Raw genomic sequence first — 461,373 nt, 5'->3', positions numbered from 1 at the left:
GATATACATTCCATTTCATCCAAAAAGGCACCGTTCATATTGAGATAGATTTTCAAAAGTATATAATCACATCACCTGCAATTGTATACATGCACCCCAATCAAGTACACCGTATCCTATCCTTTACGGATATAACAGTCTGTGCCTTATCAATGAATAAGGAGAAACTAAATCCTGATTACCTGGATTTTTTGGAAGAAATCTCACCATCAAAACCATTGCTATTAACTAAACCTCAGCATATAAGCATTTTTACCAGTTTTTCCCTTTGTCTAAATTTTTCTAAGCAAAAAAGCAATAAATTATATCAATTACTATTAAAAGACAGTTCAAATACGCTGGTTGCCTTACTCATTTCAGAATTTTTAAATCATAATAATGCAGAAAACATCCTCCCACGATTTGAAATAATCGCGAAGAATTTTAAGCAACATCTGGAAAAAAATTACGTCATTTTAAAACGGCCATCCACGTATGCCCAACTGCTGAATATTTCTACTCATTATCTAAATGAAAGTATAAAAAGTGCCACAGGCTTATCCGTCTCCCAACAGATTCAAGAAAGAATTATTTTGGAAGCCAAGCGCCTACTATACCATTCTGATAAATCAGTAAAGGAAATTGCATACGAATTGGGCTATGAAGACTATCCCTATTTTTCCAGGCTATTTACAAAAATTACCGGCATGACCGCATTAACTTTCCGTCAGCAAAAGTACGAATAGTCCAATAGATGCCACCATTAGTCCTTTCCTAATCTTACTCTAAAAGATAGTTTTGCATTATCAAATTTAAAAGAGTTAAGAATGGAACTAAATAAAAGTGTGCTCATATCAGGTTCAAGTTTTGCAGGACTCACAACTGCCTACTGGATGAATAAAATGGGCTATAATGTGACTATTGTGGAAGTTGGTCAATCTCTAAAAAAAGGAGGAACACCAGTAGATATAAAAGGCCAAACTGTTGAGATTGTAAAAAGAATGGGTCTCTTCGAGAAGATAAAAGCGAATAGATTAGCATTAGAAAAATGGGAATTTAAAAATGATAAAGATTTAACGGGATACTCAATGTTATTGAGAAATCCCGGTGAAAAAATGCCAGATGATGAGTTTGAAATAGAACGTGATGTATTACTGAAAATGATGTATGAAGCAGTTAAAGATGATGTGACATTTATTTTCGACAACAGTATTACGGCTTTAAATGAAATGAAAGATTCTGTGGAGGCAATCTTTAAAGACGGCTCCCGACATCAATTTGACTACATATTCGGTTGCGATGGTATACACTCGGCAGTAAGGAGAATTTGGTTTGGGAGCGAAGAAAAGTATACCACTTTTTTAGGACAATATTTCTCTATTGCTATTGTCAACAAATTGCTCATTAAAGAAAGGACCTTGCAAATATATGCTGAACCAAATAAATCTTTTATGCTAAATGCATACAACGGTAAAACAGACATTGTATTTACTTTCCGGCCAGAAAAAGAAATATCTTATGATTTCCGAAGCCAGGAGCAAATAAAAAAGATCGTATTTGACCAGATGCAAGGTATGAGTTGGAGAGCATCTGAATTAAAAAAAGAATTATTGAATTCAGATTCATTTTACTTTGATAAGTTTTGCCAGATAAAAATGCCCTCATGGACAAAAGGCAGAGTAGCATTAGTTGGGGACGCAGGATATTGTGCTTCGCCAGCAGCAGGTATGGGAGGTTCGCTGGCCATCATCGGGGCGACAGCTTTAGCAGATGCGTTTGCAGAAAACAATAATAATCTTGAGTTGGCTTTTGCAACTTATCATAAAAATTTACGCCCATTTATAGAAGAAGTACAGGAAGGTGTAATTGGAAATCTAGAGGCCTTACTTCCGCGAAATGAAGAAGCTGTTTATAAACAATATGCTGAAGGTATTAGCTTTTAAAGTCACTACAGAGCAATAGTACACCTATATGGTCATCAATACGGGGGATAAATACAAAATGTTTTGATAAATAGCGTTCAGGTTCATTCTTAAAATATAATTAATACTGTAGGTTGGCTTGAATTTCTGCAATCTGCAAGGCCTTAACCACTACATCTACAAAATATTGTCTCCAAAAACGAAAGTATTCATCCCCTACTATTTATCTTTCTTTCAAATGTAAGTTACCTGCACAGATTATGGCAAAGAGAAAAATGTATCATAAAACGCATATTATAAAAAATCGAGCACAAATGTAACACATTTATTACATTTCGAATATTTCGAATATTTCATATATTTCTTTTATTTGCATAAAAAATAATTATGAACACTATTGAACAACGTCGTAAACCCTCGAAATCGGAACAAAGAGTTGCACGTGAATCATATCCTGCAGTACTATCTATTCTATCACATATCAATGGAGAAGAAACTGAAATAGAGATCGAAGAAAGCAAAGAACGAATTAAAATCCCTTCTAGAGCACTTGAATTTTTAAGTGATATTTTAAAAGCGATGAGTGAAGGTAAGCCAATTTCAATAGTTCCTATTGCAACTGAAGTTACCACTCAAAAAGCAGCCGAAATCTTAGGATGTTCTAGGCCCTACTTAATCAAGCTGTTGGAAGAAGGTCAAATCCAATTCGTAAAGGTAGGAAAACATCGTAGGATTAAATTTGAGGATGTAGTAAGCTATAAACAGAAGATGAAAAAGGACCAAAAGCAAAACCTTATTGACATAATGACCTTTGACGAAGAAAGCGGATTGTATGATTCATAGTGTTAGATTTAAAGCAGTTCTAGATACCAATGTCATCTTTCCCATTGAAATCAGAGATTTGTTATTTTGGTTTGCTCATTATGAACTTTATACGCCGAAATGGAGTCAAAATATTTTTGACGAATGGAAAAGAGTAATGGTTAGAAAAGGAATTAGTGAAAATGAAGCATTGAAACGTGTAAGCAGAGCAACTCAGGCATTTCCAGACGCTCTGGTACATAACTACGATGCCCTAATCGCAGATTTAAAGTTACCAGATGAAGACGACCGTCATGTGCTTGCAGCAGCTATTAGAACAAATGCTAATGTTATCGTAACTAATAATCTAAAAGACTTCCCGGAAGAATACCTAGATTCTTTTGGTCTAAAAGTGAAAAGTGCAGACGATTTTTTAACTGATATCATTGACCTAAATCAAGATAAAGCGATTGAAGCATTTAAAGAAATGGTACTAAATAGAAAAAATCCTGCAATGGACGAATACCAGGTATTAGAGAGCTTAAGGAGGAATGGTTTGAAGGATACGGCCGACTACTTACATGCGCTTTTGTAAGTTTAAGAGGTACATATCAAAAAGGAAATTTGATTTTTGTGCCTATCCCTGTACCTAAATAAATGTCAAGATTCTCGAACTATTGTTTCAAAACGAGAATATGATAGCCAACATTCTTTTTCGTATGAATAGAAAAGGTGTGTTTATAAAGAAAATAACTTAATATTACCGATCAGATCCTGGGAATGGACTTATTGAATGAACTAATATTGTTGTTCTTCAAGATAAGGTAGTCTCAAAAAACGAACTTTTAATTTAGCATTTTAATTTATCATTTACTCATCATCAAAAACTAAAAATTGAATTTGATTGATGAATGAGTTTATGATAATATTGTTAAAAAGCGGAGTTCAGTAGGACATAGTAGGCGACTCTGCAAACTATAAAACTCTTAGGTCCTACCTCGTGAAACTTATTAAATAATCAGGGAAATATGATATATCTCATATTGTTCTGCTATACTTCTATTCTTATATTTGCCTAGAACCTATATTATGAAGATATACAACCTAAGTTTACTTGTAAGCTCCCCTGTTTTTCAGACCATTCAAAAGTATAGCGGCAGCTCCCTCCCGATTTTACATCATGATTCATCGGCTATAGCGAATAACGGGACTACTGTTCCCGAAATCCCACTCAGCGTTCATTTCCTGATTATTAAGAATAACCAATAGCGTTTTACTATATAAGGCATATGAGATCTTTTAAGCTTCGTGTTCTTAAATGAGATCTTTTTGCTTTAGTCTTTGTGCTTTAACCCAGTTCAATCTGTCTTTTAATACTTTCTTCTAATGAAATCAAAGTTTCTGTACGCTGAATACCGTTTACAGCCTGAATTTCTTCATTTAAAACATGCCTTAAATGGTTTGTATCCCTGCAAATAATTTTGGCGAACATACTATAAGCTCCGGTAGTATAATGCAATTCTACCACCTCCTTAATTTTGCTCAGTTGTGCTACGGCATCCTTATATTGGATTCCTTTTTCGAGGTAAATGCCCAAAAAAGCACATATATCGTAGCCAGCCTTCTGTGGATCGATAATTAAATGTGAGCCTTTAATGATACCCATTTCCTGCAATTTCTTCATGCGTACATGTATGGTACCGCCAGAAACAATCAGATCTTTTGCTATTTCTGTATAGGGTTTAGTGGCATCCTGCATCAATTGCTTCAATATATCGATATCAAGGTTGTCAATTTCTAAATTGGTATTGTCTTTTTTAAGCATATTTTTGAATTATGATAAGCGAATTTACGAATATTTATCAATATTATAAAAATAAAATTAATTGTTTAAAATATTTGCAAGGTATCGGTTGATCCTTTACATTTGTATCAAGCAATTAACAAAAAGGGAACGTTCTTTCACAATTGCAGAACATAATGTAGGGTGGTGAAACAGGCAGACACACCTCCTTGTCTCGGTGGCGGAGAATAATGGGAATATACCGGTTTCGGTACTAACCACTCCTTGAAGGTTCGATTCCTTCCCCTACAGCCAGTGCAGTTGGCAATTTACAGTAATTAGTATAATACTAAAAACTAAAATTGGAAACTGTTAACTATTAAAATGTTGGGTGGTGAAATTGGCAGACACGCCTCCTTGTCTCGGTGGTGGGGAATAATGGGACAAACGCAGTTTATTGGGTTGACCACAAATTAATTTTTTGAACTGTAGCTAACTACCCCTTGAAGGTTCGACTCCTTCCCCAACAGCATTTTTTATGAATAATAAGTTAGTTAATCGAGCAATCCTGGATAGGTTGCTCTTTTTCTTTTTGAGGCTATTTATAAAATCATTACATCTTTATGGATATATTGTTATATTACCAGAATAATTAATATTATACCCGTGTAATGCCTGTGATGAAGAAACGCGTTTCAATTAAAGATATAGCCAAACAATTAAATATTTCCATTACTACAGTCTCATTCGTAATTAATGGAAAGGCAAGAGAAAAAAATATTAGCGAATCGCTTACCAAAAAAGTTTTGGATCTTGTTGCCGAATTAAATTACCAGCCTAATGCCCTTGCCACAAGTTTAAGAACGGGTAAAACAAAAATTATCGGTTTTTTGGTTGATGATATTTCGGAACCTTTTTTTGCAGGCATAGCACGCAGAATCGACGAGATTGCCTCTAGCTTAGGCTATAAAATTCTTTTTAGCAGCACACGTAACGACACTGAAAAAGCAATCGAATTGCTGCAGATTTTTAAAGACAGGCACGTGGATGGTTATATTATGGCTTTGCCGGAAGGCCTTGAGGATGAAGTTAAAAAACTCATTCAAACAGATGCGCCGGTTGTTTTATTTGATCGCTATGTACAGGATGTAAAAACCGATTACGTAATAATCGACAATAAAAACAGTACCTACCAGGCAACCGAACACCTGATTGAAAATGGCTACAAAAAAATCGGTTTTGTAACGATCGATACCGTTCAGCAGCAAATGGTAGATCGTTTAACAGGTTATGAGGCCGCAATTGAAGCTTACAGCCTGTCTCCAATTGTTAAGAAAATCAGCTATGTCAATTCTTCAGCATCGATTGAGGAAATGGTGAAATTCTTTAAAGCAGAAAATCAGCTTGATGCAGTGATTTTTGCTGCCAATTACATTTGCCTGGATGGTTTAAGAACTTTTAGGAAGTTGGGTATTAAAATTCATAAAGACCTGGCGGTTGTTTCTTTTGATGACTTCGAGATTCTTGAGTTTTGCGAACCGCCTGTTACCGCCATTGCCCAGCCCTTGGAAGCCATTGCAGAAAACGTTATGAAAATTCTGTTGAACAAACTTAAAAAAACTGCAAAACCTGTTGAGAATGCTCAGGTATCATTGCCAACCATATTAAACATCAGGGGCTCAAGCTTAAAGAAATAAAAAAGGGAATAGATTTTATATCCATTCCCTTTGAAGATCATATTTTGAACAGATTAAACTGTCATGATATCTTTTTCTTTAGCTTCAGCGTGTTTATCAACTTTAACTATATAAGCATCGGTTAATTTTTGTACTTCAGCCTCACCTGTTTTAATTTCATCATCAGAAACACTTTCGCCTTTTAACTTTTGAATTTTAGTATTGGCATCTTTACGGATGTTACGAACCGTAACGCGGCCTCTTTCTGCCTCTTCTTTAACTTTTTTCACCAAATCCCTTCTACGCTCCTCAGTTAGTGGTGGAACCACCAAACGGATTACAATACCATCATTCTGTGGATTGATACCGATATTGGCTACCTGTATTGCTTTTTCGATTGGAGTTAAAAGTGATTTTTCCCAAGGTTGGATTACAATTGTTCTGGCATCAGGTGTGTTGATACTGGATACTTGTGATAATGCGGTTGATGCACCATAATAATCAACATAAATACCATCCAACATCCCAGCTGATGCTTTGCCAGCCCTGATTTTAGTTAATTCAGATTCACAATGATCGATAGCCCTATCCATTGCAGATTGAGCATCCATTAATTGTAATTGTATGAGGTCGTTCATAATTGTGTGTATTTCTACAAAAATAATATTTTTTATTCCTTATTTAACAAGCGTTCCGATAGGTTCGCCATTGGCGATTTTCATGAAATTACCATGTTTATTCATATCAAACACAATAATTGGTACTTGGTTTTCCTCACAAAGGGTAAAAGCCGTCATGTCCATTACATTAAGTCCTTTGTCGTAAACTTCTCTGAAAGAAATTTCTCCGTACTTTGTAGCCAAAGGATCTTTTTCAGGATCTGCAGTGTAAATGCCATCTACACGGGTTCCTTTTAATACAACATCTGCTTTAATTTCAATCGCACGCAAAGCTGCTGCAGAATCGGTAGTGAAATATGGATTTCCTGTTCCGGCACCAAAAATAACCACACGGCCCTTTTCGAGGTGACGGACTGCTCTTCTGCGGATAAACGGTTCACAGATCTGTTCCATTTTTATTGCAGTAAGCAAACGGGTTTTAATACCAACTTTTTCAAGGGCATCCTGTAAAGCCATAGAGTTGATTACGGTGGCCAACATGCCCATGTAATCAGCCTGTGCTCTATCCATCCCACTTTTTTCAGCGCTTAGGCCTCTAAAAATATTTCCTCCACCAATCACGATTGCGATTTCTAAACCTTTGTCGTGTACAGCTTTGATATCTTCCGCATATTGTTTAACGCGTTCATTATCAATTCCATATTGTTTGTCGCCCATTAGCGATTCCCCGCTAAGTTTAAGTAGGATGCGTTTGTATTTCATGACCTCAAAAATATTAACAATTTTTTAATACCTAGCTATGCTTTTTAACAATTGATGTAAATATTTAAATAGAAATACTGATTTTAATAAAAAAGAGCAATAAGTAAAAATATAGCTCGCAGTATTGCGCCGCTTTTATAGCTGATAATATGCTATAGAAGGCTTAATATCTCTTTTAGTTGATAATTAAGGCTTTCCCCTGCTGCGGAAAGATTAGTTTTATTCTTGTTGTATTTCCTGAAATTAATTGCTGCCTTACCTTTTCGGCTGTGTGCTGTGGTGGTTTAGTATGGGTAACAATAAAAGATACCTTTTTAAAGGCTTCCTTATTGGTAAAACTTTCGAGTTTTGACAGCTCACTATAAAAAAGCTTTGGCGTAAGGTGCCCGAACAGTTGCTTTTCAGGTTGCTCATTTGGAAAAGAAACCTCCAAAAAAATTGCTTTTAAAGTACCTGCGTTAATTAGTGGGGCTATTGCTTGCCACAGATTGGAAAGTTTATCTGATTTTTCAATCTCATCTGCTCCGGTATCTCCCAGGTACAAAACATAACTATCGTTATTACTGACCAGAAAAGCCGTACTTTTATAAGGATTGCCATGGCTTAACTCAAATGCCCTTACTTTCATTGCTGTTCCATCAAGCGGATAGGTTTCGCCCTCAAGTATAGGGGTGTAAGTATACTTTTTTAATTGTGGTTTTTCACCTTCATTTGCAAAATTAGCCCAGGCATCCCAGGTAAAGTATTTATCTCTTAATATATTCAATACTGAAGGTAAGCCATAAATCTTTTTAGCGGTATCTGCTGGTGAATTGATGATCAGGCCTGAAACATGATCTAAATGTGCATGTGAAATTAAATATCCCTTAAGCTGTTTGCGCTGAATTTCTTCACTCACTCCCTTTAATGTTTTGAGCGCTATTGCTTTTTGAATACCGGCATTGATAGTGCCGGCATCTAAACAGATGTAATTCTGATCACCTGTTGGAGCGACCATGTAAGCCGATAAATTGCTTTCATCATCACCGCCCTTAACTCCAAGGGGTATAACGGTAAAAGAATTGTTTTTCTTTTGTGCCCAGGAAGTAATGCAGCAAACTGATAAAAAAAGGAACAGGGAAAAGATTTTTCTAAACATATGGCTATTGATTATATCGTTTCTCCTTTAAAGATTACTTCTTTGAGGTTTAGCATATCATCAAGTATTAAAAAGGTGGCCTGGTCACCAATTTCGATGCTTGCTGTAAGGTTTTCTATTCCGATCAGTTTTGCAGGATAAGTTGTTGCCATTTGTACCGCATCGTTTAAACTGATTCCACAATATGTTACACAGTTTTTAATGGCTGTTAACATGGTTAGTGATGATCCTGAAAGTGTTCCGTTGGGCATAACATATTTATTGTCTTTTTCGATATGCTGGTATGGCCCTGTAGAGCAGGCGGTTACTGCATCAGTGATGAGGAATAAACGCTCTTTTAATAGTTTCTGAGCAAATTTTACTACTTCAAAATCTACATGTTTTCCATCGGCAATAATGCTTGCCATTGCTTTATCATGGTTAAAAACGGCGGTAGGGATGCCTGGTTCGCGGTGGTGGATGGGACTCATGGCATTAAAAAGATGGGTAGTGGTTTGGATACCTTTATTGTAAGCCGCGGTTGCCTCATCAAATGTTGCATTGCTATGGCCCAATGAAACAACAACTCCGCTATCCAATAAATATTCAATAACGGCATCATCCTGAAGCTCGGGAGCGATTGTCATCATTTTGATCACGCCATCTCCAAAATCCATCAGTTTTTTAATTTCATCCAGAGAAGCTTTACGTACATACCCGGGCACATGTGCCCCTAAACGTTTTGGGTTTAAAAACGGACCTTCTAAGTGTAATCCAAGGCAATTTTTGGCAGTGGAACGATGTTCTTTTGCTGCGCTGATACATTTGTTAAAAACTTCTGCAGAATTGGTGGCCATGCAGGCCAGAAATCCCGTTGTTCCTTTTCTCAGCAGATCGTCTTCCATTATTGTCAATGATTCTACAGTTGGATCAGCAGAAAACAGCCTGCCGCCCGAGCCGTAAATCTGTAAGTCGATACACCCGGGAATTACTAAAAAATCACTTGTTGCTGTATGATCGGAATCTTTTATATCTGAAATCAAAGATCCTTCAATAGTGATGGTCTGATTCTTTTTCAGATCGTTATCCTTAAAGTAGGATACATTGGTTATTACTTTAGACATATTAAACGTTTGAGTAAATTTAAGCTGACATGGCCAAAGTTAAATAATGTAGCTAAATATTTGGTTGATAAGGCAAAGCTTCTCAATTCATCGTGGGAAAGTTATTTTCCGAATGAATTGACCGTATGCATGATATGAGCGAAGTTTCAAGATTGCTTCGTTTTTTAGCAATGACTACGGTCTAGGAAATTAAGAAAGGAATGATGTTTATGCCGCCTTAAAAAGCGGAACTGACGGAATCTTTTGCTATAGATCTCTTTATTTCGCTCCGTTTCAGTCGTGATGACCTGAATTATTGGAATATAATGCAAAAAAAAGCTCCAATTTCTTGGAGCTTTTTTAATATGTTTTTTAGTGCTTATGCACCTAATTGTACGCGTTTGAATGCAGTTACAGTTAATCCTTTAGATGTATTATCTAAGAATTTACGAACATCTAATGAACTGTCTTTAACAAACTCCTGGTTTAATAAAGTACTGTCTTTGTAGAATTTATTCAATTTACCTGCAGCAATTTTCTCCACCATTTCTTCTGGTTTACCTTCCTGACGGATTACATCTTTAGCAATTTCAATTTCACGTTGGATAGTAGCAGGATCAACACCATCTTTATCAACAGCAACCGGGTTCATTGCAGCAATTTGCATTGCAACATCTTTACCAGCTTCAGTAATATCTACACCATTAGTGCCTTCAAATACTACCAAAACGCCCATTTTACCATTAGAGTGGATATATGAAACGATTTTCTCACCAGAAATATTTGCATAATCCTGGATAACAATTTTCTCTCCGATTTTACCGGTTAGTTCTGTAATAGTTTCAGCAACTGTACGTCCGTCTTCCAAAGTAATCGCTGATAATTCTTCTGCAGTAGCAGGATTGTTTGCAACTGCTGCAGCTAAAACTGCCTGAGCTAAATTACGGAAATCTTCAACTTTAGAAACTGGTTCAGTTTCGCAAGCTAAAGCAACTAATTTACCATTTGTGCCATCTGCTGAAACATTGATTGATACCAAACCTTCAGATGTAGCATTACCAGAACGAGCGGCAGATACTTTTTGACCTTTTTTGCGCAATAAATCAACTGCTGCTTCGAAATCGCCATTAGCTTCAACTAAAGCTTTTTTGCAATCCATCATACCAGCGCCAGTTTGTTGGCGTAGTTTATTTACATCTGCGGCAGTAATTTGTACTGTAGACATTTTATTTCCTTTTTTAAAGTTTACAATCTTGTTATAACAATTACAGGTTACAAGTTACAAGCGCTAAGTTAAACTCATGTTAAGCCAACTTAAAACCTGAAACCAGTAACCTGCAATTAAAAAATATTACTATTCTTCTGTTTTAGTTTCTTCTGATGAAGGAGCTTCAACTTCTGCCTCAGCAGTAGCTTTTTTAGTAGTTGGTCTTTTTTCACCAGCTGCTCTTGGCTCTTTTGCTTCCGGAGCATCAGCTGCAACTTTCGCTGCTACTGCTTCTTTTTCAGCTTCATCATCTTTCTCGCGTTTACGCTCATCTAAACCTTCTTCAATAGCTTTGATAATTACATCAGTAATTAAAGAGATTGATTTTGTAGCATCATCATTCGCCGGAATAGGGAAATCGATGTTAGAAGGATCAGAGTTGGTATCAACCATCGCAAAAGTTGGGATGTTTAATTTTAACGCTTCAGTTACTGCAATGTGCTCTTTCTTAACATCAATTAAGAATAAAGCTGCAGGTAAACGGTTTAAATCAGCAATACCACCTAAAAGTGATTCTAATTTAATACGCTCACGTTGAATCATTAAACGCTCTTTTTTAGATAAAATCGCATAAGTACCGTCTTTAGTCATTTTATCGATGTTAGACATCTTTTTGATTGACTTACGAACAGTAGCAAAGTTGGTTAACATACCACCTAACCAACGCTCGGTTACGAAAGGCATGTTTACTTTTTTAGCTTGTTCAGCTACGATTCCTTTAGCTTGTTTCTTAGTAGAAACGAATAATACTTTACGTCCTGATTTTACGATTTGTTTAATCGCAGCCGCAGCTTCTTCAGTTTTAGTTAAAGTTTTATTTAAATCTATAATGTGAATTCCATTACGCTCCATGAAAATGTAAGGAGCCATTTTTGGATTCCATTTACGGGTAAGGTGACCAAAGTGTACACCTGCATCCAATAAGTCTTGATAAGTTGTTCTTGCCATTGTCTTTGCCTCCTGTGATTAACGTTTACTGAATTGGAATTTCTTACGCGCTTTTGCACGTCCTGGTTTCTTACGCTCAACCATACGCATATCACGCGTCATTAGGCCTTTAGCACGTAATGCAGGTTTTTTCTCCGCATCTAGTTCAACAATCGCTTTAGCAATAGCCAAACGAACAGCTTCTGCTTGTCCTTTTACTCCACCGCCTTGAACATTTACAGTGATATCATAACGACCTGTAAGTTCAGAAACCTCTAAACTTTGGTTTACGATATATTGTAAAGGTAAAGTAGGGAAATATACTTTGTGATCTTTACCGTTAACGGTAATTGCGCCAGCACCATCTTTTAAGTAGATACGTGCAACAGCTGTTTTTCTTCTTCCTGAAGTGTTAGTAACTGACATTTCTTAAAGTTTAATGGTTTTTGGAGATTGAGCTGCATGAGGGTGAGTTTCACCAGCATACACAAAAAGATTGGTGTAAAGTTTTTTACCCAATTTAGTTTTCGGTAACATACCACGTACCGCTTTCTCGATTACACGTTGAGGGTGTTTCGCCATTAACTCCTTAGGAGAAATAAAACGCTGACCACCTGGATAACCAGTATAAGAAACATATTGCTTTTCGCTGAATTTGTTTCCTGTCAATTTAACCTTGTCTGCATTGATAACAATTACGTTATCGCCGCAATCTACGTGTGGGGTGTACTCAGGCTTGTTTTTACCACGGATGATCATAGCGATCTTCGATGACAAGCGCCCCAAAATCTCGCCTTGCGCATCAACAACAATCCACTGTTTGTTAACAGTTTTCGCATTGGCCGAGACAGTTTTGTAACTTAACGTATTCACTTGCTTGTATTTAATTTATTAAACAATTTATTATTCCCATTAAATTTGGGACTGCAAAGATAGATAGAATACTTTTATTATCAAATAGTTGGTTGAAAAAAGTTTTACGTTTTTACCTTGCGATCGTCACGCCGAATTTATTTCAGTAGCTAAGAGGCTGTATCTTTTTAAGGTTGTGAAAAGTAAAGCCAGAGATTTTTTGGTTATTATCGGCTTGATGCTAATTTTTGTATTTGTTAGAAGTTTATGCCGTTTTAGTATAACTCCGGTATTCCCTTATCCAATGCCATAGAGCAAAAGCAGCAATAATGGTAAAAACCAAATACTCAACCCCCATAAATTTTATGCCTTTTAAGAAATATAAATAGGTGGCCACAACATCAATAATCAGCCAGATGATCCAACACTCTATCCTCTTCTGGATCATTAAAAAAGTGGTAATTACGCTCATCACAAAAATAAAGGAATCAATAAACGGGTAAGCGCTTGGTAAATTGAATAGTAATGGAAGCCAATTGTGTAGCCGGCTTGCAAGCATACCCATCATTATTGTGCCGGCGATACCGATAACCAACAACATTAAAAACTGCCTTAGGGGCATAAAACTAATGCTGAGTTCCTTATTCTTATCTTCTTCTCCTGGTTTGGGATTAGTCCACCGCCACCAACCTAAAATGTTGGTTACAAAAAAGAAAACCATCAAAAACATATCGGGATAAAGCTGACTTTGGTAATATAAAAAAGCAGATAAGAATACGTTAACAATACCTGCAGGCCAGCTCCAAACACTTGCTTTTGCAGAAAGCACAACTGAAATAATTCCTGTTATTACCGCGAAAAATTCCAGGTAGCTCATGTTATAGCCAAGAACCCTAAAAAAAATACTATGCGCATCGAAAAATTCCATCCTGGCGGTTTAAGCTTCTAGAAAAAGCTAAAGTAAATAATTTATTTACGTGTAGGTTTTCTACCAGCAAACAATCCAAAAAAATGGCTGTTATAAGTATATCCAATGGCTAATCGCCGTGTATTTAACCACAAATTTCGTTTATGCAATCTATCGACCAGATTTTCGGTTATCCCATCCCTTTGTTTTTGAAGAACCTGATTATAGGTTTAGTAGCGGTATTATTAGGAATTTTAATCAAATTTATCATCCATAAAACCTTTCTTTTACTTTCACGCTGGTGGGATTTTATTGTAATTAAGTCTATAATTAAACATTTAAGAAGGCCGATTGCCGTATTCATACCCTTATTGTTGCTTAATTTTTCATTAACCTTAATGGAAATGACACCCGCATACCGTCTTCCTTTGACTAAAATGCTGGAAATTTCGCTTACCATTACTTTTGCACTGATTTTGGTAAGGTCAATTAATGTTTTGGAAGATTATTTTTATCTGAAATATGATTTAAATAAAGAAAACAACCTTAAGGAACGGAAAATCCGTACACAGTTACAATTTGTTAGAAAATTTATCGTATCACTGATCATTTTAATTACAGCGGCTATTATTCTGCTTAGTTTTGAGAGTATGCGAAAAATAGGGGCTGGATTGCTTACCGGTGTGGGCATTGGTGGAATTATCATCGGTTTTGCCGCTCAAAAATCTTTAGGAAACTTATTGGCGGGGTTTCAGATTGCTTTTACGCAACCGATCAGAATTGATGATGTTGTTATTGTAGAGGGGGAGTGGGGGAAAGTTGAAGAAATAACGTTGACTTATGTAGTGGTTAATATCTGGGATCAGAGACGCTTAATTTTGCCCATTACTTATTTTATTGAGAAACCTTTTCAAAACTGGACACGTGTATCTGCTGATTTACTTGGAACAGTGTTTTTATACCTTGATTATACCATTCCTATCGAACCATTGCGGCAAGAATTAACCCGGCTTTTAAATGCAGATCCGCTTTGGGACAAACGCGTAAATGTAGTGCAGGTAACAGATAGTACAAAAGACGGTGCTATTGAAGTGCGATTTTTAATGAGTGCTGCTAATTCTTCCAGAGCTTTTGATTTGCGTTGCCATGTGAGAGAGGCAATGATTGCTTTTATTCAAAATAATTATCCGGAAAGCTTACCCAAGAAAAGATTGGAGTTTAAGGATGAAGATAAATCGTCATTTCGGCCTTAGTGGAGAAATCTACAAAGGGATTTTGGATAGATTTCTTTACCTAAAGTTAGCACTGCGTTTCAGCCGAAATGACGATCTTTTTGAAAATGGTTATTTAAACATTCCTTTCAGCTTTGCTAATTTCTCTTGCAGATCGCCATCAGCATCTTTAGGCTCATTGCGCGGCTTGAAATTAGGCTTGCTTTGATTGGGTTTATGTTCTTGCTTTGGTTTATTTTCTTTAGCGTCACGACTCCGGACTTCCGACTTTGGGGCGGTCTCCGTTTTCATTGATAAGGAAATCCTTTTACGGGCCGGATCAACTTCCATTACGGTAACTTCTACCTTTTGATGCACTTTTACTACATCGTTAGGATTGGCCACAAAACGGTTCGCCAATTGGCTGGTATGTACTAAGCCATCCTGGTGTACGCCAATATCAACGAAGGCACCGAAATTGGTAATGTTGGTTACAATTCCCGGTAGTTTCATGCCTACTCTTAAATCTGAAATTTCATTAACGCCATCGGTAAAACTAAAGGCTTCAAATTGCTCACGTGGATCGCGGCCCGGTTTTGCCAGTTCTTTTAATATATCCGTTAATGTAGGTAAGCCAATTTCATCGGTTACGTACTGCTGTGGTTTAATCTGCTTTTGCAGTTGCGTATCTTTCATTAAAGCGGAAACGGTAGTGCCCAGATCCTTTGCCATTTCATCAACCACTGTGTAACGCTCGGGGTGAACACCGCTTGTATCCAAAACATTTTCTGCATTGCGGATGCGTAAAAACCCTGCTGCCTGTTCGTAAGCCTTGTCGCCTAAACGAGGTACTTTTTTAAGGCTTTCGCGGTTTTTAAAAGCACCGTGGGTATTTCTATAATCAACAATATTCTGTGCCAAAGTTGGCCCTAGGCCCGAAACGTAAGCCAAAATTTGTTTAGAGGCTGTGTTTAATTCTACACCAACCGCATTTACAGCACTTATTACAGTATCATCTAAACTCGCCTGTAGTTTATTCTGATCAACATCATGTTGATATTGACCAACACCTATGGATTTTGGATCAATTTTTACAAGTTCTGCCAATGGATCCATTAAACGGCGACCGATTGAAACGGCACCGCGCACGGTAATATCCTGCGTCGGAAATTCCTCTCTGGCCACTTCTGAAGCGGAATAAATTGACGCACCACTTTCATTAACCATAACAATGGTAATATGTGGCAAATTCAATGCACGTACAAAGGCTTCGGTTTCTCTTCCTGCTGTTCCGTTACCAATGGCAATCGCTTCTACATTGTGTTTTTCGCAAAGTTGTTGAATGGTGAATTCGGCATTTTTCACATTTCCCTGCCCGGTGTGCGGGTAAATTGCTGTGTTTTCTAAAAGTTGACCTTGTTTATCTAAACAAACTACTTTACAACCCGTACGGAAACCAGGATCGATAGCAAGCACATTTTTTTGCCCCATTGGTGCCGCCAATAACAATTGACGAGCATTTTCTGCAAAAACACGGATCGCTTCTTCATCTGCCTTCTGTTTGGTTAACACACGAAGTTCAGTTTCCATTGCGGGTTCCAACAAACGTTTATAACCATCTTCCAAAGCTTGTTGCACCTGCTTCGAAGCTGCATTGTTGCTTAAAACAAATTGGTTTTCCAAAATAGTCAGGGCATCTTCCGCGGGCGGGAGCGCATCTAACCGTAAAATAAGTTCTTTTTCGCCACGGCGCATTGCTAATACGCGGTGAGATGCAGCTGTTTTAACAGGCTCGTTCCATTCGAAGTAATCTTTGTATTTAATACCTTCTTCTTCTTTTCCTTTAATTACTTCTGATTTAAAAACAGCTTTCTCCTGAAAGTAAGTACGCATTTTGGTGCGGGCTTCAACATTTTCAGATATCATTTCAGCAATAATATCCCTTGCGCCGGCCAATGCCTCATCTAAAGAGTTTACGCCTTTTTCAGCATCTGTAAATTTATCTGCCGCTAGATTTAAATCAAAATTGTTTTGTTCAAATATTTGTAAGGCCAAAGGCTCCAGTCCTTTTTCTTTTGCCACCGATGCACGTGTTTTACGTTTTGGTTTATATGGCAGGTAAATATCTTCTAAAAGAGAGATGGTTTCGGCTTCATTGATCTTTTTTTCCAGTTCGGGGGTTAACTTTCCCAGGTCAGTCATGGATTTCAGAATAGCTTCACGGCGTTTATCTAAATCGCGCAACTGCAAAACCCGATCGCGGATTGCTGCTACCTCAACCTCATCCAAACTTCCTGTTGCCTCTTTACGATAACGTGAAATAAAGGGTACTGTTGCACCTTCATCTAACAGATTTATGGTGGCGGTTACTTGTTTTTCTGCAACTTTTAATTCGGCTGCAATAATTTTATGGTGGGTTAACATATGCTGATGGTAAAATTAAAGGAAGCAAAGCTAATGAGGATTTACGGGATTTCTGGATTTTTAAAATGAAGTTTTCCACCGAATTTTGTGAGTAAGTTTTTGAGGGAAAAGCTAACTGCATTACGTCATTTCTGTTTAAATTTCTTTAAATCTCTTTCTGCTTTAAACTTGGTAATCCTGGCAATGAGATCCATAGGCAAGGGCTTGTTTAAAGGAAATTGAATAGCTCCTTTACTCCATTTATAACTGTTAAACTCATGTTGAAAGGCTTCAATTCCTGATCCGGTGGGGTAAAAGCCAATATGCTTGGCATATCCTGCAAAGTAAACCAATACCTTGTTCTGTTTGAATGCAGGCATGCCATACCTGATTACTTCTTTAGCATCTGGTGCTGCCTGGCGGATGGTTTCACGAACCTTTTGCAATAACTTTTGCGTTTCAGCAGGGAAACCCGCGATATATTGATCAATATTTTCTGGTTTAGGCTGATCCATATCTAATGGTTTTGCAAGGTGAATTTACAAATATTATTCGCTAATCTGTATATCGTATTTGTGCAATAACCCTGCAAGTCCTGATTTTGAAAATTTTGCTTTTTTGATCCTGTTGTTATCCGGATCTATGGAATAATTGTAAGCTGTTTTGAAATCTGCTTTTTCGAGGATAGTCCTATCAAAAGTAGCATTTAATAAATCGCAATTCTCAAAAGTTGCGTTTGCTAAATCACTTTCAGAAAAATCGACTTCATGCAACTGTGAATTTTTAAAAGCCGTTTTCTTTAGTTTTAATTTATAAAAAGAGGAATGGTCCAGTTTGCAGTTGTTAAAGCTGAATGCCAAACCAAAATCGTTGCAGTTTTCGAACCTTAAGCCCAGCATTTTGCAATCCTGAAAACAGACATCAATTAAAGCAGTTTTGGTTAGGCTTGCTAAACTTAAATTGCAGGAAATATATTCGCAGTCTAAAAACTTCACACCACTTAAATCAGACCCGGAGAAATTGCAGTTGATGAATTTACAGTTTTCGTATTCTGCTTTTGGGAGTGCCCGTATGGTAAAATCGGCTTTTTCGAATGTTTGGTCGGCTATGTAGTTTTCGGGCATATAGGGAATATATTTTACAACGAATATAAAAATTAAGTGCGGTTTTATGGCGCTGAGCAGGAAACTGAATTGTATTTCTTATAAAGATAGGGTTAACTAAACCCGACAGAAATGGAAATACTTTTTGGTGTGTTCTAAAGGAAAGATTTCCTCATCATTCCCCCTCCTCGCAATAGCGACGAAGGATTACTGAACATAAATTTTCGAATACTTACCAAGGAAACACAGAGGACACGGAAAAGGGGAAATAAAAAAATCCCCCAAATTGCTTTGGAGGATTTATATGTTTTTGGTCTTCGACTATGCGCAGACAGTCAATTTTATTTTTTAACGTACATTACTTCTTTTACTGCTTTAACCACGCGTTCAGCATTTGGTAAGCTTGCAGCGATTAGAGTTGGCGAGTATGGAAGTGGAACATCGGCACAGGTAATACGTAAAACTGGTGCATCTAAATAATCGAATGCATGTTTTTGAACCATGAAAGCAATCTCTCCTGAAAGAGATGCCAAAGGCCATGCCTCTTCTACAACAACCAAACGGTTTGTTTTCTTAACAGAAGCGATGATGGTATCGTAATCGATAGGACGTACAGTACGTAAATCGATAACTTCAACATTAATTCCTTCTTTAGTTAATTCTTCTACAGCAGGGTTTACAACGCGAGTTAACATTTTACCAAAAGTTACGATGGTTACATCAGTACCTTCTTTTGTTACATTTGCCTTTCCTAATTCGATATAGTATTCTTCTGCAGGAACATCGCCTTTATCGCCATACATTACTTCAGATTCCATAAAAATAACCGGATCCTGATCTATAATTGATTGTTTTAATAATCCTTTTGCATCGTAAGGTGTAGCCGGAACCACCACTTTTAATCCTGGAGTGTTTGCAAACCAGTTTTCAAAGTTTTGAGAGTGTTGTGCACCTAACTGACCTGCGTTACCTGTTGGGCCGCGGAAAACCATAGGGCATGAGAACTGACCACCGCTCATTGATAAAATTTTAGCAGCACCATTAATAATCTGATCGATAGCTACTAATGAGAAGTTAAAGGTCATAAATTCCACAATTGGAATAAGGCCTGCTGTTGCGGCACCAGTTGCAATACCTGCGAAACCTAATTCGGCAATCGGGGTATCGATAATGCGTTTCGCACCAAATTCATCAAGCATACCCTGACTTACTTTGTACGCACCGTTATATTCTGCTACTTCTTCACCTAATAAAAAAACGCGGTCATCTTTACGCATTTCTTCGCTCATGGCTTCGCGTAGTGCTTCTCTAAATTGGATTTCTCTCATTGTAAATTTTAATAACGGTGGCAAATATAATTATTAATCGCTTTGAAACCAAAGGCTAAAATGCCTATGTTTTGTAATAATTATAGGCAATTTGATTAATTATTTAGCTGTTTTAATAAGTCGTTTTCTGTTTATTCCGTAAATGAAGAAATAATATTGGGTTATTGTGTTTTTGATTAACCGATTGTATTAAAGCCTAAGGATTTTTCGAAATATCTTCTCCAAAATGGATAATATTGCCATTATTATCTAAAGTTGAAAATTGCCGCATGCCCCAAGGCATATTTTTTAATTTTCCGTTCGGATGAATTATGCCTTGGTTGGTATACTCGGCATAAAGTTCGTCAACTGCTGTAACATAGATATAACAACCAGTATTTTTAGGGATACTTTCATCATCGGTTGGCCAAAGATGTATGCTGATATCATCTTTACTGAAAATAAGGTAACCATCCCAGTTGTTGTGGAAAGTAAAGCCAAATTTTTCTGTATAGAATTTTATGGTTTCTTCTGCATTTAATGAGGCGAGTATTGGTGTGGCAGTTTTAAGCATTTTATTATAACTATTGATATAAATTTAGTGATTGGGATTTAACAAGCCATAGATTTCGCTGTCAAGGAACTGGCCTCTAAAATAATAATCCTGTTTAAAATGTGCTTCTTTTACAAAGCCATGTTTGATTAACATCTGCCTTGAAGCATCATTTTCGACGTTGATATTTGCACTGATGGTATGTAGATTCATATCATCGAAACCAAAAGCAATTGATCTTTTTAGTGCCTCGGAAATTATGCCCTTCCGCCAATAATCCGGATGAAGCATATAGCCCATTTCGGCCCTATGGTTGGCAAAGTCTGTTCGCCAGTAACCAACAGAGCCAATCATTTCCTGTGGTTTCTCTTTCAAAGCAATTACCCAGGCAAGGTTATCTCCATTTTCGTAGCCGTTTCTGAAGCGGGAGATAAAATCTTTGATCTCAAAAATATCTTTTGGTCTCTCCCTGTCTATATATTTCATTACCGTTTCATTGGTGCGCATGGCAAAAAGAGCTTCGGCATCGGTAAGATCATGTTCGCGCAGGATTAAACGCTCGGTTTCAAGAATGGGGAAATTTGCAAAATTTAAGGTTAGCATTTTTAAATTTAAGAGATTAACCGCAAAGCACGCAAAGTTTTTCGCAAAGAACACAAAGTTTTGTTTCATCACAGCGCATTCGGCGATTTTCAAGGAGGACACGAAGTTGATATTTTTCACTCCAGCTCTTAGTACTGTGGTAAATCATCCCCTCCAACCATTCTTTTTGGGTTTGTTGGAAAATAAATATTAAGTGTATGAAGCAGCATAGCCGCTACGGTTTTAACCACAAAGAAAACAGAGGAAAATGCACTGAGCACACCGAGTTAATTGTTTAGCAATTTTTCTTCTCCATTACCTCTGTGAAAAACTCTGTACCCTCTGAGGTTATTTTACTAAGCACTTAGCGCACTTTGCGATTTATTTTATTTCTTTGCGGTTGAAACTATTTTCCAAACAGAGTTTTATATAGAGAATACTTATAATTATCTTCAACTGCGCTGGCCACAAAATAGGGAGCTTCGAAAAGTTCTGTTAGCTTTTTCCTCAGTTCAGCTAAAAATTCCGGTTTAATTTCCTCCAGATATGCTCCTGAAAGATTTTGCCTTCCTGATTTAAACCAAACGCCATCTACACTCATCGTTTTAACTACGTACAAATTTGGTTCTACAAACGTCCTGCCCGAAAATTGTTCGTAAGCATATGTATATAACAAAGTTTGAATTAAGGCTTTATTTATATGTTTCCCATCCGAATTGAATAGTTCAGGGATATCCTTAAAAGTGAGTTTATCGCTTCCTGTTTTGTAATCAATTATTTTGGTAACACCATCTTTCACATCAACACGATCAATAAAACCAAAAATTTTAACGCTGGCTTCTTTTCCTCTTAGGGGGAAACTGATTTCGGCTTCTACTTTTTGTTCGAGACTTATAATGGTAAAAGGGGTTTGTGCTTCATCCTGATTCAAAATAATGTTTACATAAGCATCTACAATTGATAAAATTACCTTTTGCATCCCCTTATATTCCATTACCTTATCAGGATTTTTGAACATCACAGCATTAAATGCCCTTTGTATTAAAGCCGGAACTTTTTTTCGTTTATCCTTAATCCGGTCTGCTGTAATTTCTGCTGACCTTAAATCTTCATAAAAGTACTCCATCACCTTGTGTAAAATAGAGCCTATTTCATTTGCTTCAACAACTGCACTAACTTCTTTTGGCTCTTTTATGCCTGCGATATAGTTAAAGAAAAAATCTATCGGATTGGAAATATATTGCGTAAGTGCCGATGGTGAGAGCACTTTCTTTTTGTCGAGGTATTTTTGTAAGGTTTCCTGTATAAAAGCTTTATTGGTTTTTTCGATCTTTACGTCTTTAAATGCTTCAGTTTTAACCTCCAAATTAAGCTCATTGTAGGTAAACTCGAAACCACTTTCGTACTCTAACTGCTTTAATATTCTGCTCGCCTCTCCTGATGTGGATTCATCTGTTAAGCTGTTATAGATAAAATTGATATTCTTGGCCCGCTGTAATAGACGGTACACCATATAGGATGAAATGGCATCTAAATTTTCGAGTACAGGAAGGCCGTAAACGCGACGGATTGAATCTGGAATAAAGCTGTTGCCGATAGATGATTTCGGGATAATACCTTCATTAAAACCTAAAATCACCACTTTATCGAAGTTTAAATTTCTGGTTTCGAGTAATCCCATTACCTGAATGCCGTTTAACGGATCGCCCGAAAGCGGAACGGCAATGGCCTGCAACGATTTTTGAACCAGATAAATTACAAAAGGAATTTCCTCTTTACCGATATGGTTGCTAAAAGTATCATGCAATCTGTTTAACTCCTGAATGGTTTTTACAAATAGTTCGGCATCTATTTTTTTGAGCGTTTTTGCATTTGATAAACGGGTTAAAACATAATCAAGCACGTCGCGTAAATTGCTTACCACATGCTGCGGATCATCAATCTTTCTGTAAAAAGTTTCAAATAACCCACTTTGGCGCAATAATCTTTTGTGGTCAATTTCCACTTCATTTTCTTCCAGTAATGCAGTCAGGATTTTATCGCGCATTTTTTGTGTAAGTCCGGTTAAAGGATGCGTTAAAAAAGCCTCAACATTTCTATAGGTTACTTTATCGCGTTGCAATATTTCAAGCTGACTGGTAAGCCATAAATCTACCAGACCGAAAATACTGGAAGTAGAGAGGGCGAAACCCATGGTAACGTTAAGATCGATTTCTTTTCCGTTGAATATAGTTGGGATGGTCTGTAAAGTTGGAATCAACAAACTTTCATCCGCTAAAACCACCACTGTTTTACCTACAGTTTCAGCATTGGTATAATCATCCTCTAAAATATTGTTCAAAATTTTAGCCTGTGCCGATTGCCCCTGAACTTTAAAAACATTCACCTGGTGTGCTGCGGTTTTCATTAAACTTTCCTGCTCGGCAAATTCATTCTTCAGACCGAGTAAGTTGATGTTTTTGCGCAAAAATAATCCTGCCTCTTGCGATACATCATCCAAATAATAAGTATCGGCATCAAAATAAAATAATGCTTTTCCTGCCTCCTGTAATTGGGTAAATATTTTTGCTTCCGCGCTACTCAAAGCATTAAAACCAACAAAAATGATTTTGCCTTTATCAAAATTTGAAATGAATTCCTGGTGGTTGGTAATATCATCAGCCAGGTACCGGTAAACGGAACCGTTGGTTAAATAGCCCTGATTTTTAAGTGTTGCGTGAAATTTATGGTAAAGCTTGGGCATTCTACGCCACATTTTGATGAAAAGCTCCTGCTGTTTTTTATGTTTTCCTTCTGAATAGGACGTCCAGAACTGGGAAAGAAACTCATATTGTTCAGGGCTTAAATAATCGAAGTCTTTGTTGATAACTGAAATATCTTCTAAATCGCGGTATAATTTTTCTGCATCAACCAGATCGGCATCAATCTGGTTAAAATCGCTTAAGATGATTTTGGCCAGTGGGAAAAACTTATGACTCGAAATGTTTTCCAGTTTTTCTTCTGCGAGCAGTTGGTTGTAGATACGGTGCAGGGTGAAAAACTGAAGGTAAAAATCAGCTATTTTATAACTGGTAGAGCTGGCAAAAAATTCTTGTATGGTAAAAAAAGATGGACTGAAAAAAGGTTTGCCAATAATATCTGCAAAGTGTTTCTGCAAATACGCTGCCGGACGTTTATTGTTAAAAACAATGGCACAGCTTTCCAGCTGGTTTCCAAATCTGGTTACTAAATCTTCGGCAACTTCTTGTAAAAATGGTTTCATCTGCATATTATACTAATTTCAACTTGCCTTTAACCGCGTAGAAAAGATAGGTTTTGATATTCTGATAGCCCATCTCTGAAAGCAATGTTTTGTAGCTATTTACCTGTTCGATGTGTTTGTCGCTTTCCTCTAAAGTAAATTTATAATCAAGAATGATTACTTCATCTGCATTGATCAAAACGCGATCGGGGCGGTGTAGTTTACCATTGGCATCGATGATATTTTTCTCAACAATGCTTTCGCTTGCTTTGCCTAAAATCGCTTGAAGTTCGGGATTATTCAATACCTCAAGTGCTGAACCAATTAGTTTTTGCTTTTCATCTTCTTTAATGATTCCCTGTAAAACCAGGTTGGTTGTATACACATCAACTTCTTTTTCAGTGCTTGCACTGGCCAGGATATCATGTAATAAAGAACCTTTTCTTCCTGATTTTTCGATGTTGAGCAAATGTTTCAGGTGTTTATCTTCTGAAGGAATATAAAGTTCTGATAAACGGGTAGTGGTTGGATAAGATTTTAAGTTAATGAAATTTGATTCTTCAACTTTATTTTCAGTGTTTACGTAATCAACAATTTCGTAAACTCCGTTTTCATCAAACTGCTCATCAAAAGTAAAATTTATCACATCGCCCATATTGGAGAGCTTTAATTCTTTTTTTGCCATCGTGGCGATGTACAAATAATCTTTAGCGCGGGTAGTTGCCACATACAGCATGTTTAAGGCATCCATATTATTGTACAACAGCTCTTCGTAATAGGCTTTTGCAATTGCCGAATCGGCTAAGGCCTCATTGTATTTAAGGGGAATGCCTTTTAGTTCTTTATAAACGGTTTCTTCAGAAGATACCCAAAAAGTGCCATTCGGTTTACCTTTAATTTCCCAGTTGCAAAAAGGGACGAATACTGCCCTGAAAGCGAGTCCTTTAGATTTATGTATGGTAATGATTTGTATGGCATCTGCACCTTCTGGAGAGGGTAGCGATTTTTTGATACCGTCTTCTTCCCACCAGGTCAAAAAAGATATGATACCTTTTTCGCCAAGTTTTCCTGCCGATGCGGTCAGGTCTCTAAAAGCCAACAGGTATGGGAGATTAGCGGTTAAGCTTTTTAAACCATAATTTTCGATTAAAATTTCTACCAGCTCAGGCAGAGGGAGCTGTAACCAACTTTGCCAGTTTTCGCATAATGCTACTGGTAAAACTGAAGTGAGTGTATGTAAAGGCTTGCTATTAAGATTCAAGTAATAATTGGCATCAATCTCTTTATCATGTAATGAATGATACAGCGCAATGCAATTGGCTTTATAAAGTGCAGTTTGGGTTTCTAAACCGATCAGTACTTTTAAAGTATTAATGATAAGCTGTATTGCTGAATTGTTGGAGATCAATAGCGCATCGCCCGATAAAACAGGTAAGTTATGGCCCATTAATTTTTTAACTGTTAATAAGGCCTCACTATTGGAGCGTACCAATATAGCGATATCTTTTAGCGCATACTGCTGCTCATCTTTGAGGTATTTTATTTCTTCAACAAGATCATCCAAAGCGATATCCCTGAAAACGGTTTCAGTAAAACGGGCTTCATTAGGCGCGTGGTCTTTTCCAAATTTTTTAATTTTGATGGTTCCGCCCTTCAAAGTGTTGGTGGCAAAATTTTGAGTCGAGCCACTGTAAATGTCTGTAATAATTTGTTGGTAATGTTGGTCTTGCCACCATTTGGAAATACTTTCAGGTTTGGTGGAAAGGTTTTCATTCAACTCATTCTGCAAAGTAAGGGGGATCGCTTTGTAAAGAAAATTGTTAAAAGTAATGACGTTCTCGGCACTTCTGTAGTTTTCTTCCAAACTTTCTTCTAATACATTTTCTGCACCAACATCAAGTTTAGCATGTTTGTGGAGGATATTCCAGTCGCCATTGCGCCATCGGTAAATCGATTGTTTGGTATCGCCAACTATAAGGTGATCAATCAAATCCTGACTGGGGGTAGCCATCGCATTTGTTAAAAGCGATTTAAAACTTCCCCACTGGCTGGTAGAGGTATCCTGAAATTCATCAAATAAGAAATTGCGGTAACGGTTGCCTACTTTTTCCCAGATGAATGAAGGATTATCGCCTGCATCTTCGGTAATTCCGGAAATCAGTTTTTGGGCATCGCTGATGAGTAGATTATCATTTTCGGCCCGGTATTCTTTCAGTAAGACTGCGATTTCCTGCATTAACCTTAAATAATAAAGGTTTTTGTTAAAAGCAACCGCCAAACTGTAATTTGGTAAATGTGTTAAATAATGCGTTTTTAATTTTTGAAGTATTGGATTAACTGTATCATATGCCTCTGGAAAACTTACGTTTTTTTGAAACCATTCCTCAGGTTGATCGATTAAATTGAAAAGAGGTTCTATCTTAGAAAAATCGCCCCTTGCAACCAAAATAATTTTGGCAAGTGCACTTCGCGATTTTCCTTTCAGGTGTTCTGTTTCTACACCGATTACATTTAATGCTTCATTGGCTTCGGTTGCCAGAGCAATCAATTCATCTTCGAAGTTTTTAATTTCTGATTTGGTAACACTGATGTATTTTTTAAAAAGTTCATCAACGTTTTCCAATCCAAGTGTACTTACCGCATCTTCGAAAATCTGAAACCGCTCAGAAAATATCTCTCCGATCAGATTATAAAGTTCGAATTTATAATTCCAGCTCTTGTTATCACTGATGCGTTCGATAGCCAGATCAATAATCCATTGTAAAAGCTGTTTATTATGGTCTAAAGCTTCATCTAGTTTATTTACAAGGTCATCCTTAACTTTATCATAATTCATTTCCAAATTATAATCGGCATTGAGGCCAAGCTCGAAAGCAAAACCACGGATTACCTTTTGCACAAAACCATCAATGGTACTCACCGAGAAGCGGCTGTAATCGTGCAGGATTTTACGGTAAATTTTATCTGCTTTAAATTGTAGTTCCTGTGCACTTAGTACCGGATAAGCTGTTAAAATCAATTTTCTGTAGTCCTCTATCTTTTGCGAAGGATTACCTTTTGCCAGTCCAAGCAGAACCTCCAGGATTCTGGTTTTCATTTCTTCAGTAGCTTTATTGGTAAAAGTTACTGCTAAAATTTCACGGTATTTATTTTCTCCACTAAAAAGCAGGGTAAGGTAATGTGCGGTAAGACTGAATGTTTTACCGGAACCTGCAGAGGCCTGAAGAATTTTAAGGGGTTGGGGCATATTTATTTCCTAATTTCCTCCTTTGGAGGTATGCTCGCAGAGCGGGTGTTTTAATTATTATTATGACGTTTATATATAATTAAGGATGATTAATTCTATATGCTTTAGTGATATACTCTTCCAATCCAACAATTACAAATTCCATATTGTTCATCACATCCTCAACAGTAATCCGATATACCTTTAGCCCCAACGAGATTAGATAATCTTCTCTTTTTTTATCATAATCCTGTTTTTCATCATGGCTAGAACCATCAATTTCTATTACTAAACCAAGTTTTTTAACGTAAAAATCGACTATATAATTGCCTATAATACGTTGCCTATCAAAATCTATTTTGTGAAAACGTTTTTTTGTTACCTGCATCCAAAAAAGAACTTCTGATAAATTACCAGCCTGCCGTAGTAATTTTGCTCTTTCTTTTAATCGGGGTTGGTAAGGTAAATCGGCTATTGGTGTTAGCTTTAATATTGTTCCATTGATTGCTATATCTTTTTGCAAAGTGCTTTTTAACACCCCGTCCTTCGGACACCCCTCTGGTAGAGGGGAATGCTGGATGCCTAAATTGGCAGGAGTGTTAGTTTTTCTTCGCATTTTTTTGGCTTTGGTTCATTCCCCTCCTTTGGAGGGGTGCTCGCAGAGCGGGGTGGTCAATACAATTCGCTAGCGTTTATTGCTGTAGTTCGTGAATTATTATTTTACCCTAACTTACAACAATTTAAATTTTTCCCGAAGTCATAATATCAACAATTTATCGGGATCAGGCTTTCTTACTTTTCCGTTTATTTAGTGTTTTATGACTGATTCTTGCCGGGCGTTCGGCCATTTCAATCGGAAGGCCAAGCAAATCGCGTATTACCACAGATGCACAAGCGCCGCCGAATGCTGCTGGTAAATAAGAAACTGTACCATAGGCCGAACGTTTAAAATTGCTTCCATCGGTCATAATCATTGAATTTTTGTCCATCTCTTCTGTTGAGAACACAGTTTTGATTTTGCTGGCATTGGCAAGTTTATTTAATCTTTTGCGTACATAACTGGCAAACACGCATTGATAAGTATCAGGCAACAGTGTAATTCTTAATCTAGTCGGATCCATTTTACCACCTGCGCCCATTGAGCTCACAATTGGTATATTTTTTTCTAAAGCGGTGCTGAGTAAGGTGATTTTTGGCATTACACTATCAATGCAATCCATAATGTAATCGAATTTAGATTCTAAAATTTCCCTGCATTTCTCGGGCGTTAGAAAAGTATTTACTACGTGGAGTTTTAATTCAGGATTTATAGCCAATAAACGTTCTTCCATAATTGCTGCTTTGCTCACGCCATGATTGGTTGCCAAAGCTGGCAGTTGCCTGTTGCGGTTGGTTGGATCAACAACATCGCCATCAACTATCGTCATTTCTCCGATTCCTGAGCGGCAGATAAATTCGGCCGCAAAAGAACCTACGCCACCTAAACCGATCACTAGAACGTGTTTAGATTGAAGTTTATCAATTCCGTCGTTTCCCACAAGTAGGGCAGAGCGTGAAAGCCAGGTAGTATCAGACATGTTAAATTTTATAAATTCCCTAATTTTTCAATTTCTTTCTTCATCTCATCCATTAATTGCTGTTCAGTAGGTAGATAAAGTTGATATTTACTTGCAATAATTGTTTTATTATTTTCAGGCAGAGATATTTTTACTACTGCATCATCTCTCCTTCAATGTGTATTCGTTTTTGTCTTGCCACAAAAGAGAAACCATTTCCTATTTCTAACAAAAAATCTTGCAGGTGGGTAATAATGGCGGATTCTAAATCCTTTTCATAATATGCTGTTTCTCTTTTTAGACCCAAAAATTCTAATACCATTGGGTCTTTGATAATCTGAGTTGGTTCAGATGGCTGTTTTTCTGCTCTAGCTATAGCCAAAACAGATTCAATATCGTTACTTAAGAGCAACCTTTCAAACAGTTGACTATTTACCTGTCTTTCCAATTGTCTTGCCGACCAATTATTTTTTTCAGTTTCTGCGATGTAAAAATCTTTTTTGTCTTGATTATCAATGCTGATCAAGATTTTATAATGCGTCCAGCTGAATTGCGTCCGCAGTGCAGACGCAATTGGAAAAGTGCGGTAAAATTGCCTGTTCCGTTCTAATTGGCGAATAGAAAATCCTGTTCCAAATTGTGGTTGAAATTCATCAGAGATCGATTTTATAAGATATTCGCCATAATTAGCCCTATTTCTGCCATTCTGTTCTTCCTCAAAAATAACCTTACCAATTTGCCAATACATCAGCATTCTCTCCGTATCAACAGAACGTATTGCCCGTTCTTTTGAAGATGTAATGATGGATTGTATTTGTTGTATTAGCTCTTTTTTTAATTGCATTAATATTTAGTTCGAGGAGTGGTATTGATCTCTGTAATTGTGTTATAAGGAAATATATTTACTATTTTAAGGCCATAAGATTTAATGCTAAATTACTAAAAATGTTAGTTTAGTAAGGGGCTTATTAAATTTTATACACTTAACCTTTTCCAGTCGGTAAAAATACGAGCTTTAAGTTCATCAACTGTACATTTTTTTAAAATCGCAGCGGCACTGTAAATGTCTTTAATTGAAACATCAGCATCATCTGTTTCCAAAAAAAAGCTATCGGTACTTTGAATGAGTTTAGAAGCACCAGAATTCTCTTTTAATGCGGCTGTACCGAAAGAAAGTAAAAATCCTTTCGACAATAATTGTCTCCCGAGTGCTTCGTTTTTATTAAAACCGTGAATAATCATGGGTACTTTTACACTTAACCGATCTTTAAGTGCAATCAACTCTGAAAAACATTTAACGCAATGCAAAATTAAGGGCTTATTAAGTTTTTCTGCCAATTCGATCTGTTTTTCCAATATTATGATCTGATTCTCCAACTTTTCACCCCTCAACCGGTCTAAACCGCACTCTCCAATCTGTTTAACATTTAATTGATTGGCTACCACAGTTAAATATTTCATTTGAAGTGACAAGTGATCAACCTTGGCAAACCATGGATGTAAACCTACTGAAATTGGCTTTGTTTTAGGCATGGCTAAAAAGATATCGCTCGTTAACGATAAACTTTGAATGCTGGTTACCCCCGGCTCAGTAGCGGCTTTATGGGTATGTATATCTAAAAAGTCCATTGCAAAACAAAGATATGAAAAATGGCAGATGGAGAACCAACGTAAATATGGCAACTGAAAACTGTTAACCTTCTGTAAAGAATTCGCGAATAATCTATTAAAGCACTAGACTTTATTACTTTTGTTTATTATTTCAAAAAAACATGAAAAGATTAATCATATTATTAACAGCCGTGTTGATTTCGACTGCAGCTTTTAGTCAGGCGAAAAAAGAAGGCGTTCATATTTATAACCCACAGGCAGATGCTAAAGCAGAAATTGCGGCGGCGGTTTCAAAAGCAGCCAAAGAAAATAAGCATGTTTTGTTGCAGGTTGGTGGCAACTGGTGCAGCTGGTGTATTGCATTTCATAACCTGGTTGACAGCACAGCAACCCTGAAAAATTATATTAATGATAATTTCGAAACCGTTTTGGTAAATTATAGCTCTGAGAATAAAAACGAGGCTGTTTTAGCCAGTTTAGGTTATCCTCAACGTTTTGGTTTCCCTGTATTTTTAATTTTAGATGGTAAAGGCAAAGTATTGCATATCGAAAATTCTTCATACTTAGAAACTGAAGAAGTAGCTGCAAATGGTAAAAAGGAAGTAGGGCATGACGTAAAGAAAATTACTTCATTTTTAAAAGGATGGACAACAACTGCAGTTAACCCAGAAACTTACAAAGCAAAAGCCAAATAAGCTTTATTGTAAATATCAAATGATAAAAGCCGTTCGGATGCAAATCAGAACGGCTTTCTTTTTAATCGTTTAGCTCATCATCTTCCAATTTATCATCAAGATTTAATTCATAAGAAGCTCTTGATGCCTCATCGGCTTGTTCCAGCAAATCTTTATCATGTTCTATGTTGATATCATCGCCACTAATTTCGTTAATATTGTCTACCTCATCCTCTCTGCGTAGTGCATCATTCGGATCGTTCGAATAATTGTCGTCTTCTGGATCTATCATAACATTAAGTTTTAGTATAGATAATCGTTTTGAGGATGAAATTGTTTTAAAGAAAGGTAAAAATTGAAATACTAAAGGGATAGATTGATTAATCCCCCTTAGGCTCTATTTCAGTGGATAAAATATATAATAAAAATGCCGGATCATTCAATCATCCGGCATTAATTCTTTGCGTACCTGGTATCTTAGGGATTAATCTACATACCATCTCCAAATTTATAAAACGGAGCCACACCCACAGGTAATTTTCCTGTTGGTACCAATCTGTTATTGATTACAGCAGCAGCTGAAATCTGCATATAATCTTCTTTTTGATAAGCAACAACCAAACCTTTGCTATTTTCTAAACCAGCTAAGCCAGCAAGATTGTAAGGGTTGGCAAATAGCGCAAAAACTGCATTTTTAGCTGATAATTCTTTAATAAAGTTTTTTACCCCTGCATTTAGCGGCATGTTATTGGCTGGTCTTGACCTGCTGTCGTGGATTCCTACAATTACCTGATCAAAAGCACCGATTTCTCGGGCAATGTTCGATATCTGCGTAGCACTTGCCTCTTTATCCAAAACATAATATACCGAGTTATAATAACCTTTCGAAATTTCTTTCTGGAAAGTGGTTACAGAAGGTACACCGATACTGATAATGGCTGTTCTTCTGATCGGAATAAGCCGTTTAATATAATCTTTACCCTTCAGCAAGGTAACCGATGCATTGGCAAGTTCCTGCACCAAAGCATTGCTGGCATTGCGGTTTACGGCGGCCACAACACCCTGGGTAACAATAGTATCCCTTTTGGCTAAACCTGCCCAGTATTTTGCAGTCAGTATTTTGCGCACACTTTGGTCTATTTCAGCCATACTAACACGGTCTTGTCTAACCGCTTTACGCACCAGCTTAATCGCTCTGTCGCTGTTTTCTGATAATTCTATAATATCATTACCAGCAATTATACCCATTAAATCAGCCTCACCATCTTTAAAATATTTCACCACACCCTTCATGTCCATTGCATCTGAAATAATTAAGCCTTTAAAGCCTAATTTTTGCTTTAAAATGCCAGTAACAATAGGTTTTGAAAGGGTAGATGGCAAATTTGGGGTTTTATCCAGCGACGGGATATTCATATGTGCAATCATCACACCTGATGCACCTTGTTTAATAAGTTCTTTAAATGGATACATTTCTAATGTATCCAATCGGGTAGCAGAAAAAGTAAGCTGTGGCAAATCGTAATGAGAATCCACATCGGTATCACCATGACCGGGGAAGTGCTTCAGGGTGGTTAATAAACCGCCATCCTGCATACCTTTCATATAGGCAGCCACTTTTGTAGCCACATTGTATTTGTTCTCTCCAAAAGACCGGTAGTTGATTACCGGATTTTTTGGGTTATTATTAATATCTGCATCAGGCGCCAAATTCATCTGCATCCCCATGCGTTTATAATCTTTGGCTACTTCAAGCCCCATTTTGTACAGCAACTCTTTGTTTTGAATTGCGCCCAACGTCATTTGATAAGGATAAGAAATAGTGCTATCTAAACGCATGCCAAGGCCCCATTCACCGTCATTTGCTACAATTAAAGGAACACGACTTAATTTTTGATAGGCATTGGTTGCCAAAACCTGCCGCCCCGGACCTCCCTGAAAAAAGATAACGCCACCTAATTGTTCTTTTTTGATCACCTGACCAACCGAATCGGTGTATTTCTTACCCAGGTTAGTATGTGCCCGCACAAAAAACATTTGCGCAATACGTTCTCTACGGTTAAGTTTATTAAAAACAGAATCCACCCATTTTGGTTGGTTGGCCAATAGCTCTAAGTAGGTTTTTTGTTGTGCGCTTGCAGAAAATGCAGTACCGCAAAGGGCAATCAGTATAAAAAAATTTTTTCTCACGAGTTTTGTTGTATCAGCTGCTAAATTAATCATCTAAAGCCGAATTAAACAAAAACCAATCCAAGTAATTGATTTAATACAATATGTTGTAAACCCCGATGGCTTAAACATAAATTTTTAATGCAGTGCTATTTGTACATTCCCTTCCCGTCAATGAAATCGATAACCTTATCTGGCAGAAAAAACTGTACATTTTTCTTTTCTTTAATGGCTTTGCGAATAAAGGTTGAAGAGATTTCCATCAGCGGGGTTTGCGTAAAAGTAATGGAGGGATGCTGCTCCCATTCTCTGGTATTTGCGCCAGGCCGCGGATAAACAAAAATTTGATAGTTTTTTAGCAATACCTCGTAATTTTTCCATTTTTTGAATGATACCAGGTTATCGGCTCCCATAATCAGCACAAATTCCTTTTCAGGGTATTTTTCGTGGAGGTAGGTTAAAGTATCGATGGTATACGATGGCTGGGGCAATGCAAACTCAATATCACTCACCCTGATATGTTCGGCATTTTCAGTGGCAAGTTTGGCCATTTCCAAACGATCGTACATATTGGTTAAGCCGCTTTTATCCTTTAATGGGTTATGGGGCGAAACCACCAGCCACACTTCATCAAGCCCGGTATGGTTAGCCATATAATTTGCAATCACTAAATGCCCGGTATGGATGGGGTTATATGAACCGAAGAAAAGACCAGTCTTTGGTTTATAGTTTTCAGTTGACATTTTTCAGTTCGATATATTTAAAAAATGAAACAGTTAAGTAACACCGTATTTTTCTGGATTATTTATCATATGATTTAACAATTTTCCAACCTCGTCGCTTTGTGATGTTAAATCTTCATATCGCTCTTGATCAATATATTTACACGCTAAAGCAAACTTTAACCAACCTTTGGTCTCGCTATTCTCCATGTCGCTATCCGAAAGCTTACTGATGAAATGAGCTCTATATCTTCGTTTTCTATAAGCTTCAATAGAACAAATATTTGTAGACCGTGAAGATCTTCTGATTTGATCAGTTAGCGCGTACATCTCACCCTTTGGAAAGGATTTACTGAGTTCGAAAATATTCATTGCCAACTCAAATGACTTTTTATAAACCAATAAATCAGGAAAATCGCCCATAAACTAATCTCGTATTTTATTGGAAAAGTATTTTATACTACATAAACTGAAAATTGAAAGCTTTCAACTGCTAACTTTTTAAGAAATCTCCCACCAATTGCTCCGCTTCTGCACAGGCAGTAGCCAGATCGTAATTTTTTAAAATTACATCAAACTTATCTGCGTAGAGTAATTCTTTTTCAGCTTTAATAAAACGTTCCTGCAATTTCTCTGCACTATCTGTTCCTCTTCCGCTTAAACGTTCTTTTAATACATCCAACGATGGTGGCTGAACAAAAATTGCCAGAGCATCATCTTCATATTTTCTTTTTAAACGGATACCACCTTCCACATCAATATCGAAAATTACGTGTTTGCCATCGTTCCAGATGCGCTCGATTTCTGAGCGTAAGGTGCCATAAAAAGTTCCGTTATAAACTTCCTCAAACTCCACAAATTCCTGACGGGCAACTTTGTGTAAAAATTCTTCCTTACTGATAAAATAGTAATCGTTTTCATGTGTTTCGGCACCTCTTAGTTCGCGTGTTGTTGCAGAAATAGAAAAGCTCAGCTCAGGAAATTTCGTTAATAAATGATGTACTATAGTTGTTTTACCTGCTCCTGATGGTGCCGAAAATATGATTAATTTGCCTTGTTTCATTTTGTAAGCTGAAAGCAAAAAGCTAAAAGACCAAAGCAGCTTTTTGCTTTAGTTTTTAGTCTTTCCGCTTATAATACGTTCAATAATTGTTCCTTTATTTTTTCTAATTCTTCTTTCATTCCAACAACAAACTGTTGCATCTGGGCATCGTTAGCCTTGGCACCCATGGTATTAATTTCTCTTCCGATTTCCTGAGAAATAAAGCCCATTTTTTTTCCGTTTGCTTCTTTGCTTGCCAAAGTTTGTAAGAAATAATCACAATGGCTTTTTAACCGTGTTTTTTCTTCAGTAATGTCAATTTTATCAATATAATAGATCAGTTCCTGCTCAAAACGGTTTTGGTCTATATTCACCTTACCTACGGCATCATCTAAAAATTGGGTAAATTTATCGCGGATTGCAGAAATCCTTTTAGGTTCCAATTCTTCTACAGATTTGAAATAAGAAAGAATGTTTTTGATCCTTAATGTTAAATCGGCCTTTAAAACAGCACCTTCATCCTCCCTAAATTTATTAAAATTAGCCAAAGCCTCCGTAAAAATCTGGTAAAGGTGGTTCCATTCATCCTCACTTACACTTTCTTCCTTGTAGCTGATCACGTCGGGAAAAGTTAAGGCAGTTTGCAGTAAATTGCTACTCTCAGCACCCAATTCATTATTAACTGCAATAAGTTGCTTATAATAATGGCTTAATAGTGCGGTATTGATGGTAGCACCTGTGACTTCACCATTGGTACGTTCTACATTGATGCTTAAACTTACCTTTCCGCGTTCAATATCTTTACTACAGATGTTGCGCAGGATCAGTTCTTTATCAGAAAAAGCTTTAGGATATTTTAAATTCAGCTCAAGAAATTTGCTGTTGAGCGATTTGATTTCGACACTATACTTTGCATTTGCATAATCGGCTGTTGCTAAGCCGTATCCTGTCATGGATTTTATCATGCGCAAAGGTAAGAAAAATTAGTGAAGAGTTTTTGGATGATGGTTTACTGTTTTCTAAGGATATTGATACACAAAAGTAAATTTTAATCAAAAAAATAACCTGGAATGATTTTTTCATCCCAGGTTATTGAATAATATTGAATTTATTTTCACTTTCACAAATTCCTATTAAACTTATTTTTCAGTCTCTGAAACCTAACTGGCACTCGTAAACACTTGTTTTTTAATTTTAAATAATCTTTTTGTCATCGAGATTAAATATCTTCAATCTACTGTTGAGCCTAGTCTGTCTAACTGGCGTTGTTAAAGAATAGCTATTGCCCTAGCTACAATTTGCAACAAATTCCCAAGGGCCCCATTCTTCTGTTTCAGGTACTTGATTAGGGTTTACATACCACTTGTTTTTGTAAATTTTTCCTTTATAATAAACTTTTGTACCAGCGGTTGGGTAAGATTTAGTTGCATCATACGCAGCTATGCCACAGCCTCCTGTGCCGCCTGGTGGATTGGTAGGCGTTGTAGTTGGTGGAATTACAGGTGGTGTAACCGGCGGATTTATAGGTGTTGTTGGTTGGTTTTTATAATCAAAAGCATTGGCAAGAGTAGCCTCTTTGGTTTGCCCGTTTAAAATTTTGCCTGCCATGTTTAAATAAGTAACCCCGGTATAGTTCGTGTTTTTATTCGATAGTAAAGATAAGTTCCAGATCATTATCCCATCATTTTTGCCAGCCCTATTCTGTGAGCCTCCATCGTGAATATATTTAGCCAAATTGGCAACAAATTCTGGTGTATGTTCAAAATATGGTCCCCAAGGCTCACCTGGAACGTGCGTGCCATGTGCAAGTTTAAAGCCGTATTGGTTGGCATAATAGGCATAAGAATCATACATCAGGTTTCGGTTGGGTGCTGCCCCTGTATTGTAAGCCTGATAAGCAATAATATCCAGTTGATCACCAACAGCTTTCATTACAGGTATCATTGCGCCCGTAGATGAGAATCCAAATAAACTAATGCTTTTGGTTGGATCAGTAAAGCTGTACAGAAAATTATCTGTCTCGTTTGTTACCGCATTTCGTTTGCCATAGGCGAAGGGTGATTGAGGATCATCATTATTTAATCCACCCAAAGCACCAGCACCTGCAGGAGCGGTAGTAATAAGATAACCTTCCGATTTTGGCATCAGTTTTCTTGATTCCGAAATGTATTTAGTTAATCTGCCAACATTTAATGCATTGCCCGATTCGCTGAAGCTGGCATTTGGTTCAAAATCCCAATCAATTCCCGCAAAACCAATATCGTCAATAAGGTCTTTAATGTGCTGATAATTGATGTTATCGAAGTTTTCTGAAGTATTCCAATAACTTTCGCCACCTATTGAAAGGATTACGCTGATGCCCTTCTGTTTTAAAATGCCAACTGCACGTTTTAGCATTAAACCACCATCTTTAGGATCTGGAGTTGAATAACATTCCAATCCAGTGTTAACAGTAGTAATATTATATGAACCTTTAATATAAGTAAGATTTGGTTTTGCAAATGCAAAAAAAACATGGGTTACACTTGATGGCAATGAAGTAAACGGACTTATCCCATCCTCATTGAGCCACCCTTCGCTCCAACTCGGATAATAGCCAATTGTGATCGGTTTATTTAAACTTGGATTGGTATTCGTATTTACAACAGCCTGTTTTTGCGGAATTTTTAAAGTTCCTTCCGGCGTTAAAGTTTCCAAATTGTCTTTTTTACAGGAAGCAAAAATGGAGAGAAGTACAGTTATGGCCATTAACGCCTTTTTTTTGGATAAAGTAAATCCTGTAGCCAGTGCGTGGCTAGTAGTGAATGATTTGTTCTTCATATTTTAAGAATTAGGCATACTCAAATGTAGTAATAATACTTCATTTTTGCCAATTCCTTTTACTTAACCTCTTTATAAATGCTATATATACCATTATTTCAGGTTTTCTACACAATTCATAATAGAACTCAATGGGATCATTAAATTAGTTTTAAATTAACTTGTCTTAAATAAAATGATCATCCTTTATAAGATCTATGCTGTTTTAATAGAGCCGGAGTAAATTGAGGATTGGATTTCAATTGCCCAAAGGAGAGGCATCATCCTAGCATGTGCTAAATAAAATCTACCGGTTGTTTTCTTATTGTTATTAACGTTTCTTTAACAGTTTACAAGGTTAACAAATGCTAATTTTACAAAAATATCTCACAGGTATGAAAGCATTTTTAACTACAATATCACTTTCATTACTATTGTTCTTTTTTCCTAAAAAAACGCTCGCTCAAAATACCTCAACCAAAGGCGTCATTATAGAAAAAGGAACCCAGCTCCGCATTGCGTTGGCCGTTATTACCAATATTAGCAACAAGCAGGCAGTAGGTAGTAACGATATGGGCCTCTTCGCAATTAAAGCTAAAATTGGCGATACCTTAGTAATCACAAAAAGGCATTTTAACAACATCATTGTGGTGGTGTCCAATGATCAGGATCTGGTTATTAACCTCGTTCGTGCTGATATGTTATTGGAGGATGTAACAATTAGAGCAGAAAACAAACAACAAAATTTGTCAGCTGTTAGGTTAGCACACCAGAAGAAAACTTATTTTTATGGTAAAAAACGAAATCCGCTATATTATATGCGCTATCCTTTGGCTGCTGTAATGGAGCTTTTTAGCGCAGAGCGGAAAAATGCAAAACGTTTTGACCGTTATTATGAAAATGAAACGAAGGAATTGGAAATAGACCGGTTTTTTAACGTCAGGATTGTTAAAAATAATACAACATTTACGGGTAAGCAGATGGATAAGTTTATGTTGGATTACAGGCCGAAATATAAACAGATTAAAAACTGGACTAACTACGACGCTGTAGGCTATATTAAAAAATCAGCAAAGCAGTACCTAGATACTTTAACCAAGCCATTATAACGCACAATGAAGCATGTTAAGAATATTCTTTTATTCATCACCTTAGTTATAAGCTTAAATGCAAAAGCACAGAATTTTGTACTTAAAGGTGTGGTGATAGAAAAAGGATCTAATGTGCGGATAGCTTTTGCAGCTATTACCAATATCCGCAGTAAAATGGGTACAACCACTAACGATATTGGAATATTTCAGTTAAATGCCCGGAAAGGGGATACCTTGCTGATTCAAAAGCGAAATTTAAAAGACCAAAATGTTGTGGTTAATACCGATGATGACTTATTGATATATTTAATCAGGGGGAGTACTATGCTAGAGGAGGTAACAGTTAAAGGACAAACTAAAAAGCAAGAGATGGAAGGTATAAAAAGAGATTTTAAAAGGAATGGTTCGTTTTTTGAAGGAAAACCACCGTTACTTTTGCTGAGTCCTTTTGGTGGTAGCCCATTAACATTTTTTTATGAGCTTTTTGGTAAAACACCGGCGAGGGCACGTAACTTTAACCGTTATTATAAAAAGGAATTGAGTTTGATTGAGGTGGATAAGTTTTTTAATAAAACCTTAGTCGCAAAAAATACAACTTTAACAGGAAAAGAGCTTGATAAATTTTTGCTCGATTATTACCCAACACGCAGCACAACCCTTAACTGGAATAACTATGATGCTGTTAAATACATCAAAGAATCGGCTAAGAAATATACCGATACTTTGAAACACAATAATTAATTACATAATGAAAAACTTCAAATTTGCCATCATACTATTCGTTCTAACCTCAATCTGCTTCGTTACACAGGCCCAGGATTTTATTGTGAAAGGCGTTGTAATCGAAAAAGGCTCAAATATCAGAATTGCCCTATCAGAAATTACAAATCTGCGTACCGGAATCGGTGTGGGTAGTAATGATATTGGTATGTTTCAACTTAAAGCAAAAATTGGTGATACGCTTCTCGTTATTAAAAGGGATTTGATCGACCAGCGTGTTGTGGTAAACAGTGAGAAAGATTTAGTAATTTATTTGGTTCGTGGAAGCACAACATTGGATGATGTAACCATTAGGGGCAATACCAAACAACAGGATCTTAACGAAATCAAAAGGGAGTTTAAAAATAAGGGCGTGTACAACGGAGGCAAAACAACAGTTTTATCAGCAATATTTAGTCCGCTGAATGCATTGTATAATTTGTTTGGTACTGACCCAAAAAATGCCCGAAGGTTTGGCCGGTACGCTGATAACGAAATTAAACAGTCGCAGATTGATGTATATTTCAACCAGAGCATCATTAAAAGCAATACCGAATTAAGAGGTGATACCCTGGAAAAATACATGCTAAACTGTCGCCCGGAGTTTGATAAAGCCCAATACTGGAACAGCTACGATTACATTAAATACATTAAAGAATCGTCGAAAAAATTTACGGATACGCTTGGGAAGGGGAAGTAATTTAGTTGGGAGTAGGGAGTTGTGAGTTAGGAGTAGAGCGTATTTGGTACAGCATGAAATCTGAAGCTTTTATTTAAAGCTGTAAAATCTTATCACAGGGTGTAAAGAAGGGAGCTGCGGGCAGATTTTTAATATTTTTGATTAGCCATTTTATAATTTATGCTATGCACAAATGATTGCTAAACAATAAATTTAAATACTCAACGCTTCGCAGGCTTTTTCTGCCGCTAATTTTTCTGCATTTTTCTTGTTGTAATCTCTTCCGGTGCCCACTTTTTCACCTTCAACTACGGCACTTATGGTAAATAGTTTGGCACTTTCGCCTTCGCCATTTTCAGCCAGTTCGAACATCACATCTTTACCATGGCGTTGGCACCACTCAATAAGTTTACTCTTAAAATTGGTTTCTGTAAGCTCCAGGGTATGAATGTCGATATGTGGTTTTACAATTCTGCGGAGCAAAAACTCTTTGGTAAAGTTGTAGCCTTTATCCATATAAATGGCACCTACAATGGCTTCAAAAGCATCGCCCAACATCGAATTGTGTTTGGTTTGTATACTTACCGAACGCTGGTCGAACTGGATAAGCTTATCAAAACCAATTTTTTTAGCCAACTGGTTTAAATTAGCCCTATTTACAATTTTAGAGCGCATTTCGGTTAAGAAACCTTCTTCTTTGTAGGGATAATGTTTGAAAAGCAATTCTGCAATTACTGAACCTAAAACAGCGTCGCCTAAAAATTCTAAGCGTTCGTTGCTACTTCTGCTGCCATTTTTTAAAACCTTTGCTACAGAGCGATGCCTGAACGCCATTTGATAAAGCGTAACATTGCCTGGAACAAAACCTAAAATGTTTTTCAGCTTTTTAACAAACTCCTTTTGAGGAGAAAGATAAAGTTTATATAATTTTAATATCGGCATTAAATAAATAACACAATTAACGGCTAATTAGCATATTTAACTAAGTTATCTATTTTTAATTAGCATACAAAATTATATAGCAGGGCTGTTTTAATTAATCTTCGAATTTCTTAAAAATAACAGAAGCATTATGGCCACCAAAACCGAACGTATTACTCAAAGCAGCTCTAACAGTACGTTTTTGCGCTTTATTAAAAGTAAAGTTCAATTTAGGGTCAAATGCAGGATCATCTGTAAAGTGATTGATTGTTGGAGGAACAATATCATTTTTAACAGAAAGAATTGCTGCAATAGCTTCAATAGCCCCGGCTGCACCTAAAAGGTGGCCAGTCATCGATTTGGTAGAACTGATGTTTAAACGGTAAGCATCTTCACCAAATAATGTACCAATGGCTTTGGTTTCACTAATATCACCAAGTGGTGTAGAAGTGCCATGCACATTGATATAATCTATATCAGCAGTTGTTAAACCAGCATCTTTTAGAGCATTTGTCATTACCATTCTAGCGCCCAAACCTTCAGGATGTGGTGCAGTAATGTGATTAGCATCAGCACTCATTCCACCGCCAACAAGCTCTGCATAAATTTTTGCACCTCTTGCCTTTGCATGTTCAAGTTCTTCTAAAATAATGGTTCCTGCACCTTCACCAGCTACAAATCCATCACGGTCTTTATCAAAAGGACGTGATGCTGTTGCCGGATCTTCGTTTCGTGTTGATAATGCATGCATGGCGTTAAAACCACCCATACCTGCTTCATTGATAATGGCTTCTGAACCACCGCTGATGATTACATCGGCCATACCCAAACGGATATAGTTAAATGCATCAATCATTGCGTTAGTAGAGGAAGCACATGCCGAAACAGTTGCAAAATTTGGCCCACGTAAGCCATATTTGATTGAGATATGCCCAGGAGCGATATCAATAATCATTTTAGGAATAAAAAATGGATTGTATCTTGGCGTACCATCTCCTTTGGCGAAATTCGAAATTTCATCAAGGAAAGTTTTCAATCCACCTATGCCTGCGCCCCAGATAACTCCGATCCGGTTAGTATCTAATTTTTCAAAATCAAAACCACCATCCTTCACAGCCTCATCTGTTGCTACAAGAGCATATTGTACAAACGGATCAAGCTTGCGGGCTTCCTTTTTCTCCAAAAAATCTTCAGGATTAAAGTTTTTTACCTCACAAGCGAATTTGGTTTTAAACTTTTCAGTGTCAAAACCCTTAATAGGAGCAGCGCCACTCACCCCGTTAGTCAATCCTTCCCAAAAATCGGGAACATTATTGCCTATAGGAGTGAGCGCACCCAACCCTGTTACTACTACTCTTTTTAATTCCATTTATACTGAAAAAGCGTAATTCTATTTAACGTTTTTTTCCAAATAAGCAATCGCTTGACCAACTGTACCGATGGTTTCAGCCTGATCATCAGGAATAGCTACATTGAATTCTTTTTCAAATTCCATAATCAACTCTACGGTATCTAAAGAATCTGCACCTAAATCGTTGGTGAATGAAGCCTCTGGCGTAACTTCGCTTTCGTCAACACCTAGTTTTTCTACGATAATAGCCTTAACTCTTGAAGCAATATCAGACATAATTTTATAATTTAATGGTTAAATAATTCTGTGCAAAGAAAAATAAATTCTTACAATTTTCAAATGTTTTTATTTCGATACGTAATTTTGGTATCTCAATAACACAGCGAATATAGAATTAGTTTTTTAATTTCGTTCTGTAAATAATTTATTTCGCTTTGAATAGAACTTACCTAAAACTTACCTTAGACCTTGATTTTATACTGATTGCGATCACAGCACCCTTAAAAGACTATGTGCTTTGCCACAAAATTAATACCCGATTAAATACACAATTTGAGAAAATAGACGACCACGAAATATTTTTTAATATCGATGAACCTGCCTGGTCATTCTCTAAATATTACTTTTTTGTAGAGCAGGGAGAGGTAGAATACTACTTAATTTGCAATAAAAGCAGCGATGGTTTCTTAATTCCGGAGATGAACAAAGTAGATTTTTTTATCATAATTAAAGAATTTATTGATAAGGAAGATTTGGATTATCTGATCAACGGATTGAATAAACTGCCTGATATACAGGTGGCTGCGAAGATTGATCCGACTAAGTTAAAGAGTAAGGAGAATTTGGTAATATAAAAATTATATACTTGGTGTATTAAATACACTATATTTGACGGTTACAAACAAAGAACAAAAGAACAAAATATATAAAATTTAATGCAGTTTGATTATTTTAGATAATAATTATGCTTTCTTAAACTGCATTGCTAAAATCAATTAATTAAATGAAACCTTTTCATTCGAGAACTAAAATTGTTGCCACGCTTGGGCCTGCGTCAGCAAAACCAGATGTATTATATAGTATGTTTAATGCAGGTTTAGATGTTTGCCGCCTAAACTTTTCGCACGGATCACAAGCAGATCACCAGGCGGTTTTGGATACCATCCGCGATTTAAACAAAAAATACGATTATAATGTAGGTATCCTTGCCGATTTACAAGGACCAAAAATTCGTATTGGTTTAGTAAAAGAAGGTGGTATTAACCTGATTAATGGCAAAACCACTGTAATTACCACCAGCGAATGCATTGGTAATGAAGAACGCATTTACATTACTTATCAAAACTTCCCTCAGGATGTTCAGGCAGGCGAAATTATCCTTTTGGATGATGGAAAACTGCAAATGAAAGTAATTTCTACAAATTTAAAAGATGAGGTGGTTTGCGAGATTGTTCATGGTGGTATTTTAACTTCAAGAAAAGGTGTAAACCTTCCAAATACTAAAGTTTCAATCCCTTCATTAACGCCTGAAGACCGTGAAAATTTAGAATTTGTTCTGGAAAATGATGTAGAATGGATCGGCTTATCTTTCGTACGTAAGGCAGAAGATATCATCGAACTTAAAAAAATAATTGCCGAACGTGGTAAAACTGCCCGTGTAATTGCTAAAATTGAAAAACCGGAAGCCATTGCAAATATCGATGAGATTATTGCAGTTACAGATGGTATTATGGTTGCCCGTGGCGATTTAGGTGTTGAATGTCCGATGGAAGAAGTTCCATTGTTACAGAAAATGATTGTTGCGAAATGTAGAGCAGCTTCTAAGCCAGTGATTGTAGCAACACAAATGTTGGAAAGTATGATTACTACACCTCGCCCAACACGTGCTGAGGTGAATGATGTGGCTAACTCTGTTTTGGATGGTGCTGATGCTGTGATGTTAAGTGGAGAAACTTCGGTTGGAGAATTTCCATTGATCGTAATCGAAACCATGCAAAAAATTATTCAGAACATTGAGCAGAACAACTATCCGTTCAATCCTGATAAGTTTTTAAAACCAAAATCGCCATCTTTCTTAAGTGATGCAATTTGTGATTCAGCTTGTTTCTTAGCTAAACAAACCAATGCTGTAGGTATTGTTTCGATGACTTTAAGCGGTTACACTGCTTTCGAAATTTCAAGTCATCGCCCAGAAGCTTTAACCTTTATTTTTACCAGCAACAGGGCTTTATTAAATGCAGTAAGCTTACTTTGGGGCGTAAGGGGTTTCTTCTACGATAAGTGGGAAAGTACCGATAACACCATCATTGAGGTGAATGAATTTTTGAAGAGCAAAAAACTTGTTAAACAAGGCGATATTATCATCAATACAGCTGCTATCCCGATGGAAGCAAAAGGTAAAACCAATATGTTAAAAATTACAGTTGTTGACTAATTAAAAACAACCGTCGAAATATAAATGCTTTCTAAAATTGGGAAGCATTTTTTTTGCTTGCTATTTTGCACTTTTTATTGATCTTTTTAACGTTGATTAACAACAAAAAATATATTTTTGCAATCCATTCGGAGAGGTGTCAGAGTGGTCGATCGAGCACGCTTGGAAAGCGTGTGTACTGCAAGGTACCGCGGGTTCGAATCCCGCCCTCTCCGCCAAAATGGTTAAAAATCCTATCAAAAGCCTGGTAAGTTAAATGCTTATCGGGCTTTTTTGTGATCTGAAATGGTAAATAGTTTTCCATACCTGCAACATCACATCGTATTCTTTACGGTAAATAAAAATTGCATTGGTTTTAAGTTAATTGTGAGAAAAGCCCGAATTAATTTGTCTGGTTCCTAGTACGCCTCTCTGCACCTTATGCCTAATTTGTATCACGATTAATACCTGTCATTTCCTAAAACAGTATTATTTTTATCGCAAGATTAACTAACATGATAAATAAATATTGGCTTACCGTAACGGCCTGTGCTTTGGCCATTACCGCAAATGCGCAGCAGAAAGCCCTAACAGTAAAAGATTACGAAAGGGCCGAAAGTTTTATGGCTTATAATACGGCAAAATACATCGATCACGCAAGTGTACAGCCAAATTGGTTGGATGGTGATAAATTTTGGTATAGCACTAAAACCGATGGTACAGAACAAACTTTTTTAGTAGATCCGGTAAAGAAAAGCAAAACCTTAACTACCGAATATAAAGGCGGTGCAATGCCATCCCGTAGAGGTGGAGGCCGCAATGAGGTTGTATCTCCCGACGGGAAAAAATCCATATTAATTAAAGATTATAACCTGTTTGTTAAAGATATAGCTTCAGGAAAATTAACGCAATTAACAACCGATGGCATTAAAGATTATGGTTATGCTACTGATAATGCAGGTTGGAAACATAGCGATGCCCCAATTTTGCGCTGGTCTCCTGATTCAAAAAAAATAGCCACTTTTCAACAAGATCAACGCAATTCATCTGATATGTATCTGGTAACTACCAATGTTGGTGCACCTATGTTAAAAGCCTGGAAATATCCATTACCTGGCGATAAGCAGATTGCAACCATCCGTAGAGTGGTTATTGATGTAGAAAACCCTAAAGTGGTTTCACTTAACATCCCTGCAGATCAGCATCGTGCTACGCTCAGCGATGATATTTCGAGCAGTGGTACTTTTGATGATATCGACTGGAAGGCAGATGGATCAGAAGTTGCTTTCGTATCGACTTCAAGAGACCATAAAAATGAAAAATTCCGTATTGCAAACGCAACTACAGGTGCTGTTAGAGAGGTTTTTGAAGAAACTGTAAAAACACAGTTCGAATCGGGTCAGGGTGCAATCAACTGGCGTTATCTTCCTGCTTCAAAAGAAATTATCTGGTATTCGGAAAGGGATAATTGGGGTCACCTTTATCTGTATGATGCCACAAATGGTAAAGTAAAAAATCAAATCACCAAAGGTGATTTTGTAGTTACCCGATTGCTTAAAGTGGATGAAAAAACGCGTACACTTTATTTTATTGCAAACGGTCAGGATAAAATAAATCCATATTTTGGCCATTTTTACAAAATTGGCTTAGATGGCAAAAAGCTTACCGATTTAACACCAGAAACCGGAAATCATATCGTTTCATTCTCTCCATCAGAAAAATATTTTATCGACAGCTATTCACAGCCAAACGTACCAAATGTTACCGTATTTAAAAGTTTGGATGGAAAACTAATTACAGAATTAGAAAAAGCAGATGTTACCAGACTTGCCGCTACAGGCTGGAAAGCCCCAACTCCGGTTTCAGTTAAGGCAAAAGATGGTAAAACTGATATTTACGGGTTGGTTTTTACGCCAACTAAAATGGATGCCAATCAGAAATATCCGGTTATCGATTATATTTATCCAGGGCCACAGGGTGGTAGCGTAGGTAGCTGGGCTTTTTCAGCTTCAAGAAGCGATAATCAGGCTTTAGCCGAACTTGGCTTTATTGTGGTGGTAATTGAAGGTACCAGTAATCCAGACCGTTCTAAAAGTTTTCATGATATGAGCTATGGCAATATGGCCGAAAACACATTGCCTGATCAGATTTCGGCAATCAAACAGCTTGCGGCTAAATATCCAATTGATACCACTAAAGTTGGCATATGGGGCCATTCGGGTGGTGGCTTTGCTACTGCTACGGCAATGTTCCGTTATCCGGATTTCTTTAAAGTAGGAATTGCTGAATCTGGAAACCATGACAATAGAAACTACGAGGACGATTGGGGCGAACGTTACAATGGTTTAGTAGAAAATGCTGATTATGAAGCACAGGCCAATCAGAATTATGCTAAAAACCTGAAAGGAAAACTAATGCTTGTGCATGGTATGATGGACGATAACGTGCCACCTTACAATACTTTATTGGTTGTAGAGGCATTGGAAAAGGCAAATAAATCTTTCGATCTGGTTATATTTCCAAATAGTGCGCATGGTTATGGAGCTTATTCACCTTATATGATGCGCCGCCGTTGGGATTATTTTGTACAACATCTTTTAGGTGCCGAACCACCTAAAGATTATCAGATGAAAGGCCCAACAGCAAGATAATTTTTTAAGAGCAACTTTAACAGGTTGCTCTTTTTGTATCTTGTATTAAACAATGCGGGTATTTTAACAGTTTAATTTCAAAAAACAATTTCATGGGAAAAACCAGAGGTCAAAATAACGTAATTATAACCGGTACAACCGGAATGGTTGGCGAAGGCGTATTAATGAAATGCTTGGAAAATCCTGAAATTGATTCCATTTTGGTAGTAAACCGCAAACCATGTGGTTATGTACATCCAAAATTAAAGGAGATTATCCATTCTGATTTTTTCGACTTTTCAGCGATTGAGAATGAGCTTTCGGGTTACAATTCATGCTTTTTCTGCTTAGGAATTACATCAGTAGGCGTAGATAATGATACCTATTTTAAAATGACTTATGTTTTAACGATGCATGTTGCTAAAACACTGAGCAGGCTGAATGAAGATATGACTTTTTGTTATGTATCCGGAGGTGGAACCAACGCAAACGGAAGATTAAAATGGGCACAGGTAAAAGGAAAAACAGAGAATGATTTAATGGCATTGCCTTTTCAGCAGGTGTACAATTTCAGGCCCGGTTTTATTAAACCTTTGCCAAATCAAAAATATGCCCATAAGTTTTATAAATATATCAATTGGATGTTTCCTTTAGGGCGGGCTGTTTATCCAGATGGGTTTTGTACTATGGCTGAGCTTGGCCAGGCCATGATTAATACCTTAAGTCATAACAACCAAAGGAGAATTTTAGAGGGAAAGGATATTATTGCCCTTGCTAAAGAATAAGCCCAGGAGTAATAGTTCCTAGGCTTATCTTAATCAGCAGATTAGGCACTTGGTTTAGGTTAGTTGATTATTTTAGGTTTTTTAATATAAAGCGGCTATTGCATTTTTATCTTTTGTAGATAGTACGCTTGCGCCACTACCGCATTGCCCGCCATTCATTAGTGAAGAAGCACCAGTTCCTGATACGCCTGGTACAGGTACACCAGCAGGGTTTTCGCCTGCTGATGACCAGTTGGTATGACGAAGTGATATGTTATGGCCAAATTCGTGACAAATTGTTCTGGCACGTTGCGCAAATGAATTACTTGCAATTGCATTTTTGTTGATTCTAATTAACGGTCCAGCTTTTCCATCAACAGGTAATTCACCCATACCACATACTACAGAACCGGGAGTACTCTCCAAAACTTCGTTTTTAATGATTATATCATAAGGTGCGGTAGTTACAACGTTCAGTCGCAAGGTAGAATTTGGTACAGCATTCCATTGAGCAAGTGCATTGTTAATTTCGCTTAACATTGATGTCATCGAAGGATCAACAAAAACCCTTATATTCAGCTTATTGGTGCTGTTCACAATAGATCCTGAATAATACTGCTCCGTACCTACACCTGCGTTTGAAGGTACTTTCATGTCTTTAGAAAATGATATATCTTCTTCAACAAGATAAAAAGAGCCTTTATCTATAATACTGGTTTCCGGAAAGCCAAGATTTTTAATGTATTGTAGTACCCTGTCTGAGTTTTTTACCGTTTCTTGTGGTGCTGTAGTCGTTTCTGGATTTTTTTTACAAGCAGCAATGATCAATGCCACCATCGCAATAACTCCGGTCATTTTTAGTTTGTTTTTCATAAGTTTAAGTTAGTTAGTCCTAATAGCTGATGAAACAAAAGTAATGTAAGATGTTACAATCCAATATCCGGTTATCTGATTTTTACACGAAAACTAACTTAAATCAGTGTGTATTAGTTTAAATACATTATTATATCTTAAAATTTACACGAAACCTATTTTATTGTTTAAAAATGTTTATTTATGCTAAACAGTGTAGAGATTTATTTTAAGTGTATACGGGATGAAATATAAAGATGGCCTGTGGTATCGATAGGTAATCTTCAGGAAACAGATAAGTATTATAAATGAAAAAAGGCTTGTCGATAGGGTATTTATTAATACCGCCCGACAAGCCTAAAATAACTTGAAAAATAATTGATATTAAAATAGATTATTTCTTGTTATCGTATTTTCTTTGATTGTCTTTATTAGATGTTTGATCAGACCGTTGGCCGCCGCCATTTGTGATCCCCTGCATTTTTTTATCAGTTTTAAAGTCGTGGTTAGCCCTATCGGCTATTGAACTTCCCTGAACCGTTGGATTGTTTTTTGGTGTGCTCGTATTTTTCATAACTGTAAAATTTAGTGAATAATAATGCGGAGCGCTGTAATAACAACCAATGTAATGCTAAATATGTTTTAATTTTTTGAATTTGCTTGTCATTTAAAGCGAAGTGCAATGGAGTAGCGCAATCTAAATAAATAGATCTCTCCTTTCCACTACGCTACAGTTTATATAACGATTTTGCCTTAATACAATAAAAATATAGTTGGCTTTTTATGAAGATCAATTTCCTCTTTACGCCAGTTGTAAACACTCTGGGTTTTTATAAATTCATCTTCAGCAGTAAGGTTACTGGCCACACAAACCTGTGTATTGGGTTTGCAGCTTTTCAGTACTTCTTCAAAAAGCTGGTTGTTGCGGAAAGGTGTTTCGATAAAAATCTGTGTTTGCTTATATCGGCTGGCAGATAAATCTAGATCTTTGATTCTTTTGGTACGTTGCTCTTTATCAATAGGTAAATAACCCCAAAAGGCAAAACTTTGCCCATTAAAACCTGAAGCCATTAAAGCCAATAATATCGAACTAGGGCCTACCAATGGCACAACCTTAATGCCACGTTTATGTGCTTCAGCAACAATATCGGCACCAGGATCGGCAATGCCAGGGCAACCTGCTTCACTCATAAGCCCTACATCTTTTCCGGCGGCAAGCTCAACAAAAAACTGACCCAGATCTGTACGGTTATGTTTACCATAATCATGTACAATTAAATCTTTCTGTGGCGTTTTTAAACCCGCTTCTTTTAAAAAGCGACGGGCTGTTTTACTGTTTTCTACAATGTAGGTATCAATCTGATTAATAGTATCAACCAAATAAGGGGTAAATGTTTTGTGTGCTACCTCTTCTGCCAATGGTACGGGAATAAGGTATAAAGTGCCTTTTTGCATGGTGCAAAAATACTTACAATAAATAGAATTTAAGTTTTAAAGTTTACTTCAATGGCAATATAATCTCTTTTATAAATAAAGGTGTAGCAAATTTTATTTCTAACTGACTAATTTTCTGCACAATTAAACTTGGCTTAAAACGTTAAATATAAGTTAAATATGCCTTGCAGGGCAATATTTGGATGAAAATGCAAAAACTATGCATGCATATTAAACCTTCTATAATTTTGGTTCTCTAATTGATACACACACATTAGGTTATTAAAATAAACACACAAATGAAAACACTGAAATCTACGGCACTTGTGCTGGGGCTCTTTGCGCTCCTTGCCGGAACCACAACCCTTGTCAGGGCACAAGACTATCAAAACGATTACCAGGATGATGGTTATAGCACTGGCAATGTTTCTTTACAAACTTTTTATGATGAACTCTCTCCTTATGGCACGTGGATTCAGGATCCTCAATACGGATATGTTTGGCGCCCTGATGTAGATCAGAACGAATTCAGACCGTATTATACCAACGGACGGTGGGCGATGACCGAATACGGTAATACCTGGGTTTCCAACTACGATTGGGGATGGGCACCTTTCCACTACGGCCGTTGGGTAATTAACAGCTACAGGCAATGGATTTGGTTACCTGATACCAATTGGGGGCCAGCATGGGTTGATTGGAGAAGTGGCGATGGTTATTATGGATGGGCACCTATGGCCCCGAGTATCAGCATTAACCTGAGTTTTGGCCGTCGTTATTCAGTACCAGAATTTTGCTGGAATTTTATTCCGCAGCGCAACATTTACATCAATACATTCCCTAGGTATGATTATGGAAGAAATAATGTATATATCCGCAATACCACAATCATCAATAATACTTATGTATATAACAGAAGGAATTATTATGGCGGACCAAGGATTGAAGACATCAGACGTGCAACCAATAGAGATGTAACCGTTTACAGATACGCACAAGGATCAAGACCAGGTGCCAGCAGAATTAACAGCAGGGAAGTATCTATTTACAGACCAAGGCCTGAGCGTAATGCTGATAACCGCAGTGCAGCACCTCGAAAATTTGAACAAGGTAATGCAGGTTTTAGCAGAGGCGGCAGAAATGAAGGTTATACCAATCGCGATCAAAGGGGCGGGAATCCCAATAATAATGATAACCGTTTTGGATCAAGAGATAACCGAAGTACGCAACCCGATCGCGGCAATGGCAATGGAGGAAGAGATAACAATAATCAGCCAAATAACAGAGGTGAGGCTTACAATAGGGATGCAAATGGACGTATTAGCCGTAACAATCCAAATGGTGTTGACGGAAGAAACGGACAGGAAAATGTAAACCGTGGCCAGGATCAGCAAAGATTTGAGCAGATGAGACAACAGCGTGCACAGCAAGACCGTATGAGTCAGGATCAGCAACGTGCGCAACGCGATGTTCAAGGCCAGCAACGCGGTCAGGTAGATCAACAGCAACGTGCGGCTCAAATGGATCAACAAAGAGCACAACGCAATGAGCAAATGCAACAGCAACGTGCACAGCAGGCTCAGGGGCAACAACAAGAAAGAACGCAACGTGATGCCCAGGTGCAGCAGCAACGTAATGAGCAAATGCAACAGCAACGTGCTCAGCAGGCTCAGGGGCAACAACAAGAGCGTGCGCAGCGTGATGCCCAGGTACAGCAGCAACGTAATGAGCAAATGCAACAGCAACGTACGCAACAAGCCCAGGCACAACAACAAGAGCGTGCACAACGTGATGCCCAGGTTCAGCAGCAACGCAATGAACAAATGCAGCAGCAACGTGCTCAACAGGCGCAAGCGCAACAGCAGGAAAGGGCTCAGCGTGATGCCCAGGCTCAACAGCAACGTGCTCAACAGGCGCAACAACAACAACAAGAACGTGCTCAACGCGATGCTCAAGTACAACAACAAAGAGCACAGCAACAGCAGCAACAACAACAACAAAGACAGGAACAGAGAAGAGAAGCACCGCAACAACAAAGAGGCGGTGGTGAAAGTGGAAGGCCATCAAGAGGAGGTAGAGGATAAATAAAAAAGTCCCGATGAAAATCGGGACTTTTTTATTTAAAAGATATTTGTCTTTTTGAAACCTAAAATGGAGAGATCGTTTTTGGTTACGTTGCGCTCCGTTCGAAATGAAAATTGCTTGGGGATTGAAAATTGCATATGGCTTTGTCTTTCGAACTTTAATGTTTTTAACAAATCTTCAAAGCAAAAAAAATAAAATTACTGACCTGCCGCGGCATGAAGATTACTTAAATCTGTTCCTCGGAAAGTGCTCCCGGCTTCTGGATGGAGGTTTTCAGGATCCAATAGAAAGGTGCTTATACCCAGCTCCAATCCAAATTTAATTTCAGATTCCGCATCATCACCTATAATTAAAATATCGTCTGTATTCAGGTTATATTGTTCAATTAATAATTTAAAGGCTTCCTTTTTATTAGTAGTTGAAACATCTACAACATGCACCTTTTCAAAATCGTTGGCAATGCCGAGCATCTTCACTTTTGATTTTTGCTGTTTCTCAAAACCAGCGGTTACAATAAATTTTTTCCCTTTAAGGCTTTTAATATAATGGTAATCATCACTTGGTTTTAAAGGTTGTGTAACTTCTCTGCTTTGTAAGAAAGCAAGTATATCAGGCATTAATTCTTCTTTAAACTTATATTTTTTGGCAACTTTTTGAAATGGTGTTCTTAACATCTCTTTTTTTGCGAGTTGAAACTCTTCATCACTGATTCCTAAATCTAAATTCTCTAAAAAATGGTACAATTCGCCCATTAATTGCGCCTCATTCGGTTTGGTAAAGTAAATGGTATTGTCCAGATCGATAAAAAATATGTGCTTCATGTAAATGGAATGATTTATGTTGTAATAAAACCAAAACAACAAGTGCGAATTAATGTTTAATTATTTAAAGACTTAAAGTTATGACAAAGGAAACAAAAATTATAGTAGGCGTACTGGCTGGAGCAGCACTTGGTGCAACAATCGCATTGGCGTTATCTTCAGATTCGACAAGTGATTTAAAAGGTAAAGTATCTGATTTCTTTGCCGATTTATTAGATGCTTCTAAAGATAAATTAGCAGGCTTGGCGGATAAAGCTACAGGAGTTGCAGATAAGGTGAAAGATAAAATAGCAGATATAAACGCTTAAAGAATTGGAAATGCCGGAAATATCCGGCATTTTTATTCTAATAATATTCTAACCATTTTTAAATGAACATCGCTTTTCATGGTGCAGCCCGAACTGTTACGGGAAGTAAGCACCTCATTACCTTAAAAAACGGCACTCAAATTTTATTAGACTGTGGCTTATTTCAAGGAATGGGCCGAGTTACCGATAAATTAAATGATTTTTTCGGCTTCGATCCGAAAAAAGTTACCTACGTAGTTTTATCCCATGCACATATAGACCATTGTGGTTTATTGCCAAAATTGGTTGCTGATGGTTTTGAAGGAAAAATTTTCTGTACTGCCGCAACCATGGATCTTGCCCCTATCTTAATGATGGATTCTGCAAAAATACAGATGCAGGATGCTGAGTTCTCCAACCGCCATCTACACAAAGGTGAAGAAATGGAAGAGGCACTTTACACTGATGATGACGTTACAAAAACAGTTGGTTTGATGAAAATTGTGGAGTATGAACAAGATTTTGAGATCGAATCCGGAATCCGCTTAAAGTTTACCGATGCTGGCCATATTTTGGGTAGTGCTGCGGTTCATCTTACTATTTCAGAAGATGGAAAACCAATACGGATCACATTTTCTGGAGATGTTGGCCGTTATGGCGATTTACTTTTAAAAAGTCCGCAACAGTTTGATCAGGCTGATTATATTTTAATGGAGTCTACCTATGGCGATTCGTTGCATAAAGATCTCGATCCGATAGAAGATCTTCTTTTGGAAATTATCACCAATACCTGTAAAGTAAAAAAAGGCAAAGTAATCATCCCAGCTTTTGCTGTTGGCCGTACACAAGAGCTACTTTATGCTTTAAACGGTTTAGAATTAAAAGGCAAATTACCTGATATTCCTTATTATGTGGATAGTCCACTCTCTTCAAAGGCAACAGAAATTCTAAAAAAGCATCCTGAAGTATATAACAATGGGGTAAAGGATATTTTAAAAATCGATCATGATGTATTTGCTTTTAAAGGCTTACGTTTTATCGAAAGCGTGGAGGAATCTAAAGCATTAAATGATGATCCGCGGCCCTGTGTAATTATTTCTGCATCGGGAATGGCAGAAGCAGGTCGAGTAAAACACCACATCAGAAACAATATCGGGAATCAGAAAAATACCATTTTAATGGTGGGATACTGTGAACCCAATTCGCTTGGTGGTAAATTAATTGCCGGGCAAAAAGTGGTTGAAATTTTTAAAGAAAAACTTGATGTAAAAGCCGAAGTCCGTTCAATAAAATCGATGAGTGCGCATGGCGATTACGAAGATTTGCTGCACTTTTTATCATGTCAAGACCCAGCCAAAGTAAAACAGCTGTTTTTGGTACATGGCGAATATGAAGTACAACAGCATTTTGCAAGCAGGTTAAAAGATAAAGGCTTTAAACATGTTGCCATACCGGAATATCATCAGGTATTTGAAATTGAATAGTTCAAGGAGTTAATTGAATTTGTTGGACGGCCACTTTAAACGGAGTATAGCAAGTGAGAAATCTAAAATATAGATTTCCATTATGTTCATAATTACAAATTCCAATCAACGGTGATGCGCGAGACTAATTGGTATGTTAAAACTACGGAGCTAACGATTTTCCTCAATGTTTTAAGCTTTCCTCCTATCTTTGCCTTATGGATGTTTTTGGTAAGGCGTTAACAGATATTTACAGAACTGGCGAAGCAGATACACTTTGGTTGCACAATTCTTATGGCGAACCGGAGGAAATGCCATTGGAATTTTTCTTTCGTGATGATGAAGATATGCCTGTTTTAGAGCTTCAGGCTTTACACATGTGCCATGGAAAAGTGTTGGATATTGGTGCCGGGGTTGGTAGTCATGCCTTACTTTTGCAGGCTTTTAATATTGATGTTACCGCCATTGATATCTCAGAAGCCGCTGTAAACATCATGAAAGATCGTGGCGTAAAAAAAGCACTACTTCAGGATGTTTTTGCCTATCAAGAAAAATTCGATACCATTATTATGTTAATGAACGGTATCGGCCTTACCGGAACATTACCTGGTTTTAAAGATTTTTTGATCAAATTGAAGGGTCTTATCACACCTGGCGGACAAGTAATTTTTGATTCTTCAGATATTGCTTATTTGTACGAAGATGTGCCGAAGCCTCAAAATCAATATTATGGCGAGGTATCCTACCAATATGAATATAAAGGCGAAAAAGGCAACTGGTTTAACTGGATTTATGTTGATGAAGAAACCATTAAACGTATTGCCAAAGAAACTGGATGGGATACAGAAATGATTTTTGATGATGGAGAAGATCAGTATTTGGTAAAATTGACTTTGGCGCAATAATTTAAAAGTCATAAAGCTTTTCATGATTATATTTTAAGTCAACAGCCTTTTAGCTTTGTTTAATAAGCATATGAACAATATGAAAATTAAATTGAGCGTTTTAGATCAATCTCCTGTACGTAAAGGCGTAAATGCCCGGAGGGCGATTGAAGAAACCACTATCCTTGCACAAGAAACTGAACGGTTGGGTTATCATCGTTTTTGGGTTTCCGAACACCATAACAGCACTAGCTTAGCTGGTTCTACTCCCGAAATTTTAATTGCCCATTTGGCCAACCATACTAAAACTTTAAGAATTGGTTCAGGAGGCATTATGCTGCCGAACCACAGTGCATTAAAAGTTGCAGAAAGTTTCCGTTTGTTGGAAGTAATGCATCCCAACCGGATTGATTTGGGAATGGGCAGGGCACCTGGTACCGACCGCATTACGGCCTCAATGCTTAATCCATCAAATAATTGGAGCGAACAGGATTTTGTAGAGCAACTGCGAGAATTGCAACATTATTTACACGATACATCAGACGGTGGCATTCAGGCCAGGATAAAAGCCATACCAATTTCAGAAACTGTCCCTACACAATGGCTGCTGAGCAGTAGCGGCCAAAGCGCATTGTTTTCTGCACATTTTGGAATGGGTTTCTCTTTTGCGCATTTTATCAATCCAAATGGCGGGCCTCAGGCTGTTCAATATTATCGTGAGCACTTTAAGCCCTCAGTTGATCTTGCCCAGCCTGTAGAAAATATGGCACTTCATGTTTTTTGTTCAGATGATGAAGAAAAGGTAAAACAACAGGAAGCCTTAATGGGTTACCGGTTTTTGCAGCTTGAAAAAGGTAAAGGATTGCCTGCAGTTGGCTGGGATGATATTAAAGCGGTAAGTTATAATGCGGCAGAGCAGGAGCGCATTAATGCCAATAAGCAGCGGATGATTTACGGTACACCCGAAGTAATTAAAGAGCGGCTTACTCAACTGGCAGTTGAATATGATGTGAACGAACTGATGGCTGTTACCATTACCGAACATTTTGAGGATAGGGTAAAATCATATGAGCTATTGGCAGATTTATTTCAGTAAAAACGCATTAGTGCCTAGGCTTTTGTTTTAACCAACCAAAAAGAGAAGATTATGTGGTCTGTGGAGACACAGACCACGGAGATCTTTATTGCTATAATTTACTTCCCGGAATAACGCATTAGTGCCTAGGCTTTTTTTTTAATAAACCATATTTAATAATCAAAGAATGTGAAATTTTGTGGTCTGTGGAGACACAGACCACGGAGATCTTTATTGCTATAATCTACTTTCTGGAATAATACGTTAATACCCTGGCTTTTGTTTGAACAAACCATATTTAATAATCAAAGAAAGTGGAACTTTGTGGTCTGTGGAGACACAGACCAAGGTGATTCCCTAAATAACCCTTTAATGCCAAGTTCTGTGTTTCCACCGATGATTATTAAAGGAGTTAAAAATTAAAAAATGTTTGTCTGCCGCCAACTTTCTGACCAAAGTTTTGAATGTTATAGGTAAGGGTTAGCATGCCGTATCTACCAAGATTATTACTTTGTGTATCGATAACACTATTTCCGGTAATCTGAATATTTCTGCGTACATTACTCTGCAAGATGTCATTCACAGAGAATTTCAATTGTGCCCTGTCGTTTTTCATAAACAGATAAGTAAGTGCAGCATTCCAGTATTTAATGTTGTTGTTATATCCGGCAACTTTTTGGCCATTTATTGTTAATGAATAACTGGTTTCGAATACCAGTTTTTTGGGGTAACGGATAATCAGCTCTGAAGTACTTTGATGCGTATTGTAGCTTACGTTGGTGTAATAAGGATCATCGTATCTGCTCCGGTTAAGGCTTATTGAGTACGACTGGTTAATTTCCACCTTATCATTCAGGTTCAGCCTAACACTTCCGTTAGGGCCTACATAAAATACATTGGCATCGCTTTCTATATTGTTCACTATAACAGGGCTGTGGTCATAATTGGCCCAAAAACCTAAACCTACTTTGATACTGGTTTTATCCTTTTTAAAATCTTTTGAAATATTGGCTCCACCACTAAAATTATAAATACCATTTTTATTGATCGGATTAACTGTTTGCACACCATCTTTTATGTTAACTGAATTAACAATGCCGTTTTTTGTAAAATTGCCATAGCCGTATAAATTGTAGTTAATCATGCTTTTAGGGTCGTATTTATACATATTCATGCTTAAACCCTGATTACGGGCAGGTAACAAATTCGGATTTCCGTTTCTGATGTAAAATGCGTTTGTATTATCGGCAACTGGTTGAAGATAGCTTACATTTGGCTCGGTAAAACGTGCAGAATAGTTAAAACGGAATATTTTATATTTCAGCTGAAATGTTGGCCACATAAAATTATAACGCTGATTAATGTCTGCACTATTGCTAAAACGGTTATTTAATGAAATGTAATTGTGAACAAGCCCTGGCTGTAGATAAAGATCTTTAGTTACTTTGTATCCTAAACTGATGTTTGTATTGGTTTTAAAACCAGCTTGTTTAACTGTTTGCGTTAAATTTGGAATTACAATATCGTAAAGTTGGTTGGCAGGATTCCGGTAAAAAGTACTTAGTGCGTTTTCGCTATTGATGAGGTTTCCGCTTACATCTGCTTTAAAGTTCAGTTTTTTGGTAATCGGTTCAGTATAATTACCATAAAAATACCCTCTGAAATTATCGATAGTGTTGTTTCTTAACTGATCAATCTCTGAAGTAGAAGGGGTGAGGTAAAAAACGCTATTGCTTTTATTGTAATTGATAATCGGATTTGGTGTTGCAGAAATATCAGTTCCCAGGTTAAAAGATCTGCCTGCTTTTTTAAAATCCTTACTAAAATCGGCCCTCAATTGATATTTATTGTTCCCGGTATTAAGGTCGTTCAGGTTTGCAAGGGCATTGATTACCTGGTTATTCGCATTATTGTTGCGGGTATAAACCGTGCTTACCGAATTATTGGAACTAAGCACAATTGCCGGTTCAATTGTTAGTTGAGTTAGAGAGTCAATTTGCCAGTCAAGTTTTCCTCCAATATTATGCTTAAGGATAAGAGCAGTGGTATTTTCGTTAGCGTTTGTAATCAACCGATCTGTGCCTAGCGTTTGGTTGGTGTTGGTTAACTTTTCTAACAGGTTATCAGAACGGCCGAAGAAATATTGTGTATTGATTTTGATTCCCTTTTTGGTTAAAGTATTAAAATTAAAACCACCACCTGACGAAGTTTGAACGCCATTGTAGCTACCTCCGAAATTAATGCCATTAAATTCAAAATACCCACCAGAGGTCATCATCATTGAATTAACACCGCTTCTACCAAACCCACCGATGCGTTGTACATCATTTGGATTAAATCCTGGCTGATTGATGTTGTTTGCGTAAGCCAGAATACTTACCTGCGTCGTATCCCTAAAAAAATTCATTAATCCACCGGCCTGATAAAGATCTTTTAATCCGCCACCTGCATATAATTTGCCAAAAGCCCCTTTTTTAATGGCTTTTTTTAATTTTAAGTTAATTATTTGCGGTATTTCAGCTGCTGTTAAGTCCGGATCGCGCCTTTTAGCTTGTTTATCGTCTACCACCTGTACCTTATCAATAATATTTGCCGGAAGGTTTTTGGTTGCAATTTGCTGGTCTCCGCCAAAAAACTCCTTTCCATCTACCAAAATTTTGCTAACAGCCTTACCATTAACCTGGATAGAACCGTCGGCTGCAATGGCAACACCCGGAAGTTTTTTCAGTAAATCTTCTACCACTGCAGAGGGTAGGGTTTTAAACGATTCGGCATTAAACTCAATCGTATCTTTACGAACAATAACGGGTGGCCTTTCTCCCGAAATAACCACTTCATTTAAATCATTGGCCTTGGTAGAAAGATAAAGCGTACCCAGGTTTAATGCAGGGTTAGTGGCAGTAAGTTCTACTTCTTTTCGGTAGGTGCCGTATTGCCAGGCAGTTACCACCAAACGGTATTTAATGCCGATGGTTAAGCCATTTATTTTAAAAATGCCCTTATCATCCGATAGTTTGTAGGTACTCAGTAAACTATCACCAGCCTTATAAACAGAAACAGTAGCATAATTTAAGGTAGTTTTGTGATTGGCACTATCCGCTAAAATTCCGGTAATGCTTCCGTTTTTTTGTGCAAACAGGTTCGAAATAAGTAAGGTTAAGGCGAATGAAAGTATGAGTTTCTTCATGTATGTTTTTTTAGATGAATAGCCTAAAGTATTGGCTATTTTTTTCAGGGATAAATAAATGTGATGAACGCTATAAAAAATGTGATGGATGATGAATAAAGCAATTTATCAGTAGACGCACAAAGGACTTAAATGTTGCATCAACTGAAAATATAACTAAATCTTTAGGTAAAAGTAGTACAGTTGAATGCTTTTTGCAAATACGCACAAAAAAATTACAATAAAAAAGAGACGCTATCATAATTATAGATTTGTTGTCCCTGGGTTTTATGATGGGCTGAAGTACCTGTTACGGTGTTTCGGCAGCACAACTTGATATGACCTCTGGAGAAAATCCTTTTATGATAGCGTCTCTTAATACGATTTAGTAAGTTTAGTGGAGATCGTTATAATTCACAATTTTAACTTCAGGGTTTTTTGCTAAAATTTCTTCCATCCATTTTCGGTGCGATGCGCCCACTCCAACAACTACCCTTTTTGCATTTTTGGCTTTGGCCTGTTCGATGATGTTTTTGCACATGCCTTCATTTCTTAACGTCCATTGTGCTATCATGTCTTTTACTTCTTCAGTAGGGAAACCCGCATAACCATAAAAGTTACGGCCTCCATAAAAATTCCAGGCTTCATCCAAATCACCGTATTTTTCGGAGTTCATGCCAGCATAGGGATCGGCATTGAAAACCTTTGATTCATCATCGCTGTAAGCCCAATATTTTTCTATGGCTTTAACTGTAGCTGCTTCTGGCGATGTAGTGTCGGCTTTCGCTTTGCCAATTAAAATTTTGTATAACGAATCTGTTTTGCCCCAGGCCTCATTCCATGGTTTATCATACGTCTGGCAATCCATATTGTAAATCCGATCTTGTTTTAGCTGGTAAATAAGTGGAAAGTAGATTTTACTGTATTCACTTCCTGCTCTGTAAAATCCTTTTTTCTTTAATGAATCGGTATTGCCGAACATCTTTGCGTATTCTGCCTGCTCTTCTTTGCCGAAACTAGGTTTCATGTAATTTTCGAGTACAAAAATTTGGTAATCAGCATTTCCTCTGTCCCAGTTTTTGGTATAATTAACCGCTAAGTTCATCCTGGTTTTATGGTAGTAGGCGAATGAGGAGAGGGCTTTTTGACCTTTTTTAATCTGTGCATCAAGATTTTTTGGAGATTCGGGATTTAATTTTTCTAAATAATTATGTCCTTTTCTAAATGATTTTTTTGCCCAATGGCTTTCTTCCAATTTAGCGTAATCGCCACTTGGCAGGTATTCGCCAAAAACCATATCCGGTTTAAAATTTTTAAGTTTATCAATTATGGCCTGAAAATTTTGTGTTGATTTAGAATTGTCGTGGGAAGAGCCAACAATTACAATTTCGATCTGGTTTTGAGCATTGGATTTAACTGCAACAGCAATTAACAATAAAAATGCAAGGCTAAGTTTTTGTATAGTTCTCATGGTTGTTTCGTTTTTGTTGATTCAAAGATGAGCATACGCGCTTTGCTGCTAAATTTATTTATCCCAACGGTTTAAAATATTATCCCAATCAGAAAAAAATCGATTTCAATGGTTGGGTATTCGAAATTATGGGTTTGCATAACGGTTTCAAGCTTTCGTCCTGCAAAAGAAGCTATTCCATTAGTTTTTGGTTAAAACCAACGATTAATTTAAAAAGATTTTTATAAGCTGTAAGCGGCAAAGTTTCTGGTTTATCGAATACATCGTGGTAGGCCGGCGGACCGCCCTGTGTGTAAATGAAGAATGCCGGAACACCTTTTTCGGTGAAGAAATAATGATCGCTGTTAGCTGCCTTACCTCTTGAATTTATTTTAGAAATATAATGGTTTTGATTATTTATAGCATTGAGTTGGCTAAACGCTTTTGGATAAACCGATGCATTAACAACTGTCATGCCCGCATCGCCGGTGCCCACTAAATCTAAATTAATGAGAAATTTAATTTTGCTTAATGGGACTAATGGATTTTCGACAAAATACCTTGATCCCAATAAACCTGCTTCTTCGGCAGCAAAACAAATAAAACCAATAGAATAGGGTTGCGGATGCACCGCGTAATATTTGGCAAGGCTTAATAAAGTTGCCACACCAGCAGCATTATCATTGGCACCAGGGAAATAAGTATTGGCACCCAATCCACCTAAATGGTCGTAATGGGCCGTAATAATTAGTAAAGAATCGGGAAATTTAGTTCCTTTAACAAAACCACAAACATTAGCTGCATCAAATTTGGGAAGAAATTTATTTTCGATTTCGACACTGATTTTTTTTGGCAGGGTTGTAAAATGTTTTTTGTTGACTTGAATAATTGTCGAAGTTCCTAATTCTGTAGCTACAGACCAGGTGAGTTTATCTTTTAATACAACTTGTAAATGCGGTGATGCTTGATAATTAAAGCTATCGATTTGAGTTAAGTTTGCGGTTTGCTTAATGCCCGGACTTTCATTGTTTACAATAAAATCTTTACCAGGAATAAGTTTTTGGCCGTTAATGGCTAAGCTCATTTTTGCTGGAAAGGTATTAACCGGGAAATTAAAATGTTGGTTATATGTAGTTCCCATTGGCAATAAGCCAATTTTACTGTATGCTGCGGTAAGGTAATCTGCGGCTTTTTTCATTCCATCTTTTGTGTAACCTCTGCCCCAAAATTGTTTTGAAGTGAGTGTGTTAATTACATTTCTGGTGTAGGTAGAATCTTGTGCAGAACAGTTAATTGTCAGAAATAAAAAGAAGATGAAGCCACATTTTTTCATCCCGAAATTTAATAAAATAAATTAGTTGTCAAACCTCGTAGGTTTTTGAAAGCTACGAGGTTTTGCATAAAAAATGGTTGATGCTAACAGCCTCAACCGTTAATCATCAACCATCAATATAATGAATTATTTTTACTTTACCAGGTATGGCTGTAAAGCAGTTTTAATTTTCTCTTTGTTTTGGCTTACCGTCCATTTTTCTTTAATAGATTGATCTCCCAAACTAAAAAGTGTTTCGTAAAGTAATTTGCCATTGGCCATTGTTTGAACTTTAAATGTGTTTTTCGAACCGATAATATCAGCCCACACCCCACGAACATCAGCCCAATAGGCATGCTGGTTAGCCCACCATTTTTGTGCATAGGCGAAAGTTTTAGGGTCTATTTTTGTAAATTCTTCATATCCTTTTTCAATTGCCAGTAATCTATCTCCATTGGCAGCACGTATAATTTTTTTATTGTCTTGCTCAAACATCCATCCGTTTTTGGTAATGGTAATCCGGCTGCCCCTGTTGAGTACGTTATAATCTTTACGTACTGTAGATTCTCTTCTTGGCAGGGGCGAATCTGTTTCGCTCGACCATGAATCATGTCCGCCAACATGGCTCCAGGTTCCATAACCCTGGTAGCGTGGACTATCATCTACCTGGTAAACTTTTTGCGTCCATTTGCCTTTTACATCAGCCGGGGTTAAGTTCCCTTTTTTCCAAGCATTGCCCTCGGTATAAAGCATAATATCGGTATCCTCATAGGTCCAATCCTGGCGCCAGTGCTTAATTACCGTCGTATCATTAATGGCCAGCATGTGCTGGATAACAATGCGTTTAGGTTCGTCTACAATAATTTCTGCCCATTCGTTGCCATGACTTTCATAAGGTTTGCTGAATTTGTAATTTGGATCAGGAGAGGTAACTTCTCCATAATTAAAGTTTACTTCATAAAAACCAGCTAAAGATTTTATTGCTTTTCTATCTTTTTCAAATTTTTCTTCCAGGCTTTCTACTTTGGTTTGAGCGGTTGCATTAAAGGTGAATAAACCTATTAATACAACAATGAAATTTACAATTTTCATATTATTCAGTTGGTTTTTAAGTATTACGCTGTTGCGTATTTTTTTTTCTTTTTTCCTTTGCCCCACCAGATGATAAATCCGGTAACCGGCAAGCTTGCTGCAATTAAACTGGCAAAAAATGCCATTATTTTTCCGGGTAAGCCCAAAATGGCCCCTACATGGATGTCGTAATTCATTCCAATTACTGTTTCACCTCCATTTTTTTCAGATTGATTGGTTCTATGCAATAATTTACCAGAATACTGATCAAACTGAAGCACGTCATAATTCCAATAGGTTTCTTCACCACGGTAACCTGAAGCATAAATGGTTGCGGTGCCTCCGCTAGCAGGCGACATGCCAATACGGTCTTCATTTTTAAAAATTTCTTTTGCCTTATCGAAAGCAACATCAAAGGGAATGGATTTGATACTTTTTGTGGAGTCGGATTTAACCTCTACCACTTTTGGTGGTGTAACGCTCCCTGAAGCCACCACGTAAACAGTATTCTGGAACCATTGAAATGACCATACCATGCCTGTTAAGGCCAGCATAAGGCAGATTAGCATTACATAAAAGCCAAGTACATTGTGCATGTCGTAATTAATGCGTTTAAATTTTGCTTTCCATTTTACCTTAAAACTTTTATCGAAATTTGATTTTTTAAGGTTTTTAGGCCACCACATTACCATACCTGAAATAAGTAGGAATACAAATATGAAGGTAGACCATCCAATTACCTGCTGCCCAATGGGATGATTGATCAGCAAACTCCAATGGATCATTTTTACTACGGCAAAAAACTCATATTTATGGTCGGCAACAAGGGTTACTTTACCTGTGTACGGATTTACCAATACCAGATCATAATAATCAATAGAATCGAAATACCAGAAAGCTTTAGGATTGCCCGCTTTGTAGGTGCCGAATTCCCAAGCCCTTTCCGGCGATTTATAGGCAGAAATAAAACTGATTTTCTTATTGTTTCCCAAAGCTTTTTCGGCATTTGCCTGTAGTAAACTTAATGGTAAGGTTTTCGCATCGGCAGGTACCTCAACAAAATATGCTTTGCGATGAATCAGCTCTGTAATTTCTTTCTGAAAAACATAAATGCATCCGGTAATACCCAACATCAACACAATTAAACCAGATGCAATACCCAGCCACAGGTGCAGCCAGTCGCTTATCCGCCTTAAACGCGATTTCTTGTTTTTAGATTGATTTGGAGTTTTTGTTATTGCCATTAGCAAGCTGTGGAATGTAAAACCAACTGAATTTTATGATCAGTTGGTTTTGCCTATTGTAAAAATTATAACTACTTAACTTCAGTAGTATAGGTTACTAAATGCCAAACTTTATCATAGTCTTTCCCATTTAATTTCCCTGGTTTTTTCTCTTCAGTAAATGCCTCAAAGAAGTAATTTCCTTTTTGCTCGGGTTTAAAAGTAAACTTTCCATCAGCATCTGTTTCGGTAGGTTGTGCTTTACGGTCAGTATTAACAACAGTCAATTTTTGTTTTGCAAAAGGAGTTTTGTTATAAATAACCTGATGAACTGATGTTTCACCTACTTTTAAAGTATGTTTATCAGGCCTGATGGTTAATGCCGCTGTTGAGGGATAAAGCGTATTTATTTTTGCATTTCCTACTGCTACATCGGCAAAAGCATAATATTCTATTTTGGCTTTTTCATAAATATCAGCTACCTCATGTACAACAGATAGTTTATAAGAACCATCCTGATCAGGAGTAAAACTAGCTTTAAAAAAACGAACATCAGGTGAGCTTGTTAATACGGTAGTGGTTCCATTTGGAGCTGTTAAAACCAAGCTGAATGCTTTTAGGTTACTGAACCATTTGGCTGCAGAATCGGGTTCGTTGCTTTCGTATTCGCCAAAAAAAACTTTTACTTCCTGTGCTTGTCCTTTTTTGCCAGTTGATGCGGTTTCTATCCATAAAGCATGTGCAAATGCGCTCGAGATGCCAAACGCTAAAAAGAAGAATAATAATGAGATTTTCGTTTTCATGTTTTCCGTTTTAGGGGTTAAATCATGGGAAACTGATCTGATCCAGTTTCCCATGGTGGATTTTAATTAAAATTTGTAGGCTATACTTACTCTGTAATTTCTTGGTGCTTCAGCTTGCCAAGAGTAAACTGCCTGATCGTAGTTGGGTGCGTTCCAATAATTGGTATAATAAGCACCGCTATATAAATACTTATCTAAAACGTTAAATACATTAGCAGTTACCTTTATTTTTTTGTTGGCCCAAAATAAACCACCGTCTAATTTAAAGTAGTCAGGCAGATTTTCATTGGCGTTTTCTCCGCTATATGTGCCAACCGCTCTGCCTGCCAGGTAGGTAAATCCTCCAGAAATACCCGCACCTTTAAGCAGGCCGTTTTGCAATGAATAGGTTAGCCATGCATTGGTGGTATGTTTGGAGAAACCCGGTACAACCTGGCCTACAAAAACACCTGATACCCCATCTGCAACTTTGGTTACTTTACCATCTGTGTAAGCGTAATTTGCAATCAGGTTTAAGCCTTTGGCTAATTCTCCACGCAAATCAAACTCTACCCCCTGGGCTCTTTTTTCGCCGATAACGATGCTAAAGGTTTCTCCTGCTTTATTAAGCGGATCTCCCGTAATTTCGTTCTGTTTTGTAATTCTGTATACAGATAAGGTGGTGTTCCAGCGGCCATCAAACCAATCTTTCTTTATCCCAAATTCTTTGTTGTTTCCGGTAATTGGTTTTGCGGTAGAGCCATCGCGGAAAAAGCCGGTTTGAGGCGTGAAAGCTTCATCATAAACCGCATAAACCGAGGTGTTTTTATCTACAGATACACTTAGGCCAACCCTTGGGGTTACATGCTTGGCTTTATCTGCCGGGCTTCCATATGCCGATTGGTTAACGTAAGTATAACGGCCGGCCAGGGTTAAGCGGACGATATTATTAAAAAATCCTAATTCATCCTGCACATAACCACTCAGGTATTTTTGATCCATCAGGCCTCCTGCCGCAATTGCCCTTTGTAATAAAGGTGTGCTGCGGTCGAAGTTTGGATAACCGTTTGAAGGGAAGCCATAATTAGGGTTATAAACATCAAATGGAGCACTGGCAAGGTCTAAATCATGTGATTGACCCCAATCTGCAAGGTAACTTTTCTTGCCACCATCAAACCCGGCTAAAATACGGTGCACAATGCCACCGGTTTTAACAGTTCCGTTAACAAATAACTGGGCCAATTTCATTGTACTTTCGGCATCCCAAATTCCAACGTTTCGGATAAGTGTTCCATTTGCATTAACCACTGATGGCCATGAGCTTGATCCGTTTTGTAAATATTTGTAGTAAGCGGCCTGCGCAGTAAGTTTCCAGTTTTGGCCCAGCTGTTGTGTCAAGTTTAACGTAACACTATGGTCATTAATCCTTGTTGGTTGTACACCAGGTTGAGTTAAAGTAAAATTTCGTGGTAAACTTGCATAACCAGCCGCGTTAAAAATATAATAAGAACCAACTTCGGTCATTTTTGCATTCTGCAAAGTATATTCTGCTGTTAATTTGGTGCTCGGTGTAATTTGATAGCTTAATACGGGAGCAAAACTGTAACGGTCGTTTTTTTCGAACGGTCTGAATGATCCCTTATTTTGTGCTGCGGCGTTTAACCTGAATAAAAATTTACCATCTGCTGTTAGCTTATGGTCAAAATCAATTGCTGTGCGGTAAAGGTCGAAGCTACCAGCTGTAAAAGAAACCTCACCCTGGTTTAAACCTGTAGGTTTTTTGGTAACCACATTATACATTCCGCTCGGATCGCCGTTGCCCAACATAAAGCCCGCTGGTCCTTTTACAAATTCAATATGATCAACAAAACTCATGTCTTCAGTAAGCGGCCCCCAGTAAGAAGAAACAACATTAAATCCATTGCGCATGGCCTGAATTTGCGATCCACGCATTAAAACATTTGTGTATAAATCTCCCCAGTGTTCAAGGCGCACTGCACCGCTTACATTTCTGATCAAACCATCGCTCATGCTAATAATTTGTTGATCTTTAATGATCTGGTTACTTACAATCTGAATGTTTTGGGGAGCTTCCAATAGCGGTTCATTTAACCTAAGCGTAGCAGAAGGTAAGCTTACTTTATACTTTTTGTTTATTCCGGCAACGGTAACCTCTTCCAAAACCTGATCGTTTTCTTTGAGTATAAAATCAACCGTCTTAGTTTCGCCAGCAACGATTGTAATGCTTTTTTCAGATGCATCAATACCAACCGCAGTAGCTTTGATGGTATAAGTGCCTGGCTTTATTCGGTTTATGGTATAGTTACCGCTTTCATCAGATGTTGTGCCTAAACCTTTGCCTTTTAACCCGATGGAGATAAATGCAGCGGGTTTTCCATTAGAGGTGCTAACCTTACCCTTAATTGTTCCGGATTGCTGGGCAAATGAAAATAGACTGAAAAGAGTGAGTAAGAACGTTAAGCTAATGGGTTTAATTTTATTCATTTTTGATTGTATTGTTGGTTTTAACTAAAATTTGTAAGTAACACTACCAGTGAAGGTTCTTAACCTAATATTCACTGTGGAACAGCTAATGCGATTTTTGACATGTCCGTATTTATTTGGATTAATTCTAAACAGCTGCAAAATAACGGTAGAAAATCGTATTATCCAAATTATTTTGATTTATTCTAAATAACAGGATTTTGATTGTTATTTGCGTTTAAATGACAAAGCGTGTATTTTCTTATCGGGCGATCACTTTAACGTTTTAGTAGTGTGATTTCAACTATTTTCTGCTTTTGCTCAATTGATAAGTTTTAGCTGATTTTAACTAGTTTTTTCGTTAACAAAATATGATGGATTTTGGAAGAAAAATAGCGTTTAAATGGGGTTATGGCGCATTATAGATTGTAAATGTCATTTTTTATGAAATTAAATATTGTTCTGCGCAATTTTATTAGGTTAAAATATGGTGTCTGTTAGTTAAAAAAGAGGTAAGGGCTACGTAAAATTACTGATACTTTTACTTTGTAATCAAACGTAACTAACTAATCATCAATGGAAAAAAATTCTACAAGACACCCCTATGTGAAATTTTTAGCGGCCACATTTTTTTATTTATTAATTCCCTGGCTCGCTTTTGCACAGAAAACAATAAAAGGAACTGTTTTAGATCAAAATGATAAACCTATCCCGGGTGTAACGATCTTGGAAAAAGGGACAAAAAACGGTACATCAACCAATGCTGATGGAAAGTTTAGCTTAATGGTACAAAGCGACAAGGCAGTTTTAGTGGCCAGGATAGTCGGTTTTGTTACTGTTGAAAAAACAGTTACGGCGAGTGGTACCATAAACTTTTCTCTGCAGGATGACAATAAAACGCTGGATGAGGTAGTGCTTATTGGTTATCAGAAAATAACCAGGAAAAAATCTACGGCCTCTATTTCCAGTATTTCGGGAAAAGAACTGGCTAATTTACCGGCAGCTAGTTTCGATCAATTGCTACAGGGCAGGCTTTCTGGTGTTAATGTTCAAAACTTTACCGGTCAGCCAGGTGTAGCGCCTACAGTATCAGTACGTGGTAATTCTACAGCTAGTACCAGTTATGATCAGTTTAATACAATTAGATCTCCTTTATATGTGGTTGATGGTGTTCCTCAATCTTCAGATGATTTTGTGCCGCCAAATACCGGAACAGGAACAAATTATTTAGCTGGAATTAACCCGAACGATATCGAATCTATCGATGTTTTAAAGGATGCTTCAGCCGCCGCTATTTATGGTTCTAGAGCTGCAAATGGTGTAATTTTAATCACCACTAAAAAAGGAGTGAGTGGCGATACTAAAGTTAATTTAAGCAGCTATTTTGGTTTTGTTCAACGACCCAACTTACGAGAGGCAACTATCGGCAGTACGGAACGCAGGCAAAAAATGGAAGTTTTACAGCGTCAGCTTAATTATGACCAGAGAAGACAGCTCCCATACCTCCTTACGGATAGTTTAAACCCGGCTTTCAATGGCAATACTGATTGGCAGGATCTTTTTTATCAGGTAGGTAGAATTAATGATAACAATATAAGTTTAAGCGGGGGTTCGGAAAATGGGATGACGTATCGTTTTAGCGGTGGTTATTATAACGAAGAAGGGGTTGTAAAAGGAACAGGTTTTAAGCGCTACAGCAGTAGAATTAACTTAACTTCAAAAGCATTGAATAAAAAGTTGACCATTAATCCACAATTTGCTTATTCTAGAGCTGACCGAGCCCGTGGTAACGAAGATCCAAATGATCCTTCCAAGCCAACCAAAATCGGGTCTGGAAATTTACCCTCATCACTGATCAATCTTTCGCCTGAAAAACTCGACTTTTTTGTGAGCCCAAACAGCGAAAACCTGGATAAAAACATCAGTAACCAGTTTAGTTTTAACCTGAACTTATCTTACGAATTTAACAAAAACTTTACCCTAAATTCTCAATCATCTTACAAAGCTGATAATACCCGTAGGGATGCCAGTCTAAGTAGTTTGTTAAACAATGGTTTTGGCAATAGTGCAACCAGTTTTTCATCAACTAGAGTTGGCTTAAGAACATCCAACTATTTAAACTATAATGGCAAAATTGGTAAGCATTCGATAAGCGCGGTAGTGGGGCAGGATATTGAATACGATCAATATCAAAATACCCAGGCCAGCGGTTCTGGTGGCGCATCAGATAATATACAAGTTGTAACCGGCTTTCAGCAGGCCAATATTTTCGCCAACTCGCAATACCGCGCACATGGGCTAATTGCTTATTATGGCCGTTTTAATTACGATTATGCAGATAAGTATTTGTTATCCGGAACACTCAGAACTGATGGATCATCTGGCTTTGGTGAAAACAATAAATATGGTGTTTTTCCTTCTATATCAGTAGGATGGATATTATCGGAAGAGAATTTCATGAAAAACATCACCAATAATCCTTTTACTTTAGTAAAAATCAGGGGAAGTTATGGTGCTACAGGCAATGAAGATCTAAATAATGCATACGTTCAGTACAACAACTATCTTGTAAATAATGGCGGGTTTTCTGGTAACGGTGGCTCCACCTCATACAATGGCGTTACTGCTATTACGCCCAACTTTAGGAATGGCGTAGCCCAGAAAGATTTAAGCTGGGAAAAATCTACCCAATGGAATATTGGTACCGATTTAGAATTTCAAAATGGTAAATATGCTTTAACCTTTGATGTATACAATAAAGAGGTAAAGGATAAATTATTTAACGTAGACTTACCGGCTACATCTGGTTATGATGTTGCCTATACCAATGCTTTTTCGGTACGTAATTCTGGTATGGAGTTAACCTTCAATGCAACCCCAATCAGCAAGGTAATTAAATGGAATACTTCATTTAATATTTCTTACAACAAAAACCAGATCATGAGTTTGCCTAATGGCGGGCGGGATATTATTTTGAGCGGAGATAGATTTGATAAAACACATATTTTATCAGTGGGAAGCCCAATTAATGCATTTTATTTGTATCAAACAAAAGGTGTGTTCTCACGTACCGGAAATATTCCGCAAAACCCCTTTACCGGTGAGCGTTACCGCAATAGCAATGGAACTTTCAACGAAGGAGATTTTTATCTGGCTGATTTAGATGGCGATTACTTTGTTGATATTTTCAATGATGGTATTAATCCTGATAAAATGCCAATTGGCGATCCAAATCCACGCTTTACCGGCGGTTGGACCAACAACTTTAGCTATAAAAATTTCTCGCTTGGTATTTTTGCAACCTTTACATTAAAAAGAGATGTATTAAACTTATTTGATTCTGATCGTTTTGCTAATTCACAAGATGGCAATGCTGTAGCAAATTTTGCAAGTTTTTCTACCCCTGATTTAGATAAGATAAATATTTGGCGCAATCCTGGCGATAACGCCGAATACGCTAAATACGATTTAGGAACCTACAGATACTATTATACCGGAGCTCAAACGTTTTTCCTTGAAAAGGGTGGTTACTTGAGGATTAAGAGTATCAATATCGGTTATGATATAAATCCAAGAACATTGAAAAAATGGGGTTTAAGCCAGTTTAAAATATTTGCGATTATGGATAATGTACACATCTTCCAACAATCGAAAAAACTCCCAGATGCAGAAGGTGTAAACGGATATGGTGAATATAATGGAAATGGATATCCAATTCCTAAAAAATACACGCTAGGTCTTCAAGTTCAATTTTAATACCATTAACATGAAAAATATACTTACAAAATTCAGCATATTAATTACTATACTTATTATAGTAACTACCAGTGCATGTAAAAAACTGCTTTACGAAGAGCCCAAAGATGCACCATACGAGCAAACGTTTTGGAAAACCTCTAAAGATGTAAGAAGTGCTGTAGCAGGTAATTATGCATTGTTACGTAATGCTATAACCGATAAAAACAACCGATATTACATGTATGGCGATGCGATAGCTAAGAACTATTTTACCATACAGTATACAGGTGACGGGCTTGAAGGGATTCAAGGAGGTGATTTTACCTTTCAATATAACTTAAATTCTTTAGCCAATTACACGCTTTACTATAAAAGCATTGCCATGTCTAACACGATTTTATCAAAGGTAGGCGCAATGACCAATTCTGAGTTATCTGCAGAAGATGATCCAACCGAATTTAGAAATAATACGTTAGGTCAGGCTTATTTTTTAAGGGCTTTGAGTTATTTTATGATGGTGAGGGTTTGGGGCGATGTACCAGTGGTTACCGAAGCTTATGAAGATCCACTAAATGCACCTCAACTTCCTAGAAGACCAAAAGCTGAAGTTATGAAGCTGATTGAGGACGATTGCCATAAAGCGATTAATTTATTAAGCTGGACCTATGCGAACAGCGGGGATGCAAAGGTTACAGCCAATAGAGGATCTACCTATGCACTTTTAGCCCATTTGTATTTGTGGAGAGCAACGATGTCTAACATTACAACAGATGCACCAAACTTAGTTGATGTAAATAGTGCTGATACCACAATCAATACATTAATCAGCAAAGGAGGCTATGCTTTAACAGATACTGCAAATTATAAAAACACTTTTATTGGTCGTACTACAGAGGGTATTTTTGAAATTAATGTAAGCGAAAACACATTGGAAGGTTCAAACAGCTCTGTTGGAGGTTCCTTCCTAAACGAATCTTATGTTAAAGGCTATGGAAATAACCCAAGGTATTACGTGGTACCAAGTTACTTTAATAATTTTTATACTGATACCGATATCCGGTATAAGAAAGGGTTTGATGTTACCTTGCCTGAAAAGCCAGTGTGTATTAAATACAGCAACGTAATTTACAGAAATCCGGGCCAGAAATTAAATCCTTACTTAAGCAACAACATCATCATCTTCAGATTGGGCGATATGCGGTTGCTAAAAGCCGAAATTGCACTTTATAAAGGAGATGCTGCTACCGCTACAGCAATTATCAATACTTTTAGAAGACGAAACGATCCTAATCCTGTATTGGTAGAGAATGGCTTATCTGTAAGTGATGTTATGGATGAATACATTACAGAACGCTCAAGAGAAATGTTCCTCGAAGGCCACCTTTTTTATGATTTGTTGCGTACCAGGAGGTATTCAAATGTGGTAGACTGGCTGCCAGTTGAAAGATTTAGGAAAGAAGGCTTTTACTGGCCTGTTGATCCTGCTTTGTTTAGAAACAATCCATTATTGAAACAGACCACATATTGGTTGGGTAAAGTATAAATAAGTTGATCCTTAGATTAAAAAACATGAAAAATAATATTTTAATATATATAGCGATTGTTTTGCTGGCCTTATCGGCATGTAAAAAAGACGACTATAAGCGAGATGGAGGCCCAAGTAATGCCAACGTTGATATGACCACTTATGATTACTTAAAATCCAACAGGAATTTTGATTCGTTGGTTAAAGTGATTGATAGAGCCGGTTTAAAAGATGTTGTAAATGGAGATGTAACCTTTTTTGCAACCACAAATTATGGTATTGCTGATTATGTGAAAGCAAAAAAGTATCAGAAAAGTCTTGAGATCAAAAAAGAAAACTTTGATTTTGGAATTAAGGATATTCCAGCACAGGAGTTGAGCGATTCGTTAAAAACCTACCTATTTGCAGGCAAAATCAACAGAGATCAAATTACATTGGCAGGTAAGCTGTACAATAGTTTGCTGGGTTCTGTGCCAAATGTTCAATATTTGATAAAATTTAGGCGGTCTTTCGAATACACTCAGTACTTAAATTACGTAGATTATGTTACTTATACCAAAGTAATAGGTACAAGAGATGATAAAGAGCCGGATTTAAATGCCATACCAGATAATCAGAGAGATAAAGCTGAAGATGTGCAAACCTCCGGAATAATTACAAAAACTGGAATAGTTCATGTTTTAAACGGTAATCACAGGTTGTTTTTCAACGGACAACCATTAGGAAATTAACCATAAACTTTAATTAAGATGAAAGTTAAATATATTTTAGGTGTACTGTTTGTATTAAGCATGTACGCCTGCACAAAAATTGAGAAGGGTTTTCAGAGTAATGGTATCCGTTATAAAGATAACAATATCTTTGCAAAGAGGGGGTTAATCCTTTTCCAGTCAGACAGAATCAATGCAGATGGTTCTACGCCTCCTTATACATTTAAATTGCTAAATTTAAGAAAAGAGGATGGCTCGCCCGCACCTGCAGAATTTTCTAAGGAATATGAAATTTTGGTATTTAAAGAAGGTACCAGTTTCGATCCGGAAAAGGATGTAACAGTTGAACTTTTAAATAAAAAACGCGAATTGGTAAAAAGATTGCCAATGTATTTCAACGAAAATAGCGGACAATTAACGTTTAACAGGGCATCAACTAACATTCCGTTAGGTAAATATATTTTTGATGTGGAAATGACCAATGTTACCGGCACAAAGCTTTTTCCTAAACTGGCTACAATTAATGTGGTAGATCCTGAATTAGATGACTTATTTACCATTACAGATAACGTAGCAAATGCATTTAACGATATCAGTGGAGCTGCCACGCCAATGAAAAATCCTATTATTACCTGTACTAAAATTTCAAATCAAGGAGCAAGAGCGATTTTGAAAATGGTTGATAAAAATGGAAAAGTATTTAATCCAAAAGCTGGAGAGATTATTCAAAGGGGCGATAGGCCAATTTTTGAAAACTATGCAAAGTTTAATCCGGTAATCAAAACTGATACTGCGATGATTTGCGACTTTGAAGTAGCGCCGTTCCCGCTTACAAAATATGTTACACCAACTACCGATTGGGGCTTTTTGATGTACTATAGAATTCCTAGTCAGTTTGTAACTGTTGATAATTTTCCTGCATCTCTTGGTACTTTTTCTGTAAACCCTAGATGGTCTTGGCAATTGAAACTAGAAGGAACGTATGTAATTCAAGTAAAATTTCCTGATGTTACCAAAAAATAAAATAGGCCTCATCTTAACCGCCTGTTACTGAATTATAAATATAAAAAGGGCAATTTTCATATCGAAAATTGCCCTTTTTTAATATTTATACAATTCTGATTATTTAATCAATATCGCTTGGAGGCTTAATGCCCGCTCTGTGTCATTTGCTGGTGTTACCAAACCACCACAGATCACATCATAATGATATCCTGCTATAAAAGTTGTGCTTGCAGAGGTAGCTTTAACTGTTCCTGTTGAAGTTTCCTTTGCATCAAAAGTGTAGGTTCCTGCATCCACGGCAATAAATCCGCTTGCATTTTTAAAAGCTTTATTGGTAATTAATGTGGTAGTGGCACTAGTTTTTGCTAAATCAAGAGCAGGTGCATCTGGCGATAAATTGATAAAACGGATGTATGCTTTATCCGTTGCCGGCAGCGATAGGTCATCACCAATGGTGTAAACATCCAATGCGCCAGGTTTATTGATCAGATAAGATGAATTGTAAGTGCTTGCACTTAGTGCCAGTGTTTTGGTTAATATACTTTCAGAACTGCTGGCAGTGGTAAATTTTAAACTATAAGCACCTGCAGCATATGAGGTATAGGATGCAGAACCGCCAAATGGCAAAGCTGCCGTACTAACTAAGTTTCCATTAAAATAGGCATTATATGTTGCCAAAGATGGAGAAGTATTAATTACCCTGATATAAGCTATTGTAGGATCGGCGGTTTCTGTTTTTTTACAAGAAGTTAATGCAATTAGTGCGGCTATAAAAAGGAAAGTAAGTGGTTTGAAATGAAATGGAGTAAAATTCTTCATGTTTTTAAATTTGATTTATTTTTTATGGAACATCAATAAAACGATACCTAAGTAGCATTCGCTACAGGCATACAAATATTAGGTTTAAACGGCATAGCAGGATGTTAAATGATGTTAAGCAGATGTTAAAGTTTAATCAATTTATTTAACAATGATAATTTTAATAGCTAAAAAGGTCTGGCTATTTAATAGAAGTGAAACTTATTACATTCCTTAAAGCATCATTATAGGCCAATAAAGTCAGATTAGTTTAATAAAACCAAAAGCTTAACATAAAAAAATCACGATATTATTGTGTAACTCGATTTTTATTTAAACCTTTGCACCTCAATAGAGTTAAAGCCGTTTTAATACGCAAGAAATGATTAAACAAATTTTACATAAACTTTCAATTTCCTCAACACAAATGGTGTCTGGGAAAGGTTTGTTTATTAATCATTTTCAACCCGTATTTTATTTTCCCACAAGCCGGCAAAATTTCACTCCACGTATTTAGTACCCACACTAAACGTAACGAGGAATTGATCCTCTCTAAAAACCCAATTAACAAGAATACTTATAATTTTTCGTTAGAAAACGAATGGATATTAACGAATTTATAGTGCAGGTCGCACTTCCTGAACATCGTGTATTTGCAGAAGAAATAGTTACCGAGATGGCAGAATCTGCAAAAGCTCGTGGAACAGGAATTGCCAGGCGTTCGCCAGAATACATTTCCAATAAAATGCAAGAAGGCAAATCGGTTATTGCTTTCCACAAAGATGGTTCATGGGCAGGATTTTGCTATATAGAAACCTGGAGCCATGGTCAGTTTGTGGCCAATAGTGGTTTAGTGGTAAGTCCTAAATACCGTAAAGCAGGATTAGCGAAAGCCATTAAAAATGAGATTTTCGGCTTATCCAGAAGGTTATATCCAAAGGCAAAAATATTTGGTTTAACAACCGGTTTGGCGGTAATGAAAATCAATTCTGATTTGGGGTACGAACCTGTAACCTACAGCGAACTTACCCAGGATGAAGAATTTTGGAAAGGCTGCCAGAGCTGCGTCAACTTTGAAATTCTAAAGATGAAAGAACGTAAAAACTGTATGTGCACCGCCATGCTTTACGATCCTGCTGAAAAGAAACATGAAGTGGCCAAACAATTTGCCGAAGAACTGCAAAAGAAACCCAAATTATATGAGCGTTTTATGCGCATCAAGCAACGTTTAGTTGTTAAACCTAAGCCCAAAACAGGCTTAAAAGCCCTTTTATTTTTATTTACCTTTTTATTTAATAAATAGCATGAAAAAAGTTGTTTTAGCATTTAGCGGAGGCTTAGATACCTCATTTTGTTGTATTTACCTGGCACAGGATCGCGGATTGGAAGTTCACTCAGTAATTGTAAACACTGGTGGTTTCTCTGACGAAGAGTTGCAGGAAATTGAGAAAAGAGCATATGCTTTGGGCGTAAAATCGCATGCTGTTGTTGATGAAAAAGAAAGTTATTATGAGGGTTGCATTAAATACCTGGTTTTTGGTAACGTATTAAAAAATGCTACTTACCCATTATCTGTTAGTGCAGAGCGTGTAAGTCAGGCCACTGCTATTGCCAATTATGTAAAAAAAATCGGTGCTGATTATGTAGCACATGGAAGTACAGGAGCTGGTAACGATCAGGTTCGTTTTGATATGATTTTTAACATTTTAATTCCGGAAGTTGAAATCATAACCCCAATAAGAGATTTAAAATTATCCCGCGAAGCAGAAATTGAATATTTAGCCCAGCATGGTGTAGAATACAGTGCTGAAAAAGCAAGATATTCGATTAACAAAGGTTTATGGGGAACTTCGGTAGGAGGAAAAGAAACTTTAACCTCAAATGAAACTTTACCAGAAAGTGCATGGCCAACCCAGGTGTCGGAAACAGAATCGCGTAAAGTTGAATTAACATTCGAAAAAGGCGAATTGGTTGCCATTGATGGCGAAACACTAGCACCTGTTCGTGCAATCCAAAAGTTACAGGCCATTGCCCAGCCATTCGGTATTGGCAGAGATATCCACGTTGGTGATACCATTATCGGTATTAAAGGCCGTGTAGGTTTTGAGGCTGCGGGTCCGATTATCATTATCAAAGCACACCATACTTTAGAAAAACACACCTTAACCAAATGGCAGCTAAGCTGGAAAGAGCAACTGTCATCTTTTTATGGTAACTGGCTGCATGAAGGTCAGTTTCACGATCCGATTATGCGGAATATCGAGGCATTTTTGGCGGATACACAAAAATTTGTGAGCGGTAAAGTGTTTGTAGAATTGTTGCCGTACCGTTTCCAGATTATCGGAATTGAATCTAACCATGATTTAATGAGCAATAAATTTGGTAGCTACGGTGAAATGAACAATGCCTGGAGCGGAGAAGATGTGAAAGGTTTCTCTAAAATATTTGGTAACCAGGTGATGATCTGGCACAAGGTAAATAGTGAAGAAGCATAGGCTTTATATAAAAAGGATGATGGAAAAGGCAACATAGAAACTTGCCTTTTTCTGATACTTGATCAATAAAAATGAGTGAAATTCTTTCAAAATATAATTGTTTAAGCCACTATAAATGGGGAGATAACTGTGATGGATGGAATTTTATAAGCAAGCCAGAGGTAGCAATTAAACAAGAGTTAATGCCAGCCCAAACCGCTGAAAAATTACATTTTCATACTTATGCGGAGCAGTTTTTCTTCATATTGAAAGGAGAGGCCACATTTTTAATTGAAAGCGAGATTTTTACCGTTGAAGCCAATACAGGTTTACAGATTAAAGCTGGAGATAAGCATAAAATCATGAACAATGGCGTTGATGATTTGGAATTTGTACTTTTTTCATATCCATCAACTCAAAATGACAGAACCGATTGTGAATAATATAATGATTAACCAGATTGGACCGGAAGAAGCACATTTAGTGGCTGGCCTGTTTAACCAATATCGTATTTTCTATAGTCAGTTTTCGGATATCGGAATGGCTAAGGCTTTCTTAGATGAAAGATTGCAAAATAATGAATCCATCGTTTTTGCTGCCATTGATCGCAATACTCAAAAAACAGTAGGTTTTACGCAGTTGTATGCTAAATATTCGTCGGTCAAATTGAGTAAAAACTGGATTTTGAACGATTTGTATGTTGATACAGCTTACCGAAAGCAAGGAATAGGCGAAAAATTGATTAAAAAAGCCATGGATTTTGCTAAAACCAATGGATCTACATTTGTACAATTGGAAACCGCTATTGATAATCACATTGCCCAGCATTTATACGAAAGTATAGGTTTTGTAAAACAGGGAAATGACGAAGAATTTTTTCTTTATAAAATAGCATTAAACTCATAGAGATGAATAAAATTAAAGCAGGAATAATCGGTGGTGCAGGTTATACAGGAGGCGAAATGTTACGCATTCTGGTTAATCACCCAAATGTTGAAATTGCTTTTGTAAACAGTACAAGCAACGCCGGAAACCTGATTTCTGATGTACACACCGATTTGATAGGCGATACAGATTTAAAATTTGTAAGCGATATTCCACAAGATATTGATGTACTTTTTCTTTGTGTTGGTCATGGCGACGCGAAAAAGTTCTTAGCTGCTAACCCAATCAATGAGAATATTAAAATTATCGATTTATCTCAGGATTTCAGGTTACATGAAAAATCGACATTCGAAAACCGCGAATTTGTTTACGGATTGCCAGAATTGAACCGTGATAAAATTAAAACGGCCAAAAATATTGCCAATCCAGGCTGTTTTGCTACTTGTATCCAATTGGGTCTGTTGCCATTGGCCGCAAAGGGTTTGATCCAGAAAGAAGTTCACATTAACGCCACAACAGGTTCAACCGGTGCCGGACAAGGTTTGTCCACCACCTCACACTTCAGCTGGCGAAACAATAATCTTTCCATCTATAAAGCATTTGAACATCAGCACCTGAATGAAATTAGTGAAAGTTTATTGCAATTGCAGCCCTCACTTTCTGAAGCACTAAATTTTATCCCTCAACGTGGTGCATTTACCAGGGGAATTTTAGCTGTCATGTATTTAGAAAGCGATTTAAGTTTGGAAGAAGCGCAAAAGATCTTCGAAGAATATTATAGCAATCATCCTTTCACACATGCAAGCAGGAACAATATCGATTTAAAACAGGTTGTAAATACCAATAAAGCACTTGTTCATGTAGAAAAACATGGCGGTAAATTATTTATCATCAGCATTATCGATAACCTACTTAAAGGTGCCAGCGGACAAGCTGTTCAGAACATGAATTTAATGTTTGGCCTGGATGAAACAGCCGGACTTAGGTTAAAAGCAGCGAATTTTTAATTACGGTAGAGGGTGTAAGGTTTAAGGCGTAAGGTAAAAGCATGAGAGATTATAAAAAACTTGACGTTTGGAAAAAAGCACATGAGCTAAATATGTTCATCAAAAAGAATATTGCAACTCAATTTCCAAAAGAAGAGCGATTTGAATTAACCTCACAACTTACCAGAGCTTCTTTATCAATTCCCTTGAACATAGTTGAAGGATGTGGAAGATTTACTGATAAGGATTTTGCACATTTTCTTGATAATGCTTTAGGTTCTGCAAACGAGATAGATTATTGCTGTTTATGTGCTTCTGAATTAAAGTATATAAGCGAAGATGATTATTTAAAAGTAAACAATTCAATTAACGAAGTTAGGGCAATGCTAATTTCATTTTTAAAATTTTTGAGAAGTGGAGTGAAAAAACCTTAAACCCTACACCTCAAACCTTATACCTTATAAAATGCAACTATTCGACGTTTACCCACTTAACGATATAGAAATAACCAAAGCAGCAGGCAGTAATGTTTGGGATGCTAACGGACAACAATATTTAGATTTATATGGCGGACATGCCGTAATTTCAATCGGTCACACCAACCCTCACTATGTTAGCCGTTTGACTGATCAGTTAAATAAAGTTGGTTTTTATTCAAATTCAGTAAAAATTCCTTTGCAGGTCCAACTTGCAGAAAAGCTTGGTGAAGTGTCTGGCAAAAAGGATTTCCAATTATTTTTGTGTAATTCAGGTGCCGAAGCTAACGAGAATGCTTTAAAATTGGCTTCATTTTACAATGGCAGAAAAAAAGTAATTGCTTTTACCGGTGCTTTCCACGGACGTACATCGTTGGCTGTTGCCGTAACTGATAATCCTAAAATTGTAGCGCCAGTTAACCAGACAGAAAATGTTATCTTCTTGCCATTTAACAATGAGGTGGCTTTAGAAGATACTTTTAAAGCACAAGGCGATGAAATTTCGGCAGTAATTATCGAAGGTATCCAGGGCGTTGGGGGCATAAAGGAAGCATCAAAAAGTTTCTTACAAAAAATCCGTTCACTTTGTGATCAATATAATGCTGTATACATTGCCGATTCAGTTCAATGCGGTTATGGCAGAACAGGCCTTTTTTACTCGCATGATTACTCCGGTGTTGAAGCCGATGTATATACCATGGCAAAGGGGATGGGTAACGGCTTTCCGGTAGCGGGAATCTCTATCGCCCCAAAATTTAAACCTTGGCACGGCGAGTTGGGTACAACCTTTGGAGGTAACCATTTAGCATGTGCGGCCGCTTTGGCAGTGCTCGAAGTAATGGAACAAGATAACTTAATGAAAAACGCTGAAGAAATTGGCGATTATTTGGTTACCGAATTGAAAAAATTTGAGCAGGTTGTAGAGGTTCGTGGCCGTGGCTTAATGATCGGTATCGAATTACCTGCAGAACTCGCACATGTAAAAAAAGAATTATTGTTTACCCATCATATTTTTACAGGTGAGGCAAAACCTAACGTAATCCGTTTACTGCCAGCTTTAAATTTAACAAAAGCACATGCTGATGAATTTTTAGCTGCTTTTAGAAAATTAGTAAAATAGATATTGTGTATTTGGTCGATCGTCATGCTGATCCGATAGTTATCGGATTTATTTCAGCATCTACAGTAGAAAAAGACCCTGAAATAAATTCAGAGTGACGGATCAGGGATAAATTAATTTATATTAAAAATGAAACTTTTCACTTCCGTACATGATGTTCCAAGCATCAAACAATTTGTAAACGATGCCCTTGCATTAAAAGCAAATCCTTACGCGCACCAAGGTTTAGGTAAAAATAAAACCTTGGGCTTAGTATTCATGAATCCAAGTTTACGTACCCGTTTAAGTACACAAAAAGCTGCCCTAAACCTGGGTATGAATGTTATGGTGATGAACATGGATAAAGAAGGTTGGGCTTTGGAAACCCAGGATGGTGTGGTAATGAACGGCTCAACAGTTGAACATATCCGCGAAGCAGCTGCCGTTATGGGTCAGTATTGTGATATTTTAGGCCTTCGTTCTTTCCCGAAATTAAATAACCGTGAGGAAGATTACAGCGAAGATTTCTTTAATAAATTTGTGAAATATTGTGCTGTACCAGTAGTAAGTTTAGAGAGTGCTACACGTCACCCTTTACAAAGCTTTGCTGATATTATCACCATCCACGAAACCTGGACAAAGCAACCTGATGGCCGCAAACCTAAGGTAGTTTTAGCTTGGGCACCTCATGTTAAAGCATTACCTCAGGCGGTGCCAAACTCTTTTGCAGAGTGGATGTGTAAAGCCCAGGCCGAGGGGATGATAGATTTTACAATCGCCCAGCCCGAGGGTTATGAACTTTCAGAAGACTTTACACCAAATGCCGATATTCAATACAATTTAGAAGAAGCTTTGGCTGGCGCAGATTATGTTTATGTAAAAAACTGGAGCAGTTACAAAGAATACGGAAAGGTATTAACTTATCCGGATGGCTGGATGATGAATAACGAGAAGTTGAAGTTTACCAACAATGCTAAAGTGATGCATTGCCTGCCAGTGCGCCGTGATCTGGAATTGTCATCAGAGATATTGGACGGACCAAATTCTTTGGTGATCCACGAAGCCGGGAACCGTTTATGGGCTGCACAGGCGGTGATTAAAGCGATATTGGAGGAATTGAAATAATAACTATTGCCATGTGCCTAGGCTTGTGTTCTCAAGAGCCGAAATTGTTAATATGGTAAAACAAAAGTATTAATGTGTTTGGTGGAGACACGAACCACGATAAGAATAAATTATGAAACAACTCACAATCATAAAAATCGGTGGAAATGTTATCGATAATTCCGAAAACCTGCATCAGTTTTTATTGGATTTTACAGCATTGCCAGGAGATAAAATTCTGGTGCACGGCGGGGGTAAAATTGCAACTGAATTAGGAGAATCGTTAGGCATTGAAGCTAAAATGGTTGAGGGTAGAAGAATTACTGATATCGAAACCCTGCGGATTGTAACCATGGTATATGCCGGATTGATTAATAAAAATATGGTTGCGCAGTTGCAAGCCAAAGGAAGCAATGCCATTGGCTTAACAGGTGCTGATGGAAATATCATCAAAGCAAAAAAACGTCCGGTTAAAGAAATTGATTACGGCTTAGTGGGTGATCTGGATGAAAATTCTGTTTCTGCAACAACTTTAGATTCTTTACTAACTGCCGGTTTGGTGCCTGTATTATGCGCCATAACACACGATGGGGATACTCAGCTTTTAAACACCAATGCCGATACCATTGCATCTTCCGTTGCAGTGGCAATGTCATCATTATACGAAACACGTTTGGTATATTGCTTTGAGAAAAAGGGTGTACTCAAAGATGTAAATGATGACGGTTCTGTTGTAAAAGAAATCAAGGCTGATGAATTTGAAGGTTTAAAAGCCGATGGAACCGTACAAGGTGGTATGATCCCAAAATTACACAATGCCTTTGAAGCAATTAAAAAAGGGGTTTCGGCAGTATATATAGGAAAAGCCGATGAGCTTGCTGAACTTGCAGCAGAAACTTTTGGAACTAAGATGCTGAAATAAGGTTGAAGGCAAAAAGGTTGAAGGAAAAGGTATTAGCGATGTGCCTAGAAATATTTTTTAAGCATTTTGACCACTAAAGCACGAAGCATGCAAAGAATTTTTAGTCTGATGTTCTTAATCGTGTAAAAATAATGGGCTAGCTAGGAAAAGAAACCGATTACTGCTGCTTTTGCAAAATAAACCTGATAGTATTGAAAAGCCCCGATTTTTCATCGGGCTTGTAACGGATAGCAGGACTAAATATCAATAGCATTACTGCAATTACTTTTCCAAAGAAAATTAATCAGTAATCAACTGAAACAATATAAAAACGAACCACATGAAAAAAATAGCCATAATTGGTAGTGGAAACATCGGTTTATCTTTAGCAAAAGGCTTAGTAAAGGCCAACTTTGCTCAAGCTGCCGATATTACGCTTACCCGTAGAAATACCGATCATTTAAAATCTTTCGCAGAAGCTGGTTTTAACGTTAGCAATAACAATAAACAGGCTGTGGTTGATGCTGATGTTGTAATTTTGGCTGTTCTGCCCCAACAATTAAATACCGTTTTAGATGAAATTAACACTTCGATAGATGCCGCAAAACATTTGGTTATTTCGGTTATCTCAGGGGTGAGTTGTGCAGCGGTTAGAGAAAAATTAGGTGAGGAGGTAGAGGTAATCCGTGTAATGCCAAATACGGCAATTGCCATCGGGCAATCCATGACATGTATGGCAAGCGATAATGCTTCATCGGAAAATATTGAAGATGTGACCAGAATGTTCGAAACTGTAGGCTCGGTTGTGAAAATAAATGAGGATTTAATGACTTCTGCTACAGCGCTTTGTGCCTGTGGGATTGCGTTTTTTTTAAGGGCCATCAGGGCTGCATCGCAAGGTGGGGTAGAAATTGGTTTCCATGCCGATGAAGCTTTAAAAATGGCAGTTCAAACGGCAAAAGGAGCAGCAGATTTGCTTTTATTGCACGGAACACACCCAGAATCAGAGATAGATAAAGTAACTTCGCCGAAAGGTTGTACCATTGCCGGATTAAACGAAATGGAACACAATGGTTTTAGTTCTTCATTAATTAAAGGTATTAAGCTTTCGGCTTTAAAAGCAGGGAATTTATACACAAAAGAAGGTTAGGTAATGTAGGGTTTGGTTTTTATTACCAATCTTAAAATTGAAACTGAAAGATAATAAAGGTAAAAGGTTTAAAGACCCAGTCTTGATACCGGATGCCAACTACTTGATAATATGTCATTAGAAAATATACAAAAAGAAAGTCTGGATTTATTGCGACAGTTAATCCGCATCCAATCTTTCAGTAAAGAAGAAGACCGGACAGCGAATTTAATCGCTCAATTTTTGGAAGAGCGAGGGGTTAAAACTCAGCGTAAAATGAATAACATTTGGGCTTACAACAAGCATTTTGATGCAAAAAAGCCCACATTACTTTTAAATTCACATCACGATACGGTTAAGCCAAATTCAGGTTATACCCGCGATCCTTATGATGCTGCAATTGAAGGCGATAAGTTATTTGGTTTGGGCAGTAACGATGCTGGAGGTTGTTTAGTTTCTTTAATAGGTGCCTTTTTATATTATTACGAGCAAGAAAATTTAAAATACAACATCTGTCTGGCCGCAACTGCTGAGGAAGAAATTTCTGGTAATAATGGTTTAGAATTGGTTTTGCCAGATTTAGGCGAATTGGAATTTGGTATAGTTGGCGAACCAACAGAAATGAATTTAGCAATTGCCGAACGGGGTTTATTGGTGCTGGATTGTGTAGCGCACGGAAAAGCAGGTCATGCTGCCCGCGAAGAAGGAGAGAATGCCATTTACAAAGCCCTAAAAGATATCGAATGGTTTAGAAATTATCAGTTTCCCAAGGTATCAGAAGTTTTTGGTTCTTTAAAAATGACGGTTACCATTATTAATGCAGGTTCTCAACATAACGTTGTTCCTGCTAATTGTACTTTCACCGTAGATGTTCGGGTTACTGATGCTTATACCAATGAAGAGGTTTTAGAAATTATCCGTTCGAACGTGGATTGTGACGTAACTCCGCGTTCTATCCGTTTAAAGCCATCTTCAATTGATAAAAACCATCCCGTTGTGCAGGCTGGTGTTTCGCTTGGAAGAACTACTTATGGTTCACCAACCACGTCAGATCAGGCCTTGCTGGATATTCCATCCGTAAAATGCGGCCCAGGTTTTTCAGGTCGTTCACACATGGCCGATGAGTTTTTGTATGTTAACGAGGTGGCAGAGGGTGTTGAGGGATATGTAAATATGCTAAAACCGGTTGTACAATAAAACGGTCATTGGGAGGTATGTATAGCAAACACTTTATTCGATAAAAAAGAATTAATAGATGGTTTTACAGCACAGGATGAGTTTTCTTGCCTGGAACTGTAATAAATCCTGAACAATGTTCAAAATATTTGCAAAATCCGTAAAACTTTATAATTCCATAGTTAAATAAAATTATAATGAATCTGCTTAGCGGAGTTCATTATCTTTTAAAATGAGATAGAATGAAAATCTGGCAAAAAAATATAGATGTTAATCAATTTGTAGAAAGTTTTACCGTTGGGAAAGACCGTGAACTGGATTTGCAAATGGCAAAGTTTGATGTATTGGGCTCTTTGGCGCATACTCAAATGTTGGAAACCATTAATTTGCTAACCGCCGAAGAATTGCAAACAGTTCAGCAAGAGCTGAAAAATATTTATGCACAAATTGAAGCCGGAAACTTCACCATCGAAGACAGTGTAGAAGATGTACACTCTCAGGTAGAATGGCTGCTAACCCAACGCATTGGAGAAGCCGGTAAGAAAATTCATAGTGGCAGATCACGTAATGATCAGGTTTTGGTAGATTTAAAGTTGTTTTTCAGGGCTTGTATAGAAGATATGGTTGGGCAAACATCAACCTTATTTAATCAGTTAATTGAGTTAAGCAATACGCACAAAGATAAATTGATGCCGGGTTATACGCATTTGCAGATTGCCATGCCATCTTCATTTGGTTTGTGGTTTGGTGCATATGCAGAGAGCCTTGCTGATGATATGGAACTGATGTTGGCTGCGTGGAAAATATGCAATAAAAACCCTCTCGGTTCTGCCGCCGGTTACGGTTCTTCATTCCCTTTAAACAGAACTTTAACAACAAATTTGCTGGGCTTTGAAAGCTTAAACTATAATGTGGTTTATGCTCAGATGGGTCGTGGTAAAACAGAAAGAATTCTAGGTCAGGCCATGTCTGCTGTTGCGGCAACATTGGCTAAAATGGCTATGGATGTGTGTTTATTTATCAATCAAAATTTTGGGTTCATCAGTTTTCCGGCAGAGCTTACCACAGGTTCAAGCATTATGCCACACAAAAAAAATCCTGATGTTTTTGAGTTGATCCGCTCGCGCTGCAATAAAATCCAGGCTTTGCCGAATGAAATAGCCATGATGATTACCAACTTGCCTTCTGGTTATCACCGCGATTTACAATTGTTAAAAGAAAACCTATTTCCAGCCATTACCTCGTTAAACGAATGTTTGGAGATCGCCACTTTTATGTTTCAGAACATCACTATAAAAGATGATATTTTAAAAGATAAAAAATACGACTACCTATTTAGTGTTGAAGTGGTGAATGATCTTGCTTTGCAAGGCGTTCCATTTAGAGAAGCTTACAAAATTGTTGGCGAGCAGATAGAAAATGGTAGTTTTGCACCATCCGGCCAAATACATCACACACATGAAGGCAGCATCGGCAACCTGTGCAACGAGCAAATCGTTACAGCCATGCAGAATGTATTGGCTCAATTTGGTTTCGGGAAAGTGAATAAAGCAATAGAAGATTTGGTTAAATAATTTGCTAAATTTGTAGCTATGACGACTTTAACAATAGAAATTAAGGATAAAGATGCAGGTTTTGTGAAAGAATTCCTTAGCAAAATTGGTGCAAAAGTTAAATCAGAACCAACTAACCAGATAACTTCTGAAATTGCCCAGGCTTTAAAAGAAATTAAAGAGATACAGCAAGGTAAACGGAAGTCTTTAAGTTTAAAAGACATTTAATGGCTAATGAGGTTATTTATTCAGCTGTATTTATCAAGAAAGCTAAAATCTATAAAAAGAAATACCTTTCCCTGGTAGAAGATCTTTATCGGCTTGAAGAACAACTTCTTGAAAATCCACACCAAGGCAATGATCTGGGCGCAGGTTTATATAAAATTAGGCTTGCTATAAAAAGCAAAGGAAAAGGTAAAAGCGGCGGATTTAGAATAATAACTTATTTAGTTTCTAACAGTGCTGATGGTACAATTATTAATATGTTAACACTCTACGATAAATCGGAAGAAAGTAGTATTGATAAAAAGGAACTTCAAATAATAATAAAAGCATTATAAAGCTGCTAACATCAGCATTCAACATACAAAATCACTTCTTCATGATGTTCCATAATGGAATTACTATCAAATCATGATGGCGGATCAACATAACGAAAATATAAACAGATGAAAGTTTCAGTATTAGCCAGTTCATTAATTGGTTCAGAAATTATAAAAATTGGTAACGAGGTTAACGAAATGAAACGCAAGGGTGCTTCAATCGCTAACTTAACCATAGGTGATTTTGATTCAAATATTTACCCGATACCAACTGAGTTAAAGGCTGGAATTGTGGAGGCTTATAACGCCAATCAAACCAATTATCCACCTGCTGATGGTGTCTTACCCCTAAGAGAAACAGTTTCAGAATTGTTAAAGGATAGGTTTGGATTGGAATACAATACCAATAGTATTTTAGTATCTGGAGGTTCCCGTCCGTTAATTTATGCCACGTACCTGGCTTTGATCGATCCTGGAGATACCGTGGTTTTCCCTGCACCATCATGGAATAACAACCATTACTCGCACTTAACTTCGGCAAAAACCATTGCAGTAGAAACCGATGCAGCGCATAATTTTATGCCAACAGCTGCTCAGTTAAAACCTCATTTAAAAGGTGCAACTTTATTGGCGTTATGTTCGCCTTTAAATCCTACCGGAACGATGTTCGATGCCGATTCTTTGGCTGAAATATGTGATGCAGTTTTGGAAGAAAATGCTTCACGTGGAGCTGATGAGAAGCCATTATATATGATGTATGATCAGATTTATTCACTTTTAACTTTTGGAAAAGAGCATGTAAATCCAGTTTCTTTACGTCCGGAAATGAGGCCATTCACAGTATTTGTAGATGGTAGTTCTAAATGTTTGGCTGCAACAGGTGTGCGTGTGGGTTGGGGTTTTGGTCCGGAAGATATTATCAATAGGATGAAAGCCCTTGTTGGTCATATGGGTGCCTGGGCGCCAAAAGCGGAACAGGTGGCTATGTCTAACTATTTTAATGATAAAGTACAGGTTGATGCATTTTTAGACAGCTTTAAGGATAAAATTCAAGACAGTTTAAACGCACTTTATAACGGCTTTAACGATTTAAAAGCTGATGGTTTTAATGTTGACGCAGTTGAGCCAATGGGTGCTATTTATTTAACAATAAAAATCGATTACATCGGAAAGACCACAGAAGATGGACAGATTTTAAAAGATAGTGCTGATGTAAATTTCTATCTTATTAATGAAGCAGGAGCAGCATTGGTTCCATTTTCTGCTTTCGGAAATGAAGATAGTATGCCTTGGTTCAGAGCATCAGTTGGGGCCTGTACCTTGCAGGATATAAAAGAAATGTTACCGAGGATTAAAGCAGCTTTAAGCAAGCTAAAATAAGCTTATGATATTGATAAAACCTCTTCAATTAGTATTGAAGAGGTTTTATCAAATGTTAGAACAATGCTAATTTGCAAAGGTTATTATTTAATAATAGTAAATTTGTATATTAGATTTAAATCAAACCAATATGGAAACTTATCTTGTTCATCCTGATAAAATACAAGAAAAGGCCTTGAAGGCATTTCTTAAAGCATTGGAAGTGCCGTATGAAATAAGGAAAGAAAATTCTTTACCAGCCCATGTTTTATCTGGCATAAAAAAAGGACAAGAGGACATCAAAGCCGGTAAAAGTTTTTCTTTAGAGGAATTCAAAAAGAAAATTTCGAATCTCTAATGAGCCTGCCTGTAGTTATATCTGAAACAGCATATTTAACTTTTGAATCTATTTGTGCTCAGATAAACGACAGATTAGGAGCGAAAGCCGTAAGTGATTTCAAAAAGAACACAATTAAAACCCTATCATTAATCGGCGATTCACCATTCCTTTATAAGGAAACTGATTTTGACCCTAATATCCGACAGGGATTGATCAAAAAGATTTCTTCTTTCTTTTATGAAGTTAAGCCCGATCGGATAGAAATACTTTTCTTTTGGGATAACAGACAAGAACCTATGTTTTTTTAACTTTTTATTTCAAAAAGAATAAAACCCCCTAAGTCTACTATAAAACTTTTGGGGGCATTATTTTAGTGCTAATACAAAGATAATTTGATGATATTAACATCATCTCAATTTACTCGCTGGCTTTGCTTCTTTTGAATATTAAAAAGCTAAAGCTGCTTCGTCTAAACCTTTATACAGTTAGGTTGTAGCCTCGAATAAAGCTCTTTAATCCGAAGCTAGTCAATAAAATCTGCTGGTTTGTAATAATTATCTTTGGTAATAGGAAATTCATTGGCATTGGCTATTTTCTCGTAGTTTCTTGAGCAGGCAACCGTAAATCCATGGCCATTTCTAGGATAGGTCATCGATGAAGAATGTGCATAACCTACTACATGTCCAAGCTCGTGTACTGCAACGGCAGAAATATCTTCTTTAAGGTAAGTTCTCAAAACCCATTCGGCCATTCCAAACGTACTTCCACCCCCTAAACCATTAATGCCAACCACTACTCCTGCATTAATTCTGTTGATATTCAGTATATCCTGATAAGTGGATTGTTTTTCGTACAAGGTTAAAAACTCAGCATCATCATTAATGCTTATCGGCTCGGCCAGAAATTCCTTCTTTGTGCCTTCATCTTGCATAAGGTATGCGTAATTGATTAAAAGGCCTGTGAAAAGTCTAACATCTGCGGGGGTAAGATCTTCTTTCCAGCTATCATTTGGATTATTATCCGTGTCGAAGTCTGCAAATCTTACATCCCATTTTAGAACGGATAGCTTTTTCAGTTTTTTTATAAGCGTATTTTCCCCTGAAAAATCAAATTGAACATCTGCTACAGGTATTCCTGTTGTTTTATATTCTGAAAGATCAACTACGTTGCCGTTTATGTCGATAAAATTGCTTTCTCCATCCACAAAAGGGTAATTGATGATTTGGGTACCATGCGCCCTTATTTTTTTAATTTTTAGTAACTGAATAGGTTTTTCCCGTCCTTTTATGGTAATTAATACAATAGCATCTTCAAGATCTACAGGTGCAAAATTTGATATTTCGATTGATTTTTCTGTAGCGGCTTTAATGCTCAATACGCTTGAAATTTTTAAACGGCGCGCCTCTGATGTATATACAGCCAAGCTTTCGCCATCCTGGAACATTAAAGACGAATTTTGGCCGGTGTCAAAACTATAAACTTTTGGTTGAACCAGAACTGTAGGAGGAGTTGTTTTTTTACAACTGAAAAGCAGGGCTAACACTGCTATAAATAGAATTTTTTTCATGATGGTAGATAATTTACAGCAAACTAAATTTGATTAGGTAAGTAAACTGCTTTTAGGTTTTAATTTAAAGAATCTGTTATTTGGTAATACGATTAACTGCCCGAACAATAAGGTATAGAACATACTTTAAAACTGTATTGGCTTTTAAACGCTTTCTGCCAGGCTAAAGGCTTCATTATTTTATTGAAAGGCGTAATTGCAATTGATCCCATTGCAACGATGGAAATCTTTTTGATGTTTCTTTTCATAGGTTTTAGGTTAGGTAGACGATTGCCTGCTGAGCGGGCTGGGTTAACAAATGTAAACGAACACTTGCTATCAATATGCCCCAAAGGAATTATTTTACACGAAAAACTAGTCCTGATAGGATGTATCTTTACTAACTATGTATTGTAAGTTAAATTTTACACAAAAAAGGATCTTAATTAATTTGCTTCAGTTGTGTTGTTTCACTTTGGATCAGTTATAGTCTATGAAAAAAGTATTATCTGCAAGCAAATAAAACCAATATTTGGGTTAGTGCTAAATCGTTGTCTAAATAGTAGGTGCACTAATATCTTGCTCTGATATGCAATAGACTCATATTTGGTGGAAGCATGAATTGATAATTATTCTGTCTAGATCACTATTATAAATGTATTTTTTATTCTAATATTTTGAATGATTTAGTATATATACCTACAATGGCATTTTACTTAATATAGCCTAAACAATTATATATAAAATAGGCCATGCTTATTAATGTGATTTTGACCCCTTATTTGAATGATTTACACCCTATCCAAATTATGTTTGTCGGTAGCTTTAACTCAATGACGTTTAACGCCCTGGTTTCTTAAGCTTAAACCTATGAAAAGAATTATTTTATTAAATGTTTATACATAAAAAAACCTCACAGATTTTAAAGTCTATAAGGTTAATCTTATTTAAAAGTTTTATTCAGAATTCGGCTTAGCTTTTAAATTCGCTTGTTTTATGGAATTCAATATCAGGATAATCTTGTTTTGTTAAGTTAATCATGTACTCACTATCGGCAAGATAAACCGGGTTGGCTTCTTTATCAAAGCCAATATGTTGTTGTTTTCGCTTAACAAATTCATCCAGTTTTTTCCGATCAGTAGAAGTTACCCAGCTAGAGCGGGTATAACTCAAAGTACGGAAGCGACATTTAGCACCATACTCATGCTCCAACCTGAAGTTGATTACCTCAAACTGAAGTTCACCAACTGCGCCAATCACTTTCCTGTTTCCTGGCTGCATTACAAATAACTGCGCTACACCTTCATCGGTTAACTGCTCAATTCCTTTTTCCAATTGTTTGGTACGCATTGGATCCATATTTTCTACTTCTTTAAAAATCGAAGGAGAGAAACTCGGAATGCCTTTAAATTGCAGTTTTTCGCCTTCGGTAAGCGTATCGCCAATTTTAAAGTTGCCACTGTCATATAAACCTACTACATCACCTGGCCATGCCTCTTCAACAATACTTTTCTCATTCGCCATAAAATCCATTGGGTTAGAGAATTTTAATTTCTTATCCTGACGGGTATGATAATAAAATTTGTTACGCTCAAATTTGCCAGAGCAAATCCTTAAAAAGGCAATCCTATCACGGTGTTTTGGATCTAAATTGGCATGAATTTTAAAAACAAAACCACTAAAATTCTTTTCTTCTACCAATACATCACGTTCTTCCGCTTCACGATGCCGAGGACTCGGAGCGATATCAATAAACGTATCTAAAAGCTCTTTTATTCCAAAATTATTTATCGCACTCCCAAAAAACACAGGAGCAACCAAACCATCAGTATATAAATCCTTATCAATTTTGCCGTAAATTCCATCAACCAGCTCAACGTCATCTTTTAATGCATTGATCTCGTTTTCTTTAAGATAATTTAGTAGCGATGGATCGTTTAAATCGCTGGCCGCAACCACAGAATCGGTTACTTTGGTTTTATCTGAATTAAATAAATTTAAATGTTTGTTATAAATGCTGTAAACACCCTTAAATGTATGCCCCTGGCCAATTGGCCAAGAAAGTGGGCAAAGGCTGATGTTCAGTTTTTCTTCAATTTCATCGAGTAAATCGTAAGCTTCTTTACCTTCACGGTCCATTTTGTTAATAAAGATAATTACAGGCGTATTCCGCATGCGGCAAACCGACATTAGTTTTTCCGTTTGTTCCTCCACACCTTTTACACAATCTACAACCAAAATAACACTATCTACGGCCGATAAAGTTCTGTAAGTATCTTCGGCAAAATCTTTGTGACCAGGTGTATCTAAAATATTAATGCGTTTACCACTGTACTCGAAACCCATAACCGAAGTTGCCACCGAGATACCACGTTGTTTCTCAATCTCCATAAAATCGGAGGTGTTACTTTGGTTCGCTTTGTTCCTTTTTACCGCTCCTGCAGTATTAATGGCACCACCAAAAAGCAGAAATTTTTCTGTCAGTGTGGTTTTGCCCGCATCGGGGTGACTAATAATGGCAAAGGTTTTACGTTTTTCTATTTCGGGGTTAAGCATAATAAAATTTTGGGTATAAAAAGAGATGAAACCTTGTTAAAGGAATTTAACAGCTATAAGATTTGAATATTGTTGTTTCATCTGGCCGCAAAGATAAGAAAAAGCTTTATCATTAATTGTTAGGTTGTTGTATTGTTTTAGTTTGTGTGTAATAGATTCAATATTAGCAATAATCTGAAATTAATACCCTAGTACTTTCGAAATTATAGTTATGCCATATACTATAGCTCCGATTTAATTCCGGTGTGAAAATTGCGGAGGAAGCTGCCCTTTGCTTATGCTTCGAAAGATCTTTATTGCAAGAAGGGGATTTGTAGAAAGAAGAATGTGTGATTGCTAAAAATTATCTATTGAAAAATAAATTTTCTCATCAATCATTGTTTAGTTTTGTGCTAAAATGTTTAGCTTTATTCATCCCTCCGTTTATTGTAAACTATAATTTTACTGCCGATGCCCACTTTAGAAGAAACTTCTATGCCCGCAGAAATTGCGGCTAAATTTGTTAATTATACCTCAAAACATGTTTTCTTAACAGGGAAAGCAGGAACAGGTAAAACAACATTTTTAAGGAAACTGATTAAACTAACACATAAAAAAGCACTGATTGTAGCCCCGACAGGCATTGCTGCCATAAATGCATCCGGGGTTACTATCCATTCGCTGTTTCAGATGCCTTTTGGAGCTTTTTTTCCGGATGTTGCAGGAGGGTTGATCAATGAAAATATTAACTTCAATTTCAATACCCCTAAAACGTTAGTAAAACACCTGAATATGCAGGGCAATAAACGGCGTATGTTGCAGGAACTGGAGTTGCTCGTAATCGATGAAGTGAGTATGTTACGGGCTGATATGCTTGATGCGATTGATTTTGCGCTACGTTATGTGCGGAGAAATAGAAATCTTCCGTTCGGAGGGGTACAACTATTATTTATTGGCGATCTGCATCAGCTGCCTCCGGTAGTGAAAAATGATGAGTGGCGCATTATGGCCAAATTTTATAAAAGCATTTATTTTTTTGATGCCTTGGCACTACAGGATAATCCCCCAATATATATTGAACTTGATAAAATTTACCGCCAGGATGATGCTGTTTTTATTGATCTGCTGAACAATTTACGCAACAATAAAATCACGACCGAGGATACTGCCTTGCTTAAACAGCATTATAAACAGGATTTTAAGCCCTCTGCTGATGAAAATTATATTACCTTAACCACGCATAACAATAAAGCCGATAGTATTAACCGCGAAAGATTAACCCAGCTGAAAACCAAATCTTATTTTTTTGAAGCAAAGGTTCAGGGAGAGTTTAATGAGTACGCTTACCCTAATGATAAAAGTTTGGAACTAAAGGTTGGGGCACAGGTCATGTTTATCAAAAATGATATGACTGCTGAAAAGCGATATTACAACGGTAAAATTGGTGTGGTGCATCATATTGAAAAAGATCTGATTGAGATTGAACTGCCCGAAGATAAAGTAGTGATTCAGATTTCACCTTATACTTGGGAAAACGTTAAGTATAAACTGGATGAAGCAACAAACGAGATTAAAGAAAATGTTGCGGGTTCGTTTATTCAATATCCTATAAAACTTGCCTGGGCCATTACGGTACATAAAAGTCAGGGTTTAACCTTCGATAAAGCGATTATTGATGTTGGCGATGCTTTTGCTCCCGGCCAGGCCTATGTGGCATTGTCGCGTTTACGCTCGCTAAAAGGATTGGTGCTAACTTCTCATCTTCGTGATAGTGGTTTGCAACAGGACCAGAATGTGCATTATTTTTCTAAAACGAAACAACCATCTGAGATTTTGAACGAGCAGATCAGTCTGGAGAGTTATAGCTTTATTCGAAGTTACCTGATTGCTGCATTCGACCTAAACCTGATCCGTTACTATTTGAAAGAACACCGCCAGACTTTCGACAAAAGTGAAAAATCAACCAAACAGCGGTATGAAGACTGGACGGATACAATTTATACAGATTTCCAAAAAATCACTGCTACAGCCGATACTTTTGTTAATCAATTGAAAAATTTATTCGCACAGCAAACCGAGCATACTTTATTCAATGTATCGAAAAGGGTAGAGGCTGCATTAAAATATTTCAATCCTCTGGTTAAGGAAATATCCGACCGTTTTCTTGCCCAAATTGAAGCCATAAAAGAAGAAAAACAAATTAAAACGTATGTAACTGAGCTGCTCGAACTTGAAATTTTAGTGTATGAGCAATTAAAAAAGATGCATAAAAGTAAAGCTTTGCTTCAGGCACTTATTGCTGGGAAAGAATTTAGCAAAGCCGATACCGATGCGCTATTAAATACTGTTGAAAGAAATAATCAACTTCAAAAAGCAATTCAATTAAAGGGCGAAACGCTTAAGGTAAAATCGGCTGCCGACAAAAAGAAAAAAGAACCAAAAGTTGATACAAAGCTGGTAAGTTTTGAGCTTTACGAACAGGGTAAAACCATTGAGGAAATTGCAAAAGAGCGTGGTTTTTCTTCTGGAACCATCGAAGGGCATCTCGCTTATTATGTTTCTACCCAGCAACTTGATGTAACCAAATTGGTAAAAGCCAATAAAATCAAAAATATAAGTGATGCGATAGAAAGTCAGAAAACAAAATCGATGGCTACAATAAGAGAGTTTTTAGGTAAAGATTATTCATTTGGAGAGATTAAGTTGGTGCTGGCATCGTTGTTTCCATCGGAAGAATAGAACAAAGTTTAACCGCAGAGAAAACCGAGGTAAGGCACAGAGAACACAAAGCGCTATGAAAGAAGATTTATTAACAAGAACCATTATTGGGTTGGCTATAGATGTTCATACAGCTCTCGGGCTTGGTTTGTTAGAGAATGCCTATAAAGAATGTTTGTTTTACAAGATCAATAAGGCAGGTTTTCAAGTTGAAAAGAAAAAATGATGCCTCTGCGATTTGAAGATCTAAGGTTGGATTGTGGTTATCGAATTGATATCTTGGTTGAGAATAGTCTGGTTTTGGAATTAAAAAGTATAGATTCCCTAAATGATATTCATCTTGCACAAACGTTAACCTATATGAAATTGGGTGGATATAGATTTGGCCTATTAATGAATTTTAATGTTTTAAGATTGAAAGATGGAATTAGGCGCGTTGTAAATGGATATTGAAATACTCTGTTTTCTCTGTGCATACTCAGTTTACTCAGTGGTTAAAAAGGGTTATGGTAATACTCTGTTTTGTCGGTGTAAACTTTGTATTCTTTGTGGTTAAACCTTAAAATTATTTATCTTAGCGTCTGTGGAAAAGGTTAAAGTTTTAGCGCAGTACATGCCCGAACAAGCGGCACCGCTAATTGCAAAATGGATAGATTATTTTCAGTGCGAATTTAAGATTGCCAAAACCCGTTCTACAAAATTGGGCGATTACCGTCATCCTTATCAAGGTAAAGGTCATCGCATTTCCGTAAACTTCAATCTCAATCATTTCGCTTTTCTGGTTACCACCGTGCATGAATTTGCCCATTTACTTACCTGGAATGATTTTAAGAATAAAGTGAAGCCACACGGTTCGGAATGGAAGAAAAACTTTCAGCGGATGATGGTGCCTTTTTTTGAGTTGAATATTTTTCCTGATGATATTCATAAAGCGATTGATAATTACATGTCTAACCCGGCGGCATCCAGCTGTTCTGATTTACATTTATCGCGTGCTTTAAAAAAATACGATAGCAATAAAACCGAAACTTTACATTTAGAGCAATTGCCGATTAATACCACCTTTAAAATTAAGGATGGCAGGCGTTTTACCAAGGGCGAAAGAATCAGGAAACGCTATCGATGTGTTTGCTTAGATGATAAAAGGTTATATTTGTTTAATCCTTTGGCCGAGGTTTTTGTGATAGAATAATTTTTTATCAGGATCGTCATACTGAACTTGTTTCAGTATCTTTCTTTAATGAAGACCCTGAAATAAATTCAGGGTGACGAAAGCCTTATTATAAAAACTTAAACTCATTTCCATCAAACAAACCTTTATCGCTCAATTTTAAATGCGGTATTACCAATAAAGCCATGAAAGAAAGTGTCATAAATGGAGCTATAAGTGTAGCACCTAAATCTTTCGCAAATTGATCAATTGAGGTATAACTTTCTGCTACTTTATAACCATTTTGATTACTCATTAACCCTGCTACAGGTAAAGCTAAAACTTCTTCTTTTCCATTACCCATTGCAACCACGCCACCGGTTTCTTTAATTACGAGATTTACCGCTTCGCATATACTTTTATCATCCACGCCAACTGCGATAATATTATGACTGTCGTGCGCAACGCTTGATGCAATAGCACCTTCTTTCAGTCCAAAATTCTTTACAAAAGATATTGCAACAGGCGCATCATGGTAACGGTTTACCACAACCATTTTTAAAATATCGTTTTCAGTATCACTTACGATATTACTATTTAAAACTTTTGGTATAGCTAATAATCTGTTGGTGATCAATTGTCCATCCAAAGCTTCAATTACAGGAATTTCTTCTTGTCCGTTAAAGGGATAAATAAAATCCTCTTCCTTTTTTAGGCTGCAATTGAAATGATTTACCGATTCGCGATCTTCCAAATGTATTACCCAATTGCCCACTGTTTTACCGTTTTCGGCAAGTAGTAATCCATCAATATAGGTTTGTTTAACCTTGAAGTTTTTTAAATCTTCGAGTATAATAAAATCTGCATCATCATTGATCCGGAGTGAGCCTACATCTAATTTATAGTGAAGAATGGGATTGATGCAGGCAGCTTGAAGTATATTAAATAGATCAATTCCTTTTTCTATCGATCTTGCACAAAGCTCGTTAATATGGTTTTCTACTAAACTATCGGGGTGTTTATCATCGCTGCAAAACATCATCATTTCAGGCCAATCGTTCAGCAGATCAATTAATGCGTCGAAATTTTTAGCAGCACTTCCTTCGCGGATAAGGATTTTCATGCCACGCTGTAACTTATCCAATGCTTCATCAGCAGTAAAACATTCATGATCGGTAGAAATTCCGGCATTAATGTATTGTTGAACAGCCTCTCCCCGCAAACCCGGTGCATGGCCATCTACTGGTTTGCCTAAATGGTGCGCAGCTGCAATCTTTTTTAAAACTTCTTCATCTTTATTTAGCACCCCAGGGAAATTCATCATTTCACTCAGGTATTTTATTTCCGGGCGTTCTAAAAGCGACTTTACATCATCATGATTTAATTCAGCACCGGCAGTTTCAAAAATAGTAGCCGGAACACAGCTTGGCGCACCAAAATTGAATTTAAAAGGGACAGTATTGCCATTTTCTATCATAAATTCTACACCTTCCATTCCACATACGTTAGCAATTTCATGTGGATCGCTAATGGTAGCAACAGTACCATGAACTACTGCCAAACGTGCAAACTCACTTGGAATCAACATGCTGCTTTCAATGTGTACATGACTATCAATAAACCCGGGCGAAATATAATGCGCCCCCTCTTTCTGTTCAGAAATTTTATTGATTGATTTTATTTTTCCATCCTCAACTTCAACTTCGCCAAAGAAAATATTTCGCTCCCTGATGTTAATTATATTTCCTTCAACTTTAAAAGTGCTCATGCTGTTTATATAAATTCGCCAGGGAAACGAGGATTGCAACGGAATTAAATGAATGTGTTATCCGTGATTTTCTGCGTCTCTGCGGCAAAACCATTTAATATTTTAATAATTTATCAATTGTTTCTGCTAATCTTGCTTTAGCTAAAAAATCGTCTTCTAATATTTTACTCATTGGAATTGCAGTATCTAAACTCGCACAACGCATTACCGGCGCATCGAGGTCAGAGAAACAGTGTTCTCCAATCCATGCAGATAATTCGGCACCAAAACCATTTGTTAAGGTATCTTCGTGCAAAATTAACACCCTACCGGCTGCCTTAACGACTGTTTTAACAGCTTCTTTATCCCAAGGCTGTAGTGTACGCAAATCAATTAGTGTAGCCCCGCATTCGGGATATTCTTTCAGGTAATCCAAAGCCCAATGTACGCCCAATCCATAAGTAATGATCGAAAATTTACTTCCTTTTGCAAGTATAACTGCTTTGCCAATTTCAGTTGTGTAATACCCTTGGGGTACTGAACCGATTAAACTTCTGTAGAGATATTTGTGCTCAAAATATAACACTGGATTAGGGTCTTCAATTGCAGCCAATAATAGGCCTTTTGCATCTTCAGGAAAAGCTGGATAAACTATTTTTAAACCTGGTGTTTTAGTAAACCATGCTTCATTACTTTGTGAGTGGAACGGGCCTGCACCGGTTCCTGCACCTGTAGGCATGCGAACCACCACATCAGCCTTTTCGCCCCAGCGATAATGCGTTTTGGCCAGGTTATTCACAATCTGATTAAACCCTACCGTTACAAAATCGGCAAACTGCATTTCTACCACAGCTTTAAAGCCATTTATAGATAAGCCTAACCCTGCTCCCACAATGGCCGATTCGCAAATTGGAGTATTGCGAACTCTGCCCTTGCCATATTTGGTGGTAAAACCATCTGTGATTTTAAAAGCACCACCATAATCAGCAATATCCTGCCCCATTAAAACCAGGTTAGGGTATTTTTGCATGGCCAGATCCAATCCATCGGTTATGGCATCTAAATATCTTTTTTCTGTAGAGGCTTCAACAGGCAGCGTTACTTGTTGCTCATGAGGAAAATACATATCGTTTTCTTCCAAAGCAGCATCCGTAATAGGTTCTTCTTCATTAAAAGCTTCTTCAACTTCCAATTCTATAGCTCTTTTTACCTGGATTTTGATGTCAATAATGCTATCGGGTGATAAAATACCCTGTTCAACTAAGTAGGCTTCGTAATTGTTTAACGGATCTTTCTTTTCCCACGCATCAAACATTTCTTGCGGAACATATTTAGTGCCTGATGCTTCTTCATGGCCCCGCATTCTGAAAGTCATGCATTCTACCAAAACAGGTCTGGGATCTTTTCTGATTTCATTGGCCAGCTGATTGATGGTATCGTAAACTTCCAGTACATTATTTCCATCTATCTGAACACCTTCTATCCCATAACCAATGGCCTTATCAACCAGGTTTTTACACCTAAATTGTTCTGATTTTGGAGTGGAAAGACCATATCCATTATTTTCGATGAGAAAAATAACAGGAAGCCCCCAAACTGCGGCAACGTTTACTGCCTCATGAAAATCACCTTCGCTGGTGGCACCCTCTCCTGTATAAACCAAGGTTGCATGTTGCCTATTGGCTAGCAAATCTGCCAATGCAATACCATCTGCCAAGGCCATTTGTGGGCCAAGATGTGATATCATCCCAATGATTTTATAATCTTGTGTACCGAAATGAAAGGATCGATCACGACCTTTAGTAAACCCGGTAATTTTGCCCTGCCATTGGGCCATTAATTTCTTTAAAGGAATATTGCGCGAAGTGAAGACACCCAAATTACGGTGCATCGGTAAAATGTATTCGTTGCCATGCATCGCTAAAGTACTGCCTACTGCAATGGCTTCCTGACCAATTCCTGAAAACCATTTTCCAATTCTCCCCTGGCGTAGAAGTTTGAGCATTTTCTCTTCAACCATTCGGGGATAAAGCAATCTTTTATATAAATTCAGCAGGAATTTGTTGTCTTTATCGCCTCGATTGAAATGCATATGGGTTATTTAACTGATTACCTCTTATTAAGACTCCTTACTTTTTTTCAGCTCTTCCCATTGTTTGGCAAAAGATTTATCGGCAACTTTTGGCATTTCGCGATATTTGCCCCAACTCCTTTTGAAAAATCTTTTGAGCATGAAGTTTTTAAAATTTCCACCAAAAAAATCCATCCATTTGCGTTTTAGCATCATTTTGCTAAACATACTCCAGCCAATTTCCTCTTTCTTTCCATTTTCATGTCCTGCTGCGGCATCTCTTCGATTAAGTAAAAGCATTTTGTGGATGTCTATTTTAACGGGGCATACTTCTGAGCATTTTCCGCAAAGACTTGATGCATAGCTTAAATGTTTAAATTCCTCCATGCCCTTTAAATGAGGAGTAATTACAGAGCCAATCGGACCACTATAGGTTGTATTATAGGTATGTCCACCAATATTTTTATAAACAGGACATGCATTTAAACATGCACCACAACGGATGCAGTACAAACCCTGTCTCTGGTCTTTTTGTGCCAATAAATTGGTGCGGCCATTATCCAGAAGGATTACATACATTTCCTCAGGGCCATCTGTTTCATTTGGTTGGCGGGGGCCACTTAAAATAGTATTGTAAACCGTTAAATTTTGTCCGGTTCCATGCGAGGCAAGTAGCGGCCAAAACAGATCCAAATCTGCCATAGAAGGAATTACCTTTTCGATGCCTACAATAGCAATGTGGATTTTAGGAAATGTAGTGCTTAAACGGGCATTACCTTCATTTTCTGTTAGGGCAATACTTCCTGTATCGGCGATTAAAAAATTTCCACCACTGATGCCAATATCGGCTTTCAGGTATTTATCGCGAAGTAATTCTCTTGCTTTTTGTACCAGTTGAGGAGGAGTGGCATCGATAGGTGTGCCAAATTTATCGTGAAATAGCTGTGCAATATCTGTTGCACTGAGGTGCATCGCCGGTGTTACAATATGGTACGGAGCCTGACCAAGCAATTGAACAATGTATTCGCCCAAATCGCTTTCTAACGATTCTATATTATTTTTTTCCAGGAAATCGTTTATGTGGATTTCCTCTGTGGTCATCGATTTTGATTTGATAACCGTTTTCCCATTGTTTCTTTTAATGATATTGAGGATTTCCTGTTGGGCCTCTTCCGCATCGTTAGCCCAAATTACTTTGCCGCCTCGCCGTTGGAAATTTGATTCGAACTCAGGTAAAAATTTATCAAGGTTTTCCATTACACGCCACTTGATTACGTGTGCTTTCTTTTTGGACGCCTCTAAATTTTCAAATTTTGACAAGCCGCGCTCAACAGCTGCATTGTATTTTCCAATATTATAATTTATGGTTTTACGATGCGGTAAATCGAAAGCTTTCTCGTCAGACTTTTCTAAAAATTCTTCAGCAATATTCATCAATAGTTATTTTGTAATAGGTTAACGAATATTAACTGATTTTAGTTTTTCGTTACAACATCAAAGATAGGAAACCATGTTGAGTTTATTTTTAGAAATTAATACAAAGAAGTAGTTGTGATTTTGGGAGAATATTACCAGGTAACTTTAGTCATGTATTTTTTCACTATTTCATCATTTGAAATGAGATTTAAATCTAATTCCATACTTGTTGCTATAATGATTCTGTCAAAAGGATCTCGATGTAAAAACGGTAGCACTTTAAGTATTTTCAGCGTTCCGTAATCTATTGGAAGTATGATAATGTTGCTGCTGTTGCAGGAATCTATCAGTTCGTCTAATGAATATTCTAATTGTAACTTGCCTAGTGATTGCTTTATGGTAATCTCCCATAAACTCACAATGCTTAGATAGATTTGAGTAGTAGAATCTTCTAAAATTTTTCTTGCTGTTTCAGATAGTGCAATATTATCATCTTGCATCCAAAGTAGAACATGGGTATCAAGCAAATATTTTTTCACTACATGTAATCTCTAAAATCATCCAGTGGAGCGTTAAAATCTTCGCTCATTTTCATTTTTCCTTTAAGTAGGCCAAGTTTTCTTTGTTGCTTTTCTTCATTTTTTTTATTTACTTTTTTTTGCAAAATAAAATCGATAAAGTCTTCCACCTCTTGCTGATAGGCAATAGGCATCATGTTAATTTTTTCTAAAATATGCAACTGATTCATATACTTACTTTTATCAAAAATACCATTTTAATCTTGAAATAAAAAGATACGCCTTTAGGCATAAAAAAGCCCCGACATTTTATCGAGGCTTAATTTTTTATTTTTTTGGATTCCCTTTTCCGTCCATATCTACTGTCGGTCTTTTAGCTCTGTTAGCCAATTCCCATGCGGTAAAGTAGGTTAGCTTTGCTCTTTTTGCCAAAAGCGGGAAATTTATTTTGCTTACTTCATCACCCGGTTTATGGTAGTCTTGCTGTAACATCCCATCATAGTAGAAAATAATCGGAATACCCAATTTAGCAAAGTTATAATGATCAGAACGGTAGTAAATTTGTTCAGGATCTTTTGGATCATCGTATTTATAATCCAGTTTCATTTTGGTATAAGTTGCATTAACCTGCTCGCTTAATTTACCTAAATCGCTGCTTAACATGTTCGATCCTACAGAGTAAATGTAGTTTGCAGAATCTGGTTTACCTAAATATTCCTCACCTGTACGGCCAATCATATCTGTATTTAAATCAGCAATTGTGTTTTCGACAGGAAAAACCGGATGCTCCGAGTACCATTCAGAACCCCATAATCCTTTTTCCTCACCAACAACGGTCATAAATAAAATACTGCGTTTAGAACCTTTACCAGCCTTTTTAGCATCTGTAAATGCTTTTGCCATTAATAAAACGCCAGTAGTTCCAGATCCATCATCATCAGCTCCATTATTCACTTTATCTTTTGCATTTGGATCAGTTTCAAGTCCAATATGGTCATAATGACCTGTAAGAATTAATACTTCTTTTTTAAGTACCGGATCTGTTCCTTCTAAATAACCAAGTACGTTTTCACATCTTACCGGAGTTTCGGTTTTTGCTGCGCTCGCTGAAAATGGTACATTTAATACTTGCGAAGCTGGGGCCTGGCTATCTACAATTTTCTTTTGTAAATCTGCAACAGTAGTATTAGATGCCTTAAACAATTCATTGGCCAACGCAACTGAAATAGATACACGAGGGATATCATTCTGTTTTTGAGCCTCCATAGCAGCATTGGTTTTAACCATTACTCTGCCATTTTTAAGCGTTTGTTTTGTGTTTTCAGTTATTCTGTCAACAGCTGGATCGATCAGAATAATCGCTTTCACGTTGTTTTCTGCAAAATATTTTGCTCTGGCCTCAAGGGTAGCGCGATAAGCAGCTCTGTCAATTCTTGTACCCGGTTTCAAAGTTGGGTCGCCGCCATTGAACATGATTACTACTTTGCCTTTAATATCGGTACCATTGAAATCGTTATAAGTATCTTTTTTTATACCGTAACCGATAAATACAAGTTCATTGGCTGAAAATGTAAAACCTTTATCGCTGATTAAACTTGGCGAAACAAGGTAATCTTTTTGGTATTCTTTTGGCTGTCCGTTTACGGTAACATGACTTTCTTTAAGCGTTACGTTAACCAGGTCGATTTTCTGAAAATAACTGCCATTTACAGGGGCTTTTAAACCTAAAGATTTAAAATAATCGCGGATATAATCAGCAGCCATCCAAGCTCCTTTTGTGCCCGTTTCGCGACCTTCATATTCATCAGATGCTAAAACAGAAAGGTGTTTAAATGCATTTTCGGGATTGATTGCCTTACTAAATTTTATTGCATCCTGATTAGGCGCAAGTGGCTTAATTTGACTAAAGCAACTCGCGGAAACCAGCGAGGCCAAGCCAAGAGTTAAAAACTTTTTGTTCATTATGATAATAGTTAGTTGAGTTCTTGTTAACACGAAATTTTTTCAACCCTGTTTTGGTGGCGACCGCCTTCAAATTCAGTGGTTAAAAAAGTTGTCGCTATTTCTTTTGCCAGTTCTTCCGAAACAAATCTTGCCGGAATACATAAAACATTTGCGTTATTGTGTTTACGTACTAAAGAAGCAACTTCATTTTCCCAGCATAAACCAGCCCTAATGTGCTGATGTTTGTTTGCAGTTATAGCCACACCATTTGCCGATCCGCAAAGTAAAATTCCGTAGGTAAAATCTCCATTTTCAACAGCAGCAGCAACTGGATGAGCGAAATCTGGATAATCCACAGAATTTTCAGAATAAGTACCAAAATCTTTTATTTCGTAATGCTGTAAAAAATCTTTTAGTAACTCTTTGTACTCAAAGCCCGCGTGATCCGCTCCAATAGCAATTTTAATTTTTGTATCAGACATGGTCAAATTTATAGAGAATTATGAAATCCGTTCGTAATGTTTTTGTTAGTTAGCATAGAAGGCCGCTTCTGCTTTTTTCTTCTTCTTTTCAATGTATGCCGAAACAAAGATGCTTGCCTCATACAATAAAAATAAAGGTGCTGCTACAGTCAACATAGTTAATATATCGGGTGTTGGTGTAACAATTGCAGCAATAATCAAAATGATTACAGTTGCGTATCTTCTGCTCGATCTCATCAGTTTTGGAGTCATTAACCCCAGTTTTGATAGGATAAAAATAATGATCGGAAGTTCAAAAATAATACCTGTTCCTAAGGTTAACGTAGCTATGGAAGATACATATGAATCAATTGTAAAGGTGTTTTTGATTTCAGAACTTACTGTGTAACCTGTTAAAAAATTAATAGATAGTGCACAAATAATGAAGTACCCAAATATGATTCCGATAATAAAAAGTAACGATGCAAAGAAAACAAAACCGCTGGCCGATTTACGTTCTTTTTCATGTAATGCCGGCTTAACAAAGCGCCATATTTCCCACAATAAGTAAGGGAAGCCAAGGATAATACCACACATCACACAAACGTTCAGTTGTAAATTAAACTGACCAGCCATTTCGGTATTTATAATTTCTCCATTGATTTTGGTGATACACATATCCTTTCCTAAAGAAGGGAAGTGTTCAACCAGTTTACACATCATGCGATAGGTCCAGAAATCTGGTTTTTTTGGCCCGAAAATGATTTTATCCAGGATTTCTTCATTGAAGTAAAAAGCGATACCCGTAAAAACGGCAATGGCAATTACGGCTCTGATTAAATGTTTACGGAGAACATCCAGGTGATCGAAAAAAGACATTTCTGCCTCTAATGTGGTGCTCTTTTGCCCGATAGCTTTTGTAAGTAGATTTTTTTTAGTGTCGCTCATGTTGAAAACAAAAATACCATTCTATTTGAATAGAATGGTATTTACGTGTTAAATATAGAAATAGTTTATATTATTCTGAGAAATGCTTTAATATATTAATGAAATCATCACTTAATTAAGTGTAGTGGCCTCTTAATGAATGAACTTTGATCATTTGCTCTATTTCTAAAACTTCGTAAATAATTCGATGTTCTGAATTTATCCTCCTGGACCATTTACCTGTAAGGTTATACTTTAATGCCTCGGGTTTCCCTATTCCTACGAAAGGAGTGTCCCTAATAGAACTTAAAAGGCTATGAATCTTCTTTTGTATAGTTGTATTTCCCGATTTCTTCCAAAAATCTAAATCATTATTAGCGTTTGGAAGAAAAACTATTTCCATAGATTTTCCAAATCAATTTTGGTGAATTTTCCTTCTTTAAAATCTTTATCCCCATCTAAAATTTTTTCTACAAATTCTGGATTATAGGGTTTTTCTCTTTTTTCAAAAGAAATTTTCATTGCTTTCAACACCTGTTTTACTGCATTTAATTGAGCCTTATTTTCTGGGTGTACAATTAATGTTTCCATATTCAAATTTAATGAAATAATTCTAAAGTTTTAATAAAGAAAAATCCCATTCTGTTTTATCAAAATGGGATCTAAATTTATAATAGTTTATATTATTCTGAAAATTCAAACGTTTCCATAAACTTTGTGGTGAAATTTCCTGCCCTAAAGTTAGGATCTTTCATCAATTGCAGATGGAAAGGGATTGTTGTTTTCACTCCTTCAATTACAAATTCGCCTAGAGCACGCTCCATTGTACAGATTGCTTCTTCACGTGTTTGTGCAACACAGATTAATTTGGCAATCATTGAATCGTAGTTAGAAGGAATAGAATATCCAGCGTAAACGTGCGTATCTACACGAACACCATGACCGCCTGGAGAGTGAAAATTGGTGATTTTACCTGGTGAAGGACGAAAATTGTTCGCTGGATCTTCTGCATTGATACGGCACTCAATGGCATGCATATCAGGGAAGTAGTTTTTACCCGAAATCGGAATTCCGGCAGCAACTTTAATCTGTTCTTTAATCAAGTCGAAATTGATTACTTCTTCGGTAACCGGGTGCTCTACCTGGATACGGGTATTCATTTCCATGAAGTAAAAGTTACGGTGTTTATCAACCAAAAATTCGATTGTACCGGCACCTTCGTAACTAACAGCCATTGCTCCTTTAATTGCGGCCTCGCCCATTCTTACGCGGAGTTCGTCGGTCATAAATGGAGAAGGAGATTCTTCAACCAACTTTTGGTGACGGCGTTGGATAGAACAATCGCGTTCTGATAGGTGACAGGCTTTGCCAAACTGATCGCCGATTATCTGGATTTCAATGTGGCGTGGATCTTCAATGTATTTCTCTAAATATAAACCATCGTTACCAAATGCTGCACCTGATTCTTGGCGGGCACTATCCCATGCATTTTCGAAATCTTCATCTTTCCAAACAACACGCATACCACGGCCACCGCCACCGGCAGTTGCTTTTAGTATAACCGGGTAACCCATTTCGTTAGCAATTGCAATACCTTCTTTAACGCTGGTAAGTAAACCTTCCGATCCTGGAATGGTAGGTACACCAGCAATTTTCATGGTTTCTTTTGCAGAGGCTTTATCGCCCATACCGTTAATCTGTTCTGGAGTTGCACCAATAAATTTGATGTTGTACTCGCGGCAAATGTTAGAAAACTTAGCATTTTCTGATAAGAAACCATAACCTGGGTGTATGGCATCGGCATTGGTTAATTCTGCAGCCGAAATAATATTTGGAATATTTAAATAAGAATCTTTACTAGGTGGGGGGCCAATACAAACAGCCTCATCAGCAAAACGTACGTGTAAACTTTCCCGATCTGCGGTAGAGTAAACAGCAACCGTTTTGATGCCCATTTCCTTACAGGTACGGATAATACGCAAAGCGATTTCACCCCTGTTGGCAATTAGTATTTTTTTAAACATAATTTTTTAATTGATGATTACACAGATATTATGATTATACCGACTATTTTGGCACCATCATCAATCTGTGAAATCAGCTTCTAAATAGGTTCTACTAAAAATAACGGTTGATCGTATTCTACTGGTGATGCGTTATCAACCAAAATTTTAACGATACGGCCAGAAACTTCACTTTCAATTTCGTTGAAAAGTTTCATTGCCTCAATAATACAAACTACTTTACCTGTGCTAACTTCGTCACCAACATTTACAAACATTGGTTTTTCCGGGCTAGCTGAACGGTAGAAAGTACCGATCATTGGCGATTTAATTGTTAAGTATTTTGAAGTGTCTTCTGCAGCTGGTACAGCAGGTGTTGCTGCAACTGGAGCAGTAGGAGCTGTGGCAACAGGGGCAGCAGCCTGTACAAGCGGAGCCTGTGGTACGGTAGCATGCACAACTGTTGGTGCTTGGTTTGTTTTGATCGTGATTTTGAAGTTTTCCTGCTCAATAGCAACTTCATTTACTCCAGAACGAGAAACAAATTTAATCAGTTCCTGTATTTGTTTGATATCCATTTTTTAGGCTAGTTATGTAAAAAATAGTGTTTATTGAATTAACTAAGTTATACTTTTTTTGTTTTATTTTTATCTGCAACCACTTAAGGTTGACGGTTTAATAGTTGATAGTTAATGGCTATGATGCTTTATCAAGCAGCTAATTAACTCCAAACTCCAAGCTCTCTACTCAATTACTTGGTATCGTAAGCCCATTTAAGGTAAATCGAACCCCAGGTAAAACCACCGCCGAATGCAGCTAAAACGATGTTATCGCCTTTTTTTAATCTGCTTTCCCATTCCCATAAACATAAAGGTATGGTTCCGTTGGTTGTATTTCCGAAACGTTCAATGTTGATCATTACCTTATCGGTAGTAACGCCCATGCGGTTTGCAGTAGCATCAATAATGCGTTTATTGGCTTGGTGAGGCACTAACCACGCAACATCATCAGCAGTTAAGCTGTTACGTTCCATAATTTCAGCAGCTACATCAGCCATATTGGTTACCGCAAATTTAAACACTGTAGGGCCTTCCTGATGCGCGAAATGTAATCTTGCATCAATGGTTTCGTGGGTTGCCGGCATAACCGATCCACCTGCTTTCATGCCTAAGAAATCTCTTCCAGAACCATCTGTTCTTAAAATAGAATCCTGTATTCCTAAACCTTCTTCGTTTGGCTCTAACAAGGCACAGCCACAGCCATCACCAAAAATAATACAGGTGGTGCGGTCTTCATAATTAATGATCGATGACATTTTATCGCCACCAACTACTAAAACTTTTTTGTGCCTTCCTGATTCTACAAATGATGCACCAGTTGAAAGGCCGAATATAAAGCCAGAACAAGCTGCCTGTAAATCATAACCCCAAGCATTGGTAGCACCAATTTTATCTGCTAAAACGTTTGCAGTTGCGGGGAAAGTAAAATCTGGTGTAGTGGTGCAAAAGATAATCAATTCAATTTCTTTTGCATCAATACCTCTTTTTTTAAGCAAACCATTTACAGCATGTACAGCCATATCGGATGTGCCTAAACCTTCTCCTTTTAAAATTCTGCGTTCTTTAATTCCCGTTCTGCTGGTTATCCATTCATCCGAAGTGTCAACAATGGTTTCTAATTCTGCGTTTGTAAGCACATAATCGGGAACGTAACCATTTACTGCTGTAATAGCAGCGTGAATTTTACTCATTTTAAGAATTTTAATAAATTATTTAAATGCAATTCTAATTTTTTCTACCAATCCAGTGGTAATCATTTCTCTTGATTGTAGAACCATATTTTTAACCGCTAAAGGACTTGAAATTCCATGTCCGATAACAACAGGAGCGTTAACGCCTAAAACCGGACTTCCACCGTACTGTTCGTAATTAAAACGATCGAAGAACTCATCTTTAAGTCCTTTTTTGATGGTAAGCACATAAAATGATTCTGCTAGTTTTAGCATTACATTTCCGGTAAAACCATCGCAAACAATTACATCAGCCTTATCATTAAACAAATCTCTTCCTTCAACATTGCCTACAAAGTTAAATAGGTTGGTATCTTTCATCAACGGGAAAGTAGCCATGCTAAGCATATTACCTTTTTCATCTTCTTCGCCAATATTCATCAGCGCAACTTTTGGCTCATTTATCTGCAATAAATTTTCTGCATATAAGCTGCCCAAAACGCCAAATTGTAATAAAATATCGGGTTTGCAATCGGCATTTGCACCTACATCTAATAATAAGCCAGTGCCACCTTTAATTTTCGGAAGAATTGTACATAAACAAGGGCGAATAATGCCCGGAATGGTTTTAACGCTAAAAACAGCGCCAACCAACATTGCTCCAGAGTTACCTGCACTTGCAAATGAATCGAGTTTCCCTTCTTTTAAAAGGTTAAATCCAACTGCTATGCTCGAATTCGGTTTCTGAACGATTGCTTTGGTGGGATGTTCGCCCATACCAATTACTTCATCAGTATGAACGTATTCAAAGTGATCTGGATTAAAGCCCTCTTCTGCAAGAATGGGTTTAATCTGTTCGGTATCGCCAATAAGAACTAAATGCTCTCCAGCGTTAAGCGATTGATGAGCAGCTATTGCTCCCAAAACAATTGCTTTGGGAGCATAGTCTCCGCCCATTATGTCGAGGCCTATTTTCATAGAAAAAATCTGTTTGTGTTAAGTCAGGTGTAATCCTGAATTTTTCAGTTGACTAAGGTATGACTAAAGCCGCTGAAAACACAAACAATTTTTTAAGAAAATTACCCAATCTGAGTATTTTCGATAACCAGTTTGCCGTTGTAGTATAAGTTACCATCAACGTTGTAAGCACGGTGAGGTACGTGGATAGCACCTGTTGTCGAGCATGTTGCTAAAGAAGGAGTAACAGCTTTATAGTGTGTTCTTCTTTTATTTTTTCTCTGTTTCGAGATTTTCCGTTTTGGATGTGCCATTGGTGTATAATCTAATTATTTTTTTAACTTATTAAGGGCTTCCCAACGTGGGTCGCTTGTTTGTTCATTTTCTTCTGCCTGCTTCTCGATCGATAATTGGTTTAAACGATCAATCATTTCCTGATCGCAATCCTGATCTGCCTGCTCGCAGTTTTTGATATAAGGTACCGCTACGTTAATCATTTCGTATAAAGGGCCCGATATATCAATCTCGGTATCTTTGCGGCTCAGCGAGATAATTTCTTCATCATCACTTTCCAGTTCATCTTCAGCAAACTTTACAATCTGACGTTCGTAAAGATTTATAGGTAAAGAAAACTCAGATAAACATTTATCGCAATCCAAATTAACTGTACCAATAACTTTGAATTTTAGCAGTAACATGGTCTCTTGTTTCTCAAGTTCCAGGTCTACCTTCAAATTTCCGCTTTTGATTAACGAATACTCAAATGCATTAAAAAAGGTATCATCAAGCTCATAATCAAACTGATGAGTTCCCAATTTTAATCCGGTAAACGGTAATGAAAATTGTTTTAGTGGGTTCAAAGTACTGTAAAATTTTAGCCTGCAAATGTAGGGATAAAATAATTAGATTAAAAATGTTTTTTAAAAATTGTTGGCGTTAATCGGACAGGTTTTCAGAATGTTAATTGAATTGGTAATTTTTTGAAAATGAGTTTCAATACATTTATTGGTATTCTTCTTAGTCATGATTTGTAATCCCCGACTTAGAATAAAAAATTTTTATTCGTTTAGTGGAATGTAAAATCAACAGTTTATTGAAGCGAAATTGTAAACCCAACCAACAAAAATTACTGATCAGCCAATACCATTTCCTTGTTATTTCTGCTCCATTCGCTCCATGAGCCAACATAAAGCTTAGGAATTGATAAGCCTGCGTAATCCATAGCCAATAGCGTATGGCAGGCTGTAATGCCTGAGCCACAATGTACAATTACGTTTTCTGGTTTAACCAGAGCCAAAGCCTCAGCGTATTTCTCTTTCAAAATTTCAGGGTCAAGGAAAGCGCCATTAGCATCTAAATTTTCGGTGTAAGGAATGTTAGCTGCGCCTGGGATATGCCCTGCAATTAAATCGATAGGCTCTGTAAGCCCTGCAAAACGGTTAGCATCCCGCACATCAATTACAATGTAATCGTCGGTTTTAGCCACTCTTTCAACTTCATCTATATCCGATAATGGTAAGTGCCAGGCTGTGATGTCATATTTATCGACAGATTTTGGAATTTCCACTTTATCGGTTGTCGGAAAACCAGCTTTAACAGCCGCCTGGAAGCCTCCGTCAATTACCTGTACTTTTTCATGACCAATAGATTTTAGCATCCACCAAAGCCTCGCAGCCGCATTGCCACCATTTTTATCGTCGTACACAATTACACGACTGCCTTTTGTAATACCCAGCTGCTGTAAAACAGTAGAAAATTGCTCGAAAGTTGGTAAGGGGTGTCTGCCACCAGAAGCATAATCACCAATATTTGCTAAATCTTCATTTACATCGGCAAAAAGTGCACCCGCCAAATGTTGTTGGTCATATCTCGCTTTTGAGCCGGCGCTTGCATCTATAATCACGATTTCATCGTCTTGATTTAACCAGGTTAATTCTTCTGGTTTTATGATAGGTGATAATTTCATTCTTGAATCTTTAAATCAAAGATAAATAAATTTGAAGTTAAGGTTAAATAAAGTACAGCTAGCTAATAATTGAAGGTTATTAATTCCTTTTAAAATCTCTTAATAGTGCCCATAGCCCCAAAACTGGTCCAACAGCCAAAACCATATAAAGATAATGCGGATTCATTTCTTTTGCCAAAAGATTAATGACCTGGATGCTAATAATTGTGATGGCAAAACCGATACAGTTTACCAATGTTAATGAAGTTCCTCTTAAACTTGCCGGTGCATGTTTCGCAATCAACGAAGAAAACAAAGGAGAATCTGCTGTGCCCGCTAAACCCCAGCAAAATAAAAAAATAATGAAAGGGTATAAAGTGCTGCTGAAAAGTAAAACAGGCGTAAGCAGGCAGCATAATCCGGATATTGCCAAAGCAATGGTGGCGATGAGTTTAGCGCCGAATTTTTGGGATAATAGGCCGCCAATCATGCATGATAAACCGCCCGAAGCAATAACCAAAAATGAAAAAAGCGGAATATTTAGTGTAGTATTTGGGTGTTTGCTATTAAAAAGTAACAACATACCTGGTAAAAAAGCCCAAAAGGTATACAGTTCCCACATGTGCCCAAAATAACCAAAAGCTGCCGAGCGGAAACCTTGATTTTTGAAACCATCAAAGCAGGAGCGGAAATTAAATTTTTGTCCAACCGTTCTGAAAGGGCCATTAGGAACCAAAATGAATATCGCTAATGCACCGGTTACCGATAGGGCTGAAGTAGCAAAAATAACATAGTGCCAAGGGAAACTTGCGGTAAAAGTTTTCAGCAGATGTGGAAAAGCGGTTCCGAAAACTAAGGCGCCAACTAAAAAGCCTAGTGATTTTCCTAATCCGTCTTTATAATAATCTGAAGCAATTTTCATCCCAACGGGGTAAATGCCTGCAAGCATAAATCCTGTTAAAAATCGGAAAAGCAATAGTAAGCGTACATCTGCTAATTCTAAACAGATACCCAGGTTAAACAATGCTGCAGCAATTCCACATATGAAGAACACTTTTGAGGGTGAAAATTGATCGGATATAGCAAAAATTGCAAAAACTAAGGTTCCACTGATAAAGCCAAATTGTACCATGCTGGTAAGATTGGCCAACAGGTTAGTTTCTGCAGGAAAATTTTTAATGATATCGGGTAGTACTGCATTTCCAGCAAACCACAAAGATGTACACAGAAACTGCGCGATAACTATTGTTGGGAGAATGTGGTTGTTTTTTTTAGTGCTGCTCATTTTGATTTGATGCACAATTTTAACTAAAATAAAACTGATAGTAGTGGAAATACTTTTTGATATGGTGCTTCAACATGCCAGCATAAAAAGACTGAAACGATAGGAGGTCTTTCAGAACGATGGAACACAAAAACTTGCTTTACAAAAAAAGAGTTCACCCACCTAAACCCTTTAGTTTATTGGGGCTGTGGTGGGTTGTATGAAGTCGGACGTGGTTATTGCATCCTATCGTCCATCTCCTTTGGTCTTTCAGCTTTAATCTTTCTACTCTTTACAAACTTTCTACCTTAAGAAGCATCATCTTTAATATCGAACTGAGTTTCTACAACCTTACCGCCCGAACGCAACTGATTGGCCAACATTTCTTCCTGCTCTCTACGGTTTTTTACAATGTGGATGGCGGCAAATAATGCCTCTGTAAATGAAGTTGAATCAGCGAGGTCTTTACCTGCAATATCGTAACCTGTTCCATGATCGGGAGAGGTACGCACAAAGTTTAAGCCTGCAGTATAATTTACACCATTATGAAAAGCCAAAGTTTTAAAAGGAATTAATCCCTGATCGTGGTACATGGCCAAAACCGCATCAAATTGTTTATAGCTGCCATTGCCAAAAAATCCATCAGCAGGGTATGGCCCGAAACATACAATCCCTTTATCGTAAGCCTCCTGTATGGCGGGAGTTATAATTTCAGCTTCTTCTGTGCCTAATAATCCGTTATCGCTGGCATGAGGATTTAAACCCAGTACAGCAATTTTTGGCTTTTCAATCCAGAAATCTTTTTTCAAACTTTCGTTTATCAGCTTTAATTTACTAATGATTTTATCTTTTGTAATGGCTGTTGGAACATCTTTTACAGGGATATGTCCGGTAACTACACCAACTCTTAAATTTTCACTAATGAGGAACATCAGCACATCTTTACTGCCACTTTTTTCCTGTAAGTATTCGGTGTGGCCCGGAAAAGCAAAAGTATCTGATTGAATGTTATGTTTATTAATAGGAGCGGTAACCAAGGCATCAATATCTCCGTTTACCAGATCGGCAGTTGCACGCTCTAACGATAAAAGTGCGTATTTACCTCCTGTTGGCGTAATCTGACCCAACTCAATTTTAACATCTTCTTCCCAGCAATTTATCATATTGGCTTTTTTAGGCTGCGCCTGGTTGGCCTGATTGATTACATTAAAACTAAAATCGCCCAGATTGTTTGCTTTTCTATGGAAAGATGAAACCTTGGTATGGCCATAAACAATTGGTGTGCAATAATTTAAAATAGCAGGGTTGGATAATGTTTTAATGATTACTTCTAAACCAATGCCGTTCACATCGCCTATACTAATGCCAATTTTAAGTTTATCGCTCATAATTACTGGAAAATTTTAGCGCAAATTACTGATTTTCGATTAAACAGGTGCTTACCGGATAAAAATTAGTTATTTTGTATAAAATAGAGTAGCCACGGAAACACCGTTTATACGGAAAGGAAATGGGGTTATCCTACCTTTCATTGCATTTTTTCTGTGCCTCAGTGGCAAAATAAAGCATAAAGATGAGTTTAGTTAAAGCGAAAAAACACTTAGGTCAACATTTTTTAACCGATAAAGGCATTGCCAACCGTATTGTAGAGGCTCTGGTGAACACGGATAAATATAACCAGGTTCTAGAAGTTGGCCCTGGTATGGGAATCCTGTCTGATTTTTTGCTGCAACGTAAAGATTTAGAAACTTATTTAATCGATATTGATACCGAATCTTTCCATTTTCTGAATGAAAAATATCCTCAGTTGGGCGATCGCCTGATTAACGGTGATTTTTTAAAGCTCGATTTTGATGCTATATTCCCTGGTCAGTTTGCCATTATAGGTAATTTTCCATACAACATATCTTCTCAAATTCTATTTAAGATTTTAGATAACCGCAACAAGGTGGTAGAAATGGTTGGTATGTTTCAAAAAGAGGTTGCACAACGTTGCGCGGCACCTGCGGGCAATAAAGAGTATGGCATTTTGAGCGTATTTCTTCAGGCTTATTATAAAATCGAATATCTTTTTACGGTTAAACCGGGTACATTTAATCCACCACCAAAGGTACATTCGGCCGTAATCCGTTTAACCAGAAATGAGGTGGAGACTTTAGATTGTGACGAAAAATTATTCTGGCGTGTGGTTAAGGCAGGTTTTAACCAACGAAGAAAAACTTTGCGCAATGCGGTTTCGGCAGTGATGCCAAAAGATAAAATGGACGATCATATTTACTTCGAGAAACGTGCCGAGCAATTGACCGTGGCTGATTTTGTGGCCTTAACGCAGCATGTGAGTAAGTTGATGGAAACTTAAACCCTAATTTTTCGTCTACCTTGAATAAATTAAAAAATGATATGAAAAATCAAATTACCGTCTCTTTTAGTATCCTTTTGTTATCTATAATAATGCTTGGTTGCTCAGCGTTACATATGGACCCCAAGTCGTTATATATCATGAAACCTTTAGCTCCAAGTACAAAATTATCAATATATCTGGAGGATAGATCTGCATTTGATATGGATATCCAGAATACTTCAAAAGATACTTTAATACTCAAAAGGGCAAATCATAAAGATCAGATAATAGTCAAGGGCAAGATTTCGATATCGGTAGATCCTAAAATTGATATTGAAATATTAAATGTTTCTAGGAAAGGGATTAAGCCTATAGTTCGGATATATAATCATAAGTCAAAAGTTGTAGATGAGGTAAGTGACATTAAATAACTAGTAAAAAGCTGATTTTTCTACTACATGTTGTTACATCAAATTGCAAAGTAATGATCATTCTTATCTAATTTCTCCTTTCCTTTGCGCTGTATTATTAAGGATATCTTATGATAAATTATCGCGAAATTTTTGAGGAACAAGGCATTGACTATTTAACCTATCGTGCATTGGTCGATCAACTTTTGTTGGAAGGAAAGGCAACTGGAGAAGTAAGTTACGATTTGCACTACACTAAAATGAATGTGCAAAGGATGAGCCGTGTGGATAAAACGATTAGCTTAAATGATGAACTAACATCAACAATTAATCAGCTTAAAGAAAAGTATAAATTTTTAGTCATTACAGAGGGGTGGTGCGGCGATGCTGCGCAGATTATTCCAATTTTTAATAAAATTGCTACTGCATCATTAGGTAAGATTGATCTGAAATTTGTGCTTAGAGATAAAAACCTTCCATTAATTGATGCGCATTTAACAAATGGAGGAAGAGCTATTCCGGTTTTAATTGTATTAAATGAATCGGCAGATCAAGTTTTGGCAACTTGGGGTCCAAGACCACAAATTTTGCAGGAGCTTTTAAAAGAGTGGAGAAAAGAAAGTACTGATATGCCTATTTTGGCAGAAAAACTTCATGGCTGGTATGCAAAAGATAAAACGCAAACTACACAAACCGCATTAAACGTGCTTTTAAAAGGGCTTGAGGTTTAATTAATCTTCAATTGATTTTAAAACAGCTTCAAGTTCTTTCTCTGAGATAGAATCCTGGTCTGATTTATCATAAATAGATAAAAGATAAATTCTTTTATTAACGATACGTATTTTAGTGATTAACCTAGCGCCACCGGATTTGCCTTTTCCTTTACTGGAAATGGCTATTCTAATCTAATAACAATCGCTACCGATAGGACTGCCCTGTGTTGGGTTTAACTTTAGACTTTCTACAAAAGCAATGATATCACTTTTGGCCGACTTGTGTTTCTTACAGAGTTTCTTGAATTCTTTATTGAACAGGGATGATGTAAATACATCAAATTTCATTTATTAAATCCTCAAACCTTTTTAATTTAATCTTTCCTTGTTCAGCTAATTCTGTTTCTTTATAAGCATTTGCTAAATCATTGAGGTATTCATCATTTGATTGCTCAATGTTCTTAATTTTAATTCCCTTAATGTTCTTCAATGTTTCCAAAATTGAAAAAGCATTATCATCTTTTATTTCTAATGTAACTTGCATAGCTTTAATTACTTATCTAAAGATAGCGATTTATTTCAACAAAAATTCATGTTTAATCAACAGAAACAGTTAATCCTTCTTGCTGTAAAATTTTGCGGTAAACTTCCATTTCCGTAAATGATCCTTCTAAAACGGGGCATTTTCCATCATTATGCACTTTCCATGCAATTTTTTCGGCCTGCGATTCGTTATAATCCAAATATTTCATCATACAATAAATCACGTGATCGAAAGTATTGATATCATCATTCCACAAAATAAGGCGATGTACAGTTTTTAGGGAAGTTAAAATTTCTTCGAGCGTAAAGGTCTCTTCTTTGGTTTCTGTAGACATGGTGCAAAAATAAACAATAATTTATAAGATTTGACCTATTGGATATTAGATTTTAGGATATTATATTGGATCTCATCTCTCAAATCTCGCCGCTCATATCTTTTTTAATTAACTAACTTTGTTTAACCAAAATATAAATACTCAACATGCACCAGTCTAAAATTGCCGGAATAGGTTACTATGTTCCGAAAAATATATATACCAACGATGATTTAAGCCGTTTTATGGATACCAACGATGCGTGGATCCAGGAGCGTACCGGTATAAAAGAACGTCGTTTTGCCGACCGCAATGAAGAAACCACCACAACAATGGGCATTGAGGCTGCTAAAATTGCCATTGAAAGGGCTGGAATTACCGCAAAAGATGTCGATTTTATAGTTTTTGCTACCTTAAGTCCTGATTATTATTTCCCTGGATGTGGGGTATTGTTGCAACGCGAAATGGGGATGGGTGAGATTGGTGCTTTGGATATCAGAAACCAATGTTCGGGCTTTGTTTATGCACTTTCGGTAGCAGATCAGTTTGTTAAAACGGGTATGTACAAGAATGTTTTGGTAGTGGGGAGCGAGAAACATTCGTTTGCAATGGATTTTGAAACAAGAAGCCGGAATGTATCAGTAATTTTTGGTGATGGTGCAGGGGCTGTGGTGCTACAACCTACTAATGAAGCTGGAAAAGGAATTTTAAGTACACATCTCCATAGCGATGGTGCCGATGCCGAAATTTTGGCCATGTATTACCCAGGTTCTCATGCCAATAAATGGCTCAAAGATAAACCAGCTTATCCGGAGCAAGAATTGGGTGGATTATTTATGACACAAGAGATTTTAGAAAGTGGCGCCGCTTTACCTTATATGGATGGGCCATCAGTTTTTAAAAAAGCAGTTGTAAAGTTCCCTGAAGTAATTAAAGAGGCCTTAGCGGCTAACAATTTAACAGAAAAAGACATAGATCTGCTCGTGCCACACCAGGCAAATTTGCGTATTAGCCAGTATGTACAGCAGTTGTTGGGCTTAAATGATGATCAGGTATTTAATAATATTCAAAAATACGGCAATACCACAGCGGCTTCTGTTCCAATTGCTTTATGCGAGGCTTGGGAAGCAGGAAAAATTAAAGATGGCGATTTGGTTTGTCTAGCTGCTTTTGGTTCGGGCTTTACCTGGGCCAGTGCATTAATTAGGTGGTAACCATAGGTTCGTTATTTAGGGCAAAGTGCAACGAAGTTGAGAATTAATATCGATTCGTGATTTCGATAGATAATTTATTGTTTAAACTTTGCATGTTAAAGGTTCTTAATGAATTGATAGGCTGCGAGAAATCGTCATTTCCGCCTGCGCGGAAATGACGACATATTCTATTCTGATGTTTGTTTACTTGAGCGTAGTGGAAGGCCCTAGTTTTGCGTTTTTGGCTTAATAAAATCAGCCAGGTAACTGCACTCTCCTGCTGCAACAGCATAGTAAGGGGTTTTGGCATAATTAAACCTTAGCTCTTTTAAATAAGGATTATTATAATTCGCCTTAATAAAGTTTCTCCATTTCACATCTTTTTTATCGTAATAGTAAAATGATAGTGGATTAGCATTCATAATAATCTGTTTTTGCAAACATTTGGCCAACATAAACGTGCATTTCGCTTTAAAATCGGCATTTGTGCTTAAAGCCCTCGCTTTTAAATACCAGGCCTTTGCAGTTTGAGCTTTTTTATAATCTCCGTCATATACATACCTGGCCGGGTTACCATTGTCGTAAGATGACCAATCATAGCTGATTAAAAACCAACTGTTGCCGAAATATCCTGTTTGATATACAGCATTGGCCATTTTATAATAATAAAGCGCAGCATTTTTTTTGTCGCTAACGGCTAATTTCTGTAAACGGAGCATCTCAGCAGCAAAAGTCTTTTTACTAACAGAAGCCTTGGCGGTTACATATTTCTTAGGGTAATCGTTTATCGTTTCGATAAAAGGATTGGCATACAATTTTGAATTTGATTCAGATCCATACCAGTTTTCAGGGCTGAAATATTTGTAGGCAGGCGAAACTTTTGCAAACATTTGAACGGCCTTGTCATATTGGTGCGTACGCAGGTATGTAGTGCCAAATAATTCGTAAAAATCGTCATTTTTAAGCTGGTTTAAGGCCGTTGCCAATACAGCCGTTACATCATTTCCGGCTGATTTGGTTTTATAAACGGCCAATCCCTGCATGCTTTTCGGACTTAAGTTTTTCTGCCAGAAAGCAATACTTTGGTAACTCATATTCTGAAAAAGCGAATTCTCTTTTAATGTTTTATATACTAAATCACCTTTAACCATAGCCAGGGCCGCTTTAGCCGTATCGCCCATGTTTAAATATGCCGGTGCTAGTATTTGTTGGTAAAAATTTCTGGTTGTTCTGCTAAAACGCTTTTCTGCCTCATCGGTATCATAATCGTATTGCCCTTTAGGTTGGGTGTTGTTTTCTGCAAAACGCTTTTCATCAAGCCATTTCAATGTTGGCAATAAATCATTTTCGTTAAAGGGATTTCCTTTTTTGATGTTTTTAGCCTTAATCAGTAAATCTGTAATGCGGTATTGATCGCGTAATCTTTCTGGTAATTTATCTGGTTTTAAAATGGCAAGATAATTTGAAGCCATAAAATCTTTATTCTCTATCCATGATAAATATGCTGCAGTTAATGTACCCAATTCTGGTTGCGGATATTTTTTTTCGGTGGCCAGTTTTACTGCAAAATTTCTGATTTCATTTAGCCGTTTTAAGTTTACCGTTTTTAAACTGTCTTTATATTTAGGATTACCATTATCCGAAAAATAGTAATTGTAACCAACTTTGGCAATATCGTTCGCCTCAATTAAATCTTGCTCCAGTTTATTTACCTCGCGTACCAGCAAAGTGCCGTTTAATATACTTTTTGGTTCGTACTGATAAACCTTATTTAAACTTTCCAAACCCGAATCGGTATTGCCAAACCCGTTTATGGCCCAAATATTGGCTTTTTCATTATTCGTTTTGGCATATTTTAATGCACCGTTAACTGGCGAACTGGTATAATAATAATTTTTATAAGCCTGTACCCTGCGCTCCGGATTGCTTGCAAAAACCTTAGAGAATAAAAATGCAGATTCTTCAGGATTTCCCAATCTTCGGGTAGATCCTGCGTAAAGTGCTAGTGCCCAGCCTTTAACCGCACTATTAACCTTACTGGTTTTAATGTATTTATCGTATGTAGATTTACTTTCAGTATGATAACCAGCAAAATGAAACATTCGCTCAGCCTGGTAGGCATAACGTAATTTCAGGAAGTCATCTTTTTCATCTTCCGTCAATTTTAGTCCTTCTTTAGCCTTTGATTCCATTGTAATGGTATCACGTGGTTTTGCATCCCAAAGGCTAAATTCAACATCGGCCAAAGGCTCACAGCTTTTGGCAAACAGATAATACTTTAAAGATTCTTTACGTTTGCCTAGGGCCTGGATAAAACTGTTTTGTTGTAAACTATCTGGTAGTTGAGAAACATTGCCATTAAAGCTGATCAATTTTACATTGGTTGCGCTATCTGTTTTATACATAACTTTTAGCACATCATCTTTTTTTACACTCAGGTATCTGGCCCATTCGCGGCTGTTAATATCTGACTCACTTTCTACATCCGTTTCACTGTTCAGGTAAACCATCTGGTTATAAGCAAATGGAGCATATTCATCACCCTCAACATTATTGTGAAAGTAAGTAATGTAATAATCATAGGGATCTATCTCGCCACCACAGGCAAGATTTACGGCAATTTCGCCGAAAAATGTAAGCAAGAAGATACTAAAAATTAGCGATAATTTTTTGAAGGTTTTCATTGGTAAAATGTTTTAATAGGTCGGTGTCTAAATGGTAGAAAACAAGATTCCGGTCTTTAGGGGTTAAATATCGGGATAAAAATTTGGAGGTAACAAGTAAATCTTCCGCAGAAATTTGTTCCCATCTTACTACATCTCCCTGTTTTAATCCGGCGGTTGGATAGTCAACCAATAAATCATAAAAAATGGAATTTCCTCTTTGCTTAAAAAGTTTTTTATCTTCAATTTGTGTTTTGCCTATCCGTTTGGAGATACCAGCGTACTGCTCTTTCCTAAATACTACTGCCCACTCAAAAACCGGTAGGGCAACATCAAGTGGCAAAGGATAATGCTCAAGAAAATCTTTTAGGTAAAGATCCATTTCATGCTGATCCAATATCGAATTTTGTTCGCCATACTTACGCAGATTACCCATGTTGTAGCACATTAAAATGGCTTTTTCTACTGGAGGTACGCCACTTGATACCAAATTTTTAACCTGATGCAGGCGAAGGGTAACCGAAATGTTTTTATCTTTTAGCAGCGCATTGGCCTTTAACTGCTCAAGAAATTTGAAATACCGGTTTCTTGTGCCTTTTGTCCAGTCGCAATCAATCTGCAGTTCCTGGTAGTTTTGTTTACCTGCCTGATTTACTTTAGCAGCTACAAATTTTGCAATACGATCGGCCATTACAGCAGTTTGTATCGTATCAATCTTATTAAAAACGTTGTTAACAATAAAAACAACAGGTATAATATTAACCGTTTTGGGTAGCGGATCAGAAAATTTAATTGGCGAAACGGGTACCGGCAATTGTAAATCAGGATTAAAATCTACATCCATAATCCGCACATATAAAGATTGTGCTTTAAAATGATCGAGATAGGTAGTTTCTGCTTTTCTGTTATGATAATCTGTTTTCCAATAATAAAATGTAGGGTGCACTGTTGATTTTTGCTTACATCCAAAGATGAGAAATACAGAAATCACTAAAATACTTATCTTGCGCATATCAATTTTATTGAGGCAAAAGTAGTATAAAATGCGAGCAGTTTTACAAAGAGTTACACATGCAAGTTGCACGGTTAACGACCAGATAACAGGGGCAATTGGAACCGGGTTTTTGGTATTATTAGGTATTGAAGATGCCGATACCTTGGAAGATCTGGATTGGCTGGCACAGAAAATTATCGGTATGCGTGTTTTTGGCGATGAAAACGGATTAATGAATAAGGCCCTTGCCGATGTAGGTGGTGATATTTTACTCATCTCTCAGTTTACATTATTCGCCGCAACCAAAAAAGGAAACCGACCAGGTTTTATAAGGGCGGCCAAACCAGATGTGGCCATTCCACTTTATGAAAAAATGATCGCAAAACTTTCTGATTTGTTGGGCAAGCAAATTAAAACAGGTGTTTTTGGTGCAGATATGAAAATTGCGTTACTAAATGATGGCCCGGTTACAATTATCATTGATACGAAAAACAAAGAGTAGCGCATTATTTATTTTAACAACCCAATTGCTAGTAGATAATACAGTTATGAAAAATAATATGAATTTTGGAAAGTTAAAATCCAACGCTTTGGATTTAGGTGTATTTGTGTTATTTGTTATTTTAAAACTGGTTTTACCCTTTCTCCTTGTTAATGCGGCGTACAGTTTGCATCGCGATGAGTTTTTGCATTTAGATCAGGCAAATCATTTGGCTTGGGGTTTTCAGAGTGTACCTCCGGTAACCTCCATATTTGCGTTGATTATTAAATTTTTGGGTGGGAGCGAGGTGGCCGTCCGTTTGGTTTCTGCCTGTATCGGAGCGGCGACCCTGGTATTCAGCTGGAAAATTGTAGATGCGCTAAACGGTAATTTATATGCGAAAGTGTTGCTCGCAATTGCTTTAATATGCAGTGCAATTGGACGGTTAGATTTACTTTTTCAACCAAATGCGTTCGATATTTTAAGCTGGACGGCTGTTTATTACTTTTTAATCAGGTTTTTTAATACAAAAGAAAACAAATTCCTCTATTTTACAGGTATTGCACTTGGGCTTGGCTTTTTAAATAAATATAGTATTCTATTTTTAGTTGCAGGTTTAATTCCCGCTTTGTTAATTTCGAAACAAAGGCAGGTTTTCAGCAATAAAAACCTCTATTTGGCTACTGTGCTGGCTTTACTAATAATGCTACCCAATATTATTTGGCAATATTCACATCATTTTCCGGTTGTGGGACACATGAAAGAATTGGCGGCAACCCAATTGGATAAAATTAACCGGATTGATTTTTTGAAAGAGCAGTTACTCTACTATTTCAATGTTATTTTTATTGTTTTAGGCGGAATAATTGCGCTATTGTTTTATAAACCCTTTGCTGCTTACCGGTGGATAATTTTTAGCTTTATAATTTCAATTTTCTTGTTTACTTGGTTTAGGGCAAAAGGGTATTATGCTGCGGGATTGTATCCTGTAATTATTGCGGCTGGCTGTACTTGTTTCAGTTATATTTTTAACAATGGCTGGAAAAAATATCTTAAAGCATTAATTGTCGTTTTACCCATTATACTGTTTAGCCTCACCATGAAATTCGCTTATCCGGTATTAAGCCCACAACAGATTATAGCCCAACACGGTAAATTTGCCAAAATTGGCATGTTGCGTTGGGAAGATGGTTTACAGCACGATCTGCCTCAGGATTTTGCCGATATGCAAGGCTGGAAAGAACTGGCCGCACTTGTTGATATTGCTTACGGAAAAGTTAAAGATAAATCTACCGTATTGGTACGTGCCGATAATTATGGACAGGCCGGCGCAATCAATTATTATTCAAAATATAAAAACATCAATGCGGTATCATACAATGCAGATTACCTGTACTGGTTTAAAATGGATAAACCGATCAAAGATTTAATTATGATCACCTGGTGGAAAGATGAAGATCCGCAACGTAAGCGGGAGCAGCCTTATTTTGCCAGGATTACGAAAATTGGGGAAATAAAAACACCTTATGCACGTGAAAAAGGGGCAGGTGTGTTTTTGCTTGAAGGTGCTAAACCCGAAGTTAGCAGTATTATAAAATCAGAAATAGAGGAAGAAAAAAATGACCATTAACGAAGCACAGGAAACGGTAGACCGTTGGATTAAAACCACAGGAATCCGTTATTTTAACGAACTTACCAATACCGCAATCCTTATGGAAGAAGTTGGGGAAGTAGCCCGCATTATGGCCCGGAAATATGGCGAACAATCTTTTAAGAAAAGTGATGAAGAAGTGAACCTTGCCGATGAAATGGCCGATGTAATGTTTGTTCTAATCTGTTTGGCCAACCAAACCGGTATCAATTTAACGGATGCGCTGGAAAAAAATTTAGAGAAAAAAAGTATCCGCGATGCTGACCGGCATAAGAATAACAAGAAGATAAACCCCTAAATTACCTAAGGTGACTTTATATTTTTGTGGTTGAGGCCCTTTTAGGAGGTTGGAGGTACAAATTCCATCAAGGTACGATAAGCTACAAATTGGTTTTTGTATCTTTCGTTTAACTCTGCCTGCAAAGCAGGAGCAAATATTTCTTGGTATTGGTTGTAATTATCAAGTGTTTCTGCAACGTATTGTGCACAATACGTTACCCCTTCGTTTGGTGAATCTACCACCTTTAATAAACGGTGAGAAACAAATAATTCTGTAGCCATAACCTTCGGGATATGAATATCCTGCATCCATTGTAACCAATCTTCAGCAGCTGCTTCATCAAGTATCAGCGTAACATTATATAAAAACATATGCAAAGATAATTAATAAATAACCGTTAAAAAATCAATGTTAGCTGTTTTTATTCTTTTAAGTGCTAATAATCAACTAGATTTGCAGGCCCTATTGTTGAAGCATGATACGAAGTAACGACTCTCAAAAAATTGATAATTCGACGCGAAATTACATTTACACAGGTTACCTAACGGCAATTTTTGGTGGGATTCTTGGCCTTGTTATTGGCTGGGATCTGATGAAAAAGAAAAGGACGGTAAGTACCGGAGAAAAAGTTTTCTCTTATTCGCTATCTGATCGGCAACATGGTGCCAGGATATTAATTTTGGCCGGAATCTGCTTCATTTTGTTGTTAACACTAACTATTATCGCATTAGATGCATAGTTAACATTTGTATCTAAATGATAACCATTACCACATCATCCACAATAAATGACCTTGAAGGAATTCTTAAACTTCAAAAACAAAATCTAAAACAAGATTTAACCGCTGATCAAATAAAGGAACAAGGTTTTGTTACCGTTTCGCATTCAATTGATGATCTGGAGAAAATGCATAAATACGAGCCTAATATCATTGCAAAAGATGGAGATTTGGTTGCTGCTTATATACTTGGAATGACGGAACAATCAAAAAACGATATCCCGAGACTGGTTGAAATGTACGAAAGCTTTGATCATATTTTATATGAGGAAAAATCCGTAGCAACATATCAATATATCGTAGTTGGCCAGGTTTGTGTAGGGCAGGGCTACCGGGGTAAGGGATTATTTGATCAATGTTATAACGCTTACAAAGATTATTTTAAGCCAAAATACGATTTTGCGATAACTGAAATTGCCAGCATAAATTTACGATCGATGAATGCCCACAAACGCATCGGATTTAAAGTAATTCATACCTATACCGATAATAGCGAAGTAGAATGGAATGTTGTAGTTTGGGATTGGAGGAAGTAATTAGTTTTGCGGTGGGCGTATGGCGTAATTTAATTTGTTATAAACAATTAGCCGCATAAAAACCACCAATCAACTAGTGGCTAATGAACCAAGGCACTATACCCCATCACCGCGTAAATTTCTAAATCTTTTTCTGGCTTCTGCGCTAAACATGCTTCCCGGATAATCAGTGATCAGTTTCTGAAAATAGATTTTTGCCTGAGCAACATCGTTAAGTTTCTTTTCGTAAATATCGCCCAGCGTAAAAAGTGCATCATCCGTCCAAATGCCGTCTTTAAAATCTTCAGTAACTTTTTTTAGGATGTCGGCTGCTTTTTGAAAATCATTTGCCTTAATAAAAATCCTTGCTTTGCTCATTAAAATGGCATCAGCCAAACTGTTCTGAGGATAAGCAATTGCAATGCTATCCATTTTTTTTACCGCCCGCTCAGGCAGGTTCCTGAATAAAAGCATTTCTGCATCGGCGTACATTTTTAGTGCATTGCTATCCGCAGGTGTTTGAATGTTATCGTTAATCAATAAACTCAGGTTCAGGGCATCATTTGCAATCAGTTGCGAGGTAGCGGCTTTTAAAACCAGGCATTGGCCATTGCTATATTCAAAATTACCTTGATAAAATGAAAGCTTTGCACTTCTAAAACGTGCTTCATTGCCTACCGTTTGTCCTTCAAACTGTTTACTTACTTGTTCGTATACCAAAAAGGCTTCCCAGGGCTGGTTGGTTAAAATGTAAATGTCGCCAAGATCCAATTTCAACTGGCCAAGTTCCTGATCATTTATCCCGGGCATTTTTATTGCTTCTTCCAGTTCTTTCTCTGCCTTGACGGGTTGGTTTAAATAATATGCTTGCAGGTTGGCCAGTTTTTTAATCGCAAAAAGGGTGTTCCTGTTCTTCCCACTCTCATCTAATAAAGCCTGGTAATCTTTTGCAAGCAGGTCAAGATCGGCCACGGTATATTTCCCATTTGTGCGCAGGTTGTACCTGGTATTTAGCATTTCAATTTTCGATGGCAGATAATATTGGCTATCCTTTCCTTTCGTTAACAGGTAATCATAAGCTTTAATGGCTGTTTCATAAGCACCATTATCAACAAAAGTATAAATGGCATTAAATAATGTACCACCGTCAGCTTTTGTGCGTTTATCAAAAGCAATCAACTGGCGAAGTGCCATATCAAATTCCTGTTGCTGAATGTAATTCCATGTAAGGAGCTGAATATAAATTTCGGCATCCGGCTCTTTCTGGATTTTTTTTAAAATCGCCGACTGGAAAGTCTGATAATCATTTTTATCTTCAAAAATAGAAGAAAGAACAGCTTCTGCCTGTGGTAAAAGCTGCGGCATGGTGCTCAATGCATCAAGATATTCCTGCATGAGCATGGGCTTATCCTTTTTAAAACGATAAATATTCAGCAGCTCAAAAGTAAAAAGCTGATCATTTCCCATCAGTTTTCTGCCCTGTTTAAAGGTTTGGATGGCAAAATCATAATTTTCAAAACGGTAAAAGCTATTGGCTAAATTCCTGATCTTAAACTCATCTTTGGTAAGCTTGCCAATTACTTCGGTAAAAATTTTATTTGCCGCTTGTACATCTCCCTTTTCTTGGTAAAGCTTGCCCAATGCTATGGGATAAAGTTCACTCTGCTGATTTTTTTTAATCTCTTTTTTTACGAGTTTTTCGGCCACATCATAACGCTTCAATTTTACTAGCGTATTGAAATAAATATCAAAATAAGCTTCATTATTTGGAATGGCATATAATTTTTCGAGTAGAACAACCGCTTTTTCATAATCTCCATCCTGATAGTATTGAATGGCTAAAGTACTTTCATCGGGTGCAACCTGTTGTTTGGGACGGAAAATCTGTGCATTTGCCCCAAGTGTTAACAATAAGAATAGGATGAAAAGCAAACGGTTCATAAACCCTAAATTATAAGTTTTAAATGTAACATTTTAATACATCTTTAGCTAAAGCACCAATTGATATTAAACGTATTTTAAATGTTACCTGTATTTTATTTTGTAGGTATTTTATAAATACTAAATTGACCCACAACTTATTATTGTATGCATAAGTAACATTGTTGGTGTAAATCGCAGTTAAGTTGTTATGATACTTATTTTTGTCGTCCCGTAAAGGATTTATTTATGCTTAAAAGAGTTTTTCTATTGTTAATGGTTGCATTGATCTGGGCTTGTAAAGGTTCCAATAATGAGATTATTCCTGTAGATGATTTTTTTAAAACGCAGGATAAAGCCTATTACCGCATCTCGCCAGATGGCAAAAGCCTTTCTTACCTAAAACTTCAGGATAAAAAACTCGATCTTTTTGTTGAAGACCTGGCAACCGGAAACAGTGTGCAGCTTACTCATTTAAACGGAAAAAGTATCAGTTTTCATTTCTGGACAAGCAATAACGAACTCATTTATTATACCGAAGATGAATCTAAAGAACGTAAGTCGGATATTTTTGTGATCAATAAAGATGGCAGCAAACAGGTGCAGTTAAGTGCTAATGAAAAAAGCCGTTTAAGGGTTATTGAAGATCAGCTTATTGATGATAAATACATTATTGTGGCCTCTAATAAACGTGATTCGACCGTTTTTGATGTTTATCGCCTCAACGTGCGGAATGGTAAGATGGATATTGCAGCAAAAAATCCAGGAAATATTACCGAATGGATGACGGATAACAGGGGAGTGTTAAAAATTGCTGTTGCAAGCGATGGTGTAAATGAAACGCTGATGTACCGCGAAAACGAAAACCAGCCCTTTGCGCCTGTTATTACCAATAATTTTGAAACCACTTTACAGCCCATCGCGTTTTCAGAGGATCAACCGAATATACTTTATGCCATTTCCAATGTTAACCGCGATAAGAATGCACTGGTTGCACTCGATTTAAAAACCGGGAAGGAAAAACAGGTTCTTTTTGCCAATGATACCCTAAATGTAGTTGATGCTAAATATTCCCGTCCACAAAGGAAAATGCTTTTTGTAACCTGCGAAACCTGGAAAAAGGAAAAGTATTACCTGGATGACAGTACCAGGCTTACTTATTCGAAAATAAATCAACTTCTGCCAGGCACAGAATGGAAAATTATGGATAAGGATAAGATGGATAAGTTTTTTGTGGTAAGAACATTTACCGATAAAAATCCGGGATCTTATTATTTATATACCGCCAGCGAAAACAAATTAAAAAAGCTTACTGATATTAGTCCTTCCATTAATCAGGAAGACATGAGCAGCATGAAACCCATTTCTTTCAAAAGCCGCGATAGTTTAAATATTAATGGTTATTTAACCCTGCCAAAAAACAGAAAATCAGTCAATTTACCTGTTGTGGTATTGCCACATAACGGGCCCGGTGGAAGAAATAGCTGGGGTTACAATGCCGAGGTACAATTTTTAGCTAACCGTGGTTATGCCGTATTGCAAGTAAATTACCGGGGTTCTACAGGTTATGGAAAATCATTTTACGCTGCTGGCTTTAAACAATGGAGTGATAAAATACAAGATGACGTTAATGATGGCGTAAAATGGTTAATTGCGCAAAAAATTGCAAACCCAAAAAAAATTGCCATTTATGGTAATGGTTTTGGCGGTTATATTGCATTAAATTGTTTGTATAAAAATCCCGATCTTTATAAATGCGGTGGATCTAATTCAGGTGTAATTAACCTGTTTAGTTACCTAAAAACCATCCCTCCGTTTTTAAAGGCGAATTTGCAGATGTATTACGAAATTGTGGGCAATCCGGTAACTGATACCGATTATATGCGTTTTGCATCACCGGTTTTTCATGCCGATCGGTTTAAATCTCCTGTTTTTATTGCACAAAACCCAAAAGATCCCCGTGTAAATGTAGCAGAAGGCGTTCAGTTTATTAAAGAGTTAAAAAAACGTAATGTTCAGGTTACTTATATCGAAAAAGAAGAAGGACCCAACCCGGTAATGCGTCAACAAGGGCGAACAGCTTTGTACAAAGCTTTAGAAGAATTTTTACAAGAAAACCTAGGTAAGAAATAGGGTATGGCCTTAGATAAAAAAAGTGGTTACCGCAAAAATTTCTCTCTTGGTGTAACCTTTATTGTACTCATTTCCATCCTTTTTATCCTTTCGCTTTTCCTGGCCTTCAACTACAGTAAAAAATCGATTGAGAATGATTTTGTGTCCGAAAAGGTAAATGTACTGGAGCAAAGTATAAAGCCCTATAACGACTTTTTTCAGAATAAAATGCCTGAAATTTCTTACTATAGTGGCTACCTCGATTCTTCCACAGCATCGAAGTTTGTAGATACAGTAATGTTAAAATATCCTTTTATCTCAAAGGTTACTTTTTACGATACAGAAGTGAAAAATATGCCCGTTAAAGATGGGATAAATGCAAACCACCTGGGTATTGGCCCGAAATCAATTTTCCAGTTTGGAAAAGGGGTAAAGCCCGATTCTGTAAAACTTTACTCAGAAGATGATACCCGATCTTTTAATGTAGGGAGTGATTTTAACGCAATCGCCATCAAACTCGCAACATTTGTTGAGGATTTAGATACCGCATCAGTACCCACACAGGAAAAATTATTTACAAATTTTTCAATCGTTAATTCCAATGAGAATAAAATTACCTACCTCAATATTCCCAGTCGTGAAGATTTAAGGGTATATAAGGATATGATCAGGCATAAATTAAATCCAAGCCCTGTTTATCAGCAGGATGTGATGGTATTTAATCTTGATGCATATAAAATTAAAATTATAAATACCAGGCCCTTATTGTATCAAACCATCAGAATAGAGCCATTAACTTACGATCCGATTGATACCTCCGACGAAAATATAAACACCGAAATTGCGCTGCCAGGTGCATTTTCTGATTTTAAGCTGTACCTTATATCCTCGAAATCTTACATCAAAAAGGAAATTTTTATTTACTTCATGCCAATTGCCCTAGTGCTTCTTTTAGTGTATGGCGTGCTTTTATTGGTGGCTTTTTTAATTTACCGTAACCTGAACATCAATAGTAAAATGTTTAAGTTGCAGTACGATTTTGTGAATAACCTTACCCATGAGTTTAAAACACCTGTTAGCGTAATTAAAATTGCAGGGAACAACATTAAAAGTGCTACCGCATTAAGCCAGAAAGAGCAGCAGCTTTATGGTAAAATACTGGATGAAGAAGCCGACAAGCTGAATGGTTTGATGAATAAGTTGCTGGCTTTTACACAAATTGAAAATAAGGCAATTAAGCTTAATCAGGAAGAAGTTAATATTGTTGATTTTATAGAAAGCACCATTGAATCGCATACGCTTAAACATCCCGATTTTAAGATGACTTATGAGGTGGTGGGTTTTAAAACCTTTATTACCGATCCGGTGTTAATGGGAAGTTTGTTTGATAACCTGGCAGAGAATGCTTACAAATATTCCAAGCCTGAACAGAAGAAACTGCATATTAGTGCAAAACTGATTAAAGGTGTGCTCGTTTTCCGTTTTACGGATAAGGGAATAGGTATAGCAGCGTCAGAATTAAACAATATATTTAAGAAGTTTTTCAGAATTCAGAATGAATATAATCAAATGGGAAGCGTGGGCTTAGGTTTGGCATTCTGCAAAGAACTGGTTAACTTTATGGAGGGAGAAATCTCTGTAAAAAGCAAAGTAGGAAGCGGCACTGAATTTAAAATTGTATTGCCGTATAACAGTTAAAAAATTTAAAAAATTGAAAGGTTTTAATGCGGTAAGTTAAATTTCCAACATTACAACCTGCATATAACACACATACAAATGTCTAAAGAAGTAAAAATATTAATTGTAGAAGATGATGAAAATCTTCGCTTTCTTGTAGCTCACCGTTTAAAAGCAGAAGGATATATCGTGCTTGAAGCAAATGATGGCGAAGCTGGTGAAAGAATGATTGTTGCCGATCAGCCTGATATTGTTTTATTGGATTGGATGATGCCTGGTAAACAGGGTGCCGAAGTTTGTGAGAATGTGCGCAAGCAGGGTTTCGAAAACCTGATCATTATGATGACTGCCAAGGCACAGGATGTAGATAAAATTGATGCTTATAATTTTGGTGCATCTGATTATATCACCAAACCATTTAACATGGATGTTTTAGTGGCCATGTTAGAGAGTAAGGTGAAATTTATTGTAAATAAAGATACTGCCGAAATTCACCGTTTTGGCAACATGGAACACCATCCAAATATCCATACCTTATTTAGAGATGGAAAGAAAATCGAATTAACGATACTGGAAAACCGTATCCTGCTTTATTTCTTACGTAATCCGGGTAAAGTAATTAACCGTGATGAACTGATGCTGGTCGTTTGGGGCTATAACTCTGATGTAAACACCAGAACGCTCGATATGCATATTGTGCGCTTACGTAAGAAGATAGAGTTGAATCCGGATAATCCACAGTTGTTGCAAACTGTTAGGGGCGTAGGGTACCGTTTTAACGCGGGATAATTACAATGTGCCATCAAATAGTACAGGCGTTTTGAGCCGACGAAGCAATCTTATAACAATCGCTACTAGCATGTGCTTTAGGATTGCTTCGTACCCAACATTGACGATCGCTTTACTGAAGCCTGTAAATGGTAGCCGCTGAAGAACCATTAAAGCATTTCAACAGGCTTAATCTTACATTTTACTTAATATATTCACAATTATGCCCTTTTCAATGTGAAAATTGTGATTTCAGGTAAAACACCAACCCTGCCTGGGTAGCCTAAAAAGCCATAGCCAACATTTACATAAAGCTGTTGTTTCTGCTCCTGGTACAAACCCGCCCATTCTTTATAAATATATTGCACTGGGCTCCATTGAAATTCTTTTAAGCGAACTCCAAACTGCATTCCGTGGGTGTGCCCGCTGAACATGGCATCTATCTGAGGATATTTTTGCAAAACTTCTCCACGCCAATGCGAAGGATCATGACTTAGCAAAAGTTTAACTGGTAAATCATCGGTATCTTTAACCGCCAGTTCCATCTTGCCATATTTAGGGAAACGGCCCATGCCCCAGTTTTCAATTCCTAAAATACCAATCTCTTCGCCATCAACTTTTAACCTGCGGTTTTCGTTCATTAACAAATCATAACCCATTATTTTATGCACATCAACCATATCCTTCAGGTTTTTTACCTTAGCAGGCGATGATTCTTTACCAAAATAATAATCACCATAATCATGGTTTCCCAGTGATGAAAATACGCCTAATGGAGCCTTCACTTTAGCAAAAATATCCTGGTAATCTCTTACTTCATTGGTGAGGTTGTTCACCAAATCGCCTGTAAAAAAGATAAAATCTGGTTTTTCGCCCAATAGCATTTCCACGCCACCCTTTACGGCCGTTTTGTTGTAAAAACTTCCCGAGTGGATATCCGAAATTTGACCCATTGTTATGCCATCAAAAGCCTTAGGTAGGTTCGGGAGGATTAAATTTACCCGTCGCACCTGATAATCGTATGCGCCTGAAATAATTCCCCAACTTAATGAGGTTAAAGGAACAGCCGCCGCTACTAGGCCAGCTTTAACCAGAAACTGAGAACGGGATATAGGTTCTTCTACAGTATCTGTACTATTTGGAACTTCTGCTTTTTTACTTTTTCTAAAAATTTTAATAAATAACCGGCGTAAATCATCTAGTACCAGAAATGGCAGCATGGCAAGTTTACAAGCTACCGTTAAAAAGAAAGCCACTAAAATTATGGCCCTTAAAGTGAGGAAAAGGTTCAGGTAAATTCCACAGAAAACACCAAAAATTAAAAGCAGACTATAACTCCAGTATAAAATAGAAAATACCTTGCGGGTATTGGGTTTCCATTTTTTAAAAACGGCAACAATGGCTTTAAAGCAATAAATATCAAATGCAATTATGAAAATGCAGGCAGCAATAATAAAAGGTAATCTTCCCATATGGTCGGGTTATTCGATTTAAATATTAAATAAGGTAGGTTTATGCGTCTAAATTAAGAAACTGTTTAAATTATATTCAATAATAATTTTGCAGCTGTTAATAAATAGCTGTTTTGCCAGTAATTTTGTGACAACTTTTTATATGATTTAAAATTTGCTCACAAGTTTGTGACCAAATTTTATGTGACAGAATTTTTTGTCAAAATAAATTCTGTCACAAATAAATATTTGATTCATTTTTCAGTTTAATGATCAGAATTGAATAAATTATCTAAAATCCGTTTAGGGTGATCTAAAAATGATTTATAAACCCTGTAAACTTCCGATTCCTCATATTTTACTTTCTCAATCTGGTTTGCCGTCATTTCATATATGGTAGCATTCGGGTAGGACAATAAAATTGGAGAATGCGTAGCAATAACAAATTGAGCATTTTTATTTACCAGGCTATTCATTTTAGAAAGCATCGCAATTTGCTTCGTAGCAGAGAGTGCAGATTCGGGCTCATCAAGTATGTAAACGCCACTTCCCCCAAAACGGTTCATAAATAGCGACCAAAATGATTGCCCATGCGATTGCTCGTGCAAGGATATGCCACCATAAGAATCTATAATTTTTGGTCCGCCCGGTTCCTCATCCAGTTTATCTATTTCACTGGCCACATTATAAAAACTTTCTCCGCGCAGAAAATAACCATCTTTTGGCTTCCTGAAACTTTTGGTTATGGTTAGATAATGATGCAGAACAGAATGCGTTTCTGAGGTTTTGAAGTTGAAATTCTTACCTCCGCCCTCTGCATTAAACCCAAGATGAACGGCAATGGCTTCAATCAAGGTAGATTTTCCCATTCCATTTTCACCTGTAAAAAATGTAACATTGGGATGGAAAGAGAGTTCTTTAAAAGATTTTAAACATGGAATGTTAAACGGATATCCATCAGGAAGGCGTTCTTGAGTAAGCCTTATCGATAAAAGATATCCGTTAAACTCCATCAAATATGGTTATCTAAAATCGTCTTCATCCTCTTCCTCATCAAATTCGGCATTAAATAAACTGCCAAACATATCAGAAAAACCGAAGCCTCCATTTAAAAAGTTTTTGCTCAGTTGCGAATATTCGGCCAAACCGTGCAATACAAATTCCATTAAAAGTAAAGTTTGATTTTCACTCAGTTTAGGGTGGAATTTTTTAACAATATCGTACAAGCCTGGTACGAGCATTAACGCTTTTTTATACTGCGCATTAGTTAAACCATCGGTAACATCTACATTATTGCCATCTGTAAACCATTCGGTTACTTCAGTATACGGGTTGGCTGTTTTGGTTTTTTTTGCTTTTTCAGGATCGGGAAAATATTTTGCAAACAGCGTTTTTACCGCTTTACCAATTAAAGTTGTTGCCACATGTGCCGGGCCTTCAAGCTCTCCTTCGTAAACCAGCTCAATTTTACCTGTAATTGCAGGAATAATTCCAGCTAAATCAGATAAGCGGACGAAGGTGTTTTTTTCGCCAGCAATCAGCATTCTTCTTTCGGCAGTGCTGATTAGATTTTCATACGCAGATATAGTTAACCTGGCCGAAACACCAGATTTTTGATCGATATATTCACTTTTACGCGCTTCGAAAGCAATCTGCTCAATTAAATCTTTTACCAAACCATCAGCTTCAATGTTTGCTTTTTGATCGGCCGTAAGTTTTGCTTCCTGAAAAGTAATTTTACGCGAAATTTCGACAGTTTTAGGATAGTGGGTTAAAATCTGACTTTCAATCCTATCTTTTAATGGCGTAACAATGCTACCACGATTGGTATAATCTTCAGGATTTGCCGTAAATACAAATTGAATATCTAAAGGCAAACGCAATTTAAAACCACGGATCTGGATATCTTTTTCCTGTAACATGTTAAACAATGCCACCTGGATCCGCGCCTGCAAGTCTGGAAGTTCATTAATTACAAATATACTGCGGTGGGCACGTGGTATTAAGCCAAAATGAATTACACGCTCATCGTTGTAAGTTAATTTAAGCGTAGCTGCCTTTATCGGGTCAACATCGCCAATTAAATCTGCAACGGTAACATCAGGAGTGGCTAGTTTTTCAGTATACCTTTCGCTGCGGTGTAACCATGCAATTTCGGTATCATCACCTTTTATAGCAATTTCATTTTTGGCGTACCACGAAATCGGGTTCAACGGATCGTCGAAAATTTCACTTCCGGCCACATAAGGCACATACTCATCAAGCAGGTTTACCATTAAACGGGCAATCCGCGTTTTTGCCTGCCCGCGTAAACCCAAAAGCAGAATATTATGGCGCGATAAAATAGCAGTTTGCAATTCAGGAATTACTGTTTCATCATAGCCGATAATTCCTTCAAATTCAGTTTTTTTATCACGGAGCACTTTAATAAGGTTTTCTCTAAGTTCTTCCTTAACGCTTCTTGATGTATAATTTGTTGCCTTTAACTGGCCTAATGTTGTGTTTTGCATATATATAATCTGTACGATTCGTTATTTACTTTTCAGTTTTTTCATAAACTCACCAATTGCAGGTTGTAGTTCTTTGAAAAGTTCTTGCCCTCTATTTTTTAAAATTACTTCAGTAAACATTTTTAAACCAATGGCAAACTCAATACTCTGATTTTCATCCTCAAAAATATTTTTGTTTTTAATGGTATTGATAATGTTGAATATATTATCGTGGTTATCAAACTCAAGCATTAAAGGGGCATTTTTTGCATCCTCCTCTTTTGCTAAAGATATTTCTTCCAATGTTAACTTATATGTATTTGTACGTTTTGCCATGTTAATTAATACCTCATATAAACCTACGCCATACTCCGAATGCCGGCTCCCAACTATTTCACCGTTTTACGTCTGTTTTTAATATAATCTTCAAAAATATATTCGCCCAAACCATTTAATGAGCTGTAGAAAGCCCTTCCGCCATTTATTTCGGTAAATTGCCTTACAAACTGTTGCAGGTAAGGGTCTTTGGCAATCATAAATGTAGTAATCGGAATTTTTAACCGTTTACATTGTGCCGCCATATTCAAGGTTTTGTTAATTACCTTCCTATCAAGCCCCATACTATTTTTATAATATTTGCCATTTTCTTTCAAACAGGTTGGTTTACCGTCTGTTATCATGAAAATCTGTTTGTTATGCGTTTTACGGCGGCGCAATAAATCGGCAGCCAATTCCAGCCCAGCATAAGTATTGGTGTGGTAAGGGCCAACCTGTAAATAAGGCAAGTCTTTAACGCTGATCGGCCAGGCATCATTTCCAAATACCACAATATCCAGTGTATCCTTAGGATATTTCGTTTTAATCAGCTCAGCTAAAGCCATTGCTACTTTTTTTGCAGGTGTAATCCGATCTTCACCGTACAAAATCATCGAGTGCGAAATATCAATCATCAGCACAGTAGAGGTTAAGGTTTTAAAATCTTTTTCCTCCACTTCCAAATCTCGGTCGGTTAATGTAAAATCACCAATGCCATGGTTAATTTGTGCATTTTGAATCGAAGCAGTCATATCAATCTGGTCTAAACTATCACCAAAACTATACTCCCGCCTGTCGGCATTTTTTTCTTCACCAATGCCCGATTGGTTGCTGTTGTGGTTCCCGCGGCCAGATTTTTTCAGTTTCCCGAAAATTTCATCCAATGCCGATTTACGGATCGTCTGTTCCGTTTTAGCGGTAATTTTAAATTCTCCCGATTGATTGTCTTCCGTAAGGTAGCCCTTATCTTTCAGGTCGTCAATAAAATTACCGATTCCGTAATCATTATTGGTTAATTTATATTGTTTGTCGAGTTCGTTCAGCCAGCTTAAAGCCTCTGCTGCATCTCCAGCTGTATAATTTAGCAATTCGCTAAATAATTTAAGCAACTCATCAAACCCACCCTTTGGCGTATCGCCAGGCTTATAATCAGAAAAACGAAAACCTCTCATGTGCTTGTATTAACGATTTATCGAAGATAAAAGTTTCGATTTGCATTAATTTAAGCGCGGTGTCATATTTGGTGCCAAGCAGAAAGGTAAAAGCTGAAAGACCAAAGAATGGTTAAATTGAAACTATAAACTGTCAACTAAAAGCTGTCAAACTGATCCGGGCGTTTCCCAAGCTGCGCAAGGGTCGGGCTTTTCAGGGCTGCGCTTCGCTCCGGTACCGATTAAGGATCGGTACCGAACCCTTCCAATCCCTAACGCAAACCCCACCGTTTTAACTCCTACCTATTAGGTTAAACTTTCCGTGTTAATCCGTGCATCCGTGGCAAAAAGGCAAAAGCTTACCCAAGCGCCATATGGTAGATCTTTTTGTTATAATCAGGGTTGGCACCAGCTTGTGAGGCTACAAAAGCGCCAACTTTGCAGGCATTATCTAAAGTGGTTTCCATTGGGTAGCCTTGCAAATAACAGGCTATAAACGTGGCTAAAAAAGCATCACCGGCACCAACCGTATCGGCCACCTGTACTTTATAGCCCTTGTGTTTAAACAATTTGCCATCTTTTAATACACAAGCACCTTTATCACCAAGTGTAAGGCAAATGGTTTCGATATTAAATTGAGTAGAAAGTTGTTTTAAAAGCTGTTCGTCGGTATTGCCAGTTAAACCGAATGATTCTTTAACCCATAAAATTTCATCCTCGTTTATTTTTAATATATCAGCTTTTGCTAAAAGTTCTGCTATTAAATCTTTAGTATAAAAGGGCGCCCGAAGGTTAATATCGAATATTTTAATTTTTGCATCATCTAAAAGTGCAAGAATGGTTTTTCTTGATTTTTCTTCCCTACAGGTTAAGCTGCAATATACCAAAGCATCCGCCGCTTTAACTGCTGCAATATTTTCATCTGTTAATTTAATATCATCCCAGGCCACCGGCTGTTTAATGGTATAGGTAGCCTGATGGTTTTCATCCAGCTGTACCACAACCGTACTGGTTGGCAGTTCTGCATTTACCTGGATTAAATCGGTTGCAAAATGGTTGTTGGCTAAAAAATTAAATAGTTCTCTACCATTTTCGTCGTTTCCAATAGCACTGATAAAACTACTTTCTATACTTTGTTTGTGTAAGTTGAGTGCTACGTTCATGCTTGAGCCGCCAGCTTTTTTTCCCTCCGGGAAAACATCCCAAAGTATTTCGCCAATTGTAATTACTTTATTTTGCATAGAAGATTTATAGATACGTAAATAAAGAATTTTTACGCATGGAACAAAATAATTTGTTTCATATCTTTATTTTTTACCATATTTTAAACCATCATGAAAAAACTACTCGTAATTGCCCTGCTTTTAATGTCATTCAGCGTGTTTGCCCAAAATGCAAAAGAAAAACAAGCAATTCTCAACCTGCTCGAAAAACAACGTACAGATTGGAATAAAGGTGATGTGGAAGCTTTTATGCAAGGATACGAAAAATCGGATAGTTTACTTTTTGTGGGTAAAAGCGGACCAACATATGGTTGGCAAAAAACTTTGGATAATTATAAAAAAGGTTATCCGGATAAATCTGCCATGGGCTTTTTAGTGTTCGGGATAAAAAAAGTAGATTTTTTAAAACCCGACCTGGCCTTTGTGTTGGGGAGTTGGAATGTTAAAAGAGAAAAAGACGAGTTAAAAGGATATTTTACACTCTTGATCAAAAAAATTAAAGGAGAATGGAAAGTAATTGTTGATCATAGTAGTTAGTTATTCCGCTTCCTTTAATATATATAAAAGTACAGGATCGGTACCTTTAATTTTATCTATGTAGCTCGTGTAGATAGACTTGTCTGGATTGACAGGATGTTTTGTTTTCTCGTTGCAATCTGCCCCCATATCAAAACTTGTGGATACACTCATGCTAATTTTGCTCTTGGGAAGCAGAAAGCGATAGCCTTCACCAAAGTCGTTTGTATTTTCTCCAGTAGGTTCGCCAATTAGTGTTGCGAGATTAAATCTCTTTATACCGTCTGCCAGCATATTTGCGCTCGAAAATGTCATCGGTCCGGTAATAACGTAAACTTTACCTTTGAAAAATGCTTCTTCACTAATATATTTTGGATCATATGGCGCACATGTTTCGGTTTGCCAAATGCTATCGTCATCCTGTTTTAGGTAAATATTACTGCTATCTCCATGTTTAATTAATTCGTTTTTATACAACCGACTTATTTTCCAGTATTTTCCGCTTGTTAGCGTATATTTTTTTGAGTTGAAATAGCCTAAAAGTAAATCTGCATTAATAGAGTTGCCCCCGGTGTTTTTTCTGATGTCGATTGCAATGGTTTTGAGGTGCTTTTCCTTTATAATGGTAAAACATGAATCAAAAAACTTTAAGTATGGATGGTAATCTCCTTCAAGAGTATTTAATTCTAAATAACCAATCTTATTCTTTAATATTCTGAATGAATATGGATTATTCACCAAATTTGGAAATACATCAGCAATTATATTTCTTAAAATTGTTCCTTCTGAAAGGGTTTTAATCTGTTTTTTGTTTTTGTAGATATATACTATTTTAAATGGTGCTTTAATATCAGAAAGATATAAGTTATAGCCCATCATTTTGATCGCGATTTCGTTGCTGTAGGATTGGAGCCCGCCACTTCTTAATGCACATTCCTGATAAAATTTTTGTACTGATGTTCCATTAATTGAAAGAATTTCCGCTCCAGCCGGAATAATATCAGACTTTGATTTTCCATCTGCATAAACTTTGTTTTTTTTGTCGGCAATAAATGTTATTGGCAAAAAAATAGGCTTACGGAAATCTGATTTAAAAATAGATTGTATAATCGTTGGTGCAGTGTGGGCATCACCGATAACAGCTGTCATTTCTGTAAGTTTCAAAGTAAAAAGTTTGGTATCAATAGAATCTGGAATGGAACTTTTTAATTGATTTACTTTCTTCAGGTATTTAGAGGTTGAAGAAAATAAGAATGGATTATAGTGTACTGCTCTTATCGTTTTATCAAGAAAATTGATATCTTCAATAGCATCTGCTTTGGAAATACTTTGTGCGAATACAGGCAATGAAACAAAAATTGTACAGAAAAATGTTATAGCTGTTTTCATCATATAAGTTTTCTTTCAAGACGATATAAAGAAAGTTAAAGTTGCATAAAGATTATTCTTCCAACTTAAAATCTTTATAATAGTAATCTTTGTCTGCATCTGTCAACTGGCGGATCACTCTGCATGGGTTGCCGGCAGCGAAAACATTATCCGGAATATCCCTGGTAACAATACTGCCAGATCCGATAACCACATTTGATCCGATTGTAACACCAGGATTAATCACAACATTCCCACCAATCCAAACGCTGTTGCCAATGGTTACTTCCTGCGCCCACTCATATTCCTGATCTCTTAAATGTGCGTGGATAGGGTGCCCGGCCGTGTATATAGCAACATTTGGCGCAATAAAAACACTATTCCCAATACTAACCTTAGCGCAATCTAAAATAACAAGGTTAAAATTGGCGTAAAAATTGTCGCCGATTTCAATGTTATAACCATAGTCGCATCTAAAGGGTGGCTCAACATAAAACATGCGTTCTGTTTTTCCGAAAAGTCGTTTTAATAACTCCTTGCGTTGTTTAATAAACTTTGGAGCAAGATTGTTAAATTCATAAACAATTTCGCGTGCTTTTAACCGCTCTTTTGATAATTCTGCTCCACCAGCCTGGTAAGCTTTACCGGCCAACATTTTTTCTTTCTCGGTGAGTATTTCGGGATCCATTTATAGATGTCTGATTTTATTTTGTGTTAAAATAGAATATGTAAAAAAAAACGGGGCTACCGTAACCCGATGCCCCGCTATATTTTGCTTATAATAACATTAAGGTCTGCCTTTAGCCAAAGCCTTTTCTGCAATTTTTACTGCTTTTTTCTCTCTCCAGTTCGCATACTTTTCTTTAAAAGTCATTTTAATTAAACTGTCAATCGCGCCATGGGTAAATAAACTCCAAACGCTGGCTACTTTACGTGTGATCGATTGATCCCAAGCCCTTAAACTTAGCGAGAATGAACCATCAAGATATTTCATCCAATGCCACATGCCTGTAGGCATAAATAAGGTATCGCCATGTTCTAAGAAAACTTCATATCCCTCAACACCATTTAACGCAGGAAATTTTTCGAAATCAGGATTGGCCACATCATAATCTTCCAAAGCATAAGTAGCATTTGGCAAGCAATATAACCTGTCTTTCCATTTGTTATCAAAAAGTACAATGTGTTTTCTGCCACCAAAGTGGGTATGGAAAATATGCGGTAAATCAATATCGTAATGTAAAAAAGTTACCGAGTTAGAACCACCAAAAAACATTGCTGGCATACTTTCGATAAAACCACCCATTAAATCTTTAGGGATTTTTACGTCATTTATTAAACTTGGTACTTTTTTAAACAGGTTAAAAAAGAAGATTCTTAATTCCGTTGGTTCACGTTTAATCAGATCGAGGTAATCGCCAAATTTCATGTGTGCGGTAGCCGCATTAATTGGTTTTGATGGATCTGCTTTAGAGTTGTCATAAAGTGGAACTTCCAGATCACCGCCAATTTGTTTTAAATATTCGGTTGTCCATTTTTCTCTGGCAGGCCAATCTTTAGTTAGGCCCCTGATTACTAACGGACGTTTAGTTTTCAGATAATTTTTCTTAAAATCTTCGGGAGTGATGCTCTCAACGATATCAACAGGTTTTAAAATGAAACTCATGCGCTTAAAATCGGTTATTTGTGCCGAACAACAAATGTGTAAATTTTATTTTACAAAATCGATGTTCAGAGGTAAATGTGACTAAAATCACGTAATCTAAATTAGCAAATACTTAACAATTTAATAATTACGCTACAACTTTATTTTTAACAATTTCGGCATAGGCAGCATCCCAAAGATCGATCCTTTTTTGAAGGGCCTTTTTGGTGGTTTCTTCTGCTTCAACCCAAAAAGATTCATCATTTTCGCACAGTTTCTCCGTCATCGATAATGCGAGGTGGCTATGGTGGTCGCCATCTACTTCGATATGACGTTCTAAATAATATTTAAAAATTGATACTTTATCAGCCTGTGTACTGTTTAAATCGTTTACCATGCTAAAAAACATGTTTGGAATCAGGTCTTCACGGCCAAATGTAAAGCTAGCTGCTTGTAAATGTGTTTTTCCGCTATTAATGGTTTCAAAAGTGGCATTAACGAAATCCTGAGCACTTGCAGGCACCTCTGCTGTTTTGAAAGCTTCCTCGAAACTTTTTCCATTTTTTAAACCTTCCAAAAAGTTATTGATCGGTTTCGTATTGGCACCACATTGATTCATTGCATCTAAATAAAGCTCAAAGTGACTTTTGATCGCACCATTTGCGTCAACATCCGATTCTTCGCCTGCTACAATTTCATTAATTAATTGCCTCGTTACCGGATCACCTACCGGAAACCACGGAAGGGTGGTACAAGTGAGGTTGATCTGCAAGGCTTTAAGCAGCGACATAAAATCCCAAACAGCAAATATGTGATGTTCCATAAAAATCCTGAGATCTTCCAGTTCACTAATGGCCGAATAAACTTTATGGTTAATGATTTCTTGCCTTAGCGGCTCTATTCTCTCTTGAATTTTTATAATGTTAGGATGCATATATTGAATGATTGAGTTATTGAATTTAAATTGCGAATGCGAGAATGATTAAACTAGCATCATAAAATATGCCCATCCAATCGTTCCTTCATTTCATCATTCAATAATTATTATTTTGGTAAATTTTTTTCTAATGCTTTATTTGCTTTTTTAACCGCAAGTTGTTCTTTCCAGTGCATGTACTTTTCGCGGTAGTTGGCTTTCATAAAGTCGTCAAATTTACGCTGTAAAGTTAAGTTATACAAGCTTTTTGCTTTCACGGCCCAGCTTTTGTCCCAGGCTCTTAAACTAATTGAGAATGATCCGTCCAGATATTTCATCCAGTGCCAGTATCCGGTTGGCATAAATAAGGTATCTCTATGTTAAATTGAATTTCATGTTAAATAACTATTAATGAAGCAAAATTAAATAGTTAAAAAACAACAGGCTTTACGAAAGCTAAAACTTGAAAAATGGCTGACAATAAATTAAAAACAACCCAGACTACCATTTACACATAAAAAAACGTTTTTACGGTTAAGCAAAAACGTTAATTTAAAAAATCACACGGGTCGAGTAATATCAATTAATAAGGATATATTTTGCTGTTATGCCCATATTTACGATAAATAAATAACTATGGATTTAATGTAGTTTGTTTTTTTAAAACAAAAACGTTCCAGCTATTGCCAGAACGTTTTTTGTTGATCAAAAGGATATATTAAATATTATTTAGGCATTAATACGGTATCAACTACGTGAATTACACCATTTTTCTGATAAACATCTGCAATAGTTACAGTGCTCATTCCACCTTTTTCATCTTTTAACATTAATTTTTTGCCTTCCATCCAAGCCCAAAGTTTACCACCTTCTACGGTTGTTAATTCTGCTTTACCACCACCAGCTTTAATTGCTTTTGCAATGGCTTTGCTATCCATTTTACCTGCAACAACATGGTAAGTTAAAATTTTTGTAAGGGTAGCTTTGTTTTCTGGTTTAACCAAATTATCAACAGTTCCTGCAGGAAGTTTATCGAATGCAGCGTTTGTTGGTGCGAAAACGGTGAAAGGACCTTTACTTTTTAAAGTTTCTACTAAACCTGCTGCTTTAACTGCTGCAACTAATGTAGTGTGGTCTTTTGAGTTTACTGCATTGTCTACAATATCTTTAGCAGGATACATTGCTGCTCCACCCACCATTGGGTTTTTTTGAGCGTAAACTTGGGTTGTGAATGCCATTGTAATTACGGCAAATACTGATAAGATTAAATTTTTCATTATTTCTAATTTTAAGTTTCTGTTATTTGATTCCATTTACGACGGCTTACAGATGCTTGGTTTTTAGAAATGAAAATTATTCTTTAATCATTTGATTATTAGTGTTTTATTTTTTTTGTTTTATGATTTTTAAAATGTGCTGCTGTAGTTCTCAGCGAAACCAAGTTTATTTAACAGCCGGTTGTTTTTAACTTATCATGAAAATTTGACCGATTTGCAAGCGTTAAAGAATCGCTGAACAGTCTCATTGCCAACCGGCATCTATAAGCTAATTCACTTTAGCAGTTCTTACTTTTTTTGAAAAAATTTTTGGAAAAAAACGCTTCAATAAAACCGCTTTGGTTTCTTTCCCGCCGATATAAGCCTCTTCTTTTTTGCTTTTAACAGCGTCTACAATTTCTTTTGCACATTGAGCGGGCGTCATGGCGTTTTCGTGAGCATCACCCATTTTGTTTAGCGGGTTGCCATCTCCGGTAAGTGCATTATAAGTTACGTTGGTTTTAATAAAACCTGGGCATATGATGGTTATATCAATGTTTTTATCATAAACTTCCGAACGGAGCGAATCAAAATAACCATGTAAAGCATGTTTCGAAGCAGCGTAGGTAGAACGGAATTTGGTGCCGAATTTTCCTACCAAGCTACTAATAACCACAATTTGGCCACTGCCATTGGCAATCATTGATGGAAGAACTGATTTACTGAGTACAACCGTTCCCCAAAAATTGGTGTCCATAATCTGTTGTTCCGTTTGAAGATTGGTTTCGAGTGATAAACTTCTCTGACTAACGCCACCGCTATTGATCAATAGATCTATTTTGCCAAAAATGCGTATCGCGTCAGCAGCTTTACTTTCGAGGGTAGTCGTTTCGCTCAAATCGAAGGGTAGCACATGTACATTAAAAGAATTTTGGCAATTGCCCTTCACCCTAAAAAGTTCGTCGCGGTTTCTGCCTGAAATAATAAGTTTATCACCAGCCTTAAAATATTCATATACCAATGCTTCGCCAATTCCTGAAGATGCACCTGTAATCCATACAATTTTTGACATAATATTTTATATTGAATTAAAGAATGATGAACTATGGGTTTTCTGAAATATAACTAATCCATTTCCTTAATCATTCTCAATAATAAACAATTCTGAAGCAATATGATCGGCAAATAATTTTCCATTCTTGCTTAAACGGATATTATCCCCATCAATGATCAGCCAATCCTTATCCTCGAAATTTTTAAGGTTATATGTAGTTTCTTCCAAAAAATCTTTCCCGAAATCTGCATTTATCTTTTTAAGATCGGTTCCCCACATCGTTCTCAGGGAGGTCATTACATACTCGTTAAATCTGTCGTGAATACTAAGCGTTTCAACAATTTCCGGGAGTTTATTATGGGCCAAACTTTCTATAAATGAAGCATTATTTGCTGGATTCATGTATCTGTTCTGTCCATCAAAACCATGTGCCGAAGGCCCGATGCCAATATAGTTTATACCTTTCCAATAATTGGTATTGTGTACTGCATAATGGTTCGGCTTGGCGAAATTGGAAATTTCATAATGGTCAAAACCTGCCTCAACCAGTTTTTCCATTAAAATTACAAACTGTGCCGCACTTTGGTTATCGCTTACAGGTATTTGTTTCTTGTTTTTAATGGCATGAGCTAAGGCGGTTCGCGGCTCAACGGTTAAAGCATAAGCTGAAATGTGTGGAACTTCCAGCTCGATTGCTTTTGCAATGTTGTTCAGCCATTTCTGATCGGTGAGTAAGGGGTACCCGTAAATTAAATCGAGTGTTAAGTTTTCAAAGCCGGCATCCTGACTTCTTCTAATGCAATCTTCAGCCTCCCGGGCGTGGTGTGCCCTGTTCATCCAGATTAAATCTTCATCATAAAAAGATTGAATACCAACACTAAAGCGGTTAACGGGAAGCTGTTTAAGCGCTTTTAATTTCTGCGCAGTTAAATCATCGGGATTGGTTTCGATGGTAATTTCGGCAGCAGAATCAACTGAAAAAGTATGGTTAATGGCATCAAAAATCTTTTGTAAAGCATTTTGAGATAAAATAGAAGGCGTTCCCCCACCAAAATAAATGCTTCCAACCTGACCAGAAATCCGGTCTTTTTTCATTTTAATTTCTTTACAGATCGCACCCACCATTTCATCAGCATATTTTAAGGAAGTGCTAAAGTGAAAATCGCAGTAGTGACAAGCCTTTTTGCAGAAAGGAATATGGATATAGATACCAGCCATTGGCGCAAAGATAATGAAGTTAGTTTTTCTTTAATGTCATAATAACCTACTTCTGCCAGAGTTGTAAAATTATCCATTTATTTTCTTTAGGTAAACAATGATTATTCAACTACTTTTGCAACTTTAAGCTTGATTGACTACATGCCGAAATTTCTTTTCATTTTGTTCGCGTTTTTATGGTCTGCAGAATTTGTAGCAGCCCAGCAAATTCCTGTACAAACGGATAGTGCAATAGTAAATCAGTATCGGTACAGGCGGTACAGGCCGGATTCTGCAAAACTCGCCAGGCAAAAATTTTCTACGGATTCTCTCATTCATCACACTTGGGTATTGCCTGATAGTTTAATTAATAAAAACGCCCTGATAGATACCATTGAAAAGGAATATCTTTTTAAAAAACTCGATTTATGGGCATGGCATAAGAAATACCACCATTTAAAGAAAAAAGCAAACCCCTATCAACTGGGTACAAAAATTCCGAAAGGAAATGTTGGTTTATTGGGATTTATTTTTGGCATGTTAATCATTTTTGCCATTTTAAAAAATGCATTTTCGAAGCAACTTTCAGCAATTGTACAATCGTTTTTTAGCAACAGGATTTTAAACAATATTAACAAAGAAGACAATCTTTTTAGCTCGTGGCCATTTTTGTTGCTTTTTGTACAGTTTGGGTTTGTTTTCGGGATGTTTTTTTTCCTTGTGGCACAATGGAATGATATGTACCAGGCAAAGGATGGATTTAAGTTTTTTTTCAGCATCTCCATTACAATTATTGTTTTTTATGCGCTGAAACTTATCCTTTTGCGTTTTTTAGGTTACCTCTTCAATGTTCAGAAACCGGTGGGTGAATATATTTCCATATTGTACCTCAGTTACTTCAATGCTTCGCTATTATTTATCCCTTTGGTAGTCGCTTTTGCCCTGTCGCCGCTTAAATATGGGGCCGTGTATATCGTGTTGGCGTTCTTGTTGTTAGGCATAATTTTTGCTTTCCAACTACTGAGAGCGGGTATAACTATACTTTCTAATAATAAGTTTTCTAAAATGCATTTATTTTTGTATTTTTGCGCCCTCGAAATATGTCCTATCCTAATACTAATAAAAACGATAGGGCTGTAGCAGGAAAAAGGAAAATGCAAGAAAAGAACGACTCTAGAATCCGCAAAGTAAAAAGTATTTTGGTTACTTTACCAAAACCTGAAACAGAAAAATCTCCTTACTACGATTTGGCCAAAAAACACAACTTAAAAGTTGATTTCAGGTCTTTTATTCACGTTGAAGGTGTGCCAGCAAGAGACTTTAGGAAAGATAAAATCAATTTAGCCGATTTTACTGCGGTTATTTTCACCAGTCGCAATGCAGCAGATCATTTTTTTAGAATCTGCGAAGAAATGCGTTATGACGTACCTGCAGAGCTAAAATATTTCTGTCTTTCCGAAACCATCGCATTATACCTGCAAAAATACATTCAATACAGAAAGCGTAAAATCTTTTTCGGAAAACAAACTGCAGCAGATTTAGCTGAAGTGTTAAAAAAACATGCGAACGAGAAATTTTTATATCCTTGTTCGGATATGGCTACGGAAGATACCATGAAATTTCTTGAAAAGAGCGGATATAATTTTACTCCTGCTGTTTTATTTAAAACAGTTGTGAGCGATTTATCTGATCTTGCTGAAGTTTTTTATGATGTTATTGCTTTTTTCAGCCCGTCAAGTATCCAGTCTTTGTTTAAAAATTTCCCTGATTTTAAACAAAACAACACGCGTATTGCAGCTTTTGGAACGAATACAAGTAAGGCTTGTACGGATATGGATCTTATTGTAGATATCGCCGCACCAACCCCAGGTGTGCCATCAATGACGATGGCTATTGAGAATTACATCAAAATATCTAATAAATAATACATTCTATAAATTATTTTTAGTCATTATAATAAATGCGTAACTTCGCTGTAAATAAGAGAGTTACGCATATTATTAACAAAATTAGAGGTGGTTAAAATTTAGTTAACAAAATTTTAATTGCCTTTTAGTGATGATTTCATGTAAAATATTTGCTTTTGTTGATAATTGTAGTGATTTTTGATAAAATTGCTCCTAATCGTGCTTTGCACACCGTAAAAAATATGAAGAAAATCTACTTTCTAGCTATTGTAGGTATAACTGTGATGCTAGCAAGCTGTGGCCATGGCGGTCAGGGTGAGCTAGTGGGTGCTTATAACCGAAAATTTAAAAACGATAGAATCCCACTAGGAATGGTTTATATACCGCCTGGGCATACTCCACTGGGAGGTTCTGATGAAGATATTACCTTTTCTCAGAACGGGCCAAGTAGAATGACTACTATCAGTGCATTTTTCATGGATCAGACTGAGATCTCAAACGCTGAATATCGCCAGTTTACCAATTGGGTACGCGATTCGATTGCTATTGTAATGATGGGCAATCCTCAGCAGTTTATGATTACCCCACGAGGTAATGCTGCCGCTGCAGTTGGTGGAGAAAAATACATCGATTGGAAAAGAGTTGGACCAAATGGCTCAAATATTTGGCGCAACAGGGGTAGAGGTACTGCTGCTGCTCAGGCTAGTCAGCTTGATGGGATGTATTACTCAGGTTTAGATGCTCTTCCAGGCAAAAAAGAACTGGATGTTCGCAAGTTTGAATATTCTTACGCCGAACTCAATATGGAAAAGGCAGCAATTGGCCATAAGAATCCAAATGCTAAGCGTCAGGATTATATCGACCGTTATAATGTTGCTATTTATCCGGATACAATGGTTTGGAAAACGGATTATTCTTATTCACAAAACGATCCAATGGTTCGTGGTTATTACAATCACCCTTCTTATGATGATTATCCTGTAGTTGGCGTAAGCTGGGAGCAGGCAAAAGCATTCTCTCACTGGAGAACAAGATTGTATGATGGTGTTGCCACAGCCAGAAAACTTCCGGTTGGATCAAGATCAGATTACAGATTGCCTGCTGAAACAGAATTTGAATATGCTTCAAGAGGTGGCAATACCAAAACTAAATACCCATGGGGTGGCCCTTACATTAGAAATACCAAAGGCTGTTTGCAGGCCAATTTTAAACCAGGCCGTGGTGATTATTCGAGCGATGGTGGTATTTATACTGTAGGTGTAAGATCTTATTTCCCTAACGATTACGGTTTGTACAATATGGCTGGTAATGTTTCTGAATGGACATTAACCGCATATAATAAAGGTGCCAGCCCATTGTTACATGATCTGAATCCTAACTTTACTTATGACGCGGGCGCTAATGATAGCAAATATAAAAAGCGTAAGGTAGTTAAAGGTGGATCTTGGAAAGATACTGGCTATTTCTTACAAAATGCAGTAGCTACTTACGAATATCAAGATACACAAAGATCATATATTGGTTTCAGATGTGTTTCATCTTACCCTGGTACCGACTTAAGAAATTAAACCAAAATAAACTAAAACTAAAGAAAAACATCAAAATTTTATGGCAGCAAAGAAACAACCAGGCTGGTTACACGTAGCGATTTCATGGGGAGCAAGTATTGTAATTATCGGAGCGTTATTTAAAATTCTACACATTGGTGGAATTGTGGGTAACTACATGATTGGGCTTGGTCTAGGAGTGGAAGCATTTTTATTCTTTTTAACCGGATTTTTTCCACCAGAACCAGAACCAGCATGGGAAAGGGTTTACCCAGAATTAAATGCAGATTTTAAAGGTGAGTTACCAACAGCATCAGCAAGACCGGTTGCAGCAGTAGGATCTTCGAACACAGCAGCTTTAGACAAAATGTTATCTGACGCTAAAATCGGACCAGAGCTGATTGAAAGCCTGGGTACAGGTTTGCGTACTTTTGGTGATAAAGTGGCAACAATTTCTAACGTTGCTGATGCTTCTACGGCTACTAACGAATTTACTGGAAAAGTTAAAACGGCATCAGCTGGTTTCGACAATTTAAGTGCATCTTTTGAAAAGGCAACAGCTAATTTAAAAGCAATGGGCGAGAGCAACGTAGATTCTCAGGCATACCATGACCAGGTTAACAATTTGGCTAAAAATTTATCTGCTTTAAATGCTGTATATGAATTAGAATTACAGGATTCGAGTGCGCATTTAAAATCGATGAATAAATTTTATTCAAACCTATCTTTAACCATGCAGAACTTTAACGAATCGATGGAAGATTCGAAACAGTTTAAAGAAGAGGTGAACAAATTGGCTAAAAACCTATCATCGCTTAATGCAATTTATGGCAATATGCTATCGGCTATGAACAGCCCACGTGTATAATTTGTTTAGTTTTTAATTTAAAGGAAAAGCTACATCAAACATGGCAGGCGGAAAAGAAACAACGAGGCAGCGGATGATCAATATCATGTATTTGGTATTGTTGGCGATGTTGGCCTTAAACGTATCAGATACCATTTTAGATGCATTCAAAAATATCAACGATAGTTTGGATACCTCTAAAAACAATGTAAATACAAGTATTAATCAATTATTTTCTGCCTTCGAAAACTCAAAGTTAAAAGAAGAGCCAGCACGCGCCCAGCCTATTTACGATAGGGCTAAACAAGCGCAAAAGGCAGCTGATGATTTAAATAACTATATTGAAAGCATTAAAAAAGAGTTTACTCAGGCTGGTGACGGAATCGATCCGGAAACTGAAGACTTAGTAAACAGATCAAATCAGGATATTGCTCAAAATATCATGATCAATCAAAAGAAGGCAGATGAGTTAAAGAAAAGAATTAATGCAACCCGCGAAAAGCTAATCTCTTTATTGGATAAGGAAGATAGAGCAAGTGTTGCATTCTCTCTTGAAGCCAAAGATCCTGCAAGAAAAAGAAAAGGCAACTGGCAAGAAACTTACTTCGGTGAGGGTACGCCATTAACTGCTGCAATGACTATTTTAACTAAACTGCAAACAGATACTAAGAATGCTGAAGCAGAAGTTGTTAAAAAATTGTTCGGAAATATGGATAAGGCACAGGTTAATCTTGATCAGTTTGCAGCAGTTGCAGTAGCACCTACTTCTTATGTGATTCAAGGGCAGCCTTATACCGCGGAAGTATTTTTAACAGCCAGCGATTCCAGATCAACACCTGATATTACAGTTAATGGGAATAAATTGTCTATTAAAGACGGTAAAGGAACATACACTGGCGGTACAGGTAGCGTTGGACAGTTTACCTGGGTGGGTACTGTACGCGTTCGTCAAACTGATGGGCAGGTAAAGGAATACAAAACCCAGCCTCAAACTTATCAGGTAGCGAAACCTTCAGCATCTGTTTCTTCAACGAAACTGAATGTAATTTATGCAGGTATTCCGAATCCATTTACAGTATCGGCGGCAGGTTTCCCACTAGAAAGCGTTCGTGCTTCCATTTCAGGAGGTTCAATGTCTGGTGCTAACGGAAACTATAACGTTAACGTTCCGGGCAGCCTGGTTGGTCAGGAAGTATCCATTAATGTATCCGCAAATAACGCTGGTAAAACGGTTAGCTTGGGCTCACAAAAATTCAGGGTTAAAGGAATTCCAACTCCTGTAGCTAAGGTTGGTGGCCGCGCTGGAGGGGATGTAGCTTCGGTACAATTAAAAAGCGAAACTGAAATTGAGGCAGATCTGGATGATTTCCCTTTTGATGTTAAATTTAAAATACAACGTTATAAGTTAACAATTATCAAACCTCGTTCTGATGCTGTTACCATTCCTGGTAGTGGTGGCAGTTTTGCAGGTGCGGTTAAGGGAGCCATAAACTCGATTACGCCTGGTACAAGGGTGTTTTTTGAAGATATCGTTTCTATTGGGCCAGATGGCCGCCAGAAAATTTTGCCTTCATTAGCGTTTAGCGTAAAATAAAAAGAAGATGAAAAGGATTCTAAGTATTGCTATTTTAGTTTTGTTAACCACATTTGCTTTTGCACAGAGAAAGCCTACCAGGTTAGCACCAAAAAAAGCTGCGCCGGTAGCTGCTGCACCCGCAGTAGATACTGTGAAAGCTCCTGTTAAAACGGCTAAAAAGAAGCTTAAGGTACCACCGAAAGATGGCTTTTATGCCCGTAAGGATATTGACAGTACTGAAATGGTTCCTTTGGCAGATGTTAGGGAAGAGGATGTTTTTTATGCAAAACGGATCTGGAGGGAAATTGATTTACGTGATACTGTTAATTCGGCCTTAAAATCACCGAAATCTAGATTGATTGATGTGTTAATTTCAGCCATTAAAAAGGACGAACTCACCGCATATTCACCAATTGATAGTGCGTTAAACGAGGATGATGCTTTTCTTAATCCAATGTCTGCAGATTCTGCAGCAAAGTCGGCTTTAGGAACAGCAGAGGTTTCGAACAATAAAACCGGAACGGTAACTACAGTAGTAAATGACTTCAATCCAGAATTGTTCTTAAAATTCAGAATTAAAGAAGATTGGATTTTTGATACCAAACGTTCTATTTTCGAGCCTCGTATTGTAGGTATCGCACCATTAAAATACAATGAGGTTTCTAAACAATGGCAGCCTGTATTTTGGGTGTATTATCCGGAAGCAAGAGAAATTTTAACTAAAAAGCGTTTAATTAATACTAATAATGACGCTTCATCATTAAGTTTTGATGATTTCTTTATCCGCCGTTTATTTAGCAGCTATATTGTTAAAGAATCAAATCCTGGCGACAATAAAATCAGAGATATTATCACTAACCCGAGAGAAAGATTGTACGAATCAGAAAGGATCAAAAAATCTGTTCTTGATTACGAACAAGGTCTGTGGGAATACTAATCTAATTAAAAAGGCTTCGATTAAATCGGAGCCTTTTTTTATATCCCGTTTTAACCGTATTGGAAAATCTTTCTAAAATATGATGAGCGGATGAAGTTTATTAAAGAAATTATTCCTGATTGAAATAAGCTTTAAGGGTGAGCATCTGCTTTTTATTCAATACCTCAGCCAATTCTTTCTCTGTAGCTTCTTTAATCTTTTTAACAGATTTGAACTGCGTTAACAGCTTATCAGCTGTGGTTTTACCGATGCCTTCAATCTGTTCGAGTTCGGTTTTAAGTGTTCCCTGGTCGCGTTTCTTACGGTGAAATGTAATTCCGAAGCGGTGGGCTTCATCACGCAGCTGCTGGATTATCTTTAAGGTTTCTGATTTTTTATCCAAATAAAGTGGATAAGAATCGCCTGGATAAAATAATTCTTCCAAACGTTTTGCAATGCCTATTACTGTTACTTTGTTTTCTATGCCCAATAATTTTAAACTCTTCATTGCTGACGAAAGCTGTCCTTTACCGCCATCAATAATGATGAGTTGAGGTAATGTCTGGTTTTCGTCTAACATTCTCCTATAACGGCGGAAAACGGCTTCTTCCATGGTCGCAAAATCATTCGGACCTTCAACTGTTTTCACGTTAAAATGGCGATAATCTTTTTTTGATGGTTTGGCATCCTTAAAAACTACTATTGCAGAAACCGGGTATTTTCCCTGGAAATTGGAGTTATCAAAACATTCAATGTGTTTTGGAAGCTGTGTTAAACGCAAATCTTTTTGCATGGTTGCTAAAATCCGATCCGTGCGTAGGTCTGGATTCAGTTTTTCATACTGATTTAACTTCTCTTTTTTAAAGAACAAAACATTCTTTTGCGAAAGTTCTAAAAGCTTTTTCTTTTCCCCCAGTTTAGGAACCGTAAATTTTAAACTTTCATCTTCTAAAGAAGGTTCAAAAGGAACAATAATTTCTTTTGAGGTACTACTGAACTTCGTTCTGAATTCGAGCATCGCCAGGGTTAAAATCTCATCGTCGCTTTCATCGAGTTGTTTTTTAACTTCTATGGTTTGCGTTTGGATGATTGTACCATTCATCACCTTTAGGTAGTTTACAAAAGCGTAGCGTTCATCAGAAGCAATGCTCACCACATCAACATTGGTAATGGCACTGTTTACAACAGTCGATTTACTTTGATATTTTTCCAAAACCTGTAATCGGCGGGCATATTGATGCGCCATTTCAAAGTTCAAGTCTTCCGAAGCGGATTTAATAATGCCTTTTACATCGCGGATTACATTACCAATTTTGCCATTTAAGATTTCTTTAATCTCAGCAATATTTTTGTCGTAGTCGGTTTCCGTCTGATAATTTTGGCAAGGCCCTTTACAGTTGCCGATCTGGTATTCTAAACAAACTTTAAATTTTCCTTCGTCTATATTTTTCTCCGTTAGGGGCAAACTGCAGGTACGCAGTGGATAAGTTTCTTTAATAAGATCTAAAATGGTATGCATCATGCCTATTGAGCCGTAGGGGCCAAAATAGGTAGAACCATCTTTAATTACCTTCCTTGTCCAGTAAATTCGTGGAAAATTCTCATTTTTAACAATAATCCATGGATAGGTTTTATCGTCTTTTAAGTTGATGTTGAACTTGGGCTGATGCTTTTTAATCAAGCTGTTTTCCAGCAGCCAAGCATCTATTTCGGTATCAACTATAGTAAAGGTAATTTTTCTGATTCTGGATACCAGTACCCTTGTTTTGCCATTAAACTGATTCCGGTCGGTATTGAAATAAGACCCAACGCGGTTGCGCAAATCTTTCGCCTTGCCAATGTACATCAGCTTTCCATCCGCATCCCAATACTGGTATACGCCGGGTTTATGCGGAATTGCGGTTAATGCTGTTTTATGGTCGAAACTGCTCATGAAAAATTAAAGGAGCAAAAATATGGTATTTTTAATAAAGAATAATATTAGGCATGAAATCGAAATCTTTTTTATTGTAAGTAAACAACATAATACTATTTACAATTGCTGTCGCTCCGATAATGGCATCAGGAATTTGAAGATTATGACTCAGTTTAAAGCTTTCTATAAGTTCTATTGATTTTTGAGATACCTGATTGTCAAAATGAAAAATATCGTAATATTTAATTTTTTTCTTCATTTGTGCCAGTTCGCTTTTATTTCCCATTCCTTGCAGGAGTTCTATGGTTGTAATAGACGATAGAACAATGTTTTCGAAACCAATTTCTTCTAATGATTCTATGGTAGCAATGTTTCCATTAAAGGCATGTATAAGAATATTGGTATCGCATAAAATCATAAACTATGTTTTACGATTCCATGCTTTAGTACGTATATCCTCTATGTTTTTTGGCGTTTCTTTCCAGATTCCAAAAAGCTCTTTTGGATTAATAGACTTATTGCCCTTGCGTAGATTAGGCTTTGCTTCTTGAGAAGAAATAATTTTTATATTTTCTAATTTCATAGTTTGGAAAAAAGAAAGGAGTTTTTCCATCTCATCAAAATCTGATATTTCTAACGTAACTCTCATATATTTCAATTTTCTACTACAAATTTAATATTTATCTCCTATAATTTGGCCTAAAATTTTAGGCTATATTACAGTATTTAGAAACCTAACTTCTCATCCAGTTCGCTAGTACCTTCTTCTTGCTGTTGGTATTGATTACAATCGAAGGTAATGGAAACACCAGATTTGGGTGCTTCAAAATCTGCATGACTGATTTTTAAGGAAGGATTTGCATAAACTTTTTTTATAAAACCTGCAAAAATTGGTAGTGCCGTATTCGCTCCCTCTCCTTGGCTGGTGCTAATGAAGTGAAAGGCCCTGTCTTCGCAACCTGTCCAAATACCGGTAACCAATTGAGGAGTAATGGCCATAAACCATCCATCAGAGTTATTTTGTGTAGTACCTGTTTTAGCCCCGATTGGTGCATTAACCTTGTATTTATAATTTAATCTCGATCCGGTTCCATTGGTTACCACACCTTTAAGCATTCTCGTCATTACATAAGCTACTTCTTCGCTCATAATAGGTTTTGGTATTTCCTTCTGAGAAAACAGAACTACGCCGTTTTTATCCTCTATTCTTAACAGATAAATCGGTTTGGTATAAGTTCCTTTATTTGCAAATGCACCATACGCACCCACCATATTAAAAATAGAAGAATCGAAAGTACCTAAACAGATGGAAGGAAATGCGGGTACATTTGGTATCCCCATTTTGGTGGCCAAAGTAGATACAGCAACAGGTCCAACCTGTTTCATTAAATATGCTGTAACAAAGTTTTGTGAATAAGCGAGTGCTTTTTGTAATGTAATATTGCCTGGCAACGGTTTCCCAGAGTTTCTTGGTGTCCACGGATCTCCATAGCCTTCTATCGTTACCGGAACATTTGGAACAGTATAACAAGGTGAATAACCATTTTCGATCGCTACGGCATAAGTAAAAGGTTTTGCTGTCGAACCTACCTGCCTGGTTCCCATTTTCACCTGATCGTATTTAAAATGTTCGTAATTGATGCCGCCCACCCATGCCTTTACATGACCATTTGTAGGGTCCATCGTCATCATGGCATTACGCAATAGCATTTTATAGTACCTAACTGAGTCGATAGGTTTCATTACGGTATCAATATTCCCTTTCCAGGTAAAAATGGTCATTTCAGTTTTGGTATTGAAATCATCTTTAATTTCATCCTCAGATTTACCTTCCAATTTTAACGATTTATAACGATCTGAGCGTTTAATGCCCTGTTCTATCTGCAAGGCTTTATCTTTAAATGGATTTCTTCCTTTCCAACTGGCTATAAATTGTGCCTGTAATACCTTCATGTATTCTTTTTGGGCTTCTTCGGCATATACCTGCATGTCATAATTTAATGTGGTATAAATTTTCAAACCGTCGCGGTCTAAATCGTAAGGAGTGCCATCAGGTTTGGTAATCGATTGCTCCTGAAAAATAGTTTTGATATCATTCTTCAGTACGGAGCGGAAGTAAGGGGCAATGCCATCATTAACGGTTGCGGCATTAAAATGTAGATTTAAAGGTTTTTCCTTTTGTTCGTCAAATTCTTGTTGGGTGAGCAGTTCCGATTTAACCATTAAGGCCATTACCGTATTTCTACGGTCTCTTGAACGTTCGGGGTGGCGGGTTGGCGAATACATGGTGATTCCCTTTTGCATGCCCACAAGGGTTGCAGCCTGTGTTAAATTTAATTTATCGGGAGTGGTATTAAAGTAAACACGTGCTGCAGATTTAATGCCATAAGCCTGGTTTCCAAAATCAACCGTGTTTAAATACATGGTGATGATCTCTTCTTTAGTATAATTACGCTCTAATTTAACGGCAACAATCCACTCTTTGAATTTGGTTAATACCAATGAGAAGAAATTAAGGTTTGATTCGCGAGGGAAAAGATTTTTAGCCAACTGCTGGGTAATGGTACTTGCACCTTGTTTTTTGCCGATTAAATTGTATCCGATAATCGAAAAAGTCCGTTTAAAATCAATGCCCGAATGTTCTTTAAAACGGGTATCCTCTGTCGCAATTAATCCGTTAATAACATTTTCAGAAATATCCTTATAGGTAACATTGGACCTGTTTTGGACAAAATATGTACCTAATGGACGGCCATCTTCGGCAATAATTTCGGAAGCCTGATTGCTTTTTGGGTGTTCGATATCCCTGAAAGAAGGTAATGCGCCAAAAAGGCCCAAACCGATCATAGAAATAAAAATAGCAAATAGCGCAATTCCGCCAATTAGTATTTTCCAGATGATTAAACTATATCTTTTTGTTTCTTGTGCAGAAAGAGACTTATTCATTTTGTTGTGTTATTTTCCATTAATCTCCAGAATAGGAGATTTTGGATGCAAATTTATTAATTTTTTATAGAATAGCTTTTTAGGCAAATGTTCAGTATCCTATAATTACTTGTAAGCGTCCTTTAAAAACTCCAGATACTCGTTAATCCGGGAGCGGTCTGTTAGCTTTAAAAAGTTTTCTTTACTGATGATAAATCCTTTATATAAATTGGCCGGAACCTTCATAATGTTCTTTAATTGTCCTGTAATGCTCGATTCGTAAAGTTTAGCATCCTCCAAATCAATAAAACTGGTTATGTAAATCAGCTGATCGTTATCCAACTCTACCAATTTATGTTCCAAATCATTATCAGGGTAATTACCACGGTTAAATTGTCCTATTCCAAAACGCGATGAACTTAAGGTTAAAGTGGCATCGGCTACATCAATTACATAATAATATTCTTCTGATTTTGCCTCGCTGAAAATGCTTGCCGGCTTATTTGTATCAGTTGGTTTAACCTCAACAGGTTTAGCGACTGTAACTGGTTCGGCAGTTTTCACTATGGCATTATCCGTTACCAATGGTTTTACCGGAACGGCAATCGGTGTGGCCTGACTAACAAAACGTGGTGCGTTTGCATCAAAATCAACAAGCGCAAGTGGCCTTTGTTTAAATTCATCGAGGTTTGCCTCAATGTATTTTAAATGATCGCGAACTAAAGGTGTAATAATCTTATCGTTGGGATAAAGCGTGGTAATCAGGTTAAATTCTGTAAGTAAGGCATCTACTTTGGATGTACGCCCAACGGCAATAGCCTTTAAATAAGCGTATTGAGGAGCTAAATCATTGTTAGGGAATGCAGCAATATTATCATCGGCCTGTTTTACCACGTTTGGATAATCTTTTTTGGCATAGGCATCAAAAGCTACGTTGTAATTATTAATGGCAATATTCTCCATTTCGGTTTGTTTGGCCGAATAGGATGGATCAAGGATGTTTTTTGCAAAATTAGATTCGGGGAATTTTGTAAGCACCAATTGTTTATACTGATCTGATTTTACTTCATCAATACCTTTATAGTTTAAATGCAAACTATAGTAAATGGCAACAAGATGATTATTTTCAGGATACCTTTTTATCAGTTCCAGGTAGATTTTATTTGCTTCCGGTTTATCATTTAGTTCCTGTTGGTAAAAACTGGCGATTTCAAAATATGCATCTATAATTTTTTGATCAGATGTGGCCAGTAGGGCAGGGGTTGTTGGAAGACCATCCAAAAACTGTTTTTCTATGGAGGTTTGATCTGCAGCAGCCTGATTTAGCTCACCATTTGCCGGCGTTATTCCAGTGGCTACATTACCACCAGCTAAAACCTGGTTGGTTTCCTGTGCCGAAGATCTGTTGCTCTGCCGCCAGTTGTCTTCCAGTTGCCTGTTGCCCCAACGCTTTTTAAAATCACCAAAACCGTTACTTATTGCAGCATTATTATTAAAGTAAAAAGTATTTCCGGTAGTATTGTTTGACGCATTTAGCGTTTGATTGGGGAAATTGGGATCATTTAGATATTGGTTGCTGATTACTCCACCAGTATTGCTTACTTCAACTTTTGGGGTTAAATATGCCTTAACCTTAGCCTCTCTTTCGTTTGCCGGTAGTTTAGCAATGGCCTGGGCTGTATCTTCCTTTGCAATGATAGTGTACCTGTCGGTTAAATATTTAAGATTATCGGCTTTTTTAACAATATTTTCATAATCAGGGAAGTTTTTGGGCAAAATCATTACTGTACTGTCGTAATAAAGCTTCGCTTTGATATAATTGTTAAATTCCTTAAAGTTTAAATCAGCGATTCTTAAATAAGATAATGCTTTTTGGTTTTGATTCCTCGTACTTTTTAAAACTGATTTATGGTAATTTTCTTCGGCCTTTACAAAATTGCCTTCAGCAGAAAATAATTCTCCCACCTGGTAATAAATCTGATCCGTATAGTCGATGTTTTTATCATCTTTTAACAAAGCAAGCAATTGCTCTTCCTTATTTAATTTTACGCCGCTTAACAATGCCTTAAGTTTAATCCTGTTCAGATTGGCATGGAAATACATTTCGAAAGGGGTATTGCTTTTCTCAACCTTGGTAAAATTTGCATAAGCATCCTGAAGGTTTTTCTCTTTTTCCTGCAATTGTGCAAGAATAAAACGCCAGCGAATCCTTAATTGCTTATCTGCCGGAAGTGCTATTGCAGATTCAAGAAAAAGAATCGCCTCTTTATTTCTTTTTTGATAAATGCGCATCTGAGCAGCAGTTGCCAATGGCTCAGCCAGGTCTTTTTTCAATTCATCTGAGGCACGCAGCATGGTATCAAGAATTTTATCAGCCAGAACCATGTTGTTTAACTGCATTTGGCTGCGCGCTTTCCAGTTCATGGCCATGATGAAAGTTTTTAAATCGCTGCTGTATGTTTTTGCTGTATAGTCGAAATATTCTGATGCGATAAAATAATTCCCTTTTAGGTAGTTTGCCTTACCCAAAAGCATGTAGGCATCATCAATATAGTTGCTAAAACTTTTATCGTTTATTATGGTTTGCCCTTTGGTAATTACTTCATCCAGTTGTTTATTGGCTACTCCTGGTGTTAGTACAAGGTTAATCTGCGGCTCAGGATCAAGATAAACAGGTAATGTTTTTTCATAATTATCTGCATAACTTTGTAATAAACTTTCGTTATACTCAGTAAGCAATACATTGGAATTATAGATATAATTATACCTTGCCGTTAAGTTTTGAAACCTGCGGTCTACAGCAGTATCTTTATTTGCGACGCAACCATAAATCAGGAGGACACTTAAAAAGATGAAGAAGAAATTTAAGTTTTTGCTAGCGTAATTTTTCAAGTATGATCAATCTCTTAGGTGGATATACAATAAACAATTTATATAGAAAAATATTTTATTTGGCACCAAATTTTAATTATTCAAAGTTAATTTAATTATTGCATTAAAAAATGGAAAATCCTAAAGAAGAAGATACAAAGAAAAAGGTGAGTGCAGCGGCAAAATATTCTGCTATTGGCTTCCAAATGTTCGCCACAATTGGCCTGCTTACTTTTATTGGTTATAAAATTGATGAACACAGAAACAGTAAAACCAATTTAATTACAGCCGCATTTGCTTTAGCAGGCGTGGGGATTGCCTTGTATCAGGCCATTAGGCAGGTTACTAAAGATTAGTTTTTAGTTCTCAATCTTCAGTTTGTAGTTGGCAATCTTCAGTTTGCGATCAGCAACCTGCCTAAATTTTGAAGTTGGAACTTGTGTTTCGGTTAATGAATTCACATGGTTAACCACTAAGCTCATTCATACAATTAACCACTCAAAACAATATTTTCTTTCATACTAGTTACTTGATCCTAAAAACCTTATCTTTGCAAAAGTTTTTATCTGCTAAGAATTTATACATTGACTCTAGCCAAATTTACAAGTATCTATTTCATTTTTGTAGGCCTATTAATAGGCATTGTTGCTGTTTTACCTTTATTATTTCCCGATCAACCACTTTTAGTTAACAATTTTTGGGTGATGTTTGGCTTTTTAGCCGGGATTACTTACATCGCATACTTGTTGGTTGATGTTGGTGTAAAACGCGACCCTGAAGTAGGTGTAATGGCTATTATGGGATCAATTGCAGTGAAGATGATTTTTTGTATGGCTTTTGTATTGATTTACAGTATAAAAGCAAAGGGAATTGGGCTTGTATTTCTGCTTAATTTTTTTTCTTTATATTTATTGTTTACGGCCTTTGAAATTTACTGTTTGTTACGTAACTTGCGCCACCAAAATTTAAAGTAAAAAACTGCCAATAAATGGATTGTAACCGAGTTTTTGTGTCTAAAGTTAAAAGGCTAACTATTGTTTTTACGCTTTTAATCGCGTTTTTATCTATCAAAATTGATACTTTCGCTCAGGTTGATAGCGCTGTTGTTCCTGTTGATAGTGTTGTAGCTGAATCTGCGCAAGCAGCTGCAGGCGAACATGGTGCTGCTGGTCATGAAGAAAAGAAATTCGAGCCTACAGAGGTAATCATGGAACACATTGCCGATTCTCATATTTGGCACTTTTGGGGCGATACTTCGATGCCTCTTCCTGTAATTTTGTATACTCCGAGTGGTTTAGAAGTTTTTTCTTCAGCTAACTTTCATCATGGAGAGCATGATTATAACGGTAAATATAACAACTATCGTTTAGAAGAGGATCACATCAAAGTAGTTGGAGCTGATGGTAAAATTGATGAGGAAGCAAGTAAATCTGTTTTAGATTTCTCTATTACAAAAAACGTTGCTGCAATGTTTGTAGCTATTTTCCTGATTCTGATTGTATTTATATCTGTAGCTGGAGCTTATAAAAAACGTATTGGTAAAGCACCTAAAGGTTTGCAATCTTTCATTGAGCCAGTTATTGTTTTCGTAAGGGATGATATTGCTAAGCCAAATATTGGTCATAAATACGCTAAGTTTATGCCTTACTTGTTAACGATATTTTTCTTTATTTTATTTAACAACTTGTTGGGCTTAGTTCCAATTTTTCCTGGAGGTGCTAACGTTACCGGTAACATTGCACTTACATTTGTGATGGCTTTAGGTACTTTGCTTATTGTAAACTTAAATGGAAATAAATATTACTGGAAGCACATTTTTTTACCAGATGTTCCATTTTGGTTGTGGCCATTAATGGTTGTAGTAGAGGTTGTTGGTATTATCTCTAAGCCTTTCGCTCTAATGGTTCGTTTGTTTGCAAACATTACTGCGGGTCACATTATTGTATTAAGTTTAATATCCTTAATCTTTATTTTCGAAACATTAGCGATTGCTCCGGTTTCAGTAGCATTCGTAATTTTTATGGATATATTAGAACTGCTTGTAGCATTTTTACAGGCCTTTATTTTTACATTATTAACTGCCTTATTTATTGGAATGGCAGTTGAAGAACATCATTAATAGAAAACTATTTTTTACAATTAATATAAATTAAATTAGTTATGGTAGGTTCAATCGCGGCAATTGGTGCCGGTTTAGCAGTAATCGGTGCAGGTATCGGTATCGGTCAAGTAGGTGGTAAAGCAATGGAAGGTATTGCTCGTCAACCAGAAGCTGCATCAAAAATTCAGACTGCAATGATTATCGCAGCTGCCCTTATTGAGGGTGTTGCTTTATTCGGTGTGGTAGTTGCATTATTAGGTAACAGCCTTAAATAATTCAAACTGAAAAATTTAGGCAGGGTATTTAACGATTGGTTATTTACCCCGCCTTATTAATAAGATTAAGATTTAAAAAATTAGATAAGATGGATTTAGTAACCCCAAGCATAGGATTAGTTTTTTGGACTGGAATATCGTTTCTGTGTTTATTGATATTACTTAGAAAATTTGCCTGGAAACCTATTTTAGGTGCTATTCACGAACGTGAGCAAAGCATTGATGAGGCCCTTAACAAAGCTGAATTGGCTAAACAAGAAATGGCCCGTTTAACCAGCCAAAATCAAGATTTAATGCAACAGGCACGTGCTGAACGTGATGAGATTTTAAAGGAAGCTAAAACCTTAAAAGATGGTATCTTAAACGAAGCTAAAAAACAAGCTCAGGTAGAAGGTACTAAATTGATTGAGAAAGCTAAAATCGAAATTGAAAACCAAAAGAAAGCAGCTTTAGCAGAAGTTAAAGACCAGGTTTCTACTTTATCATTAGAAATTGCAGAACGAGTTTTACGTACTCAGTTAGATGATAAAACCAAGCAGGAAGCTTTAGTAGCAAACTTGTTAAAAGACGTTGAATTAAACTAGAATTTGAGATACTAGATTTGAGATATTAGATATGAGAGGGGTGGTAACGCCAAAGTCTCACATCTCACATCTCCGGTCTCACACCTAAGAATATGTCAGAAATTAAAGTTGCAAGCAGATACGCCAAATCATTAATAGACTTAGCCGTTGAAAACAACGCTTTAGAAGCTTCTTATAGTGATATGGTTTTGTTTGAGAAAGTGGTTGATGAAACCCCTGAACTAGAAGCGATATTAAAAAACCCGATTGTACCTTTAGATAAGAAAACTGGTATTTTAGACGGTATTTTTGCTGATAAAGTAAGTAAACTAACCATCTCGTTTTTTAAGATTGTAGTAAGCAAAGGCCGTTCGGCAATTTTATTTGCTACTGCTAAACAGTTCGTACAGCAATATAATTTAATTAAAGGTATTGTTACTGCTGATGTAACTACAGCAAGTGCGTTAAGCCCTGTAGCTAAAGAGCAGATTGTAGAAATTGTAAAAAGAGAATTAAATGCCAATAAGGTAATTATTAATGAAAAAATTAACGAAAAACTGATTGGTGGATTTATATTAAAAGTTGGTGATAAGCAATTTGATGCCAGTATTGCCAGCGGTTTAAGTAAATTAAAAAAGGAATTTGCGCAATAAGCGCCAGGCGGGAAGCGTATAGCGGAAAACGCCATGCGCTAAACGGCGAATAAAAACATTGCGATAAGCGGATGGCAAATAAAAGCCAAGCGCCATGCGCTAAGCACTAAACATTTACAAAAAGATATAAAGTAAAATTATGGTAGAGGTAAGACCAGACGAAGTATCGGCAATTATCAGACAGCAATTGGCGGGCTTCAAATCAGAAACCGAACTGGAAGAAGTTGGTACCGTGCTGCAAGTGGGCGACGGTATTGCCCGTGTTTACGGTTTAACTAAAGTTCAATCGGGAGAATTAGTTGAATTTGCAAACGGCCTACAAGGTATTGTATTAAACCTTGAAGAAGATAACGTTGGTGTGGTACTTTTGGGTGCTTCAGACGAGATCAAAGAAGGTGATACGATTAAACGTACCAAAAAAATTGCCTCTATTAAAGTTGGTGAAGGTATGCTTGGCCGCGTAGTGAACACTTTAGGTGAGCCTTTAGATGGTAAAGGTCCAATTTTAGGTGAAACTTACGAAATGCCTTTAGAGCGTAAAGCACCAGGTGTAATTTATCGTCAGCCGGTAAATGAGCCATTACAAACAGGTATTAAAGCAATTGATGCAATGATTCCAATCGGTCGTGGCCAACGTGAGTTGGTTATTGGTGATCGTCAGATTGGTAAAACTGCTGTTTGTATCGATACCATTATCAATCAAAAAGAATTTTATGAAGCAGGCCAGCCTGTGTTCTGTATTTATGTAGCTATCGGTCAGAAAAACTCTACTGTAGCCAACATTGTACGTACACTGGAAGAAAATGGTGCTTTACCATATACAGTTGTTGTTGCCGCTTCGGCTGCAGATCCTGCTCCAATGCAGTTTTATGCTCCGTTTGCAGGTGCTGCAATTGGTGAGTTTTTCCGCGATACAGGTAGACCAGCATTAATTGTTTATGATGATTTATCTAAACAAGCTGTAGCTTACCGTGAGGTATCTTTATTACTTCGTCGTCCACCGGGCCGTGAGGCTTATCCAGGTGACGTATTCTACTTGCACAGTCGTTTGTTAGAAAGAGCTGCAAAAATCAATGCTAACGATGATATCGCAAAAGCAATGAACGATTTACCAGAATCGATTAAACATATCGTTAAAGGTGGTGGTTCATTAACAGCTTTACCGATTATCGAAACTCAGGCAGGTGACGTTTCAGCATATATTCCAACCAACGTAATTTCGATTACTGATGGTCAGATTTTCTTAGAGTCGAACTTGTTCAACTCTGGTATCCGTCCGGCAATCAACGTAGGTATCTCGGTATCACGTGTAGGTGGTAATGCTCAGATCAAATCGATGAAAAAAGTAGCAGGTACTTTAAAGTTGGATCAGGCTCAATACCGCGAGTTAGAGGCTTTCTCTAAATTCGGATCAGACTTAGATGCTGCAACTAAATCGGTATTAGATAAAGGTGCACGTAACGTAGAAATGTTGAAACAAGCACAATTCTCTCCGTTTACTGTTGAGAAACAAGTTGCTATTGTTTATGCTGGTACCAAAAACTTAATGCGTAGTGTTCCGGTTAACAAAGTGAAAGAATTTGAAACTGAATTCTTAACTCAATTGGAATTACGTCACCCAGAAACTTTGGCAGCATTAAAAGCTGGTAAATTTGATGATAGCATTACTGGTGTTTTAGATACCGTAGCAAAAGAGATTTCAAGTAAATATTAATAAGATTTGAGACATGAGATTTGAGATTTGAGATTAGGCCGGAAACGTCTTACATCTTACATCTCACATCTCACATCTAAATAAAGAATGGCTAATTTAAAAGAAGTAAGAAACCGGATTGCATCTGTACAATCAACGCAGCAGATTACGAAAGCTATGAAAATGGTTTCGGCAGCTAAGTTGAAACGTGCTACCAATGCAATTATCGCTTTACGTCCTTATGCAACTAAACTGAAAGAGATTTTAGGTAATCTATCTGCAAGTTTAGAAGGGTCTTCATCACCTTTTATCCAAGAGCGTGAGCCCAATAAGGTTTTAATTGTTACTGTATCATCAAACCGTGGTTTGGCTGGTGCCTTTAACATGAACGTAATTAAAGCGGCCAACAATTTAATTGCTGAGAAATATAGCGAACAGTTGAAAAACGGTAATGTGAGCATTATTTCAATCGGTAAGAAAACTCAAGATTTTTACGAAAAACGCAAATACAACGTTATTGGAAACAATAATGAAGTGTACTCAGCTTTAACTTTCGAAAACGTAACCAAAATTACAGACGCGATTATGGCTGGTTTTATTAAAGGCGACTTTGATAAAGTTGAAGTAGTTTATAACCGTTTTAGAAACGCCGCTGTACAATTTATTACTACTGAACAGTTATTGCCTTTGCCAAAAGCGGAAGAAGCACCAGCTGATTTAAAAGCAGATAAAAAAGCAGCTAACGTTGATTATATTTTGGAGCCATCTCAAGAAGAAATTGTTGAGCAATTGATTCCTAAATCAATCAAAATCCAATTGTATAAAGCTGTTTTAGATTCTCACGCTTCTGAACATGGCGCACGTATGACATCAATGGATAAAGCAACTGAAAATGCAGGAGAATTGTTGAAAGCTTTAAAACTTTCATACAACCAGGCACGCCAGGCCGCAATTACAACTGAGTTAACTGAGATTGTAAGTGGTGCAGCAGCATTGAACGGATAACATTTAGTGTGGAGTTGGGCGTTTTTAGTCCTGAGTCCAAAAAAATATAAAGCCCATTTCTTTATTGAAATGGGCTTTTTTTTAGTACTTGTAAAGTCTGATCTAAAAACTATTATGCTTTGGATTGTAGGAAGGATGCGAAAATACTTGTTCCCTCGATTTAAGGTGACGAGGTGAAAATATCCTCCCTCTAAGTTGTACAAAAGCTTATACTTAAATATAAACTTTTCAAGAAGTTAAACGTTATATATGTAATGTTATAAATTTTCAAGTGTAGAACTAATCCCCAGTTCGCCATGTGCACCAAGTTGAATTTTAGTGTTGTTATCAACGGAGAGGATGTTATGCATAGAATCTTTTTGCCAAAACATATCATCAAAACGAAAAGCTTTTCCTTTCGCAATGCCACTAATATTTGTAAGCTGCAATAAATTACCTGTAACCTGTAATTTAACATAAATAGTATCAGAGAGCCCATTTGGCTTTAATACTGATCTTACTGTATTAACAGGTAGATTTACATAAGAGTTTAAATCCAGGTCGAAAGTACTGTTGTTTTTGATTTGGTAACTTATATCTCCGGGCATTACCCTTACTTTAATCTTACTAGACTTATTGTAAACGGTCAAAGTCACTTCAAAAATACCAGAAGTCTTATATTGATGTGCAGTTTTATTGCCTTTGGTTTCAATAGTTCCATCACCGTAGTCCCAAATATAATTGCTCCCTGCAGTTGCATCTTTTGCATTAAGTTCTATTGATTGTGTTAAATACAATGATTTTTTATTGATGTTAAAATCGGTTGTGCTAATTGTTCTGATAATTTCTGAGTTAGATTGTTTCTTGCAGGCAACAAAGAAAAGTAGGGCAATAGCTATCCCTATCAAGTGTTTAGATTTCATAGTAAAAGGATTATTTGTGTGTATTTAATATTAGTTATTTTTAAGCCACAAGCGTATATAGCAATTGTACTTCCCAGGCTTAACAATGGGAAAAGCAAGTCCTTTATATAGAAAAACGGATACAATGCTGCTTGATATTTAGTTTAAAAGGAATGCAAGTGTTAATAATAAATTGCAGCAGGCATTTAAGTTATTATAAGATTAAATCATAATTATGTATAACCAATCTCAAATACCCATTTTCCAGCTTTTTGCTCGCATTCATTTCGTTGTAAAGCATTGCGTTAAACTTTGCTTCCAAAACGTAAGTTCCGGATTTTAACTTTCTGAAACTGATTACTTCAAATTTTGACTCCTTCTGAGCATCTGGGCTTAAAGTAGGAGGATTTCTAAAAGAATCTGACCCAAAGGTTTTGTAAGTGTCTTTATCAGAAATGCTTATGGCTATTCCATCCTGTTTGTTGTCTCGCCCAAAATCCAAAGCATAATTACGGCTACCAACCTTAAACAGATCGTATACGTCGTTCGGAACCAATATAAGTATCTGCCTCATTACATTTTTGCTGTATGTTTTTATGAATGTGACATTAACGATCCTGTCATCGTTATAAATTGCGAACCTTTTTGAGTATAAAACAGAGTCTTTATTCCCAGAAATATAATAGGCATTTTTAACAATAGAATCAACCTTCGAGTTTGGCTGATAATTCCCTGCTCCCGAAATACTTGAATATTTGGCTGTGCTGTAGGTTTTTCCATCAATACTGTACGATACGCTGTCGTGCGCATATTCTAAAGGATCTTCTTTTTGGATAACCGGTGGTTCAATAACCGGATTGTTTTTTTTGCATGCTGCAAAGAAAAATAGGGCAATAGCTATCCCTATCAGGTGTTTAAATTTCATAATCAAAGGTTTTATTTGTGTGTGGTCAAAAGTAAAGAAAAAACAATAACTAAAAACTTAATTGAGAAATTTATTCCGGTTATTATTATTGAGATGTATTTTGTTTTTTACTCGAATGTATTTATTCTTACAGCAGAATTCAAAATGTAAACATGATCGTTTATAAAGTTTTTTATCAAGTCGGTTCTTATTGTCTTTTAATATCTTTGCATATAATATTTATGCATGAAAAAATACATCTTTATCATCTTATCTGCTTTCCCCTTTTTTACGAAAGCCCAAAATCCGGCAAGAGATTATACAAATGCCGTGTTATGGCAACAAACCTCGGGCGAGTATCGAGCCTTGTGCTTTCAGGCGTATAATTTTGCCAGGCTATCATTAAAAGAGGCATTATGGGCTGATACCAGCAAAAAAAACAACTGTATAATTGTTGATATTGATGAAACTGTGTTGGATAATTCTGCTTTTCAGGGCCACGAAATTAAAAAAGGACTCAGTTATGTGCCCGCAGACTGGACAGAATGGACCAGTTTGGCCAAAGCCGATACCGTTCCCGGAGCATTGTCTTTTTTGAAGTTTGCGGCATCCAAAAATATTGAGACTTTTTATGTGAGTAACCGTGATGAAAAAGATTACACAGCAACATTAAAAAACCTTCAACATTTTGGATTTCCCTATGCTGATGATGAACATTTGATTGTTGCGAAAGGAACATCAAACAAAGAACCACGCCGACAAAAAATAGCAGAAACACATGATATTCTTCTGTTATGTGGCGATAATTTAAGCGATTTTAGTAATATTTTTTACCGCGAACAGAAAAATACCTTCAAGCAGGTAAATGCAAACCAACAACTGTTTGGAACAAAATATATTGTATTGCCAAACCCAATGTACGGAGATTGGGAAAAGCCTTTGTATCAGGGTGAAAAGCTGAGTGATAAGGATAAAGCAAAACAAAGATTAGAACGATTAAAAAGTTACTAAGTTTTATAATTATTCAGCAATAAGTATTACTTTTGCAGCATCATAAAAATAAACATTATGGAGAACAACGAATTAAAGCACAATACAGAAAGTATGAAAACGGCTAACCAGCCAGGAATTTATAAAATGATGATTTTTGGTGTACTGGTTTGCATGGTGGGTACTTATGCACGTTTCGCTTACGATTCGTGGCAATTATCATTGGCATCTTGGATTATTTTGTTCATCGGTGCAATTATTGCCATTAAAGGTGTATTCAAAATATTAGACGCATAAGCAATCTGCTTTCAAAATATAAAGGCCGGTCATGTTTACTCATGATCGGCTTTTTTGTTTTATAAATCACCAGTTAGATAAAATGTTATTGCTTATTTCAAAAGGCGAATCCACAAGCAGTTAATTTACAGCAGCTTCGCCACTTGCTTTAGCCTGATGAAGAATCAGTGCCTATCGCAGTTGTTGGTTTAGGATAGAAAGATATGTCCAAGTAATCTAAGCCTGATAGCAGTGAACATCGAAATTAGTGAAGTAAATAAGATGGCAAGGCATCTAAGCGATACACACAGAAACATAAGATCCAAAGAGTTTAAGACACGAAGCAAACTTCGTATGTTAAATAAAAGGTTGGATAATAAGCAAAATTCTCTCAAAACTCCAATTTCAGGGCTCCAAACTTAAGATTGGGTTACCTAAATACAATTATGGTATTAAGGGGAAACACAGCGTTAAAAGCTAACCAAAATGCTGAACTTCTAATGGCCATTTGAAGCAAATATTTAAAATGATTACTTATTTAGAACCACTGAATCATGAAAAGGAATATTATTGCTATAGCCATAGTTTTAACAATTTTTGGCTGCCAAAATGAAAATAAAAAATACGCCAGTGCCGATGCTGTTAGCACTGAAGAATTAGAAAATGCTCCCCTTGATAGTACCGCCGCAGAAAAAATTATTAAAACTGCAGATATGCGTTTTAGGGTAAAAGACGTTCAAAACACTAAAGAACAGCTGAGTAAAACCATAAAAGCACAAGGAGGAACGGTTGCTGAATTCTCTATCGAAAGTTCAATTCAAGAAACCGATAAGGTTAAACAATCAACAGATTCGTTAAAAGAAATTACTTCCTATCGTACCCAAGGTTATCTGGTGGCAAAAGTTCCATCAGAGAAACTTGACGAATTTACCAACACCATTGCTAAAATGGCGGTTTTTGTAGATCATCAGTCGATGAAGATGGATGACCAGAGCATTGCTTATTTAGCAAATAAATTGAAGGCCCAGAATAGGGTAGATGCAATAGAGAAGATCAATAAAGTAGCCTTAAAGAAAAGTGCCAATGTAGAGTCATCGCTTTATATTAAAGATGATTATGTAGATAAGAAAATTGAAAATCTGCAGATCGATAGCCGGGTTAAGTTGAGTACCATAACACTAAATTTTTATCAGGATAATACGGTTAAAACGATGGTGGTTGCCAATGATAACTTATATGATTATCGTCCTGCATTTTTTAACCGGCTTTGGCTTGGCATTGTAAACGGCTGGACGATTTTTAAAGAAATTATTATTGCTATTTCGAATCTCTGGATGTTGGTATTGGTTGGTACTGCCGTTTTCTTTACAATAAAATATTTTATTAAAAGGAATAAACTGGCCGTGGATGAAGCTACGAAAAGTATGATCGATCAAGCAAGGATATAAAAGTTATTATTACAGTTCCATGGTCCGTGTCTGCACGGACCACTTTAAACTAATATCTATCCAATACCCTGAAATAAATTCAGGGAGACGAATGATTTATAATTGATAATACACATTCCATGGTCCGTGTCCGCACGGACCATACTAACATTGTCAGTCAGAGCGTAGTCGAAGACTTATTTTCTATTTGATTACTTCTTCGCTTTAACCGCTAACACTTTAACCTTAGTTTTATTATCGCTTACAAAGGATTCCCAACCCGAATAAGTTTTAGATTTACCTCCGGTGCTAATTTTTTGAAAAGAATGGCAAACGGCTACGGCCAAACCATCTGTAGCATCTAAAAACTCTGGGGTTTCTTTAAAATTCAGCAGTCTTTGCAACATCGCTGCCACTTGCTCTTTGGTGGCATTTCCACTGCCGGTAATCGATTGTTTAATTTTACGTGGAGAATATTCTGTTACCGAAATATTCCTTGAAAGTGCTGCTGCTATAGCTATACCTTGCGCGCGACCTAATTTTAACAATACCTGGATGTTTTTTCCATAAAACGGTGCCTCAATGGCTAAAACATCAGGTTTATACTGATCAATTAACACCACCGTTTTTTCAAATATCCGCTGAAGTTTAAGAAAAGGATCATCTAAATGGGTCATTTTTACAACCCCTAAACTGATCAGTTCCGTTTTATTTCCCTTCTCCAAAATTACGCCATAACCCATCACCGCAGTGCCCGGATCGATGCCCATAATTACCCGTTCCTTTTTTTCGTTCAACATTACAGCAATATTAAGCATATTTGCAAACTAAAAAGATAATCTTGACAGGCAAGCACAAAAAAATATTATCACTTTTCATTAAAGCTGCGATTGTAATATTTGCTTTTTGGTTCATTTACCATAAGCTTGTTGCAAACAAGAACCTGCACAATTTTAGCAGCCTGTTAAAAGATATACCTCATGTTGAGATCATTACTGTAATAGGTATTGTAGTTATATTAATGTTCGTAAACTGGTTTTTAGAAGCTGGGAAATGGAAATACCTCATGAGCCATATCGAACCTATTAGTTTCTACAGGGCGATAGAATCAGTTTTTTGTGGATTAACCCTGGCCATTTTTACGCCGAACAGGCTAGGTGAATACGGAGGAAGAGTATTCTTTCTATCGCCAAAAAGAAGAATAGTTGGTATAGTGGCCATGAGTGTTGGCAGTATTGGGCAATTGGTATTAACCAATGTTTTTGGTGCCATTGCAGCCTGTTTTTTTGTTTATAGGTTCATTCCGATAGATCGTGTTCTTTTTATTGCTGTTGTATTTTTAGCCGTTTTTTTCTGCCTGTTTTTTCTGATCTTCTATTTTAATATACGCTGGTTAAATGGAATTTTACTTTCTTTTAAGTTCACCAGAAAATATAAAAAATTTTACAGCATTTTAGCGCGTTACCGAAAAAGGGAACTGTTTAAAATCATTACATACTGTTTTGTACGTTATTTGGTGTTCAGCTCGCAATATTTCATTTTATTTGTGTGGTTGGTGCCCGGCCTGCATTATGCAGATATTATTATGATGACGTGTTTACTCTTTTTGGTACAGTCGGCATTGCCATCTTTAGATCTGTTTGACGTTGGAATACGCAGTGTTACCGCTGTGGAATTATTTAAACACGTAACCGATCAACATGTAGCCGTTATTGCATGCACTGCAAGTATTTGGCTCATAAATATTATAATTCCTGCTATCTTAGGCACTTATTTCGTTTTTAAACTCAATTTTTTTGGAAATCTTAAATCTAATTAGTCTTTTATCCGCTGCTTTGACCTTAATTTATGGTTTTTTAGTCCTCAATTTTATTAGAGGATGGCATAACCTGATATATTTTACGCCAAAAAAATCAGATCCACAAACCAGGGTATCAATCATTGTTGCAGCAAGAGACGAAGAAGCTAATATTAACAAAACCATTGATGATCTTATCGCGCAGCAATACCCTAAAGCCTTAACAGAGATTATTATTATTGATGACCATTCAACTGATCGTACGGCTGAAATTGTATTAAGTTATGCTGATCAGCACGTAAAACTGATTAAACTAAATGAGGATAGAGCGTTAAATTCTTATAAAAAGAAGGCGATACAAACCGCTATAGGAACCTGTACTGGCGACTTAATTATTACCACGGATGCAGATTGCAGAATGGGGGCAGAATGGCTTGCAACGATTGTAAACTTGTACGAAGAAAAAAAATATAAAATGATTTCTTCTCCGGTGGCTTATTTCCAGGAAAAAAGTTTTTTTGAACGTTTACAATCTTTGGAGTTTCTCTACCTTATTGGTTTAGGTGCTTCTACCATTGGTAACAAGCAACCCTCTACCTGTAACGGTGCAAATTTAGCTTACGAAAAAACTACCTTTTACGAAGTTGGCGGTTTCCAGGGGATTGATGATCTTGCTTCGGGAGATGATGAATTGCTGTTGCATAAAATCGCCGCTAAATATCCAGATCAGATCGGTTTCCTGAAAAACCGGGAGGCCATTGTATATACTCACGCAAAAGAAACATTAGGCTCGTTTATACAGCAACGTAAACGGTGGGCTTCGAAAAGTACCCGATATAAGAATAAAGCAATTATAGTGTTGGGGGTATTAATCTGGATCTTTAACCTATCTATCCTGGCAAATTTTATTACCGGGTTATTCATTCCGGGTTTTTTATCCATCACATTTTATCAATTATTGGTTAAAATGATTTTAGAAACATTATTTTTATGGGATGTAACAGGCTTTGCTAAAAGGCGCAGTTTACTCATATTAATTCCCGTTTTAAATATACTGCACGTATTGTATATGGTGTACATTGGCATTGCAGGAAACAGTGGAAAATACAATTGGAAAGGCAGAATGGTTAGGTAATGGATAATAGCCCATCAAAAAAAGTATGGTTAAAGTTTAAGCGGAATAAATTTGCCTTAGGTGGATTGATTTTCATCTTACTTTTATTGGTGATGGGTATTTTAGGCTACCTGATTATGCCTGATGATTCTCCAAATGCAAATGTTCAAACACTGCAGCTCAATAAGAAGAAACCAGGCAGTTCGTTTACCTTCTTGATTATTGGCAGAAACCCTAAAATAGAAAAGGTTGGTTTTTTTGAGAGAATGCTCAACGGACAAACACCAACTTTTAAAAGTATTCCGATTACGGCATATAAAATAGAAAATCAAGCTGTTTATGTGCAAGAATACATTGGAGAAGATGAAAAAGCAAAAGAAACCAGGTACGAATTAAAAGATTTATGCCCTTCTTGTGCCATACCTTCAAAAATTGCCACTCAAAAAACGCTTTTTGAAGCAAGTAACATATACAAACACACTTACATTTTAGGTACAGATATTTATGGTCGTGATTTACTGAGCCGGTTAATACTGGGTATCCGCGTATCATTATCAGTAGGTTTGATGGCTGTACTCATTTCGCTTTTTATCGGGGTGAGTTTAGGTGCAATAGCCGGTTATTTTGGCGGGCGAATAGATGCAGCAATCAGCTGGTTCATGAATGTGGTTTGGTCGTTACCCTCATTACTGCTGGTAATAGCCATTTCATTTGCTTTAGGTAAGGGGTTTTGGCAGATATTTATTGCGGTTGGTTTATCTACATGGGTTGATGTGGCCAGGTTGGTACGCGGACAGGTTATGGCATTAAAAGAAGTCGAATTTGTAGAAGCAGCAAGAGCATTAGGCTTTAGTACAAGCCGTACCATTATTAAACATATACTGCCGAACATTGCAGGCCCTATTTTGGTGGTAGCCTCTTCTAATTTCGCCTCTGCCATATTATTGGAAACCGGACTTAGCTTTTTAGGTTTCGGTGCTCAGCCACCAATGCCCAGTTGGGGGAGCATGATAAAAGAACATTATGGCTACATAATTATGGATGCTGCTTACCTCGCTATTTTACCCGGCTTAGCCATTATGCTTACCGTTTACGCTTTCAATGTGCTTGCTATTGGCCTGCGTGATGCCTTTGATGTAAAAGGACAAAATGTAACGGTTTAGGCATGCATAAAAAAAGCAGTACCAATTAGGATACTGCTCAAACCTTAAAAAACAAAATCTTAAGCTGTTGCTGTTAATATATTACCTGCAATTGTAATTGGGTAAATTTTAAGGGCACTTGTGGTACCACCATCGCTCGGTTGCGCCAAAATACTACCTGATGTGGTATACCTCGAACTATGCAAACCACATTGAATGTAGTTACTGGCCTGTATAAAACTCAATGCACCACCCTGATGTGGGCACGCAGCCTGTGTAGCCACAAAAGATGAGGCAGTGTTGCCGGCAGCGGTTCTGATAAAAAGAATGCTGTTTACAACCATTGATGCACCAATGGTTAATAATTGCGTGCTCAGATCTACCTTTGCTGAAGTACCTGAAGGAATGCCACCACCATTTGGTTTATCAGGTTCGGGTGAATCACTTTTTTTGCCACAAGCCGAAAAGCAGGCCCCGGTGCATACCATTGCTACGCCCAGGCCTAAAGATTTGATAAATTCATTGCGTTCCATAATTGTTTTGTTAGTTATAGTTTGTTTGGTTTAATCTACTTTGCTTTCTTTTTATCGAAAGAGAACCTTCTGGCAATGCTGAAACCCCAACGGTATTGCCCTTTTAACCATGAAGTATTGGTATCGGTAATAAATTGAGATTCTTGAATAGCGGTAGCGTTGGTGAAGTTTAGGTGAAAAATATGCCCGCCTGTTTCAAATTCCAATCCGGCACCAAGTGTGTTGTAATATTGATTGCCTGATGTGTTTTCTAGGTAAGCCTTTTTACCTTTATTTCTGAATGGAAACGTATAATCTGCCACAAAAGCCATGCGTTTTGTGATTTTAATACGACCACCAACTGAAAGGGCAAATAAGTCATTTTCATCACCAAAAACAGTAAAGTTCCGATGTACGTAGGATGGCATGATCAGCATCGAAAAGTTTGAATTGAACTTGCGTGCAATTACACCTTGTAAAACATATACCAGGCGATCTTGAAAGTTACGATAAGCGTTTGCTGCCGTAGGATCGGTTGATGCTTTTACCGCAGCAATTGTACTGCTCCCGAATAAAGTTACGGCCACAGGTATTTTATCGTCGGTAGTTTGTTCTAAGAGGCGGTATTTTAAATTTCCTTCATATAGTTGAGTAACTATTCCGGCTCCTTTTGCCCTTGCTAAACCTACAGAAAGTTTATCACTGATGCCATATTCAAAGCCGATTCGTATATCGGTTGATTGATCCAATCCAAAAAAGTTTTTTATTCCGCCACCATTCCCGGCAATGTCTCCAAACCTGTGGTCTACCCTAAAATCCATTTCATTTTTATAAATGGTTTCATTGGTTTGTATATTAATGAGCTTCGTTGCTTTAAAAGTGGCTTTTACATTGCTCTTTTCTTTTGGTATCTCCAAGGCGTTTTCAAGGGAATCCTGTGCGAAAACAAATGATGGAAAGCCGAAAATAAATAGATATAAAAGAGATTTTAGATGATGTTTCATGAAATTTTATTTTTTAGGTTGATAAGTAGCAGTCATTTTTACCTGGATGGTTTCTGCAATCTGTTTAAATACAATCGTTGGGATTTTAATATCATGATCTGCCAGTTTTACATTAAATGCAGAACTTGCCTTCGCTTCATTATTACCAATAACCAATGATCCTTTTGCTGTATATTCTTTAGTTACGCCATGTATTTGTAAGTTTCCTTTTACGGTAATAGGGTAGGTACCTGGTTTCGAAAAGTCGATCTGTTCTACAATTTTTCCCTTAAAATCTGAAGTGGGATATTTATCGCTTTCGATATAATTTTCGTTGAAATGTTCCTGCATCAGCTTTTTCTTAAACTGGTAAGAGGTATTATTAATCTTGAAAATAATTTCGTTGGTTTTGGTGTTAATTGCAGAAGCTCCTGTTTTGCTTTGCGCATCAATATCTTCTACAGGTGTTGTAGAGAAGAATGAAGAAGTAACGTTTTTACTTACCCATATTTGTGCCTTTAAGCCCGTGCATAAAAACAAGGCTAATAAAGTGATAATTAATTTTTGCATTTGTAGAGTATTTACTGTGAACGAATATTTTGTTTGCTGCTGATGATCTACTATTCGGGCATGTTTTTATCAAACCAGGCCTGCAGTAAGTCTCTTTCATTGGTCGTTAATGTGCTGCCTTTGGGCATGGTTTTAGTAACCAATATACTGTTGGCTACACGGGCATCGCTTTTTACTGAGGCTAAGCCGTTAAATAACCAGATGCTTTTAAGAGACCCATTAGGACCATGGCATCTGCCGCATTTGGTTTCCAGCAAGGCACCAACGAAATTGGTATAGGTAACGTTTGCAGTTGTAACCACTGTTGGGCCATTAGGAACTGTAGTTTCGGGTTTTATCTCCTCTGCTTGTTTTTTTGAGCAGGCAAAAAGTAAGGCGGTAAACGCGACTAATAAAACTAGGGAACTTTGTTTTTTCATAAGGTATTTGTTAAAAATTAGCGTGGTGCAATTGAAATTTTAAGCAAATCGTCAGAATGGCTTGCTGATTTTACCGATATATATAATATGATCAGAAATGATGCGAATAAAATCGCAATAACCTGTTTTTTTGCTGTCATATGCCAATAGCTTAAAATTTGTGTTTTGTTTAGTTAAAAATTCTTACTTTTTTAATTTGAGTAAGTGTTATAAATCGATTTTCTTTTGAAATCTTAATCGTTACGTAGCTTTTTACCTATTGGTTGCCTGAAATAAAAAAAAAGACAAAAAAAAGCCGTGTCGATTTTATATCGGCACGGCTTACTCACTAAATTGTTTTAATCTCTAGTTAAAATCTTCTGCTTTCAAAGGTGGATTAACCTTAATCTCTTTTATTGCAATTGCAAATTCCTGAGCACCTTGTGGAGTTGATATTGATTGCGTTAAAGTAAACGGAAACAATACATCGCCAACTTTTTTATAATTGCTGTATTCGGTAGTTTGACTGATTTCTACACCACCTTTAGTTGTAACGCTTTCATCCTTTAAAAGTAAACCTGATTTGGTATCGTAATATTCGGTTTTCTTTTTTCCTGATGGAGAAGTTACTGTTAATTTAAATGCATCGGCGGTTCCAACTTTTGCGCTCCCTGCTGATTCTATTTTAGTTCCATCTGTCGCATAGTACAATTGTGCGCCATAGCCTTTATCATCTTTCTTTTCGTTAAGGTCATCACCGGTTAATTCGGCTTTTTGACCCATCTGCATAGAATAACCCGTTTTTCCGTTATAAACCTGTTTCATTGCTGTTTGGCCAGCCATCGAAATTTCCATGCTGCTTAAGTTTGGTGCCATGTTTTTAATTGTAACGGCTAACTTCTGGCCTTGCATTTCCATTTCACCGGTTTGCTGTAAAGAAGTAAGTTTTTTAATGGCCTCTTCTCCGCCAATTGCTTTAATGTAATTCTTAATCACGTCAGCAGGTGCTGCTATTGGTCCGGTAGTTGCTTCGGTAGCTTTAACAGGACTTGCATAATTATCGTAGATTTGAGTTTTAAAGCCTGCTTTAGTTAAGCCTGCGGTAAATGCATCACTTTTACCCACAATAACAATCCTGGTATTGTCATGATTGTAATACTTTTTGGTAACCCTTAAAATATCATCAGTAGTTACCGCATTTACTTTTTGCAAATAAGTACGGTAAAAATCTTTTGGTAAACAGTTAATCAGGATATTACTTGCGAACCCTGCTGTACGTGCCGGATTTTCTAACCCTAATGCAAACGAACCGTTGAAAAGATTTTTTGCATTCTGCAATTCATCGGCAGAAACTTTTGTGGTGCGGATGGTATTAATTTCTCTTAAAAATTCTACCACGGCACTATCAACTTTCTCGTTTCTAACCGCAGCATTTGCCAAAAATTTAGATTGAAAACGTCCGGAACCAGTGCTTGAGTATGCGCCATAAGTAAAGCCATGTTTCTCGCGCAGGTTGTTGAATAATCTCGATTCAGAGCCTCCACCTAAAATCTGGTTTGCCAATAACACCGGGAAATAATCAGGGTTGCTCATCGGTAGGTCGATTAAGTTTACTACTGTGATTTCTGATTGTACTGCATTACTTACATTAATGATATCAACTTCAGTTTTCGCTGGGTTAGCCACCTTTGCAAGTACCGGTAAGGTTAAAGCGGTTCCTCTCCAATCGCCAAATGCTTTTTCGGCAAGGGCTTTTGCAGCTTCAGGTTTAATATCACCCACAAAAGTTAAGTAACCTCTTGATGGCGTAATGTATTTCTTGTAGGCAGTTTTTACATCATCCAAAGTAATGCCATTTAGCGAAGATTCGGTTTCGAATTCTCCATTGGGATGGTTTTTTCCATATGCCAATGCATTAACCACCCTTTCGGATATTGCTTTGGCACTTTTTTCGCTCGCTTTTAAACCAGTTATTGCCTGAGATTTTAATTTCTCGAAAGATTCTGCGGGAAATGCTGGTTTACGGATGCTCTCTGCCAAAAGTGCAAAAGCCTGGGGAAAATAACGCGTTAAAGCTGAAGCTGAACCGCCATAAGCCCCCGCACCAACATTAGCACCCAGCTGATCTACTGCCTCATCGAATTGGGCTTTTGTTTTTGTAGTGGTACCTTCGTTTAGCATACTGCCCATCAGACGAATCACACCTGCTTTTGATCCTTCGGTAATCGGACCTGCATCAATACTGTAACTTGCAGAAATTTTTGGCAGTTTATGATTTTCGACAACCAAAACTGTAATGCCGTTTGATAATTTATATATAACAGGATCGGCTACGGTTATAACTGGTGCTGGACCTGGTTTTGGTTTTTGGCTTCGATCTATAGTTTGTGCTGAAATACCTTGAGCCAATAAGGAAACTGCAGCTATAATGAATAATTTTTTCATGTTGTTAATAGTTAAAATGAAAAGCGCTCTGCTTATTTCTTAGGTAAGTAATACAATACAACTCTCTGGTTTTTGTTGAGGTATTTTTTAGCAACATCTCTAATCTCCTCACGGGTGATGGATCTGATTACCTCTAATTCCTTGTTAATATCATTTGTATCCTTATCGTGAAATGTGTAACCATCAGCCAGGTTTTCTGCGATACCGAGCATTTTGCTATTTGCACTTACATAATTGTTTTCGAACTTATTTTGCAACTTTTTGTAATCGCTTTCGCTGATTAAGTCAGTTTGAAGACGCAAAACTTCCTCATCAATATCTTTTAACAAATCGTTAAGGGGGGTGTTTTTATTTGGTAAGGCAAGGGTAATGTAAGCTCCATAATCTTCCAGCGAATAATTAAAAGCAGCAACCTGTAGAGCCGTTTTCTTTTGATCAACCATTTTAGTGCTTAATCTCGAACTTCCTCCTTCTGATAAAATTGAGCTTATCATTCCTAACACTTTACTTTCTCTGGTTTTCATTCCAGGTACGCGGTAAGCTGCAAAAATTGCAGGAATTTGAATATTGGCGTCGTAAGCAGTATCGATAATTTCTTTGGTAATTTCTGGTAATTTGAAGTCTTTACGCACAATAGGGGCACCCTTAGGTACTTCATCAAAATAAGATTTTACCAAACCTTTGGTCTTCTCTATATCTAAATCGCCTGCAATGGTTAAAACAGCATTGTTCGGTACATAATATTTTTTAAAGAATGCTATAAATTCATCAAGTTTAGCCGCATCCAAATGCTCCATTGAACCAATTGGCTGCCAGCGGTATGGATGCCCATCAAACAAATGGCCAAAAATTTTCTCAGTAAATTTTCCGTAAGGTGCATTATCAATACGTAAACGTTTTTCTTCTTTAACAACTTCGTTTTGGGTTTTTACTCCACCCTCATTAATTACCGGATGTAACATCCTTTCACTTTCTAACCATAAGCCGAGTGCCAATTGGTTTGAAGGGAAAAGCTCATAATAAAAAGTGCGGTCTTGCGAGGTATTGGCGTTGTTTTGTCCGCCATTACTGCTTACCAGTTTCATGAAATCTCCTTTTTTAATATTTTTAGAGCCTTCAAATAATAAATGTTCAAAAAAGTGGGCAAATCCTGTGCGTTGGGTTTCTTCATCTTTTGAGCCAACGTGGTACATTACCGAAATGGCAACAACGGGAGCAGTTTTGTCTTGGTGTAGAATGACGTGGAGGCCATTGTCCAGGTCAAATTCCGTGAACTGTACTTTTTGGGCAGAAGCACTTAAATACAGACCGGAAAAAGCCAATGCAAAAAGAATTCTTTTTTTCATAAGGTTTTAATAGGTTTTGTTTTAATGATACGAAATGATCAAAGGCTGAGGCGAGCGATTATTTCTTGAAATAGTTAATTTGATTTTTTCACATGAAGTGAAATAACAATAAGGAAGGCCTAAATTATGGAATAAAACAAAAAAAGCGAGTATTAACTCGCTTTTTTTTAAGATTTATGATCTCCAGGCCTTATATTGGTTAATTAAACCATTTGTGGAGCTATCGTGACTCGAAATTTGTTCGCTACCTGCTAATTCAGGAAGAATCTTTTTGGCCAATTGCTTGCCTAGCTCAACTCCCCACTGGTCGAAGCTGAAAATATTCCAGATTACGCCTTGTACAAAGATTTTATGCTCATACATGGCAACTAAGCTACCCAACGTATATGGAGTTACTTTTTTAAGTAAAATTGAATTTGTCGGGCGGTTTCCTTCAAATACTTTAAAAGGAGCAATTTTTGCAATTTCAGCATCCGATTTGCCTTCTTTTTTCAACTCTCCCGTTACTTCTTCTTCAGTTTTTCCATTCATTAAAGCTTCTGTTTGTGCAAAAAAATTGGAAAGTAAAATTGGATGATGATCGCCAAGAGGATTTAAACTTTGCGCCGGTGCAATAAAATCTGCAGGAATAATTCTTGTTCCCTGGTGAATTAACTGGTAAAAAGCATGCTGGCCATTTGTACCAGGTTCTCCCCAGATGATAGGGCCTGTTTCGTAATCAACTTCATTGCCGTTTCTATCCACATGTTTACCATTACTTTCCATATCGCCTTGCTGAAAATATGCTGCAAACCGGTGCATGTATTGATCGTAAGGTAAAATTACCTGCGTTTCTGCATTATAGAAATTAATGTACCAAACACCTAATAAACCTAAAATTACAGGGAGGTTGCTTTCAAATTCAGCTGTTTTAAAGTGGTTATCGGTTGCGTGTGCACCAGCCAATAATTGTTTAAAATTGTCAAAACCGATACTTAATGAGATAGATAAACCAATAGCACTCCATAACGAATAACGGCCACCAACCCAATCCCAAAACTCAAACATATTTTCGGTATCGATCCCAAAAGCAGAAACATCTTTGGCATTTGTAGATAGCGCAGCAAAGTGTTTGGCAATATCGCCTTCTTTCCCACCTTTATCTAAAAACCATGAACGTGCAGAGTGTGCGTTTGTCATGGTTTCTTGTGTGGTAAATGTTTTAGAAGCCACCAAAAAGAGGGTAGTTTCAGCATTTAAACCGGCCAATGTTTCGGCGATGTGTGTGCCATCAATATTGGAAACGAAATGAATATTTAAGTGATTTTTATAATGTTTAAGGGCTTCGGTAACCATAACCGGACCTAAATCTGAGCCACCGATACCAATATTTACCACATCAGTAATGGCTTTGCCTGTGTAGCCCTTCCAATCACCACTGATAATGCTGTTGCTAAATTTTTCCATTTTAGCCAATACTGCGTTAACTTCAGGCATTACATCCTTGCCATCAACCAAAATTGGCGTATTGCTTAGGTTACGTAAAGCGATGTGGAGTACCGAACGATCTTCTGTTTCGTTAATTTTATCGCCATTGTACATCGATTTTATGGCTTCATCCAATTTACACTCCCGTGCCAACTGAATCAGCAAAGCCAATGTTTCGTCGCTAATGTGGTTTTTACTGTAATCCAATAAAATATCCTCAAAAAAAACTGAAAACTTATTAAAGCGATCTGCATCTTCAGCAAATAGATCTTTAATGCTTTTTTGATTAATATCTATAAAATGATCGGCTAAATACTTGTAAGCCTCAGTTTCTGTAAAATTTACTTTAGGTAACATAATCTTTGTTTTTTTGTAAAAGTAATAAAGCAAAAATTTAAAACGGTCTTTTTAATGTTCAAAATCATTAAGAATTTTTAATGTCGAATAAACGCCTTAACTTTAATAGAAAGGTGCTGTTAATAACCATTATTGTTTTAACCATTAACTTAATTACCATGATAGAAAATTTAAATGAAATGGTGCGCGAAAACGTACAGGAAAGTGTTGTAAACAATGCTGCTATTCCGAATGAGCATAATGAAGCAGTAATTCAAGCAGCTTCGGGTTCTATTTTCGATACGCTTAAAAACCAGGTATCCTCAGGTAATATTGGTGCTCTAACCGATATTTTTAATGGAAATAAAGCAGAGGGTACTCAGGTTGCCGCACAGGCTTCGGGTAGTTTTATGGATAAACTTAGTGGATTGGGTATTAATGTCGATACGGCAAAATCTTTGGCTGCAAGTATTATCCCGGGGTTGATTGCCAAGTTTACACAAAAAACGAATGATCCGAACGATAGTTCTTTCAATATTAAAGATGTATTGGGTAGTTTAGGGGGTAATGATGGCAAATTTGATGTGAGTGATGTAATTGGTATGTTTAATGGGGGCAAGCAAGCACAGCAGCCAAATGAAACTGGTGAAGGTGGCATTATAAATAAGTTGAAAGGGATGTTTTAATGCTGCCTTTAAGGAGATTTTGAACTTTAATGGCATAATGGTTGTTAAACTTGACAAATCAGAAAATCACTATTGCATTGTATCAAACAATTCCATCTCTCCTTAAAATTGTTTAGATTAGAGCACCTAAACTAAACAACTATTTATGAAGAAAATATACCTGCTCAGCATTTCCTTATTAACATTAAATTCTTTTGCACAAAAATCAGATTTGAGGCCATTGGTCTCGAAAAAAGCTGATGCCATTGAACAAAAAGTAATTACCTGGCGCCGCGATTTTCATGAACACCCTGAATTGGGCAATACAGAGGTAAGAACTGCGGGCATAATTGCAAAACATCTCGAATCTTTAGGGATTAAAGTTTCAACTGGAGTGGCAAAAACTGGTGTGGTGGGTATTTTAAAGGGAGGAAAACCTGGCCCGGTGGTGGCTTTACGTGCCGATATGGATGGCTTGCCGGTAACTGAAAGGGTGGATGTGCCGTTTGCTTCGAAAGTAAAAACGCAATATAACGGACAGGAGGTTGGAGTTATGCACGCCTGTGGACATGATAGCCACGTGGCCATTTTAATGGGGGTGGCAGAAGTGCTGGCTTCCATGCAAAAAGATATACAAGGTACGGTGAAATTTATTTTCCAGCCTGCCGAAGAGGGTGTGCCAGCAGGAGATGAAGGTGGAGCAGCTTTAATGATTAAGGAGGGGGTGTTAGAAAACCCTAAAGTAGATGTGATATTTGGTTTGCATATCAATTCTCAAACCGAGGTTGGCGAAGTTACTTACCGCCCGGGTGGCACAATGGCCGCTGTTAACGACATGAAGATTACGGTTACCGGCCGACAGGCACATGGCGCTTACCCATGGAGCAGTATCGATCCGGTTGTGGTTTCGGCTCAGATTATTAATAACCTGCAAACCATTGTGAGCAGAAATTTAAACGTGACCGAGAATCCCGGTGTAGTTACTATTGGGGCTATCAATGGCGGTGTACGATCGAACATCATTCCCGAAAAAGTAGAAATGCTGGGTACGGTTCGTAACTTTAGCAAAGAAGATGAGGCTATGTTTATCGAGAGGATTAAAACCATAGTAACCAAAACTGCCGAAGCTGGTGGTGCTACCGCCGAAGTAAAAATTCCTTACAGCAACCATTATCCGGTTACTTTTAATCATATTGCCCTTACCGAAAAAATGCTGCCTAGTATGCAAGCAACAGCAGGCAAAGATCATGTAAAATTAAAACCACCAGTTACCGGCGCTGAAGATTTTTCTTTCTTTCAGGAAAAAGTCCCTGGCTTGTTTGTGTTTCTTGGTGGAATGCCAAAAGGTAAAGATCCATTAAAAGCGCCATCTCACCATACTCCTGATTTTTACCTTGATGAAAGCGGCTTTGTGTTGGGTGTTAAATTGCTTTCTAACCTCACTTTAGATTATATGACAATGAAGAAATAAGATGATGTTTAATCATCTTATTTCTTCACAGTTTTTTTGCCAAATTGTCTTGGGTAATAGGAAAACGTTGTCATAAAGTATTGCTGTAACACATTTTGTGTGCCTACTGTAAAACTGTTAACGCCACCATAGTTAATAATATTAGTGTTTTGATGGAGCAGATCCATGGCCGAGAATTTAAACTCTGCGTTGTTTCCCTTTAAAAAGCGGTATGTTGCGCTTGCATTCCATATGGCGAAATTAATATTTGCAGCACTGTTCGATTTGCTGGAATTAAAGCTGATGTTGCTGCTTAAGGTAAATTTTTTGGTAATGTTATAAATTGAGCTTAATGAACTGGTTAAATTTATTCCACTGTATTTTGTATTAAAAGCTTCCTGTTCCGATCTATAAGTATCAAATCCCTGGCCTACCTCTGTGGCAAATTTATCTTTATAAGTATAGTTTAAACTTAGTTTTGCATTGGTATTTAAAGTATTCGAAAAACTAAATACATCATTGAGGTAACTGGCACTCTTTGCAATATTCAATCCACCGTTTATGCTTAGTTGCAGTTCTGAGGTTTTTAATTTAAATGTTTTCCTTAAATAACCACTGGAGTTAAAGTATTTATTGCCATTGGCATTGGTTAAATAAATGGTTCGCTTGTTTTGGTTATCAATAAAAATACTATCTACTATTCCATCATTTATAATACCTGCAGATACATTAAAGTTATAATTTAAGGTGTTTTTGCTTTTTTGATCAGAATGATTCACATTTAAGTTAATAGATCTGTCTTTTGATTCCCTAAGCTTAATATTGCCTATTTGTAAGTTATACACATTAGTACTATCAATTAAAGGAGCCAGTTGCTGTAAAGAGGGTATAATAATATTGGTTTGATAAGTCAAGGTAATCGACCTGTAAAATTCGCCATATTGGTAATTGCTTGAAGTGATATTGATTTCAGGCACAAAGCTGTTGTACGCGCGGTTTATGTTTTGCTGTGCCTTATCAGATTGATTATCCTGAATAATAAAGCGGTGTTTTGCCGAAACCTGAATCTGTAGATTTTTATCATACCGGTTCGATAAACTTTTTCTGAAAGATTTGCTTAAAGTGATGCCTGGCGTTTCATCAACCAAATTTGTTTTGGTATGATTACTTAAATAACTATTGGTTGCATAAATCCCTCCTTTTAAATCTTCCACCTGGTTGTGGTCGGTATTGTGCTTAAGCGCTAAATTGTTGGATAGTGATAAATCGAAGTCAGCAAGATTTTTATAACCGAATAAAAGCGATTTTAAATTGGGAATTTCCAATGACAGGTTTTGATTGATGGATTTTCGCTGAGTGTCATACCTTCTATCGAAATCCGTATTGGACGCGGGGTCTACAAACGATCTAAAAGAGGTTAAATTAGACCTTTGGTTATCATTATCATTTACCGACAATTGATAATTCGCATTTAGGCCATTAAAACGATGCTCTTTTCTGGTAATATAATTGGGAGATAAACCATAACTTATGGCAAGATTAAACCCTTTGTTGTTAAAGTCATTTTGTGCCTTACTATTATTTGTACTGGTAAGCACATTCTGACCATTGTAAGCACTTCTTTGTGTATCATTGTTTGACGTACCATTATTTACAGACATTGACGGCCTAATGTTAAACCTGTGGTTTTCGTTCGCATATTCGAAATTCGAATCAAAGTTTTGATTTGTTGATGCAGAATTGCCTGTAGAGGTGTTTGTATCGAATATTTTTTCAGTAGCATTGATTGAGGTGGTGGTTTGCGCATCAGATAAACTTTCGTTGTTTCTGTTTTGTATAAAATAATTGGCGTTTATGGTGCTTTTTTTATTATACTCAGGTTTTTCTACAAAGTTGTAGGTAAAAGTTACGCCACCTATATTGGGTTGGTTAATACCCGATTGCCTAAAATCAGGCTGATATTCTACATTCGTATTTAAACCTTTAAATGTACTATTGGCGGTTAAAGTTCTAACGTTGTTGGCTGTTTTGTTAATGTTGTTGCTCGCGCCGATAATCCCAAGCTGCATCTTGGGCGAAAACATGTTTACACTCGCATCAACCTCGTATTTTTTGGTGGTACCATAACCAGCACCAATTTTGCCAAAAAAACCAATATCCTTGCCCTTCTTAAGTTTTAAATTTACCGTCAGCGTGCTATCGAGTGGGTTTTTCTCATTTCTTTCACGATATAACTGAACTTTGTCTAAAGCATTTTTAGCTATGTTCTGTGTAGCAATTTTAAAATCGCCACCAAAAAACTGTTTTCCGTTTACGAGCAAACTTTTTACCTCGCGGCCATTCACGGTAATCTGTCCATCGCCCCACAAGGTTACATTGGGTATTTTACGCAAAAGATCTTCCACAACAGCATTTGTATCCAATTTAAAAGCAGCAGCATTAAATTCGAGGGTATCGCCATTCATGGTAATAGGTGCTACCCTAATTTCCACATCCTGTAAATTGTTGTCTTTTATGGAGATAATCAATGTTTTTAAATCAAGGGCATTTTTCTCATCAACAATGGTGAAATTTTTCCGTAATAATTGGTAACCTACATGACTGATTTCTACATACATTTTAGCATTAAGCGGTAAATTTTTGAAGCTAAATTCACCATAATTATTGCTTAACTGATAGCTGATTAAGGTGCTATCGCCTTTAAACAACGATACTGTTGCCGATTTTAAATTGTAGTTGTGTGTGGTATCTCTAATTACTCCTTTTACAGCTCCAATCTGGGTTGGATTTGCCTGTTGGGCTTTTGTACTGTAAAAGCTGAATAAACATAAAGATACAATGAGGAGGCGTTTAAGATGGTACATTTAGGGATGGTTACTCTAATTTAGGTTTAAGTTTGATAAGCACAGGATTACTCTTTTTATTCTGGGTTTTAAAATATGCTTCTAAAGCGGGTGGATATTTGTTTGTTTTACCTTCACTTTGTTCTTTAAATGCAAACATGGCCAAAGAAGAATAATTTGTATAGAAATACCCATTTTCATATAACTGGAAGCCTTTATTCATAAAATCATAAAAACTGCCGCTCGCATCTGTTACTGGCAAAAAAGAAGAAAGGGCATCGGGTTCCAAATCTTGTATAGATGTTAGTTCGCTGGTTTTCAGGTTATAAATCAATGCCTTTTTCATTGTCCTATCCCAGCCGAAGTTGTGCATTTTGAAATACAGGTTGTTGCCAACCAGAAAAGTGTTACTTAAACCATAAAAAACCTTTGGATTATTTTTGAAAAATTCTCCGCGTTTTTTTACATAAACCGGATTGCTGTTAAAGTCTCTCGGTAAGGAATTAGCTGCGGGAAATATAATGTGGTAGGCAAGCGAAAGTTTTGAAGGCCTTGCTTTATAGATGTCGTACGAATAATAGTTTAAATAAAGTATCTCATCTGGTGCGGTTTGAGAATAGCGCGAACCAGAGCTCCAAAATTCATCATTATCATATCTTTTAGAACTGTAAGGGAAATAGCCTACAGAATCTTTGTTCTTATTAATGAAACCCAATTCATAAAAAGTACTGTCTTTGCCTTGTTTTTGTAAATAATCAGGCCGAACAATGGTTCCATTACTTGCAAACTTTAAATCGCGGCTGGAATGGCGGTTTACATAATCCTTTTCCATTATTTTTTTGACCAGTTTCCCCTTTAAATCAAAATAAAAAATGCGAACGCCTGCATATACGACGATGTAGCTGGTGTTGTTTTCTTGCTCAGGAATGAAACCATAAAACTCTGACTTGTTTTTTTCATTTTTATCCTGTTCTATATTGCTTGCATTGATTTTTGCTCTGTATTTCCCGTCTTTTCCAAAAATTAGTATGGCCTTAGTATCATAATCATATATCACGTAGTTATCTTCCATAATTTTCAACTGGCTGATACTACCAAAAAGACTTTCTTTGGTGGTTTCAAGCGGAATAAATTCTACTTCACTAAAAATCTGCGAAACAGCTGCGCCATGGGCAGTTTGTGGATCGATACGTAGGGTGAGCATTTCAGTGCTATCTATCTTTCCTTGCTGAGCCCATGCTGCAGTACAGAAAAATAAATACGCTAAAAAGAGCATGCGCGTTTTCATTTGTATTGGTTAGAGGTTAATAATAATTAAATATATCTGTTCAGTTTTAGCTACGCCACCTGATGAAGCGCAAGTTAATTTCCGGCCGATTTGATAAATATTGTTATTGTTGGAAATTAATCAATTAAACAGTTAGTTGATTATTCATTTTATGATTTTAACAAGTTTTAACAGCTAAGTTACAGAGTAGGTTAATTTATAGCTGAAAAGGATTAAAATACAGGTAATTTAGTTCAGGCAAATTATCGTTGATTCTTAATCTTAACCCCCTGGATCATTTTAACCATTAAGAAGTTAAGTTTGTTAAGGTTTTGATTATGGTTTCTTAAAGTCCTTAATCCCGAAAGGGTAAATGGCCTTTATTATTTCGTGCGCCGGGCATGGCAATCGACTATAGGGTTCAAGTCCCGAACACGCTTAGCAGTAGGAAGTGTTAGCTCGAGACAAGGGTGTCGTGGGTGACTGCGAATCTGAAGGAAGTCCGCGGCAAATATGGGGGCTTACGAACAGAAACTGTATACGAGGCGGATTTAGTCCGGGTGATGTTGCGAAACAAACAGAAGCCCAATACTGCACGGGGACTATTACGCAGATACAGAGGCCACATCCATAGGAAGTAGATTGTCTTACCCCGGGAGATCTGAATGAGTTCTGTCAATTGTAAGCGCGATTACAGGAGAAGAAACATTTGGCAGAGATGTTAAATGCCTCAATCAAAAGTCAGCAGCGGTCGTAGTACTGCATTTTTCGGATGCAGAAAGGACCAAATGTTAGGATGGCAAAGGAAACAGGAAGTTTATGGCAGAGCGTTTACAGCGGAACCACATTAGAGAACTGCTTATATGAGGGTAGGACGGAATCCGAGAGTAAATTATAAGAGGAGCTGAGCCGAGCCGTGCAACCAATGTACACAATGCCTGGGAAGGAGTTTTTTTTTTAGTATTATGCTTGAAGAAATATTAGACATCCGAAATGTACAAAGAGCCTTTAGGCAGGTTACTGCCAATAAGGGTGCTGGTGGTATTGATGGTATGCAGACCGATGAACTTCGCGACTACCTGAATGCTAACTGGCAGGCATTACGGAGTGATATTTTATCAGGCCATTACCGACCGAACGCTGTAAGAAAGGTAGAGATACCCAAAGGCAGTGGTGGTAAGAGGATGCTTGGCATCCCAACGGTCATTGACCGGTTGATCCAGCAGGCCATCTCTCAATGGCTGAGCCCCAAGTACGAGGGCGACTTTTCCTCTGATAGTTATGGTTTCCGGCCAGATCGCAATGCCCATCAGGCAGTGTTAAAGGCTCAGGAATATCTTAACACAGGTTACACCTGGATTGTGGAACTTGACCTGGACAAATTTTTTGACCGGGTAAACCATGATAAACTTATGCATCTGCTGTCAGTAAAGATAAAGGATAAGCGGACATTGAAGCTTATTCGTCTTTATTTGAGTGTGGGGATCATGGAGAATGGATTGGTCAGCCCAAGAAAAGAAGGAACGCCACAAGGCAGTCCATTAAGTCCGTTACTATCAAATGTTATCCTTCACGAACTCGATGTTAAGCTCGAAGAGCGTGGGCACAGGTTCGTGCGATATGCTGATGATTGCAGTATCTATCTAAGAAGCAGGAAATCAGGACACCGGGTAATGAGAAGTATTTCAGTATATCTGGAAGACTGCCTGAAACTGAAGGTTAACAGGGAGAAAAGTAAGGTTAGCAGGCCAAGCCAAAGTAGTCTGCTCGGGTTTTCATTCTATGGTAGCAAAGAGGGATGGAAGATGCGAATTTCATCCAAATCTCTAAGAGCGATCAAGGAGAAAATCCGGGAGCAAACTAAACGTAGCCAACCAGTTCCATTCCAAGAAAGAATATTAACGCTTAAGGAAATCATTCATGGTTGGGTTAATTATTTCTCTATTGCAGAAGCAAAGAGTCATATGACCAGACTGGACGAGTTGATGAGGACCAGACTGCGGATTGTTCTTTGGAAGCAATGGAAGAGTATAACGGGTAGAGCGCGGAATTTAATGAAGATGGGGTTGGTAAAATCAAGGGCCTATCAATTGGCCAATACCCGTAAGGGGTACTGTAGGACTGCAAACAGCCCGATATTACTTACAACCCTTGACAAGAAGTTCTTTTTGAGGCATGGACTTGATGGATTTACCAATTATTACTATTGGAAAACGACACACCAAACGAAGTTATTCTAACAAACCGCCGTATACCGAACGGTACGTACGGTGGTGTGAGGAGACAGCAGGGAAACTAATTCCCTGCTTCTTACTCGATTAAAACATTAAAAAGCGAAGCTGGTTAAGGCTCTGATAAATTTTAATGTCTTTAATCGTTAAAGGATTTATGTTATCTTCTTTAACATTAATAAGTGATGATATCAAGGTTTTACTCAGCCTCACCTTAATAGTAGCTCATATTTGTTATATTTGTTGCTATGACCAAAGAAAATATTCAGGATTTAAGGGACAGAGTAGCGTCGCTGAGGAGGTATCTTTGACGTTGATGAGCTACTTTATGCCATTCGCGAAGAAGAAAAACTAACAATGGCACCCGATTTCTGGGATGATCCAAAGAAAGCAGAAAAAATTCTAGCAGAAATCAGCTCAAAGAAAAAATGGACTGATGGCTTTAACCAAACCAATAATGCGGTTGAGGATGCGGTAGTGATGTTTGAGTTTTTTCAATCTGGAGATGCTTCTGAAAAAGAATTGCAAGACCAGTTCGAGATCAGCAAAACTGCTGTAGAAGAACTCGAACTTAAAAATATGCTTCGTAGTAAGGAAGATCAACTTTCTGCAGTATTACAGATTACTGCCGGAGCTGGTGGAACCGAAAGTTGCGATTGGGCCTACATGTTGATGCGCATGTATATGATGTGGGGTGAAAAGAACGGTTATAAAATAACCGAACAGGACAGTCAGGAGGGAGAGATTGCAGGAATAAAATCGGTAACGCTTCAATTTGACGGTGATTTTTCTTATGGTTATCTTAAGGGTGAAAATGGGGTACACCGTTTGGTTCGTATATCTCCATTTGATTCGAACGCACGTAGGCACACTTCATTTGCCTCTGTTTATGTTTATCCGCTGGTTGATGATACGATTCAGATTGATATTAACCCTGCCGATATAGAGTTTGAAACATTCAGAGCAGGCGGTGCTGGTGGGCAAAATGTAAATAAGGTAGAAACGGCTGTGCGGTTGTACCACAAGCCATCAGGCATTATTATTAAAAATCAGGAGTCGCGATCGCAGTTGCAGAATAAAGAAAATGCCATCCGGTTATTGAAATCTCAATTGTACGAAATTGAAGAACGTAAGCGCAATGAGGCTACAGCATTGGTAGAGGGGTCGAAAAAGAAAATAGAGTGGGGCTCACAAATCAGAAGCTACGTGCTGGATGATAGGAGGGTAAAAGATCACCGTACCAATTATCAAACTTCAAATCCTGACGCTGTTTTAAATGGCGATATCAATGATTTTTTGAAAGCTTATTTAATGGAATTTTAAAATTAAAAAAATGGCAAAGTCATCCATCATTATAATCTTATTGCTTATGGCAATCAACAGTATCAATGCACAAGAAGTTGTGCCTTTATATTCAGGCAGTATTCCTGGAGCAAAAGTTACACCTGCCGATTATGTAGAAAATACTGAGGTTCGTGCCAATGGTACGTTGAGTGTTACCAAAGTATCGGTACCTACTTTTACGGTTTTTTTAGCTCCGAAAAATATTGCTAATGGTACAGCTGTTATTATTTGTCCGGGTGGTGGTTATGGAGCGTTGGCTTTTAGTCATGAAGGAACTGATGTAGCTAAAAGATTTAATGCCATTGGTGTAACCGCTTTTGTTTTAAAATACCGTTTACCGAGCGATCTTATTATGGTTGATAAAACCTATGGCCCTTTGCAAGATGCCCAGCAAGCAATTTACCTGATTAGGAAAGATGCCAAAAAATATGGTATCAAAACCAATAAAATAGGAATAATGGGTTTTTCTGCAGGCGGTCATTTTGCTTCAACCCTGGTTACGCATTATAATGATCTTAAAATTGCTGATCCCGAAAAGATAGATTTAAAACCAAACTTTGCCGCATTAATTTATCCTGTTATCAGTTTTGAAGAATCGGTACATACCGGAACAATGAAAAATTTATTGGGTCCGAATCCTCCTGATAGCTTGAAACATTATTTCTCGGCAAACAAAAATGTAACAAAAAAAACGGCTCCAACGTTTTTTGTTCATGCTAAAGATGATAAAACTGTTCCTTTTGCAAATAGTGTATTAATGAATGAAGCATTAAAGCAAAACAAAGTAGATACCGATATTTACCTTTACGAAAATGGAGGCCATGGCTTTGGTTTAATCAATAAAACTTCAGATGTGGATTGGTTCAACTTGCTGGCTGCGTGGATGAAAAAGGAGAAGTTCTAGCCTTATAATTATATTTTAATACAAAATACTCAACGTATAAGGGTTGCCTTTGTAAAAAGGATTAATTAACGTAATTGTTTAGCACTCTTAGTATGATGTTGAGGGTGTTCTATGTTTTTGATTTTTAAATCTTTATTTTTTTGTGCAGTCAAAAAGGTAATTTGAACCTTGAAAGCCTGCCAGTCAATTGATTCATAATTTTTTGTACCTCAACCTATCTTCTAGATAGGCCCATATGTTTGTGTTAATTTTCACAAAATAAATATTCTAATCTCTATTCTAAGTAGAGAAATAGCATATTAAGCCCATTTTACCACTCAAAATTTACGATTTTGCCACTCATTTTTTGGTAAGCCTACGTCTATCTTTGCTTACTAGCACGTAGATAATTAATGTGCTATGTTGTAATCTAACCAAATCTATGAAAAAACACCAGCCTATCTTAATGCTGCAATACATCCATTGCTTCAATTTGATTCCATACGGTTTTTTATTTTTTGCGAATTAATTGCTTTATCATTTCATAAATGGTTGTGATCACAATATTATGCTTTACAATTAACCAAATATTTACCTAAATCAAAAAAAATGAAAAATGACAAAATGAAATGGGGCATGCTTGCTGCATGCCTGTTTGTGGTGCTTTTATCTTGTAAAAAGGAAAAAGAAGATCCCAAACTGGATAATGGAAAGGTTAAGGCCTGGGAAACACTTATAGACGGGAACTCTCTTGCCAATTACACTAGTTTTGAAGCACAATGGAATTATAATTATCCCTGGGGTACCGATCATAATGGTTCAGCTAGGATGGTGGGAAGTACCTCTAACCATAACCAGATTTCAGTAAACGGAGGCGTTCTAACAATTAAAGCAACCCGTTTAGCCTCATCTCCAGGAAACAGTACTTCTAATGGATTTACGAACGTTCCTATTTGGTATAGTTCTGGTACCTGTTATGCCAAGCAGCAGGTAATTATTAATGATCAGTTTCCCAGCTATACCATTTCTGGTGATTTTGCTGTGCCCACAGTTAAAGGAACATGGCCTGCATTTTGGATAACCGGTGTTAATTCGTGGCCACCTGAAAGCGATATTATGGAATTTAAGGGCAGCAATACAAATTGGCAGAACACTTATGATGGTAGTTGGGAAAACAAACTTACAGCCGTATCTAATGCCGGTGCTTACCACAATTACAAGTGCTGGTACAATAAAGTGAGTGCAACAGATGTAGATTGCCATTATTATATCGATAACGTATGGGTTGCCCAGCATAAAATGAGCAATTCGGTAAATAAACCCATGTGGTTAATTATTAATATGCAAATGGAGGGAGATAGTGGTACTCCGGGTCCATCAGGTGATACATTTTACACTGGTAAAAATATTTATATGGGTAGAGAAAGAGCTTTTTAATTTATCTTATTCAGGAGGTAGCCTTTAGGCTGCCTCATTGTTTGGTAATCATTAATATGAAAAATTATTTAGTAAAAATATGTTTAATTTTTTGTGGCCTAATGACCTGCTTATTGCTGGCAAACTGCAAAAAAGATGATGTGCCAATACCCGAAAACAAAGCTAATTCTGTTATTGATGGAATTAACCTGCTTAGGCAGAGCGGATGTAATTGTGGCACTGAGAGTATGCCCCCGGTTCCTCTATTGAAATTAAACACGTTTTTACAGGATGCAGCCCAAACCCATGCAAGGGATATGGCGCAGAAAAACTATTTTGATCATTTTTCGCCAGAAGGAACCAGTCCGAATGAAAGGGCCGCAGCTGCTGGTTACCCAGGTATATTTATATCAGAGAATTTGGCTAAGGGTTATAACAATGCCGACCAGGTATTAACCGCATGGAAAAATAGTGTAAGCCATTGTAAGGCAATGATGGATGCAAAAAATAGAGAGGCTGGTATGGGTACGGCACAAAATTATTGGGTGGTAACTTTTGGAGCACCATAGTAAGTCAAATTAAAATTGAATTGGCCCTTTCCGGTTATTTGCTGCTTTTTATCGTTTTATCAATCACATCCAGTAAGCCATCGGTATAAGCATCATCGGTAAGTTCCCAAAACATAATGCCGTTTAATTTTTGATCAATTACATATTTGGTTTTTAATGAAATTGATTTCGGATCATCAAAAGTAGCGATGTATTTTGTTTGTGGATTATAATAATAAGGTGCCTGCGCCTGTTCATCCCAGTAGTATTTATAGCCATTTTCGGTAGAAAACTGCTTTTTAAAATTTTTAAAAGAAGTTCCGCTTATAAATTTAGTTTGCTGGTACAAGCCTTGATTTGCATCGGTGGTATTTTCGAAAATTCTTGCATAAAATGCCGCGCCTAGTGCTATTTTATTGGCCGGTACACCCAAGCCAATTAATGCTTTTACTGCGAAATCGCCAGAAAGTTTTTGTTGTGGCGTGCCATATAATGGAGAGTGGTGCCCGCTGGTTGTGGCATAACCGCTTACCAGATCGTAACTCATTACATTTACCCTGTTTACTAAAGGCATTACTTTATCCCATTCAAAGCAAGAATCAATACAGTTTTGGGTTCCGCCTGCCGCAAAACTGATTTCTGCTTTTTTACCCAGTTTTTTGCGAAGTTCTTTAATCAGTAAAGTAAAATTTTGCTTATCATCTACGGTATACCGATGCCCCGGAAAGCCCATAACCGCAGGATATTCCCAGTCCATGTCAATACCATCAGCATGGAAAAAATCTAGAATTTGTTTTGTGGTTTTGGCAAAGGTTTTCCGTCCATCTGCCCTGCTAAATACTTCTGAGCAATCTTTACAGCCACTCCAACCACCCATAGCAATCATCACCTTTAAATCAGGATTACGTTTTTTTAACGCAACCATACTGGTAATTAATGCAGAATCTTTGGCCGATCTGATATTTAAGCTATCCCCTTTCAAATGTCCAAAGCTATAAATTAGGTGACTGAGTTTTTCTATCGGAAAACTATCTATAACCGAATTTTGGCCTGAATAATAAGCGATAACATTCGGTTTAACTCCTTGTTGTGCCGTTAAATTAATACTGAAAAATAACGACAAGATAATAACGGCAGCAAAACGAAAGGATAGGCGGTGGTTTGGGTTTAGTTTGTACACAGGTTCAATTTAAAAGTTTATTTTTCTGCAAGTATCTCCTGCAGTTCGTTTAATTCGGCAACTTTTTCTGTAGCTCCTGCGTTTTCGTACGCCGAAATCAAGTTTCTGATTACGCGGCGAATAATATCAGTATTGCTGCAAGGCCTGTAATATTCTGGTAAGGCTTCTAAATTAAGCTGACGGAGAAATTGGTCTACATCATGTTTGCCGAAGATATTGCCACGGTTAAAAGCATTGATGTAGAAAAGAACGCCATACTCAGAACCTTCCTGTTTGCTGTCATCAATATAACCCAAAATAAAATGCTGCGGTAAATTAATCCCATAAACCGGAAGATCTAATTTTTGAGCAAGGGTAGAGTAAATAATGGCCAGCGAAATCTGATTTCCCTTTTTACTTTCTAAAACCTGGTTTAAATATGAGTTTTGCGGGTCGTGATGGTTTTTAGTATTGCCGCCGAAACCATATTGCTGGTATAAAACATGGTTAATCAACTTCACTTTCTCTACCGAACTCATCTCATATTGGAGGCCCAGCCATATATCTCTTTTAATTTCTTCAATTTGGTTAATTACCTTCTGCTCGTCTAAATCAGGATATTGATAGCGGTTAATAATGAGTGCGCCTTGCAATAAATCAAATGCACCACTTAAATACCATAAATTTAAGTCTTCCTTAACAGTTTTAAACTGAATTTGGTGTACAATGCTCTCAATACGCTCCTGAAGTAAGCCATCAAAAGATTGTTCCCAGGCATTTTCTAAAAAATGAACCACCTCACCGCCATATTCGAGCAGTTTTTTTTCTACATGTTGGTACACTTCCTGATCCGGATCATCCAACAATTTTACTAAAGCACTTATCTCTGCGTTATTTTCCATAAAACATACATACGTTTGCGGCGTTTAATTACTTTTGCAATATTATGCTATTTCAATTTATTACAGATTACCTTAAACACCGTTTAACAGCAAAAAGCCGACATGGAACGCATTCGCCGTTCGTGTATAAGCTAGCTGATGAGGTAATTTACGATTTTACCGACAAATCTGAATACAAAAACATAGAAGAGCAGCGAAAAAAACTTTTTAATGACGATTCGATAATCACTGTTACAGACCTTGGCGCGGGTTCTCATCTCAATAAAAACCGTACAAAGAAGGTGAGTCAGATTGCAAAAAATGCATTAAAAAGTCCGAGGCTGGCCAAGCTGATTTATCGCCTTGCAAAACATACGCAGCCTAAAAGTGCAATAGAATTGGGTACCTGTTTGGGCATAACTACAGCATACCTTGCAAAAACGGATCCTGAAGCAGAGATTATTACCATTGAGGGCTGTCCGCAAACGGCAGAAGTGGCGAAGAAAAATTTCGAGGAGCTGGATTTAAATAATATCGAGCTCCATGTTGGAAATTTTGATCTTATTTTGCCCGATATTATTGCAAAGCAGCCAAGTTTAGACTTTGTTTATATTGATGGAAATCACCGTAAAGATGCTACCTTAAATTATTTTAAATGGTGTCTGCCTAAAGTTAATGAAGATTCCTTGTTAATTTTTGACGATATTTATTGGAGCGAAGGCATGAAAGAAGCCTGGACCGAGATTAAAAACCATCCTGATGTAACCATAACGGTAGATTTATTTTGGATTGGCCTGGTTTACTTTAAAAAAGGGCAGGCGAAAGAACATTTTAAGCTTAAATTCTAAAAAATAATGACAGTTGAACCGAAATTAGAAGGAATTCAGAAAAGATCAGCCTTATTTATCCTGTTGATCAGCCTTTTTTCGGGGATCGGTTTTTATTTGATTTCGCTTTTATTCAAAATGAGCATGCTTACGCATATCATGTTTGGTTGGGATTTTTTCTGTTTGATTCTGATTACGCTGCATTGGTACATGTTTTTTCATACTTCAGCCGCCGAAACACACCTCAAAGCTAAAATGCAGGATGAAACCAGGGGCGAAATTTTTGCAATCGTAGTCGTTTCTACTTTTGCCGGTTTGCTAGCTGTAATTTTGGTGTTAATTAACAAAGAAATAAAGCCATTGGATTTGGTTATTGCCATTTCGGGCATGTTTTTATCGTGGTTTTTGGTTCATACAACTTTTAGCATGCGTTACGCACACCTTTACTACGGCGGTAAGCATAAAAAAACTGCTGATAAGAAAGGAACAGGGCTTGAATTTCCGGGTGATGATGAACCCGATTTTATCGATTTTGCCTATTTTTCCTTTGTGCTCGGAATGACTTTTCAGGTTTCCGATGTCGAAATTTCAAGTAGAAAAATCAGGAGGCTTTCCCTGCTTCATAGTTTAATCGCCTTTATTTTCAACACCGTTATTGTAGCCTTAACCATTAATGCGTTAGCTGGTTTAAGCAAATAATTTTTGATGTGGGTTGGGGTGTTAAATTCCGAATAACTACAGAACTTTTTCTCTTGGTTCACTTGTATGGATTTTTTTGGAAATGAGCATTCCAAAGCTTTTGGCGGGTTTCTCTCCCGCACTCTATTCTTTCCGGTGAAAAACCTGAACCACTTCGATCGGGTTTAGGTACAAAGGATATATGCCTTTGGCTCCATGTTAGGAGCAGATGATCCTGAATAGTTTTATAAGGATAACAATTACTAAAGATGAGAGTCGAAATTTCAAATCCCAACTAGTGAAAAAGCGAAGAATCACAGTCTGTGGTTTCAAATAAAATGATTAATATTATTTTATCTATCTATAAATCAGCATTTTATTTATATTAACTGATGTTTCAGTCATGTAACTTGTTTTTTAGTTGTAAAACTGAAAAATAAGTTATAGATTTGGTTATGGAAGAATTAACCAAAGCTGAAGAGCGCATTATGCAGGTTTTATGGAAGCTGCAAAAAGCCTTTGTTAAAGATATTATCGATGAGCTTGAAGAAGAACCAAAGCCACCGTATAATACCATTTCGTCTATTGTAAGGCTTTTGGAGAAAAAAGGTTATGTAAATTATAAGGCTTACGGCAAAACATATGAGTATTTTCCGGCCATCACGAAAGATGAATATGCCAAAACCACTTTTTCAAAATTGTTTTCAGGCTATTTTGATAATTCTCCCACTAGTCTTTTATCATTCATGGTAAAAGAAGAAAAACTCAGTGAAAAGGATATAGAAGAAATTAAAAAAATCATTAATCAAGATGGAAAGCCATGATTTTAATCTACTTGTTAAAGGTTTCGGCATGTACGCTGGTATTTTTTACTGTTTATCAATTACTGCTGGCCAAACTCACTTTTTTTAACCTGAACCGTGCTTATTTATTAGTTATGCTGGTGCTGAGCTTCAGTATTCCGGCAGTTACCATTCAAAACCTGCACGAAGTAGCCGCTACAGAGCAGCAAAGTCCTGCTAAAATAGCGTACAGCAATGATGGATTTATAGAGCAGGATGGTGAAGCACAAGAAAGCACAATTGGCAAACCTGTAAATTGGGATCGGATTTTGGTTTACACCTACAGTTTGATTTTAGCCCTTCTTGTTTTTCGGATGCTGTTTATGATGCTTCGAATCCGGATGCAATTGCAAAAACAAACGGTGGGCCAACAAGGGGTTGTTGTATTGGTTAATAAAGATTCGACAATAAAAAACTGTTCCTTTTTTAATCAGATCATTGTTGATGAATCACTCGGTGCTATAGAAAAACACCTTGTTATTAAACACGAATCTGTACATGTAAATCAGTTTCATTCTGCTGATAAACTATTAATCAATCTCATTGCAGCAGTTCTTTGGTTTAACCCTGTTGTTTATTTCTGGAGGAATGCCATCGACCATAATCATGAATTTTTGGCCGATCGCGAAACATCAAAAGTTGCCGATAAAAAGGCCTATGCTTCTTTGCTTTTAAAGCTTGCTATGCCAGCGCAAAAATTAGTCATCAACAGTTTTAGTAAACTTCCACTAAAAAATAGAATCATGATGTTATACAAAGAACCCAATGAAAAACTTAAAAAGCTGGCCTATTTAGCTATCATTCCTATTGTATTCATCTGCTGCATGGCTTTTGTAAACCGCGAAGAAGTTTTTGTAGAAAAAAAAGTAACTATAGATGGAATTAAAAACACTGAAAACAAGGCTTCGGCTGATGCACCAACAATACCTAATGTTTATGCCTTGAAATACCTGAGTAGTGATATAAAGGTTAATCCAAATGCAAACTCTGCTTTTAAAGCAATAAAACCGATATTGATTGTTGATGCTGGTCATGGTGGAAAAGACGGTGCGGTTGCTGCTTTAGATGGACAAAAAGAAAAAGATCTGAACCTTAGGGCTGTAAAGATTTTGCAGGAAGAAGCCGCAAAAAGGGGAATAAAGGTAATTTTGACAAGAACTAAGGATGAATACATGAAACTTAGCGATCGGTTGCCCAAACAGGAGGCTACAGCATTTATTTCCATCCACCATAATGCAACACCCGCCAATGAAGCCGCACCTTTTCCTGGTATTGAAGTGTATGTTTCTCAGTTGAACGGTAATATTAAAATTGCGGAAGATTTAGGTGCTGGTGTATTAAGCAAACTAAAACAATTGAATGGATTGGAAGTAAGGGATTCGTTAAAAAATGCCAATCTGTTATTGCTGCGCGAATCGAAAGTGCCGGCTATTTTAATTGAGCTTGGAAACATTTCCGACCGTAAAATATTGGATTATATTAATCAGGAAAAAAACATCAGAATGATCAGTAACCTGATTTTGGATGGATTTGTTGCTTTTTCTAAACGTGGTTGCTAAATAAATTATAACAATGGAATGGTTAACCTATCTGCTTAAAGTTACGGCCTGTACAGTATTGTTCTTCGGGTTTTATCTGCTGGTTTTAAGAAAACTGACATTCTTTAAGATCAATCGATTTTATTTATTGATTACCCTGTTGCTTAGTTTTATTATTCCGGCTTTACAGTTTGAAGTTGAACGCAATATGCCTAGGCTAGAAACTGAACTTGAAGGCATGCCAGAATTAAAACCAATTCATCCTGCTCCTATACAACTTATTCAGCCCATAGTAGTTGAATATCAACCAGAGGTAACACCTAAAATTGATTGGTTAACTTTAATGCCTTATGCCTATGGAAGCATCGCGCTGATTTTACTACTCATTTGTGTATGGCGATTGTTCATTTTGCTTAGGCATACAGGCACTTATACCAAAAATAATAACGGTTTAAAGTTGATTGATAAGGCTAAAGGTTTTACCAATTGTTCCTTTTTTAATTACGTTTTTATTGATGGGAGTACCTTAGGTGAATTAGATTTAAAGGTTTTGCTCAAACATGAAGAAGTGCATGCGAAGCAATACCATTCTATTGATAAAATACTGCTGATGATCTGTAAATCGGTTTTATGGTTTAATCCGGTTATTTATTTCTATGATAAAGCTTTAGAGCAGGTGCATGAATATGAGGCTGATGAATTTACTTCTGCCAACTTTGGTAATCAGACTTATGCCAACCTGTTGTTAAAACTCGCGATTAGTAAAAGTAATATGCCGTTGATTCACAATTTTGTGAAAAGCCCGATCAAAGACCGCATTAAAATGTTGTTCCACTCGAAATCTAAAAACATGAAAAAATTCAGGTACTTATTGGCCGTTCCTGTTGTTATGGGATTAATCTGGCTATTTGCCGTGCAAGTGATATATGCGCAGCATATAAATGATGACAGCAAACCTTCGAAAAATTTCTACCAGGGAATGCTAAAAGGCAAAGTGCTTAACACTAAGAAAGAAGCCATCGGTTTATACACGTTTGATTTATTAGCTGAGGGAAAGATTTATCCGATTGAAGCCACCATTTTTAAAGATAAAATTAAAGTTGGCGACGAGCTTATTGTCTACATCGACGCTAAGGGCTTTAATATGAAAAAAATGGATAAAAACGGTAAAGTTATTGCCGAAGCTAAAGGACCAATCTATACTGCAACAAGGGTAACAACTTTAACAGGAGTTTTACTTTACGAACGAAAGATAGAAAACCATGCCTTTTTATACGAAGCAAATAAAGCACGTTCTGCCTCATCCACAATTAAATCGATAACAAAAGGTGTGAATGGTAATATCGAAAAAATTGTTTTAAACGATGGCTTTTTTACCATCAATTTAAACCTTGCTACTCAAAATATAAAAAATAGCGATTTTAAAATTGGCGATCGGGTGCTGGCTAAGTTTATTGGCGAGAAATTGGTATCGAAGAACACTTATACTACAGATAAATTGATTGTATTATATTCTGAACCTAAAAAGTATACGATTAAAAATGAAGCACTTTATAATCGCTTTTATTTTGGTGATGGGAAACAAAAAATAGTTGCAGTAAAAAATGAACCGGCCAAAATATCAGGGCCTGTAGAGCCTAAAATTATCTCTTTTTCTAAAATAACCGGAGATGTGAAGCATAAAATCTCTTATATGGAGAATGCGGTTATCGATATTATCAACTGCAGGCTGGAAGCTAAATATGTTGAATTAGACAGGGCAAACAATAAAATGACCGCTAAAAATGCAGTTTTGAAGGCTAATGAAGGCGGATCAGCTACAGCTAAAATAATAGTATTCGATCTCAGTAATGGAACTTATGTTGCAGAAAGCGGCAATCGTAATTTAAAGGTTTCGGATGGAGATGACCCTGATTTGCAAAGGATTAGGGACTCTTTAACGAAAGTAGAAGAATCAGGCATTGATAAAATCAAAAATCTGATTTCGCCAACCAATAAAAAACAAAATGAATCAATTAATAATCATTTTTTTAAGGACAAGAAATTATCTTTTTCATCTGATTCTGTTAAGCTTAGCAAAACTAAATTGATTTATCATTATACAGGAAACGTTAAAATAGAAAACGATGGATTAACTATTCTAGCTTCTGATGCCATATACGTTAAAAATTTGAATACGCTTAATGCCAGGAAGGTAAAATTATTATCTAAAGATAAGCAGAGCATAATTTCAGCTGATTCTATTACTTTGAATGTTGAAAATTCGAAGATTAAAATATTTGGGAAAAAAGATTGAAAAGTTAATGTTCTATAAAATCTTAGCTGTCATAATTATAGTTTTCACTTTTTTATCCTCAAGTGCTCAAATCAAGCTCTCTGGTATAATAACAGATCAAGAGGATAAAACTTTACCGTATGTTACCGTTAAAATTATAAGCGCTAAAAATCAGGTTAATTACACACAAACTGATAGTGCCGGATTGTATCATTTTAATAATTTACGAGCCGGAAAATATGTAATCGCTTATTCAGTAATCAATTATAAAGCAGAAAATAGGGCACTCACTTTAAATGCTGATACAATAATTAATATTCAACTTAATGCAAGTTTAAACGCCCTTAAAGATGTTCAGATAGATGCTAAAAAGGTTTTAATTGAAAAAAAGATCGACCGTACAATTTTTAATGCGGAGCATAGTGTATCTGCAATTGGTACAGATGCTTTAGAACTGCTTGCTAAAGTGCCCGGCGTAAGGGTTTTAAACGATAAGGTTTCTTTAGTGGGTAAAGGAGAGGTAAATGTTATGATTAACGATAAACTGGTGGTATTATCAGGTGATGAGTTATCTAATTATTTAAAATCGATCCCTTCAGCCAATATATCCAAAATTGAAATCATTACCAATCCGCCTGCCAAATATGATGCACAGGGAAATAATGGTTTGATTAATATTTTGATGAAGAAAGTGGCTAATAATGGTTTTAAAGGCTCAATTAACACGGCTTTAACCAAAGCGAGTTATTTTACCGCATCAACAGGAGCAAATTTAAGTTACCGCGAAAATAAAATTACAGTTTCCGCTAATCTGAATTTCAGAAAAGGATCGCTGGTGCCATTTGAACAAAGCGATGTATTTTATCCCACCCAAACCTGGAACATTGTAAATAAGGATAGAAATTTTAGAACTGTACCCAGTGGGCAGGTTGGAATTGATTACCAAGCCTCGCCAAAAACAGTATTGGGTTTATCGTATAATGGCGGACTTACCAATTTTCATTCTGAAGAAAACATTAAAACCAAAGTTTACAACAAAACAGGAAATTTAGATTCTGTATTGAATGCTGATGCCAATGCCATCATCGAGTCTCATTATCATTCAGCAAATATTTACTTAAAACAAAATTTAGATTCTACCGGAAAACAGTTAACAGTTAATGGCGATTGGTTTACCTATGTTGACGATAAAAGCAGGTTTTTTAACAATACCAGTTATTTTCAAAGTGGATTAATAATCCCGGGTTCGTTTGCCGAATATCTCTCTACCAGTAAACAAAATATAGATTTATATACTTTAAAAGCTGATATCGATCTGCCTTATAAAACCTTTAAAGTTTCATTCGGTACAAAACTGAGTATGATTAAAAACCAAAGCGATCTTGCTTTTTATCAGTTTCGGAACACGGTTTATGAAGTTGATCCTGCACAAAGTAATGTTTTTAACTATCAGGAAAATACCCAGGCTTTATATATCAACTATAATAAAACCTCAAAGCAATGGGATTTTCAAGCCGGATTAAGAGGCGAATATACCCAGGTTGATAGTAAATCAGCTGACGATCAAAACCGGAACAAGTATTTTAGGTTATTTCCTACAGTTTATTTAGTTTACCGGGCGAATGATAAGAATACTTTTTCAATCAATTATGGCCGGCGGATAAACAGGCCCGCTTACCGCAAATTAAATCCTTTCCGCTGGTACAATAATCAGTATGCATATGCTGAAGGAAATCCTTTTTTACAGCCGTCTTACAATGATAATATAGAGATTTCACATAGTTATAAAAGTTTGTTAACTACTTCGCTATCATTTAGTTATACTGCAAATGGTTTTAATGATATTAATTTTATTAATGTGGCCACTAATATTCAGTCTGCTAAGCCTGTAAATTTTATTACAGGTTATCATTATCAATTGAGTAATATGGTAAATCTTAATCCTGTAAAGTGGTTAGAGAGCATTAATCAGCTTGATGTTTATTATGATATTTCCAATTCAAATATTCCTGAAACTCAAAACAATCTTAAAGGATTTGGTGCTTACTTTTCCAGCTTAAACCAGTTTGCCTTTAATCAATCAAAAACCATTTTAGGCGAAGCCAGCTTTTGGTATCAATTCGCCTCTGTTGATGGATTAAATAGAAATAAGAGTCAATATAATGTCGATTTGGGGATTAAAGCATTATTATTCCACAAAAAGATGCAGGTTGCTATTTCAGCTACTGATGTATTAAAAACAAACCAGTATAGGTATAGTAGTTTAATTAATGATATTAAACAAGAATACAATAATTATTACGATAGCCGCCAGTTAAGAATCACTTTCCGTTACAATTTTGGCAATGATAAGATTAAACAACAGGATCGGAAGTTGGGAAATGAAGAGGAGCGAAGGAGGAACAATTAGGTGATTTTGATGCTGTTTTAGAGTTAAAAATCCTTCATCTACGCTACCATTAGCAGGCTTTAGTAAAGCGGGTGCTTTCTGTGTTCCCGTGGCAAAAACTGATCTGTGTAGATCGGTGGCTAAAACGCCTCCGCTAAGCTAATATAAAACCCTGCCTGGCGTTTTTCATTTGGTAGTTTTTCTCCTATACCATAATCCAAACGAACACTCAAACCTTTGGCCGGATCGAAAAAGTAACGCCCGCCAACACCAAAGTTTGGTTTCAAACCATCGCCATTAAATTCACCATTTGCAAATACTTTACCCGTACCTGCAAAAGCTACAATTCCAAAACGGTTCATAAAACGATAACGTATTTCTGCTTGTGCGGCCATTAAGTTTTCGTCGCGGTATCGGCCACTGTAATAACCCCGCATCATTTGGTCGTTACCCAATTGTTGTAATAAATAAAATGGGGTGTTTTTGCTTTGTATGGTATAAAATATGCCCTGAACCCCTAAAACCACTTTAGGTAGTAAACTGAAGAAACCACGTAGATCTAGCTTAATTTGGGAACCGTTAAAACTTTCGCCACCAAAAAAATCGGGTGCATATTGATACGTTGCCCTTCCAAAAAAGCCTTTTGTTGGGTAATTATTGCTATTCCGGGTATCGTAACTTTGCGATGCACCAATCCAGGCAACTGAACCACCATCTTTATCTAAAATTTGTGGGTTTGTACTATATATACCACCAGGTTCCTTATCTGTAAAATGATAGTTCTCAAAACCAAGCGAAACACCTGTATAGGCTTGAGGTAAAGTATTCATTTCAGCATCAAAAAGTGTTTTAAATATCTTTTGGTCCAATTTATCTTCATCAGTTTTTTTTGCGTCGTTGCCAATGCCATAAAAATTAAAAGGCTGGTTTTTGAAACGGATATCGCCAATAAAATGATATTTATTTCCTTTTGTCCACATATCGCCTTTAAGCATAAAATTAGCCGTTTTTTTAGTCGAGTATGTTGTGTTTAAGGCAAAATTTGAACTGCGGTTCAGTGTATCTTTACGGTCTATGTAAAAAGAATAAATGGCTCCAACACCAAATTCAAAACCTGTTTCCTGACTATAACCAAAAGCCGGTAATGGCAAAAAGCTCGCTTTACGGGTGGTATCTTTTTCGTTTGAGAGCATTTTCCTGATCAGTTTCATTTGTGCGAATGAACTTCCTGAAATGAGCGCGAGTAAAATAATTAGATAATATTTTTTCATCACGACAAAGAAAAGGAAATTTAATTATAGTTTATTTGTTCGATAGTCATTTGTTATTTGGTCAATGGTTCAGTTAGTTAATGGTTCATTGGTGCCTGAAATTGCCAACTGTACTGTTGTTTAACTGGTTTAAAACTTGGAATTAAATATCCCGATTAAGTAATTTGTTTTACATAGATTCTAAAACAAGTTCAGGAAGATGATCGCTAGGCTTTGTTCAGTACTAGCAGTCACCTAAACCGGATTGAGAAAGGCCCCGATACAAAGGCGAGTACCGGAAACCGGATTACCTTTAATAATAGCTGCTGCAACTGCTTTTCAAAAAATATCCTTAGACTACGCTCAGGATGACAATCGCGAGGGAAATGCGCCTTTTGATTTTAATCGACTTTGTACTGAAAACTATTGACTTTGGACTAATTTAACGCTAAACGCAAAGCCCCAAGCGTAAAACGCTTTTACCTTTCGGCCGAAATGCCTATTTTTGCGGCAAAACAATACAAAACGAAATGAGCAATACTAGAGGACCAATATCTCAGTTTATGGAGCGTAATTACCTCCATTTTAATGCTGCGGCAATGATGGATGCGGCTAAAGGGTACGAAACGCATTTAGATGAAGGTGGCAAAATGATGATCACACTTGCTGGTGCAATGAGTACTGCAGAATTGGGAATTTCACTTGCAGAGATGATCCGCCAGGATAAAGTGGCTATTATTTCTTGTACCGGAGCCAACCTGGAAGAAGATATTATGAACCTGGTTGCACACTCACATTATAAACGTGTTCCAAATTACCGCGATTTAAGTCCGCAGGATGAGTGGGACTTATTAGAAAATCATTATAACCGTGTTACCGATACCTGTATTCCTGAAGAAGAGGCTTTCCGTCGTTTGCAAAAACACATTCAAAAAATATGGATGGATGCTGAAGCTGCAGGAGAGCGTTATTTTCCACACGAATTTATGTATAAAATGCTTTTAAGTGGAGATTTGGAACAATACTACGAAATTGATCCAAAAAACTCGTGGATGCTTGCTGCTGCTGAAAAGAATTTGCCTATTGTGGTTCCGGGATGGGAAGATTCTACAATGGGTAATATTTTCGCTTCATACGTGATGAAAAAAGAGCTTACTGCCACTACTGTGAAAGGTGGAATTGAATATATGGGTTGGTTAGCTGATTGGTACATTGCAAATAGCGGTGGCAAAGGGATTGGTTTCTTCCAGATTGGTGGAGGTATTGCCGGAGATTTCCCGATCTGCGTGGTGCCAATGCTTTATCAGGATATGGAAATGGAAAATATTCCTTTCTGGAGTTACTTCTGCCAGATCTCTGATTCTACAACTTCTTACGGATCATATTCTGGTGCGGTACCGAATGAAAAAATCACTTGGGGTAAACTCGATATCAATACGCCTAAATTTATTGTAGAAAGTGACGCAACAATAGTAGCGCCGCTGATGTTTGCCTGGATATTAAAACAATAAACGTAACATTTTAATAAACCAAATTGGTTTCTGGTATGCCCATTTAAGATCTCGGATCAAAAATGGGCATTTTTGTGCCCTCAATGGTTAGAAATGACATTTGTTTAGAATGATTATAAATTGTATTTCCAGTCACTATTATGTCATGGGATTTATTAATAAGTTATACTTTTGTTCAAGTTTTGATGGGGCTATCTGGGCTCAGGCATCAATTTCACAACAAAAAGTAAATTAAATAAGTATAAAGTGTTCATTATGAGAGATATCTCGATGATTTTAAAAAGCGTTTGGAAGTCGTTATTCGTGTTTTCAGCAATTTCCGTAATAGCGGTTTCTACCGTAAATGCGCAGGATGCTAAAGAGGGAAGAACGCTTTTCAAAGCAAAATGTTCTTCGTGCCATGCGTTAGATCACAAAGTTGTTGGTCCGGCATTAGAAGGAGTAAGCGATCGTCACCCTGAAGCGTTCCTGTTAAAATGGATCCCGAACAACGCCGCAATGATTGCTGCCGGAGATCCTGCCGCTGTTAAATTGTTTAACGAAAATGGAAAAGTACCAATGACTACTTTCCCTGAGTTAGACGAAACAAAAGTAAAGGATATCCTAGCCTACATTAAAGAAGGTGAGCCAAAACCAACTGGAGATGCTGCTGGTGGTGCTGCTTCTGCTGCTCCTAAAGATGATTCTACTTCAGGTTTATCTATCGTTGGTATCGTGGCTATCGTTGTATTAGCGGTTGTTATTTTGGTTATCTTAGGTCGTGCCTCTAAATTGTTAGAGCGTTTGATCTTACAGAAACAAGGTATCGAGGTTGAAGAAGAATTGCCATTAAAAGTTGGTGTGCGCAAAATGTTCAAGAACAAGAAATTTGTAATGTTCTTCATATTGTGTTTAATCATTGCTTTAGGCTCTTGGGGATGGATGGGCATGTGGAATACTGGTGTTCACACTGGTTATCAGCCAGTTCAGCCAATTAAATTCTCTCACGAGTTGCATGCTGGTATCAATCAAATCGATTGTCAGTATTGCCACAACGGAGCATTTAAATCTAAAAACGCAACTATTCCATCATTAAATGTTTGTATGAACTGTCATAAGGCTGTTCAGGCGAGAGATAAATATGATGGTGAGATTTCTCCTGAGATCAAAAAAATCTATAATGCTTTAGGTTATGATCCTGAAACGCAGAAGTATGATGAAAGTAAATCAAAACCAATGGAGTGGGTACGTGTACACAATCTACCTGATTTTGCTTACTTCAACCACTCTCAGCACGTAGTTGTTGCAGAAGATGCAATTCGCAAAGCAAAAGGATTACAACCAACAGAGCCTGTATGTTTCGCTTGTCATGGTCCGGTTAATACAATGGAAGAAATTTATCAATATTCTCCATTAACCATGAAATGGTGTATCAACTGCCATAAAGAAACAGATATTTCTGGTCAGAAAAACAATGCTTTCTACGCTAAGGTTATCGAAGCGCACGAGAAAATTAAAAAAGGCGAGAAAATCACACCAGCTTTATTGGGTGGTTTAGAGTGTGGTAAATGCCACTATTAATAGATTAGAGTTTAGTAAGAACGTTCGATAAACAGTAATATAGCTTAAATGGAAAGCAATAAAAAATACTGGAAAGGCTTAGAGGAGTATAACAATACACCCGATTTTGTTAAAAATAACAAAAACGAATTCGCCGAGCCACTTCCAATAGAAGATGTTTTAAATGAAGCAGGGTTAAGTACCGTTACCCCACGCCGCGACTTTTTAAAGGCGTTAGGTTTTGGTTTAGGTGCCGTTACATTAGCTGCCTGCCAAAGTACCCCGTTAAAAAAATCTATCCCTTATTTGGTAAAACCTGAAGAAGTTACTCCAGGTATTCCTAACTATTATACTTCTAGCTTTAATGGCCAGAGTATCTTGGTTAAAACAAGGGAAGGTCGCCCGATTAAAATTGAACCAAACCCAAATGCGGGTCAGTTTAACCGTGGTACCGATGCAAGAGCACAAGCTTCAGTTTTAGATTTATATGATGTATCTAAACTAAAAGCACCTGCTTTAGTAAAAGGCGGGCAAGTTGAAGAAACTACCTGGGCAAAAATCGACAGCTTTGTTAAAGGCGAGTTGGCAAAAGCACAGGCAGGCGGAAAGAAAATCCGTATTGTAGCTTCAACAGTAAACAGCCCATCAACCAATGCCGTTATTGCACAGTTTATTACTAAATATCCTGCTGCTAAATTGGTTCAGTATGATGCTGTTTCATATACTGGTATTATCCAGGCTAACCAAAACAGTTTTGGTAAGGCCGTTTTACCAAAATACAATTTCGATAAAGCTGATTTAATTGTAAGTTTCAGTGCCGATTTCTTAGGTACCTGGATCAACGGAGAAGAGTTTACTGCTCAGTATACTGATAACCGTAACTATAAATCGTTAGCAAATAAAAAAATGAGCCGCCACATTCAGTTCGAAAGTGGTATGAGCTTAACAGGTACCAATGCAGATACCCGTGTTCCGGTAAAATTATCTGAAGAAGGACCTGCATTAATTGCTTTGTACAATGCAATTACAGGTGTTGCTTTACCTGGTGGAACATTAGGCAACAATACCACTGCTGATAAAGTGATTAAACTTGTAGCAAAAGAATTGGTACAGGCAAAAGGTAAAGGCCTTGTTGTTTGTGGTTCTAATGATGTTTCTACACAAATTTTAGTAAATGCCATCAACGCCGCTATCGGAAGTTATGGTACCACTATCGATTTAGATAATCCTTGTTATTTATATGCAGGTAACGATGCCGAATTTAACGGTTTAGTTGCTGAAATGAGCCGTGGCGAAGTTGGTGCTGTTTTATTCTTAAACAGTAACCCAGTTTATGATGCCGCAAATGCAAAAGCATTTACTGATGCATTGGCTAAGGTTCCTGCAAAAATTTCATTCTCTGATCGTGCAGATGAAACTGCTTCAGTTTGTGATGCAATCGCTATTAACCATAACTACTTAGAATCATGGGGTGATGCAAATGCATACGAAGGATATTATTCTATCGTTCAGCCAACCATTAATCCTGTTTTCAATAGCCGCCAGGCAGAAGAAAGTTTATTAACATGGGCTGATGCACCAGTTAAAGATTACTATCAGTTTGTACGTAGCAACTGGGAAACTAAAATGTTACCAGCTGTAGGTTTAAAATGGGATGAAGTATTAGAAAAAGGTGTAATTAATGCAACGGCAAAAACTGCTGGCGCATACAGCTTTACGCTTTCTTTAGGTGCTGTTGCTACTTCGGTTGTAAATAGCAGCAAAGCACTGGCAAAAGAAGTTGAATTGCAGGTTTACGAAAACATCCCAATGCGTGATGGTAAAAATGCAAACAATGCATTTTTACAGGAGTTACCTGATCCGGTTTCGAAGGTAACCTGGGATAACTTTGTTGCCCTGGCACCAAAATTTGCTGAGAAATTAAAAGTTAAAGAATTTGATGTTGTAACTGTTAAAGGCAGCAACGGATATTCAGTAGATCTTCCGGTATTGATCCAACCAGGACAAGCGCAAGGAACAGCATCTATCGCATTAGGTTATGGCCGTACCAAAGTTGGTAAAGCTGGTAACGATGTAGGTAAAAATGCTTACCCTTTTGTTTCTTTTGTTAACGGAACATTCCAATATGCTACTTCAGTAACCATTACCCCAACAGGTGGTCATTACGAATTGGCACAAACACAAACTCACCACTCTTTCGAGGGCCGTAACGTTATCCGTGAAGCTACCTTTAAAGAATACCTTAAAGATCCAGCTGCTGGAACAGGTAAAGGTGAAGGACATAAAGATTACGATCTTTGGGATCAATATGAAAAACCAGGTAACAACTGGGTTATGGCAATCGATTTGAATGCTTGTACAGGTTGTGGTTCTTGTGTTGTTGCCTGTAACGTAGAAAATAACATTCCTGTTGTAGGTCGTGATGAGGTTCGCCGTCGTCGTGAAATGCACTGGATCCGGATCGATCGTTATTACAGCTACGAAACCAAAGAGGGTGATGTTACAAGAGAAAAAGAAATTGCTAAGTTAGAAGACTTAGATCATGTTTCTGTTGTTCACCAGCCAATGTTATGTCAGCACTGTGATCACGCACCTTGCGAAACAGTTTGTCCGGTATTGGCAACTGTTCACTCAAGTGATGGTTTAAACCACATGGCTTACAACCGTTGCGTAGGTACACGTTACTGTGCAAATAACTGTCCATACAAAGTTCGTCGTTTCAACTGGTTTAACTACTGGAACGATTCTCGTTTCGATAACTATTTAAATAACGAGTTTACCCAATTGGTATTAAACCCTGATGTTACTACACGTTCTAGAGGAGTAATGGAAAAATGCTCTATGTGTATTCAACGTATACAAGGTGGTAAATTACAAGCTAAATTGGAGAAACGTCCATTAAAAGATGGCGATATTAAAATGGCTTGTCAGGAAGCTTGTTCAGCAAATGCGATTGTATTTGGTGATGCAAACGATCCAAATTCAGAGGTTTCAAAAGCATTACGTTCTGAGCGTATCTACTACGTATTAGAAGAAATCAATGTGAAACCGGGTATCGGATACATGACAAAAATTAGAAATACAGATACAACAGTACAAGCGTAAGCTTTAGTATAAAGAAAATACAAATTATGTCAGGACATAACGAATCAATACTTAGAGAACCATTAATTACCGGAGATAACATCACGTATGCAAAAATTACGGATGATATTTTAGGCCCGGTAGAGAACAAGCCAAACAAGGCTTGGTGGATTGGTTTCACCTTTGCTTCATTAGGTGCTTTACTTTGGGTGGTAGCCGTAAGCTATACCTTTTGGAACGGTATCGGTGCATGGGGATTAAATAAAACAGTAGGTTGGGCATGGGATATCACCGGTTTCGTATGGTGGGTAGGTATCGGTCACGCTGGAACACTAATTTCAGCAGTACTATTACTTTTCCGTCAGAACTGGCGTAACTCAATTAACCGTTCTGCTGAGGCGATGACAATCTTTGCGGTTATTTGTGCAGCTACTTATGTAGTATCGCACATGGGCCGCCCTTGGTTAGCTTATTGGGTTTTACCATTACCGAATCAGTTCGGATCATTATGGGTAAACTTTAACTCACCATTGGTTTGGGATATGTTTGCAATCTCAACTTATTTCTCTGTATCATTATTATTCTGGTACACAGGTTTATTACCAGATATTGCTACCATCCGCGACCGTGCAGTAGGTACACGTAGAAAAATTTATTCTATCTTCTCTTTTGGTTGGAGTGGAAGTGTTAAAACATGGCAACGTTTCGAAGCGGTGTCGTTAATCTTAGCAGGTATTTCTACACCACTGGTACTGTCGGTACACACCATTGTATCAATGGACTTTGCAACATCGGTTATACCAGGATGGCACACTACAATCTTCCCTCCATATTTTGTGGCAGGGGCGATCTTCTCAGGCTTTGCGATGGTGTTAACCTTATTATTGGTTGCACGTAAAGTATTGGGTTTAGAAAACTACATCACCATGTTCCACATTGAATCGATGAATAAAATCATCATCTTAACAGGATCAATTGTAGGTGTAGCTTATTTAACAGAGTTTTTCATCGCATGGTATTCAGGTTCTGAGTACGAGCAATATGCATTTATCAACAGATCAACCGGTCCGTACTGGTGGGCATACTGGATGATGATGACCTGTAACGTAATTTCACCACAGCTGTTATGGTTTAAGAAAATCCGTTTAAGCATCCGTGCTACCTGGATTTTATCAATCGTAGTTAACGTAGGGATGTGGTTTGAGCGTTTCGTAATTATCGTTACTTCATTGCACCGTGATTATATTCCATCAAGTTGGGCAATGTTTTATCCAACATGGGTTGATGTAAGTGTATTTGTTGGTTCAATTGGTTTATTCTTTACTTTATTCTTATTGTTCTTAAGGGTATTGCCATCAATCGCTATTGCAGAGGTTAAATTATTATTGAAAACTGCAAGTGAGCAAGCCAAAATGAAACAGATTAAAGAAGGGCATGAGAATAAAGAATACGTTGCTGAATACGTAGAGTCTTTAGAGAAATTTGATAGTGTTAAACAAGAAGATTACGCAAAAATATAACAATGAGTGATATCAAATATATTTTAGGCAGTTTCGGTGATCCTGACGAAATGATGCACGGCATCGAAAAACTTCAGGAAAATAACATCAGTATCCATGATGTATATACTCCAATGCCTATACACGGAATAGAAGCCAAATTAGGAATTAAAAGATCTAGAATCGATATCGCAGCATTTTGCTTTGGTATTACCGGTACTTGCTGTGCATTCGCTTTGATTTATTTCTGCGCAGTAATCGATTGGAGAGTAAACATAGGTGGTAAACCATCATTCGCATTGCCGGATTTTATTCCGATAATGTTCGAGCTTACAGTATTATTCTGTGCTTTCGGTATGGTGTTAACCTATTATGCATCCACTCACTTATTTCCAGGAAGAGCACCACGTGTGATGGATTTAAGAGCTACTGATGACCGTTTTGTGATTGCAGTTGATGCAAAAGACAATTTGGAACATACTGTAATTGATGGATTATTAAAAGATGCAGGTGCTTTAGAAATAAAGTATAATGAAAGGAAGTACATTAGCTATGAATAAGAATAAATTTGTTTACACGGCGTTTTTAGCTATCGCTTTTGCAGCTACCTTTTCAGCTTGTAAAGATAAACGCAGTACTGGCTTAGAATATGCCAGAAACATGTATGATCCGATTGCTTACAATCCGGATCAGCCAAATAAGAATTTTAAAGATGGTAAAACTGCACAGTTGCCACCTGCACATACTAAACCTGTAGGTTTTAATGAGTATGATGAATTTCCTAATACCAAAGAAGGGTATGAAGCAGCAGGTGTAAGCATGGTTAACCCTTTACCAGTTGATACTATTAATTTGGCTCAAGGGCAACACTTGTTCAAAGTTTTCTGTAGCCCTTGCCACGGAGAAAAAGGCGATGGACAAGGACACTTGGTTAAAATTGAGAAATTTAGTGGTGTACCTTCTTACTTCTCAGGAAGTTCGTCAAGAGGTGGAGAAATGAAAGCACTTACTGCCGGTAAAATTTACCACACCATTACATACGGTGTAAATAACATGGGTTCGCATGCTTCACAAATTACTCCGACAGATCGTTGGAAAGTAGTGATGTATGTTCAGGAATTACAAAAACAACAATAAGTAAAGCAGAATATAAATGGGAACTCACAATATTAATTTTAGTGAACAGTTTGAGTTTACAGGTAAAGTAAAAACATTGAGTATAGTTGGCATCATTTTAGGTGCTTTAGCTATCGGTTATGGCTTCTTTGCTGGTGATAAAGTGATGCACGAGCGTACTTTTGCCAACCTGTTGCTTATGGCATATTACTTTGCATGCGTATGTATGTCTGGTACATTTTTCCTGGCTGTTCAATATGTAGCTCAAGCAGGTTGGTCTGCATCAATTTTACGTGTACCTCAAGCTATGGCAAAAACATTGCCTATCGCAGCTGTAATACTTATTGTAGTAATTTCGGCAGGTTTGTACACACACAATTTATATCACCACTGGCATGCTGATGGATTAACAGATCCGAACAGTGCTAATTATGATTCTATCATTGCAGGTAAATCAGTATTCTTGAATGTACCTTTCTTTTTAGGTCGCCAGGTAGTATTTTTAGGTGTATATAGCATCTTTTCAATCATGTTTGTTAAGTTTTCTTATAATGAAGATTTAGCAGGAGGTTTAAATTCTTACAGAAAAAGCTTTAAAAATGCTTGTATTTTCTTGGTAATTTATGGTTTTACAACTCCTATTTTTGCTTTCGATACAGTAATGTCATTAGAAGCACACTGGTTCTCAACTATGTTTGGTTGGTATAACTTCGCAGCAATGTGGGTAAGCAGTTTAGCTACTATCGCAATTATCATCATCTTATTAAGAAGAGCGGGTTACATGCAATGGGTTAACAATAGCCATTTGCATAACTTAGGTCAGTTTATTTTCGGATTCTCTATCTTTTGGACATATGTATGGTTTGCTCAGTTTTTATTGATCTATTATGCGAACATGCCCGAAGAAACTATATACTTCTACAAACGTTTTGAATATTACAAATTCTGGTTTTTCTTAAACCTTGCAATGAATTTCTTAGCGCCGGTATTGTTGTTAATGGATAGGGATAACAAAAGAACAGATGTGAAATTATTATTCGTTTCTATCGTGGTATTGTTAGGTCACTGGGTAGATTACTACCAAATGATTATGCCAGGAGCGGTAGAAGATGGTCATAATGGTTTTGGTATTATTGAAATTGGTACTGCAATAGGTTTCGTAGGATTGTTTACCTTTGCAGTATTAACATCACTGAGCAAAAAACCTTTAATTGCAAAGAATCACCCATTATTACAAGAAAGTTTGCATCATCAACTATAGTGGTGACAGGATAGAGCAAATATTTAATTATTATTATAATTAGCAGTACAGCGTACTACTTTTAAGAAAATGAGTTTAAGAAAGTTTATAACGAATAAAACGACCGCAGCTTTAGCAGTACTGATTACTGTTTTTGCAAACACTAGCGTATTTGCGCAAGATGCAGCAGCAGGTGCTGCCGCGGCACCGAAAGTTGATATGGGCGAGGTTTATAAATCTGTGATATTTTATATTCTGGTTTTCCTTGCCGTATGCTTATTCATTGCAATTATTGGTAAAGCAATAAGAGTTTATGAATTGAGCCGTGAGGCACAAGGTAAACCTGTAGGTATTAACTGGAACAGAATCCATGCAAGCTTATTTGCACTGTTTCTGGTAATCGGTTTATATGGTGTATATTGGGAATATACGGTGCACGGCGCAATGTTACTTCCAGCTGCAGCATCAGAGCATGGAAAGAAAATAGATGAGATGTTTAATTTAACGTTAATCATCACCACAATTGTGTTTGTGGTTACACACATCTTATTATTCGGATTTTCTTATATCTACAAATACTCAGCTAAAAGAAAAGCTTACTACTATCCACATAACAATACAATCGAAAAAATCTGGACAATTGTTCCGGCTTTGGTATTAACCGTATTGGTATTGATGGGTTTCTTAACCTGGAGATCGATTTTCTTCAAAGTTGAAGATCCAAACCACAAGCCATTACAAATTGAAGTAACCTCAGAACAGTTTAAATGGTCTATCCGCTATCCTGGAGCTGATGGTGTTGTGGGTAACAAAAATTACAAATTAACAACGCCAACCAATCCATTGGGTATCGATTTTAAAGATTTAAACTCCCGTGATGATGAGATGGCTGATGAGATGGTTCTTCCGGTTGGAAAGCCAATTAAGTTAATCTTAACCAGTAAAGATGTAATTCATAGTTTTTATATGCCTCATTTCAGGGTTCAGTTAAATACTGTACCAGGTATGAGAACAATTTTTGAGTTTACACCTACTAAAACTACTGCTGAAATGCAGCAGGAAACTAACGACCCTAACTTTAAGTACCTTTTCTTATGTGCTAAAATTTGTGGAGCCGGTCACTACAACATGCAGAAAGTTGTACGTGTAGTTTCTGAAGCCGAGTATAAAACTTGGATTGCTGAGCAGAAAACATACTTAAATGATGATTTAAGAAAACAATTTAATTTGCCAGTGGCACCTGCGCCTGTAAAATCAGTAGCAGATTCAGCAGCTAAAGATTCAGCAGCTGTAAAAACTAACCAAATGGCTTTAAATAAATAATATTAAGCAGGAGCGAACGAATTATGTCAACAATAGCATTACACGACGAACACAATCACGATCACGCTGATCATGGGCATCATAAAGAGACTTTGATTTCAAAGTACATCTTTAGTATGGATCATAAAATGATTGCTAAGCAATTTTTGATTACCGGTATTATTATGGCGGTAATAGCAATGGGCTTATCAATTTTATTCCGTATTCAATTGGCCTGGCCAGATAAAAATTTCCCTTTCTTAGAAACATTTCTAGGTAAATGGGCAGAAGGTGGCCGTATTAAACCAGATTTTTACCTTGCTTTGGTTACCATTCATGGTACCATCATGGTATTCTTTGTACTTACTGCCGGGTTAAGTGGTACTTTTAGTAACTTACTGATTCCACTTCAGATTGGCGCCAGAGATATGGCTTCGCCATTCCTAAACATGCTTTCATACTGGTTTTTCTTTATGGCTTGTGTGATCATGATGTCATCATTCTTTATTCAAACAGGGCCGGCATCCGGTGGTTGGACGGTTTATCCGCCATTATCGGTAGTAGCGAAGGCAATGCCTGGATCAGGAATGGGTATGACACTTTGGTTGGTAAGTATGGTACTTTTCGTAGCATCATCTTTAATGGGTGGTATCAACTACGTTAGTACAATCTTAAACATGCGTACTAAAGGTATGGACCTTTGGAAAATGCCTTTAACGATCTGGGCTTTCTTCTTAACCGCTATTTTAGGTATCTTATCTTTCCCTGTTCTTGTAGCTGGGGTAGTTTTAATGGTATTCGACCGTAGTTTTGGAACAAGTTTCTATTTGTCAGATATCGTAATGGGAACTGATATTTTACCGAATGAAGGTGGTTCTCCAATTTTATGGCAGCATTTATTCTGGTTCTTAGGTCACCCTGAGGTATATATTGTAATTATGCCAGCGTTGGGTATTTCATCTGAGGTTATCTCAGTAAACTCACGTAAACCAATCTTTGGTTACCATGCAATGGTTTACTCTTTAATCGGTATTACCGTACTATCGTTTATTGTATGGGGTCACCATATGTTTGTAACCGGTATGAACCCATTATTAGGTGGTGTTTTCATGATTACAACATTAATCATCGCTGTGCCGTCAGCAGTAAAAACCTTTAACTATTTAGCAACATTATGGCGTGGTAACATCCGTTTTACGCCTGCAATGTTATTCGCTATCGGTTTGGTTTCATTCTTTATCTCTGGTGGTTTAACTGGTATCTTTTTAGGAAACGCATCTTTGGATATTAACTTACACGATACTTATTTTGTTGTTGCCCACTTCCACTTGGTAATGGGATCTGCAGCAATCTTTGGTATGCTTGCAGGTGTTTATCACTGGTTCCCTAAAATGTTCGGTAGAATGATGAATGCTAAACTAGGATACTTACACTTCTGGTTAACTTTCATTGCAGCTTACCTGGTATTTTTCCCGCTTCACTTCTTAGGTTTAGATGGTGTACCTCGTCGTTACTATGCATTTACTGAGTTCGAATTTATGAAGAAATGGTTAACAGTTAACGTTTTTGTAACATGGGCAGCTATAATGGCCGCACTTGCTCAGGTAGCGTTTTTGTTTAACTTCTTCTACTCAATATTTAAAGGAAAAGTAGCTCCTCAAAATCCTTGGGAATCTAATACATTAGAATGGACTGCACCAGTAGAACACCTACATGGTAACTGGCCAGGAGAAATTCCAACTGTTTACAGATGGCCATATGATTATAGCAAACCAGGACATGATGCGGACTTTATTCCTCAAACTGTTCCTTTTTCTCAAACCATGAGCTCTAATTTACCTCACGATTTTGAAGGAAATGCTGAAGCAGAAAAAATACAGCAAGACTGGGAACTAGCTAACCCTGTTGAAGAAAACAAGGGCTAGTTTAAGCTTAAAAACAATTTTAAAAGGGGTATCTGATTAAGTTTCTGCTTATCCGGATACCCTTTTCATCTTAATAGATATATGGTCAGCAGATCAGAACAACGTTTCATTCGAATTAACCTTATCACCATCATCGTTACGCTGTTGGTTATACTTGCCGGTGGTATTGTACGCAGTACAGGTTCAGGCATGGGCTGTCCGGATTGGCCGAAATGTTTCGATCGTTATATTCCGCCAACCGATGTATCTCAGCTTCCTGCCAACTATAAAGAGAAATATGTGGCTGGTAGGTTAAAAAAGAATGAAAAGTTTGCCAAGTATCTGGAAAGCATGGGCAAAGTTGCCTTAGCTGATAGTATTAGGCACGATAAGAGTATAACCATACCTGAAGAATTTAATCCGGCTAAAACCTGGACAGAATATTTAAACCGATTGGCTGGAGTGGCTGCAGGGATATTCCTGTTTTTAACGGTTGTGTACTCATTTACTTACCGTAAAACAGCAAAACGGATCATTGTACTGAGTATCTTGAATCTTTTTGTTGTGGGGTATCAGGCTTGGTTGGGTTCAATAGTGGTATCAACCAATTTGGCACAATGGGTAGTTACGGTACACATGCTTTTGGCATTGGTTATTTTGGCAATCTCCATTTACACTTATAATTATGCGAAGCAGTTAAATAAGGCACCTTCGGTAATTATGTATCGGATAGCCTGGTTAAAAGGTTTTTTATTCTTTACTCTTGTGATCAGTCTTATTCAGATTATATTAGGTACTGATGTGAGAGAAGCGGTAGATGTGATTGCAAAATCGCTCGGTTATGGCAATAAAGCTAGCTGGATTTCAAAAGTGGGTGAAGTATTCACCTATCATCGTGATCTGGCGATATTGGTGATTGTGAGTAACGCTGTAGTTTACAAAATGGTAATCGACCGTTTTAGTGGTAAAGCAGCACCGTTGTTAACGGCCAGATTTATATTAATTACGCTTCTCATACAATTATTAAGTGGTTTAGCATTGGCTTACATTGCTTTTCCGCCAGCAGCTCAAGCACTACATATTTTGTTCTCTACGCTGTTATTTAGTTTACAGTTTTATCTGTACCTGTTGGTTTACCGAACAAGCACTTATAAACAATAATATTTAAGAAAATTGAAGCAATATCTTTCAGATTTTTCTAAACTTATCAAATTCAGACTATCGTTCACGGTAGTGTTTTCTGCATCGATTTCTTTTTTAATCGGTCAGAAAATGCAGGTTGGAAGAGGTTATATTCCTAATATTGACTGGGGAAACTGGTTAATACTTATTGCAGGAGGATTTTTGGTTACGGCAGCGGCAAACTGTTTTAACGAGATTATAGAAAAAGATCTGGATAAATTAATGGCGAGAACCAAAGATCGTCCTATGCCCGCTGGCAGAATGACTACCGGTCAAGGATTGATTCTAGGGATTTTCATGGCATTTTTAGGTACATGGCTCTTGGGTAAATTAAATCTCGAAACAGGTTTGTTATCTGTATTTTCAATTCTATTATATGCCTTTGCGTATACGCCATTGAAGAGAAAATCGCCTATTGCAGTATTTGTAGGTGCAATTCCTGGAGCTTTGCCACCACTAATCGGTTATTTGGCCGCATTTGGCAGTTTAAAAGCAGAAATGTTCCATGAAATTGATTACTATATTGCTGGAATTTTATTCCTGATCCAATTTGTCTGGCAGTTTCCACACTTTTGGGCAATTGCATGGGTTTTGGATGATGATTATAAAAAAGCAGGTTTTAGGTTATTGCCAACAAAAAAAAGAGATAAAACATCAGCATTGCTTACTTTTTTAAGCACGTTGATTTTGATTCCGGTAAGTTTATTACCAACTATTTATGGATTTGGTGGTTATTATATTGCTGGTTTATCTTTAATTGCAGGATTTATATTTAGCTGGCTTGCTTTTAAACTTTTAATGAACAGAGAAATGGTTGATGCCAGGAAAGTGATGTTCTGTTCATTTTTTTACATCCCGGCCGTACAGTTGGGTTTATTATTAAATTTTATAGCAAAATAATTTATGGTGCTAACAATGGAAAAGATGCAGGATACGTTTGACCCAAAACCAAGGAAGTTTATTGTTTGGTTATTTGTCGTATCATCTACAATTATGTTTGGTGGTTTTACCAGTTATTATCTGGTGTTTGCCGCCTCAAAAGGAAAAGGGCATGGTTTGGTTTTACCAGATGCCTTTATTTATTCAAGTTTGGTAATTATTGCCAGTAGCATTACTTTGGTACTTGCTTCAAGAGCTTTAAAGAAATTAAACTTTAGCTTGCAACGCAATTTGCTTTGGGTTACGGTAATATTAGCCGTTATTTTTGGTGTAATGCAGTTTAATGCCTGGGGCAGTATGGTGCGCACAGGTGCAACCCTGGTAGGAAACAACGCCGCAATATCATTTATATATGTGGTTTCGGGCATGCACCTTTTGCACATTTTAGGCGGTGTTGGCCTTATTATTAATGCTTTAGCAGGAAGTTACAAAAGCTTACCTGTTGCGAAAGTCCAATATAGAATGGAAATTGCTTCTATTTTTTGGCATTTTATAGATATATTATGGATATATCTGTATGTTTTTTTACTTTTGAACCGTTAAATTTGTTAACAAACTATTATACTATTTCCAAATGAATGCAGTATCACAATTAGATCAAGTTAAAACCGGACCATGGAATGGTGGTCGTTCTCCGTGGTCGGTAGAATATGGTAAAATCATGATGTGGTTTTTCCTTTTATCAGATGCTTTTACCTTTTCATCTTTATTGATCTACTACGGCGCTCAGCGTTTTTCTAAATTAACATGGCCAGCTCCAGATAAGGTTTTCCAATCCATTCCTGGTATTGCAGAACATGGCGCTCCATTAGTTTTCGTAGGTATCATGACTTTTATTTTGATCATGAGTTCGGTAACTATGGTATTGGCTGTAGAAGCAGGACATCGCCGGGCTAAAAAAGAAGTTATCGGCTGGATGATCGCAACTATTATTGGTGGTTTCATGTTCTTAGGCTGTCAGGCAATTGAGTGGACGCACTTGTTTCACGAAGGTTTTGGCTGGGGTAAAATTCCTCCGTTAAAAACATTAGAGCACTTATTTAATGGTGAAGTATCATTAGTTTCGGCACAGCAGTTTGCAAACTTATTCTTTACCATTACAGGTTTCCACGGTTTTCACGTTTTCAGTGGAGTAATCATTAACATCATCATTTTGATCATGACGATTAATGGTACTTTCGAAAAAAGAGGCCATTACCTAATGGTTGAAAAAGTTGGTTTATACTGGCACTTTGTAGATTTAGTATGGGTGTTTGTATTTACATTCTTCTATTTGGTTTAATTTATCATATATAAAAATATTATCATGTCAGAGCACACACATTCAACAGAAGAACACGGTCACGAAGAACATGCAGGTTTATCGAAAGGTAAAATCTGGAAAGTTTTCGGAATCCTTTTGTTAATCACCGTTATTGAGTTTATCATTGCGTTGGTATTAATTCCGAAAGGAGTTATGACACAGCACATCGGTAACTACATTTATATTGGTTTAACATTGTTAAAAGCATTTTATATTGTAGCCTATTTTATGCACTTAAAATATGAGAAATTAGGCTTACAGTTGGCATTAACAGTTTCATTTATTTTCATTATTTACTTTATTGTTTTAATGTTAACAGAAGGTGGATTCCTAAACATCCACATGATGAATCATTAATGAAAAGAAGCCCTATAAAAAAGGTAATAATCCTGGTAAGCATTTTAGCTATACCGGGATTTTTGTTTTTTTACTTATTGCCACATTTCGCAAAAAACAGGTATAAAAGTTTACCCATTTTTGGAAAAAAGATTGTTGCATCAACATTCCACAGTGTAAAGGGTAAGAAAATACCTGATACCATTTACCATAAGGTGCCTGATTTTAAACTTGTGAATCAGCAAAATGATACCATCAGCTGGAAATCATTGGAGAATAAAATTGTTGTGCTAAATTTATTCTATACTGCGGCTGGCAGTCAGCAAACGATTAAATACATTAAGCAATTATCCGATGGTTATGAGCAAAAGCCTTTGGTTAAGTTTTTAAGTTTATCTGTAGATCCTGAAGATCAACATAAAATAAAAGATTTCGCTGCTAAATTTAAAGCTAAAGAAGGCAAGTGGGAATTTTTGGCTGGTGATACAACGCAAACCTATCCTTTGATTAGAAAAGGTTTATTACTCGATGCTATAGCCGATCATACAAAAGACAATACCAACTTCATATTTAGCAATAAGATTGTTCTAATCGACAATTTACACCGTATACGTGGTATTTACGAAGCTGATGATGCTGGTGCCAATGCCAAACTTGAGGATGAAATAAAAGTGCTCATTGCAGAGTATTTAAGAAATGTTAAAGATGGCAGGTAATTCTTATTTCCTAAATCTTAAGTCATCAGTCGAATAGATCAAATAAAATATAAAGAGATAAAATACTCATGGAAAATAGCCCGATTGAGAAAAAATATAGCAAGTGGATCATTATCCTTTCCATCTTTATTCCAGTAGCCGTTGCCTTCTTATTTGTAGTAAAACTAAAAGATTTAGGTATTGATGCACCAACATTACCATTTTTACCACCCATATATGCCACCATTAATGGTATTACCGCAGTATTGTTGGTAGTAGCAGTTTGGGCCATAAAAAATGGAAAAATCCTGTTACATCAAAATTTAATGAAAACTGCCATTGGTTGCTCTTTGCTATTTTTGGTGATGTATATTGCTTACCATATGACTACCCCATCAACCAAATTTGGGGGAGATGGAACCATAAAATATGTTTACTTCTTTATTCTGTTAACGCATATTTTACTTTCAATAGCCATCATCCCATTGGTTTTGGTTACTTATGTACGGGCGTTGGCACAGCGTTTCGATCGGCACAGAAAAATTGCTCGGATCACCTTCCCTTTATGGTTGTATGTGGCCATAACTGGTGTTGTAGTATATCTAATGATCTCCCCTTATTACCAATAGTTATGTAATTAAAAATAAAGCCCTCACCATAAAAAGTGAGGGCTTTATTTTTAATTTATTTTTTAGCAGCTAAAAATTCATAATCAGTATATTTGGTAAACAAGAGCTCATTATTTACTAAATTGTTTTAGTTTAAATATTTCTTTTTTTTTAATTATAAATCTATTTATTATTACGCCTCAGTATAATGAAAAACATATTAAATTATGATTAACTAAATTTATGCCGTTAAAAAATCTGGATAAAGAACGTGCGCTGATTGATAAAATTGTAGAAGGAGATGAACAGGCTTTTTCTGTCATGTTCTTTAACTATCTTCCAGTATTACAGGTTTTTGCTGCAAAATTTACCAAGTCAGAAGATGCTGCTGAAGAAATTATCCAGGATGCTTTTTTAAGGGTATGGTTAAACCGGGATAAATTGGCTGAAGTCGAAAATGTAAAAGCTTATCTTTATAAGTACGTTTCTAATGAATGTTTAAGCCATTTGCGCAAAAAGCTTAAAGAAGACAAAGTGGTAGATGCCTTTACTGCAAAGCAGCCCAATAGCCATAACCATACCGCAGATGTGGTGAATTTAAATGAAATAAATAAAATTGTTTCCAGTGCCGTTGAGAAATTACCTGAACAACGGAAAAAAATCTACCAATTAAGCCGAGGCGATGGTAAAAGTATCCCCGAAATAGCCGAAATTTTAAATATTTCTCCAAACACAGTTAAAAATGCACTTGTAATTGCGTTGAAATCAATCCGCATACACTTGGATCAGCATGGAATAGTATTTCTTTTTCCGATTGTTCTCACTTTTTTGAAAATAAAATAAAAAAAAAGTGAAATCCCGATAGTCCTAATTTTCTTTTAGTGCTTCTTAGTATCAGAATCTTTATGGAATTACGCATCAATTATCTTTTACAGCAGTTTGCATCAGGCAAAATCAACCAGGCAGAAAAGCAAGAGCTTTTGGCTTTGGCTGAAGGCAATGCTTCACTTATTAGTGATGAAATTGTTAAAATGATCATTGCGGAAGAAGAAAATGCCGATCAGGTAATTGATAAAAAATGGAATCCAATTCTAAATAAAATTCTGAAGGTTGATAAACCAGCACCTGCACCGCGAAAAATTTTAATGAACAGTTTAAAATGGGCCGCCGCCGCAGTAGTATTCATTGTGTTCTCATTAACTACTTATGTAACGTTACATAAAAAAAGGGAGCACGTTTTTGCCACTGATGTTCCTCCAGGTAATAATAAAGCGATTCTGACTTTGGCTAACGGCAAGAAAATTTCCCTTTCTGATGCCATGAATGGGAATATTGCTAAAGAAGCCGGTTTTTCCATTACTAAAACCAAGGATGGTCAGTTGGTTTACAATATTGCCGAATCAAATGATATTGAAGATGCAAGATTAAATACGATTTCTACACCTAATGGTGGCGAATGGCAGATCCGTTTACCAGATGGTTCCATCGTTTGGCTTAACGCGGCCTCTTCTATACAATACTCATTAAATATTGGAGCGACGAAACAACGGATCGTAAAATTAGATGGTGAGGCTTATTTTGAAGTGGCCAAAAATGCGGCACATCCTTTTATCGTAGAAACAGATAAACAGTCTGTTGAAGTATTGGGTACACACTTTAATATCAACAGCTACCATGATGAAATCGTAACCAGAACTACCTTATTGGAAGGAAGTGTGCGTGTTTCGCAAGGTAGTTCAAAGCAGAGTGAAATATTGAAACCGGGAGAGCAATCCATCCTGTCGAGTGCGGGTTTTGATGTTAAAGATGTTGATGTAGATGAAGCCATTGCATGGAAAAACGGCTATTTTATGTTCAATAATGAAAAACAGGAAAGTATTTTGCGCAAAGTAGCCCGTTGGTACAATGTAGAGATAGAATATGCAGACCCTGCAGCCAAAGAAGTAATGTATTATGGAACGGTGAGCCGTTTTGAAAAAATATCAAAAGTACTAACCAAATTTGAGCAAACTGGTGAAGTGCGCTTTGATATTAAAGGCAGCAAAGTGATTGTATATAAAGAATAAAAGAGCAAAGATGAAGGAGTAACTAACCTTTATCTCTAAAAATAAAACAACTTAATCAACCATAACCTAACCCTAACAAACTATGAATAGACCTCGACAAAACTCCTGACGATTCAAAGATAAATGAATAAAAAAAGGAGTGCTTGCAACACCCCCTTTATTATCTGTTTAGCTATTCCGTAAGCCGGAATCGATTAAAAATCAATTATTTCTTGGATAACCCGCGAAACGCTTTTTGGCGTCCAAACTTCATTGCGCTTCGCAAAAAAAAACAGACTATTAAATGTACAAAATTTATATTGGAATTTTATGTACGCATCGCCGCTACATCCCTAAATTGCTATTGATTATGAAGTTAGTTACGGTCATACTGCTTGCCTCCCTAATGCAGGTAAGTGCAGCTTCATTTGGCCAGTTGGTTACATTAAAGCAAAGAAATGTAACCTTTGAAAAAATGTTTAAAGAAATCAGATTGCAATCTGGTTACGATGTATTGTTGTCTACAAATAAGATTAGCACTTCAACAACCTTCAATGCCAATTTTAGCAATTCGACCATTGAAGAAGTAATGGCTAAAATTATTGCCGGTAAAGATTTGACTTATTCTATTGAAGACAAAACCATTTTAATCAAGCCTGCAGAAAAATCGATTTTCGATAAAGTACTTGGCTATTTTGTTGCAGTTAAGATAACTGGTAAAGTAAAAGACAAAAATGGTTCAGCACTACCTGGTGTAAGCATTCGCGAAAAAGGTGCTGCTAACGCAGTTTCAACCAGTTCCAATGGAGATTATAGCATTTCAGTTAAAGAAGGAGCTACGCTTGTTTTCAGTTATATCGGCTATAAAAGCATCGAGTTACCTGTAGGTTCGAAAACGGTAATCAATGTTACATTAGAAGAAGATGCAGCACAGCTTAATGAAGTAAATGTAGTTTCGACCGGGTACCAAACTTTGGAGAAAAAGACTTTTACCGGAGCGTCTACATTGGTAAAAGCATCAGATGCGGAGAGAGCAGGTGTAACCGATATTAGTAGGATGCTGGAAGGGCAGGTAGCGGGTGTAACCGTGCAAAACGTTTCGGGTACTTTTGGTGCTGCACCTAAAATTCGGGTACGTGGAGCCACCTCGTTTTCAGGAGATAATAAACCGCTTTGGGTAGTTGATGGTATTATTTTAGAAGATGTGATCAATATATCAAATGAAGCATTAACCAGTGGTGATGCCAATACTTTAATTGGCTCATCTGTAGCTGGTTTAAACCCGGATGATATTGAGAGCTTTAACATCTTAAAAGATGCTGCCGCAACAGGTATGTATGGTGCAAGGGCAATGAACGGTGTAATTGTGGTAACCACCAAAAAAGGTAAGTTAACAGAAGGCGCACCAAAAATTAGCTACAGGGGTAATTTTACTACCTATGCCAAACCGAGTTATTCGGATTTCGATATTTTAAACTCTGCCGATCAAATGGCAGTTTTAATTGAAATGCAAAATAAGGGTTATGTTCAAATTCCTTCTGAATCGAGAGGGGTTAGCGGAGGCCCTTTTTATAAAATGTATAATATGCTTTATAATTATGATGCAGCTACAAATACATATGCCTTAAAAAATACGAGCGCTGATAAAAACGCATTTTTGAATAGATATGCCAATGCCAATACCGATTGGTTTGATGTATTGTTTAAAAACTCTTTGCAACAAGAACATTCGTTAAGTATCAACTCGGGTACAGAAAAATTTAAAAGTTATGCATCAACCTCGTTTACCAAAGATAATGGCGTAACCATTGGAAACAGTGTAAGCAGGTTTACAGGTAATTACCGTGCAAACTTTAATATGTCTGATAAATTAAGTGCAGAACTTTTAAGTACAGGTTCGGTACGTAATCAACAGGCACCAGGAGCTACTGCACTGCAAGAAGATCCTGTGTATGGTAACTACTTTCGTAATTTCGATATCAATCCATATGCTTATGCAGTAAATACAAGTCGTATGCTTACCGCCTTTGATGAAAATGGTAATTATGAATATTTCCGTCAGAACAGTGCTCCTTTTAGTATTTTGAATGAGTTAAATAGCAACTATTTAAAATTGGGGGTATTAGATTTTAAAGTTCAGGGAAACTTAACTTATAAAATTATTCCAAGTTTAACCTATTCTGTTGACGGGGCTTATCGATTTGTGAAATCCGAATCACAAATATCTATTTTAGAGAGTTCCAACATGGCCACTTCATATAGAACTGTTGATGATGCAACATCTTCGCAAAGTAATGGTAATTTATATACAGACCCAGATCTTCCTGGAAGTTTACCAATTAGCGTATTGCCGAGCGGTGGTTTTTACAAAACATCTACTGATAACTTAAAAAGTTATTATTTCAGACAAAATTTAAATTTCAATAAAACTTTTAATACCAAACACAATATAATGGCTTTTGGTGCAATGGAAGTTCGTTATATCGATCGCCAGAGGGAAGCTTTTGACGGAGTAGGTTATCAGTTTGATAATGGAGGCTTGGTAACACCTTATTATAAATACTTTAAAGAAGCTGCAGAAGAAGGTAAGCCTTATTTTAGTATGGGCAATGAATATGAAAGATATAGTGCTTTTTTTGCCAATGCTTCTTATACTTATGATGAGAAGTATACCGTAAAATTTTCTGGTAGGTATGATGGTTCAAATAAATTGGGTAGAACTGCAACTGCTAGATGGTTACCAACATGGAATATTGCTGCTAGCTGGAACATAAGCGATGAAAGTTTTTGGCCAAAAAGTGATATCTTAACTGGTGCCAAATTACGCGGATCTTATGGTTTAGTAGCGAGCATTGGTAATGCAACAAACTCTGCTGCTGTATTTTATAATCAGATTTCAAGAAGACCTGCTTTAGCAGATCAGGAAGCTCAGATTTATATTTCAAATTTAGAAAACTCAGAACTTACCTGGGAAAAAGCTAAAGATTTAAACCTCGGTTTAGATTTAGCTTTATTGAAAAACAGAATTAATTTTACCGTTGATGTATACAAAAGAAGCATCTATGACTTAATCGGTGCAATACAAACTTCTGGTATTGGTGGTCAGTATACTAAAATTGCCAATTATGGAGCCATGTCTGGTAAAGGGATCGAAGTTGCCATTACCGGTAGAGCTATAGATCATCCAAACTTTAAATGGACAACCAATTTTAACTTTAGCTACAATGTAAATAAGGTAACAGATTTAGAGATTGACCCTAATATTTTTAAATCAACATCAAATAATGGTACTGCAGTACTTAACTACCCTCAGCGTAGTTTGTTTTCAGTACAATTTGCTGGTTTAAATCATGATTACGGTTACCCAACATATATCGGTACTGATGGTAGGCCAACTACTTATATTTACATACAAGATAATGATCTAACACAATTGAAATATGAGGGGCCGATTGACCCTACGTTTGCTGGAGGTTTTTATAACCAGTTCAGCTACAAAAGTTTCACATTATCAGCTTTACTGGGTTTCTCTGCAGGAAACAAAATTAGGTTGAATCCAAACATTAAACCAAATTTTAATGATATTTCGTCAATGAGTAGAGATTTATTAAATAGATGGGTATTGCCTGGAGATGAGAAGTTTACCAATGTTCCGGCCATATTGGATCCACTATCTGCATCGAAAATCGTTGATGCTAACGGATCTGCTGTTAATATCGTGAATACTTATAATTTATATAATTTCTCAACCGAACGTGTAGCGTTTGGCGATTATATTAAACTAAGACAAGTTTCGCTAAGTTATAATTTGCCAAAAAGCTTTTATTCTATGCTAGGTATGTCTAATGCCTCAGTATCTTTTGTCGGAAATAATTTATTGTTATTGTATTCTGATAAAAAACTGAATGGACAGGATCCTGAATTTTACAATACAGGTGGAGTTGCCTTACCAGTATCAAGACAGTATACCTTATCCTTAAAAGTTGGCTTTTAATTGAAAAAATCATGAAATTAAAGAAAATATCATTCAGCATACTTGCAGTCGCATTGCTATTCATAACGCCATCATGCAAGAAATATTTAGAACAAACACCTGATAACAGAGCAGAAATTAACACGGTAGACAAATTATCCCAATTGGTTTCAACAGCTTATCCAGGTACCGATTATTTAGCTTTTACAGAAGCCTCATCTGATAATTCGGAGGATAAAGGAGAAGGTATCGGAACATTGTATGATGTGATCGATCTACCTTATGCCTGGCAAGATGTAATAGGTGATGGAAGAAACACTGCAACTTCATATTGGAATGCGTGTTATGAAGCCATTGCATCAGCAAATCAAGCTTTAGAGTCTATCGAGACTAATAAACTTGGTGCAGGTGCAGCGCCCTATAAAGGAGAGGCATTGGTATGCAGGGCCTATGCACACTTTATGTTGGCTACTTTGTTTGCAACACCATATAAAATTGGAGGAGCAAATGATGCACCTGGTATACCTTATGTAGATAAGCCAGAAACTAAGGTGATTCAGCCATATAGTAGAGGTACTGTTGCCAGTACTTATGCCCGGATTCAACAAGATTTAGAAGAAGGCCTTCCTTTATTGCAAGCATCAGCCTATAAAATTCCAAAATATCATTTTACTCCAGTAGCTGCACATGCTTTCGCTGCCCGTTTTTATTTATTTATGGGCGCGTGGCAGAAAGTGGTCGATCATGCTACACTTACTGTGCCTGGTAATGACTTTATTAATAATATGAGGCCTGTATCAACTACATTAAGGACTTATGGCAATGCCGAATATCAAATAAATTACATGGGAAGTGGGCAAAAATACAATCTATTGTTATTTAATGTCGATTCTTTCTATGCTCGCTATTCAAGTCCACGCCATGGTTTTGGTAACAAACAGCGTGCAATGTTTTCAGCGATTGGAAATATAACGGGCAAAGCCTTAGCGAATGTTGTATTACAATATAGTGTTCCAAATTATACAACTTATAAATTTAAAGAAAACTTCTTCACTACTGGACCTGGTTTTGGACTTCCTTATTTGGCTTTTGCTGGTTTTACAGTAGATGAGGCTTTAATGAATAGAGCAGAAGCATATGTAGAGCTAGGGCAAAATAACCTGGCATTAAAAGATGTTAATGATTTTTATAGTCAAAGAATTGTTGGTTATAACCCAAGTAGTGATGCTGTTACCACAGCTAAAATTTCTACTTATTATCCAACCATTACAGATCCTAAACAAGGTTTGATCAGAACTATTTTAGATGCAAAAAAAGCTGAATTTTTGCAAGAAGGTATAAGATGGTTTGATATTATTCGCCGTGATCTCACTGTTGTGCACAATACGATAGATATCACCACTAAAGAAACTTTTTCTGAGCTAAAACCAGGAGATCCCCACCGCATCTTCCAATTACCATTAGAGGTTAAAACATCAGGTGTAGAACTAAATCCAAGATAATCAAGATGAAAAATATACTAAAAGTAATATCGTTTCTTCTGCTTATTGCATTGCAATTTGCTTGTCGTAAAACAGAAACGCTTAATGTAGATTACAGCACCTTTAACGCGGATGATCCCCGTACAAATACTCCGCTAGATCAATGGTTGAAGAGTAGCTTTTTGGATCCTTATAATATTGATGTAATTTATAGGTACAACAGGTATTACCACGGTAATACTGCCAATGTGGTGCCGAGTAAATTAGAAAATATACAACCAACAATGCAAATTGTATTAGATGGGTTTATCAATCCATATCTTAAAATCGCAGGGCCAACATTTACTAAAACTTATATGCCAAAAGAGTGGGTATTATTTGGTTCGTATGCTTATGAAAATTCAAGCGACCCGGGTGTGGCAGGAACTGCAGCAGCTGGTCGTAGAATTACGTTATACGGTGTAAATGAATATCAACCGCTGCCAGGTGGTCAGTTTTATGCCTGGGATAGACACCGTATTATGCACCATGAATTCGGGCACATTTTAAACCAGATTATTCCAATACCGGTTGATTTTGAACCGATATCAAAAGGATTTTATAAACAGCCATATACCGATACGCCACAGGATACTGCGCGTAGAAATGGTTTTGTAACCAGTTATGCCAGTGGTGTATATACCGAAGATTATGCAGAAACCATCAGTTGGCTATTAATTAACGGACAGGTTTGGTATGATGACTGGGCTAACTTTGCCAATACGGCCGGAAAAGCAAGATTCGTTCAAAAGGAAAATAATGTAATCAATTATTTTACAAACCTTGGCATTAGTTTCAAAGCCCTGCAAAAGGAAGTACAACAATATATGATTGGTATTGGCCGGAATGAAACCAAATTTGCATATTGGTTAAGTAAAGCACGTACTCCGTTGGTTACCCCAGCTCCAAACCCTGCACCAGCGGCACTACCTACATTTAAAACTTTAACCATTAGTACTGGTGCAGATTATTATATAAAATATGGTGGCTCAGATACCTTTTCTGCTCTTTATACTTCAGTTAAAAATGCGATAACTGCACAGGGTTATGCGTTGAACTTTATAAGAATTAATTTTACCTCTCCAACCGCAATGTACATTGAAGCTAATTTTACAGCAGGTACAACAACGTATCAATCATTTTATGCTTTTAATATGGCAACCACGGTTGCTTCCGGGCAAGTAAAGTTTACTACAGGTACAGTAGGGGGAACAACTTCTCCTTGGGTTGGTAATGCAGCTTTTACTAAGGCGTCTATGCAGCCCTTTTTGGACTATATCACAAATAACACCTTTGTAGCAGATTGGTTACCAGTGAATGTTACGGCAGACGATTATATGAAATTGGGCGGTTTTACTGTTTTAAACTCGCCAACCAATTATTTTTATGGACCATTGGCTTATTAATTTTAAAACGATGAAAAGATTTTTATACTTAATTGTATTGCTCTCTGTAATGATGAGCTGCAAAAAAACATCTTATGTAGCTGTTTTCGATAAAACGCCACAAGAGCGAGCTGCAGACCAGATTAATCTGGTGTCTACCACGTTAACCAGTGCTCCCAATGGCTGGATTGCAACATTGCCCACTCAAGCGGGGGGCGGCTATGGCTTTTATTTCACTTTCGATAACCAACAAAATGTAACCATGTATGCCGATATGACAAGCGCATCGGCTGGGACAGTGGGTAAATCAAACTATAGGATCAAACAAGATATTGGAACCGAACTGGTATTTGATACTTATAACTATATCTCGATACTTGATGATCCTAATGCTGCTATTTTAGGTGGTGCATCCAAAGTAGGTTATAGTAGTGATATTGAGTTTACTTTTGATCGGGTTAATGGTGACAGTATTATTTTTGTAGGAAAAAAATATAGACAGCCATTTAAGTTGGTAAAAGCAACCGCTGCACAACAAGCAAGCTATACATCTGGGGGATATAATACTTCTATTGATAAAATTACAGCTTTTTTCAACACAAATAAATTCCCGTACATACAGGTTGTTTCGGGTTCAACCACACTTAAAGTTGCAGTTAGTCCAAACTTCAGCAATAATTTGGCAAGTGGTAAAAGAATGGATTTGACAAGCGTTTTGGCTGATGGGAAAACAATAGGTACAGCAGCAACTAAAATAGCACACACTTTGGATGGGCTATCTCTGTTAAATGGAGGATTGGTTTTTCAAGGTATTACATTCGTAAGAATGGCATGGAAAGATGCAAATATCTTAGCCTTATATGATTCTACTGGAAAAGAGTATATCATTAATGATAATGGTGTGCCAATATTAGATATCAATCTGTTATGGGGATCTAAATATGTTGGGCTTCGATCTGAGTTTAAACAAGTAAATCCTGGTACAAGTACTGCTGGAGCTGATATTATTAATTACTATCACAATAACCTTAATAATAGTGCATTGCTTGGTTTCGGTTTTAACTATGGAAGAATGGACTTAACTTGGAGCAGACCGAACAACAGATTCATTTTTGCTGGTTTCAGTAGTCAAAATGGAGGAAGTAGTGGCTGGACAACTACGATAGTTTATAATTACACGGTTAATCCGGACGGTTCTTATAAATTTACCCAATACACAGCTGCCGCTGATGGTTATGTTGCTAAGTTAATGTTGCCAATGGATGCGTTCTTAAAGGCAAATGATGTAAAATTTGATTATTATTCAATAAATGGACTCACTTACGGAAGAATGTCTAGTGTGCAGAATCCTGCAATACAGATGACATTTATTCTACGATAAACTTATGTAGTAATTAATCATTATGATAATCTTGTTGGCAACTTACGTTAACTGTTGCCAATAAGATTAACTTTTATAGCTGAAAACTAAATATGCAAACCCTCTAAAAAATATAACTATGAAAAAATTATTGCTATTTTTTGCTTTGAGTGTATTTTCTGTAATTGGATTATCCTCATTTCAACCGGCTTCTGAAAAAGTGGTTCAATGCACTAAAGACGATCCGATTATTATTTTGGTAAATACTGATGGATATTATGGTGAATTGTATTTTGATAATGCAACTGATCAATTTTTAAGTGGCAGTGTAAGTAAAGCCATTCCTGGTAGTGGGGGTGCTTATAGAATGTATACCATTAATTCGGTAAGCGGAAATTTATCGAGATCATTAATTAATAATCAGGTTACACATTTTGATGGTAATATTTATGGTACTGCTGGCTCGGGTTTTTCAGTTACTTTAACTTTAAATTCCAGTAATAATGCTGCATTAATTGCTCAATTGGTATAATTATTCTCTCTCTCTAACCTCACCCTAAAAAGTGAGGTTTTTTTATGACATAATTTTTAAACCCCGCCAAGCGTTTATGCTTATATTTGTAAGTCATGAAGAAAAAAGCAATTTTTATCCTGTTTGTATTGGTATTTACATTTGCGATGAGCCCTAATGTTAATGCCCAATGCTCAATGTGTACCATAAATGCTGAACAAGGTGTTAAAAATGGAAATACACAAACTGCAGGCTTAAATACCGGGGTATTATATCTATTATCTATTCCATATTTAATGGCTGTTATTGTTGGTGTGGTTTGGTACAAAAAATACCGCAAAAAGAATATTCACCTTAACATGAAAAAAGAACCTTTTAATTTAAATTAGCGATTTGTTGCAATATACTTGATTATGGAAACACTAATTATGCACCCTAAAAATAAAGTACAGCTAACCGCATTAAAAGCAATGGCTAAGGCTTTAGAAATAAATTTTGAAACAAGCGAGTATAATTCGGATTTCGTTGCTAAAATACAGACAAGTAAAAAAGAAATTGAAGCGGGTAAAGTAACGAGAGTTGCAAAGGAGGATTTGAAAAACTTCCTAGGGTTATAGTGAGCTACCACTTAGATTTTTCAGATCAGGCTAATAGTGATATCAGCTACCATAAAAAAATAGGTAATAAGGCCGTTTTGCGCAAAATATTGAATTTACTGAATGAACTTTCTGAACATCCATTCGAGGGTACAGGAAAACCGGAAGCATTAAAACATAATCTTTCAGGTTTTTGGTCTAGACGAATAAATAATGAGCATCGACTGGTTTATGAAGTTTATATCGATATTGTATACATTATTTCAGTTAAAGGACATTATTAATGCCAACCTCAAAGCTTAATGCAATTATAAATTGTAAATGTCCGCATTGCCGTAGGGGAGCTATTTTTACAGGCAGCATGTACGGATGGAATATTCAGCATACCAAAGAAATTTGTGGTCATTGTGCGCAACGCATCGAAATTGAGCCTGGGTATTTTTATGCAGCCATGTATGTGAGTTACGCCATGAATGTGATCGAGATGCTTTTTGCAAGCTTTTTAACCTATCTGGCTTTCGGTCCGCTTACCGATGCCACTTTCTGGCATTACCTGATTGTTATTTTCGCAGGTTGTTTTATCCTGTATCCGTTTAATTACCGCTATTCCAGAATTATACTGCTTCATGTTTTATCGCCAAACATTAAGTATAAGCCATATTACGACAAATAGGGGTTGGTTAGCGGTTAGCGATGGGCGATGAGCTAAACCATTAACCAATATTCACTGTTAAACCAAGAGTTTAATAAACAAATGGTTAATTAACTAATGACGAAGAGCCAATTTACAGTTTACAATTGGCAGTTTGCAATTACCCAATGAACTAATGATCAGTGAACGAATGAACCTCAAGATATGCTTAAAAAAGAAACACTCAATTTTATAACAGATGTTGCGGAAAATAATAACCGCGAATGGTTTGCCGCCAATAAAGATGTTTATGAAAGTGCAAAAGCCAATGTATTGACACTCGTTACAGCACTTATTCCTGAACTGGCTAAGGTAGATCCATTGATTTCGGCCGAAACAGACCCCAAAAAAAGTTTATTGCGCATTTACCGCGATGTGCGTTTCAGCAAAAATAAAGATCCGTATAAAAATAATTTCGGCATTTGGTTTTCTGCTAAAAGCAAGGGTGGTAACGAGCCAGGTTATTATTTGCACATCCAACCCGGAAAAAGTTTTATCGCCGGTGGTTATTGGATGCCCGAAGCCGCACATTTAAAGTTAATCAGACAGGAAATTGATTACAATATCAGCGACTTTAAAGAAATTATCAACAACAAGGAATTTAAGAAAGACTTTAAACTTGGATTGGATAATGCACTTAAAAATGCCCCTAAAGGGTACGATCCGGCAGATCCAAATATCGAATTCTTAAAATTGAAAAGTTTTGAAGCCACTACAAAAATTGATGATAAAGAATTTTTGCAGGCAAACCTCGTTAATAAGTTAATAAGTTCTTTTAAAACAGTACAACCATTAGTTGCATTTTTACGCAATGCTATAGATGCTTAACGGTTTAAACTGTATAAATAGCTAAACTGCGCCATTAGTCTATAAAAACTGTATTTGCTATTAACTCTTGAAAATAAAATATGAAAAATACCTTTCTTGCTTTTGCTCTTCTTTTGTTCATTTCATCCTTAACCTCATGTGTTGTATTATCGCCTAAAAAGTATAAGGCTTTATTGGGTAGCAAAGATTCACTTTACACAGCTTTTAACGAAGGTTTAATTAAAATTGAGAACTTGGAAAAAGAAGTAAATAAGCTAAAGAAGGATACTACTTTAATGGCCGAAGAACTTCGCGATTTGCAAAGCAATTACAATGAAATAGATGCAAATTATAAAAAACTTAAAAATAACTCTTCTTCAGAAATTACTAAACTATCCGGAGATTTGGCTGCCCGCGAAAAGCGTTTAAAAGAAGTAGAAGAAGTTTTGCGTAAACGTGATGAAGCCACCAATGCACTAAAAGAAAAGCTTCAACAGGCACTGCTTGGCTTTACTAAAAGCGGCCTCACTGTAGAAATTAAAAATGGCAAAGTTTATGTTTCGCTTACCGATAAACTGTTGTTCCCTTCCGGAAGTATCATTATTGATGAGAAAGGTAAACAAGCTTTAACACAGTTGGCCAATGTACTTAAACAACAACCAGAGATTAATATTGCGGTTGAGGGCCATACCGATAACCAGAAAATAAACAATTTAGGGCAGATTAAAGATAACTGGGATTTAAGTGTACTTAGGGCTACATCTGTGGTACGTTATTTAACAGAAAACGAAAAAGTAGAAAGCGTAAGAATGACTGCTACCGGTAAAGGGGAATTTCAACCCCTGGGTACCAACGCAAATGCTGACGGACGAAGCAAAAACAGACGCATAGAGATCGTACTTTCACCTAAATTAGATGAACTTTATAACCTGATTAAATAGATAATCAATTTATTTTGTGGTTAAAGTGTTCCTGTTTAATCAAAACCCATGTTTTTGGTTGGGAATAAGCAGTTTCTGTGTTCGATAAAAGAATAAGTTTATTGTGATCAGGAAATTAACAGTTATGTGTACTTGAAAAAATCGGGTTTAAAAACGTCGGCTTCTGCACTTTGCAACCCTTAATATGAAATACAAAGTGGCCACTTAGCCCCGGTTGAAGCGTTTACCCTGCAGCAACGAGGAACGAGGAAGTGAAGCGTAAAAGCGTAAAACGGGAAGAAATTTCGTGTTTTCACAGGTTTTGCGCTCCCAACAATGAACAATATATTTATTTTGATCAGGAAATGAACAGTTCTGTGTACATGGCAGCTTTAGCCCCGCTTTATGCTTTATACCAATGAAGGATTGGTATGTTCACTGCAATCGGGTTTAAAAACATCGGCTTCTGCACTTTGCAACCCTTAATATGAAATACTAAGTGACTACTTAGCCCCGGTTGAAGCGTTTTACCCTGCAGCAACGAGGCACGAGGAAGCGAAGCGTAAAAGCGTAAAACGGGAAGAAATTTCGTGTTTTTCACAGGCTTTGCGCTCCCAACAATGAACAATATATTTATTGTGGTCAGGAAATGAACAGTTCTATGTACTTGAAAAAAGCGGGTTAAAAGTCAACGGCTTCTGCCTAAACCAACTCATTTCTGCGTTTCAAATGGTATTTACCGCGACAAAATGAATGATTTCTGACGATTACAGTAATTTTTATAAGTTCTGATGCCGGCGGTAAGATTTTAAAATCTTAAAAGTATGCTCAAACTCGGTTCCACTTAGATTTGAATAATCGGGCATGGAAAGTTTGTGTATGGTTAGAAAATTAAGCAGTTCTTTAATTACGTTCGATACCTCTTCTGATTCTTCCGTATGTTTCAGTGTATCAATTTTGCTTAACAAAAAAGCAATTTCGAACATTTTAAAATCATTCTTCCCTGTAATTTCCAGTCCGCGGTTGGTTTCTATAAGTGCCTGTTCATAATTGTGCGTAGCATTATAAAAGTTTGCTTTAAAAATGCTGAAACTGGCCAGGATAAAATTGGTATAGTACGTATAATCGCTACTGATTATTTTATCTACGAACTGGATAATGCGCTGTGCTTTTTTAAAGTAATTGAGCTTAATGTAGGTTTGCCCTAAATGAAGGAGTAAAAACGGGGAGAAAACTGAATGCCTTACATAAAAAATATTTGGATATTTACTTAATATGGCCATAATAAAACGATGGCATTCTGCATAACTCTTTTGCGAAAACAGCGTAATCAATACCATCCGGTAAGAGAGTATTTCGGCAGAAGAAATTTCCTCATTTCTTTTTGGTGTACTCCGGTCTATTTCCTGGCAAAGTTTTATGATTTTATCTTCAAGGCTTTTGCTTTCGTTAGGCTTGTTAATCAGGTTGTTGTAAAAGTATAAAATTAGATCGTATGGGTTAATTGGAAAAAGCTCATTTAATCTTTTATAATTTCTTTTTAACAACTGCATGGTATTGCCCAGCGATACCTTATCTACATCAATAAGGTGTACGTTGCATTCGATTACATGGAGCATAATCTGGATATCTTCATTCAGTACATTCTCAGAAATTGTTTTAATGGTTTCTTTATAAAGTGTACTCATGGTTCTGCCAGAAGCCATGATGTCGATGAAATCGATATCTATAGTTAACTTATTAAAGTTGGAGTTGGGTTTACCCAATTCGAATTTAGACACATGGCAGATAAAATCGAAAGCATTGTTTTTTTCGATATTGGTAAACGAAAGTTTAAATATGTTTTTTAAGGCTGCAATTTCATTCCTGTTTACGCAAAAGCGGATAGACCAGTTTAAAATATGGTCTCTACGTGCATTTTGTGCAGGGAAGCTCGCTAAAATATGCTCGAAAAATAATTTACCAGGCTTGTAGTCGAATTTATCGGTGATTTGAATAAAAAGGAAATAAGTATAAATATCGTCGCTTAAAAAACGTACAATTTCCGTTGGGATGGTTGTGCTTAATCTTTTTTCTTCGATAATAATCCCTGCGTGCAAAAGTTCTTCATAAGCATCAGGATAGCAGTTGATATAGCTTAAAATCTTTTCTTTTGATACCCTTAATTTTTTATTGCCTTCAGAAATGCAATCGCTTATTTTTTTGAGTAAAAATATTTTTTCGGTACTCTTTTTTGCCAGAAAAACCCGTCTTTCTAAAAAATAGCTGATCAACTCGTAACACAATAAAGGGTTATTCAGCTCCAGATGGTGATTTTCATCTTTAAGTTTAAAATAAACCTGAAGCCAGAAAGGAGTTTTAAATTGTGCTAGTAGGGGTGGACTAACATCGGCCCTATTGATGATTTTGTTTTCGATATGGCTTAGCGTGTACAGCACCTCATCAATATTTAATGGGGGCACATTGCTCAAAGTATCTTCATCGTAAAACAAGCCTGTATACCAGGCTTTGGTTAAAGATGCAGAACCGTTTATAGCAGGCTGAAGGTTAATCCAGCTATTTGTTCGTAAACCGAAAACCAGTTTAACAAAGTTGTTTTCTTCAATACTGTATAAAAAATCTATAAAGGTTTTAAAGTAATTACTTCTGGCCAGGTGCTCGTCTACACCATCAACAATTATAATAAAGCGGCCTTCGCGTTTTTCGGGGTTCTTTTTGAAAAAACTGATTAGTTCGGTGAGACTGCCAAATTTAAATTCTTTTAAAAACCAATCTTTTAACGTACCGCCATTTTGTATTATCGTATTAATACTGGTAGAGTTAACCAGTAAAACAATGTCATTTTTATAAAGAGCGTTTTCTGAGAAGAAGAAATATTCTACCATGTGCGCCAGCAAAATCGATTTGCCCTGACCTGGTTGTGCGCTTATGGTAGTAAACTGATAATTGTTTTTTAAAAAATAATCGAAATCGGGATAAAAGAAACTTCTGTTTGCGGTTGCATTAAATGGAACGCCCGAATTATTTTTCTTTGCGATGAGCGATACCTCTGTAATGGCATGTGCTTTTAATTTTAAATCCTGCCAAATACTCTGAACAGAGGTGGTTTGGTTTTCCTTGTCTTTGCAGAACGAATCCCAGTCGTTATAACCAATATATTGAGATAAACTGTTCAAGGTAAACAACGAAAACTTGTGCAAAGTGTTCGCGAAGCCAAAAAAGCGCTTTATCGTGGTTTCACTTACATAGTTTTTGGTTTCTTGAAATACGTATTCAGAAATAATCTTACAATGAGCCGGGTCGATATTTCTCAAACCAGATTTTATAAGGACAAATTTCCTGAGTTCGATAAGGAGATCGTTAGCATTCATGAATTAACAGATGGGATGACTACCGCTAATGTCATCATAATTTCACAATTGAGGAAATCTATTCACTAAGATCGGCCTGTATGAATAAAATGAATAGAATGAAATGCATAAAAATGAATAGCAATGGATAAGATAGGATGCTATTCTAGATTTAGATTTGTCATAATTATATAATGCACTTGAAAAAAACATTTACCAAACAGTAGCATTCCCACATAGTAAGTCTTCTAAATAACGCCTGACATGATGAAAACTCATACTTTCTCGTCCCGAATAGGGATTATCTGCAATACTTTCGTTGCAATCATCATTCTTTTAACGCTCTTTTACTCGAAATCGTATGCGCAAAATAAAGTTTTTGCAAATAACGTATCTGCACAAAGCAGAGTCGATAATGCAAGCAATGCCACACTGAACGATAACACTTTTGCTACTGTAAATTCTTACGGCGGAATTGCTGTTGGTATTGGCGGGTATAGTGGAGAGCTTGAATTGAAATATCCAACTCCACTTTTGGCAGGAGTTACTTCTTATATCAGAATAGATTTTGACGGAGATATACTGAACAGGTTACTGGGAGGTAGCTTAGGAGGATTACTTGCTAACGTAGGCGGTACAGTAGTATTGGGGAACCACTCGTTTGAGGTAGGTGCCAGAAATGGTGCTTCTACAGTATTAACAGGTAGCAGTACAGCAGCTTTTTCTACTGATAACATTAAAATTGTTAAAGATGCCAACGGTTTCTTTTATGTAGCAATAAGGCCGGCACAGGCTTATGACCGTGTGTATATTAAAGACGTTACGAATGCTGTTTTACTTGGTGTTAGTAATAGTACCAGAGTGTATAATGCATTTTATGTATCTGGCACCGATCCTTGTGCACAGGCATTTGCAACAGGCTTTGAGGGAACAGGAATAACACTGGATGCTTTACAACTTGGAAGTTCGGGCGTAACCAATAGTGAACGGGCAATTGATACAGATCCAAACAATTTTTCTACATTAAGTTTAGGTGTACTTGGCGTGACTTCATCCATCAGCCAAAATTTTTATTTTACAACTCCTTCAAATGCTGGTGATGATATTAACCTGAGATTCAGTTCTACGCCTGCATTGCTAACCGCAGGAGTTTTGCAAAACATTTCGGTAACGGCATATAGCGGCGATACCCAGGTGTATACCACTACAGCTGCTTCTTTATTAAATTTAGATTTACTTGGTTTACTTAACAGCGGGCAGCCGGTAACTGTTCCTTTCTCACCGGGGGCAGCCGTGGTATACGATCGGGTTAAAGTTACACTAGGTTCGGTTTTAACTTTAAATGCTACACAAACCATTAATGTTTATGGCGTAACACGTTCGGCACCACGACCAACTTTTACTGCGCCTGCAAGTAATGCAATAGCAGCATGTTACAATACAACAGTGCCTTTAACAGCTACCACAGCTAGTGCCAATGAATTAATCTGGTATGATGTAATAGAAGGTGGAACGGCATTACAAACAGTAGCCTACAATGGAACTTTTACTACGCCGGCATTAACCGCCAACAAAACTTATTATGTTGCAGCCCGAAAGTCAGGCTGTACAACAGAATCAACTAGGGTATCTGTGGTGATTGCCGTAAACCCGCAAATTATTTTTAATGGTGCTACCTTAATCAATGCTACACCTGGCTTTGCTTATGCTAAACAATTGGATGCTGCAACTGGGGGTACTGCAGGTTATACTTATGCTTTAGCTGCGGGAAGTACTTTACCAGCAGGCTTAACTTTATCTGCTACAGGTGCAATTACCGGCACACCAACTGTAGCTAATGCTTATACTTTTTCGGTTGTAGCAACTGATGCCAAAGGCTGTAAAGCTACCGCAACCTATAGTTTAACGGTTACTGCTGCATTGGTGCTTACACCAGGTGCATTACCTAACGGTATTACAGGAACGGTTTACCCAACACAAACCATTCCTGCTGCAACCGGTGGAACCGGACCGTATGTTTATACTGCAACAGGCGTTCCTCCGGGTTTAACTTTTAATCCAACAACAAGAGAAATTACCGGAACGCCAACTCAACCTGGTAACTATACCATTCCGGTTACTGTTGTTGATGCAAATGGCAATACCATTACTTCAAATTATACTGTAAAAATTACTGATCCTTTATTGTTACCTCCAGCAACATTGGCTGATGGTACTACCGGAACAGTTTATACTACACAGATTATTCCAAGTGCAACTGGTGGCACCACGCCTTATACTTATTCGGCAACTGGTTTGCCTCCGGGCTTAACCTTTAATCCATCTACCAAAGCCATTACGGGTACGCCAACTACAGCGGGTACTTATACCGTGCCGGTTACCGTAACAGATGCTGATGGAAAAACAGTTACCACCAATTATACCATTAATGTAAACAACCCATTGTTGTTGCCTGCAGCAACTTTGCCTGATGGAACTGAAGGAACGGTTTATGCTACGCAAACTTTACCAAGTGCAACTGGTGGCGTTGGTCCTTATACTTATGCTGCTACAGGTTTGCCCGCGGGATTATCATTTAACCCGACTACAAGAGAGGTTACCGGTACGCCAACCCAGGCAGGTAATTATACCATTGGTGTTACGGTTACCGATAGCCAGGGTAAAACTGCTAATAACACTTATCCAATTAAAGTAAATGGTACCTTAACCTTACCAACCAGAACTTTACCTAACGGAATTGTTGGTACTTCTTATTTGCCACAAACTTTACCTGCGGTAACAGGTGGCACGGCTCCATATACTTATGCCGCTACAAACCTTCCTCCGGGCTTATCATTTAACCCAACCACAAGAGAAATTACAGGGACGCCAACTCAGGGTGGTACTTATAATGTTGCTGTAACTGCTACAGATGCCAATAACAATAAAGCAACTACAACTTATGCAATAACGGTAACGGTTAATGCTCCGGTTGTGGCTTCTGCAACAGTTTGTACCGGCAGCACTGCTACTTTAACGGTAAGCAACCTGCAAGCTGGTGTAACCTATAACTGGTATGCCTCTACAGGAAGTACACCACTGGTAACAGGCAATAACGGTACTTTTGTAACACCTGCAATAAGTTCGGCAACGGTATTTTATGTTGAGGCTGTTTCTGGAACAGCAATCAGCACAAGAACATCTGTTACAGTTTCTGTTAATCCGCCTGCAACTTTAGCAACGGTTACTACAAATAACCAGGTAATCAACTCTGGCCAAACTACAACATTAACAGCGACTGCTGACGCAGGAAATACCATTGCCTGGTTTGATGCGCCAACTGGCGGAACACAAGTAGGATCTGGAACTTCGTTCACTACACCAGCATTAACTGCAACCAAAATATATTATATTGAAACTACAAGTGCCAATGGATGTATAAGCGCAAGTCGCGTTCCGGTAACTGTAACCGTAATTAACGGTGGTGGTGCAACGGCTTGTAATGCTGCAAATGGACAGAGTACCGGTATTAATGGTATTTGTTTATTATGCGCAGTAAACGGTGCGGGTAACTCAACCGATGCGAATGCAAACAACTTTACAAGAATTTCTCTTGCTGTAGGTGCTACGGCAACTGGTTACCAACAATTAATTTTCCCATCTACAGGGGTTGCTACTGATAGCATCCGCTTAGATTTGGCCTTACCAACCGGTTTAGCTGATGTTGGTTTATTAAACAATGTAACTGTTACCGTATTAAACGGTACTACAGTTGTTAAAACCGTACAATTAAACGGTGGCTTATTAAGTCTTCAACTTTTATCCGGAAACCGCTTTGCAGCAACTGTTTTAGCAGGTGGTGCTTACGATAGGGTACAAGTGAGTTTTGGTGCATTGGTTTCTGCCTTAACCAGCTTAGATATTTATGGTGCTACTGTGGTTTATCCAAACCCAACATTTATCGCAGGTTCACAATCTATTTGTTCAGGCAGCACTGCAACATTAAGCGCAACTGCAAACGGAGGTACAACTTTGGCCTGGTTTGATGCGCCAACAGGTGGAAATCAGGTAGGAACAGGTGCTAACTTCACTACTCCGGCATTAACAGTAACCACAACTTATTATGTGCAGGTAAGCAAAGGTACCTGTTCAAATACAACAAGAGTTCCGGTGGTTATTAGCGTTAACCCTGCAATTGTATTTGCGGGTACAACTTTAACCAATGCAACAATTGCTTCTCCATACAGTAAACAACTTCCGGTAGCAACTGGTGGTACACCTGGTTATACCTACACACTGGCTTCGGGCAGTACTTTACCCGCAGGTTTAACTTTATCAACAGCAGGTTTGGTGAGCGGAACACCAACTGCAACAGGTAATCCAACATTTGATGTTGTTGCAACTGATACAAAAGGATGCAGTACAACTTCAACATTTACTTTAACTGTAACACCAGCATTGGCTCTGGCTCCGGGAGCATTGCCTAACGGTGTAACAGGTACAGCTTATACTACAAACGGAATTCCAGCTGCAACTGGCGGAACTGGTCCGTATACTTATACAGCTACTTCCCTTCCTCCGGGATTAACTTTTAACCCTGCAACAAGAGAAATTACAGGAACCCCAACTCAAATTGGAACATATACTATTCCGGTTACCGTAACAGATGCCAATGGCAATACCATTACGGCTAACTACACAATAAAAGTAACCGATCCTTTGGTTTTACCAGCAGCAACTTTAGCCAACGGAACCACAGGAACAGTTTATCCTACACAAACTATTCCATCTGCAACCGGTGGATCTACCCCTTATACTTATGCTGCAACTGGTCTTCCTCCGGGATTAACTTTTGATCCTGCAACAAGAGCAATTTCAGGCACGCCAACACAAGCTGGTACTTTCACTGTACCGGTAACGGTTACCGATGCTGATGGAAAAACTGCAACCAACAACTATACAATTGTAGTGGTTGATCCTTTATTGTTACCTGCGGCAACCTTGCCTGATGGTACAGAAGGTACTGTTTATGCTACCCAAACCTTACCATCTGCAACTGGTGGTGTTGGTCCTTATACTTATGCGGCCACTAACCTTCCGGCAGGTTTAACTTTTAACCCGGCAACAAGAGAAGTTTCGGGAACACCTACACAGGCGGGTAATTATGCTATAGGCGTAACGGCTACAGATAGTGAAGGCAGAACCGCAAGTAACACCTATGCGTTAAAAGTAATCGGCGTATTATCGTTACCTGGTGCAAGTTTGCCAAATGGTATTGTGGGTACACCTTACCCAACTCAAACTTTACCAGCGGTAACAGGTGGCACAGCACCATATACTTATTTAGCAACAAACCTTCCTCCAGGATTAAGTTTTAATACTGCAACAAGAGAAATTACAGGAACTCCAACTTTAGGCGGAACCTTTACCATCTCTTTAACTGCAACTGATGCAAATGGAAACAAAGCAACAACAGCTTATAGCATAACGGTAACCGTTAATGCTCCGGTAGTTGCTGCGGCAACCGTTTGTGCAGGTAGTTCTGCTACGTTAAGCGTTAGCAATTTACAGGCTGGCGTAACTTATAACTGGTATGCTGCTACAGGCAGTACGCCATTGGTTACCAATAATACTGGCGTTTTTGTAACACCAGTAGTAACTGCTCCTACTGTGTTTTATGTAGAGGCAGTATCTGGCACTGCAGTAAGTTCTAGAACAGCGGTTAACGTTTCTGTTAACCCTTCGGCAACTTTGGCAACGGTAACTACCAATAGCCAGGTAATTAATGCTGGCCAATCTACCACCTTGTTGGCTACGGCTGATGCAGGCAACACCATTCAATGGTACGATGCTGCTACCGGCGGAACGCAGGTTGGCACAGGTACTTCATTTACTACGCCAACATTAGCTGCCACCACAACTTATTATGTAGAAACAACAACTGCAAGCGGATGTAAAAGCGCAAGCCGTGTTCCGGTAACTGTAACTGTTTTAAACAACGGTGGCGGTACAGCTTGTAACGCAGCTAATGCTCAAAACTCTGGTATAACCGGAATCTGTCTATTATGTGGCATTACCGGTGCAGGAAATTCTACAGATGCAGATCCTGCCAACTTTACCAGAATATCACTTTCTGTAGGTGTTGGTTCTTCAGGATACCAACAACTAATTTTCCCTGCTGCTGGTACAGCTACAGATAGTTTACGTTTAGATTTGGCATTGCCAACCGGATTGGCCGATGTTGGTTTGTTGAACAATGTAACCGTTACCGTATTAAACGGCACTACAGTGGTTAAAACCGTACAGTTAAACGGTGGCTTATTAAATCTTCAACTTTTATCGGGCAACCGTTTCGCTGCAACAATATTGGCAGGTGGTGCCTATGATAGGGTACAGGTTAGCTTTGGGGCATTGGTAACTGCTTTAACCAGTTTAGATGTTTATGGTGCTACCGTAATTTATCCAAACCCAACAGTAACAGCAGGCGCACAAACCATTTGCGCTGGCAGTACTGCAACTTTAACTGCGACAGCAAACGGCGGTACAACTTTGGCTTGGTACGATGCTGCAACTGGTGGTACACAATTGGCCACAGGCGAAACATTTACTACACCAGCTTTAACAGCTACTACCACTTATTATATACAGGTTAGCAAAGGCGGTTGCCCGAACGTAACAAGAGTTCCGGTTACGGTAACCGTTACACCGGCATTACCAACACCGGTATTGGCAACAATTGCCAATGTTTGCGAGGGATCATCTGCAACTTTATCGGTTGCTAATCCAGATGCTGCGGTAACGTATAAATGGTACGATGCTGCAACAGGTGGAAACTTGATATTCACCGGTGCGATTTTCCCAACACCGGCATTAACGGCTGCTACTACTTATTATGTAGAGGCATCACAAGGAAACTGTACAAGTGCTGCACGTGCTGCTGCCGCAGTATCAGTAAATCCTCGTCCGGTTTTACCAGTGGTAACTGCAAGTTCATCGACGGTAAGTCCAGGTCAAACTGCCATTTTAACGGCGAGTTCAGCAGATCCAACAAATACTTTCAATTGGTATACTTCTAATACTTCTACCACTCCGGTTTATGTAGGTGCAACTTATGTTACTCCTCCACTATTGGCTACTACCACTTATTATGTAGAATCAGTTTCTACCAATGGTTGTACTTCAGCAAGCCGTGTTCAGGTAACCATTACGGTTGATGGTAACGGATCTCCAAACCCGGTACCATGTGAGGCTGCAACCACACAAGTTGGTGGTGTTACAGGAGTAGCTTTATTATCGGGTGTGTTTAACCCGGCTTTAGCGATTGATAACGATACGCAAACAGCTTCTTCACTGGTAATGCCTATTGGCGCACTTGGCGCATCTGTTTACCAGAGAGTGGGTTTTGGTTCACTATCTAAAGTTGGCGATACGGTACGTGTTTTAGTATCATCACCAGGAAAACTATTGTCACTTTCTCTATTGGGAAATGCTGCGATAACCACTTATGTTGGCACCAACAGCAACGGTGATTCGCGTTTATTAAACGATAACTTATTAAATATTCAGCTGTTAAGCGGTAATACTCAGGCTTTAATCACTTTTGTACCAACCAGTGTTTTTGATGGGGTAGAAGTAAGGTTAAATTCAGGGGTATTGGGTGCTTTAACGTCAATCAATTTAAATTACGCACAACGTATTTTGGTTGCACCAACGGTAACTTCTGCAAATGTTACTGCTTGTGTTGGCCAAACTGCACAGCTTGAAGTGAGTAACCCATCGGCAAGTTTAACTTACAGATGGTACGATGCTACAGGCACATACTTAAGCGGTAAAGACGGTATTATATTTACTACCCCGGTTTTAACTGGCGACACTAAATTCTACGTTGCAGCAGTTTCTGCTACTGGTTGTGTGAGTTATAAAACTGTTGTAAACGTAACTACTAACCCAGCTCCGGTAACCCCAGATCTGCTTTCGGCATCGGTTAATACCTGCCCTAATACATCGGTTACTTTCCAGGTTAAAAATCCAATTGCAGGTACTACTTACAACTGGTACGATAGTGCAACCTCTACAACAGTATTGTTTACCGGCGATAACTTTACAACGCCTTTAATTACGGCAAATACAAGTTATTTTGTAGCAGCGGTAAATGGCTGTGGTACATCATCAACAAGAACAGAAGGTAAAATTATATTGGGTACTATTGATGTTCCGGTAATTACACCACCATCAATTACCATTAGTGAAGGTGCTGTTGCAGTATTAAAAGCAACTTCGAGTACTGCAGGTGCTACTATTAACTGGTACACCACAGCAAACGGAACGGTGCCTGTATTTACAGGTGAAACTTATGTAACGCCACAGTTAATCACTACCACCACCTATTATGTAGAAGCCACTGTGCCTGGCGGTTGTACTGCAACAAGCAGGGCAACTGTAACCGTTACAGTAATACCTAACGGCAACCCGGTAGTTACACCTTGTGGTGCGGCTACAACTACTGTTGCAAGTGGTGTAACTGGTTTAGGCGTATTGGCAGGTGTATTTAACCCAACATTTGCGGTTGATAACGATATCAATACAGGATCTAGCCTGGTTATCCCGGTAGGCTTATTAGGTTCGTCGGTTTACCACCAGGTTGGTTTTACTGGTTTATCAAATGTGGGTGATACTTTAAGGGTGAAAATTACCACTCCGGGTACATTACTTTCGGTAGCTGTATTGCCAAACTTAACGGTAACCACTTTCCAGGGTACAACCAGCAATAACGATGCGGTTGCTGTATCGAACCCATTAATCAATTTAAAATTATTATCAGGCGGAACATCAGCCATATTAACTTTCGTACCAACCAGTAGATTCGACGGGGTAGAACTTAGATTAAGTTCAGGCTTGCTTGGTGCTTTAACCTCTGTTAATTTAGATTATGCTCAAAGGGTAATCACTACGCCAACCGTTACAGCCGCTACGGCGAGTGCTTGTCAAGGATCATCTGCAACCTTAAGTGTTCAGAATCCGCAGGCAGGAGTAACATACAAATGGTACTTAGGTACAACTTACCAGGCAGGAAAAGACGGTGTAACTTTTACAACCGATCCAGCTTTAACTGCCGGAACGTATACCTATTCGGTAACTGCAACAGCCAATGGTTGCGAAACTTTAGGTACTAAAGTGTTGGTAACTGTTTTACCTCCGGCGGTAACACCTATTCCATCAACTACCAATCCGGCTACAACCTGTATTGGTACTTCAGCTACTTTAAGTGTGCAGGCAGTTGCAGGTATTACTTACAACTGGTACGATGCAGCTGTGGGTGGCAATATGCTGGTAACCAATAACAGCAATTTTACCACACCGGCAAACCTTGCGGCGGGCACATACAACTATTATATAGAAGCAGTGAGTGGCGCAGGTTGTACCAACCCAACTCGTGCGGTGGTTTCAATCACGGTTAATCCTTCAGCATTAGCTACCGATTTAACTGTAACCGGAACAACATCTTTATGTGCTTCTGGTACAGCAGTTCTTACTGCAACAAGCACAACAGTAACAAGCCCGGTATTTACCTGGTATACTGATGCGGCCTTAACACAGGTTGCCTTTGTTGGTGCAGTATTTAATACGCCAGCAATTAATGTAACCACCAAATATTATGTTACCGTTAGCGGAACCAATAAATGTGCAAATACGCCAGGCAATGCCAAAGAAGTTACCATTATGGTAAATCCTGTTGCAGGCCCAACTGATATCAACGTAGCCGGAACAAGCACCACTTGCGGTGGTTCTTCAGTTACTTTAAATGCCACAAGCACAACGGTAACCAACCCAATATTTACCTGGTATAGTGATGCTGCCTTAACAACAGTAGCATTTACAGGCGCAAACTTTATTACCCCGGCACTTAGTGCCACCACTACTTATTATGTAACGGTTAAAGGCGATAACAAATGTGAAAATACTGCGGCAACTGCCAAACCGATAACCATAACGGTTAATCCGGCAGCAACAGATGCAGATATTGCCATTACCGGAATTACCTCAATCTGTAAAGGTTCTACAGCTGCACTGTCTGCTTCAACAACAACAGTAATTAACCCTGTATTTACCTGGTATAGCAATGCTGCTTTAACTACCGTAGCATATGTTGGGGCTAGTTTTACAACACCTGCACTTAACGCAACCACCACTTATTATGTAACAGTTAGAGGTGATAATAAATGTGAAAACTTAGCCGCAAACGCTGAGGTTGTAACTGTAACGGTTAAAGATTTTGCCACTGCTGCGGATATTGCAGTAAGCGATGCTAAAATCTGTGCAGGCTCTACCACAATGTTAATGGCTTCGAGCACAACGGTAACACAACCGGTATTTACCTGGTACAGCGATGCATCGTTAACCAGCGTGGTATTTACAGGTCCAACGTTTACCGTAACCGGATTAACAGCCACAACTACATATTATGTAACGGTTAAAGGTGCCAACAAATGTGAAAACAGTGCGGCAGATGCTAAAGTGGTAACGGTAACTGTTAATCCACTGGCTACTACTACTGATATTATCTTGAGCGGAAGCACATCGGCTTGCGCGGGATCATCGGCAGTATTAAGTGCAACATCGCCAACTGTAACCAACCCGGTATTTACCTGGTACAGTGATGCAGCCTTAACCAATGTAAGTTTTATCGGTGCAACTTATACTACACCTGCATTAAACAGCACAACCACTTACTACGTAACTGTAAAAGGTGATAATAAATGTGAAAATGCACCGGGTACTGCAAGGGTAATTACCATCACGGTAAATCCTGTTGCAACTGCTTCGGATATTACAGCTACTGATGCAACAATTTGCGCAGGATCTGGAACTACTTTGGTAGCCAGTACTACAACTGTAACCAACCCTACCTTTACCTGGTATAATGATGCTGCTTTAACTTCGGTAGCTTATGTGGGTACATCATTTGTTACCCCGGTATTAACTGCAACAACCAAATACTATGTTACAGTTAAAGGTGATAACAAATGTGAAAATTCTGGTACTACTGCAAAAGTGGTAACTGTAAATGTAAACCAGGGAGCAACCCTTGCAGACATTACTTTATCTGCACCAACTTTAGTGTGCGGATCGGGTACGGCTGTAATTAATGCAAGCTCTACAACAGTAACAAACCCAGTATTTACCTGGTATAATGATGCTTCATTAACAAGTGTAGCCTTTACCGGCCCAATATTTACCACGCCGGTATTAACCACTACAACCACTTACTATGTAACCGTAAAAGGAACCAACAGATGTGAAAACACCGCAGCAAATGCAGCAGCAGTTACCATTAAAGTTAATCCTATAGCAGTTGCAAGTGATGTTGTGGTAAATGGATCAACAAACATATGCGGAGGTTCTGCCGCGGTATTAACGGCAAGTAGCACAACAGTTACCAACCCGGTATTTACCTGGTATACCAATGCAACTTTAACTGATGTGGCTTTTGTAGGCGCAGTATTTACAACACCAACATTAACAGCTAATACTACTTATTATGTTACAGTTAAAGGTGATAACAAATGCGAAAACAGTGCAGCAACAGCTAAATCTGTTAACGTTGTGGTTAACCCGGTAGCTTCAGCAACTGATGTTACTGCGGCAGATGCAACCATCTGTGCAGGATCGTCGGCCAGCTTAGTAGCCAGCACTACAACAGTAACCAACCCAATATTTACCTGGTACAGTGATGCTGCTTTAACTACACCAGTGTTTACAGGTGCAACCTTTAATACGCCAGCACTAACTGCAACTACTAAATATTACCTCACAATAAAAGGTGATAACAGATGTGAAAGTTCTGCTGCAAATGCAAAAGTGGTTACCGTAAATGTTAATGCAGGTGCAACAGCGGCAGATATTACTTTATCTACGCCAGCAAGGGTATGTGGTTCAGGAACAGCAGTAATCAATGCCAGTTCTACAACAGTAACCAATCCTGTATTTACATGGTACAACGATGCTTCATTAACAAGTGTAGCCTTTACCGGCCCAATATTTACCACACCGGTATTAACCACTACAACAACTTATTATGTAACGGTTAAAGGAAGCAACAAATGTGAAAACACCGCAGCTAACGCTAAAACAGTAACCATTACTGTTAATCCAATTGCTGTGGCAACAGATATAGCCGTAAACGGATCAACTTCAGTATGTGCAAGCTCAGCAGCAACATTGGCAGCAACAAGCACAACGGTAACCAATCCGATATTTACCTGGTATAGCGATGCAGCATTAAATACAGTGGTGTTTACCGGTCCGGTATTTACTACGCCAGTATTAACTGCAAGCACAACATATTATGTAACTGTTAAGGGCGATAACAAATGTGAAAACACTGCAGCTACAGCAAGGGTAGTAGCCATAACGGTAAATGCGATACCAAATAACCCTGTGGTTACCGTACCAAACGGCGGTATATGTGCCGGCGACGGAGCTACATTAACCGTAAGCAACGCACAGCCTGGTGTTACTTACGAATGGTACAATGCAGCAGTTGGTGGTAATTTATTATTCACCGGTACAACCTATAATGTTACTGCATTGGCTGCAACAACCGATTATTACATTTTAGCAATCGGAACAGGTGGTTGCAACAACAACGGAGGCCGTGTTAAAGTAACGGTAACAGTTAATGCTAAACCAACTGTACCAACAGTAGCTTCAACATCGGTGAGTGTATGTTCAGGAAGCCCTGCTATATTAACGGTTACAAATCCTCAGCCAGGTGTTACTTATAACTGGTATACAGCTGCGGCAGGTGGAACATTGGCCGGAACAGGTGTAAACTTTACTACTCCGGCAGTTACTGCAAACACCACTTATTACGTAGAAGGTGCAAACGGAACATGTATCTCATCATCAAGAACAGCGGTAAATGTAATTGCTTTGCCAGTACCAGTTGCACCAGCATCGGTAACAGCGGCAAACGGAACACTTTGCTCGGGTAGCTCAACCATATTAACTGTAAACAATCCGGTTGCCGGCTTAATTTACAGATGGTATGCTGCAAGCTCTAACGGCCCTGTACTTGCAGAAGGTATAACCTTTACCACACCAAACTTAACCGCTACCACAATCTACTATGTAGAGGCAATTGCTGTAGGCGGTTGTGCTAGTCCAACAAGAACAGCGGTTACGGTAACCATACTTCCGGTATTGGATAAACCAGCGGTAGTAGTACAAAGCACAACAGCAAATAGCATCACGTTTGCATGGGCTGCGGTTGCAGGTGCTACGGCTTACGAAGTATCGTTGGATAATGGTTTAACCTGGATCAATCCAACAAATGGATCAACCGGAACAACTTACCTGGTTACTGGCTTAAAACCAGATCAGAGTGTAAGCATCCTGGTAAGAGCCAGAGGACAGATTGAATGTCAAACCAGTGCAAATGGTAGTGTAACCGGTAAAGCAGCTAATCCATTCGGAGATCAGGTGTACATACCAAATGCATTTACGCCAAACAACGATGGTAAAAATGACACCTTCCTAATTTATGGTAATACCATAGCAGGAGCTAAAATGAGTATTTACACACAATGGGGTCAGTTGATATTCCAATCAGATAATGTAGCAAATGGATGGGATGGAACTTTCAAAGGTGTAAATCAACCAATCGGGGTGTATGTGTATATGGTTGATATTACATTCACCAACGGTACAACATCATTAAGAAAAGGTACAGTAACGCTGATTAGATAAGAAGAGGATTAATAATAAACAGATAAAATCAAAGACCATGAAAATACTATCGGCTTTAAAAATATATGTTGCAGTGCTGGGATTACTGCTGTGTACTGCTAAGTCCTTTGCGCAAACTGATCCGCATTTTTCACAATACTATGCAAATCCGTTATACCTTAACCCGGCATTAACAGGGGTTATAGATGGCGATTACCGTGCAACGGTGAACTTTAAACAACAATGGAGTGCTTTAAACAGTTCCTTTTTAACCGGAGGTGCCTCTTTTGATATGGCACCAAAAAAGAACTTCGCTTTTGGTGCTACCATTTTAAACCAAAGGGCAGGGGAGCTTGATTTTAACTACCTCTCTGCACTGGTATCGGGTTCGTACCGTTTAAGGTTTGGTGCCGAAGGTTTGCAAATGGTAAGTTTCGGCTTGCAGGCAGGCGTAATTAACCGCAGTTTCGATTTCTCTCAAGCCAGATTTGGCAACCAGTTTAATCCGATTTCGGGTTATGATGGCGGTATGATGAGTGGCGAAACACTTTCTTCCCAATCATCGCTTGTACCGGATGTAAACGCTGGTATAATGTTTTTTGATGGTAACCCGAACAAAAGTGTAAACGTTTTCTTAGGCGCAAGTGCAGCACACTTAACCCGCCCAATGGATCGTTTCTCAGGCTCAAATTCACGTATTCCGGTTCGTTATACTGCACATGGTGGCGCAAGAATCAAAGCTTCGGAGTTGTTGGATATTGTTCCCAATGCCTTGTTTATGTACCAGGGTAATACAAACGAAGTTTCGTTGGGTGCTTACGCACAGCTTAATGTTAATCCATCAGCAAATATTTTGTTTGGTGGTAACTACCGGAATAAAGATGCCGCAATTGCATTTGTTGGCTTACAGCTAAAAAACATGGTTTTCGGCTTAAGTTATGATGTAAATACCTCAACTTTTAACCGTGCCTCAAACAGTAACGGTGGTTTGGAGCTTTCCATCTCGTTAATTGGCCGAAACGGTATCATTGGTCCAAACTTCTTTTGTCCACGATTATAATTATTCAAATGAAACTATTATGATTTAAAACCATAATAGTTTCATCACCATTGAAAACAAGTTTAGAAAGATGAAAAAAATATTACTCTTTTTGTTAGTGGCATTCGGCGGTTTTGCAAACGCACAGTACGTGGTAAATTATAAAAAAGTTGCAGATACTTATTTCGAAAATAAGGACTATTATGCGGCATCTACCTTTTATAAAAAAGCCTTAAAAATTACTGGCGATAGTACCCAGGCCATTTTGCCTTATGGTAAGGAAAGAAAATCAGCTACTGATGATAAAGTGGTGGAAGATTATGAAGGATCGATTTTTAACCTTGCAGAATCGAGCAGGTTGTACAGAGAATTTAATGAGGCCGAAAAATATTATGCCATAGCAATCACCTTTACCAATACCCGTTTTAAAAAGGCATTATTTTATTATGCCGAAAGCTTAAGGGCAAACAAAAAGTTTAACCTCGCCATAGATGCTTTTCAGGAGTATATTCAAAAAAATCCGGGCGATGCTTTGGCTAAAGAAGCTAAAAAGGAAGTAGAATCATGCAAGTTCGCGATAGAAGAAATGCGTTTTCCACGTATGGTGCAGATTAAAAAAGTGCCTGGCAATGTAAATGGTTTAGGCTCTAACTACGCACCGGTTAAAATCAATAACGAATTGTATTTTACTTCATCCCGTCCCGTTGCAGTGGGTAGCAAAAAAGATATGGTTAAAACAGATGCAGGAGAAATTCAGGTATCAACCAAAACAAATCCCTTCATCAACAATATTTATGCAGCCAAAGGCGAATTAACTGCTGCCGATATTGCAGTAAGAAAGATCGATATCAACTTGCCTAAAAATATAGAGGTGGCTGCAGCTACTTTTACCCCTGATGGAAATACAATCTATTTTACAGGTTGGAGAGACAAAGAAAAATATACCATTTACAGTTCGAAAAAAACAGGCGATAAATGGGCAGATCCGCTTCCGGCAGGTTTACAGGTAAACAGTAAAGATTTTAATTCATCGCAACCTTTTGTAACCAGTGATGGTAAATTCCTGCTTTTCTCATCAGATAGAAGTGGTGGTTATGGCAAATACGATCTTTGGTATTGTGCTGTCCGCGAAGACGGATCTTTAGGTCAGGCCGTAAACATGGGGCCAACCATCAATAGCGAAGATGATGAGCGCGCGCCATATTACAACCCATTAACCAAAAAATTATTGTTCAGCACCGATGGCCGCATTGGCTTTGGAGGTTTGGATTTTTTCGAATCTGAAGGAGATCTGGTAGATTGGACTACACCAAAAAACCTGGGTTATCCGTTCAATTCATCAAAAGATGATCTTTATTTCACTGCAACAGATGAAAAAGGAACAAAAGGATACATCAGTTCAGATCGCGAATCATCATGCTGTTTAGAAGTTTTTGAGGTGAAGAAAGAATTCTTCTCTATTGCAGGTATTTTAACCGACTGTAAAACAAAATTACCTTTAGCAGGTGCAAACGTAACGCTAACAAATGCAGAAGGTGCTCAAAAATTAACTACAGGTACCGATGGTATTTACAAGTTTAAAGTTGATTCTAAAAGGCCAGTTAAATTGCTTTTTGCAAAAGATAACTACTTTGCAATTACTAAAAACTATCCTTACGAAGAACTTGCAAAGGCAGATACATTAATTTATAAAGACTACTGCTTAAGTCCGTTTAAATTGGGTATTCCAATCGCTTTGGATAACGTATATTACGAATTTAACAGTGCAGAGTTAACCGAGCCATCTAAAAAAGTGTTAGACTTCCTGATTCCGATTATGGAAGATAATCCCGAAATGGAAATCGAGTTAGGCTCTCATACCGATAATATTGGCACAGATGAATACAACCTCGATCTATCAAACAGAAGGGCAAAATCTTGTACTGATTACTTGGAAAGTAAAGGGATAGCCGCAGCAAGAATGACTTCGAAAGGTTATGGAGAATCGATGCCGATTGCGCCAAATGAAATTGTGGTTAAACGCAAGAAAAAAGATAATCCTGAAGGCAGAGCCAAAAACAGAAGAACAGAATTTAAAGTAACCAAAAAATAGCATACAATTAACATTTTCATTAAGCCATCTCTGTTAAGGAAGATGGCTTTTTTGTTTGTTCGTGCAGCAGCCTTGCTAATATTGACCGTTGGTGTTGGCAAAAACAAACTGATAAGCAGTTTTTGAATTAATCTTTGTAATTTTCACCACCATTAAAACGCAATGAAGATTAATATCCAACCGACTGTAATTTTTAGAACACCCAAATTTTCCTATCAATCTGAACTCGAAGATTGCTGGGAAGAACTAAAAGCAGCCATATCTATATCTTCTACAGCTTTTTACGAAACCATAAAAGAGGTTAAGGCCGATGAATTAAAAAGTCTTTCACCAAAGGTTTACTTTACCATCTGGAAATATTTTAACCGCGCAAAATTCCGTTCAACACCCTATGGCACATTTGCTGGTTTTAGTTTATTAAACAATGCGATAAAACCATCAGCAAGCAATATTGTAATTGAAGAAGATCAAAAAATATGTGAACTGGTTGATTGGCCGTACAAAAATAACATCCAATTACCCATAGCCGATTTGCTTGCAAAGAACTGCCAGTTATTTAGCAATAGCAGCTACTATTTCATACCAGGCAGTATTCGTTACATTGCCTGCACCGATGGTGTTTTCGAATTAGCAGAACTGGATGATAACAGCTTTGTAAAACAAATATTATTAGCCTGTTTAAAGCCTGTTCGCGCTAACGACCTTATTAAAGCTCTTGATATAAAAGCCGATGAAGTAGAAAGCCTCTTTGGCCTGCTTCAGGATATGCACGATTTGCAACTCCTTTTTACCAATTATGACCCAAATATTATCGGAAAAGACTATTTCGAACGCTTAGGAATGCCCGTTACAGCAGCGTTACCACAATATTTGATTGCGCAGCGAAAAGTTCTGTCTGGAAATGTTGATGAAAGTTTACTATATGCTGTTCCCGGATTGGTTAAAACGCTGCAAGGGATTTTACCGGCTAACGATCGCGAAGCACTTAAGCAGTTTACTAGCAGGTTTAAAAAGAAATTCGAAGATCAGGAAGTACCATTACTGCTGGCCCTTGATCCTGAATTGGGGATTGGTTATGATGAACTGGAGCAGGGTGGGCAGCACGATAATTTTATTGCTAAATTAACGAATAAAACAGCCAAAACTGATGCTGATAACGAGCGGATTAAATCCACATTAAAAAATACATTAAACCAAAATTTCGAAAAAGGTAAACCGGTATTTCTAAATAAACTCAAACTTCATTTAAACGAAAAACCACGGTCTTTACCCAATTCGACCAGTATGATAATGGCTGTGCACGACGATCTGATTTTTGCAGAACAGATTGGTGGAGCCACTGCCAATGCATTAACAGGAAGGTTTACCATGGCTAACGATGCTGTTGAAGATTATGCGAAAAGCGTTGCCAATGCCGAACAGGATGCAAACCCTGATGTATTGTTTTTCGATGTGGCCTACATGGTAGAAGCCAATGTGGATAATGTTAACCGACGGAAATTGATCTACAATCATCAGTTATCCATCCTGAATTTTGATACTTCAGCCCAACCGCTCGCTTTAAACGATATTCAGGTTTCAGTTATCGGTACTGAGGTAATTCTTCGTTCCAAATCCCTTAATAAACGTTTGGTACCCAGAATGGCTTCGGCATATAATTACTCCCGCTCTGATTTATCAGTATTCAGGCTTTTATGCGATTTGCAGCACCAGGGTGTAATAACCAGTTTATCATTACCGCTCGAAAGCCTCTTTCCTGATCTGGATTATTATCCACGCCTGCAATACCATAATATTGTTTTAAGCAGGAGCAAATGGCGCATTAAAAAAGAAGCACTTTTAGGAAAAGATCAAAAATACCTATCCATCGAGCTTTGCCGTAAATACCTTCAGAATTTAGGGGTGAGCGATTATTTTAAAGCCGGTTTATCCGATCAAACCCTATGCTTTGCCTTGCAGCGTGATGATGATATCAACGCTTTTCTTCAATATATGCAAAAACAAACCAGCATTTACATTGAAGAATTTTACCTGCCTCAAAACAATGTTGTGGTTGATGAAGGCGCAAAGCCTTATCTGGCCCAGTTCGTTTTATGCATCGCCCATCAGGAGCAGATTTATGGCGGCTTACCCAATCCTTCAGATCATAGCACTATTACGCGTTATTTTCCTCCAGGAAAAGAATGGCTTTACTTCGAAATTTATTGTCACCAACAAAGATCCGATCAAATTCTGGCCACTATCATCAACCCTTATTTGGCAAAACATGCTGCCCAGATTAAAAAATGGTTTTTTATCCGTTACAATGAAAATGGAAACCATATCCGGTTTAGGGTATTGCTAAATGATTACCGCAATGCACAAATATTAACCTCCGGCTTAATGGATGATCTGGCTCCGTTTTTAAATGCCGGTTTGATATCAGATGTGCAGATAAAAAGCTATAAACGCGAGCTTGAACGTTATGGCAGTAACATGATAGAAAATGTTGAACAGCATTTTACTGCTGACAGTGAATTTGTGTTATCTCTTTTCGAAACTCAACCTGATGATTTTAACAAGTATAAATACTGTTCAGATCTGGTAGCAAACATTGTTCAGTCAAAAGTTTTTGATCAGCAGGCGGCAGGCAAAATGATCAGGTTATTTTCAGATTCTTTTAACCATGAACATCGTTTGGAAGCAGCAGATTTTAAACAGTTAAACAGCTATTATCAGGAATTCAGGAAAGCTGAGATTTTAGCGTTTACAGCCACACAACAACAAAAATTTGAAGTATTTGCTGCTTCATTCATCAATTGCCTCAAACAGGTTAAAACTGAAAAAATGGTTAAATTATTTGGCGATTTAATGCACATGCATGTAAACAGGCTTTTTAATAAAGATCCGCGTACACATGAAATGGTAATGTATTACTTTTTGCTAAAAGATTTTCAACGCAGAAATGCAATCGGTGCTTAACGGTTTAGCCTGGCCAGTGGATTAACAATATCAACCGAAATTTCGGTAATGTACCTGTTCAGAGGATCTTTATCATACTTGAACAGATAATCTTTGCCATAAAAATTGCTCAGGCGCTTCGCAATGTTTTCTATACCTACATGGTGACTTTCGCTTTGCTTACCTTTATTATCATTGATCATATTTATGGTTGTGATATTGAGGTGATCGTTTTGATAAGTAATTTTGATAAGTGCAGGCTGGGTAGAGTGCGAAACGTTACCATGTTTAAATATGTTTTCTACCAGCGTTAACAAAATAAGCGGCGGAAACCTTAATCCGAATAAATCTCCTATTACCTCAAGTTCCAGATTAATCGTATTTGCTGTTCTGAGCTTATGCAGGTTAATTAAATGTTCTATCTGCTCAATTTCTTCACTGATGGGAACCATTTCTGATGCCTCCGGTCGTTTTAATGCATAGCGCATCATTTCAGCCAGGTTCATAATCGCATCAGCAGCCATTGGCGCCTTTTTGCGGGCATCGTTATAAATAAAATTTAAGGTATTAAACAGGAAATGGGGGTTAATCTGGCTTCGGAGGTAATTATTTTGCGATTGAACCAGATCGTTTTCCAAAGCCTGCTTCTCAATCTGGGTAACCAGGTTCTGTCTTTCCAATGCTTCAACTTTCTTTTGATCCTGGAAAGATTTCTTAATGTATACATAACCCGTGGCAAAACCGATGTAGTATAAAGAACGATAAACACTGGTTAGGAAAAAATCTCGGTTGAATGAAACAGGTCCACTTATCTTGATAAAATCTAATTCTATAAATACCAATCCGGAATAGTAATTAAAAAAAGTATACGCACCAATATTCAGAATTATGAGTAACGAAATTTTTACTGGTATTAACTTTAAATTTTTATTACTTAACAGTTTATTTAGAAAAAAAGCATGAGTATAAAATACTGTAATATTGCTTAAGTAAATAAGGAGATAAACACCCGGTGGCCTGAATAATCTCGATACCAAACCAAGTACAAATACCTCATAAATGATATAAATACTCCAAATAAAGAGATGGAGTTTATATTTTTGAAGGAATTTTTTCAAGTAAAAAAAGATCATTTTATTGCTTTTTATCTATTAAATTAGGGTTTTTGTCTTCTAAATCGAGGGTTTTGTGTAAAAAACTAGTTGCGTTGTGTTTTGAGTTGCACCTTTACAGAAATTAATAACAACAATAAAATACATACTTAAAAACATTATATCATGAAAGCTCAAAACACAACTAAACTTGCTAAAAAAACTGTTTTCGTTTATAAAAACATTAAATCTCAAAACAACTATTCAACACACCCAACTGGTGATCAAAGTCAAACTGTAGTAACTAACGCTACCTGGATTTTTGCAGTTTAATATTGCTATTGATTTCTGTTAGATTTCAATAAACTATTCTGCACATAAGCGAAGAAAGTTTCTTTATACCCTTCGCCAATCTGAATCATTTCATTATTTACAAGGCGGATAATATTTCCATCTACCTTTTTAATGGCCGATTTAGCAACGATGTTCGATTTGTTAACCCTTATAAAAGCATGGTTTTCTAAGGCTTTTTCGATCTCCTTGAGTGTAAGATAAGTAGTATGCGTTTCGGATTTGGTAATGATCTGTATATAGTTTTGTAAGGCCTTAATATACAGTATCTCATCAATCGCAATATTGGAAAAAGCATATTTGTGATCGCCTTTAATATAAAGTGCAGCCACCTGATCCGGTTCTTTTGAAGAAGGCTTGGCGCTATTCGCTTCTTTCTTCAGGATCCTGTCTATACCAAGCGCAAATTTTGCGAAAGAAATTGGTTTAAGCAGGTACTGATCCGATTGAACATCAAATGCCTGTAAAGCATAATCAGGATGTGCGGTGGTGAAAATTAAATACTTTGCTTTTTCCCTGATATTTTTGGCAAGCTCCAATCCATTGATTCCGGGCATGTCGATATCCATAAACAATAAATCAATCTCATCATCAGTGCTTATTTCAGTAAGTGCCTGTACGGGGCTGGTAAAGGTCTTAAAAATTGTTAGCCCAGGCATTTCCGCAATGTGGTCAGTTAACACCTCAATTGCATGTTGCTCGTCGTCGATAACAACGCATTTTAGATTCATGATTATTTAAATATGTTTGTTTTATTTGATTTGAATGCAAGTTAAATAAAAATGAATTGATTTAGCAATTGGGCCTAAAAAAATCTTCATTCTGTTTTCGTCTAATAAACTGATGGGTTTCGTGTAATATTCTATAGGGTTGATGTAAAAAACTTACCCAGTAAACTTCTTTTTCTAATCTTTAAACTGTTTGCCAAAAACAAATAAACATCTACCTGCCCAATATTGTGTAGCCTGTGGATAAGAAAATAAAAACAGGCCATACAACACTGGGTTTTAGATTTTAATAAAACTTAAAGAATTAAAAAAGAAGAAGAAAAATATTCCCTACATCTATCTACCGCCAAAATGAAACACAACGAATACGAATACTTGCTAAATAAAATCTACTACAAAGGGATTCTTAAAAATAACGGAATCAACGCAGATATGTACCAGAGAATGCAAAATGAATATAGCAATCTTGATCTACCTGCATTGGTTAAAGGAAAACTTGATGGTGATTATGCCTTCAGAAAATCTTTTTTAGTTGTTCGCAATTTTGTTCAGCAAGCCATTAAAGACGGTTTAAAAAGCTTTCATTTTACCATGAATTCAACAGATATCAACAAATTGACTTACATGGTGGATATGTTAAACAGGAACTTTTTTGATAAACAAAGTTTAGACAGGATTATCACTACAGCAAATTCTGTATTCAATCAATATAACTTAAAAAACTAACCATCTATAAAGATATATCATGGAATTAAAAGACGAAATCGGGCAATTTGCCGTAAGAATCAAGAAAATGCTTCCACAGGTTCAATCTGAAGATCTGACAAGGAATGCACTCGTAATGCCTTTTATCCAAATTTTAGGATTCGATGCATCTGAAGTTCAATCTGAAGCTGTATTAGATTTTGGAGTTAAAAAAAGTAAAAAAGTAGATTACACCATTATGAAAGATGGTGAGCCAACAATTTTAGTTGAATGCAAACACCACAACGAAAATTTAGATATCCATGATTCACGTTTATCTAAGTATTTCCGTAAAACAAAAGCTAAATACGGTTTATTAACAAATGGCCTTGTTTACCGCTTTTACACAGAGAAAATGGTGAGATCAAAGAAAAATCAAGAGCCTTTGTTCGAATTTAAAATAACGGATACCAAAGCTGCTACAATTGCTAAAATGATCGAAGAACATAAAGATTATTTTAACGTAGATCAGAAACAAACGCCATTAGCAAGCTAAAAATATATTAATTTTAATCTAAGAGTTCCCGAAAATTCTTACCTAAAAGTTCCGATCCAATCGGGACTTTTTTTATGTCCGGCCTTAAAAACAAAAGGGAGAAACCGCATTGGTTTCTCCCTTTATTGTAATGATATAATATTGCTTAAATAAGTGCTACACTTCTGCTTACAAAGGCTGTTAATTCAGCTCCTGTTAACATTCCTTGTGCCAATAGTGCTAAATCTACCGCTTGTTTAGCCAGTGTACTTTGCTCAGCCTCATCAGATGCCAAAATCTTGGTGATCAACTTGTGGTTTCCGTTAATGGCAACCTTGTAGCTGTCTGGCATTTGCCCATAAAAGCCCATACCACCACCCATTGCAGCCATATCTTTCATGCGGCGCATAAACTCATCCATGGTAATGGTAACAGGCAATTCTTCAGGGTGTAAAGCTACAATTTCTACCTGCATACCTGGTTTGGTAATGGCTTTTTCGAAAATTGCAGTTACTTCCTTCACCTGATCTTCAGTTAAAACATGCTCGTTTTGCTCATCTTTTTCAATCAGTTTATCTGCAACGCTCGAATCAACACGTTTAATTGATGTTTTTTCTAGTTTTTGCTCCAATTGATTAATAAAGTGATTATCAATTGGCGAATCCAATACTAAAACATCGTAATCTTTTTTGTTGGCCGATTGGATAAACGCATCTTGTTTAGCAGCATCGTTAGTGTACAGATAAACTACTGAGCCGTTTTTATCTGTTTGTAATGCAGTAACCTTCTCTTTATACTCTGGTAAAGTGAAAAGCTCGTTTTTAGTGTTTCCAACCAAAGCAAAATCTTTTGCTTTATCGTAAAATTTCTCCTCACTAATCATTCCGTATTTTACAAATAAACCAATGTCTTTCCATTTATCTTCGTATGCTTTACGGTCTTTCGCAAATAACTCCGCTAATTTATCAGCAACCTTTTTAGTGATGTAGTTATTGATTTTTTTAACATTGCTATCAGCCTGTAGGAAACTACGCGATACGTTTAAAGGAATATCAGGTGAATCGATTACACCATGTAAAAGCATCAAGAATTCTGGTACAATATCTTTAACCTCATCGGTAATAAATACCTGGCGTGAATATAATTTGATTTTATTACGCTGCATTTCAAAGTCGTTTTTCAACTTAGGGAAATACAATACGCCCGTTAAATTAAAAGGATAATCAACATTTAAATGAATCCAAAACAAAGGTTCTTCGCTAAATGGATACAACTCACGGTAAAAACTTAAATAATCCTCGTCTGACAAATCTGCAGGAGCTTTGGTCCAGATTGGGTTAGTGGTATTGATGATGTTATCAACTTCTACATCACTAAATTTAGCTTTACCTTCTTCATCAACACCATCTTCAACAGATTCTGTTTTAGTGCCAAATTTAATTGGAACAGGTAAAAATTTAGCGTATTTATCTAATATTTCCTGAAGTTTGCTTTCTGCTAAAAATTCTTCAGAATCTTTGTTCACGTGAAGGATAATATCGGTACCTCGGGTAGTTTTAGTGCCTTCGGTAATTTCGAATTCTGTACTGCCATCGCAAACCCAACGTGCAGGTTCTGCACCATCCTGGTAAGATAAAGTTTGAATTTCTACTAAATCGGCCACCATAAAAGCAGAGTAAAAACCTAAACCGAATTTACCGATGATTTCGTTGGCATCTTTAGCATCTTTAAATTTCTCAACAAACTCACTTGCGCCAGAAAATGCAACCTGGTTGATGTATTTCTTAATCTCCTCGGCAGTCATTCCCAAACCGTTATCACTAATGGTAATGGTTTTTGCGTCTTTATCAACGGCAACTTGTACCAATGGTTGGCCAACTTCTCCGTTAAACTGACCTAATGAACCTAGTCTTTTAATTTTCTGAACTGCATCTACTGCGTTAGAAACCAACTCACGAAGAAAAATTTCGTTATCAGAGTATAAAAACTTCTTAATTATCGGGAAAATATTCTCGGTATGTATCGAAATATTTCCTTTTTCCTGTATGCTCATATGTAAATAAATTGTTTAATCTATATGCTGCATATCAAGGGTTGTTCCAAAAGGATTTGTTTGCCAAAATGACAGCCGCAGGGTTCGTCATCTTTTGATACTGTAGCTAGAAAGCAATGACAGTATTTCTATTACATAATTTTAAAGAATGAATATCCTATGGGCATCGTCATGGCGAGAAGGCTTTTTCAGCCGACGAAGCGAAGGAGCTTCATCTCATGCGTCTTCCTGAACTTGTTTCAGGATCTTACATGAGTTAACCACAGCCACTTAATGTGTGTTTTTATTGCGTTTGCCACGGAAACACTGAAATCACGGAAAATTTATTTTGTCTTCTCTGCGTATTTTCCTTTTTGGCTATCATCCTGAGGGATAACTTATATGGTAGCGGAGCCGAAGACTTTTTCTCAGTAGTCGATTCAAAATCCATGATCTGTGTTCACATAACAAGGCCCAAAAGGTTAAAGGATTTCAACCTATGATGTACACAGATGCACACAGATTTTCATATCTGTGCGCATCCTTCCAATATGTGGTTAAATTATTTTTTTGTTTTTGCAAGGCTTAACTTAATGATATTGCCGCACATACCATCATTAGTAATCGTAATTTACTCTTCCTCAGTATAAGCCAACTCAATATCAATAAACTGGATAATCAACGAGCATACATTGCCTTCAATATCAAAACCATAATAAACAGGGTAGGTACCATCACCAAAGCCACTTTGAAAAAATGGAATATGATAATCTGTTCCTGGGATTTTCCAATTGATCCAATCTCCGTCTTCTCGTTGATAAATCGGGTTTTCGGCATAATTAGCAGCAAAAAGCAGTGCGAAATAATCATCGTAAAGGTTTTTGCCAAGATTTTCGTTATGAAACTTATCTTGAAAAGCGCAAAAATGTTTCAAAGTTTCTTTGTCCAAAACACAAGCCAAACCTGCATCAACATTAAATCCGAAAAACTCACCTTCATTAAAATCAACCAGGTCTTCCGTGCCAATTAGCGCTTCTTCAAAACGTATGGCATCATAAGCCGTAAATTGCACTTTAACAGCCGCATAACGGGCACAATCTTCGCCATCAGGAACTATCACGGCAGCCGTTACTGGAAATTCACCTACAGGAACCTTTATGGTGTAGGGTTCCGCATCTTTTTGGATATACACCAATGGATCACGAACCAAAATTTCTCCCGTTGGGATGGAAACACTGCCCAGTTCAAGGTGGTCGATTTCTTTACCGGCTACTCTTGTTTCTTCAAAATAATCGTTTAGGTTGTTTGGACAGGTTAATAAATTACGTTTTTCGTTCCAGGTTTTTAACCATGTTTCACTTGGTGCCATTGTGTTTATTTTAGAAAATAGATATATGTAAAAAAAAAAGCCAGAGAGATTTATGGTCTGCCTGGCTATGTATTTTGGTTGAATTACGATTAATTCAGATGAAAACTTGGTTTATCTTCTTCTAGAGAAAGAATTTTAGTGATTTTTTTAAGCAATACATCCATTTGGAAAGGTTTTGATAAAAAATCATCCTGACCATAATTTAGGGTTGTAAAATCTTTTGGATCATATAAGCCGGAAATCAACAGAATTGGAATTTTCGATGTGCTTTCTATTGATTTTAACTGTTCACATAAAACACGTCCGTCAATATGGCCAAGAGAAATATCAAGTAGAATTAAATCTGGATTAAAACTCTCGATCCTGTTAAAAACTTCTTCGCCATCATTAAGTGCCGAAACCTTAAAACCTCCGATTTCCAGTATCAATTGTATGGTTTCTAAAACCTCAATATCATCATCTACTACCAGTATTCTCTTCATATGTGTGAGCAATTTGTATGCTGTTAAAATAATAACAAAAGTTTGTGTTGTTATGTTTACAATCTTAAGAATATTTTAACAATAAATTTATAATTGCCGAAAAAATAGATTTCTAATTTAACTTGCCTGTTGTACTATACCTTCTTTATTCAGTATAAAATTGAATAGCTCTTCGATTGGTTTTTGCAGGATTTTTCCGGGCTCAATACCATTTTCAATTAATACAGAAATTAATGTTTCCTGGTAATAATATGCGATAGAACCAACAAAATGGCAGGGAACATTTTTATGTTTAGGGTAATCTTTAACATTGGTATCAACAAACTCCTGAAAGCCTGTTTTTAAAATTTCCTGAATAAACGGGTGGTCTTTATGGTTGGCCATAAAACGGCTAAAGCCTGCTAAATATATATTCGGAAAAGGTTTTTGGTATACGTTTGTGATAATCTGCTCTTTTTCTGCTGGAAAAGTTTTTTTAAACTCTGCTGCTAAATTAGGAGGCATTTTGTTGTAAAGATAACTGAGCAGTACCTTTTTTCCGAAAAAAGTACCCGAACCTTCGTCGCCCAGTACATAACCTAAACCATGGTGACCGTCGTGAATTTTCTTTCCATCGAAATAACAAATGTTCGAACCGGTACCCAAAATACAGTTTAAACCCTCGGCGTTACCGCAAGTGGCATAAACTGAACCTAAAAGATCGTGATCTACAGAAATAAAGGCATTTTCGAAAACAGCTGATAGGCCATTTGAAACCACTTCATGTTTATCTGGCGAAGAACAGCCGGCACCAAAAAAATAAATTTCCTTTACTTCTTCTGCGTATTGGAACAATGATTCATTTTTAGAAATCAGTTTGGTAATTTCTTGCTCACTTAAGAAATAAGGGTTTATTCCAGGCGTGCTAAATTTAATGGTTTCGCCATTATGATAGCCCATCCAATCGGTTTTTGATGAGCCACTATCTGCAACAAGTATCATGGGATTAAATATAAAAATTAATTGTAGAATTTCATGATTGCAATAATTTCTTTACTTCTATTAAACCTTTGCATCAAGTAAATTTGTGCTTCCAGTTGTAAACAATGACGAACAGAGAATCTATATGGTATATCTGTTTTCGCGTAGATTTTAGGATATATCTGCAAATTATTTAGTGTGCAGAAGGAATAGCTCTGCCTGCATCTTTTATATAGCGGATTACGCTTTTTATTTCGCAATCGCTTAAGGTGTCCATTTTGGAACCCTTAAATGTTCCACTTTTACTATACCAGCCTTTGTGCTTTTTTGTAAAAGCATAATCAATTAGTTTTAAGCTATCCATATTAGATATTTCTTGGAAAGTAAATATATTTTTATCCATTCTATCGCCATAAGGGACATGGCAGTTATGGCAACCCAAGTTAGAAACTATTCGATGAGCATCGTATTTATAATATTTACAGGTATCAGCTTTTTTTTTCTTAACATCCTTATTATTTTTTATCCCATTTGAACAGGCAAGAGCCAATGAGAGGAGTAGAATACCTGCAATTAGCTTTGTTATATTTGAAACCATATCAATTATTGGCTTGACATTGGGATATCTCTTCCAGTATCTTTTATGTAGCGGATTACGCTTTTTATTTGGCAATCGCTTAAGGTGTCCATTTTTGCGTCGTTATATGGACCAGTCTTACTAAACCAGCCTTTGTGGTTTTTTTCAAAAGTATAAGTTACAAGCTTTAGGCTATCCATTTTTGCTAAATCATTAAAAGTGGCCCATCCACGCTCATCTTTTTGCTCAGGTAAAATTCTTAAGTGACAGTTCCAACAACCAAGATTAGAGACAATTTGGTGAGCATCGTATGCGGAATATCTACAGTTATCAATCACTTTTTTTGTGAAAGCTACATTTTTAGTCTTTTTAGGTTTAGTTGTGCATGATAGAGTTGAAACTAGCAATAAAACAACGAAACTTAGCTTTATTATATTTAAAACCATATTCGTTATTGGCTTGACATTGGGATATCTCTGCCAAAATCTTTTATATAACGAATTACGCTTTTTATTTCGCAATTGCTTAAGGTATCCATTTTTGCCGCTTTGTACGGCCCAACCTTACTAAACCATCCTTTGTGTTTTTTGGTAAATACATAATTTATAAGTTCCAAGCTGTCTATAGCAGCTAAGCCTCGAAATGTTGGCCAGCCTCTATCATCTTTAATTTGTAGATTAGGTGATAAATGACAAAATTTACAGCTAAGATTTGACACAATTTGACCAGCATCGTATCTATAATAACGACAAGTGTCAATCGATTTTATTTGAGTTATGCTATTAATTTTTTTTGGTGAGTTCTTGCAAGCATAGAATGAAAGAACCAATAAACTACCTAAACTTAGCTTTATTGTTTTTAAAACCATAATTATTATTGAGTAGGTACAGCAATATCTCTTCCAGAATCTTTTATGTAGCGGATTACACTTTTTATTTGGCAATCATTCAAGGTATCCATAATATTTGTTTTAAATGCCCCGTTTTTACTATATGAATCTTGATGTTTTTTAGTGAATACATAATCAACAAGTTTTAAACTATCCATATTAGCTAATCCGCGGAACGTCGGCCAACCTCTATCATCTTCTATTTCTATATCGGGAGATAAATGGCAGGATTTACAACTAAGATTTGATATAATTTGATGTGCATCATAAGCTTGATATTTACAGGTATCCTTAAGCTTTTTATTAACGATGACAGCATTGGCATTATGTTCAGACTGATTATTACATGATATAATCATAGGCATTAATAAGCTACCTAAACTTAGCTTTGTTATGTTTAAAACCATATTCGTTATTGGCTTGACATTGGGATATCTCTGCCAGCATCTTTTATATAACGAATTACGCTTTTTATTTCGCAATCGCTTAAGGTGTCCATTTTGGAACCCTTAAATGTTCCACTTTTACTATACCAGCCTTTGTGTTTTTTTGTAAAAGCATAATCAACAATTTTTAAGCTATCCATTGCAGCTAAGCCTATAAATGTTATTGCCCCATATTCATCTTTTTCTTCTATTGCCATTCTTATATGACAGTTTTTACAGCCAAGATTCGAAATGATTTGACCAGCATTGTATCTATAAAATTTGCAGGTATCAGCTTTTTTTTTCTTAACATCCTCATTATTTTTTATCTCATTTGAACAGGCGTAAAGTAATGTGAGGAGCAGGCTACCTAAACTTAGCTTTATTATACTTAATTGCATAGATTGATTTATTTAAAAAAATTCTTAACCTGCTAACTGTATTTAAGTTGATATTTGAATATTCCTTTTTTGCCATATCATTGATATTACCCACAATATATTGCATCATATCTCCTTTTTCGGCGTCAGATATAACATGGCCAGAGTTATCGCTTAGATGATACATCAAACGATTTTTCTTATTGCCGTCCTCAATTTCATTTAAGTCTAGTGTATGAAAGAATTCATGTGCACCGAAATATTTATTTCTTAGCCAGCTATTATAACTAACTGCTGCTGGCCAACCTGCTCCCTGAGTAAGGCCTGCGGAACCTTGTATTTGGCCATACTGATCGGTAAATTGATGTCCAATGGTATCAACAACTGCTAATACAAAATCGTTTCCCTTTAATTGGCTTAACATATTAATTTGTATTACGTTTACCATAAAATTAAAGTTATAACGAATAGAGTAAGACCAGATTTTATTTTTATTGAATGCTTTTTGATTTTCGTTGTACTTGTGTATCGAAACCCCACTCTTATACCCACCACCTCTTAACTTATTCGAAATTACCTGTTGGGTAAAAGTCATCAGGCTATTTAAGTTTGGTGCGCCATTAGTGGTGAGATCTAAAACTTTCAGGGTAATGGTAAAATCGCCATATAAGCTGAGTTCGCCATTGCCATTATCGCTAATCCGCAGGTTTTTGGCAACTATGCCGCCGGTTAAGGGTTGGTTTTGCAGCATTGCAAAACGCATTCGAAAATAATTTATTATGCCGTTTTCCATAGTATAAACAATAATGCTCAACAGGGAATTGGGCGTAAAAATTTTTAGTTATCATTTATTGATGTAGGGCAACAATAAATGTGTTTTATAACTAAGAGTTAAATTACAAATAAAAACGGGAAAACACGAATAATAACTTTGCTAAGCTATAAAGCAAAATAGGTTGATGATTAATTTAGGAATAAGCAATTCTTGATTAAATTAATTGCCCAAATTTATATTTCCACTGATTTCTTTCAATGTAGTTTCGGCTATTTTGGCCTGGTATTGCATTTCTATAAAACGGTTTTGGGCATCAATGGCGTTGCGTTGCGCTTCTCTGAGTTCTAAAGGTGCAATGCTGCCCAATCGGTATTTTGCTAAAGTGATATCCAGGTTTTCTTTTGCAATATCTACATTTCGCTGCTCCAGTTTAATCAGGTCGAGGTAGGTGGTGTAATTTTGATAGGCGGTAAGCAATTGCGAATTAACATCAAGCTTTGTTTTATTTAATGTAAGTGTCGAATTATCAATTTCAATCTTCGCATTGCGTTCTTGTTGTCGCTGTAAAAATCCGTTAAAAAGATTTAAACTTGCAGTAACGCCATAAGTAAATCCGTTTGCTGCAAACTTTTGGTTAAAGCCTGTTGGGCTGGTACTGTTTGCCCTGCTGTAGCCAGAATTTAAACTGATAGAAGGATACCTTGCGCCGCGTACTGATTTTAAGGTTAATGAGGCAATACGCTGATTGATAAATGCATTTTGAACATTTGGATTCTGTTGCTCAGCCATTTCTGCCATTTTAGAAAACAAAATGCCTTTGTCCACATCAATTGTATTTTCTACTGAGAAGGAAGTGCTGATATCCCTCACCATTAATTGGTTTAAGCGAACTTTAGCTACTTGTAAAGCATTTTTAGTTTGCAGATAGTTTGAGGTATCTGTATTATAATCAACCTGCGCGGTCAAAACATCCAGTTTAGAACCACGGCCAAGTTGTAATTTAGTTTTTGCAATATTGGTACGCAAAACCGAAACATCCATTGCACTATCGGCCGCAATAACCAGCTGTTGTTGCCTTACAATATCATAGTAAGCGGTAATTACATCAGCTACGGTGGTTAAAATGGTTAAACGTGCATTTAATTCGCCTTGTTTTTGCAGTTCTTTTAATCGGTCATAATTGGCAAACATGCTAAAGCCATCAAAAATGGTCCAGTTTAAATCGGCACCATAACTATTGTTGGTGCTTTTTGCTCCGGTTATTACACGGTCGGCACCCGTGGCTGGAGTTTGTCGCGTATTTTGTATACTTCCACCATTGGTATAACTACCTGTTAAATTAGGCAGCATACCAGCATTTCCAATATTGGCATTGTTTTTTGCAATATCTGTCTGGTTTTTGCTGATCTTAATATCGTAATTGTTTTGTAAAGCAACTGTAATGGCTTCCTGCAGGCTTAGCTTTTCTTGTGCAAAGCCCGAAAGGGATAAGCTTAACAACAGGATAAATATTTTTAATTTCTTGCTCATCTTATTCTTCTGTATGTAAAGCTTCTTGTTCAAAACGATGGGCTTCTTTTAATTCTTTATTCGGTTTATATGGTTTTGCCCAGTAAGAGTAAATGGCAGGGATAACAAATAGGGTTAAAACCAATGAGAATAATGTACCACCTACAATTACGGTTCCCATACTCATTCTACTTTTTGCGGCAGCACCTAAAGCAAGTGCAATAGGCAAGGCACCGATTGCAATGGCCAAACTCGTCATTAAAATTGGCCGTAAACGCGAAACAGCAGCTTCGCGAATAGCTTCGGGGATAGGAATACCTTTTTCTTTTAACTGGTTGGCAAATTCGACAATCAAAATACCGTTTTTGGTTACCAAACCAATAAGCATGATGGTACCAATCTGACTAAAAATATTCCAACTTTGCCCACATAACCAGAGGGATAAAAATGCACCTGCAACGGCCATCGGTACGGTTAATATGATGATAATTGGATCTTTAAAACTTTCAAACTGTGCCGAAAGGATTAAATAAACAAGTAAAAGTGCTAAACCGAATGCAAAAAAGGTATTTGACGAACTTTCTTTAAAATCTCTCGATTCTCCACTTAAATCGGTAGAAAAGGTTTCGTCCAATACTTTTTTGGCAATCGCATCCATCGCATCTATACCTTCACCAATACTTTTACCGGGTGCTAAACCAGCAGAAACAGTAGCGGCAATAAAACGGTTGTTCCTGTACAATTGTGGCGGACTGCTTTCTTCTTTGGCCGTTACTACGTTATCGAGCTGAACGAGTTCGCCTTTATCATTACGCACATAAACAGAACTTAAATCGAGCGGATCTTTTCGATCTCCACGATCAAACTGTCCGATTACCTGATATTGTTTCCCGTTCATAAAGAAGTAAGAAAAACGTTGACCGCTTAACCCTAGATTCAAAGTTTGTGCAATGGCCGATATGGAAACCCCTAAATTTTTAGCCTTATCACGATCAATGGTTAAATTAATTTCAGGTTTGTTAAATTTAAGGTTCACATCCGACACGGTAAAAGTTGGATCTTTCGAAACAGCATCCATAAACAATGGAATTTTCTCCCTTAACTTTTCAAAATTTTGCGCCTGGATGATGTAACTGATCGGTAAGCCACCCCTACGACCAACCGAGATTGTAGGTTGCTGATTAACAATGGTTTTACCTTCAGTATACTTTTTTGTAATCCTGGTCAGCATGTCAGCAATATCCTTTTGTGATCTCACACGGTCTTCAGGATCGGTTAAACCCATTCTTACAAAACCGGAGTTTACAGATCCGGAGCCACCAAAACCGGGTGAAGTAATGGTAATGTTTACATTTTTTTCAGGAACAGAATCAATCACCAATTGGTTCAGTTTCATGATAAACTTATCCGTATACGCAAAAGATGCGCCTTCTGGTGTAGTGGCATTGATGTTTATGGCACTCCTATCATCATATGGAGCGGTTTCTTTCGGTAAAACCTTCCAGAATAAGAATATTAAACCCATACATACCAATATAATCGGAATCGATAACCATCTTTTATCTAAAAATTTATTCAGGTTTGATTCGTATGCATCATTTAATTTTACGAAATAAGGTTCTGTCCAATTGTAAAACCTTGATGGCTTGTGCCCGCCTTTTTTCATCAGGTAGGCATTTAACATTGGCGTTAAGGTAAGTGATACAAAAGCCGAAACCAACACCGCTGCACCTATTACTACGCCAAACTCCCTAAATAACCGGCCAACAAAACCCTGCAAGAAAATTACCGGCAAAAATACTGCGGCAAGTGTAATGGAGATGGATATTACGGCAAAAAAGATTTCATTCGAGCCTTTAATGGCCGCTTCAAATGGCGACATTCCTTCTTCTACTTTTTTAAAGATATTTTCGGTAACCACAATACCATCATCAACCACCAAACCTGTTGCCAGTACAATGGCGAGTAAACTCAATACGTTAATCGAAAATCCGAAAGCGTACATGATGAAGAAAGTGAAAACCAATGATACCGGAATATCAATTAATGGCCTGAATGCAATTGCCCAATCCCTAAAAAACAGGTAAATAATTAAAATTACAAGTACCAGCGATAAACCAATGGTTTCTGCAACTTCGGTAACAGAGCGTTTAATAAAAAGTGTATTGTCTAATGCAACCTTTAGTTTAATATCCTGCGGGATATCTGCTTTTAATTTATCAAAGCGGTTGTAAAATTCTTTACTAATATCAAGATAATTTGCTCCGGGCTGGGGGATAATGGCAATTGCCACCATCGGCCTGCCCGATTCGCGTAAAATGGTTTCTTCGTTTTCTGGCCCTAAAACTGCATATCCAACATCTTTTAATTTAATTACCTGGTTGCTGTCTGTTTTTAAAATCAGGTTGTTAAATTCACTTTCGTTAGTCAGTTTTCCTAAAGTTTTAACGGTTAACTCAGTAGTTGCACCAGTGATTTTTCCGGATGGAAGCTCAACATTTTCATTATCTAAAGCGGTTACAATATCCTGAGAGGTTAAACCGTAAGCACTTAATTTATTTGGGTCCATCCAAATCCGCATGGCATATTTTCGCTGACCCTGAATTTGTACGCTACTTACGCCTGGGATGGTTTGTATCCGATCGGCAATTACGTTTTCAGCAAAATCGCTTAATTCTAGCGTGTTGCGTTTGTCGCTCTGTATCGTCATTGATAAAATCGGATCAGAGTTGGCATCAGCCTTGCTTACTACCGGTAAACCATCGATATCTTTAGGTAAAGTACGCGCAGCCTGCGATACTTTATCCCGTACATCGTTCGCTGCCTCTTCAATATTTTTATCAAGATTAAACTCTATGGTAATATTACTCGTGCCCTGGTTACTGGATGATGAGATGTTTCTGATTCCATCAATTGAATTGATCGATTTTTCTAATGGCTCGGTAATCTGCGATTCGATAATATCGGAGTTTGCACCTGGGTAAGATGTTCTTACCGAAACCACCGTAGGATCAATGGATGGATACTCGCGGACACCCAAAAAGGTATAGCCAATTATTCCAAAAAGAACAATCAGTAAGTTCATCACAATGGCCAAAACCGGTCTTTTTATACTCGTGGTTGAGATACTCATAATTACTGCTTAACCAAATGAACTTTTACAGGAGCATCTTTTTTTAGTGCCATCGATCCGGTAGTTAAAACGGTATCGCCAACTTTTAATCCTGAGGTAATTACAATATCTTCATCAGTACGGGTACCGGCTTCTACCTTAACCTCCTGTGCTTTGCCATTTTTTTGAATGTAAACAATTTTACCCTTTAAAACCGGAACAACAGCTTCATTCGGGATAAGAATGGCATTTTGAAGCGTATTTAAAGCCAGTTTAATCTTGGCAAATGAGCCTGGTAACAGTGCATTATCTGCATTTGGAGCCAAGGCTCTAATTTGTAACGTTCTGGTAGCGGCATTAATTCCTGGTTCTATCGCATAAACCTTTCCCTTGTTTTCTTTGGAAGATCCATCGGTGGTGAAAGTAATTTCAGAGTTTATTTTAATCTGTCCGGCATATTTCTCAGGGACTGAAAAAGTAACTTTAACGGGGTTTGTGCTTACCAAATTCGCAATAACGGTTGCTGGAGTTAAATAGGTTCCTGCTGATATACTGCGTAAACCCACTCTGCCTGTAAAAGGTGCCCTAATGGTGGTTTTAGCCAATTGAGCCCTGATTAATTGCGATTGTGCCTGCAACGATTTTAGATCGGCCAGCGAAGTGTCGTATTCTTCCTGACTGATTGCGCCCTTGGCCAATAACTGTTTCGCCCTGTTTTCATTCGTGCCAGATAATTTTTGCTTCGTTAGCGCATCCTGTAATTGAGCCTGTATATCTCTGTCGTTTACTTTAACCAGTACGCTTCCTTTTGATACCGTTGTGCCTTCCTTAAAAAAGATCCCGGTAACCAAACCAGAAACTTCACTTTTTAATACCACAGATTCGTTTGCATCAATGGCACCCGTAACCTCAAGGTCGTTATCAAACGATGTTGCTTTTACTACAATACCATCTACCACAAGCGGAGCCGATTTTCCATCTTTACCTCCGGCCTTGCCTTTTCCTGCCCCTGCAGCTGAACCGGCGCCTTTCCCTTCGAGTTTTTTGTTTGCGTTAATCCTGTAATATACCAGATAGGCCAAGCCTATTGCTAAAACAGCATAGATAATATACCTTTTCTTCATGTTTATATTTGTGTCGTGCGTATTCCGAACATTAAAATAAGATTAATGTTATAGAATTAGAGGGTAAAAATATTCAAATAGTTTAGTCCTAAATTTGTTGTATTAAGGATGTTACAGCTTTTCCGTTTGGCTTTACAATTTTTAGTTTGGTGTTAATCCGTTGGCTGATAAAATGTAATTGCTGTTTATATCCCCGTAACTGAGTTAGAGATGAGAAAGCAAATTGATTATTTAGGATTAAGTTGGCTAAAAAATCATTAACCATCTGCCATGTACCCATCTAACAGAAACAACTATTTTACACCACATTTAGCTATTTTATTCTAAAACCTCACCAATAAATATAAATTTGCAGCAAAACAAGTGAATATGTTTAATAAAAAATCAATTTTAAGTTTAGTTTTACTACTAACGTGTATTATGGCAGCTAAGGCGCAAGTGAAAATAGGCTTCGAGGTTTCTTTTAAAGAGCCGCAAGCACATTATGCAGAAGTGCAGATGAATATATCTGGCTTGGCAAAGGATTACGTAGATGTAAAAATGCCTGTTTGGACACCCGGTTCTTATCTTGTGCGTGAGTTTGAAAAAAGTGTTGAAGAATTTAAGGCCACCGCTGGAGGAAAAACCGTTAAGGTAGAAAAAATAAGAAAAAATACCTGGAGAATTTTCTCTGCAAAAGCAGCAAATATCCAAATCAATTACCGTGTTTATGCATTCGAAATTTCTGTGCGTACACCTTTTATAGATGAATCTCATGCTTTTTTATCACCAACAGGAATTTTTATGCATCCTGACGGGATGATTAAATCGCCTAGCACCGTAAAAATAATTCCTTTTAATACCTGGAGTAAAGTTTCTACCGGGTTAACGCCTGTTGCTGGTGAGCAATTTACTTATAAGGCTACAGATTTTGATATCCTTTACGATAGCCCAATCGAAGTAGGCAATCAGGATGTTTTTGAATTTACAGCTTCTGGCGTTCGCCACGAAGTAGCCATGTATGGTGGTGGTAATTATGATAAAGAAAAACTCAAAGTAGATATGGCCAAAATTGTCGATCAGGAAACGGCAGTTTATGGCGAAAATCCAAATAAATACTATCTTTTCATTGTGCATAATTTTTTAAGAGGTGGCGGCGGTTTAGAACATTTAAACTCTACAACCTTAGGTGCAACCAGAGATGCATACAGCACTGCAGAAGGTTATAAAGGTTTTTTAAGCCTGGTAGCACATGAATACCATCACCTTTGGAACGTTAAACGTTTACGCCCGGTGGCATTGGGTCCGTTTGATTACGACAATGAGAATTATACCACCAACCTTTGGGTAGCCGAAGGTTTTACCTCATATTACGAAAATAAATACGTGCACAGAGCTGGTTTTACCGATGTAAATGAGTTTTTGAAAGATCTGGCTGGTGGTGTTGCAACCGTATTAAATACACCTGGTGCCAAATATCAATCGGCAGCTGCTTCTAGCTACGATGCCTGGATAATAGGCTACCGCCCGAATGAGAACTCTAAAAACAATTCTATTTCTTACTATAACAAAGGAGAGGTAATTGGAATTTTAATGGACCTCGAAATCATCAATGCCACAAAAGGTGCTAAAAGTTTGGATGATGTAATGAAAGCAATGTATCTGCAATGCAAAACGCTTAAACGTGGTTATACCGATGCAGAATTTAAAGCAATGGTAGAAAAAATATCCGGGATCAGCTTTACCAATTTCTGGGCTAAATATGTAAATGGCGTGGATGATGCCGAATATGTAAAATACTTCGGTTATGCTGGTGTTGATGTTTCTACCGAAAATGCAACCCCTGGTAAACCGGTTACAGGAGCTTCGGGCCAGTTAACAAATGATGGTCTGGCAATTTCCTCAACAACAAGAAATTCTGCCGCATGGATTAGCGGTTTAAATGTGAATGATGTAGTGCTTACTTTAGATGGTACCTCACTAAGCGATGCACTAGCTACCGTTAGGTTAAAAAGTCCGTTAATTTCTTTGGATGTAATTCCTTTGGTTGCCAAAAAGAATATTGGTGATGTATTAAAACTAAAGGTTAAACGCGATGGACTTGAAAAAGAAATTTCTTTAACCTTAAAAGAAAATCCTAGCGTGCGTTTAAAAGCCACTGTTAACGAAAATGCAACTCCGGCACAAAAGGCTGTGTTAAAAAAATGGACAGGGGTTTAGTCAATTTACTGTTAGAAGTTTTATGTTAATATAAAAGAGACTGTATCATAAATTAATTTCTCCTAAAGTTATGTTGAGCCTGTAGAAATCCCTAAATAGGAATTTTAAATAAGTTCATCGACAAGCTTGGGTTAACAAATCAATAATTACGATATGGTCTCTTTTTTATTTAAGATATTTATTGAACCAATATCGAATATATGATAAAGCAGTTGCTGTTTATATTATGCCTTTTAACCTTTTCCTTTGCAAAAGATAATCAGGTTTTTGCACAACAAACATCATGTAAGGGTTATTATAACAAACAATTGAAGCTTTTTGTGTATTCACAAGTTGATAAAATGCCAGAGTATCCGGGCGGTATTGCTAAATTCTATAAGTTTTTATCAAATTATTCACTAAATGGAGTAGATAACGATCGTTTACAATCAACTGTTTTTCCAACTTTTATAATAGATGCTTCGGGCCATGTAAAAAACGTTGGTATTTACGATAAAACACCCGAAAATTATACGCAATTGGATCGTAACGTGATCAAATTGTTAGAAACCTGCCCAAACTGGGAACCAGCAAAATGTGACAATAAAAATGTGGCGATGAATTTTCGAACAAGGATGACCTTGTGCTATCAATAGTTAAAATATTAATCAAAGTTAAAACCCACAAAAAAATCCCGTAAGATGAATTTCTTACGGGATTTCTTATGTAACGCTTTACGCTCCGCGCCATGCGCTATACCTAGAAAGTGTATCTAAATCCTAAACCAAAACGGCCAGCATTAAAGTCGCTATCATTGTCGCCAAGGTAAAGTCTTGGTCTCCAGTCTAAAGCCAATGCCAAAGGTGCACCGCTAAATTTGTAATCTAAACCAACCATTGGAACCAAATAAAAGCTAGAACCGCCATCATACAATTGAACAGATGGACCACCACCTAAATACCAGTCTAAACCTTTAGCTCCAGGGATTGAAGAATTGTATTGTAAAAAACCCTGAATAATAGTAGAGTTTCCACCAAATAAGACCTCGCCTTGAATAGCAGCTTTACGACTAAAATGATGTCTTACCGAAGGACCAACCAATGTAGCACCATCTCCAAAATCAATACCTAAACCAAGTCCGGTTTTGTAGTTTTGAGCTTTAACGGTTGTTGTAGTAAGGGCAAACAATGCAATGCATCCTAAAATTGTAAATAACTTTTTCATATTTTATATGTTTTGTAAATAATTATCAGCCTAACAACTTTAATGCCGTTTATGTTTTTTAGGTCAAAATCTAAAATCAGAAAAACAATGCTTGCATAGTAATTTTGTAATTGCTAAGTTTATTTAATTTTATTTTATGAAGCTTAATGCTTGCGTTTTTATACATCACGAGGTATTATTTTCATAAAAGAAGCATATAGATATCAATCTTTATGTTTGATTTTTTAACTTAACCAAATATTATACTATTCATATGGCGGCAGAAATTAAACGGGTTTTTGATCTTTTGAAATATAGCCTCGAAAATCCTAAGCAAGAGTTCATCAGCGGAAAAGTTAATGGGAAATGGATAAATTATAGTACAGCCGATTTTTGTAATGCTGTTGATAACCTTAGTCGTGGGTTAATTAAACAAGGCATAAGCAAAGGCGGTAGGGTAGCGGTAATGTCGCACAACAGGCCCGAATGGAACATTGCCGATTTTGCTGCAAACCAGATTGGTGCCTATCAGATTCCGCTTTATCCAACACTTGCCGAACACGATATCGAATTTATATTAAAAGATGCGGAGATTTCGATCATTTTCGTTGCAGATGAAGAATTGTATAAAAAGATTAAACCCTGCGCTGAGGCAATAAACCCAGGCATCAAAATATATAGTTTTAATGAAATTAAAGAGGCTGAAAACTGGAATGTACTGATAGATGCAGGCAAGGCAAGTTTAGATATCAATTTAGATGAATACCGCAATAATGTAGCCCCAGAAGATATTTTAACGCTAATTTATACTTCCGGTACCACCGGCACGCCAAAAGGGGTAATGTTAACACACAATAACCTGGTGGCAAATTTTATAAACTCTGCTGTGGTAATGCCCGAAGGTGTTAAAAAAGGATTGAGTTTTTTGCCCCTTTCGCACATTTTCGAAAGGATGATTATTTATCTGTACCTTTTTAACTATACCGGAATTTATTATGCCGAAAGTATGGATACCATTGTGGCCGATATACAGCACGTTAAACCAAATGCATTTTCTACCGTTCCGCGTTTGCTTGAAAAAGTTTACGATAAGATTATGGAGAAAGGCAAGGCACTAACAGGAATTAAAAAAGGAATATTCTTCTGGTCTGTAGCTTTAGCCGAAAAATACACCATTGATGCCGGAGCCTGGTATAATTTTAAATTAAGCATTGCCCGCAAACTTGTTTTTAAAAAATGGCAGGAAGCGCTGGGTGGCGAAATTGTAGTCATTGTATCAGGAGGAGCAGCACTAAATCCGCGTTTGGCCAGAATTTTCTGGGCAGCAGGCATGCCGGTTTTCGAAGGTTATGGATTAACAGAAACCTCACCCGTAATTACCGTTAACCATTTTGGCGGTACCATGTTCGGATCAGTAGGAGAGGTAATTAAAGGTGTAGAAGTTAAAATTGCACAAGATGGTGAGGTTTTAACCCGTGGGCACCAGGTAATGAAAGGTTATTATAACCGGCCCGATTTAACAAATGAAGCTGTAGATAACGAAGGTTGGTTCCATACCGGAGATATTGGCGAACTGGTTGAAGGCCGCTATTTAAGAATTACCGACCGTAAGAAAGAAATGTTTAAAACAGCCGGTGGCAAATATGTAGCACCGCAAATGCTGGAGAATAAATATAAAGAATCAATTTTTATCGAACAGATTATGGTATTGGGCGAAAACAGGAAATTTCCTTCTGCACTGATTGTTCCCAACTTCGAAACCCTAAAAACCTGGGCAGGTAAAAAAGGTATTGCCTTTACCACTAACGAAGAAATTATTAAAAATGAACAAGTGCTTACCAAATACAATGAAGTAATAGAAGCTGCGAATGTTGGTTTTGGTAAATGGGAACAAGTTAAAAGATTTGCACTTTTACCAAAAGAGTGGAGTATTGATGGTGGTGAACTAACCCCGAAGTTAAGTTTAAAAAGAAAAGTAATTACCGAGAAAAATAATGCGGTAATAGAAAAAATATATAAAGATGCAGAAAACTACAAAGCCCCTCAATAAACTTAAAAAATCTTTAATCTACCTAAGCAGTGTGGTGCTGTTGGCTGGTTGTGCTACCGGGCAATTGGGTAAAAACAATAGTGGCGAATACAAAAATGGTATGGTGGTTTCTGCCCATCCCGAAGCTTCACAGGTAGGTATCGATATTTTAAAAAAAGGAGGCAATGCGGTTGATGCTGCGGTGGCAGTGCAATTTGCGCTTGCCGTAGTGTATCCCAATGCCGGTAATATTGGGGGTGGTGGTTTTATGGTATACCGTGGGGCCAATGGAGAAATTAATGCATTGGATTTTCGTGAAAAGGCTGCTGCTTCGGCCAATAGAGATATGTATCTTGATGCTGCAGGTAACCCTATTGTAGATAAAAGCCTCTACGGCCATTTAGCAGCCGGTGTTCCGGGTTCAGTTGATGGAATGGTAGAAGCGCACAAAAAGTATGGTAAATTATCATGGGTACAAGTGTTGCAGCCTGCTATAGATTTGGCACAAAATGGCTTCAAAATCACCAAAAGGCAAGCAGAAGAACTGAATAGCCTGCACCGGAAATTTATGGAATTTAATCCTAATGGTACTGCTTTTGTTAATTTAGAAAGTACCTGGCAGGAAAATGGAATAATGGTGCAAACAGAATTGGCCAATACCTTAAAACTGATTCAGGAAAAAGGACGTGCGGGTTTTTATGAGGGAGCTGTTGCCGATTCAGTTGTGGCAGAAATGCAGCGTGGTAAAGGGCTTATCACCAAAACCGATTTAAAAAACTACCATTCTGCCTGGCGCAAACCCATTACCGGAAATTATAGGGGCTATAAAATTATTACCATGCCGCCAACATCTAGCGGCGGTATTGCGCTAATTCAATTGCTGCAATCTGTAGAGTCTTTTCCACTAAAAAGATGGGGGCACAATGCTGATTCTACCGTACAGGTAATTGTAGAGGCCGAAAGAAGGGTATATGCCGATCGGGCCACACACCTGGGCGATCCGGATTTTTATGCCGTTCCACAACAGCAAATGTTAAGCGCCGAATACAATAAAAGTCGCATGGCAAATTTTAACTGGGCAGCAGCAACACCAAGCAGCGCAGTACTGGCTGGCGAAATAAAAGGGGCAGAACACGAAGAAACCACACATTTTTCTATTGTAGATCATGATGGAAATGCGGTTTCAATTACCACAACCTTAAACGGCTCTTATGGATCGTTGGTTGCGGTAAAAGGTGCAGGATTTCTACTTAATAACGAAATGGACGATTTTTCCGTTAAACCAGGCGCACCAAATATGTATGGTTTAGTTGGCGGAGAAGCCAATGCCATTGCCCCAAATAAAAGAATGTTAAGCTCAATGACTCCCAGTATTGTAGAAAAAGACGGACATTTATTTATGGTTGTGGGTACACCCGGAGGATCGACCATTATTACCTCTGTATTTCAAACAATTATTAATGTAATAGATTTCGATATGTCTATGCAAGCGGCAGTTGCTGCTAAAAAATTCCATCACCAATGGCTGCCTGATGAAGTATATTTAGAACCAGATGCATTGGATAGTTTAAGTGTACAGAAATTGAGGGCCAAAGGTTATAAACTTGAGGTAAGAGGCCCTATTGGGAGGGTAGACGCAATTTTGAAAAACAAATGGGGCAATTATCAGGGGGGGGCCGATCCACGTGGCGACGATAAAGCAATAGGCTATTAGTGTTGAAAAGTTGATAAGTATTTTTACAAGTGTGTATTTTTGGTATGGCTATTGTAAAGGATGGGCAACGCTTATTCAACGTTATAATAGAAAAATATGAAATTACAACTATTCAAAACGCTACCAGTTGCACTCGCTGGTTTATTAATCGGATCGGTTGCTTCAGCTCAGGAGAGCCCTGCAACTTCAACAGCAACGTTCAGAACATGGTCGATTGGTGTTAATGCAGGAGTTTTAACTCCACTTTCTCCGCTAGGAGGTAAAAATGATTTTAGTAACAACAAATCGAGCTTAGGTTACGGCCTTTACATTAAAAAACAATTTACACCTTACTTCTCACTACGTTTAGATGGAGTACGTGGAAAATTAAAAGGTGATAATACCGAACCTTATGAAAGTGGATTGGTTAACAATTCACCTGTAAAGGCTTTCGATACAGAATTATCGTATTCAGGAAGTTTAAATGCAGTAGTAAACATGTTCAATATCGATATGTTTAAAAAAGAGAACGCTTTACAGTTATATGCTTCTGCAGGTGCTGGTATTGCTGCTTACAAACCAACAATTACAACTGCCGCCGGAACTTCGGAGTTTGGTGGTGGTGATAACATCCACGAATTAATTATTCCGGTAGGTTTAGGTGCTAAATTTAAAATTTCAGACGCTGTTAATTTTGATTTAGGTTGGACAATCAACTTCCTTGATGGTGATAACTTAGATGGTTATTACAAAAACGGAAGTGATAAATACAACTATGCATATGCAGGTTTAGAATTTGCTTTGGGTAGCGGAAAACAATTGGCTTTCCACAATCCGGTTGCTTTAACTTATGATGAAGCTTTAAAAGCAAAACAAACTGCAGATGGTTTAAAATCTGATTTAGATGCTCAAAAAGCTGAAAATGCAAAATTACGTTCAGAAATGAATGATATCCTGAAAGATACTGATGGTGATGGTGTTGCAGATAAATTAGATAAATGTCCTGATACTCCTGCAGGTACTGTAGTAGACGGTTCTGGTTGTCCATTAAAAACTCCAGAAAAAGTTGTTGAAAAAGTAATCGTAACAGAAGAAGATCGTAAAGTAGTTAGGGAAGCGATTAAAAACTTAGAATTCGATTTAGGTAAAGCAACAATCCGTTCTAAATCTTATGCTTCTTTAAATAGAGTTGCTGCATTATTGGTTCAGAAAAACTTCAGCTTAAAATTAGCTGGTCATACTGATAATACAGGTTCTAAAGAATTAAACTTGCGTTTATCGAAAGATAGAGCAGAATCTGTAAAAGCTTATTTAGTTTCTCAAGGTGCAAATGCATCACGTATTGAGGCTACAGGTTACGGAATGGGTCAGCCAATTGCTACCAATAAAACAGCAGCTGGTCGTCAACAAAACCGTCGTGTAGAGTTTACACTTTACTAGTCTGTTTTTTAATAACACAATAAAAAGTCCCGATGCAAATCGGGACTTTTTTTGTTTAAAAGGTTTTAAGCAACATGGTCGTCATTGCTGGCGGGCTTTTTAGCTGAAGCAACCTTACTATTATAGTTAAAGCGATCGTTTTAAGATGGCTTATTGTTCCTCTTCAGTAATGGCAACTATTCTATTAAATGCTCACCAATTTTTTATTTAAGCGAAACAATAACTTTTTTAATCTCGCTCAAATCATTCATTTCAAAATTCAGCGATTGCGGATAAAATCGCTGATAAATAATTTTATCATCCTTACTATCGTAAATACTAATTATTTTATCGTTGGATCGTTGTGTATAAACCAGGTATTTAACACTATTTTCTTTGTTCAGAATTAAGCTATCAAGCACTTTATACGATACAAATTTAAGCTTGTAGTTGTAAGGCTCTGCAATGGTGCCTGATGGAGGCAAAAGCGTTAATCTCGACGAAAATACCTGCTTAATGTATTCAGGTACATAAAGTGTTTCTTTTGCCAGCGCAGGTAAGCGTACCTTATTGTAAAATTGGTAATCAATGCTGCTGTTTTCGTTGGCCAGCAATCCATCGTTAATCTGCTTTAAATATCCGGTTAAAAAGCCCGGCGACCAGTTTAAAAAGCTTGATTTATTATATAGGTTAGATAAAAGATTGCTTTTTATACTTCTTTTTGAGCCAAATTGCTGGTCTTGCGTTTCAATCAGCAAATTCGTATTCTGATCCGCAAAAAGCGTAACCGTAGCAAGGATGCTTTCTTCTTTAATTTTAGGTTTTTTAGATGGCGTGATTAATTTTAATGCATAAACTACATTTACCTTGGTTGTAGTATCCAGCTTCTCATTGTAACCGTCAAAGTAGAAAAATGAATAATTAGCAAGCGTATCATAGCGGGCAAGCTCTTCAGGTTTGATGATTTTATAAGGGGTAATTGTCCAGTTTTTTTTAATCGCCTGATCAAATTTCTCCAATTCGGCATAATCGGTATACTGAAGCGTAAATAAGGTAGTTGTTTTTTTAAATGTCTCTAATTTCTGGCTGTTTAAAAGTGCGCCTCCAAAATACGATACCTGGCTGTGGCAAACCGTGGTCCATAAAATAAAGATACTTAGGCAGGTTATTAATCTAACTTTTAGCATAGTAAAACGTTTTCAATTGTGCACGTCTATTATAGAAAAATTTTAACAATTATTTTAAATTTTCTACTTGCATTAACAAAATACATTCGTTAGCTTTGTTATGCAAGCATAATAAATTAGCAAAATGAAACAACAACAAACCATAGATTACCACGTTAAGTTTGCCTGGCAAAATATGTTTAATAAGTACAACCAAATGGCTTCCAGTTTTGGCATTACGCAGGCTATTGGTTACATGCTTATTAATATAGATGATGCTGAAGGAACAGCAGTTTCAAATTTAGCGGGCTTGCTTGGGGTAAAGGCTACCAGCCTATCGCGGATGTTGAATAACATGGAAGAAGCTAATCTTATTTATCGCGAAACTTCTGCCGGAGATAAACGCTCGGTGAAGGTTTTTCTTACAGATTTCGGTAAGGAGAAAAAGCAATTGGCCAAAGGTGTAGTTCGGAAATTTAATGAATATCTGGATGAGCATTTCTCTAAAAAAGAGAAAGAAACCTTTATAAATCTATTGATAAAACTAAATGATATCACAGTAGCCTATACTGTTGATTAACAAATATAATAATCAAACCTGTTTGATAGGTTATTACATAAAAATAGTTCTGTCAAACTACTGAAAAGCAAATAATAATGAAACGAAGCATTAATAAAGTTGCCGTTTTAGGTTCGGGTATTATGGGTTCGCGTATTGCATGCCACTTCGCCAATATTGGGGTTGAGGTTTTGCTGTTGGATATTGCCCCAAAAGATTTGAGCCCCGAAGAGCAGGCAAAAGGATTAACACTGGATAACCCAGCGGTAAAAAACCGGATTGTAAACACAGCATTGCAAACAGCTGTAAAAACAAACCCTTCGCCGGTTTATAGCAAAAAAGCATTAAATAAAATCAAAACAGGAAATTTTGATGATGATATTTCTAAAATTTCCGGTTACGATTGGGTAATAGAAGTGGTGGTTGAAAATCTGGATATCAAGAAAAAAGTTTTCGAACAGGTAGAGCAATTCCGCAAACCAGGTACATTAATTACTTCGAATACTTCAGGTATTCCAATCCACTTAATGGCTGAAGGAAGAAGCGATGATTTTAAATCACATTTCTGTGGAACCCATTTTTTTAATCCGCCCCGCTATTTAAAATTACTGGAGGTTATTCCAACACCACATACACAGCCAGAAATTGTTGATTTCCTGATGCAATATGGTGATAAGTTTTTAGGTAAAACAACTGTTTTATGTAAAGATACACCAGCGTTTATTGCCAACCGTGTAGGCGTTTATTCAATTATGGCACTTTTGCATTTGGTTGATAAACTTGATTTAACGGTAGAAGAAGTAGATAAGTTTACTGGCCCGGCCTTAGGCAGACCGAAGTCGGCTACTTTCCGTACTTCAGATGTGGTTGGTTTGGATACCATGATTAAAGTGGCCAAAGGTCTTTATGATAATTGCCCGGATGATAAAGCACACGATTTGTTTAAACTTCCTGCTTATGTGCAGAAAATGGAAGAAAATAAATGGCTGGGCGATAAAACCAAACAGGGTTTTTATAAAAAGACTAAAACTGCTGATGGTAAAACCGAAATCCTTGCATTGGATTTAAAAACTTTAGAATACAAACCTCAGCAAAAGGTAAAATCGGCCACGTTAGAAATGACCAAGCCGGTTGAAAACCTTCGCGAACGCATGAAAACTTTTGCCAAAGGGAAAGATAAAGCGGGCGAATTGTTCCGTCATTCTTCTTTTGGTTTATTTGAATATGTTTCAGATCGAATTCCAGAAATTTCAGACGAGTTATACCGCATTGATGATGCCATGCGTGCAGGTTTTGGCTGGGAGCTTGGTCCTTTCGAACTGTGGGATGCCGTAGGTTTAAAAGAAGCCATCGAAGGAATGGAGCAATATGGCAATAAAGCCGCGGCCTGGGTGCACGAAATGCTCGATGCCGGAAATACTTCATTTTATAAAGTAGAAAACGGCGTTAAAAAATATTATGATATTCCTTCCAAAAGTTATAAAGCTTTACCAGGAACCGACGAATTTATCATTTTAGATAACCTCCGCGAAAATAAAACCCTTTGGAAAAACTCAGGTGTTTCGATTATCGATTTGGGCGATGGCATTCTGAATGTAGAATTCCACACCAAAATGAATACCATTGGCGGTGATGTAATTTCAGGTATCAACAAAGCAATTGATATGGCCGAAAAAGATTACCGCGGTTTGGTAATCGGTAATGATGGAGCAAATTTCTCTGCCGGTGCAAACGTAGGGATGATTTTTATGATGGCCGTAGAGCAGGAGTGGGATGAATTGAATATGGCAATCCGTATGTTTCAGAATACTTCCATGCGCATCCGTTATTCCTCTATTCCGGTTGTAGTAGCACCACATAATTTAACTTTAGGGGGTGGTTGCGAGTTTAGCTTACATGCCGATCATGTTCAGCTTTCTGCCGAAACTTATATGGGTTTGGTTGAATTTGGTGTGGGCGTTATACCTGGTGGTGGCGGTACCAAAGAGTTTGCGCTACGTGCCTCTGATGAATATAAGGATGATCAGATTGTGCAAAATGCCCTGAAAGATCGTTTCCTTACGATAGGGATGGCTAAAGTTTCTACATCAGGTTATGAAGCCTACGAACTGGGTTACCTTCAGAAAGATAAATTCTCAATTTCAATGAACCGTAACCGTTTATTGGCTGATGCAAAGGCAAAAGCAATAGAGCTGGCTGATGCAGGATATACTAAACCCGTTCAGCGTAACGATATTAAAGTTTTGGGTAAGCAGGGCTTAGGAATTGTATATGCAGGAGCAAATAGTATGTATGCAGGGCATTTTATCTCTGAGCACGATAAAAAAATTTCCGAAAAATTGGGTTATGTAATGTGTGGTGGCGATTTATCATCTCCAACAGAAGTAACCGAACAATATTTATTGGATCTCGAAAGAGAAGCATTTTTATCACTCGCAGGAGAGCGCAAATCGTTAGAGCGGATTCAGAGCATCATTACAAAAGGGAAACCTTTGAGGAATTAGATGTGAGATAGGAGATATTAGATTTGAGACAGGCCGCTTCGGTTATAGCATAAGCTTTAAAATAAAAGAAATGAATAATTTAAAAGAGTTAAAAATTTGGAATAAGGCTATCGATTTAGCTGTTGATGTTTACAAGGCAACATCAACATTTCCAACTGATGAACGCTTTGGTTTGATTAGTCAGTCAAGAAGGGCAGCAGTCTCAATTCCATCTAACATTGCCGAAGGTGCCGGGAGAAATTCAGTTAAAGAGTTTAACAACTTTTTAGGTATAGCCAACGGCTCTTCTTACGAGTTACAAACACAATTGGTGATCGCTAACAAGCTATCTATTCTCGAATCTGAGATTTTAGATCCTTTACTGTCTAAGATCGATGAATTACAAAAAATGACTTATGGTTTCCAGCAAATGCTGGAAAAGAAAATTAATATGAAAAAAATGTGAGAAACTAGATGTGAGATTGGAAACAGATTACCTTTTCACGTCTCACATCTAATGTCTCAAATCTAAAATAATAATCGATTTGAGTTATTGGTTTGAATAAGTCTCAAATCTAATATCTCAAGTCTCAAATCTTAAACAATGGAAGCATATATTATAGCCGGATATCGTACAGCAGTGGGCAAAGCGCCCCGTGGCGTATTCCGTTTTACAAGAGCTGATGATTTAGCCGCAGAAGTAATCAGGGCTTTAGTGGCATCGGTTCCGAATTTAGATAATGAACAGATTGATGATGTAATTGTAGGTAATGCTACACCAGAGGCAGAACAAGGCTTAAATATTGGCCGTATGATTTCGCTGATGGGCTTGGATACCGATAAGGTGCCTGGGGTTACTGTAAACCGTTATTGTGCATCAGGTTTAGATACCATTGCAACAGCGGTTGCCAAAATTAAAGCCGGCATGGCCGATTGTATTATTGCCGGTGGAGTAGAGGTAATGAGCGGAATGCCTTTTGGTGGATGGAAATTAGTGCCAAATGCAGAAGTTGCTAAAAATAATCCCGACTGGTATTGGGGAATGGGTTTAACGGCCGAAGCTGTGGCCAAAGAATATAATGTGAGTCGCGAAGATCAAGATGCCTTTTCATTGAAATCACACGAGAAAGCCATTCATGCCATAAAAAACGGTCATTTAAAAGATGGTATTTTACCCATTACAGTTAATGAAAATTACTTGGATGATAATCTTAAAAAGAAAACACGTTCATATGTTGTTGATACCGATGAAGGTCCGCGTACAGATACAACTTTGGACAAACTTGCCAAACTGAAACCTGTATTCGATGCAGTAGGAAGCGTTACGGCAGGTAATTCTTCGCAAACATCCGATGGTGCAGCCTTTGTATTGGTGGTTTCAGAAAAGAAAATGAAAGAGCTTAATGCCGAGCCAATTGCCAGGTTAGTGAGTTATGGCATTGCAGGCGTTCCGCCGAGGATTATGGGTATCGGACCGATTGAGGCCATTCCAAAAGCATTAAAACAAGCTGGTTTAAGAAAAGAAGATATCGATTTAATTGAATTAAATGAAGCTTTTGCGTCGCAGTCATTGGCGGTGATCAGAACATTGGATTTAAACCCTGATGTGATAAACGTAAACGGAGGCGCTATTGCATTAGGGCACCCGTTAGGTTGCACAGGAGCAAAACTTACCGTTCAGATTATGAATGAGCTAAAAAGGCAGAACAAGAAATATGGAATGGTAACCATGTGCGTAGGAACGGGGCAGGGAGCTGCGGGGATTTTTGAACTTTTATAGACAGATCGTCATAGCGAGGTACGAAGCAATCACAACCGAGTAAGCAAATGCTAAGTATGGTCTAATTGCAAAGTGGCTTAGCAGGAAAGATGCTGAAATAAATTCAGCATGACGCATCATAAAAAATAACATTACTGATTTGAGTTTGAATTTTGAGCAGGTCTCAAATCTCAAATCTCATTTCTCAAATCTCATAAAAATGGAAACAACTGAAAAAAGAACAATTAAAGGTGGCGAATTCTTAATTAAGGATACCACTTATCAGGAAGTATTTATCCCTGAAGAATTTGATGAAGAACAACAAATGATTGCACAAACCTGTCGCGATTTTTTGGAGGCAGAAGTTTACCCCAATTTAGATAAAATAGATAAACAGGAAGATCCTGAGTTAATGCCAACACTTTTAACCAAAGCTGGCGAACTGGGTATTCTTGGCGTATCGGTACCAGAGGAGTATGGAGGTTTTGGTAAAAACTTCAACACCTCTATGTTGGTGGCCGATGTTGTAGGTGCCGGCCACTCTTTTGCTGTTGCACTTTCTGCACATACCGGTATTGGTACTTTGCCGATTTTATATTATGGAAATGAAGAGCAGAAAGCCAAATATATCCCTAAGTTGGGCTCAGGAGAGTGGAAAGCTGCATATTGCTTAACTGAACCAAATTCGGGTTCGGATGCCAACTCTGGTAAAACAAAAGCAAAATTAAGCGAGGATGGTAAACATTATATCATCACCGGACAAAAAATGTGGATTACCAATGGTGGTTTTGCTGATATTTTTATCGTTTTTGCTAAAATAGATGATGACAAAAACTTAACTGCTTTTATTGTAGAAAAAGATTTTGGTGGCATCACCATGAATCCTGAAGAGCATAAAATGGGTATTAAAGGCTCATCAACCCGTCAGGTTTTCTTTAACGATTGCCCCGTACCTATTGAGAATATGTTGAGTGATAGAGAAAACGGGTTTAAAATAGCGGTAAACATTCTAAATATTGGCCGTATTAAATTATCTGCCGCGGCTATCGGTGCATCAAAAGCAACTTTAAATACAGCCATTAATTATTCCAATGAGCGGATCCAGTTTGGTCGCCCGATTTCGAAATATGGCGCCATTCGCTTTAAGATTGCAGAAATTGCAGCTAAACTATATGCTGTTGATGCTGCAAACTATCGTGCAGGACAAAATATTGATGATACTTACGACCAATTGGTTGCCGGTGGAATGGAATCTGGTAAGGCCAGGTTAAAATCAGTAGAGCAATTTGCTGTGGAATGTGCCATTTTAAAAGTTTGGGGTTCTGAAGCTTTAGATTATACTGTTGATGAAGGCGTACAGATTTACGGTGGTATGGGCTTTAGTGCCGATGCACCTATGGATAGAGCCTATCGCGATGCGCGGATCAACAGGATTTTTGAAGGAACGAATGAGATCAACCGGTTATTAACCGTTGATATGATGCTGAAACGTGCCATGAAGGGGGAATTGGATTTAATGACACCAGCTACCGCAGTGGCCGCCGAGCTAATGAGCATCCCCGATTTTGGTGAAGAGGATACTACCTTGTTTGCAGCAGAGAAAAAAGTATTGGCGAATTTGAAAAAAGCAACTTTAATGGTAGCCGGTGCTGCAGTACAAAAGTTGATGATGACTTTAAGCAAAGAGCAGGAAATTTTAATGAATATTGCCGATATGGCAGGTTATGTATACGTGCTTGAATCAGCCTTATTGAGAACGGAAAAGTTAGTAAGTACCCGTGGTGAGGAAGCATCAGCTGGTCAGCTGGATTTATTACGCATTTATTTAGTTGAAGCCGTAGATGGGATTGCCAAAGCAGGTAAAGAAGCACTTTGGGCTTTTGCCGAAGGCGATGAGCAACGTATGATGTTGGTGGGTTTACGCCGTTTTACTAAAGTAGAGCCGTTTAATGTTAAAGATGCCCGCCAGAGAGTTGCACAACAACTTATTGAAGCGAATAAATATATTTTTTAAGGGTAGAAGGTGTGAGGTTAAAGGTTTAGGGTTTGGGTGCATCAACTCAGGCACTAAACCTTTTTTGTTTCCCTTCCACTCGTCGTCATTTTGAGCGAAGAGCAACGTAGTCGGGAAAATCTTTTAAAGTGCTATAAAACCATTTCAAAGATTTCTCCGCTGCGGTCGAAATGACGCTAGCTAAATATAGGTTTCCCTTCCACTCGTCGTCATTTCGAGCGAAGAGCAACGTAGTCGGGAAAATCTTTTAAAGTGCTATAAAACCATTTCAAAGATTTCTCCGCTGCGGTCGAATGACGATAGCTCTATAGAGGTTTTTCTTCCACTTGTCGTCATTTCGAGCGAAGAGCAACGTAGTCGAGAAAATATTTTAAAAGTGCTATAAAACCATTTCAAAGATTTCTCCGCTGCGGTTGAATTGAGGATAGCTGTATTCAAAAAAATCATAAGTACTTAGCTATATGAGATTAAAATCTTATTTTCGCCCCATGATTAAATTTAGATTCCTTACCGTACTCTTTTTATGTGTAGTTGCAGTTTCATCTTGTAAAAAGGATGAAGATCCTGAAAAGCAAATTACTGATTTCATCAAGCAAAATAATATTAATGCCGTTAGAGATGATTCTGGCTTATATTATCAAATCATTAAGCCGGGTACTGGTTCATTCGCTTATCCAAGCAATACTAAAATCACCATTAAATATGAAGGCAGATTGTTAAACGGCAGCGTGTTTGATAATGGGGGTGGTAAAGAGCAAACTTTCAATCTTGCCGAATTAATCACCGGCTGGAGAATCGGTATTCCTAAAATCCAGAAAGGTGGAGAAATTAGATTAATCGTTCCACCAAGTTTAGGCTATGGCAGCAGCGCTACAGGTCCTATTCCGGCTAATTCAGTTCTGGATTTTACCATTCAGCTTTCGAACGCGCAATAGCCTCATTTTTAAAATGTTTATAACGTGCTTATTTGTTAAAATAGGTTAAAAATTGTAGCATCCGTATTAAAAGCTTATTTTTGCGGATGATGGTTAAGTTTAAACATATTATATTTTTGGTATGCCCAATTTAACTATAACACTTACAGACGTACAATAATAAATGAACAATTTTACTAAACTTAGCTTATTTACGCTTTTACTGGCTATCACCATTTTCAGCTCGTGTAAAAAAGAGTATGATACTGCTCAAACTATAGATGACGCGGCTATAAAAGCTTATATATCAAAAAATAATTTAACACAAATGGTGCCGGATCCTGATAGAACAGGATTTTATTATCAGGTTACAAACCCTACTGATGAAACACTATTCTTAAACAAAGATTCTGTATTGTATGATATTACAGTAAAATCAATGCAGAGTGGTTCAACTTATCTTCAGTCACCTATAAATGGAAATTTGGGTACCTATGTTGGTTATTTAAATTCCTTTTTTCAGTCATCATTGTCTACATCAATTACATACAATATTCCTGCGTTGAGAACAGCGGCTTTACATCTTAAGCCAGGTGGTACTGCTAGAATTTTGTTGCCTTCCTATTTGGCATTTGGTAGAAACGGTGCTGGTCCAATTCCTTCTAATGAAAACCTTGATTTAACGCTTAAGACTTATCCATATCGTAAACAATGGCTATTTGATGATGCAAAGATTCAAAGTTTTATAACTACTAAAGCTCTTGTTGCCACAAAGGATCCGAGTAGAATTTATTATATCGTTAATACATTAGGCACAGGGGATCCGGTAAATGGAATTGAAAGCACTGTAAACATCAAATATACTGGTCGTACCTTAGATGGAACGTCTTTTGACTCAAACGCTGATGGTTACTCATCAACTTTAACTGGATTAATTAGAGCTTGGCAAATAATGATTCCAAAATTTAGAGTTGGAACTAAATTTAGAATGTTAATTCCTTCTGATTTGGCTTATGGAACCTCTGGTAGTGGGACAATTCCTCCTAATTCTGTTTTAGATTTCGATATTGAAATAGTAGGCGTTACGAATTAGATAACGCCTCTTTAAAAACTTTTAAAACCCTTTCCCTTGCAAAAGTATGCTCAACTATTGGTTGGGCATATTTTTTTGTCCCGAATTCTGGCACCCACTTTTTAATGTATTCAAACTTAGGGTCGAATTTTTTGATCTGAAGTTCAGGATTAAAAACCCTAAAATATGGCGCAGCATCATTTCCAGAGCCTGCCGCCCACTGCCAGCCACCTACATTACTCGCCATTTCATAATCGAGCAACTTTTCGGCAAAATAGGTTTCACCCCAGCGCCAGTCAATCAACAAATGTTTACTTAAAAAACTACCAACAACCATGCGTACACGGTTATGCATCCAGCCGGTTTGGTTAAGTTGTCGCATTCCGGCATCTACAATAGGGTAACCGGTATTGCCTTCGCACCAGGCCTTAAATTCATCCTCGTTATTTCGCCATTTAATTTTATCGTATTGTTTTTTAAATGAATTAAAACCAGCGTAAGGGAAATGCCAAAGAATGGTCATATAAAATTCCCTCCAGGCGAGTTCTGAAAGCCATACGTTGGATTTTGCTTCAATTGCATCTTTTACAGCTTTTCTGATACTTAAAGTGCCGAAACGCAAATGCAAACCAATATGTGTGGTGCCATCCAGTGCCGGATAATCGCGTTCATTGGCATAATCATCAAGTTTGTTTTTATAACTTATTTTCGGGAAATCAAGCTTACTCATTTCAAATCCCATTTCTGCTAAAGTTGGGGCGGATAAATGTTTGCTTTGAAACAGATTTTTGAAGTATTTTTTAGTAGGATAGGCCTTAATATAAAAATCGTTTAGTTTGGCCTGCCATTGTTTATAAAAAGGGGTAAAAACCGTATATGGCGTTTTATCGGCTTTTAAAATTTCGTCTTTTTCAAAAATAACCTGGTCTTTGTAGGTTTTAAATGTAATTTTTTCACTGCTTAAAAACTCCGCCATGTTATCATCACGTTCGCGGGCATAAGGTTCATAATCATGGTTAGTGTATACCGCTTTAATGTTGTACGCTTTTAAAATCTCAGGCCAGATTTTTTCAGGTTCCCCATATTTCACCAATAAATCGCACCCTTGCTGCTGAAGTTCTTTCTTTAAATCGGCTATCGTTTGATAAATAAATGTTACGCGGGCATCATCTTTAGGCAGTTTATCTAATATATTCTTGTCAAAAATGAACAATGGTAAAACCGGGTATTCACTTTTAAGCGCATGATATAAGGCGGCATTATCGTCTAACCGTAAATCGCGGCGGAACCAGAAAATGGATATTGGAGTCATGGAAAGTATAGTTGTGTGTTTTTTGCTTCTTAGGCTTAATTAAACCAATTAACCCGGTAATTTATTTGTACAAATCCTTTAAAGCATCATCCAAATGTGTGAATTTAAATTTAAATCCTGCATTTAAAATTTTTTGTGCTGAGGTATTGTTGCTCATCAAAACGGCATCTACACGTTCTCCTAATAATAATTCCAAAGCTTTTTTTGGTACTTTGATCGGCCAGAAGGGGCGGTGTAATGTTTTTGCGATGGCTTTGGTTAATGTAGTATTCGTAACCGGAAAAGGCGCGCAGGCGTTATAAGCACCTTCCATTTTAAGGTTTTCTATGGCATCTACATACATTTCTACCATATCATCAATATGAATCCATGGCGTCCATTGTTTACCCGTACCTAAGGCCGATCCTGCGAAAAGTTTCACTGGTTTATCCAATTGAGGTAAAGCGCCTCCATCAGTGCTTAAAACTATCCCTGTACGGAGTTTTACAACCCTTAAACTTAATTTTTTACCTTGGTCTACAGCATTTTCCCAAAGTTTACAGCAATCTGCTAAAAAGCCATAACCCTTCGGACTTTCTTCTGTTAAAATTTCATCTCCACAATCGCCATAAAAACCAACTGCTGAAGCAGAAATGAACGATTTTATCTGATGATAGGGTTGAGCTTTTATGGTTTCGGAAAGTAATTCGGTTGATTTTACGCGGCTATCTATAATCTGCTGTTTGCGTTCATCTGTCCATTTTTTATCTGCAACAGGTTCTCCAGCCAGGTGGATAATCGCATCTACACCATTTAAACAATCCGCATCTATCGTTCCTTTATACACATCCCATACAAAACTGTTTGTATCATTACCTTTCTTGCGTGAAAGTGTGTTCACCAGATAATTTTTGCTTATTAAATGCTTTTTCAGCTCAGTACCCACTAGTCCGCTTGCACCGGTAATCAGAATTTTCTTTGCCATCATTTTTAAACAACAAAGATACGAAAGGGTTTTTTCGAAGCGATTTTTAGCGATATTAATTCCGTTCTAATGCTTTTGTTACCTGTTTGTAAAGAAATATTTAGAGGTTTGATGTAGACAAAAAATAAGATAAATTTGTATTCGCGTTCTTACACCCTTTTCGATAAAACATGTCCAAAAAAATTTTAGTCTGGTTTAGAAATGATCTTCGCTTGCATGATAACGAAATGCTGGTGGAAGCTATTGCTAAGTCTGATTCGATTTTGCCTGTTTACATTCTGGATCCCCGCTCTTTCGGCGAAACAAAATATGGTACGCTAAAAACAGGTAATATCAGAGCACAGTTTATTTTAGAAAGTGTTTTAGGTTTACGCAGTTCCTTAAAACAGATTGGTGGTAATTTGCTTATCGCGCAGGGTAATCCTGAAGATATTATTCCACAACTTGTTCAGGAATATGAAATTACCGAAGTTTACCATCACCGTGAGGTAGCAAGAGAAGAAACACACGTTTCTACCTTAGTAGAAAATGCACTTTGGAAATTACGCGTCAACCTTAAACATTTTATTGGCCATACCTTATATAATAAGGAAGATTTACCATTTCCGATTAAGGATATTCCTGATGCCTTTAACCAGTTTAAGAAAAAAATTGAGCGCGATTCGATTATTAAGCCATGTTTTGCCGCACCCGATCGGATTAATGTAGCCGAAGTGATTGATTGGGGAACACTATCCTCATTAGCAGATTTAAACCTTACACCACCACAAAAAGATCAACGGTCTGATTTTGAATTTGTAGGTGGCGAAGCTGAGGGCCTGGCCCATCTTCAAAAGGTAATTGTGGCTATGCAACAGGCAGCAACCACCAAAAACTTAATTCTAGCGTCGAAATTATCAGCCTGGTTGGCCATGGGTAGTTTATCTCCGCGGAAAGTATATTGGGAAATCAAAAAAATGGAAGGGGTGCCCAACACAAAAGCCATGTTCAATCATATTTTATTGGGCTTGCTCTGGAGGGATTATTTCCGGTTTATGTTTAAAAAATACGGCAATACCTTTTTCAGTCCTGATGGTTTTGGCAGTCAGGGTTTGATTGATATCGTGAATGAACAGGATAACTTCAATAAATGGAAAAATGCCCAAACAGGTTTTGCGGTAGTGGATGCGGTGATGACAGAGCTGAACCAAACCGGTTTTATCTCTAACATTGCCAGGCAAACGGCTGCTTTATATCTGATTAATAATTTAGAGGTAAGCTGGATTTTTGGTGCAGCTTATTTTGAAGAAAAATTGATTGATTATAATCCCGCTAGCAATTGGGGCAATTGGGCAAATGTAGCCGGAGTAGGAAACGATCAAAAATCGAAAAGTGTTTTCGATCTTGATAAAAATATAAAAAATCTCGATCCAAAAGGCAATTACTCGTTAACTTGGGCATCGTAATTGTGGTATTTGAATTATAAAATGATTGAGTGTTGAATGAGTAAGATCTCAATGATTAAATTTTAACGGATTAAGCCCATTTATTATCTGTTAGGTCATGCCAATCCCTCATTCACCCATTTATAATTCTTTCATTTATTTTAATCGAGATTTTTGCCATTTATATAAGGTAAAATTCTAATTTTGTAGTGCTTATAGTAAACAGTTAATAATGGATAAATTATCTTATCTTAATGGCGCAAACGCCGAATATATAGAGTCTTTATATCAGTCGTATCAGCAAGATTCTGAATCTGTTGAGTTTGGTTGGCAGAAATTTTTTGAAGGTTTCGACTTTGGAAGAGGATCGGAAGCGCCAGCAGTAACCGCAGAAACTCCTGAACAATTTTTAAAAGAGGTTAATGTTTTAAACCTGATTGATGGCTATCGCAGCCGCGGTCACCTGTTTACGCATACCAATCCGGTGCGCGAAAGACGTAAACATTTGCCAACATTAGATCTTGCAAATTTTGGCTTATCTGATGCTGATTTAGAAACCGTTTTTAATTCTGGTGTAGAGATTGGTATCGGTGCTGCAAAGTTGAAAGATATTGTAGCCTTTTTAAAACAAACATACGCAGGTTCTATCGGAGCCGAATTTAAATTTTTACGTACACCAGAAGTGTTGAACTGGATTCAGCAAAAGATGGAAAGTGCACGTAATACCCCTAATTTCTCTATTGATGAGAAAAAACGCATTCTGCGGAAATTAAACGAGGCTGTAAGCTTTGAAAATTTCTTGGGAACAAAATTCTTAGGGCAAAAACGTTTCTCTTTAGAAGGTGCAGAAGCTTTAATTCCTGCTTTGGATTCAGTAATCGAAAAAGGTGCTGAACTGGGTATTGAAGAATTTGTAATTGGTATGGCTCACCGCGGTCGTTTAAACGTGCTGGCCAATATCATGCAAAAAACCTACAAAGATATTTTTGCCGAATTTGAAGGCAAAAGTTACAATCCTGACACCCCATTTGGTGGCGACGTAAAATACCACTTAGGTTATTCTACAGATGTGACTACGGTTTCAGGTAAAAGTGTTCACTTGAGCTTATGTCCTAATCCATCTCACTTGGAAACTGTTGATGGTGTGGTAGAAGGGATGAGCCGTTCTAAAATTGATTTTAAATATGGTGGCGATAACAGCCGTTTAGCACCAATTTTAATTCATGGAGATGCATCTGTTGCCGGACAAGGTATTGTTTATGAAGTAATTCAGATGGCTGGTCTTGAAGGTTATAAAACCGGAGGAACCATTCACCTGGTAATTAATAACCAGATTGGTTTTACCACCAACTATAAGGATGCACGTACCAGTACCTATTGTACAGATATTGCTAAAGTAACCTTATCTCCGGTTTTCCACGTTAATGGTGATGATCCTGAGGCTTTGGTTTATGCAATCAATTTAGCAATGGAATACCGTCAGAAATATAAAAACGATGTTTTTATTGATATTCTTTGTTACCGTCGTTTCGGTCATAATGAGTCTGATGAACCTAAATTTACGCAACCATTATTATACAAAACCATCGAAAAACACCCTAACCCCAGGGAAATTTATATCGATCAGTTAACAAAAGAGGGTAAGTTAGAAGCCGGTTTGGCAAAAGAAATGGAGAAAGATTTCCGTGGTATTTTGCAGGAACGTTTAAACGAAGCTAAAGAATTTGTTGCAGGCAATGCCGAAGTTAAATTTGGTGGCGCATGGGCAGATTTGCGTATGGCTACACCTAAAGATTTTGAAACTTCTCCTGTTACTGCGGTTAAAAAATCTACTTTGTTGGAAATTGGTAAACGCATTACTACGCTACCAACAAATAAAAAGTTCTTCAAAAAAATCGAAAAACTATTTGCCGAACGTAGCAAAATGGTTAACGAAACCAATATTTTCGATTGGGCAATGGGCGAGCAACTGGCTTATGGTACTTTGCTATCAGAAGGTAAACGTGTTCGTTTAAGCGGTCAGGATGTAGAAAGAGGAACGTTTTCTCACCGTCATGCAGTATTAACGCTTGAAGATAGTGAGGAAGAATATGTACCATTGGCAAACATTTCAGATCAACAGGCACCGTTTGATATTTACAATTCGCATTTATCAGAATATGGCGTTTTAGGTTTTGAATATGGTTATGCAATGGCAAATCCAAATGCTTTAACCATCTGGGAAGCTCAATTTGGTGATTTCTTTAACGGTGCTCAAATCGTTGTAGATCAGTATATTGCAAGTGCAGAAACCAAATGGCAACGCGAAAATGGCTTGGTTATGTTGTTGCCTCACGGTTACGAAGGGCAAGGACCAGAGCACTCTTCAGCGCGTATTGAGCGTTTTATGGAACTTTGTGCAGATTATAACATGCAGGTTACTAATTGTACAACTCCTGCCAATTTCTTCCACGTATTGCGCCGTCAGTTTAAACGCGATTTCCGTAAACCTTTGGTTGTATTTACACCGAAAAGTTTATTGCGCCATCCGGCCTGTGTTTCTAAATTGGAAGAATTTACAGATGGTGGTTTTAAAGAGCTAATTGATGATGTAAATGTTAAAGTTGCAGAGGTAACACGTATTGTTTTCTGTAGCGGTAAAATTTATTATGAGTTATTAGAAAAACAACAGGCTGATAAATTAAAACACGTGGCAATTGTTCGTGTAGAGCAATTATATCCAACTCCTGTTGATCAGATGGAAGCAATTCAGAAAAAATATAAAAATGCCAAAGAAGTTTACTGGGTACAAGAAGAGCCAGAAAACATGGGTGCATGGCCATATCTGTTCCGTAAGTTGTACAAAACTGCATTAAAAGGTATTGATGTAATTTCGAGAAGAGAAAGCAGTAGTACTGCAACTGGTTTTGCAAAACAACATGCCAACCAACAGGCTTACATTTTAGCTAAAGCTTTAGAAGTTTCAGTAACAGAAGATGTAAAGGATATTGCTAAAAAAGCAACAAAAAAATTAGTTCAGATCGATTAGGTGCAGTGCGCGAAGCGTTTTAAAGCATAGCGTTTGATATTGATTATTAGAAGATAGAAAAATATAACATTACAAAAATGAGTTTAGAGATAAAAGTTCCACCTGTTGGTGAATCGATCACCGAAGTTGTTTTATCAAGATGGATAAAAAACGACGGCGATGTTGTTGAAATGGATGAAGTTATTGCCGAATTAGAATCGGACAAAGCTACATTCGAATTAACTGCAGAACAAGCTGGAACTTTAAAAACCATAGCAGCCGAAGGCGATACTTTAGCCATTGGTGCAGTAGTTTGTAAAATTGAAGATGGCGGTGCAGCTGCTAGTCCAAAGGCAGAGTCCGAAAGCCCTAAGGCTGATGCACAAGCCCCGGTTGCAGTAGCTGAATCACCTAAAGCTGCCGAATCAAAAGACTCATACGCTACAGGAACTCCTTCTCCTGCTGCCGGTAAAATTCTTGCAGAAAAAGGAATTGAAGCTGGTGCTGTAAAAGGTACTGGTGTTGATGGCCGTATTACAAAAGATGATGCTGTTAAGGCGGAAGCAGGTAAAAAACCAGAAGCACCGAAACAGAGTGCCCCGATAGCTGCTGCTATACCTGCTGGTAGCCGAGGCGAGCGTCGTGAAAAAATGTCTCCACTCCGCAGAACAGTTGCAAAGCGCTTGGTTGCAGTTAAAAATGAAACCGCAATGTTGACCACTTTTAATGAGGTTAACATGAAGCCGATTATGGATTTACGCGGAAAATATAAAGACCAGTTTAAAGAAAAATTTGGTGTTGGTTTGGGTTTCATGAGCTTTTTTACTAAAGCAGTTACCGAAGCTTTAAAAGATTTCCCGGCTGTTAATGGTCGTATAGAAGGTGAAGAATTGGTTTACAATGATTTCGCTGATATTTCTATTGCCGTATCTGCTCCAAAAGGTTTAGTTGTTCCGGTTATCCGTAATGCAGAAAGCATGACTTTAGCGCAGATTGAAAAATCGGTATTGGAATTGGCTTTAAAAGCACGTGATAGCAAATTAACCATCGAAGAAATGACTGGTGGAACATTCACAATCACAAATGGTGGCGTGTTTGGTTCAATGATGTCGACACCGATTATTAATGCGCCACAATCGGCTATTTTAGGTATGCATAACATTGTTGAGCGTCCTGTTGCTGAAAAAGGTGAAGTGGTAATCCGTCCGATGATGTATGTTGCGTTATCTTATGATCACAGAATTATCGATGGACGCGAGTCAGTTGGTTTCTTGGTTCGTGTGAAACAATTATTAGAAGATCCAGCTAGATTATTATTGGGTATATAGACTAAAACATTTTTTATAAAGAAGTCAAGTTTTAATGGCCAGTGTGCTATAAAAACTTGACTTCTTTTTTTTGCCCGAAAATGAAATTAACACCTTGATTTCGTCACCCTGAATTTATTTCAGGGTCTATTAAGCAGGAAAGGTGCTAAACAAGTTCAGCATAACGGTCGTGTTAGGCAAAGAGGCTAAAAATTTAATAGAAGTCAGATTATTTAGACAGCGCCTTAATCGGTTTTAAATCCAGTTGTTTGAATTCTACTTCACTGCCTTCTGCCTGCAATGCAATTTGGCCGCTACTTACCGTGCACTTTGTGCCATAATTTACCAATGCATCATTAACCCAAACTTTAACTTCATCATTTAAGCATTGAATAATCATGGTATTCCATTCACCAAGTGGTTTTTCACTGCCATCGGTCAAGTTTTTAATACGGCGAAGCTTATCACCATTTACACCCCAGTTTTCTTTGGGGCCTCGCCTTGCAACCATATCAGGTACAGTAATATCTTCTTCAATGCACCAGAAATCACCCGCATCTTTATGTTGCATCTGTACTTCAAGCGATTTAGGAAACATACCATATAAAGCTCTGGGTGTTGATGCATGTACTAAAACGCCGCAATTGCCTGGTTTGCCAGCGAAGCGGTATTGCACGGTTAACTGATAATTTTTGTAAATTTTATTTGTTATTAAATGCCCGCCGGGAGTACCTAAACTTACCAGCATTCCGTTACGTACTATGAATGGATTAATGGTATCAGGCTTTTTGTCCATCGCTGGAACATCAACATGCCAACCATCCAGATTTTTACCGTTAAAAAGGCTTTTTTGTGCAAAGGTTGAACTGCTGATTATAACGAGCAGTAATAGGGCATGGTAGAATTTCATACTATTTGGTTTTTGTATTCCAAATATAATATTTTAAATAAGATATGATGAAATTCGAATCCCAGATGAGAATTGGCTATTTCAATAATCGGTCGTCATGCTCGCGCAGGTGGGAATTTTAACCTCCATGATCTACCAAGACATTCCGATTCCCAATCAGGTTGTGAATGACGGTATCTCGCTGGCTGATCTGGCATTAGCGAGCCGCTAGAATAGTAATTTCAACAATTCTTGGTATGGATCTCCCTCAAGGCCTAATAGCTTGGCAAATGCAGGTTCCGTTTTATAACCTTTTTGTTTTAAAGTGATAATTTCTTGCCTAAATGCTTCTCCCTTTTCTAAAAGTAATTTATGTTCGACTAGCATGTGGAGGTAGGCATTTTGTTGTGTTGTGGGTTTGTTCTGCCCGAATATTTCTATTTCAAAGTTATCGACTATGAAATTTGCTTTAATGGCATCAAACTTTAGGCTTTCAGAGATGGTAAAGCCTTTTTCAGTTCCAAACAGCGCCTTTAGTTCGGCATTAAATTCAGCTTTATCAGAAACTTCACAAATAACATCCAGATCACTGTTTTCGATATCAATATTAATTGGGATGGTACCTACCAGGATTGGATGATAGGCATAAAGTTTAGCTAAAATTTTATTGTCGGTTAATATCCTGAAAGCTTGCTTTTGCCTTTCATTACCATGTTTTAGATAAGATATTTCGATGAAATTGATCATTTATTGAAATATTCAAGTTATTAAAAATCTTTTTTTTGTTGGTCGGTGTGACACCAACCAAATTATCATTGCGAGAAGGAAAGACGAAGCAATCTTTCATGCTTTCGGATTTTACTATAGAAATTGCTTCGTCGGCTGAAAAAGCCTCCTAGCAATCACGAATTCATTAAATAAATAAAAGCCCATCTCAGTTAAGAAATGGGCTTTTGTTTTCGTCCCCCTGGGATTTATTTCAGGGTCTTGCTAATATAAATGCTGAAACAAGCTAGGCAAAATGATCCGCTTTTAATCTTCAACAATTTCACTGTTGATGCTTACTTCATCTTTTACATCTTCTTTAAAGTAATTTTTCTGAAAGATCAGGATCAATATCACTCCAACTGAAATGGCTGCATCTGCGAGGTTAAAAACAGGTCTGAAGAAAACAAATTCTTCTCCTCCCCAAATTGGTAACCAGGTAGGGAAGTGGCCTTCTGCAATCGGGAAGTAGAACATATCTACCACACGACCATGAAACCAGCTTTCGTAGCCATAAATCTTTCCGTAAAATACAGAATCAATGATGTTTCCCAATGCGCCAGAAAAAATTAGAGCAACGTTCAAAATCAATCCCCGGTGGTATTTATGCTTAATTAAATAATGTAAGCCATAACCAATTCCTGCAACTGCTGCAATGCGGAAAAGTGATAAAGCCAACTTGCCAAACTCACCGCCAAATTCCATCCCAAAGGCCATTCCGTTATTTTCGGTAAAATGGATAATAAACCATTTTCCAATAATATGGAATTCCTGGCCAAGGTACATATGTGTTTTAACCCAGGTTTTAACCAGCTGATCGGCCAGTAAAACCAAAAAGATTATAATTAAAGGTTTTGTATAGCCTTTCATTAACTCTGTTTTAATTTAGCTTCCATGCTTAAAGTGGCATGAGGAACAGCACGTAAACGTTCTTTCTGGATTAATTTACCGGTTTCGCGGCAAATGCCATAAGTTTTATTCTCGATACGTACCAAAGCGTTTTCAAGGTTATCGATAAATTTTTTCTGACGGGCAGCCAATTGATTGATCTGCTCTTTTTCCATTGTTGCAGAACCATCTTCGAGTGTTTTGTAAGCACCAGAAGTATCTTCTGTTCCGTTTGCATTTGGGTTACTTAAAGAAGTAGTTAAAGAGTTAAGTTCCTCTTTAGCCATACGTAATTTATCTTGAATTAATTCTTTAAATTCCTGAAGTTCACTGTCTGAGTAGCGTGTTTTGTTGCTGTTTTCCATGTTCTTGTTCTAATTTTCTAATATATGGATTTATATTTTAGTTACTGAAATGCTTAACTCAACATCGTCGATAACAATTTTGTTTGCATTATTTACAGTATCTGTTAATTCAAATTCATCGGCTAATATTTCTGCGCAAATGTAATCCTTGTTTTTGGCAACTGCATTGGTTACCAAGTTATCATTTTGTAACGAAACTTTAATCCTATCCGTCACTTCGAAGTTTAAATCTTTCCGTAAATTCTGGATTCTGTTTACCAGCTCACGCGAAATACCTTCCTGTTTTAATTCTTCTGTGATGGTAACATCCAAAGCAACGGTTAGGCTACCCAGATTGGTTACTTGCCATCCTGGGATATCTTCGGCAAAAACTTCTACATCATCATTTATATTGATGGTAAAATCTTCTCCATTACTTCCAACAACGATGATAAAACCATCAGTTTCTAAACGCTGGATGTCATCCTGATTTGAATTTTCTAAAGCCTGTTTAACCAGGCTCATATCTCTTCCTACTTTTTTACCCAATGATTTAAAGTTCGGTTTCAGCTTTTTCTTAACGATACCATGTGTATCGGTAATGAATTCGATATGTTTTACATTCGTTTCAGAAAGAATATAATCTGCAACCTTTGAGATTTTTTGCTCAAAATCTCCACTTAATGAGGGTATTAGGATTTTCTCTAATGGCTGACGAACATTGATGCTGGATTTTTTTCGCAATGATAAAACCATTGATGAAATATCCTGGGCATAAACCATACGTTCGTTCAAATCCGTATCGATCAAACTTTGATCAGCCTCTTGCCATAAAGTCAAGTGAACAGATTGAGCTGCATAAGCATCAGTAATCGTTAAGTTTCTGTATAACCAATCGGCAAAGAAAGGTGCAACAGGGCTCATCAACTGTGCCAGGGTTTCTAAACAGGTATATAATGTTTCGTAAGCTGCACGTTTATCATCGGTCATTTCGCCTTTCCAAAAACGGCGACGGCTTAACCTGATGTACCAGTTACTTAAATGTTCATCTACGAAGGCTTGGATGGCGCGGGTAGCTTTTGTTGGCTCATATGCATTGTAACTCTCATCAACTTCGTTAATTAAGGTTTGCAATAACGATAAAATCCAACGGTCTAATTCCGTTCTGTCTTCAACTTTGCTTAAGTTGTTTTTATCGATTTCAAATTTATCGATATTGGCATACAACGCAAAGAAAGCATAGGTGTTGTATAGTGTTCCGAAGAATTTACGGCGAACTTCAGCAATTCCGTCAATGTCAAATTTCAGGTTATCCCAAGGGTTTGCATTTGAAATCATGTACCAACGTGTAGCATCAGCACCATACTCGTTTATGGTTTGGAATGGATCAGCTGCATTGCCTAAACGTTTAGACATTTTTTGTCCGTTTTTGTCTAAAACAAGTCCATTAGATACCACATTCTTGTATGCTACTTTGTCAAAAACCAAGGTAGAGATGGCATGCAGGGTATAAAACCAACCACGGGTTTGATCTACCCCTTCGGCGATAAAATCTGCAGGGAAATCTTCATTTCCATCAATGGTTTCTTTGTTTTCAAAAGGATAGTGCCATTGCGCATAAGGCATCGCACCAGAGTCGAACCAAACATCAATCAAATCACTTTCGCGGTTCATTGGTTTACCTGATGGAGATACTAAAACAATCTTATCCACTACATTTTTATGTAAGTCGATTAGGTCATAGTTTTCTTCAGACATGTTTCCGATTTCAAAACCTTTGAAAGGATTTTCTTTCTGAAAACCAGCAGCTATGGATTTTTCAATCGCATTATAAAGTTCTTCAACGGAGCCGATTAATACTTCTTCCTTTTTATCTTCAGTTCTCCAGATTGGTAAAGGAATGCCCCAGTATCTCGAACGTGATAAATTCCAGTCGTTAGCGTTTTTAAGCCAGTTCCCAAAACGACCTTCTCCTGTAGATTTTGGTTTCCAGTTAATGGTTTCATTAAGATCGAACATTCTGTCTTTAACATCTGTAACCTTAATAAACCACGAATCCAACGGATAATATAACAATGGCTCATCAGTTCTCCAGCTGTGTGGGTAACTGTGAACATATTTTTCTACTTTAAAAGCTTTGTTTTCTTCTTTTAATAAAATAGCAATTTCAACATCAACCGATTTGTCCGGGGCTTCACCGGCATTGTAATATTCGTTTTTAACATATTTACCAGCAAAAGGACCAACATGTTTAGTGAATTTACCCTGTAAATCTACCAAAGGCACAAGAACATCATTGTCATCCATTACCAGCATTGGTGGAATTTCAGGCACGGCTTCTTTGGCAACTTTCGCATCATCTGCACCAAAAGTAGGGGCGGTGTGCACAATACCAGTACCATCTTCTGTAGTTACAAAATCGCCAGAAATAACCCTAAAAGCATTTTCAGGATTGGTATAAGGTAAGGCATAAGTTAAAAGTTGTTCATATCTGATTCCAACCAACTCAGTTCCTTTACATTCAGCAAGGATCTGGTAAGGGATTTTTTTGTCGCCAGCTTTGAAATTTGTAAAATCCTCATCTTCATTGCTTTCGAAGAAAACTTTACTAAACTGTTTTCCAACCAGGCTTTTTGCTAAAATTACATTGGATGGTAAAAATGTATATTGATTAAAAGTTTTAACTAAAACATAGTCGATTTTTGGTCCAACTGTTAGAGCTGTATTTGATGGCAAAGTCCAGGGTGTGGTGGTCCAGGCCAATAAATAAATATCATCAAATCCCTGTAAAAAACCTGGTAAGGTATCGGCTAAGGCTTTAAACTGCGCAACAATAGTAGTATCTGTAACATCGCGGTAAGCACCAGGTTGATTTACCTCATGCGAACTCAACCCTGTACCCGCTTTTGGAGAATAAGGTTGGATGGTGTAACCTTTATAAATTAAGCCTTTATCGTAAATTTGTTTTAAAAGCCACCAAACCGATTCCATGTATTTCGACTTATAGGTAATGTATGGATCATCCATATCTACCCAATAACCCATTTTTTCAGTCAAATCGTTCCACACATCAGTGTAGCGCATTACTGTTTTTTTACACGCTTCGTTATAATCTTCAATAGAGATGGTTCTGCCGATATCTTCTTTGGTAATACCCAATTCTTTTTCGGTACCAAGCTCAACAGGTAGGCCATGCGTATCCCAGCCGGCTTTTCTTTTTACCTGGTATCCTTTAATTGTTTTATAGCGGCAAAAAATATCTTTAATTGCGCGAGCCATTACGTGGTGAATCCCCGGCATGCCATTGGCAGACGGTGGTCCTTCGTAAAAAGTAAACGGATTAGATTTAGGGCGTGAAGAAATGCTTTTTTCAAAGATATTTTCCTTTTTCCAAAAATCCAGTATTTCTTGTCCTATTTTGGCAAGATCCAGTTGTTTAAATTCGCTATACATCAATCAAGTACCTCAAAAAATTAAGGTTGCAAAGTTAACAGAATTGACTGAATTTTGGTAGTTTTGGTGTAAATACTTTAACGTGAAATTATTTAATATCGGGCTTACACTGATGATTGTTGCTGTAATTGTATTGCCAATTATCGTGGTAGTAAGTCCGTCTGACCGGGATTTTGTGCTATACGCTTTTTATTTCTGCGGCCTGCTCGAACTAATCGGGCTTATTTTTGTTCTAATGCATATTGTAACACTAAAAAGAAAGAACCCATGATTAAGCTGTTAAAATTGCAGAAAGCCGTTTTTGTTCTCATCGCTGGCGTACTTTCGTTTATTGCCTATAAAATTTTAGATGCCAATGAGGTTAAGGGAAGTATTTATTTCCAGATGCTTGCTGGTGTACTCATCATAATTGGTGCATTATGGCTCTTATACCCGATATTATTTGCGAAAAAAGACAATAATGGCAATGCTGAAATTATTACTGATCCAACTGTTGAAGTTCCGGTTGATGAAGAAGATCAAAAGCCGGCAACTGAATAATTTGCTTAAATCGGATTAAACCAGGGGAATCGCTGCCATCAGATTTAGGTAGCCTAGACCTATTTACGAATAATAGAAACTTATTTTCAAGTCTTTGCAAGGAAAACTTTGCTTCAAAAAGCTAAACAAAGGCTTACCCGTCGGCTAATGTTTGTTGCTAAACAAGAAGAAAACCTAATTGATGGTTTTTAATGAACGAACCATGGAAGACTTTTTATCTAAAAATAAATTAGCCTTGGGTTTAAAACCAAGGCTTTGAATGATAGCTATACTGTTTTAGGTTAAGTGGCTAGATCTGCAAACTCTTAACTGAAAACTCCCAACTTCTTAATGGTCAAACTCACCTATATTTTTTGCAGAATCTTCATCTGAAACCATTTTCCTTACTTTCTTTTTATCCAGCCATAATACCAAGGCTGGCAATAAGGTTAAATTAAAAATTAGGGCTACAAGCAAGGTTATGGATAGGAGTAACCCAAGTACTACAGTTCCTCCAAATGTAGAAGCGGTGAAAATTCCGAAGCCAAAGAATAAAATTAAAGCAATGTGCGTCATACTCACACCGGTTTCAGTAATGGTATCGGTAATTACTTTAGGTACGCTAAAGTTGGTCAGGTTTAATTCTTGCTGATAACGTGTGAGGAAATAAATGGTTTGATCGGATGCCAAACCAAAGGCAATGGTGAAAATCAGAATAGTAGATGGTTTAAGTGAAATTCCAAAATAACCCATTATTCCGGCAGTAATAATCAGCGGCACAATGTTGGGCAATAATGAAATAAACATGATGCCTAAACTCTTAAATTGGGCTAATCTTAAAAGCGAGATCAATATAATGGCAAGCGCAATACTTTCTACCAGGTGCCTTAACATATAATCTGTTCCTTTTGAGAATATAATGCTTGATCCGGTAAGTTCCACATCAAATTTGGAGGGTGGTAAAATGCTGTCAATCCGCGGTTTTAATTCGGCCATTATTGCATCCAACCGTTTTGAACCTACATCGGCCATCTGGAAACTGATTCTTGTGCTTTGATTTCCTTTACTAATAAAGTTCGTAAGCAAACTTGCATTTCCTTTACCGCCATTTGCTATGTAAGCAAGAATGAAATTCTTTTCCAGATTGTCTGGCAACCGGAAAAAAGTAGAATCGTTATTATAAAAAGCTTGTGTAGCATATTTTAAGCCCATATTTACCGAAATTGAACGCGAAAACTCTGGATAAGCCGAAATCATCTTTTCCAGTTTTTCAATTCTTTTTAAATTGGTTAAATTAAAAACGCCGTTCTTTTTCTTTGTATCTACGCTCACTTCCAATGGTAAAATACCTTCAAAATTTTTCTCAAAGAATTTTAAATCTGTTAAAATTTCAGAATTTTTTGGCAGATCATCAACTACATAACCATTTACGTTAATCTTCATCACGCCTATAAAAGCAATAATGGAAATAATAATGGTTCCGATATAAATCAGGCCACTCCTGTTTTGAACAAGTGTATCCGTTTTTACCAGTAACTTGTGTAAAAAGCCCTCTTCAACATGGTTTTGAGGTTTAAGTTTTGGTGCTGGCAGGTAGCTGAAAATGATAGGAATTAAGCATAAACACATTAACCAGGTAACCATTACATTAATTGAGGCTACGCTGCCAAATTGCATTAACAGCTCGCTCCCGGTGAAGTATAATACGCCAAAACCAATAGCGGCGGTAATGTTGGCAATCAGTGTGGTAATGGCAATTCTTTCTATGGTTACACTTAAGGCACGTTGTTTGTCACCATCTTTTCTTAGTTCATTCTGGTATTTATTCAGTAATAAAATGCTGTTTGGGATGCCGATAATTACAATAAGCGGTGGAATAAGTCCTGTTAAAATAGTAAGCTCGAAGCCAAAGAGTACCAGTGTGCCAATACTCCAGATTACGCCCATAATCACTACTAAAATAGGAAAGAAAACGGCATAAAATTTCTTAAAGAAAAATAAAAGTATCAATGCCGAAACAAGGATTGATAGCCCTAAAAACAACACAAATTCGTTGCTCACCAATTTACTTACAGCGGTACGGATATAAGGCAAACCGGAAATATGTACCTGAATTTTAATGGCCGATTGAAAAGCTTTGGCTTTTGCTTCTATTTCTTTCAAAATCGGGTTACGCGCAGCAGTATTTAGAATTTTGGTGTCGAATGTGATTGCCATTAAAGTGGCATTCTGGCGGTTATAAACCAATCCTTCAAAAAATGGATTGCTATAAATGGTATTTTTAATCGAATCCATTTCAGTGTCGGATTTAACCAATCCACCTGGCAATGGCTTCAGCACAAATTTTTGGTTCACCGTATCTTTTTCCAGTTGGAAAATCCTTCCGGAAGACAATACCTGTTTAATGCCTTTAAGTTTTTGGATCTCATTAGAAAGTTGAACCCATTGATTGTAAACTTCTTTTTTAAAAATATCAGGCGATTGTATCCCAACTACCATCACGCTTCCATCTTCTCCAAAAGTCTTTTTAAAAGCATTGTATTTTACGAAAGCGCTATCTGTTACCGGCAAAATTTTGCTTCCTGTGTAAGAAAGCTTTACATTTTTGGCCTGATAAGCCATAAATATAGTTCCTAAAACAAAAAATACGATGATTGCGATACGGTTCTGAAGAATGAATCTCGATAGCTTAACCCACATGTGCAGCTTAGTTTAATAATAATATTAACGGCAAAACTAATCTTATTTGTAAAACGTGATTACTTTTTGCGCAATTAAATTTGCACAAATAACATACTTTTGAAAAAAATGTTTTATTCGGATGTTGCACAAAGTTAAGGGCATTGTTTTAAAAACCACAAATTACAGCGAAAGCAGTGTGGTGGTGCAGGTGCTTACTGATAAATTTGGCATGCAATCTTATCTGATCAATGGTGTTAAAAAGCCAAAGGCGAAGATTAAAATGAACATGTTGCAATCGCTCCATCTGCTGGATATGGTGGTTTATCATAAAGCAAATACCAATATACAACGGGTTTCGGAAGTTCGGCAAACACCTGTTTTTAAAAGTATTCCTTACGATGTAATTAAAACCAGTATTGTGATCTTTCTAAATGAAGTGTTGTATAAAAGCATTAGGCAGCAATCGGCTGATGAGAGTTTGTTCGATTATATTTTTAATTCTATTGCCTGGTTTGATGAAATTGAGGAGATCAATCCCAATTTTCACCTCTCGTTTTTATTAAAACTTACACGTTTTCTGGGATTTTCGCCGAACGAGAAAAGAAGAAACGACCAAATTTATTTTGATCTCCAAGAAGGCGAGTTCACCTCCCGATTGCCAATGCACTCCAATTATTTACAGTTGGAGGATGCAATAGGCTTTATTTTGCTTTTTAATACACCACTCGAAAAAATTTCGGAAATAAAATTGAGCAATACACAGCGAAGGTTTTTGTTGGATAAGATATTGGTTTTCTATACCTTACATACAGCGTCGTTTGGGGTGGTGCAATCACATAAAATCCTTGAAACTTTGTTAAGTTGAAAAAAAAGAAAAAAAGATTTGCAGAACAGTTTTATAGCACTATATTTGCATTCCCAAACGGAGGATGGGGCATTAAATTTGACAAAATATAAAAGGGAAATTAGCTCAGCTGGTTCAGAGCACCTCGTTTACACCGAGGGGGTCGGGGGTTCGAACCCCTCATTTCCCACCAAGCCTTTCAGTACAACTGGAAGGCTTTTTTATAAAACTTTTGACATATATCCATCAGGGAAATTAGCTCAGCTGGTTCAGAGCACCTCGTTTACACCGAGGGGGTCGGGGGTTCGAACCCCTCATTTCCCACTTAAGTCCTTCAATTTACTGAAGGACTTTTTTTTGTGCGCCGGGCATGGCAATCGACTATAGGGTTCAAGTCCCGAACACGCTTAGCAGTAGGAAGTGTTAGCTCGAGACAAGGGTGTCGTGGGTGACTGCGAATCTGAAGGAAGTCCGCGGCAAATATGGGGGCTTACGAACAGAAACTGTATACGAGGCGGATTTAGTCCGGGTGATGTTGCGAAACAAACAGAAGCCCAATACTGCACGGGGACTATTACGCAGATACAGAGGCCACATCCATAGGAAGTAGATTGTCTTACCCCGGGAGATCTGAATGAGTTCTGTCAATTGTAAGCGCGATTACAGGAGAAGAAACATTTGGCAGAGATGTTAAATGCCTCAATCAGAAGTCAGCAGCGGTCGTAGTACTGCATTTTTCGGATGCAGAAAGGACCAAATGTTAGGATGGCAAAGGAAACAGGAAGTTTATGGCAGAGCGTTTACAGCGGAACCACATTAGAGAACTGCTTATATGAGGGTAGGACGGAATCCGAGAGTAAATTATAAGAGGAGCTGAGCCGAGCCGTGCAACCAATGTACACAATGCCTGGGAAGGAGTTTTTTTTTAGTATTATGCTTGAAGAAATATTAGACATCCGAAATGTACAAAGAGCCTTTAGGCAGGTTACTGCCAATAAGGGTGCTGGTGGTATTGATGGTATGCAGACCGATGAACTTCGCGACTACCTGAATGCTAACTGGCAGGCATTACGGAGTGATATTTTATCAGGCCATTACCGACCGAACGCTGTAAGAAAGGTAGAGATACCCAAAGGCAGTGGTGGTAAGAGGATGCTTGGCATCCCAACGGTCATTGACCGGTTGATCCAGCAGGCCATCTCTCAATGGCTGAGCCCCAAGTACGAGGGCGACTTTTCCTCTGATAGTTATGGTTTCCGGCCAGATCGCAATGCCCATCAGGCAGTGTTAAAGGCTCAGGAATATCTTAACACAGGTTACACCTGGATTGTGGAACTTGACCTGGACAAATTTTTTGACCGGGTAAACCATGATAAACTTATGCATCTGCTGTCAGTAAAGATAAAGGATAAGCGGACATTGAAGCTTATTCGTCTTTATTTGAGTGTGGGGATCATGGAGAATGGATTGGTCAGCCCAAGAAAAGAAGGAACGCCACAAGGCAGTCCATTAAGTCCGTTACTATCAAATGTTATCCTTCACGAACTCGATGTTAAGCTCGAGGAGCGTGGGCACAGGTTCGTGCGATATGCTGATGATTGCAGTATCTATCTAAGAAGCAGGAAATCAGGACACCGGGTAATGAGAAGTATTTCAGTATATCTGGAAGACTGCCTGAAACTGAAGGTTAACAGGGAGAAAAGTAAGGTTAGCAGGCCAAGCCAAAGTAGTCTGCTCGGGTTTTCATTCTATGGTAGCAAAGAGGGATGGAAGATGCGAATTTCATCCAAATCTCTAAGAGCGATCAAGGAGAAAATCCGGGAGCAAACTAAACGTAGCCAACCAGTTCCATTCCAAGAAAGAATATTAACGCTTAAGGAAATCATTCATGGTTGGGTTAATTATTTCTCTATTGCAGAAGCAAAGAGTCATATGACCAGACTGGACGAGTTGATGAGGACCAGACTGCGGATTGTTCTTTGGAAGCAATGGAAGAGTATAACGGGTAGAGCGCGGAATTTAATGAAGATGGGGTTGGTAAAATCAAGGGCCTATCAATTGGCCAATACCCGTAAGGGGTACTGTAGGACTGCAAACAGCCCGATATTACTTACAACCCTTGACAAGAAGTTCTTTTTGAGGCATGGACTTGATGGATTTACCAATTATTACTATTGGAAAACGACACACCAAACGAAGTTATTCTAACAAACCGCCGTATACCGAACGGTACGTACGGTGGTGTGAGGAGACAGCAGGGAAACTAATTCCCTGCTTCTTACTCGATTGCCTAAAATTTTTGGTTTAGAGCGCCCATTACACCGATTGGTCGTCCCGATTGAAATCGGGATCATTTCCCACTTAAGTCCTTCAATTACTGAAGGACTTTTTTGTTTCAAACTAATTTCTATAATATCGTCGTCTTGCTGAATTTATTTCAGCATCTTATTTAGGCTCCCATAATTCAATCTTATTGCCTTCTGCATCCATAATATGGATAAATTTTCCATAATCATATGTAGCAATTTCATCGAGGATGGTTACGCCATTTTCTTTAAGTTTTTCCACAAGGCTTTCGATATTCTGCACCCTGTAGTTAATCATAAATTCCTTTTTGGATGGAGAAAAATATTCATCACCTTGTTTAAATGGGCTCCATTGTAGCGATTCTACTTCATCGGGATTGTTGAGGTTTCTTGTTTCAAAACTTGTGGTGCCCCAAGCACTCATTTCAAAACCCAAGTTTTTTGCATACCAATCTTTTGTTTCCTGTGGGTTTTCTGAAAAAAAGAAAATACCACCTATTCCTGTCACTTTTGGAGTATTATCTGTTGCGGGAGTTGAACTGCTTTTTTGCTCTTCCATATAATTTATTTGAGTGGTCTGGTTATTAGTTTGAAGATAGCAGAAATTCATTTCTCATCAAACATTTTTTCTTCACACAAACGATTGATTATAGATTGCAATTGCATGTATTTCATGTTTTTAACACGCAGATTAAACGTTCTCAAATCAAAATACAACCCATAAAATTAACCCTTTTCAGAATAGCATGAGGTTGTAGTATTAATACATCAAAAGCAAGATTATTTAGTTGAAGTTGTGCAAAACCTAAGTGCTTTAAAAACAAACGTTTGCGTTGATTTTTGCTTGTTTTTTTGTTAGAAGTGCCCCATCGCATCATTAAATTAGAGAAAGCAATTTGTTGCATAAGTCCTTGTTTGATACATCATTACTAACCATAAATCTCAACCAAATCAATGAAAAAAATTATCAAATCAATTTCGGGCCTGGCTATAATGGGACTGGTTTTATTTACCAGTTCCTGTAAAAAACAGGAAAATCTACAAGATGCAAACGATGCATCCTTATTACAAAAGGGTAAGTTTGGCCTTGCCAATACTCAATCTCTTGGTGGCACCTCACTTACGGTTTCGATGGGGGGCAACGCTTACGTAACCACCCTGGCATCAGGCGGTGCTGAAACAGTAACTTCAACCAAACTGGCAAACTGGACCAATGCCAACAGTATTTTCAGGGCTTATTTCAGGATCGGTAATACAGGCTCGCTAACCGTTGCGGTAAAGGCATCGGTACCCAGTGGCACAAGTGTTTTAAAAATTACCATTAACGGAACACCGTTTAACGTAACTGCTACAGGAACAGCCAATACCACTTATACTGTTGGTACGGTAAATATCACTACGCCGGGTTATGTAACTGTTCAATTTCAAGGTTTGAGCAAAACAGGAAGTTATTTTGCCGATGTTTCCGATCTGGTAATCAGTGGGCCTGCGGTAGCTTCAAACGTATATTATGCCAATGATCCTGCAAATTATTATTGGTCTAGAAGAGGACCTTCTGTTCATTTAGGATTTTCTGCACCAGCCAATACAGAGTGGTTTTACAATGAGGTTACAGTGCCAACAGGAGAAGATAAGATTGGAAGTTATTACATGGCAAACGGCTTTGATGGTGGCTATTTTGGTATGCAGGTTAACTCGGCAACGGAACGCAGAATGCTTTTTTCTGTATGGAACCCTACTGGCGGAACCACAACCTGGACCAGAAAAGGAACTAATGTTGCCGCAACTAATTTTACTGGAGAAGGAGAAGGCGGTCAATCTTACCTCATTTACAATTGGGTTGCCGGAAATACCTATAAGTTTTTAACACAAGGCAAACCAGATGGGGCAGGTAATACCGTTTATTCATCGTGGTTTTATGCGCCAGAATTGGGCGTTTGGACATTTATGGCTTCATGGAAAAAACCAAATACCAACAGTTATTTATCCGGGTTGTACTCTTTCTTAGAAAACTTTAACGATAAAAATGGTTACCTCGGTAGAAAAGCCCAGTACAACAATCAATGGGTACGCAATGCGGCTGGCAGCTGGACAGAAATTACTACTGCGAATTTCACCGTTGATGCTACAGGTGGTAACCAACAGCGGATGGATTTTGCCGGAGGAGTTTCTGGTGGAAAATTTTATCTGCAAAATGGCGGTTTTTTTGCCAACTATGTCACCCCGAACCAATCATTTACCAGAACCGCTACAGGCACCGCACCAACGGTTAACCTAAACACACTTCCATAACTGTAACAATAAATTGCAAAGCAGGTTGATGTATACTGTTTTGCAATTTATTAATCTCTATAAATTATTTATCTTATTCAATTATAATATCCGAAATTGCCTGCAGAAAAACTGGGGTAAATGCTCAATAAGATTATCAGGTTCATATTCTTTGGAAACTACTTTGTAGGGCTCCTGGCTGTAGCTTTAACCCTCGAAGCTACTTTTCAGCTCAGGTTGCCATTTAACACTTTAAATTATTATTTGTTGTTGTTTCTGGCACCAACCATTTATTATACTTACGCTTATAATAAAGTTTCCACCAATCCATCAAGCACCAATCCCCGCAATCAGTGGTATTTTAAGCATAAACAATTTATAAACTGGAGTCAGGCCATACTATTTATCATTTGTATGCTGCTTGCAATAAAGCTTCTGTACCATAATTTTCATCATATTCTTGCGCTTCCAATTAGTTATTGGGTTGCAATATTAATTATCATTACCGCCGGAGGATTATATTATGGCTTATTGCCCAAATCTTTCCTCAGGTTCAATTTGCGCAATACAGGATGGCTAAAGGCTTTTGTTATCGGCTTTGTATGGGCGTGTTGCGCAAACGTACTGCCCTTAATTATGCTTAAAATAGAAACTGGAATCGGTTACCATGATTCTGTATTGTGGACCTGGCTTTTTATTAAAAACTGGATGTTCTGTACCGTTAATGCAATAATTTTCGATATTAAAGATTATCCTACTGATGCCAATAAGCACCTTCGGACTTTTGTGGTACGTTATGGTTTAAGACGTACAATTTTCAATATTCTGATTCCATTACTGGTAATTGGGCTAATTTCGCTTGGTATATTTGCCAGTTATAAAGGATTTGGTTTGCCACAGGTTTTATTTAATGTGCTGCCGTTTATCCTAACTATTTATGTGGCTTACTCTATGCACCGCAGAAAAAATATACTGTATTACCTGATGGTAATTGATGGGCTAATTCTATTTAAAGCGATATGTGGAATAATCGGAATGCAGTTTGTGCGATAAGGGTTAATTGTTTTAATCGGCTAATAAGTGATCGGTAGTATGTTCAAATAATCAATTATCAAGTATAAACAGTTAACCAATGGATAACAACTACGATAAAATAGCCCCGCATTACGATACCTTAAGCAGGCTGGTGTTCTTTAAATCGCAGGTTAATGCACAGATCGATCAGCTTCAATATCTCCCCGAAAAAAGCAATGTATTAATTGTTGGAGGCGGAACAGGTTGGATATTAGAAGAAATTGGGAAAGTTTATGCAAGCGGATTGAAAATTGTTTACATAGAAATTTCGGCCAAAATGATTGCACGCTCCAAAAAACGCGATTATAGAAATAATGAGGTCGAATTTATTAACCTCGGTATTGAAGAATTTGAAAACGAGTTCCTTTATGATGTAATTTTAACCCCCTTTCTGTTCGATAATTTTGTCGAACAACGCGCCATACAAGTATTTGAAAAGTTAAATATTTATCTCAAGAAGGATGGATTGTGGTTTTTAGTAGATTTTTCGCTTAATAAAACCAATGGTAACTGGTGGAAATGGCTAATCCTCAAATCGATGTACAGCTTTTTTAAACTTTTAGGCATTGTAGAAGCCAATAAGCTTATCAATATGGAGCCATTTTTTTTGAAGGCCCAGTACCAGATTATGGCAGAAAGACTGTATTATGGAGGCTTTATCAAGGCAACAATCTTCATAAAATAAAATGACATTCATTTAATGCAATATTGTTGCATTAAACATCAAGAATCTGATCTTTGTATTAAAATATATTAGATATGGATTTCGATGTAATTATAATTGGTGGCAGTTACGCCGGTTTATCAGCCGCATTAACCCTAGGCAGGGCAATAAGGAATGTTTTGGTAATCGATGCTAATCAACCCTGCAACCGGCAAACCCCGCATTCGCATAATTTTTTAACACATGATGGTGATAAGCCTCTAGATATCGCAAAAGCTGCAAGAGCAGAAGTGTTAAAATATCCAACAGTTAAATTTTTAGAGGCAAGGGTTAACTCCGCAAAGCGTATTGATGGTGGTTTTAGTGTTGCAATAGAAAAAGGCGAAAATTTTACCTCTAGAAAAATTTTGTTGGCTACAGGACTCAAAGATGTATTGCCTGACATTAAAGGGTTGGCTGAGTGCTGGGCAATTTCTGCGGTACATTGTCCTTATTGCCATGGTTATGAAATCAGGAATGAAAAAATAGGACTATTAATGAATGGTGACCATGCTTTCGAAATGGCCAAAACCGTACGGCATTGGAATAAAGATTTAACTGTTTTAACCAACGGAAAATCGCGCTTAACTGTAGAACAGCGTAGTATGCTAAAAGCAAAATCAATTGAAATAATAGAAAATGAAATTGAAGCCCTGGCGCACCAAAATGGTGATCTTGAAGCGGTAATGTTTAAAAATGGAGATAAACTAAAGTTAAAAGCGATCTATGTGAAACCTGAGGTAGAGCAACATTCGAATTTAGATGAGCAGCTTGGTTTTGATTTAACAGATTTAAAAACGATTAAAGTAGATGAGCAGCAGCAAACAACTGCCAATGGCGTTTATGCGGCAGGAGATTGTGCAACATTATTCAGGTCGCTATCAATCATTACTGCAGCAGGAACAACGGCCGCAGTATGGATGAATAAGGAAATGATTGCAGAAGATTTTTGATCGGTCATCAGGTACTTAAAATAAAATCGCACCTGCTATCGTGGCAATAAACATAGCTGCCATCACAATTCTATCGGCAGTAATCCATTGATCTCTTGTAAGCGGTGCAACCGTTTTTTGTACAGTTTCTGTTTTATGCCTGTGCAGCTTGAAAACTGATGTGTCTAATTTAATAAGCATAGCAATGAATTTAATAGGGTTGATTTTCTTAAGACAAATCCCAAGCCAAAAACTGAGAAAAATGTTTAATTGTTAATAACTTATATTTTTTTGTTATTTAATTGATATTTATGCGGTTGTAAATGCGAGTGCTAAACAAGTAAGCCCATTAGACTGTGTAAAATATTGCACAGTTTAATGGGCTCGTGTATAATAATTATGTCTGTTAAAGGTGCTCTGCTTGCTTTTCTCGCGCAGTCAACTTACTGTTCTTTTTACCGTACCAGAAATAAATGGCTAAACCAATAATTAACCAAACTGCAAGTCGCACCCAGGTTTCCCAAGGTAAAAATACCATCATTGCAATGCAGGTTAAAATGCCCAAAATCGGGATGAGTGGCACAAATGGCACTTTGAAAGGACGCTTAGCTTCTGGATCTGTTTTTCTGAGAATGAGGATGCCCACACATACCATTAAGAAAGCAAGTAAAGTGCCTATACTCGTCATTTCGCCAACAACATTCATGGGTACAAATGCAGCAAATAGCGCAATAAATACGCAAAGAATCAGGTTCGATTTGTAAGGCGTTTTAAATTTAGCATGTACATCCGAAAACATCTTTGGCAACAAACCATCTTTACTGATCGAATAAAACATCCGGGATTGTGCCATTAAATCGATTAAAATAACAGATGTATAACCAATTAGTATCGCCAAAATAATCGCCTGGCTTAACCATGCGTATGGTGTTTTTTCAATCGCTATGGCAACTGGTGCGCCACTATTGGCAAATTCTTTATAATTGGCCAAACCAGTCATTACGTGCCCAAAAAGGCCGAATAAAACGGTACACACTACTAAAGAGCCAATAATACCGATCGGTAAATCTCTTGCGGGGTTTTTTGTTTCCTGGGCCGATGCAGCCACTGCATCAAAACCAATAAACACAAAGAAAACAAGCCCTGCACCACGCAATACACCACTCCAACCGAACTGACCAAATGTGCCTGTATTTTCGGGGATGTAGGGATGATAATTTGCAGGATCGATATATTGCCAACCCAGGGCAATGAACACCAATACCACACCAACTTTTAAAAATACAATTATCCCGTTTACTATTGCAGAGCCTTTGGTGCCTCGGATTAATATTGCCGTCATCAATACCACCACTAATGCTGCGGGGATGTTAATAATGCCGCTAACGGTAGAGCCATCGGCAAGTTTCGCGGTTTCAAAAGGGGATAAAGTAAGCTGGGGAGGCAGGTAAATGTGCAAACTGGCTAAAAACCTGGTTAAATACTGCGACCAGCTGATGGCCACCGTAGCACAACCCACAGAATACTCCAACACCAGGTCCCAACCGATAATCCATGCAAACAGTTCGCCCATGGTAGCGTATGAATAGGTATAAGCACTGCCTGCTACAGGGATCATGGATGCAAATTCGGCATAACATAATGCTGCAAAACCACAGCCCAGCGCAGCAATAACAAAAGATAAGGTTACCGCCGGCCCCGAATGATTGGCAGCTGCCAGGCCGGTTATAGAAAATAAGCCTGCACCAAGCGTTAGGCCAACCCCGATTAAAATGAGGTTAATAGGGCCCAAAGTTCTTTTAAGCGTGCCTTCGCCGCTTTCGTTCGCCTCTGCAACAATGCTGGCAATAGATTTTTTCATGAAAACAAGTTAAGAAGCTGTAAAATTATTAAAATATATTAATTCTATAGTATTTATATATTATTATAAACCTTTTAAAGCTACTGGTTCTATCTGATTTTTCAGGTATTGTCTGCGAGCCATAAATAGCAGCACCACCCTTTAACTGGTAAACCTGATCGAACCAGATAGCTCCCAATTTTATCAGAATATTTGAGTTTGAATAAGGATATAAATCGGGATTATAGGTGAGCGCAGGACTGCAAAAACCGAATGATTACAGGAACTTTCTTTTCTAAAAAGGAGTAAAAAACATAGTTGATTACAGAAATATTTCCAGAAAGCAAAATTTAATTTAAAATTATATCGCTTATTATCAGCGATTTATATATTTACTTTAATTTATTTTAGTACTATGTATTGCATGGTAGTATATAAAACATATATCTTTGTTATATGATAGCAGAAAATACGCAAACACAAATGCGGAAAGGAATTCTGGAATACTGTGTTTTATCAATCATCTCACGGGGCGAAATTTATGCTTCGGATATTATTGCCGAATTAAGGGCGGCAAAGCTATTGGTGGTTGAGGGTACATTATATCCATTATTAACCAGGCTTAAAAACAATGGTTTGTTAAGCTACAACTGGGTAGAATCTACCTCAGGCCCACCGCGTAAATATTATACCTTAACCGAAGATGGTCGGGGAATTTTATCACAATTAGATCAAACCTGGCAGGAGCTGGCTTATGCTGTAGGTATTTCACAAAAAGGAGCCAATTCATAATTAGTAAAAAAGAAATGGAAAAGACCATCATCATAAATATAGGAAACACGATTATTCATATTGAAGAAAGTGCTTACGAACTTTTAAAGGCCTACCTGAACGAAGTAAAACAGTATTTTGCCAACCATGCAGACGACCTTGAAATTGTAACGGATATAGAAAACCGTATTGCTGAACTGTTAACCGAGCAATTGGAAGAGCAGAAAAAACAGGTTGTAGATTCGGCCAATGTAAACTCGGTAATTGCGCAGATGGGCAAGGTACAGGATTTTGATACCACAGAAACAGGTGAGGAAGAACCCGTAATCAGCAATGCTTACCAGCAGCAATATGCCGAGAAAAAACTTTACCGCGATATGGACGACCGCGTTGTTGCAGGTGTTTGTGCGGGTATAGCACATTATGTAAACGCAGATCCGAAGTGGATTAGAGTGGCTACCGTGCTTACTGTTTTTCTTGGTGGATCGGGTATTTTGGTGTATGCGCTGCTTTGGATTATTATGCCAAAAGCAAAATCGCGTATTGAGCGGATGGAAATGAAAGGTGAGCCGGCAAACCTGCAAGGCTTCCAAAAAAACCTCGATGAAGAACTGCTGGCTGTTAAAGAACGTTTGGGTGAGGTAAACAAACATGCACAACCGATATTTGCCCGTCTTGGTATTTTTATCGGCGAGTTTTTCGAATGGCTGGGCCGCTTTATTTCGGGTACAGGCAAAGTAATTTTTAAAGTAATTGCGGGTTGTATTGTGGTATTTGGTGTGCTGTTTTTGTTAACACTGATTATTAGTGCAGCTGCTTTTCAGGGTTTTTGGGATGCCAGTATATACGAGTACTTCCCTTTCTCCATCATTAATGAAGGCAACAGGGGCGTAATATTATTTGGCGCATTTATAGTATGTTTTGTGCCGGTTTTAGCTTTGGTACTATTCTCTATCCGGGTTGCATTTAACAAACAGGCCATTAATAAAACACTGTCGTTTGCATTGCTGATTATCTGGTTGGCTGGTGTGGCGATAGCGGGTTATCAGGCGGCTAAAATATCGTCGGAGTTTAAACAGCACGCAGAGTTAACCCAAACTGTTGATCTTAAATCTTTCCCTGCCTATACCATCAACATTGATAAGAGCAAATACTTTAGTAAAGAAGATAGTGTGGCATACCATATTGATGCCAATAACCGCCACCAGATTGTAGTAGACGATTTTGAGGATGGTCCGTTTGTTTCGCCTAACCACATCCGCATTAATATTGAAAAAAGTGAAACCAGCGTAACGCGTTTAACGCAGAAATACGAATCGCAGGGCAAAACCTTCCAAAGCGCATTGCAAAATGCACAGAACATCAGTTACACCTATACTTTAAAAGATGCGGAATTGATTTTTAGTCCGAGGTTTCAATTGCGAAAAGGAAGCATCTGGCGAAACCAGGAAGTAAGGTTAACACTCGAAGTTCCGGTGGGTACAAAATTGATTTTAAAAGAAGATTCATACCGTTACGTAAACAATTATTGGACCTGGGACTGCAAAAACGCAGAAAATGACCACAACGATTTCACCGTTTGGATCATGACGGAAGATGGTTTAAAATGTGTTGCGCAATTAAAAGAAGAAGCCATTAAAAAGCAACAGTTAGAACAAGAGCTTAGTAATTTGGAGCTTATGCACAAGGATAAACCTACTGATACCGTATTTCAGGATTCTGTATCGAACAGGATAAGGGAAGTAAAAGAAGAGTTGGGGATAAAGCCCGAATAATATTTCCATCATTCTGAGCGGAGCGCAGCGCAACCGAGAAATTTATTTATACAGATCTCTCCATTTCGCGGCGCTTCACTTGAGTTGACTAGTACACCTAAAAAAAAGATACCATGAAAACATTATTAACGTTAATTGCATGCTTTATGGCATGTGGGGCTTCTTTTGCCCAAAAATTAAATACACTTACAGGCAAAATCGTCGATGAAAAAACCATACCGGTATCGTTCGCCATTGTAAGGGTGTTAAATTACCCTGATACTACGGTGGTGAAAAGTGTATCAACCAATATTGATGGCGCATTTGTAATCGACCAGTTAAAAAACGGTGAGTATGTATTGTCGGTTTCGATTGTAGGTTTTAAAGGTAAAAAGACCGGTCATTTTTCACTTAACGGAGACTTAAATTTACCCGCCATTGGCATAGAAAGTTTAACCAAACAGTTAAAAGAGGTAAGCGTTCAGGGTAAAAAGCCTTTTATCGAACATCAGATTGATAAAACCGTACTGAATGTAGAGAACAGCATTATTGCCACAGGTGGTACCGCTTTAGAAGTGTTAGAGAAAGCACCGGGTGTACAGATAGATCGGCAGACTGACCAGATTAAACTGAACAACAAAAGCGGTATTATGGTAATGATTGATGGGAAAGCCAATTTCCTGTCAGGTGCTGATATTACAACCTTGTTAAGCAATATGAGTAGCGATCAGATTGCCACAATAGAACTGATTACCAATCCATCGGCCAAATATGATGCCGCCGGAAATGCCGGAATCATCAATATTAAACTTAAACGCAACAAGGCATACGGTACCAATGGTACTGTGAGCGTTAACAGCGGGCAGGGGATTATGCCCGATTCACCAAGCGATTTGTACCGTGCCGGCGTAAACCTGAATTTAAACCACAGGCAGGGCAAATGGAATATTTTTGGCAACGGTACCGTGGCAAGGAAGGCTCAATTTAACAACACGTATTTAACACGAAGCACTTTATCAGAAGGTTTGGCCAGCGCGCTAACGCAAAATTTCGACCGCAAAAGTAAGGGTGTTGGTTACCAGGTTAAACTCGGTGCTGATTATTATGCTTCGGATAAAACGGTTTTTGGGGTGATGTTTGATGCCAATACGGTAAACAACAAGCTTACCAATTTTAGCAATACCAACATTAATGCAGTGCAAAATGGGGCAACTAATCTCAGTTATATATTACAGGATGCCAATTCGAGCTCTCCGGTAGGCAATTTAACAGCAAACTTTAACATTAAACACGATTTCGATAAAAAAGGGAAGAGCTTAACCTTTGATATGGATTATTCGGGCTTCAGCAATAAAAAGGATGAAAACTTTTTGGCCAATTATTTAAACAGCGGTGGCAGCTCTACCAACAAAACAACTTTAAGAAACAATACCGATGCCGAGATTAGTGTATATGCTGTAAAAACAGATTTAACACTTCCACTTTCTAAAACGGCCAAGTTGGAGGCGGGTTTAAAAAGTAGTTATGTGGTTACCAATAACGATTTTATTTCGGAGCAGCTGATTGGTGGGGTATGGCAGAATGATTTGGGTAAATCGAACAATTTTGTATACAAAGAAAACATCAACGCCATTTATGGGAGCTTTTCCAAAGAGTGGAAAGTATGGCAGATACAGCTTGGCCTGCGTGCAGAACATACACACTCAAACGGTACTTCGGTTACCGACCAAAAGGAAGTAGACCGCAATTACCTTTCACTCTTCCCAACGGTGTTTGTTAACCAAAAACTTAATGAAAACAACAACATCCGTTATTCTTATGGCAGAAGGGTAGATCGCCCGAATTACCAACAACTTAATCCATTTGTTTTTTATCTGGATCCGTTAGCGGTTGATCAGGGCAACCCTTACCTTAAACCTCAGTTTACTGATAATTATCAGATTAGCTACAGCTATAAAGAATTTTCGTTCTCGCTAAATTATTCGAATACTAAAGATATGATTACGCAGATCAGTAAACAGGATGATGCCACAAGGGTAATCAGTGTAATCCGCGAGAACCTTGGTCGCTCACAAAATTATTCGGCCGATATAAATGTACCGGTTAAAGTTACCAAATGGTGGAACATGCAGAACAATGTAAGCGTTTATTACAATAAATTCACTGATGGCAACATAGAAGGGGCAGCCTATAGCGCGGGTAAAGCTGCGGTAAACCTTTATACTTCTAACTCTTTTACCTTGCCTCAAAATTTTAGTTTTGAAATTAGCGCCTGGCTTAACTCGCCACGGGTTAACGGTGTAGAGCAAACAACCAATTACCAGGGTGCTTTAAATGCCGGAATACAGAAAACCCTGATTGATAAAAAACTTAAACTGCGATTAAATATGGATGATATTTTGCTCACCAACCATTGGGAAGGAAAACTGGTTTACCAGAACATTAACATGAATGTAGTGAACCATTACACCAGCAGAAGGGCAAATTTCAGCATCAGCTATAACTTCGGAAATCAGAATGTGAAATCAGCACGATCAAGAAATACAGCTACGGATGATATGAAGGGCAGAGCCGGGGGGTAGTGTTGAGGTGGGAGTTTGGAGTTTGGAGCTGGGAGTTTGAGCCACCCGCGAAGAATTTGTCGCTCTTTGAGGGGGGCTAGGGGATGAAAAACAATTAATCAATTAACAACATGAAAAAAATAATATACAGTATCGCAATTTTAGTTATCGTTTTAAGTTTCGGATGCCACAATGGTGGAGGAAACCTATCTATTAGTACGATAGATAACAATACCGACTTTAAATTTGAAGCAAAGTACAACGAAAGCAAAACAGGTAAGCTGGAGAAATACCTTGATAGTGCCCTGAACAACGAACTTCCGTTAGATCAGAATATCGATTTGTTTGTAAACTTAAATGGCAGCGATAAGTTTAACCTTAAAGCCAAAAAAGGCTGGTTAGTAATCGATTTTGATAAACGGAACAGTTCTTTAGCAGGCTTTATTAAAGTGAAAAACTTAACAGAAGGAATCAAGCGGAAATTAACGGAATAAGGCTGTGTAAACGCAAAATCGTCATCTCGACTGGAGCGCAGCGGAATGGAGAGATCTTTTAATTGCTCAGTTTTTTTAACCGCAAAGAACACAAAGAGTAGGCACGAAGAACACAAAGCTGGGTGGGTTATCGTTTACCACCATTATTTGCACCCGAAAAAGAATCGTCATCTCGACTGGAGCGCAGCGGAATGGAGAGATCTTTGAAATGCTCAGGTTTTTTAACCACAAAGAGCACAAAGAGAAGGCGCAAAGAACACAAAGCTGTGTGGGTTATCGATTACCATCATTATTTGCACCCGAAAAATAATCGTCATCTCGACTGGAGCGCAGCGGAATGGAGAGATCTTTTAAATGCATAGTTTTTTAACCACAAAGAACACAAAGAGAAGGCGCAAAGAACACAAAGCTGGGTGGGTTATCAACTCCGCTCAGACTGACGAACATTAAATCTGCGTGTACCAACATAATCTTCGGGAGAAGATTCGAAGTAATGGGTGAATAAGCAAAGTGGCGATTTAGCCGCTTTATGTTGATTGATTATTATCCATATAAGAGATATAAGGCCATTTAAGTTAATAATCAAATAATAATCTTCTTATGTTCAGATTTGGATAGTCATAAAAACGCCTTTATATTGTCATGATTGCCCCTCATACGCGTTGCCCTTCCGTTGTAACTTTATCATCAAGATATAAACATAACAATGAGAAAGATTAAAATAATGGAACATGTTTCGCTTGATGGCGTAATGCAGCATGAAAGTGGTGAAGGTTTCGAATATAGCGGGTGGACAACACCTTACAGATGTGCTGATGGTTTATCGGCTGTATTGGAAGCACAGGGCACTCACATCGATTTGCTGCTGGGCCGCAAAACTTATGATAGCTGGTCGGGATATTGGCCAAAAGCAGGCGACAGCCCCATGGCCGATGCGCTGAACACGGCAACCAAATACGTGGCCACCCATAGGCCCAACAGCCTGGAATGGGGACCGTTTAATGATTTAGGAGTAGACATTGCCGCCTCCATCCGCGAACTTAAATTAACCGAAGGACCTGATCTGATTGTATGGGGAAGTTCGACAGTGATTGCTTTGCTGCTTAACGAAGGCTTGGTTGATGAGCTGATACTAATGGTATATCCTGTACTGCTTGGCCAAGGCAAACGTTTCTTTCTGGATACAGCCGATGGCCGCCAACTGGAGTTTATAAGCTGTAAAACTACATCAACAGGGGTGTTGGTTAATACTTACCAATATGTAGGTAAGTTGCAAAAGGGATAGTTTGAATAAAGCTCAGGTTTTTTAACCACAAAGAGCACAAAGAGAAGGCGCGAAGAACACAAAGCTGGGTGGGTTATCGATTACCACCATTATTTGCACCCAAAAAAAAATCGTCATCTAGACTGGAGAGCAGCGGAATGGAGAGATCTTTTAAATGCGTAGTTTTTTTAACCACAAAGAACACAAAGAGAAGGCGAGAAGAACACAAAGCTGGGTGGATTATCAACCACTACCATTATTAGCACTCGAAAAAAAATCGTCATCTCGACTGGAGCGCAGCGGAATGGAGAGATCTTTTGAATGCATAGTTTTTTTAACCACAAAGAGCACAAAGAGAAGGCGCGAATAACACAAAGCTGGGTGGGTTATCGATTACGACCATTATTTCACCCGAAAAAAAATCGTCATCTCGACTGGAGCGCAGCGGAATGGAGAGATCTTTGAAATGCGTAGTTTTTTTAACCACAAAGAGCACAAGAGAAGTCGCGAAGAACACAAAGTTGGGTGGGTTATCAACTCCGCACAGACTGACGAACGCTAAAATCTGCGTGTACCAACATAATCTGCATTAGAAGATTCGAAGTAATGGGCGAAAAAGCAAAGTGGCGGTCGTCATTCTCGCGCATGCGGGAATCCTAATGCTGAAGTGCTGGCGCAACCTTTATTCATATTTAAACTCAAAAGAAGGTGTAGCCGAAACCTGGCCGCTTGCCCATCTCTAGTACCGAGGGTGTTTTTTGGCAAGAGTTTAAGGATTCTTACTATTTCGTTTTTCATGGCCTCGGTGCCTGTTCCTTTTACTGCGTATTTAGAAACAGTGCCATCCTTTTCTACAATCGTGCTCACCTCTACTTTGGTATATAGCTTGTTTTTTTTAATCACATCCGAGGCTGCAAATTGATTGTTAATGAACTGCGTATAATCCACTTGACTTAGCGGTGATAGCGGAAACTGATTATAATAGCTGGTAATCTGTAACTTCTGCAACGCAAAATATAATTACTAATCCCTTTTTTACCTGTATTTAATTAACCAGACTTCTTAGCTCAGTTGGTAGAGCAACAGACTCTTAATCTGTGGGTCCAGGGTTCGAACCCCTGAGGGGTCACTCCATAAAAAAACGCCCATACTTTTCAGCATGAGCGCTAGTTGTTTGTTATTTTCTTTAGTTTTTTGCGTCAGCAGGAGCATTCGTGGTCGAATCTGTAATTGCATCCGTACTTGCACTATCAACAGCTTTAGTGGTATCAGTATATTTACTCATGCTGTCTGCATTCTCCTGATCGGCTTTTTTACCAGTACAAGCTGCCAAGCTTAAACCAAATGCAGTTACTAAAATGATTAATTTCGTTTTCATATAAAATGGTATTGGTGTATAAATACAATCATTTTTAATCCGAATTGTTTTAATGTTTTAAATGTTGCCTGATCGGTTTTACGATTGTGCTGTATGCATTCATTATAATGCTGTACATTTGCGGCTTTCTAACTGAGGTTTATTCATCAATATTGTTCATGGGCAAAAACAGCATCGGCTCTGCCATTTCGTATTTCTTTTTAGGCGAGTATTTTTCTGATGCACTGCGTACCACCATTACCGTGGTATTGCCCATTATATTATTCTTTTACCTTGGCAACCCCGAGGCCGCTAAAGGTATAGGGGTGGGTGCGCTGCTAATCAGTTTAACCGATTTGCCCGATAACCGCCTGAATAAATTAAAAACAGCCCTCTCCAGTATCATCGTATTTTTTGCCACTACGCTGGTGGTTTCGATGGTTTTAGCCCACTTCTACCTTACCGCAATAGTTGTTGTAATTGCAGCTTTCAGCTTTTCGATGTTTGCCGTGTACGGGCAAAAACTTTCGCTCATTGGCACCATGGCGCTCATTGTTTGCACCTTTGTAATGGGGCTGCACCCGGCCAGGCCGCTCTATTTTAGCAGTTATATGCTAATTGGTGGTATTTGGTATTATGTAATCAGTTTAATCCAGATTTTGCTGCGGCCTTACCGCTCGCTTCACCATGCTATTTTTGAATGTTTGATGAGCAGTGCCCAGTTTTTAAATGCAAAGGCGAAAAATTACGATGTAGATATACCGCTCGATCTGCAACAGAAAGAAGCTATAAAACTGCATATAAAAGTAAACCAGAAACATGAATTGATCCGCAATTTGCTGCTTACTGATAAGTACGCCATGAACCCCAACAACCCCAAAGGGCGGTTGCTGCTGGAGCGGGCCAGGTTATTGATCGATTTATACGAGCAGCTAAATGCCGTACATTACGATTATGTTTTAGTGAGGAATACCCTGGCAACAGGCCCAAGTTTAAAACTGATTGCCGCACTGATAAAACTTTTGGCACAAGAGCTAGAACATTTGGGCAGGCATGTACGCTCGGCTAAAGCTTACAAGGGCGAGGTAGCAACCAATATATCATATTACCAAAAACGACTGTTATTGTTGCAGCAAATGGAGCAGCTGAATGAAACCCAACGTAAAATGGTGTTAAAAGTGGTTTCGAACATGAACGATATTGTGCGTATTATCGAAATGATAAGAGGCAATGAGCATACAGCGGCCCAACACCTGCAAGAGTTAAGTGGCGGTATTTCCTATCCGTTATTTATTACCGGCGATCGTTTTACGATAAAGGAACACCTAACCTTAAAATCGCCCATTTTTAGGTTTTCGTTGCGTTTGGCCATCTGTTTTCTGTTTGGTTTCCTATTAATATGGCAGTTAGAGCCGAGTAAGTACAGTTACTGGCTTTTTCTTACCCTGGTAATTGTGGCGCGCCCTAAATTCTCAATCACCTGGAAACGGAACCTGCAACGTTTAAAGGGCAGTTTAGGTGGCGTGGTTATCGGGCTGGTAATTGTATATTTTATAAAGAGCCCTGCAGTGTTGCTCTCTTTTTCAGTGATTTTTCTGCTCGGTTTTTATGCTTTTAACCGTCTAAATTATACCATAAGCGTGCTGTTTATTACCCCCGCGGTTATTTTAACGCTGGGCAGTTACCAGGGGCATTTCGATCATATTGTGCACGATAGGATTATGTTTACCGTTTGGGGGTGTGTGATTGCAATTTTTGCTACCTATCTTTTTCCCATATGGGATAGCCGCCAGTTAAAAGCAAAAATAAGCAGGGCTACTACAGATACGCTAAATTATTTGCAGGTAGCGATAGAAAGTAAAGAAAACCTGGGCGAAAACATATCGCGGATGGCGCGCAAAAATGCCAACCTCAGTTTATCGGCCTTAAGTGAGGCTATAGAATCGGCCAGTCAGGAACCGATGCGGAAACATATTGATTTTAACGGTCTGTACGGCATACAATCAACCATTTACCAAATTAATGCAATTATCACTTCAATATATCTTTCTATAAACCATAAACCTGAACAAGCCGACCCATTATTGGTTAAGCGGATTATGAATAACCTAAGCGATGGAGTTGGTTTGCAAAGTGATGCTGATGTTGTGGTTCCCGATCATGATGATCACTCTACCAAGCAGAAGCTGGCGCACATTGCATCGTTATCATTTGATTTTAGTAAGTATAGTGCTTGTTTTAGGGGATAGTTGGGTTTAATTTTCGTTAACAAGTATCAGTTTGAGGAGTAATTTATTTCCTTAAAATCAATATGAGAGGTATGATTTTAAGGAAATGAATACTTAAATAGTCCTCGTTTGTAACGAGGATTTTAGAAGTACGCATTTGCAATGCGAAAATAATTCATTTAAGTGCGATAAAATCGCTTTACTCGCACATACTCGTTACAAACGAGGACGATGTAGTATGATCATCCATGAATTCTCCGTGCTTTCTGTGTTTCGGTGGCAAAAACTGTTTTCTGTGTAAATCTGTTGGTTAAAAGCCTTAAATAGTCCTCGTTTGTAACGAGGATTTTAGAGGTACGCATTTGCAATGCGAAAATAATTCCTTTAAGAATGCAAAGTAATCCATACTTGCTTTATCCGCCGTAATAAATTTGATTGATTGGTTTATAGAAATGAGGATATTGGTATATTGTGCCCATTATAATACATCCCTACATAGTATGAAAAAAATATTTGTTACCCTGTTTCTGCTCTCATTAATAACCCTTACTGCATTTGCCCAAACGAAACCCAATTTTTGGGATGATGTGCAAACCATTAAAAAGTACGATCAGATGTATAAGGCGCCGGTAAACCCCGTATTGTTTGTAGGCAGTTCATCAATTCGCAAATGGGATGATTGTACACAGGTTTTTGCTAAATACAATGCCTTAAACCGCGGTATTGGTGGTGCTGTAATAAATGATATTACTTTCTATTTAAACGATATAGTTTTTCCATACCAACCTAAACAGATCGTACTTTATGTGGGTGAGAACGATTTGGTAAATGATAAAGTAACACCTGATACGGTTTTAAACAGAACCATCCGTTTGTACCAGGGCATTAGGGCAAAATTGCCAACGGTACCGATTGTTTATATATCGATTAAGCCTAGTCCGAGCAGAGAGAAGTTTAAAGATAAAGCAGTAACCTCGAATGCATTGATTAAAAAGTATTTATCAACTGAAGCCAATACGAAATTTGTTGATGTATATAAGCCGATGCTGACTAAAGATGGCAAACTCAGGCCAGAGCTATTTGTAGGGGATATGTTGCACATGAACGCTACAGGCTATGCCATCTGGCGAAAAGCCGTTGAGCCACATTTATTAAAATAACATTTTCTTGCCGTGTTATTTATAGTGCTTAGGTGATGAAAAGAATTTTTGAAGATGAAACATATTGGCTCAGGCCTATTAAAAACCAGGTTTTACTGCACTGCCTAATGTTAATTAGCCCCGATTGCACGGAAAGCCCGGAGCGAGGCACGATTGAGGACTTGCAGTAAAAGCGGGACAGGAACAAACCCATCACTACTGACATCATGCTCCCAAAAACTAACCAGTTAATCTTCACCACTTAAGCTGTAATAATCAATTTACTAACAAGTCTACCAGCTGGTCAGGCTTAACCATATAACAATTATAAAAACACCTCTGCTCAGGCGCAATAAGCATCAGTTTTCTACTTGCACTGCCCAATGTTAATTAGCCCCGATTGCACGGAAAGCCCGGAGCGAAGCACGAGTGAGGACTTGCAGTAAAAGCGGGACAGGACCAAACCTATTACTACTGACATTCCGCTCCCAAAAACTAACCAGTTAATCCTCACCATCTAAGCTGTAATAATCAATTTACTTATATACATATCTTTTCAATTCTTATTAGTACAACAAAGCAAAATATAATGTTCATTATATAACTGATATGCTGAAAAGATGATCCATTAAATCGATATGATCGGATGTAAGCAACATTAATCAGAATTAAAATTATATATTTATTATTGCGTTCAAAATCATCCTTCCCTAACCAGATGAATAAACTTCTACTTGCGATCATATTTTTACTAATATTCTGTAATGTGCATGCCCAGGATTTATTGGGTATTCCGCAAATTGTAAATTACAACAACGAACAGTATAACGCTGGCATACAGAATTGGGATGTAGAGCAGGATAAAAATGGGATACTTTATTTTGGCAATAACGAGGGTTTGCTCACTTTTAACGGCCGGTATTGGAACCTCTTTAGGTTGCCCAATTATACCTCGGTACGCTCAGTAGGTATCGATTCTAAAAACCGCATTTATGTAGGCGGGCAGGATGAGTTTGGCTACTTTTACCCAAATGCACAGGGTGTATTAAAATATACTTCTTTATTAAACCTGCTGCCAGAAAATATGCGAAAACTGGCCGATATCTGGGGTGTTTCCATTATACACAACGAGGTATTCTTCAGATCGATACATGCCATTTTACATTATAAAGATGGTGTAATAAAAAGTTATAAAACCAATACTACCTGGCTGTTTATGGGAATGGCTAACAACAAAATATTTTCGCAATCTTCTGATTCGGGTTTACTGCTTTACGAGCACGAAATGTGGAAACCCTTTTGTAGCGACAGTATTTTAAACCGCTCATCTATTACAGCTGTGTTGCCATATGCTGGCGATACATTATTGATTTCTGTATTGAAAAAGGGGTTCTTTTTAGTAGTTAATCACCAGTTGATACCCTTTAAAACAAATCTGGATCAGGTTTTTTTAAATAACAGGATTTATTTTGCCAATCAGATCAGTGCCAATCTGTATGGCGTTGCCACCACATCTGGTGGGGTATATATTATGAACAGGAAAGGTGAACTCGTTCAAAAATACAATTACAGGGAAGGTTTGCAGAACAACAATGTTAGGGGAATTTTAATTGATCGTGATAAAAATATGTGGCTTGCGCTTGATGATGGCATAGCCTATGTAGCCATTAACAGTGCTGTTAAAAATATTTTTCCCGACCGCAATAAACAGATTACCAGTTATGCTTTCAGAAAATTTAAGCAATCTGTTTACATCGGTACATCAAATGGCCTGTACCGAACCAAGGTTAGTGCCCAAGAACAGGATTTGAGCTATTCGCCTGCCAGTTTTGAAGAAGTAAACAACACCAAAGGCCAGGTTTGGGGCCTTGATGAGATTAACAGCCAGCTGTTAATGGCCCATGAAGATGGTACGCTACTGGTTGAAGATAATGTAGCCAGGCCAATTTATAGCTTAATCGGTACTTGGATGTACCAAACACCTGATAATATTTACCCCAGTAAAGAGCTTATTGCCGGAACTTATGCAGGGTTACAAAAAATTGTTTACAACAACTCCCGTTTTAGCAATGCAGGCAAAATTGGCGGCATTGCCGAAACTTTACGCTTTATTGTGGCTGATAATAACAATCCAGATCGCATTTGGGCATCACACCCCTATCATGGTGTATATAAAATAGAATTGCAACCCGATCATCAGCATGTGCTCCATACCACGTTATATACCGAAAAAAACGGCTTACCATCAAAGCTCTATAATTATGTTTTCCATATCAAAAACAGGGTAGTTATTGCAACAGCCGATGGAGTATATGAATATGATGAAAGTGCACAGAAATTTGTGCGTTTTAAATTGCTTGCCAACGCCATAAACCATATATCGGTTCAATATATGAAAGAAGATGGCGATGGCAATGTGTGGTTTGTAAGCAATAAAAAGGTAGGGGTAATCGATTTTAAACATCCATCCGGATCAAACCCCTTTACTGTATATTATTTGCCCGAACTGGATGGCAAAGTTGTAGGCGGTTTTGAATCTATTTATGCGCTCGATAGCAAAAACATTTTCATAGGGGCCAATAAAGGTGCTTACCACATTAATTATGATAAATACATCAAAAATATTATTAAACCTGTTGTAACACTCGGCCAAATTAAACTGCTTGGCAATAAAGATAGTTTGGTATTTGGCGGCTACTTTGTAAGTAAAGGAATAATTTCTGATAAACAAGATCAAAAGGAGATACCAGAATACGTTAACAGCTTAAACTCCATTCATTTCGAATATGCTTCTACACTTTTTGAGCACGATAAGAATACAAAATTTAGCTATCAGCTGGTGGGCTTCGATAGCGAGTGGTCTGCATGGGGCATAAAAAGCGAAAAAGATTACACCAATTTACCCGCCGGCAAATATACTTTTAACATTAAAGCACGAACGGATGTTGGCAACGAATCGGCGGTAGTGGCCTATACTTTTGTAGTATTACCGGCCTGGTACAATACCATTTGGATGAAGATTTTTTACCTGATTTTAATTGTGCTGCTCATCAGACTGTTAATTAAGTGGCAAAAACGGAAACACATTAAAGAGCAAGACCGCATGAGCTACCTCCACCAGCTGGAACTGGATAGGAACGAAAAGGAAATTGTAAGGCTGCAGAACGAAAAGTTAGAAGCCGATGTAAATTATAAAAACAAAGAACTTTCTACCATGACGATGCATTTGGTGCAACGGGGTAAAGTGCTTGCGAAGATAAAAGAGGTTATATCTGCGGTAATTAAAAACCACGATATTAATGAAAGTTCACCAAGTTTCAGGCATTTGATCAGGCTGATTAGAGATGTAGAAAAAAAGGATCAGGAACTGGATCATTTGAGTGTGCACTTTAACCATGTAAACACCGAATTTTTTAACAAGTTAAAAGATCTTTACCCTGATTTAAGTCAGAACGATTTAAAGTTTTGTGCCTATTTATCCATGAATTTATCTTCGAAAGAAATGGCGCAATTGATGAATGTTACCATTAAAGCCATCGAAGTTGGCCGATATCGGTTAAGAAAGAAACTCCAACTTAAACCCGAAACCAATTTATATGAGTTTCTGATTGATATTGCGCGTCAAAAAACGCCTTAAATCGATGTTTTTGTTACAATTGAAACATTTTCTGCCTGTATATATTAATTAACTGATTTCCAGTGATTTTGATTCTCGTTGTAGGGCTTATGTAGGTCTGTTTTTCTTTATTTTGAGTTAATTGAGGGCTTCTGTATGGTTCGTGTAGTAGCAGCAAATGCTGCAATTATTACGCGCCACCATAGATTTGATTTATGAAACACGGCCACCCAAGCCGCGATCACTAACTAACCAAATATTAACTTAAAACTAATTTCTATGAGAGGAAGATTTACATTCGTATTCTTCATTTACTGTATCTTGGCATTTCCGGCGGCTTTACTGGCGCAAGATATTCCCGTTACAGGAAAAGTAACAGAACAAAATGGCAGCCCATTACCTGGGGCCACAGTTAAGCTTGATGGTACAAGCAAAGCAGCCTCTACAGATGCCAGTGGTAATTTTAGCATTCAGGCACCAGTAGGTGGTAAATTAACCGTTAGCTTAATAGGTATGGCTACCCAAACTGTAACTGTACCGGCAGGAGGAAAATTAAATATTACCCTTGCCCCCAGTTCAAAAGATTTAACAGAGGTTGTTGTTGTAGGTTACGGCACACAAAAGAAAAGTGTGGTAACTGGTGCAATCTCCAGTGTTAAAGCTGCCGATTTGGAAAACCAACCCACCACTACGCGCTTAGAACAAGCTTTGCAAGGTAGAACTTCAGGGTTAACTGTTGCTGCACAATCAGGCCAGCCAGGTTCGGCATCAACTGTGCGTATAAGGGGCTTTACCTCTTTTGGCGGCAAAAATGATCCTTTATGGGTAATTGATGGTGTTGTGGTTGATAATGGTGGGATTGGATATCTTAATCAGTCGGATATTGAATCTATCGAGGTGCTAAAAGATGCTGCATCGGCAGCAATTTATGGTGCACGTGCGGCATCAGGCGTTATCATTGTAACCACTAAGAAAGGTAAAAATGGTAAAATAAGTTTAAGCTACAATGGATATTATGGAGAAGCAAAAGCGGCTAAGAAATTAGATTTACTAAATGCTACAGAGTATGCCACACTCAGAAATGAGGCATATACAAACGATTTTGTCCCTGGCCCTGGTGTAGTGTTTACCCTGCCATATGCTAACCCTGCCGCTTTAGGCGAAGGAACCGACTGGCAATCTTACGTTTTCAATAACAGTGCAGCCCGTCAAAACCATGAAGTTTCTATAAATGGAGGTAATGATAAATCGACTTTTTATTTATCGTTCGGTTATTTTAAGGTTGATGGTATTGTTGCTACTGAAATTTCTAAATATAACAGGGCAAACATTCGGATTAATTCTCAGCATAAGTTGTATAAATGGTTAACTATTGGCGAAAATTTAGGCTATAGCCACGCAATTACCAACGGTATAGGAAATACCAACAGTGAATTTGGAGGGCCATTAAGTTCGGCTATAAATTTAGATCCCATTACACCCGCAATTATTACCGATCCAACAGCTGCAGCTACGTATAACAGTTATCCATTACCGGTATTTAGAGATCCGAATGGAAACCCTTATGGCATTTCTACAAGGGTAGCGCAAGAAATCACAAATCCATTAGGCGATATCAGAAGGAGAATTGGCAATTATGACTGGGACCATAATATTGTTGGTAACGCATTTTTAGAAGCAGAACCAATTAAAGGCTTACGCTTCCGTTCTACCTTAGGATCTAAACTGGCATTTTACGGTGGCGATGGTTTTAATCCAATTTATTATTTAAACTCATCTACTTCCAATAATAGAACCCAGTTTGCCAGAAATATCAATTATGTAATTACCTATAACTTAGAAAACACCGTTTCTTATACACGTGCATTGGGTAACCATAATTTAAGTTTGTTATTAGGCCAGGGATCTTACAGTGATGGTTTTAGCCGTAGTGTAAGTACCACATTTTACGATGTGCCGGCGCAGGATTTCTACTCAGCTTCGATGAGGTTCAAGCCTGTTGCTGCAAATAGAACTTCTGATGGCAGTGAAGGTACCGACCATAAAGTGTTCTCTTTATTTTCTCGTTTAACTTATGATTATAAAGAGAAATATTTATTCTCAGCTTTAATCAGACGGGATGGATCTTCGCGTTTTGGTGCGAATAATAAATATGGTTATTTCCCATCTGGCCAAATAGGTTGGGTACCAACAAAAGAAGACTTTTTTCCACAAAATAACATTGTTAATTTCTTGAAAATTCGCGGAAGTTATGGTGTAACAGGTAATGATGGTATTGGCGATTTTGCATACGTACCTCTTGTAGCCAGTGGCAGAAACTATACTTTCGGCAACGAAAATACAGTAAATATAGGCTACAGCCCTGCGGCATCTGCAAACCCTGATTTAAAATGGGAAGAAACCAGGCAAACCAACATTGGTATCGATGCAACCTTATTTCAGAACGTAAGTTTGGTTTTAGATTGGTATAAAAAGAAAACTGTAGGTATTTTACAGAACCCGCCAGTACCTGGGTACATTGGTAGCGGTAGTCCGGCAGCAAATATTGCAGATATGTCTAACTCTGGCTTCGAGTTTGAACTTAGCTATCGCAAAAAAATTGGTGAGGTTAATTTCGGTATCAGCGGAAATGGATCGTTCTTGAAAAACAGGATCGATAAATTAAGTCCGGGTGTTAACTTTATAGACGACAGTCAGGCCACTTTCCAAACTTTAGGCAATATTACACGTACGCAGATCGGGCATTCGTATAACGAGTTTTATGGTTATATCAACCAGGGTATATTTCAAACCCAGGATGAAATTAATGCTTACAAAGGTCCAAACGGAACAATTCTTCAGCCATTGGCAAAACCCGGCGATGTTAAGTTCGCCAACCTAAATAATGATGAGGTAATTGATGTTAACGACAGGGATTTTATCGGTAACGGCTTGCCAAAATTTACTTACGGCATTACACTGAATTTATCTTATAAAAGCTGGGATCTAACGGCCTTTGGTAGTGGAGTTGCAGGTAATATGATTTTTCAGGGCTTAAGACGCTTGGATATACCGAATGCCAATTATCAAACCAGCAGGTTAGACCGTTGGACACCATCCAACCCATCAACCACGCAACCAAGAATAACTGATAAAGACCCAAATAAAAACCTTACAAAATTTTCTTCCCTGTATTTAGAAAAGGGCGATTATTTCAGGTTAAGAACCTTTCAAATCGGTTACACCCTGCCTAAAAATATCGTAGGTAAAATTGGTCTTCAAAAATTCAGGGTATATGTTTTATCCGAAAATTTATTTACGGCTACAAAATATAGTGGTTATGATCCGGAATTGGGATCTAACAATAGTGGTAATGCTTTTAGTATTGATAGAGGTTTATACCCACAAGCAAGATCATTCGTATTTGGTGTTAATGCTAATTTTTAATTAAATTATAATGAAAAGAAAAATAACATATGCAATCGTAATCCTGGCAGGGTTTCAGTTGTTCGCTGGTTGTAAAAAATATTTAGAAATCAATCCACAAGAACGTATACTTTTAGATAACTATTATAAAACCCCTGCTGAAGCGAAAGCAGCATTGATTTCTATTTATGATAGGTTCGGAGCTCAAGCTGGTGGTTTGTATGATAAGGTTGCCATCATGGATGCCGCATCAGATGATCAGATTGCTGGTGGTGGTGGTCCTTCAGATATTAACGATCTTCAGGTGGTTAATAACTTCACCTTAAATTCTACAACCGGGCCACAAGGCTATTTATGGAATAAAGGCTATGCCGGTATTTTTAGGGCAAATATTTTTCTATCAAAGGTGGGTAACATCAGCATGGATGTTACAACCAAAAATAGTTATATAGCAGAAGCAAAAACCTTACGGGCTATCTTTTATTTTGATTTAGTACGCTTTTTCAAAAATATACCTTTACTAACTTCTGCAGTTGATCCTAAAGATATTTACAACGTTCTTCAGGTGCCTGCAACAGATGTATATGCATTAATTGAAAAAGATTTAACCGAGGCTATTCCTAACTTACCCAATACTATAGTAGCCAAAACAGATGGCGGCCGTATTACAAAAGGGGCTGCACAAGCTATGTTAGGGAAAGTTTATTTGCAACAAGGAAAAAATGCCCAGGCAGCAGAGCAGTTTGCTATTGTGAATGGTACCACACCAGGTCAAATGAATGCAGTTTACGGTTATAAGCTTTTACCTAATTTCGGAGATTTGTTTAAAGTGGCAAATAAGTTCAACTCAGAATCGATTTTAGAAATTGTACATGCAAACTCCTCTAATGGCGGATGGGGCGATGCCGGTGCATCAGAAGGGAATCTGTTAAACATTATTGTTGGTCCGCGTGGTTATAAACCTGGGGCGGGTGCTCCTGATTATTATTCTGGTTACAGCTTTTTGTTATTCACCAAAGAATTCTTTGATTTTATTCATTTCGATCCACGTAATAAAGCAACTGTTGCCAATTTAGACAGCTTAGAAAAGAACGGAATTGCTACTTATGAAAAGGGATATCAAAATACAGGATACTTTCTGGAAAAAACCATTGGAAGGGTTTCCGATAAAGCACCAACTGGTCAAACAGAACTGAATTTCCCTCAGGATTCTTACGAAATCCGTTTAGCTGATACCTATCTTTTAGAGGCAGAGGCATTATTGGCTAGCGGTGCTCCGGTGGGTGCGGGTAGCCGTGCTTACCAGTTATTTAATGCAGTGCGTGCACGTGTGGGGCTAAGTCCGATTGCAGTAACGCTTGATAATATTATGAAAGAAAGAAGGCTCGAACTTGCCGGTGAAGGCCATCGTTTCCTTGATTTGGTACGTTGGGGCAAAGCAGCAACCGTACTGGCTTATAAAGGCTTTAAAGCAGGTAGAAATGAAATTTTCCCGATTCCGCAGTCCGAACTTGCCAATACTAAAATAGAGCAGAACAAAGAATATGGCGGAACAAAATAGTTGCTCATCTATTACATACGCTTAAGTTTAATTGTTAACAGGAAGGAAGCAGCGTCTTTCTTCCTGTTTTTTTAATCTGATCATTAGTTTACCTATGCTTCATTCCAAACCGCTACACCTATTTATTGCTTTTATTTTCACCTGCTCTTCCCTTTGTGCTGTTGCCCAGAGCCAGGCAGAGGTTTGGCTCACCAAGGCAGATCGATCTGTACTATTTGCCAAACAGGCAGCAGGCTTAAGTTTTAAAACCGTTAAAAATGATAACCCAACTATTTTAATTAATGAAAAGGAAACTTATCAAACCATTGATGGCTTTGGTTACGCTTTAACCGGAGGCAGTGCACAGCATATTATTAAAATGTCGGCACCGGCAAGAGCTGCATTATTGAAAGAACTTTTTGCTGTAGATGGGAACAACATCGGCGTGAGTTATATCCGGTTGAGTATTGGCGCATCAGATTTAAATGAAAAAGTATTTTCTTACAACGATCTTCCCGAAGGACAAACTGATTTAACACAGGCCAAATTCGACCTCGGCCCCGATAAAGTGGATGTAATTCCGGTAATGAAGGAAATCCTGGCGATAAACCCAAAATTGAAAATTATGGGTTCACCATGGTCTCCCCCCTTATGGATGAAAACCGCTTATGATGCCCGTGGAGGCATGTTAAAGCCAGCTTATTATGATGCTTACGCTAAATATTTTGTCCGTTATGTACAGGAAATGCAAAAAGAGGACATTCCTATCGATGCAATAACCGTTCAAAACGAACCTTTACACCCTGGCAATAACCCAAGCTTGTTAATGGTTGCACCAGATCAGGCACTTTTTGTAAAGAAATTTCTCGGTCCGGCATTTGCAAAAGCAAATATTAAAACCAAAATTCTGGTATACGATCATAATGCCGACCGGCCCGATTACCCGATTACGATTTTAGATGATCCTGAAGCCAAAAAGTATATCGATGGTTCTGCGTTTCATTTGTATGGAGGAAAAATTGAAGCTTTAACCGATGTACACAATGCCCATCCTGATAAAAACATTTACTTTTCAGAACAAATGGTGGTTGAACAGCCAGATGCTACAGACATTAAAATTGTGAACCCCGTTAAGCGTTTAATTATTGGTGCTACCCGTAACTGGAGTAAAAATGTATTGGAATGGAATCTGGCTGCCGACCCCGAAAATAAACCCTACACCGATAGAGGAGGCTGCTCCATGTGCCAGGGTGCGGTAACCATTAATAAAGATGCATACAGTAGAAACCTGGCTTATTATTCCATTGCACATGCATCTAAATTTGTGCGGCCGGGTGCTGTTCGTATTGCCACTAACGATTTAAGCGATTTACCAAATGTTGCCTTTAAAACACCTGATGGAAAACACGTTTTAATTGTAGCCAATAGTGGTAAAAACGTGGCATTGTTTAATATCGGCTTTAAGGGCAAAACCATTGTGGCAGCACTTGATAAAGGAGCTATAGCAACCTATGTGTGGTAATTATCTAAAACCTAACCTAAATTTTATGTCTTTTATAAAATCAATAATATATACTTTTCTGCTCAGCGCCATTTCGTTTACAGGGTTTTGTCAGGGGTTTTTAAAGGCCGATGGCAAAAAAATAGTCAATGAAAAAGGAGAGAATGTTTTGCTCCGTGGTTTTGGTTTAGGCGGTTGGATGTTGCAAGAAGGTTATATGCTCAAAATTAACAAAGAGGCGCAGCAATACCGAATCCGCGAAAGGATAGAAGAACTAATGGGGCCTAAGCAAACGCAGGAGTTTTACGATGCCTGGCTAGCTAACCACATGCGCAAAATTGATGTAGATTCGATAAAACGCTGGGGATTTAATTCCATCCGATTGCCCATGCACTATAATTTATATACATTACCGGCTGACAAAGAACCTGTTGCAGGCAAAAATACCTGGCTCGATAAAGGTTTTGCCTTAACCGATAGCTTGTTGGCCTGGTGTAAGGCGAATAAAATGTACCTCATTTTGGATCTGCATGCCGCACCTGGCGGACAAGGGAACGATTTAAATATTGCAGACCGCGATCCTTCAAAACCGTATTTATGGGATAGTGAAGCCAATCAGCAAAAAACGATTGCCTTATGGAAAAAACTGGCCGAACGGTATAAAAATGAACGTTACATTGGCGCATACGACATTCTGAACGAACCCAATTATGGTTTCTCAAACCCTGAAGAAGATAAAAATGGCACGAAAGAAAAAGTAAATGCACCATTGCGGAAACTGATGGTTGAAATTACCAAAGCCATTCGCGAGGTTGATCAAAAGCACATCATTATTATAGAAGGAAATGGCTGGGGCAATAATTATAATGGTGTTTTCCCGCTTTGGGATAAAAATATGGTTTTAAGTTTCCACAAGTATTGGAATTATAACGATCAGGCTTCCATTGCACATATTATCAAAGCCAGAGATGAGCAAAATGTTCCGGTTTGGCTGGGCGAAACAGGCGAAAATTCTAACGTTTGGTTTACTGATGCCATTAGCCTTTTAGAAAAAAATAACATTGGCTGGTCTTGGTGGCCATTAAAAAAGATCGGCAGCAATAACCCAATGGAGATTAAATCGAACCCCAATTATGATGCATTGGTGAAATACCTAAATAATGGAGGCAACAAACCTAAAGATAGCAATGTGTACAGTGGCTTAATGGAACTTGCTATTTATTCGCGTTTAGAGAATACAATCATCCACCATGATGTAATTGATGCGATGATCCGCCAGCCTTTTAGTAACGGAACCAAACCTTTTAAAGCCAATTTAATTAAAAATAAAAGCATTGTTTATGCGGTAGATTACGATCTTGGTAGAAATGGTTTTGCTTATTCTGACACCGATACTGCCGATTACCATACTTCAACAGGGAAACGTACTGCCGGAAACCGTGGCCGCAGTTACCGTAATGATGGGGTAGATATTGCAAAAGATTCAGCACAGTACGAAAAGTATTATGTAAACCATATCGAAAAAGGAGAGTGGTTACAATACACGGTAAATGTTGCACAAAAAGGAACTTACACACTTAAAATTAATACAGCAGCAGATCATGCTGCAGGCAAATTAACCATTGCAATTGATGGCAATACTATAGCGAAAGATATTGCTGTACCAAATACCGGCGATAGTAAGAAGTTTGCAACTTTTGAACTTAAAAATATCGCCTTAAAAGCAGGAAAGCAAAAAATAAAGGTGCTGGCAGAGGTTGGAGGCTATAATTTTAGTTATATTCAGTTTATAAAGTAATAAAGCACATCTAGTGAAAGGCGCGAAACGTATCCTGTTTATTTTAGGGGCTCTTGCTGTTGTAATCCTAATCCTTTCGCGATGTATGAATGCTGCTGATAAATTACCACCTGATATTAGGGGCGAAGCCTATGCCGGAGCAGCTACATGCGTAAAATGCCATAAAGATTTAGCGCAGTCTTTTGCGCATAATGCACATGGTTTAACATCTAAACCCGTTGTTGATGCTGCCTTATTGAAAATTTTTTCACCCGATTCTAACCGCTTTTTATTTGATGAACATCAAAAAGTAGTTATAGAGAAAAGAGATAGTGGCATTTTTCAGGTAGCTTATCAGAATAACAAAGCAGTACGTGCCCAAAAATTTGATATTCAATTCGGATCTGGCGAAAAAGCGTATACCTATGGTTATTGGATTGGGAATAAGTTATACGAATTACCTTTATCTTATTTCTCTGCTATCCAGAACTGGGCCATTAGTCCGGGCTTTCCTAAAAATACATTTTACTACGATAGGGCAATTACAAGCCGCTGTTTGGAGTGCCATGCCTCTTATGTAGATGTAAAAATCAAGCAGGAATCTGCTTTTTCCAAAGAAGAACAAATGGAAAAAGGATCTGTAATTTATGGAATAGATTGTGAGCGTTGCCACGGCCCGGGTAAACAACATGTGGTATTTCATATGGAAAACCCGGAAGAAAAGACGGCAAAATTCATCAGCATTTTTAAAACACTTTCCCGCAAGCAAAAAATGGATGTTTGCGGAGTATGCCATTCAGGCAATACTTTGGTAGCACAACGATCGGTATTTGTTTTTAAACCTGGTGATGACCTGGATGCCTATTATTCGCAGGATTTTGTTGGATTTGGTGGTGGCGGTATCGATGTACATGGTAACCAGAGTGCCATGTTAAAGGGGAGTAACTGTTATCAGAAAAGTGAAACCATGACCTGCCAATCGTGCCACAGCACACACGAAAATATTAAAGGCAATTTGGCCATTTATTCTCAACGTTGCATCAACTGCCATCAAACAACCCGGCATAGCCAGGCTACCCTTGCAAAAGGATCACTCACCAGCAATTGCATCGATTGCCATATGCCCAAAGAATCATCAAAATTAATCAGTTTTCAGCAGGCTGGTAAAGATCATTTAAGTGCTTATATGTTGCGCTCACACCATATTGCAATTTATCCCGTTATAAAGTAAATAAACCCGTTTGTATGAAGAAATTGCCCATTATCTGTTAAAAGGGCTTGGAATTCGTACATTTGGTTTCGACCTTATAAATTAGATAGTAGCCAATATGCTCATAAAACACTACTTAGCGTTATTTTTTCTCGTCCTCATCACATCTGCTACTTTTGCTCAAAATAAATTTACCCTCAGTGGTACCATCCGTGATGCCAGCTCAGGCGAAACGCTTATTGGAGCAACGGTAAAAATTATTGGAGCATCTACAGCAGCAACCCTAACCAATAATTACGGGTATTTTGCCTTAACCCAACCAGAAGGAACTTATACTGTTACAGTAAGTTATACAGGCTATACAGCCATTGTTAAAACCATTGATTTAAATAAAGATACCAAGCTTAACGAAGAATTAAAAAGTGCAATCGATTTGGCCGAGGTAACGGTAAATGCAAATAACCGTAAAAATGAAAATGTTAAAAGTGCACAAATGGGGCTGGAGCGGATTGATATGAAGTCGCTAAATTCCATTCCCGTATTATTGGGCGAAAAGGATATTTTAAAAACCATTCAGCTGCTGCCTGGTGTAAAATCAGGCGGCGAGGGCAATACCGGATTTTATGTACGTGGTGGTGCTGCCGATCAGAATTTAATTATTTTGGATGAAGCAGTGGTTTACAATTCCTCGCACTTGCTTGGCTTTTTTTCAACCTTTAATGCTGATGCAATTAAAGATGTAAGCTTGTACAAAGGCGGTATGCCGGCACAGTATGGTGGTCGTTTATCATCTGTTTTAGATGTAAAAATGGATGATGGCAACAATAAGGAATTTAAATTTCAGGGCGGGATCGGATTAATTGCCTCGCGCATAAAGGCAGAAGGACCGATTGTTAAAGATAGGGGTTCTTTTATGGTGAGTTTCCGCAGAACGTATATCGACTTGTTTTTGAGGTCGTCGCCCGATTCGTCTGTAAATGGCAGTACCTTAAATTTTTATGATATCAATGCCAAGGCGAATTATAAAATCAATGATAAAAATACCATTTATATTTCCGGCTATTTTGGCAAGGATAACATTGGTGTTAAAGATCTGTTCGAAAACAATTGGGGCAATGTAACCACCACCATCAGGTTAAATCATATTTTTAGCGACCGTTTATTTTCCAATACATCATTAATTTATAATAACTACAATTATACCGTAAGGTTGTTAAACGATGCCACTAACTTTAAAGCAACCTCATTGGTCAGGGATTTTAACTTTAAAGAAGATTTTCAGTATTTCAGCAATAAACACACCTTAAGATTTGGTATAAATGCCACACAACACCGCATTTCGCCTATAGATATTGATAGCGATGAAGCTTCGCAGGTTAATTCACTTACACAAGAAAGGCGTTACGGTATAGAATCTGCTGCTTACATTTCAGATGAATGGGCGGTAAACGAACATTTAAACTTTTTATATGGTGTGCGCCTGGCTGCTTTTTCTTTAATGGGCCCAGGTAATTTTAGTACCTACGATGCAGATGGAAATACCCTATCGACCGAAAATGTAGCCAAAGGAAAATTCCATAAAAACTACTTTAACCTCGAGCCCCGTTTTTCGGTAAGTTATCTCTTTAATGAAGAAAATTCAATCAAAGCTTCTTATAACCGCAATACGCAAAATGTACACATTTTAACCAATGCAACATCAAGCTCACCAACCGATCAATATGTTTTAAGCAGTACGAATATAAAGCCCGAAATTGCCGATCAGGTTGCTTTGGGTTATTTTAAAAATATTCAGGATAACAATTATGAGCTTTCGGGTGAGATTTACTATAAATGGCTTCAAAACCAGATTGATTACAAAAATGCAGCAGAATTGTTGGCCAATTCGAATGTAGAATCCGAACTTTTATACGGAGTAGGCAGGGCTTATGGCCTGGAGCTGTTTTTTAAAAAGAAATTTGGAAAACTGAACGGTTGGGTAGGTTATACCTTATCACGTACCGAACGTAAGTTTACTGAACTTAATAATGGTAATTATTTTCCGGCAAGGCAGGATAGGACCCATGATATTTCAGTAGTGGGTATTTACAACATGACTAAACGCTGGACTTTCTCTTCAAGTTTTATATACAGCACCGGTAATGCAGTTACCTATCCCGCAGGTAAATACAGCATTGGTGGCCAAATGGCCTATTATTATACCGAAAGAAATGCAGGCCGTATGCCTTATAACATGCGTTTGGATGTTAGTGCAACTTTAGAAGGCAAACCGGGTAAAAAATATCAATCGAGCTGGAATTTTGGTATTTATAATGTTTTGGCCAGAAAAAACCCTTATTCCATTGAGTTTATTACCGATCCGGATAATCCGGGTAAAACGGCTGCCCAGCAAACTTCATTGTTTGGCCTTATTCCTTCAATTACCTGGAACTTTAAATTTTAAGCGCATGAAAAAACTGATTATATATTTTTCGCTGTTTACCTTATGTTTAACATCTTGCAAGAAAATTATCTCTATTGATACCGAAAATGCCGATCCACAGATTGTTATCGAAGGCAAGATTAATGATCAACTGATCGATCAGCAGATTAAGATCAGCAAAACCATCGGCTATACAGAAGCAAACGTTTTTCCAAAAGTTTCGGGGGCAAGTGTTACCGTAACGGATAGTAAAGGGAATAATTATGTTTTTAAAGAAGGTGCAATAGCCGGTACTTACATCAACAGGATGCGGGGAGTTCCAGGGGTTACCTACAATTTAAATGTTACTTCAGAAGGACAAACTTATACTGCAAGTTCGAAAATGCCGAACGTGGTAAAAGTGGATTCTATTGGAGTGATTAAGAACTTTTTCTTTGGCAGGGAACGTAAAACTGCCGCAGTATTTTTGAAAGATCCGGTTAACGAAACCAATTTTTATCACTTTAACCTTTATGTAAATGATATTTTATCAGAACGTTTTTACGTTAATAACGATCGTTTAACAAATGGGAATGAACTTAGAATTCAATTGTTTTTTAAACCGCCAACTAATGATCATGATAGCGACGAGCTAAATTCTAACGATAAGATAAAGATAGAAATGGAATGTATTGATACCAACATTTTCGATTATTGGTATGCGCTGAGTCAGCAATCTAACCGTGGGCCAAACCAGGGCACTACACCAGCCAATCCAACTTCAAACATTTCCAATAATGCACTGGGCTATTTTAGCGCCAATACCTATCAGGTATTAACAGCAACAGTTAAATAATTGCGTGTTCAGTAATTATAATTGATTAAAACACCCAGGATTTTTTACTGTTAATTAAAATATGAAAGTATTTATAAGTGGCAATATTGCTTCAGTTGGCATACAGGAACTGGAAGAAAACAACATTTCGATTACCCAATGGAAAGAAAACAGGCAGATTACAGCCGAAGAACTTATAAAAGCCTGCCAGGATCAGGATGGATTGATCAGTGTAGGGCCGAATAAAATTAATGCCGAATTTCTTGAAGCCTGCAGTCACTTAAAAGTTATCGCTTTACAGTCTGTTGGTTACGATCAGGTTGATGTAGCGGCTGCGAAACGATTAAATATTCCAATTGGCAATACTCCGGGTGTTTTAAGCGGTGCCACTGCAGATACAGCTTTTTTATTAATGCTTGCCGCATCGCGAAAGGCTTTTTACGCCCACAAAAAAATTATTAATGGTGAATGGAAAAACTATGAGCCAACTCCCGAATTGGGGATTGAAATAAATGGCAAAACCCTTGGTGTTTTTGGCTTAGGGAAAATTGGTTTGGAAATGGCCAAAAAATGCATCGGTGCCTATCAAATGCAGGTAATTTACCACAACCGCTCGCGTAACGAAGAAGCTGAAAAAGAAATCGGTGCCACGTATGTTTCGTTTGAAGAACTTTTGGCTCAAAGTGATGTGCTTTCTATCCACACCGCACTCACACCAGAAACTAAAGATAAATTTACCCTTGATGTTTTTAAACAGATGAAACCCAATTCAATTTTCATTAATACAGCAAGGGGCGGCATACATAACGAAAAGGATTTGATTAAGGCACTTGAAGAAAAAATAATTTGGGGAGCAGGTTTGGATGTAACCAATCCGGAGCCAATGGATAAAAATAATCCATTACTGGCAATGGAAAGTGTTGCAGTATTACCACATATTGGTTCGGCCACTGAAGAAACAAGGGCAGCCATGGCGCAGATTATTGTAAAGAATGTTTTAGCTGGTTTAAAAGGAGAAAAGTTACCTTATGAGGTATGAGTGGGGGATGAATAGAGTTGTTGTTGGTTGATGGGTAATGGGTAATGGTTGATGGTTAATGGTTAATAGTCCATGGTATAATGGCCAGGCTTCATCATTTGCATAAACTAAATTGGTTAATAGTCCATGGTATAATGGCCAGGGTTCATCAACTGTATAAATTAAATTGGTTAATAGTCAATGGTATATGGCTAGGGTTGATTAATTGCGTATACCAAATTTGTTAATGGTCTAAGCTATAGTAGCCAGGAATCAGTTTAGTAGCATAATAATGGCCAGGGCCTATAAATTATCCCATACCAAATTGGTAGCTATTCCTCTGGGTTGATAGCCCTAGCTATTAACTATCGACTATCAACCATCGACTATAAGCTATACTACTTAACACAAATAATCTAAGGTATAATGGCCAGGGTTCATCAACTGCATCTACAAAATTGATAACTTATTCCTCTCGGTTAATAACCTTAGCTATTAACTATTAACTATCAACCATCGACTATAAGCTATACTACTTAACAAGATACTTAAATACCGATCTTCCTAAATTTCCGTTCGCATCAATACCTTCAATAATTACTTTGTACTGGCCTTTACCATCTGCATTATAATATTCGAAAGAAGCATTACCAGTTGCATCGGTTACAACTTTAGGGTTCCAATATATGGTGGTTCTTAAATCGTTTCGGTTCATACTCGCCGGAACATCGTATTTTGGAGAATAAAACTGTTTCTCTTTGTTATAACCTTGTGGTGAAAAAGTAAGCTCGTAATATTTCGGAAGCATATCCATCAATTGGGCTTTCGAAATTTTGGTTCCTTTAGGTGCTTTCTTCTGGTTAAATACAATTACACCATTTACGTTATTTGCTCGGTTTACCAAACCCAAATCATCTCTCAGGAAAACCTCAACAGATTCAAGCTGGTTAGCATCTAAGGTGTTAATCTGGTTAACATCCACATTCATACCGTTGATGAAAATACCCATCGGCACTTTTTTACCCTGGTTGTAATCTCTGCTTACATAAAAGTTATTATCAGCAAAGGTTACGCCAGCAAGCATGCCCTGTAAACAGTTTATTAATAAACCACAACCTTTTAAACGGTCGCCACTAATTTCATGATCAGCTATTTGGCTCAGTCCGCTTAATGCAGGGTAATCCTTATGGCTAACCTTTGGTACAACAGCCGCTTTAATGTTTACATCTTTTAAAGTGTGTAAATAGGCATATTGTCTTTTGCTGTTATCCAGGTAATTGGTTAAAGCACTGTCGATATTTAAAACTTCTTCAGCGGCACTAAAATTTCTTGTTAATGATGGAATCGGTGCGCCATTTAAGCTCAAAGTCATGTTTTTATAATTCACATTATACTTCGCTGTAATGGTAACTTTAGAAGAATCGTTAAATACCAGGTTCTGAAATTTAAAATTGCCAACAGGATCGGTGGTGCTTTCCAAATTAAAACGTTTATCGGGTATGGTTAACAATAAAGCGCCCTTTCTAACCGGAATGCCATTATTTTGACGTAAAATACCCGAAATTTCAATGCCTTGTTCAGGCAAAAAGTCGATTTTAGGCAATTTATTGGCAACAATATCTGTGTATTTAAAGCTGCGGTATCCCTGGGTAAGGAGCAGTACATCCAAATCAGCATTTTTCTTTGCATCGGGGGCATTAAAATAGTAGTTGGCCTTTTCAATGTAGCCTTTAACATCGCTGCTTAACAACAAGCCTGTTAATATGGTACTGGTTGCATCTTCACTCGATGGAACTTTGGTTTCATCTACAACAGCTACCGAGAAACTGCCTTCTACGGGGGCACCATCCTTTTTGGCAGCTACATTTATCTTCACTTTTTTCTTAACGCCATAAGTAGTAGCAGCACTGGTTAGGATTACTGCCATGGTGTTTTTGTGTTGAACAAATGCCAGTCTTTCGCTCAATGGCTTGCCAAATTCATTGAATAAAGTAAACTGGGCAATTCCATTAGGGAATTTAGATTTAAGTACAGTGGTATTATATTCCTTGTTTGATAACGCAGTTTGTGCTCCATAACATATAACACCCTTACTTTGTGCAATCAGATAGAACTTTTTGCCTTGGTTTTGTTCAAAAAAAGCATCATTGGCCGCAATTTTTATAGCTACATTATCGGCATTGCTGTTATCGATGTTTATGGCAATACCATTGGCTGTAACTGCAGGTAAGTTATAATTTTGTGTGGTACCATCGGCATAAGTAACTGCGGCTTTATAAGTTTTGCCTGCCTCGGCAAGTAAATTAAAACTGCCCATACCTAAATGCTGAGCCGTAAAAGTTGCCGCTGTTTTACCATCGCTATCGGTAATGGTTCCTTTTGAGCTGATGCCCAAACCATCACTTTTAATGGCCTTAAACGCTACCTTATTGGTTAAACCTGAAATTATACTTCCACCCTCTGGAAAAAATTGAAAATCTTTGCTTAAAATGGCATTTTTAAGTTGAAAGCTACTGTTGGCTACATCTTTATCAGTAGTGTTGATGCTGGTAATTAACTCACCTTTTTGCAATTGATATTCTGCCTTTTGCGCATTGCTCATAGCAATGGTTAAATAACCGTTTGCATCTGTTGTGCCCCTGCCTTTTGCAATTACCGTATAACTGGTAACCACCTGCCATGTTACACTTTTATTTGCATAAGGTTTATTGTTGGCATCTTTAAACTGAACCCTTGCATCAATTTTTTCAAGTTTATCAGTAGATGTATTTTTATACGTAATATGCGTTTTTACTTCCTTATCAATGGCTTCCCCTACATAAAATGTTTTGTTAAAGTAAGCAGGATCTTCACTATTAAGCATCCACAAGGTATAGGCCCTGATGTGGTAATTGCCTTGCTTGTAATTTACCTGATCTAAAGGGAAACTACCATAAGCGAAACCACCAGTTATAGGTAATTTTAAGGTTTGAATAAGGGAATCTTTCTGATTAATTACATCAACATAAATGATTTTACTGATGCCGGATAAAAAATTCTGATTTTCGGTAACATAAGCTTTAAACCAAACAGTATCGGCCACAGCATAATAAGGTTTATCAAAATGGAGATAAATTTTTTCAGCCGGATAATCGCTTAAAACTTTATTGGTTTTGCTGATCAGTGAATTTATACTTATGGTATCGGTTTGTGCCGAAGATGAAAAACTTAATGTGGATAAAAGTGACAGTATAACAAACGATAATCTAAAAATCTTCATGATTGGATATTAAATGCTAAGCCCGTAAATATATCCAATTATAAATAGAGCACATAAAATGTAGTGATGTTTAACATTTTTTTACAAATAATTGGTTCATTCCCTGCATACCATCCTCCTGAACTTGTTTCATGATTTAATACGAGATTGTTTTTGGTTAACTGATTAATCGTTTAAATCGGTTAACTGACTGCAAATTCCAGGTAAGTTTGATGGTCAATGGTACTTCGTTTAATATCGACTTCGTTTGTAACGGGGATAGGAGCGTTGCGATTTTATGATCATAAGAAAGCTTTTTGATTAGTGTATCCACATTGTAAATGTAATTCTCGTTGCAAACCACGACTATATTACTGCTATTAAACAAAACAGGCCACTAAATAGCGGCCTGTTTTTAAATTATAATGGGTTTGCCTATTTAAACTCAATTAAGAATTCTTCTTTTGGTGAACGTACCTTTTTAAGGTTTGCCAACCAATCTCCTGCTTCGTCTCTGTAACCTAATGGCAATAAGGTTACGCTTTTTAAACCTTTTTTATCTAAACCTAAAAGTTCGTCTAAAGCTGGTCCGTTAAAGCCTTCCATTGGGGTAGCATCAACTTTTAAAACCGCTGCTTCTGCAATAGCAATCCCAAAACCAATATAAGCCTGGCGCGCAGCATGGTTAAAGTTTTCTTCAGCAGATTTAGCTAAAAGCATTCCTTTTAACTGTGCTTTGTAAGCATCAGTAGTATCTAAAGGTAAGCCCCGCTCAGCATTCATTCTGTTAAAAACTTCATCAATTCCTTCTTCAGTATAGTTTTCGATTGCGGCGAAAATCAACAAATGAGAAGAATCGATTACCTGCGATTGGTTATATGCAATCGGTGCAATTTTCTCTTTTAATTCCTGATTGGTTACCACAATAACTTTAAAAGGCTGTAAACCTGATGATGTTGGTGCCAAATGTGCTGCAGCAATGATTTTATCAACCTTTTCTTGTTCTACCGGTTTACCGTTCATTTTTTTAACGGCATAACGCCAGTTTAGGGCATCTATTAAACTCATATTTTTGAAGATTTTTTTTAAATTTATAAGGCAAATATGAACATAAGCCTCAAACCTATTGTTGATGTATGGTAAGAAAAAAAAATAGCTAGTAATTTGGTCGACTTTTTCATGCTTGATTAATGCCATGATTCGTGTTACCACCTTACCATAGTTTATTTGCCTGCTGTATTAGCCCTTGAAATAAAAGCATATTATTATTTATTGAGTTAGTAAATGAGCGGCTTGTGGTTCTTGGCGGTTTGCAGTCCCGCCATTCGCTATAGTCCGGATGAAGAATCCGGTGCTGCCGCTTCTGTCGGGTTTAGGAACAATGGTTCTGCACCCTACAACCTCACAAATAGAATACTAACGTTGGCCATTTAGCCCCGGTTGAAGCGTTACCCTGCAGCAATGAGGTACGAGGAAGTGAAGCGTAAAAGCGCAGAACGGGAAGAAATTTATGTTTTGTATAGGCTTTGCGCTCCAAATTAAATTGATAGTTTTTAATTAGTAAATGAGCGGCTTGTGGTTCTTGGCGGTTTGCAGTCCCGCCATTCGCTATAGTCCGGATGAAGAATCCGGTGCTGCCGCTTCTGTCGGGTTTAGGAACAATGGTTCTGCACCCTGCAACCTCACAAATGGAATACTAATGTCGGCCATCTAGCCCCGGTTGAAGCGTTACTCTGCAGCAATGAGGTACGAGGAAGCGAAGCGTAAAAGCGCAAAACGGGAAGAAATTTAGTGTTTTGCATAGGCTTTGCGCTCCAAAAGAAATTGATAGTTTTTTAATCAGTAAATGAGCGGCTTGTGGTTGTTTATCCTATCGGTTGGTGTCTCACCGACCGAAATAAGCCTATCAATTTTGTTTTGCAATTGTTTACGGTACAAACCTCAAATCACTGCGTACAGGAAAATGATCAGATAACTTAGCTTGAGTAATTTTGTAATTGAGCACCTCTAAATCTTTTGATGTGGCAATATAATCGATCTGAAAATTAGGGAATTTGCCATTGTATGTTTTGCCAAATCCGTTGCCTTTTTTTATAAAACTATTGTTTAGTCCGGTAGTAATTTGTGTAACTACATAAGAAGCAGGGGTATCATTAAAATCGCCAGCAATAAGGTATGGGGTTTTACAGGTGGCCATTTCCTTTTTCATGATGTCTACCTGACCGCTGCGTTTTAAAAATGCACTTTTTAACATCCTCAAAATCCGCTTCGAAGGTTGCAATTCCGTATTCATTTCTTTCATCTTGTCCAGGTATTCGTAATCCTGTTTTTCGAAAGATATAGACTGAAAATGTACGTTATAAATTCTTAATGTTTTTCCTTTAATGTTCAGATCTGCATAAATACTCATATTTCCGGGGAAACCTTCAACGAAAGGAATTTTACCCGAATCTTTAATTGGGTATTTAGAAAAAATGGCTAAACCAGTGGCTTCGTAATCATTTTTATTGGTGGGCACAAAGTAGTAATATTTTGTATTCAACAATACTTTTAAACTATCAACAGTATCGAAAGCACCTTTATAACGGGTAAAAAATTCCTGAAAACAGATGATATCCGGATTTTGATCTTTCACCACCTGGAGCATTTTCTCCTTTACCGATTCGGTATTGTCTTCGCCATATAGTTTAAAGCTATGCACATTGTAAGTCATCATTCTGATGCTGTTTTCGGCTTTTTCTGAAAGGCCTTCATCACCACCAACGGCAAAGGTAGCTTTTAAAGTTTTGGCACCGATAGCGATAACCAAAACAGTGGCAATAGCAAAAAGCCATTTTTTGCTTAAAAACCACCAAACCAAAAAGATAATATTAATGAATAATACAAAAGGGTAGGCCAAACCAAAAAAAGCAATCAAAGCATGTTTTCTTGGATCCATATTTCCTGCAAGTACACCCAAAAGCAAGGCAATCGCCAGTAAAACGGCAACGGGTAAAAGGAGTTTATCCAGGAAACTGTATTTCTTCTTCTTTGTGGCCATTAATCTTTGCTTGCCTTAAATAGTTTTTCTTTTTCCATTGCCGTTAGTTTATCATATCCTGAAGTAGATATTTTATCTAAAATGGCATCAATTTCCTGTTGAGAAACGCCGCCTTTAAATTCGGGTTTTTTAACGGGTTTTTCATTGCGGACTACTTTTAATTTTGGCTTCCTTTCAAAAATTTTGCTCCAGTCGCTTCCATTCTGTAAACGCTTAATAAAAACAAAACCCAATAGTGCACCACCAATATGGGCTAAACTACCTCCTGCATTTACAGAACCGATTGAAATCAAATCAAGCACAAAATATACAATGGCAATCCATTTTATCTTTACTTCACCAAAGAAAAGCAACATAATTGTATAATTGGGAACCAAAGTTGCTGTTGCAAAAATAATGGCCATTACTGCTGCAGATGCACCTACAATGGTTACACCTTCTAAACCATTTGCGTAAAGCGGAAATATATTTAATGCAGCAACAGCAAATAAACCACCGAAAATACCACCTGCCAGGTATACGAAATGAAACTGGCGGCTTTTTAGGAAATTCATAAATATATTACCAAACCAAAATAAACCCAGCATATTAAACAGGATGTGAAGAATCCCATCATGAATAAACATGTAGGTGAGTACCGTGTAAAAACGTTCCGGTAATTTAGAAATACTTGCGGGTAAACCCACATATTCCTTAACAAACGGACTAATCAAATCTCCTTTGCCACTTAGCAAGCTCAATACACTAATAACAGCAATTGCTAAAAACAATATTACATTAACTCCAAGGTAAAAGAACAATGGATTGCCAGATTGAAAAACCTTGTATTTTAAATCTTTGAAAGTATTATTCATAAAGGGTATAAAATGTATCGTTTTTATCTTTCCATATTTTAACAAGGATAAAGCCAATTAAAGCTCCACCAAGGTGGGCGTAATGCGCAATAGAATCGCCTTCAAACTGCGCAACACCTAAAGATAACTCCACTAAAATATAAATTGGGATAATATATTTGGCTTTAACCGGTACCGGAATAAACATAATATACAATTCAGCATTAGGATAAAGCATGCCAAAAGCAACCAATAAACCAAAAATGGCACCCGATGCACCAACCATGCCACCAAAGTAAATACTGCGTAGTGTAATGGCCTGGGCCATTGAAAGCTGACTTGTGTTAAACTCGCCCCGAAATAAAGCGGTTAGATCGATTTTTCCGTTATTGGTAACGCTACCGATTATCTGATGTACCTCATAAGCCTGTACCGCCCATTGCAATGCAAGTGCACCTAAACCGGTGATGAAGTAAAAAATAATAAATTTTTTTCCGCCCCATCTCGTTTCTAATAAGCTGCCAAAAGAATATAGCGCAAACATATTAAAAAATATATGTGCTATACCGCCATGCATAAACATATAGGTAATGGGTTGCCAAAACCTAAATTTTGGAGAATCAAAATAAAAAACCCCTAATAGATCATCCAAATGGAGATTAGTAAGCAAAAAAGTAGCAGCAAAAAATAGAACGTTAATGATCAGCAAGTTCTTTACTACTGGTGGAATATATATGTTATTCATTTAAATTTTAAAATTGATTAATCGGTTAATTGTTCAGTCGTGGTTAATTGTTTAAACAGGTTAATCGGTTAATTTTTCAAATTGGTTAGTCGGTACTAAACGCCTAACACCAAACGCTGAGCCTGATAAATTGTTTAAATTGATTAATCGACTCCAAATTCAACACCTAACTCTTCTCAAACTTCTTATCCAATTCGGCCAAAGTTATGGTTTGGATAATCGGTTTACCGCTTACGCTAAAGTTAGGGGTTTTGCAGGCAAAAAGCTCATCAATCAAGGTATTCATTTCCTCCTGCCCGAGGCTTGTACCTGCTTTAATGGCACTGTTTTTTGCTAAACTCCGGGCAAGACTATCACGTTTGCTCAATTTTAGTTCCTGTTGCGAGTTTTTAAAGCCCTCAATCAACTGTTCAAATAATTGGGTTTCGTTAATATTGCTGCTGCCTAAATCAACAGGAACACCCTCTACTACCAACGTATTTTTCCCAAATTCTCGTACATCAAAACCCAAACTTTTTATATCATCCAATAAACTTTTTGCCAGTTCAAAATCGTTGGCATTAAGTGTAATGGTTTGTGGAAACAAGCTCTGCTGTGATGCTCCTTTGCGATCATCCAGATGTACGAGAAAACGCTCGTAAAGGATCCGCTCATGTGCCATTTGTTGGTCGATAACCATCAAACCCGATTTTATTTGTGAAACAATATAGCGGTTATGCAACTGCATATATTGTTTTTGTTTGGTTTCTAAAACGCTTTCATCCGCATAAATAGAAGTTTGCTCTACAACAGGTTGTGCGGTGATATCATAAAGGGAGCCCCAGTTTTTGGCGCTGGGTTTTGCATCATAATTTCGGGGTGAGGTAGCGTAACCCGAGGTAGAACTGCTATCGCTGGCGAACGGGTTAAAATCAGGATTAAAATTTATACTCGGCGGTACTATATCTTCAACCGCTTTGTGAGTAATCATATTGCTAAAACCTGTTTCCTGGTCAAAATCTAAGGTTGGCGAAATATTGTAACGGCCAATTGAACGTTTTACCGCCGATTTCATAATGGCATAAATGGATTTTTCATCCAGATATTTTATCTCCGTTTTTGTAGGATGTACATTTACATCAATTTTTGAAGGATCAATCTCGATAAACAACACATATAGCGGATAACTGTCATCGGGCAACAATTCTTCAAAAGCAGAACTTACTGCGTGGTTTAAATAGGGGTCTTTTATAAAACGGTTGTTAACAAAAAAGAACTGTTCTCCCCTGGTTTTTTTTGCAAAAGCAGGTTTGCCAATATATCCTTTTAGGTTTATAATGGTCGTTTCTTCTTCAACGGGCACTAAACGTTCGTTGTAATTGTTGCCAAAAAGGTGAACAATCCGCTGTTTCAAATTGCCTTTTGGCAGATTAAATATTTCCACACCATCGTGATGCAAACTAAAAAACACATTTGGATGTGCCAATGCAACCCTTTGAAATTCATCCAGGATGTGGCGCATTTCTACCGGGTTACTTTTAAGAAAATTCCTTCGGGCGGGTGTATTGAAAAATAAGTTTTTAATCGAAATCTGAGTTCCGGGAGAGGTTGCTACCGGTTCCTGGTTGGTAACCTGGGCACCTTCAATAGAAATACAGGTGCCAATTTCATCTTCATGCCTGCGGGTTTTCATTTCTACCTGCGCAATTGCTGCGATAGAAGCCATGGCCTCGCCACGGAAACCCATTGTGCGTATGGCAAATAAATCTTCCGCCTTTTTAACTTTAGAAGTGGCGTGGCGTTCAAAGCACATTCTGGCATCGGTAACGCTCATGCCGCAGCCATTATCAATAATCTGAATCAGTGCCTTTCCCGCATCTTTTACTACAAGTTGAATTTTGTCTGCGCCGGCATCTATTGAGTTTTCGAGCAATTCTTTAACCGCAGAAGCAGGTCGTTGAACAACTTCCCCAGCAGCAATTTGATTGGCAACGGCATCAGGCAATAAGTGAATAATATCAGTCATGTATTAAGGCAAAGTGAATTCGCTAAATTATGCAAAATAAGCTTAAAGAACCGGATTTGTTTAAAACTCAACAGATAAATGACTGTAGGTAAATAGAATGAATTGCTTAGCAAGCTGTTTTATTTAGATTGTTATCCTGTAGCAAGACTCAATTAATTTTAAAGGATGAAAATATTTTCTATGCACCGTTAATCAATTAACAGTACGAAAATTCGTCCTCCTGAACTTGTTTCAGGATCTATTAAAATATTATTGAAATAGGCAGGATACGAAAATGATTTGTATTGTTCTGTGGCGACACAAACTACGGATTAAGTGCATTATAGAATCAAAATCTGTCGAAGATTCGTCCTCCTGAACCTGTTTCAGGATCTATTAAAAATTATTAAAATTGGCAGGATACAGAAATGATAAGTACTGATCTATGGCGACACAGACCAAAGATTAAGTGCATCATAGAATCAAAATCTGTCGAAGATTCGTCCTCCTGAACTTGTTTCAGGATCTATTAAAATATTATTTAATTGGCAGGATACAGAAATGATTTGCACTGATGTGTGGCGATACAGAATACGGATTAAGTGCATTATAGAATCAAAATCTGTCGAAGATTCGTCCTCCTGAACTTGTTTCAGGATCTATTAAAAATTTTTGAAATTGGCAGGATACAGAAATGATAAGTGCTGATCTATGGCAATACAGACTACGGATTAAGTACATCATAAAATCAAAATCTGTGTTTATCCGTGTCTATCTGTGGTTAAAAATATCCTATTAGATGAGTCTCCATTATGATTAACGAAAATCAATTAACAGTTTAAAGAAGATTCGTCCTCCTGAACTTGTTTCAGGATCTATTAAAAAATTATTGAAATAGGCAGGGTACAGAAATAATTTGTACTGATTTGCCGCTACACAGACCATGGAGATTACATCACAATTTAAATCTGTGTTTATCCGTGTCTATATGTGGTTAAAAATATTGCTGAGAAATCTTAACAGAAGCCTAAAGCTATAAATTAAACTATGCACGAGCCAATAATCCGTCACTTCCGTGTTTCCGTGGCAAACTATTTCACAATCTCTCTGTAAAACCGAATTTACAAAAGCAAATGCATTCAATTTTCTATCTTTATCGATATGAAAACCACTTTATACAGTCTCTTTCTGGCTTTACTATTCACTTCTTGTACTAAAAAAGAAGAAGTTGATGTAATCGTTTACAATGCTAAAGTATATACCGTAAATAGCGATTTCGATACAGTTGAAGCCTTTGCGGTAAATAACGGGAAGATATTGTTATTGGGTAGCAGCGATGAAATTAAAGGGAAATACAAGGGAAGAGAAGAAATTAATGCCGAAGGTAAAGCAGTTTATCCTGGTTTTATTGATGCACATGCGCACTTTTATGGTTACGGACAAAGTTTACAAACCGCCGATTTACGAGAAACAAAATCTTGGGAAGAAGTCATCAGTCGCTTAACTGATTTCGCTAAAACACATCCTGAAGGCTGGCTAATTGGTAACGGTTGGGATCAGAACGATTGGGATGACAAAGCTTTTCCTACAAATGATAAACTTACAGCACTTTTTCCCGGTCGCCAGGTGTTTCTAAACCGTATCGATGGTCATGCCGCAATTGCCAACCAAAAAGCACTGGATGATGCAGGCATCAAAGGCTCACAGAAACTGGTAGGTGGCGATATGCTAACGCAAAATGGAAAGTTAACAGGTGTTTTAATCGATAATGCAGTAGGCTTGGTAGAGCGTAAAATTCCTTCGCCAAATGCTAAACAGGCGGAGAAAATATTTGTTGATGCACAAAAAAATTGTTTCGCTGCAGGCCTAACCACCATTGATGATTGCGGTTTAAGTTACCTGGCAGTAGAGTTTATTGAAAAACTTCAGAAAGAGAAAAAGCTTAAAATGAGGCTTTATGTAATGCTATCTGATGAACCTGATAATTATAAATACCTATTTAGTCGCGGCCCGATAAAAACCGACAGGCTAAATGTCCGTTCATTTAAAGTTTATGCCGATGGTGCATTAGGATCCCGCGGGGCATGTTTGTTGCATCCATATAGCGATATGCCCGGTAAAACAGGTTTTCTGCTCAGCAATCAAAAGCACTTCGAAGAAGTGGCCGAAAAAATTGCAGCAAACCACTTTCAAATGTGTACCCATGCCATAGGCGATTCGGCCAACAGGGTAATCCTGAATATTTACAATAAAATTTTAAAAGGTAAAAACGATCAGCGGTGGCGGATTGAGCATGCACAAATGGTAAATAAAAACGACTTTAATCTTTTCGGGAAAGCAAACATTGTACCTTCTGTGCAACCTACACATGCTACTTCTGATATGTATTGGGCCGGACAGCGTTTAGGTGCCGAAAGGTTGAAAAGTGCTTATGCCTACAAACAATTATTGAAGCAGAACGGTTGGATTCCTTTAGGTACCGATTTTCCGGTCGAAAACATTAATCCATTATTAACGTTTTATGCAGCAACGGTGAGAGAAGATGCAAAAGGTTTTCCAAAAGGAGGTTTTCAGATGGAAAATGCTTTAGCACCAGAGGAAGCTTTACGCGGAATGACGATTTGGGCGGCAAAAGCTAATTTCGAAGAACAAGAAAAAGGAAGTCTGGAAGAAGGTAAACTAGCCGACTTTGTAATTCTTGATCAGGACATTTTAAAATCAACACCACAAAACATATTAAAAACCAAAGTTTTAAAAACCTATCTGAACGGAGAAAAAGTATATGAAGCGAAATAGATTGTATATCCTGGCTGTAGCAACCTGCTGCAATGTTTTATGTTTAATGGCCTGCGCACAGGAGCATACAGCTAATGAGAAAAAACTCACCCTTGCCAATGCCATATCTGGTACAACTGTATTGTTGAATAACCAGGATGCAATTATCCCTGTAAAATCTCTCGATAAAAAAAATATTGCTGCTGTAAGTTTGAGCTTCGCATATAGTTCAGTATTTGATAGTTTGGCCAATAAATACGATAAAATCACCTCGTTTTCTGCCGATTCTTATAAGGATAGTGTAAACCTGAACGATTTAGAAGATGACCTTAAATATTTTAATACCATTTTAATTACAATCGACGACCAGAACATAAATAAGCCTAAATACATCAATTTTATTAACAGCATCAGCAAAAATAAACAGGTTATCATTTCCTTTTTTGGCAACGGACCAGGTTTAAAATCTTTTGATCTGATAAAATCGCCAGTCGTGTGGACGGCTCAAAACAATGCTGATGCGGCGGCAATTGTTCCACAATATATTTTTGGAGGTATAGCCGCTGTAAACAAGTTAACCACTGCGTACTCTGCGCGTTATACCATGGGCTCTGGTTATGTAACCACTGCTACGCGATTGAAATATACCGTACCAGAAGATGCTGGCTTAAACTCAAATAATTTAAAAGAAATTGATGCCATTGCTTCAGAAGCAATCAGTCAGAAAGCTACCCCAGGGCTGGTGGTTTTAGTGGCTAAAGATGGAAAAGTAATTTTTAACAAGGCCTATGGTACACATACCTATGATACCAATGTACCAGATAAAGTAACTGATATTTTCGATCTGGCTTCGGTTACAAAGGTAACAGCTACCACACCAGCGGTAATGCGTTTGTTTGAAGAAGGTAAATTAAAACTCGACACCAATATTGGTGCTTACATTCCAAAAGCGCGTACCACACCAATGAGCAATATCCAGGTGCGTGAAGTAATGTTGCACCAGGCGGGCTTTATCCCTTACATTCCTTTTCATGATTATGTGAAAACTGGCGATTACAGCAGAGATTCATCAGCAGCTTTCCCTACCAAAGTGGCTGATAACTATTATATTAAAAAAGGCTTTTTTAAGGATTTTATGTGGCCTAAAATGCTTGATTCTCCTATAAGAACGCGGGGCAAATATGTATACAGCGACATCAGTATGTATGTGATGAAAGATATTGTTGAGCACATTAGCGAAGAGCCTTTAAATCAGTATGCTTACGAAAATTTCTACAAACCCCTGGGGATGCAGACTGCAGGGTTTTTGCCACGTAACCGTTTTAAGCCAGAACAGATTATCCCGACAGAAGATGACAAGTATTTCAGAAAAACGTTATTAGTTGGCTACGTTCATGATCAGGGCGCGGCATTAGCTGGTGGCGTATCCGGACATGCGGGTTTGTTTGCCAGTGCCAACGATCTTGCCATCATATATCAGATGCTTTTAAACCGTGGCAGTTATGGAGGAGTGGAGTATTTTAAAAATACAACAGTTGATATGTTTACTTCAAAACAATCGAATGTGAGCAGGAGAGGCTTAGGTTTCGACCGCTGGGATCCTGATAGTACCAAACACTATCCGTCAGAACTGGCTTCACCACAAACCTATGGCCATACAGGGTACACCGGAACCTGTGTTTGGGTAGATCCATCGCGTGGGTTGGTGTATGTATTTTTATCTAACCGTGTTAACCCCACCGTTACCGATAAATTATCTAATTTAAAGATTAGGGGAAGAATACAGGATGTGGTTAATAAAGCGATTGATGAATCAAAGAAATAACTGATGTTAATCAGCTTTTATACCTAAATTGGCTGTACCTAAGAAATAACAATTATGAAATGGATTAAATCATTTGTTTTTTTATTGCCTTTATTAGCAATAGCATCAGTATCAAAGGCACAACAGATCAAAGATGGCGAAACTGTAAACCTTAATGGAATCGCAGTTACGTACTCGGTGGTAAATAAAGAAAAATTAACCATTAAGGATCAGGATTTCGACCGTTACAAGGTTTTGGCTTCAGTTAAAAACAATACAGGCAAATCTTTAAATATCCGTTTGTCAAATTCAATGGACTTGTCTGGAATTAGCAGTTCAAAAATTGTTGAATTGGATTGTATTAATGCAACCGGAGCAAGGTTAACCTCCAAAAAGGTTCAGGTGAGTATGAAAAGTCATTTAATAAATGTTACTTATCCTACGAGAGATAAAGACGGAAAAACAACAACAGCTATATTGCCGGTTACAGCAGGTTATTACCTCGACGAAGGGCAAACGATAGAAAATGATGCCATTTTTATTGTACCGGCCGGCGAAACACCAAAAGTTTCTGTAAGGAGTTTACTAAAGAATTAAAACTAAGAGTTGTCAACTTTTATAGCCAATTTGCTAGAAAGTTTACAGCTCTTCATTAAATTAGTTTTAATTCCAAATGCCGTTTTCTCTTTGTTTCTTCAAAATGTCAATCATAACCTCCCGAAAATATTGAGGATCATTTTCTAAAATTTCTTTGAGTAAGGGATTTTTATCCTTTAACGCATTTAGATGTTTATTCACTTTATCATTTTGCATCGAATTGCTGCATAACGACCATTTTGCACTAGAGCCGGCAAGAAATAAATTTAAGTCGCTTCTGTTTTCTGCATAGGGTATATGTGATATAATATTATCGAGATATTTTGTGTTGCCCGTTGCAAAGAATGAAGACCAGTACATGTCATTTAATGATGCTGTTAATTTGGTTTGCGAATAAAGCGTATCAATATTTAAGGAGAATAGAGAAATAAATAATTGCTTAAATTCTGGTTTTTGTACACGATTGATGTTTAGCGTGAAATTTTTCTTTAATGTTTCATTGCTAATAAATGCCGCACCAAAGAAACCAGTTAAAATGGGGCTCAGCTTATTATAATTACCTGGTGTATTATTTACAAAATCGATGGCTTTTTCAACAATGTCTTTATCTTGAAATAGATAGTAGGTTTGCAGTATTTGCCCAAAATTTCTATTGGTATTTTGTGCGTGAGCATTTTTAGCAGGCAATAATGCTATTGCTAAAAGAAAAATAATTAATAACTTTTTCATGTTTGATTTAATTTTTGGAAGGTAGGTAGTTATGTGTCGGCCCGGGTACTCCTCTGGAATGCCTATATACGTAGTTAGAACAAGGAGTAATATCAAAAGAAGTTGAATAATTCGCTTGTAAGTAAATGTGAAAATCATTTTACTAATTTTTAGTTCGATAGAGCATTTAATGTTATATGTAACCGATTTTGATGGAATATTCAATTTGAAAATATTTAATAAATCTAAATGCCTCCCGCTGATAATAAAAACTCTTAAACCAGATGTTTCCCTATGGGCTTTTTTGTAAAGTACTAGCATCTAAATTTTTAAAATTCTTTATAATTAATATAACAGAACTTATTACAAAAACTAAAAACGGATATATAAACCAAGGTTGTATTTTATCATAGTGACGAAGCACTCCACACATATATACTCCAGTACAGCATAGAATTATAAAAGAAACTAGTAATGGATAACGATTTTTATATCTTCTTGATAATAATATGATCAAAATAGAAGCAATTGTAGAAATGCCAACAAGACCTAATGACCAGGAAATTTCTATGTTTTTATAGTGGATATAATTGAGTAAATCACTTACAAACTGATACATACAAAGCCCAATCCCGGCAAAAGTTGGAATACCATGTTCTCCTAGTCCGTTAATGAGCAGAAAAGAAATGATTGATAAAATTTTTAAGTATCTCATAGTATTTAAATTAATTACAAGTTCTTTGAGTTTTTGGGGCTTTTCCATTCATACTTGTTGCATATGGCTTAGTTATATCATATATATTATCTGGAGTGCAAATTCCTGTCATGTCTGTTACCCCCATTATTTTTAGCACTTCTAATACAAAATTAGCACAGTTATTATTGGTTAAAATATAATTACTAGATGAGAATTTGATAATCGTATCAATGATCTTTTGTAGTTTTTCAGCAGAAATATCTCCATAATTGGTAGCTGAATTATACGCGTGCTCTCCATTGTCACCCATGATTCCAGGTCCTGAAACAGTGCTAGGAAAGCTTTCCTTAGGGTAAAACCCCAAAACCATTGTATTAGATCCCTGTTTAATTGATATAAATGCATGTCCAGGAAACGAAGTCGCTATCTTTTCTGCGTAAATAGTTAAACTTGCAGGCTTGCTTTTGTCAAAACAGCTAAGGTATTTTATAATGTCTGTTATTGGTATTTCAGGAGGAGGGGGCATAGTCATTTTGGTCGTGATAGAGCCGTTTCCATTGTTATGAGGGTCATCTATTAGTTTTGGATAATAGGTGCCTGGATCTCCATAGCTGCCGCCACCTATACACATACTTACATAGGTATAACCAGTTATTGCATAGGTACATTCCATATACGCATTTGTGCCCACACAACTTACAGCGTATTCAGGTATACCAGTTAAGCAAGGATCTGACGACTCTTTTAATAATTTACCGCGATCAAAGTTGTTTTTTCCAATTTGAGAAAGCTTATCAAAATTCGAATTGATCATTGCTGTTTCACTGCTTGCCGTAATTGGGTTATAGATTTTGCCATTGACATACTTCCACCCATTAGCAAAACTTCCATCAATGTTATAATATAAAACTAGGCCTGTAAGATTTTGGTAAAATTTGTATTTTATAGATTTGGGGTCGTTGCCAGTTCTTTCATCAATTATTGATAAATAACTTCCATAAAGGAATTTATTGGTTTTTTTATCTTTGAATATCAGTAATCGAATATTGTTTTTTTTTATGAATTTTTTTTCACTCCCCTTTTCCAAAATTATGGTGGATTGAAAAATTTGTTCAGAATTATTTAGGCTTATCTCATACACTTCTTGGTCTGGTTAGTTATTAACTAAAGTAGATTCCCAATTAGGGGTCATTGTTTTAAATCTATTGAATTTTTGATCAACTGAATTTATTTGAAACCAATCTTTAAGTCTTGTGATTTCATGGTTAGAAACTTTTTCGTTTGTATCCAAGTCTTTCTTGCAGGATCCATTAAATATTAAACAAAAGAATACAATTATTAAGGTAAGATTGGGGAATTTAGATTTGTTTTTCATAGGTTTCTTTTAGATAAACAAATCTATATGCTCAGGATGATATGACTTTTGATAAAAGTCAAAAACGGCTTACTTTCTAATCCGGCTCAGCGTCTCCTGGGAGATACCCAAATACGAGGCAATGTGACCCAAAGAAACACGCTGAAAAAGCTGTGGATTACGCTTAAACAATTGTTCGTAACGCTCTTTTGCACTCAACATTCGTAGTTCATTGGCCTGTACTTCGTTACGGATGTAATAATATTCTGTGAGTTTTCGGCCGATATAATTGAACTCCATAAACTTAAGGTACAGTTCATCAAGTTTTTCTCTTTTTACCACTATAAGAGTTGTGTCTTCTAAAGTTTCAATATACTCGAAGCTGGGTTGTCCGGTGAAGAAACCATAAACAGAAATCAGCAATTCGTTTTCGAATAAAAACCAGGTGTTGGTTTGTTTGCCATCTTTATCAAGATAATATACCCTCGCGCCACCTGAAACAATAAAATAGATGGTATTACTGTTTTCTCCTGCGCTTAATAGTGTGGTTTTTTTATCGACTTTAGCAATATGGCTGTTCTTAATGATAGCCGATTTTAATTCCTCACTAAGTGGATGAATGGCATTGAAAACAGAAAATAAATTTTGATAATCTTCTAAATAATCCTCTTGTAGCATATTTCTTTTTTAAATGGACGCTATCATTAAATATGGGATTATTCAAATGTAATATTTATATGTCTATGATGTAAGTTTAAATTAACATTATTGATTTAAATAACTGTCAATTTGATAACTAAATGGCTCTAAAGCTGACAACTATCAGCTATGATTAATCTCTAACTTATAAATCACCGTTTTAAGTTCATCTGTATCGCGATCTTCACACAATAGAAATGTTGCTTGGTGTTCATTTTGACTGTGCAAGGTAATTCCTTCAAACTTATGATTTCCGGTAATTTTATTGATAAAATTTAACTTTAAAGTTTCAAAATTAATACTCCCAATAAAACTGCCTAAAATATCACCATCCGCATAGGTCGATTTGCTATTCTCTGCCGTGGCAATAAAAAATATATCATTTTTTAGCAATAACGCATCCGTAAAAGAAGATTCTACATCATTGATATTAGGAAGTTTAAAGCTGTTGAAGGTGGCATGCAATGTGTTTTCTAAATCTTTTTCCCCGATCTTAAAAATGCCGTTTTTTCCGTCTGTTCCGTTACCGCGGTTAAATAATAACCATTTGTTGCCGGTAAAAATTGCACCTTCGAGGTTAAAATTCTGAGCATCTATTTTGGCTATAGATTGTAAGTGAGTATAAGTTTTTGATAGGTTTTTTTGAAAAATCTTTTGTGTTTTCAGGTCAAATTCAATCATTAGGTTTCTTTTAGGTGTTGAAGCAGAACCTAAAATGTATAATTTATCGCCGTGCTGACAAAGGATTTCGAAATCGGGTTTTAAGGGCTTAGGTATATTCTCGAGTTGTGAAAGCGCTGGATCAAATAAAATCTGAATCTTCCGTACTGCTTTGGTTTTAATATTATATTCATTGATATAGCCACTATTATCCCCAATAATGTACAATAAATCTTTATGAAGAAATAGGCCAGAAGCAGAGCCAATACCATCAATTTCTGCAAAAACCGTTAAACGTGTAGAATACATATTTCAAAATAACAAAAAAGCACCGGTTTTAGCCGATGCTTTTAATCTTTCGTGCGCCGGGCATGGCAATCGACTATAGGGTTCAAGTCCCGAACACGCTTAGCAGTAGGAAGTGTTAGCTCGAGACAAGGGTGTCGTGGGTGACTGCGAATCTGAAGGAAGTCCGCGGCAAATATGGGGGCTTACGAACAGAAACTGTATACGAGGCGGATTTAGTCCGGGTGATGTTGCGAAACAAACAGAAGCCCAATACTGCACGGGGACTATTACGCAGATACAGAGGCCACATCCATAGGAAGTAGATTGTCTTACCCCGGGAGATCTGAATGAGTTCTGTCAATTGTAAGCGCGATTACAGGAGAAGAAACATTTGGCAGAGATGTTAAATGCCTCAATCAGAAGTCAGCAGCGGTCGTAGTACTGCATTTTTCGGATGCAGAAAGGACCAAATGTTAGGATGGCAAAGGAAACAGGAAGTTTATGGCAGAGCGTTTACAGCGGAACCACATTAGAGAACTGCTTATATGAGGGTAGGACGGAATCCGAGAGTAAATTATAAGAGGAGCTGAGCCGAGCCGTGCAACCAATGTACACAATGCCTGGGAAGGAGTTTTTTTTTTAGTATTATGCTTGAAGAAATATTAGACATCCGAAATGTACAAAGAGCCTTTAGGCAGGTTACTGCCAATAAGGGTGCTGGTGGTATTGATGGTATGCAGACCGATGAACTTCGCGACTACCTGAATGCTAACTGGCAGGCATTACGGAGTGATATTTTATCAGGCCATTACCGACCGAACGCTGTAAGAAAGGTAGAGATACCCAAAGGCAGTGGTGGTAAGAGGATGCTTGGCATCCCAACGGTCATTGACCGGTTGATCCAGCAGGCCATCTCTCAATGGCTGAGCCCCAAGTACGAGGGCGACTTTTCCTCTGATAGTTATGGTTTCCGGCCAGATCGCAATGCCCATCAGGCAGTGTTAAAGGCTCAGGAATATCTTAACACAGGTTACACCTGGATTGTGGAACTTGACCTGGACAAATTTTTTGACCGGGTAAACCATGATAAACTTATGCATCTGCTGTCAGTAAACATAAAGGATAAGCGGACATTGAAGCTTATTCGTCTTTATTTGAGTGTGGGGATCATGGAGAATGGATTGGTCAGCCCAAGAAAAGAAGGAACGCCACAAGGCAGTCCATTAAGTCCGTTACTATCAAATGTTATCCTTCACGAACTCGATGTTAAGCTCGAAGAGCGTGGGCACAGGTTCGTGCGATATGCTGATGATTGCAGTATCTATCTAAGAAGCAGGAAATCAGGACACCGGGTAATGAGAAGTATTTCAGTATATCTGGAAGACTGCCTGAAACTGAAGGTTAACAGGGAGAAAAGTAAGGTTAGCAGGCCAAGCCAAAGTAGTCTGCTCGGGTTTTCATTCTATGGTAGCAAAGAGGGATGGAAGATGCGAATTTCATCCAAATCTCTAAGAGCGATCAAGGAGAAAATCCGGGAGCAAACTAAACGTAGCCAACCAGTTCCATTCCAAGAAAGAATATTAACGCTTAAGGAAATCATTCATGGTTGGGTTAATTATTTCTCTATTGCAGAAGCAAAGAGTCATATGACCAGACTGGACGAGTTGATGAGGACCAGACTGCGGATTGTTCTTTGGAAGCAATGGAAGAGTATAACGGGTAGAGCGCGGAATTTAATGAAGATGGGGTTGGTAAAATCAAGGGCCTATCAATTGGCCAATACCCGTAAGGGGTACTGTAGGACTGCAAACAGCCCGATATTACTTACAACCCTTGACAAGAAGTTCTTTTTGAGGCATGGACTTGATGGATTTACCAATTATTACTATTGGAAAACGACACACCAAACGAAGTTATTCTAACAAACCGCCGTATACCGAACGGTACGTACGGTGGTGTGAGGAGACAGCAGGGAAACTAATTCCCTGCTTCTTACTCGATTCTATAATTTCGTTTGATTTAAGGACGATGGACTTATAATTCCAAACTACTTCTTCAATCCTATTTCTCTTAATCTTTCATCAAGATATTCGCCGGCAGTCATATCGCTATAAGCTTTAGGATGATCCGCATCAATAGTTGATGGTAAACTGGTCAAGTCCATATCACTACGTGGGTGAAGGAAAAAAGGAACAGAAAAACGTGATGTTTTCATTAATTCGCGCGGTGGATTTACCACTCTATGCGTTGTCGATTTTAATTTATTGTTGGTTAACCGTTGTAACATATCGCCCACATTTACCACAATATCAGTATGGTGTGCTTTAATAGGTAACCATTCGTTGCTGCGGGTTAATACCTCTAAGCCATCGGCACTGGCACCAATTAATAAGGTAATCAGGTTAATATCTTCATGTGCACCTGCGCGCACCGCATCATCAGGAATCGTTTCGGGATTCTCGATCGGGAAATAATGTATTCCCCTCAAAATAGAGTTTCCGTTATGTACGTGTTTATCGAAATAATTGATCGGCAATTCAAGGTAAGTGGCAATGGCACGTAACAAATGCGTTCCGTTTTCTTCCAGTTTTTTGTAAATATCGCCTGTAACTTTATTAAATTCAGGTAGTTCTGTTAAAACCTCATTGTCAGGATATTCATTTTTTACCGGATCACCATCTGTTACTTCCTGACCAATTTGCCAAAACTCTTTTAAATCTGGTGTTTTAGCTCCTTTAGCAGTTTCTTTACCTGCACTGGTGTAGCCGCGCTGACCAGCCAATTCTGGTTTTTCGTATTTTCTTTTAATTTCAACCGGAAGCGCAAAAGCAGCCTTTATGTTTTCGTAAAGTTTATCAATTAATTCCTGGCTTAAACCATGATTGGTGATGGTAACAAAACCCGAATCGTTAAAAGCTCTTCCCAATTCATCAGAAAACTTTTTACGCTCTTCTGCTGAACCATTGATGTAAGAACCTAAATCCAAACAAGGAATATACGGTGTAGACATAATTATTAAATTTTAATGTTGTACGAATTTAAAAAAGAATTGTTAATAAGTGTTGTTGGTGTATTATTTTGTGGTGTAAAAATTTATAAATCAATGTTTTAAGTTGTTAACATTAACTGCAAAATTCACAAATAGTTGTATTGTCACATAAAATCCATTATAATTCAAACACAAACTACAGTTTAATTTATTTCGTATAATTAGGTAGAAAATAATCCAATGAAACTGTAAGGTTAAAGGGTTATTTGCGACTAATAAAATAAACACACATGAAAAAAATACTTTTAATATTATTAGCTGTATTGGCCTTAAACCAGGCAAATGCACAAGGGAAAAAAACAGAAAAGGCTACATTTGGAATGGGTTGTTTTTGGTGTACCGAAGCTATTTTTCAACGCTTAAAAGGAGTAGTTTCAGTTAAATCAGGTTATGAAGGAGGTACATTAAGCAATCCAACTTACGAAGAAGTGTGTACTGGTGCTACCGGACATGCAGAAGTTTTAGAAATTACATATAATCCGATGGTGATTTCGTATGATGATTTATTGGAGATTTTTTGGAAAAGCCATGATCCAACTACCTTAAATCGCCAGGGAGCAGATAGCGGTACGCAATACCGTTCGGTGGTTTTTTACCATACACCAGAACAGAAAGCTTTAGCAGAAAAGTATAAGGCTGAATTGAATAAAACCAATGCATACGGCAAAAAAGTACTTACAGCGATAGAAGCTGCGAAACCATTTTATATAGCTGAAAATTATCATCAGAACTATTTCAATAAAAATGGAAGCGAGCCCTATTGCAGATTGGTTATCCAGCCTAAAATAGATAAACTGGAAAAAATATTTAAAGCCAAGCTTAAAAATTAATAATTCAAGTTGAAGAGCCCTGTAATAAACATTGCAGGGCTTTTTTAATTTAATATATTAAATATGGTAAAATGTAGTATCCTGGATGGCAGCAGAGCGAACAGCTATTTTAGCGAATTTAAAAAATGTGATTTTATCATAATTAATGTACTCATTTAGTTTTTTCTGATCAAGTTCGAGTAGAAGCTGGTCGGTTTTTTCTTTTAAGCAGGAAATAAAAAAGAACACAGTTAACAATAGAAGTAAGTTTCTAATGAGGAATCTAACGGTAAAAAAGATTTATAAAACTAACATTTTAGGGTTAAAAAAAACCAATGAGGCTTCTTCATGCTATTATCATTAAAGAAATTGAGTGGCTTATTGTAGAATTTTTAAATTTATGCCGCCTTTAAAAGTATATTCGCAATTATTTTAAGCAAATAAGTAGTGGTTTTATTAAATTAATAATGGCTTGTAAGTGTTAGTGTAATGTCTTTTTTCTTTGGCAGATCAAGTACCATAAATTTTGGATTAAAATTTGATTAGAACTTGCTAAAACATTGGTGTATTTCTAATTTTTAGGCAATTTTTTTAAGATTTAATGCCTTAAAATTCGTGGGATGTTTAAAATCATTCTAAATTTGTAACTCCTTTAAAGTAAGATGACAAAAAAGAAAAAGACAGTTGGTAAAACTGACGCAGATGTAATTTTAATAGGGGCTGGCATCATGAGTGCAACCCTTGGTGTTTTATTAAAGCAATTAGAGCCGAATCTAAGTATTGAGATTTACGAACGTTTAGATATTGCAGCAGCAGAAAGCTCTGATGCCTGGAATAATGCTGGAACGGGACACTCTGCTTTTTGCGAATTAAACTATACCCCTGAAAAGAAAGATGGCACAGTTGAAATTAAAAAAGCTGTTCAGATTGCTGAACATTTTGAGGTTTCAAAACAGTTTTGGTCTTACTTGGTAAATAAAGGACTGGTTTCTGATCCATGCAATTTTATCCGCAGCATTCCTCATATGAGTTTTGTTTGGGGTAAAAAGAATGTAGAATATCTTAAAAAACGTTACGATGCTTTAACGCAATGCGACCTTTTTAGCGATATGCAATATACCGAGGATACTGAACTTGTGAAAAGCTGGGCGCCATTAATTATGGACGGCCGTAAAAAGAACGAGAAAGTTGCCGCAACAAAAATGGATCTTGGTACCGATGTTAACTTTGGTACGCTAACCCGCGACATGTTTAACAACTTAAAGGAACAAAGTAATGTTAACCTATATTTTAACCACGAAATCCGCGACCTGAAAAAGAATAAAGATGGCAACTGGATTGTAAAGGTTAAAGATTTAGAAAGCGGAGACAAACGTAAGCGAGTAGCAAAATTTGTATTTATTGGCGCTGGTGGTGGTTCTCTGCCATTGTTAGAGAAATCTGATATTCCTGAAGGAAAAGGTTTCGGTGGTTTTCCGGTAAGCGGGCAATGGCTAAAATGTACCAATGAGGAAATTATCAAAAAACACCATGCAAAAGTATACGGTAAAGCTGCGGTAGGTGCGCCTCCAATGTCGGTACCACACTTGGATACCAGAATGATTAATGGTAAACAAGCGTTATTATTTGGTCCGTATGCAGGTTTTTCTACAAAATTCCTTAAAAATGGCTCGTTCCTGGATTTACCAAAATCAATAAAGTTTAATAACATCCGTCCGATGATATCTGCCGGATTACATAACTTAGATTTAACAAAATATCTAATTGAACAAGTAAGGCAATCGCCAGAAGATAGATTAGAAGCCTTGAAAGAATATTTACCAACTGCCGAACTTAAAGATTGGGAATTGGAATATGCCGGACAACGTGTTCAGGTAATAAAAAAGGATGAAAAACAAGGTGGCGTTTTAGAATTTGGTACAGAAGTAGTGAGCGCAGCCGATGGATCTATTGCGGCTTTATTGGGTGCTTCTCCTGGTGCATCAACCGCGGTATCAATTATGCTCGATCTGCTAAACCGTTGTTTCGCTGATGATTTGGCAACTGATGAATGGCAGGCGAAAATTAAAGAAATGATCCCGACTTATGGTAAATCACTCGCAGAGGATGCAGATCTTTGTAAAGAAACCAGAAGCAAAACATCAAAAGTTTTAAAAATAAAAACCACCGTAGTTGCTTAAGCAACAAAAATAAAATTTAAAAGGTTCCGATTTTATCGGGACCTTTTTTTTTGAAAAAAATCGACCTCTACCGTATTCTTCTGTATACCGAGGATGCGTCCCGCTGGGAAGGCTTGGTTTGAGAAAATATGATGTAGACCCGTAGTGTATTCCAAGGGCCTTTATTTATTGTGTAAAAAGATCAATACCAACAACCCACTCCCTTGGTCTGTGTCCTCACAGACCGAAACTTGCTATATCATCAATCGTTTGCATTACCAAACGTTCCTATGGAACGAACACAAATAACAAATTGTTATTTGCTACCGATGAGGCGTCCCGCTGGGACGGCTTAGATACTAAAAAAAAATAATGTCGACCCTGAGTGTAGTCGAAGGACCTTTAATTTATTTGTTAAAAAAGATCAATACCAACAACCCACTCCCGCGGTCTGGGTCCTCACAGACCGAAACTCTTGCTATATCATCAATCGTTTGCATTACCAAACGTTCCTATGTAACGAACACAAATAACAAATTGTTATTTGCTACCGATGATGCGTCCCTCTGGGACGGCTTGGATCCTGAAAAAAATTGTGTAAACCTTGAGCGTATTCCAAGGGCCTTTATTTATTGTGTAAAAAAGATCAATACCAACAACCCATTCCCTTGGTCTGTGTCCTCACAGACCGAAACTTGCTAAATCATCAATCGTTTACATTACCAAACGTTCTTATGGAACGAACACAAATAACACATTGTTATTTGCTACCGATGAAGCCTCCCGCTGGGACGGCTTGGATCCTGAAAAATATGGTGTCGCCTTTGAGTGTATTCCAAGGGCCTTTATTTAATGTGTAAAAAGATCAATACCAACAACCCACTCCCTCGGTCTGTGTCCCCACAAACCGAAACTCTTGCTGTATCATCAATCGTTTGCATTACCAAACGTTCCTAGGGAACGAACACAAATAACAAATTGTTATTTGCTACCGATGATGCGTCCCGCTGGGACGGCTAGGGTTGTGAAAAAAATTGTGTCGACCCTGAGTGTATTCCAAGGGCCTTTATTTATTGTTTAAAGGAGATCAATACCAACAACCCATTCCCTCGGTCTGTGTCCTCCCAGACCGAAACTTGATAAATCATCAATCGTTTGTATTTCCAAACGTTCTTATGGAACAAACACAAATAACAAATTGTTATTTGCTACCCAGGATGCGTCCCGCGGGCACGGCTAGGGTTGAGAAAAATATGGTGTCGCCCCTGAGTGTAGTCGAAGGGCATATTATTTGTTTCTTAAAAAGATTATATCAATAGCCCTTAGAATTTAACATAAAAAAAACGTCCAAAATTTATTTTAGACGTTTTCAATTCTGAACCAATTCAGGATTAAGATTTTGTTGTATTTAATTAAGCGGCGATCACTTCTGCAACTTCATCGGCAGAAATATCGCTGTGTGATGCTTCTAACACACAATCGCCATTTTTAATTAATAAAATTTGTGGCGATTGGTGTGCCACCTGAAATACCTCTGCAATCTTGTTTGAAATATCCCGGTAACTAATTAAATCTAAAAAATAGAGTTTTGTGTCAGCTGGAATAACTTCCCAATCAAACTCAAAATTCTTTTTGGCCATCAAGCTAATGGAGCAACGTGTACTGTGCTTAAATATAAGGCTAAAACCGCTCGCGTTTTTGATTTCATCAAGCTGTTCTATTGAAGTTAAGTTAACCCAAGTCATGATATTATATTATTGTTTTACAGAATAACAATTGCAGCTGAATAATGTTCTGCAAATGACCTGAATATGAGATTACAAATGAGTTAGATTAGTTTCTTCTGCGTTTACCTTCTGGGTAAGAGCCATAAGCAGGGCAAAGCTTAGAAGAACAAGATTCTAAAATGGTAATGGTGCTAAACACCGCCAATAGTAAGATGGCTACTTTTTTCATCGATCTGATAAATTTTAAACGTCTAAGGTACAAATATTTATTAAAAACCAAGTTTATATTTGTGCAGAAAAATCAGCCATCTTAATTGCAGTAATTGCGGCTTCATCGCCTTTATTACCATGTTTACCACCTGCACGATCTTGCGCCTGCTCTAAATTATTAGTAGTTAACACGCCAAAAATAACAGGTTTACTGTATTTAATGCCAACATTTGTTACACCCTGTGCAACCGCATCGCAAATAAAATCGAAATGTTTGGTGTCACCTTGTATCACACAACCTAAACAGATTACAGCGTCAATATCGCTTCTTTTACTTAATAAAATTTCTGCACCCACTGTAAGTTCAAAACTTCCCGGAACAGGTAAAGAGATTATATTTTCTTCTTTTACCCCGTTGGCCAACAAAGTTTTTAATGCTCCATTGTAAAGCGCACCGGTAATTTCGGCGTTCCACTCGGCTACAATAATTCCGAATTTATAGTTTGCTCCACTTGGAACTGTAGTATGAGAGAAATCTGATAGATTTTTTAATTGTGTTGACATAAGGGCAAAGATAATGTTATGCTGTGAATGTTAAAAACCTTAATGTTTGTTACTTGTAACATTTAACTGGTAATGTTTAGATTAGTAAGATAATCAGATAAATTTTAACGGCTTATGGAATTTCAGCATTCTGCCCATCTCTATTAAAACGCAAAATCATCTTATGAATTCATCATTACGTATAGCCGCATCATTCCTTTTTATCTTCTTATTATCATTTAATGCTTCTGCGCAGGTTAAATACACACTGGCCGATTTTGAAAAGGTAGATTTCATTGCAAACGAAGGCAAACCAAAAGATGCGCTTAATTTGATCGCAAAAATTAATAAGCAGGCGCAAAGTGATAACAATGCACCGTTGCTGATCAAATCTGTTATTTACAGAATGATGTTTCAAAGTTACCTGGAAGAGGATGCTTTTGATAAAATTTTGATTGATTTGCGTAAAGATATCAGCAATGCCAAGCAACCTGAAAAAAGTATTTTACAATCTCTTTTGGCTGAAACCTACTGGAATTATCTACAACAAAACAGGTGGCAGATTAATCAGCGTACACAGATAGAAGGCGATGTAAGTACCGACATTAAAACCTGGAGCATAAAAAAACTCAATGATGAAACGGTAAAATACTATCTGTTATCCTTAAAGGAGAGTGAGCTGTTGCAGCAAACAAAGGTTGATGTATTAGACGCTGTTTTGGCCGGAGATAAAAATAACCGAAAGTTCAGGCCAACATTATACGATTTACTTGCCCATCGTGCCATCGGTATTTTTAACAATACCCAACTTAACCTGACGCAATATGATGAGGAATTAATCAACATGAGTAATGTAGATTGGTTTGGAAACCACGAGACCTTTTTAGGAATGTCAATTCTGCCCGATAGCACATCCTTTAAACCCCAGGCTTTAAAATTATTTCAGCAGTTGATAAAATTTCATCAAAACGACAGCAATTTGTCGGCATTAGTTGATGTTGACCTAAAACGTTTAAAATTTGTAAAACAGAGTTTTAATGGCGATGGCTTAGAATTATATTATAATGCGTTGGATGTATTGGCCAAACAAGCTCAACAAACTGAAGTTTATGCCGATATTTTATACGAGCAGGCCGAAATTCGTAAAAATGCACAATTACCGGGCGATACCGACAAACAAAATCTGATCAAAGCTATAGCGTTGGCAGAAAAAGCGGTTGTTGCCTATCCGAAAAGTATTGGTGGGCATAATGCTGAAAACTTGATTAAAAAAATTCAAAGTAGCGAACTATCAGCTAAAACCAAAAGTTATATTTTACCTGATAAACCCTCACAACTCCATCTATCTTACAAAAATGTAGATACCATACAGTTTAGATTATTTAAAACACCTGAATTTGAGAATGAATATGAGCAGTTTAAATACAAAGCAGATTTTTTAACTTTCTTAACCAAAAATAAGGTTGTAAAACAATGGTCAGTTGTGGTTCCAAAAAGTACCGACTACCAAAGCCACACCTTGATTGATAAAATTGATGGGTTAGATTTAGGAGCTTATACTTTAATTGCCCAAGCCATTAACCCAAAACAAAAAGATACTGTTTACAGCAATATCAATTTCAAGGTTACTATAATGGCCGTAACCAACAGGCGCAATATCGAAAAACACGAGTATACAGTTTACCAGTTGAGTAACGGCGCACCCTTAAAAAATGTTAAAATTCTACAACGTAGATACAATTACAATACAAAGAAATACATCGATGGTGATTTAATGATCACGAATGATAAGGGTTACGCCAGTACAAATGAAACCGAAAATAACATGGCTTATGCATTGGTAACACATAATAACGAGGAATTGAAATTAAACATTAATAATTACAACAGTTATCGTGAGGATGTTGATCAGGAACGCATAATTCTTTTTACCGATAGGCCGATCTATCGTCCGGGGCAAACCATTTACTATAAAGGATTATGTTTAAGGTCTGAAAAAGGAAAAAATAAAATAATTCCAAATAAAGTGGTTGAGGTTTATTTTAAGGATGCCAATAGAAAAGAAATAACCAAAAATGAGGTTACCAGTAATGAGTATGGTACTTTTCAGGGTTCATTTACTATACCAATGGGTAAGCTAAATGGCAATATGGCAATTGTAACCACATATGGCAGCATTGGTGTACAGGTTGAAGAATATAAACGGCCAACATTTGAAGTGGTTTTCGATAAGCCAAACCAAATTTATAAACTTAACGATAGTATTAAAGTCCAGGGTAAAGCCACTTCCTTTTCAGGATATGCTGTTGGCAATGTGAAGCTTAGTTATAAAGTTTTTCGCAGGGCGATTTATGATGGCAGAATAGATTATTCGCAAGGTGACGCTATTTATGGAGCAACATTTTTTCAGCGGAAACAAATTGCCACCGGCAAAACGAGCACCAGGCAGGGCGGACAATTCGATATTAATTTTTTTGCGAAAGCAATCAATTTAAACCAAAATTACAGCTATGAAGTTGAAGTAGAATTAACGGACATAAATGGCGAAACCCGTACAAAATCAACAAGTATTAATGTGGGGCAAAAAGACATTAACATTAATATAGATACCCGGCAGGTAATTTATTTAAGTAGCAAAACTGACAGTATTCCATTTTGGGTAACCAATTTAAATAACGAACCGATAAAAGCCGATATCAAGGCAGAGTGGAGTTTACTCCAGGCCCCCTCAAGCCTGGTGAACAAAAGCCCTTTTAATGCCGAAAATTATACCATGAGCAAAGAGGAGTTTATTAAAAACTTTCCTGATCAGGAATATAATAATGAGTTGGAAGTAGCAAAATGGCCGATAAAATCAGTATCGCTGAAACAAAATTTAACCATTAAAGATGGTCGGGGGAATTTAACTTTAAATCAAAAAAATATAAAACCAGGTTATTACAAAATCAGTGTGTTGGCCATAAATGCTCAGAAAGATTCAATTAAAGTTGACAAATATTTAGTGGTGTATAATGAGCAACCAGCTGTAATACAGTCAAACATCGAATGGATTTCACCAGAGGTAAATGTAATCAAACCAACCGAAAGTGCGGTTTTTAGATTGGCCGGACTTGCAGAAAATACCATTGCCTATTATGAGGTTTATTATTGCGATAGCATTGCCGAAAAAGTTTGGATTAACCTATCGCCAAAGCAGCATATTGTTAAAATTAAACCCAATGCTGTTTATAAAGATGGATTTGCCGTACAATTTACAATGGTTTACCAGGGAACGATTTACCAATCGATGCAACAGGTACGCATTACCAACCCTGCAAATGAATTGAACATTCAATTTTTAACCTTTAGAAATAAACTGCAGCCAGGTGAAAAAGAAAGCTGGAAATTACAGATCAGCAATAAAAATGGCGAAAAGCAAATGGCCGAAATGGTGGCTACACTTTACGATGCCAGTTTGGATGATTTTAAAAGGATGGATTGGAACACGCAGTTGACCAGCGGCTTTAACTATTATTTTTACAACTGGAATTTTAATGCCAATGATATTACTAACCAGGGTTATTTATGGTTTTTAAGAACCCACAAAAATTATACTGTAATTGAACGTTGGTATGAAAACCTTAATTTATTTGGCTACAATTATTATGGAGGCTACAACAACAGTTACGAAAATTATATAAACAGTTTACATAAACCTAAAATAAAAGGTTTGTCGGCAGGGGCGAAACAGAAACTGGCAGCATTAGAAAAAGGAAAATCGGTTTATGGAGTGGTATTCGACAGCGAGAATGAAACACTGCCAGGTGTACAGGTAAGCGCTGGTAAACGTGTAACAAATACAGATAATGATGGTATTTACATTATTGAAGCCAAAGCAGGAGAAAAATTAAACTTTGCTTTTATAGGGTTTAAAAATTATGCTGTTAATATAGGCAGTAAAAAACGCGTTGATGTAATTTTAAAAGAAGATAGGCAATCGTTAAACGAAGTTATGGTTGTGGGCTATGGCGAGCAACGAAAGAAAAGTGTAACTGGCTCTGCTGTACAGATAAGAGGTGTTTCTGCTTTGCAGGGAAAGGTTGCCGGGTTGAATGTAGCGGCACCAATGGCTGAATCTGCAGTAGCACTGAATGATGAATCTAAAGATCCAACACTGCGTCAGGAAATTGAATCCCTTAAGAACAAAAATATAACCTTACGCACCAATTTTAACGAGCTTGCATTTTTCTATCCACAATTACTCACCGATGCCAAAGGTGAAATTAAGATAGAATTTACCATTCCGCAGAGTTTAACCCGTTATAAAATGATGGGCTTTGCACATACCAAAGATTTAAAAACCGCATCCATTACCAAAGAACTTGTTACCCAGAAACAATTGGCTATTGCCATCAATGCACCACGCTTTTTCCGTGAAGGAGATACCATTTTATTAAGTGCCAAGCTAAACAACCTAGCAGGAAAAAAACTTATGGGCAATGCCAGTTTGGAGCTAACTGATGCTTTAACCGCGAAACCGATCAGGATTTTTGCAATTAATGAAAAAACAGAGCAGAATTTCGTGGTTGATGATGCCGGCAACACCGTTTTAAAGTGGAAATTAATTATTCCATCAGGGATTAGCGCCATTACCTATAAAGTTGTGGCGCAAAGTGGCAAATTTAGCGATGGAGAAGAAAATACCATCCCGGTATTAGCAAACGCGATGCTGGTTACCGAAAGCATGCCTATAAATGTACGCGGCAATACCACAAAAATTTTCGATTTCGAAAAGCTAGAAAAATCCGGCAGTTCGAAAACCTTACGCAACCAGAGTTTAACTTTTGAGTTTACATCCAACCCTGTTTGGTATGCCGTGCAGGCCTTGCCTTATTTAATGGAATACCCTTATGAGTGTGCTGAGCAAACTTTTAGCAGGTTTTATGCCAATAGTTTTGCCACCGGAATTATCAATTCAACACCAAAAATTAAAACTGTTTTTGAGCAATGGCAAAATACCAATAACGGGGAGGCATTATTATCCGATCTGGAAAAAAATAAGGAATTAAAATCTATTTTGTTGGAAGAAACGCCGTGGGTACGCAATGCAGACAACGAGGCAGCGCGTAAAAAACGTTTGGCTATACTTTTCGATTTAAACCGAATGACTTACGAATTGAAAAACAATTTCGAGAAGCTGGAGAAAATGCAGTTCAACAATGGTGCTTTCCCATGGTTTACCGGCATGCAGGAAGATAGATACATTACACAACACATTGTATTAGGAATGGGCCAGTTAAAAAAATTGAAAATGATTGACGAAAAAGCCTATCCGAATTTTAATGTGATGTTGAATAAAGCCATTATTTATTTAGATGCAAAGTTTGTTAATGATTATAAAGATGAAGTGAAGGAAAAACGTTTTGGCTACTTACCATTACACTATCTTTTTGCCAGAAGTTATAGCAATCAAAAAAATACCACTGCCGATTTTACAAAAGCCAAAGATTTCTATCTCCATAAATTAGTCGCCAATTGGAAAACCTTCGATACCTACCAACTGGCACAGGCTGCTTTAGTTTTAAACAGAAACGGAAATACTGAAGAAGCTAAAAAAATAATCACCTTATTAACGCAAACTGCTCAACAAAGCGACGAAATGGGCATGTATTGGGCTAAAAATCAAGCAGGCTGGTGGTGATACCAAAATCCGATAGAAACACAGGCACTATTGATTGAAGCTTTCGGCGAGGTGGCAAATGATACCAAATCCGTAGAGGAGATGAAAATCTGGCTGCTTAAAAACAAACAAACCAACGATTGGAAAACCACAAAGGCTACTACTGCGGCATGTTATGCCTTGTTAATGAACGGAACAGATTTATTGGCAGAAAGTAATGAGCCAGAAATTACAATAGGTGACCAGAAACTGGCACAATTGCAAGAACCTATCCCGATAAAAGAGGCTGGCACAGGTTATCAAAAATTAACCATCCCTGGTATAAACGTGAAGCCGGAAATGGGTAGGGTAGCGGTTAAAAATAACAACCAAACCATTGCCTGGGGTGCTATGTATTGGCAGTATTTCGAACAGCTGGATAAAATTACACCTGCAAACACTGGTGTTAAAATTAAAAAAGAGCTGTTTATTCAGAAAGCAAGTAATAAAGGAGACATTTTAACGCCATTAACTTCTGCCAATGTATTGGCTCCGGGCGATTTATTAAAAGTACGCATCGAAATTTACTGTGATCGTGACATGGAATATATTCATTTGAAAGATATGCGTTCATCGGGCTCTGAACCTATAAATGTAATTTCAGGATATAAATATCAGGATGGACTTGGTTATTATGAAAGTACAAAAGATGCATCAACCAACTTCTTTATCAGTTACATGCCAAAAGGAACCTATGTATTCGAATATCCATTGCGGGTAACGCATGCAGGAAATTTTTCAAATGGAATTACCAGCTTGCAAAGTATGTATGCACCAGAATTTACCACACATTCTGCTGGGATAAGGGTTACGGTAAAATAAATGAATTACCTTGTTAAGGTAACTGAATACCGCCATAAGTGGCCCCGATGGGAATAATTTTCTCTCCAATCCAAATTTGGCTGCGGTCAAATTTGGATATTTTGTTTTTGGCCACAATAAATGCACGGTGGCAGCGGATAAAATCAGCTTTTGGCAGCAGTTCTGCAAGATCGTTAATGGTTATTCGTGAACTTAAAAGCTTGCCGACAAGTTTAATCTGTGTATAATTTCCTGAAGCTTCTACATATAGGATTTCGTTTAATTCCACCTTAATTTGTTCATAACCATCTTTTACAAATATGTATGCTGTTTTAACTTCTAGCCTTTGATTTCGCAGATTAAAGAGTTCTTGTGCTTTGTTACAGGCTTTTAAAAAGCGCGAAAGTGAAAAAGGTTTTAACAAATAATCAACAGCATCAAGTTCAAAACTTTGAACGGCATGTTCGGTATAAGCAGTGGTAAAAATAACCATGGGTGGTTTGCTCAAACTTTTTAAAAAATCTATACCGCTAATGTCTGGCATTTTGATGTCGAGAAAGATTAAGTCAACCTTATTGTGCTGAAGGTAAGTAATTGCCGCAAAAGCATCCGTAAAAGTTTGCTGCAACGTTACAAATGGAACTTTTGAGGCGTGCGATTTTATAATATCGAGTGCAATGGGTTCATCATCTATAGCAATGGCAATCATTTTTTTATTTGTTCTTTGTGTTTGTTAGGCTTTTTATTATGCTGAAGAAGGAGAAGCATCTCCAACCGATTATCACTGATCTAACGACGTTCGCCTGTTGCTTTTCTGTAATTCAAGCCAGTTTTCATCGTTAAAAGATCCTTCATTGCATTCAGGATGACAGCACCAATTTAAATTCAATAATAAGAATTTTTACTAACAAATTGTCCTCATTTAGCCTCTGCTCGGATTGTACTGCCTTAATCCAACTGTAAGGTTAAATGAACAAAAAACTCATTGGCACTCTCCCGAATAATTAGTTCATGCTTCTCATAATAAAGTAACGATAAACGTTGTTTTACATTCTCCAATCCGATACCGCTTTTTAACTTTTCGGGGTCGTTATCGGCTTTAATATAAATGCTATTGCTTACATCGAAATATAATGTGCTTTCTTTAGTTTGTAAGGTTATTTTAATATACGAGGGCTGTTGCAAACTGATTCCATGTTTAAATGCGTTTTCGATAAAAGGAATTAACAGCATTGGTGTAATCTGTAAATTGTTCAGTTGTTCTTCAATGTGTGTATCAATCTTAATGTCTCCTGATCGTGAGGTGCGAAGTTTTTGTAAATCGATATAATTGTTCAGATACTCTACCTCACGGGTGAGCGAAATTTTATCCTGTGTATTTTCGTGGAGCATGAAACGCATCATATCACCAAGTTTCTGGATTCCTTCACCTGTACGTTCTGCATTTTCCTGCAAAGCGGTTCCGAAAAGTGTATTTAGTGCATTAAATAAAAAATGTGGATTGATCTGTGATTTTAAGAAATTCAGGTTAGCATCCGATTTTCCCAGTTCCGTTTTAAGCATTTGTATTTCACTCAGTTTCTCGAATTTATGTTTGTATATATACCAGGCTAAGGGGGTGGTAATACAGATTAAGCAAATGGCATTTAATATCAGGGCAATCGGGATGGCATTACGGTTGCGCATAAACGCAACTAAAACAATTAATAAAAGCATCGAAACAATGATGGTAATGCCCACATTTCCCCAAAAATATCTTGCAAAACCCTTAAAATTTTTTCTCAGGTTTGGGATGATGTAATAAATGGCACAAAATGCAACGAAAATATTTACCGGTGGAACAATCACCCAGATCACCAGCAACTCATAATCTATTCTTACCGAAAGTACGGCTGCAAATATCATTAGCGTTATCAGCCAGATTTTGGTTGATGTAAAAAGTTCAGGAGTGATATTGTCGTTATAACCTTTTAAAATTGGGATTCTTTTCAGTAGTTCTAATCCCTGCTCATTAAAATAGGCATAAATGTTAAACAGTAAATAAATGAAAAAGATATAGGTAAAAGCTTCACCGAAAAATATATCATAGGCGCGCTCTATGTCATCATATTCTACCAAACGGTATGCTTCTGAGTAGGTGTTGGCTATCATCCAGGCCAGGATAGAAATGAAGATAACAGAAACGGTTAAAATCACATTCATGATGATGTTCCGCTTTCTTGCCAAATGGGGCATCGAAACAAAATTGAAAAACAAAAAACTAAAGTAGAGAATGCTGATTTTAACGATTTCGGGCAGAAAGAAGTTTTGCATTACGCTATAATCGAGCGAGTTTTCCGAAAAACGGTACGAGCCCCCGGAGCCATAAGTGGTTTGCGTACAGATACTGATCAGCGCAAGGATATATAATGTTGTGGAAATCCAAAATTCAAGCTGATTAATACTTTTGGATTTGATTGATGAGGGGTTGCCAGATAGAATTACCATTTCATTTATTTTATGCTGCAATTTTACGAAGAGTATCTACATCAATATTTAAAATGTGATGGAAGTGCTAAAAAATGTGACGAATGAATAGGGTATTCAGGATGGTAGAGTTGTCAACTTTCATCGCACGCTCGCTAGAAAGTTGACAACTCTTGATGTGTAGTCACATGTTACCATCTGGCTAATTTTAGGTTAGTAATTGATATTAATGCGAGTGTAGAATAGTAATAACTCACACCGCCAACCGAATACCCACCACCGATAAACAATTTTACTATCTTTGAAAAGCATTTTTAGATTGATTTCCATCATTCATCTAAATTTCCCACTTACTCATACCATAAATCACTCAATTAACATGACCGTTTACGGAATTCCGAATTGCAATACAGTTAAAAAATCACTCGATTGGTTAAAAGCACATCAGGTTGATTTTGAATTTCATGATTTTAAGAAAAAAGGCATAACCGAAGAAAAATTAAACGAATGGTGTAATGCTTTTGGTTGGGAAACCGTGTTGAATAGAAAAGGATTGACCTGGAAAAAACTCAGCAAAGAGGAGCAGGCAAAAATAGACAACCAGGAACTGGCTATCGCTTATTTAAAAGAAAATACCAGTGCCATTAAACGCCCGGTTGTTGAGCAGAACAATAAAGCTGTATTAATCGGATTCGATGATAATAACTATTTAAAAACACTAACCTAATTCATTTGTTCTAATGTTAAAGTTTGTTAAATGCAAATTTTAAATGTCGAACTAAGTTACTTTTGATTATGTACAAACTGATCATTTTTCTATTACTTGCCCTGCCTATCGGCGTTTATGCACAAACGGTAACTACAGGTACGGTTTTCGATTATTCGAAAAAAACACTCTCACTCCCTGGTGTAACCATCAGAAATCTGAACAGTAAAAAAACTACCAGTACCAATAGAGAGGGTAAATATACCATCGGAGCAAATATTGGTGATCTGATTGAGTTTTCGGCCATTGGCTACCATACCGATACCTTATATTTAACCAATTTGTTAAACAGAACCATCTATCTTCCTACAAAATCGAATAGCTTAAAAGATGTAGATGTTACCGCAGTGCGGATGAACAGCCAGGTTACCGATGCAAAAGATCCGTTGGCAGAAAAATATACCCTTTTAAGTACCGGCGGTAACCTTAACCGTAAAAGAATGAAAGATAAAGTTGGTGGCTTAAACCTTAACCTTGGGTATGGTAAATATAGAAGGCAACAACGCAAAGAAGCTGATCTTGAAGAGAAAGAAATGTATCAGCAGGAAATTGATGAAAATTTTACCCCAAAAGCCATTACCGAACTTACCAAATTAGATGGTGATGACCTTAAAAACTTTATGATCATTTATAGGCCATCTATTGAGGCGGTAAAAGCAGAAAGACCATACCGTTACCCTTATTACATCTCACGTGCCTTTGCTGCATGGAATAAATTAACCCCACAAGAAAGAAAACTTCAGGATTTACCTAAATTAAAAGCAAATTAAGAAGTTTTAAATCATAACAACCGAATTGTTGCCATAATAGGTAACATTATAACCACATATAAATCTATATGTGGTTATTTTTTATATTTACAGCAGTATTACAACCTTATTATTATCATGAAAATGACTAAACTGATTAATTTTTGTTTAGTTTGTTGTGTTTTTGCGCTTTCAGCATCTGCCCAGCAAGCTACAACACCTGCACCAGCAACAAACTATAATCCTGCTGAAGCATTCGGGCCATTATTTTATACTCAAAACGGAAATGAATTCCGTTCGGCAATTGGTGCACCAGGGCCAAAATACTGGCAAAACCGTGTAGATTACAACATCACCGCCAACCTCGACGAAACTAAAAACATGGTAAGCGGAACAGTTACCATTACTTACAAAAACAACAGTCCTGATAAATTACCATATTTATGGTTACAGTTAGATCAGAATACCTTTAAACAAACCTCTCGCGGTTATGCAATTACACCATCCCGCAGCCGTTATGGAGCACAGGGCGAAAAATTTGATGGTGGATATCAAATCCAGAACATCAGTGTATCGCAAAAAGCAGGTGCTGTAAAGTTTACCTCTTTAGTTGAAGATACCCGGATGCAGATCCGTTTAGATCAGCCTATGGCCGCCAATGGTGATATAGTTACTGTAAAAATGGACTATTCGTATGTGGTACCAAAAGAAGGATCAGACAGAACGGGCCATTTAACCACTAAAAATGGAGAAATTTTTGCCATTGCACAGTGGTTTCCACGCATGTGTGTTTACGATGATGTAATTGGATGGAATACCTTGCCATATTGGGGCGGTGGTGAGTTTTATTGCGAATATGGCGACATTAACTTTGCCATTACCGCACCGGCAAACCATATTGTAATGGGTTCAGGAGAGTTGTTAAACCCTGCTGAAGTTTTTACAGCTGAACAGTTAAAAAGATGGAATGCCGCTAAATTGAGCGATGCTACCATCCACATCCGTAGTGAAGAAGAAGTAACCGATCCTAAATCGCGTCCGGCGAAAGATAAATTAACCTGGAAATTCAAAATTACCAATGCACGTGATGCGGCCTGGGCTTCGTCAAAATCTTTTGTATTAGATGCAGCGAGGTATAAATTGCCAAGTGGTAAAACCGGTTTGGCAGTTTCTGCACAACCTGTAGAAAGTAATGGTGCTGATGGTTATGGCCGGGGTGTAGAATATGTAAAATCTACCATCGAACATTATTCATCAAAATGGTTTGAGTACCCTTACCCAATGGCAGTTAATGTGGCCACAAATATTGGTGGTATGGAATATCCTGGTATTGTGTTTTGCGGTTGGAAAGCTAAAAAAGCAAGTGCCTGGGGTGTAATTGACCATGAATTTGGTCATACCTGGTTCCCGATGATTGTAGGATCTAACGAACGTAAATACGGTTGGATGGATGAAGGTTTTAATACTTTCATTAACGGAATATCGAAAAGCAGTTTCAATAAAGGCGAGTACGCAACTCCACCAGCAGATTTAAACAAAATTGGAAAGGCTGTAATTGGCAACCCGATTTATGAAAACATTATGCAAATGCCTGATGGAATGGCTGAAAGAAACATTGGTGTTAATTTATACAGCAAACCAGGTTGGGGATTGGATATTTTGAGAAATCAGATTTTAGGCGAAGACCGTTTCGATTATGCTTTCCGTCAATACATTAAAAACTGGGCGTTTAAACACCCAACACCTTTTGATTTCTTCCGCTCGATGGAAAATGGCGCAGGTGAAGATTTAGCGTGGTTTTGGAGAAGCTGGTGGTTAAACAGCTGGAAAATGGATCAAGGCATTGCTACTGTTGAAGCTGTTAAACAGGATGATAAATTGGTGGGTTACAACATTAAAGTGGTAAACCTCGAAAAAATGCCTATGCCAATCATCCTTCAGGTAAAAACTAAAAGCGGTAAAACTGAAATTGTAAAAGTTCCGGTTGATGTTTGGATGAAAAATACCAGCTGGTTGGTGCGTTATCCAACAACTGAAGAACTTGAATCAGTTACTTTAGATCCAAATAAAGTATTGCCAGATTCGAATCCTGATAACAATACATGGACAGCTACAGGAAACTAATTCCGCTGTAAATGGTATAAAGCCTCCTGATTATTAAAAACATCAGGAGGCTTTTTTTATTGCAAATTGCCGACGATTTACCATTTCTTATCGGATAATTTAGCGGCTGATAAATTTGTAGCAAATGGAAATAGATTCTTTAGAGATCACCAATCCCGATGGGATATATGATCCCCGTGCACATGGCTACTCTCATGTAGCAACAGTGCAGGCAAACAGTAAACTGGTTTTTGTTGCCGGGCAGGGTGGGAGCAGAACAGATGGTATTTTAAGCGAAGATTTTAGAACCCAGGTAAGCATTGTATTTGAAAATATTGCGCTCGCCTTAAAGAGTAAGAACCTTAGCATGGCCAATATCGCAAAACTGACAACATTAGTGGTGGGCTATGATGACGAAAAACATCAGATTCTGATTGAAGAATCAGTAAAGATATGGCCAGATCAGAAATTTCCGGTTAACACATTAATTCCGGTGCCACGGTTGGCGTTAAATGGTATGTTGATTGAAATTGATGCTACTGCGGTAGGTTAACTGTTAAATCATTATAAAATATTATAAAGCGCATCAGTATTTTTAGTGATTATTATTGGTTACCGCTTATTAAGATTATAGGGTCAAATCATGATTAAAGCTTTAGGCCTTCAGTGCCAAACCAAGCATGATGGTCATGAAAGCTCCCTGCCGCGGGCAGCAACCAAGCATGATGGTCATGAAAGTTCCCTGCCGTGGGCAGCAACCAATCATGAGGGTCATGAAAGCTTCCTGCCGTGGGCAGCAACTAATTATGAGGATCATGAAGGTTCGGTTTTTGGTAGCATCAACTTGTAGGCAACAAAAGCAGCAGTTTAAAAAACAACACATGGAAAAACTAGAGCGTAAAAACGTTTATAAAGTTTACGATAAAATAGGTCACTGGTTTGCCGAAAACCGCCATTCAGTTTTAGAAGAAAAAGCTTATCTGGATGAGGTGCTTAAAAAGCTCCCGCTCAACGCAAGTGTTTTGGATTTGGGCTGTGGCAGTGGAAAACCCATACTGGAATACCTGCTAAGCATGAAAGTTAAGGTTTTAGGTATTGATGCCAGTACGCAGATGCTCGAAATTGCAAAAGCAAATTTTCCGGATACACGATTTATCCAGAAAGACATGCGGAAGTTGGACCTTGATGAAAAGTTTGATGCGATAATTGCCTGGCATAGCTTCTTCCATCTTCCTGTTGCCGATCAGCCTGGCATGTTCAGTATTTTTGGTCGGCACCTTAACCCCAATGGAGTTTTGCTTTTTACCTCAGGTACCGAAAGGGGAGAAGCCTGGGGAATGAACGGTGGCGAAAATATTTTTCATGCATCATTGGCTGTAGCAGAATATCATCAATTGCTCGAAGAGAATAATTTTGAGGTACTTACCCATAAAGTTAACGATCCTGAATGTGGCGGTGCAAATGTTTGGCTGGCGCAATATAAACCCCGATAATTTTGCCTTAACTTTGCCCAATGGCCGAACAGCAAAAAAATAACCCGTTACACGGTATCACCCTTGAGAAAATTGTAACCGATCTTCAGGTACATTATGGTTGGGAAAAACTGGGATCACTGATCAGGATTGATTGTTTTAACAACAACCAAACGATTAAATCGAGCTTAAAATTTTTAAGAAGAATGCCCTGGGCCCGGAAAAAAGTAGAGGAGTTATACCTTGATACCTTTCATAAATAATAGCATGAGTGGGTTGTGCATGATTGAATGCCTCAGCGATCAAATCCTCCGTTCAATCATTACATCTTTCTTTAATTCCATTATTCAAACTTTCGATAATTTAATAAGTTAATAATTTTCAGTACCGGTAAATGCTACGTTTCTGGAACTTTTTAACTTTCCAGACAAAAAAAATATCTTTTTTTGTCACACTTTACATCTTTTGGTGTCTTATAGCTGAAACCTTGAGAAAAGGTTTTTCAAACAAACTAAAGAAAAATCAAAATTTCAGTTATGAAAATCTATTTATTGATGTTGCTGTGCATCATATCTACGAAATCCTTCGCACAACAGGCTGCCAGTATCAATGGAAAAATTATTGATGGGAAAACCAACCTTCCGATTGAATATGTAGGTGTTATTTTATCAAACATAGCCGACTCAACCAAAAAAGTTGGTGTGGTAACCAATAAGGTGGGCGAATTTACCATCAACACTGTTGCCAACGGAGATTATCAGATCAGGATTTCTGCAATGGGTTATAATCCGGTTACGAAAAAAATTAACGTAAACGGAAAAGTGCTTAACCTTGGAACATTCAAAATGCAAGAAGATGCAATAGCTTTAAAAGATGTTGCAGTTAGCGGTAGGTATGCTATGGCAACGGTAAAAAAAGATACTGTCGAATTTAATGCCGATGCTTATAAAACCAGGCCAAATGCAGCGGTAGAAGATCTGCTGAAAAAGTTGCCAGGCGTAACAGTTGATAAAGATGGGAGCATTTTGGTACAGGGACAAAAAGTTACCCGTTTAACCGTGGATGGAAAAGACTTTTTTGGTACCGACCCTAAAACCGCCACTAAGAATTTACCTGCCGATGCCATTGCCAAAGTACAATTGATTGATAGCAAAACACAGGAAGCCAAAGCAACCGGAATTGATGATGGGCAAAGGGAAAAGGTTTTAAATTTAACCATTAAAGAGGATAAGAAAAAGGGCTGGTTTGGCAATGCCAACCTTGCCGGGGGTAATACCGATAAATACGGAACATATTTAAGTGCGAACCATTTTAATAAGAATTTGCAGTTTGCAGTTTTGGGAATGAGCAACAATACCAACGATGCCAGTTTTGGTTATGATGACCTGAGTAGTTTTAGTGGAGGAAACATTGGAAATATATTCGCACCGCCTGCCGGGGGAAGTTTTTCAATTAACAACAATAATGGTAAAACCACTATAGGAGGAAGCGGCGTTTTTGATAACAATGCCATTGGGTTATATACTACGCACAGTGGTGGCGTAAACTACAGCAACTCATGGGGCAAAAACAATAAGTTAGCCATTAGCGGGAGTTATTTTACTTACTTCTCTTCCGGTTTAGGTAATAAACTATCAAATATTCAGGATTTAAGCTCGGGCGATATCTTACGTACATTGGATAATACTGATCGGAACAGCAATAACCAGGCACACCGATTCAATTTCAAGGCAGAATATCATCCAGATTCATTAACCGATATTGTATTGCGTCCGAATGTGATATTAAACAATAGCACCAACATTAACAACCGAACTTTCAATGCAAATTTTGATGCTACAGGAAAGGCAAACGATGGAACTCAGTATTATAACCAACATAATTTTACGCCTTCATTATTTGGCGAATTTACCGTACTCAGAAGGTTGCCAAATAAAAAGGGTTCAGTATCAATCCGCTTAAATGGCACTCAGAATACTTACAATGCCGATTGGCTCAACCAATCGCTGCTAAACCAATATGTAAACGGCGCGGTTAACGTTACCAATATTAACCAGCAGGCCAACCAGGAAAACGCAGCCAAAACCTATACCATTAATGGAAATTATGCCCGGCCTTTAAATCAAAAATGGAGTGCCAATGTAGCCTATGGTTATACGCGCAGTATTGTAGATGCCCAACAGCTTACTTTTGATTATAACTCAACCACCGATCGTTACGAAACTATTGTTCCTTCGTTAACCAATACTTTCGATAACCATAATAGCCTGCAAACTGCTGGCTTGGGCTTTATTTATACAGGTAAAGACTGGACTTATAATTTTGGATTAAATGGCCAGCAAAGTTTATTAAATGCAAACGTATTGAATAACATTGGTACTAACATTGGCAATATCGAAAAGTCTTATTATAACTTATTGCCCAGGCTAACGGTAAATTTTAAGAATAAAGCCAATCAAACCATAGCCATCAATTATCGCGCAAGTGTTAATCTGCCATCGGTAACCGATTTACAGCCAGTGCAGAACAATACCAATCCGTTATACCAGAGGATTGGAAACCCTGATTTAGAAGCACGAAAAAATCATCGCCTTTCGGTCAATTTCAATACGTTCAGCCCCGATAATAACCACTATTGGAACGGTTATTTCCTGTACAATTTATCTTTTGATGATACAGGCAATGATATTACCTATAATAACGGAATCCAAACGGTTAAACCCATAAATGTAAACGGCAATTATTACCTGCGGGCAGGAACATTTTTCGGTATGCCATCAAAACTTAAAGGATTAAGGATGAACTATGGAATGAACTTCTTTACCGAACATAGAACAAACTTTATCAGCAATGCTAAAAACATTACCAACAGGTTCGAAATCGGGCCAAACATTAACTGGAGTTATGATATTGATGATAAATTTAATGCTGGTATTTATGCTTACGTTGCCTATACCAAGATAAATAATACAGCCGAATCGGCAATTGATAACAAATATTTTAGTCTGGAGAATAACCTTAACCTGAGTTATGAGTTTATTAAAGATTTAAGGGTAGAGGCCGATGTGAACCATGTTGGGTCAGCCGGGCGTGCAGACGGATTTAACAACAATTACTTTTTGCTTAATGCAGGCATTAACAAGTATTTAATGAAACGCAGGGTAACACTAAGTTTAAAAGGGTTTGATATTTTGAATCAAAATACCAGCATTGATAGAATTGTAAACAGCAGCCGGATAGAAGATGTGCGCTACAATAACATTACCAGGTATTTTTACCTATCGTTAAATTACAAGTTAACCAAAGTAGGTGCAAATAACGAAAGAAGTAATCCCCGCAATACGGTTAATTAAGTTAAGCTTTTAAATTTTGATCAGGCCCCTGGCAATTGCTTTTAAGAAGTAAATGTTAGGGGCTTTTTATTAAAGAATTAAGAAAGAATCTTCGCGCAAACGTTTGTGGATACATTTTTGATAAAAACACGCACTTTAAGCAGCATTTTCCTTTAAATTCTTTAAAAATATTCAATAAATAGGGGAGTTCGTGCCCATTTCTAAATCCGTCTCTTAATATTTGGTGTTGTTTTGTTCATAAAACCATCAATTCGTGGGTTTAATCAAACGTTTGCGTGGTGTTTTAATGGTTTATGCATTCAAAATCGCATAAATTAGGTACTTAAACAAAACCAATAATCGGATAAGTAATTCGAAAGATGATTTACATTTATTGCGTAAAAATAAATGGTATATTGTTTAAGCATTCAAGTTAAATCATTACAAAAAAGATGGAGTTATTAGTAGCAGGCGATATAACCAAAGAAAAAACAACGCTGAAATATCTTTTCTTAACCTTTCTAAAAATTGGTTGCGTGAGTTTTGGCGGTCATATGGCACTGGTTTCATTAATTCAACGGATTATGGTTGAGCAAGATCAGTCTATCGATAACGAGGATGTGTTAAACAGCGTTACTGTAGCAGCTTTTATGCCCGGCCCTATGGCAGTTAATGTGGTTGCCAATATTGGCTATTTGTTAAAAGGGAAATGGGGTGCCGCTATAAGTATGTTCGCGGTATTGCTTCCTGCCTGTACTTTAGTGTTGGCGTTGGCCTACATGTATTTATCAAATGGGCAAAGTATGGCCTGGACATCCATAATGCAATATGTTGGTGCAATTGTAGGCATTATTATACTATCAACCGGTTTACAGCTGTTTAAAAAGGAAATTGCGCTTAATTATGCTAAAATCTTCCTTTTTTTACTGGCCACAACGCTCGATCTGATCAAAGGAAATTACTTAATTACAATTGCACTTATTGCTATAGGGGCAATTGCAGGTTTAATGCTCGACAGGAATAGAGTTGATCAGATTAAAGTGATGAGTAGCTTTAAAACCAATTTTAAACTAAAAATAAAGTCATTTTCATTTATCGCCGTAACCGTTTTATTCATCAATCAAATCTTATTTTTTACGGCTGCATTTAAATCCTATCAGAACATTTTATTCAAAATAGCTACTGTTTTTTCGGGAATCAGTATTTCTCTTTTTGGAGGAGGTTATGTGGTAATTCCGATTATGCAATCGCTATTGGTTAAAGATTTGCATTGGCTTAACGCGAAGGAATTAATTGATGTAATTGCTTTTAGTCAGGTTACGCCAGGCCCAATCCTGGTAAGCGCAACGTTTATAGGTTTTAAGCTGGGTGGTTTTTTAGGTGCCTTTGTTGCTACCTGCAGCATGTTTATCCCTTCGGCCATTTTAATGATTGTGGTTTCAAAAATCTTTAATAAAACCAAAGACCATCCTTTTATTAAAAGCATGATCTCAGGAATTAAAGTGGTGGTTGTGGGGCTGATTATTTCTTCAGCCATTAAAATATTACTACTTCAGCCCCGAACACTTTTAGTGGCCGCAATATGCATTGCCGCTTTAATAGTAAGCTTTAAATATAAATTAAGCCCTGTTTATTTAATACTCGGTGCAATTTTTCTTGGTACAGTATCAATTTTTATATAATGGAAAGTTTTTTAAAGCCGGATGGTATTCAGATTATTGGAACACAAAGATCCGGTTCCAATTTGTTGAGGGTAATATTAGATCAGTCTGAGCAGATTGCCTCACCCCATCCCCCACATATTCTGGTCACCTTTGTGCCCTTGCTTGGTTTGTACGGATTTTTAACTGAAGAAAAGTATAAGCTACTCATTGCAGATGTAGTAAGTTACGTAAAAGCTAACCCCGTGCCCTGGGATGGTGTTGAGCTTAGCGAAACCTGGATTTTTGAAAACTCAACAACATATAGCCTTTTCGAAATCAATAGATTGATTTATGAAACTGCAGCAATTGCCAAAAACGCAAGGTACTGGTGTTGTAAAAGTATGGCTAACGTGCATTATGCGGCCAACCTTGAACAGCACAACCCCAATTTAAAATACATTTATTTATACCGCGACGGGCGGGATGTTGCCCTCTCGTTTAAAAAGGCAATTGTTGGCGAAAAACACATCTATCAGCTGGCTAAACAATGGTTTACAGATCAAAATGCTTGTATTGAGCTGTCAAGGAAAATTACAAAAGATTGGTTTTTCTCTTTAAATTATGAAGAATTGATTGCCAATCCTTCAAAAGTGATTCAGGAATTGTGCCGCTTTTTAGCCATTGATTATTCAGAACGCATGTTGGATTTTCACCATTCAAAAGAATCGAAAGCAACAGCCAGCGCAGGCGAAATGTGGGAAAATTTGGCCAAGCCGATTATAAAAGACAATACAGGCAAGTATAGGAAAGAACTCCGTGCAGAAGAAATCGACATATTTGAATCTATAAACCACCAAACCTTAACCGATTTGGGTTATAAGTTAGATAGACCGGAAAATAAACGTAAGCAAATCTCTGAAAATGATATTGAAGGGTATAATAATGAAAACGATCTGCTTAAAAAAAGCATACTTTTAAATGCCCGTCAATCAGATCTCGATAACCGGGGGCCACAATTAGCAATATTAAAAAGAATAAAATCGCAGTATTTAACAGCAAGCGTTTAAAATAACATGATTGATACTATTGATATAAATAGCATACTGGAAATAGCGGTTGAAGCCGGAAAAGCAATTTTAACTGTTTACGATAATGAAGAAGACTTCGAAATCTCAACCAAAAGTGATTCTTCTCCTTTAACCAAAGCCGATAAAATAGCAAATGATATCATCTGTTTCCAACTGAAAAAACAGTATCCTGCAATTCCTATCCTCTCAGAAGAAGGAAAAAGCATTCCTTACGAAGAAAGGAAAAACTGGGAATTGTATTGGTGTGTAGATCCATTGGACGGAACTAAAGAATTTATTAAGAGAAATGGTGAGTTTACTGTAAATATTGCCTTAATCTACAAAAATGCACCAATATTGGGGGTAATTTATATTCCGGTACAAAATCTTTTATACTACGCTAATGAAGCTTCAGGCAGCTGGAAACAAACTCCCGGACAGCCACCTTTAAAAATAAATGCAATTAAAAAGGCCAATAACTGGACGGCAGCGGTAAGCAGATCGCATGCTGATGGCGAAGAACGCGCAATACTTGCCGATTATCCAATTGTAGATTTTATTGCCGTGGGCAGCTCCCTTAAATTCTGTTTACTGGCCGAAGGCAAGGCCCAGATTTACCTTCGAACAGGCCCTACAATGGAATGGGATACCGCTGCGGGGCACGCAATAATCTTGTATAGCGGTTGCCACATGCATACCTTATCCGGGCTGCCGATGCTTTACAATAAAGTATCATTGTTAAATGAAGGCTTTTTGTGTAAAATAGATTAATAATAATATATGCCTGTTGAACTGATGTCTGAAAATAATATTCCAGCGCAAAACGGAATGGTGATCTGGTTATTTGGTCTATCAGGATCTGGTAAAACGACCATTTCAACTTTATTGAAAGAAAAACTCGAAAGCGAAGGCTTTTTTGTTACCACATTGGATGGTGACGTACTTCGTGAAGGGATTAATAAAGATTTAGGTTTTAGCGAATCAAATCGGGCCGAAAATATCAGGCGGGCCGCAGAAATAGCCAAAATAATGATGTTGAACAATATTATTACGATTTGTTCATTTATCACTCCACTAGCACAGCACAGGGCATTAGCAGCCAATATTATTGGCGAAAAGTATTATGAGGTGTTTTTAGATTGTCCCCTTACGGTTTGTAAAGAGAGAGATGTAAAAGGTTTGTACAAAGATGCCGATCTTAAGCTGATCCCTAATTTTACAGGTGTAAGTGCCAGGTTTGAGCCCTCTGTAAATGCCAATCTCGTGATTAAAACAAATACAGAAAGTCCATTTCAAAGTATGAACAGGTTATTTATGAAAGTTATTCCACGAATTAATCCTAATTCCTGATCGCTTTCCATAGCAATTGCCTTTTAATCATTCCCCATTCAATTTTGATCTTTGTTTTAAGTGCTGTTGAGGTGCTTAGTCAATCGATTGCGCAGTGTTTTTGCATTTAAATAAGTGCTTTAATCCCTAATATTATAAAAGCAAGAAAGAATAGCCCTCGCTTTTTTGTGAGCAGTCAACTATCAAACAAAACACTATGACCAAAATCTACGAACAAACCACGGAGAATTATAGGAAAAATGTTCCTATACCTGAACGCTCTTTTTTAACGACTCTTTTTAAATCTATTTATTTTTCTTTAATTCTTTTGCTCCCGCTGGCGGTTAGTGCGCAAACAGTGGTAACCGGTGCGGTGAAAGATGAAAAAGGACTGCCAGCTGTTGGAACTTCGGTAACAGAAACAGATGTGAAAAACGGAACCTCTGTTGATGGCAACGGTAAATTTACCCTTACATTGAAAGGAAAATTAAAGGTTTTATCTTTCGCATTGGTTGGTTACAAAACACAAAAGGTTACTATTGGGGCTTCTAATGTAGTAAATGTAAATCTCGAAGAGGATTTAAATAAGCTGAACGAAGTTGTGGTTGTAGGCTATGGAACACAGCGCAAAACAGATTTAACAGGTTCCATCAGTTCAATAAAAAGCGATGACCTGAATCTTGGTGGTACAACCTCTAACATCGGTCAGGCAATACAGGGTAAGGCTGCAGGTGTGCAGGTGCAGCAAACCAGTTTTGCACCAGGCGCAGGCATGTCTATAACGGTAAGGGGTGGTAATTCCATCAATACAACCAACAGCCCGCTGTATGTTATAGATGGGTTTATATCCGATAATGGAAGTACGGTAAATCCGAACGATATTGAAGATATTCAGATTTTAAAAGATGCATCATCTGCAGCAATTTATGGTGCAAGGGGAGGCAATGGTGTTGTTTTAATTACAACAAAAAAAGGCAAGGCCGGTAGGGTAGCTATCGATTTGGATTTATCAAATGGTAACCAGTTTTTAACTTATAAGCCATCACTATTAAACGGGCAGCAATACACGGCTATTCAAAATGCAACAGCCATTGAAGATAGTAAGCCTGCACCTTTCCCATCATCTTTTGCCATTGCAAATACAAACTGGTTGGATGAAGCAACGCAAACAGCTTCTGTACATAACAGAAGTTTGAGTATCAGCAGCGGCGACCAGAATTCTAAAATTTATGTTTCTGGAAATTACCTTAATCAAAAAGGTGTTTTGCAGGGTACCGGGTTAGAAAAATATACAGCCAGAATAGGTGCTGAAAAAACACTTAATGAACGTTTAAAGTTAGGCGCTAATTTTTATGGATCTAGTGCCAAAGTATTACAACAGTCTTATTCTGCTGATATTACTGCACCATTGTTCGGCTTATTAACCGGGCTGCCTAATATTCCGGTTTACAACCCTGATGGAAGTTATTACCGTTATCAAGGTAAAGATAATCCCCTTGCAAGTTTATTGGAGCCTACAAATACGAGTAACAATAAATTGGTAAACGGAAATATTTCTCTAGACTATCAAATTATTAAAGGTTTAACTTATCATTTAGGGGCGGGTGCTGAGTATACCAACCTCAATGAGGGGCAATATATACCTAGAACTTTGAGTGCAGGCGCAAAAAACGGTGGCTTGGCCGCTCAAAAGAGTTCAACTACATTTAGGTGGTTGGTAGAAAATTATTTAACCTATAAATATAAAACTGGAGATCATGACTTTACTTTTTTAGCCGGAGTATCCAGTCAGAAAGATGTTAATGATTATTTAGCTGCGGGTAGTAAAGGTTTCCCTACAGATGCATATTTATTCTATAACCTTGGTGCAGGTTCGACTCCAAACGGTTCTGGAGTTACCATTAGCAATTTGGGCAACGGTTACAATAGCTTTAAAGAGCAATCTACCTTCAATTCAATGTACGGCAGGGTAAATTATAACTATAAAGATAAATTACTTACATCATTTACATTAAGAAGGGATGGTTCTTCGAAATTCGGACCCAACTACAGCTATGGATATTTCCCTTCGGGCGCTGTTGCCTATAAATTTACCGATGAGGAATTTATCAAAAATCTAAATACTTTTTCGAACTTAAAACTACGTGCAAGTTACGGCGTAACAGGTAACGACCGGGTTCCTAATTACTTGTATTTGGCAACTTTTACCAATTATAGCACTGTATTAGATCCAGGCAGCCCACTGCAGATTGGTACGGAGCCTAAAACCCTGCCAAACCCTGATTTAAAGTGGGAAAGTACTACACAATATAACTTCGGTATCGATATGGGTTTTCTGAACGGCCGTGTAAATGCAACAATTGATCTTTATGCAAAGAAAACAACCAATTTGTTAATTAATATTCCATTAGAACAGTATTGGGGTTTCAACTCCATTACTGTAAATGCTGGTTCTATCCAAAACCGTGGTATCGAATTTCTATTGAATACGGTAAATGTTCGTAATGATAACTTTACCTGGAATACCAATTTCAATATTTCACTTAACCGTCAAAAAGTATTGTCGTTAGGTCCTGTTAATCAAATTTCTGTTAATACGGCAAATCCGAGTGGTACAGTATCAGGTCGCGAATTTTCAAGAGTAGTACCTGGTCGTGAACTTGGTGAACTTTTTGGATACATTTATTCTGGTGTAATTAAAACAGGAGAAACATATGCTCCACAGCCAGGTTCTAAAGCGGGCGATCCGAAATATCAGGATGTTAATGGCGACGGTAAAATTACACCCGATGATATGACCTTTTTGGGTAACTCTACACCACGTTTTACAATGGGTTTTGGTAATGATTTCCATTATAAAGGTTTCGACTTAAATATCTTCTTCCAAAGCTCTTTCGGTTATTCGTTGTATAATATGAACAGATTGGTGTTGGAATCTACAACGAGCACAGATGCATTGAACAGGTTTGTTGCAGGTACCAATGAAAATACAGATATTCCACGTGAAGGGTATTTCTTAACAACCTATGGCAGTTATGTTAATTCGCGTTTTGTGGAGGATGCATCCTATTTAAGATTGAAATCAGTTTCTTTAGGCTACAATGTACCTACCAAATGGTTAGATCATATCAAAGTAATTAAAGGTTTCAGGGTATATGCAGAAGCCCAGAATTTATTTACGATCACCAACTATAGTGGAACCGATCCTGAAGTTAACTCACATTCAGGAAGTAATTTTGGAGGAGGGATAGATTTTAATGCCTTCCCTGCATTCAGAACATTTTCTGCAGGTGTAAAATTGACGATCAACTAGTGTTACTTTCCAATTTTAGGATTAATAAAGATAAAAAGATGAAAAGATATAAGATTATTTTGGCGATTACTGCAGTTGTACTTTTGCAGTTTTCTTGCAAAAAGGATTTGGAACCAGTAGTATATAGTAGCTTAACCTTAGGCAATGCTTTTAAAACAAAATCCGACGCTATTGCTGCGGTAAATGCCGTTTATGCCCGTTTAAAAGGCCCCTCTGTTGGCGATAATTTTGATTATTGGACAGTTAGGCATTTTGCTTTGACTGATTTAACCACAGATGTTGGACATTGCAGCTATGGAGGAGATCCTGGTCAGTTATCAAATGTACAATGGAACTCAGCAAATGGCTTGATTGCTGAAGATTGGCGACAAATTTATAAGCTTATTGCAAATGCAAATAATGCGATTTATAACCTCTCTAACATGAGTGCAATTACTCCAGAAGAAAAAAGCCAATTCCTTTCTGAGATGAAATTTTTAAGGGCCGTAGCTTATATGGATTTAACCGATGCCTGGGGCCCGGTAGTTTTAGCAACTGAAAAAGATGTGGAAGAGGCGAGTAAATCACCTAACTATTTTGCCAACAAACAATTAACTCCACTAGATCAGATTGAAACATTTTTAATTAATGATCTTCAAGCAGCAGCTACAACTTTACCTTTAAATTATGTGAATAATTCCATATATTCCAGCAACGATGTTGGCCGTGCAACAAAAGGTGCCGCACTTAGCCTATTGGCTAAATTGTACCTGCGCCAGCACCAATGGCAAAAAGTTGTTGATGTAACCAAACAAGTAATGGATTTAAAGGTATACTCACTTTTTTCAACTTATGAGGGGCTTTTTGCAGAAAAAAATCAATGGTGTTCAGAGAATATTTTCTCTGTTTTGAGCGATGCAAATGTTAATGGAACAGAATTGCTAAATCACTTTGGCCCACAACAACATCCTGTTTTAACAGACAGGTGGCAATATTACGCTGTAACCTGGGATTTTTACAACAGTTTTGATGATGCTGATGATCGTAAGAAACTATTCTTTCCTGAGTATCTGGGCGTGGATAAATTGGTACACAAACAAGCGCCTACCTTAGGTGCTACTCCTCCGGAAGGTATTTTTTATATGCAAGATGTGGCCACAGCGAAATATGCTGATCCAAATGGAGCAAATACCTATTACGATGGGCATAGTGTAAATATACTCCGCTACGCAGATATATTATTAAGTAGGGCAGAAGCGATAAATGAATTAAGTGGTCCCAATGCCGAATGTATCGATCTGATTAACCAGGTAAAAGGACGATCACACGCCAAGCTTTTGGTAGCTGCAAACTACAACCAAACCACTCTGAAAGATGCCCTTTTACAAGAACGCGGTTGGGAATTGTTTTACGAAGGAAAAAGGAGAGCAGATTTAATGAGGTTTGGCAAGTATGAGGCCGTAGTAAACGGTTACTTAAAGCGCACCAATCAAACGCCTACAGTAGTTATGCCACGCGATCAGTTTTTTCCATATCCATTAAACCAGGTGAATATAAATCCGAATTTAAATAATTCTGGCAGACAATAATTTCTTACTTTTAATTGTAGATAAAAAGAATATGTAGTTTTTGCTGCATATTCTTTTTTATTTAAAAACGGCTATCCCTAGATTTTAATATTTCCATTATATGAGGTGTTTATTTAAACTTGTTGTTTTACTTGCCGTGCTTACGTTTTACGGCTGTAACCAGGTAGAGGGCATTAAAGAGATTAAGCTAGGCTTACACAATAACAATGTGCTAAAAATACAGGTTGATGTGGTTGCCAATGCTGCTTTTGATGCCTACATAGAATACTGGGCAGATAAAGTTCCCGATGCACAGAAAGAAAGTACAGCACTGTCTAAAAATAAAAGTAAACACAAGTTTGTGCTGTGTAACATCATGCCAAAAACCAGCTATGCTTACCAGGTTATCACCATAAAAAATGGTACCAAAAAAGTAAGCAAAACCTACAACTTTGTTTCTAATGAATTGCCCGAGTGGCTTAAAGATCAATTTAAAGCAAAAAGTGCTGATGATAAGTTAATACCAAAAGATTTAAAAAACGGATTAATCCTGGTTAACAAAAGGTATGCTCCCGGCATGGCTTACCTGGTTGATTATAAAGGAAGGTTGCGGTGGTACCATATGGTAGATAATGTTGGTTTTAAGGTAATTAATTTTACAAAAGATAAAACCTTGCTGTCGATTTTAGGCGGTAATGATGAGCCAACAAGTTATGGTAGTCAGATCCTGGAAATTAATTTAGAGGGCGATACCGTTCTCATGTTAAAAAAAGGCCAGGGTGATTTTAAACAGACCATTCACCACGAAATTTTAAAAAACCAAAAAGGGCAGTTGGTTACCCTATTTGTTGATCAGAAAATTTCCGATTTGAGCAGTATTGGTGGTAAGAAACAAGATACCATTAACGGTGATGGTATTTTAGTAATGAATAAAAAAGGAAAACAGATCTGGAAATGGAGTGTGTTTGATAGCCTTGATCCCTTTAGCGACAAAGCACTGCTTAAAACGAAAAAAGATTGGATGCACGCCAATAGTTTAAACTATGATAAAGATGGAAATTATATTATTTCATTTTATAATAATGGCCAAATCTGGAAAATTGACGCTAAAACCGGTAAAGTAATCTGGAAATTCGGCAAATGTGGTAACATTAAAATGCCAGCCAATACGGGTTTCTCCCAGGCCCATGCCGTACATATTAATACAGAAGGAAACTTAATGTTCTTTGATAATGGAATTGAAAAACATCAATCAGGTGCTTATGCCTTTAAAATAAATGAGCAAACCAAAAGTGCAAGTTTAGATATGCATATTCAACTGCCTTCACAAATATATAACGACCGGATGGGCAGCGCGTATCTGATTAACAGAGAAAACATTTTATGTTGCAGCTCAAAAAGGCATATTGTAGTCCTTACCAATAGAAAAGGTGTTTTGTTGTGGACATTAGAGGCTTCTGTGCCGGCATATAGAGGAATATTTGTAACTTCGGATCAATTAAGTCCATATTTAAAGCCTTAACCTGATGAAAAAAGCTATATTCCTTATTTGTGCAATAGTAATAAGCCTAAGTTTTTCTGCATGCAAAAAAGGAAAAGTTAAAAACCTGAACAGTATTGGTTATGGCTCATCTTTTGGGATGTGTGTTGGCTATTGCTCCAATAATCTGCTTATTAGCGATTTAAAACTCACCTTATCAAAATCAAAAAACGGACAGCCTTCTGATACCAAAATCTGTAGCAAAACAATTTCTGAAGCAGATATTAATGCCATTAAAAACGATTTAAATATGGATAAGATCGCAGCATTACCTGAAGTGATTGGTTGCCCTGATTGTGCAGATGGCGGAGCAGAATGGATCTCCATCAATGCCGATGGCAAACAATATAAAATTACTTTCGAATATGGTAAGGCACCAAAAGAACTCGAAGCTGCGGTTGAGCGATTTAAGGTACTAAAGGAGGGATTTAAGGATTGTAATTAATTTTAACAATCGAACATAAAAGATTGGAGTGTCAACAAGAAAGACTTCCGCAAGCCCCTGCAATTTCCCATTAATTCAGTTTGCAACAATGATTTTTAGTGTACTGTTCTTGCAAGCTAAACCCGGTATACGTGGAAAGCGAGTTTTTCAGGAGCTTGGAACATTAGCGGGGCCGAACCTCACCTAAGTATTGCTGTGGTTGCTTTCCAAAAAATAATCACATTTATTTAAGTTGCTGAAATAAATTCAGCATGACGAGTATATGAAAAGTTTTCATCTGCAATTTCCCTTAATTCAGCTCCCAATAACGATTATTAGTGTACTGTTCTTGCAAGCTAAACCCGATATTCGTGGAAAGCGAGTTTTTCAGGAGCTTGTAACATTAGCGGGGCCGAACCTCACCTAAGTATTACTGAGGTTGCTTTCCAAAAAAAATAATCGCATTGATTTAAGTAGCTGAAATAAATTCAGCATGAATAGTATATGAAAAGTCTCATCTGCAATTTCCCTTGAATTCAGCTCCCAAAAACGATTTTTAGTGTACTGTTCTTGCAAGCTAAACCCGATATACGTGGAAAGCGAGTTTTTCAGGAGCTTGTAACATTAGCGGGGCCGAACCTCACCTAAGTATTACTGAGGTTGCTTTCCAAAAAAAATAATCGCATTGATTTAAGTAGCTGAAATAAATTCAGCATGAATAGTATATAAAAAGTCTCATCTGCAATTTCCCTTAATTCAGCTCCCAAAAACGATTTTTAGTGTACTGTTCTTGAAAGCTAAACCCGATATACGTGGAAAGCGAGTTTTTCACGAGCTTGGAACATTAGCGGGGCCAAACCTCACCTAAATATTGCAGAGGTTGCTTTCCAAAAAAATAATCGCATTGATTTAAGTTGCTGAAATAAATTCAGCATGGCGCGATTGTAGGAAAGGTTTCATCTGAAATTTGGAACCCCTTTAGTTCGGAATATCAACATAAGAATGGGAGAGCCACAACTCCTTAACCATCAACTAGAAACTAATAGCTGCCAACTTAAAACTTTTTACGCTAACCCCTTGATTTTTAAAAAGAATTGTTCTACTTTTGCAGTCCGTTTTATGGGCTATCTGTAAGGATGCCGGGGGAGCGGTAAATTTTTTAATAAAAAACATAAAAAAGCACAATGCCAACCATTCAACAATTAGTTAGAAAAGGTAGAGTAGCACTGGAGTTCAAGAGTAAGTCTCCAGCGTTGGACAGCTGTCCACAGCGAAGAGGTGTATGTACACGTGTGTACACCACTACCCCTAAAAAACCAAACTCAGCAATGCGTAAAGTAGCCCGTGTTCGTTTAACGAACGGTAAAGAGGTTAATGCATACATTCCTGGAGAAGGTCACAACTTACAGGAACACTCAATCGTATTGATCCGTGGTGGTCGTGTTAAAGATTTACCAGGTGTACGTTACCACATCATCCGTGGTGCATTAGATACATCAGGTGTAGCTGGTCGTAACCAACGTCGTTCTAAATATGGTACTAAACGTCCTAAACCAGGACAGGTAGTTGCGGCACCAACAAAAGGTAAAAAGAAATAATCGGGAGGAAATAAGAAATGAGAAAGTCAAAACCAAAAAAGAGAATTATTCTTCCTGATCCAAAATTTAACGATGTTCAGGTAACTCGTTTTGTAAACAATATGATGTACGATGGAAAAAAATCTATCGCATATGCTATTTTTTACGATGCTGTTGAAATTGCTGAGAAAAAAGCAGGTGAAAACGGTTTAGAGATATTTAAACGTGCTTTAACTAACATTATGCCAGCTGTAGAGGTTAAATCTCGTCGTGTTGGTGGTGCTAACTTCCAGGTTCCAACTGAGGTTAGACCAGAGCGTAAAACAGCTTTAGGTATGAAATGGTTAATTTTATACGCTCGTAAACGTGGCGAAAAAACCATGAAAGAGAAATTAGCTGGTGAAATCGTAGCTGCTGCTAAAGGTGAAGGTGCTGCTGTTAAGAAAAAAGAAGATACGCATAAAATGGCTGAGGCTAACAAAGCGTTCTCTCACTTCAGATTCTAATTATTAGGATTAACAGATTAGTAAGATTACACAGATTTAATTAGAAGATTATACTGATTAGATAAATTACACCGATTTGTTTTAACATAATCGGTGTAATTATTTAAAATCAGATAAATCAAAAACATAACATGGCAAGAGATTTAAAATTTACAAGAAATATTGGAATCGCGGCTCACATTGATGCAGGTAAAACTACAACAACAGAGCGTATTCTTTATTATGCTGGTGTAAGTCATAAAATTGGTGAAGTGCACGAAGGTGCTGCAACAATGGACTGGATGGCACAAGAGCAAGAGCGTGGTATCACGATCACTTCTGCTGCAACTACTGTTGAGTGGAAATACAGAGGTCAGGCATACCACATGAACATTATCGATACACCAGGACACGTGGATTTTACTGTAGAGGTAAACCGTTCGTTACGTGTATTAGATGGTTTAGTGTTCTTGTTTTCTGCAGTTGATGGTGTTGAGCCTCAATCAGAAACCAACTGGCGTTTAGCTAACAACTATAATGTTGCCCGTATCGGTTTCGTTAACAAAATGGACCGTTCTGGAGCAGACTTTTTAAAAGTTGTTAAACAAGTTAAAGATATGTTAGGTAGTAATGCAGTTCCATTGCAATTGCCTATCGGTTCTGAAGATGCATTTAAAGGTGTGGTTGATTTGATCAACAACCGTGGTATCGTTTGGAATGAGCACGATAAAGGGATGACCTTTACTGAAGTGCCTATCCCTGAAGATATGATAGATGAGGTTGCTGAGTGGAGAGAGAAATTATTGGAATCAGTTGCTGATTACGATGAATCTTTAATGGAGAAATTCTTTGAAGATCCAAATTCAATCACTGAGCGCGAAATTTTAGATGCATTACGTGCAGCTGTTTTAGATGCTAAAATCGTTCCTATGGTTTGTGGTTCATCTTTCAAAAACAAAGGTGTTCAAACCATGTTGGATTATGTGATGGAATTATTGCCTTCACCTCTTGATTCAGAAGGTGTTGTTGGTACAAACCCTGATACTGGTGCTGAAGTTTTATTAAAACCAAGCATTAAAGAGCCGTTTGCAGCTTTAGCATTTAAAATTGCAACTGACCCATTCGTAGGCCGTTTATGTTTCATCCGTGTTTACTCAGGTAACTTAGATGCTGGTTCTTACGTTTACAATACCCGTTCAGAAAGTAAAGAGCGTATTTCTCGTATCTTCCAAATGCACGCTAACAAGCAAAACCCTGTGCCTAATGTGGCTGCTGGTGATATTGCTGCGGTAGTTGGATTTAAAGATATCAAAACTGGTGATACGCTGTGTGATGAGAAAAACCCGATCATTCTTGAATCAATGAACTTCCCTGAGCCAGTTATCGGTTTAGCTATTGAGCCTAAAACTCAGGCAGACGTTGATAAATTAGGTATGGGCTTATCTAAATTGGCTGAAGAAGATCCTACATTCAGAGTTCAAACTGATCAGGAAACTGGTCAAACTGTAATCTCTGGTATGGGTGAGTTACACTTGGATATTTTAATTGACCGTTTAAAACGTGAGTTTAAAGTAGAAGTTAACCAAGGTGCGCCACAAGTAGCTTACAAAGAAGCAATTTTTGGTACCACTCAACACCGCGAAACATACAAGAAACAATCTGGTGGTCGTGGTAAATTTGCTGATATCCAGGTTATTATTTCGCCAATCGATGCTGATTTCGAAAAAGGTGGTTTACAATTCGTAAACGAAATTACAGGTGGTTCAATTCCACGTGAATTTATCCCTTCAGTAGAAAAAGGATTTGCTGCTGCGATGTCTAACGGTGTATTGGCTGGTTACCCACTTCCTGATATGAAAGTACGTTTGATTGATGGTTCATTCCACGCAGTCGATTCAGATGCTTTATCATTTGAGCTTGCAGCTAAAATGGCATATCGTGAAGCTTTACCTAAATGTAAACCTACGTTGATGGAGCCAATCATGAAAATCGAAATCTTAACCCCTGAAGAAAACATGGGTGATGTTATCGGTGATATGAACCGTCGTCGTGGTCAATTATTAGGTATGGATACCCGTAATGGATCTCAGGTAATTAAAGCAACTGTGCCACTTTCTGAAATGTTTGGTTATGTAACTCAGTTACGTACAATCACTTCAGGCCGTGCAACTTCAACAATGGAATTCGACCACTATGAAGCTGCGCCTAAAAACGTACAGGATGAAGTAATTGCTAAATCAAAAGGCAGAATTAAATCTGAAGACTAGTAATGTGATGTGAATAGCGTTTTGCGTTTAGCGATGATTTGTCGCCCTACGCAAAGCGCTTAACACAAAACTTAAAATAAATCCGGCTTCTGTTGTTAATAGCTCTAACAGGAAGCCATAATTAAAATAAGATGAGCCAAAGAATCAGAATTAAATTAAAATCTTACGATTACAACTTAGTAGATAAATCTGCTGAGAAAATCGTAAAAACTGTTAAACCTACGGGTGCAGTTGTAAGTGGACCGATTCCACTTCCTACAGAGAAGAAAATCTTTACTGTTTTACGTTCTCCACACGTTAACAAAAAAGCTAGAGAGCAGTTCCAATTATGCGCTTACAAACGTTTATTGGATATTTATAGCTCTAACTCTAAAACAGTTGATGCTTTAATGAAACTTGAATTACCTAGCGGTGTTGAAGTTGAAATCAAAGTTTAATTGATTTAAAAAAGAATTAAAAGTCCCGATATAAATCGGGACTTTTTTTATGCCCAAAAATTCGAAACAAAAACCAGGCTGATCGGTTTTATTGATATGGAAAAGGATGATAATCAGCAAGAAGAGTTACCGATTGAAGGTCAGGATTTTGCAGATCCTCAGGAAGGATCAGTACAGAAACCTTCGTCGCATGGGGAAGTTGCCAACCAGAAAGGCAGTGATTTTTCTGAACTTGAAGAAAGCAGAATGGAAAAACCACCTAAACACAGGTATGAAAATGGATCAAGTAAAGATGACCTGGACAGTGATACTAAAATAGATCAAAGTAAAGGTGTGAAATAGGCACGCTGAATGATTTTAGTATAAACTTTTTAGTATCGTCAATTGTTCTTAAAAATAGAAGCATCTTAAATAGCAACGACTATGGAAATGAATGATAATAATAATAAAGATGTAAATCCTCAGATAGGCGGTAGCCATGATGATGATATTGAGTGGGATAATGGCGAGGCTACCTACGGACACAAACGAGCTGATTTTAAACGTAAAGATCAACCGGATGATGCGCACCTCGCAAAAACTGAAACTGTTGGTAAACACATCATCAATAAGGAATTGAATAATGCCAATTTGAGTCAAAATGAAGATATTGGCAATAGAAATAAAGAAAAAGACAGGGGAATAAGCGGGAAGGATTTATAGTCGATTAAAAAGGGAATATTCATGTAGAATAATCCCTTAATAATAATTTTGCATTTTCCGGCAGATGGAATTAATTAGGATTCTACAACTGAAATGCGTTAATCAAGTGGCGAATGCCCTTAAATCGTTTAGTCTCTGATTTTTGTTAATCTTTGTCGCGAATCCTACAGCGGGCGCAAATTTCAAGAACTTAAAATCAAATTGCAATTCTGAATTCTATAATTCGATTGACAAATGTCAATTTCGTTTGTCTTTCCGGATTTCCTGATCTTGTCAGTACAATTCACTTGTTTGTGAATAATCTCTTTTAATCTGATCCCCGTAACTTTTAACCCGGTCTACATCTTTAGGAGCCTGATCTTTCAAGTCATCTAATAATGATTTACCGTCTACAGCTCTTTTTTTCGTAGCATATTTAAAACCATAAACAGCTGCTGCGCCTAAAATGGCATATTTTAATAATCCCATAAGTTTATATATTATATTCCTGTATTTAAAGCGTGGTCTTCATCAGTTTCATCAATATCTGATTTACCTTTAAAATCATCTGATGAACTTCCGGTATGGCTTTCGGCACTTTCTAAGGTTGGGTGTTTATCCGGGCTGTTATAAGCATCATCGCTAAGCGTATCTTTTCCTTGAGTGCCCGAATTATCCATCCCGTCTTTAGCCAATGGATTACCTTCAATCAGTTCACTAGGTTCCTTGCCATAAGCGGTTACAATATTGGTATCATTACCTTTTTCATAAGCTTTCTGTACATCAGATTTTTCTGATTGTTTATCATCAGTGCCTACATAACCTTCAATATGTTCTTCCTTATTATAAATGCTCGTTTTCATAAGATCATCTGTTTTGTTATAAAACAGACTAAGACCTAAATAGTTTGCTTATTATGAAGGAGCAATATGGGAGTAACAAAAAAGGCAGATATTTCTATCTGCCTTTGGGTTAACTTTTGTAAGGAAAATTCCTTGATATCTTTCTCATCATCCTTTCTACCATATCATCGGTAGAACTCATGATGGTATCATCCATCGTTTTAAAGAAACGCCATAACAACTCGCCGTCTGATCCATTGTTAATGGTTAAAAACATTGTTCCCGTTCCGGATTTGCCACCAAAACCCCCAAATAAAACAGCAGATGCAATCGCACCAGCTTCAGATTTTGTTTGTTCAGTTTCGAAACGACCGCCAATTACAGCGTCAACACCAAGTATTTTGGCCAGTTCATCTTTAGTGGTTTCATCTAATTTACCCAATACACCAGCTTTTTTCAATAAGATATTGGTTTTATCAACATCCTGAAAAGTTACCGTGTAATCAGAAGCTTTTCTTAACAAAAAGGTGTACATACTGGCTTGTATCGATTTAGCCATTGATTCTTCCTGATTTTTGTTGGCATCAGGATTGAAATTTTTTGGTTGTTTCCTGTAGGAGATTTTTACTTCAAAAGGTAAAATGGCTACAATTTTCTGTGTTTTGATCGTTTCCTTTAATTTCGGACTTTCAAAAATTTGCTTCGAGCCTTCAAATTGCGCTTTGGTCAAAACCGTAAAGCAGCACAAGATAGCGAGCGTTAAAAAGATTTTCTTCATTATTTGTTTGTTTGATTTTGTAGCGAATATAGTGATATCTTTTAATAATTGTAATATGAATTTTACCTGAAATTTTATGCTTAACCATTTTATCGTTTTGTTTAACTTGCGCCCAAATTTTAAAGGCGAACGGATAAATGGAATGGAAATATTTACTTTCTAATAAGCGGTACGGGCAGGAACAATATGGTGCAAGCACCGATCGGGCACGTTCTGATTTTCAGCGTGATTATGACCGGTTAATTTTTTCTTCTCCATTTAGAAGGTTGCAAAATAAAACCCAGGTTTTCCCATTGCCAGGGAGTGTATTTGTGCATAACCGTTTAACGCATAGCCTGGAAGTGGCCAGCGTAGCCCGTTCTATGGCGAATATCTTTTTAAACAGTGTAGAGATTCACAATCCTGAACTGATTAAGGAAGTGCCATTAATTAACGAAGTAGGCAATATTGTAGCAGCTGCGGCCCTTGCTCATGATTTAGGAAATCCCGCTTTTGGCCATTCAGGAGAAGCCGCCATTTCAAGGTATTTTACCGATGGTGATGGCCGTGTTTATCAGAAAGACATGAGTGATTCACAATGGCATGATCTCATCAATTTTGAAGGAAACGCCAATGCGATCAGAATCCTTACGCATCCTTTAAAGGGAAAAGGAAATGATGCCTATGCACTAACTTATTCCACTTTGGCATCAATTGCAAAATATCCTTGTGCATCTATCGCCGGAAAACAAAAAGGATTGTTGCATCGTAAAAAATATGGTTTTTTTCAGTCGGAGGCCGATACCTTTAAACGAATTGCTACTGAATTGCATTTGGAGCAGGAAGAAAGCGAATACCTGATCTACAAACGTCATCCATTGGTTTATTTGGTTGAAGCTGCAGACGATATTTGTTACAGCATCATTGACCTGGAGGATGCGCACCGTTTAAAAATTCTTTCATACGAAGAAGTAAAAAATTACCTGTTGCCTTTTGCAAACTCAGCAACTATCGAAAATCGCTTAAAAAATGACTATGAAGATGATGATGCAAAAATTGGTTTGTTACGGGCAAAGGCAATAAATACTTTAACAAATGCGTGTGCCGGTATATTTTTTAGAGAGCAGGAAAAGTTGTTAAATGGTGATTTAAACCAAAGTTTAACCGATTTATTACCCGAACCCTATATTACCGCCTGGAAAGAGGTAGAAAGAATCTCGGTAGAACGCATTTATAATTTCTCTTCTGTAATACAGAAAGAAGTAGCAGGGTATAAGATTATGGCAGGTTTATTAGAAGAGTTTGTACCCGCTTTAATTCACAACAATACCCATTACTATAAAAAATTGGTTAAACTAATACCCAAACAGTACCATACAGATTTAACTGATGTTTATTCTATCACCCAAAGCGTGCTGGATTTTGTTTCAGGTATGACTGATTTATATGCAGTAGATTTATACCGCAACATTAAAGGCATATCTTTCCCCTCCGAAACATAGTAATCCTAGCTATAATAATTGATTAATTAATTTGTACTTAACATATAAAACAGTACATAATAGTATGTTCGTGTAAAATTATAAGATATAATTTTTTGTAACTATTTGATAGTAAATTAATTACTTTCAATAAGGTATTTTCGAAAAGGCCTTTGTGTAATGTAGCCTTTATGGGATATACTAATTGGTAGATTTGAACGTTTGGCCGCTGATATTTATATCTCTGGTCAAATAAATAGATCTCATCCCGTTCATGAAAAAATTTCTACTGATTGCTTTGCTAAGTTTAGTTTTGGCAGTAGCTGTTAAGGCGCAGGCCCCACAGCAGTTTAATTATCAAGGTGCTGCCAGAAACGCTAACGGTACTCCGATAGCAAACAAAAACATTTCCCTTCGGATTAGCATATTAGATGCATCTTCAACCGGTACCACACAGTATTCGGAAGTAAGGAATGTAACTACGAATGCTTTGGGTTTATATGCTGTAGCCATCGGATCAGCAGGAGCAACCGCAGTTAGCGGTACAATTGCTGGCGTAACATGGGCTAGTGGATTAAAATTTATAAAAGTAGAAATTGATCCGGATAACGGGAGTAATTTTAATCTTGCCGGTACCGCCCAGTTATTAAGTGTTCCTTATGCACTTTATGCTGCCAACGGACCAATTGGCCCAAAAGGCGATCCAGGTGCAACAGGCCCGGCAGGGCCTGCCGGAGTTGCCGGAGCTGTAGGTCCGCAAGGTATAAAAGGTGATACTGGTGCAGCAGGAGCTACTGGTCCTGCTGGGGTTGCCGGGCCAGTAGGTTTACAAGGTCCTGCCGGGGTGCCTGGAGCAACAGGTGCGCAAGGCCCTACAGGTTTAACTGGCGCAACAGGTGCGCAGGGAGCAGTTGGCGCAACAGGCCCACAAGGAATTAAAGGCGATACTGGTGCGGCGGGAGCAAATGGCTTACAAGGTTTACAAGGAATACAAGGTGTTAAAGGCGATAAGGGAGATAAGGGCGACAAAGGTGATGTAGGTCCGGTTGGCCCTTCAACCGGAGTTGCCGGAGGTGATTTAAAAGGGAACTATCCAAACCCTACAATAGCCAATATTCAAGGTAAATTATTAAGTGCAGCTACTCCTGTTAATAACCAGGTGCTTTTATTTGATGGATCTGCATGGAAACCAGTAACTTTGGATGTAAATCAATTGGCGGGTGCTAAAGCTTTAACCTCAACAGATTTAAGTGTAAGTGCAAATGGCACATCAGCTTTATTAAAAGATGTAGTAATTGATATTAATGCAGGAGCAGTAAGTACAATAAAACTCGCTGATGCTGCTGTAACTACGCAGAAACTGGCCGATGGTGCAATAACTTCAATGAAGATCGGAAATAAAGAAGTTAAGACTATCAATATCGATGATGCTGCTGTTAATACACTTCAGCTTGCAGATGGATCGGTAACAACAGTAAAACTTGCCAATGGCGCAGTAACTTCAGTTAAAATAGGAAATAAAGAGGTTAAGAATATCAATATTGATGATGCCGCTGTTAATACACTTCAACTCGCAGATGCTTCGGTAACCACACCAAAACTGGCTGATGCCTCAGTAAACCTTGCTAAATTAACTACTGATGGAGTGAGCGATGCCAATAAGGTTTACATTACCAACGCCACAACCGGTAAGCCTGAGCTGATTAGCAGAACACTTTTTGCCAATGCAAATGCCTGGGCATTAAGAGGAAATACTGGTAACATCGACCAGAACAATAACTTTTTAGGTAATACTGATGATATTGCCATTAACTTTTTGGTTAACGGGCTAAAATCTGGTCGTTTGGGTAATTCTTCTGAAACCAATTTATCTTTCGGTTATAAAACGCTTACCTCAAATGTATCTGGTTTTTACAACAGTGCATTTGGCCGCGAAGCTTTATCAGTAAACATTTCAGGTTACGAAAACAGTGCTTTTGGTTATTTGGTATTGCAGCGTAGCTTTAGTGGGATCAATAATAGTGGTTTTGGTTCGCAGGCATTGGCCATTAATACTGTAGGTTCTAATAATACTGCAATTGGTACGCATACACTTATGGCAAATGGAACAGGTGTGGCAAATACTGCCATAGGTAGTTTAGCCCTCGAAGCTAACAATGGCGACAACAATACCGCATTAGGTTATGCAGCAGGCTCAAAAAATAGTGGTACAGGTAACATTTTTATCGGAAATAATGCTGGAAGTAACAGTACTAATATAAATAACAGCCTTATTGTAGCCAATTCCAATACAGTTTATCCATTAATTGCTGGTAATTTTACAGCAAACGGAGGGGCGCTAACCATAAATGGCACTTTAGCTGCAAATTCTACTTCTTACGCGCCTGCAAATGTGAGCACCTTAAATGTAAATGGTTCAGTTGCGGCAAGCGTTTTAACCTTTACCACAGCAGGATCATTAACGCTTGATGCCAGCCATTATACCGTTAGGATAAAAAATGCAGGAGCAGCAGTAACCGTTAATCTTCCGGCGGCCTCAACTTGCAAGGGACGAATTTATATACTCATAAAAGCTTTATCCTCCGGAGATGTAAGCCTCAGTAACCCGGTTCTATTGAACGATGATTCGAGCCTGATAACCATTACAGGAAATAAAACTTACACTATCCAAAGTGATGGCTCGTCCTGGATTTCTTTAAACTAAAGCAAGATGAGAAGAATATTCTATCCGTTTATTTTCTTGCTGTTCGGTTTTTATAGCAATAGTTTAAAGGCACAGAGTTTACCTTATGTTTTAAATTCGGCCAGTGGTTATGGAAAAATCAATAATCAGCTGTATGATTTTAGTATTGGAGAAATGGCGGTTGTACAAACTTTTCAATCTAACAGTACCACATTGACACAGGGTTTTTTACAACCTTTTCTGATTATGCAGACCGATGCAGATGTAGCTATTGTAAATAATATCCTTACACCAAATGGCGATGGTAAAAACGATTTTTTTATAGTTAAAGGTTTGGAAAAATATCCGAACAATAAACTATCGATTTTTGATAGAGGGGGAAGGTTGATTTATGCCACTACAAACTATCAGAATAACTGGGATGGATACTTTAATGGGAAACCATTGATGGAAGATACTTATTACTACATGCTTGATTTGGGTGCAGATGGATCTATTAAGGGGTTTATATCAATTTTATATAAAAAATAACAGGGTGAGGAAAATGAAATGTTATATAGCCGTACTGTTATTTATATTTAGTACATCGGCATATGCCCAGCTTAACCCAATGGGTAGCATCTATTATCAAAATCAGTTTTTAGCCAATCCGGCAATGGCAGGTTTAGAAAAAGGAATCAATTTAAATGCTGCCCTTAAAACGCAATGGGTTGGGGTAGATGGTGCACCTAAAATCCAGTACCTTACCGCCGATTACGGTTTAACCAATAATAAGGTTGGCTTGGGATTGCTTTTTTATAATGAGGGGGCAGGAGCCATTAACCGAACAAGGGCAACCTTAACCTATGCCTATCACTTGCCTTTAAATAGTGGAACCAACTTTCTGGATTTTGGCCTATCGGCAGGTATTATGAACGAATGGGTGGATATTGGGAAGGCAAAGGGCGACCTGGATGATGATGTACTGAACACTTTTAATGATCGGAAATTGTATTTGGATGGCGATTTTGGCGTGGCTTACCGCACTGATAAACTAACGCTACAAGGCACATTACCTAACCTTAAGCGGTTTTTTAAAAGAGATGTGTTGAGAAACGTTGTAGACCGTTCGATTTACTTTTTTGCAGCAGGTTACAAATTTACTACCGATAAAGTAATTAGCAGCATTGAGCCAAAACTGGTGTACAGAGGAGTACAGAATTATGACGGGATTTTTGATGCTGGTATAAATCTTCAGTTTTTAGAAAACAAACTCATGTTTAATGGCATTTACCACAGCACCAATAGTTTTACCGGTGGTTTTGGTGCCAATTATAAAAACCAGTTTTCTCTTCTTTTTCAATATACCACCAATACCTCGAAAATGCAAAACTACAGCAATGGCGAATTTGAGGTGGGCCTAAAATATAGTATCAAAAAATAAAAGCTTTTTTAACAGGATTGAGTGCAACAAATAATCTATTTTAGTTGTGCTTCAGATTTTCTATTCGCTGTTTTTTTTGTCGAAATGACTACCTTTTAACTGAAATCTCCATAAACAGGCCTCCGATACAAAACGTTTCATGTTTTGCCTTGGTCAAGTTCTCTATATCGCATTAAGGATCATTCATTCCATCTTCGCGACAAATCTGGTATTTATTATGTTAACAGATCAAAAAGCCCGATTTACCACCCCTTTTTTCCCAATTCCACCTCTTTTCTTCTGTATACAACGCATATTTTTACACCCTTCAGCTCGTTATGCCGAGAACCAATATCGGTTATTGGGTATTCATATCCAATTTTCTTCGCATTAACTTATGAAATTGATAAATGCATTTTTTATCAAAATTTTAACCAATTATAAGCACTATTTGAGACGGAAGGCCTTTTCCCCGCACTTTTTTGAAAAAAGGTCTGCACTATTAATAGTTGCTAAGTATATGCTTTGTCCCCAATGTTTCAAAAACGATCCGCAGCCTGATTTACATTTTCTTAAGTTTCACAATATCATTAATTATTTTATGACAAAACAACTATTATTTTTGATTAGGAGCTGTATTGCACTGTGTGTATTTGCAATCTGTTCTATTGGTAGCACACATGCCCAGGATACAACTGTGCAGGGTATAATAAAGGATGCCGGAGGCCCACTGCCCGGCGTAAGTATATCAGTAAAAGGAACCAGTACTGCTACAGTATCGGGCAATGATGGTCGCTATACCATCAAAGCATCATCTGCCTCCACACTGGTTTATTCATCAGTTGGTTATGCTCCGAAAGAGGTTAAGTTAGCCGGCCTTACTGCACAGGCTGGCATTTATAAAATTGACATAAGCCTTACTGCCGCAAATAAAGATCTTGATGATGTTGTTGTTGTTGGTTTTGGAAAGCAGAAAAAAGTTAATCTAACAGGTGCTGTTAGCAGTATTGATGCAAAAGCTTTTGAATCACGTCCTGTTGTAAACGCCACCCAGGCATTACAAGGCAAGGTAGCTGGTTTAAATATCACCCAAAATAATGGTTCGTTAGATGCAAGTCCCACAATAAACATGAGAGGTATTGGTACTATAAGTGGCAATTCATCAGCAAGTCCACTTATACTCATTGATGGGATGGAAGGACAGCTGAACGTACTTAATCCACAGGATATCGATAATATATCATTTCTTAAAGATGCTTCTGCATCATCTATATATGGTTCTCGTGCTGCTTTCGGAGTAATATTGGTAACTACAAAGCGAGGCAAATCTGGCCTAACACAGGTTAATTATAACAACAACTTTCGTATTACAAGTCCTGTAAGCTTACCTCAACAGCTCGATTCTTATAATTTTGCATTATACTATAACGATGCGAGTATAAATGGTGGAAGCGGTGCACGCTTTAGCCCTGAATACCTGCAACGCATACGAGATTACCAGGCTGGTATTTTGAAAAGCAGTATTGCGCCAAACACAGGAAACGTTCCGTATTGGCAGGATGGTTATGATTTTGGGAATGATAATGTGGATTGGTATAAGGAAATTTATTCTAATCATGCATTCTCCCAGGAACACAATCTTAGCTTAAATGGAGGCAATGATAAAACAACTTATTATCTCTCAACAAACTACCTTGATCAAAAAGGACTTTTAAAAATCGGTGAAGACCTTTATTCGCGTTATAGCCTTGCCGCAAAGATCAACACTAAGATTTCTGAGGCAGTTTCATTGAATTATAGTACGCGGTTTTTAAGAGAAGATTACCGCAGACCCAGTGATCTTGGTAACGGTCTATATGCAAATCTTGCACGTCAGGGATGGCCAACTTTGCCCTTATATGATCCGAACGGATTCCTCTACAGCTCTCCTTCACCAGCCCTTGGCCTTAGGGACGGAGGGATAACCAAGAATCAGAAAGATTGGATGTACCAGCAGCTACAGCTTGTGTTTGAACCGATAAAAGGATGGAGAACTTTCGCAGAGGTTAATTACCGCACTAGAAATGATTTTAACCATTATGATGTTCAAAAAACCTACAACCATGATGTAAATGGGAATGCTTATCTATACAACCGAAATTCTGCTGTTTTTGAAGAGGGATACCGCGAAAATTATTTCAACTCCAATATTTATTCTGAATTCTCAAAAACATTGGCTGAAAAACATAATTTCAAGGTGATGGGTGGTTTTCAAACAGAGATGACCAGGCTCAGGGGCCTAAATGTATCGAGGCAAGGCATTATTGTGCCCGAACTTCCAACCATTAACACAACTTCCGGGGCCGATCCTGATGGTAAAATTCAGCCTCCTGTTGTTAACGGAGATTATCAGGCATACAGCATAGCTGGCTTTTTCGGTAGGTTAAATTACGATTATGATGGAAAATACCTTTTGGAAGCTAACCTAAGATACGATGCATCCTCAAGGTTTAGGGCCGATCAGCGGTGGACTTACTTTCCATCGGTATCTGTTGGATGGAACATTGCCAGGGAAGATTTTGTGAAAGATAACTTAGCGTTTATTGATGTATTTAAGTTTAGGTCTTCATATGGAAGTTTAGGAAACCAAACAACAACCAAAAACGGCTCACCGGATCCTTATCCAACTTATTTAACTTTACCTGTTGCTACGGGTAACGGTAATTGGCTGGTAAATGGTGCACAGCCTAATACTGCCAGCGCACCCGGGCTAATCAGTTCTACACTGACATGGGAAACCGTAAAAAGTCTTAACCTTGGGCTCGACTTCGCTTTTTTTAAAAACAGGCTTACCGGAAGTTTTGATTGGTACAACCGTAAAACTATCAATATGCTTGGGCCAGCAACAGAACTACCTGTGGTTTTAGGAACTGCTGTTCCGCCTACAAACAATACTGATTTAAAAACCGTAGGTTTTGAATTGGAGCTGGGATGGGCAGACAAGCTTAAAAATGGACTTGGATATAGTGCACGTTTACAGCTGAGTGATAATCAGACTACAGTTACCAGGTTTCCAAACCCTAGCGGCTCATTAAACACTTATATAGAAGGAAGAAAGCTTGGAGAAATTTGGGGGTATACCACTATAGGTATTGCAAAAACCCAGGCAGAAATGGATGCCCACTTGGCTACTTCTTCTAATGGCCAGAATTTTTTTGGTTCACAATGGGCCGCAGGGGATATTATGTATGCAGATTTTAATGGTGATGGCAAACTTGATCAAGGTAACAATACCCAGTCGGATAGTGGAGACAAACATGTGATCGGTAATTTTTCACCGAGATATAATTTTGGGCTGGATTTAAATGTGGATTATAAGGGCTTTGATTTAAGGGTGTTTTTCCAGGGAGTGTTAAAAAGAGATTTTTACACACCAAGTGCCTACTTTTTTGGTGCTACGGATGTAATCTGGTTTTCAACCGGACTTAAAGAGCATTTGGATTATTTCCGTGCAGACCCTAACAATCCATTAGGCCAAAACCTTGATGCTTATTACGCCAGGCCAATATTTGGAACTTTAAAAAATCAGGCTGTTCAAACCCGGTATCTACAGGATGCATCTTACATCCGCTTAAAAAACCTGCAACTTGGCTATTCGCTTCCAGTGCCATTAGTGAAAAAATTAGGGTTGCAAAAGATTAGGGTATATGCTTCCGGAGAAAACCTGTGGACGGCTACAAAGTTAACGAAGATTTTTGATCCTGAAACCATTGATTATCAGCCTGGAGATTCAAGATCAAACGGTAATGTTTATCCAATCACCAAGGCACTATCCTTCGGTCTAAGTGTCACTTTTTAATATAAGACGATGAAAAATTTTAACAAAATAAGCCAGCTTTGGGCTGGAGCAATACTTTTAGTGCTTGTTTCCGTTTCATGTAAGAAATACCTTGATCAGGAACCATTATCAACTATAAGCCCGGAAAAATACTTACAGGAAGAGTCGCAACTAGGTGCGTACGCAATAACACGTTATACCGATATCCTCCCTTCTCATACCAATTATTCATTCGGAACTTTTGGAATTGATGCCAATACAGATAACATGGCAACCACTTCTATGGACAATAGATATGCACCAGGGCTTTTCAAAGTTGGATCATCGGGTGGCGACTGGGATTTTAGCAACATTTATCAGTTAAACTATTTTCTTCAGGATGTGGTTCCCAAATGGAAAACCGGAAAAATAGGTGGTAGTGAAGATAAAATTAAACAATATATAGGAGAAGTTTACTTTTTAAGGGCCTATGTTTATTTCTCAAAACTGCAGGCATTAGGCGATTTTCCCATCATTAAAACCACTTTAAGTGATGATGCGGCAAAATTGAAAGAGGCAAGCAGAAGAATGCCAAGAACTGAGGTTGCCCGTTTTATACTTGCTGATCTTGATTCGGCAGCAATGTTGATGAACAATCCTGATGGATCTAAAAACCGCCTTTCTAAAAACTGTGCACTGTTGTTAAAATCCAGGGTTGGTCTTTATGAAGGTACCTGGCTTAAATATTTTAAAGGCACCGCTTTTGTACCTAACGGACCAAGCTGGCCAGGTGCTAACAAAGCTTATAATGCAGGCTATCAGTTTAAAGCCGGAAGCATTGAAGCCGAATCACAGTTTTTTTTAAGTGAATCAATGTCTGCAGCTAAGGCCGTGGCAGATGCTGTTCAGTTGGTAACAAACACAGGGATTATTGAATCAGCCAATAATGAAAATCCATATTTCAATATGTTCAGTAACGTAAATATGGCTGGGTACAGCGAAGTTTTACTTTGGAGACAATATTCAGTAAATATAACCCATAACGTTCCTGTGTATGCGCAATTGGGCAATAATTCTGTAGGGTTAACCAGAAGTATGGTAGAAAGTTTCCTTATGGCAAACGGACTTCCAATTTATGCACCAGGAAGCGGTTACAAAGGTGATGATTACATTAAAGATGTAAGAGAAGGCAGGGATGGCCGTCTAAACCTTTTCTTAAAAGAACCAGGGCAAAAAAATCAACTGGTAAACATCGGAGCAGGCAGTCATGGAACCACTATAGAGCCTATACCTGCTATAGATCAGTCAAGCGCTGAAAAAAAATATTCAACAGGCTACACCATAAGAAAAGGCTTGAGTTATGATGGTGCCCAAACCAATAATGGGGGAGGTTATACCGGAAGTGTAACTTTTAGGGCTACCGAAGCGTATCTAAACTACATTGAAGCCGATTTTGAGCGAAACGGGGTATTGGATGCAGTTTCCGTTGGTTATTGGCAACAGATAAGAACCAGGGCAAAGGTTGATCCTGATTTTAATAAAACCATTGCTGCAACCAACATGAACCTTGAAAAAAAGGACTGGGGAGCTTATTCAAATGGTGTTTTGGTTAATCCAACTCTTTACAACATCCGAAGAGAAAGGCGCAATGAGCTTATGGCTGAAGGCTTAAGGTTTATGGACCTTAAAAGATGGAGAGCTATGGATCAGATGATTTCTACGCCAGACCATATTGAAGGATTTAAATTATGGGGGCCGATGAAAGATTGGTACAAGCCGGCCCAGCTTGCTTCTGGTGCATCAAACCCTGGAGCAATCGTATCAGATCCGGCTTTAAGTTTATACCTCAGACCTTATGAGATTTATGGCAACAATGAATCTTACAAAGGCGTACGGTGGACGATGGCGCATTACTTAAATCCAATTGCTGCACAGCATTTCATTATTACTGCAGAAAATGGAGATTCTAATTCGGCTGTGATCTATCAAAACCCTGGCTGGCCCGTTAATGGCGGTGCTGCGGCTATCGGTTTTTAAATAAAAGCTTAAAGATTGGAGAAGTGTAATCAGTATTATTCTTCTCCAATCTATTAATAATGAGCTGGTTAATTACTAAATTTTAGTAAAATCTACACGAATGTCTAAATAAAAACCTTTTACCTTAAATTTTGATGTCTTGCCCGACAAATGAAATTAGAGGTATAGGAGATTTTCTAAACGGATGAGCTTGCTCACTGGATGCTAATCTCAACGCTTAAAAATACCTACATCTAACCATTTATATCAAGTTATTCTTAACCTATGAAAACATTAAAAATCTCATCAACGATGATTGCATTTTTGCTATTCATCTGTACGGTATTGAGTTGCCGAAAAACCCCTGATCAGGCTGAAGCCCAGCTCGAACAGTTCAAAACACAAAAAAACAATAAGCTTAGCGCAACAAATTTTACTGCCGACCCAAATGCCAGTTTCTATACCGGAGGAGATATGTACGATACAAATGGAAACATTGTACATGCAGTTGAAGGAGGAATAATCAAAGTTGGAAACCTTTATTATTTGTGGGGAATGGATAGATCGGATAACAACTATACCTTTAAAGGTGTAAATATTTACTCATCTGCAGATTTGAAAAACTGGACATTCGTAAATACCATTCTAAAAAACTCAACCCATGGCGATCTTGCTGCTGGTTCAGTTGTAGAGCGGCCGAAGTTATTGCACAATACCACAACAGGGCAGTTTGTATTATGGGTACATTACGAGGGTTGGGGGGCATATGGAACAGCAGAAGTAGGTTATGCAACCAGCAGCACCATAGGTGGTAACTACAACTGGCAGGGCCATTATCGCCCATTAGGCCTGGATAGCCGCGATATGAATGTTTATAAGGATACGGATGGAAAAGCATATATGATTAGTAGTGTAAGTGTAAACTCCCAGGTAGCAATTATGGAGCTTAACTCATCCTACACCGGCCATACACGTGTGGTATACCGAGGATCGGAAGTAAGCTGCGAAGGTCATGCCCTGTTTAAATCTGGCAATACTTATTTCCTGGTCGAATCCAAATGCTCAGGTTGGGATACAAATGATAACCATTATTATACTTCAGCTTCACTGGCCGGCCCGTGGACTTACCGTGGATTGATCGCTCCAAATGGTGCAAAAACTTATCAATCACAAATTACAAATGCTTTTCCTGTATCAGGCTCAGATCGAACAACATGGGTATATCTTGGCGACCGCTGGTCAACATGGGATATGGCTTCTACCAGGTTGGTCATTTTACCCTTTCAGCTTTCAGGAACTACGCTTAGCCTTCCCTGGTACGATCAATGGTCGGCAAATACGGCTACTGGCAACGTTACGGTTTCACCTGCAATACAATTTGATGGTCAGGTAAAGATTATTAACCGGAAATCTGGGAGGGCAATGGAAGTTGGCGATTGGTTGCAAAGCGATAATGCTTCAATAAAGCAATACGACTATCTGGGAGGCAATAATCAACGGTGGACAATAACGAATTTGGGTCGTGGAGAATTCAGGGTTACTAATGTGCATAGTGGAAAATCGCTCGAAGTACCTAATTCGACAAGAAATACAGGTACAAATGCCACCCAATATACCTGGAATAATGGTTTTAATCAGAAATGGCACATTATCCCTTGCAAGGGAGGTTACTTTAGGTTTATAAACGTTAATACCTTAGGAAAAACGCTGGGTATTAGAGATGCATCAACCGCTAATAGTGCTGATGTGGTTATCAATGAGTTTAGGTTTGAACAAGATGCGCAATGGCAGATATTGCCTGCATCCAACTAACTTTCGATAACTGACAAAAGAATCAATTAAAAGCGCAGAATAGTTTTTTAGAATAGATAGCGATAAATCGTTATTGCGAGGAGGAAACGAAGAAGCAAGTTTACAAATGTTGCCAATAGCTAACGTTTTAAGCTTGCTTCCTGCTTAGCAATAACGATCGCTCTATGAAATCTACCATCAATAGCCAGTTGAAAAGATAATATTTTAGGTTTTCCCCCGCTAAAATCTTTTATATCAAAACGGGCTACACGTAACTAGTTAAAGCTTAATTATTCCATCTAAACGACTCCCCGGTACAAAAAATAGAATATTTTCGCCTATCTTCCTCTGCCTTCATCCCATTTATTACGCTCATCTTGCAGTTCGCGTGCCAGTTTCATTTCTTTATCTTTAGCTTTTACCTTGTGCACCTGAAACTCATCGGCTACCTCTTGGTAAAGGGCTGTTCTGTATTTAGCTTCGTGCCTAAACTTACCCGATTGGAAAATTACAAAGGCTAAACCTATCCCTAGTATAATGATAATGGCCCAAACAATTGTGTTGTAGGTACCCTTATCAAAAGATATTCCTAAAAATTTAATTTCATTAACTGCGGCATTGGCATTGGCCAAAGAACTTTCTTTGCCATTTACCTCACCTTTCAAGGTCGAAATGTTACCGGCCTGAGATTTAATTTCCTGCCTGGCCTCTTGTAACTGTTTGCGTTCTTTCCTTAATGTATCGTTAACACTTTTCCATAAGGATGATAATCTTGACGGATTGATCAGCCTTGCGCCATACAAACTTTTAGATTTTTTTAACATGAACTGATACTGTCCGTTTAAAGATGGATCAGTATTTTTAGTCGTGTCGGGCAAAGCTTGTCCAAACGCAACGTTTAAAAATAGCATAGCGCCTAAAAACAATAGGGTGTGTTTAATTTTCTGCATAGTTAAATATAGGTGTTAGAATGTAAAACTACATTTTTATCCATTTCCCGGTTAATAAATTTTGTTTAAGGTTTAGGAAAAGTGTAAAACCGTTTGCTGTTTAACATTCTAAATAACAATTTTATCACAGTTTTATTATAAATTTATTTGCGATAGGTTACATTTGTTCCATGCAAATAGGAATTATTGGTTTAGGCGATATGGGCAAATTGTACGCACTATCGTTTGTAAAGGCTGGTTACAAGGTATGTGGAGCAGATATGCCTTTACGCTTTACCGAGCTAAAAAATGAATTAGTACCAAAAGGAATCGAGGTTTTAATTGATGGCCATGAGGTTGCCCGTAAATCAGACTTTATTATCTATTGCGTTGAAGCTGAAAAAATTGATGAGGTAGTAGCCGTATTTGCACGATCTACTAAATATGGTGCAATAGTAGCCGGACAAACATCTGTTAAACATCCTGAAATTGCAGCTTTCGAAAAACATTTGCCAGAAGATACCCAGATTGTAACCTGCCATTCTTTGCACGGACCCGCTTTTATTCCGGAGGGCCAAACCCTTGTTGTAGTGCGTCACCGTGCTACCGATGCTGTTTATGCCAAAGCTTTGGAAATTTATAAATCTTTAAAATCAAACATTATTGAAATGGACGATTACAGGGAGCACGACCGCATTGTGGCCGATACACAGGCGGTTACGCACATGGGTTTCGAAAGTATGGGCTCAGCATGGAAAAACGCAGGTTTTTTCCCTTGGGACAATCCTGCCTATGCCGGTGGAATAGATAATGTTAAAATTTTGACCACATTAAGGATTTTTAGCTATAAATCGCACATTTATGCGGGTTTGGCTATTTTAAACCCTTATGCGCAGAAACAGGTAAAATATTACGCACAAGCAGAATCAGAACTGTTTAAATTGATGATCTGTGAAAATGAAGTGGAGTTTAGAGAAAAGATTTATGCCGCCCGCGATTTTGTTTTCCATGAAAGTCGTGCCCTTTTATTGCTAGACGATAATATCATGAAAGAATTCAGCCTGTCAGATGCAAGCCATAAACAAAAACCCAATTCACATCTAAGTTTGCTGAGTATGGTATATGCCTGGTATAAAATGGGGGTAAACCCTTATGATAACCTGATCTGCCAAACACCTCCATTTAAATTGAGATTGGGCATTGCCGAGTATCTTTTCAAAAATGAAGCAATGCTGGAAGAATCTATAAAAACTGCATTATATGATAAATCTATCCGTGGTGATGATTTAGAGTTTCACACAGCAGTGCACGAATGGGCATCAATTATTGGCTATGGCGATTTAAAAGGTTATAAAGAACATTTCGAAGCTGCCAAATCATTTTTTGCCAACCGTTTAAATGATGGACGGGATTTAAGTGCGGAAATGATTAAAAGGCTGGGCAAGTAAATTCGAATATGAAAACCATTTTGAATAAACCAGAACTGGTTTCGCTATTGCAACAACAAATAATAGATATCGAATTACTTTGTGGTGAATATGATCTGGGAAACGAAGCCGTTATTTCTTCAATAGCTGAAAAGATTATCATGATTTTTCATAACTCCGATCAAACAAAAGCATTGGTGAATCAGCTTAAATTAACCCATCCTGATATGTATTGCAGTTCTGAGATCTACAACTCCAAAAGCCTCACCAATTTTATCGGATTGTTAAAATTGGCACATCAAGCAGGGGAGGGCTGGAGATATTCTTCTAAATTAGACCCTGGAGATTTAAAAAGTGTATCCCAAGAAAACTGGTGGAATAATAAAAAGGTAATCATCGATTCGGATGAAATAGCATTTACAAGGGCTAAAATAATTAAATCGGTGGCCAGTTCTAGTCCATTGTTGCTTAATACGTCGGGCTGGAATGTAAAAGATGCTGAAGGTAACAAATCAACCATTAACCCAATACCCGAAACAGTGAGGCAAATCGCTTTCGAATTGCTGGAAAGTTTTAAGGATGTTGATTTAGGGAAGGAAAGTAAGTTGCATTATAAAGGTATAGCTGATAAGCCCCAAATTTAGGATATTAATGCTCCTGGTATCTGATGGCTTCAGTTTAGAATTAAAATCTTACACTTAAATATGGTACCAGAAATCAAAATTTCAGTAGGAGGTAATCCTTTTTTCGATTTAGTTAAAGTAGTTTATCAATATTATCCGATTGGTACGCAGGATGTAAATGAAGCATTTCCGGGTTATAGCAAGCTCACGGCTATTGTAAAAGATAAAATTGAAAGACTTATGTCTAACACACTTCCTGCGGCTGCTAGTAAATTGGATAGCGATATCCAGAATTCATTTAACGATTTTACAGTCCTTAATAGTTACCATCATCAATTCCCCAATTATGCGATGGATATTCGCTTCCCCAAAATAGAATATCCGGAAGTAGATCTGAATTATAAATTGAGTGTGAGAATATCCCTTTTAACAAACCATTATACCATTTTCTTTGAAGAATTGATTTTTCATAAAAACCTTAAGGCAGGTCCTAATCAGGCGGTGTCAATGTCGTTTACCGTTTCATCCTCAATTGGGCATATTGCTAATGCCGAAAATATGGTTCAAAAGCTAAAAACAATAGTCGAAAGCAATTTTCCTGATTATAAATTTGTTAATCATAGACTGTTGTTCTGCCGTAAAATTGAGGGTGGCTATCCACATGGTGCTGATCGCAATCCGTTTAAGAAAGAATTTTCGCTTTACAATTTTCTTTTTGATAACGAATATGAAGTATTTGGAGATTTAAATGTAGTTGGTTAAGCCTGCAATTATTCATCGTACATTCCAAATTTAGCTGCCATAAACTCACATTTTCCGTCACCCATCTTACATCATCCATATAACATATAGACTTTATTTTATTCCCTTAATCCTTCGTTTACCCAAAAACAGTGCATTATATTTGCCCGCATGTCGGTATTGTTGTTTACCATTATCGTTTTATCAGGTGCTTTTTTAGCCGGTTTACTGGGCTCTTTAACGGGTTTGGGTGGCGGGGTAATAATTATACCCCTGCTTACTCTGGCTTTAGGCGTCGATATTCATTATGCTATAGGTGCATCCATTGTTTCCGTTATTGCAACATCTTCAGGTTCTGCGGCAGCCTATGTAAAAGAAGGGATTACGAATATCCGGATTGGTATGTTTTTGGAAATTGCAACCACAATAGGAGCAGTTTGCGGTGCAATTGTAGCCGTTTACTTAAACGCCAACTATATCGCAATTCTTTTTGGCTGTATCCTGATTTTTTCGGCCATCATGACTTTGAAGAAAAAAGTAGACCATACCACATTGGACAATACCGATAAATGGGCCAGATTTTTTAAGCTCAACGGATCTTATCCTGATAAAGGAATTGATCACCCATACGCGGTTAAACATGTTCCCGGAGGGTTTATGATGATGCTTTTTGCAGGAACATTATCGGGTTTGCTTGGTATTGGGAGCGGGGCGCTAAAGGTAATCGCGATGGATAATATTATGCGTTTGCCCTTTAAAGTATCAACCACTACCAGTAATTTTATGATGGGTGTAACTGCAGCGGCCAGCGCAGTTGTTTATTTACACCGCGGTCAGATTGATCCTGGAATTGCCATGCCCGTATGTATTGGTGTACTAACAGGGGCTACCGTTGGTTCAAAAATTCTATTAAAAGCTAAAACTGATAAACTTAAAATTGTATTTGCGGTAGTAGTTGCTTTTTTAGCGCTGCAAATGATCTATAAAGGAATAAGCGGATTATAATGAATACTACTGAAAAGGAAAAGATGAACGATAAAGATATTCAGGTTATTCTGGGTACGCTTTTGCGGGCAGGTGTAATTATCTCAATGAGTATTGTATTAATTGGTGGCGCAATCTTTCTGATCCATAAAAATGGCGCTATTACTGACTATAAAGTTTTTAAACCCGAGCTAAGTAAATTTTCTTCCATAATAGCCATATTTAAAGGAGTAGCTACTTTTCAAGGCGATGCTATTGTTCAGTTTGGGATCCTAATGCTTATTTTTACGCCGATTGCACGCATTGTTTTTGCTATTTTTAGCTTTTTAATTGAGCGCGATTACCTATATGTACTCATTGGATTTATCATTTTAGCGATCATAACTATCAGTTTAAATGGCGGTTTAGCACATTAACATCTCTTTTTTAGTTAAATCCCATCATATCAGCAATTTATTTGAAAAAATATTTGGCTAACTATTTGAAAATTAATATTTCTTGCCTATCTTTGCCGTCCCTTTCGGGGGATGTACAACCACCTTGAACGAAGCCCTACTGCTTCGATGGGTGTTAAAAAGAAAAGATAAAATGTCAGGAATTATTGGAAAAAAAGTAGGAATGACCAGTATCTTTGATGCCGAAGGAAGAAACATTCCTTGTACGGTAATCGAGGCTGGGCCTTGTGTAGTTACACAAGTAAAGACCGAAGAAAAAGACGGGTATTCATCAATCCAACTGGGTTACGATGAGAAAAAGAGAAAAACACAACTCAACCGTTAAAAGGCCATTTCGCGAAAGCAAACACAACTCCGAAACGCAAGCTGGTAGAATTCGATTCGTTTACAACTTCACTTAATTTAGGTGATGTAGTAACGGTTGATTCTTTCGCAGAAGGCGATTTTGTTGATGTTGTAGGTACCTCAAAAGGTAAAGGTTTTCAAGGTGTTGTAAAACGCCACGGATTTGCCGGTGTTGGTATGCAGACTCACGGTCAGCATAACCGTTTACGTGCCCCAGGTTCATTGGGAGCATCATCATTCCCTTCACGTGTATTCAAAGGAATGCGCATGGCTGGAAGAACAGGTGGAGACAGGGTAAAAGTTCAGAACTTACAGGTTTTGAAAGTTTATGCTGAGCAAAACTTATTAGTAGTTAGTGGTTCCATTCCAGGAGCTAAAGGTTCTTACGTAATCTTAGACAAGTAATCAGATGGAAGTTAAAGTATTAAACATTTCAGGTAAAGAAACAGGTGCCAAGGTGCAACTTCCTGAATCGGTATTTGGTATCGAGCCTAACGACCACGCGATTTATTTAGATGTAAAACAGTATTTGGCTAACCAACGTCAAGGTACTCACAAATCTAAACAACGTAATGAGATTGCTGGTTCAACTCGCAAACTATACAAACAAAAAGGTACAGGTGGTGCCCGTGCTGGTAGCATTAAATCTCCGTTATTTAACGGTGGTGGTCGTGTTTTCGGTCCTCAGCCACGTGATTACAGTTTTAAATTGAACAAGAAATTAAAATCATTAGCACGTAAATCTGCTTTAGCTTATAAAGCAAAAGATAACAACGTGGTAGTTTTAGAAGATTTCAACTTCGATACAATTAAAACTAAAAACTATACAAGTTTATTGGCTGCGTTAAACGTAGGTACTCAAAAAACTTTGTTGGTTTTACCTGCACAAAATAATAATATCTATTTATCAAGCAGAAACGTTCAGAAAACTAAAGTGATTGCTGCAGCAGATTTGAATACATATGATGTATTAAATGCTGGTGTACTTGTGTTAACTGCTGATTCTGTTAAAACTTTGGAGGAGGCATTTGCCAAATAATATGGAAATTTTAAAAAAACCAATATTAACCGAAAAAGCTTCAGCTTTAACCGAGAAATCTAACCGTTTCACGTTTAGCGTTAACCATAAGGCTAACAAAATCCAGATTAAACAAGCAATTGAAAAATTGTACGGTGTAACCATCGTTGCAGTTAACACAATGGTTGTTGATGGAAAAGCTAAATCTCGTTACACTAAAGCAGGTTTTGTTTCAGGCCGTAGCCCGAAATACAAAAAAGCAATCGTAACGTTAAAAGACGGCGAAACAATAGATTATTACGCAACCCTTTAATTTAATAATTCATTATAACTATGGGCTTAAGAAAATTTAAACCAGTTACTCCAGGTACCCGCTTCAGAGTTGGTGCTAGTTTTACGGAGATTACAGCAACCAAGCCCGAAAAATCATTGGTTGTATCATCAAAAAAGTCTGGTGGACGTAACAACACAGGAAAAATGACTATGCGCTACATGGGCGGTGGTCACAAAAAATCATATCGTTTAATCGACTTCAAACGCGATAAATTCGATATTCCTGCAACAGTAGCTACTGTTGAATACGATCCAAACCGTACTGCCCGCATCGCATTATTACATTATGCAGATGGCGAGAAGCGTTATATCATCGCTCCTGAAGGATTGCAAGTTGGTTCGGTATTATTATCGGGCGATAAAGCAGCACCAGAAGTAGGTAACACTTTAAAATTATCGAACATTCCATTAGGTTCTATCATCCACAACGTGGAGATTCACCCTGGAAAAGGAGCACAATTGGCTCGTAGTGCAGGTGCTTATGCACAATTAGCTGCCCGCGATGGTAAATATGCTACTTTGAAAATGCCTTCAGGCGAAACCCGTTTAATCTTGACTACTTGTCTTGCTACTATCGGTGCAGTATCTAACTCAGATCACGCAAACGAAGTATTAGGTAAAGCAGGTCGTAAACGTTGGTTGGGCCGTCGTCCGAGAACTAGACCGGTAGCGATGAACCCTGTCGATCACCCAATGGGTGGTGGTGAAGGTAGATCATCAGGTGGTCACCCACGTTCAAGAAATGGTGTTTTAGCTAAAGGCTTCAAAACCAGAGAACTTAAAAAATATTCTAATCGTTACATCATAGAGAGAAGGAAGAAATAATGGCTCGTTCGATAAAAAAAGGACCTTATATTGACCATAACGTAGAGAAAAAAGTAAACTCTATGAATGATTCAGGCAAAAAGTCTGTAATCAAAACTTGGTCTCGCAGATCAATGATATCACCAGATTTCGTGAATCATACATTTGCAGTACACAACGGAAATAAATTTATCCCTGTGTACGTAACAGAAAACATGGTTGGTCACAAGTTGGGAGAATTTGCTCCAACCAGAACATTCAGAGGACACGCTGAAAAGAAAAAATAATTAGACAATGGAAGCAATAGCAAAATTAAACAATTGTCCAACCTCACCGCGTAAGATGCGTTTGGTTGTAGATCTTATCAGAGGTGAACGTGTAGAAAAAGCATTAAGCATTTTAAAGTTTACCAATAAAGAAGCAGCAATAAGAGTTGAGAAATTATTATTATCTGCTATCAAAAACTGGGAATCTAAAAATGAAGGTGCCCGCCCTGAAGAAAACCAACTTTTTGTAAAAACAGTTATGGTTGATGGTGGCCGTCAGTTGAAACGCTTACGTCCAGCTCCTCAAGGCCGTGGATATAGAATTCGTAAACGTTCTAACCACGTAACGCTGATTGTAGATAGTAAAAGTACAGAAACAACTCAAAACTAATTTTAGGAAATGGGACAAAAAGCAAATCCAATAGGTAACAGGTTAGGTATCATCAAAGGATGGGATTCTAACTGGTTCGGTGGCAACAACTACTCCGATAAATTAGTTGAAGATGAGAAAATAAGAAAATACCTTTCTGCCCGTATCGCTAAAGGCGGTGTTGCAAAAGTAGTTATTGAGCGTACGTTAAAACGTATCACCGTAACTATCCACACAGCTCGTCCGGGTATCGTAATCGGTAAAGCAGGTGCTGAGGTTGATAAAATCAAAGAAGAGTTAAAGAAATTGACTAAAAAGGAAATTCAAATTAACATCTTCGAAATTAAACGCCCAGAACTTGATGCACAATTAGTTGCAGAAGGTGTTGCAAAACAATTAGAAGCAAGGATCTCATTCCGTAGAGCAATGAAATCTTCTATCGCATCAACCATGCGTATGGGTGCTGAAGGTATCAAAATCATGACTTCTGGTCGTTTAGGTGGTGCTGAGATGGCACGTACTGAGCAGTACAAAGAAGGAAGAGTGCCTTTGCATACATTCCGTGCTGATATCGACTACGCTTTAGCTGAAGCCTTAACTACTTATGGTAAAATAGGTGTTAAAGTTTGGATCTGTAAAGGTGAAGTTTATGGAAAACGTGATTTGTCTCCAAACATTGGTGCAACAAACAACGGTCCAAAAGGCGCATCAGATAAACCAGCTTTCGGTGGAAGAGATAACCGTGGTGGTGGAAGAGATAACCGTGGCGGTGGTAACGACAGACGTGGTGGAAACCAAGGCGGCGGTCGTGGTCCGGGCCAAGGTGGTGCAAACAGAGGTGGTGGCGCAGGCGCTAACAGAGGTCCTCGTAAATAATTGATTTATTAACATCGTTTAACGATTAGAACAAAATAAAATGTTACAGCCAAAAAGAACGAAGTTCAGGAAGATGCAAAAAGGCAGAATGAAGGGTTTAGCTTCTCGTGGAGCTGAGTTAGCATTCGGATCTTTCGGTATCAAATCTCTAGAAGCTACTTGGATCACAAGTCGTCAGATAGAGGCTGCCCGTATTGCCGTAACTCGTTTCATGAAACGTGAAGGCCAAGTATGGATCAGGATCTTCCCGGACAAACCGGTAACTAAAAAACCTGCTGAGGTACGTATGGGTAAAGGTAAAGGTGCTCCTGAATATTGGGTAGCAGTTGTAAGACCAGGACGCGTAATTTTCGAAGCTGAAGGTGTGCCTTTAGAAGTTGCTAAAGAAGCATTGCGTTTAGCAGCTCAGAAATTACCGATCCAAACCAAATTCGTAGTACGTAGAGATTACGTAGAAGCATAGTAAAGTGTTGAGGTGAATGTTGTAAATACTTGTTTATTATAACCGCTACACTCAACGTAAAAGAAAAAGAAAAATGAAAAATTCAGAAATCACAGGGCTTTCAAAAGAAGAATTAGTAGCTAAGATTGCGGAAGAAAAAGAGAACTTATCAAAATTGAAGTTCGCTCATACTATTTCAGCTATCGAAAATCCTTCGCGCATTGCAAAAGTAAGGAAAGACATAGCCCGTTTAAACACTGAGTTGACAAAAGTGAAAAACACTGAGTCAGCTACTGAAACTAATTAATTTGAGAGTCGACATGGAAAGACAATTAAGAAAAACAAGAACCGGGTTAGTGGTAAGCAACAAGATGGATAAATCTGTTGTAGTGAGCGTGGAACGTAAAGTAAAACACCCGATTTATGGTAAGTTCGTAAAGAAAACTACCAAATTTATGGCTCACGACGAGAAAAACGAATGCGGTATCGGTGATACAGTATTGATTATGGAAACTTGTCCTTTGAGTAAAAACAAGAACTGGAGATTGGTACAAATTTTAGAAAGAGCTAAATAAGATGGTACAACAGGAATCAAGATTAAACGTTGCTGATAACAGCGGCGCAAAAGAAGTATTGGTAATTCGTGTGCTAGGTGGAACCGGCAAACGTTATGCTTCAATTGGTGATAAAGTAGTTGTTACCGTAAAAAGCGCGTTACCTTCTGGTAACATTAAAAAAGGTACAGTTTCTAAAGCAGTTGTTGTAAGAACTAAAAAAGAAATCCGTCGTAAAGATGGTTCTTATATCCGTTTTGACGATAATGCAGCTGTATTATTGAACGCACAGGATGAGCCAAGAGGTACACGTATCTTTGGCCCGGTTGCGAGAGAACTACGTGAAAAACAATTCATGAAAATTGTATCATTAGCACCGGAGGTATTATAAAATGGGAAACAAAGTAAATACACCATCAAAACTTAAAATCCGTACAGGAGATTTAGTTAAAGTCATTGCTGGCGATTCAAAAGGTCAACAAGGAAAAGTACTTTCAGTACAAATAGATAAAAACAGAGCCATTGTAGAAGGCGTTAACTTAGTATCTAAACATACTAAACCAAATGCTGCAAATCCAAACGGTGGTATTATTAAAAAAGAAGCTGCTCTTCACATTTCTAACTTGATGTTGGTTGATCCAAAATCTGGTAAAGCTACCCGCGTAGGTCGTAAACTTAACGCAGATGGTAAATTAGTTAGAGTTGCTAAAATTTCAGGAGAGGAGATTAAATAATGGCTACACCAAGATTAAAAAGCAAATACAAAGAAGAAGTTGTAAATGCATTAAAAGAAAAATTTCAGTACAAAACTGTAATGCAGGTTCCTAAATTGGAAAAAATCTGTATCAATCAGGGTGTTGGTCGTTTTTCTGTTACAGATAAAAAGATTATGGATACCACTATCGTTGAGTTGACTACCATTACTGGTCAGCAAGCGGTTCCTGCTAACTCTAAGAAAGATATCTCTAACTTTAAGTTACGTAAAGGTATGCCAGTAGGTGTACGTGTTACATTACGCGATAACAACATGTACGAGTTCTTAGATCGTTTGATCTCTGTAGCTTTACCTCGTATCCGTGATTTCAAAGGTATTAACGATAAAGGTTTTGATGGAAAAGGTAACTATACATTAGGTGTTACTGAGCAAATCATCTTTCCTGAGATTAATATCGATAAAATCAATAAAATTTTAGGTATGGATATAACTTTCGTAACTTCGGCAAAATCTGACGTTGAGGCTCTTGAGTTATTGAAACAATTCGGATTACCATTTAAAAATCAAAAAACAGCAGAATAATGGCAAAAGAAGGTGTAAAAGCACGCGAAGTTAAGCGCCAAAAATTGGTAGCTAGATACGCTGAAAAACGTGCAGTTTTAAAAGCTGCAGGAGATTTCGAGGGTTTAGATAAATTACCTAAAAACTCATCTCCAGTACGTTTACACAACCGTTGTAAATTAACTGGTCGTCCTCGTGGATATATGCGTACCTTTGGTATTTCAAGGGTAACGTTCCGCCAGATGGCATTAGACGGTAAAATACCAGGTGTTAAAAAAGCATCTTGGTAATATAGCTTAAAGACTAAAGTCTTGAGCTTAAATACTAAAGCTGAAAAAGAGTTTGAAGTTCAAAGTTTAAGGCGATATAAAATCGCTTTAGACTTTGGTCTTTTAGCTTTCGGCTTGAAAAAGAATTTTAACCGGTAGCAGGTCCCATACCGATGTGAAATCGGCACAGGAAACCACTATCACAAATAATAAAAAATGAATACAGATCCAATAGCAGATTATTTAACAAGAGTAAGGAATGCCATTAAGGCCAACCACCGTGTTGTAGAAATTCCTGCATCAAACCTTAAAAAAGAAATTACTAAAGTTCTTTTCGATAAAGGTTACATCGCGAACTACAAGTTTGAAGATACTACAGTTCAAGGCACCATTAAAATTGCTTTGAAATACAATCCGATTACTAAAGTTCCTGCTATTCGTACATTAGTGCGAGTAAGTAAACCAGGTTTGAGAAACTATGCTGGTGTTGAAAATATGCCAAGAGTATTAAACGGTTTAGGTATCGCAATCTTATCTACTTCTAAAGGTGTAATGACCGATAAAGAAGCAGCCAAATTAAACATTGGTGGTGAGGTATTGTGTCACGTTTATTAATATTAGGAGAACAGCACAATGTCAAGAATAGGAAAAGCCCCAATTACAATCCCTGCAGGTGTTACAATTACCGTTTCAAAAGATAACGTTGTAAGCGTAAAAGGTCCTAAAGGTGAATTAACACAAGCAGTAGATTCAGATATCACTGTAAGTCAAGAAGAAGGAATTTTAACAGTTCAACGTCCTTCAGAACAAAAGAAACACAAAGCATTACACGGTTTATATCGCTCTTTGCTTAACAATATGGTTATTGGTGTTACAGATGGTTATAAATTAACTCAAGAATTAGTAGGTGTTGGTTACCGTGCTACAAACACAGGTAATACATTAGATCTTGTTTTAGGTTATTCTCACCATTATGTGTTCCAGTTACCAGAAGAAATTAAAGTAACTACATCTTCAGAAAAAGGTCAGACTCCTAAAATCATTTTAGAAAGTATTGACAAACAATTGATCGGTCAGGTAGCAGCGAAAATCCGTTCGTTACGTGCACCAGAGCCATATAAAGGTAAAGGTATCAAGTTTGTAGGTGAAGTGTTAAGAAGAAAAGCAGGTAAATCAGCATCTAAAAAATAGTAATCATGGCAGGTAAAAAATTATCAAGAAGAGATCGTATTAAAAAAGGGATCAGAAAAAGACTTACCGGTTCGGAAGAACGTCCAAGGTTATCTGTATATAGAAGCAATAAAGGGATTTATGCGCAGGTAATTAACGATGTAACCGGTAAAACAATAGCATCAGCATCATCATTATCGAAAGATTTTACTGGTACTGGAAACAAGAGCGATCAGTCTGTTGCAGTAGGTAAATTAGTTGCCGAAAAAGCAATCGCTGCAGGTGTTAAAGAAGTTGTTTTCGATAGAAATGGCTATTTATACCACGGTCGTGTAAAATCGTTGGCAGAGGGTGCCCGCGAAGCTGGTTTAGTATTTTAATCTGAAGAAAAAGTAAGATGTCAACTATTAATATAAAAAGAGTAAAAACCACCGATATCGAATTAAAGGATCGTTTGGTTAGTATACAACGTGTTGCCAAAGTAACCAAAGGTGGCCGTACTTTCAGCTTCTCAGCAATTGTTGTTGTAGGTGATGAAAACGGTGTTGTTGGTTTCGGTTTAGGTAAAGCGAAAGAGGTAACTGAAGCAATCGCTAAAGGTGTGGATGATGCTAAAAAGAACTTGGTAAAAGTTCCGATTTTAAACGGTACTGTTCCTCACGAGCAAATCGGTAAATTCTCTGGTGGTTTTGTTTTAATCAAACCAGCTGCAGTAGGTACCGGAGTAATTGCTGGTGGTGCGATGCGTGCTGTATTAGAGAGTGCTGGCGTGCATAACGTATTGGCAAAATCTAAAGGATCATCTAACCCACACAACGTGGTAAAAGCAACTGTTGATGCATTAACTAAAATGCGTGATGCTTATACAGTAGCTCAAACTCGTGGTATAGATTTAAACAAAGTATTTAACGGATAATATCATGGCTAAGATCAAAATAACACAAGTAAAAAGCGTTATCGACAGAAGCGAGCGCCAAAAAAGAACCGTTCAGGCTTTGGGTTTATCTAAAATGAACCAAAGTGTTGAGGTTGAAGCTACTCCACAAATTATCGGTATGGTTCGCAAAGTGAACCATTTGGTAGCAATCGAAGCAATTTAGTAAAAGTTTTAAAGGTAGTATGGGTAAAAGCCTGTACTACCTTTATATATGTTTAATCGTTGTACCTGTTTAGTGAAAGCGAAGGGCAACACAAATTCAAAAAAATGAATTTAAATAATTTAAAACCTGCAGTAGGTTCTACAAAAAACAGCAAAAGAATTGGTCGTGGTACAGGTTCTGGTCGTGGCGGTACTTCAACTCGTGGTCACAAAGGTGCGGGTTCTCGTTCAGGTCACAAAACCAAAATCGGTTTTGAAGGTGGTCAAATGCCATTACAACGTCGTGTGCCTAAAGTTGGTTTCAAACCAATTAACCGTACAGAGTATGTTGGCGTAAACTTAGATGTTTTACAAGCATTGGCTGAAAAACACAGCTTAACAACTATCGATTTTGCTGCTTTACAAGCGCATGGTTTAGCTTCTAAAAACGACTTGGTTAAAATTTTAGGTCGTGGTGAAGTTAAAGCAAAGCTAGAAATTACAGCACATGCGTTTTCTGCAACCGCACAAAAAGCTATTGAAGCTGCAGGTGGTTCTATTGTAAAATTGTAATTATTAAATGAAGAAGCTATTTACTACTTTAAGTAATATCTGGAAAATTCAGGAATTAAAAGAGCGTATATTGTTTACGCTCTTAATTCTTTTGGTATACCGTTTCGTATCTCACGTGGTTTTACCAGGTGTGGATCCAACTGCTTTAGGCAATAACGAAAAATCAGGAATCTTGGGCTTACTAGATATGTTTGCCGGAGGTTCTTTCTCTCGTGTGTCTATTTTAGCATTGGGCGTAATGCCTTATATCTCTGCGTCCATCGTGGTGCAACTATTGGGTATTGCTGTTCCTTCTTTCCAAAAAATGCAGAAAGAAGGCGAAAGTGGTAGAAAGAAAATGAACCAGATTACCCGTTACCTAACGGTAGCGATCACAATCGTTCAATCTGTTGGTTACGTTAAAACGCAAGTTCCTGCAGAAGCTATTTTATTGCCAAATACTTTATTTTTAGTGTTATCTACGTTTGTATTAACAGCAGGTACATTATTTGTAATGTGGTTAGGTGAAAAAATTACTGATAAAGGTATTGGTAACGGTACATCACTAATCATTATGGTTGGTATTATTGCCCGTTTACCAGTAGCAATTTCTCAAGAATTTAGTGCACGTGTAGGTTCATCTAGTGAAGGTGGAGGTCCTGTTGCATTAGTTTTAGAGATCGTTGCATTATTTGCAGTGGTGATGTTTACCATTTTAATTGTTCAAGGTGTACGTAAAGTGCCTGTACAATACGCTAAGAAAATTGTTGGTAACCGCCAGTTTGGTGGTGTTCGTCAGTACATTCCTTTAAAAGTGAATGCTGCTGGTGTTATGCCGATTATTTTTGCTCAGGCGTTAATGTTTATTCCAGGTGCTTTAATGCAGTTTGTTCCTTCATTACAAGGTTCTTGGTTAATCCAGTTCAGCAATACAACTTCGTTGGCTTATAGTTTAACGTTCGCATTTTTAATTATCGCATTTACTTTCTTCTATACTGCAATTACAGTTAATCCAACTCAAATGAGCGACGATATGAAGAAAAATGGTGGTTTTATCCCTGGTGTTAAACCAGGTTTTGCAACATCAACTTTTATTGATGATGTAATTTCTAAAATTACTTTCCCAGGTGCAGTATTTTTAGCGATCATTGCTATTTTACCTTCATTAGCGGTTAAGTTCGGAATTAAACAAGAGTTTGCACACTTTTTTGGTGGTACTTCTTTATTGATTTTGGTTGGTGTTGTTTTGGATACATTGCAACAGATCGAAAGTTATTTATTGATGCGCCATTACGATGGTTTGATGAAAACGGGTAGAGTTACCGGCAGAACAGGTGTTCCTGCTGCAAGTAGCAATGCTGCGTTGTAGTGTAAAGGATGTCTAAAATTTATTACAAATCTCTTGAGGAGATCGAGTTAATAAGAGAAAGTTCCATGCTTGTTTCTAAAACTTTGGCCGAAGTGGCCAAGGTGATAAAAGCAGGCATGACTACCATTCAGTTAGATAAGCTGGCTTACGAGTTTATAAGTGACCACGGAGCAATCCCGGCATTTTTAAATTATAATGGTTTCCCAAATTCTTTATGTATTTCGCCAAATGAGCAGGTTGTTCATGGTTTTCCAAGCGAATACGTAATTCAGGAGGGCGACTTAATTTCAGTTGACTGTGGTGTAATCAAAAACAATTTTTTCGGCGATTCGGCTTATACTTTCTCCATCGGGGAAATTGATACTGAAAAACAAAAATTGGTTGAGGTTACCAAACGTTGTTTGGAGTTAGGAGTAGAAAAGGCCGTAGTGGGTATGCGCATTGGTGATATTGGTTTTGCCGTTCAACAATATGCAGAAGCTAATGGATTTGGTGTAGTAAGAGAACTTGTTGGGCATGGTGTTGGTGTAAAACTTCATGAGAAACCAGAAGTTCCGAATTATGGGAAACGTGGTGCAGGACCAAAACTTGAAGAAGGAATGGTGATTGCAATAGAACCCATGATCAATGCAGGCGTAGCCGGTGTTAAATTCCATAACGATGGATGGACTGTAACAAGTAAAGACAATAAGCCATCGGCACATTTTGAACACACAGTAGCGGTTAAAAAGGGCAAAGCAGAGGTTTTATCAACGTTTTCTATTATAGAAGAAGTTTTACAACAAAAAAAATAAATAATTAAAATTTTTTATTTAATTTTGCAACCCTGTTTAGAAGCAGCTAATTAAGTAACAATCAATAAAATATGGCTAAACAAGCCTCAATTGAACAAGACGGAGTAATAAGAGAAGCATTATCCAATGCAATGTTCCGGGTAGAACTCGAGAACGGGCATGAGATTATTGCGCATATTTCAGGTAAGATGAGGATGCACTACATCAAAATTCTTCCTGGTGATAAAGTTAAATTGGAAATGTCTCCTTATGATTTAACAAAAGGACGCATTACTTATAGATACAAATAAAATGAAAGTTAGATCATCAATTAAAAAGCGTAGCGCTGATTGCAAGATTATTCGCCGTAAAGGAAAACTTTACGTAATCAACAAGAAAAATCCTAAATACAAGCAACGTCAAGGGTAATTAAAAATACTGTAATCAACCGCACAACGGTGGCCCGCCGTTCGGAATTACTCAAAAAATAAATAAATATGGCAAGGATTTCAGGTATTGATTTACCAAGAAACAAAAGAGGAGAAATCGGTTTAACGTATATCTACGGAATTGGCAGAACAACTGCACAACGTATATTAACTACAGCTGGTATCGACTTGAACAAAAAAGTACAAGACTGGTCTGATGATGAGTTATCAGCTATCCGTACAATGATTAACGATGAGATTAAAGTAGAAGGTGCTTTACGCTCAGAGGTTCAGTTAAACATCAAACGTTTAATGGATATTGGTTGTTACCGTGGTTTACGTCACAGAAAAGGTTTACCTTCTCGTGGTCAGCGTACTAAAAACAACTCACGTACTCGTAAGGGTAAGAGAAAAACAGTTGCTAACAAGAAAAAAGCTACTAAGTAATAGATAGATAAGAGATATGAGATTTTAGATGTGAGCACCATATCTTCAAAATCTGCTCAAATCTGGAATAAAAGAGAAAAAGTAGGATACTGAGTATCGGGGTAGGGTAGTTTCCTATCTCAAGTCTCATATCTAAAATCTAAAAGATAAAATGGCTAAGAGTAAAAAAGTAACAAAAAAACGTATCGTTGTAATTGAGTCTGTAGGTCAGGCCCATATCAATGCTACCTTCAACAACATTATCGTTACCTTAACAAACAACAACGGACAGACTATCTCATGGTCTTCTGCTGGTAAAATGGGCTTTAAAGGTTCTAAAAAGAACACGCCTTATGCAGCTGGTCAAGCAGCTTCAGATTGCGGTAAAGTTGCATTTGATTTAGGTTTACGTAAAGTTGAAGTATTTGTAAAAGGTCCGGGTTCAGGTCGTGAATCTGCAATCAGAACTTTACAAGTAGCAGGTATTGAGGTTATGTCTATCAAAGATATCACTCCACTTCCTCACAACGGATGTCGTCCTCCTAAAAAGAGAAGAGTTTAATTAATTTTAAAGCTAAGAATCTCCAGCTTCAGGTTGGATGATACTTTAAAACAGAAAAAAAAATGGCAAGATATACAGGCCCAAAATCAAAAATCGCCCGTAAATTCAGAGAACCAATCTTCGGTCCTGATAAGGTGTTAGACAGAAAAAATTATCCTCCTGGGCAACATGGCTCATCAAAAAGAAGAGGAAAACAATCTGAATATGCTATCCAGTTAATGGAGAAACAAAAAGTAAAATATACTTATGGTGTATTAGAAAAACAATTCAGTAACTTGTTTAAAAAAGCATCTTCTCGTGCTGGTATTACCGGTGATAACTTACTTCAGTTATTAGAAGCACGTTTAGATAACACAGTTTACCGTTTAGGTATTTCAACAACCCGTTCTGGTGCACGCCAGTTAGTTAGCCATAAACACGTAACCGTGAATGGTGAAGTTGTAAATATCCCTTCATATCAGTTAAAAGCTGGTGATGTGGTTGCTGTTCGTGAAAAATCTAAATCTTTAGAATCAATTAGTAACTCAGTTGCAGGTAGAACAATCAATAAGTTCGCTTGGTTAGAGTGGAACGCTAGTGAATTAACTGGTAAATTCTTAACCTATCCTCAACGTGATGAGATTCCTGAAAACATTAAGGAAAACTTAATCATCGAGTTATACTCAAAGTAATAAATGATCTAGTTAATTACCTCAAAAGGGTAATTAACTTTTTTCATGTTACTATATATTCAATAACGAATTTAAAAAATTATAAATGGCAATTTTAGCATTTCAGAAACCAGACAAAGTGATCATGCAGAAATCGACTGATTTCGATGGCACATTTGAATTTCGTCCTTTAGAGCCCGGTTTCGGTGTAACAATTGGTAATGCCTTAAGAAGAATTTTACTTTCTTCATTAGAAGGTTATGCTATTACTACTATTCGTTTTTCAGGCGTTTCTCACGAGTTTTCTACCATGAAAGGTGTTGTAGAAGATTTAACTGATATCATCTTAAACTTAAAACAAGTTCGTTTTAAGAAAACAGGCGATTCAGGTGATTCTGAAAAAGTGTTCATCATCGTTAATGGTCAAGATCAGTTTAAAGCTGGTGATATCACTAAATTCTCTAACAACTTTACAGTTTTAAACCCTGAGCATGTAATTTGCAACATGGATAAATCTGTTACTTTGGAGGTGGAATTAACCATCAATAAAGGACGTGGTTATGTACCTGCTGAAGAAAATAAAGTTGCTGATGCTGTTGTAGGTGTAATCGCAATCGATTCGATTTATACTCCAATGAAAAATGTAAAATACACGATCGAAAACTTTCGTGTTGAGCAAAAAACGGATTATGAAAAATTGGTTTTAGATATCTCTACTGACGGTTCAATTCATCCAGAAGAAGCATTAAAAGAAGCGGCTAAGATCCTTATCCAACACTTTATGTTATTCTCTGATGAGAATTTAGTATTAGAATCTCAAGCTAAAGAAGAAACTAAAGAGGTAGACGAGGAAATTTTACACATGCGTAAAATACTTAAAACTGAATTAGTGGATATGGATCTTTCAGTTAGGGCATTAAACTGCTTAAAAGCTGCTGATATCCGTACTTTAGCTGATTTAGTTTCTTACGACGTTGCTGACATGTTGAAATTCAGAAACTTCGGTAAAAAATCTTTAACAGAGATCCAAGAATTAGTAAAATCAAAAGGTTTATCATTTGGTATGAACCTGTCTAAATTTAAATTAGACGAAGAATAAAACGCATGGCGCCATGCGCTTAGCGCAAAGCGTTGAACAAATTAATATTTCACAGTGTATAATTCCCTCAGCTTAATTGCAACGAGACGGTATACACTCAATTAAAAAACAATGAGACACGGTAAAAAAGTAAACCACTTAGGTAGAACCGCAAGCCACAGAAAGGCGATGTTAGCTAACATGGCTTCATCACTTATTTTGCACAAAAGAATTACAACAACTTTAGCGAAAGCTAAAGCTTTACGTACTTATGTTGAGCCAATTATCACTAAATCAAAAAATGATACTACTCACTCACGTCGTACAGTATTTGCTTATTTACAAGATAAAGAAGTAGTAACAATCTTATTCCGCGAAATTGCTGAGAAAGTTGCAAACCGTCCAGGTGGTTACACTCGTATCATTAAATTAAACAACCGTTTAGGTGATAACGCTGAAATGGCTTTAATTGAATTGGTAGACTACAATACAGTTTACGGTAAAGATGCAGAGGTTAAAGAAGAGAAGAAAACAACTCGTCGTGGTAGAAGTAAAGCTACTGCTGCACCTAAAGCTGCTGAAGCGAAAGCTGAAGTTGCTGAAGAAGTTGCTCCTGCTGAAGAAGCACCTGCTACTGAAGAACCAAAAGGAGAATAATTTTATTCACCTTAAGATTAAGAAAGTCCTGTTCGAAAGAGCAGGACTTTTTTTTGTGCCGTCAGATGTCCTATGTGACGGTTGCTATGTTGTTATCACGATAGACTTAGATTTTGGTTATGCGTCGGAGGATAAATCTGCTATTAAGGGTATAAATTCAATTAAGCTACCCTGTTAATAAACAATAAACCATTTAATATTAAAGTCTTAACAAAATCAAGCAAACGTTTGTCTCATTTTTTCATTACATAGCATTATTTCAAGTAGGTATCTATAAATTAGCCTAAAACAAATTTGAAATGAAATTTAGGCTTTTTCTATTATTCTGTCTTTTCGGGCAGTTATCACTTAATGCTCAAACACTAAAATATACCAATGGCAATAACGCCTGGAATCCTGATTCGTTAGGAAACTATAGAGTTGTTCTCCAATTTCAGGGAGCTGGTAAAATTGCACATGCTAAAATTGATTGGCGCAGGAGGGATGAACATCCTGAACTGAAGGGAATCATTATACAAGATGCCAATGGTAAACTGGTTTCGGTAGTTGGTTCTGATAATCTGACCAGAGAAAGTGCTGATATTTATTTCGAAGCATCTGCTGCTGGAAAATATTATGTTTATTATCTCGCTTATAAAAACGAGGGCAGAAGCAACTATCCAAAAGGGCTTTATATCAAACCTAAACAGGTGGATCAAGCTTGGTTAGCCAATGCAAAGATTGTTAAAGTAAATGCTGCTGTTGTCGAAATTCAATCTATAGATGCCTTTAATTCTTTTTACCCGATGGAAGTAATTGCAACGGGCAAAGAAACGGCAGCAATAAGAACCAAATATAGCGCAGATGCTTTTGTTGTTTTTCCAGAGGACAGAATGTTTCCAATCAAAATGCAAAACGATTTACCTTATCGTTGGGTGCAAAAAGGTGCTTTAAATACTTTTGCAGGCTCAGCTGCTAAAGGTGAAAACTATGCTTTTCAATTGGGTGTATTTGCATTGAAAGATCTCAAAAATGTTGTGGTTATCTTCGGTGATTTAAAAAGTGCAGCTGGAAAAGTGATTTCTTCAAAATATATAAATTGTTTAAACACAAACGGTATAAGTTATGATAACAAACCTTTAATTGAAACGGTTGATGTAGCCTCTGGCAAAATTCAGCCGATGTGGATCACAGTTAACACTCCTGAAAGTACCAATGAAGGCGTTTACTCAGGTAAATTTACAGTAAAGGCCAACGGGAAATCGAAAATAGTTGATGTCAATATTACAGTTGGGAAGCAGGTTTTAGCCGATGCAGGTGTTGGTAATCCAGAAAAACAAACACGTTTAACCTGGCTAAATTCTACTTTGGCACAAGCCAATACTGTTGTTGCACCATATACGCCCTTAAGTGTTGATGGAAATGTAATCTCACTTTTAGGCAGAAAGTTCGAAATAAATATTGATGGTTTTCCAAAACAGATTCAAACATTCTTTAATCCAGAAATGACGGCTTATAGCGAAAAGCCTAATAATATTTTGGCTGAACCTATCCATTTTCACTTTTTTAATACACCAAAAACACAGGAGAAGTTTGTTCCAAGCAATTTCCAGATTACCAGTAAAGAAGCTGGAACCGTTAAATGGACAACTACCAATACTTCCGAAAACGTGAAAATGGATTTGGAAGGTGCTTTAGAATTTGATGGCTATGTACACTATGTTATTAAAGTAACCGCATTAAAAGATGTCGAATTCAGCAATGTTGATTTTCATATTCCATTTGATAAAAACGCTACAAAATATTTAATGGGTTTAGGTGAAAAAGGTGGGGTTAGACCAGATACTGTAAAATGGAAATGGGATGTAGCGAATAAAAATCAGGATGCTGTATGGATCGGTAATGTAAATGCAGGCTTATATTATAACTTGAGAGACGAAAACTATGTTCGGCCGCTTAATACTAATTTCTATCTTCAAAAGCCTTTATTATTGCCAAAATCATGGGGTAATGGAGATAAAGGTGGTATCCAGATTAATGTTAAAGGAAGTTCGATGCTTGCCGACAACTTTACCGGGGCAAGAAGCATGAAAAAAGGTGATGTGCTTTATTATAATTTCAATTTATTGATTACACCATTCCATTTACTTGATACTGATTTTCAATGGGATAACCGCTTTTATCATAAATACGGTGATTTGGATACCATTAAATCATCAGGTGCTACGGTTGTAAATATTCACCATGCCACGCCAATTAACCCATGGATCAACTATCCATTTATCGAATGGAAAAAGATGAAAAGTTATATTGATAATGCACACGCTAAGGGTTTAAAAGTAAAGATTTACAATACCGTTCGCGAACTTTCGAACCATGCTTACGAGTGGCCTGCATTAAGAAGTTTAGGTACTGAAGTATATTCACCGGGCAAAGGTGGAGGTTTTAGCTGGTTACAGGAACATTTAGACTCCAACTATATTGCAGCCTGGTTTGTACCCGAAATTAAAGATGCTGCCGTAATTAATAGTGGAATGAACCGCTGGCATAACTATTATGTAGAAGGAATGAACTGGCTGGTAAACAATGTGGGTATTGATGGCGTGTATTTAGATGACGTTGCTTTTGACCGCGTAACGATGAAACGCATTAAAAGGGTGTTAACACAAAATAATCATCCTGGCATTATCGATTTACACTCGGCAAACCAGTATAACAAAAGCGATGGTTTTAACAATAGTGCGATTTTATACCTGGAGCATTTCCCATACCTGAACCGTTTATGGTTTGGCGAATATTTCGATTATCAAAAAAATAATCCGGATTTCTTTTTAACTGAAGTAAGTGGAATTCCTTTCGGTTTAATGGGAGAGATGCTACAGGATGATGGAAATCCTTGGCGCGGTATGATTTATGGGATGACAAGTCGATTAGGGTGGTCGGATAAGAGTGATCCTAAACCTTTATGGAAAGCCTGGAGTAATTTTGGTATTAAAGGATCTGAAATGATTGGTTACTGGAGTGAAAACTGTCCGGTTAAAACCGACAACCCTAAAGTATTGGCCACTGTTTACAAACAAAAAGGTAAAACAATGATTTCATTGGCAAGCTGGGCTGGAGATGATGTAAAGGTTAATTTAACAATCGATTGGGCCAAACTGGGTTTAGATGCAGGTAAAGTAAAGATTACAGCCCCGGCAATTGATAAATTCCAAACCTCAGGAAATTATCCTGATGGGAAATTGGTTCCTATTGAAAAAGGAAAAGGTTTGATTTTGATAGTAGAGTAATATTTTATTTACGTCAACCTGAAATTGTTTCAGGGTCTTTATTGCCATAAATAAAAGAAGTCAAGTTTTTAAAACTTGACTTCTTTGGTATAAGATTATATTTTATCAACCGTGGTTCGCGTATTCACAAACCATCGCATTTCGGTACGTGAGGACACTTAATATCACTAAGGGGAATCCTATTCACAAGAAAATATCTTTTAACCACAGATAAAAAGGATGCACACAGATATAAAGATCTGTGTTTATATATGTCCACTTGTGGTTAAAAACGCTTAAATAAAGAAGTCAAGTTTTTAAAACTTGACTTCTTTGCTATAAGATTATATTTTCCATCTACCATGGTTCGAGTCTTCACAAACCGCGTAATTTCGCATTCGTCGCCATCGAGAGAAGTAACGACGAAGCAATCTTACAACGATCGCAACCGGCTAGCACTTTAATATTACTTCCTCGGCTGAAAAGACTTTTGGCACTGATGATTTTTTAGGCTATACCTTCACATTCTCCATACCGTACTGTTTCAGTACATCTGCTGGAACACCTGCCCATTGGTTTGGCGCATTGCCAACATAGCCAATATCTTTAACGCCAATTTCCGTTGTATAAAACCCTGATGCAGTTAAATTTCTCATTCTGTTGAAAAATGTTACCCCTGCCTGCATTTCTGGTCGGGCTTTTTTCGGGTAAGCAATTTCATCTACAATCGAAAGCTGTTGATCTGTAGATGCCTCAACAAAAGGTTTCTGGAATTTATTAAAACTGTACACATCCAGCCATTTCAGGCCGCCACGCATGGGTACTTTATGCTCTGGAATATCCTTTACAATAAACTCAATAAATTCTGGCACCTTGGCATCAGAAGCACTGCCAGAAACATCATCTTTAGGTATAATGATATCAGCTAAAACCGTAATTGTAGCCATTTCATGTTTGGTAAAATAGGTTTCGGCTTTTAATTTTTTATCTCGGTCAATTTCCCAGGGCTCTCTTCCTGTTTCTTTTGCCGTTTCTTCTGGTGCTGCTACATCGGTTTTTGTTTCAGGTTGCTTACAGGCTTCAAGTAGTACTGTGGTACTAACAACTGTTAAACCCAGTGCTTTTAGGGAATCACGTCTGTTCATATAGTAATTCTTTAAATGTTTTGTTTTTTCTTTTGAGCTAAAATATATTCGGCTGTACGCATCGAAAGTGCTAAAATAGTCCAGGTGGCATTTTTGTCGCCCTGCTGTACAAACGGACCAGCATCAACCACAAATAGGTTTTTGCAATCGTGTGCCTGGCAATATTTATTCAATGCTGATTTTTTAGGATCATCCCCCATACGGATTGTTCCAACTTCGTGAATAATTTTACCGGGGTTGAGTAAACCATAATTGGTGTCTGCTCCCTGTATTTCAGAGGTTACAACAGCACCCATTTCTTTCATAATTGACAGGAATGTTTCCTGCATGTGTTTGGCTTGCAGAATTTCATCTTTGTCCCATTTATAATTGAACCTCAAAACAGGAATCCCGTATTTATCAACCGTATTAGGATCAATTTCGCAGTAATTGCTTTCTCTCGCAATTGCGGTACCACGGCCTGCCATTCCAACTCCAGTTCCATAAAAACGGCGATAATCATCTTTTAAAGATTTACCATACCCACCCGCTTCTTTCATTTTGCCATCCCTTCCTGGTACCATTCCATTCATTTCGGCCACGCCACCGGCAAAGCCATAAGCAGGCATGCCCATTCCACCCCAATATTCGATATGATAACCACGTGGAAAGTTTAATTTCCGGTTATCTAACCACCAGGGCGAATAAATATGCACACTGCCAACACCATCTTCGTTGTAACGCTTCCTGTCCATTAACTGTGGAAGAAAACCCGAAACACTTGCCCCTGTAGAATCATGCAGGTATTTGCCGATTACACCACTGCTGTTGGCCAAGCCGTTTGGATGCGAATTTGATTTTGAATTTAATAATATACGGGCCGATTCGCAAGCACTTGCACCTAAAATAACCAGCTTGCCAGTAACCTGATATTCTTGTAAATCTTTACGGTTTACATACGAAACGCCCTTAGCTGTACCATCTTTATCGGTAATCACCTCGCGCACCATTGCATCAGTAATTACAGTAAGGTTACCGGTTTTTATTGCAGGGTTTACCAAACATGAAGAAGAAGAAAAATCGCCATAAACTTTGCAGCTTCTTCCGCATTGCCCACAGTAAAAGCAAGGAGCACGGTCGCTGTTATTCGGTAAAGCTTCGGTAAGTACCGAGCCACGACCAGTAATTACTTTTACACCAGCCTTTTCTGCACCTTTTTTGATAAAAAGCTCATTTAACCTTGGTTTAGGTGGTTTCATAAAAATTCCATCAGGTTCATTTTCTAAACCTTCTGCTGTTCCATAAACCCCAATCATGCGGTCTACTTTATCATAAAACGGTTTAACATCGGCATATGTTATAGGCCAGGCATCTGTTAAGCCATCTTTAGGTTTAAAATCTTCGGGGCCCATCCGCAAAGAAATTCTTCCCCAGTGGTTGGTACGGCCACCGAGCATCCGCGAGCGGAACCACTCGAATTCGCTTTTATTTTTTTGGGTATAAGGCTCACCTTCCAATTCCCAGCCTCCGTAAGAAGCATCGAAATCGCCAAATGGCCTAACAGTACCTGCACCTCTACGTGGAGATTCCCAGGGCCATTTTAGTTGATGTGAAT

The 461,373-nt window shown here is 37.5% G+C and carries 396 protein-coding genes, 6 tRNA genes and 2 pseudogenes (2 of these 404 cut by a window edge); 242 read left to right on the top strand and 162 right to left on the bottom strand.

Going from position 1 to position 461,373, the window contains the following annotated elements:
- The 4 genes from ACZZZW_RS25585 to ACZZZW_RS25570 form a co-directional block, all read left to right on the top strand.
- A protein-coding gene (locus ACZZZW_RS25585) for a helix-turn-helix domain-containing protein (RefSeq protein WP_463497684.1) crosses the window boundary here: on the top strand, positions 1-725 show its 3' portion. The gene continues 151 nt to the left of window position 1, outside the view; 725 of the gene's 876 nt are visible here — the last part of the coding sequence; the start codon falls outside the window, past its left edge; its stop codon occupies positions 723-725.
- An 81-nt stretch (positions 726-806) separates the two neighbouring features.
- Entirely contained in the window at positions 807-1,922 is a 1,116-nt protein-coding gene (locus ACZZZW_RS25580) for an FAD-dependent monooxygenase (protein ID WP_463497681.1), read from the top strand.
- A gap of 366 nt (positions 1,923-2,288) precedes the next feature.
- The gene (locus ACZZZW_RS25575; protein WP_463497678.1) at positions 2,289-2,744 is read left to right on the top strand and encodes a helix-turn-helix domain-containing protein; all 456 of its coding nucleotides are present in this window, start codon (positions 2,289-2,291) and stop codon (positions 2,742-2,744) included.
- Positions 2,734-3,297, top strand: coding sequence for a PIN domain-containing protein (locus ACZZZW_RS25570; protein ID WP_463497675.1), 564 nt, complete (start codon positions 2,734-2,736; stop codon positions 3,295-3,297). The genes ACZZZW_RS25575 and ACZZZW_RS25570 overlap by 11 nt, the downstream gene beginning before the upstream one ends.
- Before the next feature lie 753 nt (positions 3,298-4,050).
- Here the strand turns inward: ACZZZW_RS25570 and ACZZZW_RS25565 are convergent.
- On the bottom strand, positions 4,051-4,527 hold the full coding sequence (locus ACZZZW_RS25565; RefSeq protein WP_055913303.1) for an Lrp/AsnC ligand binding domain-containing protein: 477 nt from the start codon (positions 4,525-4,527) through the stop codon (positions 4,051-4,053).
- A 156-nt stretch (positions 4,528-4,683) separates the two neighbouring features.
- Between ACZZZW_RS25565 and ACZZZW_RS25560 the strand changes: the two genes are divergently transcribed.
- The 3 genes from ACZZZW_RS25560 to ACZZZW_RS25550 all read left to right on the top strand — a co-directional run bounded on the left by ACZZZW_RS25560 (position 4,684) and on the right by ACZZZW_RS25550 (position 6,182).
- A tRNA-Asp gene (locus ACZZZW_RS25560) sits at positions 4,684-4,800 on the top strand.
- Positions 4,801-4,870: 70 nt separating this feature from the next.
- Positions 4,871-5,015, top strand: a tRNA-Asp gene (locus tag ACZZZW_RS25555).
- Between the two features lie 150 nt (positions 5,016-5,165).
- Positions 5,166-6,182 carry a LacI family DNA-binding transcriptional regulator gene (locus ACZZZW_RS25550; RefSeq protein ID WP_055913369.1) on the top strand — a complete coding sequence of 339 codons (1,017 nt, stop codon included), beginning with the start codon at positions 5,166-5,168 and terminating at the stop codon, positions 6,180-6,182.
- 53 nt (positions 6,183-6,235) lie between these two features.
- Here the strand turns inward: ACZZZW_RS25550 and frr are convergent, their stop codons facing one another.
- The 9 genes from frr to pnuC all read right to left on the bottom strand — a co-directional run bounded on the left by frr (position 6,236) and on the right by pnuC (position 13,737).
- The gene (gene frr, locus ACZZZW_RS25545; RefSeq protein WP_055913300.1) at positions 6,236-6,799 is read right to left on the bottom strand and encodes a ribosome recycling factor; all 564 of its coding nucleotides are present in this window, start codon (positions 6,797-6,799) and stop codon (positions 6,236-6,238) included.
- Positions 6,800-6,838: 39 nt separating this feature from the next.
- Entirely contained in the window at positions 6,839-7,543 is a 705-nt protein-coding gene (gene pyrH, locus ACZZZW_RS25540) for a UMP kinase (RefSeq protein WP_055913297.1), read from the bottom strand.
- Between the two features lie 175 nt (positions 7,544-7,718).
- Entirely contained in the window at positions 7,719-8,681 is a 963-nt protein-coding gene (locus tag ACZZZW_RS25535) for an MBL fold metallo-hydrolase (protein ID WP_463497670.1), read from the bottom strand.
- Positions 8,682-8,692: 11 nt separating this feature from the next.
- Positions 8,693-9,784, bottom strand: a complete 1,092-nt coding sequence (nagA, locus tag ACZZZW_RS25530) for an N-acetylglucosamine-6-phosphate deacetylase (protein ID WP_463497667.1) — start codon at positions 9,782-9,784, stop codon at positions 8,693-8,695.
- A gap of 358 nt (positions 9,785-10,142) precedes the next feature.
- Positions 10,143-10,988, bottom strand: coding sequence for a translation elongation factor Ts (tsf, locus tag ACZZZW_RS25525; RefSeq protein ID WP_055913288.1), 846 nt, complete (start codon positions 10,986-10,988; stop codon positions 10,143-10,145).
- Positions 10,989-11,117: 129 nt separating this feature from the next.
- Complete coding sequence (rpsB, locus tag ACZZZW_RS25520; protein ID WP_055913285.1) at positions 11,118-11,978, bottom strand: 30S ribosomal protein S2; 861 nt, start codon at positions 11,976-11,978, stop codon at positions 11,118-11,120.
- An 18-nt stretch (positions 11,979-11,996) separates the two neighbouring features.
- Positions 11,997-12,383: a 30S ribosomal protein S9 gene (gene rpsI, locus ACZZZW_RS25515; protein ID WP_055913282.1), complete on the bottom strand. Its 387-nt coding sequence runs from the start codon at positions 12,381-12,383 to the stop codon at positions 11,997-11,999.
- Between the two features lie 3 nt (positions 12,384-12,386).
- On the bottom strand, positions 12,387-12,830 hold the full coding sequence (gene rplM, locus ACZZZW_RS25510; RefSeq protein ID WP_010602007.1) for a 50S ribosomal protein L13: 444 nt from the start codon (positions 12,828-12,830) through the stop codon (positions 12,387-12,389).
- A gap of 244 nt (positions 12,831-13,074) precedes the next feature.
- Positions 13,075-13,737: a nicotinamide riboside transporter PnuC gene (gene pnuC, locus ACZZZW_RS25505; RefSeq protein ID WP_055913278.1), complete on the bottom strand. Its 663-nt coding sequence runs from the start codon at positions 13,735-13,737 to the stop codon at positions 13,075-13,077.
- Positions 13,738-13,880: 143 nt separating this feature from the next.
- On the opposite strand from pnuC, the gene ACZZZW_RS25500 reads away from it, so the two are divergent.
- The gene (locus ACZZZW_RS25500) at positions 13,881-14,969 is read left to right on the top strand and encodes a mechanosensitive ion channel family protein (RefSeq protein ID WP_055913274.1); all 1,089 of its coding nucleotides are present in this window, start codon (positions 13,881-13,883) and stop codon (positions 14,967-14,969) included.
- A gap of 90 nt (positions 14,970-15,059) precedes the next feature.
- On the opposite strand, the gene ACZZZW_RS25495 is transcribed toward ACZZZW_RS25500, so the two are convergent.
- The 12 genes from ACZZZW_RS25495 to ACZZZW_RS25440 all read right to left on the bottom strand — a co-directional run bounded on the left by ACZZZW_RS25495 (position 15,060) and on the right by ACZZZW_RS25440 (position 30,527).
- Positions 15,060-17,351 (bottom strand): Tex family protein, encoded by a 2,292-nt coding sequence (locus tag ACZZZW_RS25495; protein WP_055913272.1) that lies wholly within the window; start codon positions 17,349-17,351, stop codon positions 15,060-15,062.
- A 125-nt stretch (positions 17,352-17,476) separates the two neighbouring features.
- Positions 17,477-17,845 carry an iron chaperone gene (locus ACZZZW_RS25490; protein ID WP_463497661.1) on the bottom strand — a complete coding sequence of 123 codons (369 nt, stop codon included), beginning with the start codon at positions 17,843-17,845 and terminating at the stop codon, positions 17,477-17,479.
- Between the two features lie 33 nt (positions 17,846-17,878).
- The gene (locus ACZZZW_RS25485) at positions 17,879-18,454 is read right to left on the bottom strand and encodes a pentapeptide repeat-containing protein (protein WP_055913266.1); all 576 of its coding nucleotides are present in this window, start codon (positions 18,452-18,454) and stop codon (positions 17,879-17,881) included.
- 320 nt (positions 18,455-18,774) lie between these two features.
- Entirely contained in the window at positions 18,775-19,761 is a 987-nt protein-coding gene (locus ACZZZW_RS25480; protein ID WP_055913263.1) for a pyruvate dehydrogenase complex E1 component subunit beta, read from the bottom strand.
- Between the two features lie 196 nt (positions 19,762-19,957).
- The gene (locus ACZZZW_RS25475) at positions 19,958-20,314 is read right to left on the bottom strand and encodes a bleomycin resistance protein (RefSeq protein WP_055913260.1); all 357 of its coding nucleotides are present in this window, start codon (positions 20,312-20,314) and stop codon (positions 19,958-19,960) included.
- A gap of 24 nt (positions 20,315-20,338) precedes the next feature.
- Positions 20,339-20,896 carry a GNAT family N-acetyltransferase gene (locus ACZZZW_RS25470; protein ID WP_055913256.1) on the bottom strand — a complete coding sequence of 186 codons (558 nt, stop codon included), beginning with the start codon at positions 20,894-20,896 and terminating at the stop codon, positions 20,339-20,341.
- A 385-nt stretch (positions 20,897-21,281) separates the two neighbouring features.
- Positions 21,282-24,137, bottom strand: coding sequence for a PD-(D/E)XK nuclease family protein (locus ACZZZW_RS25465; protein WP_463497656.1), 2,856 nt, complete (start codon positions 24,135-24,137; stop codon positions 21,282-21,284).
- A gap of 7 nt (positions 24,138-24,144) precedes the next feature.
- The gene (locus tag ACZZZW_RS25460) at positions 24,145-27,363 is read right to left on the bottom strand and encodes a UvrD-helicase domain-containing protein (protein ID WP_082458875.1); all 3,219 of its coding nucleotides are present in this window, start codon (positions 27,361-27,363) and stop codon (positions 24,145-24,147) included.
- Positions 27,364-27,442: 79 nt separating this feature from the next.
- Entirely contained in the window at positions 27,443-27,958 is a 516-nt protein-coding gene (locus tag ACZZZW_RS25455) for a DUF559 domain-containing protein (RefSeq protein WP_082458874.1), read from the bottom strand.
- A 166-nt stretch (positions 27,959-28,124) separates the two neighbouring features.
- Positions 28,125-28,919 carry a tRNA threonylcarbamoyladenosine dehydratase gene (locus tag ACZZZW_RS25450; protein WP_463497653.1) on the bottom strand — a complete coding sequence of 265 codons (795 nt, stop codon included), beginning with the start codon at positions 28,917-28,919 and terminating at the stop codon, positions 28,125-28,127.
- Between the two features lie 133 nt (positions 28,920-29,052).
- The gene (locus ACZZZW_RS25445) at positions 29,053-29,742 is read right to left on the bottom strand and encodes a PDDEXK nuclease domain-containing protein (RefSeq protein ID WP_235526180.1); all 690 of its coding nucleotides are present in this window, start codon (positions 29,740-29,742) and stop codon (positions 29,053-29,055) included.
- Positions 29,743-29,873: 131 nt separating this feature from the next.
- A complete protein-coding gene (locus ACZZZW_RS25440; protein WP_463497650.1) occupies positions 29,874-30,527 on the bottom strand; it encodes a TatD family hydrolase in 654 nt (217 codons plus the stop codon).
- A gap of 143 nt (positions 30,528-30,670) precedes the next feature.
- Here ACZZZW_RS25440 and ACZZZW_RS25435 point away from each other — a divergent pair, with 143 nt between their 5' ends.
- On the top strand, positions 30,671-31,204 hold the full coding sequence (locus ACZZZW_RS25435) for a thioredoxin family protein (RefSeq protein ID WP_463497647.1): 534 nt from the start codon (positions 30,671-30,673) through the stop codon (positions 31,202-31,204).
- A gap of 61 nt (positions 31,205-31,265) precedes the next feature.
- On the opposite strand, the gene ACZZZW_RS25430 is transcribed toward ACZZZW_RS25435, so the two are convergent.
- The 7 genes from ACZZZW_RS25430 to ACZZZW_RS25400 form a co-directional block, all read right to left on the bottom strand.
- A complete protein-coding gene (locus tag ACZZZW_RS25430; protein WP_463497644.1) occupies positions 31,266-31,475 on the bottom strand; it encodes a hypothetical protein in 210 nt (69 codons plus the stop codon).
- Positions 31,476-31,672: 197 nt separating this feature from the next.
- Positions 31,673-33,406 (bottom strand): glycoside hydrolase family 3 protein, encoded by a 1,734-nt coding sequence (locus ACZZZW_RS25425; protein ID WP_463497641.1) that lies wholly within the window; start codon positions 33,404-33,406, stop codon positions 31,673-31,675.
- 95 nt (positions 33,407-33,501) lie between these two features.
- Positions 33,502-34,095: a nicotinate (nicotinamide) nucleotide adenylyltransferase gene (nadD, locus tag ACZZZW_RS25420; protein ID WP_463497638.1), complete on the bottom strand. Its 594-nt coding sequence runs from the start codon at positions 34,093-34,095 to the stop codon at positions 33,502-33,504.
- A gap of 33 nt (positions 34,096-34,128) precedes the next feature.
- Complete coding sequence (locus tag ACZZZW_RS25415; RefSeq protein ID WP_463497635.1) at positions 34,129-34,497, bottom strand: four helix bundle protein; 369 nt, start codon at positions 34,495-34,497, stop codon at positions 34,129-34,131.
- 70 nt (positions 34,498-34,567) lie between these two features.
- Positions 34,568-35,137 carry a guanylate kinase gene (gene gmk / locus ACZZZW_RS25410; protein WP_055913226.1) on the bottom strand — a complete coding sequence of 190 codons (570 nt, stop codon included), beginning with the start codon at positions 35,135-35,137 and terminating at the stop codon, positions 34,568-34,570.
- A gap of 68 nt (positions 35,138-35,205) precedes the next feature.
- Complete coding sequence (locus tag ACZZZW_RS25405) at positions 35,206-36,069, bottom strand: YicC/YloC family endoribonuclease (RefSeq protein ID WP_055913223.1); 864 nt, start codon at positions 36,067-36,069, stop codon at positions 35,206-35,208.
- A 334-nt stretch (positions 36,070-36,403) separates the two neighbouring features.
- Positions 36,404-37,936: a hypothetical protein gene (locus ACZZZW_RS25400; protein ID WP_463497631.1), complete on the bottom strand. Its 1,533-nt coding sequence runs from the start codon at positions 37,934-37,936 to the stop codon at positions 36,404-36,406.
- A gap of 374 nt (positions 37,937-38,310) precedes the next feature.
- Between ACZZZW_RS25400 and ACZZZW_RS25395 the strand changes: the two genes are divergently transcribed.
- Genes ACZZZW_RS25395 through ACZZZW_RS25385 form a run of 3 tightly spaced genes read left to right on the top strand, consistent with a single transcriptional unit; the run spans position 38,311 to position 40,465 of the window.
- Positions 38,311-39,024, top strand: a complete 714-nt coding sequence (locus ACZZZW_RS25395; protein ID WP_463497629.1) for a hypothetical protein — start codon at positions 38,311-38,313, stop codon at positions 39,022-39,024.
- A 6-nt stretch (positions 39,025-39,030) separates the two neighbouring features.
- Positions 39,031-39,747 carry a peptidase associated/transthyretin-like domain-containing protein gene (locus ACZZZW_RS25390; protein WP_463497626.1) on the top strand — a complete coding sequence of 239 codons (717 nt, stop codon included), beginning with the start codon at positions 39,031-39,033 and terminating at the stop codon, positions 39,745-39,747.
- Between the two features lie 7 nt (positions 39,748-39,754).
- Positions 39,755-40,465 (top strand): hypothetical protein, encoded by a 711-nt coding sequence (locus tag ACZZZW_RS25385; protein ID WP_463497623.1) that lies wholly within the window; start codon positions 39,755-39,757, stop codon positions 40,463-40,465.
- Positions 40,466-40,657: 192 nt separating this feature from the next.
- Here the strand turns inward: ACZZZW_RS25385 and rnc are convergent, their stop codons facing one another.
- From rnc to ACZZZW_RS25370, 3 genes are all read right to left on the bottom strand, one after another.
- Positions 40,658-41,386, bottom strand: a complete 729-nt coding sequence (gene rnc / locus ACZZZW_RS25380) for a ribonuclease III (protein ID WP_055913205.1) — start codon at positions 41,384-41,386, stop codon at positions 40,658-40,660.
- Positions 41,387-41,480: 94 nt separating this feature from the next.
- Positions 41,481-42,734, bottom strand: a complete 1,254-nt coding sequence (fabF, locus tag ACZZZW_RS25375) for a beta-ketoacyl-ACP synthase II (RefSeq protein WP_055913201.1) — start codon at positions 42,732-42,734, stop codon at positions 41,481-41,483.
- A 21-nt stretch (positions 42,735-42,755) separates the two neighbouring features.
- On the bottom strand, positions 42,756-42,992 hold the full coding sequence (locus tag ACZZZW_RS25370) for an acyl carrier protein (protein WP_008508386.1): 237 nt from the start codon (positions 42,990-42,992) through the stop codon (positions 42,756-42,758).
- 158 nt (positions 42,993-43,150) lie between these two features.
- Here ACZZZW_RS25370 and ACZZZW_RS25365 point away from each other — a divergent pair, with 158 nt between their 5' ends.
- From ACZZZW_RS25365 to ACZZZW_RS25345, 5 genes are all read left to right on the top strand, one after another.
- Positions 43,151-43,570, top strand: coding sequence for an IPExxxVDY family protein (locus ACZZZW_RS25365; RefSeq protein WP_055913198.1), 420 nt, complete (start codon positions 43,151-43,153; stop codon positions 43,568-43,570).
- A gap of 149 nt (positions 43,571-43,719) precedes the next feature.
- Complete coding sequence (gene pyk, locus ACZZZW_RS25360; protein WP_055913195.1) at positions 43,720-45,150, top strand: pyruvate kinase; 1,431 nt, start codon at positions 43,720-43,722, stop codon at positions 45,148-45,150.
- A 130-nt stretch (positions 45,151-45,280) separates the two neighbouring features.
- Positions 45,281-45,368: transfer RNA gene (locus tag ACZZZW_RS25355), tRNA-Ser, on the top strand.
- Positions 45,369-45,644: 276 nt separating this feature from the next.
- Positions 45,645-47,780 carry a S9 family peptidase gene (locus tag ACZZZW_RS25350; RefSeq protein WP_463497618.1) on the top strand — a complete coding sequence of 712 codons (2,136 nt, stop codon included), beginning with the start codon at positions 45,645-45,647 and terminating at the stop codon, positions 47,778-47,780.
- Between the two features lie 92 nt (positions 47,781-47,872).
- Positions 47,873-48,544, top strand: a complete 672-nt coding sequence (locus tag ACZZZW_RS25345; protein WP_463497615.1) for a Rossmann-fold NAD(P)-binding domain-containing protein — start codon at positions 47,873-47,875, stop codon at positions 48,542-48,544.
- 81 nt (positions 48,545-48,625) lie between these two features.
- On the opposite strand, the gene ACZZZW_RS25340 is transcribed toward ACZZZW_RS25345, so the two are convergent.
- From ACZZZW_RS25340 to ACZZZW_RS25330, 3 genes are all read right to left on the bottom strand, one after another.
- Entirely contained in the window at positions 48,626-49,396 is a 771-nt protein-coding gene (locus ACZZZW_RS25340; RefSeq protein WP_463497612.1) for a M57 family metalloprotease, read from the bottom strand.
- A gap of 373 nt (positions 49,397-49,769) precedes the next feature.
- Positions 49,770-49,949 carry a hypothetical protein gene (locus tag ACZZZW_RS25335; protein WP_055913183.1) on the bottom strand — a complete coding sequence of 60 codons (180 nt, stop codon included), beginning with the start codon at positions 49,947-49,949 and terminating at the stop codon, positions 49,770-49,772.
- Between the two features lie 179 nt (positions 49,950-50,128).
- Positions 50,129-50,830 (bottom strand): SAM-dependent methyltransferase, encoded by a 702-nt coding sequence (locus ACZZZW_RS25330; RefSeq protein WP_055913180.1) that lies wholly within the window; start codon positions 50,828-50,830, stop codon positions 50,129-50,131.
- 278 nt (positions 50,831-51,108) lie between these two features.
- Between ACZZZW_RS25330 and ACZZZW_RS25325 the strand changes: the two genes are divergently transcribed.
- Entirely contained in the window at positions 51,109-52,893 is a 1,785-nt protein-coding gene (locus ACZZZW_RS25325) for a DUF6600 domain-containing protein (RefSeq protein WP_463497608.1), read from the top strand.
- A 198-nt stretch (positions 52,894-53,091) separates the two neighbouring features.
- Here ACZZZW_RS25325 and ACZZZW_RS25320 read toward each other — a convergent pair whose 3' ends face one another.
- Complete coding sequence (locus tag ACZZZW_RS25320; RefSeq protein WP_463497605.1) at positions 53,092-53,715, bottom strand: HAD family hydrolase; 624 nt, start codon at positions 53,713-53,715, stop codon at positions 53,092-53,094.
- Between the two features lie 80 nt (positions 53,716-53,795).
- On the opposite strand from ACZZZW_RS25320, the gene ACZZZW_RS25315 reads away from it, so the two are divergent.
- The 4 genes from ACZZZW_RS25315 (at position 53,796) to ACZZZW_RS25300 (ending at position 57,445) form a co-directional block, all read left to right on the top strand.
- Positions 53,796-54,023, top strand: a complete 228-nt coding sequence (locus ACZZZW_RS25315; RefSeq protein ID WP_055913171.1) for a YtxH domain-containing protein — start codon at positions 53,796-53,798, stop codon at positions 54,021-54,023.
- A 62-nt stretch (positions 54,024-54,085) separates the two neighbouring features.
- Positions 54,086-55,486 (top strand): MBL fold metallo-hydrolase RNA specificity domain-containing protein, encoded by a 1,401-nt coding sequence (locus ACZZZW_RS25310; RefSeq protein ID WP_463497601.1) that lies wholly within the window; start codon positions 54,086-54,088, stop codon positions 55,484-55,486.
- A gap of 197 nt (positions 55,487-55,683) precedes the next feature.
- Positions 55,684-56,370 (top strand): class I SAM-dependent methyltransferase, encoded by a 687-nt coding sequence (locus tag ACZZZW_RS25305; RefSeq protein ID WP_463497598.1) that lies wholly within the window; start codon positions 55,684-55,686, stop codon positions 56,368-56,370.
- Between the two features lie 79 nt (positions 56,371-56,449).
- Positions 56,450-57,445, top strand: coding sequence for an LLM class flavin-dependent oxidoreductase (locus ACZZZW_RS25300; protein ID WP_463497595.1), 996 nt, complete (start codon positions 56,450-56,452; stop codon positions 57,443-57,445).
- 391 nt (positions 57,446-57,836) lie between these two features.
- On the opposite strand, the gene ACZZZW_RS25295 is transcribed toward ACZZZW_RS25300, so the two are convergent.
- From ACZZZW_RS25295 to ACZZZW_RS25265, 7 genes are all read right to left on the bottom strand, one after another.
- Positions 57,837-60,611 carry an outer membrane beta-barrel protein gene (locus tag ACZZZW_RS25295; RefSeq protein ID WP_463497592.1) on the bottom strand — a complete coding sequence of 925 codons (2,775 nt, stop codon included), beginning with the start codon at positions 60,609-60,611 and terminating at the stop codon, positions 57,837-57,839.
- A gap of 373 nt (positions 60,612-60,984) precedes the next feature.
- Positions 60,985-62,061 (bottom strand): DUF5694 domain-containing protein, encoded by a 1,077-nt coding sequence (locus tag ACZZZW_RS25290; RefSeq protein WP_463497589.1) that lies wholly within the window; start codon positions 62,059-62,061, stop codon positions 60,985-60,987.
- A 172-nt stretch (positions 62,062-62,233) separates the two neighbouring features.
- The gene (locus ACZZZW_RS25285; protein ID WP_463497587.1) at positions 62,234-63,373 is read right to left on the bottom strand and encodes a M28 family metallopeptidase; all 1,140 of its coding nucleotides are present in this window, start codon (positions 63,371-63,373) and stop codon (positions 62,234-62,236) included.
- Between the two features lie 132 nt (positions 63,374-63,505).
- A complete protein-coding gene (locus ACZZZW_RS25280) occupies positions 63,506-64,444 on the bottom strand; it encodes a DUF6607 family protein (protein ID WP_463497583.1) in 939 nt (312 codons plus the stop codon).
- 23 nt (positions 64,445-64,467) lie between these two features.
- On the bottom strand, positions 64,468-65,667 hold the full coding sequence (locus tag ACZZZW_RS25275; protein WP_463497580.1) for a PepSY-associated TM helix domain-containing protein: 1,200 nt from the start codon (positions 65,665-65,667) through the stop codon (positions 64,468-64,470).
- A gap of 71 nt (positions 65,668-65,738) precedes the next feature.
- On the bottom strand, positions 65,739-66,449 hold the full coding sequence (locus ACZZZW_RS25270) for a DUF4198 domain-containing protein (RefSeq protein ID WP_463497578.1): 711 nt from the start codon (positions 66,447-66,449) through the stop codon (positions 65,739-65,741).
- A gap of 66 nt (positions 66,450-66,515) precedes the next feature.
- Positions 66,516-68,933, bottom strand: coding sequence for a TonB-dependent siderophore receptor (locus tag ACZZZW_RS25265; protein WP_463497575.1), 2,418 nt, complete (start codon positions 68,931-68,933; stop codon positions 66,516-66,518).
- A gap of 555 nt (positions 68,934-69,488) precedes the next feature.
- Between ACZZZW_RS25265 and ACZZZW_RS25260 the strand changes: the two genes are divergently transcribed.
- Genes ACZZZW_RS25260 through ACZZZW_RS25245 form a run of 4 tightly spaced genes read left to right on the top strand, consistent with a single transcriptional unit; the run spans position 69,489 to position 75,908 of the window.
- Complete coding sequence (locus ACZZZW_RS25260; protein WP_463497572.1) at positions 69,489-72,668, top strand: SusC/RagA family TonB-linked outer membrane protein; 3,180 nt, start codon at positions 69,489-69,491, stop codon at positions 72,666-72,668.
- Between the two features lie 10 nt (positions 72,669-72,678).
- A complete protein-coding gene (locus ACZZZW_RS25255; protein ID WP_463497569.1) occupies positions 72,679-74,193 on the top strand; it encodes a RagB/SusD family nutrient uptake outer membrane protein in 1,515 nt (504 codons plus the stop codon).
- A gap of 26 nt (positions 74,194-74,219) precedes the next feature.
- On the top strand, positions 74,220-74,906 hold the full coding sequence (locus ACZZZW_RS25250; protein ID WP_055913132.1) for a hypothetical protein: 687 nt from the start codon (positions 74,220-74,222) through the stop codon (positions 74,904-74,906).
- 18 nt (positions 74,907-74,924) lie between these two features.
- Entirely contained in the window at positions 74,925-75,908 is a 984-nt protein-coding gene (locus ACZZZW_RS25245) for a DUF5007 domain-containing protein (RefSeq protein ID WP_463497566.1), read from the top strand.
- Between the two features lie 99 nt (positions 75,909-76,007).
- Here ACZZZW_RS25245 and ACZZZW_RS25240 read toward each other — a convergent pair whose 3' ends face one another.
- Positions 76,008-76,709 (bottom strand): DUF4397 domain-containing protein, encoded by a 702-nt coding sequence (locus ACZZZW_RS25240; protein ID WP_055913126.1) that lies wholly within the window; start codon positions 76,707-76,709, stop codon positions 76,008-76,010.
- A 580-nt stretch (positions 76,710-77,289) separates the two neighbouring features.
- Here ACZZZW_RS25240 and ACZZZW_RS25235 point away from each other — a divergent pair.
- The 17 genes from ACZZZW_RS25235 (at position 77,290) to ACZZZW_RS25155 (ending at position 91,020) form a co-directional block, all read left to right on the top strand.
- On the top strand, positions 77,290-77,991 hold the full coding sequence (locus ACZZZW_RS25235) for an N-acetyltransferase (RefSeq protein ID WP_055913123.1): 702 nt from the start codon (positions 77,290-77,292) through the stop codon (positions 77,989-77,991).
- Position 77,992: 1 nt separating this feature from the next.
- Positions 77,993-79,183 (top strand): argininosuccinate synthase, encoded by a 1,191-nt coding sequence (gene argG, locus ACZZZW_RS25230; protein WP_463497562.1) that lies wholly within the window; start codon positions 77,993-77,995, stop codon positions 79,181-79,183.
- A 71-nt stretch (positions 79,184-79,254) separates the two neighbouring features.
- Complete coding sequence (locus tag ACZZZW_RS25225; RefSeq protein WP_463497559.1) at positions 79,255-79,605, top strand: cupin domain-containing protein; 351 nt, start codon at positions 79,255-79,257, stop codon at positions 79,603-79,605.
- 4 nt (positions 79,606-79,609) lie between these two features.
- Positions 79,610-80,068 carry a GNAT family N-acetyltransferase gene (locus ACZZZW_RS25220; RefSeq protein ID WP_463497556.1) on the top strand — a complete coding sequence of 153 codons (459 nt, stop codon included), beginning with the start codon at positions 79,610-79,612 and terminating at the stop codon, positions 80,066-80,068.
- Between the two features lie 2 nt (positions 80,069-80,070).
- Positions 80,071-81,054 carry an N-acetyl-gamma-glutamyl-phosphate reductase gene (gene argC, locus ACZZZW_RS25215; RefSeq protein ID WP_055913114.1) on the top strand — a complete coding sequence of 328 codons (984 nt, stop codon included), beginning with the start codon at positions 80,071-80,073 and terminating at the stop codon, positions 81,052-81,054.
- Positions 81,055-81,095: 41 nt separating this feature from the next.
- The gene (locus ACZZZW_RS25210) at positions 81,096-81,467 is read left to right on the top strand and encodes a four helix bundle protein (protein WP_055913111.1); all 372 of its coding nucleotides are present in this window, start codon (positions 81,096-81,098) and stop codon (positions 81,465-81,467) included.
- A gap of 31 nt (positions 81,468-81,498) precedes the next feature.
- Positions 81,499-82,629, top strand: a complete 1,131-nt coding sequence (locus tag ACZZZW_RS25205) for an aspartate aminotransferase family protein (RefSeq protein ID WP_463497551.1) — start codon at positions 81,499-81,501, stop codon at positions 82,627-82,629.
- Positions 82,630-82,758: 129 nt separating this feature from the next.
- Positions 82,759-83,733 (top strand): Rossmann-fold NAD(P)-binding domain-containing protein, encoded by a 975-nt coding sequence (locus ACZZZW_RS25200; protein ID WP_055913105.1) that lies wholly within the window; start codon positions 82,759-82,761, stop codon positions 83,731-83,733.
- A gap of 112 nt (positions 83,734-83,845) precedes the next feature.
- A complete protein-coding gene (argB, locus tag ACZZZW_RS25195; RefSeq protein WP_055913102.1) occupies positions 83,846-84,634 on the top strand; it encodes an acetylglutamate kinase in 789 nt (262 codons plus the stop codon).
- Between the two features lie 319 nt (positions 84,635-84,953).
- A complete protein-coding gene (gene proC, locus ACZZZW_RS25190; RefSeq protein ID WP_055913100.1) occupies positions 84,954-85,763 on the top strand; it encodes a pyrroline-5-carboxylate reductase in 810 nt (269 codons plus the stop codon).
- A 111-nt stretch (positions 85,764-85,874) separates the two neighbouring features.
- On the top strand, positions 85,875-86,939 hold the full coding sequence (locus ACZZZW_RS25185; protein WP_463497547.1) for a M20 family metallo-hydrolase: 1,065 nt from the start codon (positions 85,875-85,877) through the stop codon (positions 86,937-86,939).
- A 221-nt stretch (positions 86,940-87,160) separates the two neighbouring features.
- Positions 87,161-88,492 (top strand): argininosuccinate lyase, encoded by a 1,332-nt coding sequence (gene argH, locus ACZZZW_RS25180; protein ID WP_463497544.1) that lies wholly within the window; start codon positions 87,161-87,163, stop codon positions 88,490-88,492.
- An 18-nt stretch (positions 88,493-88,510) separates the two neighbouring features.
- Positions 88,511-88,699, top strand: coding sequence for a hypothetical protein (locus ACZZZW_RS25175; RefSeq protein WP_055913091.1), 189 nt, complete (start codon positions 88,511-88,513; stop codon positions 88,697-88,699).
- Complete coding sequence (locus ACZZZW_RS25170) at positions 88,699-89,031, top strand: type II toxin-antitoxin system RelE/ParE family toxin (protein WP_463497541.1); 333 nt, start codon at positions 88,699-88,701, stop codon at positions 89,029-89,031. Before ACZZZW_RS25175 ends, ACZZZW_RS25170 begins: the two co-directional genes overlap by 1 nt.
- Positions 89,032-89,139: 108 nt before the next feature.
- Positions 89,140-90,393 carry a pyridoxal phosphate-dependent aminotransferase gene (locus ACZZZW_RS25165; protein ID WP_463497539.1) on the top strand — a complete coding sequence of 418 codons (1,254 nt, stop codon included), beginning with the start codon at positions 89,140-89,142 and terminating at the stop codon, positions 90,391-90,393.
- A 130-nt stretch (positions 90,394-90,523) separates the two neighbouring features.
- The gene (locus tag ACZZZW_RS25160) at positions 90,524-90,730 is read left to right on the top strand and encodes a DUF2683 family protein (RefSeq protein ID WP_055913082.1); all 207 of its coding nucleotides are present in this window, start codon (positions 90,524-90,526) and stop codon (positions 90,728-90,730) included.
- Entirely contained in the window at positions 90,730-91,020 is a 291-nt protein-coding gene (locus tag ACZZZW_RS25155) for a type II toxin-antitoxin system RelE/ParE family toxin (protein ID WP_463497535.1), read from the top strand. The genes ACZZZW_RS25160 and ACZZZW_RS25155 overlap by 1 nt, the downstream gene beginning before the upstream one ends.
- Positions 91,021-91,235: 215 nt before the next feature.
- Here the strand turns inward: ACZZZW_RS25155 and ACZZZW_RS25150 are convergent, their stop codons facing one another.
- The 3 genes from ACZZZW_RS25150 to ACZZZW_RS25140 form a co-directional block, all read right to left on the bottom strand.
- Positions 91,236-92,279: a M10 family metallopeptidase domain-containing protein gene (locus tag ACZZZW_RS25150; RefSeq protein ID WP_463497532.1), complete on the bottom strand. Its 1,044-nt coding sequence runs from the start codon at positions 92,277-92,279 to the stop codon at positions 91,236-91,238.
- Positions 92,280-92,371: 92 nt separating this feature from the next.
- Positions 92,372-92,527, bottom strand: coding sequence for a hypothetical protein (locus tag ACZZZW_RS25145; protein ID WP_157255491.1), 156 nt, complete (start codon positions 92,525-92,527; stop codon positions 92,372-92,374).
- A gap of 703 nt (positions 92,528-93,230) precedes the next feature.
- On the bottom strand, positions 93,231-94,814 hold the full coding sequence (locus ACZZZW_RS25140) for a peptide chain release factor 3 (protein WP_055913073.1): 1,584 nt from the start codon (positions 94,812-94,814) through the stop codon (positions 93,231-93,233).
- A gap of 450 nt (positions 94,815-95,264) precedes the next feature.
- On the opposite strand from ACZZZW_RS25140, the gene ACZZZW_RS25135 reads away from it, so the two are divergent.
- The 3 genes and pseudogenes from ACZZZW_RS25135 (at position 95,265) to ACZZZW_RS25125 (ending at position 98,703) form a co-directional block, all read left to right on the top strand.
- The gene (locus tag ACZZZW_RS25135) at positions 95,265-97,532 is read left to right on the top strand and encodes a helix-turn-helix domain-containing protein (RefSeq protein ID WP_463497528.1); all 2,268 of its coding nucleotides are present in this window, start codon (positions 95,265-95,267) and stop codon (positions 97,530-97,532) included.
- A gap of 55 nt (positions 97,533-97,587) precedes the next feature.
- Positions 97,588-97,964 (top strand): annotated as a pseudogene (locus ACZZZW_RS25130) (GxxExxY protein).
- 130 nt (positions 97,965-98,094) lie between these two features.
- Positions 98,095-98,703, top strand: a complete 609-nt coding sequence (locus ACZZZW_RS25125; protein ID WP_463497525.1) for a SprT-like domain-containing protein — start codon at positions 98,095-98,097, stop codon at positions 98,701-98,703.
- A gap of 88 nt (positions 98,704-98,791) precedes the next feature.
- Here the strand turns inward: ACZZZW_RS25125 and ade are convergent, their stop codons facing one another.
- From ade to pdxA, 19 genes are all read right to left on the bottom strand, one after another.
- On the bottom strand, positions 98,792-100,429 hold the full coding sequence (gene ade, locus ACZZZW_RS25120) for an adenine deaminase (protein ID WP_463497522.1): 1,638 nt from the start codon (positions 100,427-100,429) through the stop codon (positions 98,792-98,794).
- A 94-nt stretch (positions 100,430-100,523) separates the two neighbouring features.
- Complete coding sequence (locus ACZZZW_RS25115; protein ID WP_463497519.1) at positions 100,524-102,500, bottom strand: alpha-ketoacid dehydrogenase subunit alpha/beta; 1,977 nt, start codon at positions 102,498-102,500, stop codon at positions 100,524-100,526.
- A 27-nt stretch (positions 102,501-102,527) separates the two neighbouring features.
- Entirely contained in the window at positions 102,528-103,913 is a 1,386-nt protein-coding gene (locus ACZZZW_RS25110) for a LutB/LldF family L-lactate oxidation iron-sulfur protein (RefSeq protein ID WP_463497516.1), read from the bottom strand.
- 134 nt (positions 103,914-104,047) lie between these two features.
- Positions 104,048-104,434, bottom strand: coding sequence for a type II toxin-antitoxin system VapC family toxin (locus tag ACZZZW_RS25105; RefSeq protein WP_463497513.1), 387 nt, complete (start codon positions 104,432-104,434; stop codon positions 104,048-104,050).
- The gene (gene vapB / locus ACZZZW_RS25100) at positions 104,434-104,643 is read right to left on the bottom strand and encodes a type II toxin-antitoxin system VapB family antitoxin (protein WP_055913060.1); all 210 of its coding nucleotides are present in this window, start codon (positions 104,641-104,643) and stop codon (positions 104,434-104,436) included. Before vapB ends, ACZZZW_RS25105 begins: the two co-directional genes overlap by 1 nt.
- A 97-nt stretch (positions 104,644-104,740) precedes the next feature.
- Positions 104,741-106,375, bottom strand: coding sequence for a M28 family peptidase (locus ACZZZW_RS25095; RefSeq protein ID WP_463497510.1), 1,635 nt, complete (start codon positions 106,373-106,375; stop codon positions 104,741-104,743).
- Between the two features lie 26 nt (positions 106,376-106,401).
- Complete coding sequence (rpiB, locus tag ACZZZW_RS25090; RefSeq protein ID WP_055913055.1) at positions 106,402-106,839, bottom strand: ribose 5-phosphate isomerase B; 438 nt, start codon at positions 106,837-106,839, stop codon at positions 106,402-106,404.
- Between the two features lie 45 nt (positions 106,840-106,884).
- Positions 106,885-107,766, bottom strand: a complete 882-nt coding sequence (gene tatC, locus ACZZZW_RS25085; protein WP_055913052.1) for a twin-arginine translocase subunit TatC — start codon at positions 107,764-107,766, stop codon at positions 106,885-106,887.
- Between the two features lie 115 nt (positions 107,767-107,881).
- The gene (locus ACZZZW_RS25080; protein ID WP_463497506.1) at positions 107,882-108,148 is read right to left on the bottom strand and encodes a Txe/YoeB family addiction module toxin; all 267 of its coding nucleotides are present in this window, start codon (positions 108,146-108,148) and stop codon (positions 107,882-107,884) included.
- Positions 108,139-108,336 carry a DUF2683 family protein gene (locus ACZZZW_RS25075; RefSeq protein ID WP_463497503.1) on the bottom strand — a complete coding sequence of 66 codons (198 nt, stop codon included), beginning with the start codon at positions 108,334-108,336 and terminating at the stop codon, positions 108,139-108,141. Before ACZZZW_RS25075 ends, ACZZZW_RS25080 begins: the two co-directional genes overlap by 10 nt.
- Positions 108,337-108,428: 92 nt before the next feature.
- Positions 108,429-109,769: an acetyl-CoA carboxylase biotin carboxylase subunit gene (gene accC / locus ACZZZW_RS25070; protein ID WP_055913043.1), complete on the bottom strand. Its 1,341-nt coding sequence runs from the start codon at positions 109,767-109,769 to the stop codon at positions 108,429-108,431.
- An 80-nt stretch (positions 109,770-109,849) separates the two neighbouring features.
- The gene (gene accB, locus ACZZZW_RS25065) at positions 109,850-110,326 is read right to left on the bottom strand and encodes an acetyl-CoA carboxylase biotin carboxyl carrier protein (protein WP_055913040.1); all 477 of its coding nucleotides are present in this window, start codon (positions 110,324-110,326) and stop codon (positions 109,850-109,852) included.
- Between the two features lie 173 nt (positions 110,327-110,499).
- Complete coding sequence (locus tag ACZZZW_RS25060) at positions 110,500-111,498, bottom strand: beta-ketoacyl-ACP synthase III (protein ID WP_055913038.1); 999 nt, start codon at positions 111,496-111,498, stop codon at positions 110,500-110,502.
- Between the two features lie 18 nt (positions 111,499-111,516).
- Entirely contained in the window at positions 111,517-112,455 is a 939-nt protein-coding gene (gene plsX / locus ACZZZW_RS25055) for a phosphate acyltransferase PlsX (protein WP_055913035.1), read from the bottom strand.
- A gap of 101 nt (positions 112,456-112,556) precedes the next feature.
- Positions 112,557-112,748 (bottom strand): 50S ribosomal protein L32, encoded by a 192-nt coding sequence (gene rpmF / locus ACZZZW_RS25050; RefSeq protein WP_082458872.1) that lies wholly within the window; start codon positions 112,746-112,748, stop codon positions 112,557-112,559.
- A gap of 15 nt (positions 112,749-112,763) precedes the next feature.
- A complete protein-coding gene (locus ACZZZW_RS25045; RefSeq protein WP_055913032.1) occupies positions 112,764-113,294 on the bottom strand; it encodes a YceD family protein in 531 nt (176 codons plus the stop codon).
- A 266-nt stretch (positions 113,295-113,560) separates the two neighbouring features.
- Positions 113,561-114,400, bottom strand: coding sequence for a sulfurtransferase (locus ACZZZW_RS25040; RefSeq protein WP_055913030.1), 840 nt, complete (start codon positions 114,398-114,400; stop codon positions 113,561-113,563).
- A 79-nt stretch (positions 114,401-114,479) separates the two neighbouring features.
- Positions 114,480-115,664 carry an MFS transporter gene (locus tag ACZZZW_RS25035; protein ID WP_055913027.1) on the bottom strand — a complete coding sequence of 395 codons (1,185 nt, stop codon included), beginning with the start codon at positions 115,662-115,664 and terminating at the stop codon, positions 114,480-114,482.
- A 287-nt stretch (positions 115,665-115,951) separates the two neighbouring features.
- A complete protein-coding gene (gene pdxA / locus ACZZZW_RS25030) occupies positions 115,952-117,031 on the bottom strand; it encodes a 4-hydroxythreonine-4-phosphate dehydrogenase PdxA (protein ID WP_055913025.1) in 1,080 nt (359 codons plus the stop codon).
- A 185-nt stretch (positions 117,032-117,216) separates the two neighbouring features.
- On the opposite strand from pdxA, the gene rsmA reads away from it, so the two are divergent.
- From rsmA to ACZZZW_RS25015, 3 genes are all read left to right on the top strand, one after another.
- Positions 117,217-118,002, top strand: coding sequence for a 16S rRNA (adenine(1518)-N(6)/adenine(1519)-N(6))-dimethyltransferase RsmA (gene rsmA / locus ACZZZW_RS25025; RefSeq protein ID WP_055913022.1), 786 nt, complete (start codon positions 117,217-117,219; stop codon positions 118,000-118,002).
- A 140-nt stretch (positions 118,003-118,142) separates the two neighbouring features.
- Positions 118,143-118,415, top strand: a complete 273-nt coding sequence (locus ACZZZW_RS25020; RefSeq protein WP_157255489.1) for a hypothetical protein — start codon at positions 118,143-118,145, stop codon at positions 118,413-118,415.
- A gap of 110 nt (positions 118,416-118,525) precedes the next feature.
- A complete protein-coding gene (locus tag ACZZZW_RS25015; protein ID WP_055913017.1) occupies positions 118,526-119,125 on the top strand; it encodes a thioredoxin family protein in 600 nt (199 codons plus the stop codon).
- Here ACZZZW_RS25015 and ACZZZW_RS25010 read toward each other — a convergent pair whose 3' ends face one another.
- The 3 genes from ACZZZW_RS25010 to ACZZZW_RS25000 all read right to left on the bottom strand — a co-directional run bounded on the left by ACZZZW_RS25010 (position 119,126) and on the right by ACZZZW_RS25000 (position 119,985).
- Positions 119,126-119,287: a type II toxin-antitoxin system RelE/ParE family toxin gene (locus ACZZZW_RS25010; RefSeq protein WP_255352066.1), complete on the bottom strand. Its 162-nt coding sequence runs from the start codon at positions 119,285-119,287 to the stop codon at positions 119,126-119,128.
- A 157-nt stretch (positions 119,288-119,444) separates the two neighbouring features.
- Entirely contained in the window at positions 119,445-119,651 is a 207-nt protein-coding gene (locus ACZZZW_RS25005; protein ID WP_055913015.1) for a hypothetical protein, read from the bottom strand.
- A 52-nt stretch (positions 119,652-119,703) separates the two neighbouring features.
- Positions 119,704-119,985, bottom strand: a complete 282-nt coding sequence (locus tag ACZZZW_RS25000; protein ID WP_029274160.1) for an ATP-dependent Clp protease adaptor ClpS — start codon at positions 119,983-119,985, stop codon at positions 119,704-119,706.
- Positions 119,986-120,131: 146 nt separating this feature from the next.
- Here ACZZZW_RS25000 and ACZZZW_RS24995 point away from each other — a divergent pair, with 146 nt between their 5' ends.
- Positions 120,132-121,178, top strand: coding sequence for a 3-oxoacyl-ACP synthase III family protein (locus ACZZZW_RS24995; RefSeq protein WP_055913010.1), 1,047 nt, complete (start codon positions 120,132-120,134; stop codon positions 121,176-121,178).
- Positions 121,179-121,384: 206 nt separating this feature from the next.
- On the opposite strand, the gene ACZZZW_RS24990 is transcribed toward ACZZZW_RS24995, so the two are convergent.
- Together ACZZZW_RS24990 and ACZZZW_RS24985 are read right to left on the bottom strand one after the other, a co-directional pair.
- Complete coding sequence (locus tag ACZZZW_RS24990; protein ID WP_055913007.1) at positions 121,385-123,841, bottom strand: hypothetical protein; 2,457 nt, start codon at positions 123,839-123,841, stop codon at positions 121,385-121,387.
- On the bottom strand, positions 123,807-124,832 hold the full coding sequence (locus ACZZZW_RS24985; RefSeq protein WP_055913003.1) for a hypothetical protein: 1,026 nt from the start codon (positions 124,830-124,832) through the stop codon (positions 123,807-123,809). The genes ACZZZW_RS24990 and ACZZZW_RS24985 overlap by 35 nt, the downstream gene beginning before the upstream one ends.
- A 31-nt stretch (positions 124,833-124,863) precedes the next feature.
- On the opposite strand from ACZZZW_RS24985, the gene dtd reads away from it, so the two are divergent.
- The 3 genes from dtd to ACZZZW_RS24970 are packed head-to-tail and all read left to right on the top strand — an operon-like array spanning position 124,864 to position 127,244.
- The gene (gene dtd / locus ACZZZW_RS24980; RefSeq protein WP_055912999.1) at positions 124,864-125,316 is read left to right on the top strand and encodes a D-aminoacyl-tRNA deacylase; all 453 of its coding nucleotides are present in this window, start codon (positions 124,864-124,866) and stop codon (positions 125,314-125,316) included.
- A gap of 58 nt (positions 125,317-125,374) precedes the next feature.
- Positions 125,375-126,925 carry a glycosyltransferase family 39 protein gene (locus ACZZZW_RS24975; RefSeq protein WP_463497490.1) on the top strand — a complete coding sequence of 517 codons (1,551 nt, stop codon included), beginning with the start codon at positions 125,375-125,377 and terminating at the stop codon, positions 126,923-126,925.
- On the top strand, positions 126,915-127,244 hold the full coding sequence (locus ACZZZW_RS24970; protein ID WP_055912997.1) for a nucleotide pyrophosphohydrolase: 330 nt from the start codon (positions 126,915-126,917) through the stop codon (positions 127,242-127,244). Before ACZZZW_RS24975 ends, ACZZZW_RS24970 begins: the two co-directional genes overlap by 11 nt.
- A gap of 41 nt (positions 127,245-127,285) precedes the next feature.
- On the opposite strand, the gene ACZZZW_RS24965 is transcribed toward ACZZZW_RS24970, so the two are convergent.
- A complete protein-coding gene (locus ACZZZW_RS24965) occupies positions 127,286-127,597 on the bottom strand; it encodes a DUF4286 family protein (RefSeq protein WP_055912995.1) in 312 nt (103 codons plus the stop codon).
- A 104-nt stretch (positions 127,598-127,701) separates the two neighbouring features.
- Here ACZZZW_RS24965 and ACZZZW_RS24960 point away from each other — a divergent pair, with 104 nt between their 5' ends.
- Together ACZZZW_RS24960 and ACZZZW_RS24955 are read left to right on the top strand one after the other, a co-directional pair.
- Complete coding sequence (locus tag ACZZZW_RS24960; RefSeq protein WP_055912993.1) at positions 127,702-127,965, top strand: hypothetical protein; 264 nt, start codon at positions 127,702-127,704, stop codon at positions 127,963-127,965.
- 17 nt (positions 127,966-127,982) lie between these two features.
- Positions 127,983-128,540 (top strand): GNAT family N-acetyltransferase, encoded by a 558-nt coding sequence (locus ACZZZW_RS24955; protein WP_463497486.1) that lies wholly within the window; start codon positions 127,983-127,985, stop codon positions 128,538-128,540.
- A 96-nt stretch (positions 128,541-128,636) separates the two neighbouring features.
- Here the strand turns inward: ACZZZW_RS24955 and ACZZZW_RS24950 are convergent, their stop codons facing one another.
- Positions 128,637-130,460, bottom strand: coding sequence for a tetratricopeptide repeat protein (locus tag ACZZZW_RS24950; RefSeq protein ID WP_055912990.1), 1,824 nt, complete (start codon positions 130,458-130,460; stop codon positions 128,637-128,639).
- A gap of 228 nt (positions 130,461-130,688) precedes the next feature.
- Here ACZZZW_RS24950 and ACZZZW_RS24945 point away from each other — a divergent pair, with 228 nt between their 5' ends.
- The 3 genes from ACZZZW_RS24945 to ACZZZW_RS24935 all read left to right on the top strand — a co-directional run bounded on the left by ACZZZW_RS24945 (position 130,689) and on the right by ACZZZW_RS24935 (position 135,017).
- Positions 130,689-132,572 (top strand): S9 family peptidase, encoded by a 1,884-nt coding sequence (locus tag ACZZZW_RS24945; protein WP_055912986.1) that lies wholly within the window; start codon positions 130,689-130,691, stop codon positions 132,570-132,572.
- Positions 132,573-132,575: 3 nt separating this feature from the next.
- Positions 132,576-134,249 carry a sensor histidine kinase gene (locus tag ACZZZW_RS24940; RefSeq protein ID WP_055912983.1) on the top strand — a complete coding sequence of 558 codons (1,674 nt, stop codon included), beginning with the start codon at positions 132,576-132,578 and terminating at the stop codon, positions 134,247-134,249.
- 78 nt (positions 134,250-134,327) lie between these two features.
- Positions 134,328-135,017 carry a response regulator transcription factor gene (locus ACZZZW_RS24935; RefSeq protein ID WP_055912981.1) on the top strand — a complete coding sequence of 230 codons (690 nt, stop codon included), beginning with the start codon at positions 134,328-134,330 and terminating at the stop codon, positions 135,015-135,017.
- A 200-nt stretch (positions 135,018-135,217) separates the two neighbouring features.
- Here ACZZZW_RS24935 and ACZZZW_RS24930 read toward each other — a convergent pair whose 3' ends face one another.
- The 6 genes from ACZZZW_RS24930 to ACZZZW_RS24905 form a co-directional block, all read right to left on the bottom strand.
- Positions 135,218-136,468, bottom strand: coding sequence for a metallophosphoesterase (locus ACZZZW_RS24930; protein WP_055912978.1), 1,251 nt, complete (start codon positions 136,466-136,468; stop codon positions 135,218-135,220).
- A gap of 245 nt (positions 136,469-136,713) precedes the next feature.
- On the bottom strand, positions 136,714-137,460 hold the full coding sequence (locus tag ACZZZW_RS24925) for an AAA family ATPase (protein WP_055912975.1): 747 nt from the start codon (positions 137,458-137,460) through the stop codon (positions 136,714-136,716).
- A 9-nt stretch (positions 137,461-137,469) separates the two neighbouring features.
- Positions 137,470-138,957, bottom strand: a complete 1,488-nt coding sequence (locus ACZZZW_RS24920) for a sigma 54-interacting transcriptional regulator (protein ID WP_055912972.1) — start codon at positions 138,955-138,957, stop codon at positions 137,470-137,472.
- A 21-nt stretch (positions 138,958-138,978) separates the two neighbouring features.
- The gene (locus ACZZZW_RS24915) at positions 138,979-139,272 is read right to left on the bottom strand and encodes a DUF3861 domain-containing protein (protein ID WP_055912968.1); all 294 of its coding nucleotides are present in this window, start codon (positions 139,270-139,272) and stop codon (positions 138,979-138,981) included.
- A 53-nt stretch (positions 139,273-139,325) separates the two neighbouring features.
- On the bottom strand, positions 139,326-140,423 hold the full coding sequence (locus ACZZZW_RS24910; RefSeq protein ID WP_055912965.1) for a vWA domain-containing protein: 1,098 nt from the start codon (positions 140,421-140,423) through the stop codon (positions 139,326-139,328).
- Positions 140,424-140,761: 338 nt separating this feature from the next.
- Positions 140,762-141,643, bottom strand: a complete 882-nt coding sequence (locus ACZZZW_RS24905; RefSeq protein ID WP_055912962.1) for a carbohydrate kinase family protein — start codon at positions 141,641-141,643, stop codon at positions 140,762-140,764.
- Positions 141,644-141,736: 93 nt separating this feature from the next.
- On the opposite strand from ACZZZW_RS24905, the gene ACZZZW_RS24900 reads away from it, so the two are divergent.
- Complete coding sequence (locus tag ACZZZW_RS24900; RefSeq protein WP_055912960.1) at positions 141,737-142,162, top strand: YybH family protein; 426 nt, start codon at positions 141,737-141,739, stop codon at positions 142,160-142,162.
- On the opposite strand, the gene ACZZZW_RS24895 is transcribed toward ACZZZW_RS24900, so the two are convergent.
- The 8 genes from ACZZZW_RS24895 to hemW all read right to left on the bottom strand — a co-directional run bounded on the left by ACZZZW_RS24895 (position 142,163) and on the right by hemW (position 149,598).
- Positions 142,163-143,530 carry a S41 family peptidase gene (locus tag ACZZZW_RS24895; protein ID WP_055912957.1) on the bottom strand — a complete coding sequence of 456 codons (1,368 nt, stop codon included), beginning with the start codon at positions 143,528-143,530 and terminating at the stop codon, positions 142,163-142,165.
- A gap of 52 nt (positions 143,531-143,582) precedes the next feature.
- Entirely contained in the window at positions 143,583-144,197 is a 615-nt protein-coding gene (locus ACZZZW_RS24890) for a sugar O-acetyltransferase (RefSeq protein ID WP_235526176.1), read from the bottom strand.
- 99 nt (positions 144,198-144,296) lie between these two features.
- Complete coding sequence (locus ACZZZW_RS24885) at positions 144,297-145,175, bottom strand: cupin-like domain-containing protein (protein ID WP_463497476.1); 879 nt, start codon at positions 145,173-145,175, stop codon at positions 144,297-144,299.
- Positions 145,176-145,302: 127 nt separating this feature from the next.
- On the bottom strand, positions 145,303-146,088 hold the full coding sequence (locus tag ACZZZW_RS24880) for a DUF3050 domain-containing protein (protein WP_055912951.1): 786 nt from the start codon (positions 146,086-146,088) through the stop codon (positions 145,303-145,305).
- A 110-nt stretch (positions 146,089-146,198) separates the two neighbouring features.
- Complete coding sequence (locus ACZZZW_RS24875) at positions 146,199-146,432, bottom strand: hypothetical protein (RefSeq protein WP_055912948.1); 234 nt, start codon at positions 146,430-146,432, stop codon at positions 146,199-146,201.
- 363 nt (positions 146,433-146,795) lie between these two features.
- Positions 146,796-147,347, bottom strand: coding sequence for a fasciclin domain-containing protein (locus ACZZZW_RS24870; RefSeq protein WP_055913348.1), 552 nt, complete (start codon positions 147,345-147,347; stop codon positions 146,796-146,798).
- Between the two features lie 268 nt (positions 147,348-147,615).
- Positions 147,616-148,398: an SDR family oxidoreductase gene (locus ACZZZW_RS24865; RefSeq protein ID WP_463497471.1), complete on the bottom strand. Its 783-nt coding sequence runs from the start codon at positions 148,396-148,398 to the stop codon at positions 147,616-147,618.
- Positions 148,399-148,464: 66 nt separating this feature from the next.
- Positions 148,465-149,598 (bottom strand): radical SAM family heme chaperone HemW, encoded by a 1,134-nt coding sequence (gene hemW, locus ACZZZW_RS24860; RefSeq protein ID WP_055912942.1) that lies wholly within the window; start codon positions 149,596-149,598, stop codon positions 148,465-148,467.
- Positions 149,599-149,739: 141 nt separating this feature from the next.
- Between hemW and ACZZZW_RS24855 the strand changes: the two genes are divergently transcribed.
- From ACZZZW_RS24855 to porN, 6 genes are all read left to right on the top strand, one after another.
- Positions 149,740-150,717, top strand: a complete 978-nt coding sequence (locus tag ACZZZW_RS24855; RefSeq protein ID WP_055912939.1) for a DUF4271 domain-containing protein — start codon at positions 149,740-149,742, stop codon at positions 150,715-150,717.
- A 14-nt stretch (positions 150,718-150,731) separates the two neighbouring features.
- Complete coding sequence (locus ACZZZW_RS24850) at positions 150,732-151,502, top strand: uroporphyrinogen-III synthase (protein ID WP_055913344.1); 771 nt, start codon at positions 150,732-150,734, stop codon at positions 151,500-151,502.
- 224 nt (positions 151,503-151,726) lie between these two features.
- On the top strand, positions 151,727-153,052 hold the full coding sequence (porK, locus tag ACZZZW_RS24845; protein ID WP_055913341.1) for a T9SS ring complex lipoprotein PorK/GldK: 1,326 nt from the start codon (positions 151,727-151,729) through the stop codon (positions 153,050-153,052).
- 40 nt (positions 153,053-153,092) lie between these two features.
- The gene (gene porL / locus ACZZZW_RS24840; protein ID WP_055912936.1) at positions 153,093-153,899 is read left to right on the top strand and encodes a type IX secretion system motor protein PorL/GldL; all 807 of its coding nucleotides are present in this window, start codon (positions 153,093-153,095) and stop codon (positions 153,897-153,899) included.
- A 40-nt stretch (positions 153,900-153,939) separates the two neighbouring features.
- Positions 153,940-155,472, top strand: coding sequence for a type IX secretion system motor protein PorM/GldM (gene porM / locus ACZZZW_RS24835; protein WP_055912933.1), 1,533 nt, complete (start codon positions 153,940-153,942; stop codon positions 155,470-155,472).
- Between the two features lie 7 nt (positions 155,473-155,479).
- Positions 155,480-156,391, top strand: a complete 912-nt coding sequence (gene porN / locus ACZZZW_RS24830; protein ID WP_463497463.1) for a type IX secretion system ring subunit PorN/GldN — start codon at positions 155,480-155,482, stop codon at positions 156,389-156,391.
- 109 nt (positions 156,392-156,500) lie between these two features.
- Here porN and uvrC read toward each other — a convergent pair whose 3' ends face one another.
- From uvrC to porW, 5 genes are all read right to left on the bottom strand, one after another.
- Positions 156,501-158,303: an excinuclease ABC subunit UvrC gene (gene uvrC / locus ACZZZW_RS24825; RefSeq protein WP_055912927.1), complete on the bottom strand. Its 1,803-nt coding sequence runs from the start codon at positions 158,301-158,303 to the stop codon at positions 156,501-156,503.
- Between the two features lie 31 nt (positions 158,304-158,334).
- Positions 158,335-158,703 carry a PIN domain-containing protein gene (locus tag ACZZZW_RS24820; RefSeq protein WP_463497460.1) on the bottom strand — a complete coding sequence of 123 codons (369 nt, stop codon included), beginning with the start codon at positions 158,701-158,703 and terminating at the stop codon, positions 158,335-158,337.
- Between the two features lie 3 nt (positions 158,704-158,706).
- Positions 158,707-158,934, bottom strand: a complete 228-nt coding sequence (locus ACZZZW_RS24815; protein ID WP_055912922.1) for a hypothetical protein — start codon at positions 158,932-158,934, stop codon at positions 158,707-158,709.
- A gap of 77 nt (positions 158,935-159,011) precedes the next feature.
- Positions 159,012-161,231, bottom strand: a complete 2,220-nt coding sequence (locus ACZZZW_RS24810; RefSeq protein ID WP_055912919.1) for a transglycosylase domain-containing protein — start codon at positions 161,229-161,231, stop codon at positions 159,012-159,014.
- Positions 161,232-161,336: 105 nt separating this feature from the next.
- The gene (porW, locus tag ACZZZW_RS24805; RefSeq protein WP_463497457.1) at positions 161,337-164,102 is read right to left on the bottom strand and encodes a type IX secretion system periplasmic lipoprotein PorW/SprE; all 2,766 of its coding nucleotides are present in this window, start codon (positions 164,100-164,102) and stop codon (positions 161,337-161,339) included.
- 110 nt (positions 164,103-164,212) lie between these two features.
- Here porW and ACZZZW_RS24800 point away from each other — a divergent pair, with 110 nt between their 5' ends.
- From ACZZZW_RS24800 to atpG, 8 genes are all read left to right on the top strand, one after another.
- Complete coding sequence (locus ACZZZW_RS24800) at positions 164,213-164,437, top strand: AtpZ/AtpI family protein (RefSeq protein WP_055912913.1); 225 nt, start codon at positions 164,213-164,215, stop codon at positions 164,435-164,437.
- Positions 164,438-164,665: 228 nt separating this feature from the next.
- Positions 164,666-165,055 carry a hypothetical protein gene (locus ACZZZW_RS24795; RefSeq protein ID WP_235526175.1) on the top strand — a complete coding sequence of 130 codons (390 nt, stop codon included), beginning with the start codon at positions 164,666-164,668 and terminating at the stop codon, positions 165,053-165,055.
- Positions 165,056-165,069: 14 nt separating this feature from the next.
- Entirely contained in the window at positions 165,070-166,200 is a 1,131-nt protein-coding gene (atpB, locus tag ACZZZW_RS24790; RefSeq protein WP_055912910.1) for a F0F1 ATP synthase subunit A, read from the top strand.
- 41 nt (positions 166,201-166,241) lie between these two features.
- Positions 166,242-166,457, top strand: a complete 216-nt coding sequence (atpE, locus tag ACZZZW_RS24785) for an ATP synthase F0 subunit C (RefSeq protein ID WP_055912908.1) — start codon at positions 166,242-166,244, stop codon at positions 166,455-166,457.
- Positions 166,458-166,546: 89 nt separating this feature from the next.
- Entirely contained in the window at positions 166,547-167,041 is a 495-nt protein-coding gene (locus ACZZZW_RS24780) for a F0F1 ATP synthase subunit B (protein ID WP_055912905.1), read from the top strand.
- 92 nt (positions 167,042-167,133) lie between these two features.
- On the top strand, positions 167,134-167,673 hold the full coding sequence (gene atpH, locus ACZZZW_RS24775; RefSeq protein WP_055912902.1) for an ATP synthase F1 subunit delta: 540 nt from the start codon (positions 167,134-167,136) through the stop codon (positions 167,671-167,673).
- Between the two features lie 139 nt (positions 167,674-167,812).
- Complete coding sequence (gene atpA / locus ACZZZW_RS24770) at positions 167,813-169,387, top strand: F0F1 ATP synthase subunit alpha (RefSeq protein WP_055912900.1); 1,575 nt, start codon at positions 167,813-167,815, stop codon at positions 169,385-169,387.
- An 87-nt stretch (positions 169,388-169,474) separates the two neighbouring features.
- Positions 169,475-170,371: an ATP synthase F1 subunit gamma gene (atpG, locus tag ACZZZW_RS24765; RefSeq protein WP_463497450.1), complete on the top strand. Its 897-nt coding sequence runs from the start codon at positions 169,475-169,477 to the stop codon at positions 170,369-170,371.
- Positions 170,372-170,628: 257 nt separating this feature from the next.
- On the opposite strand, the gene ACZZZW_RS24760 is transcribed toward atpG, so the two are convergent.
- Both ACZZZW_RS24760 and ACZZZW_RS24755 read right to left on the bottom strand, forming a co-directional pair.
- Entirely contained in the window at positions 170,629-171,273 is a 645-nt protein-coding gene (locus ACZZZW_RS24760; RefSeq protein WP_055912892.1) for a PKD domain-containing protein, read from the bottom strand.
- Positions 171,274-171,466: 193 nt separating this feature from the next.
- On the bottom strand, positions 171,467-172,177 hold the full coding sequence (locus ACZZZW_RS24755) for a hypothetical protein (protein ID WP_463497447.1): 711 nt from the start codon (positions 172,175-172,177) through the stop codon (positions 171,467-171,469).
- A gap of 225 nt (positions 172,178-172,402) precedes the next feature.
- Between ACZZZW_RS24755 and ACZZZW_RS24750 the strand changes: the two genes are divergently transcribed.
- From ACZZZW_RS24750 to ACZZZW_RS24740, 3 genes are all read left to right on the top strand, one after another.
- The gene (locus ACZZZW_RS24750; protein ID WP_463497445.1) at positions 172,403-173,167 is read left to right on the top strand and encodes a 5'-nucleotidase, lipoprotein e(P4) family; all 765 of its coding nucleotides are present in this window, start codon (positions 172,403-172,405) and stop codon (positions 173,165-173,167) included.
- A 57-nt stretch (positions 173,168-173,224) separates the two neighbouring features.
- Positions 173,225-173,443 (top strand): hypothetical protein, encoded by a 219-nt coding sequence (locus tag ACZZZW_RS24745; protein ID WP_055912883.1) that lies wholly within the window; start codon positions 173,225-173,227, stop codon positions 173,441-173,443.
- Between the two features lie 533 nt (positions 173,444-173,976).
- Positions 173,977-174,870 carry a DUF4349 domain-containing protein gene (locus ACZZZW_RS24740; RefSeq protein WP_055912880.1) on the top strand — a complete coding sequence of 298 codons (894 nt, stop codon included), beginning with the start codon at positions 173,977-173,979 and terminating at the stop codon, positions 174,868-174,870.
- A 191-nt stretch (positions 174,871-175,061) separates the two neighbouring features.
- Here the strand turns inward: ACZZZW_RS24740 and ruvC are convergent, their stop codons facing one another.
- Positions 175,062-175,649: a crossover junction endodeoxyribonuclease RuvC gene (ruvC, locus tag ACZZZW_RS24735; RefSeq protein ID WP_055913336.1), complete on the bottom strand. Its 588-nt coding sequence runs from the start codon at positions 175,647-175,649 to the stop codon at positions 175,062-175,064.
- Between the two features lie 41 nt (positions 175,650-175,690).
- Here ruvC and ACZZZW_RS24730 point away from each other — a divergent pair, with 41 nt between their 5' ends.
- Genes ACZZZW_RS24730 through ACZZZW_RS24720 form a run of 3 tightly spaced genes read left to right on the top strand, consistent with a single transcriptional unit; the run spans position 175,691 to position 178,924 of the window.
- Entirely contained in the window at positions 175,691-176,668 is a 978-nt protein-coding gene (locus tag ACZZZW_RS24730; RefSeq protein ID WP_463497440.1) for a lysylphosphatidylglycerol synthase domain-containing protein, read from the top strand.
- Positions 176,646-177,782, top strand: a complete 1,137-nt coding sequence (locus ACZZZW_RS24725) for a glycosyltransferase family 2 protein (RefSeq protein WP_082458869.1) — start codon at positions 176,646-176,648, stop codon at positions 177,780-177,782. The genes ACZZZW_RS24730 and ACZZZW_RS24725 overlap by 23 nt, the downstream gene beginning before the upstream one ends.
- Positions 177,782-178,924 (top strand): ABC transporter permease, encoded by a 1,143-nt coding sequence (locus tag ACZZZW_RS24720; RefSeq protein WP_055912874.1) that lies wholly within the window; start codon positions 177,782-177,784, stop codon positions 178,922-178,924. The genes ACZZZW_RS24725 and ACZZZW_RS24720 overlap by 1 nt, the downstream gene beginning before the upstream one ends.
- A 59-nt stretch (positions 178,925-178,983) precedes the next feature.
- Here ACZZZW_RS24720 and ACZZZW_RS24715 read toward each other — a convergent pair whose 3' ends face one another.
- The 7 genes from ACZZZW_RS24715 to pgi form a co-directional block, all read right to left on the bottom strand.
- Positions 178,984-179,436 carry a QcrA and Rieske domain-containing protein gene (locus ACZZZW_RS24715; RefSeq protein WP_055912872.1) on the bottom strand — a complete coding sequence of 151 codons (453 nt, stop codon included), beginning with the start codon at positions 179,434-179,436 and terminating at the stop codon, positions 178,984-178,986.
- 35 nt (positions 179,437-179,471) lie between these two features.
- Positions 179,472-180,419, bottom strand: a complete 948-nt coding sequence (locus ACZZZW_RS24710) for a DUF5777 family beta-barrel protein (RefSeq protein ID WP_055912869.1) — start codon at positions 180,417-180,419, stop codon at positions 179,472-179,474.
- Between the two features lie 6 nt (positions 180,420-180,425).
- Positions 180,426-180,968, bottom strand: a complete 543-nt coding sequence (locus ACZZZW_RS24705; protein ID WP_055912865.1) for a YceI family protein — start codon at positions 180,966-180,968, stop codon at positions 180,426-180,428.
- A 50-nt stretch (positions 180,969-181,018) separates the two neighbouring features.
- On the bottom strand, positions 181,019-181,387 hold the full coding sequence (locus tag ACZZZW_RS24700; protein WP_055912863.1) for a hypothetical protein: 369 nt from the start codon (positions 181,385-181,387) through the stop codon (positions 181,019-181,021).
- Positions 181,388-181,732: 345 nt separating this feature from the next.
- Positions 181,733-183,811, bottom strand: coding sequence for a M16 family metallopeptidase (locus ACZZZW_RS24695; protein ID WP_463497433.1), 2,079 nt, complete (start codon positions 183,809-183,811; stop codon positions 181,733-181,735).
- Between the two features lie 32 nt (positions 183,812-183,843).
- Positions 183,844-185,157, bottom strand: a complete 1,314-nt coding sequence (locus tag ACZZZW_RS24690; RefSeq protein ID WP_055912858.1) for a M16 family metallopeptidase — start codon at positions 185,155-185,157, stop codon at positions 183,844-183,846.
- Between the two features lie 174 nt (positions 185,158-185,331).
- Positions 185,332-186,981, bottom strand: coding sequence for a glucose-6-phosphate isomerase (gene pgi / locus ACZZZW_RS24685; protein ID WP_055912856.1), 1,650 nt, complete (start codon positions 186,979-186,981; stop codon positions 185,332-185,334).
- A gap of 80 nt (positions 186,982-187,061) precedes the next feature.
- Between pgi and ACZZZW_RS24680 the strand changes: the two genes are divergently transcribed.
- Both ACZZZW_RS24680 and ACZZZW_RS24675 read left to right on the top strand, forming a co-directional pair.
- Positions 187,062-187,646, top strand: coding sequence for a hypothetical protein (locus tag ACZZZW_RS24680; protein WP_463497429.1), 585 nt, complete (start codon positions 187,062-187,064; stop codon positions 187,644-187,646).
- Between the two features lie 145 nt (positions 187,647-187,791).
- Complete coding sequence (locus ACZZZW_RS24675; protein ID WP_055912854.1) at positions 187,792-189,096, top strand: amidohydrolase; 1,305 nt, start codon at positions 187,792-187,794, stop codon at positions 189,094-189,096.
- 17 nt (positions 189,097-189,113) lie between these two features.
- Here the strand turns inward: ACZZZW_RS24675 and ACZZZW_RS24670 are convergent, their stop codons facing one another.
- The gene (locus ACZZZW_RS24670) at positions 189,114-191,939 is read right to left on the bottom strand and encodes a TonB-dependent receptor (protein ID WP_463497426.1); all 2,826 of its coding nucleotides are present in this window, start codon (positions 191,937-191,939) and stop codon (positions 189,114-189,116) included.
- Between the two features lie 10 nt (positions 191,940-191,949).
- Positions 191,950-193,206 carry a 6-bladed beta-propeller gene (locus ACZZZW_RS24665; RefSeq protein ID WP_463497423.1) on the bottom strand — a complete coding sequence of 419 codons (1,257 nt, stop codon included), beginning with the start codon at positions 193,204-193,206 and terminating at the stop codon, positions 191,950-191,952.
- 944 nt (positions 193,207-194,150) lie between these two features.
- Between ACZZZW_RS24665 and ltrA (ACZZZW_RS24660) the strand changes: the two genes are divergently transcribed.
- The 5 genes from ltrA (ACZZZW_RS24660) (at position 194,151) to ACZZZW_RS24640 (ending at position 199,628) form a co-directional block, all read left to right on the top strand.
- Positions 194,151-195,425 carry a group II intron reverse transcriptase/maturase gene (ltrA, locus tag ACZZZW_RS24660; RefSeq protein ID WP_463492318.1) on the top strand — a complete coding sequence of 425 codons (1,275 nt, stop codon included), beginning with the start codon at positions 194,151-194,153 and terminating at the stop codon, positions 195,423-195,425.
- Positions 195,426-195,664: 239 nt separating this feature from the next.
- Positions 195,665-196,739 (top strand): peptide chain release factor 2 gene (gene prfB / locus ACZZZW_RS24655; RefSeq protein WP_463497420.1). Its coding sequence is split into 2 segments (ribosomal slippage): positions 195,665-195,724 and positions 195,726-196,739, totalling 1,074 coding nucleotides; the frame shifts between segments, so codons are not numbered across the junction.
- 10 nt (positions 196,740-196,749) lie between these two features.
- The gene (locus ACZZZW_RS24650; protein ID WP_055903295.1) at positions 196,750-197,664 is read left to right on the top strand and encodes an alpha/beta hydrolase; all 915 of its coding nucleotides are present in this window, start codon (positions 196,750-196,752) and stop codon (positions 197,662-197,664) included.
- A 588-nt stretch (positions 197,665-198,252) separates the two neighbouring features.
- Positions 198,253-199,080: a glycoside hydrolase family 16 protein gene (locus tag ACZZZW_RS24645; protein ID WP_055903294.1), complete on the top strand. Its 828-nt coding sequence runs from the start codon at positions 198,253-198,255 to the stop codon at positions 199,078-199,080.
- Positions 199,081-199,136: 56 nt separating this feature from the next.
- Positions 199,137-199,628: a CAP domain-containing protein gene (locus tag ACZZZW_RS24640; protein ID WP_082458608.1), complete on the top strand. Its 492-nt coding sequence runs from the start codon at positions 199,137-199,139 to the stop codon at positions 199,626-199,628.
- 34 nt (positions 199,629-199,662) lie between these two features.
- Here ACZZZW_RS24640 and ACZZZW_RS24635 read toward each other — a convergent pair whose 3' ends face one another.
- Positions 199,663-200,787, bottom strand: coding sequence for a glycoside hydrolase family 18 protein (locus ACZZZW_RS24635; protein WP_082458607.1), 1,125 nt, complete (start codon positions 200,785-200,787; stop codon positions 199,663-199,665).
- Between the two features lie 17 nt (positions 200,788-200,804).
- The gene (locus ACZZZW_RS24630) at positions 200,805-201,668 is read right to left on the bottom strand and encodes a transglutaminase-like domain-containing protein (protein WP_463497415.1); all 864 of its coding nucleotides are present in this window, start codon (positions 201,666-201,668) and stop codon (positions 200,805-200,807) included.
- Between the two features lie 44 nt (positions 201,669-201,712).
- On the opposite strand from ACZZZW_RS24630, the gene ACZZZW_RS24625 reads away from it, so the two are divergent.
- The 6 genes from ACZZZW_RS24625 (at position 201,713) to ACZZZW_RS24600 (ending at position 210,217) form a co-directional block, all read left to right on the top strand.
- Positions 201,713-202,495, top strand: a complete 783-nt coding sequence (locus ACZZZW_RS24625) for an O-methyltransferase (protein ID WP_055903291.1) — start codon at positions 201,713-201,715, stop codon at positions 202,493-202,495.
- Positions 202,496-202,501: 6 nt separating this feature from the next.
- Positions 202,502-203,173: a DUF1345 domain-containing protein gene (locus ACZZZW_RS24620; RefSeq protein ID WP_055903290.1), complete on the top strand. Its 672-nt coding sequence runs from the start codon at positions 202,502-202,504 to the stop codon at positions 203,171-203,173.
- Positions 203,174-203,607: 434 nt separating this feature from the next.
- On the top strand, positions 203,608-203,976 hold the full coding sequence (locus ACZZZW_RS24615; protein WP_055903289.1) for a BlaI/MecI/CopY family transcriptional regulator: 369 nt from the start codon (positions 203,608-203,610) through the stop codon (positions 203,974-203,976).
- The gene (locus tag ACZZZW_RS24610; RefSeq protein WP_055903288.1) at positions 203,973-205,553 is read left to right on the top strand and encodes an N-acetylmuramoyl-L-alanine amidase; all 1,581 of its coding nucleotides are present in this window, start codon (positions 203,973-203,975) and stop codon (positions 205,551-205,553) included. The genes ACZZZW_RS24615 and ACZZZW_RS24610 overlap by 4 nt, the downstream gene beginning before the upstream one ends.
- Before the next feature lie 13 nt (positions 205,554-205,566).
- Entirely contained in the window at positions 205,567-207,828 is a 2,262-nt protein-coding gene (locus ACZZZW_RS24605; RefSeq protein WP_055903287.1) for a M56 family metallopeptidase, read from the top strand.
- 7 nt (positions 207,829-207,835) lie between these two features.
- Positions 207,836-210,217 carry an outer membrane beta-barrel protein gene (locus ACZZZW_RS24600; protein ID WP_463497409.1) on the top strand — a complete coding sequence of 794 codons (2,382 nt, stop codon included), beginning with the start codon at positions 207,836-207,838 and terminating at the stop codon, positions 210,215-210,217.
- A 119-nt stretch (positions 210,218-210,336) separates the two neighbouring features.
- Here ACZZZW_RS24600 and ACZZZW_RS24595 read toward each other — a convergent pair whose 3' ends face one another.
- The gene (locus ACZZZW_RS24595) at positions 210,337-211,467 is read right to left on the bottom strand and encodes a BamA/TamA family outer membrane protein (protein WP_055903285.1); all 1,131 of its coding nucleotides are present in this window, start codon (positions 211,465-211,467) and stop codon (positions 210,337-210,339) included.
- 509 nt (positions 211,468-211,976) lie between these two features.
- Here ACZZZW_RS24595 and ACZZZW_RS24590 point away from each other — a divergent pair.
- The 29 genes from ACZZZW_RS24590 (at position 211,977) to ACZZZW_RS24450 (ending at position 243,533) form a co-directional block, all read left to right on the top strand.
- Entirely contained in the window at positions 211,977-212,957 is a 981-nt protein-coding gene (locus ACZZZW_RS24590; RefSeq protein ID WP_055903284.1) for a deoxyhypusine synthase family protein, read from the top strand.
- A 255-nt stretch (positions 212,958-213,212) separates the two neighbouring features.
- Positions 213,213-214,517: a c-type cytochrome gene (locus ACZZZW_RS24585; protein ID WP_055903283.1), complete on the top strand. Its 1,305-nt coding sequence runs from the start codon at positions 213,213-213,215 to the stop codon at positions 214,515-214,517.
- A 48-nt stretch (positions 214,518-214,565) separates the two neighbouring features.
- On the top strand, positions 214,566-217,601 hold the full coding sequence (locus ACZZZW_RS24580; RefSeq protein WP_055903282.1) for a TAT-variant-translocated molybdopterin oxidoreductase: 3,036 nt from the start codon (positions 214,566-214,568) through the stop codon (positions 217,599-217,601).
- Between the two features lie 26 nt (positions 217,602-217,627).
- Positions 217,628-219,100: an NrfD/PsrC family molybdoenzyme membrane anchor subunit gene (nrfD, locus tag ACZZZW_RS24575; protein ID WP_055903281.1), complete on the top strand. Its 1,473-nt coding sequence runs from the start codon at positions 217,628-217,630 to the stop codon at positions 219,098-219,100.
- Between the two features lie 2 nt (positions 219,101-219,102).
- Complete coding sequence (locus ACZZZW_RS24570; protein ID WP_055903280.1) at positions 219,103-219,639, top strand: DUF3341 domain-containing protein; 537 nt, start codon at positions 219,103-219,105, stop codon at positions 219,637-219,639.
- Positions 219,611-220,216, top strand: a complete 606-nt coding sequence (locus ACZZZW_RS24565; protein WP_463497403.1) for a c-type cytochrome — start codon at positions 219,611-219,613, stop codon at positions 220,214-220,216. Before ACZZZW_RS24570 ends, ACZZZW_RS24565 begins: the two co-directional genes overlap by 29 nt.
- Before the next feature lie 16 nt (positions 220,217-220,232).
- The gene (locus tag ACZZZW_RS24560; protein ID WP_463497400.1) at positions 220,233-221,456 is read left to right on the top strand and encodes a quinol:cytochrome C oxidoreductase; all 1,224 of its coding nucleotides are present in this window, start codon (positions 220,233-220,235) and stop codon (positions 221,454-221,456) included.
- 69 nt (positions 221,457-221,525) lie between these two features.
- Positions 221,526-222,758 (top strand): cytochrome c oxidase subunit II, encoded by a 1,233-nt coding sequence (locus ACZZZW_RS24555; RefSeq protein ID WP_055903277.1) that lies wholly within the window; start codon positions 221,526-221,528, stop codon positions 222,756-222,758.
- Between the two features lie 116 nt (positions 222,759-222,874).
- Complete coding sequence (locus ACZZZW_RS24550; RefSeq protein WP_055903276.1) at positions 222,875-224,662, top strand: cytochrome c oxidase subunit I; 1,788 nt, start codon at positions 222,875-222,877, stop codon at positions 224,660-224,662.
- Between the two features lie 81 nt (positions 224,663-224,743).
- The gene (locus ACZZZW_RS24545; RefSeq protein ID WP_055903275.1) at positions 224,744-225,802 is read left to right on the top strand and encodes a COX15/CtaA family protein; all 1,059 of its coding nucleotides are present in this window, start codon (positions 224,744-224,746) and stop codon (positions 225,800-225,802) included.
- A gap of 12 nt (positions 225,803-225,814) precedes the next feature.
- Positions 225,815-226,723: a heme o synthase gene (gene cyoE, locus ACZZZW_RS24540; protein WP_055903274.1), complete on the top strand. Its 909-nt coding sequence runs from the start codon at positions 225,815-225,817 to the stop codon at positions 226,721-226,723.
- Positions 226,724-226,738: 15 nt separating this feature from the next.
- Positions 226,739-227,305, top strand: a complete 567-nt coding sequence (locus ACZZZW_RS24535; RefSeq protein WP_082458606.1) for a cytochrome c oxidase subunit 3 — start codon at positions 226,739-226,741, stop codon at positions 227,303-227,305.
- Positions 227,306-227,336: 31 nt separating this feature from the next.
- Complete coding sequence (locus tag ACZZZW_RS24530; RefSeq protein WP_055903272.1) at positions 227,337-228,044, top strand: cytochrome c oxidase subunit 3; 708 nt, start codon at positions 227,337-227,339, stop codon at positions 228,042-228,044.
- Positions 228,045-228,068: 24 nt separating this feature from the next.
- Positions 228,069-228,422, top strand: coding sequence for a cytochrome C oxidase subunit IV family protein (locus ACZZZW_RS24525; protein ID WP_055903271.1), 354 nt, complete (start codon positions 228,069-228,071; stop codon positions 228,420-228,422).
- The gene (locus ACZZZW_RS24520; protein ID WP_055903270.1) at positions 228,422-229,117 is read left to right on the top strand and encodes an SCO family protein; all 696 of its coding nucleotides are present in this window, start codon (positions 228,422-228,424) and stop codon (positions 229,115-229,117) included. The genes ACZZZW_RS24525 and ACZZZW_RS24520 overlap by 1 nt, the downstream gene beginning before the upstream one ends.
- A 68-nt stretch (positions 229,118-229,185) precedes the next feature.
- Complete coding sequence (locus ACZZZW_RS24515) at positions 229,186-229,725, top strand: DUF420 domain-containing protein (RefSeq protein WP_463497392.1); 540 nt, start codon at positions 229,186-229,188, stop codon at positions 229,723-229,725.
- A 222-nt stretch (positions 229,726-229,947) separates the two neighbouring features.
- Positions 229,948-230,547 carry an RNA polymerase sigma factor gene (locus tag ACZZZW_RS24510; protein WP_463497389.1) on the top strand — a complete coding sequence of 200 codons (600 nt, stop codon included), beginning with the start codon at positions 229,948-229,950 and terminating at the stop codon, positions 230,545-230,547.
- Positions 230,548-230,609: 62 nt separating this feature from the next.
- Positions 230,610-231,770: a FecR family protein gene (locus ACZZZW_RS24505; protein ID WP_463497386.1), complete on the top strand. Its 1,161-nt coding sequence runs from the start codon at positions 230,610-230,612 to the stop codon at positions 231,768-231,770.
- Positions 231,771-232,119: 349 nt separating this feature from the next.
- The gene (locus ACZZZW_RS24500; RefSeq protein WP_463497383.1) at positions 232,120-235,743 is read left to right on the top strand and encodes a SusC/RagA family TonB-linked outer membrane protein; all 3,624 of its coding nucleotides are present in this window, start codon (positions 232,120-232,122) and stop codon (positions 235,741-235,743) included.
- An 11-nt stretch (positions 235,744-235,754) separates the two neighbouring features.
- The gene (locus tag ACZZZW_RS24495) at positions 235,755-237,224 is read left to right on the top strand and encodes a RagB/SusD family nutrient uptake outer membrane protein (protein WP_463497381.1); all 1,470 of its coding nucleotides are present in this window, start codon (positions 235,755-235,757) and stop codon (positions 237,222-237,224) included.
- Positions 237,225-237,229: 5 nt separating this feature from the next.
- Positions 237,230-238,648 (top strand): substrate import-associated zinc metallohydrolase lipoprotein, encoded by a 1,419-nt coding sequence (locus ACZZZW_RS24490; RefSeq protein WP_055903264.1) that lies wholly within the window; start codon positions 237,230-237,232, stop codon positions 238,646-238,648.
- 10 nt (positions 238,649-238,658) lie between these two features.
- A complete protein-coding gene (locus tag ACZZZW_RS24485) occupies positions 238,659-240,008 on the top strand; it encodes a DUF4302 domain-containing protein (RefSeq protein WP_162235772.1) in 1,350 nt (449 codons plus the stop codon).
- A gap of 118 nt (positions 240,009-240,126) precedes the next feature.
- Positions 240,127-240,519, top strand: coding sequence for a hypothetical protein (locus ACZZZW_RS24480; protein ID WP_463497377.1), 393 nt, complete (start codon positions 240,127-240,129; stop codon positions 240,517-240,519).
- A 95-nt stretch (positions 240,520-240,614) separates the two neighbouring features.
- The gene (locus tag ACZZZW_RS24475; RefSeq protein ID WP_463497374.1) at positions 240,615-240,887 is read left to right on the top strand and encodes a hypothetical protein; all 273 of its coding nucleotides are present in this window, start codon (positions 240,615-240,617) and stop codon (positions 240,885-240,887) included.
- A 24-nt stretch (positions 240,888-240,911) separates the two neighbouring features.
- Positions 240,912-241,115: a DUF2683 family protein gene (locus ACZZZW_RS24470; protein WP_055903260.1), complete on the top strand. Its 204-nt coding sequence runs from the start codon at positions 240,912-240,914 to the stop codon at positions 241,113-241,115.
- Positions 241,115-241,378, top strand: a complete 264-nt coding sequence (locus tag ACZZZW_RS24465; protein WP_055903259.1) for a Txe/YoeB family addiction module toxin — start codon at positions 241,115-241,117, stop codon at positions 241,376-241,378. Before ACZZZW_RS24470 ends, ACZZZW_RS24465 begins: the two co-directional genes overlap by 1 nt.
- Positions 241,378-241,767 carry a DUF983 domain-containing protein gene (locus ACZZZW_RS24460; protein ID WP_463497370.1) on the top strand — a complete coding sequence of 130 codons (390 nt, stop codon included), beginning with the start codon at positions 241,378-241,380 and terminating at the stop codon, positions 241,765-241,767. The genes ACZZZW_RS24465 and ACZZZW_RS24460 overlap by 1 nt, the downstream gene beginning before the upstream one ends.
- 183 nt (positions 241,768-241,950) lie before the next feature.
- A complete protein-coding gene (locus ACZZZW_RS24455) occupies positions 241,951-242,613 on the top strand; it encodes a DUF2461 domain-containing protein (RefSeq protein WP_055903257.1) in 663 nt (220 codons plus the stop codon).
- Positions 242,614-242,693: 80 nt separating this feature from the next.
- Positions 242,694-243,533, top strand: a complete 840-nt coding sequence (locus ACZZZW_RS24450) for an OmpA/MotB family protein (protein ID WP_055903256.1) — start codon at positions 242,694-242,696, stop codon at positions 243,531-243,533.
- Positions 243,534-244,291: 758 nt separating this feature from the next.
- Here the strand turns inward: ACZZZW_RS24450 and ACZZZW_RS24445 are convergent.
- Complete coding sequence (locus tag ACZZZW_RS24445) at positions 244,292-246,688, bottom strand: hypothetical protein (RefSeq protein ID WP_157255316.1); 2,397 nt, start codon at positions 246,686-246,688, stop codon at positions 244,292-244,294.
- A gap of 438 nt (positions 246,689-247,126) precedes the next feature.
- On the opposite strand from ACZZZW_RS24445, the gene ACZZZW_RS24440 reads away from it, so the two are divergent.
- The 4 genes from ACZZZW_RS24440 (at position 247,127) to ACZZZW_RS24425 (ending at position 266,661) form a co-directional block, all read left to right on the top strand.
- On the top strand, positions 247,127-260,590 hold the full coding sequence (locus tag ACZZZW_RS24440) for an Ig-like domain-containing protein (protein ID WP_463497366.1): 13,464 nt from the start codon (positions 247,127-247,129) through the stop codon (positions 260,588-260,590).
- Positions 260,591-260,627: 37 nt separating this feature from the next.
- Positions 260,628-261,629 (top strand): PorP/SprF family type IX secretion system membrane protein, encoded by a 1,002-nt coding sequence (locus ACZZZW_RS24435; protein WP_055903253.1) that lies wholly within the window; start codon positions 260,628-260,630, stop codon positions 261,627-261,629.
- A gap of 70 nt (positions 261,630-261,699) precedes the next feature.
- Positions 261,700-263,700, top strand: a complete 2,001-nt coding sequence (locus tag ACZZZW_RS24430) for an OmpA family protein (protein WP_463497363.1) — start codon at positions 261,700-261,702, stop codon at positions 263,698-263,700.
- 162 nt (positions 263,701-263,862) lie between these two features.
- A complete protein-coding gene (locus ACZZZW_RS24425) occupies positions 263,863-266,661 on the top strand; it encodes a lantibiotic dehydratase (RefSeq protein WP_463497360.1) in 2,799 nt (932 codons plus the stop codon).
- Here ACZZZW_RS24425 and ACZZZW_RS24420 read toward each other — a convergent pair.
- A complete protein-coding gene (locus ACZZZW_RS24420; protein ID WP_162235771.1) occupies positions 266,658-267,758 on the bottom strand; it encodes a sensor histidine kinase in 1,101 nt (366 codons plus the stop codon). The genes ACZZZW_RS24425 and ACZZZW_RS24420 overlap by 4 nt on opposite strands.
- Before the next feature lie 159 nt (positions 267,759-267,917).
- Between ACZZZW_RS24420 and ACZZZW_RS24415 the strand changes: the two genes are divergently transcribed.
- Positions 267,918-268,064 (top strand): hypothetical protein, encoded by a 147-nt coding sequence (locus tag ACZZZW_RS24415; protein WP_157255315.1) that lies wholly within the window; start codon positions 267,918-267,920, stop codon positions 268,062-268,064.
- Positions 268,065-268,069: 5 nt separating this feature from the next.
- Here the strand turns inward: ACZZZW_RS24415 and ACZZZW_RS24410 are convergent, their stop codons facing one another.
- A complete protein-coding gene (locus tag ACZZZW_RS24410) occupies positions 268,070-268,813 on the bottom strand; it encodes a LytR/AlgR family response regulator transcription factor (protein WP_055903249.1) in 744 nt (247 codons plus the stop codon).
- Positions 268,814-269,161: 348 nt separating this feature from the next.
- Here ACZZZW_RS24410 and ACZZZW_RS24405 point away from each other — a divergent pair, with 348 nt between their 5' ends.
- Positions 269,162-269,536, top strand: a complete 375-nt coding sequence (locus ACZZZW_RS24405; RefSeq protein WP_055903248.1) for a hypothetical protein — start codon at positions 269,162-269,164, stop codon at positions 269,534-269,536.
- A gap of 19 nt (positions 269,537-269,555) precedes the next feature.
- The gene (locus ACZZZW_RS24400) at positions 269,556-270,050 is read left to right on the top strand and encodes a type I restriction enzyme HsdR N-terminal domain-containing protein (RefSeq protein ID WP_055903247.1); all 495 of its coding nucleotides are present in this window, start codon (positions 269,556-269,558) and stop codon (positions 270,048-270,050) included.
- A gap of 145 nt (positions 270,051-270,195) precedes the next feature.
- Here ACZZZW_RS24400 and htpG read toward each other — a convergent pair whose 3' ends face one another.
- The 13 genes from htpG to ACZZZW_RS24335 all read right to left on the bottom strand — a co-directional run bounded on the left by htpG (position 270,196) and on the right by ACZZZW_RS24335 (position 283,663).
- On the bottom strand, positions 270,196-272,082 hold the full coding sequence (htpG, locus tag ACZZZW_RS24395) for a molecular chaperone HtpG (RefSeq protein ID WP_200912244.1): 1,887 nt from the start codon (positions 272,080-272,082) through the stop codon (positions 270,196-270,198).
- A gap of 610 nt (positions 272,083-272,692) precedes the next feature.
- Positions 272,693-273,430 (bottom strand): DUF4241 domain-containing protein, encoded by a 738-nt coding sequence (locus ACZZZW_RS24390; RefSeq protein WP_055903246.1) that lies wholly within the window; start codon positions 273,428-273,430, stop codon positions 272,693-272,695.
- 89 nt (positions 273,431-273,519) lie between these two features.
- Positions 273,520-273,912: a response regulator gene (locus tag ACZZZW_RS24385; protein WP_055903245.1), complete on the bottom strand. Its 393-nt coding sequence runs from the start codon at positions 273,910-273,912 to the stop codon at positions 273,520-273,522.
- Positions 273,913-274,029: 117 nt separating this feature from the next.
- Positions 274,030-274,893 (bottom strand): hypothetical protein, encoded by an 864-nt coding sequence (locus ACZZZW_RS24380; RefSeq protein WP_055903244.1) that lies wholly within the window; start codon positions 274,891-274,893, stop codon positions 274,030-274,032.
- Positions 274,894-275,065: 172 nt separating this feature from the next.
- Positions 275,066-275,470, bottom strand: a complete 405-nt coding sequence (locus ACZZZW_RS24375) for a hypothetical protein (protein ID WP_157255314.1) — start codon at positions 275,468-275,470, stop codon at positions 275,066-275,068.
- A 5-nt stretch (positions 275,471-275,475) separates the two neighbouring features.
- On the bottom strand, positions 275,476-275,895 hold the full coding sequence (locus tag ACZZZW_RS24370) for a hypothetical protein (RefSeq protein ID WP_055903243.1): 420 nt from the start codon (positions 275,893-275,895) through the stop codon (positions 275,476-275,478).
- A 5-nt stretch (positions 275,896-275,900) separates the two neighbouring features.
- Positions 275,901-276,317, bottom strand: coding sequence for a hypothetical protein (locus ACZZZW_RS24365; protein ID WP_055903242.1), 417 nt, complete (start codon positions 276,315-276,317; stop codon positions 275,901-275,903).
- A 5-nt stretch (positions 276,318-276,322) separates the two neighbouring features.
- The gene (locus tag ACZZZW_RS24360) at positions 276,323-276,745 is read right to left on the bottom strand and encodes a hypothetical protein (RefSeq protein ID WP_157255313.1); all 423 of its coding nucleotides are present in this window, start codon (positions 276,743-276,745) and stop codon (positions 276,323-276,325) included.
- A 5-nt stretch (positions 276,746-276,750) separates the two neighbouring features.
- Positions 276,751-277,164 carry a hypothetical protein gene (locus ACZZZW_RS24355; protein ID WP_055903240.1) on the bottom strand — a complete coding sequence of 138 codons (414 nt, stop codon included), beginning with the start codon at positions 277,162-277,164 and terminating at the stop codon, positions 276,751-276,753.
- Complete coding sequence (locus tag ACZZZW_RS24350) at positions 277,130-277,906, bottom strand: hypothetical protein (protein ID WP_463497350.1); 777 nt, start codon at positions 277,904-277,906, stop codon at positions 277,130-277,132. The genes ACZZZW_RS24355 and ACZZZW_RS24350 overlap by 35 nt, the downstream gene beginning before the upstream one ends.
- Positions 277,907-278,137: 231 nt before the next feature.
- The gene (locus tag ACZZZW_RS24345) at positions 278,138-279,448 is read right to left on the bottom strand and encodes a TolC family protein (RefSeq protein WP_463497348.1); all 1,311 of its coding nucleotides are present in this window, start codon (positions 279,446-279,448) and stop codon (positions 278,138-278,140) included.
- Between the two features lies 1 nt (position 279,449).
- Positions 279,450-282,560, bottom strand: a complete 3,111-nt coding sequence (locus ACZZZW_RS24340; RefSeq protein ID WP_055903237.1) for an efflux RND transporter permease subunit — start codon at positions 282,558-282,560, stop codon at positions 279,450-279,452.
- A gap of 2 nt (positions 282,561-282,562) precedes the next feature.
- A complete protein-coding gene (locus ACZZZW_RS24335) occupies positions 282,563-283,663 on the bottom strand; it encodes an efflux RND transporter periplasmic adaptor subunit (protein ID WP_055903236.1) in 1,101 nt (366 codons plus the stop codon).
- Between the two features lie 369 nt (positions 283,664-284,032).
- On the opposite strand from ACZZZW_RS24335, the gene ACZZZW_RS24330 reads away from it, so the two are divergent.
- Both ACZZZW_RS24330 and ACZZZW_RS24325 read left to right on the top strand, forming a co-directional pair.
- The gene (locus tag ACZZZW_RS24330) at positions 284,033-285,862 is read left to right on the top strand and encodes a M61 family metallopeptidase (RefSeq protein WP_463497344.1); all 1,830 of its coding nucleotides are present in this window, start codon (positions 284,033-284,035) and stop codon (positions 285,860-285,862) included.
- A 200-nt stretch (positions 285,863-286,062) separates the two neighbouring features.
- Positions 286,063-286,497 (top strand): energy transducer TonB, encoded by a 435-nt coding sequence (locus ACZZZW_RS24325; protein WP_055903233.1) that lies wholly within the window; start codon positions 286,063-286,065, stop codon positions 286,495-286,497.
- 103 nt (positions 286,498-286,600) lie between these two features.
- Here ACZZZW_RS24325 and ACZZZW_RS24320 read toward each other — a convergent pair whose 3' ends face one another.
- Entirely contained in the window at positions 286,601-287,065 is a 465-nt protein-coding gene (locus tag ACZZZW_RS24320) for a hypothetical protein (protein ID WP_055903231.1), read from the bottom strand.
- A gap of 253 nt (positions 287,066-287,318) precedes the next feature.
- Here ACZZZW_RS24320 and ACZZZW_RS24315 point away from each other — a divergent pair, with 253 nt between their 5' ends.
- The 3 genes from ACZZZW_RS24315 to ACZZZW_RS24305 all read left to right on the top strand — a co-directional run bounded on the left by ACZZZW_RS24315 (position 287,319) and on the right by ACZZZW_RS24305 (position 292,206).
- Positions 287,319-289,094, top strand: a complete 1,776-nt coding sequence (locus ACZZZW_RS24315) for an AMP-dependent synthetase/ligase (RefSeq protein WP_463497340.1) — start codon at positions 287,319-287,321, stop codon at positions 289,092-289,094.
- The gene (gene ggt / locus ACZZZW_RS24310; RefSeq protein ID WP_463497337.1) at positions 289,066-290,787 is read left to right on the top strand and encodes a gamma-glutamyltransferase; all 1,722 of its coding nucleotides are present in this window, start codon (positions 289,066-289,068) and stop codon (positions 290,785-290,787) included. Before ACZZZW_RS24315 ends, ggt begins: the two co-directional genes overlap by 29 nt.
- A gap of 96 nt (positions 290,788-290,883) precedes the next feature.
- Positions 290,884-292,206, top strand: coding sequence for an OmpA family protein (locus ACZZZW_RS24305; protein WP_055903225.1), 1,323 nt, complete (start codon positions 290,884-290,886; stop codon positions 292,204-292,206).
- Between the two features lie 203 nt (positions 292,207-292,409).
- Here the strand turns inward: ACZZZW_RS24305 and ACZZZW_RS24300 are convergent, their stop codons facing one another.
- Entirely contained in the window at positions 292,410-293,372 is a 963-nt protein-coding gene (locus ACZZZW_RS24300) for a hypothetical protein (protein ID WP_055903223.1), read from the bottom strand.
- A gap of 124 nt (positions 293,373-293,496) precedes the next feature.
- Between ACZZZW_RS24300 and ACZZZW_RS24295 the strand changes: the two genes are divergently transcribed.
- The 7 genes from ACZZZW_RS24295 (at position 293,497) to ACZZZW_RS24265 (ending at position 302,173) form a co-directional block, all read left to right on the top strand.
- Entirely contained in the window at positions 293,497-293,931 is a 435-nt protein-coding gene (locus ACZZZW_RS24295) for a MarR family winged helix-turn-helix transcriptional regulator (RefSeq protein WP_055903221.1), read from the top strand.
- 77 nt (positions 293,932-294,008) lie between these two features.
- Entirely contained in the window at positions 294,009-296,414 is a 2,406-nt protein-coding gene (locus ACZZZW_RS24290) for a 3-hydroxyacyl-CoA dehydrogenase NAD-binding domain-containing protein (protein ID WP_463497334.1), read from the top strand.
- 70 nt (positions 296,415-296,484) lie between these two features.
- A complete protein-coding gene (locus ACZZZW_RS24285; protein WP_055903217.1) occupies positions 296,485-296,859 on the top strand; it encodes a four helix bundle protein in 375 nt (124 codons plus the stop codon).
- 138 nt (positions 296,860-296,997) lie between these two features.
- Positions 296,998-298,173 (top strand): acetyl-CoA C-acyltransferase, encoded by a 1,176-nt coding sequence (locus tag ACZZZW_RS24280; RefSeq protein WP_055903215.1) that lies wholly within the window; start codon positions 296,998-297,000, stop codon positions 298,171-298,173.
- Positions 298,174-298,372: 199 nt separating this feature from the next.
- Positions 298,373-300,166, top strand: a complete 1,794-nt coding sequence (locus ACZZZW_RS24275; protein WP_463497330.1) for an acyl-CoA dehydrogenase family protein — start codon at positions 298,373-298,375, stop codon at positions 300,164-300,166.
- Between the two features lie 488 nt (positions 300,167-300,654).
- A complete protein-coding gene (locus tag ACZZZW_RS24270; RefSeq protein ID WP_055903211.1) occupies positions 300,655-301,101 on the top strand; it encodes an FKBP-type peptidyl-prolyl cis-trans isomerase in 447 nt (148 codons plus the stop codon).
- Positions 301,102-301,264: 163 nt separating this feature from the next.
- Positions 301,265-302,173, top strand: a complete 909-nt coding sequence (locus ACZZZW_RS24265) for an FKBP-type peptidyl-prolyl cis-trans isomerase (RefSeq protein WP_055903210.1) — start codon at positions 301,265-301,267, stop codon at positions 302,171-302,173.
- Here ACZZZW_RS24265 and ACZZZW_RS24260 read toward each other — a convergent pair.
- Positions 302,163-303,464 carry a cryptochrome/photolyase family protein gene (locus tag ACZZZW_RS24260; RefSeq protein WP_055903208.1) on the bottom strand — a complete coding sequence of 434 codons (1,302 nt, stop codon included), beginning with the start codon at positions 303,462-303,464 and terminating at the stop codon, positions 302,163-302,165. The genes ACZZZW_RS24265 and ACZZZW_RS24260 overlap by 11 nt on opposite strands.
- 61 nt (positions 303,465-303,525) lie before the next feature.
- On the bottom strand, positions 303,526-304,431 hold the full coding sequence (locus ACZZZW_RS24255) for a TIGR01777 family oxidoreductase (protein ID WP_463497326.1): 906 nt from the start codon (positions 304,429-304,431) through the stop codon (positions 303,526-303,528).
- A gap of 167 nt (positions 304,432-304,598) precedes the next feature.
- Here ACZZZW_RS24255 and ACZZZW_RS24250 point away from each other — a divergent pair, with 167 nt between their 5' ends.
- The 3 genes from ACZZZW_RS24250 to odhB all read left to right on the top strand — a co-directional run bounded on the left by ACZZZW_RS24250 (position 304,599) and on the right by odhB (position 310,187).
- Positions 304,599-305,873 carry a DASH family cryptochrome gene (locus tag ACZZZW_RS24250; protein WP_463497323.1) on the top strand — a complete coding sequence of 425 codons (1,275 nt, stop codon included), beginning with the start codon at positions 304,599-304,601 and terminating at the stop codon, positions 305,871-305,873.
- Positions 305,874-306,084: 211 nt separating this feature from the next.
- Positions 306,085-308,880, top strand: coding sequence for a 2-oxoglutarate dehydrogenase E1 component (locus tag ACZZZW_RS24245; protein ID WP_055903203.1), 2,796 nt, complete (start codon positions 306,085-306,087; stop codon positions 308,878-308,880).
- 77 nt (positions 308,881-308,957) lie between these two features.
- Positions 308,958-310,187 (top strand): 2-oxoglutarate dehydrogenase complex dihydrolipoyllysine-residue succinyltransferase, encoded by a 1,230-nt coding sequence (gene odhB, locus ACZZZW_RS24240; protein WP_055903201.1) that lies wholly within the window; start codon positions 308,958-308,960, stop codon positions 310,185-310,187.
- A gap of 208 nt (positions 310,188-310,395) precedes the next feature.
- Here the strand turns inward: odhB and ACZZZW_RS24235 are convergent, their stop codons facing one another.
- From ACZZZW_RS24235 to ileS, 5 genes are all read right to left on the bottom strand, one after another.
- Positions 310,396-311,076, bottom strand: coding sequence for a 3-keto-disaccharide hydrolase (locus ACZZZW_RS24235; protein ID WP_055903200.1), 681 nt, complete (start codon positions 311,074-311,076; stop codon positions 310,396-310,398).
- Positions 311,077-311,283: 207 nt separating this feature from the next.
- Entirely contained in the window at positions 311,284-311,802 is a 519-nt protein-coding gene (locus ACZZZW_RS24230) for a DUF4269 domain-containing protein (RefSeq protein ID WP_055903198.1), read from the bottom strand.
- A 285-nt stretch (positions 311,803-312,087) separates the two neighbouring features.
- A complete protein-coding gene (locus ACZZZW_RS24225; protein WP_055903197.1) occupies positions 312,088-312,690 on the bottom strand; it encodes a lipoprotein signal peptidase in 603 nt (200 codons plus the stop codon).
- A complete protein-coding gene (locus ACZZZW_RS24220) occupies positions 312,690-313,073 on the bottom strand; it encodes a TraR/DksA family transcriptional regulator (RefSeq protein WP_025144123.1) in 384 nt (127 codons plus the stop codon). Before ACZZZW_RS24220 ends, ACZZZW_RS24225 begins: the two co-directional genes overlap by 1 nt.
- A gap of 30 nt (positions 313,074-313,103) precedes the next feature.
- On the bottom strand, positions 313,104-316,505 hold the full coding sequence (ileS, locus tag ACZZZW_RS24215) for an isoleucine--tRNA ligase (RefSeq protein ID WP_055903194.1): 3,402 nt from the start codon (positions 316,503-316,505) through the stop codon (positions 313,104-313,106).
- An 82-nt stretch (positions 316,506-316,587) separates the two neighbouring features.
- Here ileS and ACZZZW_RS24210 point away from each other — a divergent pair, with 82 nt between their 5' ends.
- Together ACZZZW_RS24210 and ACZZZW_RS24205 are read left to right on the top strand one after the other, a co-directional pair.
- On the top strand, positions 316,588-316,776 hold the full coding sequence (locus ACZZZW_RS24210) for a hypothetical protein (RefSeq protein ID WP_157255311.1): 189 nt from the start codon (positions 316,588-316,590) through the stop codon (positions 316,774-316,776).
- Complete coding sequence (locus ACZZZW_RS24205; RefSeq protein WP_082458603.1) at positions 316,773-317,045, top strand: hypothetical protein; 273 nt, start codon at positions 316,773-316,775, stop codon at positions 317,043-317,045. The genes ACZZZW_RS24210 and ACZZZW_RS24205 overlap by 4 nt, the downstream gene beginning before the upstream one ends.
- Positions 317,046-317,372: 327 nt before the next feature.
- On the opposite strand, the gene ACZZZW_RS24200 is transcribed toward ACZZZW_RS24205, so the two are convergent.
- A complete protein-coding gene (locus ACZZZW_RS24200; protein WP_463497312.1) occupies positions 317,373-319,724 on the bottom strand; it encodes an efflux RND transporter permease subunit in 2,352 nt (783 codons plus the stop codon).
- A gap of 121 nt (positions 319,725-319,845) precedes the next feature.
- On the opposite strand from ACZZZW_RS24200, the gene recO reads away from it, so the two are divergent.
- The 4 genes from recO (at position 319,846) to ltrA (ACZZZW_RS24180) (ending at position 322,758) form a co-directional block, all read left to right on the top strand.
- Positions 319,846-320,571: a DNA repair protein RecO gene (recO, locus tag ACZZZW_RS24195; protein ID WP_055903190.1), complete on the top strand. Its 726-nt coding sequence runs from the start codon at positions 319,846-319,848 to the stop codon at positions 320,569-320,571.
- A gap of 94 nt (positions 320,572-320,665) precedes the next feature.
- Positions 320,666-320,743: transfer RNA gene (locus ACZZZW_RS24190), tRNA-Val, on the top strand.
- Positions 320,744-320,799: 56 nt separating this feature from the next.
- Positions 320,800-320,874: transfer RNA gene (locus ACZZZW_RS24185), tRNA-Val, on the top strand.
- Between the two features lie 609 nt (positions 320,875-321,483).
- Positions 321,484-322,758, top strand: a complete 1,275-nt coding sequence (ltrA, locus tag ACZZZW_RS24180; protein ID WP_463492318.1) for a group II intron reverse transcriptase/maturase — start codon at positions 321,484-321,486, stop codon at positions 322,756-322,758.
- 237 nt (positions 322,759-322,995) lie between these two features.
- Here the strand turns inward: ltrA (ACZZZW_RS24180) and ACZZZW_RS24175 are convergent, their stop codons facing one another.
- Both ACZZZW_RS24175 and ACZZZW_RS24170 read right to left on the bottom strand, forming a co-directional pair.
- Positions 322,996-323,415, bottom strand: a complete 420-nt coding sequence (locus ACZZZW_RS24175) for a VOC family protein (RefSeq protein WP_055903298.1) — start codon at positions 323,413-323,415, stop codon at positions 322,996-322,998.
- Positions 323,416-323,557: 142 nt separating this feature from the next.
- The gene (locus ACZZZW_RS24170; protein ID WP_055903188.1) at positions 323,558-323,761 is read right to left on the bottom strand and encodes a hypothetical protein; all 204 of its coding nucleotides are present in this window, start codon (positions 323,759-323,761) and stop codon (positions 323,558-323,560) included.
- Between the two features lie 49 nt (positions 323,762-323,810).
- On the opposite strand from ACZZZW_RS24170, the gene ACZZZW_RS24165 reads away from it, so the two are divergent.
- From ACZZZW_RS24165 to ACZZZW_RS24150, 4 genes are all read left to right on the top strand, one after another.
- Positions 323,811-325,148, top strand: coding sequence for a DUF3472 domain-containing protein (locus tag ACZZZW_RS24165; RefSeq protein WP_055903186.1), 1,338 nt, complete (start codon positions 323,811-323,813; stop codon positions 325,146-325,148).
- Between the two features lie 120 nt (positions 325,149-325,268).
- On the top strand, positions 325,269-326,180 hold the full coding sequence (locus tag ACZZZW_RS24160) for a UbiA prenyltransferase family protein (protein ID WP_055903184.1): 912 nt from the start codon (positions 325,269-325,271) through the stop codon (positions 326,178-326,180).
- A 79-nt stretch (positions 326,181-326,259) separates the two neighbouring features.
- The gene (locus ACZZZW_RS24155) at positions 326,260-326,886 is read left to right on the top strand and encodes a class I SAM-dependent methyltransferase (RefSeq protein ID WP_055903182.1); all 627 of its coding nucleotides are present in this window, start codon (positions 326,260-326,262) and stop codon (positions 326,884-326,886) included.
- Positions 326,887-326,960: 74 nt separating this feature from the next.
- Positions 326,961-327,857: an NAD(P)/FAD-dependent oxidoreductase gene (locus tag ACZZZW_RS24150; RefSeq protein ID WP_055903181.1), complete on the top strand. Its 897-nt coding sequence runs from the start codon at positions 326,961-326,963 to the stop codon at positions 327,855-327,857.
- A 15-nt stretch (positions 327,858-327,872) separates the two neighbouring features.
- Here ACZZZW_RS24150 and ACZZZW_RS24145 read toward each other — a convergent pair whose 3' ends face one another.
- Entirely contained in the window at positions 327,873-328,037 is a 165-nt protein-coding gene (locus tag ACZZZW_RS24145) for a hypothetical protein (RefSeq protein WP_157255310.1), read from the bottom strand.
- A 205-nt stretch (positions 328,038-328,242) separates the two neighbouring features.
- Positions 328,243-329,697: an amino acid permease gene (locus tag ACZZZW_RS24140; RefSeq protein WP_463497303.1), complete on the bottom strand. Its 1,455-nt coding sequence runs from the start codon at positions 329,695-329,697 to the stop codon at positions 328,243-328,245.
- 435 nt (positions 329,698-330,132) lie between these two features.
- On the opposite strand from ACZZZW_RS24140, the gene ACZZZW_RS24135 reads away from it, so the two are divergent.
- From ACZZZW_RS24135 to ACZZZW_RS24115, 5 genes are all read left to right on the top strand, one after another.
- Positions 330,133-330,468: a PadR family transcriptional regulator gene (locus tag ACZZZW_RS24135; RefSeq protein WP_055903176.1), complete on the top strand. Its 336-nt coding sequence runs from the start codon at positions 330,133-330,135 to the stop codon at positions 330,466-330,468.
- Positions 330,469-330,482: 14 nt separating this feature from the next.
- On the top strand, positions 330,483-332,222 hold the full coding sequence (locus ACZZZW_RS24130) for a PspC domain-containing protein (protein WP_463497299.1): 1,740 nt from the start codon (positions 330,483-330,485) through the stop codon (positions 332,220-332,222).
- Positions 332,223-332,335: 113 nt separating this feature from the next.
- Positions 332,336-334,783, top strand: a complete 2,448-nt coding sequence (locus tag ACZZZW_RS24125; protein WP_463497297.1) for a TonB-dependent receptor domain-containing protein — start codon at positions 332,336-332,338, stop codon at positions 334,781-334,783.
- A 110-nt stretch (positions 334,784-334,893) separates the two neighbouring features.
- Positions 334,894-335,256 carry a hypothetical protein gene (locus ACZZZW_RS24120; RefSeq protein ID WP_463497294.1) on the top strand — a complete coding sequence of 121 codons (363 nt, stop codon included), beginning with the start codon at positions 334,894-334,896 and terminating at the stop codon, positions 335,254-335,256.
- 706 nt (positions 335,257-335,962) lie between these two features.
- Positions 335,963-336,541 carry a dihydrofolate reductase family protein gene (locus ACZZZW_RS24115; protein WP_463497291.1) on the top strand — a complete coding sequence of 193 codons (579 nt, stop codon included), beginning with the start codon at positions 335,963-335,965 and terminating at the stop codon, positions 336,539-336,541.
- 612 nt (positions 336,542-337,153) lie between these two features.
- On the opposite strand, the gene ACZZZW_RS24110 is transcribed toward ACZZZW_RS24115, so the two are convergent.
- Positions 337,154-337,528, bottom strand: a complete 375-nt coding sequence (locus tag ACZZZW_RS24110; protein WP_463497288.1) for a hypothetical protein — start codon at positions 337,526-337,528, stop codon at positions 337,154-337,156.
- Positions 337,529-337,576: 48 nt separating this feature from the next.
- Between ACZZZW_RS24110 and ACZZZW_RS24105 the strand changes: the two genes are divergently transcribed.
- Positions 337,577-337,649: transfer RNA gene (locus ACZZZW_RS24105), tRNA-Lys, on the top strand.
- 57 nt (positions 337,650-337,706) lie between these two features.
- Here ACZZZW_RS24105 and ACZZZW_RS24100 read toward each other — a convergent pair.
- Positions 337,707-337,898 carry a hypothetical protein gene (locus tag ACZZZW_RS24100; protein WP_463497285.1) on the bottom strand — a complete coding sequence of 64 codons (192 nt, stop codon included), beginning with the start codon at positions 337,896-337,898 and terminating at the stop codon, positions 337,707-337,709.
- 107 nt (positions 337,899-338,005) lie between these two features.
- On the opposite strand from ACZZZW_RS24100, the gene ACZZZW_RS24095 reads away from it, so the two are divergent.
- The 11 genes from ACZZZW_RS24095 to ACZZZW_RS24045 all read left to right on the top strand — a co-directional run bounded on the left by ACZZZW_RS24095 (position 338,006) and on the right by ACZZZW_RS24045 (position 358,568).
- Positions 338,006-340,126 (top strand): FUSC family protein, encoded by a 2,121-nt coding sequence (locus ACZZZW_RS24095; RefSeq protein ID WP_463497282.1) that lies wholly within the window; start codon positions 338,006-338,008, stop codon positions 340,124-340,126.
- Positions 340,127-340,605: 479 nt separating this feature from the next.
- The gene (locus tag ACZZZW_RS24090; RefSeq protein ID WP_055903163.1) at positions 340,606-341,265 is read left to right on the top strand and encodes a GDSL-type esterase/lipase family protein; all 660 of its coding nucleotides are present in this window, start codon (positions 340,606-340,608) and stop codon (positions 341,263-341,265) included.
- 697 nt (positions 341,266-341,962) lie between these two features.
- A complete protein-coding gene (locus tag ACZZZW_RS24085; RefSeq protein ID WP_463497279.1) occupies positions 341,963-344,881 on the top strand; it encodes a triple tyrosine motif-containing protein in 2,919 nt (972 codons plus the stop codon).
- A gap of 258 nt (positions 344,882-345,139) precedes the next feature.
- The gene (locus tag ACZZZW_RS24080) at positions 345,140-348,286 is read left to right on the top strand and encodes a SusC/RagA family TonB-linked outer membrane protein (RefSeq protein ID WP_463497276.1); all 3,147 of its coding nucleotides are present in this window, start codon (positions 345,140-345,142) and stop codon (positions 348,284-348,286) included.
- A 10-nt stretch (positions 348,287-348,296) separates the two neighbouring features.
- A complete protein-coding gene (locus ACZZZW_RS24075; RefSeq protein WP_055903157.1) occupies positions 348,297-349,826 on the top strand; it encodes a RagB/SusD family nutrient uptake outer membrane protein in 1,530 nt (509 codons plus the stop codon).
- Positions 349,827-349,920: 94 nt separating this feature from the next.
- Positions 349,921-351,327 (top strand): glycoside hydrolase family 30 protein, encoded by a 1,407-nt coding sequence (locus tag ACZZZW_RS24070; RefSeq protein WP_463497272.1) that lies wholly within the window; start codon positions 349,921-349,923, stop codon positions 351,325-351,327.
- A gap of 25 nt (positions 351,328-351,352) precedes the next feature.
- A complete protein-coding gene (locus ACZZZW_RS24065; RefSeq protein WP_055903296.1) occupies positions 351,353-353,104 on the top strand; it encodes a cellulase family glycosylhydrolase in 1,752 nt (583 codons plus the stop codon).
- An 85-nt stretch (positions 353,105-353,189) separates the two neighbouring features.
- Complete coding sequence (locus ACZZZW_RS24060) at positions 353,190-354,314, top strand: multiheme c-type cytochrome (RefSeq protein WP_463497269.1); 1,125 nt, start codon at positions 353,190-353,192, stop codon at positions 354,312-354,314.
- 97 nt (positions 354,315-354,411) lie between these two features.
- Entirely contained in the window at positions 354,412-356,736 is a 2,325-nt protein-coding gene (locus ACZZZW_RS24055) for a TonB-dependent receptor (RefSeq protein ID WP_055903153.1), read from the top strand.
- A 4-nt stretch (positions 356,737-356,740) separates the two neighbouring features.
- Positions 356,741-357,550, top strand: a complete 810-nt coding sequence (locus tag ACZZZW_RS24050; protein WP_055903151.1) for a DUF4249 domain-containing protein — start codon at positions 356,741-356,743, stop codon at positions 357,548-357,550.
- A gap of 61 nt (positions 357,551-357,611) precedes the next feature.
- Positions 357,612-358,568, top strand: coding sequence for a 2-hydroxyacid dehydrogenase (locus ACZZZW_RS24045; RefSeq protein WP_463497265.1), 957 nt, complete (start codon positions 357,612-357,614; stop codon positions 358,566-358,568).
- 511 nt (positions 358,569-359,079) lie between these two features.
- On the opposite strand, the gene ACZZZW_RS24040 is transcribed toward ACZZZW_RS24045, so the two are convergent.
- The 6 genes from ACZZZW_RS24040 to mutL form a co-directional block, all read right to left on the bottom strand.
- Positions 359,080-361,806 (bottom strand): alpha-2-macroglobulin family protein, encoded by a 2,727-nt coding sequence (locus ACZZZW_RS24040; RefSeq protein WP_055903147.1) that lies wholly within the window; start codon positions 361,804-361,806, stop codon positions 359,080-359,082.
- A 414-nt stretch (positions 361,807-362,220) separates the two neighbouring features.
- Positions 362,221-362,853 carry an NAD(P)H-dependent oxidoreductase gene (locus ACZZZW_RS24035; protein ID WP_055903146.1) on the bottom strand — a complete coding sequence of 211 codons (633 nt, stop codon included), beginning with the start codon at positions 362,851-362,853 and terminating at the stop codon, positions 362,221-362,223.
- An 859-nt stretch (positions 362,854-363,712) separates the two neighbouring features.
- The gene (locus tag ACZZZW_RS24030) at positions 363,713-364,825 is read right to left on the bottom strand and encodes an endonuclease/exonuclease/phosphatase family protein (RefSeq protein ID WP_055903139.1); all 1,113 of its coding nucleotides are present in this window, start codon (positions 364,823-364,825) and stop codon (positions 363,713-363,715) included.
- The gene (locus ACZZZW_RS24025) at positions 364,825-365,679 is read right to left on the bottom strand and encodes a rhomboid family intramembrane serine protease (RefSeq protein WP_463497261.1); all 855 of its coding nucleotides are present in this window, start codon (positions 365,677-365,679) and stop codon (positions 364,825-364,827) included. Before ACZZZW_RS24025 ends, ACZZZW_RS24030 begins: the two co-directional genes overlap by 1 nt.
- The gene (locus ACZZZW_RS24020; protein WP_055903135.1) at positions 365,672-366,403 is read right to left on the bottom strand and encodes a rhomboid family intramembrane serine protease; all 732 of its coding nucleotides are present in this window, start codon (positions 366,401-366,403) and stop codon (positions 365,672-365,674) included. Before ACZZZW_RS24020 ends, ACZZZW_RS24025 begins: the two co-directional genes overlap by 8 nt.
- A gap of 166 nt (positions 366,404-366,569) precedes the next feature.
- Positions 366,570-368,408, bottom strand: a complete 1,839-nt coding sequence (mutL, locus tag ACZZZW_RS24015) for a DNA mismatch repair endonuclease MutL (RefSeq protein ID WP_055903134.1) — start codon at positions 368,406-368,408, stop codon at positions 366,570-366,572.
- 1,140 nt (positions 368,409-369,548) lie between these two features.
- Between mutL and ACZZZW_RS24010 the strand changes: the two genes are divergently transcribed.
- From ACZZZW_RS24010 to ACZZZW_RS24000, 3 genes are read left to right on the top strand one after another with little or no spacing between them, the layout of a single operon-like run.
- Positions 369,549-371,183, top strand: coding sequence for an amidohydrolase (locus tag ACZZZW_RS24010; protein WP_055903131.1), 1,635 nt, complete (start codon positions 369,549-369,551; stop codon positions 371,181-371,183).
- A complete protein-coding gene (locus ACZZZW_RS24005) occupies positions 371,170-372,987 on the top strand; it encodes a serine hydrolase domain-containing protein (protein ID WP_463497257.1) in 1,818 nt (605 codons plus the stop codon). The genes ACZZZW_RS24010 and ACZZZW_RS24005 overlap by 14 nt, the downstream gene beginning before the upstream one ends.
- 54 nt (positions 372,988-373,041) lie before the next feature.
- A complete protein-coding gene (locus ACZZZW_RS24000) occupies positions 373,042-373,563 on the top strand; it encodes a hypothetical protein (RefSeq protein WP_055903128.1) in 522 nt (173 codons plus the stop codon).
- A gap of 66 nt (positions 373,564-373,629) precedes the next feature.
- Here the strand turns inward: ACZZZW_RS24000 and ACZZZW_RS23995 are convergent, their stop codons facing one another.
- The 5 genes from ACZZZW_RS23995 to ACZZZW_RS23975 all read right to left on the bottom strand — a co-directional run bounded on the left by ACZZZW_RS23995 (position 373,630) and on the right by ACZZZW_RS23975 (position 377,990).
- Positions 373,630-374,292 carry a hypothetical protein gene (locus tag ACZZZW_RS23995; RefSeq protein ID WP_157255309.1) on the bottom strand — a complete coding sequence of 221 codons (663 nt, stop codon included), beginning with the start codon at positions 374,290-374,292 and terminating at the stop codon, positions 373,630-373,632.
- 271 nt (positions 374,293-374,563) lie between these two features.
- Positions 374,564-374,986, bottom strand: coding sequence for a hypothetical protein (locus tag ACZZZW_RS23990; protein ID WP_157255308.1), 423 nt, complete (start codon positions 374,984-374,986; stop codon positions 374,564-374,566).
- Between the two features lie 10 nt (positions 374,987-374,996).
- The gene (locus tag ACZZZW_RS23985) at positions 374,997-376,055 is read right to left on the bottom strand and encodes a hypothetical protein (RefSeq protein WP_463497252.1); all 1,059 of its coding nucleotides are present in this window, start codon (positions 376,053-376,055) and stop codon (positions 374,997-374,999) included.
- Positions 376,056-376,412: 357 nt separating this feature from the next.
- Entirely contained in the window at positions 376,413-377,000 is a 588-nt protein-coding gene (locus tag ACZZZW_RS23980; protein ID WP_055903118.1) for a Crp/Fnr family transcriptional regulator, read from the bottom strand.
- A gap of 144 nt (positions 377,001-377,144) precedes the next feature.
- A complete protein-coding gene (locus ACZZZW_RS23975) occupies positions 377,145-377,990 on the bottom strand; it encodes a DUF6929 family protein (protein WP_463497249.1) in 846 nt (281 codons plus the stop codon).
- Positions 377,991-378,616: 626 nt separating this feature from the next.
- Between ACZZZW_RS23975 and ltrA (ACZZZW_RS23970) the strand changes: the two genes are divergently transcribed.
- Positions 378,617-379,891 carry a group II intron reverse transcriptase/maturase gene (ltrA, locus tag ACZZZW_RS23970; protein WP_463497247.1) on the top strand — a complete coding sequence of 425 codons (1,275 nt, stop codon included), beginning with the start codon at positions 378,617-378,619 and terminating at the stop codon, positions 379,889-379,891.
- 125 nt (positions 379,892-380,016) lie between these two features.
- Here the strand turns inward: ltrA (ACZZZW_RS23970) and ACZZZW_RS23965 are convergent, their stop codons facing one another.
- Positions 380,017-380,979, bottom strand: coding sequence for an isopenicillin N synthase family dioxygenase (locus ACZZZW_RS23965; RefSeq protein ID WP_055910198.1), 963 nt, complete (start codon positions 380,977-380,979; stop codon positions 380,017-380,019).
- Positions 380,980-381,248: 269 nt separating this feature from the next.
- On the opposite strand from ACZZZW_RS23965, the gene msrA reads away from it, so the two are divergent.
- The gene (gene msrA / locus ACZZZW_RS23960; RefSeq protein WP_463497244.1) at positions 381,249-381,848 is read left to right on the top strand and encodes a peptide-methionine (S)-S-oxide reductase MsrA; all 600 of its coding nucleotides are present in this window, start codon (positions 381,249-381,251) and stop codon (positions 381,846-381,848) included.
- 641 nt (positions 381,849-382,489) lie between these two features.
- A complete protein-coding gene (locus tag ACZZZW_RS23955) occupies positions 382,490-384,007 on the top strand; it encodes a malate:quinone oxidoreductase (protein WP_463497241.1) in 1,518 nt (505 codons plus the stop codon).
- A 1,391-nt stretch (positions 384,008-385,398) separates the two neighbouring features.
- On the opposite strand, the gene ytxJ is transcribed toward ACZZZW_RS23955, so the two are convergent.
- The 3 genes from ytxJ to ribH all read right to left on the bottom strand — a co-directional run bounded on the left by ytxJ (position 385,399) and on the right by ribH (position 386,487).
- Positions 385,399-385,731 carry a bacillithiol system redox-active protein YtxJ gene (ytxJ, locus tag ACZZZW_RS23950; RefSeq protein ID WP_055910188.1) on the bottom strand — a complete coding sequence of 111 codons (333 nt, stop codon included), beginning with the start codon at positions 385,729-385,731 and terminating at the stop codon, positions 385,399-385,401.
- Positions 385,732-385,819: 88 nt separating this feature from the next.
- Positions 385,820-385,942 (bottom strand): hypothetical protein, encoded by a 123-nt coding sequence (locus ACZZZW_RS23945; RefSeq protein WP_255352041.1) that lies wholly within the window; start codon positions 385,940-385,942, stop codon positions 385,820-385,822.
- A gap of 53 nt (positions 385,943-385,995) precedes the next feature.
- The gene (gene ribH, locus ACZZZW_RS23940) at positions 385,996-386,487 is read right to left on the bottom strand and encodes a 6,7-dimethyl-8-ribityllumazine synthase (RefSeq protein ID WP_055910184.1); all 492 of its coding nucleotides are present in this window, start codon (positions 386,485-386,487) and stop codon (positions 385,996-385,998) included.
- 163 nt (positions 386,488-386,650) lie between these two features.
- Between ribH and ACZZZW_RS23935 the strand changes: the two genes are divergently transcribed.
- The gene (locus tag ACZZZW_RS23935; RefSeq protein ID WP_463497236.1) at positions 386,651-392,146 is read left to right on the top strand and encodes an MG2 domain-containing protein; all 5,496 of its coding nucleotides are present in this window, start codon (positions 386,651-386,653) and stop codon (positions 392,144-392,146) included.
- 30 nt (positions 392,147-392,176) lie between these two features.
- Complete coding sequence (locus ACZZZW_RS23930; RefSeq protein WP_463497233.1) at positions 392,177-392,986, top strand: alpha-2-macroglobulin family protein; 810 nt, start codon at positions 392,177-392,179, stop codon at positions 392,984-392,986.
- Positions 392,987-392,999: 13 nt separating this feature from the next.
- On the opposite strand, the gene ACZZZW_RS23925 is transcribed toward ACZZZW_RS23930, so the two are convergent.
- Together ACZZZW_RS23925 and ACZZZW_RS23920 are read right to left on the bottom strand one after the other, a co-directional pair.
- Positions 393,000-393,674 carry a LytR/AlgR family response regulator transcription factor gene (locus ACZZZW_RS23925; protein ID WP_055910178.1) on the bottom strand — a complete coding sequence of 225 codons (675 nt, stop codon included), beginning with the start codon at positions 393,672-393,674 and terminating at the stop codon, positions 393,000-393,002.
- A 239-nt stretch (positions 393,675-393,913) separates the two neighbouring features.
- Positions 393,914-395,452, bottom strand: coding sequence for a sensor histidine kinase (locus ACZZZW_RS23920; protein WP_463497230.1), 1,539 nt, complete (start codon positions 395,450-395,452; stop codon positions 393,914-393,916).
- A 358-nt stretch (positions 395,453-395,810) separates the two neighbouring features.
- On the opposite strand from ACZZZW_RS23920, the gene ACZZZW_RS23915 reads away from it, so the two are divergent.
- From ACZZZW_RS23915 to ACZZZW_RS23810, 22 genes are all read left to right on the top strand, one after another.
- Positions 395,811-396,158, top strand: a complete 348-nt coding sequence (locus ACZZZW_RS23915) for a Spx/MgsR family RNA polymerase-binding regulatory protein (protein WP_055910171.1) — start codon at positions 395,811-395,813, stop codon at positions 396,156-396,158.
- Positions 396,159-396,226: 68 nt separating this feature from the next.
- Positions 396,227-396,967 (top strand): carboxypeptidase-like regulatory domain-containing protein, encoded by a 741-nt coding sequence (locus tag ACZZZW_RS23910; RefSeq protein WP_055910169.1) that lies wholly within the window; start codon positions 396,227-396,229, stop codon positions 396,965-396,967.
- Positions 396,968-397,084: 117 nt separating this feature from the next.
- On the top strand, positions 397,085-399,070 hold the full coding sequence (locus ACZZZW_RS23905; RefSeq protein WP_055910164.1) for a M1 family metallopeptidase: 1,986 nt from the start codon (positions 397,085-397,087) through the stop codon (positions 399,068-399,070).
- 124 nt (positions 399,071-399,194) lie between these two features.
- Entirely contained in the window at positions 399,195-399,602 is a 408-nt protein-coding gene (locus ACZZZW_RS23900; protein WP_055910160.1) for a RidA family protein, read from the top strand.
- Between the two features lie 90 nt (positions 399,603-399,692).
- Complete coding sequence (locus tag ACZZZW_RS23895) at positions 399,693-399,899, top strand: hypothetical protein (RefSeq protein ID WP_055910157.1); 207 nt, start codon at positions 399,693-399,695, stop codon at positions 399,897-399,899.
- Positions 399,900-399,930: 31 nt separating this feature from the next.
- Positions 399,931-400,542: a class I SAM-dependent methyltransferase gene (locus tag ACZZZW_RS23890; RefSeq protein ID WP_055910154.1), complete on the top strand. Its 612-nt coding sequence runs from the start codon at positions 399,931-399,933 to the stop codon at positions 400,540-400,542.
- 20 nt (positions 400,543-400,562) lie between these two features.
- Entirely contained in the window at positions 400,563-400,784 is a 222-nt protein-coding gene (locus tag ACZZZW_RS23885) for a VF530 family protein (protein ID WP_055910152.1), read from the top strand.
- Positions 400,785-401,057: 273 nt separating this feature from the next.
- The gene (locus ACZZZW_RS23880) at positions 401,058-403,874 is read left to right on the top strand and encodes a TonB-dependent receptor (protein WP_055910150.1); all 2,817 of its coding nucleotides are present in this window, start codon (positions 401,058-401,060) and stop codon (positions 403,872-403,874) included.
- Between the two features lie 431 nt (positions 403,875-404,305).
- Positions 404,306-405,535: a chromate efflux transporter gene (gene chrA, locus ACZZZW_RS23875; RefSeq protein ID WP_055910148.1), complete on the top strand. Its 1,230-nt coding sequence runs from the start codon at positions 404,306-404,308 to the stop codon at positions 405,533-405,535.
- On the top strand, positions 405,535-406,563 hold the full coding sequence (locus ACZZZW_RS23870) for a sulfotransferase family protein (RefSeq protein ID WP_055910145.1): 1,029 nt from the start codon (positions 405,535-405,537) through the stop codon (positions 406,561-406,563). Before chrA ends, ACZZZW_RS23870 begins: the two co-directional genes overlap by 1 nt.
- A 6-nt stretch (positions 406,564-406,569) precedes the next feature.
- Positions 406,570-407,334 carry a 3'(2'),5'-bisphosphate nucleotidase CysQ gene (cysQ, locus tag ACZZZW_RS23865; protein ID WP_055910142.1) on the top strand — a complete coding sequence of 255 codons (765 nt, stop codon included), beginning with the start codon at positions 406,570-406,572 and terminating at the stop codon, positions 407,332-407,334.
- A 9-nt stretch (positions 407,335-407,343) separates the two neighbouring features.
- Positions 407,344-407,913: an adenylyl-sulfate kinase gene (gene cysC / locus ACZZZW_RS23860; protein ID WP_055910140.1), complete on the top strand. Its 570-nt coding sequence runs from the start codon at positions 407,344-407,346 to the stop codon at positions 407,911-407,913.
- A gap of 196 nt (positions 407,914-408,109) precedes the next feature.
- Positions 408,110-411,205 (top strand): SusC/RagA family TonB-linked outer membrane protein, encoded by a 3,096-nt coding sequence (locus ACZZZW_RS23855; protein ID WP_463497218.1) that lies wholly within the window; start codon positions 408,110-408,112, stop codon positions 411,203-411,205.
- Positions 411,206-411,243: 38 nt separating this feature from the next.
- Positions 411,244-412,773 (top strand): RagB/SusD family nutrient uptake outer membrane protein, encoded by a 1,530-nt coding sequence (locus tag ACZZZW_RS23850; protein ID WP_055910213.1) that lies wholly within the window; start codon positions 411,244-411,246, stop codon positions 412,771-412,773.
- Positions 412,774-412,873: 100 nt separating this feature from the next.
- Positions 412,874-414,274 (top strand): aryl-sulfate sulfotransferase, encoded by a 1,401-nt coding sequence (locus ACZZZW_RS23845; RefSeq protein ID WP_463497214.1) that lies wholly within the window; start codon positions 412,874-412,876, stop codon positions 414,272-414,274.
- A gap of 4 nt (positions 414,275-414,278) precedes the next feature.
- On the top strand, positions 414,279-414,737 hold the full coding sequence (locus tag ACZZZW_RS23840) for a hypothetical protein (protein WP_055910132.1): 459 nt from the start codon (positions 414,279-414,281) through the stop codon (positions 414,735-414,737).
- 1,163 nt (positions 414,738-415,900) lie between these two features.
- Positions 415,901-416,314 carry a 30S ribosomal protein S12 gene (gene rpsL, locus ACZZZW_RS23835; RefSeq protein ID WP_029278631.1) on the top strand — a complete coding sequence of 138 codons (414 nt, stop codon included), beginning with the start codon at positions 415,901-415,903 and terminating at the stop codon, positions 416,312-416,314.
- Between the two features lie 17 nt (positions 416,315-416,331).
- Positions 416,332-416,799, top strand: coding sequence for a 30S ribosomal protein S7 (rpsG, locus tag ACZZZW_RS23830; RefSeq protein ID WP_055910127.1), 468 nt, complete (start codon positions 416,332-416,334; stop codon positions 416,797-416,799).
- A 131-nt stretch (positions 416,800-416,930) separates the two neighbouring features.
- A complete protein-coding gene (gene fusA / locus ACZZZW_RS23825) occupies positions 416,931-419,045 on the top strand; it encodes an elongation factor G (protein ID WP_055910122.1) in 2,115 nt (704 codons plus the stop codon).
- 131 nt (positions 419,046-419,176) lie between these two features.
- Positions 419,177-419,482: a 30S ribosomal protein S10 gene (gene rpsJ, locus ACZZZW_RS23820; RefSeq protein WP_008244591.1), complete on the top strand. Its 306-nt coding sequence runs from the start codon at positions 419,177-419,179 to the stop codon at positions 419,480-419,482.
- A 96-nt stretch (positions 419,483-419,578) separates the two neighbouring features.
- Positions 419,579-419,824 (top strand): hypothetical protein, encoded by a 246-nt coding sequence (locus ACZZZW_RS23815; protein ID WP_055910120.1) that lies wholly within the window; start codon positions 419,579-419,581, stop codon positions 419,822-419,824.
- 81 nt (positions 419,825-419,905) lie between these two features.
- Positions 419,906-420,184 carry a hypothetical protein gene (locus ACZZZW_RS23810; RefSeq protein ID WP_463497207.1) on the top strand — a complete coding sequence of 93 codons (279 nt, stop codon included), beginning with the start codon at positions 419,906-419,908 and terminating at the stop codon, positions 420,182-420,184.
- A gap of 273 nt (positions 420,185-420,457) precedes the next feature.
- Here the strand turns inward: ACZZZW_RS23810 and ACZZZW_RS23805 are convergent, their stop codons facing one another.
- The 3 genes from ACZZZW_RS23805 to ACZZZW_RS23795 form a co-directional block, all read right to left on the bottom strand.
- Entirely contained in the window at positions 420,458-420,652 is a 195-nt protein-coding gene (locus ACZZZW_RS23805; RefSeq protein WP_463497205.1) for a YtxH domain-containing protein, read from the bottom strand.
- A gap of 11 nt (positions 420,653-420,663) precedes the next feature.
- Positions 420,664-421,026 (bottom strand): hypothetical protein, encoded by a 363-nt coding sequence (locus ACZZZW_RS23800; RefSeq protein WP_463497203.1) that lies wholly within the window; start codon positions 421,024-421,026, stop codon positions 420,664-420,666.
- Between the two features lie 109 nt (positions 421,027-421,135).
- Positions 421,136-421,783 carry a hypothetical protein gene (locus ACZZZW_RS23795; RefSeq protein WP_055910110.1) on the bottom strand — a complete coding sequence of 216 codons (648 nt, stop codon included), beginning with the start codon at positions 421,781-421,783 and terminating at the stop codon, positions 421,136-421,138.
- A 137-nt stretch (positions 421,784-421,920) separates the two neighbouring features.
- Between ACZZZW_RS23795 and dgt the strand changes: the two genes are divergently transcribed.
- From dgt to ACZZZW_RS23760, 7 genes are all read left to right on the top strand, one after another.
- On the top strand, positions 421,921-423,264 hold the full coding sequence (gene dgt / locus ACZZZW_RS23790) for a dGTP triphosphohydrolase (protein ID WP_463497200.1): 1,344 nt from the start codon (positions 421,921-421,923) through the stop codon (positions 423,262-423,264).
- A 253-nt stretch (positions 423,265-423,517) separates the two neighbouring features.
- Positions 423,518-425,947, top strand: a complete 2,430-nt coding sequence (locus ACZZZW_RS23785) for a beta strand repeat-containing protein (protein WP_463497197.1) — start codon at positions 423,518-423,520, stop codon at positions 425,945-425,947.
- Positions 425,948-425,953: 6 nt separating this feature from the next.
- A complete protein-coding gene (locus ACZZZW_RS23780) occupies positions 425,954-426,457 on the top strand; it encodes a gliding motility-associated C-terminal domain-containing protein (RefSeq protein ID WP_055910103.1) in 504 nt (167 codons plus the stop codon).
- Positions 426,458-426,470: 13 nt separating this feature from the next.
- Entirely contained in the window at positions 426,471-427,349 is an 879-nt protein-coding gene (locus ACZZZW_RS23775) for a PorP/SprF family type IX secretion system membrane protein (protein ID WP_082458782.1), read from the top strand.
- Between the two features lie 580 nt (positions 427,350-427,929).
- On the top strand, positions 427,930-431,166 hold the full coding sequence (locus tag ACZZZW_RS23770; RefSeq protein ID WP_463497191.1) for a SusC/RagA family TonB-linked outer membrane protein: 3,237 nt from the start codon (positions 427,930-427,932) through the stop codon (positions 431,164-431,166).
- Positions 431,167-431,175: 9 nt separating this feature from the next.
- A complete protein-coding gene (locus tag ACZZZW_RS23765) occupies positions 431,176-433,161 on the top strand; it encodes a RagB/SusD family nutrient uptake outer membrane protein (protein ID WP_055910099.1) in 1,986 nt (661 codons plus the stop codon).
- Positions 433,162-433,425: 264 nt separating this feature from the next.
- The gene (locus ACZZZW_RS23760; protein WP_055910097.1) at positions 433,426-434,952 is read left to right on the top strand and encodes an RICIN domain-containing protein; all 1,527 of its coding nucleotides are present in this window, start codon (positions 433,426-433,428) and stop codon (positions 434,950-434,952) included.
- A gap of 317 nt (positions 434,953-435,269) precedes the next feature.
- On the opposite strand, the gene ACZZZW_RS23755 is transcribed toward ACZZZW_RS23760, so the two are convergent.
- The gene (locus ACZZZW_RS23755; RefSeq protein WP_463497186.1) at positions 435,270-435,881 is read right to left on the bottom strand and encodes a hypothetical protein; all 612 of its coding nucleotides are present in this window, start codon (positions 435,879-435,881) and stop codon (positions 435,270-435,272) included.
- A gap of 170 nt (positions 435,882-436,051) precedes the next feature.
- Here ACZZZW_RS23755 and ACZZZW_RS23750 point away from each other — a divergent pair, with 170 nt between their 5' ends.
- From ACZZZW_RS23750 to ACZZZW_RS23580, 35 genes and pseudogenes are all read left to right on the top strand, one after another.
- Positions 436,052-437,308 (top strand): NAD(P)-binding domain-containing protein, encoded by a 1,257-nt coding sequence (locus ACZZZW_RS23750; protein WP_463497183.1) that lies wholly within the window; start codon positions 436,052-436,054, stop codon positions 437,306-437,308.
- Positions 437,309-437,316: 8 nt separating this feature from the next.
- Positions 437,317-437,931 (top strand): hypothetical protein, encoded by a 615-nt coding sequence (locus ACZZZW_RS23745; RefSeq protein WP_055910089.1) that lies wholly within the window; start codon positions 437,317-437,319, stop codon positions 437,929-437,931.
- 60 nt (positions 437,932-437,991) lie between these two features.
- A complete protein-coding gene (locus ACZZZW_RS23740; RefSeq protein WP_055910087.1) occupies positions 437,992-438,672 on the top strand; it encodes a hypothetical protein in 681 nt (226 codons plus the stop codon).
- Between the two features lie 150 nt (positions 438,673-438,822).
- Complete coding sequence (locus tag ACZZZW_RS23735) at positions 438,823-439,656, top strand: sulfite exporter TauE/SafE family protein (protein ID WP_055910084.1); 834 nt, start codon at positions 438,823-438,825, stop codon at positions 439,654-439,656.
- Complete coding sequence (locus tag ACZZZW_RS23730) at positions 439,656-440,051, top strand: DUF1634 domain-containing protein (RefSeq protein ID WP_055910082.1); 396 nt, start codon at positions 439,656-439,658, stop codon at positions 440,049-440,051. Before ACZZZW_RS23735 ends, ACZZZW_RS23730 begins: the two co-directional genes overlap by 1 nt.
- A gap of 172 nt (positions 440,052-440,223) precedes the next feature.
- A pseudogene (gene rplC / locus ACZZZW_RS23725) lies at positions 440,224-440,840 on the top strand (50S ribosomal protein L3).
- A 4-nt stretch (positions 440,841-440,844) separates the two neighbouring features.
- Positions 440,845-441,474, top strand: coding sequence for a 50S ribosomal protein L4 (gene rplD / locus ACZZZW_RS23720; protein WP_055910081.1), 630 nt, complete (start codon positions 440,845-440,847; stop codon positions 441,472-441,474).
- Position 441,475: 1 nt separating this feature from the next.
- A complete protein-coding gene (gene rplW / locus ACZZZW_RS23715; protein ID WP_029278648.1) occupies positions 441,476-441,766 on the top strand; it encodes a 50S ribosomal protein L23 in 291 nt (96 codons plus the stop codon).
- Between the two features lie 20 nt (positions 441,767-441,786).
- Positions 441,787-442,611: a 50S ribosomal protein L2 gene (gene rplB / locus ACZZZW_RS23710; RefSeq protein WP_055910079.1), complete on the top strand. Its 825-nt coding sequence runs from the start codon at positions 441,787-441,789 to the stop codon at positions 442,609-442,611.
- Entirely contained in the window at positions 442,611-442,877 is a 267-nt protein-coding gene (gene rpsS, locus ACZZZW_RS23705; RefSeq protein ID WP_010599906.1) for a 30S ribosomal protein S19, read from the top strand. Before rplB ends, rpsS begins: the two co-directional genes overlap by 1 nt.
- Before the next feature lie 7 nt (positions 442,878-442,884).
- Entirely contained in the window at positions 442,885-443,247 is a 363-nt protein-coding gene (gene rplV / locus ACZZZW_RS23700; RefSeq protein ID WP_029278650.1) for a 50S ribosomal protein L22, read from the top strand.
- 9 nt (positions 443,248-443,256) lie between these two features.
- Entirely contained in the window at positions 443,257-444,102 is an 846-nt protein-coding gene (gene rpsC, locus ACZZZW_RS23695; protein WP_029278651.1) for a 30S ribosomal protein S3, read from the top strand.
- A gap of 40 nt (positions 444,103-444,142) precedes the next feature.
- A complete protein-coding gene (gene rplP, locus ACZZZW_RS23690) occupies positions 444,143-444,565 on the top strand; it encodes a 50S ribosomal protein L16 (RefSeq protein WP_010599903.1) in 423 nt (140 codons plus the stop codon).
- Positions 444,566-444,638: 73 nt separating this feature from the next.
- Complete coding sequence (gene rpmC / locus ACZZZW_RS23685; protein WP_055910078.1) at positions 444,639-444,851, top strand: 50S ribosomal protein L29; 213 nt, start codon at positions 444,639-444,641, stop codon at positions 444,849-444,851.
- 13 nt (positions 444,852-444,864) lie between these two features.
- On the top strand, positions 444,865-445,119 hold the full coding sequence (rpsQ, locus tag ACZZZW_RS23680) for a 30S ribosomal protein S17 (protein ID WP_463497171.1): 255 nt from the start codon (positions 444,865-444,867) through the stop codon (positions 445,117-445,119).
- A gap of 1 nt (position 445,120) precedes the next feature.
- Positions 445,121-445,489 (top strand): 50S ribosomal protein L14, encoded by a 369-nt coding sequence (rplN, locus tag ACZZZW_RS23675; RefSeq protein WP_010599900.1) that lies wholly within the window; start codon positions 445,121-445,123, stop codon positions 445,487-445,489.
- 1 nt (position 445,490) lies between these two features.
- On the top strand, positions 445,491-445,832 hold the full coding sequence (gene rplX, locus ACZZZW_RS23670; protein WP_025145216.1) for a 50S ribosomal protein L24: 342 nt from the start codon (positions 445,491-445,493) through the stop codon (positions 445,830-445,832).
- Complete coding sequence (gene rplE, locus ACZZZW_RS23665; protein ID WP_086547740.1) at positions 445,829-446,395, top strand: 50S ribosomal protein L5; 567 nt, start codon at positions 445,829-445,831, stop codon at positions 446,393-446,395. Before rplX ends, rplE begins: the two co-directional genes overlap by 4 nt.
- Positions 446,395-446,664, top strand: coding sequence for a 30S ribosomal protein S14 (gene rpsN, locus ACZZZW_RS23660; RefSeq protein ID WP_025145214.1), 270 nt, complete (start codon positions 446,395-446,397; stop codon positions 446,662-446,664). Before rplE ends, rpsN begins: the two co-directional genes overlap by 1 nt.
- Before the next feature lie 195 nt (positions 446,665-446,859).
- Positions 446,860-447,258 carry a 30S ribosomal protein S8 gene (gene rpsH / locus ACZZZW_RS23655; RefSeq protein ID WP_010599896.1) on the top strand — a complete coding sequence of 133 codons (399 nt, stop codon included), beginning with the start codon at positions 446,860-446,862 and terminating at the stop codon, positions 447,256-447,258.
- An 18-nt stretch (positions 447,259-447,276) separates the two neighbouring features.
- Positions 447,277-447,834 carry a 50S ribosomal protein L6 gene (rplF, locus tag ACZZZW_RS23650; RefSeq protein WP_055910076.1) on the top strand — a complete coding sequence of 186 codons (558 nt, stop codon included), beginning with the start codon at positions 447,277-447,279 and terminating at the stop codon, positions 447,832-447,834.
- A 5-nt stretch (positions 447,835-447,839) separates the two neighbouring features.
- On the top strand, positions 447,840-448,193 hold the full coding sequence (rplR, locus tag ACZZZW_RS23645; protein ID WP_029278655.1) for a 50S ribosomal protein L18: 354 nt from the start codon (positions 447,840-447,842) through the stop codon (positions 448,191-448,193).
- 17 nt (positions 448,194-448,210) lie between these two features.
- Positions 448,211-448,729 carry a 30S ribosomal protein S5 gene (gene rpsE, locus ACZZZW_RS23640; protein WP_010599893.1) on the top strand — a complete coding sequence of 173 codons (519 nt, stop codon included), beginning with the start codon at positions 448,211-448,213 and terminating at the stop codon, positions 448,727-448,729.
- A 4-nt stretch (positions 448,730-448,733) separates the two neighbouring features.
- Positions 448,734-448,913: a 50S ribosomal protein L30 gene (rpmD, locus tag ACZZZW_RS23635; RefSeq protein WP_010599892.1), complete on the top strand. Its 180-nt coding sequence runs from the start codon at positions 448,734-448,736 to the stop codon at positions 448,911-448,913.
- Positions 448,914-449,017: 104 nt separating this feature from the next.
- Positions 449,018-449,464: a 50S ribosomal protein L15 gene (gene rplO / locus ACZZZW_RS23630; RefSeq protein ID WP_055910204.1), complete on the top strand. Its 447-nt coding sequence runs from the start codon at positions 449,018-449,020 to the stop codon at positions 449,462-449,464.
- A 7-nt stretch (positions 449,465-449,471) separates the two neighbouring features.
- Complete coding sequence (gene secY / locus ACZZZW_RS23625; RefSeq protein ID WP_029278656.1) at positions 449,472-450,812, top strand: preprotein translocase subunit SecY; 1,341 nt, start codon at positions 449,472-449,474, stop codon at positions 450,810-450,812.
- Between the two features lie 8 nt (positions 450,813-450,820).
- On the top strand, positions 450,821-451,606 hold the full coding sequence (gene map, locus ACZZZW_RS23620) for a type I methionyl aminopeptidase (protein WP_055910074.1): 786 nt from the start codon (positions 450,821-450,823) through the stop codon (positions 451,604-451,606).
- A 71-nt stretch (positions 451,607-451,677) separates the two neighbouring features.
- A complete protein-coding gene (infA, locus tag ACZZZW_RS23615) occupies positions 451,678-451,896 on the top strand; it encodes a translation initiation factor IF-1 (protein ID WP_010599888.1) in 219 nt (72 codons plus the stop codon).
- A gap of 1 nt (position 451,897) precedes the next feature.
- Positions 451,898-452,014, top strand: a complete 117-nt coding sequence (gene rpmJ, locus ACZZZW_RS23610) for a 50S ribosomal protein L36 (protein ID WP_010599887.1) — start codon at positions 451,898-451,900, stop codon at positions 452,012-452,014.
- Between the two features lie 68 nt (positions 452,015-452,082).
- The gene (gene rpsM / locus ACZZZW_RS23605) at positions 452,083-452,460 is read left to right on the top strand and encodes a 30S ribosomal protein S13 (protein WP_010599886.1); all 378 of its coding nucleotides are present in this window, start codon (positions 452,083-452,085) and stop codon (positions 452,458-452,460) included.
- A 151-nt stretch (positions 452,461-452,611) separates the two neighbouring features.
- The gene (rpsK, locus tag ACZZZW_RS23600) at positions 452,612-453,001 is read left to right on the top strand and encodes a 30S ribosomal protein S11 (RefSeq protein WP_055910073.1); all 390 of its coding nucleotides are present in this window, start codon (positions 452,612-452,614) and stop codon (positions 452,999-453,001) included.
- Positions 453,002-453,063: 62 nt separating this feature from the next.
- Positions 453,064-453,672, top strand: coding sequence for a 30S ribosomal protein S4 (gene rpsD, locus ACZZZW_RS23595; protein ID WP_029282720.1), 609 nt, complete (start codon positions 453,064-453,066; stop codon positions 453,670-453,672).
- Positions 453,673-453,757: 85 nt separating this feature from the next.
- The gene (locus ACZZZW_RS23590; RefSeq protein WP_025145205.1) at positions 453,758-454,750 is read left to right on the top strand and encodes a DNA-directed RNA polymerase subunit alpha; all 993 of its coding nucleotides are present in this window, start codon (positions 453,758-453,760) and stop codon (positions 454,748-454,750) included.
- Positions 454,751-454,861: 111 nt separating this feature from the next.
- Positions 454,862-455,386 carry a 50S ribosomal protein L17 gene (gene rplQ / locus ACZZZW_RS23585; RefSeq protein WP_029278659.1) on the top strand — a complete coding sequence of 175 codons (525 nt, stop codon included), beginning with the start codon at positions 454,862-454,864 and terminating at the stop codon, positions 455,384-455,386.
- A 299-nt stretch (positions 455,387-455,685) separates the two neighbouring features.
- The gene (locus tag ACZZZW_RS23580) at positions 455,686-458,655 is read left to right on the top strand and encodes a glycoside hydrolase domain-containing protein (protein ID WP_463497158.1); all 2,970 of its coding nucleotides are present in this window, start codon (positions 455,686-455,688) and stop codon (positions 458,653-458,655) included.
- 491 nt (positions 458,656-459,146) lie between these two features.
- On the opposite strand, the gene ACZZZW_RS23575 is transcribed toward ACZZZW_RS23580, so the two are convergent.
- Positions 459,147-459,779, bottom strand: a complete 633-nt coding sequence (locus tag ACZZZW_RS23575; RefSeq protein ID WP_055910070.1) for a gluconate 2-dehydrogenase subunit 3 family protein — start codon at positions 459,777-459,779, stop codon at positions 459,147-459,149.
- Positions 459,780-459,790: 11 nt separating this feature from the next.
- Positions 459,791-461,373: the 3' portion of a GMC family oxidoreductase gene (locus ACZZZW_RS23570; RefSeq protein ID WP_463497153.1), read on the bottom strand. The gene runs 154 nt beyond the window's last position; only the last 1,583 of its 1,737 coding nucleotides appear in the window; its start codon lies off the right edge, out of view; its stop codon occupies positions 459,791-459,793.

It is taken from the genome of Pedobacter sp. AC379 (assembly GCF_979258145.1).
Note: the sequence above shows the minus strand (reverse complement) of the source record. Positions and strands in the feature narration are given on the sequence as shown.

Excerpts from the sequence above, each read along its gene's own strand:
- ACZZZW_RS25305 (WP_463497598.1), top strand. The coding sequence starts at position 55,684 with ATGGATGTTTTTGGTAAGGCGTTAACAGATATTTACAGAACTGGCGAA.
- ACZZZW_RS23905 (WP_055910164.1), top strand. The coding sequence starts at position 397,085 with ATGAAAATGACTAAACTGATTAATTTTTGTTTAGTTTGTTGTGTTTTT.
- ACZZZW_RS23920 (WP_463497230.1), bottom strand. The coding sequence starts at position 395,452 with ATGGTAATTCTATCTGGCAACCCCTCATCAATCAAATCCAAAAGTATT.
- ACZZZW_RS24620 (WP_055903290.1), top strand. The coding sequence starts at position 202,502 with ATGACAGTTGAACCGAAATTAGAAGGAATTCAGAAAAGATCAGCCTTA.
- atpG (WP_463497450.1), top strand. The coding sequence starts at position 169,475 with ATGGCTAATTTAAAAGAAGTAAGAAACCGGATTGCATCTGTACAATCA.
- ACZZZW_RS24070 (WP_463497272.1), top strand. The coding sequence starts at position 349,921 with ATGCTTCATTCCAAACCGCTACACCTATTTATTGCTTTTATTTTCACC.
- ACZZZW_RS25450 (WP_463497653.1), bottom strand. The coding sequence starts at position 28,919 with ATGTCTGATACTACCTGGCTTTCACGCTCTGCCCTACTTGTGGGAAAC.
- ACZZZW_RS24285 (WP_055903217.1), top strand. The coding sequence starts at position 296,485 with ATGAATAATTTAAAAGAGTTAAAAATTTGGAATAAGGCTATCGATTTA.
- ACZZZW_RS23575 (WP_055910070.1), bottom strand. The coding sequence starts at position 459,779 with ATGAACAGACGTGATTCCCTAAAAGCACTGGGTTTAACAGTTGTTAGT.
- ACZZZW_RS23735 (WP_055910084.1), top strand. The coding sequence starts at position 438,823 with ATGTCGGTATTGTTGTTTACCATTATCGTTTTATCAGGTGCTTTTTTA.
- ACZZZW_RS24560 (WP_463497400.1), top strand. The coding sequence starts at position 220,233 with ATGGGAACTCACAATATTAATTTTAGTGAACAGTTTGAGTTTACAGGT.
- rpsD (WP_029282720.1), top strand. The coding sequence starts at position 453,064 with ATGGCAAGATATACAGGCCCAAAATCAAAAATCGCCCGTAAATTCAGA.
- ACZZZW_RS24275 (WP_463497330.1), top strand. The coding sequence starts at position 298,373 with ATGGAAACAACTGAAAAAAGAACAATTAAAGGTGGCGAATTCTTAATT.
- ACZZZW_RS24850 (WP_055913344.1), top strand. The coding sequence starts at position 150,732 with ATGCAAGAAAAGAACGACTCTAGAATCCGCAAAGTAAAAAGTATTTTG.
- ACZZZW_RS25440 (WP_463497650.1), bottom strand. The coding sequence starts at position 30,527 with ATGGACTTTTTAGATATACATACCCATAAAGCCGCTACTGAGCCGGGG.
- infA (WP_010599888.1), top strand. The coding sequence starts at position 451,678 with ATGGCTAAACAAGCCTCAATTGAACAAGACGGAGTAATAAGAGAAGCA.
- rpsJ (WP_008244591.1), top strand. The coding sequence starts at position 419,177 with ATGAGCCAAAGAATCAGAATTAAATTAAAATCTTACGATTACAACTTA.
- ACZZZW_RS25210 (WP_055913111.1), top strand. The coding sequence starts at position 81,096 with ATGAGAGATTATAAAAAACTTGACGTTTGGAAAAAAGCACATGAGCTA.
- ACZZZW_RS25245 (WP_463497566.1), top strand. The coding sequence starts at position 74,925 with ATGAAAGTTAAATATATTTTAGGTGTACTGTTTGTATTAAGCATGTAC.
- ACZZZW_RS25285 (WP_463497587.1), bottom strand. The coding sequence starts at position 63,373 with ATGAAAAAATGTGGCTTCATCTTCTTTTTATTTCTGACAATTAACTGT.
- cysC (WP_055910140.1), top strand. The coding sequence starts at position 407,344 with ATGCCTGTTGAACTGATGTCTGAAAATAATATTCCAGCGCAAAACGGA.
- ACZZZW_RS25020 (WP_157255489.1), top strand. The coding sequence starts at position 118,143 with ATGAAACCTTTAGCTCCAAGTACAAAATTATCAATATATCTGGAGGAT.
- ACZZZW_RS25395 (WP_463497629.1), top strand. The coding sequence starts at position 38,311 with ATGAAAGCATTTTTAACTACAATATCACTTTCATTACTATTGTTCTTT.
- ACZZZW_RS24935 (WP_055912981.1), top strand. The coding sequence starts at position 134,328 with ATGTCTAAAGAAGTAAAAATATTAATTGTAGAAGATGATGAAAATCTT.
- ACZZZW_RS25550 (WP_055913369.1), top strand. The coding sequence starts at position 5,166 with ATGAAGAAACGCGTTTCAATTAAAGATATAGCCAAACAATTAAATATT.
- ACZZZW_RS24450 (WP_055903256.1), top strand. The coding sequence starts at position 242,694 with ATGAAAAATACCTTTCTTGCTTTTGCTCTTCTTTTGTTCATTTCATCC.
- ACZZZW_RS24050 (WP_055903151.1), top strand. The coding sequence starts at position 356,741 with ATGAAAAAACTGATTATATATTTTTCGCTGTTTACCTTATGTTTAACA.
- rpsE (WP_010599893.1), top strand. The coding sequence starts at position 448,211 with ATGTCAACTATTAATATAAAAAGAGTAAAAACCACCGATATCGAATTA.
- ACZZZW_RS24745 (WP_055912883.1), top strand. The coding sequence starts at position 173,225 with ATGGAGAACAACGAATTAAAGCACAATACAGAAAGTATGAAAACGGCT.
- ACZZZW_RS23850 (WP_055910213.1), top strand. The coding sequence starts at position 411,244 with ATGAAAAGATATAAGATTATTTTGGCGATTACTGCAGTTGTACTTTTG.
- ACZZZW_RS23995 (WP_157255309.1), bottom strand. The coding sequence starts at position 374,292 with ATGAAAAAGTTATTAATTATTTTTCTTTTAGCAATAGCATTATTGCCT.
- ltrA (WP_463492318.1), top strand. The coding sequence starts at position 194,151 with ATGCTTGAAGAAATATTAGACATCCGAAATGTACAAAGAGCCTTTAGG.
- ACZZZW_RS24470 (WP_055903260.1), top strand. The coding sequence starts at position 240,912 with ATGGAAACACTAATTATGCACCCTAAAAATAAAGTACAGCTAACCGCA.
- ACZZZW_RS23975 (WP_463497249.1), bottom strand. The coding sequence starts at position 377,990 with ATGTATTCTACACGTTTAACGGTTTTTGCAGAAATTGATGGTATTGGC.
- ACZZZW_RS24010 (WP_055903131.1), top strand. The coding sequence starts at position 369,549 with ATGAAAACCACTTTATACAGTCTCTTTCTGGCTTTACTATTCACTTCT.
- porN (WP_463497463.1), top strand. The coding sequence starts at position 155,480 with ATGAAAAGGATTCTAAGTATTGCTATTTTAGTTTTGTTAACCACATTT.
- ACZZZW_RS23800 (WP_463497203.1), bottom strand. The coding sequence starts at position 421,026 with ATGAAAACGAGCATTTATAATAAGGAAGAACATATTGAAGGTTATGTA.
- ACZZZW_RS24900 (WP_055912960.1), top strand. The coding sequence starts at position 141,737 with ATGAAAAAACTACTCGTAATTGCCCTGCTTTTAATGTCATTCAGCGTG.
- ACZZZW_RS23885 (WP_055910152.1), top strand. The coding sequence starts at position 400,563 with ATGGCCGAACAGCAAAAAAATAACCCGTTACACGGTATCACCCTTGAG.
- ACZZZW_RS25295 (WP_463497592.1), bottom strand. The coding sequence starts at position 60,611 with ATGAAGAAACTCATACTTTCATTCGCCTTAACCTTACTTATTTCGAAC.
- ACZZZW_RS24305 (WP_055903225.1), top strand. The coding sequence starts at position 290,884 with ATGAAATTACAACTATTCAAAACGCTACCAGTTGCACTCGCTGGTTTA.
- porL (WP_055912936.1), top strand. The coding sequence starts at position 153,093 with ATGGCAGCAAAGAAACAACCAGGCTGGTTACACGTAGCGATTTCATGG.
- ACZZZW_RS24410 (WP_055903249.1), bottom strand. The coding sequence starts at position 268,813 with ATGAATCTAAAATGCGTTGTTATCGACGACGAGCAACATGCAATTGAG.
- ACZZZW_RS24415 (WP_157255315.1), top strand. The coding sequence starts at position 267,918 with ATGAAAGCTCAAAACACAACTAAACTTGCTAAAAAAACTGTTTTCGTT.
- ACZZZW_RS24800 (WP_055912913.1), top strand. The coding sequence starts at position 164,213 with ATGGAAAATCCTAAAGAAGAAGATACAAAGAAAAAGGTGAGTGCAGCG.
- ACZZZW_RS24080 (WP_463497276.1), top strand. The coding sequence starts at position 345,140 with ATGAGAGGAAGATTTACATTCGTATTCTTCATTTACTGTATCTTGGCA.
- ACZZZW_RS25385 (WP_463497623.1), top strand. The coding sequence starts at position 39,755 with ATGAAAAACTTCAAATTTGCCATCATACTATTCGTTCTAACCTCAATC.
- ACZZZW_RS24300 (WP_055903223.1), bottom strand. The coding sequence starts at position 293,372 with ATGCTAAAAGTTAGATTAATAACCTGCCTAAGTATCTTTATTTTATGG.
- ACZZZW_RS25400 (WP_463497631.1), bottom strand. The coding sequence starts at position 37,936 with ATGAAGAACAAATCATTCACTACTAGCCACGCACTGGCTACAGGATTT.
- rpsC (WP_029278651.1), top strand. The coding sequence starts at position 443,257 with ATGGGACAAAAAGCAAATCCAATAGGTAACAGGTTAGGTATCATCAAA.
- accB (WP_055913040.1), bottom strand. The coding sequence starts at position 110,326 with ATGGATATCAAACAAATACAGGAACTGATTAAATTTGTTTCTCGTTCT.
- ACZZZW_RS24605 (WP_055903287.1), top strand. The coding sequence starts at position 205,567 with ATGGAATGGTTAACCTATCTGCTTAAAGTTACGGCCTGTACAGTATTG.
- ACZZZW_RS24150 (WP_055903181.1), top strand. The coding sequence starts at position 326,961 with ATGGATTTCGATGTAATTATAATTGGTGGCAGTTACGCCGGTTTATCA.
- ACZZZW_RS24580 (WP_055903282.1), top strand. The coding sequence starts at position 214,566 with ATGGAAAGCAATAAAAAATACTGGAAAGGCTTAGAGGAGTATAACAAT.
- ACZZZW_RS25565 (WP_055913303.1), bottom strand. The coding sequence starts at position 4,527 with ATGCTTAAAAAAGACAATACCAATTTAGAAATTGACAACCTTGATATC.
- ACZZZW_RS25115 (WP_463497519.1), bottom strand. The coding sequence starts at position 102,500 with ATGCATTTCAATCGAGGCGATAAAGACAACAAATTCCTGCTGAATTTA.
- ACZZZW_RS24715 (WP_055912872.1), bottom strand. The coding sequence starts at position 179,436 with ATGGAACGCAATGAATTTATCAAATCTTTAGGCCTGGGCGTAGCAATG.
- porM (WP_055912933.1), top strand. The coding sequence starts at position 153,940 with ATGGCAGGCGGAAAAGAAACAACGAGGCAGCGGATGATCAATATCATG.
- ACZZZW_RS24315 (WP_463497340.1), top strand. The coding sequence starts at position 287,319 with ATGGCGGCAGAAATTAAACGGGTTTTTGATCTTTTGAAATATAGCCTC.
- ACZZZW_RS23755 (WP_463497186.1), bottom strand. The coding sequence starts at position 435,881 with ATGCAGAAAATTAAACACACCCTATTGTTTTTAGGCGCTATGCTATTT.
- rplO (WP_055910204.1), top strand. The coding sequence starts at position 449,018 with ATGAATTTAAATAATTTAAAACCTGCAGTAGGTTCTACAAAAAACAGC.
- ACZZZW_RS25000 (WP_029274160.1), bottom strand. The coding sequence starts at position 119,985 with ATGTCTACAGAAACCAAAGAAGAGACCTTTACGCTCGAAGAAATTTTA.
- ACZZZW_RS24690 (WP_055912858.1), bottom strand. The coding sequence starts at position 185,157 with ATGAAAAAAAGAATTCTTTTTGCATTGGCTTTTTCCGGTCTGTATTTA.
- ACZZZW_RS24615 (WP_055903289.1), top strand. The coding sequence starts at position 203,608 with ATGGAAGAATTAACCAAAGCTGAAGAGCGCATTATGCAGGTTTTATGG.
- ACZZZW_RS24035 (WP_055903146.1), bottom strand. The coding sequence starts at position 362,853 with ATGAGTTTAATAGATGCCCTAAACTGGCGTTATGCCGTTAAAAAAATG.
- ACZZZW_RS24710 (WP_055912869.1), bottom strand. The coding sequence starts at position 180,419 with ATGAAACATCATCTAAAATCTCTTTTATATCTATTTATTTTCGGCTTT.
- ACZZZW_RS24760 (WP_055912892.1), bottom strand. The coding sequence starts at position 171,273 with ATGAAATCTAAACACTTGATAGGGATAGCTATTGCCCTACTTTTCTTT.
- ACZZZW_RS24720 (WP_055912874.1), top strand. The coding sequence starts at position 177,782 with ATGGATAATAGCCCATCAAAAAAAGTATGGTTAAAGTTTAAGCGGAAT.
- dgt (WP_463497200.1), top strand. The coding sequence starts at position 421,921 with ATGGAATGGAAATATTTACTTTCTAATAAGCGGTACGGGCAGGAACAA.
- ACZZZW_RS25270 (WP_463497578.1), bottom strand. The coding sequence starts at position 66,449 with ATGAAAACGAAAATCTCATTATTATTCTTCTTTTTAGCGTTTGGCATC.
- nadD (WP_463497638.1), bottom strand. The coding sequence starts at position 34,095 with ATGTCAACTGAAAACTATAAACCAAAGACTGGTCTTTTCTTCGGTTCA.
- ACZZZW_RS24530 (WP_055903272.1), top strand. The coding sequence starts at position 227,337 with ATGAATGCAGTATCACAATTAGATCAAGTTAAAACCGGACCATGGAAT.
- ACZZZW_RS24075 (WP_055903157.1), top strand. The coding sequence starts at position 348,297 with ATGAAAAGAAAAATAACATATGCAATCGTAATCCTGGCAGGGTTTCAG.
- rplD (WP_055910081.1), top strand. The coding sequence starts at position 440,845 with ATGGAAGTTAAAGTATTAAACATTTCAGGTAAAGAAACAGGTGCCAAG.
- argG (WP_463497562.1), top strand. The coding sequence starts at position 77,993 with ATGAAAAAAGTTGTTTTAGCATTTAGCGGAGGCTTAGATACCTCATTT.
- ACZZZW_RS25160 (WP_055913082.1), top strand. The coding sequence starts at position 90,524 with ATGGAAACTTATCTTGTTCATCCTGATAAAATACAAGAAAAGGCCTTG.
- uvrC (WP_055912927.1), bottom strand. The coding sequence starts at position 158,303 with ATGAGCAGTTTCGACCATAAAACAGCATTAACCGCAATTCCGCATAAA.
- ACZZZW_RS24045 (WP_463497265.1), top strand. The coding sequence starts at position 357,612 with ATGAAAGTATTTATAAGTGGCAATATTGCTTCAGTTGGCATACAGGAA.
- ACZZZW_RS24455 (WP_055903257.1), top strand. The coding sequence starts at position 241,951 with ATGCTTAAAAAAGAAACACTCAATTTTATAACAGATGTTGCGGAAAAT.
- hemW (WP_055912942.1), bottom strand. The coding sequence starts at position 149,598 with ATGGCTGGTATCTATATCCATATTCCTTTCTGCAAAAAGGCTTGTCAC.
- ACZZZW_RS23895 (WP_055910157.1), top strand. The coding sequence starts at position 399,693 with ATGATTAAAGCTTTAGGCCTTCAGTGCCAAACCAAGCATGATGGTCAT.
- ACZZZW_RS24550 (WP_055903276.1), top strand. The coding sequence starts at position 222,875 with ATGGATCATAAAATGATTGCTAAGCAATTTTTGATTACCGGTATTATT.
- ACZZZW_RS25485 (WP_055913266.1), bottom strand. The coding sequence starts at position 18,454 with ATGCCCGAAAACTACATAGCCGACCAAACATTCGAAAAAGCCGATTTT.
- rpsH (WP_010599896.1), top strand. The coding sequence starts at position 446,860 with ATGAATACAGATCCAATAGCAGATTATTTAACAAGAGTAAGGAATGCC.
- ACZZZW_RS24430 (WP_463497363.1), top strand. The coding sequence starts at position 261,700 with ATGAAAAAAATATTACTCTTTTTGTTAGTGGCATTCGGCGGTTTTGCA.
- ACZZZW_RS23965 (WP_055910198.1), bottom strand. The coding sequence starts at position 380,979 with ATGTCTACACCGTATATTCCTTGTTTGGATTTAGGTTCTTACATCAAT.
- ACZZZW_RS24885 (WP_463497476.1), bottom strand. The coding sequence starts at position 145,175 with ATGAGTTTCATTTTAAAACCTGTTGATATCGTTGAGAGCATCACTCCC.
- ACZZZW_RS23765 (WP_055910099.1), top strand. The coding sequence starts at position 431,176 with ATGAAAAATTTTAACAAAATAAGCCAGCTTTGGGCTGGAGCAATACTT.
- ACZZZW_RS24460 (WP_463497370.1), top strand. The coding sequence starts at position 241,378 with ATGCCAACCTCAAAGCTTAATGCAATTATAAATTGTAAATGTCCGCAT.
- ACZZZW_RS23840 (WP_055910132.1), top strand. The coding sequence starts at position 414,279 with ATGAAAAAAGCTATATTCCTTATTTGTGCAATAGTAATAAGCCTAAGT.
- rpsB (WP_055913285.1), bottom strand. The coding sequence starts at position 11,978 with ATGGCAAGAACAACTTATCAAGACTTATTGGATGCAGGTGTACACTTT.
- ACZZZW_RS25165 (WP_463497539.1), top strand. The coding sequence starts at position 89,140 with ATGAAAGTTTCAGTATTAGCCAGTTCATTAATTGGTTCAGAAATTATA.
- ACZZZW_RS25310 (WP_463497601.1), top strand. The coding sequence starts at position 54,086 with ATGAACATCGCTTTTCATGGTGCAGCCCGAACTGTTACGGGAAGTAAG.
- ACZZZW_RS24875 (WP_055912948.1), bottom strand. The coding sequence starts at position 146,432 with ATGCCAACCGGATACTGGCACTGGATGAAATATCTGGACGGATCATTC.
- ACZZZW_RS25225 (WP_463497559.1), top strand. The coding sequence starts at position 79,255 with ATGAGTGAAATTCTTTCAAAATATAATTGTTTAAGCCACTATAAATGG.
- ACZZZW_RS24890 (WP_235526176.1), bottom strand. The coding sequence starts at position 144,197 with ATGGATCCCGAAATACTCACCGAGAAAGAAAAAATGTTGGCCGGTAAA.
- ACZZZW_RS24160 (WP_055903184.1), top strand. The coding sequence starts at position 325,269 with ATGCTCAATAAGATTATCAGGTTCATATTCTTTGGAAACTACTTTGTA.
- ACZZZW_RS23590 (WP_025145205.1), top strand. The coding sequence starts at position 453,758 with ATGGCAATTTTAGCATTTCAGAAACCAGACAAAGTGATCATGCAGAAA.
- ACZZZW_RS25315 (WP_055913171.1), top strand. The coding sequence starts at position 53,796 with ATGACAAAGGAAACAAAAATTATAGTAGGCGTACTGGCTGGAGCAGCA.
- ltrA (WP_463497247.1), top strand. The coding sequence starts at position 378,617 with ATGCTTGAAGAAATATTAGACATCCGAAATGTACAAAGAGCCTTTAGG.
- ileS (WP_055903194.1), bottom strand. The coding sequence starts at position 316,505 with ATGTATAGCGAATTTAAACAACTGGATCTTGCCAAAATAGGACAAGAA.
- ACZZZW_RS25340 (WP_463497612.1), bottom strand. The coding sequence starts at position 49,396 with ATGAAAAACAAACTAAAAATGACCGGAGTTATTGCGATGGTGGCATTG.
- ACZZZW_RS24065 (WP_055903296.1), top strand. The coding sequence starts at position 351,353 with ATGTCTTTTATAAAATCAATAATATATACTTTTCTGCTCAGCGCCATT.
- ACZZZW_RS24700 (WP_055912863.1), bottom strand. The coding sequence starts at position 181,387 with ATGAAAAAACAAAGTTCCCTAGTTTTATTAGTCGCGTTTACCGCCTTA.
- ACZZZW_RS24055 (WP_055903153.1), top strand. The coding sequence starts at position 354,412 with ATGCTCATAAAACACTACTTAGCGTTATTTTTTCTCGTCCTCATCACA.
- ACZZZW_RS25470 (WP_055913256.1), bottom strand. The coding sequence starts at position 20,896 with ATGCTAACCTTAAATTTTGCAAATTTCCCCATTCTTGAAACCGAGCGT.
- map (WP_055910074.1), top strand. The coding sequence starts at position 450,821 with ATGTCTAAAATTTATTACAAATCTCTTGAGGAGATCGAGTTAATAAGA.
- ACZZZW_RS24375 (WP_157255314.1), bottom strand. The coding sequence starts at position 275,470 with ATGGTTTCAAATATAACAAAGCTAATTGCAGGTATTCTACTCCTCTCA.
- ACZZZW_RS25500 (WP_055913274.1), top strand. The coding sequence starts at position 13,881 with ATGCAATCTATCGACCAGATTTTCGGTTATCCCATCCCTTTGTTTTTG.
- ACZZZW_RS24625 (WP_055903291.1), top strand. The coding sequence starts at position 201,713 with ATGCTATTTCAATTTATTACAGATTACCTTAAACACCGTTTAACAGCA.
- atpE (WP_055912908.1), top strand. The coding sequence starts at position 166,242 with ATGGTAGGTTCAATCGCGGCAATTGGTGCCGGTTTAGCAGTAATCGGT.
- ACZZZW_RS25350 (WP_463497618.1), top strand. The coding sequence starts at position 45,645 with ATGATAAATAAATATTGGCTTACCGTAACGGCCTGTGCTTTGGCCATT.
- ACZZZW_RS24380 (WP_055903244.1), bottom strand. The coding sequence starts at position 274,893 with ATGATACTTGTTGCAGATAGTGGCTCATCAAAAACCGATTGGATGGGC.
- ACZZZW_RS25145 (WP_157255491.1), bottom strand. The coding sequence starts at position 92,527 with ATGAAAAGAAACATCAAAAAGATTTCCATCGTTGCAATGGGATCAATT.
- ACZZZW_RS24335 (WP_055903236.1), bottom strand. The coding sequence starts at position 283,663 with ATGAAGAAAAGGTATATTATCTATGCTGTTTTAGCAATAGGCTTGGCC.
- ACZZZW_RS25015 (WP_055913017.1), top strand. The coding sequence starts at position 118,526 with ATGATAAATTATCGCGAAATTTTTGAGGAACAAGGCATTGACTATTTA.
- rplB (WP_055910079.1), top strand. The coding sequence starts at position 441,787 with ATGGGCTTAAGAAAATTTAAACCAGTTACTCCAGGTACCCGCTTCAGA.
- ACZZZW_RS24295 (WP_055903221.1), top strand. The coding sequence starts at position 293,497 with ATGAAACAACAACAAACCATAGATTACCACGTTAAGTTTGCCTGGCAA.
- ACZZZW_RS23785 (WP_463497197.1), top strand. The coding sequence starts at position 423,518 with ATGAAAAAATTTCTACTGATTGCTTTGCTAAGTTTAGTTTTGGCAGTA.
- ACZZZW_RS25135 (WP_463497528.1), top strand. The coding sequence starts at position 95,265 with ATGCCCACTTTAGAAGAAACTTCTATGCCCGCAGAAATTGCGGCTAAA.
- ACZZZW_RS24915 (WP_055912968.1), bottom strand. The coding sequence starts at position 139,272 with ATGGCAAAACGTACAAATACATATAAGTTAACATTGGAAGAAATATCT.
- atpA (WP_055912900.1), top strand. The coding sequence starts at position 167,813 with ATGGTAGAGGTAAGACCAGACGAAGTATCGGCAATTATCAGACAGCAA.
- pgi (WP_055912856.1), bottom strand. The coding sequence starts at position 186,981 with ATGTTACCTAAAGTAAATTTTACAGAAACTGAGGCTTACAAGTATTTA.
- frr (WP_055913300.1), bottom strand. The coding sequence starts at position 6,799 with ATGAACGACCTCATACAATTACAATTAATGGATGCTCAATCTGCAATG.
- ACZZZW_RS24100 (WP_463497285.1), bottom strand. The coding sequence starts at position 337,898 with ATGAAAACGAAATTAATCATTTTAGTAACTGCATTTGGTTTAAGCTTG.
- ACZZZW_RS24940 (WP_055912983.1), top strand. The coding sequence starts at position 132,576 with ATGGCCTTAGATAAAAAAAGTGGTTACCGCAAAAATTTCTCTCTTGGT.
- ACZZZW_RS24600 (WP_463497409.1), top strand. The coding sequence starts at position 207,836 with ATGTTCTATAAAATCTTAGCTGTCATAATTATAGTTTTCACTTTTTTA.
- pyrH (WP_055913297.1), bottom strand. The coding sequence starts at position 7,543 with ATGAAATACAAACGCATCCTACTTAAACTTAGCGGGGAATCGCTAATG.
- ACZZZW_RS24485 (WP_162235772.1), top strand. The coding sequence starts at position 238,659 with ATGAAAAGATTTTTATACTTAATTGTATTGCTCTCTGTAATGATGAGC.
- chrA (WP_055910148.1), top strand. The coding sequence starts at position 404,306 with ATGGAGTTATTAGTAGCAGGCGATATAACCAAAGAAAAAACAACGCTG.
- rpmC (WP_055910078.1), top strand. The coding sequence starts at position 444,639 with ATGAAAAATTCAGAAATCACAGGGCTTTCAAAAGAAGAATTAGTAGCT.
- ACZZZW_RS25430 (WP_463497644.1), bottom strand. The coding sequence starts at position 31,475 with ATGATAGATCCAGAAGACGACAATTATTCGAACGATCCGAATGATGCA.
- ACZZZW_RS24325 (WP_055903233.1), top strand. The coding sequence starts at position 286,063 with ATGATAAAGCAGTTGCTGTTTATATTATGCCTTTTAACCTTTTCCTTT.
- ACZZZW_RS25250 (WP_055913132.1), top strand. The coding sequence starts at position 74,220 with ATGAAAAATAATATTTTAATATATATAGCGATTGTTTTGCTGGCCTTA.
- ACZZZW_RS25435 (WP_463497647.1), top strand. The coding sequence starts at position 30,671 with ATGAAAAGATTAATCATATTATTAACAGCCGTGTTGATTTCGACTGCA.
- ACZZZW_RS25480 (WP_055913263.1), bottom strand. The coding sequence starts at position 19,761 with ATGAGAGAAATCCAATTTAGAGAAGCACTACGCGAAGCCATGAGCGAA.
- ACZZZW_RS23890 (WP_055910154.1), top strand. The coding sequence starts at position 399,931 with ATGGAAAAACTAGAGCGTAAAAACGTTTATAAAGTTTACGATAAAATA.
- ACZZZW_RS24480 (WP_463497377.1), top strand. The coding sequence starts at position 240,127 with ATGAAAAAATTATTGCTATTTTTTGCTTTGAGTGTATTTTCTGTAATT.
- ACZZZW_RS24025 (WP_463497261.1), bottom strand. The coding sequence starts at position 365,679 with ATGAATAATACTTTCAAAGATTTAAAATACAAGGTTTTTCAATCTGGC.
- rplX (WP_025145216.1), top strand. The coding sequence starts at position 445,491 with ATGGGAAACAAAGTAAATACACCATCAAAACTTAAAATCCGTACAGGA.
- msrA (WP_463497244.1), top strand. The coding sequence starts at position 381,249 with ATGAAAAAAATACTTTTAATATTATTAGCTGTATTGGCCTTAAACCAG.
- ACZZZW_RS25035 (WP_055913027.1), bottom strand. The coding sequence starts at position 115,664 with ATGAGCAGCACTAAAAAAAACAACCACATTCTCCCAACAATAGTTATC.
- ACZZZW_RS25320 (WP_463497605.1), bottom strand. The coding sequence starts at position 53,715 with ATGAAGCACATATTTTTTATCGATCTGGACAATACCATTTACTTTACC.
- ACZZZW_RS24060 (WP_463497269.1), top strand. The coding sequence starts at position 353,190 with ATGAATGCTGCTGATAAATTACCACCTGATATTAGGGGCGAAGCCTAT.
- ACZZZW_RS25575 (WP_463497678.1), top strand. The coding sequence starts at position 2,289 with ATGAACACTATTGAACAACGTCGTAAACCCTCGAAATCGGAACAAAGA.
- ACZZZW_RS25235 (WP_055913123.1), top strand. The coding sequence starts at position 77,290 with ATGGATATTAACGAATTTATAGTGCAGGTCGCACTTCCTGAACATCGT.
- nrfD (WP_055903281.1), top strand. The coding sequence starts at position 217,628 with ATGTCAGGACATAACGAATCAATACTTAGAGAACCATTAATTACCGGA.
- rplF (WP_055910076.1), top strand. The coding sequence starts at position 447,277 with ATGTCAAGAATAGGAAAAGCCCCAATTACAATCCCTGCAGGTGTTACA.
- rplV (WP_029278650.1), top strand. The coding sequence starts at position 442,885 with ATGGAAGCAATAGCAAAATTAAACAATTGTCCAACCTCACCGCGTAAG.
- ACZZZW_RS25290 (WP_463497589.1), bottom strand. The coding sequence starts at position 62,061 with ATGAGAACTATACAAAAACTTAGCCTTGCATTTTTATTGTTAATTGCT.
- accC (WP_055913043.1), bottom strand. The coding sequence starts at position 109,769 with ATGTTTAAAAAAATACTAATTGCCAACAGGGGTGAAATCGCTTTGCGT.
- ACZZZW_RS24865 (WP_463497471.1), bottom strand. The coding sequence starts at position 148,398 with ATGTCAAAAATTGTATGGATTACAGGTGCATCTTCAGGAATTGGCGAA.
- ACZZZW_RS24990 (WP_055913007.1), bottom strand. The coding sequence starts at position 123,841 with ATGAAAACCTTCAAAAAATTATCGCTAATTTTTAGTATCTTCTTGCTT.
- ACZZZW_RS24965 (WP_055912995.1), bottom strand. The coding sequence starts at position 127,597 with ATGTTTTTATATAATGTTACGCTGATACTTGATGAAGCAGCTGCTGAA.
- ACZZZW_RS24755 (WP_463497447.1), bottom strand. The coding sequence starts at position 172,177 with ATGAAATTTAAACACCTGATAGGGATAGCTATTGCCCTATTTTTCTTT.
- ACZZZW_RS25465 (WP_463497656.1), bottom strand. The coding sequence starts at position 24,137 with ATGAAACCATTTTTACAAGAAGTTGCCGAAGATTTAGTAACCAGATTT.
- ribH (WP_055910184.1), bottom strand. The coding sequence starts at position 386,487 with ATGTCAACACAATTAAAAAATCTATCAGATTTCTCTCATACTACAGTT.
- ACZZZW_RS25345 (WP_463497615.1), top strand. The coding sequence starts at position 47,873 with ATGGGAAAAACCAGAGGTCAAAATAACGTAATTATAACCGGTACAACC.
- mutL (WP_055903134.1), bottom strand. The coding sequence starts at position 368,408 with ATGACTGATATTATTCACTTATTGCCTGATGCCGTTGCCAATCAAATT.
- ACZZZW_RS24680 (WP_463497429.1), top strand. The coding sequence starts at position 187,062 with ATGTCGAATAAACGCCTTAACTTTAATAGAAAGGTGCTGTTAATAACC.
- ACZZZW_RS24665 (WP_463497423.1), bottom strand. The coding sequence starts at position 193,206 with ATGAAAACGCGCATGCTCTTTTTAGCGTATTTATTTTTCTGTACTGCA.
- pnuC (WP_055913278.1), bottom strand. The coding sequence starts at position 13,737 with ATGGAATTTTTCGATGCGCATAGTATTTTTTTTAGGGTTCTTGGCTAT.
- ACZZZW_RS24390 (WP_055903246.1), bottom strand. The coding sequence starts at position 273,430 with ATGGCACCAAGTGAAACATGGTTAAAAACCTGGAACGAAAAACGTAAT.
- ACZZZW_RS24610 (WP_055903288.1), top strand. The coding sequence starts at position 203,973 with ATGATTTTAATCTACTTGTTAAAGGTTTCGGCATGTACGCTGGTATTT.
- ACZZZW_RS24520 (WP_055903270.1), top strand. The coding sequence starts at position 228,422 with ATGAAAAGAAGCCCTATAAAAAAGGTAATAATCCTGGTAAGCATTTTA.
- ACZZZW_RS24320 (WP_055903231.1), bottom strand. The coding sequence starts at position 287,065 with ATGAAAAAGTTATTTACAATTTTAGGATGCATTGCATTGTTTGCCCTT.
- ACZZZW_RS24175 (WP_055903298.1), bottom strand. The coding sequence starts at position 323,415 with ATGGAAGAGCAAAAAAGCAGTTCAACTCCCGCAACAGATAATACTCCA.
- ACZZZW_RS24095 (WP_463497282.1), top strand. The coding sequence starts at position 338,006 with ATGCTGTACATTTGCGGCTTTCTAACTGAGGTTTATTCATCAATATTG.
- ACZZZW_RS24505 (WP_463497386.1), top strand. The coding sequence starts at position 230,610 with ATGGAATTACGCATCAATTATCTTTTACAGCAGTTTGCATCAGGCAAA.
- ACZZZW_RS24270 (WP_055903211.1), top strand. The coding sequence starts at position 300,655 with ATGATTAAATTTAGATTCCTTACCGTACTCTTTTTATGTGTAGTTGCA.
- ACZZZW_RS24705 (WP_055912865.1), bottom strand. The coding sequence starts at position 180,968 with ATGCAAAAATTAATTATCACTTTATTAGCCTTGTTTTTATGCACGGGC.
- ACZZZW_RS25370 (WP_008508386.1), bottom strand. The coding sequence starts at position 42,992 with ATGTCTGATATTGCTTCAAGAGTTAAGGCTATTATCGTAGAAAAACTA.
- rplR (WP_029278655.1), top strand. The coding sequence starts at position 447,840 with ATGGCAGGTAAAAAATTATCAAGAAGAGATCGTATTAAAAAAGGGATC.
- ACZZZW_RS24975 (WP_463497490.1), top strand. The coding sequence starts at position 125,375 with ATGAATTTTGGAAAGTTAAAATCCAACGCTTTGGATTTAGGTGTATTT.
- ACZZZW_RS23770 (WP_463497191.1), top strand. The coding sequence starts at position 427,930 with ATGACAAAACAACTATTATTTTTGATTAGGAGCTGTATTGCACTGTGT.
- ACZZZW_RS25260 (WP_463497572.1), top strand. The coding sequence starts at position 69,489 with ATGGAAAAAAATTCTACAAGACACCCCTATGTGAAATTTTTAGCGGCC.
- cysQ (WP_055910142.1), top strand. The coding sequence starts at position 406,570 with ATGATTGATACTATTGATATAAATAGCATACTGGAAATAGCGGTTGAA.
- ACZZZW_RS24880 (WP_055912951.1), bottom strand. The coding sequence starts at position 146,088 with ATGCATCCTAACATTATAAAAATTCAAGAGAGAATAGAGCCGCTAAGG.
- ACZZZW_RS23935 (WP_463497236.1), top strand. The coding sequence starts at position 386,651 with ATGAATTCATCATTACGTATAGCCGCATCATTCCTTTTTATCTTCTTA.
- tsf (WP_055913288.1), bottom strand. The coding sequence starts at position 10,988 with ATGTCTACAGTACAAATTACTGCCGCAGATGTAAATAAACTACGCCAA.
- ACZZZW_RS24205 (WP_082458603.1), top strand. The coding sequence starts at position 316,773 with ATGATTAAGCTGTTAAAATTGCAGAAAGCCGTTTTTGTTCTCATCGCT.
- ACZZZW_RS25275 (WP_463497580.1), bottom strand. The coding sequence starts at position 65,667 with ATGGCAATAACAAAAACTCCAAATCAATCTAAAAACAAGAAATCGCGT.
- ACZZZW_RS24200 (WP_463497312.1), bottom strand. The coding sequence starts at position 319,724 with ATGTGGGTTAAGCTATCGAGATTCATTCTTCAGAACCGTATCGCAATC.
- ACZZZW_RS24435 (WP_055903253.1), top strand. The coding sequence starts at position 260,628 with ATGAAAATACTATCGGCTTTAAAAATATATGTTGCAGTGCTGGGATTA.
- ACZZZW_RS24085 (WP_463497279.1), top strand. The coding sequence starts at position 341,963 with ATGAATAAACTTCTACTTGCGATCATATTTTTACTAATATTCTGTAAT.
- rplN (WP_010599900.1), top strand. The coding sequence starts at position 445,121 with ATGGTACAACAGGAATCAAGATTAAACGTTGCTGATAACAGCGGCGCA.
- ACZZZW_RS24370 (WP_055903243.1), bottom strand. The coding sequence starts at position 275,895 with ATGGTTTTAAATATAATAAAGCTAAGTTTCGTTGTTTTATTGCTAGTT.
- ACZZZW_RS24670 (WP_463497426.1), bottom strand. The coding sequence starts at position 191,939 with ATGTACCATCTTAAACGCCTCCTCATTGTATCTTTATGTTTATTCAGC.
- ACZZZW_RS25095 (WP_463497510.1), bottom strand. The coding sequence starts at position 106,375 with ATGAACAAAAAGTTTTTAACTCTTGGCTTGGCCTCGCTGGTTTCCGCG.
- ACZZZW_RS25330 (WP_055913180.1), bottom strand. The coding sequence starts at position 50,830 with ATGCAAAAAGGCACTTTATACCTTATTCCCGTACCATTGGCAGAAGAG.
- ACZZZW_RS23955 (WP_463497241.1), top strand. The coding sequence starts at position 382,490 with ATGACAAAAAAGAAAAAGACAGTTGGTAAAACTGACGCAGATGTAATT.
- ACZZZW_RS23740 (WP_055910087.1), top strand. The coding sequence starts at position 437,992 with ATGGTACCAGAAATCAAAATTTCAGTAGGAGGTAATCCTTTTTTCGAT.
- ACZZZW_RS24750 (WP_463497445.1), top strand. The coding sequence starts at position 172,403 with ATGAAAAAATACATCTTTATCATCTTATCTGCTTTCCCCTTTTTTACG.
- ACZZZW_RS24525 (WP_055903271.1), top strand. The coding sequence starts at position 228,069 with ATGTCAGAGCACACACATTCAACAGAAGAACACGGTCACGAAGAACAT.
- ACZZZW_RS24820 (WP_463497460.1), bottom strand. The coding sequence starts at position 158,703 with ATGATTTTATGCGATACCAATATTCTTATACATGCCTTTAATGGAAAC.
- ACZZZW_RS25325 (WP_463497608.1), top strand. The coding sequence starts at position 51,109 with ATGAAAACACTGAAATCTACGGCACTTGTGCTGGGGCTCTTTGCGCTC.
- nagA (WP_463497667.1), bottom strand. The coding sequence starts at position 9,784 with ATGTCTAAAGTAATAACCAATGTATCCTACTTTAAGGATAACGATCTG.
- ACZZZW_RS24125 (WP_463497297.1), top strand. The coding sequence starts at position 332,336 with ATGAAAACATTATTAACGTTAATTGCATGCTTTATGGCATGTGGGGCT.
- ACZZZW_RS25445 (WP_235526180.1), bottom strand. The coding sequence starts at position 29,742 with ATGCAATTAAAAAAAGAGCTAATACAACAAATACAATCCATCATTACA.
- ACZZZW_RS25175 (WP_055913091.1), top strand. The coding sequence starts at position 88,511 with ATGACGACTTTAACAATAGAAATTAAGGATAAAGATGCAGGTTTTGTG.
- ACZZZW_RS24140 (WP_463497303.1), bottom strand. The coding sequence starts at position 329,697 with ATGAAAAAATCTATTGCCAGCATTGTTGCAGAGGCGAACGAAAGCGGC.
- rsmA (WP_055913022.1), top strand. The coding sequence starts at position 117,217 with ATGAGTTTAGTTAAAGCGAAAAAACACTTAGGTCAACATTTTTTAACC.
- ruvC (WP_055913336.1), bottom strand. The coding sequence starts at position 175,649 with ATGTTGAACGAAAAAAAGGAACGGGTAATTATGGGCATCGATCCGGGC.
- ACZZZW_RS24330 (WP_463497344.1), top strand. The coding sequence starts at position 284,033 with ATGTTTAATAAAAAATCAATTTTAAGTTTAGTTTTACTACTAACGTGT.
- ytxJ (WP_055910188.1), bottom strand. The coding sequence starts at position 385,731 with ATGACTTGGGTTAACTTAACTTCAATAGAACAGCTTGATGAAATCAAA.
- ACZZZW_RS23900 (WP_055910160.1), top strand. The coding sequence starts at position 399,195 with ATGGAAATAGATTCTTTAGAGATCACCAATCCCGATGGGATATATGAT.
- ACZZZW_RS24570 (WP_055903280.1), top strand. The coding sequence starts at position 219,103 with ATGAGTGATATCAAATATATTTTAGGCAGTTTCGGTGATCCTGACGAA.
- rnc (WP_055913205.1), bottom strand. The coding sequence starts at position 41,386 with ATGCCGATATTAAAATTATATAAACTTTATCTTTCTCCTCAAAAGGAG.
- ACZZZW_RS24120 (WP_463497294.1), top strand. The coding sequence starts at position 334,894 with ATGAAAAAAATAATATACAGTATCGCAATTTTAGTTATCGTTTTAAGT.
- ACZZZW_RS23760 (WP_055910097.1), top strand. The coding sequence starts at position 433,426 with ATGAAAACATTAAAAATCTCATCAACGATGATTGCATTTTTGCTATTC.
- ACZZZW_RS24225 (WP_055903197.1), bottom strand. The coding sequence starts at position 312,690 with ATGAAAGGCTATACAAAACCTTTAATTATAATCTTTTTGGTTTTACTG.
- ACZZZW_RS24985 (WP_055913003.1), bottom strand. The coding sequence starts at position 124,832 with ATGCGCAAGATAAGTATTTTAGTGATTTCTGTATTTCTCATCTTTGGA.
- pyk (WP_055913195.1), top strand. The coding sequence starts at position 43,720 with ATGAAACCTTTTCATTCGAGAACTAAAATTGTTGCCACGCTTGGGCCT.
- ACZZZW_RS25060 (WP_055913038.1), bottom strand. The coding sequence starts at position 111,498 with ATGAGTAAAATTCACGCTGCTATTACAGCAGTAAATGGTTACGTTCCC.
- rpsK (WP_055910073.1), top strand. The coding sequence starts at position 452,612 with ATGGCTAAGAGTAAAAAAGTAACAAAAAAACGTATCGTTGTAATTGAG.
- ACZZZW_RS23730 (WP_055910082.1), top strand. The coding sequence starts at position 439,656 with ATGAATACTACTGAAAAGGAAAAGATGAACGATAAAGATATTCAGGTT.
- ACZZZW_RS24020 (WP_055903135.1), bottom strand. The coding sequence starts at position 366,403 with ATGAATAACATATATATTCCACCAGTAGTAAAGAACTTGCTGATCATT.
- rplW (WP_029278648.1), top strand. The coding sequence starts at position 441,476 with ATGGAAATTTTAAAAAAACCAATATTAACCGAAAAAGCTTCAGCTTTA.
- ACZZZW_RS25040 (WP_055913030.1), bottom strand. The coding sequence starts at position 114,400 with ATGAAATTATCACCTATCATAAAACCAGAAGAATTAACCTGGTTAAAT.
- ACZZZW_RS25155 (WP_463497535.1), top strand. The coding sequence starts at position 90,730 with ATGAGCCTGCCTGTAGTTATATCTGAAACAGCATATTTAACTTTTGAA.
- ACZZZW_RS23780 (WP_055910103.1), top strand. The coding sequence starts at position 425,954 with ATGAGAAGAATATTCTATCCGTTTATTTTCTTGCTGTTCGGTTTTTAT.
- ACZZZW_RS25335 (WP_055913183.1), bottom strand. The coding sequence starts at position 49,949 with ATGAAAAATACGAGCACACCAAAAAACAATCCAACGGTTCAGGGAAGT.
- ACZZZW_RS25490 (WP_463497661.1), bottom strand. The coding sequence starts at position 17,845 with ATGGATCAGCCTAAACCAGAAAATATTGATCAATATATCGCGGGTTTC.
- ACZZZW_RS25425 (WP_463497641.1), bottom strand. The coding sequence starts at position 33,406 with ATGATTAATTTAGCAGCTGATACAACAAAACTCGTGAGAAAAAATTTT.
- ACZZZW_RS23910 (WP_055910169.1), top strand. The coding sequence starts at position 396,227 with ATGTACAAACTGATCATTTTTCTATTACTTGCCCTGCCTATCGGCGTT.
- ACZZZW_RS25200 (WP_055913105.1), top strand. The coding sequence starts at position 82,759 with ATGAAACTTTTCACTTCCGTACATGATGTTCCAAGCATCAAACAATTT.
- vapB (WP_055913060.1), bottom strand. The coding sequence starts at position 104,643 with ATGAATCAGTTGCATATTTTAGAAAAAATTAACATGATGCCTATTGCC.
- ACZZZW_RS25405 (WP_055913223.1), bottom strand. The coding sequence starts at position 36,069 with ATGACAGGATACGGCTTAGCAACAGCCGATTATGCAAATGCAAAGTAT.
- ACZZZW_RS24960 (WP_055912993.1), top strand. The coding sequence starts at position 127,702 with ATGATACGAAGTAACGACTCTCAAAAAATTGATAATTCGACGCGAAAT.
- ACZZZW_RS24000 (WP_055903128.1), top strand. The coding sequence starts at position 373,042 with ATGAAATGGATTAAATCATTTGTTTTTTTATTGCCTTTATTAGCAATA.
- ACZZZW_RS25110 (WP_463497516.1), bottom strand. The coding sequence starts at position 103,913 with ATGAATATTGCTGAAGAATTTTTAGAAAAGTCTGACGAGAAAGCTTTC.
- ACZZZW_RS24400 (WP_055903247.1), top strand. The coding sequence starts at position 269,556 with ATGGAATTAAAAGACGAAATCGGGCAATTTGCCGTAAGAATCAAGAAA.
- ade (WP_463497522.1), bottom strand. The coding sequence starts at position 100,429 with ATGAGCACTTTTAAAGTTGAAGGAAATATAATTAACATCAGGGAGCGA.
- ACZZZW_RS25280 (WP_463497583.1), bottom strand. The coding sequence starts at position 64,444 with ATGAAAATTGTAAATTTCATTGTTGTATTAATAGGTTTATTCACCTTT.
- ACZZZW_RS25265 (WP_463497575.1), bottom strand. The coding sequence starts at position 68,933 with ATGAATAAAATTAAACCCATTAGCTTAACGTTCTTACTCACTCTTTTC.
- tatC (WP_055913052.1), bottom strand. The coding sequence starts at position 107,766 with ATGAGCGACACTAAAAAAAATCTACTTACAAAAGCTATCGGGCAAAAG.
- atpH (WP_055912902.1), top strand. The coding sequence starts at position 167,134 with ATGTCAGAAATTAAAGTTGCAAGCAGATACGCCAAATCATTAATAGAC.
- ACZZZW_RS25460 (WP_082458875.1), bottom strand. The coding sequence starts at position 27,363 with ATGCCCCAACCCCTTAAAATTCTTCAGGCCTCTGCAGGTTCCGGTAAA.
- ACZZZW_RS24905 (WP_055912962.1), bottom strand. The coding sequence starts at position 141,643 with ATGCAAAATAAAGTAATTACAATTGGCGAAATACTTTGGGATGTTTTC.
- ACZZZW_RS24545 (WP_055903275.1), top strand. The coding sequence starts at position 224,744 with ATGGTCAGCAGATCAGAACAACGTTTCATTCGAATTAACCTTATCACC.
- ACZZZW_RS24535 (WP_082458606.1), top strand. The coding sequence starts at position 226,739 with ATGGAAAAGATGCAGGATACGTTTGACCCAAAACCAAGGAAGTTTATT.
- rpsS (WP_010599906.1), top strand. The coding sequence starts at position 442,611 with ATGGCTCGTTCGATAAAAAAAGGACCTTATATTGACCATAACGTAGAG.
- ACZZZW_RS24440 (WP_463497366.1), top strand. The coding sequence starts at position 247,127 with ATGATGAAAACTCATACTTTCTCGTCCCGAATAGGGATTATCTGCAAT.
- ACZZZW_RS23870 (WP_055910145.1), top strand. The coding sequence starts at position 405,535 with ATGGAAAGTTTTTTAAAGCCGGATGGTATTCAGATTATTGGAACACAA.
- ACZZZW_RS24350 (WP_463497350.1), bottom strand. The coding sequence starts at position 277,906 with ATGCGTTTTGCAATGCTGCAAAACCAACCCTTAACCGGCGGCATAGTT.
- ACZZZW_RS24155 (WP_055903182.1), top strand. The coding sequence starts at position 326,260 with ATGGATAACAACTACGATAAAATAGCCCCGCATTACGATACCTTAAGC.
- ACZZZW_RS24500 (WP_463497383.1), top strand. The coding sequence starts at position 232,120 with ATGAAGTTAGTTACGGTCATACTGCTTGCCTCCCTAATGCAGGTAAGT.
- ACZZZW_RS24675 (WP_055912854.1), top strand. The coding sequence starts at position 187,792 with ATGAAGAAAATATACCTGCTCAGCATTTCCTTATTAACATTAAATTCT.
- ACZZZW_RS24365 (WP_055903242.1), bottom strand. The coding sequence starts at position 276,317 with ATGGTTTTAAAAACAATAAAGCTAAGTTTAGGTAGTTTATTGGTTCTT.
- argC (WP_055913114.1), top strand. The coding sequence starts at position 80,071 with ATGAATAAAATTAAAGCAGGAATAATCGGTGGTGCAGGTTATACAGGA.
- ACZZZW_RS24585 (WP_055903283.1), top strand. The coding sequence starts at position 213,213 with ATGAGAGATATCTCGATGATTTTAAAAAGCGTTTGGAAGTCGTTATTC.
- ACZZZW_RS24645 (WP_055903294.1), top strand. The coding sequence starts at position 198,253 with ATGAAAAATGACAAAATGAAATGGGGCATGCTTGCTGCATGCCTGTTT.
- argB (WP_055913102.1), top strand. The coding sequence starts at position 83,846 with ATGAAACAACTCACAATCATAAAAATCGGTGGAAATGTTATCGATAAT.
- dtd (WP_055912999.1), top strand. The coding sequence starts at position 124,864 with ATGCGAGCAGTTTTACAAAGAGTTACACATGCAAGTTGCACGGTTAAC.
- ACZZZW_RS25005 (WP_055913015.1), bottom strand. The coding sequence starts at position 119,651 with ATGCAAGTTACATTAGAAATAAAAGATGATAATGCTTTTTCAATTTTG.
- ACZZZW_RS24650 (WP_055903295.1), top strand. The coding sequence starts at position 196,750 with ATGGCAAAGTCATCCATCATTATAATCTTATTGCTTATGGCAATCAAC.
- ACZZZW_RS23810 (WP_463497207.1), top strand. The coding sequence starts at position 419,906 with ATGGAAATGAATGATAATAATAATAAAGATGTAAATCCTCAGATAGGC.
- rpsL (WP_029278631.1), top strand. The coding sequence starts at position 415,901 with ATGCCAACCATTCAACAATTAGTTAGAAAAGGTAGAGTAGCACTGGAG.
- rpmJ (WP_010599887.1), top strand. The coding sequence starts at position 451,898 with ATGAAAGTTAGATCATCAATTAAAAAGCGTAGCGCTGATTGCAAGATT.
- ACZZZW_RS24950 (WP_055912990.1), bottom strand. The coding sequence starts at position 130,460 with ATGAACCGTTTGCTTTTCATCCTATTCTTATTGTTAACACTTGGGGCA.
- fabF (WP_055913201.1), bottom strand. The coding sequence starts at position 42,734 with ATGGAATTAAAAAGAGTAGTAGTAACAGGGTTGGGTGCGCTCACTCCT.
- ACZZZW_RS25415 (WP_463497635.1), bottom strand. The coding sequence starts at position 34,497 with ATGGGCGATTTTCCTGATTTATTGGTTTATAAAAAGTCATTTGAGTTG.
- ACZZZW_RS25475 (WP_055913260.1), bottom strand. The coding sequence starts at position 20,314 with ATGCTTAAAACTGCCACACCAATACTCGCCTCATTAAATGCAGAAGAA.
- ACZZZW_RS25455 (WP_082458874.1), bottom strand. The coding sequence starts at position 27,958 with ATGCGAAGAAAAACTAACACTCCTGCCAATTTAGGCATCCAGCATTCC.
- ACZZZW_RS24490 (WP_055903264.1), top strand. The coding sequence starts at position 237,230 with ATGAAAAATATACTAAAAGTAATATCGTTTCTTCTGCTTATTGCATTG.
- ACZZZW_RS23925 (WP_055910178.1), bottom strand. The coding sequence starts at position 393,674 with ATGATTGCCATTGCTATAGATGATGAACCCATTGCACTCGATATTATA.
- ACZZZW_RS24595 (WP_055903285.1), bottom strand. The coding sequence starts at position 211,467 with ATGAAAAAATATTATCTAATTATTTTACTCGCGCTCATTTCAGGAAGT.
- plsX (WP_055913035.1), bottom strand. The coding sequence starts at position 112,455 with ATGAAAATAGGCCTCGACATAATGGGCGGAGACTATGCTCCCAAAGCA.
- secY (WP_029278656.1), top strand. The coding sequence starts at position 449,472 with ATGAAGAAGCTATTTACTACTTTAAGTAATATCTGGAAAATTCAGGAA.
- ACZZZW_RS24280 (WP_055903215.1), top strand. The coding sequence starts at position 296,998 with ATGGAAGCATATATTATAGCCGGATATCGTACAGCAGTGGGCAAAGCG.
- ACZZZW_RS23745 (WP_055910089.1), top strand. The coding sequence starts at position 437,317 with ATGAAAACCATTTTGAATAAACCAGAACTGGTTTCGCTATTGCAACAA.
- ggt (WP_463497337.1), top strand. The coding sequence starts at position 289,066 with ATGCAGAAAACTACAAAGCCCCTCAATAAACTTAAAAAATCTTTAATC.
- ACZZZW_RS24165 (WP_055903186.1), top strand. The coding sequence starts at position 323,811 with ATGAAAAAAATTATCAAATCAATTTCGGGCCTGGCTATAATGGGACTG.
- ACZZZW_RS24920 (WP_055912972.1), bottom strand. The coding sequence starts at position 138,957 with ATGCAAAACACAACATTAGGCCAGTTAAAGGCAACAAATTATACATCA.
- ACZZZW_RS24495 (WP_463497381.1), top strand. The coding sequence starts at position 235,755 with ATGAAATTAAAGAAAATATCATTCAGCATACTTGCAGTCGCATTGCTA.
- ACZZZW_RS23805 (WP_463497205.1), bottom strand. The coding sequence starts at position 420,652 with ATGGGATTATTAAAATATGCCATTTTAGGCGCAGCAGCTGTTTATGGT.
- ACZZZW_RS23855 (WP_463497218.1), top strand. The coding sequence starts at position 408,110 with ATGACCAAAATCTACGAACAAACCACGGAGAATTATAGGAAAAATGTT.
- ACZZZW_RS24810 (WP_055912919.1), bottom strand. The coding sequence starts at position 161,231 with ATGAATAAGTCTCTTTCTGCACAAGAAACAAAAAGATATAGTTTAATC.
- porK (WP_055913341.1), top strand. The coding sequence starts at position 151,727 with ATGAAGAAAATCTACTTTCTAGCTATTGTAGGTATAACTGTGATGCTA.
- ACZZZW_RS24230 (WP_055903198.1), bottom strand. The coding sequence starts at position 311,802 with ATGATCAATTTCATCGAAATATCTTATCTAAAACATGGTAATGAAAGG.
- ACZZZW_RS24040 (WP_055903147.1), bottom strand. The coding sequence starts at position 361,806 with ATGAAGATTTTTAGATTATCGTTTGTTATACTGTCACTTTTATCCACA.
- ACZZZW_RS24510 (WP_463497389.1), top strand. The coding sequence starts at position 229,948 with ATGCCGTTAAAAAATCTGGATAAAGAACGTGCGCTGATTGATAAAATT.
- ACZZZW_RS24780 (WP_055912905.1), top strand. The coding sequence starts at position 166,547 with ATGGATTTAGTAACCCCAAGCATAGGATTAGTTTTTTGGACTGGAATA.
- ACZZZW_RS24255 (WP_463497326.1), bottom strand. The coding sequence starts at position 304,431 with ATGATGGCAAAGAAAATTCTGATTACCGGTGCAAGCGGACTAGTGGGT.
- ACZZZW_RS24930 (WP_055912978.1), bottom strand. The coding sequence starts at position 136,468 with ATGGGAAGATTACCTTTTATTATTGCTGCCTGCATTTTCATAATTGCA.
- ACZZZW_RS25300 (WP_463497595.1), top strand. The coding sequence starts at position 56,450 with ATGAAAATTAAATTGAGCGTTTTAGATCAATCTCCTGTACGTAAAGGC.
- rpsI (WP_055913282.1), bottom strand. The coding sequence starts at position 12,383 with ATGTCAGTTACTAACACTTCAGGAAGAAGAAAAACAGCTGTTGCACGT.
- rplQ (WP_029278659.1), top strand. The coding sequence starts at position 454,862 with ATGAGACACGGTAAAAAAGTAAACCACTTAGGTAGAACCGCAAGCCAC.
- proC (WP_055913100.1), top strand. The coding sequence starts at position 84,954 with ATGAAAAAAATAGCCATAATTGGTAGTGGAAACATCGGTTTATCTTTA.
- ACZZZW_RS24145 (WP_157255310.1), bottom strand. The coding sequence starts at position 328,037 with ATGCTTATTAAATTAGACACATCAGTTTTCAAGCTGCACAGGCATAAA.
- ACZZZW_RS25535 (WP_463497670.1), bottom strand. The coding sequence starts at position 8,681 with ATGTTTAGAAAAATCTTTTCCCTGTTCCTTTTTTTATCAGTTTGCTGC.
- ACZZZW_RS24995 (WP_055913010.1), top strand. The coding sequence starts at position 120,132 with ATGCACCAGTCTAAAATTGCCGGAATAGGTTACTATGTTCCGAAAAAT.
- ACZZZW_RS24170 (WP_055903188.1), bottom strand. The coding sequence starts at position 323,761 with ATGCAACAAATTGCTTTCTCTAATTTAATGATGCGATGGGGCACTTCT.
- atpB (WP_055912910.1), top strand. The coding sequence starts at position 165,070 with ATGGATTGTAACCGAGTTTTTGTGTCTAAAGTTAAAAGGCTAACTATT.
- ACZZZW_RS23915 (WP_055910171.1), top strand. The coding sequence starts at position 395,811 with ATGACCGTTTACGGAATTCCGAATTGCAATACAGTTAAAAAATCACTC.
- ACZZZW_RS25205 (WP_463497551.1), top strand. The coding sequence starts at position 81,499 with ATGCAACTATTCGACGTTTACCCACTTAACGATATAGAAATAACCAAA.
- ACZZZW_RS24945 (WP_055912986.1), top strand. The coding sequence starts at position 130,689 with ATGCTTAAAAGAGTTTTTCTATTGTTAATGGTTGCATTGATCTGGGCT.
- ACZZZW_RS24355 (WP_055903240.1), bottom strand. The coding sequence starts at position 277,164 with ATGCAATTAAGTATAATAAAGCTAAGTTTAGGTAGCCTGCTCCTCACA.
- ACZZZW_RS24970 (WP_055912997.1), top strand. The coding sequence starts at position 126,915 with ATGACCATTAACGAAGCACAGGAAACGGTAGACCGTTGGATTAAAACC.
- ACZZZW_RS24695 (WP_463497433.1), bottom strand. The coding sequence starts at position 183,811 with ATGAAAAAATTATTCATTATAGCTGCAGTTTCCTTATTGGCTCAAGGT.
- ACZZZW_RS23945 (WP_255352041.1), bottom strand. The coding sequence starts at position 385,942 with ATGAAAAAAGTAGCCATCTTACTATTGGCGGTGTTTAGCACCATTACC.
- ACZZZW_RS24870 (WP_055913348.1), bottom strand. The coding sequence starts at position 147,347 with ATGAAAAATTTAATCTTATCAGTATTTGCCGTAATTACAATGGCATTC.
- ACZZZW_RS24405 (WP_055903248.1), top strand. The coding sequence starts at position 269,162 with ATGAAACACAACGAATACGAATACTTGCTAAATAAAATCTACTACAAA.
- rpsQ (WP_463497171.1), top strand. The coding sequence starts at position 444,865 with ATGGAAAGACAATTAAGAAAAACAAGAACCGGGTTAGTGGTAAGCAAC.
- ACZZZW_RS24515 (WP_463497392.1), top strand. The coding sequence starts at position 229,186 with ATGGAAAATAGCCCGATTGAGAAAAAATATAGCAAGTGGATCATTATC.
- ACZZZW_RS24955 (WP_463497486.1), top strand. The coding sequence starts at position 127,983 with ATGATAACCATTACCACATCATCCACAATAAATGACCTTGAAGGAATT.
- ACZZZW_RS24030 (WP_055903139.1), bottom strand. The coding sequence starts at position 364,825 with ATGGCCACAAAGAAGAAGAAATACAGTTTCCTGGATAAACTCCTTTTA.
- ACZZZW_RS23795 (WP_055910110.1), bottom strand. The coding sequence starts at position 421,783 with ATGAAGAAAATCTTTTTAACGCTCGCTATCTTGTGCTGCTTTACGGTT.
- ACZZZW_RS24220 (WP_025144123.1), bottom strand. The coding sequence starts at position 313,073 with ATGGAAAACAGCAACAAAACACGCTACTCAGACAGTGAACTTCAGGAA.
- ACZZZW_RS24235 (WP_055903200.1), bottom strand. The coding sequence starts at position 311,076 with ATGAAATTCTACCATGCCCTATTACTGCTCGTTATAATCAGCAGTTCA.
- ACZZZW_RS24425 (WP_463497360.1), top strand. The coding sequence starts at position 263,863 with ATGAAGATTAATATCCAACCGACTGTAATTTTTAGAACACCCAAATTT.
- ACZZZW_RS25390 (WP_463497626.1), top strand. The coding sequence starts at position 39,031 with ATGAAGCATGTTAAGAATATTCTTTTATTCATCACCTTAGTTATAAGC.
- argH (WP_463497544.1), top strand. The coding sequence starts at position 87,161 with ATGAAAATCTGGCAAAAAAATATAGATGTTAATCAATTTGTAGAAAGT.
- ACZZZW_RS25570 (WP_463497675.1), top strand. The coding sequence starts at position 2,734 with ATGATTCATAGTGTTAGATTTAAAGCAGTTCTAGATACCAATGTCATC.
- ACZZZW_RS24360 (WP_157255313.1), bottom strand. The coding sequence starts at position 276,745 with ATGGTTTTAAACATAACAAAGCTAAGTTTAGGTAGCTTATTAATGCCT.
- rpsN (WP_025145214.1), top strand. The coding sequence starts at position 446,395 with ATGGCAAAAGAAGGTGTAAAAGCACGCGAAGTTAAGCGCCAAAAATTG.
- ACZZZW_RS24925 (WP_055912975.1), bottom strand. The coding sequence starts at position 137,460 with ATGGAGTTTAACGGATATCTTTTATCGATAAGGCTTACTCAAGAACGC.
- rplP (WP_010599903.1), top strand. The coding sequence starts at position 444,143 with ATGTTACAGCCAAAAAGAACGAAGTTCAGGAAGATGCAAAAAGGCAGA.
- ACZZZW_RS24260 (WP_055903208.1), bottom strand. The coding sequence starts at position 303,464 with ATGACTCCAATATCCATTTTCTGGTTCCGCCGCGATTTACGGTTAGAC.
- fusA (WP_055910122.1), top strand. The coding sequence starts at position 416,931 with ATGGCAAGAGATTTAAAATTTACAAGAAATATTGGAATCGCGGCTCAC.
- rpmD (WP_010599892.1), top strand. The coding sequence starts at position 448,734 with ATGGCTAAGATCAAAATAACACAAGTAAAAAGCGTTATCGACAGAAGC.
- ACZZZW_RS25075 (WP_463497503.1), bottom strand. The coding sequence starts at position 108,336 with ATGGAAACATTAATTGTACACCCAGAAAATAAGGCTCAATTAAATGCA.
- ACZZZW_RS24245 (WP_055903203.1), top strand. The coding sequence starts at position 306,085 with ATGGATAAATTATCTTATCTTAATGGCGCAAACGCCGAATATATAGAG.
- ACZZZW_RS25255 (WP_463497569.1), top strand. The coding sequence starts at position 72,679 with ATGAAAAATATACTTACAAAATTCAGCATATTAATTACTATACTTATT.
- ACZZZW_RS25240 (WP_055913126.1), bottom strand. The coding sequence starts at position 76,709 with ATGAAGAATTTTACTCCATTTCATTTCAAACCACTTACTTTCCTTTTT.
- ACZZZW_RS23845 (WP_463497214.1), top strand. The coding sequence starts at position 412,874 with ATGAGGTGTTTATTTAAACTTGTTGTTTTACTTGCCGTGCTTACGTTT.
- odhB (WP_055903201.1), top strand. The coding sequence starts at position 308,958 with ATGAGTTTAGAGATAAAAGTTCCACCTGTTGGTGAATCGATCACCGAA.
- ACZZZW_RS25080 (WP_463497506.1), bottom strand. The coding sequence starts at position 108,148 with ATGGAAATAGTTTTTCTTCCAAACGCTAATAATGATTTAGATTTTTGG.
- ACZZZW_RS24345 (WP_463497348.1), bottom strand. The coding sequence starts at position 279,448 with ATGAGCAAGAAATTAAAAATATTTATCCTGTTGTTAAGCTTATCCCTT.
- ACZZZW_RS24115 (WP_463497291.1), top strand. The coding sequence starts at position 335,963 with ATGAGAAAGATTAAAATAATGGAACATGTTTCGCTTGATGGCGTAATG.
- ACZZZW_RS24565 (WP_463497403.1), top strand. The coding sequence starts at position 219,611 with ATGAAAGGAAGTACATTAGCTATGAATAAGAATAAATTTGTTTACACG.
- ACZZZW_RS24475 (WP_463497374.1), top strand. The coding sequence starts at position 240,615 with ATGAAGAAAAAAGCAATTTTTATCCTGTTTGTATTGGTATTTACATTT.
- ACZZZW_RS25140 (WP_055913073.1), bottom strand. The coding sequence starts at position 94,814 with ATGCTTAACCCCGAAATAGAAAAACGTAAAACCTTTGCCATTATTAGT.
- ACZZZW_RS23815 (WP_055910120.1), top strand. The coding sequence starts at position 419,579 with ATGGAAAAGGATGATAATCAGCAAGAAGAGTTACCGATTGAAGGTCAG.
- ACZZZW_RS24340 (WP_055903237.1), bottom strand. The coding sequence starts at position 282,560 with ATGAGTATCTCAACCACGAGTATAAAAAGACCGGTTTTGGCCATTGTG.
- htpG (WP_200912244.1), bottom strand. The coding sequence starts at position 272,082 with ATGAGCATACAGGAAAAAGGAAATATTTCGATACATACCGAGAATATT.
- ACZZZW_RS23750 (WP_463497183.1), top strand. The coding sequence starts at position 436,052 with ATGCAAATAGGAATTATTGGTTTAGGCGATATGGGCAAATTGTACGCA.
- ACZZZW_RS24895 (WP_055912957.1), bottom strand. The coding sequence starts at position 143,530 with ATGAAAACAGCTATAACATTTTTCTGTACAATTTTTGTTTCATTGCCT.
- ACZZZW_RS24005 (WP_463497257.1), top strand. The coding sequence starts at position 371,170 with ATGAAGCGAAATAGATTGTATATCCTGGCTGTAGCAACCTGCTGCAAT.
- ACZZZW_RS24090 (WP_055903163.1), top strand. The coding sequence starts at position 340,606 with ATGAAAAAAATATTTGTTACCCTGTTTCTGCTCTCATTAATAACCCTT.
- ACZZZW_RS23880 (WP_055910150.1), top strand. The coding sequence starts at position 401,058 with ATGAAAATCTATTTATTGATGTTGCTGTGCATCATATCTACGAAATCC.
- ACZZZW_RS25220 (WP_463497556.1), top strand. The coding sequence starts at position 79,610 with ATGATTAACCAGATTGGACCGGAAGAAGCACATTTAGTGGCTGGCCTG.
- ACZZZW_RS24250 (WP_463497323.1), top strand. The coding sequence starts at position 304,599 with ATGTCCAAAAAAATTTTAGTCTGGTTTAGAAATGATCTTCGCTTGCAT.
- ltrA (WP_463492318.1), top strand. The coding sequence starts at position 321,484 with ATGCTTGAAGAAATATTAGACATCCGAAATGTACAAAGAGCCTTTAGG.
- ACZZZW_RS24265 (WP_055903210.1), top strand. The coding sequence starts at position 301,265 with ATGAACAATTTTACTAAACTTAGCTTATTTACGCTTTTACTGGCTATC.
- rpmF (WP_082458872.1), bottom strand. The coding sequence starts at position 112,748 with ATGGCACATCCAAAACGGAAAATCTCGAAACAGAGAAAAAATAAAAGA.
- pdxA (WP_055913025.1), bottom strand. The coding sequence starts at position 117,031 with ATGAGCGATAAACTTAAAATTGGCATTAGTATAGGCGATGTGAACGGC.
- gmk (WP_055913226.1), bottom strand. The coding sequence starts at position 35,137 with ATGAAACAAGGCAAATTAATCATATTTTCGGCACCATCAGGAGCAGGT.
- ACZZZW_RS23775 (WP_082458782.1), top strand. The coding sequence starts at position 426,471 with ATGAAATGTTATATAGCCGTACTGTTATTTATATTTAGTACATCGGCA.
- ACZZZW_RS24590 (WP_055903284.1), top strand. The coding sequence starts at position 211,977 with ATGAGCAATACTAGAGGACCAATATCTCAGTTTATGGAGCGTAATTAC.
- ACZZZW_RS25150 (WP_463497532.1), bottom strand. The coding sequence starts at position 92,279 with ATGAAAAAAATTCTATTTATAGCAGTGTTAGCCCTGCTTTTCAGTTGT.
- ACZZZW_RS24555 (WP_055903277.1), top strand. The coding sequence starts at position 221,526 with ATGAGTTTAAGAAAGTTTATAACGAATAAAACGACCGCAGCTTTAGCA.
- ACZZZW_RS25170 (WP_463497541.1), top strand. The coding sequence starts at position 88,699 with ATGGCTAATGAGGTTATTTATTCAGCTGTATTTATCAAGAAAGCTAAA.
- ACZZZW_RS23980 (WP_055903118.1), bottom strand. The coding sequence starts at position 377,000 with ATGCTACAAGAGGATTATTTAGAAGATTATCAAAATTTATTTTCTGTT.
- ACZZZW_RS24130 (WP_463497299.1), top strand. The coding sequence starts at position 330,483 with ATGGAAAAGACCATCATCATAAATATAGGAAACACGATTATTCATATT.
- ACZZZW_RS25185 (WP_463497547.1), top strand. The coding sequence starts at position 85,875 with ATGTCATTAGAAAATATACAAAAAGAAAGTCTGGATTTATTGCGACAG.
- ACZZZW_RS25580 (WP_463497681.1), top strand. The coding sequence starts at position 807 with ATGGAACTAAATAAAAGTGTGCTCATATCAGGTTCAAGTTTTGCAGGA.
- ACZZZW_RS24740 (WP_055912880.1), top strand. The coding sequence starts at position 173,977 with ATGAAAAGGAATATTATTGCTATAGCCATAGTTTTAACAATTTTTGGC.
- ACZZZW_RS24815 (WP_055912922.1), bottom strand. The coding sequence starts at position 158,934 with ATGAGAGTTACGTTAGAAATATCAGATTTTGATGAGATGGAAAAACTC.
- rpsM (WP_010599886.1), top strand. The coding sequence starts at position 452,083 with ATGGCAAGGATTTCAGGTATTGATTTACCAAGAAACAAAAGAGGAGAA.
- rpsG (WP_055910127.1), top strand. The coding sequence starts at position 416,332 with ATGAGAAAGTCAAAACCAAAAAAGAGAATTATTCTTCCTGATCCAAAA.
- ACZZZW_RS24290 (WP_463497334.1), top strand. The coding sequence starts at position 294,009 with ATGAAACGAAGCATTAATAAAGTTGCCGTTTTAGGTTCGGGTATTATG.
- rpiB (WP_055913055.1), bottom strand. The coding sequence starts at position 106,839 with ATGTCTGATACAAAAATTAAAATTGCTATTGGAGCGGATCACGCGGGC.
- ACZZZW_RS24135 (WP_055903176.1), top strand. The coding sequence starts at position 330,133 with ATGATAGCAGAAAATACGCAAACACAAATGCGGAAAGGAATTCTGGAA.
- ACZZZW_RS23580 (WP_463497158.1), top strand. The coding sequence starts at position 455,686 with ATGAAATTTAGGCTTTTTCTATTATTCTGTCTTTTCGGGCAGTTATCA.
- ACZZZW_RS25495 (WP_055913272.1), bottom strand. The coding sequence starts at position 17,351 with ATGTTAACCCACCATAAAATTATTGCAGCCGAATTAAAAGTTGCAGAA.
- ACZZZW_RS24385 (WP_055903245.1), bottom strand. The coding sequence starts at position 273,912 with ATGAAGAGAATACTGGTAGTAGATGATGATATTGAGGTTTTAGAAACC.
- recO (WP_055903190.1), top strand. The coding sequence starts at position 319,846 with ATGTTGCACAAAGTTAAGGGCATTGTTTTAAAAACCACAAATTACAGC.
- ACZZZW_RS24910 (WP_055912965.1), bottom strand. The coding sequence starts at position 140,423 with ATGAGAGGTTTTCGTTTTTCTGATTATAAGCCTGGCGATACGCCAAAG.
- ACZZZW_RS23990 (WP_157255308.1), bottom strand. The coding sequence starts at position 374,986 with ATGAGATACTTAAAAATTTTATCAATCATTTCTTTTCTGCTCATTAAC.
- ACZZZW_RS24630 (WP_463497415.1), bottom strand. The coding sequence starts at position 201,668 with ATGGAAAATAACGCAGAGATAAGTGCTTTAGTAAAATTGTTGGATGAT.
- ACZZZW_RS24640 (WP_082458608.1), top strand. The coding sequence starts at position 199,137 with ATGAAAAATTATTTAGTAAAAATATGTTTAATTTTTTGTGGCCTAATG.
- ACZZZW_RS24855 (WP_055912939.1), top strand. The coding sequence starts at position 149,740 with ATGCCGAAATTTCTTTTCATTTTGTTCGCGTTTTTATGGTCTGCAGAA.